Genomic DNA, 461373 nt, shown 5'->3' on the forward strand with positions numbered 1-461373 from the left:
TTACATAGCCCTGAAAAACCTGATGTCACTTGCCCTCACGCGTATATTGTTGATTACGCTGGCACTGGCCCTGAACGGCCAGGCCTTCGCGGCACCCTGTGCCGGGGGCAACAGTGGTGGCGAGCACGGCGGTGAACATCACCAGGCCGGGCAGGCAGCACAACACTGCGCCCCGGAATCCCATCACTGTGACGCAACGTCCCAGGCCTCCACAATCCAGGATAGCGGCCCTGAAAGCTGCGAGCAGGCCTGCAGCTGTTGCCCGGGCCACTGCGCGAGTGCGATCACTGCCCAGAGTGTCCATGGCCCCGCAGCGCTGGCGCCTGTAGCGCACACACTCTACGCAGAACTCCAGTCATCCCCTCTCCCCGAAGCTGCCTTGCGGCCCCCCATTACCACCTGAGCAGGATTGGTGCGCCCGCAGTAAACAACTCCTGCACCGGGGCACCTCCGACGCCTGGAATCCCGCGCATAAATTGCGCCCTGTCTTAGGGCCGCGTTGCCAAACACCTGGCTGACGCGTGCAACCTGTCGCCCCGCGACAGGCATAACAGATTAGAACTAGAGGACAACTCAATGACTCGTCCCTGTAAAACACTGACAAGAACGCCTCTCTTCCTTGCATTCGCCACTGCAGTCGCTGGTTATGGCCAGCTGGCGCTGGCACAGGACGACAGCACTGTTGCCAAGCCGGAGATAGAGGAAGTGAACGTAACCGGCACACGTATCAAGCGCGCTGACATCGAGGGTGTCGGCCCGGTAACCGTCCTGAGCGAGGCTTCCATCGAAGCCACCGGTCACAGCTCACTGGAGAACCTGCTGCAATCCATTCCTGCGGCAGCGGGCTTCGGCGGCAACCAGACCAATGCCTACTGGACGTCAAACGGCTGGGGCACGCCGCAGATCAACCTGCGCGGCCTGGGCATCAATCGCACGCTGGTAATGGTCAATGGCCGTCGGGTTGTCAACGGCGGCACTGGCGCCAACAGCAGCGTCGACCTGTCCATGATTCCCATGTCACTGATTTCCAGCATCGAGGTTTTGAAGGACGGTGCCTCGGCCACCTACGGCGCTGACGCTGTCGCGGGCGTTGTAAACCTGATCACCAAGAAGGAATTCGATGGCCTGGAGATCGAAGGCAAGTATGGGCAGACTGCCCTCGGCGATGGCGAGGAAACCGTGCTCGACCTGACCTGGGGCGTTTCCGGTGACCGCGGCAACCTGATGGTCAACATGAGCTACCAGGACAACGGCCCCTCGCCGCTGGTCGACCGCGTACCCTGCCCGCTGACCGGTGACAGCTATACCGAGTGCAGCGGCAGTTCATCGACCATTGGTGGTCGCGCCACCCTGCCGGCCGGGGCCGTGCTGGCCGACGGTACCGTGCTGACCGAGCCCACCCGGATCAATTTCAACCAGGACCCGGGTGGCAACGGCGACTTTTACGAGCGCTACGATGGCGCCAAACACGGCTTCAATTACAACCCCTATTTCAATGCGGTGCAGCCGATCGAACGCTTCAGCTTCACCACCCTGGGCAACTTCGACATAACCGACTCGGCCACCCTGTTCACCGAACTGATGTTCACCAACCGCCAGTCCATGCAGCCGGCCTCCCCGGCAAGCCTGTCAGGCATTGCCTACTCCGCGGACCACCCCACCAACCCCACCGGTACTGATTTCGTGCTGGAGCGTCGTCGCCTGCTGGAAAACGGCGCGCGAGATTTCTACCAGGAGGTTGATACCTGGCGCGCGGTAACCGGGATCGAGGGCGATATCAACGGCAACTGGGGCTATGAGGTCGCCTTCAACTGGGGACGCAACACTGCCACCGACGCTATCGCCAACAACATCAACATGCAGCGTGTGGGCGAAACCCTCGACCCCAGCCTGTGCGGCATGGACGGTATCCCCTGCGCTGACTTCCTTGGCTACGGGGACGTGACCGGCGATGTACTCGACTATATCGTCTTCAACCAGGAAGGCACCGGTGGCAACGAACAGAAGAGCATCAGTGCCCACGTCAATGGTGACCTGTTCGAAATGCCTGCCGGTACCGTCGGCTTTGCCACCGGGATCGAATGGCGCGAGGACAGCGGCTGGCGCAAACCCGACTCACTTGTGCAGGCGGGTTACGCGCTGGGCAACCAGGCGGACCCGATCTCCGGCTCCACCGAGGCCCGCGAAGTGTATGCGGAAATGCTGGTGCCGGTGCTGGCCGGACTGCCACTGGTGCAATCGCTGGATTTGGACCTGGCGATGCGCTACTCCGACTATGACCTGTTCGACGGCGAGGACACCTACAAGGCGGGCCTCAACTGGCAGGTAAACGACATGCTCAAGGTGCGCGGCACCATGACCACCGCCTTCCGCGTGCCGAATGTACCGGAGCTGTTCGGCGGCGTTTCCGAGGGCAACCTGACCACCGTCGACCCCTGCTCGGACTACGCCTCACTGGACCCGTCCAGCACTGTCTACCAGAACTGCCGGGATGCCGGTGTGCCGCTGAACTATACCCAGCTGGGCACCACTATCCTGACCGACCGGGGCGGCAACCAGAACCTGACGCCGGAGAGCGCCGAAACTTTCACGTTGGGCCTGGTGTTGCAGCCGCTGGACGGCCTGTCCCTGACCCTCGACTACTTCGATATCGAAATCGACGATGCCATCCGCGAAGTGTCCGGCTCCACCAAGCTGGCCATGTGCTATGAGTCGGCCAATCTCGGCCACGCTTTCTGCGCACCGGACCAGCACACCCGCAACCCGGTCAACGGCGATGTGAACTACCTGTCCACGCAGAAGTTCAACACCGGCAGGGAAACCATGCAGGGCATCGACTTCGGCGCGCTGTACGATTTCGATTTCGCCGGCCTGTCCCACACCCTGGATTTCAAGGCCTCATACCTGCAGGAGTACGAGACCGTGGCGTTCGAGGGGGACGCCCCGTTTGTGCTCGCCGGCTACATCGGTAGTGGCAACGGGGGCTACCCGCACTGGCGCACCAACACCTCGCTGACCACACGCGGCAACCAGTGGAGCGGCACCTACTCGATCCGCATGATCGGCGAGGGTGACGACTTCAATGCGGACAGCGGCATCGGTTCCAGCATGCCCAGTATCTTCTACCACAATGTGCAGTTCTCATATGCCCTGAGCGACGCATTGCGGATGAGCGTGGGCGTGGACAACCTGTTCGACCAGGAAGCGCCGCGGGTTGCCAGCTGGACGGACGGCAATACCGATACCATGACCTATGACCTGGCCGGCATGCGCAGCTATATGCGCATGACCTACCGCTTCGACTGAAGCAGCCGGGACATTCACGGCGGCGGGAGGTACACTCCCGCCTGCTGTTTACTTTCTCACCAGCTGTAACCCAGAGAAAAATAATCATGAAAACGGCATCACTTTCCAGGAAGATCCACAAATGGCTGTTCCTGTTTGTCGGTATCCAGGCCCTGCTGTGGACCCTGAGTGGCGTCTACATGGTGGTGATGGACCTGGATTTTATCCACGGCGACCACCTGGTAAAAAACCTGCGTGAGCCACTACCGGACAACACTGCGCAACTCGTTCCCACCGAAGACCTGCTGCGCGAGTACAGCGACCCCCTGTCGGTGCAGCTCAAGGCCATCCAGGGGAAACCGTTCTACATCCTGCGCGATAACGATGGTGCGCACCTGGTTGATGCCCGCAGTGGTATCGAGGTATCCCCCATAGAGCGGGACCGCGCCATTGAGCTGGCGGAGCACTACTATACCGGCGAGATAGCTGCCGGAAGCGCGCAACTGATCGAGGAAAACCCTCCCACCGAGCTCCAGTCGCGCCTGCTGCCCCTGTGGCGTGTCGACTTCGACGATCGCTACGGCACCAGTTTTTATATCCACCCGGACACCGGTGCGCTGGTTACCCGGCGCCATGATTACTGGCGCGCGTTCGACTTCTTCTGGATGCTGCACATCATGGATTACGAGGAGCGCGCGGACATCCACAACCCGCTGCTGCTGACCATCACCCTGGTGAGCCTCAGTGCTGTTATCGCCGGCCTGGTTTTGCTGTTCTACAGTTTCGGGCGCCGCCGCGATAGCGTGGCTGCGAGCCCGCAGGCGGGAGGTGCACGATGAGTTTCGTCAAGACAGCCCACAAGTGGCTGAGCCTGGTCATTGGCCTGCAGCTCGCGATCTGGCTGGCCAGTGGCCTCGCCTTTGCCCTGCTGGACTCCAGCATTGTCAGCGGTCGTCACCTGGCCGAACGGCAGGCGGCGCAGGCTATCGCGCCGCAACAATCGCTGCTCTCCCATGCGGAAATTGCCCGCCGCCTGGACAGCGGGGCGGTATTCTCCATTCGCCTGCAACCGGGCCTGGACCGCCCGGTCTACCGGGTGGAAACTGCAGAGGGAATCCAGCTGCGCGATGCCCGCAGCGGCGGGTTGCTGGCCATCGACGCCACCACGGCCGCCGATATCGCCGCACGGGACTATGCCGGTGACGACAGCCTGGTCGGCGAACCCGTCATGCTCGAGTCCGCCACCATGGAAACACGTGGCCACAGTGGTCCCATCTGGCGGGTGGATGTCGCCGATGAGTTCGGCACGACCCTGTACATTTCCGCCGGGGACGGGCGGATACTGGAGCGCCGCAATGACAGCTGGCGGCTGTTCGACATCTTCTGGATGCTGCACATCATGGACTACACCGAGCGGCAGGATTTCAACAACCCGTTCGTGATCGCCTTCGGCATCGGCGCCCTGCTGATGGCGATCTCCGGCTGCCTGCTACTGTTTTCCAGCTTCAGCCGCCACGACTTCAACCTGGTGGCAAAGTTGCGCCGCAGTAAGGTGGCCGTAACCCTGCTTGACCGGGCCGCCGCGCCGGTGCAGGAGCTGGCACTGCCCAGCGGCGTGAGCCTGTTCGAGGGCCTCGCCGCCAACGGCGTGCAGCTGCCCTCCAACTGCGGCGGCGGTGGCAGCTGTGGCCTCTGCCTGGTGCAGATGCCGGCGGACACGCCAGTCACCGGCAATGAGAAGGCCCTCCTGTCCCCATCCGAGCTCTCCGCCGGTTACCGCCTCGCCTGCCAGCAGCGCGCCAGCGGCGCAACCCGCCTGGTGCTGGATGACAGCGTGCTGCAGGCCGGCCAGTTCGAGGCCGAGGTGGTTGAAAGCCGTTTCCTGACGCCCTTTATCAAGGAAATCCGGCTGCGCCCCGACAGCAGCGGGCCCTTTTCCTTCCGTGCCGGCAGTTTTGTGCAGGTGGAGATCCCCCCACACCAGCTGCGGCTGGGAGAAATGATTGTGGAGCCCGCTTACCGCGACGACTGGCAACAGTGGCACGACACCCCTGCCGGCGCGCACGGCGAGCCCCTGCGGCGCTCATACTCGATGGCCAGCGCCCCCGGCGAGGCCCTCGACGGCACCGACGGAGAGGGCATCATTTCCCTGAATGTGCGCATCCAGCCCCCGCCCCCGGGCCAGGCCGCAGTGCCTGCCGGCGCCGGTTCAAGCTACATGTTCAACCTCACCAGGGGTGACCGCGTACAGCTGAGCGGCCCCTTTGGCAGCTTCCACGCCAGCGACAACGACCGGGAAATGATCCTGATCGGTGGTGGCGCGGGCATGGCACCGCTGCGCTCGATCATCGTGGACCAGCTGCGCAACCGCGGTAGCCGGCGAAGGATCCACTTCTGGTACGGCGCTCGGAGTCTTCGCGAGGTTTTTTACCGGGACCTGTTTGATACCCTCGCGGCCGAGCACCCCAATTTCCACTGGCACCTGGGACTGTCGGAACCGCACCCGGATGACCGCTGGTCCGGCCCTACCGGTTACATCAGCGATATTGCGGCGGAACAGTACCTGCGCGGACACCAGGACCTGGACGAGTGCGAGTTTTACCTCTGCGGCCCCCCGGCCATGCTCAAGGCGAGCATCGCCATGCTCACGGCACTGGGCGTACCGCGGGAACAGATCGCGTTTGATGACTTCGGCTGCTGAAGCGGTTGACCGCTGAGCAGTCGGCTGCGGGAGTGCCTTGCAATGCGCTCCCGCAGCCACTAATCTCCGGCGGGTCTCTTCGCGAACCAGGCTTCCGGACTTACGGGACAAGACATTTAATGTACAAATTCACCGCACGGACATTGCTGTTGCTGATGCTGGTCACCGTCTTCGGACAGGTGGCGGCCCAGGCGTGCGTGGACATGCACGGCCAGGTTCCCGCGGCGGTGTCCCTTTCCGGCCCGGGAGAAGCCTCTCCTGCGGAAGGCACTGCCGGCATGGCAGGCATGGATCATTGCGGTGAAAGTAATATCGACCCGGTGAGCGACAACCGGGACCACTGTGCGGATCCGGCCACCGCCGGCGATGACTGCACCCAGGAATGTACCTGCTGTCCTGGCCACTGCGCCTCGGCAGTTCCCGTCGCGGAGGATTGCGCCTCGCAACCGCTGCGCCCCGTTTCCGACAGCACCTACCGGGAAATCGTCTCCTCTCCAGTCCCGGAAAGCGAGTTCCGCCCGCCCATAACTGCCTGACCACAGGGGCAGTGCGCCCGTAAAAAGGCGCAATCCCAACCGAACACTCCGTAGCAGGACGGCATTGCCCCGGCATGCGCGCGTTTGCAGGCCGGCCCCATGTGCCGCCATTGCTGCGACCACCCGAATTATATTTATGGAATATCCAGTTATGTATCGCAAAGTGAAAGCCACCCTGCTCGGCAGCCTGGCAGCCCTCCTCCTTGCCGCCTGTACCGGCGAGAAAGCCGGTGCGGCAGGCCCGGCCGTTGCCGCAGCATCGACAGACATCCCCATTACAACCTTCAAGAGCGCCACCTGTGGCTGCTGCGGGAAGTGGGTGGAACACGCCCGCGACAATGGCTTTGCAGTGACCGCAAAAAATGTCGACGACCTGAATGCGGTCAAGGGCCAGCACGGGATCGCGCCGCGGCACCAGTCCTGCCACACCAGTGTGTCAGCCGAAGGCTTCGTGTTCGAGGGCCATATACCGGCCCGCTACATCCGCCAGTTCCTGCAACACCCACCCGCCGGTGCGCGCGGCCTGGCCGTGCCGGCAATGCCCCTGGGTAGCCCGGGCATGGAAGTGGGCGATCGTTTCACTCCCTACGCCATCATGCTGCTGCACGAAGATGGCAGCGAGAGCGTGTACGCACAGATCGACAGCGCAGAACAACAGTACTGAGGTGTGCAATGAAAAAAACAGATCCTCAACCGGTCGGGTTCCCGCAGATCTCCAGGCGCCGCTTTGTGACCGGTATGGCCGCCGGGGCGGCGCTGCTGGGCATGCCTGGCAGCCTCACCGCGGGTGCGCCCAGAACGAACCCCGCTCCCCAGACCCTGCGGGGAAACCAGTTTGACCTGAGCGTCAATTACCTCCCGGTGAATTTTACCGGCCGCGACCGCACCGCAGTGGCGGTGAACGGTGGTGTACCGGCGCCGATCCTGCGCTGGAAAGAAGGCCAGACCGTCACGCTGAATGTCACCAACCATCTCGCCCACGACACTTCCATCCACTGGCACGGCCTGATCCTGCCCAGCAATATGGATGGTGTCCCCGGGCTCAGCTTCAACGGCATCAAGCCCGGTGAAACATTTACCTACCAGTTCCCGGTAAACCAGAGTGGCACCTACTGGTACCACAGCCATTCCGACTTCCAGGAACAACAGGGCCACTACGGGGCCATCGTCATCGATCCCGCCGAACCCGACCCGGTGGCCTATGACCGCGACTACGTAGTGATGCTGACTGACTGGAGCGATGAATCCCCGCACGACATCTACGCCAGGCTGAAAAAGGAAGGCCACTACTACAATCGTCGCCGGCGCACAGCGGGAGACCTGTGGCGCGACATTCGCGAAAAGGGGGTGGCGCAGACCTGGCGCGAGCGGGAAATGTGGAACGACATGCGCATGTCCGACCGCGACATTTCCGACGTTACCGGTTACACCTACACCTACCTGATGAATGGCCAGACACCGGACGCCAACTGGACCGCCCTGTTCCGGCGCGGCGAAAAAGTCCGCCTGCGCTTTATCAACGGCTCGGCCATGTCGATTTTCGATATTCGTATTCCCGGCCTGAAGATGACTGTCGTGGCGAGCGATGGCCAGAATATCGAGCCGGTCACGGTGGATGAATTCCGCATCGGTGTTGCGGAGACTTACGACGTGGTGGTGGAACCGGCAGGCGACCACGCTTACACGCTGTTTGCCCAGACCATCGACCGCAGCGGCTACGCCCGCGGCACCCTGACCGCGGACCCTTCCCTGCGGGCCGAGGTTCCGGCGATGGATTACGCCCCGGTGCTGGGACACCGCGACATGGGCATGGGGCACGGCAGCCATGGCGGCCACAACATGAACAAGGCGGCAGGCAAAATGGACCACAGCGGCCACGGCGACATGAGTGGTATGGACCACAGCCAGCACGGTGCCGACATGGACGGTATGGACCACAGTCAGCACGGTAGCACCATGGATGGCATGGACCACAGCCAGCACAAGGCGGACATGAAGGGTTACAGCCTGCACGGCGGTCGCCCGGAACTCGGCGGCATGCAGGGGGTCTGGCATACAAACGACCTGGGGCGGGCCGGCCACGGCAGTAACAGCCCGATCGTCCACCTGCCCAGTGAGCACGGCTACGGCGTGGACATGCGCTCGGAAATGCCGGCCAACGGCCTGCACGACCCGGGTATCGGGCTGCGCGACCACGCCGAGCGCTACGGCCGGCGGGTACTCAATTACAGCGATATCCGCAACCTGACGCCGACCCTCGACCGACGCGAACCCACCCGGGAATTACAGCTGCACCTGACCGGAAATATGCACCGCTATATGTGGTCGATGAACGGCATCAAGTTCAATGATGCCGAGCCGCTGGTGCTGAAATATGGCGAGCGGATTCGCATCACCCTGGTGAACGACACCATGATGACGCACCCGATCCACCTGCACGGTATGTGGAGCGAGCTGGAAACCGGCGACGCCGAATACATTCCGCGCAAGCACACCATCCTGGTACAGCCCGGCTCCAAGGTCAGTTACCTGGTCACCGCCGATGCCTACGGCCGCTGGGCCTACCACTGTCACCTGCTGTACCACATGCCGGGAATGTTCCGCGAAGTGCGGGTCGTATAAGGAGCGCGATGATGAAATTGAAAACACTGGTATTTTTCTGCAGCGCGTTCGTTACATCCCAGGTCCTGGCGCAGGATGCCATGGATCACCAGGGTCACGGCGCGCACGAGTCACATAACACCGGAGCAACGACTGCGGCGGGCGATGAGCCGAAAGGTGAAAGTGGCCACGGGGCCCACAAAGGCCACTCCATGCCGCAATCCGGGGAGCACCACGGCCACCATGGCGATATGCAGGTGCCGGCGGCAGCTAACCTGGAGCATGCCCCTGACCAGCCCGACCATGTCATGGATCACGAGGTCCTGCTGACCAAGGTCACCATTGACCAGCTGGAAGTACGCGAGCATGAGGGCAGCGCCCTTGAGGGCAGTGCCTGGTTTGGCAGCGACAGGAACAAGCTGTGGCTCAAGACCGAAGTGGAGCGCGAGGAAGGCAGCACCGAAAACGCCGAATTACAGGCCCTGTACAGCCGCGCGATCGCGCCCTACTGGGACCTGCAGGTAGGCGTACGCCATGATTTCCAGCTGGAGGATGGTGACAGCAAGAACTGGGGCGCAATCGGCTTTAACGGCCTGGCACCCTATTTCTTCGAGGTGGACTCGGCACTTTTTGTCAGTGATGATGGTGATACGGCATTGCGCTTGGAGGCGGAATACGAGCTGCTGTTTACGCAACAGTGGATTCTGAGCCCGGAAGTAGAGGCGAATTTCTATGGCCAGGACGATCCGGACACAAACACCGGATCCGGCCTGTCGGATGTGGAGGCCGGTTTACGCCTGCGCTATGAATTCACCCCGCAGTTCGCGCCCTATATCGGCGTGAATTACGAGAAGAAATTCGGCAACACCGCCGACTTCCTGCGCGCGGAGGGCGAGTCCACCGGCGAGACCACCTGGGTGGTCGGGCTACACGCCTGGTTCTAGGCCGGGCAACCGGGCACCTTTCGGGACGTTGCTCCCCGGGTGCCCGGGGCCCCACCGATTCCAATAATGCACAAACAACCCGTGGGAGTTTAACCATGCTTAAAGCTTCATTCGCCAGGTTGCTGGCACTGGGCACACTGCTTTTCAGTACCGCGCTCTTCGCCCATACCGGCCTGCAGGGTTCCAGCCCGGCTGACGGCGATGAACTCAGCCAACCGCCGGTGGAACTCAAGCTGCAATTTTCCGGTAAGGTCCGCCTGATGCGGGTCTCACTGGAAGAGACCGATCGGGGTGAAGTCAAGCTGGCCTTTATGCCCGGCGCGGTGGCGGAGAGAGATATCAGCCTGCCACTGCCGGCCCTGGACGCGGGCGACTATACGGTTTCCTGGATGGCGATGGGAGGCGACGGCCACAAGATGACCGGCAACCTCTCGTTCAAGATCGTCGCGGAAAAATAAGTCGTGTGGGCCGCAGCGTTTGCGCTGAACAAGTGGCTGCTCTACGGCGCGCTTTCGGTATGTGTGGGTGGCACAGCCGCCGTCCTGCAGTGGACACCGCGGGGTGATGTCCGCCCGCAGGCACGGACCTACCTGCTGCCCGCCGCGATCGCCGGCCTGCTGTTCACCGTCTCGGGATTCCTGCTCCAGGTAGGCACATTCGCGGAAGCCGGCCTGTCCGGCATGTTCGACCCGCTTTACCTGTCAATCCTGTGGGAATCCCCGGCGGGCGAAGTGGCCTTGCTGCTGGTTCCCGGTTTTGCCGTGGCGGCGCTTGCCGCCATTTGCCTGCTGCAGGGGAGGAACCGGGCTGCCGCGATACTGTGGCTGGTAGCGGCGGTGCTGTTGCTGTTGCCATTCAGCTGGCGCGGCCATACTGCCGAGTCCTCCCTGTGGGTACGTGCCGCCCTGTCGCTGCACGCGGGGCTCGCCGCCTGGTGGATGGGTGCCCTCTACCCCCTTTGGCGCCTGAGCCGCCAGGGTGATCCCGCACAGTATGGCGCTGCCATGGCCCGCTTCGGACAGCAGGCCTCCTGGCTTGTAGCGCTGCTGGTTATCTGCGGGACCTGGGTGCTGTATTCCCTGCTCGGCGGTTTCGGCGCCCTGGTGCAGGGCAGTTACGGACTGGCGATGCTGGTGAAACTTGCCCTGGTCGCCAGCCTGTTGCTGCTCGCGGCCCAGAACAAATGGCGGCTGGTGCCGCAGTTGCCCAACACCGCCGCCGGGCTCTCCGGAAGTATCCGCGCCGAGATGCTGGTGGGGACTGCGATCCTCCTGGCCACCGCCCTGCTGTCCACACTGACCGGCCCGGGGCACTGACCGCCACCGCAAAAAAATAAATAAACTTGAAGGAACAACATTATGACGCGTGATTCTTTACCGGGCACCACCACCCGGGTCCTGCTGCTCACGCTGCTGGCCCTGCTCCCATTCGGCGTCGCCGCACACGGAAACAAGCAGGCACAGCAAGCGGATACCCCACTGTATTCCGGCCAGGACTCGGATGCCGGCAGGGCCGTGCAATCCTTCCACCGCGCACTGCGCACTGGTAACCGGGAAGCTGTGCTCGCCGCCCTGGCTGAGGATGTGGTCATTTTCGAGGGCGGCAAGGTGGAGCGGTCCCGGGAGGAATACGCCGGCCACCACCTGGGTGCGGATATGAAATTCCTGCAACAGCTACAACCGACCCAGCTGGAGCTGCAGGTACAGGAGGGCCGGGAACTGGCCTACGCCTACGGCCGCAGCAGGCTGCAGGGTGACTACCAGGGCAAGCCCCTCGACCTGCTGGCCATGGAGACACTGGTACTCAGGCGCATGGACTCGGGATGGAAGATTGTGCAGATACACTGGTCCAGCAAATAAGTTCAACCCACTGCCACAACCGGATCAGGCCAGGGCCGGCGCAAAGAGCGGCAAAACGGAACCGCTCACCGGCCTCTAGACCAGCCGGTTGTACACCCGGGCCAGTAGCCAGCCAATTAAACCGGCGCTGACCGACCAGGCCACCAGGCCAACCAGCACACCGGGGAGAGTCAGGTCCCAGCCCATACCGGCCAGGTCCATATGCACCATATCCCCGGACATACTCATCATCATCCCTGGCATCAGCACCACCAGCAGCGCACAGACCAGCCATGCGATTCCAAAGCTGATCGCTGCAGCAAGACCAAATTTGGCGGCGTTCAGTTTCATCCTGTCTCCCTCTGCGTTTGCTGTGATTCCCGGCGCGAAACCCCAGCTACTTACGCCGAATACAAACCCTGTTACAGGTCCAGCAGGCGATTGGCAGCCTGGGTCATCTGCATGGCCTCGTGCTCCTCCAGTGACTTCAGCTTCTCCATCAGGTCCCGGGTCGCATCGATGTCGGCCCTGGCGTGAAGATAGCGGTACAGGTCGATCACCTGTTGGTGCTGGCCGGAGACCACATCCATGATCTCTTTCGCGTCCATGTCCTGGAAGGGCGCGTCGCAGCGCGTGCTGTGAAGGATTGGATGCTTGTCCATGTAGTCGTAGCACCAGGTGTTGAGCGCCCTGGTTTCAGCGCCAACCTCGAACTGGTCGACGAGGCCAGACAGCCGCTGCTCATGCTCGGCCAGGTAATCCAGCAACATGCTGGCACGTTTATCGTCGTTCGCTTTTGCGCAATCCGCCAGGCACCCGGAGAGGTTCCGGTGCAATGCCGTGGTCCAGTCAAGCACATCTTCCAGAGTTTCAACCTGCATCGGGACTCCCGGACAATCGTAAATGGAACAGTTGTTATCGTAGCGCCCGAATCGGTCACGGGCACCCGGTGTCTGGAAATTTACCGCTCCTCGCGCCCGCAACGATTGATTTGCATCAACAGGTTACCAATTGAGGAATACCCGGCCCCTCGCGCGACATACAGCCTGCAACCAGCGGGTGCAGAAAGCACCTTTGCAGGACGCCAGGGAACGGCACGCACCAGCGGAACGTACCGCCGCCACACTACGCAGGCTGACGCTTCGGCGCCGGCCTCAGGCGTCCTGCAGCCGGTTCGCAGCCTGCATCATCTGCATGGTCTGCTGCTCCTCGAGCGTTTTCAGGTTGGCCATCAATTCGCGCGAGGATTCGGTCTCCATGCGCCGGTGCAGGAAACGATAGAGACCAATCACCTCATTGTGGTAATTCATGACCACTTCCATGACCCGGTCCGGGTCCTCCTCCAGAGACGGGATGCTCGTGACATCGATATGATCGATCGGGTATTTGTGCAGGTACTCGTAGCACCAGGTATTCAGGGCCTTGCCGTCCGCGCCCCGCTCTATCGCAGTCACCAGTTCGGCGAGGGTCTGCTCGAACTGCGCCAGGTAGTCCAGCAAGAGCGTGACGCGACTGCGATCACTGGCCTCGCGCCCCTCCTGTAATCGTTTATTCAACTGCTCATGGAAGCTGCGCGTACGCGCAATGACATCCTGCAGGGTTTCGGTACGCATGGTTCCTCCACCTTATCGGGAAATTCCGGTGCGGGGCCACAGCCTGGCCCACGCGCTTATCAACAGACCTGAAGGTGGCCGCGCCCGAATTCAACCCCTACTCAATGCTGAGCGACCCGCGGTACATCTGCATCTGGCAGGTAAACGGGTACTTGCCGGGCTCTGCTGCGGGCAGCCTTACCGGCGTGCGCTCGCCCACGGCCAGCTGTGCACTGACCTCCAGGTCGGGGAACAAGACATACTCCGCGCAGGGGCTGGGATCTTCGCGGCGAAAATAGAGTGTGGCGGGCTCGCCCGCCGGCAGGCGAATATGGTCCGGCTCGTAGACGCCGTCTTTCACCAGGACTTCCATTTCCTCATCCGTGGCGCGGACTGGTTCCGATTCACGACCGGCTTCCGCCAGCCAGAACCACCAGACGATCGCCACGATCAGTACCAGCCCGGTAACGTTCACCAGTAATGTCATCATTGCACCTGCCCTCCGGTCGCCGGTTCATTTGTATTACTCTTGCCACTGCCCTGCGGCTTGAAAAAGCGCAGCCGGTTGGCATTGGAGACCACCGTTACTGACGACATGGCCATGGCTGCACCGGCGATGACCGGGCTCAGCAGGGCACCGGTAAACGGGTACAGCACACCGGCGGCAATGGGAATCCCCAGGGTGTTATAGATAAAGGCCCCGAACAGGTTCTGCTTGATATTGCGCAGCGTCGCCCGGGACAGTTCGATCGCATCTGCGACACCATGCAGCGAGGAGCGCATCAGCGTCACGTCCGCGGTCTCGATGGCCACGTCGGTACCGGCACCAATGGCAAAACCCACATCCGCGCGTGCCAGCGCCGGGGCATCGTTGATACCGTCGCCGGCCATACCCACCTGCTCACCACTGCCCTGCAGTTCGCCGATGATTTTTTCCTTGTCCTCCGGTTGCAGCTCGGCGTGCACCCGGTCGATGCCCAGCTGGCGTGCCACCGCCTGGGCCGTGCCCTCGTTGTCACCGGTGAGCATTTCGATGCGCAGGCCGAGTTGCTGCAGGCGCGTCACCGCTGTTTTGGCATCCTCGCGCAGCGGGTCTGACACGGCGATGATGCCGGCCATTTTTCCATCCACCGCCGCGTACATTGCCGTGCGGCCCTTACCCGCGAGTTCCTGTACCCGCTCGCGCCAGCCGCCGGCGTCAATTTTTTCCCGCTCCATCAGTTTGCGGTTGCCCAGGAATAGCACCTTGCCGTCGACACGGCCGGTAACGCCGTGGGCGGTAATCGCCTCGAACTCTTCGGTGCGCAGGAATTCGACATCCCGGTCACGGGCAGCGGCCACTACCGCTGCCGCCAGCGGGTGCTCCGAGCCCTGCTCCAGGCTCGCCAGCAGTTGCAGCAGGTCGTCGGCACTACCGGCGAAGCCATCGTCAGTTTCGATTTCAGTGAGTTTCGGTTCGCCCTCGGTCAGGGTGCCGGTCTTGTCCACCACCAGCGTGCGCAGCTTGCTCGCCTGCTGCAGCGCCTTGCCATTGCGGATCAGTACCCCGTGCTCGGCGCCCTTGCCCACGCCGACCATCACTGACATGGGTGTCGCCAGGCCGAGCGCGCAGGGACACGCGATAATCAGTACTGCGGTCATCACCACCAGCACATGGGCGGCGCGCGGCTCCGGGCCGAAATTGAACCACGCCAGCGCCGCCAGCACCGCAATGATCATTACCGTCGGCACGAAGATGGCCGAGATGCGGTCCGCCAGCCGCGCGATGGGTACCCGCGAACTCTGGGCGTTCTTCACCATCTCGATAATTTGCGCGAGGCGGGTGTCGGCGCCGACTTTTTCCGCACGAAACAACAGGGTGCCATTCTTGTTCAGGGTACCGGCGGACAGGAAATCCCCCTCACCCTTTTTCACCGGCACCGGCTCGCCGGTGAGCATGGACTCGTCAACCAGGCTGCTGCCTTCCTCGACGGTACCGTCCACGGGGATTTTCTCGCCGGGCCGCACCCGCACGCGGTCATCCACGCGCACCTCTTCCAGCGGCAGGTCGCGCTCCTCGCCGTCGCGCACCACGCGCGCGGTGGGGTCCTGCAACTCCAGCAGTTTTTCCACCGCCGCGCTGGTGCGACCGCGGGCGCGCAGTTCCAGTGCCTGCCCCAGGTTGATCAGGCCGATGATCATGGCGCTGGCCTCGAAGTAGACATGCCGCGCCGCCTCGGGCAGCAGTTGCGGGGCCAGCACCACCGCCATGGAGAACAGCCAGGCGGCGCCGGTACCCAGCGCCACCAGCGTATCCATATTGGCATTGTGGTGACGGAAGGCACGCCAGGCGCCGGTAAAGAAATGCCCGCCGCAGTAGACCAGCACCCCCAGGGTCAGCAGGCCCACGGCGCCCCAGGCCAGCTGCTGCGACGGCGTATTGACCATCATGTCACCGCCGAGCAATCCCCACGCCATCAGCGGCACACCCAGGCCCAGCGCCAGGGCGCAGCGCAGCAGCAGAGAGCGGTAATGGCGCTGCTCTTCCTCATGTTGCTGCTCGCGGCGTTCCCGCTCACTGGCGCGCACCCGCTCGGCACCGTAACCGGCGGACTCCACCGCGGCGATGCACTCCGCGTCACTGGCCTCACCGGACACCTGTAGCGTCCGGTCCGCCAGATTGACGCGCGCTTCGGCTACGCCCTCGACAGCCCCCAGTGAATTCTCGATCTTGCGCACGCAGCCGGCGCAGGTGACGCCCTCCAGGCGAAAAGTCCGGGGCGAAGTTGTCGTTGTTTCCGCGCTCATGTTCTCTCCGTTATCAACTGGACGCGTTCTCGTGGCTGCGACTTACGCCCACAGGCAAGCGGACCAGTTCGATGTTTTGGACACGCGACAGAGAATAAAACCCTGCCCCGGGGGCAGGGCAAGCATCCTGACACCGCAATGGGGAATCGAAGGCAGCGTTATGCCGGCAGCAGCACCCCGATCACCAGCCAGATAACCGCCAACGTCGCCAGCACCAGCAAGATACGCTCACTCAGGCTGTCGGTTTTCAGCCCCGGCAGCCCTTTTGCCTTCCAGCGCCAGATAAGGAATACCAGTCCCTGCAGGGCAAACAGCAGGTTCAGGAACAGGGTGTAGTCCACCTTGAAGAATTCGCGGTCGGTCACCGTCTTCGCGGACGACGGGTCCGGCAGCAGGTCGAGGGCGGCGAACCCGTAGTGCAACAGCAGCGCAGTGCTGACGAGGATCAGCAGGAATACCCCGAGGATATACAGCGCCATCTTCCAGCCGTAATACTGCGCCTGGATACGCAGCACCGGCAGCACCACCAGGTCGCTGAAAATAAACGCCATGATCCCGGCAAAGGCCACCCCGTTATCGAACAGCACCGCGGCCAGGGGAATATTGCCCATGGAGCCGATAAAGGTAAAAAAGGCGGCCACCGGCCCCACCAGGCACTGCAACAGCACTTCCCAGAAAGCGGGGTCCGCTTCGCCGGAACCGACGAACAGGCTGCGGAAAAATGACTGCGGCACGAAGGCAGCGATGATGCCCGCAACGGTGAAACCCACCGTGACGTCCTTCCATACCATGTGCCATTCCATGACGTACTTGCTCGCCACCATGCGCCAGCCCTCGCGGCTGCGGATAAGCTCGCGCCAGTCGGGCACCTCGCCGCCGTCGTCGCTGGACTCCTCGGCAGAGCGGGCGCGCTTGCGTGCCTTCTTGACCAATCCCTTCGGTGCCGTCAACCGCACCACCAGCCACATCAGCAGGATCAGCAGCACGCCGCCGGCATATTCACCCACCACAAACTGCCAGCCCAGGAACACCGCGATCACGATGCCCAGCTCGATGACCAGGTTGGTGGACGCCAGCAGGAAGGCCAGTGCCGGCACCAGCCCGGCGCCCTTGGCAAACAGGGCGCGCGTGGTGGCCAGCGCGGCAAACGAACAGGAACTGGAAATAAACCCGAAGAAGGTGCCCAGTCCCACACTCCCGGCGCCCGCCTCCCCCATGCTGCGCCGCATACGCTCGCGGGTCACAAATACCTGGATCATGCTGCTGATCAGGTAGCCGAGGCCAAAAGCCCAGAAAGCCATCCAGAACAGGCCCAGGGTGGTGACGGCCGCTTCGTGCCAGGTGGACAGGAATGCCTGCATGGTCGAGTCTCCAGTTCGGCCGACCCACGACGGGCCGCACTTTCACTTTAGCGAAACCCGGTCCCCCCTATCGGGGGAAACCACGTACTGTGCCGGAGAACAACACAGCCCCGACCCGGCAGTCAAACCCGCAACGGGCCAATTTCGGTTCCGGAAGACCTCTGCGGGAGGGCGGCGGGGGTGATAGAATCGCGCCATGAAACACCCCCTGCTACCGGAAAGACCCCTGAGCCTGTCCCCTACTCTGGCCGCCACCATCGGCCTGGAGGAGGCGGTATTGCTCACGGCACTCGGCGACCTGCTGCCCTTCCTGCAGCCGGAATCGCACCCGGGACGGGAGTGGTACACCGCCGAGGGAGAACAGCTGCAGCTGCTGCTGCCCTTCTGGGAGCCGGCGGACATCCAGCGCGTGGCCACCAGCCTGCGCAACCAGGGCGCCCTGCTGCTGGGCTCAGCCCCCTACGGCACCAGCATGCAGCTCAAGTTTGCCCTGCCCGGCGAACACCGGCGCCCGGAGTCCACAGGCCACATCGACCACTCCCCGCGAATGCAGGAGCCACCGCCCCCGGAACACAACGCCCGCAGCGCCAATACCATCGGACCCGGCTGGCAGCCGGACCGGGAGACCCAGGCCCGTATCGCCCAGCTGGGTGTGCCCGAGCATTTCTGGCGCGAGCAGCTGCCGGAATTCGTCACCTACTGGCGCGAGCGCGGCGAACCACGGCATTCCTTCGGCTCGCTGTTCCTCAAGCAGGTCAAGAGCCGCTGGGAGGCATTTCGCGCCACCGCCCAGCGCAAGCAGCCCCTGCCGCAGGGCTGGTACCCGGGTGAGGACACCCTGCGCAAGCTGGCGGACGAGGGCGTACCCAGCACCTTCGTGCAGCGGGCCCTGCAGCGCTTCGTCGACTACCACCGCTCCAGCGGCAAGCAGTCCATCTCCTGGGACCTGGAGTTCAATGACTGGGTCACCGAGGACTGGGAGAAGCAGGACACCCCGTTTATCGAGAAGCGCAAGCCCACCCCAATGACCCGTGACTGGCAGCCCAGCGAGCACACCTGGGAGCAGCTGCGCCGGCTGGCGATCAACCCAAGTTTTGCCGCCGAGCTGCTGCCCGAATTTATATACAAGTGGCTGGAGCGCGGTGGCCACAGCGCCCGTTGGGGGGAGCTGTTTATCGAGTACGCACGCGAGGAATGGGCCTACTACTGCCAGGGCATTGAAAAGAACCCGGTAGCCAAGCCCATAACACGCAACTGGCAACCCGGTGGTGACTGCTTGAGCCACCTGGTAAACCAGTGTGAAATAGACCGCGACTTCGCCCTGTCGCTGGTCCCCGAATTTATTATCTACTGGCGGGGCCAGAATGCGGCGCGCAAGAGCTGGGACGCCGTGTTCGTCCGCCATGCGCGCTACCAGTGGGCAGAGCGCAACAAGCTGGCGATAGGAAAGACCAATGGCACGCAGCAACACACCGACAACCAGAGAACCCGGGATCGCTCCGTCCTCGACATCGTCACGGACACAGACTGGTAGCGGAGCCGGCGACGAACAGCTGAACGAGCGCAAGCGGGCCCTGAACGAGGTCTTCGGCCTGCTGAAACTGAGCTATCACAACCAGTTCAATTCGGCCTTCCCCGACACCGAGACCCTGAACCACGCCAAGCGCCTGTGGCTGGAGTCCCTGGCGGCCTTTTCCCCGGCGCAGATCGTCGCCGGGGCCAAGCGCGCTATCCGCCAGAGCGAATACCTGCCCACGGTACACAAGATGCTGCAGCTGTGTGCCGCCGGCGACAACGGCCTGCCCGAGGCCCGCGCCGCCTATCGCGAGGCCTGCAACGCCCCCAGCCCCAAGGCCGCGTTCAACTGGAGCCACCCGGCGGTCTACCACGCCGGCCGCGAGGCCAACTGGTTCTTCCTCGCCAACAACCCGGAACACGTGGCCTACCCGGTGTTCGCCGAGCACTACCGCAAGATCTGCGCCCGGGTGCTGGAGGGCGATGCGCTGCCCGCACCCGAGCAGCCCCTGCTGGAGGAAAAGCCCGGCGAGCCACTGAGCAAGGCGGAAAACGCCGAGCGCATGGCGCAACTGCGGGCAGAGCTGGAACTCTAGAGACCCTCTCGCGCCCGGCCCGTCCGGGCCGATAAAAGGAAGCAACCGCCAAATTTCATCCCGTGGCAAACAATCCGCGTAGGGTTGGGGGAAGATAGACCCCGATATCAACCGAATGCAGGTATTGCCATGCCCAGGCCCCATGTTCTGCTCGCGGTACTCACCTCCCTTACCCTTGCCCTGCCCGCCAGTGCAGACTTTTATTCCCACCGTTATGTCGGCGTCAGTGTCGGCGACGCCGGCCAGGGTAATTTCTGCCCACAGGCGTCGGACCGGGTGCAACGTTTCAGCTTCAACGGCGAACCGGCCCGGCTGCTCAATTGCGGCGAGGGCGGCGAGACCTGGAAGCTGTACACCGGCTGGCGCTGGAGCCCCTACTTCGCGGTGGAAGCCAGCCTGCAGCAACTGGCCAGCAGCGACCTGGACTTCGAATTCCGCAATGCGCGCGGCGAGTTCCTGCGCCTCGAGGATGAGCTCGAGACCTACCTGGTCAACGCCTACGCCGTGGGGCACTGGCCGCTATACCGCGGCCTGAGCCTGTTTGCCAAGGTCGGCGGCGGCGCCTGGAATATGGAACTGTCCGAGCGCCAGGCGGGTGAATTCCTGTTCCGGTTCCAGCAGGAAGACGGCACTATCACCGAAGAGCTGGTACCGGTAAACGGCAGCAGTGGTGCAACCGATAACGGCTTCCACTACGGCTACGGCGCCGGCATCAGCTACCGCCACCACAACAACTGGACCCTGCGGGCCGAGTGGGAGACCTTCAGCGATATCGGCAGCGGCGAGCTGCGCGGCGAGTTCGACGTGGAGACCGCATCGCTGGGGTGGAGTATGCATTTTTAGGCCATAACAATCGCTAAAACCCAGCCACTCCGTAGGAGCGGCCGCTGGCCGCGACTCAGGCACGCATATGGATATGCCAATAGCTCACTCACGAAAAGGACATCGTTCACTACGCCGGGGCCGGGTTTCCATGCCCGGGCAGGTATACCTAGTAACCACCTGCACTCACCAGCGCCTACCAATATTCAAAGATTTCACATTGGCACGGCAGGCCTGCACATCTTTTCAGGACCCTTCATTACTGGGCGATGCCAGGATGCTCGCCTGGGTATTGATGCCCGATCATGTGCACTGGCTGATACAGCTTGGAAATTCCTTTGACTTGAGTGAACTTATCAAGCGTCTCAAATCTTCCAGTGCATACCAGGTTAACCAGTGTCTGCATCAAGAAGCGATTTGGGAGCGCGCCTTCCATGACCGCGCACTACGAAAAGAAGAAGGGGTTATCGAAGCGGCACGGTATGTGATTGCCAATCCTTTGCGCGCGGGGCTCGTACAAAACGTCGGGGAATATCCGTTCTGGAATTCTGCCTGGTTATAACCCGGGAATTGTCGCGGCCAGCGGCCGCTCCTACATGATCGTGTTAAGTGCCATAGGAGCGGCCGCTGGCCGCGATTGTTATCCTACCACTTCATCATCGGCAATGGCCGCAGCGGATGCCGGGGTAGCCAGCGCAGGGCGCGCCTGCCCAGGCTTTTGTGGAAACCCGCATTGGGGAAAGCGCGACGCACCTCTTCCACCAGACCGGCGTCCAGCCCGAAACGGACCAGGCCGCAGGAAAAATCCACCAGGTCACCACGGCGGAACAGTTCCACCAGCGGTGCGTACTCGCCGCGATACCGGCGCAGTTTGTGGTGCTCGCTGATCATCAGGCGCACCTCGTCGCACCAGCCTTCCCGACCGTTGTGCTTCAGGTATTGCATCGCCGGGGTAATAGAGGGCGGGAGATAGTCGACGGTATCATCGACCCAGATACCGATATCGTGAAAGGCGCCGGCAATCACCAGCTTCTGCCGCTCTTCCTCGCTGCATTCACGCAGTGCAAAGCAGAAATGCAGCATGCGGTAGACGTGATTACGGTAGCCCGGGTATTCCGGGCCAATACATTCCCGCCAGTCAGCCAGTATCTCTTCCAGCAGCGGGATCTTCTCTTCGATTTCCATAGGTGATCACCGGGTTATCCATCACAGCCCACCCCGCGACCAACACATCACAGGGCCGACAGGAGAAGTTACTGCAGTTGCAGCTGTTCCTCAATATCCGCCCAGGACACCAGCTTGAAATTCTGCGGCCCCGCGGGCATGCGCTTGCGCCCGTCCTGCACCACCAGCAGGCCACCCGGGTAGTCGTCGCCCAGGGCCGCACTGGTCACTGCCAGGCCATCGGTTTCCGAGCTCCCGTCGATACCCAGCGCCAGGTTGATATCGACCCGAAAATGGCCGATAAACTCGCTGCCGTCGCGGGTATAGAGGGCGTAGCTGTCATTGCCCTGGCTGGAGACCACCAGGTACCCGCGTTCTCCATCGTGGAAAATATCGATACCCTCCACGTCCGCCACCAGCTGCCGGTCATCGACTTCCACCAGCAATTCCGGTTGCGCATTGCCGGCCAGGAATGCGGCGATATCGAGGCGCCATATACCACGGTCCTCCTCACCGAAGAACAATACGCCACGCTCGTCATCCACGACACAACCCTCCACCTGGCTCTGCACCGGCAGTTTTGCCCGCGGCTGCAACTGCCATTCCAGCGGGTCATCGCCCAGCTCGATCTCCGCCAGGTGCAGGGCGCCATCCTTGTCCGATACCCATACCATGGTGCGCCCGTCGTTGCGGTACATGCACAGGCCATACGGGTCCTGCAATCCCATCTCGCGTAACCCCAGGTGTTCCACATCGCCACTGCGGTGGATACCAAACAGGTTTACGCCCGGCGTGGTTCGGTTCGACGTGGCCGCCAGTGCAGCAAAGCGGCCGCTGTCCACCGGTCGCAGGTCGACGTTGTTTACCCGCCCGACAACGAACTGTTCCTGCAGCCGGCCGGACAGGTTGTATACATTGAGGCCGCGCTTCTTGTCGGTTCCCAGTACCAGGCTCTTGCTGCTGTCCTTCGGGTTGACCCAGATTGCCGGGTCATCGGCGGCATCGCCACCGGATGCCACCGGTACTGTCTGTGCCCTTGCGCCAACGGTAGGGATCTGCGGTGCGGCGGTTGCCGCAGTCGGTGACTCTTCCGCAGGCCCGGGCTCCGGTAGCTGCACCGCATAACGCTGTACAGCATTGCTTTCCTCTTCCAGGGCAAACAGCGCATCGCTCTGCCGTGCGATGGAGACCGGTTCCAGTTCCTGCAACGCGCGGTTATAGATCGCCTCGCCCCGCGGCCCTGACAGTGGAAAGGCTTCCACACGGTCGCCGCTGGCCAGCCACAGCAGGTCCCGGTCGGCGTCCAGCCACAAACCGCCGAACTGCTCGCCCAGGGTATCGCCGGCAATAAATACCGCGCGTTCCTCGTCGCGTTCCGCACTGGCATTCAGGCTCCAGACCCCCAGCGGCGGCTGCGATACCAGCAGCCGCTGGCGCTGGTCGTCCACTACACAGCTGTTGACCTGCTGGCCGAAGTGCAGCGGGCGCAGCTCGGTGAACAACCAGGCCTGGTCGCGCGGGTGAACCACATATTCATGGCCGAGGCCATTTTCATCGATGGTATACAGGTGGGAGCGATTGCCCTGGCGGGAGAAGCACAGCGCTGTCTGCGGTGCCGCAACCTTGAGCATGCCCAGGTATTTCATCCCCGGCTGGCCGCTACTTGGCTCGACTTCAAGTGATCGCAGGTGCACCTGGCCGTCGTCCTCATCGAAGGCCGCGACCAGCCAGCTGCCGTCCGCGCGCGACTGCACGGCAAAGCGCTCGACACTGCCGCCATCGAGGGAAGCGGCCTCGCTGCCGTCTTCCCGCAGCAGGACCAGGCCACGCACCTCGCTCGCCAGCAGCAGGTAATTTTCCCCACCCAGTGCCAACGGGGCGACCTGGCTGGAAACCACACCGGAGAGCTCGAGGGTGCCGGAAGCCTGGAGGGCCTGGGGCGAGCTCTGCACGGATTCTCCGGGTCGCCTATCACAGCCCGCCAGCAACACCACCACAGCGGCAACCGGCGCGATTTTCGACAGAATATTGAGTGCCATCGTCTTCGTTTTTCCGCAAAGTATCTTTAAGAATATGACAAATTTACGCCAGCTTTGTGGCAAAAGAATGACCCGCGGGGCTCTATGCGCCGCGCCGGGATAGTCCCGTGACCACCAGCTGCCCGAGGGGTCCCTGGTCGGGGTAATGACAGGGGCGAGCAAACAAAATGATGAGCGAACTTGCGCCAAAATCCAGGCAAATAAAACTGGCAGGCAAAAACGAATGGGGCCGGCAGGACCTGTCGACAGCTCCTGCCCCGGTCCACGGCTGGCAGGTTACAACCCATCAGCAACAGGAAGCCGGTCCCCAACCCGGGGGCCCGGCTTCTGCTGCTATTCGCTCCCGGCTCTATCCCGCTGCTGTCCCGACTCTAGACTTTAGAAGGTGCTGTAAGTCAGGCCCAGCGCGTAGGTGGGACCATATTCCTCATACTGGCCGTTATAGCCAGAGTTCTCGACAAAGAACGGCTCGTCGGTGAGGTTGACACCGCTGAAGGTCAGTTGGAGCCCGTTACTGAAGCGGTACCTGGCCGACAAATCTACCTGCATGTGGTCGGATTCATACCGGTCTCCCGCGGCATCCTCCAGGTCCACTTCGAGCAGGCGCTCGCCCTTGAACGTGGTGGCCAGGCGCAGGCTCAGTGCATCGCGCTCGTAACCAACGATAAAGTTGCCCACTATATCTGCCTGTGAGGGCAGTGATATCTCGTCGTTGCGCCCGGCACCAGCCCCGGGGCCAAGGCTGGCTTCCGAGTCTGCGAAGGTGGCATTGGCACGCAACAGCAGGCCGTTATCGAAACCGCGGGTCCATGACAGCTCGGCGCCGGTCAGGGTTGCAGTGTCGCCGTTGATCGACTGCAGGACTTCCGCGTCCTCTACCGGCAGACTGCCCACATAGCGGCTGAAGTCCGTAGTGCTGGCCACGTCTGCGGTCACGATAAAGTTATCGATACGCTTGTGGAAAATGCCCGCTGAGAACATGCCCAGGGCATCGGCGTAATACTCCGCAGTGAAGTCCAGGTTCTGCGCTTCATAGGGATCCAGTGCCGGGTTGCCTGCTTCCACCTCCAGCTCGCCTTCATCGTATTCAATGGTTTCCGGTGACGGGTTGAGTGCACCAAACGCGGGTCGCGACAGGGACTCGGTATAGGCGGCGCGCAGAACGATATTATCGTTATAGTCGTACTTGAAGTTCACACTCGGGAACAGCTTGCTGTACTCCTGTGCAAAACTCACCGGGGAAACATAAACGTCTTCGGCAACTTGCTCCGCACCGGGAATGGCTTCACCGGACTCAACCACCTGGTTTCCCGCGGCGGAGAAGTCGGTCGACTCGTAGCGAACGCCGTATACCAACTGGGCACGGTCCATCTCAATGCTGTTCATGACATACAGCGCAGAAATATCCTCGTTCATGGCATAGTCGCGTGCAGAGTCCAGGGCGGTATCGGTTTCATCCACTGCAAAGCTGGACAGGCTGGCGTCGATGAAGTTATTCAGGCCACCCATATTAATCCCGGGACCAAAGCGGCCCAGGCTGTAGTCGACATTGTTCATGGCGAAATCAGCCAGGGTAAAGTCGCCACCAAAATCGTCGTAAACCACGGCATTCAGGTCACCGGTCTTTTCCCGGCGTCGCTCGTGCAAACCGAATTTCAGCTCGGAAGGGTTACCGGCCAGCTGTATTTCGCGGCTGATATCGATGCGGAAGCTGACCTCCTCATCCTCGGTAAAATTGTCCTCGATCACAATCTCGTCGAGCTTGTAATTGGACGCATCCATCGCCGCTTCGACATCACCAGCACCGATGGCCAGGGTGGGTTTTTCCCCGGCACTGGTGTAGCCCAGCTGCAAGCCTTCCTGTACAAAATCTGTATCGCGGCGGTGTGGCTCGGCTTCCTCGGCATGGGAGTAGCCCAGCGCATATTCAACGCCCCATTGACCCAGGTCATGCTCTCCGCCAAAGACCATGGAGAGGATCTGCTGCTCCTCGAAGCGGTCCTTCAACGACTTTTCCAGTGCCGCGTCGTTCCATACCGCAGAGCTGGCTGTGATAGTGGCCGGATTATCATTTTCCTCATCCAGCTTCCAGGAATTACGCTGGCGCTCTTCTTCATCGGAGAAATCGGAATAGAGGGTATGCAGGTAAAGCAGGCTGGTCTCGCCCAGGCTCAGGTCGAAATTGGCGGCCAGGCCGGTACGCTCGCGGGTCACGGTGTAATCGCGCTGCTCAATCTCGGCGGCCCCAAAGCCCTCACTGCCATCCTCCGCGGTAAGCTCCTCCCAGATGCCATCTGTCTCCACATTTTCAGAGCCGAATTTTCGTTCCTGGTGGCTCGCGGCAATCGCTACCCCCAGCTCGCGACCGCCATCCAGCTCGAATACCCTGGTGAGGGTACCGGCAAGCTTCGGGCTGTTCTCCTCCTGCAACGTGCTGTAACTGTTCTCGACACTCAGCTTGAACTGCTGGCCATCCTGGTCCAGGGCATTCAGGCTCTTGATCTCAATGGCACCGCCGATGGAGTCCGCGCTCATATCCGGCGTGAGCGTCTTGAATACTTCCAGGCTGGCAAGCAGGTCGGAGGGGATCACATCCATGGCCACGGCCCGGCTGTCGGTTTCCGGCGCGGGCAGGCTGACCCCATTAATAGTCGCCGCATTCAGGTTCGGGTCGATACCCCGCACACCGACGAAACGCCCCTCCCCCTGGTCGCGGGCGATAAATACACCTGGCATGCGCTGCAGTGCTTCGGTGACGTTGGCGTCTGGCAATTCGCCAATCGCATCGGAAGTCTGCACCGCAACAACTTTGTTGGAGCGGCGCTGGCGCTCGATATCACTGCTGGCGTTGGCCGCCTGGGCAGTCACCTCGATGGTTTCCAGGGCGCCTTCCCCAGCCTGTGCCACTGCATTCACAGAAATAACCGCAGCAGCGATTGCCGTTAGCGGCAGTGTAACGAGTGCGACCCGGGTCGATCGGTTTTTCATAAGGTCCCCATTCCTTTTTATGGCAGGTGTTCGATGGGGCGCAGGTTAGACGTCGGGCGTGACTGTTGGGTGACATTTTGTTGAAAATTGTGGCACCGCAGGCATCACTGATCGTTCACTGAATTGTCACGGGACACTGGCAGACTCCGATGCCCACTAAACTACTATGAGGTTGCAAATCTGTGACAGCGAGCCCTGGTCACTGTCACAGAAAGAGCCGGAGACAAAATGAAAAAGCTGCCGCCAGACCCGTCCCGCCGCACTCTCTTCAAAGCGATAGGTGCCCTCGGTGCAACCGGTGCCACCAGTGGCCTGCTATCAGCGTGCAATCGAAGCCCCGGGCTTGACCGGGCTTCGCTGACTTTTACCGAGGTCCCCCACGGCCTGGATGCCAGCCATCACCTGCCTGAGGGTTATCGCGCCGACGTGCTGCTGCGCTGGGGGGATCCCATCGAGGCGGGGGCCGGTGTATTCGACCCGGAAGGGCTGACCGCGGCAGAGCAGCAGCAACGCTTTGGTTACAACAACGACTTCATTGCCTTTATGCCACTGGCCGAGGACGCCGGCCCGGGGGATGGGGACAGGCACTGCCGCAGCGACAGCAGCAAGCGCGGCCTGTTGTGCGTCAACCACGAATACACCCAGCCGCACCTGATGTTTCCTGGCTACAACGATGAGTACAGCGCCACCCGCGGCGTGAGCGCCGAACATGTGGCCATCGAGCAGGCCGCCTGTGGTCACGCCATCGTGGAGATCGAGAAAACCCCGGCTGGCTGGCAGGCAGTGCTGGACAGCCCCTACAACCGCCGCATCACCCTCGGCACCGAAATGGATATCGTCGGCCCCGCCGCCGGTGACCCGCGCCTGCAGACCGCCGCCGACCCCAGTGGCACCCGGGTGTTCGGCACCGTGGGAAACTGCGCCGGCGGCAAGACCCCCTGGGGCACGGTACTGATTGCCGAAGAGGGCTTCGGTGGCGCTTTCCAGGGAGACCCGGACGCCATTGCCGACCCGGTAGAGGCCCGCAATCACCATGCATTTGGCATTGCCCCGGACAATCGCAACTGGGGTGACCATGACCCGCGCTTTGATATCGGCGTCGAGCCGCATGAGCCCAACCGCTTCGGCTGGATGGTGGAATTTGATCCCTACGACCCGGAATCCCGCCCGCGCAAGCTGACCACACTGGGACGCTTTGAACACGAGGGGTTTACCCTGGCCTGCAAGCCAGGCCAGCCAGTGGTGGCCTATGGTGGTGATGACGACGAGGGCCAGTTCGTCTATCGCTTCGTCTCCGCCGAGGCCTACCGCCCCGGAAACCACCGGGCCAATCGCAACCTGCTTACGGCAGGCACCCTGTTTGCCGGGCAATTCAATGCCGACGGCAGCGGCCGCTGGCTGCCGCTGATCTTTGGCGAGGGTCCACTGACACCGGAAAACGGTTTCCGCAACCAGGCTGACGTCCTTGTAGACGTCCGCCGCGCCGCCAGCCTGCTGGGCGCCACGCCCATGGACCGGCCGGAGGATGTGGAGACCAACCCGGTCAACGACTGCACTTACGTCATGCTGACCAAGAACAAGAGGCGCGGCGCCGACGACACCAACGCCGCCAATCCCCGCCCACGCAATGCCGCCGGCCACGTGCTGGAAATCGTACCGCCGGGCCGGGATGGCGAGCGCGACCACACCAGCGACATTTTCCGCTGGCATACCTTCCTGCTCGGCGGCAACCCCAACGCCGAGGACCCGAACGAGCGCGGCGCCTACGGCCAGCAGGTGACCGGGGCTATATCGCCGCACGGCTGGTTCGCCAACCCGGACAATGTTGCGTTCGACCACGCCGGCAATATGTGGGTTGCCACCGACGGCTGCGAGGACTTCGGCTTCCATGACGGCCTCTGGGCCATGGCCACCGAAGGTGAATTACGCGCCGCTCCGAAACATTTCTTTGGCTGCCCGCAGGGCGCCGAGGTGTGCGGGCCGGAATTCACCCCCGATGGCACCACCCTTTTTATCGCCGTGCAGCATCCCGCCGACGGTGGCCGCTCAAGCTTCGACAACCCCATGCATCGCTGGCCGGACAATGACCCGGCCTTGCCGCCGCGGCCCAGTGTGCTGGCGATCAGCCGGAAAGATGGCGGCGTAGTGGGAAGCTGACAGGTTGGCTGCTGGCTCGTAAATGGATCGCGGTCGGCACTCAGATGGAAAAGAACTGCTGGATTCCCACCAGCACATTGGTGGTGGCAACCGATGCGAGGATCAGCCCCATGACCCGACTGACGATACTGGCGCCAGCATTGCCAATCCAGCGGTGAATCCACTGTGCGGTAAGCAGCAACAGGAGGACGATCCCCAGCACCGCCAGCATTGAAGTGGCGGTGCGCATCTGGTGGATCGGGTCAAAGCGGTAATTGTCGGTCAGTACCACTGCCGCCAGCATGGCCCCGGGCGAGGCGATGGAAGGTACCGCCAGCGGGAATATCGCCGTCTCGTGGCCACTCCTGGCGATCTCGACTTCCTGCTCCGGCTTGCCCTCACCGAAAATCATTGTCAGGGCAAACAGGAACAGCACCACACCGCCGGCCACCTGGAAGGCCGACAGGGGCACGCCGATGGTCTCCAGCAGGTACTGGCCGGCGAGCAGGAAGAACAGCAGGATACCGGTGGCTACCAGCACCGCGATGATCGCGATCTTGCGCTTCTGCCATTCCGCATGCCGCGCCGTCACGGCGATAAACACCGGCAGCGTGCCCACTGGGTCGATTACGGCAAAGAAAAAGACAAAGCTGCTGATCCAATCGTTCAATGGCTGCTCCGGCGCACCGTGCTACTATCGGCTAGGAATCACTTGTAGGAGCGGCCCATGGCCGCGATCCACCCGGGACCGGGAACTGTCGCGGCCATGGGCCGCTCCTACGGCAATGGCCTTGAAATACGAAGTCTAGTGCATGACCAACCACTCCCCGACAGCCCGGCGAATCGCCAAGACCATCCTCAATGGCTTCGACGCCTATTTCGCGGACTTCCAGAATATTACCCTGGGGGCCAAGGCACGTTTTGAGACTGCCGCCTGGCAGGGCGTCCACCACGCCAACAAGGAGCGCATCGACCTCTACAAGACCAAGGTCAACCAGGTGGTAAAGCTGGTGCACTCGGTTACCAGCAAGGACACCACCATGCTGCAGCTGTGGCGCGAGGCCCGCGCCACTTTCGCCCAGCTGATCGCCAACCACAGCAACTATGAAATTGCCGAGACATTCTTCAACTCGGTTTTCTGCAAGCAGTTCGAGCATGCCCATATTCACGACAGTAACCTGTTTGTGAAACCCTCCCGGCCACCGGACGACAAGCCGCTGCGGGACTACAGCATCTATATCAGCTACAGCGGGAAGCACGGCCTCGAGTGCATGATCGAGGACATCCTCAACGACTATGGTTTTTCGATCCCCTGGGAGAACCAAGAGCGGGATATCAAGAATATCTGTGAGGCCCTGCGGGCCAGGCCACTCTCCCACGTGACCGATGAAAAACAGTTGCGCGTGGATATGCTGGAGTCGGTGTTCTACCGCAACAAGGCCGCTTACCTGGTGGGCAGGCTGATGTACGGTGGTGAGGTGATCCCGCTGATACTGCCGTGCCTGAACAATGGCCGCGGCGCCATTTTCGTGGACACGGTGCTCTACAGTAACGATTCCGCCAGCATTATCTTCAGTTTCACCCGCTCCTACTTCATGGTGGACGCCCCCATCCCGTCGCGATTCGTGCGTTTCCTCTCCACCATCATGCCACTCAAGGAGCGCTCGGAGCTGTATAACTCCATCGGCTTCCACAAGCACGGCAAGACCGAGTTCTATCGCCATATCCTGGCCCATATGAAGGTGAGCAATGACAAGTTCATCATTGCCCCGGGGATCAAGGGCATGGTGATGAGCGTATTTACGCTCCCCTCCTACCCGGTAGTATTCAAGGTCATCAAGGACAGGTTCGACCGGCCCAAGACGGTCACCGAGGAAATCGTCAAGGACAAGTACAAGTTCGTATCCCGGTCAGACCGGGTCGGGCGCATGGCGGATACCCAGGAATACACCAATTTCATTTTTTACCGCAACCGCTTCAGCGACGAGCTGCTGGAAGAGCTGCAGGAGCTGGCTCCCTCCAAGCTGCAGATCGACGACAAATGGGTGATCATCAAGCACCTGTATGTGGAGCGGCGCATGGAGCCACTCAACCTCTACCTGCAAGACGCCAGTGATGAGGAGGTACGCGAGGCCATGGAGGAGTACGGCAACGCCATCAAGCAGCTGGCGGCCGCCAATATCTTCCCGGGTGATATGTTGTTGAAAAACTTTGGCGTCACTCGCCACGGCCGGGTGGTGTTCTACGACTACGACGAGCTGTGCCCGCTGACCGAATGCAACTTCCGCAAGATTCCGGAACCCCAGACCGCAGAGCAGGAGTTGTCTGACCAGCCCTGGTATACCGTGGCCGAAGCAGACGTATTCCCGGAGGAATTCCGGCTGTTTTTCTCCGGCAACCCTTTTGCGCGGAAGGCGTTCGAGAGACAGCACAGCGACCTCTACGACTACCGCTACTGGCAGCGCCTGCAGGACCGCATCCGCGACGGCCATATCGAAAGCGCCTTCCCCTACCGCCGCAAATGGCGCTTCAGGCGTCGCTCCGGCAAGAAAGCGAAGGCGCAATAACAGCACCCGGTAGCGGCTATAGTGAAAGGGACAGGGCTCTCCCGGGAGGCGCCCCGCATCTAAACCGTACCAGGAGTTGACTGTGCAGTTTTACGGCGCGGCATTATTGGTTGGCATCATGGCAGTGGCTGGTCCCGGCTGCGGTTACCTGCCCAGCGAGCTGAATGGCGGCAAGAAAAGCGACCGCGGGCATGCGCGGGTGGTGGCCAAGCAGCACACCACCAGCTGTGACGCCCCGGCGCGTGGCTTCCGCAAGGTCAGCTTCTCCCGCCTGTATCGCACCACCGGCGACCGGGATACTCCCTTCGTGGAAACCAGTGAACACCCCGCCCAGTATGACGTTTACGCCTACGTATGGGGCTACGGCAAGTGCGGTGCCTCCGGCGACTGCGCGGCGGGGGATCACTACTGGCTGATCGAGCGCGGCCCCGGCAATGAATTCAGCACCTGGGTGGTCACCCCTCAGTACCCCCGTATCACGATCCAGTCGAAGTGCAGCGACCGGCTGAAAGTGGGCAAGCGTTACCGCTTCTCATTCAGTCGCGGCCACCTGGTCGGCTTCAGTCGATAGCGGCAGCCTGTCCTGGGCTTTCTTCAGGAAGCGATAGACCGAATCCTGCGCCCGGCAGCCACGGGCACCGTGGCCGGCGATTCGGGTGTTGCTCTGGTCGCGGTCGAGTATCCGGGCCTTGCGGTTGTCACGCCACTGCAACTCCATGATCTCCCGCACCGTATCACGATGCTTCTGGTCCCAGATGGGGAAGGTGACCTCTACCCGGTGATCCAGGTTACGGGTCATCAGGTCTGCGGACGACAGCCACACTTCTTCCTCGCCGCCGTTGTGGAACATATACACCCGTGCATGCTCCAGGTATTTGTCCACCAGGCTGATCACCTCGATATTGTCAGACAGGCCCGGCGTCTCGCAGACCAGTGAGCACATGCTGCGCACAATCAGGCGAATGCGCACACCGGCACCACTGGCACGGTAGAGCCGCGCGATGATTTCGCTGTCCACCAGGTTGTTGCACTTGAAAAACAGTTCGGCTCGCTCACCGCGCTCGGCAGCCTGGATTTCCCGGTCAATGGCGTACAGCAACGCCGGCCGGTTGGTATAGGGTGACACGGCAATATGCCGGTACTCGGGACGCTGGTGTGTGTACTGGATGAACTCGAACACGTTGTACACGTCCTGCCCCAGCCTCTGGTCACTGGTCAACAGGCTGAAATCGCAGTAGACGCGCGCGGTGCTCTCATTGAAGTTGCCTGTGCCCAGGTGACTGTAGAATCGTTGCTGGCCGTTTTCCTCCCGCAGGATCGAGATCAGCTTGCAGTGCACTTTCAGCCCTGGCACCCCGTATATCACCTCGACACCGGCATCACGCAGTTCGTTGGACCAGTGAATATTGGCCAGTTCATCGAAACGTGCCTGCAGCTCCACCACCGCCACGACGCGCTTGTTATTGCGCACCGCATTGATCAGTGCGGCCACCACACGGGAATTGCTGGCCACCCGATAGAGGTTGATGCGAATCTCCCTTACCTGGGGGTCGATGGCCGCGGAAATCAGCAGGTTGCTGATCGCCCGGAAGTCGTGGTACGGATAGTAGAGCAACTGGTCACGGACATTCAGCAGCCCGAAGACACTCTCCTTTTCCGGCAGGGTCTCGAGTGGTTGCAGCGGCTTGTAGCGATGCCGGGCAGATTCCGCCGGGAATTTCATGAAATCCTTGGAATTATGGTAGCGCCCGCCCGGGGTATAGCTGTCAAAGCTGCCCATCCGCAGCTTTTTCTTCACCAGGTTGAATACCACTTCCGGCATGGCCGCATCGTAAGCCATCCGTACCGGGTCCGCCTGCTTGCGTTTTTTCAGGGACTTGGCCACACGCGCGACGATATTCTGCGTGATTTCCTCACTCAGCTCGAGTTCCGCATCGCGACTGATCTTGAACATGAAGGCTTCCGCACGCTCGATGGGCAGTACATAGCGGAAAACATCCACCAGGCAGGCACGGATGATATTATCGAGGACGATATAAACCTTTTCGTGATGTCCTTCCCGCGGCGGGATCACCACAAACCGTGGCAGTGTATCAGTAGGGATCTCCAGGGCCGCGAAACGCTCACTACCATCTTTCAGCTTTAAGTAAATAGCGAAGTAAATACTCGCCTCATTCAGCAGCGGCATATTTTCCCGGTCATCGATAAAGAAGGGCTCCAGCTCCGGCAGCACCTCGCTGTGAAAATACTCCTCCACGAACGTGCGCTGTTTGTCTGTCAGCTGGTTCTCGCTGACCAGGTGGATATTATGCTGTCCCAGGTCCGAGAGCACCTTGGTATAGGCAGCGTATGAGCGCCTTTGCAGGCGCAGTACCCTCTCATTGATACTGGCCAGCAGCTCGGAAAAATACTGCTTCTTTTTTGCGCTCTTGGCAAAAGTCGCTACCCGCCGCACATCGGCAACCCGCACACGATAGAATTCGTCCAGGTTACTGGAGAAAATACCCAGGAAGCGCACCCGCTCGATAATGGGTACGCGCTCGTCCTCCACCTCCTGCAGGACGCGCTCATTGAAGGAGAGCCAGCTTAGCTCTTTGGGATATACCGGTGTATTGTTAACCATGTACCACTTGCTAGATTCTTTTGGGCGACTGAGATGATACGGCCCGGCGGATGCGGTGGATGCAATGAATGGATGCGGCGGATGCAAAGGCCCCCCGCTACCCTGTAGCTCTATCCACATTGCCCCGCTCGCGTATCTGCGCCAGTATTTTACGTACAGCGATTATTCTGCCCGGCTCCACTGGCAATGCTCGCAGGTGACGGCGGGCCCGGTTTTATTGTATCGCCGGATAATAGTAGGGCAGTTTGCTACATTCAGATGACAATTTTTTGACAGGAACAATAATGCTGCATGACGCCGAACGCTACGCGGCACTGGATCTCGGCTCCAACAGCTTCCACCTGTTGCTGGCCGAATTCCGCGACCAGCGCATGGTGCGCCTGCATACCGACCGCGCCATGGTACGGCTCGCCGCGGGGCTGGACGACGAGCGCAACCTGGACCCGGAGGTGGCCGAACGCGCCCTGGCAGCCATGCAGAGATTCCGCCCGGTGCTGGAACAATTGCCTGTGGACCATGTGCGGGTAGTCGGCACCAACACCCTGCGCGCCGCCAGCAATGCCGATGGCTTTATGGAGCGGGCCGAGGCGATTCTAGGGGTTCCGATTGACATTATCAGCGGTATCGAGGAAGCGCGGCTAATCTACTCCGGCGTCATCGCCGCCGCGGATGGCCCGCCACGATTGCGCTGCGCAGTGGATATTGGCGGCGGCTCCACAGAACTGGTGCGCGGGCGCGAAGTACCCCATGAATTGCAGAGTCTCTACATGGGTTGCGTGGCCTACAACCGCCGCTTCTTTGCCGACGGCAAAATAGACGCCGCCAGGAAAAACAGCTTTACCCGCGCGCGCCGCGCCGCCAGCGCCGAACTCCAGGGCCTGCGCCACTTCGCCGAAAACGCCGAGGCCATCGGTGCCTCGGGCACCATCAAGGCGGTGGCGCGGGTGCTGAACAATGGCGAACTGCTCGACATCGAGCGCGACGCGCTGGAGGGGCTGGCAGAACGCGTGGCAGCCTGCAAGACCGTCGCCGACCTGGACCTGCCGGACTTCGACGAGGAGCGCCGCCCGGTATTCGCCGCCGGCCTGGCGATCCTGCTGGCGGTGTTCCGCGAGCTGGATATCGAGCGCATGCGGGTTTCGCCCTACGCGATCCGCGAGGGCATCGTCCACGACCTGGCCGGGCGCCTGCACGGCGGCGACCGCCGCGCGGATACCGTCGCGGATATGATGCAGCGGGGGCAGATAGACCCGGACCAGGCACGCCGCGTGGTGAATACCGCCGAGGACCTGCTGCTGATGCTGCGCCCGGAATGCCCCCACGACCAGCGGCGGCGCCTGCAGTGGGCGGCACAGTTACACGAGCTGGGCCTGGCACTGTCCCACAGCAATTCCCGCAAGCTGGGGGCCTATATGATCGAGAAGGCGGACCTGGCCGGGTTTGGGCGCAGTGAGCAGGAGCACCTGGCGCACCTGGTGCGCAACCAGCGCGGGCGCATCAAGCCGCCGCGCGAGCATTACGGCTTCCACCCCAATCCCGACCTGTTGTTGTGCCTGCGACTGGCCTGTATCGTGCACCGCGACCACGCCGACCACGACCTCGATGGCGTGGAACTCAGTGCGGGCGGGGAACACTACCGCCTGCGCCTGTCCCGGCAGTGGCTGGAAAGCAATCCGGCGATCGAGGACCTGCTGTACCAGGAAGCGGAGCACTGGCAGTCACGTTCGCCGGGGCTGCTACTGGAGCCCTACAATTAAAGGCACTATGAAAAAACTGGACCAGGTCACCCTCAGCCATCACTTTGCGGATCTCGGCGACGCCTTCGGCAGCCGGGTCGATCCCGCCCCATTCGAGCGCCCGCACCTTATCCACGCCAACCCGGCGGTGATGGCGCGGCTGGGCATCGACCCGGCCGAGGCCGGTAATCCCGCGTGGGCGGAGCTCGGCTGTGGCAAGCGCCTGTTCCACGGCAGCCGGCCATTCGCGATGAAATATACCGGCCACCAGTTCGGCGTTTACAACCCGGACCTGGGGGATGGCCGCGCCCTGCTGCTCGGCGAGGTGGAACACGATGGCCGGCTCTGGGAACTGCACCTGAAAGGCGCCGGCAAGACACCCTATTCGCGCTTCGGTGACGGCCGCGCGGTGTTGCGCTCCACCATTCGCGAATACCTGGCTGGAGAGGCCCTGCACGGGCTGGGCATCCCCACCACCCGCGCCCTGTGCATTGTCGGCAGCGACGAACCGGTGGCCCGCGAGCAGATCGAGACCGGCGCCATGCTCATCCGCGTAGCGGAGTCCCATGTCCGCTTCGGCCACTTCGAGTACCTGTTCTACACCAGGCAACTGGAGGCGCTCCACCGGCTGGTGGAATTCACCTGTGCGCGCTTCCTGCCCGAAGCAGTCGATTTGCCCGCCGCAGAGCAGGCCGAGGCCCTGCTGCGCTTCGCCACCCGCCGCAGCGCCGAGGTGGCCGCCGGCTGGCAGGCAGTGGGTTTCGCCCATGGGGTACTGAACACCGACAATATGTCGATTATCGGTGATACCTTCGACTTCGGCCCCTACGGTTTCCTCGACGATTACGAACCCGGTTTTATCTGCAACCACTCGGACCACACCGGCCGCTACGCCTTCGAGCAGCAGCCCGGTGTCGTGCTGTGGAACCTGAACGCCCTGGCCCACGCCTTTTCGGACTTTGTCAGCGCCGATACGCTGAAGGACTGCCTGGAGGAATTCCAGCCGCTGCTGATCGAGGAATACGCGGCGCGCATGCGCAGCAAACTGGGGCTGGAGAGCGCCGATGATGCCGACCAGCAACTGTGCGCACAACTGCTGCAACTGCTGGAGCAGGCCGGTGCCGATTACACCCTGTTCTTTCGCGCACTGGCCCACTACCGGGGTGAACGCCCGCCCGCAGCACTGCAGGAGCTGATCCCGGTGGCGCAGCACGAGGCCCTGGATCACTGGCTCAACCACTACGACCAGCGGCTGGCCCACGAACAGCGCGACAGCCGCAGCCGTAACCGCGCCATGCTGGCGGCCAACCCCAAGTACATCCTGCGCAATTACCTGGCACAGAAAGTGATCGATGCCGCCGGCAACAATGATTTCCGGCCCCTGGAGACCCTGTTCGGGCTGCTGCAGGCGCCGTTCGACGAACACCCGGACCACGAGACCTGGGCCGCCGCCCCGCCGGACTCGGGCAAACACATGCCCATCAGCTGTTCTTCCTGAACCCGGGCAAACAGGATGCTCCGCTGGCAGCTAAACTGAAAACAGATTCCTGCTCCTGTGGTGACCTGTTGTAAGATGGTGGTCACCTGAAGCAACAATCACGGGTATAGAAAGATGATGAGAAGTCTGCTGACCTTCGCCGCCGGCCTGCTCTTCGCGTTCAGCGCCACCGCCGCCGAAGTAACGGGCAAGTGGCGCACCATCGACGACGAGACCGGGCAGCCCAAGTCCATCGTGGAAATCTACGAGAGTAATGGCCGCTATTACGGTCGCGTGGTGGACCTGCTGATGAAGCCCGACGACACCCTGTGCGACAAGTGCCCGGGTGAGCGCCAGGGCAAGCCGATTGTCGGTATGAACGTGATCACCGGCATGGTCAAGAAAGGCGATATTTACGAGGGCGGGCAGATCCTCGACCCCACAAAGGGCAAGGTCTACGACTGCAAGATGTGGCGCGAGGGCAACACCCTCAAGGTGCGCGGCTACCTGGGCTTCTTCTACCGCACCCAGAGCTGGCAGCGGGTCGAATAACCCCTTCCACGCGGCCGCATTACCGGGCGAACACAAGGTTCGCCCCTACGCGGCCCAATCCTACCTGGTTGTCCCGGCGCGATAACAGTGGCAATGGTGGCGTAGGAGCGGCCGCTGGCTGCGACCGTCCGGCGGAGCGCCGGGCGGCAAACGCACAACCAGGCGAACACAAGCTTCGCCGACTCAGTGCTGGTGATTCGTAGGGGCGAACCTCAAGTTCGCCCCGGTTCAGGATCCCCCGCAGTTCGTCACAAACCCCAACCCTATCAGGCCGCCTGCGGCTCCCGTCCCGGGTTGGTCAGCAGCAATACCAGCGGCATGGCCGCCAGGTTGATCCACATCAGCATCTGGAAATCATTCACGTAGGCAATTTCCGCCGCCTGCCGGGAAATCTCGTTCACCAGTGCCTGCGGCACCGCCATCAGCTGCTCCGCAGACGGCGTGCCGGACAGCATGCCCCCCGGCACCTGCACCCGTTCCGCCAGCTGCTGCTGGTTGATCCACAGGTTGCGGGTCAGCACCGCCATCACGATCGACACGCCGACACTGCTGCCCAGGTTGCGCGACAGGCTGAACAGCGCCGTGGCCTCGCCGCGCAGATGGCCCGGCAGGGTGGCGTAGGCGAGCGTGGAGATGGGCACAAACACCATCCCCAGGCCGAACCCCTGCAGCACGCCGGTGGTCACCAGGGCGCGCTGGCCCACCTGCAGGTTGAACCCGGCCATCTGCCACAGGGACAGGCTCACCAGCACCATGCCCACCAGGATCAGCAGCCGCCCGTCGATATACTTCAGCAGTCGCCCCACCACCAGCATCGCCAGCATGACCCCCACCCCGCGGGGCATCAGGATCATGCCGGTGGCCACCACCGGGTAGCCTTTCCACTGTTGCAGGTAAGACGGCAGCAGCGCCATGGTGGCCAGCAGGATGATGCCCACCACAAAAATGAAGGCGAGCCCGGAGACATAGTTGCGGTCGCGGAACAGGCCCGGCGACAGGAAGGGGCTGCGGCTGGTCATGGAGTGCACCACAAACAGGTACAGCCCCAGCGCCGCGGCGATGGCGTACAGCTGGATTTCCAGGGACTCGAACCAGTGCACCTGCTCACCGCGATCCAGCAGCATCTGCAGCGCCCCCACGGCCAGCGCCAGCAGGCCGAAACCCAGGGCGTCGAAGCGCGGTTTTTCGGTTTTGCCCCCGGGCAAATATAGATAGACCCCCACCAGGGACAGGATGCCCAGGGGCAGGTTGATGTAGAAGACCCAGCGCCAGGAGTAGTACTCGGTGAGCCAGCCGCCCAGGGTGGGCCCCAGGATGGGTCCCAGCATTACCCCCACGCCCCACAGGCTCATGGCGGAGGCGTGCCGCTCGGGCGGGTAGGTATCCAGCAGCGTGGCCTGGGACAGCGGCACCAGGGCGGCGCCGAAAACGCCCTGCACCAGGCGCCACAGGATCATCTCATTGAGGCTGCCCGCCTGGCCGCACAGCATCGACGCCAGGGTAAACCCGGTTATCGACCACAGGAACAGCTTGCGCCGGCCATAGCGCTGGGACAGGTAGCCTACCGGCAACGTCATGATCGCCGCCGCCACGATATAGGAAGTGAGCACCCAGCTGATCTGGTCGCTGCCCGCGCCCAGGCTGCCCTGCATATGCGGCAGGGCCACATTGGCAATGGTGGTATCCAGTACCTGGATCACCGTTGCCAGCATGATGCTCACGGTGATCAGTCTGCGGCGGGTTTCCGTCATTCCGACAGGACAACGCGGCTGCCGTCACCCCCGGAAACGCGGGCGGAAACCAGCTTGTCGTCCTCGCTGGTGTCGATGGTGACCTCGGCGCTCATACCGGCGCGCAGGGTCGGGGAGTCCTTGGCCGGGTAGAGGCGCAGGCGCACTGGCACCCGCTGCACCACCTTGACCCAGTTGCCGCTGGCATTCTGCGGCGGGATCAGCGCGAACTCGCTGCCGCTGGCCGGGCTCAAGCTGTCCACCTGCGCCTGCCAGGTAAAGCCCGGGTAGGCATCCAGGGTGACTTCCGCCTGCTGCCCGGCACGCACGCGCGCCAGCTGGGTCTCTTTCAGGTTGGCCTCGACCCACATGCCCTCGCCCCCCAGCATACTGACCAGGCTCACCCCGGCGGGGGCCATCTCCCCAACCTGGGGCACATCGTTGGCGATCAGGCCATCGGCCGGGGCGGTAATTTCGGTGCGGGACAGCTGGTAGCGGGCCTTGTCCAGCTTGGCCTGGGCAACCTTGAGATCCGCCTGCTCCTCAAGCGGGATCATCGGGTTGCCGCCCAGCTCCGCACGCAGGCTGGAAAGCTTCTCGGTATTGATGGAGATCTGGGCGCGGGCGTGTTCCAGTTTCTGGCGCGACTCGTCCAGCTCCGCCTCGGACAGCGCCTTGCTACCCAGCTTCTCATTGCGCTCCAGCTGGCGCCGGAGGAAGTCGGCATCCTTGCGCGCCTGCTCCACCGCTGCCTCGGCCTCCGCGTACTCGGCACGGCGGGCCAGCAGCTGGTTGCGCACCTGGGCCAGGTGCGCCTCGGCCTCTTCCACCGCCAGGCGGAAGGGGGTGTCGTCCAGCTTCAGCAGCAACTCGCCGCGCTTCACCGGCTGGTTGGGACGCACCGCAACGATAGAGATAACACCGCTGACCTCGGGCGCCAGCGCGATCTTGTCGGCCTTGATATAGGCGTTCTCGGTCTCGACGGTGCTGCCGCCGCCGAACAGGCACCAGCCGGCCACCAGCAGCGCCACCAGGATGCCCGCGGCAAATCCCGCCTGGCGCACCCCGAAGCGGCGCGGCGCGCGCTCGGCCAGCCTGCCGGCCACTTGCTCCAGTTTCTTTACCACCTCACTTCTCCTCGCGCGTCAGGTTGTCCCGCAGACGGCTGAGCAGGCCCTGCAGCTGTATCACTTCCTCGGTGGAGAACCCGTCCAGGGCCTGGGCACGGGCCTGCTGGGCCAGTCCCCGCAGCACCTGCAGTGCCGGCTCCGCCGCCCGGGTCAGGAAAATGCGGAAACAGCGGCGGTCGTCAGGGTCCTGGCGGCGCTCCACCAGCCCCTCCCCCTGCAGGTTGTCCAGCTGCCGCCCCAGGCTGATGGGTGCAATATCCATCAGCTCGGCCAGCTCCGCCTGTTTCAGACCCTGCTCCCGCGACAGGTACCACAGCACCTGCCAGCGGGAGCGGCTCAGGTCATGGGCGCGGGCGCGGCGGTCGAAATTGCGACGCAGCAGGCGTGCGGCGCTGTGGAGCTCGAAGCTCATCTGCGCGGCTATATCCTGGGTTGCGGAATCCACAGCGGGAATTTGCTGGACGGAATTGTTGTTTACGGTCATGCCCCCTCCGATAAGGGCGCCAATTATAAGCTTGCTTATAATCTTCGCAATGGGGGGAGGGAAATCCGCATGGACTGGCTGGATGGGTAGTCGATAAGCCTGAAAACTGCCTGAACGGCCAGTCATCGCCGGGGAGCTTCCAGGGCCACTATCACAGTGGCCTATTGCGTCCCTTCTGCAGTGCCCCCAGCCCTCGCCAATCTTCAAGGTCCAGGTCAGGTTTCTCGGAGCGAAATCTACGATAAAGCCCTGCTCCCTGGCTGTCCTCGAGAATATCGACCGGGATACCCTTTGCCCGCAGCAGCGCTTCATTGCCGGCCGCGTTGGTTACATCCCCTACTACCACGCGGCTGAAGCCCCGCATGTAGATCAGGGTCGCACAGACGTCACAGGGGCTCAGGCTGGTAAACAGGGTTGTCCGGCCGAAGTCGATCCGCCCCGCATCCCTGATAGCGGCAGTCTCGCCGTGGTTATAGGGGTGATTTTCCTGAACCAGGGTATTGTGCCCCTTCCCTACGATCTGCCTGGTCGAATTATCAATGATCACCGCCCCAATGGGGCAACCGCCCTCACCGTAGCTTTTATGGGCCAGGAACACAGCAATACGCATAAAATCCGCATCTGTCAGTCCACGGGCAAAGTCACTGCCCATTAGCACCGGCAGGCTTTTGGTCGGCATATGGGCGATCACCCTTAACGCCTCTTCGCTTGATTCCGCGTCAGCAGCGAGAAGTGGTTTCATCCTCTAACCCCAGGAATTTCCTTTATTTCGTCAAGGCGTAACACCCCGATACAAGACATTACAGCACAGTGAAGTCCCGATGCGGTCGAGCATCATGGCAACACACCTTTTCAGGCTCGAGCCGAGAACAGAACCTGCTGAGATAAAGGTCAATCGAGAGGTCATTGCTGATAACCAGCAACCCCATCCGCCAATGAGAAATCGTAACTTTGTCGTCGACAGGCAAGAGTTGCACAGGAAGCACCGACCATGCCTATGGCATCGCGCATCAATGGCAAGTCTGCTTTCTCAAACTATACTGCTTGGCCAACTCAATTCCCCTTACCCGGCCTCACCCGACTCGGAAACAGGGCTCACCATATCCGGAATGAGGGGAAAACACTGCCAGGCCGCACGCGCGCTCACCCACCCCAGAACAACAATGCCACCCCGCTGAAATAGCATGCCAGTACCGCAATCCCTTCAAAACCGATATTTCCTGATCCGTGGGCCTGGCGGCGCAGCAGCCCCATCATAATAATCGCACTGAGGACAATGTTCATGGCCAGCCAGAAGGTCTGCTGCTGGTTGATGGTGGTGTAGATAGAGCCCTGGCGGAAGGCAATATCGGAGCCGACCAGAAAAAGTACGTCGAAGGAGTTCCCACCAATAATATTGCCGACAGCCAATGTGACAGCGCCGCGCCTGGCTGCAGTGAGGGCAATAACCAGCTCCGGAAGGGAGGTGGCGACGGCGGTAAACAGACTGCCGACAATTGTCTGCGACAGCCCTGACTCCCGCGCGATGACAATGCCGGCGTGGCTGGTGACCCAGCCGGCCGCGGCCACCACCATGGCCAGCGCTGCGAAGGTCAACCAGAGCTGCCTGAGATCAACAGGTGCTGACTCACGCTCAGTTGGTTCGCGCTGGGTCAGGGCGGTCTGGCGTGGTTGCCACATGGGGTAGTCTCCGGCGGCAGACAACAGGCGAACGCCGCCAATATAGGCTGCTAATAGCAGTGGAGAAAACAGGTCGACATGACCGATGGTATAACCGGGACCGGCGCTGGCGAGTATCGCCAGGCCCAGCATAAGCATGACCAGCACGGTCTGAAACAGGTTTTGTTCGGAGGCCGCGGCGTGTTCCAGGTTGGCGCGCCGGTAGACTATGTCGGCGAATACAAGAAAGGTAGTCTGCGCGGCGATGCCACCGATGGCGTTACTGACAGCCAGCTCCCCCGCCCCCTGCCAGGCCGCATTTATCGAGGTGATGACTCCAGCGACGGAAGTGATCATCCCGAGAAACAGGGTGCCCATGATGGCCTGGCCCATTCCTGTACACTGGGCGAGGATTTCGGCGCGGTGCGTCAACTTCACGCCACACACGCCGATAACTGTAGCTGCTGTACAGAGCAATATAATACTGGTGGTCAGGGACCAGTTAGCGGGATCTAGGGTCACGAAATCACCTCGGCCGGCTCACTAGAAGCCGCAGGTAGGTAGTTTCAAAATGGCTGTTTGGCACCACAGTCGCTTGTTAGGCGGTACTGCGAACTAAATCTCCGGATTTGGAGTTGGGTCAGGTATCTCAATGTTATTAGAATAGGCGCAAGGCTCTAGCAAAACTCCATTAACCTTCAGCTGAGCAACCACTGCAGCATGTACTTTTGTGCCAAAAACCCCATGATAGTGGTGGGTGCTTATATCCCAATCACGCTCACTTGTCCCCAGCTTTTCTGGCTCACTCCCAGTACAAGAAAATACTTCAAAGAAAAATGCATTACCTCCATAACCATGAGTAAGGCGGATTACTACAGCTCCTAGAGCTCCCCCACTATATGGAAAAACGCTTGAATCAAATTCGATATGGACTGAAGAAGTACTCTGGGGCTGGACGGCTCCAGATGTATCGCCAGGCCTCCATTCCTTAGATTGACCAGAGTGGTAAACATTGCTCGGATTATCAAGACTAATCCCCGGGGGAAGTTCATTTGATATAAATTTAGTTTGCACCACCTCTCCAGCATCATCCTTTAAAACAAGTAAGAGAACATTACCGACTTGATCAAAATAATAACAACTAGCCCTACAGTTCTCCTTTGACTCACGTGTAAAAAGACTGTCTGCATACAAATAACTAGAAAATATAGTGACTACTGAAAATACAATTAACTTTATTGTCACGATATCTTTCCTTTGATCGGTTTAATTTTCCATGCTATATGTACTCACAGCGCCTGCGGAGATTACTGCAGATAATAGACACACACGTTTCGAACATTCTTCATACAACCACAAATGCAGACTGCAGCAACAAGACGAGCAAAACTAAATCTTCAAGTAGGTTAAAATTTTGACGCTGAAATCTCGTATTTGGCGCGAGTACTTTCGTACTTTTTATCACTTGGCGCCCTAACGACATAGGCAACGATCGTAGCGCTTGCGCTGCGTATCGTTCGGCGTCTTGTTATATTTTGCCGCAGCGAACATTATGAGCTCGCCCCTGGCACCTAGTAAATCCCCACTGCGAAAGCGAGGCCCGTCAAACTGTGTGGAGGTGAAGTTACTACTGGAAGGGATAGTAGATGCGGCAAGACGCGTTCCCGTGAGGTAAGGCTTACGTCCGCAACCAATCGCGCTTGCGAGTGGAAGCAACGCTTCACGGTAACATGAAAAATTTTTGACGGTCACCTTCCTTTTAGAAGCAATTCCACTGTCCATTTCTATGATCACCGCCGGCGGTGGCGGCGTGCACTGTATGTGTCAGCCGCTGGCAAGAAAGCCCGCGTAACCCGCTGCATAAACGAAAAAAGGTCGGCCCCGGGCCGACCTTTTTCCGTTTATGCAGAGCGCTCTCTCGTTCCGCCCGGTTCAGTAGAGCCGATTCAGCGCGCCGCCTTGATTTCCCCTTCACTCACCAGCAACACCTCATCACCCCAGGTATTGGTGATAAACGCGATGATCGCCGAGATTTCGCGGTCCGTCAGAAACTCCAGCGCCGGCATCAGATCCTCTTCACCGCCATTGCGGCGGGGTGCCGAGCGGCCGTGCAACAGCGTGTCAATGAGCAGTGGCTTGTTTGCCAGCAACGCGGGATCGCGCAGGGATGGGTACAGCGCTTCCTCACCATAGCCGTCTATCTTGTGACACTTCACACAATTGTCGGCAAATGTAAGGGCACCAAACCCAATGAGGTGACGGGTCTCCTGCTCTGAAGCACCTGCCCCCAGCGAGAACGTTGCCAATAATGTTGCGATGGATAGTGTGCGTTTCATACAGTGCATCCTGTTGCCAGTCAATTGAGCCAGATTATTTTCCCTGTGCGCGCAGCCAGCCTGAGCCCGCAATACCACCTGCAGCACAAACCAGAATGATAACCAGGGGCGTCAGTGTCACCAGTACCAGCACACCGACACCAAAGCCGCGCATCGGCAAAAGCAGCAGCAACAAAATGCCGGCGGACATCAGCGACAGCAGAAAACCACGGTTAATCCAGCTATTGCGCCATGGTAGTAGGAAGATTAGCCCACAGATTCCGCCCCACACCCCGCTGGTAGATATAGGAATTTTAATTTTTACTTTGTTACCGTCTTCATATTCAGTATTTTATTTCTACTAAGATCCAAAATCCAGTCCCTCCGAGGCGGACAGAATCTAACGACCTAATAACCAGCAGCCGAAGCGCAGCGTAGGTTTGTCCCTAGCAGCACCTTGCTATGCCTTAATAGCCTTCGAACCACGGCACGTCCTTAATAGGGGGAATTTCTTCATTTACCGGCTCTAATGCAACTATGTAATGCGGTATTGTTTGATTAAACACGTCGTCAGACTCAGCTTGCTCAGTTTTAAAGCACTGAATTACTGTAACTCTATAGCTGCCTGGCGCCACCTCAATAACCCGCTCGACTTCGTGTGCCTCCGGAAGAGAAACATCTTCGAACTGAGCTGCCATCGTTAAGCTATCGTATGTTGTGATAAGTAATTTTCCATTTGTTTTAAGGCCGGAGAAGAATGATCGAACCCCTACCTCATTAGATGAACCAAAAACCAATTTAACAATCCAATTTCCGTAGCTGCAGCCCCAAGAGATTAGAGAGCCACATTTATTTTGATCAATGAAGTGCTTTTTTAATCCTTCAATAGCCCAATCCTCAGATACGAAGCCGACATAGCTTTCTGGATCAAGAATTGCTAAACAACCATAATCGGCTGGAATGGTAAGTTTTTTCTCAGTCATCGATTCCACGTGAGGTATAACGCCGCGGTTTGGGGCTGGCATGGAGCGCCAGCGGAATGGCAGTCCCAGCCGAAGGCGACAACACCGCCTTGTTAACTGTTGCTGAACGCACGGAACAGCCTTTTCTTATTGGTTTCTGATATTTCACAGAAATATACCCCCATTGGTATGAAGCCCAAATATAAAGGGTATATTCGTAGCTTCAACAGCCCCGGCACATATGGCTTGAAGGCCATCTTCAATTTTAGGCCGCCACGCTTTAGCAACAGCACCTCACCCGTGTTTTTTAGTACTTTGATCTCGGACACTGGGGCATCCAAAAAGAAGTTAATTTGTTGCCCGAGTATTGGCGATATCTTGTAGTAAGTTTCTCCATTCTTCTCATAGAACTTCGAGTTAAGTGATCCTAGTGCGATTTCTTCCATATTTTTACAGTTAACGCCGCCAACACCGAGCGAGCGTTAGCGAGTCCGCGTGCTTGGCCTTGTTATGTGTTTTGTACAAAATGAGCTCGCAACCTTACGTGCGCCTCTTCAAACAATAGGGTAAAGCGAACAGACTCTCTACTACCCGAAACCAACTTGTAGTTGTTTGCCACTAGCTTGCCAAAATGCTCATCGAAATTACCAACCTCTCTGCTTTGATATTCCTTCTGAAACGCTTTGAAGAATTCTTCGTGTTCGCTAAACCTCTCTAAAGGCGAAAACTCGCAGATGTGCCATGGCTGATCAGATTCAAAAACCTTAAAGCTAGCAATTCGATTTCCTTTGTGCTCGAGATATATCATTTATAGATCGCTCTTAGCTCACAGACACATAACAGTTTATTAATAGGCGTGGCCATATCTGGGCATATGGTTACATCTGACCATCAATGCCTATATCTGGACATATATGCCCAGATATAACCATCCCCTGTATCCACATGCAAAAAAACAGGCGCCATTTGGCGCCTGTTTTGAGTTGCTGTTGTCATTCCCGGCGGAGCGGGCTCAGTCCTCGACCTCAACCCGGTCCACCTTCTGGAACCCACGCGGCAGCTTGTTGCCGCGCCGGCCCCGTTCGCCCAGGTAGTGGTCCAGTTCGGAGATCTTGATCCGGGTGTGACGCTTGCCGGCGTGAATGACCAGCTGGGCCTTGCCCTCGAGCACGGCCACGCCCACCACGATCTCATCGCGGCTGGCCGCACGGGCGGAGGGGATATTGACGATCTTGTTGCCCTTGCCTTTCGACAGCTCCGGCAGCTCGGAAACCGGGAATACCAGCATGCGGCCCTCGCTGGTGACGGCCGCCAGCAGTGCCTCGTCCGGGTTCTCGATGGCACAGGGCGGCAGCACCCGGGCATTCTTGGGCAGGGTCAGCATGGCCTTGCCCGCCTTGTTGCGGGACTGCAGGTCCCCGAGCTTGGCCACGAAACCGTAGCCGGCGTCGGAGGCCAGCAGCACGCGCCGGTCCTCTGCCCCCATCAGCAGGCCCTCGAAGGTGGCGCCGGAGGGCGGGTTGATGCGGCCACTCAGTGGTTCCCCCTGGCCCCGCGCAGACGGCAGGGTATGGGAGGCGATGGCGTAACTGCGGCCGGTGCTGTCCAGCAGCAGCGCCGGCTGGTTGCTCTTGCCGCGGGCGGCGAACTTGAAGCCGTCGCCGGCCTTGTAGTTGAGGGCCACCGGGTCGATCTCGTGGCCCTTGGCGGAGCGGATCCAGCCTTTCTCGGACAGCACCACGGTAATGGGGTCGGAGGTCAGCAGGTCCGCCTCGTTGAAGGCCTTGGCTTCCTCGCGCTCCACGATCGGTGAGCGACGGTCATCACCGAACTCGTCGGCGGCGGCCAGCAGTTCCTTCTTGATCAGGGTTTTCAGGCGACGGGCGCTGTCCAGGGTCTTGGTGAGCGTGTCACGCTCCTTTTCCAGCTCCGCCTGCTCGCCACGGATCTTCATTTCCTCGAGGCGCGCCAGCTGGCGCAGCTTGGTGTCGAGGATATATTCCGCCTGCACGTCGGTGAGTTCGAAGCGGTCCATCAGTTCCCGCTTCGGCTCATCGTGGGTGCGGATGATCTCGATCACCTCATCGATATTCAGGAAGGCCACCAACAGGCCCTGCAACAGGTGCAGGCGCTTCTCGACCTTGTCGAGGCGGAATTGCAGGCGGCGGCGGGTGGTGACGGTACGGAAGCTGAGCCACTCACCCAGGATCTTGTCGAGGCTCTTCACCTGTGGGCGCCCGTCGATACCGATCATGTTCATGTTGATGCGGTAGCTTTTTTCCAGGTCGGTGGTGGCGAACAGGTGGTTCATCACCTGCTCGGCATCCACACGATTGGACTTGGGCACGATCACCAGGCGGGTGGGGTTCTCGTGGTCCGACTCGTCCCGCAGGTCGGTGACCATGGGCAGTTTCTTGGCCTGCATCTGCTGGGCGATCTGCTCCAGCACCTTGGCGCCACTGGCCTGGTACGGCAATGCGGTGATGACGATATCGCCATCCTCCCGGTTCCAGATCGCACGCATCTTCACCGAGCCACGGCCGGTCTCGTAGACCTTGTGGATGTCGGCACGGGGCGTGATGATCTCGGCCTCGGTAGGCATATCCGGGCCCTGGATATACTCACAAAGCTCGGCCACGGTGGCCTTGGGGTTCTCCAGCAGCGCCACGGTGGCATTCACCACCTCGCGCAGGTTGTGCGGCGGGATATCGGTGGCCATGCCCACCGCGATGCCGGTGGTGCCGTTCAGCAGGATATTCGGCACCCGCGCCGGCAGCACCGATGGCTCGTCCATGGTGCCGTCGAAGTTGGGCTGCCAGTCCACGGTGCCCTGCCCCAGCTCCGACAGCAGCACCTCGGAGTATTTGCCCATACGCGATTCGGTGTAACGCATGGCGGCGAAGGACTTGGGGTCATCCGGCGAACCCCAGTTGCCCTGGCCGTCGATCAGCGGGTAGCGGTAGCTGAATGACTGCGCCATCAGCACCATGGCCTCGTACACGGCGCTGTCGCCGTGCGGGTGATACTTACCGATCACGTCGCCCACGGTGCGGGCGGACTTCTTGTACTTGGCCGTGTTCTTGAGGCCCAGCTCGCTCATCGCGTAGACGATACGGCGCTGCACCGGCTTCAGGCCGTCGCCGATATTGGGCAGGGCGCGGTCGAGAATCACGTACATGGAGTAGTCCAGGTACGCCTTCTCGGTATATTCCTTCAGCGGCAGGCGCTCGGTCGCCTCGTAGACGGAGGGTTCAGTCATACAGCGTGAATCTCGTTATTCTGTCTGGGAGAGGCGGATTATGGCGAGGAATCGGGAAGGGTTCAAAGGCCGGGAGTAACTGTGGGCCTGGGCAACCCGTTTTTGGCACTTGCGGGGACAGCGATCACTGCCCCCGGGAAAGCCCATGGCGACCGCTTACATACGGACTTCGGCGGAGAACTGCAGCGTGCTTTCCACACCCTTGTCACCGTTGTAGCTGTAGTAGGCCAGGGAGCCCAGTACCCGGTCGGTGAACAGGAACCTTGCGAATGGCTTGATGTAGCTATCGCTCTCGATGCTGATATCCTCGCTGTAGCAGTCGGTACAGCTGGTGATGGTGCGGTCGATATCAAAGTATCGGTAACCGACGTTGACGCCAGCCTCGAAACGGTCGCTGAAGGAGTGCACCAGGCCGCCGTCGATATACAGCGAGCCGGCATCGATGCTCGAATCTTGCGTCCTCTGGTCGCCGGTTACGATATTCTCCACGTCCTGGGAGAACTCGTCCTCGTCATCAATAAAGAAAATGCTACCGCCGACAGAGAAGTTGAACATGCCTTTGCGACCGGCATAGCTGGCGCCGATTCCGAACCCGCTGTCGGCGATGCCATTGAGCGCGGCGGCATCGGCGTCGAGGCTGATGGTCTCGCCATGAAAGCCCCAGCTGCCCTGGTATACCGCACCGACTTCGGCGACTGGCTGTGCTGCCAGTGGCATGGCCACACCACCGGCGACAAGGATTGCAGCCAGTTTGCTGAGTTTGGACATAGTGATTACCCCAAGGTTATATAGTTAAAATAAGCGCCAATATTGAAACAAAAAATCACTTATGACTCAAAAAAAGAAATTTTTTTCCGATAACCCGGCATTGCGCCCCGACGCGCCAAGCGCTGTGTGTAGCCCCCGGACTCCCGGGCATGACAGCGGGAAATTACCTTGAAGGAGCAGCGTCTTTCCCTCGACCAGCTCTCCACCGACCTCCTGCAGCCCGCCTCCCTGGAGGTGGCGCCCGGCGAGATCATCTGCCTGTCCGGGGCCAGCGGCAGCGGCAAGACACGGCTGCTGAGGGCGATCGCCGACCTGGAGCCCCACGGCGGCACGGCCCGGCTGGGGCACCGGGCCCAGGGGGAAATGCGTGGTCATGCCTGGCGCCGCCAGGTGATGCTGGTGCCGGCCGAGAGCGCCTGGTGGTTCGATACGGTGGGGGAACACCTGCAACAACCGCAGCCCGAGGCGCTGGCCGCACTGGGCTTCAGTGATGAGGCGGGGGAGTGGTCGGTGGACCGCCTGTCGTCCGGCGAAAAGCAGCGCCTGGCCCTGGTGCGGGCCATGTCGTTCAAACCGGCGGCCCTGCTACTGGACGAGCCCACTGCCAACCTGGACCCCGACACCACCCGCGCCACTGAAAACTGGCTGGTGGAGTGCATTCACAAACGCCGCTTGCCGGCACTCTGGGTCGCCCACGACCAGGAGCAGATCGAACGCGTCGCCGACCGGCATTTCCATATTGCCGATGGCCGGCTGGAGGAGCGCTGAATGGAAGTGATTGACCTCTCCTGGTGGCAACTGGCGCTGGCCGCAGGACTGGTGGTGGTGCTGGCCACCTGTATTTACCTGGCCCGACTGGGCCTGGCCGGCTCACTGCTGGTGGCCGCCACACGCACGGCGGTGCAGCTGGCGCTGGTGGGCCTGGTACTGGAGGCACTGTTCTCCGTCGGCAGCCTGCTGTGGGTGGCGCTGATGGGGCTGGGTATGCTGTTGCTGGCCGGTCGCGAGGTGATGGCGCGGCAGCAGCGACGACTGCGCGGCGGCTGGAGCTTTACCATCGGCACCGCCGCCATGTTTGTCTCGGCATTCAGCGTTACCGTGCTCACCCTGGTGGCGGTGATCGGGCCCACGCCCTGGTACGAGCCACAGTACGCAATCCCGCTGCTGGGCATGATGCTGGGCAACACCATGACCGGCGTGGCACTGGGACTGGACCGCCTGACCGAGGGGCTGTGGCGACAGCGCCAGCTGGTGGAGAACCGCCTGATGCTGGGGGAAACCTGGTCCAGCGCCTGCGGTAGCATCCGCCGCGAAGCCATGCGCTCGGGGCTGATGCCGATCATCAACTCGATGGCGGCGGCCGGTATTGTCTCGCTGCCGGGCATGATGACCGGCCAGATCCTGGCGGGCACGGCGCCGGCACTGGCGGTGAAATACCAGATCCTGATCATGTTCACCATTGCCGCCGGCACCGGCTTCGGCACCTTTGTCGCGGTGAGCGTGGCTTCGCGCCGCCTGTTCGATCACCGCGAGCGCCTGCGGCTGGACCGGCTTACCAGCAGTACCGCCTAATCGCCGGGATCCTCTGTTTTTTTCACCCCCGGCAGGTGCTCCTTGGCCGATGTCACCACCCGCAGGGTGGTAAAGGTGAGCGCGCTGATCACGATGGCTATCTCCATGCGGCCCAGGGCCACCGACAGGCCGATGGCGCCGGTGGCCCAGAGGCTCGCCGCCGTCGCCGTGCCCTGCACACGCCCCTCGCCCTCGGACACGCTTTTCAGGATGGCGCCGCCGCCGATAAAGCCCATGCCGGTGATGATCCCCTCGATCACCCGGCCTTCGGCGCCGGTGGAGTCCAGCACCGCGAACCCCACCAGCGTGTAACCACAGGCGGCCACCGCCACCAGCGGGAAAGTTCGCAGGCCTGCAGAGCGCTCGCGCTTTTCCCGGTCCCAGCCGATGGGCAAAGCCAGCACATAGGCACAGGCCATATCAACCACGTGGTGCAATACCAGCTGCCAGTCGATATCCAGGAACTGCTGCAGCGCTTCCATGCGAATAAACCCCGGGCGGGACCGGATCAGGCGTCGATATCCGGATGGTCCTTGCGTGTCTTGTTGATCAGCCCGCCCTGTTTCAGGGTATCGATTTCCTCAGCGGAGAGGTTGTGTACCACGGTGAAGGTGTCGCCGCTCTTGCCATCCCTGACTTCCACCGGCTCACCCTCCTTCAGCTGGTCGGCAGGGTTGTCGATTTCCAGCTCGGCGTCCTGCTCCAGCCGGTCGTAATCCTCCGGTTTGTCGAACAGCAGCGGCAGCACACCGAAATTGATCAGGTTGCGCCGGTGGATGCGCGCCATGCTCTTGGCAATCACGCAACGCACACCCAGGTAACGGGGGGTAATGGCGGCGTGCTCGCGGCTGGAACCCTGGCCGTAATTCTCACCGCCGATCACAAAACTGTCGCCATCCAGGTCCATGGCACGGTCGTAAAACTGCTCGTCAATGCGCGAGAAGGTGTAGCGGCTGATCTCGGGAATATTCGAGCGCAGCGGCAGGATCTCGGCGCCGGCCGGGAGGATCTCGTCGGTGGAGACATTGTCGCCGGCCTTCAGCAGGATCGGGCCCTTCAATGTTTCCGGCAGCGGGTCAAAATCCGGTAGCGGCTGGATATTGGGGCCCTTGACCAGCTCCACTTCCACCGGGATTTCCTGCGGCGGCTGCAGCAGCGGGCGCATATCCGGCAGCTCATCGGGCTCGCTGAATTGCGGGTAGTCCATATCCATATCGCGGGGATCGGTGATCTCACCGCGCAGTGCGCTGGCGGTGGCCGTTTCGGGGCTGCAGAGGTAAACCTGGTCTTCCTTGGTGCCGGAGCGACCGGGGAAATTGCGCGGTACCGTGCGCAGGCTGATCTGGCCGCTGGCCGGAGCCTGGCCCATGCCGATACAGCCACCGCAACCGGTCTGGTGCAGGCGCGCACCCGCCTCGAGCAGTCGCGCCAGGTCACCCGTACGGCTGATCTCCTCCAGCAACTGGCGGGAAGTGGGGTTGATGTCGAACGAGACGCTCTCGTCCACATGTTTGCCCTCCACCATCCGCGCCGGTATCACAAAATCCCGCAGGCCCGGGTTGGCGGAGGAACCGATATAACTCTGGTAGATTGGCTTGCCCGCCACTTCGCTCACCGGCACCACATTGTCCGGACTGGAGGGGCAGGCGATCAGCGGCTCCAGCGAAGACAGGTCGATGGTCTCTTCCTCGTCATAGGTAGCCCCCTCGTCGGCCTTCAGCTCGACAAAGTCGTCCTCGCGCTGCTGCTGGCGCAGGAAGGCGCGTACCGTTTCATCGGCAGGGAACACGCTGGAGGTGGCGCCCAGTTCCTGGCCCATATTGGCAATCACGTGGCGATCCATCGCCGTGAGGTTCTTCAGGCCAGGCCCGTAATATTCGATGACCTTGTTGACCCCGCCCTTGACCGAATGCCGGCGCAGCATTTCCAGGATAATGTCCTTGGCGCTGACCCAGGGTGGCAGTTCGCCCTCCAGCTTCACCCCCATGATTTTGGGCATGGTGACGGAGAACGGCATACCCGCCATGGCCAGGGCCACCTGCAACCCGCCGGCGCCAATCGCCAGCATGCCCATGGAACCAGCGGCACAGGTGTGGCTGTCGGACCCCAGCAGGGTCTTGCCGGGCACCCCGAAGCAGGACATATGCACCGGGTGGCTGACACCGTTGCCCGGGCGCGAGTACCAGGCGCCGAACTTGCGACAGGCGCTCTGCAGGAACAGGTGATCGTCGGCGTTCTTGAAGTCTGTCTGCAGCAGGTTGTGGTCGACATACTGCGCCGACACCTCGGTCTTGACCCGCGGCAGCCCCAGCGCTTCGAATTCGAGCATCACCATGGTGCCGGTGGCATCCTGGGTCAGGGTCTGGTCGATCTTAAGTTCGATCGGCCTGCCCGGTTCCAGGGTGCCGCTTTCCAGGTGTGACTCGATCAGTTTCTGGGCGAGGTTCTTCGGCATGTTGGCGTCTCCCTTTGATGAGCGCTTGCGCTGCAGATTTCTGCCACTTGGCAGGTATTGCCACAATCGGGAAAACCCGCAAAGTGGATCGCACGTCAATAAATTGCATTCACATGAACGGCTTTTCAACCATAGCTGGCAATTGGGTTTTCCAATCCCGGCAATTGCCGCGCACTATCTGTGGACGGCCGGGTATTCAACGCCCGCGCGCCCCTAACTGGAAAACTCCACCCGCGGCTCGTCGAAATCCCGGCCGTTGTAATCGGGCGCGCACTGGATAAATTCATCGGCGGAAATACCGGCCTCAATCAGGAACCGGGCCACCGCGCGACTGCGCCGGCGCGCCAGGCGTTCCAGTTCCTCCAGTTTTTCAATCGGCGGGTACCGGTACAGTGTTTCCCGTGTCCGGCGACTGTGCCACATGGGTGGCGTGGTCTGCGGGTCCAGTGCGTGCCAGTCGCGGGCATTCGCAATGCCGCAGATACCGGGACGCGCCTCCGGTCTTTCCTGCAGGGTTTCCACAACCTCGTCGAGCTGCCGCCTGGCGGCATCATTCAGCTCGGCGCTGCCTGGCGCAAATTCAATCGGGTCAAAGTCCACTGCCATCAGGCGTTGCCATGCCAGTTGCCCCAGGCTGTAAAAGCCCAGCGGGGTAAAATAGCTGAACAGGGCCTCGAGAATGGCGCGCTGCAACAGCTCGCTGAAAATAAAGCTGAAGGAAAAACTCGGGTCGTAGAGGTTGCCAGTCACCGGCATGGTGAAGCGGACATCGCCCTTCCCGTCCCGCAACAGGTAGAGAGCGACGTTCAGGGGAATCATTGATTCTTCCACCGACAGCTGATCGCTGTCACGCACCCGGCGCACCCGTATTTTATTCAGGCGCATGTCTGCCACCGCGTCCACCTTGTTTTCGTGGATGATGATATCGACAACAGCATCCAGCTGGCCCTGCAGGATTTTATAGCCCAGCAGGTTGGCCATATACGGCGTGGCGGGAATCAGGTTGGCGTTGGCGATGCTGGCAGTCAGGCTGGCATTCCATTTTTCTGTCGCCAGGTAATCGAGCGTACCCGCCAGCTGCAGCTCGCCATAGCCGCCGGGACGGCCTTTCAATACGATCGTGGCCGGGTCGTCCTCGGGATAATTGCCGGCATTTTCCAGCTTTACGTAGATCTGGCGGATAGGCAGCCGTGCGCGGAACTGCCCCTGCCGGTCGAGCCAGGTAAAGCGTCCTCCCTGCAGGGTGGCGTGATGCAGCCGGTAACGGAACGGCCGCCGTTCCGCGGTAGCGGGCTCGGGTTCGCCCTCCACTCCCAACAGCTTCCCGAATCGCTCTTCAATCGGGAAGTCGCCTCCCTTGTCGCGGAACAGGATCAGCTTGGGCCGCTCGATCTCAAGATCGCTGATCTCCAGCGCGTTGGCTGCAGTTGAATAGGTTACCTGCTCCGCCCGCAACTGCCGCACCTCACTGTCCCAGCCATGGCGCTTGAATTCGGGCGCCTCCTCGTGGCGCCCCAGGAATCCCAGCTCACTGGCCTCCAGCCACGGTATCCCGATTTCCCCTTCACGCAGTACTGCCTGCGCGGTATGGATCTCGGTGGCCCGCACCAGCTCCCGCCCATCGGTGCCGAGTACCAGCAACTCGTTGGCATCAAGCTTTGCCAGCTGCAGGTATTGGTCCCCGGCCCGGTAACTGCCGTCGACATCCAGCCGCCCGAGGGTAAAGCAGTGGTGGATCGGCGCCACGTACCCCCTCGGCAGGCAACCGGAGATGGTATCCAGCAACAGGCCATCGACCGCGAAGAGGCCTTCGCCAAGATACACACGGTCGGCGCCCAGGGAGTCAAACAGCAGCAACCCGGAAGGCAGCCCGGACGGGAAACCGTCCTGGGTGAACCGGCCCTCCCCCACTGTCAGGCCGTAAATGGTACTGGCACCGTTGGCCGGGTCGACGCCCCGCCGCTCCACGCGGATCTCACCCAGCTGGTAGCAGGGGGTCAGGCCGGTACCCGGGAACCAGTCTGCGGAGAGACACCCACTGGCTCCCGCCAGGCTGATAAAGGGCGACTCCCCCCCATAGCTCAGCTGGTCCAGTCGCAGCTGCCGGATTTCCAGCGGCCGCCCGGCGCGGCCACTGATTACCAGACCGTCCAGCTCGATGGCGCCATCGCTGCCGAATGGCCCCGCCAGCGACAATTGTTGCCGGCCCGGCAGGGACAGGCTGCGCAGGCGGATACAGGGTTCGGTGGCCGGGGGTTCCAGCGCCTCCGCCACTTGCTCCACCGCCCGCGCAACAGGACCCGTATCACAGCCGACAAAGCCGCCCAACCGGAAATCGGTGACGGACAGCTCTGTCCCGCCGCTCCAGCGCAGCCTTTGCCAGCCCAGTTGGTCCACGCCAAAACGGGCGAAATCACCGCCTTCCTGCCAGAGCCGGATTGGCTCCGGCTGTAGCGCTGCCAGTTCCACCATTGGCGCCGCGGCGCCCAGGCCGATGCGGCTGACACCGGTGAACTCGAGTCGCGGCGCCACGATGCAGTCGCCGACCCCGCGCGCCCGCACGGCCGGCGGCAAGAGCTCGCGCATGCCGCAGGCCTGCACTTCCCGCAGCTCCAGGTTGCGCAGCAACAGCGCCTCCTCATCCAGCCCCAGCTCTGCCACGCGCGCCGACTCGAACCGCCACAGCGGCCGGGCCACCGGCGATGTTTTCATCACCGTTTCCCCCAGTCGCAATTCGGCTGCGTCGTCACTGCCCTGCAGCCTCACATCGTCGACCGAACCACAGCGCGGCAATCCCGGCCGCAGGGAGACACTCTCCGGCAGGCAACCGTGGACTTCTGCCACTGCCACGTCCTGCGCACGTAACCGGTCGGGCATCTTGTCCGGCCGCGACCAGTCGAGCTTCAGCAAGCCGACACGGGCGTCTTCAATCCCCGCCAGGTACTCATCTTCGGCACCCAGCAGCCGCGCCTGTCCCAGCCGGGATTCACCCAGGTCCATGGCCAGCTGGCGCGCGTCGGCGCGAATGCTGAAGCTGTTCCCCAGGGCCAGGTCTTCCAGCCGGGCGCATTCCGCCGTGTTCCCGGTGTCGCGACTGCCCTTCCGCGGCCGGCAACCGCGGGCCGCCTCCAGGGACATGCCGGGCAGTTCCACCAGGCGCGGCCCGGCGGCAGGCAAAAGGACCTTCGCAGCCGGTATCTCCAGCGCCTCCAGGTAGAGGAGCTCGCGCCCGCCGCGGGTGGTGGCAAGTACCCGCTCCGCACTGGTATCGCCGGCCTGCAGTAACAGGCCGCCACCCCAGGCCAGGCGCAGTTCGCTCTCCTGCTCGAGTTTGTCCATCTCGAAACAGGTGGGCATCCCGGCGGAATTGCGATAAAGCAATACTTCCCAGGCCGGCGGCAGGCACCCCTGTAATTGCGCCAGCGTGAATTCCTCCACCTTCAGGTTGGGGTTATCAAGGCTTGTAGTGCCGGGGCCGTCCGGCTCTTCCGTCCCATCGGCTTCACGGCGCGAGCGCGCCAATTCTTCCGGCAGCAGGCCCTTTTCTGCCCCGATTGCGAATTCGCCATCACCAGCCGGGCTTCCCGGCGACGCACCTCCCCCGGCGCGCCCCGTGCCAGGACCAGTGGCCCTCTCCCCGCCCGCCAGGCGCAACATTGCCGGCCCCCCGTGCAGGCCGGTGAGCAGTAGGCCGGTGGGCTGGTGCAGGCCGTCGGCCAGCAGCAGTCGTTCCAGCACCAGCTCGCCCGCCACCAGGTATCCCGCTTCGCCGCCCTGCCAGGCAAAGCTGCCGCGTCCCTGCAGGTGCTGTGCGCGCCCGCAAAGGGGGCGCAGGTCTTTCGGCAATGCAGCATCGGGGACACAACCCGACAGGTGTGCCAGCGAGAAATCCTGCACCAGGTAGGGCGTCTCGCCACCCAGCAGGTTAAGCCGCTGCCAGCGCAATGCCTCCAGCTCGAGCAGTTGCTTCTGCTCCCCACGACGACCCGCTGCCGGCTTCTGCCACAGTTGCAGCTGCCCCAGGCGCAGGGGGCCACTGCTGGCACCCAGGGGCAGGTCCCGGGTGCTGTCGGGGAAGCGAAAACCGAGTCGCTCCGGGGTTTTCAGGCCCGCCAGCCGACCGCAATAATCCGGTATCCCCCACAGTCGCCCGGGCAGGCAGCCGCTGGCACTTTCCAGCTGGAAGGCGTCCAGGGACAGGCGGCGTGACTTGCCACGGTATTCCAGGGAGGAGGCGAAAACACTGTGGGCAGTGAGTGGGTCGTTGTTGGCACCAGCGACATCCAGCAGTTGTACCTGCCGCAGGTCCACCGGGCCACCGTGGATCACCAGGCGGTTCTGCCAGTCGATAGTGGTGGGGTCGGGCAGGTTCATACTGCCGGCGCGCACGCAGTAGTGCATCCCCGGCCGGCGCCACGCCGGCGGACACCAGTCGAACGCGGTGGCACCGCCCTGCTGCCAGGCGAGCGCGCTTGCGCTGCGGGAGTATTCCATCTGGTTGATGTCCAGGGTTTCCGCGCGCCAGTCGGGCCAGCGCCGGTCACTGCGGCGCAGGATCACGCCCTGGCCGTTGCCACGCAGCCAACCGACCTGCGCGCCGGACCCGAAACTGAAAGACAGGTCGCCCTCCAGCTGTAACCGGCGGGCGATGCCACAGTGCCCGATGATGCGCCCGAAGGCGGGGAAGGCATCGGCCCATTCCTGCGGCAGGCAACTGCCAAAACGATCCGCCACCAGTTCCACGGCAGTGATGCGGGTACCGGGCCGGGCAAACAACGCATCGGTCAGGTCAAGCCCTACCAGTACCGTATGGATCGACCGGGAACCCTGTTCACGCACCAGTAGGTCACGCGCCGACAGTTTCCCGGCAGCCACTTCGACCTGCAGGGGGGTGTCGCCCTCGCGGTGTAGTGACAGCCGCCAGTCCTGTGCCGACAGGCGACTGAATTGCAGGCAATTGGGTTTCTTCCAGGCTTCGCGGGCGCGATAACAGAGCTGGCTGTCACGGATATAGAGCTGGTCGATCAACAGCTGAAAATCCCGGTCGCGCTTTTGCCCGCCCTCGCCCAGGTCCCAGCCGGCGACTTCCCAGATGCGCCGCACCTGCTCTCCCGGTCGCGATTCCAGGTCGAACTCAACACCATCCAGCCAGGCGCGCTGGAAATGCATACGGCGCCGCAGCAGCTGCCACCAGCTGTAATCGAGCATCAGTTCGCGGGCACGCAAACCGCGCCCCTCGCGATTGCGCAATTCCACACCGTGGATTTCCACACGCAGGTCGGCAATCGACAGGTGCAGGTAACCGATGTCGGCGCGGTAACCCCGCTGCTCCAGCCAGGTTTCCAGGCGCTGTTCCAGCACCATGGCCAACACCAGCTGAAGCAGGCCCGTTACCACGACAATTCCCACCACCAGCCATAGCAGGCGCGCGACATGATCGGGACTTTGCTGGGCGGACTGCTTTGGCATTATTGATGACACTGGCGCGGGAGCAATGAATTTGGTGCAAGCGCTAACCGCACTTGTGCCCGGTAATTAAAGACCAGCGCCACGATTTTTTTTGGCGGCTGTCGCCGGCTTTCGCCATAATGCGCCCGACTTCCATGCGAATTCGGATCGAACAGATAGACTGTCTATCTCAACCAACCACTCACCCGGGTTTCCCGGCGAGCGATCATGCAACAGAACCCTGATTACCAGGACATCGTCCTTGTCGGCGGCGGACACTCCCACGCCATTGTCTTGCAGATGTGGGCCATGAACCCCCTGCCCGGTGTGCGCCTGACCCTGGTGTCCCCCGACGTACAGACAGCCTATTCCGGCATGCTGCCGGGGCTGGTGGCAGGCCACTACCAGCTGGACGAAACCCATATCGACCTGGTGCGCCTGTGTCGCGCCGCGGGCGCCCGCTTTATCCGTGCCCGTGCACGCCGTATTGACCCGGTCAGCCGACGCATCTCCCTGGAGGGCCGCCCGGAGCTGGAATACGACCTGGTTTCACTGGATATCGGCGCCGGCCCAGCCCGCAACCTGCCGGGTGCCCAGCGCGCAGTGCCGGTAAAACCCATCAACCGCTTCCACCATTTCTGGCAGCAGCTGCAGCAGCGTGTACTGAAGAGCCGCGAGCATATCCGTATCGGTGTGGTGGGTGGCGGCGCCGGCGGCTGCGAGCTGGCCATGGCTATTGCATGGTCGCTGGAAGAACAGATCTATACCGGGCGGGTCGAGGTGCACCTGGTCCATGGCGGTGCGCACCTGCCCGACGGCTACCCGCTACTGGCACGCCGGCTGGTAGCGGGTGAACTGCGCCGGCTGGGAGTTACCGTGCACCGCAACTGGCGTGTGCAGGCGGTCACCGACGAGGGCCTGGTCAGTGACGACGATCGCACCCTGGCACTGGATGAAATTGCCCTGTGCACCAATGCGGGGGCCCACCCGTGGCTGGCCGACTGCGGCCTGGCGCTGGATGAGCGGGGTTTTGTCCGTGTCGACGAGAACCTGCGCGCCGAAGGCTTTGACAATGTGTTCGCCGCCGGCGACACCGCCAGCTTCGTGCCGTCACCGCTGCCCAAGGCCGGTGTCTACGCGGTGCGCCAGGGCCCGGTGCTGTTCCATAACCTGCGCGCCGCGGTAACCGAGCGTCCCCTGCGGGCCTTCCGGCCCCAGCGCGATTTTCTCAGCCTGCTGTCCTGCGGCGACCGGCGCGCGGTGGCATCCCGCAACGGCCTGGCCCTGGCGGGAGGATCCCTGTGGCGCTGGAAAGACCATATCGACCGTGCGTTTATGCGCCGCTTTGCCGAGTTACCGGTGGACATGGACCGCGACGGCGGACGGCAACTGTTCCGCCGCCGCCCCGAGGCGGTGCGCGAACGCGGCGGCGCCGCCCTGTCACAGATGCGCTGTAACGGCTGTGGCGCCAAGGTGGGTGCGGAGATCCTGCAGCGGGCACTGCAGCAACTGCCGCGCCAGCAGTCGCAGTTCCTGCTGCGCGGCGCCGGTGACGATGCGGCGGTAATGGAGCTGCCCCCCGGCCAGCTGCTGGTGCAGAGCTCGGACCAGCTGCGGGCGCCCATCGACGACCCGTGGATCTTTGGCCGCCTGGCGACCCTGCACGCACTGTCCGACCTGTTTGCCATGCATGCACGGCCCGTGACCGCGCAGCTGCTGGCCACCCTGCCGGTAGCAGCACCGGAACTGGTGCAGCGTGACCTGCAGCAATTGCTCGACGGCGCCATCTACGAACTCAACCGGCACGACTGCGCGCTGGGCGGCGGCCACACCGCCGAGGGTGCCGAAATGCAACTGGGCCTGACCGTCAACGGGCTCGCCGATGCCGGCCAGCTGCTTGAAAAGACCGGTGCCCAGGTGGGCGACCAGCTGATACTCACCAAGCCCCTGGGCATCGGCGCGGTACTGGCCGCGGAGGGCGCCGGTGCCGCCCACCCGCGCTGGGTGGAGCATGCACTGGCAACCATGCTGACCAGTAACGCCGGTGCCGCGGATGTGTTCGGGCGCTATGGCACCCATGCCCTCACCGACGTCACCGGCTTCGGCCTGCTGGGCCACCTGCTGGAAATGCTGGCCGGCCCGCCGGCGTGTGGTGCGTCACTGGTGGCGGAGGAGCTGCCGCTGGTCGAGGGAGCCGCCGACTGTGTCGAAGCGGGCTGGTTATCCAGCCTGCATCCCCAAAATGCGCGCTTTTACGACCGGGTGCAGAACCCGCGTGCCTGGCAGCCGCTGCCACACTGGGCGCTGCTGGCGGACCCGCAGACCTGCGGCGGCCTGCTGGCTGCGGTACCGTCGGACCGGGCGGGCGACTGCCTGCGCGAGCTGCACCGCGTAGGCTGCACCGATGCGACCATCATCGGCAGTGTGACGGAGATAACCGGTGACCAGCCGATTACCCTGCAGCGGGCCGGCGAGCAATCCCGCCCAGTCCCCCGCGCGGAGAACGCTGAGCCGGTACGCGCCTGACCGGCTCCCGCAGTGGCACGCGCCAGCGCGGCATTGCCAAGCCGCTGCCGGCGCGAGATACTGCGCCCATAACTAATCAGAATCAGGTCTTCACAGTTGGGGAGTCGAATTCAAAAACGACACAGGAAGACCATCCATGAAGCAGATCGTAATCGTCGGCGGCGGTGCCGGGGGGCTACAGCTCGCCACCCGTCTCGGGCACTATTTCAATCGTTCGCTACTGCCCGGCCGCACCCGGAAAAATCCCGCCGCCCGGGTAACCCTGGTGGACCGGAACCGCACCCATATCTGGAAACCCCTGCTGCACCAGGTGGCCACCGGCTCGATTGACACCGGCCTCGACGCACTCAATTACCAGGTACATGCCCGCAAGAACCAGTTCAACTTCGAGCTGGGCAGCCTCGAGTCTGTCGACCGCGAGCGCAAGGTTATTACCCTGTCACCGGTTATCGACGAGGATGACCACGAGCTGGTTCCCGCGCGGGAGCTCGAGTACGACTACCTGGTGCTGGCCCTTGGCAGCCAGAGCAATGACTTCAACACGCCGGGGGTGCGCGAACACTGCGTCTTCCTCGACAGCAGTGAGCAGGCTCGCCGCTTTCACCGGCTGCTGCTGGACCGGTTCCTGCAGCTGGAAACCCGCACCACCGAGCGCCTGCAGATTGCCATTGTCGGCGGCGGAGCCACGGGCGTGGAACTGGCGGCAGAACTGGTGGATGCCGCAGAGCAGATGGGACGCTATGGCAAGATCGACAGCGATGCACTCCAGATTACCCTGATCGAGGCGGGAGACCACCTGTTACCGGCCCTGCCCGCACGGCTCGGCAACAACGCCGAACGGGAACTGCAACGCCTGGGTGTACGGGTCATAACCGGCTGTGCGGTAGCCGAGGCGTCGGCCGACGGGCTGACCACTGCAGACGGCGAGAAAATCCCGGCGGCCATCCGTGTCTGGGCAGCGGGCGTCAAGGCGCCGGACTTCCTTTCCCGCCTCGATGGCCTGGCCACCAACAAGCTCAACCAGATTGAGGTTTCACCAGAGCTGGTATCGGATACCGACCCGGACATCTTCGCCATAGGCGACTGTGCCGGCTGCCTGGATGCCAGGAATTTCCGCGTGCCACCCCGGGCGCAATCCGCGCAACAGATGGCTGGCGTGGCAGAGCACAACCTGATTGCCAGGGTTGAAGGAAAACCCCTGCGGGCATTTCGCTACAACGACCGGGGGTCGCTGGTATCCCTCAGCAAGCACACCGCGGTGGGCAACCTGATGGGAGCGCTGGTCAAAGGCAGCCTTACCATCGAGGGACGCGTTGCCGGGCTCGCCTATCGCTCGCTGTACCGCATGCATCTCGCTGCCGTGCACGGCTGGGCAAAAGCCATGGTGATCTACCTGGTGGGACAGGCCAACCGCTTTGTAAAACCGCGCATGAAGCTTCACTGAGCCGCGGCCCGGCCAACCCGTTTTCGGGTACTCCGGGCCCAATACCGGTTTTCCACGCAACTGATCCAGAGCCGGGCATTGCCAATGCGCTACCAAAATATCGTTGTACTGACCGGGGCTGGAATTTCCGTGGAATCCGGCCTGCAGACATTCCGCGGCGGCGACGGGTTGTGGGAAAACCATCGCCTGGAAGATGTGGCCACCCCGGAAGCCTTCGCGCGGGACCCGCAACTGGTGCAGGCTTTCTACAATGCCCGGCGCCGGCAACTGCTGTCGCCGGCAGTCGCCCCGAATCCGGCACACCAGGCCCTCGCGGAGCTTGAACAGGCCTGTACCGGAAATTTCCTGCTGGTCACCCAGAATATCGACGACCTGCACGAACGCGCCGGCAGCCGCGCGCTGGTGCATATGCACGGGGAGCTGCTGAAGATGCGCTGTAGTGCCAGCGGCCGGTTGTTCCCCCTCCGCGGCGATCTCACCGTCGATATGCCCTGCGCATGCTGCCACCGCACCGGCACCCTGCGCCCGCATGTGGTCTGGTTCGGGGAAATGCCCCTGCAGATGGATCGCATCTACGATGCACTCTCACGCTGCGACCTGTTTATCAGCGTTGGCACTTCCGGCAATGTCTATCCGGCAGCAGGCTTTGTTGAATATGCCAATCTGGCCGGTGCCCGCACAGTAGAAGTCAACCTTGAACGCAGCCGTCTCGGCAATGCCTTTTGCGAGCACCGCTACGGTAAGGCGTCCAGCACTGTTGGCGAACTCATTGGCGAGATACTGGACAGGCAGGAGTAAGGGAAAGGGAAATGGAAAGGGGAATATCGAACGTAAAAAAACCGGGCAGAAACCTTCTGCCCGGTTTTTCTCAGGTAATCAGATCTTCCACTCTTTCACTGTTTCCAGCCCGTGCTCTTCAATCCACTGGTTCAGCTGCTTCGGGTTGCGCTTTTTCTTTTCCACGGTTCCGCCGGTGTAAGGATTGCGGTAATGGCCAACTTCCAGCTTGGGCTCGCTGGCCTTGCCGTTGGCAGCCTTACGCCCACGCTTCGGTGCCTCGCCATTACGCTTCAGCGAGCGGGCCACGCGCGCCTTCAGGGTCTGCACATATTCCGGTGCATCCTCATCATCGAGCTGGGCCACGAGCCAGTTCACAATGGCCTCACCACGGGCGACAAAGAACTCCTCTTCGTCCATCTGGTATTCAGCCGACAGGTTGACCAGCGCTTTATCGAAAGCAATTACACCGTCTTTTTTGCGTTCCGCCCGGGCCATCTGCTCCTGCAGCTCCTCTATTTTTGCCTGGTGCTCGGCAATCTGCTGCTCAATCTGGTCAAACTCCTGAAACATTCACTCCACCTCGACTCTTGCAATATTGATAGTGCTTGCTGGGACAATTCCTGCGCTGCCAAAACGCTGCGGGCTGACTGGGATCATGCACGCACTGGCAGGAAACCAGGAATCTATTAAACAAATAAAATTTTTTAATACTTATTTATGTATTACCACCATACCGTCGCCGTTATTTTTACTTTCCCAGGGCATGGGCATATAACCCCGTAAAGGTTTCCAGCCAATCGATACTGGCGCACCTGAACGGGAAAAACGACGGTTAAACGGAGTGTTATTACCAGCCCCGGGGCTGTACGGAACCAAAAAACAGATTCCAGGCACAATTCCGAATAAAGGTTGGATAACTCGTTGCATCAATTATATACATTCCGGCCGCTGGGGTATTGCGCGGCGGGGGGCAGAATAATAAGCCCTCCCCCCTAAATATCAACTGGTATTGCCTGCCTCACGGGATAACCACAGCCATAAAGAATCAATATTCCAAAAACACCAGGTAAGACTTACTTTTTGTTCTAAGGCTGCGGTGGCGCACAGTTCATCTGTTTGGCCCTGCCGATCCCATGGCCTATGCTACTTGGGCTGGAAAAACCCGGGGGCCCATATGTCAAAACCGCATGATATTCACCAGATACCCACACTCGCTGCAGTCATGACGCCTTTTCCGTTACATATTGATATCAATGCCACGGTTGAGGCGGCACTGGAAATGATGGAAGAGCACGAGGTCCACCACCTGCCGGTAACCCGGGATGGAGACCTGGAAACGATTATCTCGCGGGGCGATATAGAGCGCGCCAACGCTCCGGGACACCGGCTGGAGGAGCAACAGCTGTATGTACACGACCTCTGTGCCCGGCGCCCCTATATTGCCGATATCCACGACCCCCTGGACCGGATCCTGATGGCCATGGCCGATACCGGCATCGGCTCGGTGCTGGTAATGCGCGAGGGCGAACTCGCCGGCATCGTCACGGTAACCGATGTATTGCGCTTCTGCGGCAAATTCCTGGCGGAGCTGGCGCAACCGGTAGACGATTCCATCGCCTGAATACCCGCACCATTGGCAGGGTCAGAGCGGCCAGACCCACAACAGCATAGGTACGCTCACCAGTATCACCAGGATTTCCATGGGCAGCCCCATCTGCCAGTAATCGCTGAACTTAAAGCCACCGGGCCCCAGGATCAGCGTATTGTTCTGGTGCCCCACCGGGGTCAGGAAGGCGCAGGATGCGCCGATCGCCACCGCCATCAGGAAACTGTCGGGGTTCACCTGCAGCTGGGCCGCGGCACTGATGGCGATCGAGCACATCACCGCGGCGGTGGCGGCATTGTTCATGAAGTCCGACAGGGTCATGGTTACCACCAGCAGGATCACCAGGGTAATCACTGCGTTACCCTGGGCAATATTATCCAGCAGCACTCGAGCGATCAGGTCCGCGGCGCCGGTCTGCTCCATTACCTCCGCCACGGTAATCAGTGCCCCCAGCAACACAATTACCGCACCGTCCACAGACTCGTAGACGCTGCGCAGCGGCATTACCTTCAGCGCCATAAAAGCCAGCACGCAGGCCGAAAACGAGATCGCCGCGGGCAGCAGGCCGAAGGCCGCCCCCGCCACCGCGAGCGCCATGGCCACCAGGGCGACCACGGCTTTTTCCTTGTTGGGGATACTGATATCCCGCTTGGCCAGGGGAACACAGCCCTGCTCCGCAGCGAAAGTATTCAGGCTGTCGTCGGTACCCATCATCAGCAGCGCGTCACCGGGCCGCAGCGGGGTCGAGCGCAGGCGCCGGACCGAGCGACGCCCCTGGCGGGACAGCGCCAGCAGGTTGATTTCATAGCGGGCCGGCAACCGCAACATGCGCGATGTACGGCCGGTGAGTGGCGAATCCGGCATTACTACCAGTTCCCGCAGCTGGATATCGTCGGCGGTGGAGCGCTCTTTGTCCTTATCTTTCTCTTCCTCATCGCCGCTCTCCCGGTGACGGCTCTTCTTTTCCTTCTTTTCCCGGCGCTGCTCCTGCTTCTTGTCCTGGGCATCCTCCTCTTCCGGGTCTGCCGCCAGGCGCAAGCCCAGCTTCGAAACCGACGTGGTCAGCGCCTCCGGTTCCGCCTCCATGATCAGGATATCCCCGCTACGGATGCGTTGCGCCGGCGTGGCCGGGGAGACCCGGGTGTCGTTATGCACCACCCCCACAACCTGGGCATCCTCCTCTTCCAGCATCTGCGAGATTTCCCACAGGGTTTTCCCATCGGCGGCGCTTTTCTCCTCCACCAGCGCCTCGGTCAGGTAGGTACCGGTGTCAAAGGTGGCGGCCCCCGCCTGGGTGCGGGACGGAACCAGGCGCCAGCCGATCAGCGATACAAACGCCACGCCCACCAGTGCCACCACCAGGCCTACCGGGGTGAAATCAAACATACCGTAACTGCCGGCACCGGCGCTGTCGCGAAAGCCCGATACGATCAGGTTGGGCGGGGTGCCGATCAGGGTGGTCATGCCCCCCAGGATGGTGCCGAACGATAACGGCATCAGTACCTTGCCCGGTGGCAGCTTGTTACGCTCGGCCACATCCGCTGCCACCGGCATCAACAATGCCATGGCGCCGACGTTGTTCATAAAGCCGGACATCAGCGCCCCGACCGCGGTCAGCGCAGCGATGATTGCGGTTACGCTGCCGCTCCTGGGGATCAGCCGTTGGGCCAGGACATCCATGGCGCCAGTGCTCTGCAGGCCGCGACTGAGGATCAGCACACAGGCAACGGTCACCACCGCCGGGTGGCCAAAACCATCGAAAGCGTCCTCCGGCGCCACCAGCCCCGTCACCACACAGGCGAGGAGCGATCCCAGCGCCACCATGTCATGGCGCCAGTTCGCCCAGATAAACATGGCGATGGTAATGCTGAGAATAATGAAGAGCGTGAGCTGGTCGAGCGTCATGGGAAGCCGGCGTCCGTGGCAACCTGGTCCTGTGGAAATCCTCTTTTCAGGTTACACTCACGCCGCCTTGAGAGGAGTCATGATTTGCGCCACAACACCGACAACTACCGCCAGCTGTTCCTGGATGACATCCCGCTGATGGATGTGCGCGCCCCGGTGGAATTTGCCCGCGGCGCCTTCCCCACCAGTGAGAACCACCCCCTGCTGGACGATCGCCAACGGGAGGCGGTGGGTACCGAGTACAAACAGGCCGGCCAGCAGGCCGCGATCGACCTGGGCTGGACCCTGGCCACCGACGAGGTCCGGGCCGAGCGCCTGGCCGCCTGGCGCGGGTTTATCGAGCGCCACCCCAATGGCTACCTGTACTGCTTCCGCGGCGGGCTGCGCTCGCGCACCGCCCAGCAGCTGCTGCGCGAGGCCGGCATCGACTACCCGCTGGTCGAGGGCGGCTACAAGGCGATGCGCACTTTCCTGATCGAGGAGCTGGCGCGCCAGTGCGCGCGCCTGTCCTTTGTGGTGTTGAGCGGCCACACCGGGTCCGGCAAGACCGAGCTGCTGCAATATGCCCACCGCGCGGTGGACCTGGAGGGGATTGCCCGGCACCGGGGATCATCATTCGGCCGTACCAGCCTGCCCCAGCCTTCGCAGATCGACTTCGAGAATGAACTGGGTATCGAACTCCTGAAGCTCGGCGAGGGACAGGGACCGGTTTTCCTGGAGGACGAAAGCCGCCTGATCGGGCGCTGCGCGCTGCCGGTGATATTGCGCCAGGGTATGCATGTAGCGCCGCGGGTGCTGGTGGACGAGCCGGTGGAGGACCGCGCCCGGCGGATCGTGCGCGACTATGTCAGCACCGCACTGACCCGCTTCGCCGACGCCGATGAAGGACCGCACACAGCCCTGGGGGAAGAATTACGCACCAGCCTGGCGCGCCTGCGCAAGCGCCTGGGCGGCCTGCGCCACCAGCAGCTGGACGAACAGCTGGCTGCCGCCAATGCCGAGCTGGCCCGCAGCGGCAACAGCGACGGCTATATCCCGGTGGTGATGTCGCTGCTGAGCGAGTACTACGACCGCGCCTACGATCACACCATGCAGAAACATGCCGGCACTGTGCTGTTCCGCGGCACTTATGCGGAAGTGGCTGAGTGGCTGGCATCCCGCCCCGGTGAGTGACGCCGCCGGCAATTGACCTTGCAGTACCTCTCAGGAGCTGGGGGAAGTGCGGGTCAGCTGGAAGCGCCGCGCCAGTATCCGGTCGCGCAGCCGCCGGGGCAGCCAGCGCGCCATCCACGGCAGCATTCGACTGCGGTTGCCGATCCGCACCAGGCGCCGGGGGCGCTTGCGCAGCAATTCCTTCACCAGCTGCCGCGCCATTTCCCTTGCCAGGGTGGCGTTGTGCTGGGACTCCTGCGCGCGCGCGCGCACTGCATCTTCCTGTCGCTTGTACCAGGAGTCCGGCGCCAGTAACCCGCGCAGGGAAACCTCCGCATGGCGGCCAAACTCGGACGCAATCGCACCCGGCTGCACCGTCATCACGCGGATGCCAAAGGGCTTGAGCTCCAGTCGCAGCACATCGGACAGCGTATGCAGTGCCGCCTTGGAGGCGCAGTAGGCGCCCGAAAAGGGCGTCGGCAGGACACCGGACACCGAACCGATGTTGCAGATCAGGCCGCGACGGGCCGAGCGCATCAACGGCGCACAGGCACGGATCAGGGCCATGGGAGCAAAGACATTGGTGCGGAACTGGTTTTCCAGCGCACGGGTATCGAGTTCGATCAGCGGTCCCATCTGGCCGTAACCGGCATTGTTGATGAGGATATCCAGGCGACCGTAAGCGGCCTTGAGCGCATGCACCACGCGATTGATGTCGGCCTGGGAGTTGACGTCCAGTGCCTCGGTGGCAATGCCCATGTCCGCGAGCTCCTGCAGGCTCTCCGGGCGTCGCGCGGTGGCGATCACGATGGTGCCGCGGCGGTGCAGGGCCAGGGCCAGCTCGCGCCCGATACCACTGGAACAGCCGGTGATCAGCGCAACCCGGTCGGGTACCACGTAGCCGCGGCCGATCTGTACCAGGCTTTCGGCGGCGAAGCCGGCATCCGATGGGCGATAACTCGAGACAGGGGGTTTATTCACTGGTCGCGGCTCCATGGTTCCTGCTCTGCACCGGCGGCTGCCGGCGCCCGCTCGCGGAAATGGGGATTCTCGATCAGGCCGAAGATATTACCGAATGGATCGAGGAAGCTGGCCATCCGGATGCCGTCCCCCACATCCACGGTCTCCCCGTGCTGGCGGGCCCCGAGGGTGTTCAATCGCTCCACCTCGGCAGCGATATCGGTGACCCCCCAGTAGGCGATCACGCCATCGGCGCGGCTGGTGACACTGCGGGCATCGGGGTTGAGGCCCAGTTCGAAGCCACCGACGTCGAAGCCCACGTAACCCTCGCTTTCGAAGTAGGGTTCCAGTTCCAGCACCTGGGTATACCAGCCCCGCGCCTCCGCAAGTTCCGAGACGCCGTAAACTACAGTGCGCAGACCGAGAAACTGTCCCATCCTGAGACCCCTGTTATCGTTATCTTCTCCGCTGGCCGGCAACCCGCAGACCCGGTCCGGTTGATGCCGGCGCCACCAGGCCTGTAAGGCTGTTACTGCAGCTCCTGTTCCAGCTGCTCCAGCAGGTCGAGCGGTTCCAGCTCAATTCCTTCCAGCTCGCCGTTCCAGTTGATGCCCACCAGCAGCACGTCGTCGTGCATGCCGGTCAGCCAGTCATCCATAAACTCTTCCAGGTCGACTGCCACCACCCGGTAGCCGGCCCAGTCGCCGGAAATATGTACCTCGGCGAATTCCCGCTGCGACCAGAAGGGCATCACATCCGTTTCCGGATATTTTTCCGACGCGCACAGTGCGAAACCCTCCTCGCCCTCCAGGGCCCAGACACAGCCCTGCGCAGCGGCTTCCGGCAGGAAGCGCGCGCAGTTGTCTTCAAAATCATTGCTCAGGGGTTCGACTTGCATGGCAGCGGTACCTTGGAATTCGATGGCAGTTTACGCCAGATTCGCGCAAGGCACCAAAGACAACATGGCGCAGGGGACCGGCACGAAACGGACTCACAGTACCAGCCGGTGGCCGTTGTCCCGCAACCAGCGCCGCTGCTCGCGGTAATCCGGGCAGACACTTGCCACGAGCGCCCAGAAGTCCGGGCTGTGGTTATGGTGCCGCAGGTGGCACACCTCGTGCGCCACCAGGTAATCCACCACCATTACCGGCGCAAGGCACACCAGCCAGTTGTACTGCAATTCGCCACGCAGGGTACAGTGCCCCCATTTGCTGCGTGTGCGCCGTACCCTTACCGAGCTGAAGCGCAATCCCAGCCGCGCCGCCACTTCAGCCGAGCGCTGCTGGAACTGCGCCAGTGCCTCGCGCTGGTAGAGCCGCTGCAGGGCGGCCTGCAATTGTTGCGCGTCGGGCTCGCGCGCGCGGGTATACAGGTAGATGGCATCATCGCGTATACCGGCGTCTGCCGGGCGCGCGGCGCGCAACAGCGGCAGTCGGCCTCCCAGCCAGGGGAATGCCTCACCGAAGGCAAAACGATGCCGGGGAATTTCCGCCGCGCGCTGGCGCGCCTGCAGCAACTGGGCACGCACCCAGTGGATATTTTCCTGCAGGAAGCGATGGCCGTGGCGCGCCGCGCAGCGCTGCGGTATCCGCACTTCCACGCCGGCCCCGGCCAGCACCAGGCCCAGGCGCTTGCGCCGGGGCGAGCGCACCAGCCGGTACGGCACTTCCTCGAATACGTACTGCCCGGCGTCGATCATCGGTCGCCGTGGGGCAGAACGGCCATGGTGATACGGGAGATACAGTTGAGCTTGCCCGCCGGGTCGGTAATGCGGATTTCCCACACCTGGCTGCTGCGGCCAATGTGTACCGGGCGCGTGGTGCCGGTAACCACACCCTCCGCCACCGGGCGCAAGTGATTGGCGTTGATCTCCTGGCCGACGCAGTAGAACTTTTCCCCATCCACTACCAGGTTGGCGGCAATGGACCCCAGTGTTTCCGCCAGCGCCACACTGGCACCCCCGTGCAGGATACCGAACGGCTGGCGCGTGCGCCGGTCCACCGGCATAGTGGCGGTCAGGTAATCGTCACCCAGCTCGGTGACTTCAATGCCCACGTGCGCCGGCATACAGCCGCTGCACATCTCGTTCAGCTCTGCCAGGGAGACTTCCCGGTGCCAGATACCCATACAAACTTCAGTACCAGAAATTGACGCCAGGGGCGCCGAACCGATGCAGTTCCAGGTCCAGCATTCGCAGCTCGCGGCGCAGGGACCGGCGACGCATTTGCAGCACCTGGACTTGCTCCTCGGACTCCGCCGAGCGCAGCGCGGCGCGGACCGAATACAGCTCATCCCGCAGGTATTCGTGGCGGCTGACCAGCTGGCGGTACTCCTGTTCCACCCGGTAGAGCGCCAGCCCACGTTCATACTCTTTCAGGAACAGGTCGGCGGTGGGACCGGTGCACACGCCCTGGTAATTGCGCCCACGGCGCCCCTGGGAAAAACCATTTGCCGCGGTGCAGTATTCCTCCACCCCCTCCTCGTGGCCGCGCAGCCAGGCCTCACTGTCCACCCGCACACCGTAATGCTGGCACTCCTGCGCCATTTCGAAGACCTTTGCCTGGCCGACACCGCGGCTGCCATCCTGGACGCCCAGCTCATACCAACTGCCCGCGCGGCACTGCTCCTCGGAAATCACCGCGCAGCCGGACAGCAGCACCGGCACCAGGGCGGCGGCAGGGATCAGCAGGCTCTTCAGTCTTATCATGATTGGCCTCTCGATTGACCACGCGGCACGCGGTCCTGTCATTGGCTTACTGCATTGCCCTGAATCGCTTTCGCGGGCACATCAGCCGAAGCGCTTGTCCGCGACAAAGGGGTTGGTCTCGCGCTCGTGGCCAAGGGTCGACATGGGGCCGTGACCCGGAATAAAGCGCACGTCGTCACCCAGCGGCCACAGCTTCTCGCGGATAGACCGGACAAGGGTGTCGTGGTCACCGCGGGGAAAATCGGTACGGCCGATGGAGCCCGCAAACAGCACATCCCCTACCAGGGCCAGCCGGCTGCCGGGATGGAAGAAGATCACATGGCCCGGCGTATGGCCGGGGCAGTGGTGCACCTCCAGCGTCTCCTCACCCACGGTGACGGTGTCGCCCTGCTCCAGCCAGCGATCCGGGGTAAAGGTCTCCACCGGAGGGAAACCGAACATCTGGGTCTGCACCGCCAGCTGCTCGATCCAGAAAGCATCCTCGCGCTGCGGACCCTCGATGGGCAGCTGCAGCTGCGCCGCCAGCGCGGCGGTACCACCGACGTGGTCCAGGTGCCCGTGGGTGAGCAGGATCTTCTCCAGTTTCAGGCCACGCTCTTCCACCGCCGCCAGGATACGCTCGATATCGCCGCCGGGGTCGACCACCGCGGCGCGCTTGCTGTCATCGCACCACAGCAGCGTGCAGTTCTGCTGGAAGGGCGTGACCGGGACGGTATGAAACTGCAGGGACATAGGAGTAAACCACCAACGTTGAATTCAGCCGCCATTATACAGAGGCGAACACACGATTCAGCGGCACCGCTCCGGACACCTAGGCAGTGGCGGCGGTGTGGCCCCGGCCCGCCACCGGACGCCCTCCGGTACGCTGCAACAGGGCACGCAGATCCTGCAGCAACTGCTCCTGCACCAGCTCACTGTCCCAGTATCCCTGGTGCGCCACCAGCTGTGGCCCCCACTGCGCCGCACCGGTTTCTGCCAGCGAACAGGTTTCGTAATCCCGGTACACCGCCTGGTTGTAGGAGGGGCTGAGGGGTTTCAGTGGCCATCCGAACAGGTCATCGGGGTGGTAGAAATTCTTCCAGCGGAAGCTGTAACCGCGGGTGTCGGCGGTCACCGCCTGGATCTGCTCCCGTGGCAGGGCGGCGGACCACAGCGGCATGGTGGGCCCCAGCGTGTACCAGTGACTGAGGGTCTTCAGGCGCAGGAACAGGTCGCGGGCCGAGCCCTTGTGCACCCCGCGCGGCCCGCCGTCGCGCCAGACCCCATGGCCGATGGTGGGGCGCTGGGCGTCCCACAGGTAATTGGACAGCGTCGCACAACTGGCGGAATGGCTCAGCAGCAACACCGGCGCGGTGTCGCCGGCAGCGGCGGCGGCCTTTTCCAGGGTGCGGTAAATGGCCTGCTGGGTCTTGTCGTAGTTGCCGTCGCGCTGCTGCGAAGAAGAGAACTGCGCGGCGCTCTCGGCCATGCCGTACAGCATAAAGCGGCGCGCGCGCAGGAAATCCATATCGCGCTTCTTCATCCCCTCGAAGACGCGCTCGACGTTGGTGTGCAGGTGTTCGTGGCAGGGAATGGTGTCGCAGTGCAGCCGCCCCCAGTCGTCCCCCAGCCCCTGGCGCAAGGCGCGGAACAGCGGTTCGGCGAAACTATCGTCTGCCGCCCCCATTCCCGGCGCTGCCAGAATGACTATATCGGTCATGAATGCCCCTGATTGGTTGTTCTTTTTTGTTGTTGTGTTTGTTGTTCTGGCCACGTCAGGACATCTGCGCGGCTCGTTTTTGTCACATTGTGTGTAATGGCACCGCTGAAAAACCGGAACCTGGTCGCAGGTTGAACACGAAAGTACCATCTGGTCACGGTTTTGCAAGCGCCCGGCCAAACCACCGGGAGGACACCCTGCGCCGGGATCGATGCCGACATCCTCCCCCGCGGGGGAGGATGTCACGCAGCGGTAGCCATGGGATGCTCATCATGCATAATTACGCCTGTACAAAAACCAATCAACGGGCCGATTCTCAGCGATGCTACTAGCCTCCAAATACAGCCTGCCGGACTGCCCGGAGAACACCCTGGCGCGCCCGCGCCTGCTCTCCCTGCTGGACCGGGGCGATATCGACCAGGTCATGCTGGTGACCGCCCCGGCGGGTTATGGCAAGACCACCCTGGTGTCCTCCTGGGCCGCCAACCAGGACAGCCCGGTGGCCTGGTTCTCGCTGGACAGTGGCGATAACGAACCGAGCCAGTTCTGCCGCTACCTGGTGGAGAGCGTCCACCGCGCCACCGGTAATGGCGTGCCTGAAACCCACGCCCTGGTCAGCGCCCAGCAACGCCCCGACCCGTCACTGGTAGTGAGCCAGCTGCTGGCGGAGCTGCGCGGCCTGCCCAGCGAGCTGCGTATCGTGCTCGACGACTACCACCAGATCGACAGCGAGGCGGTGCACGACATCACCCGCTTCCTGCTGCGCCACGCACCCGCGGGTATCGGCGTGGTCCTTACCAGCCGCAGCCAGCCGCCGCTGGGGCTCGCCACCCTGCGGGTCCAGGGCCGCCTGCTGGAGCTGGGCAGCGACGAGCTGGCCCTGGATGTTGCGGAAACCGCACAACTGCTGCAGCAGCGCCTGCCCTTCAGCCTCGACCACGACCGCGTCGAGCAGCTGCACCAGCTCAGCGAGGGCTGGCCCCCGGCGGTGCAACTGTTCGCCCTGTCCGTGCGCAACGCCGAGGAAGTGGATCGATACCTGGGTGAGCTGGAGCAGGGCCACTCCCATATCCTCGATTACCTGGCCGAGGAAGTGCTGGAACGGCTGGAGCCACAACTGCGCGAGCTGCTCGCCTGCACCTCCATCCTCACCCGCGTCAATGCCACCCTGGCGGAGCGCCTGAGTGGCCTCGAGGGCGGCCAGCAGCTACTGGAGCAGACGGCACGCCGCGGCCTGTTCCTGCAGGCGCAGGACTCCAGTCGCCAGTGGTTCCGCTACCACCCGGTGTTCGCGCGCTTCCTCCAGCGCCAGCTGACCGAGAAAACCCGGCTGCAGGAACTGCACCGTATCGCCAGTGACACCTGGCAGGAGCTGGGGCAGCCGCTGGAGGCCCTGCGCCACGCACTGGCGGCGGAGGATACCGAGCGCCTGCAGCAGCTGCTGCACACCCAGGGCGAGCAGTTCCTGCGTGAGGGGCAGATCCGCGTCCTCAATGACTGCCTGACCTGGCTCGGCGCCGACAAGCTGCAGCGCAACGCCCGCTTTACCCTGATTGCCGCCAAGCTGGCGCGGGATAATTTTGAATACGACCAGTGCGAGAAGGTCCTGACCGCCGCAGAGAGCTGGTTGCAGCGCGAGGACCCGGAGCAGTGGCGTGATTTCGAGGGTGCCTTTGCCACCGTGCGCGCCCAGGCCGCCGTGGCCCGCGGCCAGACACTTGTAGCCAAGGAGTATGCCGAGGAGGCGCTGGAGTTGCTGCGCCCCGACCAGCTGGGCGAGCGTATCGCCGCGCTGCTGGTGGTGGGGGAAACCGGCTTCTGCCTCGGCGCGCTGGATGATGCCATCGACCATATGCGTGAAGTGGAAGCACTGGCGCTGGCCGAGAATGACCATCCCAGTGCCGCCTGGGCCATCTGCCAGCAGACCGAGATCGCCATCGCCCAGGGCCTGCTGAAGAAGGCTGCCGCCCTGCAGGAACGGGCCCAGCGGCTGGTGGAGGAACACCACCTGGTGGGCCTGCCCATCTCCGAGTTTATCTGCCGGCTGGGCGGCCAGCTGGAGTGGGAGGACTGCCGCCTGGAAGACGCTGCCGCCTCGGCCCGGCGCGGCATGCAGATCAACCGCAAGGCCGGCGAACGCTGGCTGCTGCAGGAGTACAGCCTGCTGCTCAAGGTGGCCCAGGCCCGCGGCGAGCGGGACGAGTCGCTGGAATGGCTGTCGCGCATCGACCGCCTGCTGGCCGGCGAGCGCTACCACCGCGACTGGGTCGCCAATGCCGATGCGGCGCGGCTGCGCGCCTGGCGCGCCCTCAACGACCAGCAGGCCATCGCCGCCTGGCTGGAGCAGGCGCAGCCGGTAGCGGACCGTCCCAGCAACCATTTCGAGCAGTGCCATGGCCGCAACCATGTGCGCGCCCTGATCGAGGTACACCGCTGGTCTGACGCCAACCGGCTGTTGAGCCGGCTGCAACAGGTGGCGCGCGAGTGCGGCCTGGTGACCGACTGCCTGCGCAACCTGGTGCTGGAAGCGCACCTGCTGTGGCTGCGGGAACAGCGCGAGGCCGCCGTGCATGCCATCCGCGAGGCCCTCAGCATCGCCGTGGAACGGGATTTCAGGGCCAGCTTCCTGCAGGTCGGCAAGCCGCTGATCGTGATCCTCAAGGCCGCCATCGACAGCGGCCTGGGTGAAGCCGAGCAGGACAAGGCCCAGGAACTGATCCGCCTGGCCCAGCAGCAACCGGAACTGGATGGCGGAATCAGGATCGAGCTGGACGAGACCATCATCCGTGAAATCCTCGACAGCGATGCGGTGCCCGACTTCCTGCGACACTCGCCGCTTACCCCGCGGGAGTGGCAGGTGCTCAACGCCATCCACTCCGGCCTGTCGAACGAGCGTATCGCCCGGCACTTCAAGGTAGCGCCCAGCACCATCAAGACCCATATACGCAGCCTGTACCAGAAACTGGATGTGAAGGACCGCCAGGAGGCCATTGCCCTAGCCGAGCAGATGCTCCGCTCGGTGCAGGACCAGCCCTCCGACCAGGGTCATTCCTGACTTTCTCTCGCCCTCCTCCCCACTCGGGGAGGAGGCATCAGTTGCCCGCCATCGCCATACTGACCCTATCCTGAGAAACGACTGCCGATGGGACGTAGTTATGAGTGGCAACAACACCGAGTGGTGGCGCAACAGCGTTATCTACCAGATCTATCCGCGCAGCTTCTGCGACGCCAATGGCGACGGTATCGGTGACCTGGCGGGTATCACCAGCAAGCTCGACTATGTGCAGTCCCTGGGCGTGGATGCCATCTGGATCTCACCCTTTTTCAAGTCGCCGATGGTGGACTTCGGCTACGACGTGTCCGACTACCGCGATGTGGACCCGATCTTCGGTAACCTGCAGGACTTCGACAACCTGATCGAGGCAGCCCATGCCCGCGGCCTGAAGATCATCATCGACCAGATCCTCAGCCACTCTTCCGACCAGCACCCCTGGTTCCAGGAGAGCCGCTCCAGTCGCGACAACCCGAAAGCGGACTGGTATGTCTGGGCAGACCCCCGGCCCGATGGCAGCGCCCCCAACAACTGGATGTCCAACTTCGGCGGCAGCGCCTGGCGCTGGTGCACCCGCCGTCGCCAGTACTACCTGACCAACTTCCTCAAGGAACAGCCGGACCTGAACCTGCACAACCCGGAAGTCCAGGAGCAACTGCTGGCAGACCTGAAGTTCTGGCTCGACCGCGGCGTCGATGGTTTCCGCCTGGACGCCATCAACCACGCATTCCACAACCAGTCCCTGCAGGACAATCCTGCGCGGCCGCTGGAGCTGGACGAGAAGGGCCAGCCACCGGTGAATACCTACCATTACCAGTGGCATATCCACGACAAGTCCCAGCCGGAGAACCTGGCATTCCTGCAGCGCGTGCGCGCCCTGATGGACCAGTACCCGGAAACCGTGACCGTGGGCGAAGTGGGCGACGACAATACCCACAAGATCATGGCCGATTACACCACCGAAAACCGGCTGCACATGGCCTACTCCTTCGACCTGCTGGCCGAGGATTGCAGTGCCGGTTTCCTGCGCGAGACCCTGCGCAAGAACCAGCGGGTGATCGAGGAGGGCTGGCCCTGCTGGTCCATCAGCAACCACGATGTGCCGCGCCCCATGACCCGCTGGAACAGGGGCTTTGACCCGGAACAGGCTGCGGCACGCGTGCCGATGTTCCTGCTGACCCAGCTGGCCCTGCGCGGCAGCGTGTGCCTGTACCAGGGTGAGGAACTGGGCCTGGAGGAGGCGGATATCGCCTTCGAGGACCTGGTGGATCCCTACGGCATCAACCTGTGGCCGGAATTCAAGGGCCGCGACGGCTGTCGCACTCCCATGCCCTGGTCCAACGGCGGCGAGATCAATGCGGGTTTTTCCCGGGTCAAGCCCTGGCTGCCGGTGCCGGACGAGCATTACCACAAGGCGGTAAGCCTGCAGGAGGACGATTCCGCATCGATGCTGAACCGCTTCCGCGCGCTGCTCAAGTGGCACCACGAGTGGCCGGGACTGGCCACTGCCGAGCAGGAAATCGTCGACACCGGCGGCGACCTGCTGGCGTTCTACCGCCGCACCGGGACAGAAGAGTTTTTTGTGGTCGCCAACTTCGGCCACGAAGCCGGCTCCCTGGAGCTGCCCGCAGAATTTAGCAACGCACGCGATATCACCCCGGCGGGCTTCGCCGGCAAGGTCACCGACAGCAGCATCGCCCTGCCCGTGGCGGGTGCCCGCGTGCTCTACCGGAAAATTAACTAGAGAACGGCAGGTAGCCCGAATCAGTCAGTTTACGAGGCACCCCGCGGCCCTGAACCGCCATTCGTCACCGCGGGGCGCCTCACCTCACCCTATTTCTCTCGTCACTTGTACCGCAATGGATGGCACTTTTGACATCTCTCTTCGCCGGCCCCGAGCCGGCTTTTTTCTGCCCGCAATTCCCTCGGGCAGTGCATCCGGGTGTCAGGCGGGCCCCAAGAGCACGATTCAATCGTCGCGCTTGCGGCTGATCACCTGGAAAGACTGGTCGAGCTTGACCACCCAGCTTCCCCGGCCCTCGCAACTGGCGCTGATTACCCGGTATCCGTAATCCTTTACCTCGATGACGCCCAGCTCACAGCTGACCGAATCGAGCGCCTGTTTAATTTTCGCCTTCTCTTCTTCGGTTGGCTTCCGGTCCGCTGCTAATGCGGCCGGCACCAGGACAAGCCAGGCCAACAGGGCCAGGGATACTCGTTTCATTGGCTCTACTCCTCACGGAACCTGCTCGCGCCCGCGCGGGAAATGCACGGGGACCGCACTCACCAGGGAAACCAACAGGTGCTCCCGCCGGGCACAGGCTGTATACACGGCAGATAGTAGGGTCTGCCTCCCAACATGCGTAGACCGGTCGCACAGACGTGCGGGATCCGGCGCAGGTCACCGCTGCCATATGACATAAAACATCCATCACGTAATAAAAAAGGCGCACCGTTTCCGGTACGCCTCTCGCAGGCAAAACCCAGCCAGCGGCTGTCAGCCCTGGTGGATTTCCTGTGCGGCCCGCTCGCCGGTGCTGATGGCACCATCGATGTAGCCAAACATTTCCAGGGCGGTGTGTTCGCCACAGAAATGGATGTTGCCTTCCTGCAGGCCCTGCGCCCCCCACCAGCCGGTGTAACCACCGAAAGTCTGGGTGGAGTAGGAACCCTTCGACCAGGGGTTCGCGGCCCACTTGGACAGCATGGCGGTGCCGGTAAAGGCATCACTGGTGCCCGGGAATACGTTATCCACGATGCCGAAGAAGTGGTCCAGGTCCCTCTTCGACGGCGGCGCGAACGGCTTGTCGCCACCAATTTCCCTGCCGTAGCTGCCACCGAAGAAGTCCACCAGGATGCCATCCTGGCTGCCGGTTACCGAAGTGGAATCCCAGGTATCAAACAGCTCCGGACGGCCCACATAGGTAACACCATTCGGGGTGAACTGCTGGCCGTCGACCACCTGCGGCTGTGTCCACGGACGGGTCGCGCAGTGCACCGCCAGCTTGCCGTTGGTACCGAAGCCCATTTCCTCGATCGCACGGCGCTTCTGCGGCAGGAAGGAGTCGTAAATGCGCGCATCGATATCCACATCGCGCAATACCGAGAACGGCAGTGCCAGTACCAGCCGATCACATACATACTCGTAACCATCGGCAAAAGTCAGCTTGTACGGGCCGTTGATATCACCCTTGACGGCAATCAGCTTGCGGCCGGTCTCGATGGTACCTTCCGGCAGCTCCTCTACCATGCGCGTTACCAGCTGGTCGTTACCACCGGAGATACGGAAGCGCTCATCGGTGCCCGCCAGCGGCAGTGCCGTGTTGATCGGGTTCCAGGCCAGCAGGTAGATCAGGTTCAGGGCGGTGGTGTCTTCCGGCTGTATACCGTATTCCGCCACGATGTCCGCCTGGAAGACCTGGCCCATATTGGAGTTGGCCCCGATACCCACGTGATCCAGCCAGGTGTTCACGTCGATATGGTCCAGCTCCTTGTGCATGGCATTGTGCCAGTCGTAGGTGGGCAGCCAGGGCGCATCCTGCTGGGCCTGCTTGAAAATCTTGTACACGTCGCGCCACTCGGCATTCAACTGGTGCTCGGTATAGCGCTGGCCATTCACCCAGTACAACTCATTGCCACCGGGTACGGCATTGCCGTTCACGTCCTCAACGTCCAGCCCCAGCTGGTTGGCCAGGTTGCGCGCATAGCTGTGCTCGGTGGAGATCAGCTCACCACCACGCTCCACGGGACGGCCGAAGATATCGCGGTTGGTGTTTACACGACCGCCCAGGCGGGTGTTGCCCTCGAATACCTTGCTGGTGGCGCCGTTGTACTGGTACAGGCGGTGCGCACAGCGGATGCCCGCAACGCCGCCACCGATAATGGCGACACGGCCCGGGTCAGTGGCACCACCGGCAATGGCCTGCGCCGGGCGTGAGGCGGTACCCGCGGCACCGGCGGTGCCCAGCACTGCGGCGCCCAGGCCCAGCTGCTTGAGGAACTGGCGACGGCCTTCTTCGGAGGCGTTCTTGCCGCCGTGGCGTGCACCTTCATTGATGATGTCGAGACTTTCGTCGGCGGGAATGCCGGTCTTGTCGGAGAGTTCCTGTGCCGCGCGCATACGGCGCAGCAGTCCCGCGATAGGGGAAAGGGTCTTACGGCTTCTCATTGTTGTCTTCCTGGAGCCCGGTGGATTTTCGGCCCGGGTACCTCTGGGGGCCGGTTTGCTTGCCTATCCCGATTCCCTGAACAGCCACGCCCCGGGGCGCCTCCAGCTACTGCAAAGCCTGCTATAGAAAGAGGATTTTTTATTCAGAATCGAAATAATCCAACCCCATTTTACAGATTGCGACCCAAAACTGAATAAAAGTTCGATTAATTTTCCTTTTTACAAAACAAAGTTTTACTTCTGGGCCGCCAGCCAGAACGGCCCTAACTGCCATCTATGCCCCTTGTATCTATCCCATCGGGGCGTAATACCTAATTCGTGTAAAAGCGCGCCAGCCCCAACCCTACTATCCACACCACTCGTTCGCGGTTTTACCGCCCGGGCCCAGTCTGCGGCAGAGACCAGGAAACACCGGTCGCCGCTTTGGGGAAATACACAACCTGTTGTCGCGTCTGCCGGACGTGTAGGTTCCTTTTGCCTCGCGAAGGTGCGCGCGGCGGGTTCATCTCGCAGATGCAGCTGTTTGCAAGAGAGGTGTGCAATGCAGAGCCGTCGTTCGCTAACCAAGATCTTTTCCATCACCGCAGCCCTGCTGATCGGCAGCGGCAGCTTACTGGCGCCGCTGGCCCAGGCCCGCGACTATGCGTACCCCTACCAGCGCCATCCATCCCAGCACAATGGCTCGGCCTGGTTCCGGCCCGACGCGGGGCACGGAGCGGCACATATCCGCATCGACCTGAGTGACCAGATGGCTTACTACTACAAGGGCGGCCGGCTGGTGGGAATGTCGCCGGTATCCACCGGTAAGCCCGGCCACCGCACCCCCACGGGCACCTTCCGTATTTCCGAGAAAAAGGTGAACCACCGCTCCAACCTCTACGGCCACTATGTCAGCCCGCGGGGTTATGTAATGCGCAGCAATGTGGATGTGCGCCGCGATCGCCGCCCCCCGGGTGCAGTCTTCCGCGGTGCCTCGATGGACTTCATGATGCGCGTTAACGGTGCCATCACCATGCACGCCGGCCGCGTGCCGGGCTGGCCCGACTCCCACGGCTGTATCCGCCTGCCCTGGCATATGGCGAAGATTTTCTTCGCCCATACACCAACGGGCACCAAGGTCAGCATCGTCCACTGACCCGCTCACCTGGCGAGCATAAAAAAAGCCCCCTTCCCTGCCCGGGAAGGGGGCTTTCGTTTGCGAGTACTGCCGCGCGATTCAGCGACTGCGCCAGCGTACCAGCGCGTCCCGGTGCCTCAGGAAGGTGAGCCCTTGCTTACCCCGCTTGCCTCGAGGTCGTGGGTGGTGAAGTAATCGTGGGCGGCCCGGTTGACCCGTTTTGCCAGTACCAGGGTCGAGGTCATGGTGGGCACCGCCATCACCGCGTACATACCGATGATGATGCTGTTGACCGCATTCAGGGACGCCACCGCGCCGATGACAATCAGGGCGATATAGGCTGCGGTATACAGCGCCTGGTAGCGGGTCCCGAACAGGAACACAAAACACTTCACGCCGTAATACCAGAAGGTAACGATGGTGCTGAACGCCAGCGGCAACACCATCAACAACAGCAACACCGGTCCCCAGTGGCCAAACACCTGGGAAAAGGCCTCGGCGGTCAGCGATACGCCCTCGATCCCCTCCCCGTGCTGCCACACCCCGGTCAGCAGGATCACCAGCGCCGTGCAGGTACACACCACCAGCGTATCCACAATCGGGCCCACCATCGCCACCACACCCTCGCGGATCGGCTCGGTGGTCTTGGCCGCACCGTGGGCGAGGGACTCGGTGCCGATACCGGCTTCATTGGAGAAAGCCCCGCGACTGATACCGGTGGCAATCACCGCGCCCAGTGCACCACCGGCCACCGCCTGCCCGGAAAAGGCGTCGCTCACAATCAGCCACAGCGCCGCCGGCACGTCCTGCCAGAAATAGCCAATGACGATAAACGTCAGCGCCAGGTAGAACAGCACCATGCCCGGCACCACGCGCACGGCAAACTTGCCGATGCGCTGGATGCGCCCGGCAATCACCACCGCGGCGGCGATGGCCAGCACCAGGCCGATGGCGAAGTCGAACCACAACGAACCGTCCTCGCCCACCACCCCGAGTGGCACGGCGAAGGATTCCCGCAGCAGCTGCACGGTCTGGTTGGACTGGAACACCGGCAGCATGCCGCACAGCCCGGCCACCGCAAACAGCAGCGCCAACGGCATCCAGCGCCGTCCCAGGCCCTCGCGGATCACATACATGGGGCCACCCTGCAGCTCGCCGGCGGCATCCCGCCCGCGATACATCACCGACAGGCTGGCGGTGTAGAACTTGGTCGCCACCCCCACCAGGGCGGTCACCCACATCCAGAAGATCGCACCCGGCCCACCGGTACTGATGGCAATCGCCACACCGGCGATATTGCCCAGCCCCAGCGTTCCGGACAGGGCGGTGGACAGCGCCTGCCGGTGTGGCACCTGGCCGGGGTCATCGGGGTTATCGTACTTGCCCCGCAGCAGGTCGATACTGTGCCCCAGGTGGCGATAGGGCCGGCCGCGGGAGACGATCAGGAGATAGAGCCCGCCGCCCACCAGCAGGACCAGCAGCGGAGTGCCCCAGACAAACGAGGCGAACGCGGCGAGTGCCGCATCGATGGATTTTAGGAATGACATGCAGGTTTCAGTCAATTACGGGTAGATCCGGGAGTCTATGAAGCGGCGCGCCCGCTTGTCAAAACAGGCAAGCGCAGGCTCGACGGCCAGAAAACACAAAAGCCCCTCATTGAGGGGCTTCTTGGTTGGCAACAACGGGAGCCGGTCAGGCAACCGCCGGCTCGGGTTCCAGCCCGGTCGGGGCCACTTCGGGCTCCCGCACGAAGAACACCGACAGGGCACCCAGGATCATGAACACACCGGCCAGCACGATGATGTAAATGGCCTGGTTGTCGAACACGCTGTGCAGGATCGGGCCCGCCACCAGCGCCGACAGGATCTGCGGTGCGGCGATGGTGAAATTGAAGATCCCCATGTAAACGCCGGTCTTGCTCGCCGGCAGGGAGTCGGACAGGATCGAGTACGGCATGGCCAGGATCGCGGCCCAGGCAATGCCCACTCCCACCATCGGCAGCAACAGCCCCAGCGCGCCGCTGGGCACCGTAACCTCGGTGATCAGCAGGTCTACCTGGGTCGGCGCACCGCCCTTGAACAGCAGGAAGCTGATATAGCCCACACCCCCCAGCAGCAGCGACAGCGCGTAGGTGGGCTTGCGGCCCAGGGCACCGGCGATGCGGGTCAGGGCAATGGAAAAGATCGCGGCAAACAGCGAATAGGCGGCGAAGATAATCCCCACCCAGTCACCCGCGGCGCCCTTGGCGGCGGCAATATGGTCGGGGATCTGGCCCACGGTGGCCAGGTAATCGTGGTCGAACCACTTGGCGTCCACGCCCCAGACATGCTGGGTAATGGCCGGGGTGGTATACACCCACATGATAAACAGGGCGAACCAGGAGAAGAACTGCACCACTGCCAGCTGGCGCATGGTGCGGGGCATATTGAACAGCAGGCGGGTGAAACCACCTAGGCGCTGCAGCAGGGTCTTGCGCTCGGCCAGCTCGCGGGCCAGCGCTTTCTCGTCGATCCCCTTGTAGGCGTTGTACTCTCTGGGGGCGTACTCCTTCGTGCGGAACACGGTCCACAGCACGCTGCCCAGCAGCACCGAGGCACCAATGTAGAAGGCCCAGATCACCGAGGGCGCCACCTCACCGGCCCTGGAAGTGTTCTCCAGGCCGATCACGTTGGTGAGGATAAACGGCAGCATGGATCCCAGCACGGCGCCAATGTTGATCAGCAGCGACTGCACCGAGTAGCCCAGGGTGCGCTGCTCGGAGGGCACCATATCGGATACCAGGGCGCGGAACGGCTGCATGGTGACATTGAAGGCGGCATCCATCAGCGCCAGCATCACCCCGCCGAACAGGATCGGTGCCACGAAAGCCACCACGATCCCCGCATTGGGCATAAAGGCCATCCCCACCGCCGCGGCGATGGCACCGAACAGGATATAGGGGTTGCGGCGACCGAAGCGGCTCCAGGTACGGTCCGAGGCGGAGCCCACGATCGGCTGCACAATCAGTCCCATCAGGGGCGCGACGATCCAGAACAGGGACAGCGAGTGCAGGTCCGCACCCAGGTCGGAGAGGATCCGGCTGGCGTTGGCATTCTGCAGGGCAAAGCCAAACTGCACACCGAGGAAGCCGAGGCTGACATTCCAGACCTGCCAGAAGGGTAACTTGGGCTGTTTCATCTTCATCTCTGCGAGTTTCGTTATCGTTGTGGGAAGAATCTCGGTTCGCACAACGGGCCGGGGCCATTAGCCAGCGAGGCATCGGCGCACGAAACCGTGCAGGGCTCCCCTGGCCGGGCAGTGCCGGCGGGGCAAAGACTCATCGCTGACTGCGCGGGAGCCCCCGGTCCGGAGCTTCCCTTTATAGGATTTTGCCGGATCATGGCACGGCGGGGGTGGCCCTCCATCCTCCCCCGCCGGGGGAGTAGGCGGCCGGCCTGCATCATGGCGGACACCCGGGGAATGACCCGGCAGTCGACGGGATGCTGTCACCTTCGCAAGAATGCACACGCTCCAGCGCTCTCCCCCTGCCGGGGAGGGGGATCTTTGCCGCCACCAGGTGCCGCACAATGGGGCGTCTAGTTCCATTTGCGACCGGAGGAAACGGTGATGAAGCGCTTACTCACACTGGTGCAGGTACTGGCCCTGGCGGCGGGCCAGTACGCCATGGCCGCGGCGCCCGATCGCGTAGAGCCTCCCTTCTGGTGGGCCGGTATGCAGGAGCCCGGTCTCCAGCTGATGCTCCACGGCAAGGATATCGGCGATCTCACCGCAACCGTGGATCATCCCGGGGTGACAGTCCTCGGCACCGAATCCACCGACAATCCCAACTACCTTTTTATCAACCTGCGCCTGGCCAGCGATATCGAGCCGGGCACGGTTGCGATCCGGCTGCAGGAGGACGGCATCCCCCACAGTTCGTTCGACTACGAACTGCGCACCCGCACCGCCCCTCCCCGCGGCGAGCGTGGCTTCGACAGCAGTGACGCCATCTACCTGGTCACCCCGGACCGCTTTGCCAATGGCGACCCCGGCAACGATACGGCGGAGGGCGTACAGGAGGGCCTCGACCGCGACGCGCCCGGGGGGCGCCACGGCGGGGATATCGCCGGCATGCGGGCGGCGCTGGACTACATCGAGGGTCTGGGCTTCACCGCGATCTGGCCCAACCCGCTGCTGGAAAATGACCAGCCCGGCTATTCCTACCACGGCTATTCAGCCACCGACCACTACCGCATCGACCCGCGCTTCGGCAGCAATGCGGAGTTCCGTGCATTTGTCGCGTCCGCCGGCAAGAAAGGCATTGGCGTTATCCAGGACGTGGTACTGAACCATATTGGCGATGGCCACTGGTGGATGGACGACCTGCCCGACAGCGACTGGCTGAACGGTGCCGGCACTCGCAGGGGTGAGTTTGCGATTACCAACCACAGCCGCTTCACCCCGGTCGACCCCCACGCGAGCGACGCCGACCGGCGCCTGTTCCTGGAGGGATGGTTTGTGGATTCCATGCCCGACATGAACCAGCGCCACCCACTGCTGGCCAACTACCTGATCCAGAATACCCTGTGGTGGATCGAGTACGCGGGCCTGAGCGGTATCCGTGCCGATACTTACGCCTACTCTGACCCGGGCTTCCTGGAGCAATGGGCAGAGCGCATCCGCCGGGAATACCCGCACTTCAATATCGTCGGCGAGGAGTGGACCCGCAACGCCGCGCTGGTGGCCCACTGGCAGCGCAGCGAGAGCGAGCCGGCAACCGGCGGGCGCCTGAAGAGCATGATGGACTTCCCCCTGCATTATTCATTGCGGGAAGCACTGACCGCGGAAGAGAGCTGGAGCAGCGGCCTGATCCAGCTCTATGAGGGACTCGCCAACGATTTCCAGTACCCCAACCCGCAGCGCCTGGTGATATTTGGTGGCAACCATGACACCAGCCGGCTGTTCAGCCAGCTGCATGACGAGCCGGCCCTGTTCCGCATGGCGGTGGCCTACCTTGCCACCATGCGGGGTATCCCGCAGTTCTTCTATGGCGACGAACTGCTGATGACCAGCCCCCGCCACCGCGCCGACGGTATCGTGCGCAGCGATTTCCCGGGCGGCTGGGACGGCGATAAAGCCAATGGCTTTACCGGCGCGGGGCTCACCGCGCAACAGCGGCAGGCGCAGGACTATGTCCGCGCGCTGTTCCGCTGGCGCCGCACCCAGCCGGTGATCCACCGCGGCGATGTCACGCACTTCGCCCCGGTCGACGGTACCTACGTTTACTTCCGCCACGACGCCGATGATGTCGTGATGGTGGCAATGAACAAGGGGGAGGACGCGGTACCCTTCAACCGGGCGCGCTTCGCAGAGGTACTCGGCGATCGCAGGCGTGCAGTGGACGTCGTCAGCGGCCGCCAGTACCCGCTGGACGGCCTGGAAATCCCGCCCCGCGACGTCCTGGTGATGGAAATACAATAACGATCGGCAATACGGCGGCCTATCGGCCCCGGGCCCAGACAGAGATGATGATGAAGTTTAGACAGACCCTGCAACTGTGCGCCCTCGCCGGCGCCATTGCCAGCCACAGCGCCGCTGCACTGGAATCACGCCAGTACCTGGACCACCACCTGGACGGGGACGCACTCACCATTGAAACCAGCGATGGTGAAGTCACCCTGACGCCGATCAATGACGATGCGATAGCCGTGCATTATCGGCGCGAGGGCGTTAAGCAGTTACCCTCCTTTGCCCTCGCCGACGCGCAACGCGCGGCGGTGGAAGCCCGTATCGAGGAAAGCGAAGACCAGCTGACCTACGACCTCGGGGACCTGCACGCGGTAATCCACAAGTCACCCTTCGCTATCAGCTACCACCGCGATGGCGAGAAGCTGCTGAGCGAGGAAACCGGGTTCTTTGCCACCGAGACCATACGCGGTTTCCGCTTCGCGCTGGAAGACGGCGAGAAACTGCTGGGTGGCGGTGAGCGTGTGCTGGGCATGGACCGGCGCGGCAAGCGCCTGCCGCTCTACAACCGCGCCCACTATGGCTACACCACCGAGTCCGAGCAGATGTATTTCAGCCTGCCGGCAGTGATGTCCAGCAACAAGTACATCCTGATGTTCGACAACTCCGCCACCGGCACCCTGGACCTGGGTGCCAGTGAGGAGGATGTACTGCAGTTCGAGGCCGTCGGCGGCCGCACCTCCTATATTGTCGCCAGCGGTGGCAGCTATCCGGAACTGGTCGAAAACTATGTCGATGTCACCGGTCGCCAACCGCTGCCGCCGCGCTGGGCCCTGGGCAACTTTGCCTCCCGCTTCGGCTATCACACCGAGGCGGAAGTCCGCGCGACTGTGGATAAATTCGCCGAGGAGGATTTCCCGCTGGATGCCGTGGTACTGGACCTGTTCTGGTTCGGTCCCGACATCCAGGGGCATATGGGCAACCTGGCCTGGGACCGGAAAGCTTTCCCGCAGCCGGAAAAAATGATGGCCGACTTCAGCGAGCGCGGTATCGAGACCATCCTGGTGACCGAACCGTTCGTGCTCACCAGCTCCGGGCGCTGGGATGAGGCGGTGGCCGCTGATGCGCTGGCGAAGAACCTGGCCGGTGAACCCAAGCGTTTTGATTTCTATTTCGGCAATACCGGGCTGGTCGACGTGTTCGACGAGAACGGGCGCGACTGGTTCTGGAATATCTACGACGGACTGCTGCAACAGGGGGTCAGTGGCTGGTGGGGTGACCTGGGCGAACCGGAAGTGCACCCGTCCGATACCGTCCATGCCATCGGCATGGCAGACGAGGTGCACAACGCCTACGGCCATCGCTGGGCGCAGACGCTGTTTGAAAAGCAGACTGCCGCATACCCGGAACGCCGCCCCTTTATCATGATGCGCGCCGGCTTCCCCGGCTCACAGCGCTACGGCATGATTCCCTGGACCGGCGACGTTGCCCGCGAATGGGGCGGCCTGAAACCGCAGGTGGAACTGGCGCTGTCGATGGGCCTGCTGGGCTTCGGTTATACCCACTCGGACCTGGGCGGCTTTGCCGGCGGTGAGGAATTTGACCGCGAACTGTATATCCGCTGGCTGCAGTACGGTGTGTTCCAGCCGGTTTACCGGCCCCATGCACAGGAAAATATCGCCCCGGAACCGGTATTCCACGACCGCACCACCCGCAACATCACCCGCGAATATATCAAGCTGCGTTACCGCCTGCTGCCGTACAACTACACCCTGGCATTCGAGAACAGCCAGACGGGCATACCCCTGATGCGGCCTCTGTTCTTCACCGATGAAAGCGATCCGGCGCTGATGGATTACAAGGATGCCTACCTGTGGGGCAATGACTTCCTGGTGGCCCCGGTGACCGAAGCCGGTGTCGACGAGGTGGAGCTGCGCCTGCCGCCCGGTGGTGTCTGGTTCGATTACTGGACTGACGACCAGTACAGTGGCGAGAAGGCGACCATCGACGTGGAGCTGGAGACCATACCGGTATTGGTGCGCGCCGGTGCCTTTATCCCCACCGTGGACGACATGGACACCACCCGGGACTATTCCAGTGAAAACCTGACACTGGACTACTACGCCCACCCGACATCCCTGGAGTCCAGCGGCTACATCTACGAGGATGATGGCAAAACCGTCGACGCCTTTGCGCGCGATCGCTATGCCAGGCTGCATTTCCAGGCCGAGCGCAGTGCCGACGGCATTCGCTTCGGGTTCCGCCGGGACGGCGGTGGTTACCGGGGCGAGCCGCAGCAACGCAGCGTGGAGCTGAACATCCACAACTGGGATTTGCAGCCGTCACAGGTTCTGGCCGCCGGCACGGCGATCCCCGTGCTGGACAGTGAACGCGCGCTGGAGCAGGCCGGCGAAGGGGCCTGGCTGGACCGGCGCACCAACCAGCTGCGGGTGAAGTTCAACTGGGGCCGGGAGCCCCTGCAACTGACCGTCGAGCACTGAACAATTAGCAACGCTGCCCGCAGGCGCTTGCCTCGCGGGCGCGCGGCCACGCCCCCAGGCATCGACAGGCCGTACTTAACAGACACCAAACCGGGAATACGGGATTTGATGAAAACATTCAATAAACTGATCGCCACCGCGCTCCTCACCGCAACCGCCGGCTGCGCCGGGGAAAAACCGGATGCACCAGCAACGGATGCCACAGCGGAAAACAGCCACCCACAAAAAGCGGTGATCTACCAGACCCTGCCGCGCCTGTTCGGCAATACCACCGAAACCAACAAGCCCTGGGGCACCATCGAGGAGAACGGTGTCGGCAAGTTCAATGACTTCACCCCCAAGGCCCTGGACAAAATCAGTGAGCTGGGCGCCACCCATATCTGGTATACCGGCTCCCTGCACCATGCCCTGGTAGGTGACTACACCGAGTACGGCATCAGCAACGACGACCCGGACGTGGTCAAGGGCCGTGCCGGCTCGCCCTATGCGATCAAGGACTACTACAGCGTGAACCCGGACCTGGCACAGGATCCGGCCCGGCGACTGGAGGAATTCCGCCAGCTGATCCAGCGCAGCCATGACGCCGGCCTCAAGGTGATTATCGATATCGTGCCCAACCATGTGGCGCGCGCCTATGAATCATTGGACAAGCCGGAAGGGGTGAAGGACTTTGGTCGCGAAGACGACACCTCGGTGACCTACACCCGCGACAACAACTTTTACTATGTGGTGGGCGAGGACTTCAAAGTCCCGCAAGCCGATGACTACCAGCCGCTGGACGGCGAACCGCACCCCCTGGCGGACGGCAAATTCGCAGAGAGCCCGGCCAAGTGGACCGGCAACGGTGCCCGCGCGGCACAGCCGGACATCAATGACTGGTACGAAACCGTCAAGATCAACTTCGGTGTGCGCCCTGACGACAGCAAGGACTTCCCCGAATTACCGGCGGGCTATGCGGAAAAGAATTATCGGGCCCACGCGGAATTCTGGGCGGACAAGGACGTGCCGGATTCCTGGGAAAAATTCCGGGATATCACCCACTACTGGCTCGATTTCGGTGTCGACGGCTTCCGCTACGATATGGCCGGCATGGTGCCGGTGGAATTCTGGAGCTACCTGAACTCGTCCATCAAGATGAAAGCCCCGGATACCCTGCTGCTGGCCGAGATCTATACCCCGGAGCGCTACCGCGACTACATCCACCAGGGCAAGATGGATTACCTCTATGACAAGGTCGGCACCTACGATGCCATCCGCGCGGTGATGGAGGGTGAGGGCAGCACCGACACGGTTGCGGCAGTCCAGGCCGAACTGCGGGACATTGCGCCCCACATGCTGCGCTTTATGGAAAACCATGACGAACAGCGCATTGCCAGCCCGGAGTTTGCCGGCGATGCGCGCATGGGCAAACCGGCCATGGTGGTCTCCGCCACGGTCTCCGCGGCGCCCACCCTGCACTACTTCGGCCAGGAGTTCGGTGAGCCCGCCAGTGAGGATGCCGGCTTTGGCAAGGCCAGCCGCACCACCATCTTCGACTACTGGTCAGTGCCGAGTGTGCGCCGCTGGGTGGATGGAGGCAGCTTCGATGGCGGCCGCCTGGCGCAGTACGAAAAGGACCTGCAGGACTTCTACCGTCGCCTGCTGAACTTCTCTACCGACAGCAAAGCGCTGCAGGGTGAATTCATGGACCTGCATGCTGCCAATCGCGACACCGATAACGGCTATGGCGACAAGCACTACGCCTTTGCCCGCTGGGCCGGCGACGAGCAGCTGCTGGTAGTAACCAGTTTCAACCGCGAGGCCACCGACATTGCCCTGCAGGTGCCGGCAGCGCTGATTGAACAGTGGCAGCTCGCCGACGGCACTTACGGGCTGGCCGGCCAGCTTGACCCGTCGAGCACTGCAGAACTGCAGGTGCAGGATGGCGCCGGCCGGGTAAACCTCCGGTTACCGCCGATGGCCGCGCATATTTTCCGTATCGGCCAATAGGTCTCAGACCATCAGCGGGCGTCGTTACCATGCCGCCCGCTCTCCCCTTTTCTCGTCATCCCGCTTCTCTCGCGCCCCTCCTCGACCTGCCACTTGATTTAGCTCAAACACGCCCACGGCGATCGCCGGCAGTATTCGACACACCAGTTTTCATGAAGACCACTGATAATCGCCCCTGCAAACCGGACCCCGTCCCATGGTAAAGTTTGACTTACCGGTCAGAGGTTTGGCACGGCAGAAACCAGCGATATCAAGGAGAGAAAATGCAACAGAAAACCATATTCGTCGTCGTCGACCCCAATGACGATCAACACGTGGCGCTGGAACGCGCACTGGCTACCGCCCGCCTGCGTTCTCCGCAGCCCCGGCTGGCGGTTTTTGTCGCCGTGGACGGCGAGGCCGTCGATACCCGGGCGGTCAACGATCACCTGTTCCGCGACGAGCACTGGTTCCGCGAGGCAATTCGCGAACCGGTGGCTGCTGCCGGACTGGAGTGCGAAATACAGGTGTGCTGGTCCAGCGACTGGCAGGGCGCCATCATCCAGGAGTCCAAGCGCTGCAATGCCGAGATGGTCTACCTGCCCGCGCACGCCAAGACCAGCCGCCGCTTTACCTTCGCCGAGTCCAAGTGGCAGGTGCTCAAGGGCGCCCGCTGCCCGGTAGTACTGATCCGTCCCGGTGCCAAAGACCAGCGCAAGGTGGTCCTGGCCACGGTCAATTACCAGGCCAAGACCGCCAAACAGCGCCAGCTGAATCGCCAGATCACCGAGCGCGCCCGCTATATTGCCGGCTGCTATGATGCGGAACTGCACCTGGTCAATGCCTACCTGGATTCCATGCTCTACCCGGACCGTGGCGCACTGGCGAAGCTGGCGTCCAAGACCGGCGTGCCCGCCAGCCGTATTCACGTGCGGCGCGGCTATACCAGCGATGTGGTGGCCAGCGTCGCCGGGGAAATCGATGCGGATGTAGTGGTGATGGGCACCCTCAACCAGTACGGGGCCACCGGCACCCTGCTGCGCGGCAATACCGCCGAGCGGGTAATCGGTGGACTGGATGTGGATGTGATGGTGTGTAACGAGTTCACTTCCACGGACAGCGAAGAAGTGACCACGCCGGCAGCTGAACCCGCGGAAGCAAGCAGCTGAACCGGGCTGGCCGCCACCGCCTGGATGGTGGCGGCTTTACGCGGGCCACCGGCCCGCGTAAATGCCAACAGGCCACTCAGCCCTTGTTGGCGGGTCCCAGCAGCAGCATATCGAAAGCGCTGTCGATGGTGACGGCGCCATCCTTCACCCTGGCCTCCTGGCCCGAATAGAAGTCCTTCAATACCGAGCCTTCGGCAAAGACGTCGCCCACCGGTACCTGTTTCTCACCGGCGCCCAGGTCCAGCGCAACGACCACTGACGGCTTCCCGTCCAGGGTGCGGGCGAAGGTGTAGGGTTGGTCCGCCAGCTTGTGGTGCTCGCCCGCACCAACGGCCAGGTGAGCGCGGCGGAACTGGCCAAGTTTCTGCCAGTGTTCGAGCAGTTCGCGGGTATCCTGTCGCTCCAGGTCTTCCCAGTTCATGGCGCTACGCAACTGGGCATCCCCCTTGGCTTCAGGAGCGTGCAGCGGCCGTGCCAGCTCATCACCGTAATAGATCTGTACCGCGCCCGGTGCGAGCATCAGTTTGGTTGCGGCTTCCCGCGCGCGCTGGCGCTTGCGGTCGAAGGAATTCATGTCGTCGTGGGAAGTCAGGTAGTTGAGCACGCCAACACCGTCGAGCGGACCGCCGTGCAGGTTTTCCCCGTAGGTAGAGAACAGGGTCTCCCAGTCTTCACCGGCGCGCTGGGAGAAGTCGAAATTGATCAGGCTGTCGAAGCCATAATTGTAAAAATCCACCTGCCGGTCGCCGAAATCGTAATTGCGCCCACGGGTCACACCAAAATCGTTGGCGCCGAAACCGTAAACTTCCCCCACCATGAAAAAGTCACGATCCCCGGGAGCCTTGTGCGGGTTTTCTGCCCGCCACTCAGCCAGTGCCTGGCGCGCTTCCTTTTTCAGTAGAGCCCAGACCTCCGGCTCCACATGCTTGGTGGTGTCCACGCGGAACCCGTCCACACCGTAGTCGCGCACCCAGTCGGTGGCCCACTTCACCAGGTAGTACTTGGGCGCACGGGGATATCCGGTGCGGTCGAAGAAGGCATCGAGTTCCGCCAGCTCCTGCTCCAGCCGGCCTTCACGCTGCCACTTGTCCAGCAGCTGCGGCGGCAGCTCCACCGGTTCTTCACTCTCGGTGAGGATATCCGGCAGGTTCTCGACCAGTGTGCAGCTCACTGTGCCGGAAAAGCCCTGCCAGTCACAGGTCGGGGCCGGCCGGACCCAGGATTGCGGAGCCAGCGGGTCCTGCTCGGTGACGGGCCCGGTGTGATTGATAACCACGTCCAGCAACACACGAATACCCTTGCTTCGTGCCGTCTCAATCAGTTGCGCCAGCTCGGCTTCGGTACCGAAATTGCGGTCAACAGCGGTCCAGTCCCTGGGCCAGTAGCCGTGATATGCATAAGTGCGGCCGGTACCCTCATCGGTAGCGCCCTGTATCTGCTCGTACAGGGGGGACATCCAGATGGCGTTGACCCCGAGGTCATTGAAATAACCGGCCTCGAGCTTGTCGATTACCCCCTGCAGGTCGCCCCCCATGAAGCCGCGCAAGGGGGCAGCGTCATCCCTGCGGCCGTAGGCCAGGTCGTTGCCAGGATTGCCGTTGGCAAAGCGGTCGGGCAGCATGAAGTACACGGTTGCATTGCGCCAGAAAGGGTCCACGCCATCTTTGGCCACCGCCGTATCGACCGCCGGGCCACAGCCCGCCAGCAGGCCCAGGCCTGCCAGCACACCTGCAATTCTTTTCTTCATCATCTCTCCGCTCACTGTCAGCAATGCTGCTTGTCCGAACTCAGTTGTCGTAATTTATCCCGTTACTCTAGCGCCCGGCCGTGAGCTTACCTCCCCCGCATCGGGGGCGTAGCCGGGGCCGGGGGCTGCACTGTGGGTGGCGGGCCGGAATCTGTGGCAGAATCGACATGATTCCCGTCGCTGGAGGCACCATGCCCCCCATCCGAGCTTTTTCCCGGCTTGCCACGCTGCTGGCCGGCGTTGCGGCCGCGACCCTCGCAGCACTTCCCGCTGCGGCAACCGGTGAAAGTGACATGCCAGCGCACACCGTCGCAGGCAATGTCCAGATACTGTCGCCAGTGACCATGGACAGCCTCGGTCGCCAGCGCACCATCCGTCTTTACCTGCCACCGGGGTATAGCGATGGGGACAGGCGCTACCCGGTTCTGTATATGCACGACGGCCAGAACCTGTTCGACAACGCCACCGCCTATGCACGGGAATGGGGCGTGGACGAAACCCTCAATCGCCTCGCTGCAGAAACCGGGCTGGAACTGATCGTGGTGGGCATTGACCATGGTAATGAGCGCCGCATCCACGAACTGGTCCCCTTCGACCACCCTGAATACGGCCCCGCCGAGGGACAGGCTTACCTGGAGTTCATAGTGAACCAGCTAAAACCCCTGGTGGATGCCCGTTTCCGCACCCTGCCCGACCGGCTACACACTGCCATCATGGGCAGCTCACTGGGCGGCCTGATGTCCCACTATGCCCTGCTGCAGCACCCCGAAACCTTCTCCCGTGCCGGTGTTTTCTCCCCCGCCTACTGGATCGCGCCGCAATTCCACGCCCTTGCCAGGGACACAGCCAGGGGGGATGACACACGCCTGTACCTGCTGGTTGGCGGCGCCGAGGGTGATGAGATGGTGCAGGGCTACCGCGATATGGAAAGGCTGCTCGGGCAGCAGCGACCGGCCGGAAGCTGGCGCGCCCGCCTGGTAGAGGGCGCCGGGCATAATGAGGCATTCTGGCGGGAGGAGTTCGCTCGCGCCGTGCGCTGGCTGTTCGCAGCGCGGGAATCCTGAACCGCCATTGTGACGACCCGGCGTCGAGGATACCTTTTCCAGAGCCATATAGAGGCAGTAGAGACAGTGAGCTGGCCGGAACTCCGCCCGGGCACCCACCTGGAACGAAACTGCGCCTTGCACCCGCTGTCTGAAGTTTTATGCTCCCTTATAGGCACATTACAGATCGGGTGTTCGCAAAACGCCGGACAGACATTCCATTCAAGGACAGGGGACCCAGAGTATGTCAGAAGAGAATTCGAGCCGCGGCTGGATCATCGGGCTTGCGGTAGTAGTCCTGGTGGCGCTTGGCGCCTATTTCTACCTTACATCCGCCCCTGAACCCGAGGCGCCGCCCCCCACCGTGAGCGAGCCGGAACCGGAGCCTGAGCCGGGCCTGGAACTTGAGCCGGAACCTGAGCCCGAGGTCGCCGACACCTCCGAACCCGAGCCCGCCCCCGAGCCAGAGCGGGAGCTGCCACCGCTCAACGAGAGTGATGAGGAGGTGCGCAAGGACCTGCTGAGCCTGGCCCCGGATGGCGCCCTGGGACGCTGGCTGGTATCCGACGAGGTCATCCGCAAGTGGGTTGCCGCTGTAAACGCGGCCTCCTCCGGCCAGATGATGGCCAAGAACCGCCCATACAAATCGCCCAGGGGCTCGCTGGCGGTTGAGAAGCAAGGCGCCACCGGAATGACACTCTCCGAGGATAATTACCGGCGCTACGATACCCCGGTGCGCCTGCTGGCCAACATGGACAACGATGCCGCGATGGCGCTGTACAGGTTCTGGTACCCGCGCCTGGCCGAGGCATTCGGCGAGCTGGGGATGCCGGACAAGACCTTCCACAGCCAGGTATTGAAAGCCATCGATGTGGCCCTCGATGCACCTGAAGCCGACCAGCCGATCCAGCTGGTGCGCCCATCGGTGTACTTCAAGTTTGCCGACCCCAAGATGGAAAGGTTACCCGGCGTACACAAGCTGATGATCCGCATGGGGCCGGACAATGCCGCGCGGGTGCAGGAGAAACTCCGGGCGCTCAAGAGCGAGCTGGAGCAGTTCCAGCCTCCGCAGTAAATTCCCGTGACTGCCCGGGGGAGCGCCGGCTGGCCCCGGGCAGATACACACATTTTTCATCGCACGTAAACGCGATACTCCCAGGGCTGCAGGGCCAGGGTAAACCCTTTATCGAGCTCAACCACCTGCTGTGAGAACAGTTCCGTGTAAGCACCCGGAAAGAGTGTGTCGGAAAAGCTCACCTGTCGTGGCTTCCCGGAAAAGTTCATCACTGCAAATACCTTGTCCCGGTCATTCTCCCGGACAAAACTGAAAACCTGCTGGGGCTGGGAGTTCGGCACCCGTACCATGGTTGCGCCGGCAGCACCGTTCCAGAGTGCAGTATTTTCTTTTTTCAGGTGCAGTAACTGCTGGTAAAGATCCCCGATGGGATCGGCCTTCCACTCGATCGGGTCCTTCTCAAAAAACTCCAGGCGCTTGCGGTTGCCGGCCTCCTGGCCGTTGTAGACCAGCGGCATACCCTCACCCACCACGGACAACACGATTGTTGCCTCAAGGCCCTCACCAAAGGCTTCGTACTGGGTCGCCTCCCAGGAATTCTTGTCGTGGTTGGAGACAAACACCATGCGGTAGGAATCTTCCGGAAAGGCGCTTTCATTCCAGGAGTAGTACGTGAACAGGCGGCCCAGGTCGGCCTTGCCATGAGTAATGGCATGCATGGTATCCCACCAGCTCCAGGCATAGGTCATATCAAACGCATGCTCGTGCAGGTCCCGGGACTCCCACTCCGCCAGCATGAACACCGGTTTGACCCGGTCCAAGCGCCTGCGCACCGTGTTCCAGAAATCCAGCGGCACAAAACCGGCCACGTCAGCGCGGAAGCCGTCAACGCCGACCTCCTCGACCCAATAGACCATGGCGTCCGTCATATACTTGCGCAGGCCGGGCTTGCTGTAGTCGAGGTCGATGATATCGCTCCAGTCCCACCAGGGCGTCGGCCGAAAATCGCCATTGTGATCCCGCTCATACCACTCCGGGTGCTGGTAACGCATCCCGTTGTCCCAGGCGGTATGGTTGGCTACCCAGTCCAGGATGACATACATATCCAGTGCATGGGCCGCATCGATAAATTGCCTGAGGTCATCCAGTGACCCGAATTCAGGGTTAACGCCGTAGTAATCCTTCACCGAATAAGGGCTTCCAAGCTTCCCCTTGCGGTTCTCCTCACCGATCGGGTGAATCGGCATCAACCAGATAATATCGGTACCCAGGGCCTTGATACGCGGCAACTGTTCCTGCGCAGCGCTGAACGTGCCCTCTTCGGTAAACTGGCGGGTATTCAGCTGGTAGATAGATGCATTGCGGGACCATGCCGGGTGCTCGACCTTGACATAGGACCGAGGCTCATAGGTGATTGCAGAAGAATCCGGACCGGGTTCGGCATTGTCCTGGCAGGCTGCCAGCAACAAAACGGCAAGGCCCGGAAGCAGGTAGCGGATCATTGTCAGTCTCCATCTTTTTTATATTTACACGTCAGTGTGGTGTCACTGCGGCACTATTTACCCGGCTTACCCGGCAGGAAGGCCTCGTGGTCGGGCAGCTTCTGCACAGTCCCCCCGATCAGCGTCCTGAGGCTGGACATCAGGTCCGCCAGCTGGGCCTCCGACAGCGAATCGGCGATGGTGTGGTGGTCCTCCGGAATGATGCCCTGGCCGATCATCACCTGTTGCCAGGCCACCTCGGTAAACAGGTCGTCGTAGTCCCGAAACACCTTGCCGGTCTTGCGGAATAGCTCAATCTTGTCACCGAGTGTCGCGGGAATATCCATGCGCTCGCACTCCCGCCAGAAGTCGCTGTCCCGTCGCTGGTTGGCCTTGTAATGGAGGATGATAAAGTCACGGATACGCTCCAACTCCACCCGCGACTGCCGGTTGAACTCGGCCACCTCCGCCGGGCATACACCTGCGTGGGGAAAACTTTTGACCAGGCGAATTGCCGCCGACTGCACCAGGTGGATACTGGTGGACTCCAGCGGTTCCAGGAAACCGCTCGACAGGCCGATACTGACCACATTCTTGTTCCACTGCTTACGGCGGCGGCCGGTCCGGAAGCGGATCTCACGCGGCTCATCCAGCGGCTCTGCATCCAGGCTGGCCAGCAGGGCATCACGGGCCTGGTCGTCACTCCAGTGACGGCTGGAATACACCATCCCATTGCCCGTGCGGTGCTGCAGCGGTATACGCCACTGCCAGCCCGCCTCGTGGGCAATGGAGCGTGTGTAGGGAATAATGGGCTTCACTGCAGCACTCGGCACGGCCAGCGCCCGATCGCACGGCAGCCAGTGGGACCAGTCTTCGTACCCGGTACCCAGCTTTTTCTCAATCAGCAACGCCGCCATGCCAGAGCAGTCCACGTAGAGATCTCCCCCGACTCGCTGGCCGCCTTCCAGGACCAGGCTGTCAATGAACCCATTGTCGGGCTTCACGTCGACCTCACTCACCGTGCCTTCAATTCGCTTTACACCTTTACTCTCGGCGTAACGGCGCAGGTACTGTGCATACAGGCCCGCATCGAAATGATAGGCATAGGAAATCCCGGGGAGGCTGGTTCCCGGGATCTGCGCCAGGTGGCCAAACTTGTTTTGCTTTGCAGCCTGGTAGTTGAGGGAGTAATCCCAGAGACTGGAGTCATCACCCCGCTCGCGGCTTCTCTTCCAGAAATGGTGGAAGTCGCAGAAGGGGAAGTTCTTGCCGATGGAGCCGAAGGCATGCATGTAGCTCTCGCCGCGGCGAAACCAGTCCTCAAACTGGATGCCCAGTTTGATCGTGCCCTTTGTCTCCCGCAGGAAGTCCTGCTCATCCAGCCCCAGGGCCTGGTTGTAATTGAGGATTGGCGGAATGGTCGCCTCACCGACGCCGACTGTACCGATCCTTTCGGACTCCACCAGGGTGATATTGATGGACTTGCCGAGCATCTTGACCAGCAGCGCCGCGGTCATCCAGCCGGCGGTACCGCCACCCAGTATGACCACCTCTCTTATTATTTTGTCGTTCACTGTGTACACCTGAAATCGGGATGGGTAGTGATTTTCAGAAACAAAAAAGCCCTTGTAATAAAACTATTACAAGGGCTTTGGTTGGCTCAACCTCTAACCGCGGGGATTACAGCTCGTAGCTGAAGCCCAGCAGGTAGATGCTGCCATAGCTCTGGTAGTCACGAACCTGCAGAGAGTTGTCACCACTCAGGGTGGTGAACGGTTCATCGGTCAGGTTCTGACCCTGCAGGTACACAGACAGCCCTTCCAGGCCGCTGATGCCGGCATCGGCAAAGTCGTAGCCCAGCTGGACATCGACAATGGTCTCGCCGACAACGTCAACCTGCTGGGTGCTGAAGCCCAGGCCGTATACCTCGCCCTTGAAGTCATCACGCTTGCGCATGCTGGCCCTGGCGGAGAAACCGTAGTTCTCGTAGTAGGCAGTGAGCGTCTGGATGCTGTCGGACAGGCCCGGCAGCTGGTAGTCGTTGCCGCTCGGGTCCTGGATGTCAGACTCCAGGCCGGTATGGCTGGCCAGCAGGCCGAAACCGTCCAGGCTCTCGGAGAAAATGTTGAACGGCAGGGTAACCGCCAGCTCGTAGCCACTCAGGGTACCGCCGCCGCCATTCACTTTACCGGTGCCGGTGGCAGTGGAGAACTCGGGCACTTCACCAGTAGCCGGATCCGCGACGCCAGCCAGCTCAACCTGGTAGTTGCCGTCGAAAGTCCACTGGTCCAGGTCTTTCCAGAACAGCGCCACAGAGAAGTAACCTTCTTCGCTGAAGTAGTTCTCGTAGGAGAGGTCCACGCCCAGCGCTTCTTTCGGCTCCAGCTGCGGGTTACCACCGCTGATGCTCCAGAAGTTGCCGTTGTCGTCCGGCTGCTGGTTGTAGTTAACCGAGACAGAAGCGTTCATCTCATCCAGGCGGGCACGGGAGATGGTCTGGGCTGCACCGAAGCGCAGGGTCTGGCGCTCGTCCAGTTCCAGGGCCAGGTTCAGGCTCGGCAGGAAGTGGCTGTAATCGTGGCTGATGTCGGTCGGGGTAGCCACTACCAGGCCGTCAATCGCTTCAGCCGCGAAACCCTGGGAGTTCTGCTCGGTGTAGACATAACGCAGGCCGGCGTTACCGGTCAGCGGCAGGCCCGCGACCTGGGTCTCGAAGTTGGCCTGGGCGAAGGCAGAGGTAATTTCCTCACCCACAGTCCAGGAGCCGGTCAGGTGCTTGATGTCCGTCAGGGATTCGGCCAGCAGGTTGTAATAACCATCATTGAGCAGGCCAGCAGCGTCATAGGCAATCATGTCGCCCATGCCGATGAAATCCAGGGAAGCGGTCCCCAGGCGGTACTCTTCCGGAACTTCCAGGGTGCCCGGGAAGTTGGACAGGGTCATGTAGAAACCCTCCGACTTCTTGGACTTCTCGCGGTCACGGTAGGAAACGCCGTAGGAGATTTCGTTAACGATACCCACTTCCACCATCTGGCTGGCAGCCAGCTTGAGGGAGGTCAGCTCGTCGTCGATTTCCGGGGTATTCAGGAAGCCGTCCTGCGCCGCGTTGACGTAGGGGTCGCCATCTACCAGGCCGTATTCACTGTTCAGCGCTGCACTGTAACCCCAGGTCAGCGGGCCGCCCAGCTGGATCAGGTTCCAGTCACTGTAATCCAGGTCGTGATCAAACTTGGCGCCGGTATTACCACCGTCAAAGGTGTAGGACAGGTTGTCCGCGACACCCTCGCTGTCGCCACGTCCGGTACCGGAATAGCTCTCGAAGCTCCAGATATCACGCTTGACTGCAGAGTGGGCAGCGTCGAATTCGATCTGCAGGGTATCGGTGAGGTCGTACTTGGTGTTGAAGCCGAAAGACTTCAGGTCCGCAGCGCGGGTTTCCAGGTCGTTACGCACAACAACGCGCTGGCCCTCGGTAGTGGCACCGGTGATAAAACCGCTGGACGGGTCCACGGTGGCGCTTTCCGGGCTGATGGAACCCTGGCCCCAGGCAAAGGGAATCTCGATACCGCGCAGGATCTTCTCGTCAGTGAAGTCCACATACAGGGCATCGAAGGTCATGTTCAGTTTTTCGTTCGGCTGCGCCTCGACCACCAGCATGGTGCTGTCGCGATCCAGGACAGAGGAACGTACAAACGGCTTGGCACCGCCCAGGATGGAGTAGGTATTGCCATCATCCGCGGTGAATTCCGGGTAGCCCCAGGAATTCCAGCGCTCTTCCTGGTTCGGGGAGCTCATGGTGTTGTAGGCGAAAGCTACACCAATCTTGTCATCGGCGAACTGGTCGATGTAAGAGAAAGTCGCGCGATGGCCGTCGTCCTCACCATCGGGGTTCAGCTTGTCGAAGCTGGTCATCTCGTACTGGGTGTTCACCTTGACGACACGCTCGCCACGCTCCAGCGGCTTGACGGTCTGCATGTCGATGACACCGGCGATACCCTCGGCCTCGAGGCTGGCGGTGGGCGTCTTGTAGACGGTCACGCCGCTCATGATCTCGGAGGGGTACAGGTCGAATTCCACACCGCGGTTATCGCTGATGGAAACCTGCTCACGACCATTGAAGGTGGTGGCACTCTCGTTTTCACCGAAACCACGGATAGACACCCGGCTGGCGCGGCCATCGAGGCGCTGCGCGGCCAGGCCTGGCAGGCGGGCAATGGATTCGGCAATGGAGGAGTCCGGCAGTTTGCCGATATCTTCTGCAGAAATGGCCTCAACAACGGCCTTGGCATCGCGCTTGGTGTCGATGGAATCCATCACACTCTTGCGGAAACCGGTAACGGTTACCTCTTCCAGCGAACTCGCGCCCTCTTCCTGTGCGTAGGCGCCAATGGAAGTGGCCACAGAGGCTGCGATGGCTGCGGACAGCAGGGCTGGCCGGAACCGCTTGTTGTTAGAACTCATCATCATCTCCCTGGACTTATCGTTATGGTGAGTACCCTAATCCTAGGTTTACCCATCGTCCTTGACCTCCTCCCCCGAGGGGGGAGGAGGGGGGAGAGATCACGGCGCCCCTTCTTGGGGCGTCAGATCGCACCATCACTTGTCTGGTTTTCTGGTTAAAAGTGCTTCAAATGGCCCGTTGCTCAGCGGTCCAGCTGGGCCGCCGCCCCCAACAGGGCCTGGAAACCGGCATTCAGTGTGTATACCGGCACCGTCTGCATCCATTCCCGCAGGCGCCCCTTGGCCAGGAAGCGCTGTTCGAACTCGCTCTCGGGGAGCAGGCTCTCGATCCGCGGCAGGATCCCCCCGCCCAGGAAGACGCCACCGCGGGCAGCGAAATAGGCGGCTACATCCCCGGCAGTGCTGCCCAGGAAGTTGAGAAAATCGATCAGTGTTTCGCGACACATGGGGTCAGTCCCCTCCAGCCCGCGACCGCTGACATCCGGCGGCGTGAGTTCTTCGGCCTCACGGCCGTTGAGCGCACAGACCGCGCGGTAGAGGTTAACCAGCCCGCTGCCGGACAGGATCCACTCGTTGAACACCGGCTGCTGTTCCCGCACCAGGATCTGCAGCAGCTCCATTTCCCGCTGGCTCGCCACCGGCAGGTTGGCATGCCCGCCCTCGCCCGCCACCACGTAATGGCGCCCGTCCTCGCGGATCAGGCCGGCGACCCCCAGCCCGGTACCTGGCCCCAGTACCGCCATGGTGGCGTCCTCGATCCGGGGCGCGGCGCGCAATACCTTGTATTCATGCTCTCCCAGCAGGGGCAGGGACAGTGCCAGCGCGGCAAAGTCATTCATCAGCTGCGCCTCGGCCAGCCCGTGTCGGGCCCGCAGCCCCGCGGCATCGATATGCCACCCCAGGTTGGTCATGTAGACCCGCCCACCGGTGTCATTTTTTTCCACCGGTCCGGCACAGGCGATACAGGCCCGCTCAGGTACCGGCTGTTCCAGCCCCTCAAGCCAGTGCTCCAGTGCGGCGTCAAAACCGCCGAATTCGCGGCAGTTCACCACTTTGAGCGCATCCAGCGAGTAACCGGTGTCGGTTGGATTGGCAATGGCAAATCGGGCGTTAGTGCCACCGATATCCGCGACGATACTTGTCATTGGTCTTCCTGTTATCTTCCCCCGGGGTCGGCGGGCGCGTAAGTTACGGGCCCCGCCCCGATAAATCCAGTTTTCTGGATGATTTTTCACCAGCTTTTTTAGTGAACCGGGCGTCACCTTCCCACCCGGGCATCCAGAAATTGTAAGAGGTGAATTCGATTCCTGCTGTGGTCAGTGGTCCCGGTCTTCCTAACCCTTGACCGCGCCGGCGGACAACCCGGATACCAGGAATCTCTGCAGCGCCATAAACAGGGCAATCACCGGCAACGACACCAGGATGGCCCCGGCGGCGAAGTAACCCCATTCCGACGCATAGTCGCTGACGAAAAAACGCAGCCCCACCGGGACCGTGTAGAGCGCCTCATCATCCATGAAGATGGACGCGAGGATGAACTCGTTCCAGGCCGTCATAAATGAGAAGAGCCCGGTCACGGCAATCGCCGGTCGCGCCAGCGGCAGGATGATCCGGTAAAAAATCGTGAACCGTGACGCCCCTTCCAGCAGGGCCGATTCCTCGATCTCGTACGGCAAGGTGTCGAAGTACCCTTTCAGCATCCAGACACAGAACGGCAGCGCCGTAATGGCATAGACCAGGATCAGCCCCAGCCAGCTGTTCCCCAGCCCCAGCCACTGCACCACGATCACGTAGAGCGGAATCAGCATCAGCACCGCGGGAAACATCTGGGAAATCAGGAACAGCACCAGTCCCCGGTCGCGACCGGGGAAACGGAAACGGGAAAACGCGTAAGCGGCAGAACAGGACAGCGCCAGCCCCACCACCGTGGTGGACAGTGAGACCACCAGGCTGTTCAGCAGCCAGCGCATAAACGGCTGCTCAGTAAGCACCGCGCGAAAGTTTTCCAGGGACCACTGCTGCGGCAGCGGTACCAGCGCCACCAGCTGCTGCCAGAAGCCGGCATCATCCGGCAGCTCCACCAGCTGCAGCGACTGCTGCCCGGAAAAAGCCAGGCTCACCACCCACAGCAGGGGGTAGACGACCACGGCGCCGGCAAACAGCAGCAGGGCAAATCGCCAGCTGAAGATATCACCCAGCACGGCTTTAATACGCGCAGTGGCTCCCGGCCCGGCCGCCGCGGCCAGGACTCCCGTGGCGATCCGCGAACTGCTCATCGGCCCGCCTCCAGTGTGCGCGACACCCGCATCTGCCACATGGCATAGCACAGCAGCAACACCAGGATCACCATGGAATAGGCCGCCGCATAAGCGTACTGGTATTTCTCGAACCCGATACGGAACGCCCGGGTAATCAGGATATCGTTGGCGCCCGCCGGCGCCCCGTCACTCACCAGGTAAATCACATTGAACATGTTGAACGTCCACACCACCGACAGGATCACCGCCGGCACCAGCACCGGTTTCAGCAGCGGCAGGGTAATCCGGCGGAACTGGATCCAGCGACTGGCACCCTCTACCCGCGCCGCCTCATAAAGGTCGCGGGGAATCGACTGCAGGCCGCCCAGGATCACCACCATCATAAACGGGATGCTCAGCCAGACATTGGTCACCAGCCCGGTAAAGAAGCTGGTGCCCACCGAGTCGAACCAGGCCACCGGCGCCAGCCCCACCACCTGCAGCGCCTGGTTGATGACACCAAATTGCGGGTGGAACATGCCCTTCCACACCAGCGCAGTGATGTAATTGGGAATCGCCCACGGCAGGATCAACAGCACCCTGAACCAGGTACGCCCGAAAATGGGCCGGTCCAGCGCCAGCGCCAGTACCAGGGCCAGCCCCACGGCCAGGATCACATTGCTGGCGGTCCAGGCAATGGTCACCAGCAGGGTCCAGTAGAAGTTGTCGTAATTGATGCTGCGCCCGTCGCCCTCGCCGTACCAGAGGTTCCAGTCGCCGAGGATACTGGCGTAGTTATCCAGTCCCAGCCAACGGGAGGCAAACGGGGTGTTTTCGTTCAGCAGGGTGGTGTCCGTGAAAGACAGCAGCAGGCCATACAGCAGCGGGAAGAACACCAGCAGCAGCATGCCCAGCATGGCCGGCAGGATATACAGGTAGGCGGTGCGATGGGTGCGCCAGCTGGCCGCAATTCGCCGACGCCGCCGCCACAGCAGCACAGCGAGCCCGGACAGGCACAGTGCGATGGCCAGCCAGACCCAGCCCGGTACCGACCGGGGTGTGTCACTTCTTTGCTGCGCCAGCTCCAGGGCTGCCACATCCCGCTGTACCTCGCCCTGCAATCGCTGCATTTCCTCCGCCGGCCGGGCCGCGCCCTTCACCACTTTTTTCAGGGCGTTTTCCAGCGGCTTCCACAGCAATGTCATCTGCGGCAGGTTGGGGATAGCGACCGCGGTATCCAGCTGGCGACGGAATGCCTGGGCACTGGCGTCGGCCATCACTTCAGGATGGGAGAAAACGGCCAGGTTGGCCGGCAACTGGCCACCGGCGACCGCCATGCGCAACCCGGCCTCCTCGCCGGTCAGGTAGCGCATCAGGCCATAGGCCGCCTGCCGCTCCTGGCTCCACGGGGACAGGAAAATGCCCTCCACCGCCATCCAGGGCGCCAGCGGCGCACCGCTGGCATTGTTGTAGGGCAGCGGGGCCACCCCGTAATCCATATCCGGGCTGATTTCCCCCAGCATCCAGGGGCCACTGATTACCATGGCCGCCCGCCCCTGGTTGAACAGGTTGGTCACCAGGGTGCTGTTGGGCTCTTCCGGCAGGATGCGCTCTTCGCGCACCCAGCCCAGCAGCTGCTCCAGCGAGCGAATATTGCCGTCACTGTCCAGCGCCAGCCGACCGGAGCGATCGAATGGCCCGCTGCCGAAACTGTTCAGCAGGGCGCCGTGAAAGAAGGGTTCGGTGTAGTTGTAGGCGAGTCCGAAGCGGCCGCGCTGGCGGTCGGTTTGGCTGCGGGCCAGGGCCACCAGCTCGTCCGTGGTCCCGGGAGGGGAGTCCACCAGCGCCCGGTTGTAGATCAGCGCGGTGCTCTTGAAGTTGAATGGCAGGCCGTAGAGGCGGCCCTCGAAGCGCATCGCCTCCACCAGGCTGGCGGGGAAGCGCCGCAGGACTTCTGCGGAAACCAGGTCATCCACCGGGGCAACGGTGTTACCGGCGCGGGCCCAGCCGCCGATGCGGTCATGGCCAAAGATGAACAGGTCCGGCCCCTGTCCGCGCGGGACTGCAGCGGAGAGTTTGTCGGCAAAACTGCCAAATGGCACCGCCAGCGCCCGCACCCGCGTTTCCCGCTGGCTGCGGTTGTACTGCTCCAGCAGCTGCTCCAGTGCCTGGCGCTCCTCACCGCGATAGCCGTGCCAGAGCAGCAGCTCGTCGGGCTGCTGGGCGGCAACCGGCAGGGTGGCAAAGCCAAGCAGGAGGAAAAGCACCGACAGCAACAGGTGACCCGCGGGCAGGCGCCCACGCACAGGGAATTTGCACTGCAACTCCCCGTCGGTCAGGTCCCGGCCGCTGGCGGTGCCGGTCACAGCACCGGCTCCGCGTGCCCGGCCGGCTGCGCCAGCCGGATACGCTGGCGGCTGCCGGCGTCGAACAGGTAGACCGCCTGCGGGTCGAAGGCGAGTTCAATGGTCTCGCCCGCGGCCAGCGGGCGCAGGCCGGGCAGGCGCGCGACCAGGCGCTCCTCGCCCACCCCCAGGTGCACCAGCATTTCCGCACCCAGGGTCTCCACCATCTCGATAGCGGCGCGCAGGCGCGGCCAGTGGTCCGGCGCGGCGGCGGCATATTCAAGTTTTTCCGGGCGCAGCCCCAGCAGCAGCTCGCCGCCCAACCCGGAAAGGCCCGCCAGCGACAGGTCCAGCAGCCGGTTGGATACCCGCTCGCCGCCGTTGCGCACCGGGATGATGTTCATCGGCGGCGATCCCATGAAACCGGCCACGAACACATTGTCCGGGTCGTTGTAGAGTTCCATCGGGGTTCCCACCTGCATCAGCTCCCCGGCGTTGAGGATCGCGATGCGCTGGCCGAGGGTCATGGCCTCGACCTGGTCGTGGGTAACGTAAACCGAGGTGGTGGCAAACTCCCGGTGCAGCCGGGCGATATTGGCCCGCATCTGCACCCGCAGCTCGGCGTCGAGGTTGGACAGAGGCTCGTCGAACAGGAATACCTGCGGGTCGCGCACCATGGCGCGCCCCAGGGCCACACGCTGGCACTGCCCCCCGGACAGCTGCCCGGGCTTGCGCCTCAGCAGCTCGGCGAGCCCCAGGGTCTGGGCGGCGCGCTCGATTTTTTCGCGGATAACCGCTTCCGGCTCCCGGCGCACCCGCAGGCCGAAGGCCATGTTCTCGAACACGGTCATGTGCGGGTAGAGGGCGTAATTCTGGAACACCATTGCCACGTCGCGCTCGCCGGGCGCCACGTCATTGACCAGCCGATCGCCGATCCACAGCTCGCCACCGCTCACCGACTCCAGGCCGGCAATCATGCGCAGGGTGGTGGACTTGCCGCAGCCGGAGGGCCCTACCAGTACCATAAACTCCCCGTCCCGCACGGACAGGTCCAGGCCCGGCACCGTTGGCTGGCTGCCCGGGTACTGCTTGGCTACGCGCTTGAATTCAATGCCGGCCACGGCGATACCTCGCAATGGCGCGATCGCCGGTGGGAAACTGGGAGCTGGGATTAGTCATCGACGCACAACTTCGTCTTGTTCTGTATCGCGCACAATACTGCCATGCATTCACCTGCAGCACAGCCGGGTATTCTTGACCTTCAGGTCCGCCACGGCATCCACCCCGCCAAGGGCGTAGGGATGGGGCCAGACAGCACGAACCACGGGGTCGGCGGCTACCCGGCTGGCAACCGCGAATGACAGCAGCCAAAGCGCTGAACATTAATTGAACAGCCCGGAAAGGTCAATTTTTAGACAGCTTTTTCAGGAATACGCCGATTTCGCGTTCCACCTGCACATCCCCGCGCTCTCGCGCCACCTCCAGTCCACGCTCGAATGCCTGTTTCGCGCCCGGCCTGTCCTCTAGCGCCATGCGGCTGCGGCCCAGTAGCTTCCAGGCCGCGGAGTGCTCCGGCATCTGCTCGGTGCACCGCTGCAGGTGGTCGGCGGCCTCGGCATAGTCCCCGGCATTGAACAGCGCACTGCCGAGGCCAAAGCGCAGCAGCGGCGAGTCCCGCCCCTCCTCGAGTTGCGCCCGCAGGCGCTGGATGATCGGATTGGTCATGGGTGCTCGGTTTTCCCCCGGGTTAGAATTTGTGGTCACGTAACAATAATCAGGGGACACCACCGTGAAAAGAGCGCTTCTGTCACTGGCGGTCGGCGCCGCACTGGCCGCCACCAATCCTGCCGCGGCCGCCGCGGACCCGGAACAACTGCTGCAGAAAACCGAAGACAAGGTGATCGAGTGGCGCCGCCACATCCACCAGAACCCGGAGCTGGGCAATCGCGAAGTCGAGACCGCCAGCTACATCGAGAAGCACCTGGAGCAACTGGGCCTGGAAGTGGAAACCGGTATTGCCCACACCGGCGTGGTGGGCCTGCTCAAGGGTGGAAAACCCGGTCCCACCGTGGCACTGCGGGCGGATATGGACGCACTGCCGGTCACCGAACAGGTCGACCTGCCGTTTGCCTCCAAAGCCACCACCACCTTCAACGGTGAGGAAGTCGGCGTTATGCACGCCTGCGGCCACGACACCCATGTGGCCATGCTTATGGGCGCTGCGGAAGTGCTTGCGGGCATGCGCGACGAGCTGCAGGGCAATGTGCTGTTCGTGTTCCAGCCCGCCGAGGAGGGCGCCCCCGAGGGAGAGGAAGGTGGTGCCGAGCTGATGCTCAAGGAAGGCCTGTTCAAGAAGTACAAGCCGGACGTGGCCTTTGGCCAGCATGTGACCTCCAACCTGCCCACCGGCGTGATCGGATACCGCTCCGGCCCGCTGATGGCGAGCTCGGACAAGTTCCGCATTATGGTCAAGGGCCGCCAGACCCACGGCTCCCGTCCCTGGGGCGGCGTCGACCCCATCACCACGGCGGCACAGATCGTCATGGGCACCCAGACCATTGTCAGCCGCCAGATCGACATTACCAAGGAACCCGCGGTGGTGTCTTTCGGCAAGATCGACGGCGGGGTGCGCAACAACATCATCCCGGATAACGTGGAGCTGGTGGGCACCATCCGCAATTTCGACATGGACAATCGCCAGCGGATTTTCGAGCGGCTGCCCATCACCGCCGAGAACATCGCCAGAAGCGCCGGGGCCGAGGCAGATGTCACCATCTACGAGGGGTATCCGGTAACCGTCAACAACCCGGACCTGACCAAGGCGGCACTGCCGACCCTGCGCGAGGCTGCCGGGGAAAAGAAAGTGATCGAGATTCCCAAGATCACCGGCGCCGAGGATTTTTCCTTCTTCGCCAACGAGGTACCGGGCTTCTACTACTTCCTGGGTGTAACCCCCGCGGGCCAGGACCCGGCCCAGGCCCCCAGTAACCATTCTCCGCGTTTCTTCGTGGATGAGGCGGCCCTGCAGGTAGGCACCGAGGCCCTGACCCGGCTGGCGCTGGACTATATGGAACAGCACAGCGACGGTTAACTCCCCCATCGGGTGGCCAACCGGTCCGGTGCCGCGATCACAGCGCCCCGGGCCGGCTCTCCAGCCCCCTTCCGGTCACCCCTACCGGTCTCCCACCACTTGCCCCCTTTCCCCTGCTCGCCCCCCCTGACGCTGGCCCGCCCTCCCCGATTGGTCGATGGGCATATTGCAAACTACCCTGAGCCAGTGACGCGTGACTTTTAGTTGCGTCATTGATCCCGGCTGCACGCCAGGACAGAACGGCCATTGGCGCCATTGAGGTACCTGTATGACGCCCGGTGAAGAAGAAAGCAGTATCCATTTTCGCCACCCAACTGTGGCCGACGGCGCAGCTATCTGGCAACTGGTGGTAGACGCCGGGACGCTGGACCGCAACTCCAGCTACCTGTACCTGCTGCTGTGCCGGGACTTCCCCGACTGCTGCGTGGTGGCGGAACGGGGCACATCCCTGCTCGGCTTTACCACCGGCTATCGTGCGGCGGCACGTCCCGATACCTGGTTCCTGTGGCAGGTGGGTGTGGCGGCAGAGGCGCGGGGCCAGGGACTCGCCAAGCGCATGGTCACCTTCGCGCTGGGCGCACTGGTGCCCGGTGAGGTGCGCTACCTGGAGACCACTGTATCCCCCTCCAACACAGCATCCCGCGCACTGTTTAAAAGTATCGCCCGGCAGTTTGAAACCCGGCTGGAGGAAAGCCCGCTGTTCGACGCTTCCCTGTTCCCCGGATCGGAGGGCGAGCACGAATCGGAACCCCTGTTGCGGCTGGGCCCGTTCGATCCCGGCGCCCTGAAACAGGCCGGACACACACTGATTTAATGCCGGCACAAAGCAAGAAGGAGCAACCCCATGCGAATCTTTGAAGAAATGGAATCCGAGGTGCGCGGCTATGTGCGCTCCTTCCCCACGATCTTCGACACCGCGCACGGCTCGGAGATGTTCGATGAACAGGGCACCCGCTACCTGGACTTTTTTGCCGGCGCCGGAACCCTGAATTACGGCCACAACAACCCGAAGGTCACCCGTGCGATGATCGACTACCTGGAAAGGGGTGGCATCGTGCATGGCCTGGACAAGGCCACGGTGGCCAAGCGCGCATTCCTGACCAAGCTGCGGGATACCATCCTGGCACCCCGCAACCTGCACTACAAAGTGCAGTTCACCGGCCCTACCGGCACCAACGCGGTAGAGACCGCGATGAAGCTCGCGCGCCTGGTGAAGAAGCGTTCCAACATCATCACCTTCACCAATGGCTATCACGGCCTGACCCTGGGCTCGCTGGCTGTTACCGGTAACTACGATTACAAGGACGAAACCTACGGCTCCCGCAGCAATACGGCGTTTATGCCCTACGACGGCTTCCTCGGCCCCGGCGTGGATACCATCGACTACATGCGCCGCTTCCTCGAGGACGGTAGCAGCGGCGTCGACCTGCCGGCAGCGATTATCCTGGAGACAGTACAGGGCGAGGGCGGTATCAATATCGCCAGTGTGGAATGGCTGCAGAAACTGGAGGCCCTGTGCCGCGAATTCGATATCCTGCTGATCGTTGACGATATCCAGGTAGGCAACGGCCGCACGGGTACTTTTTTCAGTTTCGAGCGCGCCGGGATTTATCCCGACATGGTGACCCTGTCGAAGTCCATTGGTGCGGGCCTGCCCATGGCCCTGCTGCTGATGCGTCCGGACGTGGACCAGTGGCAGCCGGGTGAGCACACCGGCACATTCCGCGGCAACAACCTGGCATTTGTCGCCGCCACCGAAGCCCTGGGCTACTGGGACAATGACGACCTGTCCGCGGCGGTGAAGCGCAACGGCGAACTGATGCAGGAAGAGTTGCAGCGCATTGTGGAAAAGTATCCGCAGCTGGATGCCAGCGTGCGCGGTATCGGTATGGTGTGGGGCCTGGAGCTGCCGCAGACCGGTGTCGCCGGCGCAGCCTCAAGAGAGGCCTTCGAGCGCAAGCTGCTGATCGAGACTGCCGGCGATCGCGACCAGGTACTGAAATTCCTGCCGTCACTGTTGATCGAGGAAGAGCTGCTGCGGGAGGGACTGGGTATCGTGGATGAGGCACTCGGTGCCATTGTCGAGCAGCGACAGAAAACCGTCGGCGGCCAGGGCAGTTGAGCATGTCAGATATTATCGTCAGTAAATTCGGCGGCAGCTCGGTGGCCAGCGCCGGGCAAATCGAGAAAGTCCGCCAGATCGTCGCCGGCGACAAGCGCCGGCGCATCGTGGTGGTGTCGGCGCCCGGTCGCAGCCAGCCGGGAGAACAGAAGCTCACCGACCACCTGATTAATATCGCCACCGACGGCACACATTTCCGCGAACAGCGCATCAATATCCCGGTGGCTGACAGCAAACTCGCCGTCATCGAGCGCTTCACCAAAATCATGCACGAGCTGGAAATCACCGACAACGACCTGGTCGAGTCACTGAAACAGGACCTGGACTGCAAACTCAGGGGCGACCGGCGGGTGGCATTCCTGGCTTCGCGGGGCGAGCACTACAACGCGCGGGTGATTGCCAGGTATTTCCAGCAATCGGATATGGACGCAGAGGTCGGCCTGCCGGAGGATTTCGGCATGCTGGTCAGCGAGCAGTTCCTGAACGCAAAGCTCCTGGAAGAAGCCTACGTCAATATCCGGAAACTGGCGGCCAGTGAAAAAATTACGGTAGTGCCGGGATTTTACGGCGTCACCAAAAGCGGGGAGGTGGCAGTGTTTTCCCGCGGCGGCTCCGACCTGACCGGCGGCGAGATCGCCAAGGGTGTCTACGCGGGCAGCTATGAAAACTGGACCGATGTGAGCGGTGTTTTCGAGGCCGACCCGCGCCTGGTGCCAGAGGCCAGGGCCATTCCCAGGCTCACCTTCAAGGAGATAAGGTTACTGTCCAGCAAGGGCTTCAACGTTTTCCACCTGAACGCCATGCTGCCCTGCAAGGAACTGAAGATCCCCATTCATATTCGCAATACCAATGCCCCTGACGATCCCGGCACCGTCATCCTGTTCGAGCGGGTGCCGGAAGAGGGAGTGGTTGGTGTTGCGCGCCTGGACAGTGTGGCTTATCTCTACCTGGAAAAGGACATGCTTGGGGAGGAAGTGGGATTTACCGCCGACCTGCTGGGTATCCTGCGGGAGTTCGGTATCCAGACTTATCACTTTCCGACGGACAAGGATGATATCGCTGTGGTGGTCAACCAGGATGATTTGACCGGGGCCATCAACGACCTGCGCCGGCGTATCGAGCAGCAGCTGAAACCGGACTTTATGGACGTGGTTTACAACCTGTCGATACTGACGGCCGTGGGGCTGGGCCTGCAGGGCAACTCCTACCCGATCGTCGATGCGCTGAGTGCGCTGGGCAAGTCGCATATCCCCATCGAGATGATCGACCAGAGCCCGTCGCAAATCTGTTTCCATATCGGCGTCCAGCAGTCAGTTGCCGACGACGCCCTCAAGATCCTTTACCGGGCCCTGATCGACTGAGGGCGAACACCGGGTTCGCCCTCAACACGAACGTCAGGCCGATTCTGTCGACCGGGACGGGCGACGACGACGGCGCGGGCGCTGGCTGTCGCTGCGCGGGGCATCGGAACGATTGCCACCGTTACCACGTCCACCGTTGCCGCGCCGGTTTCCACCACCGCCATTGCCGGGCTTGCCGTTACCGGGCTTCCTGTTGCCCTGGTTCCCGCCGCGCGGCGCGCGACCGGACTCCGGCAGCGCATGGTCAGGCTCGAAGCCCTCGATCTCCTCGCGCTTGATCGGGTTCTTGATCAGGCGCTCGATATCCCGCAGCTGCTTGATCTCGTCCGCACTCACCAGCGACACGGCCTGGCCGCGCGCACCGGCACGGCCGGTACGGCCGATACGGTGGACGTAATCCTCAGGCACATTGGGCAGGTCGAAGTTGACCACCTGCGGCAGTTGGTCGATATCGATACCGCGGGCAGCGATATCCGTCGCCACCAGGATCTGCACCTTGCCGTTCTTGAAATCCGCCAGGGCCTTGGTACGGGCATTCTGGCTCTTATTGCCATGGATCGCAGCCGCGCGGATATCATCACCCTCAAGCTGCTTCACCAGGCGGTTGGCACCGTGCTTGGTGCGGCTGAATACCAGCGCCTGGTGCCAGCCGTTCTCGTGGATCAGGTGGCTCAGCAGCTTCTGCTTGCGCGCCTTGTCCACCGGGTGCAGCGTCTGGCGAACAGACTCGACTGTGCTGTTGCGCGGGCTCACGTCGATTTCCACCGGGTCGTGCACCAGACCCCGGGCCAGCTGGCGGATCTCCGGAGAGAAGGTGGCCGAGAACAGCAGGTTCTGGCGGCGTTCCGGCAGCAGTCGCAGCACGCGCTTGATATCGTGGATAAAGCCCATGTCCAGCATGCGGTCGGCCTCGTCCAGTACCAGCGCCTCCAGCTCGTCAAAGCGGATGGCGCCCTGGCCGTGCAGGTCCAGCAGTCGTCCGGGAGTGGCTACGAGGATATCCGCACCGCCGCGCAGCCGGGAGATCTGCGGGTTGATTTTCACCCCGCCGAACACACAGGCGTGTTTCATCGGCAGGTATTTACTGTACAGCTGCACATTGTCGAATACCTGCGCAGCCAGCTCGCGGGTCGGTGTCAGCACCAGCGCGCGCACCTGCTTGTTGCGGGCCTTGTCGCCCTGCATCAGGCGATGCAGCAGCGGCAGGGTAAATCCGGCAGTCTTGCCGGTACCGGTCTGCGCCGCCGCCATAATGTCGCCACCACGCATCACCGCAGGAATGGCCTGCGACTGGATCGGGGTGGGTTTTTCGTAGCCCTGTTCAGCTACCGCGCGGGCCAGCTCATCGGCCAGGCCCAGTTCTTCAAATAACATATCAGTCCTCAGGTCGCGTCGCGCGCGACCGCACAGATGCCCGCCCCAGGCGGTTACATCGGGGAAAACCAGAGATCACGAAGAGGATCGTTTCGCTCTGCCGTCATGTGACCGGGAATTGTTCGACCGGTTCGGTGCGGCATTCAGTAGTGAGTTCCAGGGGGACTTTTGGGAAAGTGTTCCAGGAGGGGTGCCGCAGGGAGGTCGAGCGGCCTACAGATGACGCTGCTGGCATGTCACCAGCGCGGGCACTATACCACACATGAACTGACCGGTAAGTTCTTTTTTTGGGGCGCTGCAATCTGCCCCGCTGCCGGCGCATCCCACCCTGCCTCCCTGCTCGCGCAGGTAATAGACAACGCCTATTTACAGCTGCCCCCATAGGACTAGCGGGTATTTGCGGGCAGCTGGTGCCACCCTAGCCTACGGAAAAGGCCGGTAGCGGCGAAGGTATCGTATAAGCGAAATTTACGATGTAACACATTAATAATGCTGTGCTGGGCAGCGGGAGGTTATGGCCATGTCTGCCTATTATTGTGAAAACTTCCAGCCGGAAACTGTCACCCTCGACGACGGTCGCGTTGTGCAAATCCGCGCCGTATGCAGCACTGACGGTGACCTGGAAAAACAACTGTTTGAAGGCCTGTCACCGGAACTCCGCCGCGACCGCTTCCTGGGGGGGAGCTGCAAGGTCAGTGACAAGCTGCTGTCCCTGCTTACTGACAACGACCACCATATCCACGAAGCATTGATCGCTATCGCCGATGCCGATTCCGATCCCAGGGCGGTGGGCGTGGCCCATTATGCCTGTGACGCCAGTGGCCATGCCTGCGAATGTGCAGTCGTGGTTGCGGACGACTGGCAACACCAGGGGCTGGGCAGCACCCTGCTCGATCGACTGACCCAAATCGCCAGTGGCCACGGTCTCGATGAGATCTACTCGATTGAATCCGCGGAGAACCACCACGGTGAACGACTGGCAAGGGCCATGGGGTTCCAGGCCCATGCGGACCCGCACGACTATACGTTGCTGACTTACACCAAGTACCTGCATCCGGATTACCTGGTGAGCAAGGAAGCGGCAAATACCGCAGTGCGGAGGCACTAGCGGTGAACCGACTCAGGCTGGAAACAGATGAAAAAAGGGCCGGTCGCCCCCCGGGTAGCCCCGGGGGCGACCGGCCCTGTCGATGGGGCAGTCGTAATCCCGTAATCGCCAACCGGCCAGGAGCTTTCCCAGCCGGTTACTCGTATCCGGATAACCTGTTACCCGATCTCTGCCAACAAATCGCTACATGGTGCCGTTGGCGATTGTGATCACGTCAACCGCGTAGTCTACCGCCGGCGTGAGATCCAGGGCCTTGCTGGAGTAAGGACCAGTCTCACCCACGAGGGTCGTTTCCTGGGGCATCTGCAGGGTTGCGCTTTCCTGTTCTGCCGGTTCGTCAGTAATGGTCCCGCTGTACCCGTCCCTGAAGGCAAAACTCTGCACCGGCGCAAAACGCCAGACGGCCAGGTCACCGCGTTCCGGCATGGAATTGTGCTCGGTAAAACCATTCTTGCTCAACACCACCGGCTCACCGTCCGCGGCCACTGCAATACTCTCCCCGTAAAACTCTGCGCTTACGGCGACACTGAGATGCTGCTGGATCAGCCCATCCGGTCCCATTTTCGATACCCAGTATCCGCCGGCACCCGAGCCCAGCATCCAGATATCCCCTCCCGGCGTGGGTATCACTCGCCTTACATCGCCATAGGCGACTGACTGTGTGTAACGATAGCTGCTACTGATATTGCCCAGGCTATCCAGGGCAACCACTACCGGGCGCAGGTCAACGGCCGCCTCGGGATCAAAATCAGCGGTGCCCACCAACAGCACTTCTGCGGGGTTATCCGGATCAGTGACCTCGGCCAGGCGGGCGGAGAAGTGGTAATTGGCATCCAGCACCGGGTACTTCCGCTGGTAGAGCAGGTTGCCATAGGCATCCAGCTTGAACAGCTGCGGCAGCTTGCTGGATTCAGCGCGATCAAAGGCCACATAAATGCTGCCATCAGCAACCTGCAGCACATCGGCCGGGACGCCGAGCACGTCCACGGTATAGCGCTTCGACCAGACCAGCTCCCCCTGGCTGGATACTTTTACGATATCAAAGAAATCCTCAACGGCATTCTGGCGGGCCACCGCCACAAAGCCATCGGTTACCCCGTCGCGATCCTCATCCAGCGCTTCCAGCTCGCTGAAGGTCGGCTCACTGGTATAAGCATCGTCCTCAAGGTGTTTCTCCCACAATTTGGAACCATCAGCGGCATTTACCTTGATCAACTTCTTCTGGTAAATGTCCGTGTAGCGACGGACATTGAGCAGGAATACCGGATTACCGTCTGAGGCCGCTACTACACCGCCAAACTCCACTTTCCCGCCATTTTCAGCCTGGGTGAACTCCTTCGCCCAGACCACCTGCCCATACTGGTCCAGCCTGAAGTACTGGGTCTGGAAATTCGACTCACCTACGACCAGGTACTGGCCGCCACCGAGTGCCAGCAACTCCTTCGGCGTAATCGCCCCGCTAGCCCCCGGGTATGTCCTGATCCATGCGTTCGCAGCAAACTGCTCTCCCGTGGTGACAGTGGCCTGGTTGGAATACTCCGACACCACATCGCTATTGGCGGCGTAAATTCGGTAAACGTAGGTGGTTTCGTAGGCGAGACCCGAATCCGTGTACTGCTCCACATCCGCTGTGACGGCTGTGACACGGCTGAAAGTGCCCCCATCCAGCTTTCGCTCAATAACGAACTCTTGTTCGTTATCGGACATATCCACCCACTGGAGGGTTATGCTGTTGCCATTGACCCCGGTCACGGCCAGCTCGGCTGGTGCGTTTACGGGATCCGGCTCCGTAGTCGTGTCCCCAGAACTATCACCACCGGTCCCGGAGCCATCGCCAGCAGTGTCACCGCTACCGGAACCACTGTCCCCGGTGCCACCACCATCAGAGGTCCCGCCGTCACCGGAACCGCTGTCAGAACCACTGGGCACCGGATCGGTGCTGTCGCCACCACCGCCGGACCCGCCCCCGCCACAACCGGCCAGGACCATAAACAAAGACAAAACAATCGCGTATTTCATACTGCGCTCACAGGCATCCCAAAGTGTTTATCCCGATCCTGCGGTATGCATACGGCACAGGTGCGCCCGGCCAGCACTAACCCGAAAGATCCAGATTCTCGTTAACTACACATCCCTGCGAGTCCTATTCCACGTCGAATAGTGGAAATCTCCCTATCACGCGTGGTATCCAGCAAGTGGCACGAATGTTTAACCCGAAGCGTCAAAAATGTGACCCCCGTCTCACTTTTGGCGAGGTTGTTGAATTGAGAGGAGAACTGGCAAGAGTAGAGAGGAAGGGAAGCGGGCGGTCCCGTCAGGGGACCACCACTCAGGTCTGCCGGCCCGCCCTGGCAGGCGGTTATTGGAGCCTAGGGAAAGATGATTTCGCGGGGCTCTGCACCGCTGAACAGCGAGGGATACTTCCTCTTCGCCAGGGCAATCATCTGGTCACGGTATTCATCGGTGAGGCCGACACCCTTGTCCGAGGTAACCACGGTCCCGTAATAGAACACTCCCTCATTATCGAAGCGCATCAACCTGGGATCCTTGACATCGAGATAGGGGAACCTGGCCTGCACAGCATTGGAACCGGGCAGGGTTTCAAATTGTATATATTCGATGGCCAGGCTTTCACCTGCGGGAAACGCAAGCGCATAGACGTCGACTATTTCCGACGAGTGATTGCGGGGATGCACGACCAGGGAATAGCGCTTGCCGTCGGCATTCTTGCCCTTGACGACATTGAGGTCATAACTGCCGACAACCCCGAGCAACATGACCGCTTCGTCCTGGTAAAAGCGGAAGTCCGGGTTGCGTGAATAGTAATAGCCATCATTGACACATCCGGAACAAAGCAAAACAAGCAGTAAAACAATTACACCTTTAATCCTCATAATCCCCCCAAAAAGCAACATGAATTGATAGTGAACCCAGGGTGCGAAAGTGGACATCGAATCATCCACCTCGCCCTGTCTTTTGATGGCTGCCGCAGGATATGGCTCAACCAGCCGCACCAATGCAACGATATAAAAAAACCCCGCAGCGAGTGCGGGGTTATCCCATCCTGGTCAGCTCTTCCCGGAAACCGGGAAGGCTTTAGATATCCTCTACGTTCAGCTTGTCCGCGTCAGTTGTCTTGTCCCCGGACTCCTTTGCCGCCTTGATATCCCTTCGCAGCATTGCGACAGCCTGGCGAAACTGCTTGTCATTCTCAGCCTCGGGATTGTTCTCGGACAGCACACCCAACAGGTTACGAGCCACTAAAAACTTACCCTGCTTGGCATAACACCGGGATGCAACCACCATGGCTTGCGTATTACCGTAGGTAGCCTTATCGAGCGACGCAGCCTGCTCTATCGCGACAATTGCCTCACCACAGTTGTCGACGATATACAGAGCCTTGGCCAACTCAATATACGCCTTGGGAGTCGGCTTCAACTTGATGGAGCTGATAAAACTCCGTACCGCTTCATCGAACTCGCTTTCAGTCACCAGCATTTCGCCCAGGAACAGGTGCGCCCTGAAGTTATCCGGCTCCTCCTGGAGATACGCCCTGACCTTTGCGATTGCGGTATCAGTCTTGCCGATCATCGTATGCGCTTTCGCATCCAGAACAACAAACTCATATCGGTATTTACCGGTGTCTTCAACAGCGGCGACCAGTTCGATCGCCTTGTTGAAATCGCGGTTCTTGGCGTAAAACTGGGCTTTGATCAGCTCATAGTATGCATCACCTGAACACTGCTTTTCCTTCTCCAGCAACATGTTCAGTTTTTCACCATCCGTGGCATCCCGGTGCAGCACCGAGTCAACGACTTCCCGACAATTGTCAGCATAGACATGTTGCATAAATAACAACCCGAACAAAAAAGCTAGAAATTTCATAGTGTTAACCGCTCTCAACCCGTTACGACCGGCTTAATCATCCCACCAATCGAAATCAAAGTATTCAGAGACCTCATCAATGCCGTCTGACACTGTGTTAATACCGGTGTCGATAGCCGATTCAATCGCGGGAATTGCGCTGTCGATTGTTTCGGTTAGCTTATCATAGTCAAACTGTACTCCTACAGTGGTTTTTAGCTTGCCGCCTATCAGCGCAGAGACACCGCCACCAAGGGTCGCAGAGAAGCCGGGCTTGGTTTCATAAGTCTTGAAACCGGCTTCGCCGGAAACCCCGATAGCCCCGACATTGAAGTCACCTTCCGTTTTTACCGATACGGTAATGCCCCACATGGATTCATATTTCACTTCGCCCTGGCCCTGGAACTTCAGGGCAACTGCCTCCAGGGAACCCTGTGCATTTACATCCACCTTGGGAACAATGCCGCTACCGCGGGAGAATACCGCTTTCAACTGGCCGTCCGCCTGGGCGACAGATCCAATCGACCCGCTTCCCGCAAATGTGGTGTTGCCGTATTCGCTCGGCAAAACGTAGTCTCCCTTCGCATCCAGATATGACAACTCTGCAGTCGCGTGAGCTGACAACTCACCCTGGAAACCACTCTTGTTGAGTTCGAACTTATACCCGGCATTAGTAGACCCTTCCAGGCCAACACCAATCCTTACAAAGTCCTCGCTGTCGCCCCAGGTCTCGCTGACGAAATCAATACGTCCGGAAAGATCCTCGTCAAAGAGCTTGTCTTCGGCAAAGACTACGGAAAAATCGGTTTCGTTTTCAAAGCGCTTCTCGCGGGCGTAGTCCTCCATGCTTTCCCGGTCATCCCAGGGGTTAGTGGCAAACCGACCGGTTTCCACATCGCGGTAGCGTCCGTTTTCGTCATAGACACGCCGGTTATTGATTCCCTTGACGCTTTTGGCAAGGACAGCGATATCCTCAACGGCATCGTCGGTGTCAACGTCGTCGGAGCCAGCGATCGGCTCAAAGGTCTCAGTGACGTTTTCTACGCCCTCCCAGGTATCCAGGAATCGTGCGTTATTGCCATTGAAGGCGATCTGGAGATCCTGGGCCCGGCGCACCAGGTCACCCTCCACGGTGTAGAGCCCGCCAGCGACCATCTCTGTACGGGATAGTTGGCCAACGGTTTCCTCTGTCTGGGTGTTGTTGACGTCCAGGTTGAACTCCAGGCCAGCATTCCGGAAATTCGCCTGCGCCGCCTCAATTGCCTCCAGGTTCAGTGTGCCATCCCGGTTGACCAGTGCTTGTGGATCCCCATTGGCGATTTTCTCCAGCTCGGTGACAGCAACATCACCTCCATAGGTCTTCAATGCAGCAGCGGTAATCTCCTCGGAGCCCGAAGGCAGGATTACTTCTGTACCCACCTGGATACCACGGGTATTGATACCCTGTAGCTCCGGGTTGATGCTGACCATCTGCTGGACATACAGCTGGACATCACGCTCGGAAGCCTCCGGGCCTAGCACCTGCCGGGCAACCGCGCTCGGGTTGTCACCTGACTGGAAGGTATAGGTCTCCGGCCCTGCCTGCTCCTCCAGTGGCAGCGGCTCGAGTGGAGTCAGGGTCTCGAGCGGGTTCTCCAGCTTGGGAGCCTCGAGTACCGGCACCATCATCGGGCGGCCTACTGCCACTGCGCCAGAGGCAGCGGCTGTATTCCTGGCCTGCTCCTCGAAATATTCGGCAAGCCCGCTGCTGGCACGCTTCTGCTGTGTAGTGGCCCAGCGCTGAAGGCCGCTCTTGCTGGCAATCACGTTGCCGATCGACTTGCCGATTTCGTTGCCAATGGCATTCTGCAGGTACGATGTACCGGCATTCCGGTCGACGAGGCTCATAGCGCCGCCAATCAGCAGGTCTGCGCCCAGGTTACTCCCGGCAATTTCGAACTTATCCGTCTTGCCTACCGCTGCACCGATCGTGCTGCCAACCGCGTTGACCCAGTCACCAGTAGTTACCTCGCCCTCACGGATATAGGTTTCGGCCACATCCAGCCACGGCGTAATCATCTGCACCGTGCTGGAGCTTAGGCCACCAATGCCCTGGATCGCCACGCTGCCATCCTGGCTGGTTGTGGGTGTCAGGGCGGCGGCAGCCAGGCTGGACCAGCTGGTGATCTTGCCGCTGGTGATCAGCTGCTTGGAGGCCGCACCCGCGACCTTCAGGGCAGCAGCAGCGGTTTTGGCGTACTTCAGGGTTTTTGCGCTGACATCCGCAGCCTTGACGGCGGCGCCAAGCCCCTGGGCGGCACCACTGAAGGCACCGGCCACTGCGCCGGCAGCCACTTCTTTCCAGTTGAAGCTCTCCTGGTAGCCAAGGGCGATAAACAGCCCCTGCTGCACAATGGCGGCCGCCGCACCCACCACCGCGCCTGCCACGGCGAAGGCGGCCAGCGAGGCCGCGGTACCGCTCAGACCCAGGAAGGTACCGGCCGCTCCCAGCAGCGCACCGGCCAGGCCGGCGGTCACGATGGTGGCCACTACCGCAATGACCACCACAATGATGATCATCAGGATGTTGCCGCAATCGTCGTCGTCCTGCGGGGTTTTCAGGTTCGGCAGCGTGGAGCCGATAATGTCATTTTCGTTGTAGACCTTGTGGGTATCCGCATCGATACGGCCGGTCTCAACGCTATTGGGCACGGTGATACGGACACCGCCCTTGATCGGCTGGCTGGGATCCAGGCCGTTGGCCTGTGCCAGCACAAACCACAGGCTGGGGTTGCCGTAAACGCGGGCAGCGATGGACTGCAGGCTGTCACCCTCAACCGCAGTGACAGTGGTGACGGAGCCGGACGGGTAATCCTCACCGATGTTCTGCATCAGGTTGTAGTCACCGGTATCCAGCTGCTCTTCCACATCACCGTTGGCCCAGGTTTTCTTCTCGCCCACGGCGTGGCCGTTGGCATACTGGAACTCGGTCTCGCTGATGTCGTTATCGGTACCCTCGTCGTGGTAGCGGTACAGGATCTGGCCGTCGTTGTTGTAAACAAAGGTCAGGTATTCCCTGCGGTCCTGGTTGTCGCCTTCCCCCTTGTCCAGGCGCGTCAGCTGGTCGTTGGCATTGTAGGTATAGCGGCTGGTGCCATTGGCATCACCCTTGCCCACGATTTTCTGCTCACGGCCATCGGCGTGGTAGTAGTAGGTATAGGTATAAGTGGCGTCCTCGGTGACGAGCTTGGTTTTCAGCAGGCGACCGGAGTCGTCATAGGTGCTGTAGGTCTTCTGGTCATCACTGTCGCTGTAAGTCGAGATTCCATTGGCGCTGTATGTTGTATAGCTGTAGGTCTCGCGGCTGCCGTCCTTGAAGGTTTCGTAACGCCTTACATTACCATCGGCGTCGTATTGCCAGGTGCTATACCAGTTACCGGCATCCTCGCCGTCCTGGTCGGTCCACTCCGCCCGGGTCACCCAGCCGCTCTGGTTGTACTGGTAGGAGACGACGGCGTCGCCCTTGTTCCAGGTGGCCCGCTGCCCCAGGCCGTCATAGCCAAACTGGCTGATTACCTTGTTCTCAATCCCGTCACGCATTTCAGTAACGCGATTGGCACCGTCATATTCATACCAGTGATCAACCGCCTCACCGGTGTAACTCGCATCGGTAAAGACATGTTTCTGGTTGCCCGCAGCATCCCACAGGTAGTTGAGGTGCTGGCCGGTGACACTGTCATGCCAGCGGACCATCTGCCCCGACTCATCGTAGCCATAGGTGATATTGCGGTTGTGGTCGCCGGCCCCGGTAATGACCTCGGACATCCGGTTGCCCATCAGGTCGTACTGGTAAAAAGTGGAAATGCCGGTTTTTATGTCCTCGACAGATTCGAGATTCCCCGATGTGTCGTAGGTCTTGCGGATGTCCGGCCCACCTGTACCGGTGCTGCTCGCCCCGACCAGTTCCAGCGTGCGGAATATCTGTGAGAAGTTGTAATAGAAATTGTCGTCCAGCGGATCGAAACCGAAGTTCCACAGGCCGGTATTGATCGCACTGTTGGAGACCGGCCGGAACTCACGGATCATGTTGCCAAAGTCGTCATACTCATAGGCGGTCTTGCGACCACCCTGGTCGACCGTCGCCACCTTGCGACTGAAGGCGCCATACTCATGGCTGGTTACCCGGCCGGCGGCGTCTTTTTCGGCAACCAGGTTGCCGTAGGCATCGTACTGGCGGGTCTCGGTAACGGTGTTGCCGTTCACGCCCTCATAAGAGGTGGACACAACCCGGTTGAGGCCATCGTACTCCTGGTATGTCCAGTCGCCGGCAATATCACGGCTACCGGTACGGTTGTCGCGATTGTCGTACTCGAACTCCAGGCTGCGGTTACCGGCATCGGTTTGCCGGGTCAGGCGATCGCGATGATCGTACTCAAAGCTGGTGGTGCGCTGCCCGAGGTTACCGACCGTATCGATGAGGGACATGGACAGGCGACGCCCGAAGACATCGTAAGTGTAACGCTTGAGTTCGCCCTCGCCGTTGATCTCCTCCACCAGGCGACCGGCGTCGTCGTAACGCATGCTGGTCTCATTGCCCAGCTGGTCGATGGTCCGGGTCTCGTTGCCCAGGCGATCATAGAAATGCTGTGTCACACCGCTGTATTGCCCGGTGCGGTTGTCATCCTCCCAGGTCATCATGCCCAGCGCATTGAACTCACGTGTGGTGGTATAGCCACGGGCATCGGTCACAGAGACCTGTTTGTCCTGTACATCGTAGCCATACTGGGTGAATGCACGCTGTGAGGAAGCCTGGCCAAATACTTCGGTGGCCACGCCGTACTCGGCCACCATGCGGTTGCGGCCGTCGAACACCGCGTAGCTGTCACGTCCGGTGGCGGTGCCGCTTTCGCCGGTAATCTCCGTAACGACGCGGTTGCCGTTTGCATCGACACCGTATTCCCGCCAGACGCCATCGCCCTCGTTGCTGGCAACCAGCTGGTCCAGCGCGTTGTAAACATACTGCGTGTAGTAACCCGCTGACTTGCCATCGACCGCACGGCCGCCCTGCCCGAGGCCACTGTCCTCCACTGCCAGGCTGACAAAATTCCGCTCGTCATTGCTGGGACCGGAATACAGGCCGGTTGCAAACGAGATGTGGCCGGCCGCCGTTACCTCCAGGTTGCCGCCGGTCTCGCTGCCCAGCACAGTGAGACTGCTGCCCTGGTAGTTCTGGCTGGTGCCGCTGGTGACCTGGTCACTGTCCAGCCGCAGCCACTGCACGATCACCTCGTTGCCATCGGCATCGGTATAGCTGAGCTTGACGTCGTAAGCACCCTCCTGCAGCTGTGCCAGGGTGGCCGAGTGGCTGGTGCCGTCGAACGCCATCACGGTGCTGTCTGTGAAGTCCAGGCCACTGCCCGCCGCGCGCCAGGACAGGGTCAGGTCGCCATTGATATTGGCCACCTCCGCCGGGTCCAGGGTCAGGCTGAAGTCCTGGTCGTAGCCCAGTACGTTGGTGACAGGGGGATTCTCCGGGTTATCGGGATCCTCCACGTCTTCAGTGATTTCGGTACTGGTGATATCCAGGCTGTGGCCCGTGCCCACCTGCTCGCCATAGAAAGCGTTATAGCTGTGCGTACCGGCCGCTAACTCAGCCGATACCACCAGCTGGCCGTCGGCATCCCGGGTGCTCTCCACCCACTGGCCGTCGATCAGGACCAGCTGGGAACGTGCGCCTTCGGCGCCGACGTCGGCAGCCTGCCAGCTCAGTCCCTGGCGTGAGCCAGACAATGGCTCGGCGCCACCAACCTCGACGGTGAACTGGTCCAGCAGGAGCTCCTGGGCACCGAACAGGGTGGCATCGGCGTAGGCCCCCTCGAGCGTGATCTGGTAACTGCCGGCAGCCAGCGGGCTGCTGCTGGTGCCAAGATCCAGGGCATAGCTCCAGGTGCCGTCGCCGTTATCGACACCCTCAACCGCGGCTGTACCAGTCGTGCCATCGGGGCCGGTCCAGCTCGCCACCACGGTGGAGAACTGGCTCGCGACTTCCGCCGGCACCCTGCTGTCGAGGTTGATGATGTAGTTGGTATTCTCGCCGCTGACGACAGAAGTCTGTGACAGCCCGGTGTTCACCCCGACATGCTGGGAGTCGGCGACAAAAGTTTTTTCACCACTCTGGAAACTGCTGCCACTAGCGTCTTCCCAACCGATACGGTAAGAAAGCTCGGCAAGGTTGGTGACATTGTCCAGGGTAACGCTGAAACTGCCATCGGCGTTTTCAGTCATGGCCACCTGGTTGGCGGTGCTGCCCGCGGCACCGTAATTCAGCACCAGGTTGCTGGCGGTACTGCCGGGCTGCACAGTGATCGTGACGCTGTCACTGTCAACGCGCTCTACCTCGATATCGCCCAACAGTGGCGGTACCTGCAGTACTTTTTCCTCGGACCAGGCCAGGTTGCCGGCGCGGTCGGCGGTGACCACACGGAAATAGAGTGCCTCGCCCTCGCCGAACTCCTCGCTGGGAATATAGACCTCGCCGGTCTCCGAGAACCAGGTGCCCAGTTCCGCACTACGCGAGCTGTAAGACTCCGGCTGTTCCTGGCTGCTGGAACCCCAGACTACCCAGCTCTTCTGGTCGACGCCCTGGGGCATATCCCACTGCACCACCAGCATGTCGCCGAACTCGGCGGTAATGTTTTCCACCTGCTGGACATTGTTCTCGATTTCACCGGTGTACATCTCCACCTGGTTACCCGCAGCGTCGTAACGGATACTGGAGCCGGTACCGTCCGGGGAGATGTTCTTGGTGATGCGGCCAGCGGCGTCGTAGGCCATCTCGGTGACGAACCCGTCCCCGTCCTGCGCCCAGGTCTGCTCGCCGCGAGCGTTGTAGCGGATTGTCTTGGTGATGTCGTCGGCGTCGTTGGCCGCGTCCATCAGGTCGGTCTCCGACGTCTGGCGGTTGCCGGCGTCGTAGCCCATGGTCGTGGCCTGGTCGTTGGTGTGGCTTGCCACCAGCGTTGCGAACGCGGTGTCGCCACTCAGGCTCGCCAGGTTCACGCCCGCAGCCACGGCGTTGTAGTAACGCTTGCGCTCGGTCAGGTTGCCGTTTTCATCGTAGCTGTAGGTGTGCAGTACCCGGTCGCTGTTGATCACCGCCACCTTGCGGTCGGCGGCATCGTAGTAGCTGTACTCGGTGGCTTCCTGGCTGGTGCCGGCCGCCACGGTGCGGCTGGTCTGGTTGCCCTTGCCGTCGTAGGTGTACAGGGTGAGCACGCGCTCCCGGGTCTGTACGCCGTCGTTGTCGAGTACGTCCACCAGCGGTGAGCGTTCCTCGATCACGCGGTTGGCCGCGTCGTAGGTCTTGTTGACGGTGTACACCTCACCGGCCGGCGCCGCCGGGCGGGTGGCTGAGGTGATGCCGGTGGTATCCAGCGGCTGGGTGTAGACGCGCTGCTCCAGCACATTGTCCTGGGCGTCGTAGTCCCACTCCACCAGGTAGCCTTCCGGGTCCACCTGCGCCAGCAGGCGGTCTTTGTCGTCGTACCAGGCGTAGGTGGTGTTGCCGTTCTTGTCGGTGACTTCGATGGCGTTGCCGAAGTCGTCGTAGACGGTGGTTGCCTCCGGGCGCACCTCTCCTGTGGTGGCCACCGGCTCGCCGGTGCTGGTGTCCACGGAGGTCACTGTCACCTGCGGGTACACGGTGCGGGTGAGGCGCCCCATGCGGTCGTAGGACATGTCGGTGGTGCGGGTGTCGCCCAGCCCGGTCGGGCGCACGCTCGGGTCAGTGTGCGCGGCGGATGCCAGGCGGGTCATGTACAGGGTCTCGCTGGCCTTCTCGCCAAAGGCGTTGTAGCTCCACTCGGTCAGCACGTTGTCCGCGCTCAGCTCGGCCACCTGGCGGCCGTTGGCGTCGAAGTAACGGGTGGTGGTGTAGCCGGCGGCATCGACGGTCTGCACTTCGTTGCCGAAGGCGTCGTAGCTGCGGGTGATCTCCAGGCGCTGGGTCACCGGGTTTTCCATGCCCAGGGTGTATACCTGCACGGTGGCGCCCAGCTCGCGGGTGACGCGGTTGTTGTCGTCGTACTCGTACTCGGTCACCACGTTGCGCGGGTCTTCCATCGTCTTGATGTTGCCCACCCGGTCGTAGGTGTACTCGGTCGCCTCGCCCAGGTCGTTGGTCTCGGACAGGATGCGGTTGGCCAGGTCGTAGGCGTAATGCACGCTGTTACCGTTGGCATCGGTCTGGGTGATGATGTTGCCCGCCTTGTCGTAGGCGGTGGACTGCACCAGGTTGAGGCCCTGCGGGTCGAACACCTGCTGCACCTGGCGGTTGTTGAGGTCGTAGGCGTAGACGGTCTCGCGCACCGCGTTGGGGTCGGTGGCGGAGACGATCTTCTCGCCGGTTTTGTTGTTGGCCGCATCCCAGCTGAAGTGGGTGACGGTACCGTCCACGTCGGTGAAGGTCTCGATGCGGTTGTTGAGGTCGTAGGTGTAGCTGCGGGTGCGCGGGTCGCTGGTGTTGGCGTACAGCGTTTCCTGCAGCAGGTTGCCGGCGGCGTCGTAGCGGTTCTGGGTGACGCTGCCGTCGGCCTCGGTGACGCTGACCGCACGGCTGGTGCGGTCGTAGTCGGTCAGGGTGACGCGGTCGTCGCTGCTGGCGGTGCCCACCGGTGCGGTGAAGTCGTCCACCGGGCCGGTGTAGCGGTTTGCGTACAGGCGCGCTTCCACCTGGTTGCCGACGCTGTCGTAGGCAAAGGTGTTGAGGGTGCCTTCCGGGTCGAGGATCGCGCTCAGGCGGTTGGCGCCGTCGAAGTAGTAGCGGGCCACGCGGCCGAGGGCGTCGATGGTCTGGGTGCGGTTGCCCAGCGCGTCGTAGCGGTACTCGGTGCGGTTCTGCTCGCCGTCGATGTCGGCGGTCTTGCGGTTGTTGAGGTCGTACTCCATCCACACGCTGCGCTGCTCGGCGGTGCCGGCGGCGTAGCGGATCTCCACCTGGTTGCCCATGGCATCGAGGTGGTACTCGGTACGGGTATCGTAGTCGTCGATCATGGCCGTCATGCGGCCGTTGGCGTCGTACTCGTACCCGGTCTCGGTCCACACCTCGACGCCGCCGATGCTGCTCTGCAGCACGCGCTCGAGCTGCTTGTTACCGGCCTCGTCGTAGACGTTCTCGGTCACGCCGCCCGCGGGGTTCTCCACCCGCACCTGGCGGTTGGCCTTGTCGTAGAAGTACTCGGTGGTGCGCGGCGCGGTGCCGTCGAGGCTGTTGGCGGCCTCGGTCATGCTGGTGCGGTTGCCCACCGCGTCGTAGGCATAGGCGGTGACATTGCCCTCGCCGTCGGTCATGGTCAGCATGCGGTCGGCGGCATCGTAGGTGAAGCCGTTGGTCTGCACGTGGGCACGGGCGGCCTTGTCCGCGTCGTACCCCGCCGCGGCCGGGTCCACCAGGTACTGGCCGACGGTGACCAGGGTCTGGTTGCCGAAGGCGTCGTAGTCGATGCTGGTGGTGAAGCCCTCGCCATCGGTGATGGCCACCTGGCGGTCCAGCAGGTCGTAGGCGTAGGTGGTGGTGCGCGCGTCGCTGCCATCGGCGAAGCTCTGCGTGGCGGTGAGGATATTACCGCGCTGGTCGTAGGTGTTGACGGTCAGCGTGCCCGCCGGGGACAGGCTGGTGAGCATGCGGCCCAGCTTGTCGAAGGTGTTGAGCTGCTCGCCGCCGTTGGCGTCGATGATGCGGGTCTGGTTGCCCAGCACATCGTACTCGTACTGGGTGACGCCACCCATCGGGTCCTGCACCTGGGTGATGCGGTTGTCCAGGTCGTAGTCGTAATAGGTGTGGCGCTCCAGGCCCGCGACACCCACGGCCTGGATGGTCTCGCGCTTGTTGCCGGCGCCGTCGAGGACATACTCCACGCGCATGCCTTCGCCGTCGACCAGGGCCACCTGGCGGTTGTCCAGGTCGTACTCGTAGCTGGTGGACTGCTGTTCCGGCAGGCCCGGCGCGACGATCACACCGGTGCGGTTGCCGGCACCGTCGTAGGTGAACTCGGTGCGCTCGCCCTCGCCGTTGACCTGGGCGGTCTGGCGGTTGTTGCGGTCGTACTCGAAGGACTCGGTGCGCGCCTCGGCCAGCCCCACGGCCAGCGTCTGGCTGCTGAGATTACCGTTGCCGTCGTAGGCGAAGGTGCTGGCCACCCCGAGCGGATCGACCGTCTGGGTGATGCGGTTGTTCTTGTCGTAGCTGTTATAGGTCACGCGCACATCAGCAGTGCCGAAGGCCTCATGCGCCTCGACGATATTGCCATTGGCATCCAGCTCGTAGTGGGTCACCACGCCCTCGGCGTCGGTGATGTCCGTTACCCGGTTGGCCTGGTCGTAGGTGTACAGGGTGCTGCGCTCGTCCGCCGTGCCCTGTGCCTCGATCACCGCCGTGCGGTTGCCGCGCTCGTCGTATGTGTACGCGGTCACCACGTCCAGCGCGCTGGTCTCGCTCACGACCTGGTTGATCGCGTCGTAGTCGTAACTGGTGGTGCGGCCGGTGTCGCCGGCTTGCGCCTGCGGCACGCCATCGATCACGCTGGCGCGCTCGTTGTACAGGGTCACGCTCTTCACGTTGCCGACGTCGTCGTACACCGTTTCGGTCAGGTAGCCCTCGGCGCTCAGCTGCGCCACCTCGCGGTTGACGCTGTCGAAGAAGAAGCGTGTCTCGGCGATGTCGGTGCCGGCCAGGTCGCGGTGCTGGCGCACGCTGGTGCGGTTGCCCACTTCGTCGTAGCTGTATTCGGTGCGGAAGCCCTCGCCGCTGATGCGCGCGGTCAGGCGGTCGGCCCTGTCGTACTCGAACGTCACGACCTGGTCGTCCGGGCCGGCCACCGGGGTCGGCAGTGCCGACGGGTCGACGCTGCCCAGCGCGGTCATGTAGCGGGTTTCGGTCTGCAGGTTGCCGGCGTCGTCGTAACTCCGCTGCACCATGAAGCCTTCGGCATCCACGCTCGCCACCTGGCGGTTGGCGCGGTCGAAGTAGTTGGTGGTGACGTTGCCGCGGGCATCGATCATTTCCACCTGGTTGTCGGCCGCATCGTAGCGGTACTCGACCGTATGCAGCTCCGGGTCGGTGACGTGGGTCAGGCGGTTGTTCTTGTCGAAGGTGTAGCTGGTGGTATTGCCGCGCGCGTCGGTCATGGCAACGCGGTTGCCATTGGCGTCGTAGTCGTAGGACACCGTCTGGTTCAGCGCGTTGGTTTCGCTGCGCAGCTGGTTGTTGTCGTCGTAGGTGTAGCTGGTGGTCACCGCGTCGGCGGTGTTGGCCGCGACGGTCATGCTGGTGCGGTTGCCTACCTCGTCGTAGGCATAGGTGGTCTCCACCAGGTCGGCGGCGGTCTCCTTCACCACGCGGTTGAGTACATCGTACTCCCAGGTGGTCTCGCGCAGCAGCGCGTCGGTCTCGGAGATACGGTTGCCCACGGCGTCGTAGCCGTAGCGGGTGGTTTCGTTTTCCGCATTGGTGACGGTGACCAGGCGATTGACCTGGTCGTAGCCGTAGCTGGTGGTGTGACCATTGCCGTCGGTCATGGCGAGGCGGTTGCCCACCTCGTCATAGGTGTAGCTGGTGGTCTCGCCTTCGGCGTTGGTGCTGGTCAGCAGGCGGTTGGCCGCGTCGTAGGTGTTGACGGTGGTGTTGCCATTGCCGTCGGTGACGGTCAGCTGGTTGCCGACACCGTCATAGGTATATTCGGTGCGGTCGCCCTCGCCGTTGACCTGCGCCGCGAGGCGGTTGGCGCGGTCGAACTCGTAGACCACCGCCTGGTCGTCGGCGCCGGCCACCGGCGACGGCGGCACGGCCGGGTCGGCACCGGTAACCGGTGCCATAAACAGGGTCTGCCCGACCCGGTTGCCGGCGGCGTCGTAGGTCCAGGTGGTGACATAGCCCTCGGCATCCACCTGGGCGGTCTGCTGGTTGGTCTTGTCGAAGTAGCTCACCACGGTGTTGCCGCGCGGATCGGTGACGGACACGCGGTTGCCGTTGGCGTCGTAGCCGTAGCTGGTGGTCTGCTGCAGCGCGTCGGTGCTGCTCACCAGGCGGTTGTTCAGGTCGTAGCTGTAGGCGGTGGTCTGGGCCAGCGCGGTGTTGGCCGCGACGGTCATGCTGGTGCGGTTGCCCAGCTCGTCGTAGGCGTAGGTGGTCTCCACCAGGTCCGCATTGATCTCTTTGGTTACCCGGTTGTTGAGGTCGTATTCCCAGCGGGTCTCACGGCCCAGCGCGTCGGTGCTGGAGATGCGGTTGCCCACCGCGTCGTAGTCGTAACGGGTGGTCTCGTTCTCGGCGTTGGTCTCGGCCACCAGCTGGTTGAGCAGGTCGTACTCGTAGGTGGTGGCGTGGTTGTTGCCGTCCACCATGGTCACGCGGTTGCCCACGTCGTCGTAGCTATAGGCGGTGGTCTCGCCTTCCGCGTTGGTGCTGGTCAGCAGGCGGTCGACCATGTCGTAGGTGTTGACGGTGGTGTTGCCGTTGCCGTCGGTGACGGTCAGCTGGTTGCCCACTTCGTCATAGGTGTAGCTGGTGGTGCTGCCCTCGCCATCGGTGCGCGCGGTCAGGCGGTCGACCATGTCGTACTCGAAGGTGACGGTCTGGTCCTGTGCCGGGTCCGCCACCGGGGTGGGGACCACGGACGGATCGACGCTGGAGACCGGCTGGGCGTACAGGGTCTGGCTGGTGACATTGCCGACGCCGTCGAAGCTGCGCTCGGTCAGGTAGCCTTCCGCATCCACGGTGGCCACGCCGCGGTTGGCGCGGTCGAAGTAGTTGGTGGTGACGTTGCCGCGGGCATCGATCACTGCCACGCGGTTGTCGGCGGCATCGTAGCGGTACTCGGTGACACCGCCCTCCGGGTCCTGGACGTGGGTGGCGCGGTTGTTCTTGTCGAAGGTGGTGAAGCTCACGCGCGCTTCGGCGGTACCGTAGGCGCGGTGCTCTTCCACCGCATTGCCGTTGGCATCGAGCACATAGTGGGTCACCACGCCCTCAGCGTCGGTCATGTCGGTGACGCGGTTGTTGCCGTCGTAGGCGTAGAGGGTGGTGGCCGCCTGGGCGGTGTTGGCCGCGGCGGTCATGCTGGTGCGGTTGCCGGCCTCGTCGTAGGCGTAGGTGGTCTCCACCAGGTCGGCGTTGACCTGCTTGACCATGCGGTTGTTGAGGTCGTAGACGTAAACGGTCTCGCGGCCCAGCGCGTCGGTCATGCCGATGCGGTTGCCCACCGCATCGTAGGCGTAGGTGGTGGTCTCGTTCTCCGCGTTGGTCTCGGTCACCACGCGGTTGAGGCCGTCGTAGGTGTAGCTGGTGATATGGCCGTTGCCATCCACCATGCTCACCCGGTTGCCCACGTCGTCGTAGGTGTAGACGGTGGTCTCGTCCTCGGCGTTGGTGACGGTCACCAGGCGGTTGACCATGTCGTAGGTGTTGACGGTGGTGTTGCCATTGCCGTCGGTGACGGTCAGCTGGTTGCCGACGCCGTCGTAGCTGTAGGTGGTGGTGTTGCCCTCGCCGTCGACGCGGGCGGTCAGGCGGTTGACCTGGTCGTAGTCGAAGGTAACGGTCTGGTCGTCCGCGCCAGCGACCACGGTGGGCTCGGTGCCCGGGGTCACGGCACCGACCGGGGTCATGTGCAGGGTCTGGCTGGCGACGTTGCCGTTGTTGTCATACACCCGGCTGGTGGCATAGCCCTCGGCGTCCACTTCCAGCACCACTTCGTTGTTGGCATTGAAGTAGCTGGTGGTGGCGTTGCCGCGCGGGTCGATCACCTGAGTGCGGTTGCCGTTGCCGTCGTAGCTGTAGTGGGTGATACCACCTTCCGGGTCCTGGATATCGGTGACCCGGTTGTTCCTGTCGTAGGTGTAGACGGTGGCGTTGCCGTTCTCGTCGATGACGGTGGTGCGGTTGTCGTTGGGGTCGTAGCTGTACCGCCGCTCGCCGCCCATGGCATCCACTTCGCGCACCAGGCGATCGTCCAGGTCGTACTCGAACACGGTGGTGGCCGCCTGGGCGGTGTTGGCCGCGGCGGTGATGCTGGTGCGGTTGTCCACCGCATCGTAGGTGTAGGTGGTCTGCACGCCGTGGGCGTCGGTCTGGGTGGTGACGCGGTTGACGGCGTCGTAGGCCCAGCTGGTGACGCGGCCCAGCGCGTCGGTGGTGGTCAGGCGGTTGCCCACCGCGTCGTAGCTGTAGGTGGTGGTCTCGTTCTCGGCGTTGGTGACACTGACCAGGCGATTGAGGGCATCGAACGCGCTGGTGGTCTCGTTGCCGTTGCCGTCCACCACGCTGATGCGGTTGTAGACCCGGTCGTAGTCGTTGGTGGTGACATTGCCCTCACCGTCGGTGACCGAGCGCAGGTTGTTCTCGGCATCGTACTCGAACACGGTGAGCTGCTCGTCGGCGGTGCCGGCGGCGGTGCGCATGGCAATGCGATTGCCGCGCACGTCGTAATCGTACTGGGTGACACGGCCCTCGGCATCGGTCATGGCCACCTGGCGGTTGCCGCCGTCGTAGTCGATGCGGGTCACGCCGCCGCGGGCGTCGATGATGCCCACGCGGTTGTTGGCACCGTCGTATTCGTACTGGGTCTCGAAGCCCTCGGCATCGATCACCTTGATGACCCGGTCCAGTGCGTCGTAGACGGTCTGGGTGGGGTTGCCGCGACCGTCGGTCACTTCCACGCGGTTGCCCACCGCATCGTAACGGTAGGCCACGGTGTGCTGTTCGGGATCGGTCTGCTGTACTACCCAGTTGTTGAGGTTGTAGACGAACTGGGTCTCGCGCGCCTCCGCGGTGCCGAACGCCTCGGTGGTGCTGGTGACGTTACCGAAGTCATCGTAGTCGTTGTGGGTGACGGTGCCGATGGCGTTGGTGGTGTCGGTCAGGCGATCGAGGGCGTCGTAGGCATAGGTGGTGATATTGCCGTTCTGGTCCTTGCGCTCGACCAGGTTGCCGTTGCCGTCGTACTTGCTGGTGATGGTGCTGCCGTGGGCATCGGTGGTGGTCACCAGGCGGTTCAGCGCGTCGTAGTCGAAGGTGGTGAGACGGTCTTCGTTATCGGTGCGGGTCAGCTGGTTACCGACGCGGTCGTAGCTGTAGTGCTCGGTGTAGAGAGCCCGCAGGGCGGCCTTGTCGCTGTCGGTGAGCAGGGTGGCGTCGGCGGCGTAGCCGCGCTCCGCGCGCATCTGCTGGTAGCGCGCGTCGTTGCTCTCGGCCAGGGCGTTGCCCAGGCCATCGGTCTGCGCCACCAGCTGGTTGAACTCGTCGTAGGTGTAGGTGGTGACCTGCGCATCGTCGCGGCCGATCACAACACCGTTCGCGTCCATGTCCACACCCACTTCAACGCGGGTGCGGTTGTGGTTGGCGTCGTAGCTGTAGACGGTGTTGATGCCGTTGGCATCGGTCACCCGCACCAGCTGGTTGTCCAGGTCGTAGGCGAAGGTGGTGGCATTGCCGTCGCCGTCCACCATTTTGACTTCGTTGCCGTTGGCATCGTAGTGATGTTCGATCACGTGCCGGGTGAGTCCGCCGGTCTCCGGGTCGTACACCTCCGGGGTGGTCTCGCGGATCATGCGGTTGTTGCGGTCGAACTCGTAGCGGGTGGTGTAGGCCTCTGCATCGCCGGACTCGGGTCCGCGCGCGTCCACCTCGGCAATCACATTGCCCACCGCATCGCGATAGAAGGTGGTGGTGCCCCCCTCTGCATCGGTCTGCTCTTCGAGCTGGTCTTCCTCGTCGTAACCGAACTTCAGCACCTGGCGCTGGCTCACCGGCAGCTGCAGGCCGGCCACAACCATCACCTGGTTGTTGTTGGCGTCGTAGCTGTAGCGGGTGATATGGCCGTTGGCGTCGGTGCGCTGGGAGAGGATGCCGTCGGCGTTGTACAGCATCTCGGTGGTGGCACCGCCATGGTTGGTCATGGTGACCCGGTTGCCCTCACCGTCGTAGCCGTAGCTGGTGGTGTAGCGGGTGCTGTTGCCGTCCGCACCGGCCACCGCCGCGGTGATGGCCTCCAGCAGCTCGCGCCGGTTGTTGAACACGTAATCGGTGGTACGGCCCTCGGCATCGGTCATGCTGGTGCGGTTGCCCACCAGGTCGTACTGGTACTGGGTCACGCGGTCCTGCGCCGGGTCCACGCTGGACGGATCCATGGTCTGGATCAGGCGGTTGTTCTTGTCGAAGAAGCGGTACACCGTGTTGCCGTTGGCATCGGTGACGCTGATGCGGTTGCCCACCGCGTCGTAGGTGTTGACGGTGGTGTGGCCTTCCGGGTCGATCACCGTCAGCAGGCGGTTGTCGTTATCGTAGGTGTAAGTGGTCACTCCGCCGTTGCCGTCGATCAACCGGGTCAGGTTGCCGAAGTGGTCGTACTCGGCGAAGGTGCGGTTGCCCTCGGCATCGATGGTCTCGATGTTGTTGCCGTAGGCATCGTAGAAGTACTGGGTCACCTGCTGCTTGGCCGGGTCGGCCAGGTCGGTGGCATCCAGGAACACGATGCGGCGGGTGCGGTTGCCGTAGGCATCGTACTCGTAACGGGTCAGGTCACCGCCGGGGCTGCGCTCCTCCACCAGGTTCTGGTTGGCATCGTACTCGTAGAAGGTGGTGTACAGGTCCAGCAGCGCCTGCACATCCGCGGCAGTCAGGTCCGCCACCAGCGCCGCGTAACCCAGGTCCTGGCGCAGGGCCTGGTAGTGGGCATCGTCGGAGACCGTCAGCGCCACGCCGGTGGCGGAGGTGCGCGAGGCGATCTTGTTGAAGCTGGTGTAGGTAAAGCGGGTCTCGGAGCCGTCGTTGTCCGCCAGCGTCAGCAGGTTGCCGTTGCTGTCGTAGTTGAAGTGCGAGGTGTACAGCTCGGTCAGGGCATCCTGCTCGGCCTGGGTCAGGTTGGCCACCAGCTTGCCGTTGCCGGCCGCATCGGTATAACCCAGGTCGGCGCGCAGCTGCCGGAAGTAGGCGCTGTCGGAGTTCACCGCGCCCCAGGCGTTGCGGTCGGTCATCGACACCAGGTCGCCGTTGTCGTTGTAGGCGTAGGTGGAGTGGTAACCCTCCTGGTCCACGATCTCGGTGATATAGCCGTTGGACAGGTAGGTGTACTGCAGGCTGTGGCCCTGGCGGATGTTATCCACCTGCGCCTGGTAGCTGGTGTCGGTCGCCGCCACCGCGGCGTCGTAGGTGGCGTAGTAGCCGTTGGCCACCCGCCAGTCGACGTACTGCTGTTCGTTGGAGTAGGCGCGGGCGTTGCCGAGCGCGTCCACCACGGTGGTGGAACCGCCGTCGAAGAACTTGGAGGAGAAGGTCACGCTGGTCTCGTCGGTGGTGTTATCCACCCGGTGACCCTTGCCCTTGCTGATCTTGTCGCCCTTGGTGCTGCCCTGGCCCTCGCCATTGGTCTGGAAGGCAAAATCGTAATCGAAGGTGGTTACACCACCTTCCGCATCGGTGATGGACGTTACCGCCTGAGAGGTTGCCTTGGTATCCCCGCGCCAGTTGACGGTTTCATAGGTGATGCTGATATCGCGCTGGGCGTAGGTCTCGGCCACGCCATCGCCATCGGCGTCCTGCTCAGAGGGCAGTTCGATGCGCTCGATAAAGCCGTTGGTGGTGTAGTGGTACTTGGTGGAGTGGCCCATGCGGTCCACCACTTCCACAAGTCGGCCGCTCTCGTAGCGGTACTCCACCAGCACGCCGCCGGTCTCGTCGGTGACCTGGTAGAGCTGGCCGTTGAGGTAGGTGTAGTTGACCTCGTGGCCGGTGTCGTCGCGCACCTGCACCAGGCGATCGGACTCGTAGGTGTACTCCATGCGCACACCGTTGGTGTCCTCCCAGGCCAGCAGTTCGCCCTGCTTGGAGAAGGTCAGCCTGGTCTGGTCGGCACGGGTAAGCTCGAAGGCGGGATCGGTATCGCCGATGGCCCCCAGGTCGCGGATGGTCTCGTAGGCGCCGGCGCCGTCCACCGACACATACAGCTGGCGGGCCTCATCCCAGTAGTAATCGTACAGGCTGCCATCGCCGTAGCGGACCTCCAGGTACTGGCCACCCTGCCTGACGTCCAGGCGGATGCCGGTGGAGAAGTACCAGCGGGCGTCCTCGTGGCCGTGGGCATCGCTGGCGGCCCCGCGGGCGTTGTAGGTACGCACCAGGTTGAAGTCGTCACCCATGCTGGGCAGGTAGGCGTCCTGGTGCTGGATGAGCAGGTTGCCGTTGGAGACGTTGACGTACAGCTTCTCGTCGCCACCAACCTGGTTGTTGGCCGTGCGTTTGTTATCGTTCAGGAGTGCGTAAGAAGAATCCAGCAGGCCCAGTTCGTTACCGCCAACAAGCGTTACAGACATCGAGAAGTCCCCTAAAAAGTCCGGATAGGCGACACCCTGTCGCCCCAAAATTCGTTATCTGCTTGTCTATCCTTCGCTGGCGGGAAAAGTTTAGGGATTTCACGCGAAAAACTTGAACCAGGTCACGATTACCGAGTGAATTAGGCGCCAGAGAGGATCTGATCTAATTCTCGCCCAGGCAGGGAGCAGGGCAGGAACAAGTAAAAGGGCTAAACCTGGGAACCATGCCAAGCGGCAGGGGGTATGCCACCCTGGGAGGGGAAATGCAGAAATATGAAGGGGACTGGGAAAGAGAGGGCCGGCTGCACAACCAAACCAGGGAGCCCCCGGACTAGCAACCCCGGAGCCCCAAGTGGATTCTGGGTACCCGAACAGCGACAACCGTTCGGGCAACATCCTTTAGGCGCGGAACAAGGGCGGGCAGGTCTCTCCCGCCCCAGGGCAAATCACTGCCCGACCAGGTCAGTAATTGTTATTTCCGCTGCGCGATTGCGCTTCTGGATAGTTATCGGGTCACCAACCGCCCAGTCCACCACGCTAAACGACTCCGCCTGCTGGCTTACCGTAAAATCACTCGTATCCAGTGTAAACGGCTCAGCAACCAGGCCATTTGCCAGCCTGGGGATGTTATTATCGGCATCGACTTTCGCGATAATCCCCACGTAGTCCGGATCAAATTCCTTGGTTTCAACTTCAAACAGTTTGGCACCATCTGGAAGCAGGGTTGCGCTTCCAACACTTAAATCAAGGTCATTCTCAATATTGAATAATGGCCCCAGCTCACCAGCCATCGAAAGGCTACCGTAAAAGACGGACGTCTCTGTTCTGCCAACCAGCAAAGGCGGGCGGTCACGCCCCTGGAAAGAAAGCCCAACAAAACTGTCAGAACTGATCCGCTTCTTCCATATCGGCTCAGCAGCGCTATCCATCGCGAGGAACCAACTATCAAAACCGAGGGGAAATTGCAGCCCTGGCTCAAACTCAGCAATACCGCCAAGCAACAACCTATAGTCACCTGGCGCATCTGACATAGGGAATACATTTAGCGAGTAAAGATTAATTTCAGGTACGTCAGGACCAAATGTCACCCGGCGCTGGAACACCAGGTTACCGACAGAATCAAACTTCGTAAGGTAGAGGTACTTGTCACCCTGGTATACCGGCTCATCAATCTGTGTAGCAAAAAAGACACTGCCGTCCGGAGCCGCGGCGACCTCTCCGGCAAATCCCTCTAGCCCTGTGATTTCCTTGCTCCATTTAACGTTTAGCTCCAGATCGGTTTTCACTACAAAATAGTCCCGATAAGGGAAATTCAGCGTAACCAGGAGCAGGGAATCATAAAGCCCATTATTGTTCTCATCCAGGGGCCGCATATCATAGATCTGCATGTCCGCCAGCCGTAAATAATGGCTTGCCAGGATCTCTCCGGTATCCGGATCGAGAATATAGCGACCCGCACCATACGACTGATTGCCAGAACTCTCCGGATCGGGCCGAACCTGGCCAATCACATATAGGCCCCCACTTGACTGTAACCATGCCGTAAAATGCCCCTCGGGGCCCTCATCGGACTCGATATATCGTGTCCACTTGGGCACACCTGTCGCATCGATTCGACTAATAAACCTGTCGCCATTATCAGACCCGCCCAGAAGGATGGCTTCTCCCCCTGAAATCTGGATTACCCGGGTGATATAGAGCATCTGGTCCTCGCCAAACTGGTAGGCCTTCGCGTACGTATCTTCCCGGCCAGTATTGGCGATGGTGATCGAGACTTCAGTATAACTATCGCTGGAATCGCCATCCCGGGTGGCGTATACGCGATAGCTGTAGGTTCTGCCAGACAAGACTGAATCATCGGTGTAGGAGGTTACATTCTCACCAACCTGGTCCAGCAGCTTGAAACTCCCGTCTGCACCAACCTTTCGCTGCAGATAGAAGCCAGTTTCATCATCCGCGTTATCCACCCAGGTAATTACTGCATTGCCATTGCCATCCTGGACAATAGTGCCCCCTGAAGGCGACGCTGGCGCCGAGGGATCATCGGGGGTCGTCGGCGTGCCGCCGCCCTGGTCACCACCATCTGCATTGTCACCACCGGAGCCAGATCCACCGCCTCCACCACAGGCCGCCAGGCCAAAAGCCAGGGCCAAAACCAGAATATATCGCATGATTCCCCCAATTATTCGTATTGTCATCTGAGTTGTTTGCACTATTAAAGCGACCCAACTAACAGGGATTTTAATTAAAAGCCTATTGCGGAGAAGCCCCAAGCTGGAACAACATCACGGTTTTGAATTACAGAGCATTACGCGTGCAAATAAGAGCCTTCCTGAACAGCGGGGCTTGCATTTACCCTCGCACCGCTACCTTCACCGCCCCTCAATAAAAAAGCGACGCAGGTTTAACCCGCGTCGCTCTTTTAATACTTGACACTGCGCTGTAGCAGCCCCTGAGTTACAGCATCAGGGTTTTTGACTTGAATTCAGCAATACAGTAATTAGTTGCCTTATCCAGCTCAAGCTTCAGCCGTTCCGCACCATTTGCCACCAGCTCATCATGAGTGGGCGCCGCATCAGCATCCTCTGGGAAGGGCGATATACATTGTGAAGCAGCAAGAACTTCGTCCGTAGCAGAATCAATCAACCGCATCTTAGCAGCAATGCTTACCTTATATTTCGTCGGTGAGAAAGCGTAATTGACGTAGGTCCAGTAGGTCGAGTGCACATCAAGCAGCAGGCGTGAATCATTTACCTGTGCGGTCAGCGACTGAACGTCATCGTCTTCTGCAGAGATGGTATTGTCATCAAGCGGTACCACACCATAATTTTTCGCCATGGCCGCCACCAGTTCGTCATAGATCTTGTCCGCCGGAACCGGAATATTATTTTCCTCAACGAGCTTGTTACCAGCCGAGATCATCGCCGGCAGCCCGAGCGCACCGAAAGCAGCCTTGCCAGGTGTAGTCGCGATAAAGTCTGGCTTCTCCCAGTTGACGCCACTTACCTGCCGCCCCTCAATCATCGGCAGGCTATCCTGAGACAGCGGCGCATTCTGGACGCCGGCACAACCGACAGCACCTACCGTAAGCGCCAGGATTGTCAATTTCTTGAACATTTCCTCGTATCCCCAAATTTCGAATTATTTATCGGGCGCATCCGTACAAAGCTGGTCGCAAAGGGACTCAAAAATCCAACTCTACGCGCAAATTAATCCTTTCCGAGCCAATGGTAAGGAACGCTGTGCCACGATAGCAAGGCAAAAGAGCAACATATGTGCGACTCTCATTACACGTCATTACACGACCTGAACGACAGTACCACTCGTTGGGTCATCGAGGAGACCGGAGACAGAACTCCGGAGGCTGTAAAACGTGAAAGGTCATGCCCCTCACCGACCACCAGCGCCGCTCATATAACGAACAGCAGGCACCGGCAGGCAGCTATTGGGAGATCTCGGTTTAAACGATCAAAAGCGGAGCGGAAGCGGCCACTGGCGTCGGCGGCCTCAGGAGACAGAACGGCGTATGCCCATAGGAGGTAAACGACAGCCGGGGCTTGGGCGACTGAAAATCAATCAGGCTTGCTTGCCTGGGATTGATCAGAGTTTTTGGAAGCGAGTTGTGCCTGTATTCCTTATTCCCGAAAAATTTATGGGCGTCCTTCTATTTTTATTTCGCCAGTTTTAGGACATCGCTATGAAGGTCCCCGATACTGCTCCTGGGAATCACGCCCTTAACTTTATTTAGAAATTCATCCTCAAAATCAGGTCTAAACTCATGGCCCACAATAAATATTGAGGCCTCCGACATCAATGGATGTCTCAAATCGGCTAGAACGCTATTACCAGATGGATAAACTCTTAGTAGTGATATCACCTCAAATGGAATAGGCATTGTATCGGCCGTGTTAAATCCAGCATCAAACAGCCACCTGCCACTTGCATATTGATTATGGTCATTGAGACATTCATCTAGCCCCAATGAAATATCCATGTGATAGTCCAATGCTAAATTTAGTGCACTTGCAAAATCTTTTTCAAAACAGTAATTCATTACTTCGGCATACTTCGTGCCTGCGAGGAGGCTTGAAGAGGTACCGAGAACAAACAGGCTCCCTACGCATTCCGAATATCTCTTATACGAAAAATCAAAAAATTGAGCATCTGAAAAATCTTCGTTTTCGACAACCTTTAGTAACCCCAATATCAGGCGTGCTAATACTTTATCCCTAAAAATTACACTTAAGTGGATCAGCTGACATAAACGGTTTACATCGGAAATACTACTTTTATTCGATAAGAGCGACCTTTTTTCCAAGTGAAAACATAGGTTACAGGCGACAGCAGACTTTCTATATGCAAAACCCTTTTCCAGCCTCTCAACTCCTAATTGGTAATCTCCCTCTAGGAAATAAACTGAAGCGTCGCTAATTTCTCGCGAAGCGATAGCATTTAAAACCCTAGACAAGACCCCCCAGGACCGAACAGTTATCTCTTGCGATAACACCGATTCCAGATCGATCCGCTCTTTCCTTCTCTTGTTTTCTTCATCTATTTCGTTATTTACCAAACTGTGAAATCTGCGCTGAAACTGAGCGTTCACTTCGTCTCTACTCATAAAAATGGGGAAAAGAAGAAAAAAGGGGACAACCATCAAATGCAGAAAATCCTACGCCCCGCCTGTTGTACTATTAACCCGCTCATGCAGAATACTGCTTATTCATACAGAGCCCTGATATCTATCGATGACCAGGCCGCGTAAGCCCCTGATCTGCCCGGAAACCACTCCATACTATCACTGCGTATCACGCTGTAAGCGACGCGCCTTGTGTAACATCCGCGAGATCAGTGAACCTCGGTTCAGCAGGAAGATACCTTATTAACAACCTCCCCATATAATTCCACTTTCGTTATAGAGTCCTTTAAGGAAACAGGATAACTAAAGGCCAACCATCTATTCAGGAAGATGTTATTGGGTGCATCGATGGATCTGCCTCCCATAATCCCGTATAGGATTTCGACAGGCATCAGGTCTATCCCTGCGGCACCGAATACGGGGTCAACACCTTCGGACCTGACATATTTGGACTCATAGTCAGTTCTAATCACATGGTGTTCAACCATAGCATCCAAGTCGTCTAGCGACATAACGTCATTAAGGAAAATGCTCCGGTATACACCAAGGCGAGAAACCTCAAATGGAGCGCCCAGGGAAGTGAAAACAGTCGCAGCAAGGTAATTCCGATATGCCTCATCACGTATCACCTCCGGCATTACCTCAGTATCAAAATAGCCTTTTAGAGCCTCTGCGAATTCTTTTTCCAGGGAACCCCTACCGAGGATCGCAGACAGGAAAAAACCATATGACCAAAGGAGAACAGAATTCAACGTTGACTGATAATTTTTGCCTCTAGATTCATCAAACTTTAAAGAGCATCGCATTGACAAGCACAAGTACTGCAACGAAGCATCAAGCTCTCTCCAACCTTCATCAGAGACACCCTCATCACTTATGATTTTATCAACACCACTTGCAAGGTGGACCAAAAAGAGTTGGTCGAGCGCCATTGACATGGGCACCAAAGCCTTGACCCCGTTAACCTGTAGGCTTTCCTCGACTTTCCCGATAGATTTGGCTAGAAGGTCTTTCGCTTTAGCTGCTTCAAGCCACTCTTTTAGTTCGCTTCGCAAGCAACCATAAACCCCCTCGAGAGTGTCTGCGCCAAATATCTTATATTTAAAACTCTTCATAGATTATCTCTTCTCCCAGGGAGCGGAAAAAAGAAAAAGGAGGAAAAAGGGGACACCCACAAATTAGCCCTTCACTCCGTCGAGCACCCATCCTCAATCACACAGAAGCAAGGTCCGTAGAAATTTCCTCAAGCTGAATAAATTATGGGTTTCCTTTTTATTCGTTACACTGACTTACGAAGAACCTTTTTATTGACCAGCATTTCTTATTTCTCTGCTCTTCCAATAGTCTGTCAAGTTCCAGAAACTCTCTTTCCTTTTAATTAGCGCCTTCTTCTTATTTCCTTCAATTAACTGACCCTCCAGAAATCCACCTTTAATTCCACCCTCAAGAATTTCACCCTCAAAAGTTCCACTGTAGCCAAAACGGTCTTCAACAGTAAATCGCAAAATATTTTTCTTTATACTAGCTTTGACAACTATTGGAGGCCTAGCGACACCAGATGCTGACTGAAATACAACGTAATAATCTTGACCCGATAACATAATCATTATCTCTACGCCAAGTACATCTTGTGTCTTTTCATGAATGAACATGTTGCTATAGACGCCCACAAAAGGATAGCCCCCTTCCGCAGCATTCGACTTATCTACAGAAAGCAATAACGATAGCATTAAAAATGTCAATTTAACTAACTGCATACCCGCCTCTAAAAAGAATTATACTTCTCAACTCAATCAATGAGCACCAAGTTCTTAATCATCCCCATTTAAGCTTTCCGTCAGGAAAGGGGACACCCATCAAATACAGAGAATCCTACGCCCCGCCTGTTGCACTCTTAGCTCGCTCATGCAGAATACTGTTTATTCATCCAGCAACCTGATATCTACCGATGACCAGGCCGCGTAAGACCCTTATCTGCCCGGAAACTACTCCATACTATCACTGCGTGTCACGCTGTGTGCGACGCGCCTTCCTGTGTGGGCGGGACGAGCGTACCGGGCAGTGCTTTGAGCACCGTCGACAGTGGATTGAGGACAGACTTCTTTCACTCTCCCGTATATTTGCGCTGGAGATCTGTGCCTATGCTGTGATGAGCAACCATTACCATGTGGTGCTGTACGTGAATTCCGCACAGGCGGCTGACTGGGACCTTCGCGAGGTAGTGGAGCGCTGGCATCGGCTATGCAAGGGTTCAAGCCTTTCTCGGCGTTTCGTCCGTGGGGACGCCCTGGGCTCGGCTGAGCTTGCCCGTCTTATCGAGGTCGCGGAGAGCTGGCGCGCACGACTTACCGACATCAGCTGGTTTATGCGCTATCTCAACGAGTCCATCGCCCGTGAGGCCAACCGGGAGGACCGGTGTACCGGTCGATTCTGGGAAGGGCGCTTCAAGTCCCAGGCCCTGCTGGATGAGCGGGCACTGGCAGCCTGTATGGCCTACGTGGACCTGAACCCGATTCGGGCAAGAATGGCCGAGTCACCGGAAGCATCCGATCATACCTCGGTCCAGCGGCGTATTGCCGCGGTCAGGGATGGCGGCTATCAGCCTGATCAGCTATTCCCCTTCGCGGGCAATCCCCGGCAACCCATGCCTGAGGGGATGCCCTTCCGCCTGTCCGACTACCTGGAACTGGTGGACTGGAGTGGGCGCTGCCTGCGGGAGGATAAACGCGGGGCTATCAACGGCAAGCTGCCGCCGATCCTCGAGCGCCTGCAAATTGATCCACGGCACTGGCTTTACCTGAACCGGAATTTTGAGAGCCGCTTCAAGAGCCTGGTGGGTAGTGCCCATGCTGTGCGCCAAGCCTGCGAGCAGCTGGGCAAACGTTGGGTGCACGGTATACGCGACTGCGAGCGCTACCTTTCCCCACCTTCGGTTACGTAAGATCTAGTCATCCTTTCAAATAGCGCCATCAGATGCCTGATGCGAGGAATCATTACGCCTCGATAGAGCGGCCTGGCGCGGACACACACAAATTAGCCCTTTACTCCGTCGACCACCCATCCTCACTCACACAGAAGCAACCTCCGTAGAGCTTTGCCTCCAAATAGATAATTTATGGGTGTCCTTTTTATTGCCGGAACAATCATTCATTTTATGGGTGTCCCTTTTATTTTCTCTTTTATGGGTGTCCCTTTTATTTTCTCCCTTTTATTTTCTATTTTCTTTTTATTTAAAAACTAAAATCTTTCGGCTTCCCACCTGACAGATAATGCGCCAAATAATCATCCATTTTCATCCTCGGATCATGCAACTCAGTTATTACATCCATATTTTTGCCATTTACATGAAATACTTTTCCATCGCATGCACCCTCATTCACAAATAACGCATCTTCATTCTCTGTCAACATCCAGCAACGAAGCTCGTCTCTTCGGCAACCGATGGACTTGGCAAACTTTTCAGTTACCTCTCTTGACGCACCACTTCCCTGCTCATATTCATCAAGGTCCAGTCTTGCAGAATAACGAAAGGGAGTATTCCACCATTCCATCGGACAATAACTTTCCTCTGTCACACAGAACGAATTAAACCATCGATAAATCTCTTTCCAGCTTTCAGGGAGCATTCGATAATCCTCATCGAACAACTCCCCTTCCTTTTCTGCAAATTCGGGTTGAAGCAAAAAAAATAGATTCTTTTCATCACGCTGGACAGCAAGATATGAGACCCACTCTCGCATACCTTTTTTAATGACTAACTTTGGTGCACTCCAACGAGAATCAATTGTCCAACTAGCCCGATCAAAGACTCGGGCGAACAAGGGAAAAATTTCAGAAAAAGCGCCGCCAACCCCCTCCAGTATTCCTTTATCTATATAAGACAATGCTTCTTCAGGCACTTCAGCCTGACTAGAACAGACATAAGGATAGGATAATGTCATATCTAATTCTTACCCTTGTTTGATTTATAAAAATCATTGATCTGACGCTGAATTGCTCGTTCGATATCAATTTGGTCGTCACTTAAATTCTTAACATATACAGGATCTAGATCACTCTTCTTGTATGTCGACCAGTCTAATTTCGAGCCTTTCGATCTATTAAGAGTTTTGGGCAGAGGCTGAAAGTTACCAATTTCCATTCTGTGGTAGGAAACAGGACACCCATCAAATACAGAGAATCCTACGCCCCGCCTGTTGCACTCTTAGCTCGCTCATGCAGAATACTGTTTATTCATCCAGCAACCTGATATCTACCGATGACCAGGCCGCGTAAGACCCTTATCTGCCCGGAAACTACTCCATACTATCACTGCGTGTCACGCTGTGTGCGACGCGCCTTCCTGTGTGGGCGGGACGAGCGTACCGGGCAGTGCTTTGAGCACCGTCGACAGTGGATTGAGGACAGACTTCTTTCACTCTCCCGTATATTTGCGCTGGAGATCTGTGCCTATGCTGTGATGAGCAACCATTACCATGTGGTGCTGTACGTGAATTCCGCACAGGCGGCTGACTGGGACCTTCGCGAGGTAGTGGAGCGCTGGCATCGGCTATGCAAGGGTTCAAGCCTTTCTCGGCGTTTCGTCCGTGGGGACGCCCTGGGCTCGGCTGAGCTTGCCCGTCTTATCGAGGTCGCGGAGAGCTGGCGCGCACGACTTACCGACATCAGCTGGTTTATGCGCTATCTCAACGAGTCCATCGCCCGTGAGGCCAACCGGGAGGACCGGTGTACCGGTCGATTCTGGGAAGGGCGCTTCAAGTCCCAGGCCTTGCTGGATGAACGCGCCCTGGCAGCCTGCATGGCCTACGTGGACCTGAACCCGATTCGGGCAAGAATGGCCGAGACACCGGAAGAGTCCGACCATACCTCGGTCCAGCGGCGTATTGCCACGGTCAGGGATGGCGGCTATCAGCCTGATCAGCTATTCCCTTTCGCGGGCAATCCCCGGCAACCCATGCCTGAGGGGATGCCCTTCCGCCTGTCGGACTACCTGGAACTGGTGGACTGGAGTGGGCGCTGCCTGCGGGAAGATAAACGCGGGGCCATTGACGGCAAGCTGCCGCCCATCCTCGAGCGCCTGCAAATTGATCCACGGCACTGGCTTTACCTGAACCGGAACTTTGAAAGCCGCTTCAAGAGCCTGGTGGGTAGTGCCCATGCTGTGCGCCAAGCCTGCGAGCAGCTGGGCAAACGTTGGGTGCACGGTATTCGCGACTGCGAGCGCTACTTTTCCCCACCTTCGGTCACGTAAAACCTAACCAGGCTTTCAAATAGCGCCATCGTATGCCTGATGTGAGGAATCGGCACGCCTCGATAGAGCGGCCTGGCGCGGACCCCCACAAATTTGCCCTTTACTCCTTCGAGCACCCATCCTCAATCACACAGAAGCACCATCTGTAGAGCTTTGCTTCCAAATAGATAATTTATGGGTGTCCTTTTTATTCTTCTCACACAGAGGCAAGGTCCGTAGAAGTTTGCCTCAAGATAAATAATTTATGGGTGTCCTTTTTATTCTATTCAAAGAGCCTGGTGGGTAGTGCCCATGCTGTGCGCCAAGCCTGCGAGCAGCTGGGCAAACGTTGGGTGCACGGTATACGCGACTGCGAGCGCTACCTTTCCCCACCTTCGGTCACGTAAAACCTAACCAGGCTTTCAAATAGCGCCATCGCATGCCTGATGCGAGAAACCCCGTGCATCAGCAGATGCCTAATGGCGCGGCCTTCCACAAATTATTTACTTTCGTGAGCAAATACTGCTTGCCCAGAATTCTGGAGCAAAAGCCATCGCGACTTCTGCTCAATCATTCACTTTATGGGTGTCCTTCTTATTAGTACTATTTATGGGTGTCCTTTTTATTTTTTCCTTTTTATTTTTTATTGCCATATCATCAAGGACAGAAGAGTAGGAAAAATCAAATATTTTTCCTGCCATATTCCCGCTTCCATCGTATCCACCCAATTCGATAGTGAATGAACTCTCCCCAAATATCACATTCGGCCTGCCAGACCATTTCGGAAAATAGGCATTGGGTTTAAAACTCATTGACTTTAAAGTTCCTCCTGATGCAGAAAAGAAAATCAAATCATCTCCTCCTCTACATGAGACCAAGTTTTGGGTTAATTCAACACAATCATCCGGTGAAGTGCCATCCAATCCACTTGTAGGGACCTCCCTTATCCCTTGCCCCGCACTTACAATATATGCCTTTTCAACTTGCGATTTGAGCCCAAAATTATCTATCTTTATGAAATAAAGTTGTCGTTTTAACTTGAAAGCAGTTAAGTATCCAGAACGCAAATTCAACGTTGAAATTTCTTTATATTCCGGCCCGCCAGCTTCGGATAATAACAGTCTTAAAGATCCGCTTTTATCAAGATATGTTACTAGCTTAGTATCTTCACTATAATAAAAAATGGCACCGCGCCCCGACCAGAATTCATTACCACCAATGGCTTCCCAACCACTGCTTGTCGACCTATATAGCTCACCACTTCGTCTATTCACATAGATATCACTGGTTTGCGACTCTCTGAAAGACACAACATCAGAAAAGCTCTCTGCCAGCCTTACCCAGTTTCCATCCTTAAGAGAATGTAATCCATAATCTCTAGAGAAAACCATCGGATTACCTTTACATACAATTAACTCCGGCCCACCGCCAACTTCGCGATTATCTTCTGGATAAATATTTTCCAAATGCCAATTCTCGACTCCTTCTGATACAGCCATATACCCCGCAGTGAAGAACACGTGGTATTTATCGTTTATTCTGCAAGCTCCATATGAAACAAGCTTATTATAAGGTAGTGAAACACTATAATTAATAACCTTACTTGGTTCTACAGCCCCCCACGAGGGGGCTGTCAAGCAAAGACACGATAAAGCTAGAAATTTTAAGCTCTGCTTAATTACCGGATCCATATCTATCATCATAACTTTGATATTTTAGCCCCCTCTCCTGACCATTAGAGATGTCACTATAAAATATCCTCTCAACATACTTTAAACCTTCATCTCGAACCGGAGATGGCGTGTTCACTTTTTGACCAAAATCATTTGTTGTTACTACGGTCGCCGCCAAATCATCCCACTTCAGATCTTTATTTCCAAATGGTGATGGCGACGTACCAAATCGCTCTTTAATATCATCATTTATCGCCCCTCTACCTGTATTGTAAGCAGCTGCAGCAAACTTAAGATTCTCAAGGCTATCCGCAGCATCTTGGCTAAATGCATCGATTCTGGTTTTAAGATATGCAGCAGAAGCTTTAATCGCCTTTTCCGGGTCTGTTCGGTAATCAAACTCTGCCTCACCCGGTTCATTCAACAAGCCAGTGTCGCGAGCAGCTTCTGTAGTAAATTGACCAATCCCCTTGGCATTAGTATGACTTATAGCGTTTGGATTGAAGCCTGACTCCTGATCAAGAATTGCAAATAAAAATGCAGGATCGACACCCTCATCCCTTGCTGCGGCTAAAATCTTATCTTCATAAACAAATGCTCCGGCGGCCTTTGCCGTATTACTAGTAAATGCACTAGTTTCCGATCGATATAGACCAAAACTTCCATCAACTGTTCCGGCATTGAGGCCTTCGGTGTTAAGCACTTGCTGCATTAACATAACCTCACCTTCAGAAGCATCAAGAGTAAAGCGCTTACCTCCTTTATAATCGATTTCCTTAAGCCCACGATCCCATAGCTCTGTAACGAAGCCCTTCTTCTGCTCACCGGTCATATTCGTAGCAATTTCTACACGCTGATCACCCAAAGTTCCTAAGGCTGCATCAAGCGCCTTTCTGGATAGCTGACCAAAGTCTTTGCCATAGGAATCATTAAAATTACCGTCTGCATCAGTTAACGCAGCTTTAAGGGCTGCCCCCGCATCTGTTCCATCGGAAAGCTCCAGGACCAAGTCGTGAAGCCCCTCCGCATCATCCAACTGCTGGTATCCTCCACCCAATTGTGCCTTAAGTTGAAGAAGCTTATCTTGCGACTCAAGGAAGGCGGCGATTTCCTCTTCACTGACTCCCGTTTCAGCAGCTATTGCGGCAGCACCCTCCGAGCTCATTGACTCTGTCTCCACAGCATCAAACTCGGCCAAAAGCACAGCATTATCAGCCTCAATCACCTCACCAGAGTCGACTTCAGCCAGCAACGGCGGCTCTCCGCCCGTCACATACTCAGTCCCGTCAGGCAATACCTCACTGGTCGTCACAACCCCAGCCGGCAAATCCTCTCCACCAATCTGCTCAAGCCCCAACGCCTCACGTTGCTCACTGGTCAACTCCCCACCAGCGGCCTGGTAAGCCATTACCTGTCCCCAAGTCGGGACATCCGACATACCGTTGCCAAGGCCAGCTGAAGCGAACAGCAACTGGTCATCATAATCAAGACCTATACTATCCTGGCCTACAAGCTGCTCGCCACCTGCGTTGCCGCTAAATAGCCCTGCGATAGACTTTCCGGCGTTAGCGAAATCTTCGCCTATACCACTAACAACATCCGCGACAGACTCAGTTAACCTATTAAAACCATCGTCCTCAAAGGCGTCACTGGCGTAGTATTCCTCCATCTGTTTCCTAGCGTCCTTTTGCTTTTCCTGCGCCCAGCTCTGGAGACCCGACTTTTCTACCAGTTTCGCACCAGCCCAGCTGCCAATCTCATTGCCTACCGCATTGGCAATATAGGATTGTCCCGCTTCCTTATCGAACAGGCTCATTGCCCCACCAATCAACATGTTGGCGCCGAGGTTGCTGCCTCCCACCTGGAATTTATCCGTAGAGCCTACCGCTGCGCCGATTGTGTTACCAATCGCGCTGGTCCAATCGCTGGTGGTCAGTTCACCCTCGCGGATATAGGTTTCTGCCACATCCAGCCATGGCGTCACCATCTGCACCGCGGTATCGCTGAGACCAGTAATGCTGCCCAGCGCGGTCGTTTGGCCATCAGCACCTTTGGTTGGTGAGATTGCAGCGGCAGCGAGACTTGACCAACTGGTAATCTTGCCACTGGTAATCAGCTGCTTGGATGCGGCACCGGCCACTTTGAGCGCAGTGGCAGCTGTTTTGGCATATTTGACAGTTTTGCCCACAGCTTCAGCCGCTTTCGCAGCGGCACCAAGTCCTTGTGCAGCGCCGGTAAAGGCACCGGCCACCGCGCCGGCGGCCACGTCCTTCCAGTTGAAGCTTTCCTGATAGCCCAAGGCGATAAACAGGCCCTGTTGAACAATGGATGCCGCAGCGCCGACGATGGCTCCCGCCACCGCGAAAGCGGCGATGGAAGCTGCCGTACCACTCAGTCCAAGGAAGGTACCCGCCGAGCCAAGGAAGGCGCTGGCCAGGCCGCCGGTCGCCCAGGTAGCCACCACCGCAATCACCACCACGATGATGATCATCAAAATATTGCCGCAATCATCACCGGAATCCGGCGTCTTCATGTTCGGCAATGTCGACCCGATAATGTCGTTCTCGTTGTACACCTTGTGGGTGTCGGCATCGAGGCGACCGGTTTCCACGGTGTTGGGCACGCTGATGCGCGTCCCGCCCTTGATCGGCTGGCTGGGATCGAGGCCGTTGGCTGCCGCCAGCACAAACCACAGGCTGGAGTTGCCATAGACGCGCGCGGCGATGGCCTGCAGGCTGTCGCCGTCGACGGCGGTAACGCTGGTGACGGCACCGGACGGGTAGTCCTCGCCGATGTTCTGCATCAGGTTGTAGTCGCCGGTGTCCAGCTGCTCTTCCACGTCACCGTTGGCCCAGGTTTTCTTCTCGCCCACGGCGTGGCCGTTGGCATACTGGTATTCGGTCTCGCTGATGTCGTTATCGGTACCCTCGTCGTGGTAGCGATACAGGATCTGGCCATCGTTGTTGTAGACGAAGGTCAGGTATTCCTTGCTGTCCTGGTTGTCCCCCTTACCCTTGTCGAGGCGCGTGAGTTTGTCGTTGGCATCGTAGGTGTAGGTGGAGGTGCCCTTGGCATCGCCCTTACCCACGATCTTCTGCTCACGGCCATCCCCGTGGTAGTAGTAGGTGTAGGTGTAAGTGGCGTCTTCAGTGACCAGCTTGGTCTTCAGCAGGCGACCGGAGTCGTCGTAGGTGCTGTAAGTCTTCTGGTCGTCGCTGTCGCTGAAGGTAGAGATGCCGTTGGCACTGTAGGTAGTGTGGCTATAGGTCTCCCTGGACTGCAGCACTTCGTTAGCGTCGGTCTCCCAGGTCTCATAGCTGGTGACATTGCCATCGGCATCGTATTCCCAGAGGCTCTTCCAGTGGACGCCTTTGTCGTCAGTCCAAACAGCATCTGTCACCCAGCCACTGTCGTTATACCGGTAGGTGACATCAGTACCGTTGTTGCTCCAGATCGCACGCTGCCCCAGGCCGTCGTAGGTGAAGCCGCTGATGATGTCGCCAGCCTGCCCATCGAGCATCTGGGTGACACGGTTGGCACCGTCATAGTTGTACCAGTGGTTGACCGCCTCGCCGGCGTAGCCCACATCGGTATACACCCGCTTCTGGTTGCCGGCGGCATCCCACAGATAGTTCAGGTGCTGGCCGGTGACGCTGTCGTGCCAGCGGGACATCTGCCCGGTCTCGTCGTAGTCGTACGAGATATTGCGCAGGGTCTTGGTGGGATCGCCGTTCACGTCCACCTCGGCAACCACTTCGCTCATGCGGTTGCCCATCTCGTCATACTGGTAGGTGGTGGCGATATCGGTTTTCTTGTCCCACACAGTCAGCAGGCGCCCGGCATCGTCGTATTCCCGGTGGATATCCGGGCCACTGCTATAGCTGGTGCCGCTGGTGCCGAACAGGTCCCAGCTGCGGTAGAGCTTGCCGAACTCGAAGCGGAAGTCCTCCCGGCTCAGCTCGGCACCGTCGAAGCCGAAGTTCCACAGGCCGGTGTTGATGGCGCTGGTGGTTACCGGGCGGTACTCACGGACCTGGTTGCCGAACTCGTCGTACTCGTAGACCACCTTGCGGCCGCCCTGGTCGATGGTGGCAATCTTGCGGCCGAAGGCGCCGTACTCGTGGCTGGTCACCCGGCCGGCGGCGTCTTTCTCGGCAATCAGGTTGCCGTAGGCATCGTACTGGCGGGTCTCGGTGACCAGGTTGCCGTTGACCCCTTCATACTCGGTCAGGGTCACGCGGTTGAGGCCGTCGTACTCCTGGCGGGTCAGGTCGTTGGCGATATCCCAGCTGTGGGTGCGGTTGTCGCGGTTGTCGTAATCGAAGCGCAGTTCGTTGCCGCCGGCATCGGTCTGCTTGACCAGGCGATCGCGGTTGTCATACACGAAGCTGGTGGTGCGCTCACCCAGGCTGCCCACGGTATCGACCACGGACATGGATACCCGGCGGCCGAAGGCGTCATAGGTGTAGCGCTTGAGGTCGCCCTCACCATTGATCTCTTCCACCAGGCGGCCGGCAGTGTCGTAGCGCTTGCTGGTTTCGTTGCCCAGCTGGTCGACCATTTTGGTCTCGTTGCCGAGGCGGTCGTAGTGGTGATAGGTGATACCGGTGCGGTTGTCGTTCTCCCAGGTCATCATGCCCAGGGCGTTGAAGTCGCGGCTGGTGTTGTAACCGCGGGCATCGGTGACGGATACCTGGTTATCCTGCACGTCGTAACCGTAGGTGGTTTCCGGGCGCACCAGTCCTGTCTCACCGAATACCCCGGTGGCCACGCCATACTCGGTCACCATGCGGTTGCGGCCGTCGAACACGGCATAGCTGTCGCGCACTTCGGTCGCCGCGGCCAGGTCGTCCCCGTTCTCACCGGTGGTGTAGGTGGCCACCTGGTTGCCGTTGGCGTCCACGCCGAAGTGACGCCAGATGCCGTTGCCCTCGTTGGTGGCAACCAGCTGGTTCAGGGCGTTGTAGCGGTTCGCGGTAAAGTAGCCGGCGTCCACGCCATTGGTAGTGCGGGTACCACCCGGGTTGTTATTGGAGTCGAGCGTAATATCCACATAATTGCGCTCGTCACCGCCCGGGCCGGAATACAGGCCGGTGCTGAAGTCGATCAGGCCGTTGGCGGCCACATTGATGCTGCCGCCGGTCTCGCTGCCCAGTACCGTCACGCTGTTGCCGGTGTAGTTCTGGCTGGTACCGCTGGTGACCTGGTCGCTGTCCAGGCGCAGCCACTGCACGATCACCTCGTTGCCATCGGCATCGGTGTAGCTGAGCTTGACGTCGTAGGCGCCTTCCTGCAGCTGCGACAGGGTGGCAGCGTGGCTGGTGCCGTCGAAGGCCATGACCGTGCTGTCAGTGAAGTCCAGGCCACTGCCCGCCGCGCGCCAGGACAGGGTCAGGTCGCCATTGATGTTGGCCACCTCTGCCGGGTCCAGGGTGAGGCTGAAGTCCTGGTCGTAGCCCAGTACGTTGGTGATGGTGGTACCGGGGTTTTCCGGGTCGTCGACTTCCTCGGTGATTTCCGTGCTGGAGATATCGAGGCTGTAGCCGGTGCCCACTTGCTCGCCGTAGAAGGCGTTGTAGCTGTGGGTGCCCGGGGCCAGCTCGGTGGAGACAAACAGCTGGCCGTCCGCGTTGCGGGTGCTCTGTACCCACTGGCCGTCGACCAGCACCAGCTGCGTGCGCCCTGCTTCTGTCCCCACATCGGCGGCCTGCCAGGTGAGGCCCTGGCGGGTGCCGGACAGTGCCGCGGTCTCACTCAGCTCGACGCTGAACTGGTCGAGCAGGAGTTCCTGGGCACCGAACACGCTGGTATCGGCATAGGCACCCTCCAGGCTGATCTGGTAGCTGCCGGCCGCCAGCGGGCTGGCGCTGGTGCCGAGATCCAGCAGATAGCTCCAGGTGCCGTCGCCGTTGTCGACACCTTCCACGGCAGCGGTCACCGTATCCCCGTTGGCGTCCGTCAGGGTCGCGACTACCGTAGAGAACTGGCTGGCGGTCTCCGCCGGCACGCGGGTGTCCAGGTTGATGATGTAGCTGGTGGTTTCACCGCTCATCACCGTGGTCTCACCCAGCTGGGTGGTGACGCCCACGTGCGGGTCGCTGGCAACGAAGGTTTTCTCGGTGCTTTCGTAGTCGGTGCCGGCGGCATCCTGCCAGCTGATGCGGAAGGACTTTTCATCCAGGTTGGTAACGCCATCGATGGTGACGGTCCAGGTGCCATCACCGTTGGGCTGCATGGCCACCGGCGTCGCGGTGCTGGTGGCGCCCGCGGTGCCGTATTTCAGGGCCACGTTCTGGGCATTGCTGCCGGCCTCTACGGTGATGGTGGTGGTATCACTGTCGATGCGGTCCACATCGATCGCACCCAGGGTGGGCGGTACCCGCAATACTTTCTCTTCGGACCAGGCCAGGTTGCCGGCGCGGTCGGCGGTGACCACGCGGAAGTAGAGTGCCTCGCCCTCGCCGAACTCCTCGCTGGGGATATACACCTCGCCGGTATCGGAGAACCAGGTGCCCAGCTCGGCGCTCTGGTTGTCGTAGGCCGGCTGGCCGTCAACGGTAATGTCCGCCTGGCTGGTGGAGCCCCACACCACCCAGCTCTTCTGGTCCACACCCTGCGGCATGTTCCAGCTGATCACCAGCATATCGCCGAACTCGGCATTGATGGCGTCGTCATTTACGGGCTGGGCAACCGAGTCGATCTCACCGGTGTACACCAGGGTCTGGTTGCCGGCGGCATCGTACTGGATGGTGGAACCGGTACCGTCCGGGGAGATGTTCTTGGTGATGCGGCCAGCGGCGTCGTAGGCCATCTCGGTGACGAACCCGTCCCCGTCCTGCGCCCAGGTCTGCTCGCCGCGAGCGTTGTAGCGGATTGTCTTGGTGATGTCGTCGGCGTCGTTGGCCGCGTCCATCAGGTCGGTCTCCGACGTCTGGCGGTTGCCGGCGTCGTAGCCCATGGTCGTGGCCTGGTCGTTGGTGTGGCTTGCCACCAGCGTTGCGAACGCGGTGTCGCCACTCAGGCTCGCCAGGTTCACGCCCGCAGCCACGGCGTTGTAGTAACGCTTGCGCTCGGTCAGGTTGCCGTTTTCATCGTAGCTGTAGGTGTGCAGTACCCGGTCGCTGTTGATCACCGCCACCTTGCGGTCGGCGGCATCGTAGTAGCTGTACTCGGTGGCTTCCTGGCTGGTGCCGGCCGCCACGGTGCGGCTGGTCTGGTTGCCCTTGCCGTCGTAGGTGTACAGGGTGAGCACGCGCTCCCGGGTCTGTACGCCGTCGTTGTCGAGTACGTCCACCAGCGGTGAGCGTTCCTCGATCACGCGGTTGGCCGCGTCGTAGGTCTTGTTGACGGTGTACACCTCACCGGCCGGCGCCGCCGGGCGGGTGGCTGAGGTGATGCCGGTGGTATCCAGCGGCTGGGTGTAGACGCGCTGCTCCAGCACATTGTCCTGGGCGTCGTAGTCCCACTCCACCAGGTAGCCTTCCGGGTCCACCTGCGCCAGCAGGCGGTCTTTGTCGTCGTACCAGGCGTAGGTGGTGTTGCCGTTCTTGTCGGTGACTTCGATGGCGTTGCCGAAGTCGTCGTAGACGGTGGTTGCCTCCGGGCGCACCTCTCCTGTGGTGGCCACCGGCTCGCCGGTGCTGGTGTCCACGGAGGTCACTGTCACCTGCGGGTACACGGTGCGGGTGAGGCGCCCCATGCGGTCGTAGGACATGTCGGTGGTGCGGGTGTCGCCCAGCCCGGTCGGGCGCACGCTCGGGTCAGTGTGCGCGGCGGATGCCAGGCGGGTCATGTACAGGGTCTCGCTGGCCTTCTCGCCAAAGGCGTTGTAGCTCCACTCGGTCAGCACGTTGTCCGCGCTCAGCTCGGCCACCTGGCGGCCGTTGGCGTCGAAGTAACGGGTGGTGGTGTAGCCGGCGGCATCGACGGTCTGCACTTCGTTGCCGAAGGCGTCGTAGCTGCGGGTGATCTCCAGGCGCTGGGTCACCGGGTTTTCCATGCCCAGGGTGTATACCTGCACGGTGGCGCCCAGCTCGCGGGTGACGCGGTTGTTGTCGTCGTACTCGTACTCGGTCACCACGTTGCGCGGGTCTTCCATCGTCTTGATGTTGCCCACCCGGTCGTAGGTGTACTCGGTCGCCTCGCCCAGGTCGTTGGTCTCGGACAGGATGCGGTTGGCCAGGTCGTAGGCGTAATGCACGCTGTTACCGTTGGCATCGGTCTGGGTGATGATGTTGCCCGCCTTGTCGTAGGCGGTGGACTGCACCAGGTTGAGGCCCTGCGGGTCGAACACCTGCTGCACCTGGCGGTTGTTGAGGTCGTAGGCGTAGACGGTCTCGCGCACCGCGTTGGGGTCGGTGGCGGAGACGATCTTCTCGCCGGTTTTGTTGTTGGCCGCATCCCAGCTGAAGTGGGTGACGGTACCGTCCACGTCGGTGAAGGTCTCGATGCGGTTGTTGAGGTCGTAGGTGTAGCTGCGGGTGCGCGGGTCGCTGGTGTTGGCGTACAGCGTTTCCTGCAGCAGGTTGCCGGCGGCGTCGTAGCGGTTCTGGGTGACGCTGCCGTCGGCCTCGGTGACGCTGACCGCACGGCTGGTGCGGTCGTAGTCGGTCAGGGTGACGCGGTCGTCGCTGCTGGCGGTGCCCACCGGTGCGGTGAAGTCGTCCACCGGGCCGGTGTAGCGGTTTGCGTACAGGCGCGCTTCCACCTGGTTGCCGACGCTGTCGTAGGCAAAGGTGTTGAGGGTGCCTTCCGGGTCGAGGATCGCGCTCAGGCGGTTGGCGCCGTCGAAGTAGTAGCGGGCCACGCGGCCGAGGGCGTCGATGGTCTGGGTGCGGTTGCCCAGCGCGTCGTAGCGGTACTCGGTGCGGTTCTGCTCGCCGTCGATGTCGGCGGTCTTGCGGTTGTTGAGGTCGTACTCCATCCACACGCTGCGCTGCTCGGCGGTGCCGGCGGCGTAGCGGATCTCCACCTGGTTGCCCATGGCATCGAGGTGGTACTCGGTACGGGTATCGTAGTCGTCGATCATGGCCGTCATGCGGCCGTTGGCGTCGTACTCGTACCCGGTCTCGGTCCACACCTCGACGCCGCCGATGCTGCTCTGCAGCACGCGCTCGAGCTGCTTGTTACCGGCCTCGTCGTAGACGTTCTCGGTCACGCCGCCCGCGGGGTTCTCCACCCGCACCTGGCGGTTGGCCTTGTCGTAGAAGTACTCGGTGGTGCGCGGCGCGGTGCCGTCGAGGCTGTTGGCGGCCTCGGTCATGCTGGTGCGGTTGCCCACCGCGTCGTAGGCATAGGCGGTGACATTGCCCTCGCCGTCGGTCATGGTCAGCATGCGGTCGGCGGCATCGTAGGTGAAGCCGTTGGTCTGCACGTGGGCACGGGCGGCCTTGTCCGCGTCGTACCCCGCCGCGGCCGGGTCCACCAGGTACTGGCCGACGGTGACCAGGGTCTGGTTGCCGAAGGCGTCGTAGTCGATGCTGGTGGTGAAGCCCTCGCCATCGGTGATGGCCACCTGGCGGTCCAGCAGGTCGTAGGCGTAGGTGGTGGTGCGCGCGTCGCTGCCATCGGCGAAGCTCTGCGTGGCGGTGAGGATATTACCGCGCTGGTCGTAGGTGTTGACGGTCAGCGTGCCCGCCGGGGACAGGCTGGTGAGCATGCGGCCCAGCTTGTCGAAGGTGTTGAGCTGCTCGCCGCCGTTGGCGTCGATGATGCGGGTCTGGTTGCCCAGCACATCGTACTCGTACTGGGTGACGCCACCCATCGGGTCCTGCACCTGGGTGATGCGGTTGTCCAGGTCGTAGTCGTAATAGGTGTGGCGCTCCAGGCCCGCGACACCCACGGCCTGGATGGTCTCGCGCTTGTTGCCGGCGCCGTCGAGGACATACTCCACGCGCATGCCTTCGCCGTCGACCAGGGCCACCTGGCGGTTGTCCAGGTCGTACTCGTAGCTGGTGGACTGCTGTTCCGGCAGGCCCGGCGCGACGATCACACCGGTGCGGTTGCCGGCACCGTCGTAGGTGAACTCGGTGCGCTCGCCCTCGCCGTTGACCTGGGCGGTCTGGCGGTTGTTGCGGTCGTACTCGAAGGACTCGGTGCGCGCCTCGGCCAGCCCCACGGCCAGCGTCTGGCTGCTGAGATTACCGTTGCCGTCGTAGGCGAAGGTGCTGGCCACCCCGAGCGGATCGACCGTCTGGGTGATGCGGTTGTTCTTGTCGTAGCTGTTATAGGTCACGCGCACATCAGCAGTGCCGAAGGCCTCATGCGCCTCGACGATATTGCCATTGGCATCCAGCTCGTAGTGGGTCACCACGCCCTCGGCGTCGGTGATGTCCGTTACCCGGTTGGCCTGGTCGTAGGTGTACAGGGTGCTGCGCTCGTCCGCCGTGCCCTGTGCCTCGATCACCGCCGTGCGGTTGCCGCGCTCGTCGTATGTGTACGCGGTCACCACGTCCAGCGCGCTGGTCTCGCTCACGACCTGGTTGATCGCGTCGTAGTCGTAACTGGTGGTGCGGCCGGTGTCGCCGGCTTGCGCCTGCGGCACGCCATCGATCACGCTGGCGCGCTCGTTGTACAGGGTCACGCTCTTCACGTTGCCGACGTCGTCGTACACCGTTTCGGTCAGGTAGCCCTCGGCGCTCAGCTGCGCCACCTCGCGGTTGACGCTGTCGAAGAAGAAGCGTGTCTCGGCGATGTCGGTGCCGGCCAGGTCGCGGTGCTGGCGCACGCTGGTGCGGTTGCCCACTTCGTCGTAGCTGTATTCGGTGCGGAAGCCCTCGCCGCTGATGCGCGCGGTCAGGCGGTCGGCCCTGTCGTACTCGAACGTCACGACCTGGTCGTCCGGGCCGGCCACCGGGGTCGGCAGTGCCGACGGGTCGACGCTGCCCAGCGCGGTCATGTAGCGGGTTTCGGTCTGCAGGTTGCCGGCGTCGTCGTAACTCCGCTGCACCATGAAGCCTTCGGCATCCACGCTCGCCACCTGGCGGTTGGCGCGGTCGAAGTAGTTGGTGGTGACGTTGCCGCGGGCATCGATCATTTCCACCTGGTTGTCGGCCGCATCGTAGCGGTACTCGACCGTATGCAGCTCCGGGTCGGTGACGTGGGTCAGGCGGTTGTTCTTGTCGAAGGTGTAGCTGGTGGTATTGCCGCGCGCGTCGGTCATGGCAACGCGGTTGCCATTGGCGTCGTAGTCGTAGGACACCGTCTGGTTCAGCGCGTTGGTTTCGCTGCGCAGCTGGTTGTTGTCGTCGTAGGTGTAGCTGGTGGTCACCGCGTCGGCGGTGTTGGCCGCGACGGTCATGCTGGTGCGGTTGCCTACCTCGTCGTAGGCATAGGTGGTCTCCACCAGGTCGGCGGCGGTCTCCTTCACCACGCGGTTGAGTACATCGTACTCCCAGGTGGTCTCGCGCAGCAGCGCGTCGGTCTCGGAGATACGGTTGCCCACGGCGTCGTAGCCGTAGCGGGTGGTTTCGTTTTCCGCATTGGTGACGGTGACCAGGCGATTGACCTGGTCGTAGCCGTAGCTGGTGGTGTGACCATTGCCGTCGGTCATGGCGAGGCGGTTGCCCACCTCGTCATAGGTGTAGCTGGTGGTCTCGCCTTCGGCGTTGGTGCTGGTCAGCAGGCGGTTGGCCGCGTCGTAGGTGTTGACGGTGGTGTTGCCATTGCCGTCGGTGACGGTCAGCTGGTTGCCGACACCGTCATAGGTATATTCGGTGCGGTCGCCCTCGCCGTTGACCTGCGCCGCGAGGCGGTTGGCGCGGTCGAACTCGTAGACCACCGCCTGGTCGTCGGCGCCGGCCACCGGCGACGGCGGCACGGCCGGGTCGGCACCGGTAACCGGTGCCATAAACAGGGTCTGCCCGACCCGGTTGCCGGCGGCGTCGTAGGTCCAGGTGGTGACATAGCCCTCGGCATCCACCTGGGCGGTCTGCTGGTTGGTCTTGTCGAAGTAGCTCACCACGGTGTTGCCGCGCGGATCGGTGACGGACACGCGGTTGCCGTTGGCGTCGTAGCCGTAGCTGGTGGTCTGCTGCAGCGCGTCGGTGCTGCTCACCAGGCGGTTGTTCAGGTCGTAGCTGTAGGCGGTGGTCTGGGCCAGCGCGGTGTTGGCCGCGACGGTCATGCTGGTGCGGTTGCCCAGCTCGTCGTAGGCGTAGGTGGTCTCCACCAGGTCCGCATTGATCTCTTTGGTTACCCGGTTGTTGAGGTCGTATTCCCAGCGGGTCTCACGGCCCAGCGCGTCGGTGCTGGAGATGCGGTTGCCCACCGCGTCGTAGTCGTAACGGGTGGTCTCGTTCTCGGCGTTGGTCTCGGCCACCAGCTGGTTGAGCAGGTCGTACTCGTAGGTGGTGGCGTGGTTGTTGCCGTCCACCATGGTCACGCGGTTGCCCACGTCGTCGTAGCTATAGGCGGTGGTCTCGCCTTCCGCGTTGGTGCTGGTCAGCAGGCGGTCGACCATGTCGTAGGTGTTGACGGTGGTGTTGCCGTTGCCGTCGGTGACGGTCAGCTGGTTGCCCACTTCGTCATAGGTGTAGCTGGTGGTGCTGCCCTCGCCATCGGTGCGCGCGGTCAGGCGGTCGACCATGTCGTACTCGAAGGTGACGGTCTGGTCCTGTGCCGGGTCCGCCACCGGGGTGGGGACCACGGACGGATCGACGCTGGAGACCGGCTGGGCGTACAGGGTCTGGCTGGTGACATTGCCGACGCCGTCGAAGCTGCGCTCGGTCAGGTAGCCTTCCGCATCCACGGTGGCCACGCCGCGGTTGGCGCGGTCGAAGTAGTTGGTGGTGACGTTGCCGCGGGCATCGATCACTGCCACGCGGTTGTCGGCGGCATCGTAGCGGTACTCGGTGACACCGCCCTCCGGGTCCTGGACGTGGGTGGCGCGGTTGTTCTTGTCGAAGGTGGTGAAGCTCACGCGCGCTTCGGCGGTACCGTAGGCGCGGTGCTCTTCCACCGCATTGCCGTTGGCATCGAGCACATAGTGGGTCACCACGCCCTCAGCGTCGGTCATGTCGGTGACGCGGTTGTTGCCGTCGTAGGCGTAGAGGGTGGTGGCCGCCTGGGCGGTGTTGGCCGCGGCGGTCATGCTGGTGCGGTTGCCGGCCTCGTCGTAGGCGTAGGTGGTCTCCACCAGGTCGGCGTTGACCTGCTTGACCATGCGGTTGTTGAGGTCGTAGACGTAAACGGTCTCGCGGCCCAGCGCGTCGGTCATGCCGATGCGGTTGCCCACCGCATCGTAGGCGTAGGTGGTGGTCTCGTTCTCCGCGTTGGTCTCGGTCACCACGCGGTTGAGGCCGTCGTAGGTGTAGCTGGTGATATGGCCGTTGCCATCCACCATGCTCACCCGGTTGCCCACGTCGTCGTAGGTGTAGACGGTGGTCTCGTCCTCGGCGTTGGTGACGGTCACCAGGCGGTTGACCATGTCGTAGGTGTTGACGGTGGTGTTGCCATTGCCGTCGGTGACGGTCAGCTGGTTGCCGACGCCGTCGTAGCTGTAGGTGGTGGTGTTGCCCTCGCCGTCGACGCGGGCGGTCAGGCGGTTGACCTGGTCGTAGTCGAAGGTAACGGTCTGGTCGTCCGCGCCAGCGACCACGGTGGGCTCGGTGCCCGGGGTCACGGCACCGACCGGGGTCATGTGCAGGGTCTGGCTGGCGACGTTGCCGTTGTTGTCATACACCCGGCTGGTGGCATAGCCCTCGGCGTCCACTTCCAGCACCACTTCGTTGTTGGCATTGAAGTAGCTGGTGGTGGCGTTGCCGCGCGGGTCGATCACCTGAGTGCGGTTGCCGTTGCCGTCGTAGCTGTAGTGGGTGATACCACCTTCCGGGTCCTGGATATCGGTGACCCGGTTGTTCCTGTCGTAGGTGTAGACGGTGGCGTTGCCGTTCTCGTCGATGACGGTGGTGCGGTTGTCGTTGGGGTCGTAGCTGTACCGCCGCTCGCCGCCCATGGCATCCACTTCGCGCACCAGGCGATCGTCCAGGTCGTACTCGAACACGGTGGTGGCCGCCTGGGCGGTGTTGGCCGCGGCGGTGATGCTGGTGCGGTTGTCCACCGCATCGTAGGTGTAGGTGGTCTGCACGCCGTGGGCGTCGGTCTGGGTGGTGACGCGGTTGACGGCGTCGTAGGCCCAGCTGGTGACGCGGCCCAGCGCGTCGGTGGTGGTCAGGCGGTTGCCCACCGCGTCGTAGCTGTAGGTGGTGGTCTCGTTCTCGGCGTTGGTGACACTGACCAGGCGATTGAGGGCATCGAACGCGCTGGTGGTCTCGTTGCCGTTGCCGTCCACCACGCTGATGCGGTTGTAGACCCGGTCGTAGTCGTTGGTGGTGACATTGCCCTCACCGTCGGTGACCGAGCGCAGGTTGTTCTCGGCATCGTACTCGAACACGGTGAGCTGCTCGTCGGCGGTGCCGGCGGCGGTGCGCATGGCAATGCGATTGCCGCGCACGTCGTAATCGTACTGGGTGACACGGCCCTCGGCATCGGTCATGGCCACCTGGCGGTTGCCGCCGTCGTAGTCGATGCGGGTCACGCCGCCGCGGGCGTCGATGATGCCCACGCGGTTGTTGGCACCGTCGTATTCGTACTGGGTCTCGAAGCCCTCGGCATCGATCACCTTGATGACCCGGTCCAGTGCGTCGTAGACGGTCTGGGTGGGGTTGCCGCGACCGTCGGTCACTTCCACGCGGTTGCCCACCGCATCGTAACGGTAGGCCACGGTGTGCTGTTCGGGATCGGTCTGCTGTACTACCCAGTTGTTGAGGTTGTAGACGAACTGGGTCTCGCGCGCCTCCGCGGTGCCGAACGCCTCGGTGGTGCTGGTGACGTTACCGAAGTCATCGTAGTCGTTGTGGGTGACGGTGCCGATGGCGTTGGTGGTGTCGGTCAGGCGATCGAGGGCGTCGTAGGCATAGGTGGTGATATTGCCGTTCTGGTCCTTGCGCTCGACCAGGTTGCCGTTGCCGTCGTACTTGCTGGTGATGGTGCTGCCGTGGGCATCGGTGGTGGTCACCAGGCGGTTCAGCGCGTCGTAGTCGAAGGTGGTGAGACGGTCTTCGTTATCGGTGCGGGTCAGCTGGTTACCGACGCGGTCGTAGCTGTAGTGCTCGGTGTAGAGAGCCCGCAGGGCGGCCTTGTCGCTGTCGGTGAGCAGGGTGGCGTCGGCGGCGTAGCCGCGCTCCGCGCGCATCTGCTGGTAGCGCGCGTCGTTGCTCTCGGCCAGGGCGTTGCCCAGGCCATCGGTCTGCGCCACCAGCTGGTTGAACTCGTCGTAGGTGTAGGTGGTGACCTGCGCATCGTCGCGGCCGATCACAACACCGTTCGCGTCCATGTCCACACCCACTTCAACGCGGGTGCGGTTGTGGTTGGCGTCGTAGCTGTAGACGGTGTTGATGCCGTTGGCATCGGTCACCCGCACCAGCTGGTTGTCCAGGTCGTAGGCGAAGGTGGTGGCATTGCCGTCGCCGTCCACCATTTTGACTTCGTTGCCGTTGGCATCGTAGTGATGTTCGATCACGTGCCGGGTGAGTCCGCCGGTCTCCGGGTCGTACACCTCCGGGGTGGTCTCGCGGATCATGCGGTTGTTGCGGTCGAACTCGTAGCGGGTGGTGTAGGCCTCTGCATCGCCGGACTCGGGTCCGCGCGCGTCCACCTCGGCAATCACATTGCCCACCGCATCGCGATAGAAGGTGGTGGTGCCCCCCTCTGCATCGGTCTGCTCTTCGAGCTGGTCTTCCTCGTCGTAACCGAACTTCAGCACCTGGCGCTGGCTCACCGGCAGCTGCAGGCCGGCCACAACCATCACCTGGTTGTTGTTGGCGTCGTAGCTGTAGCGGGTGATATGGCCGTTGGCGTCGGTGCGCTGGGAGAGGATGCCGTCGGCGTTGTACAGCATCTCGGTGGTGGCACCGCCATGGTTGGTCATGGTGACCCGGTTGCCCTCACCGTCGTAGCCGTAGCTGGTGGTGTAGCGGGTGCTGTTGCCGTCCGCACCGGCCACCGCCGCGGTGATGGCCTCCAGCAGCTCGCGCCGGTTGTTGAACACGTAATCGGTGGTACGGCCCTCGGCATCGGTCATGCTGGTGCGGTTGCCCACCAGGTCGTACTGGTACTGGGTCACGCGGTCCTGCGCCGGGTCCACGCTGGACGGATCCATGGTCTGGATCAGGCGGTTGTTCTTGTCGAAGAAGCGGTACACCGTGTTGCCGTTGGCATCGGTGACGCTGATGCGGTTGCCCACCGCGTCGTAGGTGTTGACGGTGGTGTGGCCTTCCGGGTCGATCACCGTCAGCAGGCGGTTGTCGTTATCGTAGGTGTAAGTGGTCACTCCGCCGTTGCCGTCGATCAACCGGGTCAGGTTGCCGAAGTGGTCGTACTCGGCGAAGGTGCGGTTGCCCTCGGCATCGATGGTCTCGATGTTGTTGCCGTAGGCATCGTAGAAGTACTGGGTCACCTGCTGCTTGGCCGGGTCGGCCAGGTCGGTGGCATCCAGGAACACGATGCGGCGGGTGCGGTTGCCGTAGGCATCGTACTCGTAACGGGTCAGGTCACCGCCGGGGCTGCGCTCCTCCACCAGGTTCTGGTTGGCATCGTACTCGTAGAAGGTGGTGTACAGGTCCAGCAGCGCCTGCACATCCGCGGCAGTCAGGTCCGCCACCAGCGCCGCGTAACCCAGGTCCTGGCGCAGGGCCTGGTAGTGGGCATCGTCGGAGACCGTCAGCGCCACGCCGGTGGCGGAGGTGCGCGAGGCGATCTTGTTGAAGCTGGTGTAGGTAAAGCGGGTCTCGGAGCCGTCGTTGTCCGCCAGCGTCAGCAGGTTGCCGTTGCTGTCGTAGTTGAAGTGCGAGGTGTACAGCTCGGTCAGGGCATCCTGCTCGGCCTGGGTCAGGTTGGCCACCAGCTTGCCGTTGCCGGCCGCATCGGTATAACCCAGGTCGGCGCGCAGCTGCCGGAAGTAGGCGCTGTCGGAGTTCACCGCGCCCCAGGCGTTGCGGTCGGTCATCGACACCAGGTCGCCGTTGTCGTTGTAGGCGTAGGTGGAGTGGTAACCCTCCTGGTCCACGATCTCGGTGATATAGCCGTTGGACAGGTAGGTGTACTGCAGGCTGTGGCCCTGGCGGATGTTATCCACCTGCGCCTGGTAGCTGGTGTCGGTCGCCGCCACCGCGGCGTCGTAGGTGGCGTAGTAGCCGTTGGCCACCCGCCAGTCGACGTACTGCTGTTCGTTGGAGTAGGCGCGGGCGTTGCCGAGCGCGTCCACCACGGTGGTGGAACCGCCGTCGAAGAACTTGGAGGAGAAGGTCACGCTGGTCTCGTCGGTGGTGTTATCCACCCGGTGACCCTTGCCCTTGCTGATCTTGTCGCCCTTGGTGCTGCCCTGGCCCTCGCCATTGGTCTGGAAGGCAAAATCGTAATCGAAGGTGGTTACACCACCTTCCGCATCGGTGATGGACGTTACCGCCTGAGAGGTTGCCTTGGTATCCCCGCGCCAGTTGACGGTTTCATAGGTGATGCTGATATCGCGCTGGGCGTAGGTCTCGGCCACGCCATCGCCATCGGCGTCCTGCTCAGAGGGCAGTTCGATGCGCTCGATAAAGCCGTTGGTGGTGTAGTGGTACTTGGTGGAGTGGCCCATGCGGTCCACCACTTCCACAAGTCGGCCGCTCTCGTAGCGGTACTCCACCAGCACGCCGCCGGTCTCGTCGGTGACCTGGTAGAGCTGGCCGTTGAGGTAGGTGTAGTTGACCTCGTGGCCGGTGTCGTCGCGCACCTGCACCAGGCGATCGGACTCGTAGGTGTACTCCATGCGCACACCGTTGGTGTCCTCCCAGGCCAGCAGTTCGCCCTGCTTGGAGAAGGTCAGCCTGGTCTGGTCGGCACGGGTAAGCTCGAAGGCGGGATCGGTATCGCCGATGGCCCCCAGGTCGCGGATGGTCTCGTAGGCGCCGGCGCCGTCCACCGACACATACAGCTGGCGGGCCTCATCCCAGAAATAATCGTACAGGCTGCCATCGCCGTAGCGGACCTCCAGGTACTGGCCACCCTGCCTGACGTCCAGGCGGATGCCGGTGGAGAAGTACCAGCGGGCGTCCTCGTGGCCGTGGGCATCGCTGGCGGCCCCGCGGGCGTTGTAGGTGCGCACCAGGTTGAAGTCGTCACCCATGCTGGGCAGGTAGGCGTCCTGGTGCTGGATGAGCAGGTTGCCGTTGGAGACGTTGACGTACAGCTTCTCGTCGCCGCCCACCTGGTTGTTGGCCGTGCGTTTATTATCGTTCAGGAGTGCGTAAGAAGAGTCCAGCAGGCCCAGTTCGTTACCGCCAACAAGAGTTACAGACATTTTGAGTTCCCCAGGAATTCAATTGGCACGAGCGCGGCCGTGCGATTTTTCTTGATTTGTCTGGTTTTCCTGACGGGAGAACTAACGTTTAGGCGCACGATTCATTTATGTGACGCGAATCACAACCCACTGGGAGAGAGACACGTCCTGAACAGCACAGGGCACTGGATTGGCTTTATCGAGGGAATGGCAAGGTGAATGGCTGCGGGCTAGACGAGGCTTACATGGTCCCGCTGTCGGAGAAGTTCACGAAGGCGAGTCAGGGCCTCCTTGTGGATTTGGGAGATTCGCCCTTTGGAAAGTTGCAGCTCCTGGCCGATATCGGAAAAGGACTTGAATTCAAAATAGTGACCACGCACTACCATATACTGCTTGGCAGGCAATTTTTTCACCAGCGTTGAAATACTGCGCAAAAGCTGGTCGTAATGATGGCTGGCATAGGGGTCACCATGGTCACGGGCCTGCTCACCCGCCATGATTGCATCCAGCTGGAATCCCACTGCCAGGTTCAGGATCGCATCGACAAAGCCTGCGAAATCGACATCGCCATTACCTATCAGCGATTCGTTCCTTTCTTCCATGGCCCTTTTATAGAACTCGTACTGGCTCGCGCTTTCGGTCATTTTCGGGAGCCCGTTAAGGATTGCACCCCGAATCCGGTAACCGGCAAACGTCGAAAACTTTACCCCTTCGCGGATATCGAAGCGGTCGAGAGCCTCAATCAGCCCGAGCAGGGCAAACTGCAGGTAATCCTCGTATGAGACCGTATCGACAATCCGGCCCGCATAAAATTTACCCGCAATCTTCGCAGCGAGACCGCGATGCATGAGAATCAACTTTTCCCTTGCGGAACGGTCACCCTCTGAGAACGAATCCCACAGTGCTGCTTCTTGACTGGAACTATCGAGCATCCCTGCCATTGGCGCGCTCTACACAAAACTGTTCATCAATGACAGGGTTACGAGACTCCAGCCATCAATCAGGACAAACACCAGGATCTTGATAGGAAGCGAAATCATCATCGGCGGGACCATCATCATACCCAGTGACATCAACATGCTGGCCACAACAATATCCACAAGCAGAAATGGGATAAAAATGATAAAGCCAATCTGGAACGCGGTCCTGAGTTCGCTGAGGAGGAATGCGGGCACCAGTGCAGAGAGTTCCACATCATCAACCTTGCCAGGAGGGTCGTCGGCCATTATCTCGTAGATCAACTCAAGGTCTTCTTCCCTGGTCTGCCGCAGCATGAAGCTCCGCAGGGGCTGCACGCCCCGATCAAGGGCGGCTTCGGAGCCGATTTCCTCATTTGTATAGGGTTGGTATGCCTGACTGTTAATCTCCTCGATGACAGGCTTCATGCTGAACAGGGTGAGTATCAGCGCAAGACTGACCAGCACCATATTTGGCGGTGTCTGCTGCATGCCCAACGCATGCCGCAACATAGCCAGCACCAGGATGATACGGGTGAAGGAGGTCATGACTATCAGGATGCCCGGCGCAAGGCTAAGCACCGTCATACCCAGCAGAATCTTCAGCGCCAGGCTTAGATCCGCGCCCCCATCATCAAACTGGATATCAACACCAGGGAATGACACATCGGCAGCGGCAACAATCCCTGGCAAAAGAGCCAGGAGAATGAACAACAATGACCTCATGCTTCTACATCTTTTTCTGTTTTATCTACTACGGTGAGGTTGTTCCCCATTTCCGCTACCAGGTATTCCTTGCCTTTCCAGGAAATTGAATACAGCGTAAGGCTATTACTGACACGCTTTCGCTCTTGCAGGCCTATTTCGGCAGTGTTACCGCCAGTACTACTGCCCTGCCCCCGCCAGTGAACATAGGCCTTTAGGGCAACAAAAGTCAGGCCCAGAAGCACCAGCACCGAAAGCAGCGCCTTGGCAAAGGTCCAGACAAGGAAATCAGTCCCTGCCTGGGCCATAGCAACAGGGCTATTGGAAACTAACAGCACGGCTGCAAACCGCAGTCCATTTGCCCGACATTTCACCACTGGGACTCCTTATGCCTGTCAGGATACCGCTTTGTTGGCATTATCAATCTCGGTAATCCTGACACCCAGTGAATCGCCCTGCGAGGCCAATACACCCCTGGCAACCAATGCACCGTTAACAAATACATCCACGGGCTCATCAACCTTTTTATCCAGGGAAAGAAGTTCTCCTTTTTTCAGGTTAAACAGCTCCTCCACGGATATACGGGCACTACCGACGGAGACGCGAAGCTCGACTTGCACATGCCGGATCATATCCACTGATGGAGGAACAACGGTCGCGCCCTCACTGTCCTGCGTCAATTCCTGAAGTTCCACATCCAAAGTTTCCACAACAACTACCTCTCAACTGTTACGTAATTTTAATAGCCCGGTTTTCATCCGTTTTACCCAGGACAGCCGCAAACAGGTCTGGCTGCGAGCCACAAGACACGCTGACCACGCCGGTAAAATCCTGGCCCAACGGGATAAAGTCACCAGGCTTCAAATCCATTACTGATTCACATGGAATATCACTGGCTTTGAAATATGCCCGGAGCAACGTATTCTGGGGACCCACCGCACTGTTTAACGGCTGGACGCCTTTGCTGGGTTCAGTTTTCACAGGCCCAAGCAGCCCCTTCCATATTCCACGTGTTAGCAGTACCGAGACCGGGATGCCGCGGACGTCCATTTCAAGTGCAACGCAACCGCTTCCATACCGGTTTACCGACTCGTCATGGTCGTCGACACTGATGCTTTCACCATCCGCATCAGGCACCATTCGGCGGCAGAAATCCTGGCACAGCCGTTGCAGTATGTGATGCTCCAGTTCATCGCTCTCCAGCGACTCACCTTCAAAAAGTGAGGAAAACAGTTCGTGCCAGACCGCCGAATCACCAACAAAGATGATATTTTCATCACCGAAGCGAATATTCCTGAAAATACGATAGTCATGGTAAAGGGACGACTCTGTGTAGAACTCGCACACATCCACAAGCTTCAGGGTATTTACGCCATGCCACCATCCCGCCTCAAAGGCCTCGAGACGGGGCTCAAGTTCTGCGCGCAGTCGTTTTAGACGCTGGCTACCGACAAACTCGAAATCACGAATAACGTCTGTCACGATCGTCACTTGGATGCCTCCAGCAACTGCTGCATCATCTCGTTAACCGCTGTCAGCATCTGCGAGGATGCCTGGTAGCCGCGCTGAACCACGACCATGTCCGTAAACTGCTGGGACAGCTCAACATTGGATGCCTCGAGTTTCTGCCCGAGTACCAGGCCATAGATATCCTGGTTTGGCTGCCCGATCTCGATTGTTTGCTGTGGATTGGCCTCGAATAGCCCTTGGCCCAGCTGGGTAAGCGCCTGCTTGTCATGGATGTGTGCAAGAGCGATCTGCTGGCCCTGCTGGGTTTCCTCATTGCTGTAGTTTGCTTCCAGCACACCATCCTCATTGAAGGACAGTCCAAGCAGGGCTCCCTGCTGGTAGCCGTCATTATCCTCAAGCGCCAGGTCGGAGGCTGATGCGCCCGAGAAGGAGGTGGCAAAAGCGAATGACCCAACATCGCCAAAATTGAGGGTGATATTCTGGTTGGCCCGATCCTGGGGCTGGAAGTCGAACGACACCGTATTGAAGCCGTCGGCCGGGGACCCGTTATCCTGGAAGCGTATCTCCAGGTCCGATGCCACCAGGTTGTTATCAGCATCACGAACGTCTACAAACCAGCTCCTGGGTGTATTCGCGTTATTGTTGCGAAACGTCAGGGTCAGCACCTGTGTAGAGCCCAGCGAGTCGATCACCTCGACATCCGAAATCACGTGCTGGGTTGAACCCAGTGACAGGTTGCCCAGGAAAGTGAGGTTTTCTGTTGGCCTTGCCGGCATGGTTTTCAAGCCATCAAGGCTCAGGGGCACCAGGTTCCCGGCGTCATCGAGAGCCATCACCTTCGCTCCCGAAGGCGACACCAGGTAATCGTCGTTATCAAATGAAAATTGCCCAAACCTGGAGTAGAAACGTTTGCCATCCTCTTCCAGGATAAAGAACCCTTCGCCATCGATCGCCAGGTCGGTGTCATTACCGGTATCCCGCAGGTCGCCCTGCGAAAAATTGATTGTGGTCTGGATAACCTCGGAACCTGCGCCGGTAATGCCATTCTCCAGGTATGGGCGGTCACCATCGGAGTACTGGTAGCCATAGTAAACATCGGCAAAGACCGCCTGGTTACCCTTGTATCCTGGTGTATTCACATTGGCCACGTTCCCGCTGATAACGTCAAGGCCCTTACTGAACGTCTGCAAGCCTGCAAGGCTGGAAAAAACAGTACTCAACATAGTTAGCTACCTACTGCCTGTACCTGGGAAAGAGGGATGTCGGTCAAGAAACGGCCATCCGAGGTCTCAATGGTTAGAACTGGTGACCCGGAATTGAAATTTACGGAAATTACATCCCCCAGCTCCCGACTGGTTTCAGTTGCCACCTCGACCGTCCTGCTGAGGATGCCGATCGCCTGGTTTGCCGCTTCAATCTTGATCAGAGACTGGATACTCTCGTTAGTCTGGCGCGCCTGCTCCAGGCTGGTAAATTGCGCCAGCTGGGAAATAAACTCGGCATTATCGATCGGCTCAAGCGGGTCCTGGTAGTTCAGCTGTGTCAGGAGGATGTTGAACAGGTCCTCCTGGTTCACAGTTGCAGTCTGTTGCTGCTGTGTGGAGGTAGAATTTACTGCCCCTAGCGTGCCTATATCCATTTACTTGCCCACCTTTGTATTTATTAAACTTTCTCGACCGCCCCGGCCACAGTTAACTGCCTGAGCACCAGCCCGTTTTCCCGAAGCGCAGCCTTGACGTACTCAATGACTGCTTTCTTCTCGTTACCGTCCAGTTTTTTTCCGATCCAGATTGATACGCCCCCCTTACTATCCACCACCAGGTGTCCCCTGAGACGTGCCAGATAGGTTTGGAGACCGGAAGCCCGCGGTAAATTGGGCGTGCCCAACCGGCTCAGCGTACTTTGCACCAAACGCTGCCCCTCAGGGCGGGAACCGAGCGCACCAAGCTGTTTATAGGCACCAATTGCCATCTTCTCCCCCGGTGAGGGCAGGCCATGCCCCTGCCGGGCCAGCGGCCCGGGCTGCCGCGCCAGCTCCGCCACCTTGCCCGCTGGGGCCGGGGGTCGATGGCGACCAGTTGTTGCCGCCACCTCCGTCTTATCAGCTGTGCGGTTTTCGACACCGCCCCTGGAGTCCCCACCGGAATAACGTGACTGCTGTTGCAGGAACTCTTTTTCCCAGCCAAGATCCCTTTTGTTCGACCCCAGGTTGGCGCCCGCAACGTTAGCCGTAGTTGGCAAATCAACGACCTTCATAGGCAGCCCACTTTGTCAGGATGTGCTCTTCACAGAGACGATCACGCCGTCTTTCATTACGTCGTCCAATATCCCTTCTCAATTCTGCGATTCGCTCTTCATATCGCTTACATTTTCCATCGCGAGCCTGAACCGAGGCCTTTAGTGAGTCAGCGCGTTCACGCAATTCCTTCAACTGGGTACGAAGCTGTACCTGGCGGGCCTCGAAATACACAACTCTTTCCCGTATCAGGGATAGCTGTTCTAGCTTGAACGTCGTCAGGTCGTCCCTGAGTATCGCCCGATACGCCAACTCGGCAGCGGAGATGTCCTTCCCTGCCTGGGCATCCTCCGCCACCAACCGGTCTATAGAGGAATTTAACTCTGCAATATCTGCCATGATCTGCCCGATCTCCGCGCGACTGATTTTCAGCAGACTATTCAGCTGGGCCAGTTCACTCATGCTTCACCCATGATCTTGGCCATCTGCAGGTAAACGCCGGCACGATCCATATCTGCACTTCCATCCTGCCGGAAAAGCGCATACAGCTTTGGCACCTGATCGAGTGCCTGGTCAACCTCGGCATTCTGCCCTTCCTGGTAGGCGCCCAAGCCGATTAATTCTTTCCCCTCAATATATGCCTTGATAAGACTCCGTGATTTTCTACAAAGCTGCTGCTCACGTGGGGACTGAAGCTTTCCTGCCAGTCGGCTGATACTTGAGAGATAGTCAATCGCAGGATATCGCCCTTCATTCGCAATTGAGCGATTAAGCACGATATGGCCATCCAGTATGGCTCGGGCACACTCAGCCACCGGATCCTCAGCCTCCTCGTTTTCGACCAGCAAGGTGTACACCCCAGTGATACTTCCGGCACCCTCTTTCTTGCCGGCGCGCTCTACCAGTTCAGGAAGCAAGGCAAACACCGAGGGGGTGTAACCCCTGGCAGTGGGGGGCTCACCGACTGCCAGGCCGACTTCCCGTTGCGCCATTGCCAGCCTTGTCAGCGAATCCATAGCGAGGAATACCCGCTTACCCTGATCGCGAAAGAACTCACAGATAGCCATCGCCGTAAAAGCCGCATTCACCCGCATAACTGCCGGCTCATCCGCAGTCGCGGCAATAATTACCGTTCTCTGGCGCTGTTCGGGAGTAATAACCTCCTCGAGGAAATCCTTGACCTCCCTGCCGCGCTCCCCAATCAGGGCAATTACCGTAATGTCAGCATCTACACCACTGGTTAGCATACCCAGGAGAGAGGACTTCCCTACACCTGCTCCGGCGAAGACACCAATCCTCTGGCCCTCACCGATCGTGAGCATACTGTCAACGGCCTTGACCCCGGTCTCCAGCACGGTATTGATACGGCCCCGATCCATAGGCGACAAAGAACCGGCCCGAAGCGGCCTGCTTGAGCCTTTACTAACGGGCTGCCCACTGTCTATAGGTCTCGCCATTCCATCAAGTACACGGCCAAGCATGGCATCGCTGACAGGGACCTGGAGAACAGAGTGCGTTCTCCTGACAAAACAGCCAGGGGTTAGCCCCGTAAGATCCCCATAGGGCAGAAGGACGACCTTGCCATCCCGAAACCCCTTTACCTCCGCATCCAGGCTATGGCCCCGGCTACTGGAGATAGTGCATACCTCGCCGTAAAAGGCATCCCGGACTTTTGCCTTGACACTGAGGCCCACAAACTCCTCAACCTTGCCGTATGACTCGAGCAAGTTTGCGGATTGAATCCGGAGGTTGAGTTCCTCAAGCATTGCGCGAGCCCAGATAGTCAGAGATCAGCTGGTGGACCTTGCGAACCTGGGACTCATAGCCGGCATCGACTACTTCATCCTCAACGTCAACCAGGATTCCAAAGGGCTCCAGCTCAGGCTTGCAGCTGATAGATGCGAGCTGGGAAACCCGTTCGAAGGTCGCACGGCTCCTCGAGAGCGCACTATGGAGTTTCTCTCCCAGGATAACCTCCGCTCTACCTCGACTGCGAAGCTCCTCAACAACTTTGCAGATGCTGTCAGCCAGGTAATTCGGGTTGATTCGGCTCTCTCCAATGATCCTGGCTACCGATACGGCAACGGTATCGGCAATATTCTGCTGAATAAACTGGCGCTCTTCTTGCATCGCGGAGGAAACCAGCTGCATCAATTCCTCCAGCCCCCTGCCATGGCGAGACTCAATCTCCTGGATCTTGTCTTCATAGGCTTTCACACCATCTGCACGACCTCTTTCCATCGCCGCCTGGTAAGCATCCTCATCGGCTCTTGCAAGAGATTCCTGGAGCTGCTCTGCCGCGGCCCTACTCCGGGCCAGCTCTTCACGCAAGCGCAAAATTTCTGCATCCATCTGGTGCATGCGCGACTTTATCTCTTCCATGTTCTCCGCAGGAGGGGCAACAGACTCAGCTGATGCTGTTTCTGGTGCATGAGTAACATCTCCCTCGGACAGGGCACCAAGAAGCTTTCTCTTAACGCTGGTTGGCATTCTTCACCTCATTGGAGGAGCGACAGTAGTCCTGCAGCGCTTTTCCAAGGGCTTCTGGAAAAGCCTGGTCATCGCCTGCCAGGAGCCTGTCCACACGACGGATAAGTGCCGCGGAGCCACCTGGCAACTGCTCGGCCACCATAGACGACCTGCTGAAGTCTACCGGTAACATGGGCTTTCCGTGCTCTGGCTTATCGTCAGCTGCGGCCTTAAATTTGGCGAAATAGCTCTCAAGGATCTCCCTGCGTGATTCCGGTAGGCCGGATAGCATTTTCTCGCGCTTTCTTCGAGGCAGGAGAAAGATATCTATCGCCAATTGCTTCTCATCTATCACTGTATTCCACCACATTACTGGGGAGCTCAGCCCATTGCTGAAGCTGCCTAGAAACCCTGCGTACCCTGGAACGCTCTGTAATCATCCTGCCTGCCATAAGGATGGCACCAAGACCCAGCAACAGTGCGATTGCGATCAGGATATACTGTGAGGGAACCGCGAGAGAGGGTTCCGGCCGGTCCTGTTCAGGGGCCTCTGGTAGCGGTTGTTGATTGTATTTATCAAATGCTTTTTTGAGTGCAATGTTGTTCCTGATCACGGTAACTGTGTCACCGCGGTCCGGCTTCATACCCAGAACCGAAGAGACAAGATCCCGGACGTCATCCGTCTTCACACCCTCAAGCCCTGTATCGATGACTACCCCTACACTCACCCGCGCGATGTCGTATCCCGCGTACTCGGTATTACTGATTTCCCGGCCATACTCGTAACTGACCTCCCTGGACTTGTCACGGCTGCCCTGATCCTCGCCCGCCCCGCGGCTTTCGGTCTCCCTGATCTTCTTTATTCCGGCACCGTCCCCTGGCGATATCAACCGCTCTGTCTGGACAGTCCGATTATTCATCACTAGAGATACGTCGACATGGGCAACATAGCTGGACGGCCCAAGGCTTCCGTCCAGAATATTCGACAGTTTGCCCTGCAAATACTTTTCGGTACGGATCTTCTCGCGTAGCTGGCCGCCAACCACACCATCCCCGCTAGACACTCCGCCCTCAAGTACCCGGCCTGACTGATCAACAATGGAGATATCCTGGGGCAATATCTTGGGAACCGAGGACTCAACCAGCTTCTTGATGCCTGCCACCTGGGAAGCACTGATTTCCTTTCCGGGATCGAGATATACCGTAATTGAGGCCGATACTTTCTCCTCGTCTTCAGAGAAGAGCTTCTTTTCCGGGAGCACAAGATGAACACGGGCATGCCGGATATCATCTAGAGAACCGATTGTCCTGGATAGCTCACCCTCCAATGCCCTCTGGTAGTTCACCCTCTGGGCAAAATCGGTGATGCCGAAATCTGACTCATTGAACAGTTCGAAACCAATGATTTCACGAAAGGCATTGCCACTGTTCATTACGGTCTCCTTCGCACGAGACAGGTCCGCCTTGGCCACACTGATTGTGCCCTGGGCCCTGTCAATACTGTGCTCTATCGACCGTACGCTCAACTCGGCGGAAACCTTATCCACCTCCTCTGGGGCGAGCTCCCTGAACAGAACCTCTTCACCGGAGGAAAGTATCCAGTACGAGGCAACCACCAGGAATACCACGATCAATGCGATGCCGCCAAACAGTAGCGGCTTTCCCTCTAAAAACTTCATCAATAACCCCTATAAATGCAGGCTTAAACCTGCATTCGCATAATTTCCTGGTAACCCTCGAGCACCTTGTTACGAACTTGTAACGTCAACTGAAACGCTGTGCGACTCTTTTCCAGCTCGAACATAACATCATGGACGTTCTCTGCCTTACCCAACGCCAGATCCTCCAGGGCCGCCTCGGATTTCTGTATCTGGTTATCGAGGTCACCCAGTTGCTGGGTAAACCAGGATGAAAAGTTTTCAGATTCAGAATGCTGCAGCCTTGAGGGGACAAGTGATTCAATGCCGATTTCACTGATCGGTTCTATCGCCATAGTTTTAGCTTCCTATTTCCAATGCCTGCTGGACCATGGCCTTATAGGCGTTTACCGCCTTTACATTGGCCTCATAGGCCCGCACAGAGCGCATCATCGACATCATCTCCGTAAGCAGGTCAACATTTGAGTACTTCACGAAACCATCCTTATCCGCGTGAGGGTGAGCCGGTTCATAGCTGACCCGGTGCTGCTCTGTGCTCTGGAGAATCATGGCTTGCTCAACACCGTATGCCGGAACCTGTCCGGCCGCATCAAGCTCCCTGGAGAAGGATGACGCTGATGCCGCAGTAGAAACCAGGCTCTTTGCACTGTATGGCGCCTCACTCGCCGGCAGCGTTTTATTCGCATTTGCGAGATTGGTCGCGACAAGCTCAAGACGTGACTTCTCAATGCTCATGCCTGAAGCACTGATATCAAAAACTGCCAGATAGCTCATTTTACTTCGCCTGCTCACCGTTAATGGCCATCTTCACCAGGCCACCATATTTTCCCAACGCCTTAAGTAATGTCTGGTATTGGACTACCGCCTGGTTCAAACGAACCATCTCCATATCCAGAGACACTTCAGAATTCTGTGTCAGGGTATATTCCCTTGAGCCGACTGCCCCCTTGACCGCATTCAGCTCATTGACCGATGACTCTCCCTTGCCAAGCAGGATGGCCTCCGCGTCCTGGTAGAGCCTGGTAAAATCCACGGCCATAGGGCTGTATCCACGACTATTCACATTTGCGATATTGTTGGCAGATAAGCGTTGGGACTGCAGATTGGCATCCAACATTACCTTTACCAGCGCAGATGTTGAGCCTGATAACTCATCTATCATTTTTCTAACTCCCTTATTGAATCACCAGTTCCGCATGCAGCGCACCGGCAGCCTTGAGTCCCTGTAATACAGTAATGATATCCCTGCTGCTGGCATTGACTTTTCTCAACGCAGTAACCAGCTCTGCCACATTACTTTCCTCTGGCATATTGATCATTACGGACTCTTCTTCTATTACATTTATCTCCGTATCCGGCACCACCTCAGTGCTTACATTCGGGAGATTATTTCGACCGAAGTACACATTTGGCTGGGATACGTAAAAATCTGTGCTTATTGAGACGACCATATCGCCGTGTGTAATAGTGGTAGGTGAAATCCTGACATCCCCACCAGCAATCACTGTGCCCGTGCGCTCATTGAGAACAACTCTCGCCCTGATATCCGGGTTAATCGTCAATGACTCCAGTTTCGCCAGGAACTGGTACAGACCATTATTACCCTGCTGTGGCGGATAGACTTCGAATGTGCCAGGACCAACCACGGCTGCAAACTCACCACCAAACCGGCTGTTCACTGTATCGACAATTCGGCTGATAGTTGTAATGTCAGGAGTGTTCAGGACATACGTGAGTCTCTTGTCCCGCCCGCTTGGTCCATTGGCAACTGCACGCTCAATAATACCGCCATTGGCGATTGTCCCTGTGGTCGGATGATTCTTCTGCACAAGGTTGCCGTTGAGGTCATACCGATAACCACCGATCGAGAGAGCTCCCTGTGCTAGGGCATAAATCCTTTGATCTGGACCAAGCAGAGGTGTCGTTACGAGTGTTCCGCCGAGCAGGGAGCGCGCATCCCCCATAGAGCTTACGGTCACGTCAATACTGGAACCCGGCTGGGCGAACGGAGGAAGCGAGGCCGTGATCATTACTGCAGCTACGTTCCTGGCCCTCAGGTCTCGGGAATCGATATTGAGACCAAGGTTCTCGACCAGGTTGCTAATAGACTGCTTGGTAAGCCGGTTATTGTAGCTATCCCCGGTGCCTGCCAGGCCAGTCACAACACCGTAACCAACGAGCATATTCGCGCGATCGGCCTTGAGGCGGGCCAGCTCCTTCAGGCGAACGCTTTCGGCACTCACATGCAATGAATAGCCGGTCCCAAGGAAAATCAACACGGCAATCTTCAGAAAGGAATAAACGTACCGCATTAAAATAGCCACTCCAGCGCTCTAGATATCAGGCCAGGGGTTTCTTTACGTGAGAGCAGACCATCCCCCTGGAATTTGATATTTGAATCTGCCAGTCGTGTAGAAAGAATGGTGTTATCGGCAGATATATCTTCTGGGCGTACCCGTCCCTCGACGAAAATCGTCTGGGCTTCATTGTTCAGCGAAATCACCTGCTGGCCGCGCACAAAGAGTTCACCGTTGGGCAAGATTGCCTCAACAGTCGTACTGATCTTGCCGATCACTTCCCCGGATCGCCGTTCTACACCTCCACCATCAAACTCGGAGGAACCCCGAAAGTCACCGCCAACTGTATTATGAGTATCAGAGGCCCTGACAGATATCTTGGAGTTCTTTTCAGTGTCCGTATCGGCTTTGCTTGTTGCACTTGCAGCCTCGTGGATGAGCACGGTAAGCGTATCACCCAGAAATCTTGCGCGATGATCCTCGACAAGGGACTGATATGTCTCTTCCGAATAGAGCGATCCGGTCTCTTCGGGATACTCTTCCTCTGGCTCGGCCTCAAAGCCAGGTCCCCCATTTGCGAGAACCAACCCGGGCGCCAGCATCAGAATGAGGCATAAAACACCTTTTTTGCCTGCGTCATACGCCATTTTCTATCCTCCCCTGTTTTTCTCCTGTCACTTTTATGGTCACAGGTGTATCTGATGTCGGGATGGAGACCATTACAGTTTCACCTATAATCCCATCCTCAAGAGCCATCCCTTTCATTTTTATCGCTATCTTCCCGCTGGCATATATCACTTCTACTTCACGACTTTTCAGTACAGCAGGGACCGGCTCTATATCGACCAGGGCAATCGGCTGTCCAGCACGCACCGGCCGTACCACCCTTGTTCCCGCCAATTCGCTCAGTGACTCAACCACCTCCCCTCTTGCGGTCAGTACATCTACAGACTCCCTGGAAACCAGGCTATGAGAGATCTCCGTATTACTGCGAATATCTGTTGCTGCTGTGATGGCCAGCTTCCACAGAGAAACACAGAACCTTACTCTGTCCTTCCGTATCAACCTTCCGGCTGATGTGACTGCAATAAGAGCCGACATCTGCTTGGCTGGGGCTGACTGTTCTATCTGCACATCCAGACCAAATTCTCCATCTGGAACGCCAATCGAGAAGCCATCATCGATAGATATCTCAAGGCTCTCCAAAGGTACCGCGAATCTTGCAGCCACTTCTTCCTTGACTCGCTGCTCGAGTCGGTGGGCACCCAGCTGGCCCAGCTTACGATTCACCGTCACCCGAGCTGGGCCACCCCATTCAATACCTGATAGATCAACTCCAGCCTGTCTCAGGTGATATTCCACCTCTGCCCTGCTATATCTGTATTTCCGCCCAGGTAGTAGTGGACCACCGATAGGTACACCCGCGAGATCTAAAGCATCACTGCCTGCTGTTTTCTGCGAGATTACAGCGAGGTCCCCGAGAACGGGGTAGGCCGACTCAATAACCACAGTGGTCTTAAGGTCAATTGTCATGACTGAAGACGACCCGACAGAGAGAATCAGGCTAAGCAAATGCGCTGCCAGCATCAGCTTTAGCTTTTCAGGTTATTGATAATTTCCAGGACCTGGTCTGACATTTGCAGTACCCGTGAGTTTGCCTGGTATGCCCTCTGCGCAACCATCATCGTTGTAATCTCTTCAACCATTTCAACATTTGAGCTTTCGAGGTATCCCTGGCGAACTTTTCCTGCACCAAACTCATCAGGTCGGGAGAAAACAGGGTCTCCTGACTGCTCTGTTTTCAGGTACATGCTGCTACCAATTGGAACCAGGGTTGACTCATTTTCGAAACGGGCAATCTCCAGGCTTCCCACCTGGACAAATTCCTGTGCATTCGCATATTTCACCTGTACCGCGCCATCTCCGCCAATGACAACGTCAGTTGCATCGAATGGGATCTCGGTGCCCGGGCTTACCATTGCCCCGCCAGAGGTTACGAGAACCCCTTCGCTATTCACCTCAAAATGACCGTTTCGGGTATAGGCATAGCTACCATCCGGCAACTGGACTTCGAAAAAGCCCTCGCCATTGATAGCCACGTCAAGCGCCCGCCCTGTCTGTATCATCTCGCCAGCACTGAAATCCGTGTTCTGCTTGACAGCGGACACTCCCACCCCTTTTACCGTAACTTCCCTTACATAAGGCGCATGAAAGGACTTTTCTAATTGGGTGGCCATCAGTGATTCAAATGCTACGTGGCTTTTCTTGTAGCTATGCGTGTTCAGATTGGCGAGGTTATTCGACACCGAGTCAATCTGCTTCTGTTGTGCATGCATGCCTGTTGCTGCGATGAAAAATGAATCAATCATGATCTTTCCTAGAATTCACCCAGAGTGGTAATTGCAGTATCCATAAGCGCATCGTAATTCCGGAGTATCTTTTGTGAGCTTTCAATACTCCGGACCGCGGACATCATTTTCTGCATTTCATGTAGCATGTTGACGTTAGATGCCTCCAGGTGCGACTGGATCAGTTGCGGATTTTCGTGCCCCTCCACTCCAGACTCCCCAACCTTATATAGCCCTGGAGCGACCTCCTCCATCTGGCTGCCATCAGAGATAACGATATCGAAGCGGGCCACCTCTTCACCTTTACTGAATATCCTGCCGTCCTGTCGCACTTCAATATCGCGATCCAGCGGAGCCTGCTGCCCTACAAGGCTCACAGGCCAGCCATTGGCCCCGACCAGCTGGCCACCCTCTGCAATATTGAATTGGCCGTTTCGGGTCAGGTAGGTTCCTGAAGTTGTATCGAGCTTGAAGAACCCGTCACCGGCGAGGGCAAAGTCCAGTGATCGTCCAGTAGTACGGATGTTACCTGGCGTAAAATCCACGTGCGTATAGTGGCCTTTATGGATAGAACCCTGGGCCTCTGTATAGGCGCGCTCAAAAGAAGGTTCTACCAATAATGAGCTCCTATACCCCGTGGTGCTCATATTCGCCACATTATTACTACTTACTGAGATCTGCTCCATGCGCGCAGAAATATTTGCCTCAGCGATTGCCAGTACACTATCCATCGTTACTGCATCCTCAAACGGTGACTACACCAAAAGATTTTAATTGCACATTCTTACTTACTTCGTTCATCGACAATACTGACAGCTGCGGTATTGCCTTGGACGAGAAGTCTCTCAGGTACGAACGAATGCCGTGATTACAGAGCAAAACCGGATTGATATTCGCAGACATCATTTTTTCAACATTGCCGGCAATACGCTTTAATAGCTGCTCTGAGAATTTCGGGTCCATCGGTGCACGACCTTCCTGGATTCTCTGCAACGACTCATTGATGGTTTTTTCAACAGCCGGATCCAGGACCATCACATACAAGTCGTTCTGGTCATTAGCCAACTGGCGACATATCTGCCCAGCCAGCCGCTCCCTGACCTGGTCGGCAAGGTAGGATGTGTCCTTGCTAATACGAGCTTTGTCTACAAGAACTTCAAGAATCATCGGCATGTTCCTGATTGAAACATGTTCAGAAAGCAGGGTTTGCAACACCTTCTGGACATCTGTCATGGTCATCAGGGATGGAATCAGCTCGTCGATCACGCTTGTATAATCGGGCCGTAGCTGATTGACGAGTTGCTCGACCTCTTTTCGCGTTAACAGCTCCGACGCACTACTTTTCAGAATCTCACTCAAGTGGGTGATCAAGACAGTAACCGGATCGACAATCGTATAACCGTTTAACTCGGCCAGCTGTAGCGAGCCTTCATCAATCCAGCGTGCCGGCAAACCGTACGTCGGTTCTTTGGTTTCTATTCCCTCTATCTCTTCACCGGCATCACCGGGGTTGATGGCCAGCAATTTATCCAGATGTAGGTGTCCGGAAGAAATCGGGACGTCATTTACCAATATCTGGTACTCCGTCTCCGTGAGGCCTTCGCCATCCATGACTTTTACTGATGGAATCACAAAGCCAGTTTCTCGGGCACTTTTCTTTCGATAGCTGGCAATTCGCTCATTAAAGGATCCGCCATCGGTGAAAGCCTCCGTAAGGCCCGGGCCAATCTCGATTACCAGTGGATCCACCCCGAGTGACTGGTATACGTCTGGCTCTTCAGCCTCATTCTCTGGCTCATCTGTAACAGACACCTTGCCCTTGGTAATGGCAAAGTATGTCAGCGCTCCAACGATAGCGAGGGCTGTTAATACTGGTAGTGCCGGCAGACCAGGAAGAAACAGTATTAAAAGTAGTGCCAGCCCAATCAACACCAGAATCTTGGGGAAAGAGGTAATCTGGCGACTGATCTCCTGTGACAGGGACGCATCTGAGGTGGCCCGGGTAACGATTATTCCCGTGCCTGTAGAGATTATCAGCGCTGGAATCTGGGTCACGATCCCATCACCCACAGTCAGTAGCGTGAAGGTCTGCAGTGCTTCTGACCAGGACATACCCTTTTGCGCGATACCGATGGTCAGCCCGCCAATAATATCGATCAGTATGATAATAATTCCGGCGATTGCATCTCCCTTTACAAACTTACTGGCACCGTCCATGGATCCGTAGAAATTGCTCTCTTTCTCAATCTCTTCACGACGGCGCTTTGCCTCATGCTCGTCGATCAACCCGATATTGAGATCAGCATCAATGCTCATTTGCTTGCCTGGCATACTGTCCAGGGTGAAGCGCGCCGAGACTTCGGCCACCCGCTGCGCACCGTTGGTCACAACTACATATTGCACGACGATAAGGACGAGGAATACGATCAGGCCAATCACATAGTTCCCTGATACGACATGCTCGCCGATGGCACCGATTACCTGCCCTGCATCGGCATCATCAAGAATTAGCCGTGTAGCAGCAATATTCAGGGAAAGCCTGAAGAGGGTTGCCATCAGGAGCAAAGAGGGAAATGTAGAGAATTTCGTCGGCTTCTCTACATAAAAGGTCAGCAGAAGGATCAGTAGTGCGAATGCAATATTGAGTACCAGCAGAAAATCGAGCAACACTGCGGGTATTGGCGTAAAAAGGACCATAAGGATCCCCACCATTGCCAACACCAGCATCAGGTCACTGTGTCCTGAAAGAAGGCTTTTATTCCATTTCATCCTACTTCTTCACCTCTGCCTTCTTTCTTATTACATCCACAAGGATCTTTGCGACGTCGGGAAATGTTTCCGGCGGGATCGAGTCCTGCAGCTGGCTTTCACGATACAGCAACCTCGCCAATTGCTTATTTTCAATTATTGGCACTCCCGATTGCGACGCCTTAATACGCATCTTCAGTGCAAGATCACCAGCACCCTTGGCAGTAACAATCGGTGCGGGCATTACTTCTCGGTCATACCTTATAGCGATACTGATATGCGTCGGGTTTGTGATTAACACATCCGAATCCGGGATATTCGCAAGGGATTGCCCCTTTTTCGCCGCTTCACGTTGAAGCTCCTTTATCTTTGCCTTGACTTTCGGGTCCCCGTCACGCCGCTTGACCTCCTCCTTTATCTCGCGGCGGCTCATACGCATATTGTCCTTGTATTCCCATCGCGTATACGCCAGGTCAACGATCGCGATTGCCCCCAGGCCAGACAGCACCATGGCGACCCATATAAAACCAATACCTGATAGCTCTTGCAGCTGGTGCCCTATGCCAGCGCCCCTGAGCTGAAAAATCTGGTCGATGGTCATGGCTGCGGCAGTCCAAACCAGGGCCGCAACAATTGAAATTTTTATCGAGGTCTTTATCAGCTCGTAAATTATTTTTTTATTGAAAATCCGCTTGAATCCTTCAGCGGGATTCAGCCGTTTAAAATCCGGCTTCAGCGGATGCAAACTGAAGACCGGCCCGATCTGTATAAAACTGGCTGAGATGGCGGCAATTACAATTGCGGCAATTATTGGCGCAAAGACAAAAGTCAAGTCATCAAATACTTTTTCTAACAAAAGAACGGCATTATTTCCGTTGAGCGGAATACTTCCCGCGTTGGCAAGATAGAACCGACTTGCGTGCAGGTAGTTTCTTACCAACGTGTCAAAGAGACCGAATACGACCAACGTACAAATTGCGAGAATAACCCAGGCATTGACTTCTATACTTTTTGCCACCTGGCCACGCTGCCTGGCCTGCTCAAGCTTGTAAGGCGTTGCCGGTTCCGATCGGTCCTGTTCCTGTTCATCCGAGGCCATTAGACTAACGCTCCCCAGTAACGAAATATCGACTCATAGGCCTGGGTAAAAATTTCCCCGAAGGTTGCTGCAAGCAATGCCAAAAGTACGAGGCCGACGAGGATTTTTATAGGTATGCTCAGCATGAACATATTAATTTGTGGCATCGACCTTGCTGCTAATGCCATGGAAACATCCAGGAATAGCAGGACCACCACCACTGGCGCTACAAGAATTAGTCCTAATGTAAACATTAGGCCAAATTGCGCTATCACAGCATTACCACTTATTCCTGCGAGCCCTCCCCCCAGGGGTAAGCTCGAAAAGCTGTAAATAAAGGCTTTCAGGAAAACGTGGTGGTAATCAGCAAGAAAGAACACCAGCACCGCCGTTGAGAGGATTGCAGTACCAATCAAAGGTGACTGCGCACCGCTGGCCGGATCCACTGCGGCGGCAACACCAAAACCCATTTGCATATCCAGAAGCCTACCCCCGAAGCTGAACACTGCGAAAGCGGCGAACACCCCGAACGCCATCAGTAGCCCGATGGCAACCTCGCCCATGACAAATACAGCCAGTTCAACGGCTGTCTCGATCCCCGCAATGCCACCGGTATTGATCAATGGCGATATACCGACTGCAGCAATAATAATAAGCAGCACAGATATCCTGGCTGGGACCTTACTTAATGAAAACAATGGGCTAAAGAAAACAAGTGGTGACAACCTTGTTGCAACCAGCAATACAGACAGCAGCCACTCACTCGAAAATTGAAAAGCCATCGCCGAGTACCTTAGAGTCCCTGCAGGATCTCTGGTATACGCCCGATAAGGCCACCAGCAAATGTCGTTATCTGCGAAATTATCCAGCCGCCGAAAGCAATGAGTGCCAAGCCTGCGACCAACAACTTGGGAATAAATGTTAACGACATTTCCTGAAGCTGGGTGACCACCTGGAAAATGCTGACAACAAGACCAACAATCAGGGTCAAACCAAGAACAGGCACCGATACCTTAATCGCAACCCATAGCATCTGGGAAAGCAGCGAGACAGCCAGGTCTTCACTCATAGCGTCTTATCAGTCTCGCCGCCATTTCGGCTCTCGTACTTTCTCAAGTGATCCATCAGGGAAGCTTTTCCATCCCCCAGCGGTTGATCCAGCATGCCCCCCAGTACTTTCGAGGCGACCTTATCCTTGCCTTTTAATTTCAGCATGATGCTCTTTGCATAAATAGCACCGAAGGAAAACTTATTGAGTTTCAGCGCCGTATCTGCCTCGCGACGCCCCTCATCCAGCTTATTCTGGAACACCAGGGCTACAGCCAGGCCACCGTGAACTTCAGAGTTATTCCTGTTTGCCTCCACACCCTTGCGGAAAATCCCTTCAGCGCGCTGGAAGTCGTGCTTGACAATGTAGGTCCATCCCAGTGTGTTGTAATTACCTACCTGGTGGGGGTCGATCTCAAGTGTTTTCCGAAAATAGTGCTCTGCTGAGTCGAGGTCCTTATCCAACAAGGCGACAAGCCCTTTACCCTGCCAGCCCCGGGGACTATCCGGCTCTCGCGCGGCCACAAGCTCAAACAGCTTTTTCGCTTTTGTGATTTCCTGCTCTTCGATGGCGTGGTTTCCAAGCACGGTGGCAGCATCGACATTCTCGGGATCGCTGATAAGGACCTCATTCGCATCCCTGACGGCGGCGGCCATATCGAAGTCATCCATTCTAATAAGGGAAAGATAACCACGGAGCTTATTACTAGGGGCTTTAACGAGCAGCTCTTCCGCCTGGGTAATGGCATCTTTCTTCCTGCCCAGGTTGTGCAGGCTTGAAACAAGGTAGAAGCCAAGGTCGGGTAAATCCTGCAACTGGCCCTGCAGCGATTCAAAAGCCAACAGGGCCTCTTCAAATTGCTTTGCGTAAAACTTCGCAAGACCAAGGTTGTACGTGAGGCCTGGATCCTCATCAGCGATTTTTAGTGCATCCTCAAAGTATTTGATGGCTTCTTCAAATTTATGTTCAGAAAGACAGACATTCCCCATCCTGGAATGGTGGATACTGTTCTCGGGCTCCTGCTCAAGTGCCTGGGAAAAATACTTACGCGCTTCCGCCAGGTCCCCCAGCTTGTGATACAGGTCGCCCAGCTGTACACACAGGATGCTATTACCCGGATCCAGCTTCAGGTAGCCGAGATACTGGGAAATTTTTTCGTTTACATTATTCATTTTCGATTACGGCAGGCGGAAGTTCAGTTCGGCAGCTATCTTCTCTAGCTGCTGGAACAGGGGATGGTTTTTAGGCATGTTCTTGCTACTGGCTTTGAATAGCTCAACCGCTAACTCGCGGTTGCCCAGGTTAATGTGGCTGACGGCACTGTAGAAAGTCGCGGCGTAATCGTCATCTGAATCGACCAGTGGCTTCCATACTTCCAGCGCCGTATGCCAGTCTCGCGCCTGGAAATATGTCATCCCCAACTGAAAGCGGGCCAGTGCATTATCCTGGTTCAGCTTCAAAATCTTCTGAAAATGCGTGCGAGCCTCTTCGATCATGCCCAGCTGTTGGTACGTGGCGGAGAGCATGCCCAATGCAACTTCATTTGCCGGAAACTCTTCGACAAATTCCTTCAGCAGCGGTAATGCATTTTCGTAGTTCTCTGCTTTTACCAGCGCCAGGATTGGCTTGAGGCGCTGCCTCTGTTCACTATCGTTGTTCGCAGACAATCTTCTATACTCTCTTCAGGAACCAAGCCGTGCGATGAGGTTGTGCAACGCCTGGCTGAGGTTTTTATCATTATTGAGATGATGATGAATCCGGGTTACCAGAAGGTTAAATTTTGGCTCATTCCGGACTTTATCGCCGAATTCCCATGCAAGAACGCTTTCGAGAACGGCCTTTGTTTTCTTCTCCGTATCGCCTGATTCTGCCTCTATCTGTTTCAATCTGGTCTTGAGTTCTTTTTCGAGCTCCGGCAATGACACTCTTGCATTGGTCGATGCGGTTTTTTCCCGACCATCTACCTTCGTGTCTCTCTTTTCTGTGGAAACCCTGCTTCGCAATAAGCGTGAGAGCGCACCTACGCCATCAATGGGATCCAAGGTCCTGCTCCAGATTTAGTGCTTCTTGAGGGACTGGCGGTAACCACTGAGGGCAATGTGCGTTCCTGCCCGGGTGGCAGGGGCTTCGGCCGGTTCCAGGTTAGCGCCCGCAGCCTGGCTCTCCAGTGCCGCCGCAGCTGACTCTATCACCCTGGACATATCGTTATTCAGTGGGGCATTGAAGTCATTTCTTGCTATGCCCATCTCCAGATGCTTGATACATCCTTCGAAGTCATCCTCGACAAGTGCCAGCATCCCCTGACTGAACAGCCTGAAAGCGTGGTCTTCAGGCAAACCTGACAGGCCTTCCCAGGTACTTCTCGCCTTTTCCACCTCGCCCGAGGTCAAGTAAAGCAGGCCGAGCTGGAAAACTGCTGTTTTCTCGCCAGCATCCATATCTATCGCACGCTGCATCCACTCTGCAGCACTATCCACCATCTGGATCTGTGCATACAACGCACCAATCATATAAGTAGCCTTTGCATGGTTTGGATCTGATTCAACACAGCGCTTGAACAGGTCCAGGGACTTTTCCACGTCGTCGGACTCCAGGGAATGTAGGCCGAGGTGAAATAGCTCATCGGATGTGAGTTGGCTCATTGCAGTATCCCAATTGAAACTTGCAGGCGAATGCTTAATCGAAGTGGATCAAACCTGATTCCACACCATCTATTGTTAATTCGCAGTGTGAATTTCGGTTGCTAAAGAAATTTCCGCTATGGCAGAAGGCCGTCAGCTTTGCCCCCATATAACGACCATGCAGAGTCGTTGTTCGGGCACACCAACCGCCATTTCCGGCCATTACTGGTTGCCCATCAATAAAAATCTGGAGATGTCGCGTGACTGGAGAGAATTGCCCCTCAACCACCCAGGGGGTTCGAGTATAGAAAGCTGGCTGGACCACACTTGTGGGTGTAGTAATGGAACAAGCTGAGCACAGCAAGAGCGCGCAAAGAACTGCGTACCGCATAGACTTCTAATTCCCCAAAAGCACCAAACCCGCCACTTCTATTTTTTTAAGGGTCGCGGACCGGCGAAATAATAAAGAAAATTTGACCCAATGTAACCCTGCAGACGGAACAGCGTCACACTTTTTCTGCTTACAACTAAATCTTTTTCACCCCGGTACAATTTTTAGACAGTTTCTGATTTGGTATCGGTGAGCCCCCAAGATGTAAGAGCGTGTAATTGCCGTAATTAGTTTTACATGGTATAGGAGCTCACCCCCGGTTATTAACCGAATATATTTTATTTGATGGAGCTTGCCGTAAACGCATTTATTTCTGGCAAATGGATAAATAGATATCGGTATTGCTGCTATTGCCGTTCGCACATGGTATCCGGCACTGATAAGAGTGGTGTGATATTTAGCCAGGCATGTGTATCGAGCAAGGTGAAGGGTAGCCGGTACCGTAACAGGAAGAGAAAAGAGACCGAGAGACGGAAGATAGGGGCGAAGGAGGCCGTGACGAATCCTTGGATCGCTTTCTAGCCGGCGCCCCCTAACAACCAGCAGAAATAGCCGGCAGCTTCTTGTTAGGGCCCCCACCGCGGGGAGTCAGGCCCGGTAGCGGGCCCGGCAGTTCAGGAAAGCGCTGCAAGTCTTGTGCGCAAGTAGTTGATATCAAATGCCATCAGGGTCTTCTTGAAGCCCAGCGCTGGCTTTTCAACCAGGTTCCAGGAAGCATAGGCCAACCCGAAAACCAGAGGGGTAGCAACGAGTGTATGTGTATAGGGATTCAGTCCCGGGAAGAACTGCGCAATTATTTGCTGGACGGGCCAAGCATAAATATAAACACCATACGAGACATCACCCAAGGAGTTATCAATATTTATATGTTTCACGCCATAGGCCAGAAAGAAAATAGCGTAAGCGAAAAACACGGGGAATACGTATGCAAACCATGCCTCGCCGAAAGAAGCGTATATGATTATGTCAAATTTTCAGACAACTATAGTATGCATGCCTTCCTTTTCTCCACCCACCCACTTCTACGTGTAAAAAAATATAAATATCTAGTCCGATGAGAGGGGAGCTTCTTTTGATTTAGATTTCATATAATCCTCGACTTTCCCGCCAGTCCACCGCCTGAATGCTTTCGAGAAAGAACTTGCGTCTGAATACCCGAGCATTTCAGCAACATAGGAGGAACTGGAATAACCAAGGTCCAGGATTTTCTGGGTCTCACTCAACAAGAAAAGATCCTTTAACATAGAAAAGGATGTATCTTCGGACTGTAACTTTCTCTTTAGTGTGGCAACACTTAAGTTTAGCTCTTGAGATACAGCATCAACTCTAGCCATGGCTGGGTGCTTATAACCCTCAAGAATTCTGAGAACTCTGTCACTATAGGTCTTGTGATTCAAGGATTCCAGGGATCGATTTGCAATATTTGTAAAGAGCTCAAAAAGATCCTTTTGCGGGTTATGCACAGGAAGATCCAACACCCTGGCTGAAATGACGAAATAGTCTTCAGCTTGAGAGCCATACACTGGACAGCGAAAGTAGTCGGAATATAAATCTTCAAGGCCCTCTATATCGCGAGAGAACCCTACGCGAATAATCCCTATATCTTCGGAGTAAAGATTGTTTGTCAGGAAGTTAGCGATCTTAGCAAACTGCGAAAATAGCTTGAGAAATACGTGGTGCCAGTCAAACTCTACATCCAGTTTTTTTGCAGAAAGAGAAACCTTTACTTCCGACCCATTAATGACTGATGTCAAAAGAAAGCAATCCGACATCAGCCTGTCGTACATCACTGCACTTTTCAAGGCAAGACCGAGATTTTCTGAGTGCATCGAAATTAGCCCAGGCACACCAAGGTCAGATATGTGTACATGCTCTCCAATCTTGCAGGGCAACAGCGGGTCACCACTATTGGCCATCAGCTTTTTCCAGATACCAATGTAATCAAAAATTGAAACATACCCCGGACGAACCTCCCGTATCTTGTAGGAGCCGATAAAGCTGGCGTAGGTATGGTTCTGATCAATTCGATTGGCGCTTCTAATCAATGCTTCCACTTTGATCCGGGAAATAACGTTATCCATTTATTGACCTATGAGATCCATTTCACATTTATAGCCACCTCTAAAGTACGCATTTTAATGTGTCCACTGAAATCACAAAGCTCCACCCTTGTCATATCGGCTCATTATCGCTGTCATAAAGGATAAATGTCGTCTAGATCACAAGTCGGCATCCCCTGGCCACTTAGAGTGCATTCCTGCTTAGTAATTTTCAGCCCTGCACGAAACTAGGCAATTGTTGCCAGGTCCTTTCCTGGGTGGCAACTATCACTTAGATGGTGAAACCACAATCTAATACTTTCATTCAGTTTGGACTTTTGACCCCATAAAGAGAAAGATATGAATATTAAAATTTTAATTATCCTTTGTTCGCTTCTACTTGTAGCGTGTAAAGATGACGCGAAGCGGGAGGTCGACGAGCCTGCCCCTGTAGCCTCCGAGGACGAGACCCCTTCAGAAGACGAGACCCCTTCAGAGGAGGAGCCCCCTTCAGAGGATGTAGTTGACGAGGAGGTAGTTGACGAGGCCGATGGCACAGCCCCTCCATCCAGTGACATTCCCCCAGAAGTAGATGTCACTACTAACTCCGAAGAATTTTGGCTGAATTTCGACTGTGGGGAAAATTGCCAGAGTGCCAATCTGAGCTCGGACTTCAGCAAGTCGACATATGCCCAGACTGAGCTGTCCATGAAGCCTTCAAGTTTGGACTCGATTGTTGTGACCCAGGTCAGCAGTGAGGAAGTCATCTCAAATATCGAGACTAGATACCTTGCAAATGACATCCGGGTTGAACCCCTCGGCAATGGACTGATATCGATTACTAACAATACATCAAGGCGCTTTTCATCCATTCTTGTCATGCATACGACGAATGCTGGATCTGCTCCGCTGAAGATTGTATTTGATAGCACGCTGAATGGCTTCTCCAGTACAACTTACTCCGGTGTTCCAGACGGCAATCTGCAGTATGTAGAAACCGCGCCAATGCTTAATCTCGACATTTCTTATAGGGGAAAGGTTGCAAGTTGTGATGAGCCGAGAACTGGAGATACCGCTTGGCACTGCTTGCGGCATCCAACTCCAGCAGAAGCGGATACCCTGAAGGCTCTTTCGGCAAATATTAAATGGTTTATGAACACCTATCACTTCACAGAGGCTCTCGACGCTTTCGCTTTCGGGGGGGAATATATGGGATATTCGGTAGGACGCCCCTGCAACGAATGGGAGGGGTGCGTAGCCACCCGTTCCCCCAGCGAATCCATCATGTATTACCTCTTTAGCCTGGCTTCCAGTGGCCAACGGTCGGATATATCGACAATGGAGGTCTATAAGAAAGGATGGGTAGGCTTAGGCGGTGGAAAGACCCCGAGCCAGTTTTGGGGGACGGGTCGCTCCGGCTTTTTGAGCTTGCGATATCTTGACAGCCTGACCAAGGGTAACTATAGAACCTATATGCACGAACTTGGCCATTCATTAGGTTTCAGCCATAAAACTGGATTTACTTATGGCTTCCCACACTACGCCACGGATCATGTCGTTGACCTGCTTGGTTTCACCCAAACCGTGGAGAGCGTACCACCTGAGGTAATTCTTACAAAAGGCTGGCGCGATGGTAATTTATACGTGAAGGTCTACTCTTCTGACGATCCCACCGATGGAAAAATGAAGCTCCAGGGCCTCAGCCTGACAGCCTTCGACGCGACAGCGTACGTATCTGAAGATGGTAGCACCATAAAGATCGAATTTTCAGAGCCACCCAAGCAGCGCCTCCTTGTTCGAGTATTTTCTGGAGAATCTGATCTAGTAATGACTAAGGATGTTGCACCAGGGATGCTGATTTTGGATCATAGATCCACTGAAGACTTGCTGGTTATAAACGATAACACCTTCAACGAAATCATTGCTAAAGAAAGTTTACTGAGATCTAGAATTGACAAGTCTCCTCGTAAGCTCAATACGCTTTGCACAGGGCTATTTCGCCAGGGTGATAGCTTGGTCATTCCCAGTGCAGACATGTTGACAATGCTATCAGGGGATTCCTATTATCACGACAACTTCAAGGGTGAACCCTTCTACTCCAAGGGAGGTGCAGACAATAGCACCCCCGGTACGTTTAATTTCGAGACTCTGGTTTTTGCTCAGGCTCCAAATCGGGAACCGCTTGCCACTATTAACCTAGGCTGTAAGACCTCAAATTAAGAAAGAGATCCTCACAGGATAAGTAGTTACTTAATGCCCCCGTATGGGGGCTTTTTTTCATTCAGGAAAGAATTTTTATGTTTTGGCCTACTAATCCCGGACACCGGTCTAGGTGTTAGAGTTGCACCTTGCACAAAGGTGTTCAATGAGAAGACAGCAGCGATTCCTCTCTACGCAGTTCATGCGAGATGCCGTGCGTTTGGTCGTGGATCAGGGGTGCTCATTATCCGGGGCGGCCCACTCTTCGGGTAACTTGCCGCATGGGCTGCCGGTCTGAAGCTCCGCTGACTTGCAACCAGCCCGACCGTCCAATATACAAAGAGCCAAGGGTAGAGCGACCAGATATCCCAAACACGCTTGACGCCAATTCAAAGTGGAAAAGCGGAACCAGGTTTGGCGTGGTGATATTACCTACATCCTGGGCGACTCAGCTGGTTCTGCCCTGCTATGATTAGCGAGCCTTATCCTCGTCGCAGGGTCTGGCCGGGCGAGCTAAGAGTATCCAGATTAAGCACTCACAGTAGAGGCACTGGAAGTCACTTGGAGCAGTGATGCAAACCGAATAGTGTCATGTTCCACCAGGACCAGGTCAGTCAGTATAGTCGCTGCGTATTCCGGCTGAGATTATGGTGCTACAGGATGACACAGGGTATGAGTCACCCCTGGAACTAATAGTGGATGCTATTGCCGTTCGCACATGGTATCCGGCACTGATAAGAGTGGTGTGATATTTAGCCAGGCATGTGTATCGAGCAAGGTGAAGGGTAGCCGGTACCGTAACAGGAAGAGAAAAGAGACCGAGAGACGGAAGATAGGGGCGAAGGAGGCCGTGACGAATCCTTGGATCGCTTTCTAGCCGGCGACCCCTAACAACCAGCAGAAATAGCCGGCAGCTTCTTGTTAGGGCCCCCACCGCGGGGAGTCAGGCCCGGTAGCGGGCCCGGCAGTTCAGGAAAGCGCTGCAAGTCTTGTACGCAAGTAGTTGATATCAAATGCCATCAGGGTCTTCTTGAAGCCCAGCGCTGGCTTTTCAACCAGGTTCCAGGAAGCATAGGCCAACCCGAAAACCAGAGGGGTAGCAACGAGTGTATGTGTATAGGGATTCAGTCCCGGGAAGAACTGCGCAATTATTTGCTGGACGGGCCAAGCATAAATATAAACACCATACGAGACATCACCCAAGGAGTTATCAATATTTATATGTTTCACGCCATAGGCCAGAAAGAAAATAGCGTAGGCGAAAAACACGGGGAATACGTATGCAAACCATGCCTCGCCGAAAGAAGCGTATATGATTATGAAGGATAGAATGGCGAGCTTCCCGTCCATGGGGATATCTTCTCGATTATGGTAAAAGAGAACCCCTACCAGGAAATACAGGCTCGGCCGCGACCATTTATCGTTGATTCCCAGCAGTGGGATATCGCTGAAATGGTAATAGCCGAAAGCCAATATCCCTGCAATGCTCAGGTTGGCCAAAAGCCGGTTTCTCAGCAACCCCCAGAAGCCGAAAACTGCCAGGATGATATAGCAGTACGCCTCTACAGTAAGCGTCCAGAGAGACCCATTGATGGCACCCCGGCGGTTTTCTTCGAAAACGCCCGGTAACGTCCATTCCATACGGAATACTACCAATGCGTTTCTAAGATATTCCAGGGTAGCCGGATTCTGGATGTACTCTCCCAACGGCAGTGTTGTCAGGAGTGGACCTAACACAAATACTGAAGCGACAACGCAGACCATTAGCGCAGGCAGAATTCGGATTGCACGCGAGATAACGTAATCCTTTACTCCACGGTTTTGCAGACTGGCACAAACCAGGAAACCGCTGATAACAAAAAAACCGTTGACTGCAAATTCACCAATCCAGGCCGATCCCTGGAAGATTGCATTCAGTGGGTTTTTCATGCCATGGGTTGGCTGGATTGGGAAACTGTGACCGAAAAGGACCAGCCACGCAAATACCAGCCGGATCAGCGTGAAATTATTGTTGCGATTCCCATCAAAATCCTGAAGTGAAATCACCTGTGATGACGTATGCATTGCTTCTCCATGCCGCCCTGAATCCAATCTCCTCCTGCGCCAAGGGCAGGAATTACCAACCCGGAGCGACCCCGTCAGCTTACGACTTCGGCCAGGTTCCCCTTGCTTTCCAGCCACTGCTTACGGTCTCCCGCACGCTTCTTGGCCAGCAGCATATCCATCACCTGGTTGCTGTCATCACCGTCTTCCACATAGAGCTGCACCAGGCGGCGGGTATCCGGGTCCATGGTGGTTTCACGCAATTGCAACGGGTTCATTTCCCCCAGGCCCTTGAACCGGGTTACCTGCACCTTGCCCTTTTTCTTTTCGGCGCTGATGCGATCGAGAATGCCCTGCTTCTCCGCCTCGTCCAGTGCGTAATAGGTATCCTTGCCGATATCGACCCGGTAGAGCGGCGGCATGGCGACAAATACATGGCCGTTCTTTACCAGCGGGCGGAAGTGGCGCAGGAACAGGGCGCAGAGTAGTGTGGCGATGTGCAGGCCATCCGAGTCAGCGTCCGCCAGGATACAGATCTTGTTGTAGCGCAGGCCGTCCAGGTTGTCGCTGCTGGGGTCCACCCCCAGGGCCACGGCAATATCGTGTACTTCCTGGTTGGAAAAGATCTCCCCGGAGTCCACCTCCCAGGTATTCAGGATCTTGCCGCGCAGCGGCATGATGGCCTGGAAGTCGCGGTCGCGGGCCTGCTTGGCGGAACCACCGGCGGAGTCGCCCTCCACCAGGAACAGTTCGGAGCGGCTGGTATCACCACTGGCACAGTCCGCCAGCTTGCCGGGCAGGGCCGGCCCCTGGGTGACTTTCTTGCGTGCCACTTTCTTGGCCGAACGCAGTCGCTTCTGGGCATTGCCGATGCACAACTCCGCCAGCCGGTCGCCCTCTTCGGTATGCTGGTTCAGCCACAGGCTGAAGGCATCCTTGGCCACGCCGGAAACAAACGCGGTGGCCTCGCGCGAGGACAACCGCTCCTTGGTCTGGCCGGAGAACTGTGGATCCGCCAGTTTGGCGGACAACACATACGAGCACTGCGCCCAGATATCCTCGGGCCCCAGCTTGACCCCGCGCGGTACCAGGTTACGGATCTCGCAGTACTCGCGCATCGCTTCCAGCAGGCCGGAGCGCAGGCCGTTCACATGTGTGCCGCCCTGGGCAGTGGGAATCAGGTTGACGTACGACTCGGCGGTGACCTCGCCGCCCTCGGGCAACCACTGCACCGCCCAGTCTGCGGCTTCGGTGGAGGCACTGAAGCTGCCCACGAATGGCTCTGCCGGCAGTACTTCCCAGCCCTGGTTGGCGGCCGCCAGGTAATCCTTGAGGCCGTCCTCGTAAAACCACTGGTCCGACTCGCCATCCTGCTCGTTGATAAAGACCACGGTCAGGCCCGGGCATAGCACTGCCTTGGCGCGCAGCAGGTGGCGCAGGCGCGGCACCGAGAACTTCGGGGAGTCAAAATACTGCGGGTCCGGCATAAAGCGCAGGCTGGTACCGGTGGTGCGCTTGCCACAGGTGCCGATCACCTCCAGGTCCGAGGCCTTGTTGCCGTTCTGGAAGCCCATCCTGTGTACCTGCCCATCCCGCTGGATGGTGATCTCCAGGACTTTGGAAAGAGCGTTCACCACCGACACGCCCACACCGTGCAGGCCACCGGAGAACTGGTAATTCTTGTTGGAGAACTTACCGCCGGCATGGAGCGTGGAGAGGATGACCTCAACACCGGGGCGGCCCTGCTCCGGATGGATATCCACCGGCATGCCGCGCCCGTCGTCGCTGACGGACAGGGAGTTATCCTTGTGCAGGACCACTTCGATTTTCTTCGCATGCCCGGCCAGCGCCTCATCGACGCTGTTATCGATCACTTCCTGGGCCAGGTGGTTGGGGCGTGTGGTATCGGTATACATCCCCGGGCGCTTGCGCACCGGGTCCAGCCCCGTGAGTACCTCGATATCTTCTGCGGAATACTTGGCCATATTTTTATTGGTTACTCGTTAACAACTATTGTCCCGTAGGAGCGGCCGCGAGCCGCAGCCGGCAATCTGCCGTGCCTACCGGCCGAAAAGGAATTCGACAATGGGCTCACAATACTGCTCAAAGCCCTGGAAGCTGTGGTCCCCGCCTTCTTCAACGGTCTGGCGCTGCCCGCGATAGAAACCCTCCGCCTCGCGGCAGTCCAGAGTCTCGTCGCCGCGCTGCGCGAGCAGCCAGTAGCGCCCCCTGAACGCCCCTTGCAGCTCCGCCTCCAGACTGCGCATGTTAGCAACGTCGGCACCACTTAGGCGATACTCGTGCGGCTCACCGCTGTACGGCGCCAGTGGCTGCCCCACATAGGCGGGCATAAAACGGGCCGGGTGTACCGCCGGATTCACAACCACCGCGGGCAGCCCGTGGCGCTCGGCCAGCAGGGTCGCATAGAAGCCACCCATGGAGCTTCCGACCAGGCCGATGCTTGCGCCACGGTTCTGGTCCAGGATTTCCTCCAGTGCCGCGGAGGCAAGCGCCGGGTGCGGGGAGATCAGCGGGGCACGAAAGCTCATGTGAGGCCTGTGCCGCGCCACCCACTCCTCCATCAGGCGACACTTATACGACTGCGGGGAGGAGAGGAAACCGTGCAGGTACAGTAATAGCGAATGATTTTTTTGCGGAAGTTCTGACATGGGCGGGGATTATAGCGCCCTTCTACGGCAGGGCGAGTCCGCGAGTAATCTGCGGACCGCCCGGGGGATCACCGCAGCGACCGGTCCAGGCTGGAGAAGGCACGGCGCATATCCACCCGCATGTCGGCCCAGAAGATGGGGCCACTGAACTGTTGCAGCTGGCCTCCCGAAGCCAGTGAGCCGGGATTCTCGCCGATATCCCGCCGGTCCCGGAACCGCATGACCAGGTTGCCATCGCGGTCGTACAGCTCACCGGCCAGCACGCCATAGGCACTCTGCTCCGTGAATGTTCGCCGGCTCCAGGTTGGCGCCTCCAGCGGGGCGCTCAGGGCGAAATTCTCTAGACGCAACTGCAGCCGGTAATCCGCCTGTGCCGGGCTGCCCGCCAAACGACTGTTGCGCGGCTGCAGGAAGCGCTCGGCAAGCGCCTCCTCCATCAATTGCTGCATTCGTTCACGCTCCCGCGCATCCAGCTGGAAGTCACCGGCATTCAGCCGCTCACGGACATCGGCACTGCGCTTGCGGTAGCCAATCTGCAATGGCGCCACGTAGACACTGGCATTAGCCAGGTCGAAGGCAAAAGCGGCGGCGACACTGTCGAGCCCGCTGGCCCGCGGCTGCAACCCCGTGGCGGAAGCCGCCCCGGGGTTGGCAACAGCCAATGCCGACCCGGAGGGATCGGTCTGCGCACACCCCGCCACGACCAGGACGAGGGCTCCCAGCCAGGCACTCGATAACATTTGCATCATGGCTCCCACTGCTTTCTGTTTCCGGTTCGGTGCTTTGGTCATTTGTTTCTACAGGCCTCTGCCTGGACCTCGGCTTGGGCCCAAGGGGTACCCGGCCGGCCCGGGTCCCAATACCGGCATTGTAGGGTGACAGGCAGCGGATACGACAGGGAGCGGGGAAAGGCCGGACCAACGGATTGGCAGGACTGGCTCCTGTGCCGGACGGTCAGTATCCGGAGGAAGTGAGGTCGACGTTGTAGTCAGAAACCGGGACACGCTCGACAGCGGTGGTGTAGGTGCCGCTGTCGTCGAGGTCGAACCAGCGGTAACCCGGCAGCTTGTCATCCACAGCGAAGGGACCACTGCCCGGTGTGAATTGCACCGAGGTGGAGGGGGTAGCATGCAGGCCAATACCGTTCAGGTCGCCGTCAAACTGCTGGTGTACATGACCCCAGACCAGGGCCTTCACATTACCTGCCGCGGACACCAGTTGAAGGAAGCGCTCGGCGCCTTCCTTGAGCATATGGCCATCAATCCACTTGCTGCCCACCGGCACGGGTTGGTGATGCATCAGTACCATCACCGGGTGATGGCGGCACTCCTGCAACAGCTCGTCGAGACGATCGAGCTGGGCTTCGGTCATGCCGCCGCAGATCTCGCCCTCGACACTGGTATCCAGTAGCAACAGCCGCCAGTTGCCCAGGGCCACCAGCTCGGCGGTATTGCCCGGGGCCACCTCATGCATTCGCTCGGCCTGGTCATGGTTGCCTGGCAACCAGAACCAGGGCGCGCTGACCTTGCGCATTTTGTGCAGGAAACGCTCGTAGGCCGCCTCGGCACCATTGGCGCTGATGTCGCCGGTGGCCAGCAGCATTTCAGCTGTCGACTGGTCCCGCTCGATGGCTCGCAGCACATCATCCAGGGTACGACCGGTATCCAGCCCCAGGAGCTGGTAGTCCGGTCGCCCCCCGATATGGGGATCTGTAAACTGCACCAACCGGTGTTTCGATCCGCTCAACTTGTCCTGCCTGCTTCCGTCGCTTCCACTCACTTGCTTACCCTGTCACCACATCCATGTGACCACCGACAGCGGCGTCAGAGCTGTCGGCCATCTAAAACCAGTTCAAAATCCACCCGGCCATTCGCGAGGCAATGCCCCAGCCACTCCCCCAGGAAGCGGTTGGCCTGCTGTCGTTCGTCGGCCCCCTGCATGCGGGCCCCCGCGTGCAGCACACCCGGGGCTTTCTCACCCAGGGGACCGCGGCCGTCCACCGCGACCACCTCGGCCATGCGCGCGTCGTGGTAGAGCCGCACCGTAATCCTGGGCGGCGCCATCCAGCGCTGCTCGCTGGCGGAAGACGCGCTCAGGCTCACCTCGGTGGTGTAACGGGAGCGCTCGATCACCTCCAGCTCCAGGGAGCCGTGGGGCATGCTGTACCTCCAGCGCTCCCGCTCACCCAGCTGCGGCAACAGCTTGCTCAGGCGCAGGTAGTTGGCATCGCAGTCGGCGTGATAAGCCGGCAAGTCCATCCGATATTCCGATTTTTGACGACTTTTCAGTCGCAATTTGCTTCCAGGATGGGCCTGTTTCTGAACCGCCATTATCGACACTCCAATTCTATCCACGCCGTGACTTGGATCTCAGTTTGCGGTCCTTCTCGGTAAACGCAGGATATATACGATGACCCGTTAACCATGGGTCGCCCCTTTTCTGCCCGTCAGTCGCTCACGATGCAACTGCAGCCACTGCAGGCAGATCAGCGTGGCCGCGTTGTCCACCGCGCCGGCGTCGGGCGAGTCCCCGGCCAGGGCCGCCAGCAGGGTATCCAGCGGCAGGACCCGCAGGCGGATATCCTCCTGCTCTTCCGGCAACCCGAAGATGCCCCCTGCCCCACCCAGGTCGACACAGCCACAGAACAGGTGCAGGCGTTCCGAGCTGCCGCCGGGGCTCGGCAAATAGCTGTGGATTGGTTCCAGCCGGCCGACCTCCAGCCCGGACTCCTCCTGCACCTCGCGACGGGCGACCTCTTCGAGGCTCTCCCCCCGCTCCACCATGCCCGCCACCACTTCCAGGCACCAGGGACCGTAGGGCCGCTCCAGGGCTCCCACCCGGAACTGCTCGATCAGGCCCACCTGCTCGCGCCGGGGATCGAATAACAGCACGCCCACGGCGTTGTCGCGGACGAACAGCTCGCGGGTAAAGATCTCGCTCCACCCCCCGCGGAACAACCGGTGACGCAGGCGCAGGCGCAGCATCTTGAAGAAACCGTCAAAGACGGTTTCACGCTCGACCACCTCGACCGCATCGGTGGAGAACTCGGGGACAAGATCGGTATTTCTCTCCCTGGTGGTTTCGGTCATGAATCAGGTCTCTGGGAATAGTAGGGTGGCACCCCCGGTCCCGCCGGGGGTGGGGGGCTGTCAGTAGGCCGGCGGGAAACGGTTCAGCAGCAGCGCGGCCTCTTCGCGCAGCCGCTGCTGGCGTTGCGCCGGATCCTGGTAGCGCCCGGCGCTGGAGGGCATACTGCCCCGCCACAGGGGCGAGCTCTCGGGTGAGAGGATATCCACCACCAGTGTATCCTGCCGGTACTGGCGCACCTCGACCGGCGAGCGCCAGCCAAACCCCCAGTAGCGGTAGCCGCCATAAAGGCCAAAGCTGTCCTCGTAAACCGCTACCTTCTCCACGGCCTGGAACTGTACTTGTACCAGGAAGTCCGCGTCGTCCGTGTTATCCACTGCCCGGTAGCGATTTTGCAGGATGCCTTCCACCGCCTGGCGCGCCCGCTTGATCTCCAGCGGCGTTACCGGGCCAGTGGCGACTGGGTCCAGCAGGTAATAGGTGCGCATCCCGGCAAAATCGGCCTGGGGATCGTAATCCACCGCGACCTGCGGGGCGGCGGCGCAGCCGCCGAGCACCAGTAACAAGAGCATCACCATCGATGCCCGCAATCCGACTTTCATGTGTGTCTCCCGAACCATGGTGTCAGTATGTCTTTATACAAATCTGGCTTCCATGCCGGAATTCAACCCCGCTTCCCGGGGATCAGTAGCTGGCGGCCGGGGGCAGGTCGCTCAACAGCTGCTTGATCATATTGGCAAGCAGCCGCTGGCGATCAGTTGCGTCTTCGGGCCTTCCCAATACCTCACTGGAGGTGCCCCCCCAGATAGCCCCACCCTGGGGGCGGCCGATCTCAAGGCTCAGGGTCAGCCGCGGCGCACCGGTGTCACTGGGCAGCTCTACCGCGCCCCGGGTCGCATTGCTGTCGAACTGTGCATCCCAGCCCGGATTGCTCTGCTCGGTGGAGATCTCGCCCTCGACCACCGCAACCTGGTAGCTCACCAGCATATCGGCATTCTCGGCGTCCTCCACCCGGCGGTAACCCCGGTTGCGGAGGTACCCCTCGACGATCTGTCGCAACTCGTCATCCATCTCAACCAGCTGGGCCGAGGCATCGGGGACATCTACGAGTGGAGCCACGCCCCAAGCATAGGTGGAAAATGAAACTGGCGCCTCCGCAGGCTGCACCCGCTCTACCAGGGTCGCGTCACACCCAGCGAGGAGCAACGTGAGTAAAAGTCCTGTCATTATCTTACGCATAGTGAATCCTTACTTCGGTTTATTTTTCCGGCAATGCGGGGTCATACAGTTCAATCTTGGGACTCCAGCCCAGCCACTCCGGTTTCGCCTCCGGATATAGCGGATAGTGGCTGCCCGACACCACCTCGCGGCCCATCTCACCGGCCTCCGGCGTAGCGAAGGCAACACCGCCGGCCAGTAGTGCCTGCGTGGACTCGGTGTGCACATTCAGCCCCGTCTGCAGGCCAAAGTTGACCTCTACACCGCTGGCATTCCAGAACACCGTGTGCTCGCGTACCAGGGTCTGGTAACGGGGCTCGATATATACGTAGATGTATACACGGTCTGCCAGTTCCCCCAATTCGAAGCCGGTCACCTCACCCACCTGCACCTGGCGGTAGTACACCGGGCTGCCGGGCACCAGCGAGCCGCGCCGCGGCGCATTGAGGATAACCGTCAGTCCCGGTCGCATCATGGTGTCGGCCAGGTCTGGCCGCGGCGGCTCCGCCAGCGCGACAAATTCAGTCTGCGCCTCGCCCTCGCCCGGCTCCAGGGCGAGGTAACGACCGGTCACCAGGGTGTCCAGGTTGGCCACCTTGTCGATGCCGATTTCCGGCCCCACAACCCACATGCGGGTGCCGCTGCGGGCAAAGTGCTCGGCGCGCTGGTACAGCTTGGCATAGGCGATCACTTCCGACGCACTGTCCCCCAGGCGCAGGCGGGTAACCTCACCCACCTGCACACCCTTGTGCCGGATTGGCGCGCCGTCACGGAACCCCTCCGCCGAAGGCAGGGTGATGCGAATGCGCAGGCCTGCCTCGAGTGCCGACTCGCGGCTGCGGTAGAGATGGAAACGGTCGCCATCCTCCACCGGCCCCTTTTCGTCGCGCGCTCGCGGGTCACTGCCAAACGCGATCCCCCCGCGCAGCAATGACAGTAGCGAATCGGCCTGCACCTCGATACCACTGAGGCCTGCCTTGGCGCGCACGCCACTGACGTTCCAGAAACGGGTTCTGTGGTTCACCAGGTGTGCATAGCGGGGGTCGATTACCACATAGACCTCCACCCCATCGCCCTCGGGGTTCAGCTCCATGCCCTGCACTTTGCCCACCTCAATGCGCCGGTAATAGACACTGGCACCGCGCTGCAGGGAGCCCGGCGAGCGTGCAGTGAGGCGCAGGTGTAACCCCGGCACGCGGGGGTCCCGCGGTGGCGCCGACGCCTGGGCAGAAAAGGTCCGCTGCGAGCGCTGGCCGCGGCGCAGGTCCACCTCGATACGGTTGCCGGACAGCAGGTCGTCCAGCCCCGAGGAGATATCCAGGGTCGGCGGTGCCATCCAGAAACGGGTGTTTTCACTCAGCAGGTCATCGGTAATCGGGTCCATCAGGACCCGCACTTCCATTCCATCGATATTGCGACTGGCCTTGACCTCGCTCACCTCGCCCACCTTGATCCCCTGGTAGACCACGTTGGTGCTGCCGGGCGTGACATTGACCCCGCGATCAAAATTCAGGGTCACCTCGATACCGGCATCCGCTGCGGCAAAACTGCGATATAGCTTGAATTCACTGCCATTGACCGCCAGCGGCGACTGGCGCCGGGTTTCCGGGGTGTGGAAGCTGACCCCGCCGGCCACCAGTGCCGCCAGGGATTCCATGTTCACGGTGATGCCACTGATGCCGCCTTCCACCGACAGGCCCGAGCTATTCCAGAAACGGCTGCCGCGGTGTACCAGGTGCGCGTATTCCTGGCGGATAAACAGGTCCACCTCCACCTGGGAGTCGTCGTCGGCGAGCCGGTAGTCCTCTACCTGGCCAACCCGCAGCTGGCGGTAGTAAACCGGTGAACCGCGGTTGAGCGAGCCGAGCCGCGGGGCCTTCAGCACCACCCGCAGCCCCTCGCCACGCACGCTGGCGGGCGGTCGCTCGAGGGCGACAAACTCGCGTTTGCGTTCGCCACTGCCCGGCTCCATGCCGATATAGTTTCCCGATACGAGGGTTTCCAGGCCGCGCACGCCGGTGATCGAGAGCTCTGGCTTCACCAACCAGAAATTGGTGCCCTGCACCAGCAGGTACTCGGCGCTGCGATTGAATTCCACCTGGGCCAGCACACCGTCCTTGCCATCCAGCTCTGGCGCATTGGGCACCAGCTGGAAATCGCGCACCACCCCGATATCCACGCCCGCGTACTTGACCACGGTCTTGCCCTTGACCAGGCCCTCGCCGGAGGTAAACAGTATCTCGGTGCGGATATCACCGGAGGTAAAATCCTTGTAAACCAGCCAGCCGGCGATCAGTGCCGCCACCAGGGGTAGCAACCAGATTAATGGCAGGCCGCGGCTGCGCCTGACGACCGCCTGCTGTTCACGATGCGACTGTTCGTGGGGAAACTCCTCAGACATCCCCGGCCACTCCCTCTTCCGGTGGTTCTTTTATGATTGGGTCGCTCTTCTCTCCCCGCCGGCTTCCGGCTGCGGCGGGCGCGCGATGATCGGGCCCCGCATTCCTGTACGGATTCCCGTAATAGGTATCCCAGACCAGGCGCGGATCAAAACAGCGCACTGCCAGCATGGTGATCACCACCACCGAGGCAAACGCGGTGGCGCCGGGGCCGGCGGCCACACTGGCGACAGCCCCCATATCCACCAGCGCCACCAGAATCGAAATCATGAACAGGTCCAGAAGTGACCAGCGCCCGATAGCCGACACGATACGATAGGTGGTCATTGCCTGCGAGGGGTTGATCGGCAATCTGCCCTGCACCTGCAGCAGCAACAGTACCAGCCCCACCAGCTTCATCACCGGCACGGCGATACTGGCAATAAAGACAATCAGCGCGATGCCCCACAAGCCTGCGGTATAGAGCTGCATCACCCCACCGATGATCGTGGCCGGCTCGCCGGAGCCCAGGTAAACCACCGTCATTACCGGAAGGATATTGGCAGGTATCAACAATAGCGCGCCAGTAATGGTAAGGGCCCAGGTCAGCATCACACTTCCCTCGATCCGCCCATGCACCTTGCCGCCACAGCGCGGGCAGCGGCAGCCGCCGCCACCGCGCGGCAATGTCACCAGCCAGTGGCAACTCAGGCAGCAGGTACGTCCCTGTGACAGGGCCCTGTCCATAGTACTCATAACTGCTCCCCGGAGCCCACCAGCGGCCCCTCGCCCGGGGACGGGCCGGGAGCGCGCTTCCTGCGCCGCTCCAGCCGCGACCAGACCGCCTGCTGGTCGAAACTCAACGTGGTGAGGTTCGAGATCACCATCATTGCCACAAAGCTGTACAGGCCCGGCTCCACCTGCATCTTGCCCAGGTCACTCATCTTGATCAGCGCGACCAGCAGGCCCAGCATGTAGACATCCAGCATGCCCCACTCTTTCAGGTGCTGGTACCAGCGCACCGACCAGGTTACCGGGCGGTCCAGTAACCGCCAGTGGCAACCCAGGGAAATAAACCCGAGCAGGAGGAACTTGGCCAGCGGCGCGATCACACTGCAAAACAATACCAGCCCCGCCATCCACAGGTAGCCCTCGGCAAACAGCGCACGCACACCATTCAACAGCGTGTTTTCCGCACCGAATGCGAGAATGGAAAAACTCAGCAGCGGCAGGGAAAGGGAAGGGAAGAACAACAGCAGGCCGGTCAGGCTCAGGGCCGCCGTATGGTTGACGCTACCGCGGGGGTTGCGGTGCAGGGTCGCATTGCAGCGCGGACATTCCAGTTTGTTCCCGGGCGGCGCCACCGCATCACCCAGCACCTGGTCGCACTCATGGCAGGCGCGTTGCCGGCGGCTCCAGGGGACGTCAGGCGCATCCGCCATCCGGCGCCTCCCCTTGCCCAATTCTTTTGAATGATTGCTGCATCCGAATGGCCACCGCCTGCGTCTATTGAAAAAACGACGCCATTGTCGATCATGCCGGGACGCAGCAACGCCCCGCTGCACCGATGACCGCACATTCGCGTCGGTTTAACGAAGATATACCAAAATGCTGCCAGCGTCGCCTCGACGCTCACTCTGTGCACAGGTACACTCTCGCGACTGCTAAAACCGGGCTCGCGGGCCGTACAGACAGGCGCTTTCGGCATTCCCCATGGCGCTGCACCACCCGCAAAATGCGCCCGCCAGTGGGGAGACTGGCAGTGAGTTTGCAGCTTTGAGACCCGCCACAGGAAGTTGAGACAGATGAAAACGAAAGAATTCTCAAGGGCAGGCCGCGTTGCGGGCCCGCTGAAAAAAGTGCTCGCCGCAGCGATTATCAGTTTCGGTTCAATGCAGGCACAGGCGGATACCCTGTGGGAGATCTACCAGCTGGCGCTGGAAAACGACCCCCAGCTGGCCGCGGACCGCGCCGCCTATGAAGCCGGGCTGGAGGCCAAGAACCTGGGCCGCTCCGCACTGCTGCCGCAGATCAACGGTAGTGCAGAGGCCAACAATACCGACACCACTGCCACCCAGTTTGACTACACCTTTGGACCTACCGGGGTCATCGCCACTCCCAACAGCAGCGACACGGACGTGGACGAGCGCATCTACTCGGCGCGCCTCGACCAGGCCCTGTTCGATGCCAGCGCCTGGTTCGGTTACAAGCAGGGCAAGAAAGTCAGCGAACAGGCTGCTGCAGAATTCAGTGCCAACCAACAGGCAATGATGCTACGGGTGTCAGACGCTTACTTCGATGTGTTGCGGGCAGTGGACGACCTGGAAACCGCCCGCGCCGAAGAGGAGGCCCTGGCCCAGCAGCTCGAGCAGACCCAGCAGCGTTTCGAGGTGGGCCTGACCGCGATTACCGATGTCTACGATGCCCGCGCCGCCCACGATTCCGCCGTGGCCCGACTCTACGACGCCCAGGACATCCTGCTCAGCGCCTTCGACGCCCTGTCCGTACTGACCGGCCAGCACCACGACGATATCGCCCCGCTGAGCGAGACCTTTTCGGTGGCACCGCCGGAGCCGGTGGATCGCAGCGCCTGGGTGGATTTCGCCCTGGCCAACAACTTCGACCTGAAGGCGGCGCGCCTGAACGCCGAAGCCGCGCGCTACAATGCCCGCGCGGCAGCCAGCGAACACCTGCCCACGCTCACAGGCTCGGTGAGCTACCAGGATTTCCGCCGTGAGGGGGATTCCTCGACCACCGTCGCCGGTGAACCCACCGTCGACCTGCCCATCGACACTACCCGAGAGACTACGATTACGGCGGTGACGCTGAACGTGCCGATCTTCTCCGGTGGCCGTATCAGCGCCAGCCGCCGCGAGGCGCGCAACCTGTCCTTCCAGGCCGAGGACCTGCGCAACCTCGTCCAGCGCAGTACGATCCAGGATACCCGCACACTGCACCGCTCGGTGGTCACCGACGTATCCCGTGTTAACGCGCGCAAGCAGGCCATCATTTCCGCCCGCAGCGCCCTGGACGCCACCCAGGCCGGCTATGAGGTGGGCACGCGCAATGTGGTCGACGTGCTGCTGGCACAGCAGACCCTGTTCCAGGCCCGCCGGGATTATTCCGCTTCGCTGTACAGCTACATCCTCAATACCCTGCGTCTCAAGCGCGCTGCCGGCCTGCTGGCACCCAAGGACCTGCAGGACCTGGAAACCCGCCTGAACCCGGGCAGCGCCGTTTCACGCGCCATCGCACGCCAGGGCGCCTCCATGCCGCTGGGCGGCAGCCAGGACACCGTAGAGCCGACCAGCCCGGCCGCGATCGAGGAGTCTGCCGAGGAGCCCGGCACGTCCCCCAACTAAAACCCGGTCGGCGCGCCATTCCCCGGCCGCCGACCTGATCAGGGACCTGCGACGGCATCCACCTCATTGACCAGCCGCTGCAGGGCCCCGGTATTTTCCGTCGCCACCTGCCGCCCGCGGGCGCCTGCAGCGCGTCTTTCCTCTTCATCCTCCAGCCATGCTACGACCTGCGCAGCCATCTGCGGCGCGTTTTCCGCCACCTGCAGGGCCCGGGCCTCGCGCAGCAACGCAGCCACGCGGGAGAAGTTATGCAGGTGCGGACCACAGATCACCGGCACGCCCCAGGCGGCCGGCTCGATCATGTTGTGCCCCCCCACCGGCACCAGGCTGCCACCGACAAATGCCACGTCACAGGCACCGTAAAACCGCAGCAACTCTCCCATGGTGTCACCCAGAAGCACCTGGTCCGAGCCGGCAGGCACCCCACCATCACTGCGGCGCGCCAGGGAAAAACCGCGATCACGGACCAGCTGTGCCACGCTGTCGAAGCGCTGCGGGTGTCGCGGTACCAGTACCAGCAGCAGGTCCGGAAAACGCCGTTGCACTTCGGCGAAGGCGTCCAGCACCGTGGCCTCCTCACCATCGTGGGTGCTCGCCGCCAGCCAAACCGGGCGCGTGCCCCCCGGGCCGGCTGCGCGCCACTGGTGCGCGAGGGCCTGGGCCTCGCTGGACAGGCCCAGGTCGATATTGAGATCGAACTTGATATTGCCCACCGCAACGATGCGCGCCTCATCCAGGCCCAGCTCGACAAAGCGCCGCGCATCCTCCGGGTACTGGGCCACCACACGGGTCAGGTGACCCAGCATCTTTGCGGCCAGGCGGGCAAAGCGCGCGTAGCCCTGTGCCGACTTGTCGCTCAGGCGCGCATTGGCCAGCACCACCGGCACCTTGCGCCTGGCACAGGCCGACAGCAGGTTCGGCCACAGCTCGGTCTCCATGATCACCAGCATCCGCGGCCGCAGCGCCGACAGGAAGCGCCGGTGATATTCGGGCAGGTCGTAGGGGAGGTAGTAATGCAGCAGGCGACCGCCCAGCAGCGGTCGCATCGCAGACTCGACCCGCTCGGAGCCGGTCGGGGTGGTGGTGGTGACCAGCCACTGCCAGTCAGGGTGGCGGGCTGCCAGCTGCTCGATCAACGGCACCGCGGCGAGGGTCTCCCCCACGGAAACCGAATGCACCCATACCAGCGGGCGCCGGCTGGCCCTGCGCGGCACCCGTCCCAGGCGTTCGCGCCAGCGCTGCCGGTAGGCGGGCATGGTGCGCCCGCGCCACCAGAGGCGCAGCAGGATAAACGGCAGGGCGAGGCGTAATAGCCAGGTGTAGAGGAACTGCATGCAGGTGTCGGGATCCCGGGTTGAACTTGCTGGAAAAGCGGCATTTTAACTGTCCGCGACCGGCACGTCGCCCACCGCGACAGACGCCGTGCGGGAACCCTACCGCTGAGACTTGAACAGGGCCGGGGGATGGACTGCCCCGGCCGGGAGGGAAGTCAGGAATTCACGCCGCGGTAAAACTGCGATTCTGCCCCGAGGGCACCGCAGGCCATACCGGCGGAGCGGCAGGCACGCAGCCAGGCGCGCGCACGCTGCCGGCTGATAGCGACACCCAGCACACATACCAGCGAGGCATTCAGCAGCTGCACCATCGCTGATGCGAAAACCATCCCGCGACTGCGCCCGGCGAGCACTTTCTGGCGCGCCAGCGTAATACCTACCGAATACTTGCGCCGCGACAGCCAGCGGATGGTGGCCCGGCATTCCGGCACATCCTCGTACACCACCGCCTCGGCGCAGTGAAATATCGACATGCCCTGCAGGTTGGCCTCGGTAAAGAACAGGACATCCTCACCGCCGGCAAACGGCCGGTTTTCATCGAAACGCAGACCCAGCCTGGCAATTTCAGCCATTGGCATCAACACGTTATTGGTGGCGCAGTACGGCAGGCGCTCACCGGTGCGGCGACGCTTGCGGGAAAAGAACATGGAATAGTAATCGGGGGCCGCGGCGGGCATCAGGCTGATCACGCTGCCACACACCACCGTGTTGCCACCGGCGTCGTGGGCGAAGCCATAGAGTTTCTGCAGCCAGTCGCCGGCAACCCACTCATCGTCGTCGATAAATACCAGGTAATCGGCCCCCTTTGCCTGCGCCTCGTCCAGGCAGCGGTTGCGGGCAAAGGGAATTCCCCGACGGGACTCGGCGGCATACACAAGTGGCAGCGGGAAAGAGGGCTCGACTTCCTCCACCACCGGCCGGGCGCTCTCGGCGGGATCGTTGTCGACTACCGTAACCGAGACCTCCAGTGACTCGGGCAGCTCCATCGCGGCCAGGCTGGCGAGCGCGCGGCGCAGTAACTCGGGCCTGTGGCAAGTGCAGATACAGATATCGAGATGGGGATGCAACGTAAACTCCAGTCACTGACCATGCCCCGGGACAGCACCTGCCGGGCGGGAAGTTGGCAGCCTATACCCCATTGCCGGGGATGTCTATAATACCCGGCTTTGCACTGCGGATGGCGGCGCATCCCCCCTGTACCGACCGTACGGACAGGGAAGTGCCAGGCTGCAAACGCCAGCCAGCCCTGCTCACCCAGAATAACGAGGCCCCGATGAAAGTCATGCAGTTGCTGCCAGCGCTGAATTCCGGTGGCGTTGAGCGGGGAACCCTGGACCTGGCGCGCGCACTGGTGGCGGCCGGGCACGAATCCGTCGTGGTTTCCAGTGGCGGCCGGATGGTGGAGCAGCTGGAACTGGAGGGCTCCCGCCACCTGTCCCGCCCCATCCACCGCAAGTCCCTGCTCAGCCTGCGGGAAGTGCGCCCGCTGCGGGAGCTGATCCGCGCCGAACAGCCGGACATACTGCACGTGCGCTCCCGGATACCCGCCTGGCTCACTTATTTTGCCTGGAAGAAGCTGCCGGCCGGAAACCGCCCGCGCCTGGTAAGCACGGCCCACGGTCTCTATTCCGTCAACCGGTACAGCGCCATTATGGCCCGCAGCGAACAGGTAATCGCTATCTCCGGGTGTGTCCGCGACTACCTGGTGGAGCACTACAGCCGTTACCTGCAGCGCCCCCCGGAAATTATCTACCGCGGCGTCGACACCGCTGAGTTTCACCCCGGCCTCCAGCCACCCGAGGGCTGGCGCGAATCGGTCGAGGCAGAGTTCCCGGCATTGCGCGACCGGCGCTGGCTGTTGCTGCCTGGCCGCCTGACCCGCTGGAAGGGCCAGGAAGACTTCCTGCAGCTCCTGGCCGAGCTGGACCGGCACGACCTGCACGGGGTAATCCTGGGTGGCGCCGAGCCCAACAAACAACATTACGCGGAAGAGCTGCGCCAGCGAGCCCGGGCGCTGGGGCTCGATGGGCGGGTGTCATTTGTGGGACAGCGCAGCGATATCCGCTACTGGTACAGCGCCGCAGCCCTGGTCTACAACCTGTCAAAACGTCCCGAACCCTTCGGAAGAACCGTTATCGAGGCGGCGGCGATTGGCACCCCCATAATCGGCTACGACATCGGCGGCCCGGCGGAATCCCTGAGCGCCTGCTTCCCCGAAGGGCTGGTGGCAAACGGCAGCATCGCCGGACTGCGGGAAAAGACGCTGGAACTACTGGAAAGCGACGCCCGGCCGGTGTTGCAACGGGACTTTACCCTCGCTACCCAGGCCGAGAACACCCTGTCGCTCTACCGTGGACTGCTGGCCGAATCGGGGCGGGACGCAACATGATTGACCTCAGCGGCCAAAAGCCATTCGCCAGCGGCGGCAACCGCCACTGCTATCGCCATCCGTCCGATGCCGGGAAGTGCGTCAAGGTCATGCGTACCGGTCGTATCGACGAACTGCGCAACCGCGCTCCGTGGTACAAGCGCCTGGCCGGCAACGACCGCTTCGACGACAACCTCCGTGAACTCGCGGGCTACCGGCAGCGCGCCCTGCGTCATGTGGGCGACAACAGCCCGGTCTGGCGTCACCTGGCCCGCTGGTACGGGCTGGTGGACACCAGCGAGGGCACCGCTGCCGTTTCCCAGCTGATCCTCGACGACAGCGGCAATCCGGCCCCCACGCTGGAAAGCTACCTGCAGCAGCACGGCCTGGACGCACCGATTACCGCCGCCCTGGAGCAGTTTGCCCAGTGGCTGTGGGAAACCCGCGTCCTGACCAAGAACATCCTGCCCCACAACCTGGTGGTGCGCATGCGGGACGGGACTCCGGAACTGGTCCTGATTGACGGACTCGGCCGGGCCACCCTGCTGCCTTTCCCGGAGTGGTTTGAATTCTCCAACAGGCACTACATCCAGCGGCGCATCCAGCGTATGTGGCGCCGCATACACTGGGAAGTGTCGGACAAATCCCTGTCCTGGAAAGAGGCGGAACGCCACAGTTAGGCCCTGACCACACGGTCCCCCCCTCCTTGCCGGCCCCGGGACCGGTCCCACCGCCTCCCTGATGGCCCCTCCCCCCGGCCAAGTCCATACTTACCAGTTCAGGGGTGGCGATCCCGGCAACAGTGCGGGCGCCTCCTGTCCAGTGCGTTTGCAGGGACCAGGTCGGAAAATGATCGTGCCAGTAATCATGGCCGGAGGCTCGGGCTCACGACTGTGGCCACTCTCCCGCCAGTTATACCCGAAACAGTTTCTTCCACTATTTGGCGAACAGACCATGTTGCAGGAAACCTGTGCCAGGCTGGCCGGGCTGGAGCATGAACCGCCGCTGCTGGTATGCGGGGAAGAGCACCGCTTTATGGTGGCCGAACAGTTGCGCGCCGCGGGCCAGCCCCACGGTGGCATCCTGCTGGAACCGGTCGGCCGCAATACGGCGCCGGCGGTGGCGCTGGCGGCACTGCAATGCCTGGCGGCGGGCAACGAGGACCCCCTGCTGCTGGTGCTGGCAGCGGACCATGTCATCCGGGATATCCCCGCCTTCCAGGGGGCGATTGATCGCGCGCGCCCCTGCGCCCAGCGCGGGCAACTGGTGACATTCGGGATTGTTCCCACCGGGCCGGAGACCGGTTACGGCTATATTCGCCGCGGCCCCGCCAGCGGGAGGGCATTCACGGTCGAGCAATTTGTCGAGAAACCGGACCGGGTAACGGCAGAGGGTTATGTGCGCAGCGGGGACTATTTCTGGAACAGTGGCATGTTTCTTTTCCGCGCCCGCCGCTATATCGAGGAGCTGCAGGCACATCGACCGGATATTCTCAGTGCCTGTGAGCGGGCCATGGCCTCTGCCCATGTGGATGTGGATTTTGTACGGCCGGATCGCGCCGCATTCCTCGAATGCCCGGATGAATCGATCGACTATGCGGTAATGGAGAAAACCCGCGACGCCGTGGTAGTTCCCATGGACTGCGGCTGGAGCGACGTGGGCTCCTGGTCGGCGTTATGGGAGGTCTCGGACAAGGACGGCAACGGCAACACGATCAAGGGTGACGTGATGATCGAGGACAGCCGCAACTGCTTTATCCAGAGTGACAGTAAGCTGGTCGCGGCGATCGGTCTCGACAACGTGGTGCTGGTCGAGAGTGACGATGCAATCATGGTGGCCGCCAAGGATCGCGTGCAGGAAGTCAAGAAAGTAGTGGAGAGGCTCAAGGCAGGCAACCGCCCGGAAGCCCGGATACACCGCAAGGTCTACCGGCCCTGGGGGTTCTACGATTCGGTGGATTCGGGCCAGCGATTCCAGGTAAAGCGGATCGTGGTTAACCCGGGGGCACAGCTAAGCCTGCAGATGCACCATCACCGCGCCGAGCACTGGGTCGTCGTATCCGGCACTGCCAGGGTGACCTGCGGGGAGGAAGAGTTACTGGTGACCGAAAACCAGTCCACCTACATCCCGCTGGGAGTGAAACACCGGCTGGAGAACCCGGGCACTATCCCCCTGGAGCTGATCGAGGTGCAGTCCGGCTCCTACCTGGGCGAGGATGACATTGTCCGCTTCGCCGACAAGTACTCCCGCAGCTGAGCCGACTAATCGCCCCGGCTACAGCGCCTCGAGAAAACGCCGGACCGAGGCCTGCCACTGAGCAATACCCCGTGCCAACCCTGCGGCATTTTCGCCCATCCGGCGAAGCTTATCGTCGTCCTCCAGCAGGGACAGGATATGGGCGGTGACGTCAGCCTGGTCAGCAGCATCGCACAACAGGCCCGTCTCGCCATCAACTACCGCATCTGCAGCGCCCCCATCGCGCCCCGCCAGCACCGGCACGCCGTACCAGTTGGCCTCACGGTAGACAATGCCAAAGCCCTCTACCGAATCACCTTCCCGCCGTGCCGGCATCACAAACAGGTCGGCACGGGAAAACAGCGCCGCCTTTTCCTCATCACTGACGCCTCCGGCAAAGTGGACATTGTCGGCAACGCCCTCGGATAGCGCGAGCTCCTCGAGCCGCGCGCGATCCTCACCCCTGCCGGCCACAATGTAGAGCAGGTCCGGGTGACGGCGGAGCAGTTCCGGCAGCGCGCGGATCACCGCGTCCACGCCCTTGCGTGGCTCCAGCCGTGCAAGTGTCAGCAGGACCGGCCCCCGCCCGCCAATGACTGCGTCCACCGTCTCGAGCTGGTCGGGGAGGGCCACGGGCTGCGGGCCAATTGGCGGATTGATCACCACCAGGCGCGTCTTTGCACTGAGATAGGGCCGGACCAGGTCGGCGGTATAGGCGGAGTTGGCGATCACTACACCTGCCCCAGAGAGGGCCTTGCGAATACGCGCGCGCTTGGCAGCATCGGGGTTGGCAGGGAATTCCATGCCGTGAGCCAACACCGCAAGTGGCACTCCCAGGTCAGACAGGAGCTCGGCACTCTTCCAGGAATCGGCAAACACCCCTTCGATGCCGCCTTTCCTGACCAGGGAGCGGACCGCCTGCGCCTTGCGACGTCGCCGCCACAGCTTCCAGCCGCCATAGACCCGCAGCTGGTAAGTGTCGCTGCGCGGCACCTCGCCGCCCTCGACACGGTCGGCGAGCACCAGCACCTCCCGCCCCGCGCGACCGAGATTGTCCGCCAGGCCCTCCATAAGAACCTCTATGCCCCCACGACGGGGCGGAAAGCACTGGGTTGTAATCAGGATCATGTTATCTCCGGGACGGTGCCGCCGGCTCGAATCGCTGGTCCGGTCTTCAGGTGGCAGCGGCGGCCTCAATCAATCGGGTGGCTGCGGCGCCTCAGCAACGCGCGCGCACAGGTTACCTGCTGGCCCAGGGGGGGGCGTGCATTCTCAATTGGCTGGCCGGCATCGGCCGTGCAGTCGGTTACCAGGCCCTGGTCGAGCAGCCGCTGCACTGCGGCGCGGACCTTGTTGGCCCGCCGGCGGCTGGGCAGCGGGATTACCCCCACCTGCGCCTGACTCTGCAAGGCCTCGAACAGCATCGACACACTGTCGCCGGTCACCCAGATGCGCTCAGCCTGCGCCAGTTGCTCCACCAGCCAGCCCGGGGGGCAGTCGCGCCAGTGGCAGAGTTCTGCCCCACTACCGGCGAGCCCCTCAAGCGTGCCGTCCGGCGTGCGGCGACTATCGGAAATTACCCATTGCAGCGGGGCCTGCAGCAACTGCTCCACCGTCGCCTGAACACCACCTGCATCCCAGGCAAAGTGCTTGCTGGGACCACCCAGCAGGATAAGCCCCCGCCCCGGGCGGACCTGGTCACCGGGCAATGGCTCGGTGAGTGCCCCCTGGCTGAGAATCACATTGGCCAGTGGTGGCGGCCGGTCATGCTCGGGAATGATGGCAAAATCGAACCAGCGCAGGGGCAGTGACGGGCGCATGATAACCACCACCTGGCCGCCGAACCGGCGACGCGCCATCAGCATCGGCAGGTGGCTGCGATGGCCTGCGCCGATGATCAGGTCCGGCTGCGGCAATTCCGCCAGGTGGGCGGGGAGCCCGTGACGCAACAGCGAAAACACCCCGACGGCGCCAATTTCGTGGCAATCAACCGCGTCGCCGGCACAGTCGCGCAGGCCGCTGACCAGGGCAGCACTCTGCTTCTCGTGCGCGCGGTTACCATCGAGAAAACGCCAGACTGTCAGCCGCAATTGGGAAACCCCGACTTAATGAATATAGGTACTGCGCCGCTCCGGGCGCGGGCGCTCATGCTAACCGATACCCCCGTCGTATTGAAGCCAGGCACAGGCCGGGCACAGCGTGGACTTGCTCTCGGGCAGCCCGTTATAATCGCAGCCCTGAATTTCGCCAATTGTCCCGGTCCCGGACTGGCCCGCTCGTGGTTCGGGCGCCGCCATTACCGTAAAACGGCTCGCCACAACGCCGACGGCTATCCACCCCTATGCGTATTATTCACGTCGACAATCACCAGCAACGCAAGTACGGCCATACGTCCGTCAGCTGGGCCCTCAAACTGTATACCGGCCTGGTCAGGGCCGGCCATAACGTACTCGCCTTCAGCGACCGGGACGTCGCCGCATTCGAAGCGCCGCTGCGCATCCGTGAGCTGGTGAGTCGCAAGAAGGTGAACCAGCGCCTGTTGCAGTCGGTGGAGGGATTCGAGCCGGACCTGGTGATCCTCGGCCACTGCGACCTGATCGACAATGAGACCTTTGCCGAAATCCGCCGTATGCGGCCGCAGACAGTGATCGCCGCCTGCAATAACGATCCGCTGTTCGTGCCCCGCAATTCGGACAATATCGCCAAACGCTGTGAAATCGCCGACGCCATGTTCGTTTCCACCGGCGTCGATGACCTGAAGCGCTATGAGGGCAGGCGGGCCAGCCTGTGGCATATGCCCAATCCCGTAGACCCCTCGGTCGAGACAGCCGACTGCAGCCAGCGGAGCGACCTGGAAGTGGACCTGCTGTTCTGCAGCAAGTCACAGGCGCACACGGAGCGCGGCAAGATTGCGCAGTACCTGAAAGAGCACCTGCCGCCCGACCTCAGGTTTCGCACGCCCGGCATGTTCGGCGAGCCGACCCTGTGGGGGCGCGACTACGACCGAATCCTGGCCAACAGCAAGATGGGGCTGAACCTGAACCGCCAGGAGGGTTACCAGTGGTATTCCTCGGCACGGATGGCACAACTGGCGGGCAACGGCGTACTGGTATTCACCCATGCCGCCGGCGCTTTTGACGAATTTATGCCCCCGGAAACCCTGGTCTATTTCGACAGTGAGGAATCTCTCCTGAAACGGATTGTCGAATTCCACTCCGACGACGACAAGCGCCGCCACTGGGCCAGCCGTTGCCGGGAATTTTTTCACCGCGAAATCAATAACACACTGTACGCCCAGTACATTGTCGAGTCCGCCATGAATTTGCCACACAGTCACAACTATGTCTGGATCAAGTAATACCATTCCCTCCCTCCACGGACTCTATCGCCAGCCCGAATCCCGATGGGTATCCGGGCTGCTCCATGTCGCCGGTGCCAGCCTGCTGTTGATGCTGGTGGGCTTTCACCTGCTGCCCGAGGTGGGGCGCATCCAGACCATCTTCTACCTGACCCTGATACCCTCAACCATCCTGCTGCTGGCCTGGCGCCGTGACTGGCGTTTCCTGCGCTCCTGGCAGTTTGCCTGCTTTATCAGCGTGCCGCTGGTCCTGGCCCTGTCGACGCTCTGGGCCGACCCCGCCAGTGCCACCGTCGAGCGGGAGGTCTCTTTTTATTTCAAGGTGCTGGTCTATTTTGTGCTCTTTTACTGCGCCCTCTACCTGGTAATGGAGCGGCGTGGTGACCAGATGGACGGACTCCTGCACCAGTGGCTGCGCTGGCTGATCGTGCTGGGCACAGTGTCCTGCGCCGCATCGCTGGTGGTTTACGGCCTCGATGGCGGTTTCAGCAAGCTGTATCGCATCGGCGGTATCTCGATGCAGAACAATATCGACAAGACGGCCATGCTGTATGGCTTTCATGTCCTGTTCTGCTGCTACGGCCTGTCGCTGGACTCCCGCCGCTGGCGCTGGCTGTCCTGGACCGGCCTGGGTCTAGGGTGTGTCTATATCGTCGTATCGCAGACCAAGATCCCTCTCGTGATGGCCGCCTTCGCCATTTGCCTGGCAGCAATGGTCAGCCGCTCACTGGTATTGCGGGTACTGGTCCTGCTCGGTGCCCTTGCGGCGCTGCCAGCCGCCTACCTGTTGCTGTTCGGCGACCTGCCACTGGTGCATCGCGGTGCCGCCTATTCCATCCGGCTGGAGCTCTGGGCCAGGAGCCTGGACCCATTCCTGGAATCGCCGTGGATCGGCACAGGACTGGTGCACAAACAGTTTATCGACGTGGCCGGAGTGTTGCCGCACCCGCACAATTACCTGCTGGACGTGGCCCGCTTTGCCGGCCTGCTGGGCGTGGCAGCCTGCCTCTGGCAGCTGGTCGCAGTGGCCTGGACCGGCCTGCGCCGCGAGCAGCTGCTAAGCTGGGTACCCGGCCTCTACCTGGTGTGGTTTGGATTCGGCGTGCTGGCTATGCTGATCTACGCCCAGCAGCCACTGGTGAAGCCCAGCTACATCTGGTTCTTCTACTGGATTCCGCTGGCGATCGTGCTGGTACGCCACCAGCTGTGCGACGCCCGGACCCGGGCCGACCGGGAAGTGAGCAGGCCGGATATTACCGACGCAGCGGTAGCCTGAGGCACCTTGCCAATCACCGGGCTGCCATGACACTGACCTGAACAGGACACCGTCTCGAGGATGAAAGTAACCGTATTCGGCACCGGCTATGTCGGGCTGGTGCAGGCCGCCGTGCTGGCGGAGTCCGGCAATAACGTGGCCTGTATTGATATCGATGCAGACAAGGTGGAGCGGCTGCGCCGGGGTGAAATCCCGATTTACGAGCCGGGACTGGCACCGCTGGTGGAAGAGAGCATTGCCAATGGCAACCTGTCCTTTTCCACTGACGCCGCGGAGGGTGTTGCCCATGGTGAGCTGATCTTTATCGCCGTGGGTACCCCACCCGATGAGGACGGTTCCGCCGACCTGCGCCATGTGCTCACGGTAGCCCGCACTATCGCCACCCACATGGACAGCAAGAAGTACATCATCAACAAGTCCACCGTGCCGGTTGGCACCGCGGACAAGGTCCGCGCCGCAGTGAGCGAAGTACTCGCCGAGCGCGGACTGGCCGAGCTGGAATTTGATGTCATCTCCAACCCGGAATTCCTCAAGGAAGGATCCGCGGTCGCCGACTGCATGCGCCCCGACCGCATCATCATCGGCACCTCCGAGAGAGAGTCCGAACACAAGCTGCGCCAGCTCTACGCGCCCTTTAACCGCAACCACGAGAAGATCCTGGTGATGGATGTGAAGAGCGCCGAGCTGACCAAGTATGCGGCCAACTGCATGCTGGCCACCAAGATCAGCTTCATGAATGAGATGGCGAATATCGCCGACCGGGTCGGGGCGGATATCGAGGCAGTGCGCCGCGGCATCGGTTCGGACCCCCGTGTCGGCTACCAGTTTATCTATGCCGGCATCGGCTACGGCGGCTCCTGCTTTCCCAAGGACGTCAAGGCGCTGATCAACTCCGCCGGGCAGCTGGGGCTCTCCACCGAAATACTGTCGGCAGTGGAATCCCGCAATAACAGCCAGAAGTATTACCTGCTGGACAAAATTGACGCCCATTTCGGCGGCAATGTGAAAGGCAGGACCTTCGCCCTGTGGGGCCTTTCGTTCAAGCCCAATACCGACGATATGCGCGAGGCTCCCAGCCGCGTCCTGATGGAGGGCCTGTGGGAGCGCGGGGCGCGGGTGCGCGCCTTCGACCCGGAGGCCATGGACGAATGCCGCCGCATATACGGCGAGCGGGAAGACCTGGAGCTGTGTGATTCCCGCGATGCGGTACTCGAGGGTGCCGATGCCCTGGTCGTCGCCACCGAATGGCAGCAGTTCAAGGCGCTGGATATCGCCACGGTAAGGGACACCCTGCACGAGCCAGTGATTTTCGACGGCCGCAACCAGTACGAACCGCAAGATATGCGCGCTGCCGGTTTCCACTATTACTGTGTCGGCAGGCCCGACACCACGTCTTAGCGAAGCCAACCCCGCAGACAAAAAAAAGCCCGGGCAATCCCGGGCTTTTTTTGCGCTGAAATCAGCAGCACACTCTTCCTGGCAATTCGCGCCGCTGGCTTCAGGCGATTCTTGCCTCAAGCGGCGCCGGCGTATCAGCCACATCGGTAAGCCAGCCGGCGTGGGCCGGGCTGCGTCCCTGCACCACATCAAAGTAAAGTTCCTGCAGCTGCCGCGTAATCGGCCCCCGCCGGCCCGCACCGATGGTGCGGCCATCCAGCATGCGGATGGGCAGCACTTCAGCAGCGGTGCCGGTAAAGAACGCCTCGTCGGCGATATACACCTCATCCCGCGTGATGCGCTTTTCCACCACCCGGTAACCGCACTCGTGGGCCAGCTCGATCACCGAGCTGCGGGTGATGCCATCCAGGCAGGAGGTCAGCTCGGGGGTGTAGAGCACACCGTCACTGACGATAAAGATATTCTCGCCACTGCCCTCGGCCACATAGCCCTCCGGGTCCAGCAGCAGCGCCTCCTCACAGCCGTTGCGCACCGCCTCCTGCAGGGCCAGCATGGAATTGATGTAATTGCCGTTGGCCTTGGCCTTGCACATGCTGATATTCACATGGTGGCGCGTGTACGAGGAGGTATTGACCTTGATCCCCAGCTCCCGCGCTTCCGGTGTCATGTAACTCGGCCATTCCCAGGCCGCGACAATTACGTGGGTCTGCAGCGCGTCGGCGCGCAACCCCATACCCTCGGAGCCGTAAAACACCATCGGGCGCAGGTAGGCCTCGCGCAGGTTATTCTCACGCACAACAGTGCGCTGCGCCTCATTGAGCTGTTCCGCATCAAAGGGCATCGGCATGTTCATGATCTTGGCAGAACGGAACAGGCGACGGGTGTGGTCGTGCAGGCGGAAGATACTGGTGCCGCCCCCCGCCTGGGCACCCGGGGTCTGGTAGGCGCGCACGCCTTCGAAAACCCCCATTCCGTAGTGCAGTGTGTGGGTGAGGACATGGACCCGGGCATCCCGCCAGGGAACCAGCTCACCATCGAACCAGATAAGGCCGTCGCGATCGGCAAAAGACATGGGTAACTCCTACAAATCCAAAAATCCGGATTGCTGAAAAACAGTTTAATCATTGCGCAGCAGCAACGGGCCCCGGCGAGGACAATCAGCCGAGAATTTGCTGCCAGCTTGTTTGAACGGTCTTTCTTTCCGCTTCGAACTGGTCACCGTTAACAACTCCCGGCAGCTGTTGTAATGCCAGGCGATGACCCTCAGATCGGTAGGCTTTGTAGGCGTCGATCATTTGTCCGGCTTGGTGGGCCGACATCAGGCCTGCCTCAATGAGGCTTTCGAGAATGCGGATATTATCGGTGAACCGCACGATCGAGGGCGCCTTGTGCGCCCAGGCCAATGTGGAATATTGAACCAAAAACTCGATATCGACAATACCGCCCGGGCCCTGCTTGAGATCGAATTCCTGATCGTTGCTCTTATCGAGATGGGTGCGCATTTTATCGCGCATGGCCACCACTTCCTTACGCAGTTCCTGCTCATCGCGCCGCTCACAAAGCAACGCGTTGCGCAGCTCCCCGAAGTCATGGCAGAGCCGTTCACTGCCCGCCACCGGGCGCGCCCGCACCAGGGCCTGGTGCTCCCAGGTCCAGGCACTCTCGCGCTGGTACTTCTCGAACGCCGCCAGCGAGGTCACCAGCAGGCCGGAGTTACCGGAGGGCCGCAGGCGGGTATCCACCTCGTACAGCGGGCCACTGAGGGTGCGGGTCTGCAGGATATGGATCAGGCGCTGGGCCAGGCGGGTATAGAAGCTCAGGCTGTCGATACTGCGCTCACCATCGGTCATACCCTGGCCGTCGGCATCGTGCACGAACACGATATCCAGGTCGGACCCATGCCCAAGCTCCAGCCCACCCAGCTTGCCATAGGCGATGATCGCAAAGCGCATGTCCTCCACCGAGGCACCAGCGGGCACACCGTGCTTTTCCGTCACCTGGTGCCACGCCTGTTGCAGCGCCTGCTGCAGGATCGCCTCCGCCAGCCAGGTCAGGGAATCGCTGACCTTCATCAGTGGCAGGGCGCCGCTCACTTCCTGGGCGGCGATTCGCAGGCTCTGGCTCTGCTTGAAGTGGCGCAGGGCCTCCATCTGTGCCTCGAGATCATCGCGATCCACGCGCAGCATTTCCCGGCGCAGCTCGTCGGCAATATCCTCTTTCGAGGCAGGCGCCAGCAGCCGGCGGGAATCCAGCAGCTCGTCCAGCAGGATCGGGTGCCTGGCGAGCTGCTCGGCAATCCAGGGACTGGCGGCACACAGGCGCAGCAGCTGGGCCAGTACCGGCGGGTTTTCATTGACCAGCACCAGGTAGGCGCTGCGGCGCAGCACCGCACGCACCAGCGGCAGCACCCGCCGCAGCGCCAGCAGCGGCTCGGCTTCCTCTGCTGCCGCCGCCAGCAACAGCGGCATAAACTGGTCGAGGCGCTGCCGCGCCGCCGTGGGCAGGGCCGCAACGATACGGGCACCTCCCAGGTCCGCCAGCAATTCCAGGGCCTCTTGCTCCGGGGTAAAGCCTGCCTCGCGCAGGCTGGCGAGGTTCACTTCCTCGCTGTCGTCGGCGGTACAGGTTCCCCAGAGGCTCTGCCATTCCTCTGCGGCATCCGCCTCGGCAATTTCCTCGGGCGGTGCGATCACCTGGTCGAACTCGCGCTGGATGGTTGTGCGCGCTTCGAGCAGGGCCTGCTCCAGCCCCTCCCAGTCGCCGTAACCCAGGGCGAATGCCAGCCGCGCACGGGCCTCGTCGTCGCGCGGTAGCGTCTGCGTCTGCTGGTCGCGCTCCGCCTGCAGCCCGTGCTCCACCCGGCGCAGCAGCAGGTAGGCATCCGCCAGCTCTTCCGCCACCCCCTGCTCCAGGTGTCCCTCGCTCTCCAGGAGTGGCAGCAGGCGCAGCAGGTTGCGCTCCCGCAATGCCGGCTCGCGACCGCCACGGATCAGCTGGAACGACTGCACGATAAATTCAACCTCGCGGATGCCGCCACGCCCCAGCTTGATATTGTCCGCCAGGCCGCGGGCGCGCACCTGCCGCTGGATTAGCGCCTTCATCTCGCGCAGGGCGTCGATGGCGCTGAAATCGATATAGCGCCGGTAGGTGAACGGCCGCAGCATTTCCATCAGTGCCGCGCCGATCTCCTCGTCGCCGGCGATCGGTCGAGCCTTCACCATGGCGAAGCGCTCCCACTCGCGCCCCTGGGTCTGGTAGTAATCCTCCAGTGCGGCGAAGTGGCTCACCAGCGGCCCGCTGTCCCCGTATGGGCGCAGGCGCATATCCACCCGGAATACAAAGCCATCGGCGCTGATCGCGTCGAGGGAGCGGATCAGGTTCTGGCCCAGGCGCTGGAAGAATTTCTGGTTTTCCACCGGGCGCTCACCGTCGGTTTCCCCCGGCTCCGGGTAGGCGAAAATCAGGTCGATATCCGAGGACAGGTTGAGCTCCCGCGCCCCCAACTTGCCCATCCCCAGCACCACCATCGACTGCGCATTGCCGTCGCCGTCCCGCGGTTCACCATAGCGCGCCGCCAGCTGGCGGTGGTGCCAGGCCAGGCCCACCCGGGTGCAGGTTTCTGCCAGGTCGGTCAGGCGGCCACAGACACGGGGAATATCCCACTGCCCGGCGAAGTCACGCCAGATCACCTCGGCAATCACGCGATTGCGCAGGCGGCGCAGGCTCCGGTCCAGCCCTGCGTCGTCGGCGGCGTCATCCAGCCCGGATTCGTCCAGGCCCAGGTCGTCCCGGCCCAGCAGCTCCGGCAGGAGTTCTGGTACGCGGCAGCACTGGTCGAGGAAAAAGTCGGACCCCACAAAGGCCCGGCAGACTGCCTGCTGCAGGGTCTCACTGTCCGCCATGGCCTCCTCGGCCCGGGCAAGGGCGGACTCGCCTGCGGCGTCGGCCCAGCGCTGCCAGCGCTCGCGAAACAGTGGCTGCAGGGCGTCGGGGCACAGTCGGGCATCGGCCATGGGAAGTCTCATCGTTAGAATGCTTCAGGTAGAAAGTCTTGCAGAAATCCCTGTGCGGGCATGTATCAGAAGGCGATATCCGGCGGCGGTGCCACCCGCAGCACCTCGGAAACGGTGGTGATCCCCGCCGCCACCTTGCGCGCCCCGGAGAGTCGCAGGCTGTTCATGCCCTCGCGCATGGCGCGATGGCGTACCTGCTGCAGGTCGCAGTCATGGGTCACCAGGGCCTGGATGGCTTCACTGAACGGCAGGATCTCGTAGATGCCCTGGCGACCGCGATAGCCGGTATTGCGACACTCCAGGCAGCCTTCGGGACGATAAACGGTTTCCGGGCGCGGCGCCTTCCAGGGGCGGGTCAGCGCCAGCCAGTCTTCCTCGCTCACCGTATCCGGCTGCTTGCACGCGGGACACAGGGTACGCACCAGGCGCTGCGCCATTACCCCCAGCACGGTGGACTTCAGCAGGTAGTGGGGCAGGCCCAGGTCCAGCAGGCGCGTAACGGCAGTGGGCGCATCGTTGGTATGCAGGGTGGAAATCACCAGGTGCCCGGTCAGGGCCGCCTGTACCGCCATCTGGGCAGTCTCCAGGTCACGGATCTCACCCACCATGATGATATCCGGGTCCTGGCGCATCAGCGTGCGGATGCCGGCGGCAAAGTCCAGGCCGATACTGTGGTGTACCTGAGTCTGGTTGAAGGTCTCCTCCACCATCTCGATCGGGTCCTCGATGGTGGAGACATTCACCTCGCTGGTGGCCAGTTGCTTGAGGCCGGTATACAGGGTGGTGGTCTTGCCCGAGCCGGTGGGGCCGGTAACCAGTACGATGCCGTTGGGGCGCCCCAGCATGGCCTGCCAGCGCGCCAGGTCCTCGCCCCCCAGGCCCAGGTCGCTGTAGGAGCGGGCCAGCACCTCGGGGTCGAAGATCCGCATTACCAGCTTCTCGCCGAAGGCCGTGGGCAGGGTGGACAGGCGCAGCTCCACCTCGCTGCCATCGGGGCGCTTGGTCTTGATCCGGCCGTCCTGGGGCTTGCGTTTCTCCGCCACATTCATCCGGCCGAGAATCTTCAGGCGGCTGGTGACGGCGGCATTCACCTGGTCGGGAAACTCGTGGATCGGGTGCAGCACCCCGTCGATACGGAAGCGGATACGGGCCATCTCGCGGCGCGGCTCGATATGGATATCACTGGCCCGCTGGTCGAAGGCATGCTGCAGCAGCCAGTCGACGATATTGACGATATGCTGGTCGTTGGCCTCGGGGTCCTTGAGGTTACCCAGTTCCAGCAGCTGCTCGAAGTTGCCGGCGCCGGAGCTGCCCTTGAGGCCACTGGCGCCGGAGATGGAGCGGGACAGCGAATAGAACTCCACACAGTAGCGCTGGATGTCCGCCGGGTCCGCCACCACCCGGCGCACGCTGCGACCACTGGTGTGTTCCAGCTGGTCCTCCCAGCCGGCGGTGAAGGGCTGGGCCGTGGCCACCAGCAGGCTGTCCTTGTTTGCCTCCACACAGAGGATTTCGTGGCGCTTGGCGAACTGGAAGCTCATCACCTCGGTCACCGACGCCACGTTAATCTTGAGCGGGTCGATATGGTAGACACTGTGGCCGGCACTCTCCGCCAGCCAGTCCGTGAGCACTGCCGCCGAGAGCACTTTGCCCGGGACCTGGCGGTTCTCCAGTTCACAGCTGGCGATATAGCTGAGCGGGTGCATCTGGGCCTGCTCGGCGCTGCGCGGCGTGCCGATCAGGCGGTTGGCGTCCTCGCGGCTCACCAGCCCCTGTTCCACCAGGTCCTCCAGCAACCCCCGCAGGTCCAGGATCCGGTCCGCCATTTTTCCCGCCACTTTTCCCGACGCCATGGGACAACCCCTTCATCTATATTCTTGTCTGTGCCCGATCGCGCATTGTAGCGGCAAGCCGCCGCCGTGACAGTGCACCAATCCCCCTGAAAGTACCGGATTACCCCGCACGGGCCAAGTTGGGGTACCATGCCGCCCGTTTCGCACCCTGAGCCAAGGAGCTACCCATGCCCCTGTCCAATATCGCCAACCTGTTTGGCCGCTCCCCGATCAAGCCGATCAAGGAGCACATGGCCAAGGCCCACGAGGCCTCGGCAGACCTGGTTCCCTTCTTCGAGGCCCTGATGAAGGGCGACCTGGTCGAAGCGGAGGAAGTGCAGAAGCGCATTTCCACCAGTGAGAACCAGGCCGATGACATCAAGCGCGACCTGCGCCTGCACCTGCCGGACAGCCTGTTTATGCCGGTATCCCGCTCGGACCTGCTGGAGCTGTTGCACGCCCAGGACGAGGTGGCCAATACCGCCCAGGACATCGCCGGGCTGGCCGTCGGCCGCAAGATGCAGATTCCCGCGCCACTGCAGGTACAGATGAAGACCTTTGTCGACAGCGCCGTGGCCACCTCGGCCCAGGCCCTGCGCGCCATCAACGAGCTCGACGAGCTGCTGGAGAGCGGCTTTGCCGGGCGCGAGGTGGACATCGCCCAGCGCATGACCGAGGAGCTGGATGACCTGGAGCGCAAGTCGGACAAGCTAGAAGTGGAAATCCGCGCCGCACTGTTCGATATCGAAAAAGACCTGCCGCCGGTGGACGTGATCTTCCTGTATCGCGTCATCGAGTGGATTGGCGACCTGGCCGACAAATCCCACAGCGTGGGTAATCGCCTGCAATTGCTGTTAGCACGCTAAGGGGGGTAGTACCGTGGAAGTTATTAGCCAGTACGGCAGCATCCTGCTGATTCTCGCCTGCGTTTTCGGGTTCTTCATGGCCTGGGGCGTAGGTGCCAACGACGTTGCCAATGCCATGGGCACGTCCGTGGGCTCGCGCGCCCTGACCATCAAACAGGCGATCCTGATCGCCATGGTGTTCGAGTTTGCCGGCGCCTACCTGGCCGGTGGAGAAGTTACCTCTACCATCCGCAAGGGCATCATCGATTCGGACATTTTCGCCGAGCAACCGGAGTTGCTGGTTTACGGCATGCTCTCGGCACTGCTGGCCGCGGGCACCTGGTTGCTGATCGCCAGCATCCTGGGCTGGCCCGTGTCCACCACCCATTCCATCGTCGGCGCCATTGTCGGTTTCTCCGCTGTGGGTATCTCGGTAGACGCCGTGGCCTGGGGCAAGGTGGGCAGCATCGTCGCCAGCTGGGTGGTGTCACCGGTACTCGCCGGCACCATCTCATTCCTGCTGTTCCGCAGTGTGCAGCGCCTGATCCTCAACACCGAGGACCCGTTCGGCAACGCCAAGCGCTATATCCCCATCTACATGTTCGCCGTGGGCTGGATGATCGCCATGGTCACCCTGACCAAGGGCCTGAAGCATGTATTCAAGGATCTCAATATCGAGCTGAACTTCCTGCAGGACGCCGGCATCGCCGCCCTCGTCGGCCTGGTGGTAATGGGCCTTGGTATCGTGATGCTCAAGCGCATCAAGCGCGACCCGGAGCGCGAGCGCGAGAACCGCTTCGCCAACGTGGAGCGGGTCTTCGCCATCCTGATGATCTTCACCGCCTGTGCCATGGCCTTCGCGCACGGCTCCAACGACGTGGCCAATGCCGTCGGCCCGCTGGCGGCGGTGGTCAATACCGTGCAGATGGGCGCGGTCACCGCCAAGGCCACCATGCCCTCCTGGATCCTGCTGCTCGGTGGTGCGGGTATCGTGGTGGGCCTGGCCACCTATGGCTTCAAGGTGATGGCCACCATCGGCCGCAAGATCACCGAGCTGACCCCGAGCCGCGGTTTCGCCGCCGAGCTGGGGGCCGCCGCCACCGTGGTACTGGCCTCGGGTACCGGCCTGCCGATTTCCACCACCCACACCCTGGTGGGCGCGGTACTGGGCGTTGGCCTGGCGCGGGGTATCGGCGCGCTGAACCTGCGCATGATCACCACGATCGCCGCGTCCTGGGTAGTTACCCTGCCCGCCGGCGCCGGTATCGCCATCCTGTTTTTCTTCTTCTTCAAGGGCGTATTTGGCTAGCCATAGAAGCGGCAAGACGGTACAAAAGGGGGAGTCGGGTAACCGGCTCCCCTTTTTTGTGCCGGTACCGCGCCCACTGAACCAATAATCGAGAAAGGAATTTCGATGCAACTCCCCATCTACCAGGCAGATGCCTTCACCTCCCAGCTGTTTGGCGGCAACCCCGCGGCACTGGTGCCGCTGCAGCAATGGCTCGCCGACGATGTCCTGCAGGCCATCGCCGCGGAAAACAACCTGGCGGAGACCGCCTTTACCGTACCCAGCGGGCGCGGCTACGAGCTGCGCTGGTTTACCCCCGCCGTGGAGGTGCCCCTGTGCGGCCACGCCACCCTGGCCAGCGCCCACCTGCTGTGGACCGAGCTGGGCTGCCTGGAGGAGGAGATCCGCTTTTTCACCCGCAGTGGCGAACTGCGCGTGCGTCGTGAGGGCGAGCTGATTGCGATGGATTTTCCCGCCCAGGGCACCCGGCCGGTCGAAGTACAGCAGTCTTTTGCCGAGGCTTTCGGCATCGGCCCCCGCCGTGCCGCAACCGAGACCCGGGAGGGCGGCAAGCTGGTGCTGGAGTTTGACAGCGCCGAGCAGGTGGCGAGCCTGTCACCGGACTTTGCCAGGGTAGTGCCCCTGTCCGCGGACGGGGTGATCTGCACGGCCGTGGGAGAGCCGCTCGGCTGTGATTTCGCCAGTCGCTTTTTTGCCCCGGGAATCGGTATTGACGAGGACCCGGTCACGGGTTCTGCACACACGGTCCTCACCCCCTACTGGGCGGAGAGGCTCGACCAGACCCGCTTCCGCGCCCTGCAGCTATCCCCCCGGGGCGGCGAGCTGGAGTGCGAGCTGAACGGGGACCGGGTGCTGTTACGGGGCGCGGCAGTGACCTACCTGCGCGGCCAGATCAGCCTGTAACCGGCTTCAGGCCAGCTCGCCCAGCGGGGAGGCAATGCTCTCGGGGGGACGGGTGAACCAGGCCGGGCCGTCCTCTGTCATGTACAGGCAGTCCTCGAGGCGCACACCGAATTCACCCGGCAGGTACAGGCCCGGCTCATTGGAAAAGCACATTCCCGGTGCCAGCGGTGTGGACTCCCCGCGCACGAAATTGATCGGCTCATGGCCTTCCATGCCGATGCCGTGCCCGGTGCGGTGGGAAAGCCCCGGCAGGCGGTAGTCGGGGCCGAAGCCGCTTTTGCGGTAGAAGTCGCGCACAGCGTCATCCACCCGTCCGGCCGGCTCGCCGATCCTGGCCGCGGCAAACGCCACATCCTGGCCCTCGCGCACCAGTTGCCAGATGCGCTGCTCCTTTTTACCGGGCTCGCCGTAGACGAAGGTGCGGGAGATATCTGACTGGTAGCCCTCGACACTGCAACCGCAGTCCATCAGCACGATCTGTCCCTCGCGGATTTTCTGGGGCTGGTCGGTACCGTGGGGATAGGCGCTGGCCTCGCCAAACAGGGCCATGGTCCAGGCATCGGTGCCGCCATAGGCCGCCTGTGCCTCGCGCATCAGGCGATTGACGTCGGCCGGCGTCATGCCCGGCTCCAGCTGGCGGTAAACCTGGCCATAGGCCGCCAGGGTAATCTCGTTGGCCTTTTTCATCAGGGCCAGCTCAGCGGGGCTCTTGATCATGCGACAGCCGCGCGTCACCGGGTCGGCACTGGCCAGGGCGAAACCCGGCGCTGCCGCACGGATACCATCCGCCACGAACCAGCGCACCGAGGCCTCCATACCGATGCGGCCGGACTTCAGTTTGCGATCCCGGAGGAAGCCTGCCACCTGCACAAACGGGCTCTCGTGCTCGTGCCAGGTGCGCACGTCCTCGCCGAAGGTCATGGATTCCCGAACCGAAGGCTCTTCGAAAAACGGCGTGACCACACCGATCTCGCCATCGCGGGGAATGATCACACAGGTCAGCCGCTCCGAGCGCCACCAGCGGATGCCGGTGAAATAGCGCATGGCCGCGCCCGGCTCGAGGATAACCGCATCAATTTTGAACTTGCCCATCAACTCCTGGGCCCGCGCTATGCGGGCGCGGCGCTCGGCGACGGTGATCGGCTGGACATCACCGGTCAGGGGCTCAATCTTATCTTTCGGGGAACTGCTTGTGGATTGGCTGGCCGCGCGCAGTGGCAGGGCCGGTGCCACTGCGAGCATTGCGGCGGATTTCAGTAACTGGCGTTTTGTCGGCATGGGGATATTTCCTGACAGAGTCGGCGACGGGGCCCTGACCACTGCTTTTATCGCAAAGCCAGTACGGCGTAATCGCCCTTGGGATCAGGAAAACACTTTAGCCCTTTTCGGCCCCGAAAAACATTGGAACGCCAGTTTCCGGTTCACCCCCGGCAACCGCACTACCAGTAGTGGTAGTGCAGCTGTTCATTTTTGTGGGGACCGTGGATCTGCCAGATCAATTCCAGCTGTCCTTTCCTCAGCAACAGCTGCGCGGTATAGGTGTCCGCGCCGCACAGGTGTGGCTGCACCTCACGGAATCCATGTTCGGTGACCGGTTGCAACTCGAACAGCAGCACCGGCTCGCTGCGGCGGAGGTGCTCCAGCCGCAGGGAACCGGGCAACCGCGTCCAGCGATAACAGTTTTGCATATCCAGTTCACGGCCGTCGCTGCTGGTAAATCGGGCCCGCTCGCGAAACAATATCCGGCTATCGTCGCGTTCGGCGGCCACACTGCCGCGCGCGTGGCCGCGCCAGTCGGTTGCCGAGCCGGGACCATTACTGGCGGTGAAACTGAATTCGGATATTTTGGCCAGGCGCTCCCACAGGCTGTCGATGGCCCGGGACGCCCCGTTATTTACTGACAAAATTCACCTTTCAATAACAATGCTATTTACCCGGTCGATGCCATGCCACTGTTGATTTTCGTCACCCTCCTCTGGGCCTTTTCCTTCAGCCTGATCGGCGTTTACCTGGCCGGGTCCGTGGACAGCTATTTTGCCGTATTCACTCGCGTGTTGCTGGCCGCACTGCTGTTCCTGCCGCTGCTACGCTGGCGCGCCTGCAGTCCCCGCACCGCCCTGGCACTGATGGCCATCGGTGCCGTGCAGCTGGGCATCATGTACCTGTTTTACTACCAGTCGTTCCTGCTACTCAGCGTGCCGGAAGTGCTGCTGTTCACCATCTTCACGCCGGTGTACATCGCCCTGCTGTACGACCTGCTGGAGTGGCGCTTCTCCCCCTGGAACCTGCTGGTTGCCCTGCTCGCCGTGGCCGGGGCCGCGGTGATTCGCTGGGGCCGGCCGCATGGGGACTTCTGGCTGGGGTTCCTGGTGGTCCAGGGTGCCAACCTCTGCTTTGCCCTGGGCCAGGTGGCCTACAAGCAGTTTATGCAACAATTCACACAGCGGGGACCGGCCCTGCCGGGCCGGCAGGTCTTTGCCTGGTTTTACCTGGGTGCCCTGCTGGTGGTGACCGCCGCCTGGCTGGTGCTGGGGGAGCCGGCCTACCCCCGCAGCGGCCTGCAGTGGGGCATCCTGGTATGGCTCGGGCTGGTGGCCTCGGGGCTGGGCTACTTCCTCTGGAACAAAGGCGCGACACAGGTTTCAGCTGGCACCCTGGCGGCGATGAATAATGCCCTGATCCCGGCAGGCCTGCTGGTGAATCTGTTAATCTGGAACCGTGATGCGGACCTCCCCCGGCTGGCGCTGGGCGGCAGTATCATCGTCGGTGCGGTCGCACTCAATGAATGGCGGCAACGGCGCAGCGGGTCGCCGGTGCCAGCGCGCTAGCGCCCAGACACATCCAGGAGCAGGGTTATGGACAACGCGGTACCGGATATCAGGCAGCAATTGCAGCAGCTGGTGGCCATCCCCAGTGTCAGCGCCACAAACCCAAAGCTGGATATGGGCAACCGCGCGGTGGTGGAACTGCTGGGCGAGTGGCTTGAGGCGCTGGGCTTTGCGGTGGAACTGATGCCACTGCCCGGCCAGCCGCACAAGGCCAACATGATCGCCACTCTCAGCAGCGGGGGCCCTGCGGACGGCGGGCTGGTGCTGGCCGGGCATACCGACACGGTCCCCTACGACGAGGGCCGCTGGCAGTCCGACCCGTTCAAGCTGGAAGAGCGGGACAACCGCTGGTACGGCCTCGGCAGTACCGATATGAAAGGCTTTTTCCCGCTGGCCATCGAGGCCGCCCGGGCCATTGCCGGCAGCCCCCTGAAGCAGCCGCTGACCATCCTCGCCACGGCTGACGAGGAAACCTCCATGGCCGGCGCGCGGGCGCTGGTTGACGCCGGGCGGCCACGCGCACGCTTCGCCGTGGTGGGTGAGCCCACCGGGCTCAGGCCGGTGCGCATGCACAAGGGCATGATGATGGAGGCCGTGCGGATCACCGGGCAGGCCGGGCACTCCTCTGACCCGTCACTGGGCGCCAGCGCGCTGGAGGCAATGCATGGCGCGATCGGGGAACTGCTGTCGCTGCGGTCAGAGTGGCAGCAGCGCTATAACAATCCCGGCTTCGCCGTCCCCGTGCCCACCATGAACCTGGGCTGCATCCACGGTGGCGATAACCCCAACCGCATATGCGGCTTTACCGAGCTGCAATTCGATATACGCCCCCTGCCCGGCATGGCACTGGACGACCTGCGCAGCGAGTTACAGCAACGGCTGGCCGCATCAGTGCACGGGGAACGGCTGCACCTGGATTACGGCCCGTTGTTTGCCGGGGTAGAGGCCTTTGAACAACCGGCCACGTCGGAACTGGTGGCAGCGGCAGAGAAGCTCACCGGCCACAGTGCCGAGAGCGTGGCCTTTGCCACCGAGGCGCCATTTTTCCGCGAAATGGGCATGGACACCATCGTGCTGGGCCCGGGCGATATCGACCAGGCCCACCAGCCGGATGAGTACCTGGGCCTCGACCGTATCGAGCCGATGCTGGATGTGCTGCGCGGACTGATCGCCAGGTTCTGCCTGTGATTAGGCGGCCGGAATTGCGGTATATTGCGCCTGAATCCCGGGAATACACGGAAGTCTGCTCGTGAGTGCCAACAACGCCTCTCTCAACTGGTTTCGCCACGCCGCGCCCTACATCAACGACCTGCGCGAACGCACCCTGGTCATCGCCATTCCCGGCGATGCCCTGGAGCACGGCAATTTCCGCAACCTGGTGCATGACCTGGCACTGCTGGCCAGCCTCGGCATCCGCCTGGTGGTGGTGCACGGGGCGCGCCCCCAGATCAATCGCGCCCTGGCCGAGCGCGGCATCGATAACCAGTTCCACGCCAACGCCCGGGTGACCGACCGGGAAACACTCGAGGTCATCAAGGCCGCGGTGGGCAAACTGCGATTCGATATCGAGGCGGCTTTCAGCCAGGGCCTGCCGGATTCGCCCATGGCCCGTTCATCCCTGAAGGTGATTTCCGGCAACCTGGTGACAGCCCGCCCGATCGGCGTGCTCGACGGCGTCGACCTGCGCTGGACCGGGCAGGTGCGGCGGATGGAGGTCAACACCATCAACAGTGCGCTGGAACAGGGCGCGCTGGTGCTCCTGTCGCCGCTGGGAACCTCGCTCACCGGCGAGCTGTTCAATCTCAATTTCCTCGACCTTGCGGCGGAGGCGGCCCGCGCCCTGCAGGCGGAGAAGCTGGTATTGTTTCGCGAGGAGCCGCAATTGCTCGTGGACGGCGAGCCGGTACGCGAACTCAGTATCCTGCAGGCGGAACAGTCGGTGACCCAGACCGACAGTGAGTCCCTGCGCTGTGCCATCAGTGCCTGCAATGCCGGTACTCCCCGTACCCACCTGCTCAGCTATACCGACGACGGCGCCCTGGTGCAGGAGCTGTTCCGCCGCGAGGGCACAGGCACCATGATCTACCGCGACAGCTACGAGGTGATCCGCCGCGCGCGCATCACCGACGTGGGCGGTATCCTCGGGCTGATCCGCCCACTGGAAAAGCAGGGCATCCTGGTGCGCCGCTCGCGGGAAAAACTGGAGGCGGAAATCGATCACTTCACGCTGGTGGAAGTGGACGGTACCGCCGTGGCCTGTGCCGCCCTGTACCCGATCCAGGACGACGAAGGCAATACGCTGGCGGCCGAGCTGGCCTGCGTGGCCATCCACCCGGAGTTCCGTGGCGGTGGCCGTGGCGCCAAGCTGTTGCACCACCTGGAGCGGCAGGCACGGGCACTGGACATCCCCGAGCTATACGTGCTCACCACGCAGGCGGAGCACTGGTTTATCGAGCAGGGCTTCCGCCAGGTGGCGGTGGGCGACCTGCCCGCGCCCAGGCAGTCCCTTTACAACATCCAGCGGAATTCCCGTGTACTGCGCAAGGGGCTCACCGCGCAATAAACTCAGTCTCGGCCCGATCGCAGCGAAATAACCATCCTAGCAGGATGGTGAATTGCCAGCAGCCGGGGAAAACCATCCCGAATCAGGCTGTTTTTTGTTAAGCTGTCGCTCCATTTACCGCAGGACAGCCGGACCCAGATTTATGCCAGAATACCGCTCCCGCACCACTACGGCCGGCCGCAATATGGCCGGTGCCCGGGCCCTGTGGCGTGCCACGGGCATGAAGGACGACGATTTCCAGAAACCCATCATCGCTGTGGCGAACTCCTTCACCCAGTTCGTGCCCGGCCATGTCCACCTGAAGGACATGGGCCAGCTGGTGGCGCGTGAAATCGAGCGCGCCGGCGGCGTAGCCAAGGAGTTCAACACCATTGCCGTGGATGACGGCATCGCCATGGGCCACGACGGCATGCTCTACAGCCTGCCCAGCCGCGAAATCATTGCCGACTCGGTGGAATACATGGTCAATGCCCACTGTGCCGACGCACTGGTGTGCATTTCCAATTGCGACAAGATCACGCCCGGCATGCTGATGGCGGCGATGCGCCTCAATATCCCGGTGATCTTCGTATCCGGGGGCCCCATGGAGGCGGGCAAGACCAAGCTGGCCGAGCACAAGCTCGACCTGGTGGACGCGATGGTGATTGCCGCCACCGACTCGGCCAGTGACGAGACCGTGGCCGAGTACGAGCGCTCCGCCTGCCCCACCTGCGGTTCCTGTTCCGGCATGTTCACGGCCAACTCCATGAACTGCCTGACCGAGGCCCTGGGGCTCTCCCTGCCCGGCAACGGTACGCTGCTGGCCACCCACGCGGATCGCGAGGAGCTGTTCCTGCGCGCCGGCCGCGAAATCGTGGCGCTGGCCAAGCGCTACTACGAGGGCGATGACGACCGGGCCCTGCCCCGCAGCATTGCCAACCGGGCGGCATTCGAGAACGCCATGGCACTGGATATCGCCATGGGCGGCTCCACCAATACCATCCTGCACCTGCTGGCGGCAGCCCAGGAGGGCGAGGTTGAGTTCGGGCTGGATGACATCGACAGGCTGTCACGACAAATCCCCCAGCTGTGCAAGGTGGCCCCCAATACGCAGAAATACCACATCGAGGACGTGCACCGCGCTGGCGGGGTGATGGCCATCCTGGGGGAGCTTGAAGCCGCCGGGCTGATCGACGCATCGCTGCCCACCGTGCATTCCAGCTCCATGCGCGAGGCCCTCGATCGGTGGGACATCCGGCGCACCGACGATCCGAAGGTACATAAATTTTTCCGCGCGGGCCCCGCGGGCATACCCACCCAGACGGCATTCAGCCAGGACTGCCGCTGGAACAACCTGGACGGCGACCGCACCCACGGCTGCATCCGCTCGGTGGAAAGTGCCTACTCCGCCGAGGGCGGGCTGGCGGTGCTGTTTGGCAACCTTGCCCCCAATGGCTGTGTGGTGAAAACCTCCGGGGTGGAAGAATCCCTGTGGCAGTTCGAGGGCCCGGCCCATATTGTCGAAAGCCAGGAAGCCGCCGTGGCGGATATCCTCGAGGGGCGGGTAACCGAAGGGAAAGCGGTGATCGTGCGCTATGAGGGCCCCAAGGGCGGCCCCGGGATGCAGGAAATGCTCTACCCAACCAGCTACCTGAAGTCCCGTGGGCTGGGCAAGTCCTGTGCCCTCATCACCGACGGGCGCTTTTCCGGCGGCACCTCGGGCCTGTCGATCGGCCATGTATCACCGGAGGCTGCCGCGGGCGGCAATATTGCCCTGGTGCAGGACGGCGACCCCATCCGCATCGACATCCCGGCGCGGACGATTGAAATCGCCATCAGCGACGAGGAGCTCGGCAAGCGGCGCACGGCCATGAAGGCCCGCGGCAAGGACGCGTGGCAACCAGTGGAACAGCGACCGCGCAAGGTCAGCCGGGCACTGAAAGCCTACGCCCTGCTGGCCACCAGCGCCGACCGGGGCGCGGTTCGCGAGATCGACTGACACCTCCGGCCAGCAGGCAGCTAGCGGGGGCGGGCATTCCGCCCCCGGCAGCTTGCCATTAGCGGGCCTAACGCTACTCCGCCAGCCTGAAGGAAATCCGGTTGCGCACCCCGTGGCGCCGGACGGGCTTGCCATCGTCCATCTGTGGCTGGTACTTGAACCGGCTTACTGCACTCAGCGCCGCCCTGTTGAACACACGCGTCTCGTTGCCGGCACTGTCATAACCAGCCACCACCTGCGGTGAGAGCACACTGCCGGTTTCACTGATGGTGAACTCCACCACTACATAACCCTCAAGCCCGCGCCGCAGTGCTGCCGACGGGTAGCGGGGCGCCGGCTTGAAGACCGGTACCGGATCTCGGTTAACCACAACCGGGCCCTGTCGCTTCACGGTCGGTCCCGGGGGTGCCATTACCGTGGTCAGCTTGGTCGGATCAACCTCACGATTTACCTCGGTTACAGGCGGCTGGGCGGGCGGGGTCACCGGCCTTTCCGGCACTGGCTCCCTGTGGACCGTGGGACGGGTATCCGGAATATGGATGGGTTTTATCTGGATCGGGTCGGGCCCCACAGGCTCCTCATAGTTCGTGGCCACCAGCCGGCTCATCACCAGCAGCAGTAGCAATGTGACCAGGGCGGCGGGAGCCAGGCTTCGCACGGATCCGGCAAATCCTGGTAGGGCGGGATTGAGAACAGGGGTATTGACTGAACAAGCTCTATCCATAACACCACTCCTTATTATTCTGGTGTCGATCTTGGCCGGCACTCCGGCCGGGTCTGGAAAAGCTGATCAGCTATGTACACTTATAGCTTATCTGGTCACAAATGCAAACTATTCTTAATCGCGAAGGATGGGCGCGGGGGATGCTCTTTATCCCGGGCATAAAAAAAGCCGCACATTGCTGTGCGGCTTTTCAAGCGGCAGGACCGGCATATCAGATCGCCAGTTGCTCCTCGCGCTTTTTCTCCTTCTCGACAAAATCCATCCACTGTTCGGCGAACTTCTTGGATCGATCGTCTTTCAGGGCCTTCTTGAACTGCTCCAGCGCTGCGTCGTACTGCTTCAGGTTGGCGTTGGCCATCCCCAATACGATGTAGAGCTGGTCCGGACGCTTGACGTCACCCTTCGCCAGGGCGCGTTTGCCCATGGTGATGGCTTTCTCATTCTTGTCCAGGTCCAGGTAAATACCGGCCAGGCGAGAATAGAGATCACCCTTGTCGGACAGCTTGGCCGCACCTTCCAGCTCAGGAATAGACTTCTGCAGTTCCTGCGCCATCTGGTAAGCCTGCGCCAGGGTTTCCAGGTTCTTGGAAGTGCGCTCGATCTTTTTCTCGTCGAGGCCCTTCTTGATTACCTTGGCCCCTTTGTAAGGCATCTCGTGTCCCATAAAGAGATAAGCCATGTTCAACAGCTCTTTCTCTTTCTGCAGGGCACCGGCGATATAGGCCGCTTCCATCATGTGAAGCTGGTCTTTCTCACGCTTCAGCTCACCGTACATACCTGCCAGCTGCTTGTAGTAGTCAGCTTTGGGGTAGTGCTTGACGAGCTTTTCCAGGATGCTGGTGACCTTCTTGTAGTCGTTCTTCTCGAAGTAGAGGAAACGCTGCAGGCTCAGCCAGTTCTCCTTCGGAATCTTGCCTTCCTTCTCATACATGGACACCGCACGATTGATGTCCTGCAGGGCCTTGGCCTCGTCACCTTTCTGGTAGTACACCTGGCCACGCATCGCGTAGTCTTCGGCACCAACCTTTTCAGACGCCTTGAACCATTTGTTCAGGTAAGTCAGGGCGTTGTTGTAGTCCTCGGTGACAAAGTACAGCTGGGCGATGGTCTTGAGTGTGTTCAGCTCAACACCCACCGGGATGTTCTCCACCCCCTGGGCCAGTACTTTCTTATAGGCGTTGATGGCGTCGCGATAGCGCTCCATGCTGTAGTAGACAAAGCCGTAGAAGAAGTACATCTGCGCGGTTTCATACGCATTGTACTTGCTCTTGCCGGCTTCCATCTCGCGCAGCGCCGCCATGGCAGCATTCCAGTCCTGCGCGTCAGCAGCTTCCTGCACCTTGCCCAGCTTCTTGAACACGTTTTCCCGCATCGCCGGGACCTTACGTGTCTTCTGCTCGCTCTGCGCCTCGGCCTGTGCGAAGGGCGCGGATACGCCCATTGCCTCAAGCACGGTCACGCTCACCGCGGGTGCCATTACCAGGGGCAGCGCCACGGACGTGCGCAAGACGAACTTGGACAAACCTTTCGTCATGGTCGTCAACTTCATAGTGCTTCCCCTTAGTTACTGGCCATGTTAAAGCTGATCTTGGTGCGCACACCCGGCACTTCGATCGGCTCACCATCGACCACACGCGGCTTGTACTTGTACTTCAGCGCCGACTTCACCGCTGCACGGTTGAAGATCGTGGTGGGGTTGCCATCCGCAGTGAAGGCTTCAACCACTCGCGCATCCCGTACAGAGCCGTTTTTGGTCACGGTGTACTCGACGATTGCGTAGCCCTCGATACCACGCTGCAGGGCGCGACGCGGGTACTGGGGAGCAACCTTCACGATCGGCAGGTAGTCACCCTCACTGGCAAAGCCGCCGATACCGCCTACTTTCAGGTCTGCACTCGCACTCGGCGCTGACATGTTGAGGGCGTTATCCATATTGGGATCGTCGAACTCAGGCTCCGGCATTTCCGGCGGCGGGGTCTCCGGCTCGTCGGGCTTGTCCGGTTTACTGGTGTCGTACTTGGTTTCGATCTTCTGTTCCGGCATCACGACGTCAGCAACCTTGATCTGCTCCTCCTCTTCGGGAGAGCCCAGGTTTGCCTCAATCAGCGCATGCATGGTGAAGATCAGGCCAAAGGTGGTGGCTACCGCCAGCGCACCCGCCCCTAATAATCTTACCGGGTTCATAAGCTGTTAACTCTTTTCTGTCGCGACCGAAACTTTCTCAATACCGATTTTCCTGGCTGCATCGGCAATCAGGGCAATCTTCTCGATACTGGCCTTCTTATCGGGCTGAATCACCAACCACCCCTTGGGGTTTTCCGCGTAGAGTCGCTCGAGGGTGACTTTCACCATGCGATCGTCTACTTCTTCCTTGGCAATCCAGATCTCATCGTTCTCGTTGATCGCAACCAGAATAGAGGCGGCTTTGAGTTCAGCGGTTGTCGCTTCCGGCTTGACCACTTCTTCACCCGGCTCCTTGATAAAGGTCGCGGTGACGATAAAGAAGATCAGCATGATGAACACCACGTCCAACATGGGCGTGAGGTCGATCGCGCCCTGTTCTTCCTGGGCCGTATTTTGTTTTCTGCTCATAGCAACTCTCTCAGCGAACTTCCTCAACAGGGCCCCGCAGGGGCCCCGCGAGAGTTTCTGGCTTGGCTAAACCTTCACAGCAAATCACCGCACATATTGGCCAGGCTCTTTGCTAGTTGTGGTGCCTTAGTGATCCATCGTCAGATGGTCTTCAAGCAGCTGGGTTTCGCGCTCCGCCTTACGGGTGAGATAGGTATTGGCGAACACTCCGGACAGGGCAGTTACCATGCCTGCCATCGTCGGGATTGTCGCCATTGATACACCACTCGCCATCTGCTTGGCGTCGCCGCCGCCGGTGATCGCGAGGACCTCGAACACGTTGATCATGCCCCAGACCGTACCCAGCAGCCCGAACAGGGGCGCCAGGGATACACAGGCCTGGATCATGTCCATATTGCTCTTGATCTTCTCGGATACCCGGGAAATCAGCGCTTCGCGGATGCGATGGGCATTCCAGGATTTGCGCTCGGCACGCCCTTCCCACTGGTCCATCGCAGCCTGGACATCTCCCTTCAAGCTTTTGTTGAAGAAGAAGATGCGCTCGAAAATCAGCGTCCACATAAAGAAGGTCAGGCCGGCGATCAGAAATAGTACTGGCCCGCCCGACGCCATAAAGGCGTTGACGGCGGCCCATGCGTCATACAATGCGTGCATGTTGCCGCCTCCTCTTATTTACGCTCGGCGTTTTCAGCAACGATACCTGCGCTCTGCTCATCAAGGATGTGCAGGATACGCTGGGCGCGGCCGTTAACGATGGTGTGCATCAGCACGGTCGGGATCGCCACACACAGACCCAGTACGGTAGTTACCAGGGCGGAGGAGATACCACCGGCCATGGCTTTAGGATCGCCTGCACCGAAGATGGTGATCGCCTGGAAGGTGATGATCATACCGGTAACGGTACCCAGCAGACCCAGCAGCGGGGCAACCATGGCAATGATCTTCAGCAGGTTCAGGCCGGATTCGATGGCCGGACGCTCTTTCAGAACCGCCTCTTCCATCTTCAGCTCCAGGGTCTCGCCGTCGATACCCTTGTTCTCGTCTGCCACAGCCAGAACACGACCCAGCGGGTTGTTGGTGTTCGGGGTGGAGTCGCGCAGCTGGGCGTTAACCTTGGCGTTCACACCAGACAGCACGATCAGGCGCCAGATGGCCAGCAGCATGGCGAATACACCAACGGCAGTGATGATGTAACCAACCAGCTTACCCTGGTGCCAGCGCTCGACGATGTCCGGGCTGTTGATCATGGCTTTCAGGTAGGAACCGCCAGTCGGGCCAGTCGGGTCAACACCGAACGCGGTGAAGCCGGAGGTGGCTGCCTGCAGCTCTTCCGCCATAGCCAGGTACTCGCCGTCGGGCTGGCGAATCAGCTCGGCCATTTTCTGGGCGTCGTTCATTTCCAGGTACTTGCCATTGGAAACCAGGTTGAAGTTACCTACACGGACAACTTCCTGTTCAACCTGCTCACCGTCGGGCTTGATTACGGTACCAGCGAACTTCACGACCTTGCCGGACTCGACAGTCTCGCGCTGCAGTTCGAACCACAGGCGCTCGATCTCTTCGATGGTCGGCAGCTTGGTCTGGGAGTTCATCTTCTCGATCAGCTGGTCGAGGAACTCGCCACGGCCCGGGTACTGCGCGGAAACAATGGAGGTTTCCAGGGTGGCGCGCAGGTCGCCGGCGGTGGAGGTCATGTGACCGAACAGCTCTTTCAGGGAGCCCATACGCTCGTCCAGCTGCTCACGCTTCTGCTGAACCTGCAGTTCCTGCTCCTGGTACTTGGCTTCCAGGCGCGCGGAACGCTCTTCCTCGGCGGTACGGGTGTTCTTGGCCTGGGTCAGCAGGGACTGCTGGTTGGCCTTCTGGCGACGGAACTGGGCTTCGCGCTGCTTGTGTTCCTTGGACTCCGCAATCTTGGAGTTACGGACCATCTGCAGCAGCTCATCCAGGGAGCCAGCCTTTTCCTGTGCAACGGCGGAAGCGCTGATCAGGCCTGCCGCTGCTACTGCAATTACGCGTTTGGCGATAGAGGTTTTCATTGCGCTGCCTCCGGAGCCGCAATCGGCATGGTCATGATGTCAGTGGTAGCCTGCTTCTTGGCGATCTTCAGGCCTTCCATGATGGCGCGACGGTAGTCGCCGGCATCGATCTCAACCCAACCTTTCTGCTCTTTGTCGTAGGCAAGGGAGATCTTGGAGTCGGTGGTCTGCGCCACCAGGGCGATACGACCGATCTGCAGGACGTTAACTTCGCGGTCCTGGCCGTTCACGTTCAGGGTGGTGCCGTAAGCATCGATACCACGCGCGTACTCGGCTTCGAAGTTGTACAGTTCCAGCACCTGGCGGAATTTCTCCGCAACGGTGATATCGGAACGGTCCATGTTGTTCTTAACGCCTTCGAGGTTGGCCAGGCGCTCTTCCAGCTTGAACGGGGCGTCCAGCTTGATGAACTGCTCAAGGGCATCGAGCATGCGCAGGATCAGCGGCTGGATCTGGCGCTCGATAACAGTAACGTTCTCAATGGACTCTTCCAGGTCCTTGATCACGGCCAGCTGGTTGGCCAGCTGCTTTTCCAATTGACGGTTGTAGACACGCAGGCCGTCAATTTCCTTGTTCACTACCTTGAAATCCTGCAGCAGGCTGCTGGTTTCTTCGGCAATCTTGTCAATGCGCTTCTGTGAAGCCTGAGCCGCAGTAGTTTTCTGCTGGCCAACGGCGAGCACATTGTCGAGTGTATCCGCAGTGGCTACGCTGCCGTAGAGCGCGCCGGCAGACAGCGCAGTGGTCAGCGCCACAGCCATGAATCGCTTGGTTTTCATTAGACCCCCCAGTGGGTTCAATATTTCACAACATGGTCGCGATGAGTTAGCTGCCACAACGCGGTAGTTTTAGGCTTGAAGACAGCTAAGAGCCGCACATTGTAAACAGCCGATTTGATTATTCAAATGCCGTTTAACAGTATCAGCCCGCATGTGTAGCACAGTAACAAACAGGTAACACCTGCGAGTCGTGTGCACTCATTTGCGGCGGCAAATCCAATGTGCGAAGACAGGAAAAGTAACAGATTGTACAGTTTTTGTGCAACCCACTGCTATTTCGACCTGTCCAAACGGACTAAGCAGTAGTTGTATTCGTCCTTTTCCGAGGCCGGGTAGCACTCGCGATAAGACTCGACCCAAGAGTCACCCAGGTCCGGAAAAAACGCATCCCCCTCGACCTCGGCATCCACTTCAGTCAGATACAATCGCCGTGCCAGTGGCAGCGCCTGCCGGTAGATCTCGGCACCGCCGATGACCATGACCTCTTCCGCACCGCTGGCAGCCGCCGATGCCGAGGCGGTCGCCAGCGCCTCATCCAGCGACGCCACACAGATTACACCGTCCGCACGCCACTCCGGGTTGCGGGAGATCACGATATTGTCGCGCCCCGGCAGGGGCCGACCGATGGATTCATAGGTTTTGCGCCCCATGACCACCGGCTTCCCCAGGGTGGTGCGCTTGAAGTACTGCAGGTCGCCGGAAATACGCCAGGGCAGGCGGTTACCCATGCCGATGGCGCCATTGCGCGCCACGGCCGCAATCAGTGCTACCGGCGCCATCAGACAGCCACCGGTGCCGGGATATGCGGGTGCGCCTCGTAACCGCGCAACTCGAAGTCCTCGAAGCGGAAGGCAAACAGGTCGGTGACTTCCGGGTTCAAGTGCATCTGCGGCTGCGGCAGCGGTGTGCGGGAGAGCTGCTCCTCCACCTGCTCCATGTGGTTGGAATAGAGATGGGCGTCACCCAGCGTATGGATAAACTCCCCCGGCTGCAGGCCACAGACCTGGGCGATCATCAGTGTCAGCAGGCTGTAAGAGGCGATATTGAACGGCACGCCCAGGAAGATATCTGCGCTGCGCTGGTAAAGCTGGCAGGACAGCTTGCCGTCGGCAACGTAGAACTGGAACAGCGCGTGGCAGGGAGCCAGGGCCATGCGGCCAGCTGCCGCATTGGCGGCCGGGGAGGTCCCCTCGTCCGGCAGGTCGGCCGGGTTCCAGGCACTGACCAGCAACCGGCGCGAATCCGGGCGGGTCCGCAACTGCTCCAGCAGCTGCCCGATCTGGTCGATGTGGCGGCCGTCAGCGGTGGGCCAGGAGCGCCACTGGTGCCCATACACAGGCCCCAGGTCTCCCTCCGGCGTGGCCCACTCATCCCAGATGCGGACGCCGTTCTCTTTCAGGTAGGCGATATTGGTATCGCCCTTCAGGAACCAGAGCAGCTCGTGGATGATTGAGCGCAGGTGGCACTTCTTGGTGGTCACCAGCGGAAAGCCGGCGGCCAGGTCGAACCGCATCTGGTAACCAAACACGCTGAGGGTGCCGGTGCCAGTACGATCATCCTTGCGGGTGCCGTGATCGCGCACATGGCGCATCAGCTCAAGGTATTGCTTCATCTATTACACCTAATTAAACAGTAGGGCTTCTTACGCGCCACCCTTGGCCTGAGAGCCGGGCTTTACCGAGTTCTGCTCCCCCGCCAGTGGCTGGGTGCGGTAACTCCATACCAGAATGGCGATACCCGCCAGGATCATCGGTATGCTCAGCAGCTGGCCACGGGTCATCCAGCCGAACAGGTCGAAACCAATATGGCCATCGGGCTCCCGCACGAACTCCACCAGGAAGCGGAAGAACCCGTATAAAAGAAGGAAGACTCCACCCACCGCCAGGCGCGGCCGGGGCTTGCGGGAGAACCACCACAGGACCGCGAACAGCACCAGCCCTTCCAGGAACGCCTGGTACAACTGCGACGGGTGCCGGGCCAGCAGCTCCGGGTCCCGCGGGAACACCATGCCCCAGGGCCCGTCGGTGGGGCGCCCCCACAGTTCCTGGCCGATAAAGTTACCGATCCGCCCCAGCCCCAGCCCGATGGGCACCAGCGGGGCAACAAAGTCGATCAGGTCGATAAAAGTTGTACCAATCTTGCGGGCATAGATGGTGGTCGCGAGCATCACCCCGACCAGGCCGCCATGGAAACTCATGCCGCCTTCCCACACCCGCAGGATCGACAAAGGTTCCTCCTGCAACTGCGGGAAGTTATAAAAGAACATGTAACCGAGGCGCCCGCCCACTACGACACCGATGGCGCAGTAGAGGATCAGGTCTTCCACCTCCGACTTGACCAGCGGCGTCCAGGGCTTGGCCGCACGGCGCAGCGCCAGCCACCAGGCGGCCACAAAGCCGGCCAGGTACATGAGTCCGTACCAGTGCACCTTGAGGGGCCCGATGGCCACGGCCACCGGGTCGAGTTCGGGGTAAGTCAGCATGGGTAAATCGGCTCAGTTGGCAAAGGGCGTATTATGGGCGTAAACGCGCCTGCTGCCAAAATGTCACCGCCTCGCCCGGTGCCCGGGGCATGTCAACCAGGCCGAGAAGCAAGAAGGAAAAGCCCGCGCATGTGCCTGCTGCTGTTCGCATACCGTACCCACCCCCATTACCCGCTGCTGCTGGCGGCCAACCGCGATGAGTTTTTCGCCCGTCCCACGGCAGCCGCGGACCACTGGGGAGACTCCGGGGTCGTCGCCGGCCGCGACCTGGAGGCCGGCGGCACCTGGGCCGGCGCGGCAGCCGGGCGGGTGGCGGCGGTGACCAACATCCGTGAACCCCAGGTGCCCTCACCCACCGCGCCGCTCTCCCGCGGGGATATCCCGCGCGACTTCCTGCTGGGCCCGGACAAGCCGCGCGAATTTGCCGCACAACTTGCGGCAGAGCGCTACCGTGGCTACAACGCGCTGCTGTTCCAGCTCGGGGAACAGCCGGAACTGGTCTGCGCCGGCAACCGGCACCCGGCTTTTGCTTTCGCCCCCGGGGTGCACGGTATCTCCAACGGCGCACCGGATGCGCCCTGGCCCAAGGTGGTCAGGGGCCGGGCGCAACTGGCGCAGCTGGTGGCAGGACTGGGTACGGGCCTCGGGCAGGACAATTTCGTCACCCCGGCCCTGGCGCTGCTCGGCGACCGGCAGCCAGCCCCTGTGCAAGAGCTACCGGATACCGGCGTGGGAAGGGCGCTCGAACGGGCCCTGTCGCCGATGTTTGTGCATATCGAGCGCGGCGAACTTGCTGTTCCCCGCGATGGCGACAAGACTCCGCCGGACGTCTATGGCACCCGCGCCAGCACGCTGGTGGCGGTTGACCGGGACGGCGTCACACAGTTCTGGGAACAGACTTTCACCGAGACCGGCCAGTCGGGCCCACTGCGGCACTTCACCCTGTCCCCCCACTGACGGGGGAAGCTGCTGTGGCTCCCCCATCACCCCCAACAGCTACCCGCATTCCTGCGGTGCCTGCCCCCCCTGTCCCGCGCCCATCCCTGCCGTCGCGATCATTACCGCCCACCCCGGAGACAGCGCTCACGGCTGAACCCCGGTCAATATTTGACCTGTTAGTCCCAAATAGCGCTGTCACATAAGGTGAAATGAACCAGGCGCCAAGCAAATCCCGGATTTGTTGCCATACTTAATTTCACGGGCCGGCCAATGTTGATATACGCGCAACAGCGCGCACTGGCTGGCCCATAAAAAGGAACGTCGCGCGGGACGCAAGACAAAGGCGGGCCGTCGATAAGTCACTATCGACGAACAACAGGACGGGCTCGCCGCAGGTTGGGAAGGTATGAACGATCTGGCGCCCGGCGTCTCAACATGACAGAGCACCGGGCCCTGCAGCATCGCTGAGGTACCATGTCGTATTTCAACCCTGAGCGCCACAAACGCAAGTCTTTACTGCCACTGTTAATGCTTGGCAGTCTGTGCCTTGTTGCCCTTTATTACGCCTTTACCGCGAACCAGAAGACGGTACCGGTGCTACCGGAAAATGCCGTGCGCCCGCACCTGATTCGCTGGCTGGTTGAAAATCCCGACTCCTGGCCAGCCCAGGATCCCATTTTCAATCCCGTGGCGGTGCGCCGCATCTACGAGCGCACCGATTATCGGCTGCTGTGGTTCGACAACTACAGCCTCAGCGATACCGCCAATGACCTGCTCAAGCAGCTCACGGCCTCCAGTTCCGGCAATCCCAGCAGCATGGTGGATTACCGCTACCACCTGGGCTACTTCGACCGCACCCTGCGCGACACCCCACAGCGCCTGCAGATGGCGGCAGTGCTCGATGTCCTGCTAACCGATGCCTTCGTCTCCTACGCCCAGGACACACAGCTGGACAAGATGAAGCCGCGCACGCGCCAGCAGCGCGACATCACCCCGGTGCACAACGGTGAAGGCGGCTTCGCGCTGGTGGCTTACACTGCGCCCCGCCAGGCCAGCACCGACGGTCGCAAGTATTTCCGTGGTTATGACCGCAGCGCCGAGACTCGCCGCGGCACGGGCATCGACCGCTATCGACACTACACCCGCAGCCGCAATATCGACCGCTCGCGCCACTACAGCCAGCCCCGCACATCGCGTTTTGCCCCCGGTGGCCTGCCCCCGCGCAATGGCCAGCGCAGCTACGGCAACAGTGACGGCCAGCCCCAGGTGGGCCGCGTGCCGGATCACAGCGAGGGGCCCTTCATCGAGGAAAATACCCCCTATGGCGGTGACGAACAGGCCCTGCGCGAGCAGCTCGCGCTCTACCGCAGCATTGCCGCCAGTGGCCGCTGGCGCCCGATCCCGGCGGGACCCGCCATGACCATCGGCGCCAAGCACCCGCATGTCGCCCACCTGCGCAACCTGCTTTCCCTGTACGGCGACTACCGCAGCTATTACGGCGAGGCCAACAGCAATCACTTTGACCGGCGCCTGCACGAGGCCGTGCTGCGCTTCCAGCGCCGGCACGGGCTCAAGTCCGACGGTATCGTCGGTCGTGAGACCCGCAAGCGCCTCAACCTGTCGCCGACTGCCCGGGCACATATCATCGAGAAGAACATCCGCCGCCGGCGGGAACTCCCGGCAACCCTGGGGGACCGCTTTATCCAGGTCAATGTGCCCGCCTACGAACTCTATTACGTCGAGGACGACCGCATTCGCCTGTCCATGAATGTGGTGGTGGGCAAGAAGAAGCACGCCACACCGGAGATCAAGACCCGTGTCAGCCGCGTGGTGTTCAACCCCACCTGGACGGTACCGCGCAGCATCCTGGTCAACGAGATCCTGCCCAAGGCCCGGGCCAACCCCCAGGGAATGGAAAACATGGGGTACCGGGTGGTCAGCGGCAGCGGTGAGCACCTGCCCCTGACCTCCAAGAACCTGTCCGCGGCCGGTGCCGGGTCCTACCTGATGCGCCAGCTGGGTGGCGAGCAGAACATCCTCGGCCGGGTGAAGTTCGAGATCCCCAACACCGATGATATCTACCTGCACGACACCCGCGCGCGCAGCCTGTTCTCCCTCACCGACCGCGATTACAGCCACGGCTGTATCCGGCTGGAAAAACCCCGCCACCTCGCCGAGGCCCTGCTGCGGCCCCAGGGTGACTGGGACCAGTGGCGCATCAACCAGCTCACCACCGGTGATGAAACCACCGAGGTGAAGATGGAGGACAATGTGAAGGTCTACGTGACTTACTGGACAGCCTGGGTCGATGGCCAGGGCGAGCTGCACTTCCGGCCGGATATCTACGGCAAAGACGGGCTTGCAGCCAACCAGTTCTGACCCCGGTGCCCGGCGGAGCCCCCGCCGGGCCATGCATATGCCTTTTTGAGCGAAGAGGGCTCCCGGCGCATTCCCCATAGGTATTGGTTCGGGCCCATGCATTAATTATCACTGTGAGCACGGCGTTCAGTCCGCCTGACCGTTTCCGTCTCACAGGGGTAAGTCATGGGTGCCGACAATCCGTTCCGTTCCCGCACATTTGCGTCAATTCGCCACTGTAGCGCCCTGGCGCTCGCACTGGCCCTGGGCCTTACTGCGCCCCAGCCACTGATCGGCAGCACCGCTGACACACCCGTTGCCAGCGCCATTGCCGACCTCTCCGACCCGTTTGCCCCTTACGGCCGCCAACACACCCTGCTCCGCGAAGAGCTGGAACGCTATCGCTCGCTGGCGGCGGGCGATGACTGGCAGCCGCTTGCCGACGGCCCGGCACTGGCACCGGGAGCGCGCGACCCGCGGGTCGTACAGCTGCGGAGCCTGCTTATGCAGTATGGGGATTACACCCTGGAGGACCACGACGGCCCGGCACACAACCCGGACGAATATGACCCGCGCCTGCAACAGGCCACCCAGCGCTTCCAGCGCCGCCACGGCCTGCGGGATAACGGGCTGGTGGATGATGCCACCCGCAGCCACCTGAACGTGGCCCCGGCAAAGAGGGTGGAGACCCTCACTGCGAACCTGGTGCGCCTCCAACAGATGCCGCGGGAACTGGGTCCGCGCTTTATCCTGGTCAATATCCCGGACTACCAGCTGCGCCTGATGGACGGTGAGCGGGAGGCTTTCCGCATGCGGGTGGTAGTGGGCAAACCCAAGCATGCCACCCCGCAGATTGCGACCCGCATGACCCGGGTGATCTTCAACCCGGTCTGGCGCGTGCCCCAGAATATCGCCCTGCGCGAGCTACTGCCCAAGGGCAGCGCCAACCTCACAGCCAACGGTTACCGCCTGGTCAACCACCGCGGCCGTTCCGTCCCCTTTACCCGCGGCAATATCGCCGCGATCCGCCGGGGCAAGGTGATGCTGCACCAGAAGGGTGGCCCGGGTAATGCCCTGGGGCGGGTCAAGTTTTTAATCCCCAACCGCGAGGCCATTTTCCTGCACGACACGAACAGCAAGCACCTGTTCAAGAAAAATGAGCGCGCCTTCAGCCACGGCTGTATCCGGCTGGAAAAACCGCTGGAATTCGCCCGCCTGATGCTCGCGGAGCAGAATAACTGGAGCGAAAACCGGATCCAGCACTACCTGAACACCCGCCGTACCCGTGGCGTGCCACTGGAACAGCCGTTGCCGGTTTACATCGTGTACTGGACTGCATGGGTGGATGAAGAGGGCATGCTGCAGTTCCGGCGCGACATCTACGACCGGGATCCGGAGGATGCCGCCCGGGCGGCTGAGTAAACATGGCCATTTCCATGAGTTACTGGCGACGCTGCCTCTCCGGCTTCGTGGCAATCGCCCTGACCGGTGCTCTCGCCGCATCCGCCATCGCCATCAGCCCGCCAGCCGATTCCCGCCGCGCCGCCGAACAGCTGCGCGCCGAGGCGTCGCGCTACCGGGAAATGCAGGATCGCTGGCAGCCTGTCGGCGAGGGCGCAGCACTACAGCCCGGTGATCGCGATCGCCGTGTCGAACAGCTGCGGGAACTGCTGCAGCTGCTGGGCGACTACCGCGGCCTGCCCGGCCCCATCACCCTGTTACCGCCGGATGCGAGCCGCTACGACAGTGCAGTGCAGAGTGCGGTGGAGCGCTTCCAGCGACGCCACGGGCTCGAGGTAACCGGTGACGCAGGCGAGGCAACCCTGGCCGAACTCGCAATCAGCCCCGCCGTTCGGGCACACCAGCTGGAGTTGAATGCAGAGCGCTGGGAGAAACTGCCGCTGCCGGACCGGGATCGCTATGTGCTGGTCAATATTCCCGACTACCGCCTGCAACTGATCGAGGACGGCCGCGAGGTGCTGGGTATGCGCACGGTGGTGGGCAAGAGCAGCACCCGCACCCCGCCGATCACCAGCCGTATCACCAATGTGGTCTTCAATCCAACCTGGACCGTGCCGCGCAGCATCCTGCTCACCGACCTCCTGCCCAAGGCACGCAACAATCCCGAGGCGATGCACAATCGCGGTTACCGGGTAGTGTCCTACCGCAGTGGCAACACCACCACCATATCCCCGGACAGTATTGACCGCGCAGCACATGGCCACGCCACCCTGCGCCAGATAAGCGGTCCCGGCAATACCCTGGGCCGGGTCAAGTTCGTGCTGCCCAACAAGCAATCGATCTTCCTGCACGACACCCAGGCCCAGAGCCTGTTCGAGGAGCACCAGCGGGCATTCAGCCACGGGTGTGTGCGCCTCGAACATCCCGAGGAACTGGCCTACGCCCTGTTGCGCAAGCAGGGCTGGGACCGCACCCGTATCGCCCAGGTCACCACCGGCACCGAAATCATGAACATCCGCGTAAAGAAGCCGGCACGCCTCTTCATTACCTACCTCACGGCCTGGATCGACAAGGACGGCCGCCCCCAGTTCCGGCGGGACATCTACCACCGCGACCAGCCCGCAAACGTCACCCACTGACCGGTCGGTTCAGCTGTACGCAACTGGTATTCCGCTGATTTCCGCCACACCAGGCAGTCATTCCGCGATGGGCCCAAACTGGCACCCTGCGGTCACAAAAAAATTATTTTTCAGTGCAAAACCGCCAAATGACAACGCTGTCTCATTTTTTAGGGGCTGCATGGCCAATGAAGCCGGAAAAATCCCCTGCGCCATTAGCCTATTGGAACAATATTGCCAAACCTGTTTTACGATCCTTTTGTAATGACCCGTAAAAGGTTTGTAACGCCTGGTTATTTTTCGTACAGTTATTCCCGTGCTCGATGGCGCCCAAAGCAACTAACTGCAGGGAGCCGCGAGCGACTGAAGAGAAACACATGACGAGGCGGAAACAGGGTATGAACAATCCATCCAGACGTCGATTCCTGGCAGTTACCTGTGCTACAGCGGCTGCGGTCACTGCCGGACCGACATTCGCAAAAGTGGGCAATGCCCGCACTCTGAAAATGCGCAACCTGCACACCGGTGAGACGTTGAACACCGCCTTCTGGTCGAATGGTAAGTACGATAGCAGCGGCCTGAAGCAGTTCAACCGTCTGCTGCGCGACCACCGCGCCAACGAAGTTACGCGCATGGACCCGGAGCTGTTCGACATTGTCTACAAGCTGAAGGAAAAACTGGGCTTTAACGGCACCGTGGAGATTATCTCCGGCTACCGTTCACCCAAGACCAACGCCAAACTGCGCGCACAGGGCCGCGGTGTTGCACGACGCAGCTACCACACCCGCGGCATGGCGCTCGATATCCGTTTCCCGGGTATCAGCACCTCCAAACTGCGCCGGGCGGCCATGGACCTCAAGGCCGGTGGTGTAGGCCACTACCCGAAGAGCGGCTTTGTGCACGTCGATACCGGTCCGGTTCGTAGCTGGTAATACGGCGCACGCAGCCCATAAAGCAAACCCCGGCCCAGGCCGGGGTTTGTCGTTTCCGGGGTAGCAGAATCATCGCTTCCGGCGCAGGCAGGGGCACCGGGAATCCGGGGTTCACTGTTCAGTCGTGAGGGAAACCGGGGTGACCTCGTCTTCCCCCGCGGGGATCTCCGCGCGGCCGGACATCAGGCTGGCAATTTCCTCCAGCAGCTCCCGTGCCCTGGCAAGCTGCCCCAGCTCGGCCAGCTCCACCGGGTCCTCCATTTTCAGCAGCAACTCCTCCAGCACCTCAAATCGCTCGGCCAGTGCCTCGCGCTGGCGCGGGTCGAGCAACAGGTCTGCCAGGCCGGGCCCCTCGTTGGGCACCCAGGCGGCTTCCAGGCTTCCCAGCATGGCCAGGATCGCCTGCTTGGAGTCCGCCGCACGACCGCTCTCCACATCGCTCTCAGAGCTTTCCGGCAGCCGCCGCAACAGCTCCTCATCCAGCGTGCGCAGGTGTGAGGCCCGTACCTGCTGCAGGCGCGCCACCGGGTCCAGGGCCAGGAAGTGGCGCGACAGGTCATTCATTGTAAACGGCCAGCGGCGCTCCAGCCCCGCCAGGTCCTCTGCCAGCGCCTCGCCCATGAGCCGCGTGAGCTGGCGCCGGCGGTTGGCTGCCAGTGCCTCTGGCTGCTCACCCGCGGACGCGGCCTGGAACTGGTCCGCACTGCGCTCGCTGGTGGGGCCCCAGAGCATGATCTCCAGGGCATGGAAGCCGGTGCTGGCCTCCTCGTGGGCAGTCAGTCGATGCTGCCGGCGCAGGTTGGCCAGGGTAAGCTCCACTGCGGTGTCATTGACGATACCGCTCTCCGAATAGCCGGGTACCGTGTCCAGGTAGCCGGGCTGCACCGGCCAGCTGTCCATGGAAAGTACCAGCTCGCGGCCCTCATCGCGCAATTCAGCCGGTGCAAAGGCCAGCTGGATGTAGGGCAGTGCGGCGGCGAATTCACGGTGGGCATCCAGCCACGCCAGCTTGGCGGACTCCAGGTGGTCTTCACTGGGCCTGTCCAACAGGGTGGTGAGCGCCCGGTTCAGGGCCTCCACGGAGGCACGCACATCAATCAGCTGGGCCTCCCCCGCCTGCCACATCGTATGCGAAAAACGTTCGGCCACCTTGCGGTCGATGGCTGGCGGTGTCTTCACCGCCGGCGCCTCCTGCTGCGGCTCTTCCGCCCGGCGGCTGTCACAGCCAGCCAGGCCCAGGCCCAGCAGGATGGCGAGGGCCGCTGAGACACGCTTGAGAACGATTGATCCAGTCACACAAATCCCCACGTCAAGCAATTGCAAAGCTTCGGTTCCGGCGCCCGGGGCCCCGGCTTGTCAAAATTTCGCTGCGCCTGCCGGTTATTCCAGCGGTTCGCGCAGGCTGATTATCGGCCAGCCACGCTGCTCTGCCTCGGCACGCAGCGTTGCATCCGGGTCCACCGCTACCGGGTGCTCGACCGTCTTCAACAGCGGCAGGTCATTGATCGAGTCGCTGTAAAACCACTTTTCCCCGCGGCGGTAGTCGGGGTTGCCGGCCAGCCACTGTTCGAGCCGCAGCACCTTGCCGTTCTGGTAGCAGGGCTCGCCCACCACCTTACCGGTAAAGCGCCCCTCCACCTCCTCGGGTTCGGTGGCCAGCAGGGTGTCCACCCCCAGGCGCGCGGCGATCGGCTCCACCACAAACCGGTTGGTGGCGGTAATGATCATGATGTGATGACCCTGGCGCCGGTGCCGGGCGATCAGCTCCTCCGCCTGCGGCAGCCAGATCTCGCTGACCACCTCCTCCATGAACTCCCGCTGCAGGTTGGCCAGCTGCGCCCGCGAGATTTGCGCCAGCGGCTCGAGCGCGAACTCGAGGTAGGCGAAGATATCCAGTTCACCGCGCTGGTAATCCCGGTAGAAACGATCATTGGCGGAGCGATAGCGATCACTGTCGACGTGCTCACGCTCTACCAGGAACTCGCCCCAGGCGTAGTCGCTGTCCCCTCCAATCAGGGTGTTATCCAGGTCAAAAATAGCCAGGTGCACCGCGCACTCCCTATTCAAATATAGTCGGCATAGATTAATTCGCCGCCACACAGCCCACACTTCGGACCATTGCGGCGGGCAATTTTACCCGTCCCGGGAGCTGTTCACAGGATCCGTTTCACTGAATTGCAGTAATGTCCCCCGCTGTGGAACAATGCTGGGCAAGATTGCGCGGCGTCTGGGCCGCGCAGACACAGTTTAGAGGACGGGAATTTGGGCGACGGCAAGCCAAAGCAAGCCGGGCGAAAAAACCGCCGCAGATCCGCCAAGTCCAACCGCACCAACAGCCCCGCCACCGGCAACAGCGCCGGTAACCGCAAGGCGCACGGCTCGGGCGGCGACAACAGCAGTAATATCGACGCGGAGGGCTTCCGCCCCAATGTCGGCATCATTGTGCTGAACGAGCGCGGCCAGGCGCTCTGGGCACGGCGGGTGGGCGGCAAGGACGCGTGGCAGTTTCCGCAGGGCGGCATCAACCCGGGCGAGTCCGCGGAGCATGCGTTGTACCGGGAGCTATACGAGGAAATCGGGCTTACCCGTGACCAGGTGAGCATGATCGCCTGTACCAGGGGTTGGTTGCGCTACCGGTTGCCCAAGCGCCTGGTGCGCCGGCGATCGGAACCGCTGTGTATCGGCCAGAAGCAGAAGTGGTACCTGCTGCAGCTGCGGGCCCCGGAAAGTGTCATCAGCTTCAACAACGGCTACAAGCCCGAGTTCGACCACTGGCGCTGGGTCAGCTACTGGCACCCCCTGGACAAGGTGGTGGCCTTCAAGCGCGAGGTGTACCGCCGCGCGCTTACCGAACTGGCGCCACAGCAAATACAATTGGAGAAACGCTGGCTGGGCGAGCGGGAATAGTCCTGCCCGCCCGGCCCCGATCGTCCCGGCCCGGGAATGGCCGGCCGACACTTCCGCTTCACGGCGAGGACAGGCCTTTGCTCGGATCTCTGCGCAGTATCGTTCAGGAAGTCAACGCGGCACGCGACCTGCCCGCGGTGCTGGATATTATCGTGCGGCGCGTGCGCGAGGTCATGCACACCCGGGTCTGCTCCGTATACCTGCGCGATAACCAGTCCGGCACCTACGTGCTGATGGCGACCCGTGGCCTCAACCCCGATGCCGTGGGCAATGTGCACCTGGCCCCCGGTGAGGGCCTGGTGGGCAACGTGGTCACCCGCGAGGAGCCGATCAACCTCGAGCGCGCCGAGGCCCACCCCGCCTACCATTACTTCCCGGCCACCGGCGAGGAGCGTTTCAGCGCTTTCCTGGGCACCCCCATCATTCACCACCGGCAGGTCCTGGGGGTACTGGTCGTGCAGCAGGCCGAACAGCGGCGCTTCGATGAGGGTGAAGAGGCCTTCCTGGTCACCCTGTCAGCCCAGCTGGCCGGTGTCATCGCCCACGCGGAGGCCACCGGCGCCCTGGCCGCCATTGGCCAGCAGCGGCGGGAGGCCAAGTTCAGCGGCCTCGCCGCCTCACCCGGGGTGGCGATCGGCCGCGCGCATATCGTCGCGCCCCCCGCCAACCTGGCAACGGTGCCCTTCGCCTGCTGCATGGACGTGGACGCCGAACTGGAGCTGTTCCACCAGGCGCTGGCCAATGCCCGCGCGGAGATCCGCGAGGTGGGCGAGCGGCTCAAGGGGGATCTCAACCGCGAGGAGCGGGCACTGTTCGATGCCTATATCAGCATGCTCGATGACAGTTCCATCGCGGTCGAGGTCTCCGAGCGCATCCGCCAGCAGCTTACCGCCAGCCGCGCCTGGGCAGAGGTAATGCTGGAGCATGTGCGCCGCTTCGAGGCCATGTCCGATTCCTACTTCCGCGACCGCGCCGCCGACGTGCGGGATCTTGGCGCCCGCGTGCTGATGCACCTGCGCCAGCAACAGCAGATCGAGCGGGACTATCCCGAAAACACCATCCTGGTGGGAGAGGAACTCACCGCCGCGGCACTGGCGCAGGTGCCCCGGGACAGGTTGATCGGCCTGGTTTCTGTGAGGGGCTCGGGTAACAGCCACGTGGCCATCATTGCCCGCGCCATGGGCCTGCCCGCTGTCATGGGGGCCCAGGAACTGCCGTTCGAGCGCATCGACGGCGAGGACCTGGTGGTGGACGGCTACCGCGGCGAGCTGTTCGTGCACCCCAGCCCGGAGCTGCGGCGCCGCTACGACAGTATCGTCGAGGAAGAGCGGGAGCTGGCGCGCAACCTGGATCACCTGGCCAGCCTCCCCGGCGAAACCGCCGACGGCCACCGGGTGCGCCTGTGGGTCAATACCGGCCTGATGGCGGACGTGGTGCGCTCGCTGGAGCGCGGTGCCGAGGGCGTGGGGCTCTACCGCACCGAGGTTCCCTTCCTGCTGCGCGACCGCTTCCCGTCCGAGGAGGAACAGCGGGAAATCTACCGGGAACAGCTGGAGGCCTTCGCCCCGCGACCGGTCACCATGCGCACCCTGGATATCGGCGGCGACAAGGCCCTGGCCTATTTCCCCATCGAGGAAACCAACCCCTTCCTGGGCTGGCGCGGTATCCGCGTGACCCTGGACCACCCGGAAATCTTCCTGGCCCAGGTGCGCGCGATGATGAAGGCCAGCCTGGGCCTGGATAACCTGCGCATCATGCTGCCGATGATCAGCGGCGTGGCCGAGGTGGAGGCTGCGCGCAAGCTGGTGGAGCGGGCCCACGGGGAACTGGTCGACGAGGGTTTCGATATTGCCATGCCGCCGCTGGGCATCATGATCGAGGTTCCCTCGGCCGTGTACCAGGCGCGCGAACTGGCCGAACGGGTCGACTTCATGTCCGTGGGCAGCAACGACCTCACCCAATACCTGCTGGCGGTGGACCGCAACAACAGCCGCGTGGCGGGAATCTACCACTCCCTGCACCCGGCAGTGCTGCGGGCACTGCGGGATGTCATCACCGCCGGTCACGAGGCCGGCACCAAGGTGGGCATCTGCGGCGAGCTGGCCGGCGATCCCGGCGGGGCCCTGTTGTTGCTCGCCATGGGCTATGACGTGCTGTCGATGAATGCCACCAACCTGCCGCGGGTCAAGGCAGCCCTGCGCGCGGTGACCCGGGCCGATACCGAGCGCCTGCTGGAACGTGTACTGGATATGCAGTGCCCGGAGGAAATCGAGGAGACCCTGGCCGGGTACCTCAAGGGCATCGGCCTGAAGGCACTGTTACAGCCCCAGTAACCGCCGGCAGGGTTGCGGGCGCAAAAGCAGGCACAAAAAAAGCCGCACCGGTTTCCCGTTGCGGCTTTTTGCTGCCCTGCCGGTGATCAGCCCTCTTCGGACTCGGCACGGTAGGCATCGGCGTCCAGCATGTTGTCCAGCTCACTGGTATCGCTGGGCTTGACGCGGAAGAACCAGCCCTCGTCGTAAGGTGAGGAGTTGACGGTTTCCGGGGCGTCTTCCAGCGCCTCGTTTACCTCGACCACCTCACCGGAGACCGGCGCGTAGATATCGCTGGCGGCCTTTACCGACTCCACCACACCGGCCTCGTCGCCGGCAGCCAGGTTGGTGCCCACTTCCGGGGTCTCGACAAAGACCACATCGCCCAGCGCATCCTGGGCGTGATCGCTGATGCCGATGGTCACGGTGCCGTCTTCCTCCAGGCGCGCCCACTCGTGGCTGGAGAGGTATTTCAGTTCGTTGCGGATTTCGCTCATGCTGTGATCCCTCGATTAAGCATTTCTCATTCGGTAAAACCGGCGCGGGATGCCTGCCTGGCACCGCGCCGGTCGCTTGTCATTTTCCCGGCGTCAGATAACCGACTTGCCGTTGCGCACAAAGCTGGCCTTGACCACTTTCACCGGCACCAGCTTCTTACGGATTTCCACCTGGGCCCGGTCACCGGTACTCGCCGGCACGCGGGCCATGGCGATGGAGTGACCCAGGGTCGGCGAAAAAGTACCGCTGGTGATGATACCGGCCTCGTCGCTGCCGTCCACTTTTACCACCTGGCCGGCGCGCAGCACGCCGCGCTCTTCCAGCACCAGGCCTACCAGCTTCTGCTTCCGGCCCGCGGCTTTTTCCGCTTCCAGCGGCTCGCGGCCGATGAACTTGCGCTCTTCCGGCTCCCAGGCAATGGTCCAGCCCATGTTCGCCGCCAGCGGCGAGGTGTCATCGTCCATCTCGTGGCCGTACAGGTTCATGCCCGCCTCGAGACGCAGGGTATCGCGGGCGCCGAGGCCACAGGGAGCCACGCCGGCCTTTTCCAGGGCGCGCCAGAAACCGTCGGCGTCTTCCGCCGGCAGCATGATTTCCAGGCCGTCTTCCCCGGTATAGCCGGTGCGGGCCACGAACCACTCACCGCGGGCGACACTCTGGAACGGCTTGAGATCGTCAATGGCCGCGGTCCACTCGATGCCCAGCACCTCCTTGGCCTTGTCCAGGGCCTCGGGGCCCTGGATCGCCACCATGGCCAGCTCCGGGCGCTCGGTCAGGGTGACATCAAACTGCTGCGCCTGCTCCTGCATCCAGGCCAGGTCTTTCTCGCGGGTGGCACAGTTGACCACCACCCGGTAGCCCGGGTCGCGCAGGTACACGATCAGGTCATCGATCACCCCACCGCGCTCATTCAGCATACCGGTGTAGAGGGCTTTGCCCGGCTTGCCGTCCAGCTTGGCCACGTCGTTGGCCAGCAGGTAGCGCAGGTAATCGCGGGCGCCGTCGCCGTCGATATCCACGACGGTCATGTGGGACACATCGAACATGCCCGCCGCGGTGCGCACCTTGTTGTGCTCTTCCAGCTGCGAACCATAGTGCAGCGGCATATCCCAGCCACCGAAGTCGACCATTTTGCCGCCCATGGCGACATGCGCGTCATACAGAGGCGTTCTGTTTCCCATCTTTTGTTCTCGAATCTGTCTGTTAGAAAGCCGCGTATTCTACCGGCCGCGCCGCCGCCGTTACCAGATGGCGATCTTCTGCAAGCCTAGCAGGCAACGGGACTTAAACCTGTACCACGGCCCGCTCACCGACAAAGATTCCGTGAGGCGGGGCGCCGCCGGGCGGGGAGCCCGATATGGGGAAGGGAAAGCTTTGCAACCCGGGGGTTTGGGTGTATAAGTCCCTCGCAGCGACACCCGTTCGCCACCAGCCCGGAGCCTCCCCTATTGAACATTGCCTTGCGCGCCACCGACGACCGCCCCTGCGGCCCCCGGGACGGCGACCCCATTGACCGGATCGCCGCGGCACTGCGCGCCGACGGCTATGTCGTACTGCCCGCGCCGCTGCCACCCGCCGCGTTGGGGGGCCTGTTGCGCCATTTCCGCTCCATCGACCGCGAGCATTTCCGCCGTGCCGGTATCGGCCGGGAAGAGGAACACCAGCTGAACCGCTTTGTGCGCAGCGACGAGATTTACTGGCTCGATAACACCAACCCCTCGGTCAACACCTACCTGTCGTGGATGGAAACCCTGCGCGAGGGACTCAACCGGCGGCTGTTCCTGGGCCTGTTCGATTACGAGTGCCATTACGCCTACTACGACCGCGGCACCTTTTACAAAAAACACCTGGACTCCTTCCAGGGCAGCACCAACCGGGTCCTGAGCACCGTGCTCTACCTGACCCCGAACTGGCAGCCCCGCGATGGCGGCGAGCTGGCGATCTATCCCGCGGGTGAGGAAGGTTCTGCTGCAGACGCGCCACCCCTGCTGAAAGTGGCACCGCGCTTTGGCCAGATGGTGATTTTCCTGAGCGAGGAATTTCCCCACGAGGTGCTCACCGTTAACCGGCCACGCTATAGCGTCACCGGCTGGTACCGGGTCAATAACAGCCTGGGCGACATCGTCGACCCGGCTTCCTGACAGGGTGCGCGGCCCCCGGCCGCGCACCACTGGCTACAGACTCAGCTGGTGGCCGATACCGAGCGCAGCATGCCCGCCACGGTGGGCTGTGCCTCGATATGGATATCGGCGTGCAGACGCCGGGCCACATCCATCGCACTGACCAGGCCGCGCACATGGTGCAGGTCGCGGTCCACCACCAGGCAACAGGGCTGCCCCTCCCGGCGCATGGCCTGGAGGACTTCCCGGATGGTGCAGCTTTCCACCTGTGGGTAACTGAGCAACTGCAGCTCCCGGCGCGGGCGCATCAGGTCGCCCACCGTCAGCTCCTGGCGCAGCTGCCCCGCAGCCACGCGCTGCATCACCCGCTGGTAGGAAATATCGTCGTCGCTCAACAGGCCGACAAATTCCCCCTGCCGGTCCAGCACCAGCACGGCCCCCAGGTGACCGGCCCGCATCAGCCGGGATGCTTCCAGGGCCGGCACCGAGGGGGTCAGGATTGCCGGGTGGTGATCCTTGAAGTCAGTAATGAAGCTCAGGGCCGGGGAGTCCAGGTGCAGTTCACAGAACTCCTCGGGAAAGACGAGTTTGTCCGCCGTTTCGAGCGGAACGAAATCCAGGTTTTTCATGGCATAACTCTCTTGCACGGGCGATCGCCGGGCGGTGGCCCGTGCCTGCAAAATCGGTTGGGCGGCCGCACTGGCGCCCGGTTACTTGGTGGGAGAGAAGTTAAGCCGTGAACGGGGGTGCCCGGATGGCATTGGCGGTTCGCGTCCGGGGCTGTGCCCGGCCGATCTTCCGCGCAGAGGTTACGGCGCGGGGAAAGGGAGTTGCAGAGAGTGGGCCGCTGCTGCGCGGCGGTAGCGAGTCGGTATCACCGTCGGGAGAGAAAAGCGGGGAATACTGGAGATCACCCGGGGACTGCCCCGCCAGGTCGATGCGATCAGTTCCCGGCGACACGGGCCCTGCCAGCACCGCCGAACACAGCAGTACCGATTGCAGCAGAATAAACGCCAGGTTCTTACGCACGCTCACACACCTGCGGTGCCCTCGGGTAAAAATGCCGGCAGTACCGCGAAGCGGTTTACTGCCGACAACAAATTTTGACCGGGATCCCGGTAACGGGTTCCGCACCGCCGGATCGACTCATCCCCGCGACTGCTGGTCCGGGTCATCGCCCCGCGAGGCTTCCTCGTCATCCGCGGGGCTACCCCCCTCGGCCTCCGTTTCCCCATCGCGGTCCGCCTCCTCATCCACCTTGAGCCCGTATCGCTTGGAGCGCCAGCGCCACAGTCGCTTGGCCACTTCCTGGCGGTCGGCGGTCTTGTCTGCCTCGTCGACGATTTCCTCGCCCAGCAGGGTCTCGAGAATGTCTTCCAGCGTCACCAGCCCTTCCAGGCTGCCGTACTCATCCACCACCGCGCTGATCTGTACGCGCCGGCGCATCATCTTCTGGAATACCTGGTAGATGGTGGCGGTCTCCGGCAACATCAACATGTCGCGGCGAAAAGTCGACAGTTTTTCCTTCTCCCCACCGCGGGCGTAGGCCAGCAGCAGGTCCTGCTTGAGGACGAAGCCCACTACGCAATCCGGGTCCTGCTGCTCGTAAATGGGAAGCCGGGAGAAGCGGCTCTTTTCCACCTCGTCATAGGATTCCCCCACGGTGGCATCCTGGGACAGGGAGAACACCACCGTACGGGGTGTCATCACTTCCCGCACCGAGTGGTCGCGCAGGGTGAAAAACAGGTTGCGCAGGATGCTGGACTCCTGGGCCTCGAGCTGTCCCTCTTCCTCTCCCAGCTGCGCCATCACCGCAAATTCCTCGCGGCTGAAACCGGTCAGGGTGGGGCCGTGGGAGAGACCACGGGTCAGCCACTCGGACATCTTCACAAACGGGTACAGCAGCCACACCAGGCCGCGCAGGGCATAGGCCGTAGCCGGCGCCAGCTGGCGCCAGTAAAAGGCCCCCAGGGTCTTGGGGATGATCTCGGAAAAAACCAGGATAAGCAGCGTGAGGATGGCCGAGGCAATCCCCAGGTACTGGCTGCCGAATACCGCTGCCGCCTGGGCACCGGCACCGGCGGCGCCGGCGGTGTGGGCAACGGTGTTCAGGGTGAGGATAGCGGCGAGCGGCGCGTTGATATCCTGCTTCAGCTCCCGCAGCACTCGCCCCGAGCGGTGCCCCTCACGCTCGAGCAGGCTCACATAGGGCGTACTGACACTGAGAATCACGGACTCCGCGATCGAGCACAGGAAGGAAAAACCCAGCGCGATCAGCACATAGACGATCAACAGAATCATTTTGGATCAGGCAGCCCCGTCGTCATTGGTGAAATGGCGGTCCCCGCCGGCGAGGCAATAGACTGCCGCGAGCGCAACGCCGCAGGCAAACCCGCCCATGTGCGCCGCATTGGCCACACCGACACCGACCAGCAGTGTGACCAGGCCGGTGGCGCAAACTAACAGCCAGCCCACTGCCACCGCAACGATACCACGCGGGACTTCCAGCCACTCCGGGTGCCGCCGTTGCAGGACAAACACGCAGCCTACCAGTGCATACACCACGCCCGACATGCCGCCGAAAATCGTTCCCGGCGACCACCAGTACTGTGCCAGGTTGGCCACCGCAGCACTCACCAGCACCGCAACAATGAATACCCCGCTGCCGGCACGCACTTCCAGCGGCCGGCCGACGATCCATATGCCCAACGCATTGAACAGCGCGTGGGGCAGGGAGAAATGCAGGATAGCCGGCGTCCACAGTCGCCAGTATTCACCATTGGCGAAGTGCCAGGCGAGAGAGGACGTGGCGAGGGAAAAGTCCGCGCCGCGATCGGGCAGGATGATCAGCTGCCGCGCAAAACTGTCACTGGCCAGGAACCAGCCGACGAAACACAGCAGAATCAGTATCAGGCTTACCGGTGTGCGATCCAGCGGCCAGCTGGGCAATGCCGCAACGGTTGCCTGGTAGTCGCCCCCGGTTTCCCCCGGTGCCCCCGGTGCCTGCCCGGTGTCACTGCCGGTCTCACTGTGCTGAGCGGTAACCTGGATCTGTGACAGATCGATTTCACCGGCGCTCCAGCGGTCCAGCAACGGCTGCAACAGCTCATTCAGGCGGGGATCGGGCGTGGCCAGGCGCTGGCAGTTGCGCTCTTCGGTAATGCGCAAGGGCAAGCCGCTGCGCCGTATAAACTGCGCCAGTTCGGAGAGATCCTGCTGCGGGGGAAATTCCCGGACGGTAATCCAGTCGCTCAAGGTGTGCCTGTGTCTTCCCTATAGGCCTGTGCGCGGGTCACCGGACAGGAACCCGGTCAAACCGCCATCGCGCGCAGGATAATTCGTTTTTTCAGTAGCGGGCTGGCGTCCACCATACTCAATCCGGTGTTGCGCAGCCAGCGCCAGTGCAGGTCGCCGGCCCCGAACAGGGACTTGAAGGCACTCATCGCCTTGAGTGTGGCCGCGTTGTCGCCGCGGCGGCGGCGCTGGTAGCGCGCCAGTACCGAGTTATCTGATGGGTCCAGGTCGCGTTTCAGTGCGCGCCCGATTTCCTCGCTCAGCACGCGCACGTCCTGCAATCCCAGGTTGGCGCCCTGCCCGGCCAGCGGGTGGATACTGTGTGCGGCATCACCGACCAGTACGGCGCCCGGGCCGAAATAGGATTCCGCATGGCGCGCGCGCAGCGGGAAGGCGTAACGCTCACCCACCGCCTCCACCTCGCCCAGGCGACTCTCGAAGGCCTTCTCCATATTCAGGGCAAAGGCGGCATCGTCCAGCTCGAGCAGCTCGCGCGCCAGGGCATCGTCCGCGGACCACACCACCGCGCAGTGATTCTCGTCACCGAGCCCGCTGAGCGGCAGGAAGGCCAGCGGCCCCTCCTTGAGGAAGCGCTGCCATGCAGTGTGGCGATGGGGCTCACTGCAGCGGGCCACGCACACCATCGCAGTCTGGTGGTAATTGGTCTCGTGACAGCGGATATGCAGCAGGTCGCGCACCCGCGAACGCACACCGTCGGCACCGATCAGCAACCGTGCGCGCAGGGTCTCGGGATTGCGCTCACCGCCCTCCACATCTGCCAGCCGGTCGGAACGCGGCTGCAGGTGCCACAGGCCGCAATCCCGCCACCAGCTCTCGAGGCGGAAACCGCTGATCAACTCCGCATTGGGCAGCTCATCGATACGCCGGCGCAGTGCATCCACCACCACATTGTTCTCGACAATATGGCCGAGGTTCGGCAACTGCACATCGCGGCTGTTGAAGCAGACCGAGCCGGTACCCTCGGCATCCCATACCCGCATCTCGGTGTAGGGGCAGGCGCGATTGTTCTCAATCAGCGCCCAGGCGCCCACCTCCTCCAGCAACTCGCGGGAGGCCTGGGTCAGTGCGACCACCCGCGGATCGTAGGTGTCCGGTGACACCTCCGGCAGCTCCGTGGAGGCTTCCAGCACCGCCACCTGCAACTGCGGATGGCGCACGGCCAGCAGCGCTGCCTGGGCGAGCCCCACCATACCGGCGCCAACCACCGCAATATCGAGACGTTGTCTGTTCATAGGTGCCATTCCAGCTAATTCCGCGCCGGCGCCATACCGGTCGGGTGCGCTCAATTAAAGCCCAAATCCAGCCGCCTGGCCGGCAAACTCTGCCCGCAGGGGCGGCGCCAGCGCCAGGCCCAGCAGGCCGAACTGGCGCAGGCCCCGGGCCAGCGGGCCGGGGGCGGCAAACAGGGCCGGTACGCGATCACTGAAACCGATGGTCAGCTGTTGGTCCAGCTGCCGCGACCGCGCATATTCCTGTAACAAGTCTAGCCGCTCAGATGAATTTTGCGCCAAACCGCCCCGGGCGAGGCTCTGCGCCAGGCCATGGCAGTCGCGCAGGGTCAGGTTGAAGCCCTGGCCGGCCACCGGGTGCAGGAAATGCGCGCAGTTACCCACCAGAACCAGGTCGCGGCGCCACTGCTCCCGCGCCAGAGACAGACTCAGTGGGTAACTGCTCACTTCGCCCGCGCACTCGATCCGCCCGGCCCGCCAGCCGAAGGTTCGCTGCAGGCGCCGGACGAATGAATCGGCCGACAGTGATTCTATTTCTGCCGCGTCCTCTTCGGGACTGGTCCACACCAGTGCCATGCGGTGCTGGCCGTGGCGGCGTGGCAGCGGCAACAGCGCCATGGGGCCATCCGGGGTAAATCGCTCGTAGGCCACCCCCCCGTGGTCGCGCTGCAACCCTACCGTTGTCACCAGTGCGCGCTGGCTGTAAGAGACCTGCTCGGTCTCGATCCCGAGCCGGCGACAGAGCGGTGAGTTCACGCCATCCGCCACCACCAGCAGGCCAGCACGCAGCAACTGCATCGGGCTGTCCTCGCCGGCACTCCACTGCAGTTGCGCACCGGCTTCCTCCATCTGCACGTCCAGGACCCGCGCCGGCGCCAGCAGGCGCACATCGGTCCCGCTGAGCGCGCCGTGCAGGACCGGGCCCAGCGCGGCATTTTCAATCACTGCACCCAGCATACCGTCATAGCTGGCACGCGCCTCGGTCTGCGCGCGCAGGGAAACCCCCAGCGGGCGCCCCCGGTCGCTGACCTGCACCCGCCGGATTGGCGCTGCGTACTCACGCAATTGCGACCACACACCCAGGCGGTCGAACAACTGCAGGCTGCCCGATGCCAGCGCGGTGGCGCGGGCATCGAAACTGGGCAATTCGACACTGGCCGCAGCTTCCGGCAACGGGTGCTGCTCCAGCAGTGCCACCGACAGGTGCGGGCAGGACTGCTGTAACATCAGCGCCAGGCTCACCCCGGCCATGCCGCCACCAACAATAGCAACATCCACGAAATCTTGCGGCTGGCTCACAGCAACGCCTCCTGTACATCCCCACAACGGATCAGGTATTCGATATCGGCCACCCCCTTGGGCGCATCCGCCGACAACACTTCGGGCCCATTCTTCAGCAGTGCGACATCGTCTTCGATACGGATACCGATACCGCGGAATTTTTCCGGCACCTGCTCATCTTCGGCAGCGATATAAATACCGGGCTCCACTGTCATCGCCATTCCCGCCTCCAACAGGCGCCACTGGCCGTGCACGCGATAGTCGCCCACATCATGCACATCCATTCCCAGCCAGTGCCCGGCCCGATGCATGTAAAACCGGCGATAGGCACCGGACTCGATAATGCCACTGAGATCGCCCTGCAACAGCCCCAGGTCAAGCAAGCCCTGTGCGATCACTTCCACGCTGGCCATATGCGGCACATTCCAGTCATTGCCTACCTGCAGCTGTGCGATCGCCGCTTCCTGCGCTTCAAGCACGATTTCGTAAATTGCTTTCTGCGCACCACTGAAACGCCCATTGACCGGATAGGTGCGGGTCACATCGGCCGCGTACCCGCGGTATTCACAACCGGCATCCACCAGCACCAGGTCACCGCTTTTCAGGGGCGCATTGTTTTCGCAATAGTGCATCACCAGCGCATTGTGACCCGCGGCAACAATACTGGGATAGGCCGGCTCCCGCGCACCCGCGGCAACAAAACCGTGCAGCAATTCTGCCTCCAGGTGGTGCTCATACAGCCCCGGCCGGCAAGCCGCCATGGCCCGTTTGTGTGCCGCTGCGGTGATTTCTGCCGCGCGGCGCATCAGGCGTATTTCCTGCGCGCTCTTGTACAGGCGCAGGTCGTGCAGGTGCCGGTCCAGGTCCACCAGCTCCGGCGCACCGTCACTGCCGGGCGCACCGTCGAGCACGCGCAGGTATCCCTGCAGGCGCCGGTCCAGCTGCGGGAAGCGGCCCAGGGTGTAATAAATACGGCTGCGCCCCTCGAGCAGGCCCGGCAGGATGTCGTCCAGGTCGCCGATCGGGAAGGCATCACAGAGGCCGCACTCGCCGGCGGCGCGCTCCGGGCCCAGCCTGGGCCCATCCCACATTTCCTTTTCCGCGTCGCGCTCACGGCAGAACAGGATCGATTCCCCCTGCGCCCTGCCGGGGACCAGCACCAGCAGTGCCTCCGGCTCGCGGAACCCCGTCAGGTATAGAAAATCACTGTCCTGCCGGAACGGGAAATAGGTATCCCGTGAACGCAACTGCTCCCTTGCCGCCGGCACAATTGCCAGGCCATCCGAATCCAGTGCCGCCACCAGGCGCGCGCGGCGCCGGGCATATTCCGCCTTGCCAATTGCCATCAGTGAACCGTGGGACCGCCCTTGCCCCCTGCACTGCCCGGGCGGCTCGCCGCCTGCGCGGCAGCCACTTCGGTGAAAATATTCAGCACGGCCACCCGCACATATTCCTCCACCTGCAACAGCTGGTTTTCAGTCTCCTCGGAATCCCCCAGCTCGGTTTCATCCACCTGGGCCACCGCGCCCAGGTCACGCAGTGCCTCTTCACTGGTTTCCTGCAGCTTGCCCTTGAACTGGCCGATACCGAAACCATGCAGGAAGCCCTGGCACCAGTGTCCCAGCGTCAGGGTACGGGCTGCCAGGTCCGGGTCATCAGTCAGCAACAGCTGGAAATCAAAGTCACTGTCTTCCAGCTGGGCCTGGCTTTGCTGTGCCATTTCCACCAGTGCCTTGTCCAGGTCGGCGGGGACCGCTTCCAGGTCGAGCAGGCCCGCAAGCTCTGATTGCCAGCGTTTTTTGTCCGGGCGCGCGCCCGCCGACAACATGCCACAGACGAACCCGTGCAATTCGCTGGGGTCGGCCCGGCCACCGGCAGCCATGATGGCGTTGGCGAGGGAGTGAAAATCGTTTGCGGGACTTGTCATACAGACGGCTCGGTACTTTATTGGATTGAACAGTTTGTGCTTACAGTTTTGCAGATTATCGCCCGGCAATCTGCTCCCGGCCCCGGGGTGCTCAGAGTTTGCGCAGTTCGTCGCTTTATGCCGCAACTGCACACACTTCACCACGGGCGTGGGCAGGCCGCACGCAAATTTGTGATTGCGTGCTCGGGCGGGATAATTGACCCACCATGACACCGGCAATATAGTAGCGGAATCCCGCGCGGTCTGTCGTGGTGGGAGTCTATTCAGGGCGCACGCCTGAAACGCAGGAATTATGGACAGAATTGAAGCGTTAGAAAGCACGGTGGACTCGCTGATCGCCCGCTGCCAGCAGCTGGCGGAGCAGAACCGCGAGCTACGTCAGCTGGAGGCTGAATGGCAACGCGAGCGCCAGCGCCTGGTAAAGAATAATGAAGCCGCCCGCAACCGGGTGGAAGCCATGATCAACCGCCTCAAGGGGCTAGCACAAGAATCCTGATGGGTGATTCAGCAGCAACGCAGGAAACGGTAACGGTAACCATCCTCGACAAGGAATACCGCGTTGCCTGCACAGAAGACGAGAGCGCAGAACTGCAGGCGTCCGCACGCCTGCTGAACGAGCGCATGTCGCGTATTCGTGCCAGCGGCTCGGTGATCGGCCTCGAGCGCATCGCGGTTATGGCCGCGCTGAATATTGCCCACGAACTGATCCAGGCAAAAGCGGACCTGACCCGCGTCCCGCTGGAGCAGGACATGCTTGACCGCCTGCAGGACAAGGTCCAGTCCGCCCTCAGCAAGATTGATTCCCACGACGCCTGAGCAGCCTTGACTTTTGCCGCCGGAGACATCCGGCGCGCACTACGCGCTTAGCCTTTTTCCCCGGCCATTGTTATACTTCACATACCCTGGAGTGTTGGCCAGTTGACTATGTCCTCGAGCCGATAATCTGACCCGGGTGGTTGCCAGAGGGTGTTGTTGAGCAAGTCCGCCTCGCAGCGGAAAGCCTGATACATCCCGGGAACCGCCACCTTGAACTTTACGGTTCAAGGCTACGTCATCAGCCGCACTTTGGGGCTCTTAATTTCCTTCCCGGTGGCGACTTACCATGAGCGAGAGCAAAGCGGAACTGCGCCGCGCCATGCGCACCGCCCGCCGCGCACTGTCCGCCCATCACCAGCGACTCGCCGCCCGCGCCGCACTGACACGCCTGGGGCGCACCCCCGAGTTCCGGGTGGCCAGGCACATCGGCATCTACTGGCCGATGGACGGCGAGCTGGACCTGCTGGGCCTGCCACGCCGCTTTCCCGACAAGCGCTTCTACCTGCCGCGACTACCGGCAGAGCCCCATCCGCACCTGCGCTTCTGTCACTGGCGGGGCAGGGCCCTGACCTACCGCAACCGATACGGCATCCCGGAACCGGTACGGGGGGACAGCCATTCTCCCATGCGCCTCGACCTGGTGCTGGTGCCGCTGGTGGCCTTTGACCCGAGCGGCGCGCGGCTGGGCATGGGAGCCGGCTTTTATGACCGGACATTCGCTTTCAAGCGCCAGCTGCCCGGCACCGGGCCGGCAATGATCGGCGCAGCCCACCAGCTACAGTGTGTCGACCACCTACCCACTGACAGCTGGGATATCCCGCTGGATGCAGTGATCACGGACCACCAGCTGTATCGCTGCCGCTGACCCCGCCCCCTGGCACCCACAACAAAAAAGGCCGGACGCTCTCGCGTCCGGCCTTTTTTGTGTTTTGCCTGCGGGCATGGGGGCACACTCAGCGCGTTACCACTCCTTGCTGCAATGCCGCCGGCGGCTCCGACTCTTCATCCGAGGCAAACACCTCGGTGAGGCCGGTGCTGCTCAACAGCACGCCCGCAACAAAGACAACCACTGCGATTGTCAGTGCATCGGGTTTCATGGGGACCATCCTGTAAGTTCGACTGTATTTTTGTTATGAGCACTTCACCCCGCGTTAGATTCGCTTTAACGCAAAAGTTCCGCGGGTGAGAAGATACTTTAATAGCGAACAAATAGTAACCGATCGCCGTACAAATTTTGAGATAAATGTCTCATTTTTAGCCTGCCGCGTTGGACAAAAGCATTTTCCTGGCCTACCCGCGCCTGAAAACAGGCTCCCATAACTGCCCCGATATTCCCAACTGGCCGAGCTCAGCTTGACAGGAAGAAGCGATAGGCCGGGTTGCCGGTCTCATCCCAGTAGGGGAACTGCAGCTGGTTGAGCAGTTCCAGCAGCTGCTCCCGCTCGGCGGGCACCACTTCCATACCCACAAGCACCCGGCCATAGGCCGCACCGTGGTTGCGGTAGTGAAACAGGGTGATATTCCAGCGCCCGGCCAGCTGTTCCAGGAACTTCCGCAGCGCTCCGGGGCGCTCGGGAAACTCAAAGCGATAGACCACCTCGTCCTGTAGGCCCTGGGCGCGGCCACCCACCAGGTGGCGGATATGCAGTTTGGCCATCTCGTTGTCGGTCAGGTCGGTGACCTGGTAGCCACCGCCCTGCAGGGCGTCCACCAGCTGGTGCCGGTCGGCATCCGCCGCCACCTGCAGGCCGACGAAGATATGTGCCTCGCCACTGTTGGCATAGCGGTAATTGAACTCGGTGATGGCACGGTCGCCCAGGTCGCGGCAGAACTGCAGGTAGCTGCCGGGCCGCTCGGGAATGGTCACCGCCAGCACCGCCTCGCGCTTTTCGCCAATTTCGGTGCGTTCACTGATGTAGCGCAGCCGGTCGAAATTGGTATTGGCGCCGCTGCATACGGTGGCCAGGGTGGCGTTGCGGCTGCCACTCTGCTCGATGTACTTCTTCAGGCCGGCCAGCCCCACGGCGCCGGCGGGCTCGGCGATCGACCGGGTATCCTCGAAGATGTCCTTGATCGCCGCGCAGACCTCATCAGTGGACACGGTAATGACGCCGTCCACGGTCTCGCGCAGCACGCGGAAAGTCTCCTCGCCGATCTGCGCCACCGCCACGCCGTCGGCAAACAACCCCACCTGCGGCAGGCATACCCGCTCCCCGGCAGCCAGCGCCGCCTGCAGGCAGGCGGCCTCCTCGGGCTCGACCGCATAGACCTTGATCTCCGGCCGCACGTACTTGATATAGGCGGCCATGCCCGCCGCCAGGCCACCGCCACCCACCGGGATGAACACCGCATCCAGGTTGCCGGAGTGCTGGCGCAGCAACTCCATCGCCACCGTACCCTGGCCGGCAATCACATCGGGGTCGTCATAGGGGTGCACGAACACCAGGCCGCGCTCCTCCACCAGCTGCTGGGCGCGGGTCTTGGCCTCGTCAAAGGTATCGCCGTGCAGCACCACCTCGGCGCCGCGCATACGCACTGCATTCACCTTGATCTGCGGGGTGGTGGTGGGCATTACGATGGTGGCGCGCACCCCCAACTGGGCCGCGCCCATCGCCAGGCCCTGGGCGTGATTGCCCGCCGAGGCGGCGATCACGCCGCGGGCGCGCTGCTCCGCGGGAAGCTGCAACAGCTTGTTGTAGGCACCGCGGATCTTGAAGGAAAAGACCGGCTGCAGGTCCTCCCGCTTGAGCAGGATGCGGTTATTGAAGCGGTGCGACAGCTGCCGCATTCCCTCGAGTGGCGTCTCGGTGGCGACATCGTAAATCCGCGCGTCTAAAATGCGCTTGATATAGGAATGGGGCATGGTGAAATCGGGCGGCCGTGGCGTTTGATACTTGTACATCCAGTACATCGAAATCGACTACATGGACATCGCGCCTCCCGAATCGCGCCAGTGGCCGCCGGCATCCCGGTGACCGATACGGGAAACGCATCACAGGCTGGCCAGTCTAAACGCCACACGGCATTTTTGCCACCATAATGACAATTCGGCGCGAATTTTTAGCCCCAAAAAGCCACAACAGTAAAAATCATTGCAAAGGACCCACCCGTCACCATGAACCAGGATGAACTCAAACAGGCCACCGCCCGCGCTGCCGTCGAGCATATTGCCCCGAAGCTGGAGGCGGACTCGATCGTCGGTGTGGGCACCGGCTCCACGGCCAACTTCTTTATCGACTACCTGGCGGAAATCAAGGGGCGGTTCGACGGCGCCGTGGCCAGCTCGGAGGCCTCTGCCGAGCGCCTGAAGAGCCACGGTATCCCGGTATACGACCTGAACGCGGTAGATGGGATGCAGGTGTACGTGGACGGTGCCGACGAGGCCAACGCCGCCCTGCAGCTGGTCAAGGGCGGCGGTGCCGCCCTCACGCGGGAGAAGATCGTCGCCGCCTGTGCCGAGGAGTTCGTCTGTATTGCCGACGAGAGCAAGTGGGTACCGATGCTGGGCAACTTCCCCCTGCCGGTGGAAGTCATCCCCATGGCCCGCTCCCTCGTCGCCCGCGAGCTGGTCAAGCTGGGCGGCGACCCGGTCTACCGCCAGGGTGTGACCACCGACAACGGCAACGTGATCCTCGATGTGCACAATCTGGAGATCGCCCAGCCAGTGGCGCTGGAACAGGCGATCAACAACATCACCGGGGTGGTGACCAATGGTATCTTCGCCATGCGTCCCGCTGACATCCTGCTGTTGGGCACAGCCGCGGGCGTGAAGACGTACACCGCCGGATAATTGTGAGAATGAAATCGATCGCCATGCCGAATAACAAGAAAGTATCGCGCCGCCTCCAGCGGTGCCTGGGCCTGCTGTTCCTGCCATTGCTGGCGGCCGGCTGCGCCACCACCCCGCCCAGCAACACCGAGGACATCTGCAGTATTTTCCGGGAGAAGGATGACTGGTACGCAGACGCCAAGGACGCCGAGGAAAAATGGGGCTCGCCGGTGGCCACCATGATGGCCTTCCTGCACCAGGAATCCCGCTTCGTGCACGATGCCCGCCCGCCGCGGACCAAAATCCTGTGGATCTTCCCGGGGCCGCGCCCTTCTGACGCCTATGGCTACTCCCAGGCCCTGGGCACCACCTGGCGGAGCTACCAGCGCACCACCTTCAACTATGGCGCCGACCGCGACGATTTCGCCGATGCGGTGGATTTTGTCGGCTGGTACAACAACACCAGCCAGGCGCAGTGCCGTATCCGCCCGGACGATGCCTACCACCTGTACCTCGCCTACCACGAGGGTCACGGCGGCTTTAACCGGCGCAGCTTCAACCGCAAGCCGTGGCTCAAGAACGTGGCAAAGAAAGTCTCGGCCCAGGCGCGGACTTACCAGCGCCAGCTCAACAGCTGCGAGAGTTCGCTGCAACGGCGCAAGAAATTCCTGGGGATCTTCTAGGGGCGGGGGCTGTCACAGCTCCCCACAGGCGCTGTATCCATCCGCGCCGGCGGTAAAAAAACCACGCGGATGGCGGCAAATCAGACAAGAGCGTGGTGACAGCGACTAAGCTGGACGAACAGCTCCAGTCTTTCTTTTGCCGCAGCGAGAGAACAACGCCTGTAGCCCCATTGCGACGCTGGGCGCGTGACACCAAGCAAAAGCGTCCCTCTCAGACCCACTAGAGGTGTTCAATGAAAATTCCCGCCATCTGTATCGCCGCGCTGTCCCTCGTTCTCGCACTGTCGGCCGCCCATGCTCAAAACGGGGAAGCCGGTGCTGCCTCGGCCCGGGCGGCCTCCTACTCCGAGCCCAAGCTGGAGAGCTTCGCCAACGCCTATCGCTCCATCGTGATACTCAGCCGGGAATATGCCCCCAAGCTGAAGGCCGCTGAGAATATCGAGCAGGCGGAAGCGCTGAACAAGGAAGCGCAGGGCAAGATGGTTGCCGCGATCCAGCAGGCGGGATTGACCAAAGAGGAATACCAGCAGATCGCCGCCAGCCTGAAGGACGATCCCAAGCTGGTCGAGCGCATCAACGGCATGCTGCAGAAGCACGCCGACAGCGAGTAACCCCTGCGGCGCGCCCCACCTGGGGCCGCGCCCGTCAGTCCAGCGACACCCCCAGCGTCGCGCAGATCTGCGCCAGGTGCCGTCGGACCCATTCCCGGTCAAACGACCCCCAGTCGTGCAGCAGGTAGTGCCCGTCGTTGTTGCGCACCCCCTCCTGAACAAACTCCACCCGGGTACCGTGGCCGGGCAATCCCTTGGCGATAATGTCCTGCACCGTGCGCCGCGGCCAGCCGGTTGCCGCCTCCAGCGCGGGGTTATTGGGCTTCTCCAGCGACTCGATCAGGTAGGCAATCAGCATCCGGCGGCAGATGGTGGGGTTGAGCTGCAGCTCCGGGTCATTGGGCATGGTGTGTTTCCGTGACTGTCCAGCCCCTGTTTGTACCACAGCTGCCGGTCCAGTGCCGCGATACCGGCGGTACCACCGACCGGTGACACACCCGTGCACCCCGGAATGCACCCTCGTGCATAGCGTCAGGTAATCAATCCCAGAGCGTTATTCAATTTCTACAATCACACACCTGCCGCAATAATGAAAATCAAACTCACTTGGTGCGGTGATCGCTATGAAAAAGACGCTCAGCTTTGCAGCAGTGCATATGTCAGTGGCTTTCTCGGTGGGGTTCCTGGTGACCGGCAGCCTCTGGGTCGGCAGTGCGCTGGCCCTGGTGGAACCTGCCGTTAACACCGTGGCCTACTACCTCCATGAGAGGGCCTGGAGCCGCCTGGGCGCCGACCGTGGCACCGCCCTGTCGGCGTGACCGTTGCAGCATCGTGGGACCACTCCCCGGGCAGGGGCCGCCCTGTTTACCTGGCTTTAACGCGGCGTTGAACGCTGCAATCAGCCCAACGCAGCCTACTGAACCAGCCCCCGTTTCCTGCCCATTTTCAGTGCAAACCTGACTTTCCGCTGCCGTTTGCGCATAATCCCTGCTCCACACCTGCGATGCACGCTGACAAATCAATAACGCCGAGGGCTGACAGAGTGGACAGCGAGACCCCCAAGCTCCCCGGAGAGGATCCCGGTATCCCCGCCGCCGCCATTCGCGCACAGCTGGCGGGCGCCCGTGCTGCCGGGCTGGACTGCGACCGGCTGCTGCTGGACTGCGGCATTGCGCCGCAATTGCTGGATGAACCCGATGCGCGGCTGGGGCGCGACCAGGTGGCCGGCCTGCTGCGCCGCGAATGGGACCTGCTGAGCGATGAATCCGGCGGCTTCCTGGCCCGCCCCTGGATACCGGGCACCTTTGCCATGATGGGGCACGCCTGCATTCACTGTCCCAACCTGCGCCGCGCCCTCCTGCGCTCGGCCCGTTTCGTCGCCATGGTGAGCGACGACATGCATATCCGGCTGGTGGAAGACGGCGAGGAAGCGCGCCTGATCTTCCACCACGGCAACGACCGGCAGCTGCCCAACCAGATTTTCGTGGAGTCACTGGCACTGATCTGGCTGCGCTTCTTCAGCTGGCTGATCGACCGCACCATCCTGCTGGAGCGGGTCAACCTCGCCTTCCCGCCGCCGGATTACAACGAGGACTACAGCGATATGTTCCCGTGCCGGCACTACTTCAACCAGCGCGAGACCTGCCTGGTCTTCAATACCCGCTTCCTGCAGATGCCCCTGGTGCGCGACCCGCAGCAACTGAGTGAATTCCTTTCCCGCGCGCCCGAGTGCCTGCTGGCCCAGTACAAATCCGACAACAGTTTCACCGGCCGGATCCGGCGCATGCTGCAGGCACAGAATGCGATCGAGAACCTGTCCCTGGATGACGTCGCCGCACGCCTGTATATCTCGCCGCAGACCCTGCGCCGGCGCCTGAAAGAAGAGGGCAACAGCTGGCAGGACATCAAGGATTCCGTGCGCCGGGATATGGCGGTCTACCAGCTGAAACAGCAGGAAACCGCGGTGGCGGAAATCGCCGAGCGGCTGGGCTTCTCCGAACCCAGCGCCTTTAACCGCGCGTTCAAGAAATGGACCGGCCTGGCACCGGGTGCCTACCGGGACAAGTTCCGCAGCTGATTTCCTGCGACATGCGTTTGCGCTGTCGCCCGCTGCACTCCCATCGATTGCTGTTCCCCCTGCCCGCCTCCCCTACCGGGTGCCTCCTGGGCGCTGCCTTTACAGGTCGCTCCGGGAGGCGCCATAATCGACTCAGTATAAAATTCCACACCACCTCTCCAACAAAAAACAATAAGTCACAGGAAGTGCCAAATGAAAAACAATATGGCGATAGCTGCTGCAGCGGTTATCGGGATCAATCTCGTTATTTACCTGGCCTCCCCCTACTACAGCGCCTGGCGCATCATGCAGTCGGTCTCATCCGGCTCCCCCGCACAAATGCAGCGCTATATCGATTTTCCCAGTGTGCAGTCTTCCCTGCGCCAGCAGGTGGACACTGCCTTTACCGTACAGGCGGAGAAGGATCCCATGGTCGCGGCCTTCGCGCCGATGATCCGTCCGGCGCTGGACTCAGTGATCGATGAGCTGGTACAGCCGGATAAACTGGCCGAGCTGATCCAGTCCGGGAAATTGCAGCCCGCACCGGCTCGCGCTGATGCAACAGCTGCTGCCCCGGAAGAGGGTCGTGGGAACACTGAGGCCGAACTCGACTGGCATGCTTTTTTCGACCGCCCGGATCGCTTCCGCATTTCAGCCGGTGACCTGTCGCTGTACATGGAAATGCGCCAGTGGCGCTGGCAGCTGACCGCCATCGGTATCGACGGCCTACTGGATATGGACGCCCCGCGGGGACAGGCTGTGGCAACCACAGGCGCCGCTACTACCGAACCTGTCGCCGATGAAATCGACACCCACAGCCCGCCACCACCCCAGACCAGGATCGATCGGGAATCTCTCCGCGAGCAGCTGGCCCGGTCCTTTTTCATCACCGGCGACTTCTCTGACAGGGCAATGGTCGAGGGTGACTTCCACTACGTCCCCCTAACCCCAGGTACGGAAGTTGAAGTGACCTGGCTGGATGCACGGGATCCAGACGGCAACCCGGTGCTGGGAAGCTTCACGGAGGAGGAGAAGCAGGAACGGGAGAAGTTCAGGAGCGGCAAAGGTACATTCCGGGGACTATGGCAGGATAAGCTGCCAAAGAGCTCAGCGGACGCCAGCGTCGCCACTGCAACCGGGCAACTGGAGTTAATGCTGCCCGCGCGGGTCGAGCATATTTCCCTGAATGCCAACCAGCTGAACCAGCTACAGGTGCAGGGCGATGTCGCCGCAAGCGTGACCGAGATGGAAAACGGCAGGGTTGGCCTCAGCCTGTACCGGCCGCACGACCAGCCCGGTGTCGAGCCCATGGTGTACATCCGCAATGCAGGGGGCCAGCCACTACGCAAACCACGTGCCTCCTCCGTCTCGCCCACTGAAGCGGTCAAGAAGGACGAGTTTTCGCGCCCCATGCGCGTTACCAAAACCAGCTATTCCGTAACCGGCACGCCAGCCAGTGTCGATATTTATTTCCCCCTGGAAATGGAGCAACTGGAGGTAGAGTTCACCGCGACGCGGAAGCCACAGGTCAGTTTCGGCGAGCTGCAAACCCCGATAGAGCAGACCCGCTATGCGGCGCCGGGCGCCGAACGGGAGCTGTCCCAGGTCGACGCCAGCGTACTGGAAAGTATCGAGGCCGAACTGGTGAGGGAGACTGGCTGGGACAACAAGCCACGCACCTCGCTGCAATTTACCCTGCCAGACCTTGGCAACAGCGTATTTGCCCGCGTCGATTACAGCGATCTCCAGGTTTTCAGGGATGAGCAGGCGGTTGAATTTACACCCTCGCAGAACCGCTCAGGTGCTACCAACTACGAGGTTACCTTTCAGGAGGGCAACGGCTCCAACGCTGGCTACCTGACACCCGACCGCATTGCCGGCACCATCAAGCTCAGCTACCCGGCCAGGGTCGGGACGCTACGCGTCAACCAGGGCGAGAGCATCCGGGGAGCGACCCTGGACGGCGCACAATTGAGCTACCCGAACGACGGCGATTTCCCGCGCTATAACCCTGTATTCAGCCCGCGATCCGCCAACGCCTTCGATAGCGAGGGGCGCCGTATCGCCTACTTACCCGGCAGCGATTCCTGGGGCGACGACTCATATTCGCTCTACTTCTGGGGAGAGCCCGACCATGTGGAATTGAAAACAGTCACCGAGTGGATTGAAACCGAGATACCGGTGAACCTGTCTCTGGACGACCTGAAGGGAGCCGACGATTCACAGGGCTAGCCGTGACTTTCTGCCTGCAAAAACAAAACGCAAAAATCCCCGCCGCAGCGGGGATTTACCTTTGCGCCAGTGTTGATAAGGCACACGGAAGAATTCTTACTCGAATTTCACCACCCGTACACTGATACGCCGGTTCTGCTGCTTGCCCGCCTCGGTGGCGTTGTCGGCCAGGGGCTTGGCGGAGCCCATGCCCATACTGGTAATACGGCTCTCATCGATTCCCTTTTCCACCAGCATCTGCTTCACCGCATCGGCGCGCTGCTGCGAAAGCGCCTTGTTGCGGTTCTCATCGCCGTCGCTGGAAGTATGCCCCTCGATGGCGATGGTCAGTTCCGGGTTTTTGGTGAGGATGGTAGCCAGTGCCTGCACATCCGGTGCCGAGGCACTGGTGACCTCGGCGCTGTCCTGCTGGAACTCGATCCTGAGGCGGAATTCCCGGTTCGGGTCGCGGGAGCTATTGCCCAGGTACTGCTCCATGCTGCTACCCAGGTCCTCGTCGGCAGCGGCTCCCATGGTGCCGGCCTGGTCACCGTCCTGCTGCGGAGCGGCTCCGGGCGGAGTGGTATCCGGCTGGTCCTCCGGTTGCCCGGAGGTATCCGGCTCTTCAGTGATGATCTCCTCATCCAGCACGCCCTCGCCCGGGGACTCCTCCATCTGCTCTTTCTTCGAGCACATGTTCAGTGTGTAAAGCACCGCCAGCGCGATCAGCAACGGCCAGAACCACTTGGCGAAGCCACCGCGTTTTTTCTCGACCTTCTTGTGGTGCGGGCGTGAGGTCTGGGGCTCGGCGTGGCCGTGGCTCTCCAGGTGCTGGCCCAGGTCCTCGAAATCGTGCACGCCGATGGTTTTCAGCAGGCCATCCGGCAGGTGGCCCTTGATATGGGATTTCTGCGCAAACAGCAGCCCGGCCAGGCCACCCACATCCAGGCCCTTGCCCTTCACCAGCTTGCCCATCAGTGACATCACGATCGGTGCGGCGATTTTCAGCAGGCTGCTGCCCTTGTCGCCGCCGACACCCAGCGAGCTGCCGAGTACACCACCCACATCCCCGGCCTTGGAGCCGAAGATGGAATCCGCCATGTTACCGCCGGTCTCCAGCAGGCTGCCCATCTGCGACGAGTCACGGAGGATATCCGGCAAGGCCGACAGGTCCAGCCCGGTACTTTCTGTCACCCGGTTGAACATGCTGGTCAGACCGGTCTTGCTTTCACCCTTGTTCAGCATGCCCGCCAGCACGGACGAGACTCCGGTGTTGACCGCCGCCTCCCCCTGGTCCTCCGGTAGCCCCAGGGCCCCCCTGAGCGCATCGATCCCGGAAGTGCCCAGCTGGCGCACGGCCATATCCAGCAGGTTGTCAGCCATAGCAGAACCTCGTCGTCAAAAACAACTTAACGTCTCCCATGAGTGTAAAGCAGCTAACGTTCTACATTAGTTCGATTTTGAATAACAAAATGCCTGGAGCGCCAGGTGCGCCCATGATCCCGGCCCGCCGATTCCGACTGCGGTGAAGAATCCGGCGCTGGTGTCGCGGCAGTCACGCCCCCTGACGCTTTTTATCATTGCGCGCCACCGGGATGGGGCTAATGTAAGAGGCAGTCCAATAATAAAGAGGCACCCACTATGCCCAGCGAAACGATGAACGAAGCTTTTATCTACGACGCCATCCGCACCCCCCGCGGCAAGGGCAAGCCCGGCGGCGCACTCTACGAAGTGAAGCCGGTCACCCTGCTTTCCGACCTGTTGCGGGAACTGCAGCAACGCACCGACCTGGACACCGCCGCCGTGGACGATGTGGTCATGGGCTGCGTCACCCCCGTCAGCGACCAGGGCGCGGATATCGCCAAGACCGCCGCCCTGGCCGCCGGCTGGGACTGGAATATTGGCGGCGTGACCCTGAACCGCTTCTGCGCCTCCGGCGCCGAGGCCGTCAACCTGGCCGGGGCCAAGGTGCGCTCCGGCTGGGAAGAGCTGGTGGTGGCAGGCGGGGTGGAATCCATGTCGCGGGTGCCCATGGGCAGCGACGGCGGTGCATGGGCGGCGGATCCGCGCACGGCACTGGATACCGGCTTCGCGCCGCAGGGTATTGGCGCCGACCTGATCGCCACCCTGGGCGGCTTCAGCCGCGAGGACGTGGATGCCTTTGCGCTGCACTCACAGCAGAAAGCCGCTGCCGCCTGGGAACGCGGCGCCTTCGGCAAATCCGTGATCCCGGTACGGGACCAGAACGGCCTCACTATCCTCGATCGCGACCAGCTGGTGCGCCCGGACACCTCCATGGAAGGCCTGGGCCAGTTGAAACCCTCCTTCGCCGGCATGGGCGAGTTCGGTTTCGACACGGTGGCAAAGGCACGCTACCCACAGGTGGAAGCCATCAATCATGTGCACACCGCGGGTAACTCTTCCGGCATCGTCGACGGCGCCACCGCCGTACTGGTGGGCAGCGAGCAGGCGGGTAAAAACCTGGGGCTCAAGCCACGCGCGCGCATCGTGTCCGCCGCCGTGGTGGGCACCGATCCCACCATCATGCTTACCGGGCCGGCACCGGCCACGGTCAAGGCCCTGCGGGTAGCCGGGTTATCAGCAGATGATATCGACCTGTTCGAGGTGAACGAGGCTTTCGCCGCAGTGGTGATGCGCTTCCAGCGCGAACTGGATATCGACCCGGGAAAAATCAACGTCAATGGTGGCTCCATCGCCATGGGTCACCCGTTGGGTGCCACCGGCGCGATGCTGATCGGCACACTGCTGGACGAACTGGAACAGCGCCAGCTCCGCTACGGCCTCACCACACTGTGCGTGGGCGGCGGTATGGGTGTGGCCACCATCATCGAGCGTGTTTAAGCCTGGGACACAAGGGAGAACAAGAACAATGAAATCTATCCGCATCGAGAGAGACAACGACAATATTGTCCACCTGGTCCTGGATAACCCCAACGCATCCGCCAACGTGATGGACGGGGACTTCACCGATTCGCTGCATGAAGCCGTGCAGCAACTGGATGGCGAGGACTTCGCCGGCATCATCCTGCGCTCGGCAAAAAACACCTTCTTCGCGGGCGGCGACCTGAACGGCCTCTACGCCGCCAGGCAGGAAGAGGCGCAGCAATTCTTCGATGGCTGCCAGCAGCTGAAGGCCGACCTGCGCTGGCTGGAGACCCAGGGCAAGCCGGTGGTGGCCGCCATCAACGGTGCCGCGCTGGGCGGCGGCTGGGAACTGGCCCTGGCCTGTCACCACCGTATTGCTCTCAACGACCGCAGGGTGAAGATCGGCCTGCCGGAAGTCACCCTGGGCCTGCTGCCCGGCGGCGGTGGCTGCGTGCGCATGCCCCGCCTGCTCGGCATGCAGGCCGCCCTGCCATTCCTGATGGAAGGCAAGCAGGTGGGACCGCAACAGGCGCTGGATGCCGGGCTGGTGCACCAGCTGGCCGAAAATCCCGACCAGCTGCTGGCTCACGCCCGCGACTTTATCCTTGCCAACCGCGACGAGCCGGTCCAGCAACCCTGGGACCAGCCCGGCTACCGTATGCCCGGCGGCGACGCCAAAAACCCGAAGAATGCGCAGCTGCTCGTTGTCGCACCGGCGATGCTGGAACAGAAAACCAAGGGGGTTTTCCCGGCGCCTGAGGCGATACTGTCGGTGGTGGTCGAAGGCTCCCAGGTGGATTTCGACACCGCCACCCGCATCGAGTCGCGCTATTTTGTCGAGCTCACCTGCGGCCAGGTGGCCAAGAACATGATTGGCACCTTCTGGTTCGGCCTCAACGCGGTCAAGGCCGGCGCATCCCTGCCGCCGGCGGCGCGCGACATCAAGGCCGAACCGGTGAAAAAGGTCGGCATCCTCGGTGCCGGCATGATGGGAGCGGGTATCGCCTACGCCTGCACGATGAAAGGCGTCGAGGTGGTACTGAAAGATGTCTCGCAGGAGGCTGCCGACAAGGGCAAGGGCTACGCGGAAAAATCCCTGCGCAAGCGCGTCGAGCGCGGCCGCATGGATGAGCAGCGCATGACTGACATCCTCGACCGCATCCATCCCACAGCAAAGGCAGCCGACCTGGACGGCTGCGAGCTGGTGATCGAGGCGGTTTTCGAAAACCGGGAACTGAAAGCCAGTGTCACCGCCGAGGCGGAATCCGTACTGGCAGACAGCGCGGTCTTTGCCTCCAACACTTCCACCTTACCCATCACCGGGCTGGCGGAAGCCTCTGCCCGGCCGAAGAACTTTATCGGCCTGCATTTCTTCTCGCCGGCGGACAAGATGCCACTGGTGGAAATCATCTGCGGCGAGCGGACCGGCGACGAGACCCTGGCCCGCGCTTTTGCGTTCGTGCTGCAGATCGGCAAGACCCCCATCGTGGTCAACGACAGCCGCGGCTTTTTCACCTCGCGGGTATTCGGCTGCTTTACCAACGAGGGTATCGCCATGCTGGGCGAGGGTGTGAACCCGGCCACCATCGAGAACGCCGCCAGCTTCTCCGGTTTCCCGGTGGGCCCCCTGGCGGTGAGCGACGAGGTGTCGCTCACCCTGATGGGCAAGATCCGCCAGCAGACCATTGCCGACCTGGAGCGCGAGGGCAAGACACCACCTTCGCACCCGGCGGACAAGGTGATCGACCATATGCTGGAACTGGGCCGTGCCGGCAAGGCCGCGGGCAAGGGCTTCTATACCTATCCCGAGGAGGGCAGGAAACACCTGTGGACCGGCCTGGCCGGCGAATACCCCCAGGGCGAACAGCCGCCCTATGAAGACGTGAAAGAGCGGCTGCTGTTTATCATGGCCATCGAGACACTGCGCTGCTACGAGGAGCAGGTACTGCGCAGTGTGCGCGATGCCAATATCGGTTCCATCTTCGGTATCGGCTTCCCACCCTGGACCGGCGGGGCGCTGCAGTACATCAACCAGTATGGGCCGACAGAATTCTGCCAGCGGGCCGACACGCTGGCGGAAAAGTACGGCGATCGCTTTGCCCCGCCGGCCCTGCTACGGGAAATGGCGCAATCCAACCAACCCATCACCGACGAATAAACCAGACAGGATTCCCTTGTTGTAGGAGCGGCCCATGGCCGCGATAGGTAGGCAGGTTGCACGATTAATCGCGGCCAGCGGCCGCTCCTACACAAAGAGACAGATCACGCTTAACAAAGGCGGAGAAACAAAATGATCCCGAGAACAGTCTTCAACACCGAGCACGAACAGTTCCGCGATACCGTGCGCAAATTCCTCGAAAACGAGGCCGTGCCCCACCATGCCCAATGGGAAAAAGAAGGTCAGGTGGACCGCGCCCTGTGGAACAAGGCCGGCGAAATGGGCTTCCTGTGCCCGCAGGTGCCCGAGGCCTACGGCGGCCTGGAACTGGACTTCGGCTACAACGCCATTATCGACGAAGAGATCTCGCGCCTGGGCCTCACCGGCATCGGCTGGGGCCTGCACTCGGATATCGCCGTGCCCTACATCGCCAATTACGGTTCCGAGGAACAGAAACAGAAATACCTGCCCAAGTGCATCAGCGGTGAAATTGTTACCGCAATTGCCATGACCGAACCCGGCACCGGCTCCGACCTGCAGAATGTGCGCACCACCGCCATCCGCGACGGCGACCACTATGTGCTGAACGGCTCCAAGACCTTTATCACCAACGGCCAGCATGCCGAACTGGTGATCGTGGTGGCCAAGACCAATCCCGACGAGGGTGCCAGTGGCGTCAGCCTGCTGCTGGTGGACACCAGCCTGCCCGGCTTCAAGAAAGGCACCAACCTGGAAAAAATCGGCATGAAAGCCCAGGACACCTCGGAGCTGTTCTTCGACGATGTGCGTGTGCCGGCAGAGGACCTGCTGGGCGGCGAGGGCCAGGGCTTCATCTACCTGATGCAGGAGCTGCCGCAGGAGCGCCTGGGCGTGGCCATCGGCGCCATCGCCAATGCCGAGGCGGGGCTGCAGTGGACCATTGACTATGTACGTGAGCGCAAGGCCTTTGGCCGGCCCATTGCCAGCTTCCAGAACACCCAGTTCAAGCTGGCGGAGCTGTCCAGCGAACTCACTGCATTGCGGGTATTCGTGGACCGCTGCCTGGAGCTGCACTACGAGAAAAAACTCGACGTGCCTACCGCTGCCAAAGCCAAGCTGCTGGCCACGGATTTCCAGTGCAAGCTGCTGGACGAATGCGTACAGCTGCACGGCGGCTACGGCTATATGTGGGAATATCCCATCGCGCGCGCCTGGGCCGACGCCCGCGTACAGCGCATCTACGCCGGCACCAACGAAATCATGAAACTGATTATCGGCCGCGACCTGGTGAAAAACTGACGGGAATCGCAAAACGGGCGGATACAAGATCCGCCCCTGCGGCGCACATACCACCGGGCAATCCCGGTGGTTTCCACTCACCGTAGGGGCAACCCTGTGTTCACCCTGCCCGGTAGGAACGACGGAACCGGGCGGATACAAGATCCGCCCCTACGGCGTACATACCACCCGAAAATCCCGGTGGTTTCCATTCACCGTAGGGGCGAACCTTGTGTTCGCCCTGCCCGGAAAGAAAACCGGAACCGGACGCACGAATGACCAGGCTGGAAATAGCGACAGCCAATTCTCCGCAGAGAATCAATACACACCGGCCCGGGCAACCCCCGAAGGGAAAAACCATGCATAAAATTGACGGCCCCCTGAACGGCCTGAAAGTCCTGGATTTCTCCACCCTGCTGCCGGGCCCCTACGCCAGCATGCTGCTGGCGGACATGGGCGCCGAGGTGCTGCGAATCGAGTCACCCAGCCGCCCCGACATGCTGCGCGGACTGCCTCCGATGGTGGGGGGCAATGGCCCGGGAGCGGAAAAGGTTTCTGCCGCCCATGCCAGTATCAATCGCAACAAGAAATCCCTGGCGCTGGACCTGAAGAGTGAGCGCGCCGGTGAAATCATCAGGCGCCTGCTGACCGAATATGACGTGGTGCTGGAACAGTTCCGCCCCGGCGTGATGGACCGACTGGGCCTGGGTTACAGTACCCTGCGCAAGATGCGCAAGGACCTGGTTTACTGCTCCGTCACCGGCTACGGCCAGACCGGCCCGATGAAGGGCCGTGCCGGGCACGACATCAACTACCTGGCCCTGTCGGGACTGGCGAGCTACTCGGGCCGCGCCGACAGCGGCCCCACGCTCAGCGGTACCCAGCTGGCGGATATCGCTGGCGGCTCGCACCACGCGGTGATGGGCATCCTTGCCGCCGTGTACCAGCGCGAGAAAACCGGCAAGGGGAGCCATGTGGATATCAGCATGACCGACTGCGCCTTCGCCCTGAATGCCATCAGCGCCGCCAATGCCCTTGCCGGTGCCGGTGAACCACAACTGGGTGGCGAGCTGCTCAATGGCGGCAGCTACTACGATTACTACCGCACTGCCGACGACCGCTACCTGTCGGTGGGCAGCCTCGAGCCCCAGTTCGCCGAGCAGTTCTTCCACGGCATCGGCTACGGGGAGTGGATAGAGCGGGTGTTACAGCCGGACCAGCAGCACGCCCTGAAACGCGATATCAGCGAGGTTATCGCCAGCCGCCCGCTGGACCACTGGATGCGGGTGTTTGAGGGCTGTGACGCCTGCGTGGAGCCGGTGCTGGGTTTCCTCGAGGCATCCCAGAGCGTCCTGATGCAGGAACGCGAGATGCTGTGCGACGCGGAACTCCCCAACGGCGAGACCCTGCACCAGGTCAATACACCACTGTCATTCGGCAGCGCCAAACCCCGCCGGCATGTAGCCGGCGCCCCGCTCGGCAGCCATACCCGCGAGCTGCTGCGTGACCTGGGCTACGATGGTGAGGAGATCGAGGCGCTGCGCAGCCAGGGCGTGATCGCCTGAGCCTGGGCACATCGCCATGGCCCACCGCAAACCCCACCTGCCGGAGAAGACCTGCCCGGTGTGCGGGCTGCGGTTCTGCTGGAGAAGGAAATGGGCCAACTGTTGGGAACAGGTGAAATAGTGCAGTGAGCGCTGTCGCCGCCAACGCCAGCGGGGACAGCGAACGAGGCAAGACAGCGACGGCAGGGAGGCCGACCCCGAGTGAACCTGGTCTGGTTCCGCAACGACCTGCGTACCGCGGATAACGCCGCACTGACCGCCGCCTGTAACGACGCCCGGCGGCGGGGCCGGCAGGTGCGGGCCGTCTACTGCCTGGACCCGCGCCAGTTCCAGCGCGACCGGTATGGCTTCCGGCGCACGGAAAAATTCCGCGCGCGCTTCCTCCTGCAGACCCTGGCCGAACTGCGCGCACAGCTGGCCAGCCTGAATATCACCCTGCTGGTGCGCGACGATTACCCGGAAGCCGTGATCCCGGCACTGGTACGCAAGGCCGGTGTCTCCGACCTGTACCTGCAGCATGAGTGGACCCGGGACGACCGGCGGGTGGAAACCGCAGTGATGCGAGCCGAGGGTATGGCCCTGGTCACGCCACACCGATACTTCGACCAGTTCTTGCTGCACCCGGACGACGTGCCCTTCGCTACGGAAGAACTTCCTCGCGTGTTTACCGGGTTCCGCAAGGCCTGCGAAGCGGACTGGCAGGTGCGCGACTGCCTGCCCCGCCCGACGCCGATGCCCCGGGAAAACCAGGCAGCCGCCGGGGCCCCGCTGCCCACTCTGGCTGACCTGGGCCTCGAGGACTTTACCCCCGACCCGCGCAGCGCATTTCCCTTCGATGGCGGCGAGCTGGCCGCCCGCCAGCGCATCCAGGAATACTTCTGGGACACCGAGAACCTGGCCCGCTACAAGCACACCCGCAACGGCATGATCGGCACCGAGTACAGCTCCAAGCTGTCCCCCTGGCTCGCCAACGGCAGTTTGTCGGCGCGGCAGGTATACCAACAGGTCCAACAGTTCGAACGGGACGTAACTGCCAACGAGGATACCTACTGGCTGGTATTCGAACTGCTGTGGCGGGACTTCTTCCGCTACGTGAGCCTGAAGCACGGCGACCGCATCTTCCAGCAGGGCGGCATCCTGCAGGAACAGTACGACTGGCACCGCGACCCGGAAGAGGTACAGCGTTGGATCAACGGCGAGACCGGGTACGACTTCGTCAATGCCAATATGCGCGAAATCGCCACCACCGGCTGGATGAGTAACCGCGGCCGGCAGAATGTGGCCAGCTACTTTGCCCGCGAGCGCCAGCAGGACTGGCGCATCGGCGCCGCCTACTTCGAGAGCCTGCTGCTGGACTACGACGTGCACAGCAATTACGGCAACTGGATGTACAACAGCGGCGTTGGCAACGACCCGCGCGACCGCCACTTCAATATCGACAGCCAGGCAGACCGCTACGACCCGGACGGGGACTATCGCCGGCTGTGGCTACCCGGCAACGACTAACCCCACACAGGGCAAGCATGAAAAGACTGCGACTGATCCTCGGTGACCAGCTGAACCACAAGCACAGCTGGTACAGGAACGACGATGACGACACCCTGTATTTCATCGCCGAGATGCGCCAGGAGACCGACTACACCAAGCACCATATCCAGAAAGTGGTGGCCTTCTTCGAGGCCATGGAAGCCTTCGCCGGCTGGCTGCGGGACCAGGGCAAGAAGGTGGTGCACTACAAACTGGACGGCAAGAACAATACCCAGAAGCTGGGCACCAATATCGCCGCGCTGGTGGAGGAGCGCGCTATCGAAAAGTTCGAATACCAGCTGCCGGACGAATACCGCCTGGACCAGCAACTGAAACAGCTGGCGGACGACCTGAGCATCGAGTGTGAAGCCTTCGATACCGAGCACTTCATCACCGGCCGCAATGAGCTGGCGGAGTTCTTCGAGGGTAAAAAGTCGCTGCTGATGGAGAGCTTCTACCGGCATATGCGCAAGAAGCACGATGTGCTGATGACGGACAACGGCAAGCCTGAAGGTGGCAAGTGGAACTTCGACCAGAGCAACCGCAGGAAGTGGAAGGGCCAGCCGCAGATCCCCCACGAGAAGGGCTTTCGCAAGGACGTACGCAAGACCCTGAAGCGCATCGAGACCGCCGGGGTAACAACCTTCGGCAATATCGACCCGCAGAACTTCAACTGGCCCACAACCCGCGCAGACTGCCTCAAGGTACTGCGCTACTTCTGCGAGCATCTTTTAGTCCACTTCGGTGACTACCAGGATGCCATGGATCCGGACCAGGTCTACCTGTTCCACAGTCGCCTGAGCTTCGCCATGAACAGCAAGCTGCTGCACCCGATGGAAGTGATCCAGGCGGTGATCGAACACTGGCAAGACAACAAGTCCAGTATCTCACTGAACGAGGTGGAGGGCTTCGTGCGGCAGATCCTCGGCTGGCGGGAGTACATGCGCGGTATCTACTGGAAGGAGATGCCCGGCTATGCCCGCTGCAACCGGCTCGACAATCAAAAGGACCTGCCCGGGTTTTACTGGACCGGCGACACACAGATGAACTGCCTGCACCACGCCATCAAAAACAGCCTGGACCACGCCTACGCCCACCATATCCAGCGCCTGATGATCACCGGCAACTTCGCCCTGCTGCTGGGTGTGCACCCTGACCAGGTGGACGCCTGGTACCTGGGCATCTATATCGATGCCATCGAGTGGGTGGAGATCACCAATACCCGCGGCATGAGCCAGTTCGCTGATGGCGGCCTGGTAGCCACCAAGCCCTACGTCAGCAGCGGCAGCTATATCGACAAGATGAGCAACTACTGCAAGGGCTGCCGCTATAACGTGAAGGAAAAGACCGGCGAGGACGCCTGCCCATTTAACAGCCTGTACTGGAATTTCCTGGCTGAGAAGCGGGAACACTTTGCGGGGAACCAGCGGATGGCGATGATGTTGAGTACCCTGGACAGAATGGACCCGGACGACCTGGAAGGCCTGCGCTCCCGGGCCCGTCAGGTGATTCGCAGCCCGCACGATTACTGACCTTGTATTTCGCGTTAAGGGCCCGGCTGTCTATACTGAGCACTCTACCCGAAAGACGGCAAACCACCCGATAAGCTAGGATCGTCACCAAACCCCTATGCAGCAATCCCAGCCCAACAACCCCCTCCACGGCATCAAGCTCGCCACTATCGTCGAGGAGCTGGAAGAGCACTATGGCTGGGAGGGGCTGGCCGAACGCATCGATATCAATTGCTTCAAGAGTAACCCGTCGGTGAAGTCCAGCCTCAAGTTCCTGCGCAGGACCCCCTGGGCACGGACTAAAGTGGAGCAGCTCTACCTGGCCACCTTCAGCAGCGACAATCCCTGGGGGAAAAGCTGACAACAACACCGGGGAAAGAATTAACCTGGCCAAATCAACGGCCTGCCTCCCTGGCGAAAAAGGCACAATCCCCGCCTGAATACTCCCCCCGTAAGAACCGGCTCAATAACAGCAAGCCAGGCGAGGCAATGGGCCAGGACATTCCCGTCCATATTGACCCTACCCGCCAAGCCAGTACAGTTAGTCCTTCCAAGATCATTCTCTGCATATCGAAGGTTAATAATGAGCCAGGGCTTTGACCCAAAATCGTATATACGCACCATCCCCGACTGGCCCGAACCCGGTGTGCAGTTCCGGGACATTACTACCCTGCTGGAAAATGCCCGGGCCTTCCGCTGTGTGATAGATACCCTCGTGCAGCGCTATTTTGACGCCGATATCAGCGCGGTGGTCGGTGTGGATGCCAGGGGCTTTATCCTGGGTGCCCCACTCGCCTATGAACTGAAAACCGGCTTTGTTCCTGTGCGCAAGAAGGGCAAGCTGCCCTTTGACACCATTACCGAAAGCTACCAGCTGGAATACGGCACTGCCGAAGTTGAACTGCATGCCGACGCCCTGCGGGCCGGGGACCGGGTTATCCTGGTGGATGACCTGATTGCCACCGGCGGCACCCTGCTGGCAGCCAGCAGCCTGATCAGCAGACTGGGGGCGGAAGTTGTCGAGGCCTGTGCGATTATTGACTTGCCGGACCTGGGGGGCAGTGAAAAGCTCGGGCAACAGGGATTGAAGGTTTTTTCCCTTTGCCAGTATCGGGGCGAATAACCCCCTTGCCTGGTTTCAGGCTGGCCACCGCATTCGAACTCCTGCAATAACAGTGGCCCCTTTTAAACTCATGACCCCAAAGCGGGAGGCTCTATGGGGTCGGAATCGGCATACACTCCATCACTTCCACGCAGTCACCGGGAAAGATACTGAAATGCGGGTGGTGCTCAAATAGCTTTGCCGCGGCGTCGTGGCTGTCCGCCTTGATAATGACATAGCCGGTCATGTTATTACTGGTGTCGGTGATGCCGGCGGAGTCAATACGCTTGGTTTTGCCCAGCGGTCCACCGGACTCCACCAGGATGTCCTTATGGGTTTCCATCCAGTCGCCCCAGGCGGCCATGCCTTCCTGGATGCGCTGCTGGCGCTCTTCTTCGGACAGGTGCTCCCATCCTTTCATTGAGCCGGGAGTGCCGAGGTACATGGCGAGGTAGTTTTTCATTGTCGTTCCTTACATTGGTGGTATCGATTGCATGTTTAGCGGGTAAAAATCACTCACTGATTTCCGGTTCGACCAGGCGGGCCAGTGCCAGCAGTGACTCCTGCCAGCCCAGGTAGCACATTTCCACCGGGATCATTGCGGGAAGGCCCTCCGCGACGATCTTAAGCTCGGTACCACAGGACACGGGCTTCAGGGTCACCGTCACCTGCATGGTGCCGGGGAGATGCGGGTTGTCGAAGGTGTCGGTGTAGCGGATCCGTTCGTTCTCCACCAACTCCAGGTATTCGCCGCCGAAAGAGTGGCTCTGGCCATTGCTGAAGTTGATAAACGAGGCCCTGAAGGTGCCGCCCACCTCCGGCTCCAGGTAGTCGAAATTGGCGTAAAAGCCATCCGGCGGCAGCCATTTGGCCATTGCCTGGGGATTCAGGAAGGCGCGATACACGCGCTCTGTCGGGGCGCGCAGGATACGATGTAAATTTACGGTGCCAGTCATGGTGTTTCCCCTGTTCTTTGTTCCGTTGGTTGTCTCAGTCGCGTGTATGATCGCGCAGGCGGGTCAACAATCTATTTGCCTTTTCATTAATAACTCCATAGTGCCCAAATGGGCAGCAGACCACTGTGATGCACTGCGGGTTGCCCTGCTGAATTCATGCGTCTTGATAGTTAGTCGAACGGAAGTGCTGGTATTCGACAATGGGCTGAAATTTTTTTTGGCTTTTTCCGGACTGGTTCAGCCGGCCTTCAGTTCGGCCTGGCACCGTGCGCGGAAGCGCTGTTCCGGGCCCTGCTGTGCCGGTTCCAGCATGCACTGGTAGGCGGCGCGTATTTCATCTTTCCAGCCCCAAGTGGCGGCGGAGATCGGCAGACTTTGCGCGCGACAGGCGGTAGTCGGTGAGTGCGCCAAGGGGAAACGGAGTCTCTATCAGGCGCACAGGCGCACAGGCGCACAGGCGCACAGGCGCACAGGCGCAGCCTAATTTTCAGGCTTTTATATCCGCGACCCAGGTCATTTCTATTTGCGCAATTCCATGTAATTATCCAGATTCTGGCCCCAGGCCAGTCAGCATATGTACAAGGGGGAAGGCATCATGATCGATTTCGAAAACAAGACCATCTTCAAGCTCAAGCAGAAGCATTCCTACGCTGAAAAAGTATCCGAGCTTTTGATGGATGGCGAGGAAGTGCTGGATGCTTTCAAGTCCATGCGCGACGGGGTGGTATTCACCAGCAAGCGCATTATCGCGGTCAATATCCAGGGCATCACTGGCAGCAAGAGGTCTTTCACTTCCCTGCCTTACAAGAATATCGTCGCCTTCTCTATCGAGACCTCGGGTACACTCGATATCGACAGCGAACTGGAACTCTATTTCTCCGAGGTTGGCAGGGTGAGGTTTGAGTTCAGCGGCAAGGCCCGCATCAAGGACATCGCGCACTATATAGGCCGCTACGCGCTCTGAACCTCTCTGCCAGCTATTCCCGGAAAGCCCACACAAGAAGAAGAGATAAAAGTAAGACCATGCGATTGACGGGAAAGATAGTGCTGCTGATCTCCCTGCTATGTTCACCAGCTTTGGCAATGGAAACAGCCAGTCACGGTGGGCCTGGCGCCGGCCTTGATCGCGAGCTTGATGCCATCGCCAGGGACTTTGAGATTCCGGCACTCTCCGTCGCCGTTATCGCGTCTGGAGAGCTGGTCTATACGGGCGGGGCCGGCTACGAGGACCAGGAGCAAGAGGTGCCAGTCACGGGGGATACCAGGTTCCGTATCGCTTCCATCTCCAAGCTGTTTGCAGCTCAGGCTATTATGCAGCTGGCTGAGGCTGGCAAGCTAGACCTGGATGACCCGATTGCGGATTACCTGCCCGGTTTCGAACAATCCCCCATCACCATCCGGCAACTGCTCACCCACAGCTCGGGCCTGAGCGACCTGGTTCGGCCAGTTGGCACTGAAGAACAGAGAACGGAACAAGCCTATTTCGCGCTGGTCAATACCGCGATGGAGATCACTGGTACCGAGCACGGCTTCGAATACAGCGATACCGGCTTTAACCTCCTGGGAGCCATTATCAGCAGGGCTAGCAGCAAGGCTTTCCCTGATTACATCCAGCAGCACATACTCACGCCCGTGAACATGCGGCACAGCGGCTACTATGACGGCCAACAGGGTACCGCTCCCGAGGTATCGCCAACATATCAAGGCAAGGTGCTGACCGAAGCCCAGCGGCGGCCTTTCGATACCAGCTTTTACCCCAGTGAAGGAGTGGTTTCCACTGCCGGAGATCTGGGGCGCTGGCTGGTGGCCACCCTGAACCAGGATAACAGGCTGCTCAGCAGAGCCAGCTATTCACAAATGCTGGAACCGCGCGTGAAGACCACATGGGGAGATATTCACATCGGCCTGGGATGGCAGGTCTACGAGGTGGATGGCCGCTTTATCGCTCGCCACCCTGGCAGTATACGTGGTTACAAGTCCCTGCTGCTCAGCTATCCCAGAGAGGGCAACGCCATCATCCTGCTGACCAACGCAGCGAAGGCGCCCCGTTTCGATATCGCCGATCGCCTTGCAGAAAAATTGAGGCAGGCGAAAGTCTGGCGCTGAGCCCTGAAAACGCTACAGCAACGCTATAAACCGTAAATTATATCCGGGTATAGCTCGCCAGGCTTTCACTATGAATGACGTTACCTCATGGCCACAAAATGAAATACTTCGTCTCTAGCTTACTTTTTGCACTACCCAGCATTGCACTGGCACTTGAAGGAATCTGGTTCAGCTACTACAACTTCAAGGCCGATGGCTCTTTTAAACCGTTAATCATTGTCGACCTCAGGACAGAAGAGATACGGCTAAGTGAGAAAATCAACAAAAGCATATTTCCTGGCGAAAAGCAGCATCCCGACAGGTCCGATCGAATCAGTGCTTTTTTAAGGCAAGTGGACTCGGCTGAAGACAACACTTTTATTTATTCCTATGGCACCGACGATAAGATGAAGTTCTATAGAGCTGTTCCTGTAATAGAAGCTAACGCCGAAAAATACCTGGAGGGTGTGTGGGCCTGGCAGCCCAAAAAATGTGATACGGAATATTTTTCTTATGATTTCGAGTCCCATCAAGCGAAATATAATTCTAATAAACTCGGTGACGAAGTATTGCGTTTTGAGGTAAAGGGCGATACTTACAGGGAGTGGACAGAAAACTCTCTAAACCTAATAAAAATGTACTACATTCCTGAAACAGACTGGCATGTCTCCATTTTGAAATTCGCCACTCATGATGGAGATGTGGTCTTTGATAAGAATCCGGATGATCTAGATATGTGGCACCATTTTTGGTACCACAGGTGTGAAGAGTAGGCACTAACCCAGTGTGCAACCCGACCAGAAAAGAAGGAGAAGGGGCTGATCATCTAACCAGTGCAGGCGGGAGTTAATCGTCTATCGGGTAATACTCGCGATGCCAGATGGGCTGTGCACTGTTTTATTTTTCCACTTTTTACCCATCAGGCTGAGTAGCAGAACGCAACTTTTAGCGATAAAGCGGAGCTTTATCGCAGCTCGCCTGAAGGTTACGCGACTCTAACTCTCCAATGGTCAGTTACCCCAACGCTATTACCCTGCTGAGCAGTGGCTAAGGCGCCCGGCTTCGACATCCTCAGGCGCTCAACGGATGTGCTGCGGGAGATGTAGGCCAGGCACTGATGGTGGCAGTTACCTGCCTCGGCTCAATATGGAATAATCTGGCTCAACCGCCGGCCGTAACCCAGCAAATATCCTAGGAACACCCCATGTCCCTCCTTTTTGAAGAAATCGACAGCCAGCCCTCCCCCCTGGGTGAAATCTCCCTGCGCAGGCGACGCATTCCCGCACTGGGGGACAGGGATATCTACGAGGTGAAGCTGGGCGACGAGTTCCTGATGTCGAGTATGTTTGTGGAGGCAGAAGAGGCCCTGTCTACACTAGGCCTGGCCGCCGTGCAGGGCGACAGGCTCGATGTGGTCGTCGGTGGGCTGGGCCTGGGCTATACCGCCGTGGCGGCACTGAAGGACGAGCGCATTGATGAGCTGCTGGTGGTGGAGGCGCTGGATACGGTCATCGGCTGGCATAAGAATGAACTGGTGCCCCTGGGCAAGATCCTCAACGCCGACGCACGCAATCGCTATGTGCACGGCAGCTTCTTCGACCTGGCCACAGCCCCGGAGGCGGGCTTTGATCCAGCAACCCCGGGGAAGAAGTTCGATGCCATCCTGCTGGATATCGACCACTCCCCCACCGAATACCTGAATGCCGCCAATGCCGGCTTCTATACCACCGAAAACCTAGCGCTGATGGCTGAGCAGCTGAAGTCCGGGGGCGTATTTGCCATGTGGTCGCAGAACCTGCCGGAGGAGAACTTTGAGGCATTGCTGCGAACGGTGTTCGAGACTGTGGATTCACATGTAGTCTCTTTCTATAACCCTTTCCTGAGTGGGGAATCGACCAATTCGGTGTATGTTTGCGTTAAGGCTCGCCGGTAGTCAACGCTTCCTCACATCGACAAATAGGCGGCGACATAGTCGCCGCCTATCTCCTTCATGCCCCCTTCCCTAATGAGCGCATGCCACAGTGACAGCTGTCGGGGTGGGTCTTTTCGTCAGGCTGTTGCCTCAAGTGCATCATCTTTTTCCGTGGCGCGGTGATAGGCATCGCGCGCTGTGGCCCGCTGCGCGTAGTCGATGAATTCGATCCGCTTTTCGATCGTACCGAATTCCATCCCCCAGACGATCATAGCTCCCACATAGACGTCGGCGGCGGTAAAGCGCTCGCCCGTTACATAGGTGTGGCCCTTGAGCCAGCTGGAAAGACTGTCGAGCGCGGCCGCGTAGCTGCCGTAGCCCACCGTCATCTGCTGCTGCGCATCCGGTTCCACACTGAATGTCTTGAAGTCGATAATCGCCGCCTCCAGCGGTCCGGCGGCAAAGAACAGCCAGCGGTAGTAACTGGCGCGCTCTTCGGGCAGCGGGGCCAGTCCCGCCTGCGGGAAGGCTTCCGCCAGATAGGCACAGATGGCGGCGCTCTCCGTCACCACCTGGTCGCGGTGCACGATGGCCGGCACTTTGCCCATCGGGTTGATCTTCAGGTAGGCGGGCGCTTTCATGCTACCGCCATATTCGAGAACCTCTGTGCGATAGGGCGCGCCCACTTCCTCAAGCATCCAGCGCGCAATACGACCGCGGGACTGGGGGTTGGTATAGAACATCACTTCATCTTGCATAGCAGCTCTCCGTTGCTCTTCATTTCTCTTCGGTTGTCAGGACCTGTGACAGGAACGAGAGCACTGTAGTTGTTAAATAGGCTATATTCCGCCCTAATAAATTTTTCGGGATGCAAGAGATGTCGAATCCGACGACACGGGTGCTGGCACTGCTGGAGTTGTTGCAGATCCATGGCAATGCCAGTGGTAGCGAACTGGCGCAAATGCTCGGCGTGGACGGCCGTACGCTGCGTCGCTACATCGCGACCCTTGAGGAGATTGGCATTCCCTTGATGGCCGAGCGCGGGCGCTACGGCGGTTACCGGCTGGTGTCTGGTTACAAGCTACCGCCGATGATGTTCACCAACGAGGAGACGCTGGCCATCTCTCTCGGTCTGCTGGCGGCAAGCAGCCTCAGTGTGGGCGAGGTCTCCACCGCCGTCGCCAGTGCCCGGGCCAAGTTGGAACGGGTCATGCCGCAGAAACTGAAACAGCAACTGCGCGCGCTCGGTGATAGCGTCACCCTGGACCTGGTGCCGACGGCGGCGCCGGCCAGTGTCACGCTGGCAACCCTGGCCGCCGCTACCCAGAACCGATGCCGCACGGTATTCGACTATACCGGCGGTAGCAGTAACGGGAGCGCGACGCGGCGCGAGTTCGACCCTTATGGCCTGGTGTTCCGCCGCGGTCGCTGGTATGCGGTGGGCCACTGCCACCTGCGCGCAGATCTCCGCACCTTTCGCCTCGACCGAATGCAGCAGTTGCGCCGGCTGGAAGTTCCTTTTCAACGGCCACAGGATTTTGACGCTGCGGCTTATCTCACCAGCAGTTTTGCCAGCATGGATTCGGGCATTGAAGTGGAGCTGTTGCTGCATACGGACCTGGCAAATGCCAGCGCCGTGCTCGGCGACGAGCTGGGCCTGCTGACCCCCAAAGGGGATTCCGTGTTATGGCGGGCGCACACCGGCTGCCTGAACTGGTTTGCGGCGCAGCTGGTGCGACTGCCATTTACCTTCGATATTCTCACGCCGTCAGACTTGCGGGTCGAGTTGCGCCGCCAGGCCGAGAGACTCCTGGCCATCGCGATGGCTTGATGGATAGCAATCTTGCAGAGTGCGGGGACCCGGATATATCCGGCCCAACTACTTAGAAAGCCCCTACCAGCCCCGGATTCCGACACTCCAGGCTGTACAACTAATAGCCAAATTCCTCGACACCCCGCCCGTCAGCCCTTATAGTGCGCGGCCCGCCCTACGCACCTGCGATGGCGGACCCCACTGATACCGCCCACCTTAAAGCCCCCGGGAATACGCTCTTGATCACCACCGCCAACATCACCATGCAGTTTGGTGCCCAGCCGCTGTTTGAAAACATCTCCGCCAAGTTCGGCAACGGCAATCGCTATGGCCTGATCGGGGCCAATGGTTGTGGCAAGTCCACCTTTATGAAGATCCTGAGCGGCGCGCTGGCGCCGACCTCTGGCAATGTGTCCATGGAACCCGGCTGCACCCTGGGCATCCTGAGCCAGGACCAGTTTGCGTTCGAGGAGTACTCGGTGGTCGACGCGGTCATCATGGGCGATGCCCGCCTGTGGGCGATCAAGCAGGAGCGCGACCGCATCTACTCGCTGCCGGAAATGAGTGAGGAAGAGGGCATGCGCGTGGCGGAGCTGGAGGTGCAGTTCGCGGAACTGGACGGCTACAGCGCCGAGAGCCGCGCCGGCGAGATCCTGCTGGAGGCGGGCATTCAGGAGTCGCTGCATTTCGGCCTGATGAAGCAGGTGGCACCCGGCTGGAAGGTGCGCGTGCTGCTGGCCCAGGCACTGTTCGCAGACCCGGATATCCTGCTGCTGGATGAGCCCACCAACAACCTGGATATCCATACGATCCACTGGCTGGCGGAAGTGCTGAACCAGCGCCGCTCCACCATGATCATCATTTCCCACGACCGCCATTTCCTCAATTCCGTCTGCACCCATATGGCGGATATCGATTACGGCGAGCTGCGCATCTTCCCGGGCAACTACGAGGACTTTGTCGCGGCTTCCACCTTGATCCAGGAACAGCTGCACGCGGAGAACGCAAAAAAGACCGCGGAACTGGAAGAGCTGCAGAGTTTTGTAAACCGCTTCTCCGCCAACGCGTCCAAGGCCAAGCAGGCCAGCTCGCGGGCCAAGAAGATGGAAAAGATCAAGCTGGACGAGGTGAAACCCTCCAGCCGGGTGAAACCCTACATCACCTTCCAGCAGTGCAGGAAACTGCACCGGCAGGCATTGACCCTGGAGGGCATCGGCCATGGCTTTGACGGCGAACAGCTGTTTGCCGGCGGTGAGATGCTGCTGGAAGCCGGTGCTCGCCTGGCGGTGATCGGCGAGAACGGCGTGGGCAAGACCACCCTGCTGCGCTGCCTGGTGGACGAACTGCAGGCGAACAACGGCGTGGTGAAGTGGTCCGAGAATGCCGCCATTGGTTACTGCCCACAGGACAGCAGCGCGGACTTTGACAACGACCTCACCATCTTCGAGTGGATGTCCCAGTGGCGCACACCCAAGCACGATGACCTGATAGTCCGCGGCATACTCGGCCGCCTGCTGTTTACCGCAGATGACGCCAACAAGAGGGTCCGGGTCTGTTCCGGTGGCGAAAAGAACCGCCTGCTGTTCGGCAAGCTGATGATGATGGACACCAATGTGCTGGTCATGGACGAGCCCACCAACCACCTGGATATGGAGTCCATCGAGGCACTGAACAAAGCGCTGTCCCAGTACGAGGGCACCCTGATCTTCGTCAGCCACGACCGCCAGTTTGTCTCTTCGCTGGCGACCCGGGTGCTGGAGATCAAGGACCAGCGGCTGTATGACTTCCAGGGCACCTACGACGAGTACCTGGTGGACCGGGCACGAGCGGAAGCCCGCGCGGCCTGACGGCTCGACTGACTTAACAGTACTGGCGCGGCTCCCCGGCACAGGCGGTGAGCTGCGCCAGGAAAAAAGCTGAACAATTTATAGACAGCGCCGCCATTTGCGGGTAATGTGACGGCTGCTAGAAAGAAAGTCCTCTATTGATACCGCTACTTCGCTGTTTTACTCGTAATACCTCGTCCTGCAGTTTTCAAGAGTCTTTACCTCCAAGCAACACCCGCCTCCCGTAGGCAATACTCTGTTTAAATTTCAGGAATTAGTTATGTCTAATACAGTTACCGGCACCGTCAAGTGGTTCAACGAATCCAAGGGCTTTGGCTTTATCGAGCAGCAGTCCGGCCCGGACGTTTTCGCCCACTTCAGCGCGATCTCCAGCTCCGGCTTCCGCACCCTGATCGAAGGCCAGAAAGTTGAGTTCACCGTGACTCAAGGCCAGAAAGGCCCCCAGGCTGAAAACATCGTAGTGATCTAACTCACTATCGATGTGAAAACGGGCCCTGCGGGGCCCGTTTTTGTTTGTGCTTCGTGTAGAAGCCCGCCTCGAAACACCGCCGCCTCCCCATTATCCCTCTACCCCACAACGGGCTTCTGACCTCCCAAATAGTCAGAACTGCACCTCCTCCGCTTGTTTATACAGCGGGGCCCGGATTTCGTCCCGGAGAGCAGCTCAAGGCCTGTATTGCGGGACAACCCGGATCAGAATATTGGTCTAGAATGGCCTGGGTGCCCGCCGGCAGCCGAAGGAAAATCGCCAAATGGTGCGACGAGCAGTGCCCGGACGACCTTGTTACGTATACTTCGGAAGAGGATAGCGGGATGGACGGCTATACGGTTTCGGTGGTTTTTGAGGCAAGTAGCGACAAAGTCGAAGAAATGGAACAAGTAGTGAAAGATGTCTACTTGCCCAGCATCCGCGAATCCGGCATGCGGGAATATCGCTGGTATCGCTCACGCCAGGACCCCAGAACTTTTCTGCTTTTCATGACCTGGGACTCGGAGGCTGCCTTCCAGGCCCATGTCAACACACCACATATACAGAAAGCAGAAGCCGATTTTGTCTCCAAAGGTATCCTGGTCAAACCGGCACCGGAGAGTTACTGGCAATACCTCAAGCCATAACAATGTCTTTTGGCGTCCGGAGCCTAGGCCCTGGAATCCTGGAACTGCAGTTCCGCCAGGCGCCTGTACAGCGGCGATGTGTCGATAAGCTCCAGGTGCTTACCCTGTGCCACCACCTGGCCCTGGTCTAATACCGCAATCCTGTCCGCATGCAGAATCGTCGCCAGCCGATGGGCAATGATGATGGTGGTGCGGCCCTGCATCAGCTCCTGCAGCGCCTGCTGCACGTGGTACTCGCTCTCGGCATCCAGCGCACTGGTGGCCTCGTCCAACAGCAGGATTTTCGGGTCTTTCAGTATCGCGCGGGCAATTGCCAGGCGCTGCTTCTGCCCGCCGGACAACCGGGCGCCCTGCTCGCCCAGGTGACTGTCATAGCCTGCCGGTAGCTGCCGGATAAACTCGTGGGCATGGGCGGCCTTCGCCGCTGCAATCACTTCCTCGTCGCTGGCATCGGGCCTGCCATAGCGGATGTTGTACCAGACATCCGCGGTGAACAGGGCCGGCTGCTGCGGCACCACGGCCATTTCACCACGCAGTACGCTCGTGTCTATTTCCCGGATATCCACGCCATCTAAAGTGATGCGCCCCGCCTGCGGGTCGTAGAAGCGCTGCAGCAGTTCCAGCAGGGTGGATTTGCCGGCACCGGACGGGCCCACCAGGGCCAGGCTCTTGCCCTCTTCCACCACCAGGTCCAGTGCCCGGATCGCGGGCTGTTCGAGCCGGGAGGGGTAGCTGAAGTCGACCCCTTCGAAGGCAACCCGGCCTTCCCGGGCATCCACAGTTGGCACTGGCCTGTCACCGCCCGTACTGACCGGGATTTCCGCTTCCACCTGTAACAGGTCCACCAGCCTTTCGGTGGCGCCGGTGGCGCGCTGCAGCTCGCTGTAGACTTCGGAGATAGTCGCCAGCGCCGAGCCCATCAGCATGGCGTAGAACACAAAGGCGGCCAGGTCCCCGGCGGTGATGCGCCCGGCAATCATGTCGTTGCCCCCCACCCACAGCAGCGCGCTCACCGCGCCGAACATCAACAGTATCACCACCGCGATCAGCAGGGCCCGCTGGCGTATGCGCCGCCTGGCCACCCGGAATGCGGTTTCCACTTCGCGGCCGAACGCCTGTTTCTCGTGTTCCTCGCGGGTGTAGCTCTGCACTGTTTTTATATGCTGGATAATCTCACCGGCGTAGCTGCCCACATCGGCAATCGAGTCCTGGCTGACCTTGGACAGCTTCCGCACCCGCCGGCCGTAGAGCACGATCGGCAGCAGCACCAGCGGCACGCCCACCAGCACCATCAGGCTCAGCTTGAGGTTGGTGAACAACAGCAGTACCAGCGCGCCGACAAACATCAGCGAGCTGCGCAGTGCCATGGAGAAGGAGGTACCGATGATATGTTGCAGCAGGGTGGTATCGGTAGTGAGCCGGGACATGATCTCGCCACTGCGGTTCATCTCGAAATAACTGGGATGCAGCGTCACGATATGGTCGAACACCGCCTTGCGCAGGTCCGCCACCACGCGCTCGCCCAGCCAGGACACCAGGTAATGGCGCGCGTAGGTACCCACAGCCATCAGCAGGGCCAGGCTCATCAGTACCAGCACCGCGGTTCGCAACGCGGTACCGGAGCTTTCCACCAGTCCCTCATCCACCAGCAGTCGGATTCCCTGGCCAATGGAGAGGGTAATGCCCGCAGTAAACACCAGCGCTACCCCCGCAGCCACCAGGACCTTTTTATACGGGCGCATAAACTGCCAGAGCTCGGCCATCATCTCGCGGAAGCTCATCGTGGATGAGCCCCGGACTACCGGTTTCTCGACTGGTGCACTGGTGCTGGGTTCTGCTGTGTTCGGCATAGGCTCCTGCTGGCTGGATCACGGACAAGTCCACAAGGCAAATCACACGGCCGGGACGAAGGGCTTGCCATCGGGGCTGGCGGTGGCGGTATTGACTTTAGTCGCCCGGTGGGGATCAATGAGTCGGCACAAAATGCCGGTTACCGCAGGCCGAGTCAATCGCCGAACTGGCGATGCCGCCCCGTTAACCGGGCACTGAACCATAAAACTTTCCCTGGAGGAGGTTGGTAATGACCCCACTGCGAGGTGGCTGCGCCTGCGGCCAGGTGCGGTACGAATCCACGGCAGGGCCCCTGGTGCAGTTTATCTGCCACTGCCGCGATTGCCAGCACGCCAGCGGCGGTGCCTTTTCGGCCTTTGTGTTCGTGCCGCGGGACAGGCTCACCTACCTTTCCGGGAAGATGCATCACTACGATGTAAAGGCGGAGAGTGGTCGCGAATTGCGCCGGCAGTTCTGCAGTGCGTGCGGTTCGCCGATATCGGCGCACTGGCCCGCATCGCCGGTGGTGGAAATGCTGACCGTGGCCAGCCTCGATGACCAGGGTATCTTTGCCCCCACCCATGAACTATGGGTTTCCCGCGCGGAGGCCTGGCACCCATTCCACCCGGACACCATCAAGCTGCCGGAGGGACCTGCTGAGGAAGTGGTACGCGATCCAATTCGGGCTTACTTTGCCGCGCGCCGGGAATGACTGCAGCACTGTCGAGCCAGCTGCAAGCCGATACCGGCCGTGAAACAGACCTGTCGACTCCCCTGGGTACCTATCGCTGCTGGGATAAGAAAATGACATCAATAGATACGCTGGGTTGCCCCGAGCCGCGACTCGCCCTTTACCTGCCCCATCGCCCGAATGGCCTGTCGCAACTCGCTGCAGCCCCCGACAGCCAGCGGTTAATCGACGCCAACTCCAACCACTGGCGCAAGATTGTCAACCTGCTGGCCAAGGTCGCGAGCCCGGACGCCGAGGGCTGGCGCCAGTTCAGGGATGAAGCGCTGTTTCGCCATACAGCACTCTGCTTTACGTCCATATTATCTGACAGCGCCTGCTGGCACTGGATCGGCGGCAAGGATAACCTGCAGCGCTTTGGCAGCCTGGGGCAATCGGCGGAGCCGCTGCCCGGATGTCCATCTGTGCGCATTGATGCGGAGAAGCGATTGTTACTGACGCCCTACCCGGATTACCGCCAGCTCAGTAACGAAGTAGTGAGCCACATCCGCACAGAGCTTGGGCGCTACCGGTTTTATCAATTCTGACCCCGCTTTCCCTTGTCCGGCCAGCGGACCGGCCCCAAACTCCTGCCCGCTCACCCCTTACTGCTCAACGCGCGCCGTTTACCAGTTTCTTTTCTTGCTTTGCTGCTCGGCAGGTAACCCATCATTCGACAGCCATATGGACAATGGCAAACTTACAGCTTGATCCCCGGATACAAGTTCGCGCCGTTTGTGATAATAAACCCCGGATATTGGCCCTATAAATTATAGTCAGTGCTCCAACACTGCCGTACTGCCGGCAATAAGGCAGGCCTCCTGCCCCGGCAAGTCCCGGTTTTCACACCGGGATCGATTGCCGGGCCAACCCGACAGGAATTCGTTTGCCGCAGAAACCTGCCGGGATATATCTGACACACCCCGGTAATAGAAGACAAACCTGTGCCTGCCTTTATTCAGTATCACATGGAATACGGTTGGCAAAGTCGTCACGTGATAGCGCTCTGCATCCAAGCGATCCAGGTGCCAGAGGACATACTGGTTCTCAATCGCAGTTGAAATCTGCGGCTTGAAGAGAATCGCCGCCAGGACCAAAACCAATGCAGATCCTGCTACAAAACATATCCGGTATTTACCCATCGGGCGCACCTCTCCTTGCAGTTATCGAACGGCTTCACACATAGCTTGGCTTGATTTCAACCAAATTCCCGCCGGACTGCTCCCGGGTAACACCGGCCTACATTTCATGCCCTATCCGCAGACACCGCGCTTACCGGCAAGTCGCGCTAAAATCCTAGACCACCCTGATGCAAACCGATATGTAGACAGATGCCCGGGACAGTTCCCCTAAAACGCTCTCTTTCCCTGCCCGTAGTGAGCTTCTATGGCATCGGCACCATTATCGGCGCCGGCATCTACGTGCTGGTAGGCAAAGTGGGCGGGGCGGCGGGCATGGCACTTCCGTATGCGTTTTTACTGGCGGGTATTATTGCCGGATTTACGGCACTGTCTTACGCGGAGCTGGCGTCACGATTCCCTGTAAGCGCGGGCTCCGCTGCCTATATCTGGCAGGCGTGGCAACGGCGATGGCCGGCCCAGGTTGTGGCCGCGCTGGTGGCACTCACCGGAATTGTATCGGCGGCCACAATTGCCAACGGCTTTGTCGGCTACCTGGCGATCTTTGTCCAGGTTCCGGATGCACTGGCCATCACCCTGCTGGTGACACTGCTGACGCTGATTGCCCTGTGGGGCATCAATGAGTCCGCACTCACCGTCATGCTGGTCACACTGATCGAGGTGGGTGGCCTGCTGTTTGTGATTTACGCCAGCCGCAATGCCACCCCGGCCAATACATGGAGTTCGATTACCGCGCTGCCCAAATGGGATGCCGTGCCCGGTCTACTGGTAGGCAGCTTCCTGGCCTTCTATGCATTTATCGGCTTCGAGGATATGGTCAATACTGCCGAGGAGGTCAAGAACCCACGGAGAACCCTGCCACGGGCGATACTGCTGGCCATCTGCACGTCGACGGTGCTGTATATGGTGATTGCCGCACTGGCGGTGCGCACCCTGCCGGTAGCAGAGCTGGCCCGGAGCGAAGCGCCCCTGGCCACCATGGTCACCAATGCCGGTTATTCACCGGCATTTATCGGCGTGATCAGCCTGTTCGCGGTGGTTAATGGGGCACTGGTGCAGATCATCATGGCATCCCGCCTGCTGTACGGGATGGCAAAGAAGCAGATGGCACCGGGGTTCCTGGCCAAGGTGAATCCCAGGACACGGACGCCGGTGATAGCCACCCTGCTGATCGGGGCGTTTATCCTCACCTTCGCCCTGTGGCTACCGCTCACCGCCCTGGCAAAGATCACCAGCTTTATCATGTTGCTGGTGTTTTGCCTGGTGAACAGTGCGCTACTCACCATCAAGGCCCACGGGGCCGGCCGCGAGGAAGGCGTAATCTGCTACCCCGCCTGGATACCCGCGGTAGGCCTGCTTTCCTGCCTGGGCCTGATGAGCTTCTCCGCATTCGGCTGAGCAGGCTCCAGTTACGCTTTCCTGCAGCCAATCGGTGCTGCTGCCCCTCCTCCCGGTGAGGCCCAGGTCACACACCTGTGAATAAGCAGGCGCAACGCTATTCCGCCTGCAAGTTGCCGCCATATACTGGCAACACTTTCCTGGAATCTCTCACTGCCGGGGCATCTCTTGTGACGAAAAAGAACCCACACGCCGATCGTTTCTTCACGTCTTCCAGATCATGGCAAGAGGAGTTTAATGCCCTCCGCGCCTTGCTACTGCAGAGTGAGCTCGACGAGCAGCTGAAGTGGGGCAAGCCCTGTTACACACTGGGAGACAGTAATGTAGTCATCATGCAGGGCTTCAAGGGATTCTGCGCCCTCCTGTTTACGAAGGGCGCCCTGCTTCAGGACCCGGACCGCATACTGGAAAAACCCGGTGAGAACACACAATCGGCACGCCGCATACCTTTCACCAGCGCGCAGCAGATTGATGGGATGAAAGGCAGTCTCGGTCGCTATATTGCGGATGCCATTGAGGTTGAAAAGTCCGGGAAAAAGGTAGCCTTCAGGAAGACAGAAGACTTTCCCGTGCCAGAGGAATTCCAGCACAAACTGGACGCCATGCCTGAATTAAAGGCCGCCTTTGCGGCCCTGACTCCCGGGCGTCAGCGCGGCTACCTGCTCCACTTTGGTGGCGCCAGGCAATCGGAGACACGGGCAAGCCGGGTGGAGAAATGCATCCAGGATATACTCGACGGGAAGGGCCTGAATGACCGGTAACAGGATCGCCCTCAGCGCGATGCAGGGGCAACAGAGGGGCCGTCCGGACAGGGCCCCGGGGGTTGGCAGTAACAGTTACTTGAACATCAATTCCGGGTTCACCATCGACTTCATCTCCAGCACATTGCCGTTCGGGTCCTTGATAAAGAACGTCTCCTGCTCGTACTCATCGCCGACGAAACGACGGTAAGGTTTATCCAGGTATTCGAGCCCGGCTTCCTCGATACGGCCCTTCAGCGCCTGGAACTCGTCGTCCGGCAGGTGGATGCCGAAGTGCGGGACGGCGACAGCACCCATATCCACTTCGTGGCGCACATTCGGCAGCTGCTCCTCACTCTGGTGCAGGGTCAGTTCGTTGCCCCAGAAGTCGATATCCACCCAGCGGCCTTCCTCGCTGTTACCGGTTTTGCATCCCAGTACGTCGCAGTAAAAGGCCTTGGCTTTTTCCAGGTCACCGGCGGGAATGGCCAGGTGCAGACAATTGGATTTCATGGTGCCTCCATTACTTTATTCTTTTTAGAATAGCTTGGCGGAAGATAAATAATCACGCCAAACATCATCACAATGTTATGAACATCCTAATAATATCTTCGTCGGCGCACGAATCATAGTTCAGGCCGGTTAACGCATCTCGAGATGATGTACGCGCCAAACCTGCTCCGGAAATAGAGCTCACGCGTACGCACGGCTGGCAGGGGACGCTGCAGCGGCGCCGGGCAAAAAGCCGGGAAGCCTTTTACGCTGCATCCGGATTGGGAGCAGCTACTACTAATAGGAAGGACCAATCAGCCAGATATAATTTCGCTATCACTGTAGATTGGTCTCCTCTATCAAAGCGATAACAAGGTCTAATTTCCTTCGAATTGCGTACCTCTATAGCCTTCGCTCGTGTAATCGATGATGACAATAAGGGACGCAACCCAATGTTCAAGAAAAGCCTACCCATAGCCGCGGCACTTGCCGTTGCCATTGCTGGCAGCGCCAGCGCCAGCGCCAGCGCCAGCGCCAACGACACGCCCATGTCCAACCAGGACTGGTGGCCGGAGAAACTCGACCTGCAGCCGCTGCGCCTGCACGCAGCCAAATCCAACCCGATGGACGAAGACTTTGATTACGCGGAAGCGTTCCAGAGCCTCGACCTGGATGCGGTGAAGAGCGATATCGAGAAGGTACTGACCACCTCCCAGGACTGGTGGCCGGCAGACTACGGCCACTATGGCCCCTTCTTTATCCGCATGGCCTGGCACAGTGCCGGCACCTACCGTGTTTACGACGGTCGCGGTGGTGCCGGCGGTGGCCAGCAGCGCTTTGAGCCGCTCAATAGCTGGCCCGACAACGGCAACCTGGACAAGGCCCGTCGCCTGCTGTGGCCGGTTAAACAGAAATATGGCAACAAGATTTCCTGGGCCGACCTGATGGTACTGGCCGGTAACGTGTCACTGGAATCCATGGGCTTCGAAACCTTCGGCTTCGCCGGTGGCCGCGAGGACGACTGGGAAGCCGACGTGGTCTACTGGGGTTCCGAGCGCGAATGGCTGGGTAACGACAAGCGTTACCAGGGCGACAAGAAGCTGGAAAAACCCCTCGCCGCCTCGCAGATGGGCCTGATCTACGTAAACCCGGAAGGCCCCGGTGGCAACCCGGACCCGAAGGCTGCCGCCAAGCGCATTCGCGAGACTTTCGGTCGCATGGCAATGAGCGATGAGGAGACGGTAGCCCTGATCGCCGGTGGCCACACCTTCGGTAAGGCCCACGGTGCGCACAAGCCGGAAGAGTGTGTTGGCGCGGCCCCGGCCGGTGCCGACATCGAGGAACAGGGCTTCGGCTGGAAGAACAAGTGCGGCAAGGGTAACGCGGAAGATACCGTAACCAGTGGCCTGGAAGGCGCCTGGTCCGCCAACCCCATCGCCTGGAGCTCACAGTTCCTGGATAACCTGTTTGGCTTCGAGTGGAAGAAAACCAAGAGCCCGGCCGGTGCGACCCAGTGGGAGCCGGAAAATGCGGAACAGGTGAAAATCGTCCCGGACGCGCACGTCGCCAATAAGCGCCACGCACCGATGATGTTTACCACCGACCTGTCGCTGCGCTTCGACCCGGAATACCAGAAGATCGCCAAGCGCTTCCAGAACAACCCGGAAGAATTCCAGCAGGCCTTCGCCAAGGCGTGGTTCAAGCTGACTCACCGTGACCTGGGCCCGCGGGCGCTGTACCTGGGTGACGAGGTACCGGAAGAAACCCTGGTCTGGCAGGACCCGATCCCGGCGGTGGACTACACCCTGGTAGACGATGCCGATATCCGTGAACTGAAAGCCGAAGTGCTGGAGAGCGGCCTGTCCGTACCGGAACTGGTGCGCACCGCCTGGGCTTCTGCCTCCACCTTCCGCGGAACCGATATGCGCGGTGGTGCCAATGGTGCCCGGATCCGCCTGGCCCCGCAGAACGACTGGGCCGTTAACGATCCCGCGGAGCTGGACCGGGTACTGGATCGTCTCGAGCGCATCCAGAAAGACTTCAACCGCAAGGCATCCGGTAACAAGCAGGTATCACTGGCCGACCTGATCGTCCTCGGTGGCGCAGCTGCCATTGAGCAGGCGGCAGAAAAAGCGGGCCACGATATCGAGGTGCCGTTCACCCCGGGCCGCAACGATGCAACCCAGGCGCAGACTGACGTCCAGGCCTTCAGCTTCCTGGAGCGCAAGGCCGACGGCTTCCGCAACTACTACACCGAGGATGCGCATTTCGCACCGGTGGATATGCTGGTCGACCGTGCCAACCTGCTGACACTGAGCGTGCCGGAAATGACGGTACTGGTCGGCGGTATGCGTGCCATCGGTGCCAACCACGATGATGTGAAGCACGGTGTATTTACCGACCGCCCGGGGGCACTGACCAACGACTTCTTCGTGAACCTGCTGGACATGTCCACCAGGTGGTCGAAGTCTGCCGAGGAGAACGGCCTCTACGAGGGCTATGACCGCAAGACCGGCAAAATGAAGTGGACCGCCACTCCCGTGGACCTGATCTTCGGCTCCAACTCGGAACTGCGCGCAGTGGCCGAGGTGTATGCCATGAACGGTAACCAGGAAAAGTTCGTTCAGGACTTCGTCGACGCCTGGACCAAGGTCATGACCCTGGACCGGTTCGACCTGGAGAAATCCTGAATCCGGCGAAGGTGAACCGCTAATACAATGCGGTAATCCAGAAGGGGCGGCCAACTGGCCGCCCCTTTTTTATGTGACTTGACCGGGCGGCATGCCCAGCCATGCAGCTGCTACCCGATCATCTTGCGCAGGGAGTCCTCGATCTGCCCCCCGCAGTAACCCCGCCCCATTTCCTCCCGCTGCTCCGCCAGGAAACGCCTGATATTCGGGCGAGCCTCCACCCGCTGGCACAGGCCGGCGATATGGGGCGCGTTCTCCTGCAGGTCACCTTGCAGCTCCGGGAACGAATACACCATGGCGCCGAACAGGGCTGCAGTGGCAATATCGGCGACCGTCAGCCGGGAACCCAGCAGGAAGCCCGTGCCATTGCTGCCGCCATCTTTCAGCCCATGTCGCAGGCCGGTGTTCTCGAATACCTTCATCCATTCCGGCAGGCGTGCGTAGCGGAATGCCTCCCAGTTGCTTTTTGTCCACATCACCTGCCCGTTGCTGTTGGTGATTTCCATCAACACGTCGTTGCAGTCCAGGATTGTCTTCAGTGCCAGCGTATGGGTCTCGGCGCGCCTCGGCAGGTAATCGTATTCGCGGCCCAGGTGCATCAGGCAGGCCGGCATCTGGGCAAAGTAGGTTTTGCTCTTGCATTCGTAGAGATAGGGCGGCGCCATGCCGGGATTGTGGATTCCCAGGCTGCGTTCCGGGTAAATCTCCCCGGCGTCGTGCCGTTCATACTGCGCCCCCACCTCCTCGAGGAACAGCTGGATAAAATTGCCGCGAAACGGCAACGCCCAGTAATAGAGTTTGTATTCCAGCAAGGTGCCTCCCCGGGCTGGACGAATCCGGCAAACGGATGACCGGCTTCCAGCACTCGATGCGCTTCGAAGCCTGAAGCTTAGCAAAGTGGTGCATGGCGAGAGTTGCTGGCCATAATGGCGCGTAAATTTTCCGTATAATTTTACGCCGGGATAAATACTTGCCATGATGCTTCCTGTGGTGATGCAGGAAACCCTGGTCCCGCACTTCTGCCACACACGGCAATAATACCGGCACGAGGTAACGCCAGCCTTCCTTACTGAACGGGAATCCTGCCCATGACCGATCGCTGTGCCCCCGATGAAATCCTCGGCCTCGATAGCAATACATTCAAGGACCTGGAAATTTTTGAGGCCGGCGCCGGCCAGGCCAGTCTGTTCGATTTCTGCAACCAGTCGCGCACCGAGGGCGGTGCCGCGGTACTGCGCCGACGCATGGAGCAACCGTGGTCCACTGCTGTGCGGATTCGCAGCACCCAGGAATCCGTCACCTTTATCGCCACCCACCCCCAGGTATTTTCCAAATTGCCATCGGCCTACGTCATCGTCAGCACGGAGGCCTATATGCGCGAAATACTGCCCGCCGTGGATTACCGCAACCCGCTTGAGTTCGCGCTGGGTGCGCTGCAGATGTGGACCAACCAGGACAGCCACTATTTCAGTATTGTGCGCGGCGTGCAGGCCACCGCCCGGATGATACGGGCGTTGCGCGCCTTCCTGGTCCAGCCCGGGCTGGCGTCGCTCCGTGGCGAACTGGTTCCCCTTATCCGGGAGATGCGCTCACTGCTTAGGCGCCCTCACATGGCCCGCGTTCCCGACCAGGAAATCGGCCACTGGGGCATGTGGCGCATGCTGCGCCTGGACCAGGTCTTGCGGACACAGGAGAAAAACACCGTCACACGGCTGCTGGAACTGGTCTATGAGATCGATGCCCTGTTCGCCATGGCAGAGGCCACTCGCAAGCACGGATTCAACATGCCGGTTATAGAGCAGGGACTGCCGCGGGTGGATGTGGAGGGACTGGTGCATCCCTATCTCGAGCGACCGGTGGCCAACCCGGTTGCACTCAACCAGGACCAGCGCGTGCTCTTCCTCACCGGTCCCAATATGGCCGGTAAAACAACCTACCTGCGTGCATTCGCAACCGCGCTCTACCTGGCCCAGCTGGGCATGGGCGTCCCGGCAACCAGTTTCCGCTTTGTGCCGGTACAGTGGCTGTTCAGCTCCATCTCCCTCTCCGATGACCTGCGCCAGGGCGTCAGCTACTTCCGTGCCGAGGCCCTGCGCGTAAAGGCAGTGGCACAGGCAGTGACCGACGGCCACAAAGTGGTGGCGCTGATGGACGAGCCTTTCAAGGGAACCAACGTCAAGGATGCCTTCGATGCTTCGCTGGCCATCCTGGAGCGCCTGTCGGCAAGGGAGAACTGCCTGTTTATGTTCTCCTCCCACCATATTGAGCTCAGGGACCACCTGCACGTCGCCAATGGCCAGGTCGATTGCCGTTACTTCGAGGCGGAAGAGACTGCGGGGCGCCTGCGCTTCGACTACCGGTTGCGTAGCGGCATTTCCGAACAGCGGCTGGGCATGCGGGTACTGCGGGAAGAGGGCATTTTCGAATTGCTCGACGCGCTTCCCACTCCAGTCGATAACCATACCCCCGGGGCCGCTACTGTGGAGAGCTGAGTCCAGCAACGGCCTCCTACAGACTGGCCAGCCACCCCGATGCCGGAATTATTTCCCCGCTTTTCCCTTCATGTGGGACCGCTATTCCAACAGCATGTCCACGCATGCAATCCGCCCGGTAAAAAGTTGGAAATCCGGTCATGAATCCGGTAAATTCCGCGCTCATTTTTTAACCAGATGCCGGACAGGACGGCCGGACGCCAGCGCGGGGCGAGCTTTACCGCGGTTTGCTGACCCAGAGGTACCCGATGCAGCTGTCCCTGTCTTCCCTGTCAATTTCTTCCCGATTGGCCGCCGGCCTGGCTGCCCTATCACTGCCGTTCCTGGCCCAGGCCGAGATGCTGTGGCAGGACAACAGCCTCAGCTATCTGTACGGCAATGAGTACGAGGTCGACTACAGCCTGGACACGGACGATTCCAGCCGCAACGTGGTGACCTTCGAGCACGCCAGTGGCCACAGCTGGGGCGACCTGTTCATGTTCGCCGATTACCTGGCCTCCGATGCGGGCTCCGACGAGCTTTACACCGAGGTGTCACCGCGCCTGAGCCTGGGCAAGCTCAGTGGCCGCGAACTGTCCTTCGGGCCGGTTAAGGACGTGCTGGCTGCCGGCACACTCGAGTTCGGCAATATGGACGACCCCAACCATCTCACCGCCACCGGCCCACACTTCACCAATAAGCTGGCGGGCATCGGCTTTGACCTGGCGGTACCGGGCTTCAACTATGTGCAGGCCAACTTCTACCACCGCATCAATGACGACAGGGCGGACAACGAGCAGCTGACCCTGGTGTGGGCATTGCCGTTTACCCTTGGCAACGCGGACTTCCTCTACGACGGTTTTATCGACTGGACCAGTGCGTCGGCGGACGCGCACCCGAGCATGAATTTTGCATCCCAGCTGAAATGGGATGTCGGCGCCCGCTGGGGCCAGCCGAAATCCCTGTATGCAGGCATCGAGTACGTGCATTGGAACGATAAATTCGGTATCAAGGACGGCTCCTTCGGTATCGACTCCAATGAACGCAACATAAACCTGCTGCTCAAGTATCATTTTTAAGCATTACTTTCGGGATTAAACCAGACCATGAACCAAGCCCCCGCTTCTGCGACCGACAAGACCGCAGTACCCCAGTCGCCCGGGAAAGCCTCACTGCTGGAGCGCCTCTTCAAGCTGTCCGAGCGCCAGAGCAGTGTCCGCCAGGAAATAATTGCCGGTGTCACCACCTTCCTGACGATGGCCTATATCATCTTTGTTAACCCGAACATCATGGCCGCAGCCGGCATGGACAAGGGTGCGGTGTTCACGGCCACCTGCCTGGCCGCGGCCATCGGCTGCCTCATTATGGGGCTCTACGCCAACTACCCCTTCGCACTGGCACCGGGCATGGGCCTGAACGCCTTCTTCAGCTTCGTGGTCGTCGGGGAGATGGGCTACAGCTGGCAGGTAGCCCTGGGGGCGGTATTTATCTCCGGTGTGGTTTTCCTGCTGCTGAGTATCTTCAAGGTGCGGCAGTGGATTATCGACAGTATTCCCATGTCCCTGCGGCAGGCACTGGCGGCGGGCGTGGGCCTGTTCCTGGCCATTATCGCGCTGAAGAGCGCCGGCATTGTGGTCGCCAGCCCGGCCACCCTGGTAACCCTGGGGGATATGACCTCCAGCGATGCCATCCTGGCCGCGCTGAGCTTCTTCCTGATCACCGCGCTGGCGTTCCGGCGCATGCTGGGTGCCGTGATGATCGGCATTCTTGTCACCACCGCGATTTCACTGGTGATGGGCAAGGTGCAATACGCCGGCCTGGTTTCCGCCCCGCCGAGCATGGCAGCGACATTCATGCAGCTGGATATTGCCGGCGCCTTTGAAGTGGGCATGATCAGCGTGATCTTCGCCTTCCTGTTCGTCGACCTGTTCGATACCGCCGGCACCCTGCTGAGCACCGCCGACCGGGCCAAGCTACTGGATAAAGAGGGCAAGCTGCCGGGCATGGGCAAGGCGCTGATGGCCGACAGCTCGGCCTCTGCCGTGGGCTCCCTGCTGGGTTCCTCCACCACCACGACTTATGTCGAAAGCACTGCGGGCGTTGCCGCTGGCGGACGCACCGGCCTCACCGCCGTGGTCTGTGCCGGCCTGTTCCTGCTGGCCCTGTTTTTCTCGCCGCTGGTGGGTATGGTGCCCGCCTACGCCACCGCCGGTGCCCTGATGTACGTGGCAGTGCTGATGACTTCGGGCCTGTCCTCCATCGACTGGGATGACATTACCGAGGCGGCTCCGGCGGTCATCGCCGCGGTAATGATGCCGCTGTCTTTCTCCATCGCCAACGGTATCGCCCTGGGCTTTATCGCTTACGCGGTCATCAAGACCCTGAGCGGTCGCTCGCGGGATGTCAGCATCAGTGTTTACCTGCTGGCGGCCCTGTTCATTGCCAAGTTTGTATTTTTCTAAGGTAGGGAAGTAACGTGAAGAAGCATTTTATCAGCGCGCAGCAACTGCTGGCAGACTCCTACGCACTGGCAGAGCAGGTTTTCCAGAGCGGTTTCCGCCCCAACTACATTGTCGGCGTCTGGCGTGGCGGCGCACCCGTGGGTATCGCCGTGCAGGAGCTGCTGCACGTGATGGGCGTGGACGCGGACCATATTGCCATCCGCACCTCGTCCTACACCGGTATTGGCCAGCGCGACAAGCATGTGCGGGTGCATGGCCTGACCTACCTGATCAAGCGCCTTGAGTCCCACGACAACCTGCTGATCGTGGACGACGTGCACGACTCAGGCCTCAGCATCGACCAGACCATCAAGGACCTGCAAAAGGCCTGCAAGAAGAACACCCCGCAGATCCGCGTGGCGACGCCATACTACAAGCCGGCGAACAACAAGACCGAGCGCGAGCCGGATTACTTTATCCACAAGACCAGCCAGTGGCTGGTGTTCCCGCATGAGATCGACGGCCTGACCCGCGCGGAAATCCTGGAGAACAAACCGGAACTGGCACCCTACATCGACCGCATTGCCACCGCCGATGCGGAGCCTGCCCCCGCCTGACATTTATGATTATCGGGGGCAGGAATGCCCCCGCCTGTTTTCAGGGCAACGCCCGACCCTTTCTTCTTTCCTCCCTTTACCATCATCACCAGATCCCCAAGCTGGCCTGCAAGGCATGAATCGCCATGGTCATAGCTCTGGCGAGCAATCCCAGTAAGCCAGGATTTAGCCGGGCAGTACCCCACACAAATTCACTGTGTGATTCACACTCTCGCCGCAGCCTTTCGCCTGCCTGAAAATCAACTATCTTCCCATAAGAGCGATGCCGCTCTGCGTGAAAAGAAAAAATACGTTCGACATAGCTTTCCGACCCAAATGGCACTCTGGTACATACTGCAATTACATTATCTTACACCCGGTCGTAGGCGGCGCCAGCGGGTGCTATAAAACGCGCCAGAGTGAGAGCTGGGAGTGCAGCAGTCCCCGGGGAATCGGGCTGCCGGGCAGTGTTTATCACTACCGAAGATAAGGATTATTGATGAAAGCATTTTTGATCAACGCCCTGGGGCTTTTCGGCTCCTGGCAGCTGATAGACATTTCTTCAGAAAGCACTTTCCGGTCGGGTATTGCCCCGGTGATTTTCACCTTCTTTCTTGTTTCGTCCCTGTTGTGGCTGGTTGTCACTTTCGGTAAAGACCAGCGCAGTGGCAGCAGGCAGTATTCCGGGGGCGACGCAGCCGGCATCTCCAGCGCCAGCAATGGTGCAGACGGTGGTGGTGGTGGTGGTGGTGGTGATGGTGGTGGTGGCGACTGCTAACCCTCTATCAGGCGCAGCCTGATCCAGTTTCCCACCCGCCGAACCCGCACCGTTTTAATATTGCCCGGCCGGGCCACTCTCACATACAAACAGCTGCCGCTGGTCACGGCTTCACTGACTGCTGTTTGCCGTCCGTTTAAGCTGGATATCAATCGGCAGAACAGCACCAGAAGCTGGCGCCCATGTTCGATTACGCACTGAATACGCTGGATATTGATGCCTCCTTCTTTACCTAAATCGTCGATTACCTGTCCGAAAATGGTTATTCCCCGGCCAGTGATATTTATCTCTCGGCACTATGTGACCTCGGCGAGGGTGAGGTCGGCGAGGGCATCGACCGCTGCCAGCTGGTTGCACTGAAGACATAAACCCCCAGCGCGAGGCTCCGGGCCAGCTTTATCTCGCCCCACGGGAGCGGTATCCTTGCCGCTAGCTGGTAATGTGATGGGGCCCTGTGACTGTGTTCACAAAGTAAGCGCCCCTGTTCTACGGCAGGAAATCCGCGCACCTGGTAAGTCACCCCGATGAGTCATCCCGATCTCGAAATTCCCGGTTACACGGTCCACGGCCAGATCGGCCATGGCGGTATGGCCTCGGTGTACCTGGCCACCCAGGAATCCCTGAATCGCAAGGTGGCCATCAAGGTACTGCGCAAAAGTGCCGATGAGTCGCTCAATGCGCGCTTTATCAGGGAAGCGCACTTTATCGCCAGCCTGGCCAACCCACATATCATCACCATCCACGATATCTCGACTCTCCCCAGCGGCGATTACTACATCGCCATGGAGCTCCTGGACGGTGGTGATCTCAGCGAGAACCAGGAACGGTTCCGGAAGCCCGGTGCAATCCTGCAGCTGATCCGGCAAATTGCCGAGGGCCTGGCGGTGGTGCACGACAAGGGCATCATCCACCGGGACGTGAAGCCGGCGAATATCCTCTTTCGTGCCGATGGCACGGCGGTATTGACGGATTTCGGTATCGCCAAGGATGCCGACAACAACTCGGACCTGACCCAGGCCGGTTTCAGCCTGGGCAGCCCGTCCTACAGCAGCCCGGAGCAGGCCCAGGGACAGCCGCTGGATATCACCACCGATATTTACGGCCTGGGCGTGATCCTGCTGGAGTTGCTGCTGGGCTACAATCCCTTCAAGGGCGACAGCCACACCTCCACCGCCATCAACCATATCCAGCAACCGATCCCGACCCTGCCCGCGGAGCTGGATTACCTGTCACCGCTGCTGTCACGCATGCTGGCAAAGCAATCCGCGCAGCGCTTCCAGTCCTGCCATGAACTGGCTGCTGCCATTACAACATTGGTCGATAGCCCGACCGGAACGCGTATCGCCACTGCCCGCGGGCCAGCACTGACGGCTCCCCAGTGGCTGAAAGGGAAAGCAGCTCCCGTCGCTGGCGCCGCCGTGCTGGCACTGGCCGCCGTCATCATGGCGCTGACTTACGAGAGCGAGACCGACCGCCGGATTCGCGAACTGCTGGAACTCGCGGGGCGGGGCCTGCAGGAAGGCCGCTATATATCACCGGAAGAGGACAATGCGCGCTACTACTACCGCCAGGTCCTGCTGCTGGATGGCGACAACCCGGCAGCAGCCCGGGGACTGCAGGCAGTGACAGAGAAACGTATCGAGGCCCTGGTTATCATGGGCGCAGAGGCGATCGAGCATGATCGACTGCACCGCCCCAAGAACGACAATGCTATCCACTACTATCGTGAGGCCCTGACCCTGGACCCGGACAATCCCCAGGCCACTGCCGGGATCGGGCAGGTAACCGCGGAATATATCCGCCGCGCCCGCGCCGGCCTGCTCGAAGACGACCTGGAGCGTGCAGACTACAACGTGAAATGGGGCCTACGCGTCAGTCCGGATAACGGGGAGCTGCTGGCAATGCGATCAGAGCTGGACAAGAGGATGCCGGCCGCAAAGAAATTTATTCGCGATGTGTTCGGCAAGCTGCGCGAGGCTGTGGACAGCGAAGAGGGTTGATTCTTTCGCGCAGGTAAATCCGCCCAGGGGTAAATATCGATTGCCGGCGGGGATATCAGGAACCTGTGGTAGGGACGGTGGGAATCGAACCCACAACCTGCCGCTTATCTGGCGCTTCGGGGTATAAACCCGCTGCTATACCGTTGAGCTACGTCCCCGGCAACCACCTTCCGGGCCACCATGATGGCGGCAATGCTCACCTGCCTTCTTATCTGTCATGTACGTCAGCGAGACATTCCCACAGCGTCGCCACTATCCGCGAGGGCTTCGGTGAGATCCGCTGTATAGCCACGAACTCACACTGGTACTGGTAGCGCAGCGGGCAGATCGCGCGGATTTCCCCTTTCTTCACGAACGTCTCCGCATAATGATCCGGCAGGTAGCCGATATAACGGCCCGACTGCAGGCAGTGCACGATGGCTTCCTGGTCGTTGACGGTGATATCCCGCTCCAGCCCCAGCCGGTTGCCCACCTCCATGTTCGGGGAGTGATAGCCCAGCCCGGCATATTTGCAGCCGCGGATCGCGGTATCGTCAATGGAGATATCCGCGGTGTCGAACAGCGGATGACGGTAGCCGCAGTAGAGGTACATCTGCTCATCAAACAGGTGCTGGTAGCTGAGGCTGGGGGAAGCCCGGTGCGCCGGGATCACCCCCAGCTGGAAACGCCCCTCCATCACGCCGCGCTCGATCTCGTTAATGGGCTCGATATGGATATCCAGGCTCACCTCCGGTGCCAGGTCATCGAAGCGGCGCAGGGCGTCGGCGATATGGGCGGCGGGGTTGGTGACCATCTTGTCGAACAGGGCGATGGCAATATGGCCGGTCATGCGCCGGTGCACGTCCGCCACCTCGCCCCGGAAGGCGTCCAGGGAGGCCAGCAGCTTGAGCGTGGCCTGGTAGATCTGGCGGCCCTCATCGGTCAGGGCAAAGCCGGCGCGACCGCGCCGGCACAGGGTGACCCCGAGGCGCACCTCCAGGTCCTTGATATGGCGGCTGATGGTGGAGCGCCCCACGTTCAGCTCCAGTTCCGCCGCCGAGAAGCCACCGGCCTCGGCCACGGCACGGAATACCCGCAACAGGCGCAGGTCGATATCGGAGAGCTGCCCCAGCAGGGCCGCCTGTTTACGCGCCATCGTTACCCTCACTCAAAGTCGGCCACCCCTTAGTTGCATATTAGTGAAACCAAAGATCGATAAATTGCAGTTTATGCAACTTTGAGCTTCACCTAAAGTCCTGGCATCCCACATCAACAATCCGTGTCTTCCGGAGAATAACAATGAGTGACAACTACGCCGGGCTGACCCAGTCACAGCTGGATGCCCACTGGATGGCTTACACGGGCAACCGCCAGTTCAAGCGCGACCCCCGCATCATCACCGGTGCCGACGGTTGCTACTACACCAGTGCCGACGGCCGCCGTATCTTCGACGGCCTGTCGGGCCTGTGGACCTGCGGTGCGGGCCACAACCGGGCGGAGATCGCCGAGGCAGTGAGCAAACAGCTGAGCACCCTGGACTACGCCCCGGCCTTCCAGTTCGGCCACCCCAAGGCATTCCAGCTGGCCGAGCGCATCACCCGGTTCATGCCCGAGGGCCTGAACCGGGTGTTCTTTACCGGTTCCGGCTCCGAGTCCGCAGAAACCTCGCTGAAGATCGCCCGCGCCTACTGGCGCAAGAAGGGCATGCCGTCCAAGACCAAGCTGATCGGCCGTGCCAAGGGCTACCATGGGGTGAACTTCGGCGGCATCAGTGTTGGCGGCATCGGGGCCAATCGCGCCCTCTACGGCGCTGCGGTGGACGCTGACCACCTGGCCCATACCGTACTGCCGGAGAACCGCTTCAGCCGGGGCATGCCGGAGGAAGGTGCCCACCTGGCCGACGAGCTGCTGGAGCTGGTGGCGCTGCACGATGCCTCCAACATCGCCGCGGTGATTGTCGAGCCCATGGCTGGTTCCGCCGGCGTGCTGCCGCCGCCCAGGGGCTACCTGCAGCGCCTGCGGGAGATCTGCGACCAGCACGATATCCTGCTGATCTTCGATGAGGTGATCACTGCCTTCGGCCGCATGGGGGCCGCCACCGGTGCCGAGGCCTTCGGCGTGACCCCGGACATCATCAACACCGCCAAGCAGCTCACCAACGGCGCCGTGCCCATGGGTGCGGTTATCGCCAGGCAGGAGATCTACGACACCTTTATGGAACAGGGTGGCCCCGACTACCTGCTGGAGCTGCCCCACGGCTATACCTACTCCGCCCACCCGGTCGCCTGCGCCGCGGCACTGGCATCGCTGGACATCCTGGAGAAGGAAAACCTGTTCGCCCGCGCCGGCGAGCTGGCCGTCGTGCTGGAGGACCGGGTGCACCAGCTGCAGGGCCTGCCGCTGGTCACCGATATCCGCAACTGCGGCGTGGCCGCCGGCCTCACCATCGAGGCGGCGCCTGGCGAACCGCTGCTGCGGCCCTTCCAGATTGCGATGAAAATGTGGGAGAAAGGCTTCTATGTGCGCTACGGTGGCGACACCGTGCAGCTGGGCATGCCCTTCGTCGCCCAGCCGGAAGAGATCGACAGCCTGGTCAGCGCACTGGGCGATGCCATCAAGCAGGTGGCGGACAGCCAATAAAAAAACATGCCGTCATCCCGCCGGATGACGGCCAGAGAATTGATAGATAAAAAGAGGAAGACACATGAGCATTGTGGGTCATTACATCAACGGCCAGGTCAACGAGACCGCCGAGCGTACCCAGGACGTATTCAACCCGGCCACCGGTGAGGTCACCAGGCAGGTGGCCATCGCGGCCAGATCCACTGTCGAGGAAGCCATCGCCGCCGCACAGGCCGCCTACCCGGCATGGCGCAACACCCCACCGGCCAAGCGCGCCAGGGTCATGTTCAAGTTCAAGCAGCTGCTGGAAGAGAATGCCGAGCATATCTGCGCGATGATCGGTGAAGAGCACGGCAAGATCTCCCACGACGCCATGGGCGAACTGACCCGCGGCATCGAGAATGTGGACTTCGCCTGCTGCGCCCCGCAGATGCTGAAGGGCGAGCACAGCCGCAACGTGGGCCCGGGCATCGACTCCTGGAGCGAGATGCAGCCGCTGGGCGTCTGCGCCGGTATCACCCCGTTCAACTTCCCGGCCATGGTGCCGCTGTGGATGTTCCCGCTGGCCATCGTCTGCGGCAATACATTCGTACTGAAGCCGTCCGAGCGCGACCCGTCCGCCTCACTATACCTGGCCCAGCTGCTGCAGGAGGCCGGCCTCCCGGACGGCGTCATGAATGTGGTGAACGGCGATAAGGTAGCCGTCGACACCCTGCTGACCGATGACCGCGTACAGGCGGTCAGCTTCGTGGGCTCCACCCCGATCGCCGAATATGTCTACGCCACAGCCAGCGCCCACGGCAAACGCTGCCAGGCCCTGGGCGGGGCCAAGAACCACGCCATCATCATGCCCGACGCCGATATGGACAACGCCGTGGCCGCCCTCACCGGTGCCGCCTTCGGTTCTTCCGGTGAGCGCTGTATGGCCCTGTCGGTTGCCGTGTGTGTCGGCGATGAAGCCGCCGATGCCCTGGTCGAGAAAATGACCGCAGAGATGGGCAAGCTGAAGGTCGGCGCCTACACCGACAGCAGCAATGACTTTGGCCCGGTGATCACCGAGGCACACATGCACAAGGTCAACGGCTATATCACCAGCGCCGCGGAGCAGGGTGCCAGCATCGTGGTGGATGGCCGCAACCCGAAAGTGGACGGCGGCGAGAACGGCTTCTTTGTCGGCGGCACCCTGATCGACAACGTCAAGCCGGGCATGACCTGCTACGAGGAGGAAATCTTCGGCCCGGTACTGCTGGTGGTGCGCGCCAACAGCATGGAAGAGGCCATGCAGATGATCAACGACCACGAGTACGGCAACGGCACCTGCATCTTCACCCGTGACGGCGAAGCGGCGCGCTACTTCAGCGACAATATCCTGGTCGGCATGGTGGGCATCAACGTACCGCTGCCGGTACCCGTGGCTTACCACAGCTTCGGCGGCTGGAAGCGCTCCCTGTTCGGCGACCTGTCCGCCTATGGCCCGGACGGTGTGCGCTTCTACACCAACCGCAAGACCATCACCCAGCGCTGGCCGTCCAGCGGGGTACGCGAAGGTGCCCAGTTCTCGTTCCCGAGCAACTGATTCCCCGCCCGCTTCCGCCCGGCCACAGTGCCGGGCGGGGCATGTTATAAAGGCGACCCACTTCCACGGAGGGAATCGCTATCAATATCACCAATTTCCTACGGGTCTCCGACCACATTGCCACATCCGGCCAACCCAGCGCCGATGACTTCAGGCAGATCGCCGAACTCGGCTATACCAGCGTAATCAACCTTGCCCTCAGTACCGCCAGTAACGCCATCGAACACGAGGGCGATGTCGTGACCGGGCACGGCATGAGCTATGTGCATATCCCGGTGCGTTTCGACCGGCCACAGGTAAGCCAGTTTGAACTCTTCGCGGCTGTACTGCGCCAACAGGCCGGCAGCCGGGTGTGGGTGCACTGCGCCATGAATATGCGCGTCTCTGCATTTATGTACCTCTATCACACCGTGAAGCAGGACTGGCCCGAGAGCCGTGCGCGGGAACTTTTGCTGCAGGTCTGGGAGCCCGACCCGGTCTGGGCAGACTTTATCGAACAGGTCCTGCAATCCAGGAATGAAGCGGCAAACACAGGCAACTGAACCGGAGAAATGCATCAATGGAAATCCGACTGGCCACCAGCGACACCGATCTCTCGGCTGCCGCGGAACTACTGCTGCAGTTGCGGCCCCAATTCAGCCACGCAGCCCTGCTCCGTCAAATCAGGGCCCAGCAGGAGGACGGTTACCAGGTAGCCATCGCGCTGGTCGACGGCATACCGGTTGCCGTTGCAGGGTTCGTCATCAACCGCAAGCTCGCCTGGGGTAAGCATATCTATGTGGACGACCTGGTTACGGACCAGAATCACCGCTCCAGCGGAGCCGGCAAGGCTCTGGTCAGCTGGCTGAAGCATTACGGACGGGAGAACAACTGCGAACAACTGCACCTGGATTCCGGCGTGCAACGCTTCGCCGCACACCGCTTCTACCTGCGCGAAGGGTTCGATATCACAAGCCACCATTTTGCCACCACTCTCTGAATATCCTGTTCCTCGAAGCGGCTGCGTCGGCGTGGTATAACTCACTTAAAGCCCGGCGCACAGCCCGCCTGGATATGTATATATAACAATCCGCGATCCCGACCGGCGCGAACACCGGAGTTCCCCATGAGAAAGCTACCCCTGTTTACGGCAACACTGTTATCCGCAGCCATACTCACCGCCTGTGGAAAGGACAGCGCGGGCAATGACCCGGTCGCGTCCGGTCAATCCCCGGACCGTCCCGCCGCAGCCAGCACACAGCAAAGCGATGGTAATGCGGTTTCGCGCGCTGATGGCCCGGAGCTGACGGCCGAGTATGCCAAGTGGCGCAAACAGCAGATTGCCGATGTGGACTACAGCATCTCTGTGGCACTGGATAACGAGGGAGAGACTTTTACCGGCACCGTGGTAGCCGACACCACGCTGGCGCAAGTTCCGGACCAGCCCCTGACTATCGACTTCACCGGTGGCAACGTGGAGAAAGTGACGGTCGGAGGTAAGGAAATTCCCTTCGACTACAACGACTACTTTATCAGCATTGCCCCAGAGCGCCTGCAGGCTGGCGAGAACAGCATCGCCATTACTTACAACCACCCATACTCCACCGATGGTTCCGGCCTGCACCGCTTCCAGGACCCGGAAGACGGTAATGTCTACCTGTACACCCACTTTGAGCCCTACAAGGCCAATCGCTTTTTCCCACACTTTGACCAGCCCGACCTGAAAGCGCGCTATACCGTGCAGGTCAAAGCCCCGGCCGACTGGCAGGTGGTGACCACTGCCCGCGAGGACAAGGTCGAGAACACCGCAGATGGCCACAGGCTCTGGCACTTCCCGCAGACGAAGAAGTTTTCCTCCTATATCTTCCCGCTGCATGCCGGCCCCTACGAAGTCTGGGAAGACGACGCGAACGGTATCCCCCTGCGCCTGATGGCACGCCAGACACTGGCACCGAATGTAAAACCGGAAGACTGGTTCACCTTCACCAGACAGTCATTCGACTTCTTCCAGGACTACTACGGCATCGACTATCCATTCGGCAAATACGACCAGGTAATCGTGCCGGATTTCACCATCGGTGCCATGGAGAATGTGGCCGCCGTCACCTTTAACGAGGCCTATGTTTCCCGTGGCGAGAAAACCCAGGCCGAGCGACAGCGCCTGGCCAATGTGATCGCGCACGAAATGGCCCATATGTGGTTTGGTGACCTGGTCACCATGGATTGGTGGAACGGACTCTGGCTGAAGGAAAGCTTCGCCACTTATATGGCCTACCTGGCGCTGGCGGAGAACAGTGAGTTCGATGACGTGTGGGAGAATTTCTACCTGCGCACCAAACAATGGGCCTACGATTCTGACGAGCTGGTTACCACGCACCCGATCGAGCTGCCAGTGGCTAACACCGCAGAAGCCTTTTCCAACTTCGATGGCATTACCTACGGCAAGGGCGGCTCGGTCCTGAAGCAGCTGCCATTCTACCTGGGCAAGGAAGAGTTCCAGCAGGGAGTGAGCAATTACCTGAATGAATATGCCTACGACAATGCCACGCTACAGGACTTTATGGGCAGCCTGGGCAAAGCGGCGGACAAGGACCTCGGGGACTGGACCCGCGCCTGGCTATACCAGCCGGGGGTTAACACCCTCAGCGCCAGCTTCCAGTGCGAAAACGACAGGATCACCGGGCTGACCCTGGAACAGACAGCGCCGGACGAGTACCCGGTACTGCGGGACCAGCGCATCCAGTTGGGCATCTACCGGATGCAGGACGGCACCATGAGCCGCGTGGAAGCCATACCCGTAACCTACAGTGGCGCCTCGACCCGGGTAGAGGCAGCCGAGGGACTGCCCTGCCCGCAGATTCTCAACCCCAACGACGAGGACTGGGGCTATGTAAAGGTGGAGCTGGACCCGCAGTCTGTCGGGCAGCTTTCACAACATATCAATGCGATAGAGAGTCCCTTCACCCGCCTGATGCTGTGGCAGAACCTCTATGGCAGCGTACTGTCCGGCAAGATGCCCCTGGGCGAGTGGATCAGCTTCGCCCTGGAAAATGCCGCGGCCGAGCAGGATATCAATGTGATCCGGGCCATCAGCGGCCACCTGGCATCCGCCCGGGACTATTTATATCGCCTCGACTTGGCCCGGGATAAACGTGACCAGCAACTTGCCGCAATCGAGGATTTTGCCTGGGAGCAACTGAATGATGCTCCCGCCGGCAGCGACGAACAGAAAACCTGGCTCGGTACCTTTACCCGGGTCGCCCACACCGAGGCCGCCCTCGACAACGCCCGCAAGCTCCTTGATGGCGAGCTGGCCATCGATGGGCTCACCATCGACCAGGACAAGCGCTGGCAACTCATCGTACTGCTGAACCGTCACCTGCACGGTAATTACGAAGCATTGGTTAAGTCCGAACTGGAAAGGGACAACACGGACCGAGCCCGCAATAGCGCGATTACCGCGGAAGCCATACGACCGATTGAAGACGCAAAGCAGCGATGGCTGGATAATATCCTCGGGCAGCGTGACCAGTACAAGTTGAGCCAGATCAAGGCCGCGACGGGGGCACTCTTCCCGGCAGAGCAGCTGGAAATCTTCGACAGATTAAGCCAACGTGTCCTCGGAGCAGTCCCCGGAGTGAACGCGGAAGCGGATACGCTGTATAACAAGGCCTTCGCCCAGGTATTCCCGATACTCTGTAATGAAGCCGGCGCAGAGAAGTACCGCAGGGCGCTGGACAGCAATCCCGGTCTTATGCCAACACTGAAAAAGGTAATAATGAACCGCCAACAACAAAGCCAGCGCTGCATCGCGATGAAATTCTAGAATACCCAACAGTGCTTATGATACTGAGACCCCCTCACCATGGATCATGCCTGGGGTCTCCCACCATAATGATCAATGGAAACTTTGCACACTGAATACAAGGAATTAAATAATGAAAAAAATCAGACAACGCAAGTTCTTACAGGGAAGTCGAGAAGTTGAAATTCTGGACAAATCCAGGGTCCGGGTTAAATACAGAACCCTCAGGGCAAGTAAAGAGGAGACCTTCAACCTCTTCGACCTTGACACAAAATACGACAGGTACATGCAAAGACCCTACCGTTACCTGGTCCTGAGCGTGATCCTGTTTGCATTGGGGATATTCATACTTGCTAAAGACACCACCCCCAACGACCTGACCGGGGAGTATATTGCGCTATTCTCGGTACTGTTTCCCGCGTCGATGTTTTTGGCCGCATTCTTTTACAAGACGGTAAATCTGGTCATTGTGAAAAACAGGCATAATGGCGCACCGGCAATCATATTGTGGCAAAACTCACCCAGCAGGGAAGCCTGCGAAAACTTCCTGGAGTCCCTTGAGACAGAGATAGATAAACTGAAACTAAATCCGGAAGCGAGTCCCGAGCAGAAGATTCTCGCCTGTAAACAAGCCCTGGAGCTTCTGCTCTCAACCGATGCCCTTTCCGGCGAGGAGGCCAATGAGATTTTCGACCGCGTAAAGAAAAGCTTCTCTACCAAGAAGAAGGCTCAACTTTACACAGTAAGTTAGTGCCTGTAGCCAAATCGAACCTCCCCGGCTCTAACCTGTTCTGAAGACTGCAAGGACTGAATGAATCTCAGAGGACGGGTGCGCACCAACTCGGTGCACCAGAAACACTATAAATACGCACAGACCGGCCAGGGGCAAGTAAGTTCGTAAATCAGCTATTGCACTTCCTGGCCGGCCACGCTTTCTGGAAGGTATTGGCATAGAGCTTGCTTTGGTATTGCCAGGCTCGCCGTGATTCCGCGGCTTGCTGTAACAACCAGTTTCCACAGACGACGGCGTCTTCTCCCCGGGCCTCTTGGCCCCACGGGGTGAAGGCGCCGTTTTTTTTGGCCTGCAGAATCAGCCCATGGCTTTAAGTGGAAACACCCATAACCAGATTCCAGGGGCAAAAACATGGCTTATCTACTTCCAACCGAATTTGCGACCAAAATGGTCGACGCTGGCGAGGCTAAAATTTTCATGTCCACCCGCGACACCCTGATCCGGGCCTATATGGCCGGGGCCATCCTGGCACTTGCAGCGGTGTTCGCCATTACCATTACGGTGACGACCGGCAACCCGCTGATCGGCGCGGTGCTGTTCCCGGTGGGCTTCTGCATGCTTTACCTGATGGGCTTTGACCTGCTGACGGGGGTGTTTGTGCTGACCCCCCTGGCGTGGCTGGACCGGCGCCCCGGGGTGACCGTCAATGGGATCCTGCGCAACTGGGGACTGGTGTTCCTGGGCAATTTTGGCGGGGCGCTGACCGTGGCATTTATGATGGCCTTCGTGTTTACCTACGGCTTCTCAGTCGAGCCCGGTGCAGTAGGGCAGAAGATTGCCGGCATCGGTGAGTCCCGCACCGTGGGCTATGCGGAATACGGTGCCGCCGGCTGGTTTACAATCTTCCTGCGCGGCATGCTGTGTAACTGGATGGTCTCCATGGGCGTGGTGGGCGCGATGATCTCCACCCACGTGAGCGGCAAGGTGCTGGCAATGTGGATGCCGATCATGCTGTTCTTCTTTATGACCTTCGAGCACTCGGTGGTAAACATGTTCCTGTTTCCATCGGCCATTATCATGGGTGGTGGCTTTTCTGTAGCCGACTATTTTCTCTGGAACGAGATCCCCACTGCACTGGGTAACCTGGTGGGTGGCCTCGCCTTTACCGGGCTCACGCTTTACAGCACCCATGTACGCACGGCCCCGGCTCGCAGCCTTGATTCCAGTCCAGAGCCGGCCGCCGCCAGCTGATTCCCTGCTGCTCTAGTATGGAAAGCTTGAAAGCCCGGCCGCCAACAGCGGCCGGGCACTCCCACAGGGATACCCCCGGCCAACTACAGGTCGCGATCGGCCAGTACAGCAGCGCCGGGAGGAAAGCGCATAACCAGGACTGCCACGGCGCAACCGTTCCCCGTGCCGCGCAACTGGTGGTCAAGGGAATTGCACTGGCCCTGGCGGATGGCATCAGTAGCAGCCGAGTAAGTGGTATTGCCAGCGAGACCGCAGTAAAAGCGTTCCTGGCCGACTACTACTGCACCTCGGAGGCCTGGTCTGTGCGCGCAGCCGGGACCCGCGTGATCTCCGCCATTGACGCGTGGCTCGATGCCAAGACCCGTGCAACGCAGTTCCGCTACCAACGCGACCACGGCTATGTCTGCACTTTTGCCGCCCTGGTACTGCGAGGGCGGTCGGCACACCTGTTCCACCTTGGTGACAGCCGGATTTACCGCCTGCACCAGGGTTCCCTGGAACTGCTCACCAGTGATCACTGCAAGTGGGCAGCTGGCGGGGAACGCCACCTGAGCCGTGCCCTTGGGGCTCGAGACCGGGACCAGCCGGACTACCGGCAGTTACCGCTGCAGGAGGGCCAGCATTACATCCTGGCCACCGACGGCCTCTATGAGCATATATCGCCACAACAGGTTATCGAGCGGCTGTCCGACCCGCAGGCCAACCTGGACCAGGTAGCGCAGGCGCTGGTCGACGCCGCGCAGCTCAATGGCAGCGCAGATAACCTGACCATCCAGATAGCCCGTATCGACCAACTGCCCGGCGAGGGCGCCAGACTGTTACGGGAAAAGGCAGAACAACTGCCATTACCCCCCATACTGGGACCGGGGGAGCAACTGGATGGCTTCCGCATCGAGCGCCAACTGCAGATATCCGCGCGTAGTCACGCCTACCTGGCCACAGACCTCAAGTCAGGCGCTCACGTATTCCTCAAGACGCCCTCAACGGAACTTGGCGGGGATCGGGCTTATCTCGAGCGACTGCTGATGGAAGAGTGGGTTGCGCGCCGGGTGCGCAGTACGCACCTGCTGGCCGCCGCAGCGATCGACCGGCAGCGGCGCTATCTCTATACCGTCAGCGAGTATATTGACGGCCAGACACTGGCCCAGTGGCTACGGGACAACCAGCGGCCAGACCTCGAGCGTGTGCGGGATATTACCGAGCAGGTGGCACGCGGCCTGCGGGCCCTGCACCGGATGGAAATGCTGCACCGGGACCTGAAACCCGAGAACATCATGCTCGACCGCAGTGGAACAGTAAAACTCATTGATTTTGGTGCCGTGCGAGTCTCCGGGCTGGAGGAGCTGGCCGGCGCCAGTGGCGGCAACGAGCTGCTGGGCACTGCGCTGTACGCAGCCCCCGAGTGCCTGCTTGGGGAGTGCCCCACCACTCGCTCTGACCTCTACTCCCTCGGCGTACTCACGTATCACATGTTATCCGGTGCCTTCCCCTATGGCCCCAGGATGGCACGGGCGCGCACAGTCACAGAGCAAAGGCGACTCAGCTACCGGAGCCTGGCTAGCGACAACAGCGCCGTCCCCCGCTGGGTGGATGCGGCTATCCGCCAGGCTGTCCACCCAGATCCATTCAGGCGCTATGCCCACCTGTCGGAATTCGTCCACGATCTGCGCACCCCTAACCACAGCCTGCTGTCTGGCCAGCGCCCGCCGCTGATCGAGCGAAACCCAGTCGCGTTCTGGCGGGGCCTTGCCGCGCTGCAGTTTGTTCTGATCCTGACCCTGCTGTACCTGCTCAACCAGCCCACTTAAGGAGAAAACCATGATTAACAGTCGCGAAGAGGTAACCCGGCTGATCCAGTCCGCAAAGGTTCGCAAGGATATACAATGGACCCAGGTGGCAAATGCCATCGGCCTGTCCAGGGAGTGGACCACCGCCGCCTGTCTCGGGCAGATGGCAATGACCGAAGCCCAGGCCAGGGTGGTTGCGGAGATCTTCGACCTGCCCGATGAAGCCATTACCTGGCTCCAGGCGGTACCCTACAAGGGCTCCCTGCCCACTGCCATTCCCACCGACCCGCTGATTTACCGCTGGTATGAAGTGGTCAACGTTTATGGAACCACGATCAAGGAACTGATCCACGAGGAGTTCGGCGACGGCATCATGAGCGCCATCGATTTCTCGCTTGATATCGAGCGGGAGGAAAACCCGAAGGGCGACCGGGTGAAGGTAGTACTTTCGGGAAAATTCCTGCCCTACAAGGAGTACTGAGTTAGCGAGCCAGGCTGGCATCACGGCCGCCTGGCCGAACACCAACCGTGCTAGCACGCCGCAAGCATTTATCAAGCAAGATGTGCGCCCCTATGGCTCTTAAAAGGGCAGGAACTCACGGGGGCGCGACGAAATAACAGCGCTTCAGGACGAATGGATTATTCGTCGTATTTAACCGCCTGGCACTGTAATTCCCTCGGTTTTCCACTCACCGCCCTAGCGCTGTAGCTCATCTCAGCCGCGCAACTATTTCCGCTCTCGCTGTAATCCTATTACGTGTGGAACAGGGAGGTGCGTGAACAATGCGATGGATGATTTTACTGCTCGCGGTCATAACGACGGGCTGTACACAAACGACAACCACTCCGGAAAGCGGACCCGGGATCAACACCAGCCGACTGCTACAGGGGCACCCGTCCCTGACGGAACACCGGCAGGGGCAACGGATCACGGGTCGTGACCTGTTTATCGTGAGCGAGGAAATGCGTAGCTACCTGGACCGGGTGGGGATAGGGAACTCGCCAATCAACCGGCTTAACGCGGTGCTGAAAGACCTGAAGGAAAAAGAATTCCGCCTCCACTATGACCTGAACCAGACCGCCTCTGCAGCCCAGGCCTTTTCCCAAAGACGGGGTAACTGTGTCTCTTTTGCTGCCATGATTGTCAGCATGGCGCGCTACCTGGGAGCAGAAGCACGCCTTAACCAGGCAACCATTCCAGTGCGACAGCAACTGGCGACAGGCAGCGCAGAAGCGGGCTATGTGCAGAATATCCGCCATATCAATGCCGTCGTTATTTCAGACAACAAGCCATATGTCATCGAGGAGGATTTCCGCATCTTTGCCGGCAAGTTGCTCTCCCAGCTCAGTGACCGGGAAGCCTACGCTATCTACCTCAACAACCTTGCCATGGAGGCGATGCGGCGCAACGCCTATGGGGATGCCTTTCACTACAGCCGTGAGGCAATCCTGCACGACGAGGATGCCAGCTACCTCTGGGCAGGCCTGGGCACAGTGTACCGTCGCAACGGCCAGCTGGAACTCGCTGAAGAGAGTTACCTGCATGCGCTGTCCCTTAACGGGGAGGACAGCGTCGCACGCAATAACCTGCGCATCCTTCGCCGGCAACGCGCAAGCGGGCCGGATGATTACGCCCTGGAGGTGAAACCTGACAGGGTTCAGCCGCCCATTTGAGCCCGGCCCGCAATTCCGCGGTGCATCCCGGCACCACTCTCACAGCGGGGGCTTCCTGCGCCTGCTCACCAGTTGAACCCATGGTGCCCATGGCGCTCCCCCACCATGGCCACCTCCGGCAGGGCAGCTATACTCGCTGGTTCTGACAGAAAATTCGGATATCGGTATGCTCCTGGTATATCTGCTCGGCGGGATAATCTTATTCGGACTGGTTTTTGCCGGTGTGAGACGGTCGACGCCAGTCCCGGCTGAACACCGGGAACACGCACCCCCGGTCGACTTCAGCCTGTTGCGGGATTGTTCTACCGTCATCGAGGAGCTGGGACAACAGGGTGCGCAATTTTCCATCCTGTTCGGCACCGGTTCGCCCCGGCTTTCACTCCAGGAGGTCAAGTCATATCTCGAACGGCACTGGCCCAACTTGAAACCTGTGGCGGAGACGCCAGGCTATGGCAGCGAAAAAAGGCTGGCTACCAGCTGCGGGCAATTGCAGTTTGAGCTGACTCGCGCGACACCAATATCCGGAGGGCTTGGTCAGGCCCTGGAACACAACGCACTCTGGCCTGAAGCGGGGGAGATGGTGGGGTCCCATGAGTGGTGTATTGTCGTTTCAGCCCGGGTGGGCGGTATGGGGCTCGATCACTCCATAGCATTATCGCAGGCGGTCGGGGCAATGGTGGCAACCTGCCCCCAGGTAATCGGTGCTCTCTGGGCTACGGCCTCCCATGTTGTATCGAGGGCAACATTGCTGAGCGAACTCAGCCAGGATTTTGACCGACAGCTGCCCCTGGGCCTGTGGATCTCAGCCAAGGCATTCCGGGATACCGATGGCCGAACTGTCGGTTATACACAGGGACTGGCCCTGTTGGGCAGGACCGAGTTCGAAGCCCTGGATGCCCCGGAGGAACCGGATGCTTTGCGCGGCCGCCTTATTGGCCTGGCTGGGTACGCACTGGTCAATGGCTGCGACTTGCAAAATGGCGATACCGTAGGCAAAGATAGCGAGGAGACAGTCTTTCTGCGTAAACGGCCATCAGAGACAGTTAACAGCGGCTGGGTGTTTCAGCTCGAGTACCCCGGGTGGCGATAAAGAGCCCGGGCAGCACCGACATCGCTGGATTGACGCCATGCCTGACCTCGGGGAAAACCCTCCGTAACGGGCAAAGGCAAAACGCGCGCAACTGGCCTTAAACACGCATACAACAACCAATCACTCCGCCTCATGGATAACTCCTTCACCTCCCCCAAATCTCCTGGCGTCCCCAACGAACTTCACCTCCACCAGCCACAGGTGGAACCATGCGCCTGATCCTCAGTCGCAAGGGCTTCGATTCCTCCGCCGGCGGCTGTCCCAGCCCGATTTTTCCCGATGGCTCCCTGTATGCACTGCCGATACCCGATCGCCAGTCTTCGATTCCTTTCAATGCCCTGGCGTTCGGCGGGCAGAATATCGGCAACCTGGTGGAGGACCTGACAAGGGGGCGGCACAGTGGCGATGAGGGCGCACACCTGGACCCGGACATGCACGCCGACGCACTGCCACGCCATCGGGACTGGCGGCCGCTACTGGGGCAGACCGGGTCGGCCCAGGGCCACCTGCGGCGCCAGGGCGTTACCCAGGGGGACCTGTTCCTTTACTTCGGGTTATTCCGCCCGGTGGAAAATTCCGGTGGGCGCTGGCGCTTTGTCAGGCATGCCCCGGCGCAGCATATAATCTGGGGCTGGATGTCGGTCGGGGAGATAGCGCCGGTGGACAGCCTGGCAGAAGATGCGCTGGGCTGGGCGCGCTACCACCCCCACTTCAATATCGGCCCGGACAGCAATAACACCCTGTACATCTCCGGCAAGCGCCTGTCGCTGCCCGGGCTTGAGGGCCCCCTCCCGGGTGCCGGTATATTCCCACAACTGGACCAGCGGCTGGTCCTGACCCGGCCGGATTCACCGCGCCCGTCGGCCTGGCGCCTGCCGGCCAGTTTCTACCCGGAACCGGGACGCAGCCCGCTCAGCTACCACGCCAACCGCGACCGCTGGCAGCGTGCGGCAGAAGCAGGGACAGGCTACTGCCAACTGCAGAGTGCCGCCCGCGGCCAGGAATTCGTGCTGGATACACAGCAATACCCGGGGGTAACCGAATGGCTTGCCACATTGATTCGCGACCTGGCCCCGGGGCTTATGCCCACACCGGGCCAAGGTTAATACATTATCCCAGTCTCATTCACCACTGTCGTTGCGCGCTACCGCCAGGTAGCCCAGGTAGCGACTGCGGATCTGGCGCACGTAGTTGACCGGCTCCCGCCCGCGCACATAACCGAATCGCGCCTTGCGGTAGTACTCCGGCTCGGACAGCTTCAGCATGGCCTCTTCCACATGACCGAACCAGCGATCCGGATCTTTACCCATGGCCTCAGCCAGCCGGCGCGCATCGCGAACATGGCCGTGGCCGGCGTTGTAGGCGGCCAGGGTGAAATAGATTTTCTCATCGAAATCCAGGTCCCGCGGGAAGCGATCCTCCAGCCAGTCCAGGTAGGTGACGCCCGCCTGGATATTGTTTTCCGGCACAAACAGGTCGCTGATGCCCATCTGGCCTGCGGTGCGCGGCAGCACCTGCATCAGGCCGCGCGCGCCGGCGAAAGAGCGTGCCTGTGGATCGAACTGGCTCTCCTGGTACATCTGCGCCACCACCATACGCCAGTCCCGGTCCGAACGTGCGGCGTGCTCTCTCACCAGCGAGTCGTAGGGCGACAACTGGTCCGTACTGCGCAGCCGCTCGGCAATCTGGGTTCTGGTGCGCTTGGATTGCTTGAAGTACTTGTTGTAGGTGACGTTGAAAAACAGCCCACGATAGTGCTTGTTGAGGAAACTGTTCAGCTGTTTGAGCAACACGGGCTGGTCCTGGCGCACTCCCCAGGCAATCTCCTGCTCGCCCGGTAGTTCACCCACCACATGGAAATCGCGCCGGTAAGTGCGCTCGATATCCACCAGGTGCGAGTCTGCGATGGTATAGGCATATTTGCCCTGTACTACTGCGTCGATCAGGTGCTCGGTGGCCGCGCCCTTCACCGGTATCACCTTCATCGGCTGCTCCTGGCCGGCTGCCAGCGTGCGCAGGTTGGCGTAAAAGCTGGTCAGCGGGTTGACTGCCACTTCGCTTCCCGCCAGCAGCTCGGCCACCGGCTTGTCGGCCTCGCTTTCCGGCAACGGCTCGGCGGCAATGAGCTGCTCGGTCACCTTCAGGTAGTAGCGGGTGAACTCAATGCCCTGCTCACGGCGCTTGTCGGTGACAGTCATCGACGCCGCCACCATATCGCCGAGTCCGGATTCAAGCGCCTCGGCCAGGTCCACATCCGGCCCCGGCACCACCATGCTCAGGCGCAGGTTATTTTCCCGGGCAAACTGCTTGAGCAGGTCGTAGTCGAATCCCATCAGTTCACCCTGCCACATGAAATACGAGGCGGGGTGGTTACGTGTGAGCACCCGCAGTGTGCGGCTGGACTGGATCTCGGCCCAGTCCCGCAGGGGACGCTGTTCCATCTGCCGCGCGACTACGTGTTCCGAGGTCAGGAACTCATTCAGCGCGCGCTCAAGTTGCGGGTTGTCCTGGCGCACCGCCCAGGCGATGGCGCGCTGCGAATCCAGGCTGTCACTGGCCTGCAACTGTGGGTAATCTGGCAGCAGGGCATCCGCCAGGTTGCTGTCCAGCACTGTGGCCTGGTACTCGCCATCCACCACTGCAGTGAGCAACGTGTCGTGATTGACGGGTTCATCCAGGTAGGTGATATCAAAACGGGCTTGTGTACCGCCGGCAGCTTCCGTGCCCGCGCCCGGAACCGGGTCCGCAGCACTGGCGACCATCGCGTTTTCCGCCTCGAGGGTACGCGCAAAAGCGCTGCCCCGGCGCACCGCCACCATCATCGGTTCGGCCCCGCCTTCCGCGGTGTCACTGCGGGTGACCAGGAGCTCCTGCACAAACTGCAGGGGCCGGGTAAATGCCACCTGCTCGGCGCGCCCGTCGGTGCGGGAGAAATTGATCGCAATTACATCGCCCCGCCCCTCCAGCAGCGCCGGTACCAGGTCGGAGAAAGATTCCACGTACACCCACTGCGGATCCAAACCCCGGCTGTGGGCGAACTTTTCTGCCAGCTGCCGCCAGGCACTTCCCGGCAGGCCATCCCGCGGCAGGGCGTTATTGGTTTCCCCGCGCGGGGCCAGCAAGCGCAGTACGCCATGCTCGGCCAGTGCGGGCAGGTCACCGCGTTCAGTGTAATTGCGGAATGACGGCACCTCGGGCTCTGTTGCATCCACGGTATCTGCCACGGCAGCATCCTCCGCTGGCGCAGCACCCGTTTCGCTGCCCGGGTCTTTTCCCGGCCCGCAGGCGCCCAGGGTGAGCAGCAACAGCAGGACAGGGATTACACGGTAGAGTCTGGTTTTCACGACGGGGCCTTTTGCGTAGTTATGGATTGCGGCGACCGAACTCTGGTCAACGTTCATACACGGCTACGACTATACCAAGCGAGCGGATTGAGAAACACGTCACACCCACTCTGCTCTGGCGGCAAAAGGCAGGAAAGATCAGGAAAGGACTGTTAGGGCGCAAAAGACCGGTCAATCGGCGTTATTTTGCGCGCCAGAATTGAATTGCTGGTAATAGCTACGCCCCCAGCCTGACGGGGGTTCGTCGCCAAATTCCACAAACTGCACCGGCAGGGCACTGTTGTCGAAGGGTGCCAGGCCACGCTCCATGCGCGCATTTTCCAGCCCCTCGTAAATGGCCGCGGCACGACCCTCGATTACCCGCAACTCACCCTCATCGAGTTGCAGGTCGTATTCCTCAATCATACGCAGCCCATCGCGCAGGGCCCACTGGTCACCACGCATGAGTGCCACCTGGTACCAGGTGAGCACATCCAGCAACTCGCGCTCGGTGGCTGGCCCGTTGCTGTCGCGGAACTCCCGCGCCCGCCCCAGGTGTGGCCCGGCCAGGTTACGCAGGTCCAGCAGGGAACCCATTACCGCACCGTTATACGCGGTCTCCAGGGCTGCTTCCTCCGCGCCATCCCTCACATAGCGCGAATACAGCACCGTGTTTGCCAACAGGTCACCACCCGCGGCAAGTTGCTGCAGTGTTGCCAGGTCGTAACTGGCATAGGCCTGGAGGTCAGCGGCAGAGTAAAAGCCGCGCTCCGCCATCCAGTCCTTGAAGGCACGCTGCTGCGACTCGATATCACTAGCCGTTACCGCTGTGGATGCGGCATCGCTGGAAGGTGCCGCAGCCGGGTTTCGTCCTGCGGCACCAGCACCGACAAAACGGGCCGGACTTTGCTGGCCCTCGATAGTCTTTGCTGCGGAATCAGGTCCAGGCGGTGCTATACGATTCTCCCCGCGCCGCCCCAGCCACTGCAGCGCGACCATGCCGGCGATCACTGCGCCTACCAGCAGCAGCTTCCAGTGACGGCTGAACCAGTCCATCGGTGCCTCCGTTTCAGTTCAATTCAGTTACCCGGCTTCACCGGTCAGGCGCCGGCCAGGACCTGGGCCGGATAGCGGGCGAAATCATGCCGGTGCATAAAGGCCCGAAACGCATCCAGTACTGCTTGCGGCGCCTCCAGCTGTGGGTAGTGGCCGATTCCCTCGAGCCCGGTAATGTCCGGTTCGGGAACCAGTTGCCGATAGCGATCCACCATGTGCGCACCGGAAATGGGGTCGTGCAGGCCATTGATCAGTTTTATTGGCACCTGTGTTTCACACAGGGCACCCACCCAGCGTGCCCGGTGGCGCTTGCGCTCGGGCATATAGCGAATCAGCCGGTGCATCACCCGCCGTCCGCCCCGCCACTGCAGCAGCTTCCAGAAATTATCGATTTCCTCTTCACTGGGCTGGGTCTGCGGGCCGAAAATACGCTGCATGTTCTCCGCCAGCCTGTCCCGGTTACTGTAGCGCGCCACCAGTGGCCCCAGGGGCGATAGCAGCAGTTTCTGGATTCCCGCTGCACGATGACTCTCGGGAAACAACCCGCCATTTAACAGGCAGGCACTGGCAATGCGCAGGCCGGTATCATCCTCCGGACGCACACCGGCCCGGCGCTCGGCGTCCCGTGCCAGCAGTTCCTGGGCCACCGTATCACCATAATCGTGGGCGAGGATATGGTACTCACCCACACCCTGCAGGTTCAGCCAGGACTCGAGCAGGTCGGCCTGGTCTGCGATACGGTAGCGAAACCTCCGGGGCTTGGGTGAATCACCAAAGCCGAGCATATCCAGCGTATAGAGGCTGAAATTTGCAGCCAGCGCATCCCAGAGCCGGTTCCAGTCCCAGGAAGAGGTGGGAAAACCGTGGATCATCAACAGCGCCGGTCCCGCGGGATTGCCACCGGTGCGCGTCACCACCGGCCAGTCGCCGTGCGCAAAAATGCCGGCGCCATTGCGCCAATCTTGTAAACTAATCATATGCCAGGCCTGACTCACTACCGGGGTTACTTCGCGCACCCCGCCAAGACCAAATTATCCAATCAGCCCGCCACGCTGTCACCACAAACCCGGCAGCAGCCCCGGCGAGCTGGGTAACTCCGCGACGCTCCAGACGCTACGACCATGCATCTTCGCACTAGTTCGCGATTATCACCCGCAGGCAATGGCTCCGGCCGGTTACCAGCAATTGCCACCAACCTCACAGGTAGCCTGCTATAGCGTGCGATCACCTGCAGGAGAACAGCCTTAACCCGCCCGGGACCGCCCCACGCTGAGCACCTCGGCCCGAGCGATTGCGGCGTGCTGTCCCCCCTGGAAACCTGTAGCCAGTATCCGCCGCGAGTTTTTAGCCATTTATAGCGCCGCTGGGGCAGCCACCGGGCAACGGTGGATTTCTGCGGTAAATTTCCCTACCGGTCACCCTCAGTAGCGCGTCCGCGACTATAGTTCTGCTCTCGGGAATACCCGGCGGATGTCTCGCCCGGGAGAGACAAAGTCAATGGAGCAAGGGGTACAAGCAGGGAGAAAGGTTATGCCTAAATTTGTTATCGAGCGGGAAATCCCCGATGCCGGCAAGCTCACCCAGCAGGAGCTGGCGGGAATTTCACAGAAATCCTGCGATGTGCTGCACCAGCTGGGGCCCCAGGTGCAGTGGGTGCAGAGTTATGTCACCGATGACAAGGTGTACTGCGTGTATATCGCGCCCGATCGGGAATCCATCCTCAAGCACGCAGAGATGGGTGGCTTCCCCGCCGACTCGGTGGCGGAAGTCCGCAATATCATCGATCCCACCACCGCCGAGCACCACACCGGTTCCGGCGAGTCACTGGATGCCGCCGGCGGGGCCACGATTTAATCCCGCCCCATAAAAAAGCCCCCTCCGGACGGAGGGGGCTTCCTGGCTGCACGGGCGGAAAGGCGTCAGCCCTCGTTATTCTCGTTGCCCGAACGCTCCTTGCTGGCGAGGGTCTTGTTGACCCGGGCCTTGACGCCGGGCTCCTGCTCGGCCTTCATTTCCGCCAGCATCAGCTTCATCTGCTGGTGCTGTTCCTCATCATCCAGTTCCATCAGCAGCGGCTGTGCCACGCGCGCAAAGTACTCGGCATCGCGCTTGTTGTAGAGCTCCTGGGCCAGCCACTGGGCAATGTGCACCTGGCGCGGAGCGCGCAGGTAAGCCTGCTCCAGCATCTCCAGGTACTTCTCCTGCGGGTAGTCCAGCATCTGCATGCTCATCGCCAGGCCGTACCAGTGGGAGGCCGTGTCTTCATCGTTGTTGACGAGGTACACGAACTTGTCGCGTACCTTCTTCAGTTCTTCCCGGTCGCGCTCCGCCCCGGGAGTGTTGGCCTGCCGGGTCAGTCCCAGCCAGGCGTCCACATTCTGGTAGCGGAACTGGCTGCGGTCCTGCAGCGGCACCGAGGCCAGCAGCTCTTCGGCAGCCTCGTAGTTACCCATACGGGTTTCTGCATCTGCCTGTACGGATATCAGCTCCGCGCTCATCAGGCCATTGGCGTGCGCATACTGCAGCAGGGAACCCAGTCCACCCAGGTTATAGCCGGACAGCACCAGGAAGTGTCCCACCTCGGCGATGGCACGCTGCGGCGAGAGCTGCTGCACGCCGGGTGACACCTCGCGGAACTCCTTCGGCACAATGCCGCTCACCATCTCAAACTCGCCTTCCTGGAACAGCTGCGCATAGCGTTCCTGAACGTCTTCCAGTTTGACGCCGAAGGTGCTGGTGAGGGACTCCACCGGGTCGGCACCGTTGTTGTAGGCCCGCACGTAATCCCGGAACTGGTCCACCTTGCCGCTCTCCATGATCAGCCAGTGGGCCAGCATCCAGCCACTGGCGTACACGCGCGGCTTCTCCTCATCGGGGGTGTTGATGACCGTGGCACGCAGCAATTCCTCGAGCGGCATGGGGCTGGTGTAAATCAGCGTCATGGCCCGCTCTTCCGGCACGGCACCCAGCTTGTAACGGCCCGGGGTCGGGAATGTCATGGTGGACATGAACTCGGCAAAGCCCTCGCTGTACCAGTAGGGGTAGTGCGTGGTGTTGCGGTTATAGCTGAGGAAGTGGGTGTATTCGTGGAACAGGAATTCCCGCGCCTGCAGCTGGCGCTCGCCGGTACGGCCATCCAGGTTTACCAGCGCATAGCTGCCCTGGGCCGTGGTATCGAACAGGCCATTGGTCATTTCCGCCAGCTCCGGGCCAACCAGGCCGGCGTAGGTCTGGCGGTCAGCGGTGGCGTAAATAGTAAGCTTGTGCTGCTCCTGGCGGGCGCCCTGGGTCCCCAGCAGCTTCAGGGCGACCGCGCGATAGCGCTCCAGGTCGCGCGCCAGGGTTTCCACTGCCTCCGGATCACCATTGGTGACAATCCGGAAGTTGGTGCTGTCTACCTGGTACCAGGTCTCCTCCCCCAGGTTGTGCTGGGCGCTGCAAGCGGACAACACGAAACTGGAAAATATTACCAACAGGGCGAGTGTGCGATGGAACATAGTTCTGGCCACTTGGTGAGTTTTACTCGGGCCCTCCGTGGCGGGAATAACAGCCTCACACCCTACCGGTTTTCATTGATCAAAAAAAGAACAATTTTAGACCAGAACCGGGCATCCGTCGGATTGATTGGGACCCGGGAACGACTCCCGGTCAGCCCTGGCCGCCAAACTCGCAGATAGAACCGCCAGTCAGGTGAACCTGCTCGCAAACTGCCGCCAAGGCACCCCTAACAGCTGCGAATCAGCGCTAAAGTCTCCATGTGACCCATAAAAATAAAGCGGTCACGATAACTAATAATAATTTGCGATGATGAGAGAGATATCTATGAAAACCACTCCCCTGCTGGGGCTGCTGGGCGGGGCGCTGCTGTCGTTCCAGTGCCTGGCTGCGCCACAGTTTATTCCCGACCTGGATATCACCACTTTTGATGGCACCGAGCTGGATGCCAACCTGTTTGTGCCGGATAGCGCGCCCCCGCCCGGTGGCTACCCCACCGTGCTGTTCACCAACAGCTGGGTGCTGGACAAGAACGAATACCTGCTGCAGGCCGAGGCGCTGGCGGAAGACGGTTACCTGGTGATGAGTTACTCCACCCGCGGCTTCGGCAAGTCCGGCGGGCTGGTGGATGTTGCCGGGGACAACAGTATCCGCGACACCCGGGTACTGATCGACTGGCTGGAAGCCAATTACCCGGTGGGCAAGCTGGCGCTCTCGGGTATTTCCTATGGCGCCGGCATCTCGTTGCTGACCGCTGCCGCCGATCCGCGCGTGGATGCCGTGGCGGCGCTATCCGGCTGGGCCGATGTGGTCGAGGCCCTGTATCCCAACGAGACCGTCAACCTGGTCTGGGGGTCCCTGCTGGTCAACACCGCCTTTCACCGCGAGCCGGTGGTGGACAACGTCTGGTCGGACCTGCGCAACGGGGTCAACATCGATGGTGTACGCGAATTCGGTGCCGCGCGCTCGGCCCTCGCCATGGTGGACGCGCTGAACGACAACGGCACCGCGGTGCTGATTTCGAATAATTTCGCCGATTACCTGTTCAAGCCCAACAGCATGACTGACCTGTATACGCTGCTCGAGGGCCCGAAAAAACTGCTGTTAAACCCGGGCACCCACGCCATCACCGAGTTCCTGGGCGGCAACAACGGCCATATCTGGCAGACCACCTTCCGCTGGTTCGATCGCTATCTCAGGGGTGCGGCCAATGGCATCGACAGCGAACCACGGGTGGATATGACCGTGCGCATCGACAACCGGCTGGAGCAATTCCAGGATTTCCCGGTGACCGACCAGCGCCAGCAGTGGTACCTGCACCCGCGCTACGGCTATCTCGACAGTGGTGACCTCAAGGGTTATCCCTATGGCGGCTGGAGCTGGCGCAACGAATTCCACGGTGGCGCCGACACCAGGGCCGGTACCGGTATCCCGCTGGTCTCGGATGCACTGGAGGGCCTGGGTATCCCGGTGTACACCAACATGCTGGGGATCAACGGTTACCACGCGATTGAATACCACTCGCCGATCCAGTGGCGCAAAATGAGAATCCGCGGCACCCCCAGCCTGGAGCTCTGGATCCGCCCCAGCAAACCGGACGTACAATTGCACCTGCACCTCTACGACACCGACATGCTCGGCCTGGGACGGCTGGTCACCCACGCACCAATCACCCTGCGGGGCCTGGAAGTGGGCCAGGAGCAACGGGTGGAAGTGGACTTCTTCACCACCAGCTACGACCTGCCCGCCGGCCATTTCCTGTCACTGGCCATCGACACCGAGGGCCTGCTGTACCAGAAACTCGACGACCGCAATTACACCGTCGAGATTCCCTACCGCGGCAGCCGTGTGTCCAGGCTGAGTGTGCCCGTGCTGTAGGCCATTTCCACCCGGCTATATTCCGCGTGGCACTCGGGCGACCGGTAGCACAGGGATTCCGCCCAGCGATTCGTTACCCCGGGCAGGCCGGGATCCAGCTGCCCCGGAAGTGATGGCAACTCCCGGGGCATAGCCGGGTCCGCTGCGCGGCGCTCCTGGCCATTCGCCCCGGTTCGCACGGTGAATCAGAGACGCTTGTATTTCAGGTTTTTCACCCGTTCAGTACTGGCTGAGAACCCGACGACACGTCCCCTGGCATCGCGCTCGAATTCGATCACTGCGCGCCCACTGATAAAACGATCACCAGGCACCGGCAAAAGCTCCTCATCCCCCGTTCGTCGTCTTGCTACCAGTTGGTCACCGGTTTGCTCAAGTCGCTGGAAGTGATCCAGCTCCGGGCTGTAATAGTTCCCGGCCAGTGCCTTGATCTCCCCGGTGTCGAAAGAATCCGGGGCATAGCGCTCGAACTCCATCTCGGTCCACCCCTGGATTGCCACTTTCATGGCGGCGCCCGTGAATGACACCTGTGCGGGAGAGCCGAAAATTGAGGCACGGAAACTGCTAGCTGAGCCCGGATCCAGCTGGAAACGGCCCCAGCCACTGAATACAAGGTAATAATCCCCATCTTCTTCAGTGATGGAACCCTGCACCATCATTTTATCCTCATGCCAGTAATGGCCGGCATATTGCTGCAACTTTTCGTCAGTGTCCTTGAACCGCTTTACGGCAGCGGGAGATTTACCATCCGCTTGCACCGGAGATGGCGCCCGGCTTCCTGTGGCTTGCTTCTCTGCCAGGTAGAGTGCAGCGACCTGCCTCGCCAGGGACCTCGGGTCGGCATCGGCGCGATTGCAGAGCACTGCCAGGCCCAGGTCGGCCCCCGGGTAACGGGCAATTTCCGTACGAAAGCCCACGAAAGTCCCCCCGTGGGCCACTTCCCGCGCACCGTGAAACTCGTCGACAAAAAGGCCAAAGGCGTAATCCAGCTCCTCACCATTTTCCAGGCGACCCGGTTTCTCCAGCTCATGAATCAACTCCTGCCGCTTCTTTCCGAGCCGGTTCTCACTAAAGTTGTCATCCCAGCGCTTCAGGTCCCCGATGGTGCTATAGAGGCCACCATCCCCCACCATATCCAGCTGCGTCATGCTGATCCGCCATTTCTCGTCTTCTCCCGGCGCATAACCATCGGCCCGGCGCGGGACAACGTGGGTGTGATCATCATGGAAGTGGGTTTGCTCCATACCCAGCGGCTCGAACATATTCTCGTGAGTCCATTCGCGCAGGGATTGTCCTGTGACTTTTTCTACCACCTGGGCCAGCAGCAGGTACCCCGAGTTTGAATACAGGTGCTGTGACCCCGGCTCGAAGTTCAATGCCTGTTGCCCGGTAACCAGTCGCAATGCTGATTCTGTGCTGTACGAGTCACCCATATCGGCAAGCTCGGCGAGGTCCAGGTAATCGCGAATACCGCTGGTGTGATGCACCAGTTGGCGCAGGGTCACCGGGCTGCCGTAATCGGGCATTTGTGGAAAGTATTTCTGGACCGGATCGTCCAGGTCGAGATCCCCCGACTCATGTAACAGCGCAATGGCGGTAGCCACGAACTGCTTCGATGTGGATGCCATCCGGAATACTGAATCGGGAGTAAGCGGAATATCGTACTCCAGATTCGCCATGCCGTAGCCGCGGGCATAGGCGATTTCGCCACCGCGGTAAATCCCCAGCGCACAACCCGGGGCCTCCTTACTATCGTATGCAGCGAACACTGCGTCGATATCGGCTGGCGTGGGCTCACCAGCCATTGCGGCTGGCCCGCACAGCGAGATGGAGAAGGCGATGCAGTTACCGAAGACCTTATTCATGGTGATTCCCTGTGTTGATTGCAAACCTGCGTGCGGGCATCAACAAGCCACGCAAACCACTACCACGATACCCAGAGCATCCACGTTACCACGGCCCGGGCGGCGTGCCGCAATGGCGTCAATTACACGTAGGCACATTACTGAGCAATGTGGCGCCAGCTGTTCCGGCAACCATCAATGGCGACCACTGGCCAGCCACGGGCCAAGCCGCCGCTGGTCCGTTACAATGCCGGTTTTGCCAAGCATCGGGAGCTTATGAGAAAGATAACCCTGCGCAGCCTGCTGGTAGTGCCACTTCTGGCCCTGGCCGCCTGCAGCCCGTCAGAAAAGCCCGCGGACGGCGAGCGTGCCGAATCCAGCGGCAAGCCACCCACTTCCCAGCTGGTGAAGATCTCCGGCGATGCGGAGAAAGAGGCACCGGACGGCCGCCTGCCGGAGGGCGTCCGCCCCACCGCCTACCGCCTCGACCTGCTGCTGGACCCGCGCCGTGACGACTTTTCCGGCACCGTGGAAATCGATATCGAGCTGGACGAGTCCGCCGACCATATCTGGATGCACGGCAAGGACATCCGCGTCAACGAGGCTACCGCCACCAGTGCCGACGGAAAGACGGTTGCCGCCGACTACCAGCAGGTGCTCGACAGCGGCGTGGTGCGGGTCAGCTTCGCCGAGCCGCTGCCTGCCGGCGAATTCACCCTGAGCCTGGCCTACAGCGCCGATTTCGATCGCAACCTGTCGGGGCTGTTCAAGGTGGAGGAACAGGGTGATTCCTACGCCCTGGCCAAGTCGGAGTCGATCCAGGCGCGCAAGTACCTGCCCGGCTTCGATGAGCCCGGCCTGAAGGCACCGTTCGATATCAGCCTGACGGTGCCCGAGGGCTATGCCGCCATCAGCAATGGCGCGGAACTGAAGCGCGAACCGGCGGGCGAGGGGCTGGAAAAAGTCACCTTCGCCACCACCCGGCCTACCCCCACCTACCTGCTGTCCCTGTCAGTGGGGCCGTTCGATGTGGTGGAGCGCGACGCCATCCCGCCTAACAAGTACCGCAAGGAACCCATCCCGCTGCGCGGCTTTGCCCGCAAGGGCCGCGGAGATGACCTGGACTATATCCTCGATGTCACGCCGCGCATGCTGGAGATATTTGAGACAGAACTGCAGCGTCCCTACCCGTTCAAGAAACTGGACATCATCGCCGCACCACAGTGGCCCAGTGGCGCCACCGAGCTGTCCGCGGCCATTACCTACCGCGAGCAGCGTATCCTGGTGGAAGGGGATGAGCCGGCACCGGGGGCACGGCTGGCACTGCTGGGTGTGCATGCCCACGAGATCGCACACATGTGGTTCGGCAACCTGGTCACCCCGCCCTGGTGGGACGACCTGTGGCTGAAGGAAGGCTTCTCCACCTGGGGCACCCCGCTCACCCTGACAATCTTTGAGCCCGAGGGTGGCCACGACCTCAACGCCGCGGTGCGCGCCATCAGCGCCATGCAGCTGGATTCACTGGCGAGCACCCGCGCCATTCGCGAACCCATCGACAAGAATGACGATATCCGCAACGCCTACGACTCCATCACCTACTCCAAGAGCCTGGGCGTGATCCATATGGTGGACCAGTACTTCGGCGCGGACCGTTTCCGCCCCGCCCTGGGCCGCTATATCGAGACGTTTGCCGACGGCGTGGCAGACTCGGACGACTTCTATCGTGTCATCGGCGAGGAGACCAACACCCCGGAACTGACCGACACCTTCCGCAGCTTCGTCGAGCAGAAAGGCGTACCGGAACTGACAGTCAACCTGGACTGTGACAGCGGCGACAAGCCCCGGGTCACCATCCGCCAGGGACGCTACAAGCCGCTGGGCTCACCGATCCAGCTGAGCGGCCAGCAGTGGACCATTCCCCTGTGCCTGCGCAGCGACCAGGGCCGCCAGTGCCTGATGCTGGCGGACAGCGAGCAGACCGTCGAGCTGGAGAGTGAACAGTGCCCGCAATGGCTGCTGCCCAATGCCGACGGCAGTGGCTACTATCGCTGGAACCTTGCCGGGGAACAGTGGCAGGCACTGGTGAAGAGTTTCGCCGACTTCACCCCGACCGAGCAGCTCTCCATTATCGACAGCGCCTTTGCGGCCTTCGAGGCCGGTGAACTGCCCATCGCCACGGTGCTCGACGTGGTGCGCGAATCCGCTGTCGCCAGCCAGCGGCAGGTAATCACTGCGCCACTGCAGTACCTGGGAAAATACCGTCGCAGCATCCTGCCGGAGAAAGCCCTGCCGGACTTCACCCGCTTCCTGCAGGGACTCTACCAGCCGGTACTGGAGCGCACCGCCGGCAGCGACGCCCCGGAGCAGAAGCTGCTGTACAGCGAGCTGCTGGCCTTTATGGCACTGGTGGCCGAGGACCCGCAGGCACGCAAGGCCCTCGCCGACAAGGCCATTGCCTTTACCGGCTTCAAGCGTGAGCGCGATGCCGCGGCACTGGACTCCGACCTCTATGAAGCGGCCCTGGTAGTGGCGGTACAGGATGCCGGCCGGGAGTTCCTGCCGCACCTGGTGAAGGTCCGTGGCGAGCTGGACGACCCGCGCTTTGAGAATGCCAGCGCCAATGCCATCGGCGCGGCCAACGATCCCGAACAGGTGCAGGATGTCCAGCGCCTGGCGGTGAGTGAGGAAATGGGCCCGCGCGAGGCCTTCGGCCTGATCGCCACCGCCATCGCACAACCGGCGGTACAGGAACAACACTGGCAATGGCTGCGGGATAACTTCCCCACCGTGGTGGAGAAAATTCCGGGCCAGTGGCGCCGCCGCACCCCGTCATTTGCCCGCACCTTCTGCACCAGCGACCGGCTGGACCAGCTTCAGGCACTGTTTGAGCAACACAGTGCACTGACGCCGGGTTACCAGCGCAGCATGGCGCAGACGGAAGAAACCATCGAGCTGTGCATGGCGCAGCGCGAGCAGGCACCGGAGTTTATCCGCGCCCTGTCCCGCTGACCCACTCTGCATGACCGGGTCCCGGCACTGTACGGGACCCGGCTATCCCTGCCGGACCTACCCTACGGCGATACCCGCATTTTCCAGTTCCTCCGCCAGCGGTGCCAGCTGCTCGCGGTAGTGCTGCCAGTGGCCCACCGAGCGTGTATACAGCGGCTGGCGCACCTGGGCCGAACTGGCGGTGGCGACCGGGCTGCTGTTGCGGTGGAATTCCCCACAGGCGGTTTCCCATTCAAGTCCTGCAGCGGAGACCAGGGCGGGGGCTTCCCGGTCAAATTGCCCCACCAACTGCTCGTAGGACTGGAAGCGTATGCGGCCAGCCAGCGACTCCTGCCAGGTTTCCCGCAAGCGGTGGTAGGCAATGTAGTAGCGCGCCAGGTCCCGCAGGCTGTAGGAGAACGGATACCCCATCCGGAACAGGGTCTTGTACATGGCGAAGCAGGCATCCAGCGGGTGGCGATCCATCCAGACCATGGTGGCGCCGGGCATGCTGCGCGCGATCAGGCCGGCGTAGAGAAAGTTTTGCGGTGTCTTGTCGATATGCTTGCGGGCGGGTGAATCGTACTGCCCGAGACGCGCCAGGTAGCCGCCGGCAATTTTCCCGGCGGGCCATTGTGCGGTAGCCCTGACCAACTCTTCCTTCGGCAGGCTGCGACCGGCAGCCACCATCAGGGAAAGGGGCAGGTCGGTAATCTCGCCGAAACTGTCACACTGGCTGTGGCTGGACAGGATACGGTCCACCAGTGTCGTGCCCGAGCGGGGCAGGCCGAAGACAAAAACCGCCTGCTCACCACACTGCCGATCCGCGTCGCCAGCCTCCAGCTGCCCGTGTTCCCGGGCGATCAGCTGCAGCACCTCGAGATCACCCTCAACGCGATAACGCATCGTCGCACGACGCAGCTCCGCCCCCCGGCTGAACTGCTGGAATGCCCGGTCGAACTCACCAACATCCTCGTATTCCTTACCCAGCGCATAGTGCAACTGGATACGGTCATTGAGCCTGAGATCACTTCGCGTAACCAGCTGTTCCAGGGTGGGGATATGGCTGGCATCACGGGATACGCGGCGGATACCACTCAGTACCTGCTGGGCCTGGCCATCGGTTGGCGATTCCTGCACGAGGTTCCCGAGGATAGACTCCGCCTGCTCCAGGTCACCCAGCGCCAGCAGGTTTGCGGCCAGGTTATAGCGCGCATTGCGGTCACCTGCCTGCGCCAGCCGGCGATAGATTTCCGCGGCTTCTGCGGGCCGCTGGCACTGCGAAAAGAGTTCAGCGCACTGTTCGAGGTGCCGGCGATCCTGTCCGGCATGATGGCGGTATTCCGCCAGCAATGATCGCACTGAACGGTGCTGGCCCAGGAACAGCCGGCAGCGTACCTGCAGGGGAAACAGCTCGAGATTGCCGGCATGGCTGTAGCGAAGTTGTTCGACAACCCCATCAGCCTCACGAAACCGGCCCTGGCCAAGCAGGTGATTGGCTCGTTTTATTCCATCGTGTATTCCGGCTTCGGATTCACTGGCATTCACTATGTGTTTCGCTTTACTGGCATAAAAAAGGGGCGCAATGCGCCCCAATGTACCCAATCAAGGATAAAATCAGAAGCTGACCTTCAGGTTGGCACCGATTGTGCGCGGCTGCACCAGGAAGCTTTTGGCCCCGTTGCCGTAATACTGTTGCGACGGATCCGTCCCCATATACTCTTCCTTGAACAGGCCGGTGGTACCTTCCTCGTTCGTAAGGTTCTTGGCGAACAGGGTGGCAGTCCACCAGTCGCCGGCAACGCCGATATGACCGTCCAGCAGGGAGAAGCCATCGAGTTCGGCGGCAAACCGCTCGCTGTCACTGGCGGCGTTCATGGTGGAGGACTGGTAGTAGGCAGCCATACGCCCGATCATTTCCAGCCCGCCGTTGCCCAGCGGCGCCCGGTAATCCAGTGCGGCGGTCAGGGTATTCTCCGGGGTGCCCGGCAGGCGCGTGCCGGCACTGGCCAGCGGGGTCGAGTAACCCGGGGCCAGCAGGTCGGCATCCAGCTCCGCATTGACGTAGGCGTAACCCAGGCTGTAGCTGAAGCTCTGGCTCAGGTCTCCCTGCAGCTCCAGTTCTATACCCGAGGTGCTGGCCTGGTCGCCATTGGCAACCGCAAAGAAGCCCCACACCGGCGTGGCGGTATTGACCTGGACATTGTCCCAGTCGACGGCGAACGCAGCGGCGGTATAGGTGACGCTACCCAAGCTGCCCTTGATACCGGCCTCGTAGTTAATCACCGTATCCGCTTCGTACTGCGCCCAGGACGGGTCCTCGCCAAAGAAACCGCTGGTCGGTGCCGCGTTGGAACCACCGCGACGGTAGCCCTCGGACACGGTGGCATAGGCCATCATGTTGTCCGCAATATCGTAGGCGGCATTGGCCTTGAACAGAACACCGTCATCTTCGGTGACCCGGCTGTCATTCAGCACCGGGAAGATTGCCCCCGAACCGTAGGCGGGGAAGTCCATATACACCATCGACTCATATTCATTGCTGAACTGCCGGGCACCGAAAGTCAGGTGCAGGGCATCCAGGTGCCAGGTGAGCTCACCGTAGAATGCCGTCTCGGTAAAGTTGTCTTCCCGTGCATAATCCCAGTCCTGGTCGCTGGCGACGATGCCCGGTCCCCAGGCAGTATCGGCCCACTGCTGATAGCCGCGCAGGTAACTCTGCTGGGCACCCGAAGTGTCCTGGTCGATATAGAAGGCACCCAGGATCCAGTCCAGGCTCTCGGAACCGTTGGATACCAGTCGCACTTCCTGGATAAAGGCCGAATCCTCGTACTGGCGCACGGCGGAGGCCATGGGCCGGTTGTAGTTGTAATAGAAGGCCCCAATCCAGCCATTCTGAGCGTAGAAGCCGGTATTCTCGGAAACAGAATCGCCGCTGTGATCGTAATCGGAAGTCGAGGAGGTCAGGGTGGCAAAGCCCAGGTCAATTTCTGTTTCCAGGGTGTTCAGGCTGGCCTCACGGCTGGACGGCTCGAGCTGGATGGAGCCGTTCTCATAATCGTCATAGGCATTGCCCCAACCATCCAGGCCCTCGGTCTGCTGGCGACGCCCGCCGACTTCATCGTCCTGGGTCATATGGGTAAAGAGTAATTCAAAGCCGTCGGTGGGCTGCCACAATGCCGCAAATTTGGCATAGGTGATCTCGACAGTATCGGCATCCTCTACATTCCGGTATTCCGCTTCCGGAGACAGGACACCCTCGGGGGCGGTGGGAATGCCATTGCTGTCGAGCCGATACACATTCACGTAATCGACAATACCCGCATTGTCCACAAGGCCAGCGGCGGCACGAATGGCAAAGCTATCGGACAGTGCCAGGTTAACGACCGAGTCCGCCGAATAATTGAGCCCGTCAGAGCCCGCAGTGCTGGACACCCCGGAACTGAAGTCCACCGAATTGCCATCCATCTCCGGCTTGCGGGTGATATACCTGACGGTACCGCCGAGTGACCCGGAACCATAGAGCGTGCCCTGGGGCCCGCGCAGGACTTCCACCCGCTCAAGGTCCTTGAGGATAAAGTTGGCGTAAACCGGCGTGCTGTTTACATAGGTGGAGACTGTCGGCGCCGCGGCCACGGAATAATCCCCCAGTGCGGCACTGTCGACATTGAGGCCACGGATCATGATGCCGTTGATGACACCGGAATTGCGATTGCCTCGGTCCACCACGGCAACCCCGGGAACGTTCCGCATCAGCTCGGCCTGGTCGGTAATCTGCGCCGCACTGACATCGTCACCGGAGACAGCGGAAATGTTATAGGGCACATCCTGGAGCCTTGTTTCCCGGGCCGTTGCCGTAACGATGACTTCCTCGATTACTTCGTTATTTTGGGCAAAGGTGGCCTGGCTGAATGTCACGGCGCAGCCAGCGGATACCGCCGCGATCGCCATGGCCAGATGTTGCCTGCTGAAACCCCTGGTGTCTTTGTTGTCCATGATTCCCTCTGTATTTTCTCTATTGTATCGGCCGGACTGCGCCGCCTGGTGTTGTTGCCTAAAAAATTTTTGGGATTTCTCCCGTCTTTTACTCCGGCAGTTTCAATGGCCCGAGTCGCCCATAGGCGGGTGATGCCGCCCCATCCTCGTATTGGGGGAAACGGACCCTGCCATCACGGAAACTCTTGAGTACCTGGCCCAGCCCCTTCATGCCGCGCTCGCGGACCCGGGTCACTTTCTCCAGGTCCACCTCGAACGCGATCACTTCCTCATCCACAGAGGCCTCATGCAGGGTTTCCCCCTCCGGGCCCACCACGATCGAGCGCCCCACACCCTGGGTCCCGGCAGAATTCACGTCGACGATGTAGCACTGGTTGGTGACCGCACTCGCCCGCACAATCGACAGCTCATCACCACGGTCGATGGTGTCGGTCTTGGTGGGGTGGATGATGATCTCCGCCCCCAGCCAGGTCAGTGCCCGGGTGGTTTCGGGAAACCACATGTCATAGCAGATGGAAACGCCAAAACACCCGACCTCCGGCACCTCAAAAACAAGGAAATCTTCCCCGGGCGTTACGCCCTTTTCGTAGGGCAGGAATGGATAGAGCTTGCGGTAGCGGCCGACAACCTTTCCTTCCGGGTTGATCACCGGAGTGGTGTTGTAGACTGCACTGCCGTTCTTTTCATACATGGAGCCCGGTACCAGCCAGACCCCCAGCTCCCGCGCACTGCGGCAGAGCGCGTCCTCTTCCGCCGAGGGCAGTTCGCGGGCGTGCTGTACACCCACGCCCCGCAGTGCCAGCTCGCTGAGTACGATCATCTGCACCCACGGGTAGCGCAGCTTGGTTTTCTGGATGCGCTGCAGCAGCAGTTCCAGGTTGTCCGCTTCGTCCAGCCGTAGCTGGAGGGCCGCGATCCCAAATGTTCGGTTCTTCATCGCCAGATTGTTTCCTGCTTCTACCGCCCGATTCAGGTCGGGCGTTGGATCTGGCTTTATCTTGGATAATCCGCAGGAGGGTCGATAGGTCCAGATTCCGGCCGCGGATGAGGCCAGGGGATCCATATTGGGCCGCAGCGGCCCATTTTGTGCCATTGGCCCCATCGCCCGCTGCTGACTGGCACTATCGGCGAACGGGCCATGGGTTAGCTTAGGGCCAGTAACGCCGTAAACTGTCAGCTGGCGGAAGCGGCTTCCCGGAACTGTCCTGAAATAACGGAGCAGGCCGGGGCTAATAACTATTTTCTGAGACCCTTCCCGGAGAGCCCATGAGTCACAATGCAGATAGCCTCACCGAGCAGAGGCAACCAGCCGTTGCCACCGGACCGCTTCCCACTGGACTGCCGAAGGCTGCGGCTGACGGCTGGATCGCCAGCCTGTTACTGGCCTTCCTGTCATCGGCCGGCCTCTACTATGTGAACATTTTCCCGGTGATCGTGGACTCATTGATGGCCGGGGCCGGCCTGTCAGCGGCGCAGGCGGGGGAGATCACCTTTGCCAATACGGTGGGCGCGGTTATCGGGGCATTCACCATTTCGCTGCTGGTGCGGCGGATTCCCCGCTGGAAACTGGCCGCCACCTGCCTGCTGGCAGGCTCCATCGGCATGGACCTGCTGACCATCAGCCTGGCGAACATCGAACTGCTGAAACCACTGCGGCTGGTGCATGGAATGCTGGGCGGTGCGTTGGTGGGACTCGGGTTTGCGGCGATTGCCCGCAGTGGCATCGCCGGGCGTGCCTACAGCATGGTGTTACTGGTGCAGTACACCGGCGGCGCCATCGGCCTGCTGGTACTGCCGGGACTGGTGCAGCAGCATGGCACCTATGTGCCCTTCTATGCCCTGATCACCTTCAGCGCCATCACCCTGGCGATGCTGCCGTTTGTTGCGGACTACCCCCTGCCGAAAGACGCGGACAAGAGCCTGCTCCCTACTGATTCTGAAGTTGAGACGGCAATCGCAGAAAAGAAAGCGTCCATGACACCGATGCTGGTTACGCTGGTCGCACTGTTCTGTTTCCAGTTCGCCAACATGTCCCTGTTCGCCTTTATCTTCGACCTGGGCAAGTCATTTTCCCTGCCGCTGGACTTCATCAGCCAGACCCTGTTCTGGGCCAACCTGATTGCCATCGGCGGCGCGGCCCTGGCCGCCTATACCGGCCAGCGTTTTGCTCTGGCGACGCCCCTGGGGATCGCCCTGGTGATTACCCTGCTGGGGCTGGCCATGTTCGCCTTCAGCGATATTCCGCTGGTATTTATCCTGGCCAATATTGCCACCGGCATGACCTGGGCTTTCTGCGTGCCCTACCTGCTCACCATGGCTTCACGGTTTGATACCGCCGGGCAGATGGGGGCGTTCGGCGGTTTTGCCTCCAAGATGGGGCTGGCCTGCGGGCCCCTGGTAGCAGGGCACTTTGTATCGGCGGGGGGCAGCTATACCCAGCTGGTGGGCATTGCCTGTGTGATGATCGTGCTGTGCATGGCGGCATTGCCATCGGCCGCACGACTTGATCGCGCGTGAACCGGGCCCCGGGCGCACACAAGGTGCGCCCCCTCCACCTTAAATCCCCACCCGCAGGGACCGATCTTGTTTCGGCCCAAACACCAGGTTTTTCCAGACCAGGGCGCACACGAGGTGCGCCCCTACATCAGGAAATTCCCATCCGCAGGGGCCGATCTCGTATCGGCCCAAACACCAGGCCCTTCCGGGCCCGGGCGCACACAAGGTGCGCCCCTACATTTGGAAATTCCCACCCGTAGGGGCGGACCTTGTGCCCGCCCGTTTCCTTTCAGGGCTCAATATACAGACTATCCAGCTCCCATTTGGCAGGATTATTCTGGATATATTCACGTACAAACGAGAATTCTGATTCATCGCGGATGATGCGATCGAAGAAACTGCGCTGCCACAGGCGCCTCTCGAATCGGGGCCAGCCACAAGCCCTGACACCGGCAATATAGCTGTTGGTGGTAAATGACTTAAAAGCCTGGATGACCCTGCTCACGGTAAATGCCACCGGGCTCTTGTCACCCGACTCTCCAGCGGGAAACAGAAAAATGCCGTGTACGTGATTGGGCATTACCACAAACTCATCCAGTTCCAGGCCGGGGAACCGCTCTGGTAACCCCAGCCAGTGATCCCAGATCATTCGGCCCGCGGCAAGCAACGGCAGGCCCTCAGTTGCAATATCGGCAAAGAGGCAGCGTCGATCCTGGGTACAGATCGTGATGAAATAAGCACCAGCGCGGGAATAATCATAGTCCCGTAAACGCAGTCGGCGACGTCGGGCATCCATGCCTGACTCCTCTGGTTCCGCGTAGCTCGGGCGCACACAAGGTGCGCCCCTACATCTAATATTCTGACCCGTAGGGGCCGATCTTGTATCGGCCCAGCCACCAGGACCCTCCGGCCTGGGCGCACACAAGGTGCGCCCCTACACCTGAAAATCCTCACCCGTAGGGGCCGATCTTGTATCGGCCCAGCCACCAGGACCCTCCGGCCTGGGCGCACACGAGGTGCGCCCCTACACCTGGAAATCCCCACCCGTAGGGGCCGATCTTGTATCGGCCCTTGGCTGCCGACAGGGGTTACTGCTGGGCCAGGATACCGGTATCGATCAGCTGGCCCTCTTCACTGAACCACTTGATCCGGTGTTCCTCCGCCACCACATGGAAAGCGGCCTTGCGGCCGTAGGACCAGGTGCGCCACTGGCGCACCCACATGTCCCCGTCCAGCCACCAGCGACCGGTATCGGTCTCATCCACGTCGACATCATTGCGTGAATAACCCTGCAGGGTACCGTCGGCCAAAACCTGGATCCGGTAGGACTCACCCAGCGTATTGGTGCCCAGGATAATCGCCCCCGGGAATTCCGCCTGGATATCCGCGGCGGACAGGTGCCTGCCGGTGGCGTTGTCCAGGGTTTCCTCGTTTTGCGACAGCTCACCATTGATCAATTGCGCGAGGATGCTGATACCGCCCTCGATGCGGTCAGCCTCGATGGCCGAAAACCCGATCCGCAGGGCATTGAACTCCCGCACCACCTCCAGCAACAGGCCCTGCTGCTCTGCCTGCTTCTGCAGCTGCTCCGCGTCGATACTATCCGGCAGTTCCAGCCAGCAGGCCGTGCCACAACTGGCACGACGCACCAGCAGCTTGGGCAGGTGGTGCATCAGGGCCTCGCCCAGCGCGGTCCAGCGTTCCCTGAGTTGCCGGGTAATGCGGAAGGTGGCGGCGTCCAGGTGACCGGAGGCCACGAACTTGGCCAGCAGCCGCTGGTTGATGGCCGGGATCCGCTCGCGCAGGGTATAGCGCAGGGCCCGCAATCTCTGGATCACTGGCTTGGGCGCCACCACAAAGGCCAGTTGCATGCCCGGGTCTATGACCCGGGGGAACTGGTAGAGGTAGATGACCGACTCGCCGCCACCGAGACTCTTCAGGGGCGGCAACGGATTGCCGTGGTAGCAGAACTCGTGCTCGCAGTCATTCTCGATAACCACTGCGCCCTGCTCGTTTGCCTGTGCCAGCAACTTGCGCCGCCGCTCGAGGCTGGTGGTCACGGCAGTGGGGTTGTGGGCATTGGGTTGCAGGAACCAGCAGTCGCTGCCTGTCAGTTGCGATCCCGGGTTGGGTCCGTCACGGTCCTGCGCCAACCCCAGCAGGCGCACCCCGGTGCGGCGGAAAATCTCCTCGGTTTCACTGCAACCGGGCAGTACCATGGCCAGGCTGCGCCCGGCGCCCATAAACAGCTCGCCAATCAGGTAACAGGCCTGGTGCAGGTCGCTGGCCAGCAGCACCTGGCCCGGATCCACATAGATCCCGCGCCGCGGCAGCAACCGTGTACAGATCTGCTCGACCAGTTGCCGGTCATCCTCGTTGCCGCCGAGGGTGGCCCACTGGGCAACCTCGCGACCGGTATAGATATCCCGGGTGCACTCACGCCATTCGGCGCCCGGGAACAGTCGTGGGTCATACTCGTTGCTGACAAACGGGAAGGGATACTGGAGCCAGTTGGCCGGGCGGGACCTGAGCGCCCGCCGGCTGACGGAAACCGGGTTACACCGCTCGCGCCAGAAGGCCCGGTCCGGCTCGGAGCCTTCGCCCGGCACAGTGGCATCGCCGGGGCTGATAACCCCCTGGGTCTGCACACTTTCACTGACATAGAAGCCACTGCGCTCACGGGTCACCAGGAAACCGTCATCGACCAGCTGCTGGTAGGCCAGCACCACGGTGTTGCGGGCAACCGCCAGCTGCTCCGCCATACGGCGCGATGACGGCATCCGGTGACCGGCAGGAATACTGCCGGAGAGGATACCCTGAATGATTTTTTCGCGTATCTGTGCCTGCAGCCCCTTGTCGGCCTGCGGGTCCAGCACGATAAGTGATTCCGCCATGGAGTTATTATTCTGCTGTGCCGACGCCGCCAGAATCGCGGCGTTGCGGGCAAGTTTCCTGTAACGATAATGCCCCTAAAGCCGCAGATTGCGCAAGTTTCAGCCCGGTTACCAATGACCAAAAATGCAACTGGCCCAATAACAATCACGCAGCTGGCGCTAACAAAACCCTGTAAATTGAGGCAGCCTGTCGGTGCTCTGTGTCCTGCAGCACGCAGCCCCGGGTCGAAGTACCGGAGACTTTCCCCTCCGGGGACCGGGGTCGCGTCGCTGCCCTTCCGCACCAATGCCCGAACAGGCCGCGCATGGTTCCTGCCTCGCCAAAAACGTATTCCAGCCTGCGCCCGACCTGCTGGTGGGTGCTTCTGCTGGCGATAACCTGCCACCCCGGCGCAATTTCCTATGCTGCCGGAGAGTATGGCAACAGGCCGGAAGCCAGTGGTGAAGTCCAGCGCACGCAACTCCGCTTTTCCACCCTTGTTGAAGGCAACACTCCACTGCCCCTGCTGGATTACCGTCACTATGCGGTTCCTGACAATGCAGCCCCGCCCGGCAATCACTTCACGGGCAGGCTGCAATTATCTGGCGAAGCTACCGGTGGGAATTTCCGCAAGCACCGCGACCGCTTCGACTATACCGGTGACGGCGACGCCCCACGCAAACACCTGCCCGAGTTCGATTTCGAACTGGTACAGAGCGGCAGCCACATTTTTCCGCTGGAGCGCGGCTCAGTGGCCGGCGCCCACCCGGACTGGGAATTTATCCTGGCCCCGGGGCGCGTATGGGATGAGCAGGGCGATCGCGGTTACAGCCGGGTAGCCTTGCCCTTCGCATTACAGGAGAGAAATGCCAACTGTATTCACAACGGCGTGATGACTTTCCTCTTCCGGGATAACGGTGACATCTCGGATGCTGCCTACCAGATCGCCGGTGAAACCTGTGCCTATTACCAGATGGACCTGTGGGGAAAACTCGCAGCCACTTATACGCGAGCTGAAATTCCGGGAGCGGACCTGCATATCCGTGATTACCGGGCGGAAATACGGCGACGCCTGCCGGTAAAACCACTGGCGGAACTGGGCAAGGACTTCCCCGGTAGCGACCACCGGGCATTCTCCGCACCTGCTGGCAAGGACCCGGCCGCCCTGTCGCTGGTGGGCTATGTAATCGACGGCATTCACTACACCGGCGGCTGCCAGACCCGCCAGGGCCAGTACCCCTACTGCGATTCACTGGTGGTGCCGTCCTATTCCGTGGCCAAGTCGGTCTTTGCCGGCGGCGCCCTGATGCGGCTGGAACGTAGATACCCCGGCAGCTTCCAGCAACCGGTCGCCGGGCTGGTGCCGGAATGTGCCGCCAGTGAAAACTGGCAGGGTGTCAGCCTCAATGACCTGCTCGATATGGCAAGCGGCAACTTTGCGCAGGCGGGGTTTATGGAGGACGAACAGGCGGAACATACCGACGGCCTGTTCCTGTCCACCAGCCACCGGGAAAAAATCCACTACAGCTGCAGCTACTACCCGCGCAAGGGAGAACCCGGTACCGACTGGGCCTACCACACTTCCGATACCTATATCCTCGGCACCGCCATGAATACCCTGCTGCGCCAGCATGAGGGACCGAACAGCGATATTTTTACCGACCTCCTGTACCGGGACCTGCTGGCCCCGCTGGGCCTCAGCGCCACCGCCGCCCATACACGCCGCACTTACGACCAGAGACGGCAGCCCTTTACCGGCTGGGGCCTCTACTGGTTGCGGGACGATATCGCCAAAATCGCCCGCTTCTTCAACGACGCCAACAACAGCCTGCTTGCCCCCCACCAACTGGCTGCCGCGCGCCAGCAAGACCCGGCCGACCGGGGCCCGGAGCTGGGCCCGGGCAGCCACTACAACAATGGCTTCTGGGGACTGGAGATTGGTAAAAACCTGAAGGGGTGTGAGGACGAGGTATGGATACCGTATATGACGGGTTATGGTGGCGTGGTGGTACTGCTGCTACCCAATAACAGCATCTACTACTACTTTGCCGACGATGATACCTACGACTGGCTGGCTGTAGCCAGGGCAGCCCATAACATACGCCCGCTGTGCCCGGGCGCGACCCCGGGTGCAATACAAACCACCGCAACCCCGTGGGGGCAGCACGTCCAGTAGGCAGCAGGCCTCACCCCGCGACGGCCCCGGGCATGTCATCCCAGCCGGTCTACCGGGCTCACCACACCACTGCCAGCCCTATCGACCACATGGGTGTAGATTTCCGTTGTCCTGATATCGGAATGGCCGAGCAACTCCTGGATCCTACGCAGGTCGCACCCGGATTCCAGCAAGCGGGTGGCAAAGCTGTGGCGAAATGCATGGTTGCGGCCGGGCTTGTGAATACCGGCCCGGCGCACCGCAGTGCGAACCTGACTGGTCAGCGTGGACGCATGCATATGGTGGCGACGCATCACCCCGGCAGCGGGATCGAGCTTGAGTTCCCGCGCGGGGAACAGGTATTGCCACCCGGGATCCGTGGCGGCGGAGGGATACTGCCGGGCAAGGGCATCCGGAAGGTAGACCGCACCATAGCCGTCGTCCAGGTCCTGGGCATGCAACCGCCCGACCCGGCGGATTTGTTGCTGCAGGCGCGGGACCAGGGATGCGGGCAACAGCGTTGTGCGATCCTTGCCGCCCTTGCCGGCCCGCACAAAGATGTTGTGGCGGGCGAAATCGATATCCATCACCCGCAGGGACAGCAACTCTGCACTGCGCAGCCCGCTGCCGTACATCAGCTCCACCTGCAACCGGAACACACCCTCCAGCTGTTCAAGAATCGCGGCGACTTCCGCTGCACTGTATACCACCGGCAAGCGCCTCGACTGCCGCGCCGATCGATAGCGCAACAACTCCAGCTCCCGACCCAGGAAGCGCCGGTAAAGGAATACCATGGCATTAAGCGCAACCCGTTGCGTATTCACCGAACAGTGCGCATCCACCGCCAGGTGGCCGAGAAAATCCTCCACCTCCGCAGCCCCCATGTCTTCGGGATGGCGCAACTGGTGAAAGCGGATAAACCGCTTTACCCAGTGTACGTAAGTCTGTTCCGTGGAATAGGAAAGACCGATACGCCTGATCAACAGGCGCAACCGTGGCACAAGCCGTTCGCGGCTCTCGGTAGGTATATGATGGCGGATATCGTCCATGATGCAGCCACTTAACTGTTTATTTGTACAGCATATGGCCGATTAGACGCCGTCAAGGCGGGGATCAGGAGATACGTCGCGTATCCACACGGCACATCTGGCAACTGATTGACTTTGAAAGGGTTACTCTTAGCATCAGTAGACGCAGCACTCTGGCAGATATAGGTTCAGTTGCCGTAACTACCGGCAAAACGATATCTACAACGCTCTAATACATTGAAAATAAAAGACTTATTCTTTCCTGTACAATTTTCGCGCGACAAATAGAGCCGGGGAGGATAGAAGGGTGCGTCCTTTGAATTAACTGTTATGCATAGGCGAGCATGGAAGCACTAATTAGAGAGCTGATATTCACTGGCAACATTGTTCAGGATTCTGATGAGTCTGTGCCTTGGCCAGAAAGAGAGAATCGATTCAATAGGTATATTGAGCTTCTTGATTCAATAGACGGGAGCGAAGGTTTGCCTGTTGCTAGGGCTTTAATTCAATCAATGCAGTCTGACGATGATTATGGAGCCTATCAGACCACCCAAGCAGCGCTGGGGAAGTTCTCGAGCAAGGAATATATAGAAGCGCTAACTCTAGAACTGCCGCCAATGATAAAGAGAGGCTCAGAATGGGCAGGCGAGCTTCTGTGTAGCCTGGCCAATTCAGTGGGTACGCAGCATGAGGCTGATATTGCTCTATTCATAAGAGCACTCAACGAGCTGCCTGGCGAGGATAAGAACACCATTTCCCGATATATTGAGCAACAAGAAGAAGGTGGGTGGCTTGCGCACCGAAAAGGGGTATTGCGTGGCATCAATGCATAACAAGGCCAAGCAAGCAGGGACGCCTTACAGGCGCCCCTGTTGGCAACGTTATATGTCTAAGCTAATTTCGTAATTTTTAGGACTATTTGAATAACAATGAATATGAATTTGGCATTCTTTCCATACTTCTTTCTGTTTACATCAGTGCTCCCCGCGGTACTTGCATTCTGGGTGGCACGTAAGCAAGGTCGTTCTTAAGTAGCATGCGCATTGGTGGCGCTTGTACTTGGCCTAAGTTGGGCTGGCGGCTGGCTGTACCTGGCGGTTCTCACCCTTTTGTCACCGAAGTCGGCTGAGACCTAAGGCCATATAACAAACACGGGCAGTGAAGCTCCGGCCCTTCGGGCCTCCGCGGGACGGCTTACCTTATGCACATTTTGCGCGGTCGCTTCGCTCCCATTATTGCGCAAAACGTACATAAGGTAATCCGCCCCTGCCGTGGGCGTTCTGGCTGTAGAAAAACTCTTAAAATATAGTGTTTTTTGATAGAATTGGCAGGTCGAAAAGGGGAATCCCGCCATGCCAAACTTCAAGCGGTACAATTACAACCAGGACGCGATGGTTGTGATCAATTTCGAAGAGCAATTGCAGCCGAATACCTTCGAATTTACCCTCCACCACCTGATCGATGACCATATCGACCTGTCTGCCTTCTACGAAAAGTACCAGAATGACGCCGGTGGTCGATCGGCTTACGATCCCGCCATTCTGTTAAAGATCATCCTGTTCGCATACTCCAAGGGCATCACCTCCAGCCGCGAGATCCAGTGGCAATGTGAGCACAATATCATCTTCAAGGCGCTTTCCTGCGATTCAGTGCCGCACTTCACCAGTATCGCCAGCTTTGTCAGCAGTTACCCGGATGCGATCGAGTCGATCTTTGAGCAGGTACTGATGGTATGTGACCAGGAGGGACTGCTGGGCAACGAGCTGTTTGCGATTGATGGTTGCAAGATGCCGTCGAATGCCAGTAAGGAGCACTCCGGTACATTCAAGGAACTCGAGCAAAAGCAGGCCAAGATCCGCAAGAAGATCCGGCACTGCATCAAGGAACACAAGAAGCTGGATGGCCGCAAGCCCGCCGAGCGGGAGCGCAAGCAGCGACTGGCGCAGGCGACGGATACGCTCAAGCAGCACTTCGAGAAGATAGACAAGTTCCTAAAGACGCAAGCCCCAAGGATGGGGCAAGGCAAGACCCCGAAAGAAGTCAAAAGTAATATCACCGACAATGAGTCGGCCAAGATGACCACCAGCAAGGGCACCATCCAGGGGTACAACGGTGTCGCCGCAGTGGACAAGAAACACCAGATCATTGTCGAGGCGCAGGCTTTCGGCGAGGGCCAGGAATACCATACGCTCAAGCCCATGCTGGATGGTCTCACCGCACACTACCGGAAAGCCGGCATCCATCCGGACATCCTCGCCGATGGCACCATCGTGACCGCCGATACTGGTTTCTCCAACGAGGGCAATAATGCCTATCTGAAAGAGGAAGGCATCAACGCCTATATCCCCGACAACCAGTTCCGCTCGCGGGACAAGGCGTTCGCCAAACAAAAAGAAAAGTATGGCAAGCGTCATCGCGATACCCTGGTGGGCGTCAAGCAGGTGATTCCTGCCAGGGAATTCACCTTCGATAAGCGCCGCAAGACCTGTATCTGCCCAGCCGGTAAAGAACTGCTTCTCTACAGGGAGGAGCAAGTCAGTGAGGGCAAGCGCAAGCTGTTCTTTGAGGGCCGCCTGACTGACTGCCGCCACTGTCACCTCAAACACCAGTGCATGCGCAACCCCGGTTCTGCCGATACCCGCGACGGCCACGGCCGGCAGGTGTCCACCACCTGGACCAATGGCCGCACGGCGACCGACTGGATGAAAAAGCGCGTCGACAGTATCGCGGGAAAGACGATCTATAGTCACCGGATGTCGGTGGTAGAGCCGGTGTTCGGTAATATTGGTACCAATAAACGGCTAGGCCGTTTCTCTTTACGTGGTCGTGAGAAGGTCCAGGGGCAATGGCGTATGTTCTGCCTGGTGCATAACATTGAGAAGTTGATGAGATACGGGGCGATCCACTGATTCACAGGGATATCCACACTCGTCTGCGCAAAAGAGGCCCTTAATACGTGCAATGAGTGATTATGTAAAACGGATGTGTTTAAATCGTGATCATTAAACTTATAAGAAAGAGAGCCGATGGGATATCAGGTTGTCATCCTGTTTTTCTACAGGCTCGTTAGGCTATGTGAAGGGAAATACTATGAACGCAATGACTCGCATCATGCTATTAATTTTTGCATGTGCTTCTTCATACGCTATTTCCGAGGATTCCGCGGATTCTTGTACAGCAGAGAACGGCGGCGCTATGGCAGCAGGGCTCTGTATTGAAGGCATGTTAAAAAAGGCAGATGAAGAACTCAACATGGCCTATAAAGCGGCCATTGAAAGGATTCGAGAAGAGGATAAATATTTAAAGCGTAATCTTGAGGAAGAGTTTAGAATATCTCAAAGAGCTTGGTTGAAATATCGAGATGCACATTGCAGCTTTGAGGGAGAGAGTACCGGCGCAGCAGGAGGCTGGTCAGGCATCCATATCTCAGAATGCATTCTCGATATGACAAAACAATGAACTGAATACTTCAACCAAGTCTTCTGGGGTTAGCCAGACAAGCGCCTCTTGCCGCCCTTTCGGGGCTCGGACGGTATTTCCGCTGCTTCGCAGCTCCAAGTCCGCCACAAAACCGGATGTTATTTGGGAAATCACTGAATCATGAAGTATAAGTTTCTTTTGTTGATAGCAGTACTTATAAGCTTTGACGCCAATGCTCAACATAGCTTGGCTCGTGAAATTCATAGAGTAGATTCAGAAAATGGTATTTTAAGTGGAAACTATTCTCTTGAAGAACGTGAAAAAATATTTAATGCCAATAATACTGAAGAAATCAAAGAAATTTTGAAAAGCCATGGGGACTTAGAGTTTTTCTCGATTGCGGAGGCTGGAGAAATATATTTTGTAAGAAATAGCACCTTTTGGAGTGGCGCAACTGGATCTTCTTATACTGCATTTTTGTTCAATGGCAATAATTCAAAGCTCATTATTCCACCAAGTGAATCTCTTGGGGATATCATACTATCTGCTCGGTTAGAAAATAAAGACATTGTAATCATGACCAGGTCTTACAACTCTGCCTTACATCAGGATGAGCTCTGGAGGTGGGTTATTAATGGAAAGAAAATCACATCCGAAAAAGTAAACGGATAAGAAATTCATAACAAGCGCATGCTGGTCGCCCGTTGCGCGGCCCAGGATATTCGCCCAGCTGCGCTTCACTACGGCCACCAATGTGGTCGTTAGAGCGAGCACCGAAAATAAACCATGGTCTGGAATCTCTTTAGGAAAAAACAGAAAAACGATCAAAATAGGGATCTGGTAAAGCTATCTAGAGTATTGGCCTATTCTGATCCGCAATTACACTCTTTTATTGAAAGATTCATACAGTTTAGGCGTGAATTTCACGCCATGCATGGCGGGTTAAAACAATTCCGGGGTATTGATGTATCTGGCCTTACTGATACTGAGTGTGAGTATCCTGAAGAGGATGTATTTCAAGGATTCCTTGAATACTATCAGGATTCTGGAAATCTATTAATCGCAGATTGGAGTTCAAGCATTTCTGATCTAGAACCTGAAATTAATGCGCTATTTTGTAAGCATTCAATTCCCAAGGTGTCTGATTTTTCTGCTTTTCATATTGAAGAAAAAGATCACCCGAATAGGATATTTGAAAAATTAGCGCCGCATGTGTCTAACTCAGGTAAAAAGCTGATCGGCCTGCAAATTCATGAAGATTCGCATAACTGTGCTATCGTGCTAGAAAACCAATTCTCAGAAATCAAGAACGTGGAATTTGAGGATGGGGTATGCATTTTTGCGTGGTAGCTCTAGCAGGCGACCGCAATCCCCCCCAATAAAATCAAAAAAGCCCGCACATTAGCGCGGGCTTTTCCTTTCGCAGCAAGCGAATTCACAGCATCAAAAGAACTGCCACGGGGCCGCTGGTGCCGCCCCGCAGGTGTTTATTTGATCTTCGGCTCCAGCTCGCCGGCCTCGTAGCGCTGGTACATGGTCTCCAGGCTCACCGGGCGGATCTTGCTGGCGTTGCCGGCGGTACCAAAGGCCTCGTAGCGGGCCTTGCAGATGTCCTTCATGGCCTGGGTGCTGGCCTTGAGGAATTTGCGCGGGTCGAACTCGGACGGGTTCTCGGCCAGGAAACGGCGCACTGCACCGGTGGAGGCCAGGCGCAGGTCGGTGTCGATATTCACCTTGCGCACGCCGTGCTTGATGCCCTCGCAGATCTGCTCCACGGGCACGCCGTAGGTTTCCGGGATCTCGCCGCCGAACTCGTTGATTACCTTGAGCCACTCCTGCGGTACAGAGGAGGAACCGTGCATCACCAGGTGCGTGTCCGGGATACGCGCGTGGATTTCCTTGATGCGGTCGATGGCCAGGATGTCGCCGGTGGGCGGGCGGGTGAACTTGTAGGCACCGTGGCTGGTACCGCAGGCGATGGCCAGGGCATCCACCTGGGTCTTCTTGACGAAGTCGGCGGCCTCTTCCGGGTCGGTCAGCAGCTGGTCGTGGGACAGCTTGCCCTCGGCACCGATGCCGTCTTCCTCACCGGCCATGCCGGTTTCCAGGGAGCCCAGGCAGCCCAGTTCACCCTCGACGGATACGCCGCAGGCGTGCGCCATTTCCACCGCGCGGCGGGTGACGTCGACGTTGTACTCGTAGGAAGCCGGGGTCTTGCCGTCTTCCTGCAGCGAGCCGTCCATCATCACCGAGCTGAAGCCCAGCTGGATGGAGCGCTGGCATACGGCCGGGCTGGTGCCGTGGTCCTGGTGCATCACCACCGGGATTTCCGGGAATTCCTCGATCGCCGCCAGGATCAGGTGGCGCAGGAAGGGCGCACCAGCGTATTTGCGGGCGCCGGCAGAGGCCTGCACGATCACCGGGGAGTCGGTTTCTTTCGCCGCCTCCATGATCGCGCGCATCTGCTCGAGGTTATTGACGTTATACGCCGGCACGCCGTAACCATGCTCGGCGGCGTGGTCCAGCATTTGGCGCAAGCTAATCAGTGCCATGGAAAGTACCTTTGGTTTTGTTTTGACATCTCTGTAAATGGTTCCCCGATCTGCGCCGGGGTAACACTCGGAAACTCACCGGGTCGAGCTGTTCGACCCGGTTTCCAAACAAATTATTCAGCGGCGCGCTCTTCCAGGATCGCCACTGCCGGCAGGGTCTTGCCTTCCACATACTCGAGGAAGGCGCCACCGCCGGTGGAAATATAGGAGACCTTGTCGGCAATGCCGTACTTGTCTACCGCCGCCAGGGTGTCGCCGCCGCCGGCGATGGAGAAGGCATCGCTCTCGGCAATCGCCTTCGACAGGCGCTCGGTGCCGCCGCCGAACTGGTCGAACTCGAACACCCCCACCGGGCCGTTCCAGATGATGGTTTTGGCATCCTGCAGGATCTCTGCCAGCCTGGCGGAGGAGTCCGGGCCGATATCGAAGATCATGTCGTCGGCGGCGACTTCATCCGCGGACTTGGTCTCGGCGGCTGCGGACTCGCTGAACTCCTTGCCGGTCACCACATCCGTGGGCAGGGGGATCTCGCATTTCTCCATCAGCGCGCTGGCGGTATCCACCAGGTCGTGCTCGCACAGGGACTTGCCCACCGGCTTGCCGCTGGCGGCGAGGAAGGTGTTGGCGATACCACCACCCACGATCAGCTGGTCGACCTTGTCAGACAGGGTCTCCAGCACGCTGAGCTTGGTGGAAACCTTGGAGCCGCCCACGATCGCCACCATCGGGCGGGCCGGCTTGGCGAGGGCCTTCTCCAACGCATCCAGCTCCGCGGCCAGCAGGGGGCCGGCGCAGGCCACCGGCGCAAAGCGGGCCACCCCGTGGGTGGAGGCCTGGGCGCGGTGGGCGGTGCCGAAGGCGTCCATCACGAAGATGTCGCACAGGCCCGCATAGGCTTTGGCCAGCTCCGGGTCGTCCTTCTTCTCGCCCTCGTTGAAGCGCACATTCTCCAGCAGGGCCACGTCGCCCGCGCCCAGCTCGACCCCGTCGCGCCAGTCCCCGATGACTGGCACCTCACGGCCCAGCAGCTTGCCCAGGTGGGCGGCCACCGGGGCCAGGGAGAACTCATCGGCATACTCGCCTTCGGTGGGACGGCCCAGGTGGGACATCAGCAGTACTTTCGCGCCGGCGTCGACAGCGGCCTTGATGGTGGGCAGGGCCGCGCGGATGCGCGCGTCCGAGGTCACCTCGCCCCCCTTGATCGGTACGTTCAGGTCCTCGCGAATCAGCACACGCTTGCCCGCCAGGTCCAGATCCGACATCAGTTTGACCGCCATCGCCAATCCCCTCTGCTGTTTTGTGAAATGTTGCGGTGAGATAGAAAAGTGGGCGCGGATTATATCAACAGCCGGGCTCCGGTGCCGACCGCTGCGCGCCTGATAACGCTGTCAAAATCGCCCGTTTCGCCCTGAGATTGCCCCCGGCCGGGCCCAGTTCATACTATGGACACAGTAATGACCAGCCAGGCGACGGAGATCCAGTATGGCAAAGCGGCAGAAAGTCACCTTCCCGGGCGGCAACGGCAACCCCCTGGCCGGCATCATGGAGCTGCCCGAGGAGGGCCACCCGCGGGCCTGGGCCCTGTTCGCGCACTGCTTCACCTGCGGCAAGGACGTGCTGGCGGCCTCGCGCATTGCCCGGCGGCTGGCGGACCTGGGCTGCGCCGTGCTGCGCTTCGATTTCACCGGACTGGGGGACAGCGGGGGCAACTTCGCCGATACCAACTTCAGCTCCAATATCCGCGACCTGCTCAGTGCTGCCGAGTTCCTGCACCGGGAGCATCACCCGGTAGACCTGCTGATCGGCCACAGCCTGGGTGGCGCGGCGGTATTGGCGGCCGCCGGTGATATCGAGGAGGCCCGGGCCGTGGTCACCATCGCCGCCCCGGCGGAGCCGGACCATGTGATCAAGCAGTTTGCCTGTGCCCTGGACGTGATCGAGACCAGGGGCCAGGCGGAGGTGGACCTGGCCGGGCGGCCATTCACCATCAAGAAACAGTTCCTCGACGACCTGGAAAACCACGAACCGGACTATATCCACGAGCTGGGGCGCCCCCTGCTGATCTACCATTCCCCCCGCGACAGCACCGTGCCCATCGACGAAGCGGCGGATATCTACAACCGGGCCATGCACCCCAAGAGCTTTATCAGCCTGGATGACGCCGACCACCTGCTGACCCGCAAGGAAGACGCCGACTACGTGGCGGAGACCCTGGCCGCCTGGGTGTCACGCTACCTGCCGGAGGGACGCTGATGGAAGCGCTGCAGGAATATGACGCCAGCTGCCCTTATTGTGGCGAACCCATCACCCTGCTGCTGGACCTGTCTGCCGGCTCGCAGTCCTATATCGAGGACTGCCAGGTCTGCTGCCGACCGATCTCGATCTCTGTAGCAGTAGACCCGGGCGGCGACTTCTCTGTTGCACTGCAGGACGAGGACAGCGCGGGCTGAGCGGCTGCCCATCTTGACGCCCTCGCAGCGGCGACTCAGTATTACCAGAATTCCAAGCCACAAGAATAATTTATCCCGGGCGCCCCTGAGCGACCCGGTACCAATAGCCGAGGCCTGCCCATGCTTCTATCCCCCCAGCGAGCCCGCCTCGTCACGGCCGCCTTTATTACCGCCGGGCTGGCCGTACTGCTGGCATTACCCGTCACGGCATCAACGGCCGCCTGTGACTACCCGACCCTGGAGCGGGCCGCGACACCGGAAGAGGCCGGCTTCTCCACCGCCGGGCTGGCCGCGGTGGACCGCCTGATCGAGGCCGATATTGCCGCGGGCTTTCCCGGCGCCGCGCTGGTGGTGATCCGGGACGGCCGCGTCGTAAAGCAGTCCCATTATGGCTACCGCAGGAAGTTCGAAGGGCACAGGCCCCTGGACAAGTTCGAGAAAGTCCGGGCCGATACCATGTTCGACCTGGCCTCAAACACCAAGATGTATGCCACCAATTTCGCCCTGCAGCGGCTGGTGAGCGAGGGCCGGCTGGACCTGGAAGCCCCGGTGCGCCGCTATGTCCCCGAATTCGCCGACCGCGAGGGGGACCCGGTGACCGGCAAGGCCGGGCTGCGCGTAGCGGACCTGCTGCACCATACGGCAGGCTTTGCGCCCGACCCGCAGTTCCACAACCCTGCGGTATCCGGGGAACTGTTCTCCCAGGAGCGGGACAAGACGCTCGGCTTTATCCCCCTGGCACCACTGCGCTACAAACCGGGCTCCCGGACCGTCTACAGCGATACCGACTATATGCTGCTGGGCCTGGTAATCGAGCGCATCACCGGGCAACCCCTGGATACTTACGTGGAGGACACTTTCTACCGGCCACTGGGGCTCAAGCGCACGCGCTTTGCGCCGCTGGAGAAGGGGTTCGTGCCCGACGACTTCGCGGCGACCGAGCTGCTGGGGAATACCCGCGACGGGGTGATCGACTTTCCCAATATCCGCACCCATACCCTGCAGGGGGAGGTGCACGACGAGAAAGCCTTTTATTCCATGGCCGGGGTATCCGGCCACGCGGGGCTCTTCTCCACCGCTGCGGACCTGGCCGTGCTGCTGCAGGTGATGCTGAATGGCGGCGGCTATGGCGATACCTGCCTGTTTGACGAAGCCGTGATCGCCAGCTTTACCGCGCCGTCGCCACTCGACCCAGGTTACGGCCTGGGATGGCGCCGCAACGGGACAGACGGCATGACGTGGATGTTCGGCAACGGTGCCAGTGGCCAGGCCTACGGCCATACCGGGTGGACCGGCACCCTCACCGTGATCGACCCGCAGTACAACCTGGGCATTGTGCTGCTGACCAACAAGAAGCACTCGCGCCTGCCGGATCCGGAAAACAACTCCAACCGTTTTGCCGGCGACGGCTTCACCACCGGGAAATACGGTGGTGTGGTCGAGGCCATCTACGACGCACTCCTACCTCTGGAGGCCGCAGCCAGGCATTGACGCAAGCATCCCGTCGCGACGTATCGCGCTTCCCGAAATTTACCGTTGGGTATAGAATCGCGCCGCCCGGCATGAGGCGGGCGACTTTTAATGACCCGGGGGATTTACGGATGGACACACCCGACAGCGATATCGTTTTCCAGAGCTATGGGCGCTGCTGCAACAACCCGCAGTTCTTTGTCGATTTTTATGATCGGTTTATGGGCAGTTCCGACGATATCCGGGCGATGTTCCGTGACACCGACATGCCCCAGCAGCGCCACCTGCTGCGCAACGGCATCATGCAGCTGATCCTCGTGGCCCGGGGCATGCCCGACACCAAGCTGCGTGCGCTCGGCGACAGCCACTCCCGTTCCGGCTACAACATTCGCCCCGAGCTCTACTCGGTCTGGCTGGATGCACTGCTGGCCACTGTGGCCCGCCACGACCCGGAACATACCCCGGCTATCGACGGTGCCTGGCGCCGCGCGATCCAGCCCGGCATCGACCTGATCCGCAACGCCTACTGATCACCAGCCCCTCGCCTGCGCCTGTTTGCCACGCCCGGCCGCACTTTGTATAAAGGTGGTCGGGAGGCAAGTCCCTGGCGCCCCTTCAAGCTGCACGAAAGTGCCACTCCAGGCCCGATTTATTCACCCGCCTGGCTGGACAGCGTTTGTCGGTAATCGGCCGCAGCGGCTCGCGCTCCCGGAACCAATAGCTAATAAAAAAGGAACCGATATGAAGATTGTACGGCCCCTCTGGGTGCCGGCGGTGCTGACACTGGCACTGGCAGCCTGCGGCGATCCCGGGCAGCCCCAGTCGCAAGTAGCCAAAAGCACTTCCGCCCCGTCTGACACTCCCGTTACCACCCCTTCGATCTCCACCGAATCCCTGCGCATCTCCCACGAAAAATTTACCCTGCCCAATGGCCTGCGGGTAATCGTGCATGAGGATCGCAAGGCACCGATCGTGTCAGTGGGAGTCTGGTATCACGTCGGTTCCAAGGATGAAAAGCCCGGTCGCACCGGTTTTGCCCACCTGTTCGAGCACCTGATGTTCAACGGCTCGGAAAACTACAACGACGAATTCTTCAAGCCGTTCGAGAAAGCCGGTGCCACGGGTATGAACGGCACCACCTGGCTCGACCGCACCAATTATTTTGAAACAGTGCCGTCCAACGCATTGGACATGGCCCTGTGGATGGAATCCGACCGCATGGGCCACCTGCTGGGCGTGATCACCCAGGAAAAACTGGACGAACAGCGCGGCGTAGTACAGAACGAGAAACGCCAGGGACAGAACCAGCCCTACGGCAAGGTCTGGGAATATATGCAGAAGGCGATTTTCCCCGAGGGCCACCCCTACTCCTGGACCACCATCGGCTCCATGGAAGACCTGAATGCCGCTTCACTGGAAGACGTGCATGAATGGTTCAAGCAGTACTATGGCGCTGCCAATACCGTGCTGGTACTGGCTGGTGATATTGATGTGGAAACCGCGAAGAAAAAAGCCAGCAAGTACTTCGGCCATATCCCGGCCGGGCCGCCGCTGGCCAAGAAAGATGCCTGGATTGCCAAGCGCGACCAGTCCAAGCGCGAGACCATGTACGACCGTGTGGCGCAGTCGCGTCTCTACAAAGTCTGGAACGCACCCTACATGGGGCACGAAGACACCAACGCACTGTCGCTGGCCGCGGCTGTGCTGGGCGATGGCAAGAACTCCCGCCTGTACAAGCGCCTGGTCTATACCGACCAGATCGCCACCAGTGTCGATATCAATTTTTATGAGTTTGAGCTGGCATCCGTTTTTCAGGTGGTCGCAGATGCCAAGCCCGGTGTCGACCTGGAAAAAGTCGAGGCAGCCATCGAGGAAGAGCTGAATACCTTCCTCGCAGAGGGACCCACTGCCGAGGAGCTGGCCCGGGTGAATATGTCGGAGTACGCCGGTGCTGCGCGGGACCTTGAGCAGGTGGGCGGCTGGTCCGGCAAGGGCGTAATTCTGGCGCGCGGCGAGCTCTACCTGGATGATCCCAATGCGTTGCTCAAGGCCATTGACGAGAAACAACAGTTGACCCCGGCGGCCGTGAAATCTGCTGCGCAGGAGTGGCTCAGCAGCGGCGACTACAACCTGGAGGTGCACCCCTTCCCGGATTACAAAGTGGCGGAGCAGGACGTGGATCGCTCCAGGCTGCCGGACACCGGCGAGTTCCCCTCGGTACCCTTCCCCGAATTGCAGACCACTGAACTCTCCAACGGCCTGAAAGTGGTGCTGGCCGAGCGTCACACCACGCCCGTGGTGAATATGCACCTGATGTTCGACGCCGGCTACGCCGCCGACCAGGGCAAGAAGGCCGGCACGGCCGGTTACACCATGTCGATGCTGAAAGAGGGCACTACTGAACTCAGCGCCCTGGAGCTGAGCGCACGACAGGAAATCCTGGGGGCGCGGATCTACGCCAATACCAGTATCGACAGTTCCAACGTGGGTCTCGATGCCCTGACCAATACCCTGGATGAATCGGTTTCCCTGTTTGCTGATGTGGTAATGCGTCCCGCCTTCGACGAGGAAGAGGTCGAACGCAAGCGCGGTCGCTGGCTGGCGATGATCAAGCAGGAAAAGACCCAGCCGGTACAGATGGCACTGCGCACCCTGCCGCCATTGCTGTACGGGGACGGACACGCATACAGCGTCCCGCTCACCGGTAGCGGTACCGAGGAGTCCATCGAGTCACTGACCCGTGAGGACCTGGTCCAGCACCACCAGACCTGGATCCGTCCCGATAACGCCACCATGGTCGTGGTCGGCGATATCACCATGGAGGCACTGACGGAAAAGCTGGAAAGCAACTTTGCCGACTGGCGCGCCCCGGAATCCCCCCTGCCGCAGAAGAACCTGGCGCAGGTGGACCATCCCGAGCAGTCCCGCGTCTACCTGATCGACAAGCCCGGTTCCGAGCAGTCGATGATTATCGGCGGCCTGCTGGCACCCTCCGAGAGCATTCCCGAGCGGGAGGCGCTGCATATGATGAACGACATCCTCGGCGGCACCTTCACGGCGCGGATCAATATGAACCTGCGCGAGGAAAAACACTGGGCCTACGGGGCTTACTCCTTCTTCTCCGGCGCCAAGGGCCAGCAGCCGATGATGGTCTATGCCCCGGTACAGACCGACAAGACCAGCGAGTCACTGGCGGAACTGCGCAAGGAGTTGCGGGCCTATGTCAGTGACGAGCCCGCGCAGGCTGACGAGCTGCAGAAGCTGAAGGACAAGCGGATCAACGAACTGCCCGGACGCTTTGAGACCATCAATGCGGTCACCATGCAGGTGGCCAAGATGCTGAAATACGGCCGGCCACTGGATTATATGGACGGCTATGCGGAGCAGATTCGCAATATCGAGCTGGACATCATCAATACGCTGGCCCGCCAGACCATCAAACCGGACCAGTTTATCTGGGTGGTGGTAGGCGACCAGGAAAAAATTCGCCCGGGCATCGAGGCCCTGGGAATTGGTCCCATCGCCGAACTGGATGTGGATGGCAAGCCCGTCGCCGCAGCGGCAGCCGGCGGGCAGTAAGCCGCACCGGATTGACGCTCTTTAACGAAAGCCCCTCCCCGAGGGGCTTTTTTTATCGCGCCCATTGCTGGAACGGTATGTACCAGTCACTACCGTACAAATGCGACAAGCTGTGCATTTGTACCATCTGCGACTAACAAATCATATTTGATTTACTGCCCAATAGACGCGTACGTCTGTACTAACTAAATTCGAGGGCTGACACCTCCTAGACGGTTCAGGGCCCCTATCCCGTATGAATTCGACGGCAAACAAGGCGCCAATTATCAGTTTTGGTAGTCGCTTCACATAAGCGAAACAATTCCATTGCCGCACAACCCCGAGCTGCTACTTTTCCAAGTCTCTGCTCACGCGTGCCAGTCATCCTGAGCAACGCAGTACAGTGGTCCCGGCACCGGACAGAGTGATTACACGATAAGAAAACAGCAGCCCATCTGGAGCTCGATTCATGAAGAAGATCCTACCCACACTGCTCGCCAGTGCCGTCGCCACAAGCGTCGCCGCACAGGCGGGTGCCGCCGAAGACCGCTATATCATCAAGTTCAAGGCAGGCAAGAGCGCTGAAGCGAAGGCGCAACTGAACAAGGCCGGCGGCCGTACCGCCCTGGCGCTGGACAAGCGCAACGCGGTAGCCGCGATGCTGTCCGACAAGGCCCTGCAGGCCATGCAGAACAACCCCAATGTGGAGTACGTAGAAAAAGACGCCAAGCGCTGGCTGATGGCCCAGGAAGTGCCGTTTGGCATTCCCATGGTGCAGGCCGATATGGTCGCCGATGACATGGCTGGTAACAGCACTGTCTGTATCATCGACTCTGGCTACGACATCTCCCATGAAGACCTGTCCGGTAATATGGTCACCGGCACGAATGACTCCGGCACCGGAAACTGGTACGAAGACCAGAACAGCCACGGCACCCACGTTGCCGGCACCATTGCCGCCATCAATAACAGCACCGGCGTCGTGGGCGTAATGCCGCACGGCAACGTCAAGCTGCATATCGTCAAGGTATTCAACGCGGATGGCTGGGGCTACTCCTCCTCGCTGGTCGCGGCAGCTGACACCTGTGCCGATAACGGTGCGAATGTGATCAACATGAGCCTGGGTGGCACGCTGAAGTCCCGCACCGAGGACCAGGCATTTGCCGACCTGTACGCCAACCGTGGCGTCCTCTCCATCGCCGCAGCCGGTAACGATGGCAACACCCGCCACTCCTACCCGGCCTCCTACGACTCGGTCATGTCCATTGCCGCCATCGACAGCGACAAAGTGATCGCCGACTTCTCCCAGCAGACTGACCAGGTGGAACTGGCCGGGCCGGGCGTCGACGTGCTTTCCTCTGTACCCGTGGGCAGCGCAGTTGTCAGCTCTGTCACTGTCGGCGGCAACGCAGTTGACTCTGCCGGTATGGAAGGCAGCCCGCTGGATAGCGCTGCAGGCTCACTGGTCGATTGCGGCCTGGGTGAATCCGCCTGTACCGATGCCGCCGGTGAGATCTGCCTGATTTCACGCGGTAACATCAGCTTTGCCGACAAAGTCCTCAACTGTGAGGCTGGTGGAGGCGTAGGTGCCATCATCTATAACAACGAGCCCGGCATGCTGTACGGCACCATGGGCGAGGTGGTAACCAGCATTCCTTCTGTCGGCATCTCCGACACCGATGGCGCTGCACTGATGGGGCAGCTGGGCGCAGCGGGCACAGTCGCTGTAGAGCCGGGTGATTACGCCTACTTCAATGGTACCTCCATGGCCACCCCGCACGTAGCTGGTGTCGCTGGCCTGGTCTGGAGCCACTACCCCAACTGTGCACCGGGTGAAATCCGCGCGGCGATGAATGCCACAGCGGAAGACCTGGGCGATGCGGGTCGCGACAACGCCTACGGCTACGGCCTGGTGCAGGCCAAGGCCGCGTTCGACTACCTGGCGGCGAACGCCTGTACCGGTACCAACCCCGGTGACGGCGGCTCCGGTGGCGGTGGCGGCGGCAACGGCGGCGGCAAGGGCGGTGGCCCGAAGAATCGCTAAGCCGTAGCTTTACTCACAGGTGAAAAAGGGGGCCCATGGCCCCCTTTTTTATTGCTGTCCTGCTGCATATGCAGCGGGCCTGTCGGAAACTGTCAATCTTCCTCCAGCACCGCCTCGCGCTGCTCCTCACGCAACTGCTGCAGCCGGGCGCTGGACTCTTCGGCGGAATCCTTTTCCGGTGCCACGCTTTCCACGTCCCCGGCACCCGCCTCCAGCTGCGCACGGATGGCTTCCTGCTCGGCGGAATAGTCCGGATCCAGGGAGAGCTTGGGCGCATTGCTGCTGAAGCCCGCCAGTACCCAGACACCAAAACCCAGCGATAGCACCCGGATAATAAAGGACCGGTCGTAGAGCAGGCGCTGCCAGTTACCGGGCCCGGCAATGCGTATCCGCGCAATGATCGCCAGCAGAAGAATCACAATGGCCAGCACGACCGCCCAGGTCGCAAGCCCACCAAGCACGGATACCAGCCAGTTGGAAATCTGTGAATTGTACTGCATACCAACTACTCCCGTTTTATAAATACTGTTTCAGCGATCGCGCCGGGCAGTCTGGCGCACCTGGTCATTGAAGACTGCCTGCTGCAGGCCAATGGTGCCCAGGGCTTCAACCGGCAGGAATACTTTGTTCTCGGACTCCGCCATTTTGTCCAGCACTTCCAGGGTCCGGTAGGCCAGGTACTTGTCTGTGACCGACTTGGCCAGCAGGTCATTCACCTCTTTCTGGCCAATGGCCTTTTCCCGGGCGATGGCCCGGTTCATTTTCTCCCGCTCCAGGTCGCGCTCCATCTGGATTTTCTGGATTTCAAACTGGGCTTTTTCCTGTTCAATCAATTCACGCCGCTCGGCCGCGCGCTCCTTGGCCTCGGTGATCACCTTGGGGAACTGCACGTCCGCCAGGCCCAGGCGCTTGACCTGGATGGGTGTGCCCTTGAGGGCATCACTGACCTCGGAGAATAATTCCTGGCTCAGCGCCTCCCGGCTGGAGGCGATTTCATTGATCGAGTACTTGGCGACCACACGACGCACCACATCACGGATTACCGGCTGGGCATAAGTGTTGTAGACGTTATTGACGGCGATATTGTCCTGTACCGGTGGGATACGATCGAAAATATTGTCAATATTTTCCCGGCTGATGGCCCCGGTCATGCGAATATCGAAGCTCATGTTGAGCTGGTCCTTGGGCATGAACAGCTTGAAGCGCTCTTTATGGCCAAAATCGGCAATCGCCAGGGTAACCAGCTTGTCGCAGTAGAAGAAACACGGATCCAGGCGAAACTTGGATGGTGGTACTGTTTCTGGCTTGTAACCATTCTTGGTCAGGATCTTGCCCACATGTGCCGGTGGCACCTCCACCCGGTCCCCACAGGCTGTCAGCAACAGTGCCCCGAGCAGGCCAAGAGCGATCATAATCGGCCGCATCATCTTTCCCCCAATTCCCTGAAAATCAACGATTATAAATGCCGGCAAATATCCGGCTGGTTTAACCGGTATATACCGGCTTTATTTCAAGCGCCCCAGGATGAAGCGCGGTGGATTATATGATTTAATTCACGCTCGAAACAATTACGGGATGTTACACCCAAGATGGAACTGGAATTTCTGACTGCCACCCTTTTTAACCTCGGCATTAACCTGCTCTACACACTGCTGGCGCTGTTCATTGGCATCATTGCCTTGCTCGCCATCGACAAGAAACTGCTCAAGCACGTGGATATCGAGGGCGAACTCAAGAATGGCAATATAGCCGTGGCCATCTTTGCCTCCACCATCCTTATTTTTGTCGCCCTGATTATTTCTTTTGGCCTCAAGGGCTAGTCATGCGCAGCTGGCTTCCGATCCTACTGATCGCAACCGCAATGGTGCTGCCGGAACTGCTTGTGCGAGCTGAACGGGATGTGCGCGAGCCGCCGGTAGACCCGGAGCTACACTACCAGCTCTCGCTGGAAGAGGGTGGGGACCAGCGGGACTCTCAGCGCGGCCAGGTCCGCGTCACTGGCAGTAGCCAGCCCATTACCGAAGCACTGATCCAGAAAATGGTGGCCAGGCGCACAGAGGCCGAAAGCGCTTATGTTTCCATCTGGAACTGGCAGGGCTTCTCCAACGTGACAGCCTCCGCGCGGGGACTGGACAGCAAGCATCATTTCGCCAACAGCTACCTGGTGGGCTTCCAGCCGTTCGAAACCGACAAGCTGTGGGTGCCACTCTACAGTCTCGCCACCCGCAAGCAGTACCAGTATGACCACCTGCAGTATGCCGGACTGTCCGATATCTGGCAGACCTCGCGCCAGGCCTATTACCAGCCCCGCGGTGACTGCGAGGACCACGCCATACTGCTTGCTGACTGGCTGATCAACCTGGGCGTGGACGCCCGGGTCGCCATGGGCACCCACAAGGGACAGGGGCATGCCTGGGTGGTGGCCATCGTTGAGGGTCGCGAGTACCTGCTTGAGGCCACCAGCAAGCGCCGCCATGCCAGTTGGAAGGCCATGCCCCTGGCCGCACTGGCCGAGGGTTATGAAGTCGAATTCCAGTTCAACCGCGATTTTTTCTGGGCCAAGAAGAGCCCGGCCCCAACCCGCCGTTATCGTGGTGATCACTGGGTGAGGAAATCCCGCTTCATACGCGGCTGAACAAAGAGCTCGCCCCGCATACCCGGCCTCCTTTCAACGCCTGCAGGCCCTCCAACTGCCCCTTGGCACACTTCATGCTTCGCATCCCCTGCTGGAATAAAAATGAACAGGGAATTCGATGAGCATCGAGGAAGTGTCGCTTTTTATCCTGTTGCTTTGCCTGGCCGGACTGATAGCCGGGATCACGGCAGGCCTCTTCGGCAATGGTGGCGGCTTTGTGGTAGTGCCGGCTCTGCTGGCGGTGTTTCCCTTCCTTCCCAACAGCTCGCATGAAATCATGCGGGTGGCAGTCGGAACCTCGCTGGCATCGATCGTGATCTCCTCAGCCCGCGCAGTCCAGGCACACCGGCGCCGGGGCGCAGTGGACTTCCAGGTGCTGCGGGACTGGTCACTCTGGATATTGCTGGGTGTGGCGGGCGGGCTGGTCATTGCCTCCTATACGGACAGCACCAGCCTGGTCTTTGTCTTTGCCGGCGGCGTGCTGGTCTATTCCATTTATTTCCTGTTCCCGAACCTTTTCGACCGCCTGAACGGCAAGTTGAGCATGCCCACCGGTATCGCCCGCGCCTCACTGGCGAGCTTCCTTGGCGGCTTTTCCTCCCTACTGGGTATCGGCGGGGGCACCATTACGGTGATGACCATGGTGCTGTGCGACAGGCCGGTGCACCAGGCCGTGGCAACGGCTTCCGGGATCGGCTTCCTGATCGGCCTGCCGGGCGCGATCGGCTTTATGTTGATGGGCCTGGGTGAAACGGGCCTGCCGTTTGGCTCGGTGGGCTATATCAATATTCCCGCCCTGCTGGCCATATCCCTGTTCTCCGTTATTTCCGCGCCAATCGGCGCGCGTATGGCCCACAGCATGAATGAGCTACACCTGAAGCGCCTGTTCGGCGTGTACCTGGTTATTGTCTCCATTTCCATGTTCGCCAAGACCACGGGCGCCCTCTGAGGCGGCCACAACCATGAGGATATAATAATGACGCACAATATCAGCAGGCGATTATTCCTGGGCGGTGCCGCTGCAGCAATTTCCGCGGCGGCCACCGCTGGCATTCCCCGGGCCGTAGCGGCGGAAAAGCCACGTCCACAACCTATATATGGACCGGCAGAGGGAATCGCCAAGCTCAATGCCAATGAAAACCCCTATGGTCCCAGCCCGAAAGCAATGAAGGCCATGATGGCGGCGGCACAGAAGGGCGCCTATTACGTCAACGACAGTGTCATGCACCTGAAGTCCATGATCGCGGAACGCCACGGGCTGACTCCCGACTACGTCACCCTGGGCTCCGGTTCCAGTGCCGGCCTGGTGGCGGCAGCCATCGTGGCCGGGCAAAAGGGTAATATCCTGGGCCCCGACCTGTTCTGGGATACCACCGCGCGGGTCGTGGAAATCCAGGAGCTCGGAAAGATCAGGCGCCTGCCCAAACTCGAGTCCTTGCAGATCGACCTGGACGCCATGTACGCCGCCATCGATGACAGCATTTCCATGGTGCAGGTGACCAACCCGAATAACCCCACAGGGATGCTGCTCGACCCGGGCAAAATGCGTGATTTCTGCATCAGGGCCTCGAAGAAGTGTACCGTTCTCGCCGACGAGGCCTACAACGAGCTTACCGATAACCCGGACGGCAACAGCATGATCCCACTGGTTAAGGCGGGCCACGATGTCATCGTTGCGCGCACCTTCTCCAAGATCTACGGTCTCGCCGGCATGCGCGTGGGCTACCTGATCGCACCGCCAGGCCGCATCGAGGAGATGCGGCGCTACGGCATCGGCTGGTATGGGCTGAACCAGGCCGGGCTGGCAGCGGCGATCGCCAGCTACGAAGACCAGGAATTTATGGATTTTTCCCGGGACAAGATTCGACAGGCTCGTGAGATGGTCAGTGAAGCAGTAGCTGCGCAAGGACTCAGCACATTGCCTTCGGTCACCAATTTTATGTTCGTAAACCTTGGAGACCTCAATGCCGAGACCTTCCGCCAGGAAATGGAGAAGGAAAAAGTACTGATTCGCGGCATCTACCGTGACTACACCAACTGGTCGCGGGTCAGCATGGGCTACCTGGAGGATGTGGAGCAATACACCGCAGCCCTGCCCCGGGTACTGGATCGCATGAGCTCGTAACGAGTCACTACGCGCTTTACAGTGCGCAGTTTCGCTCCATCGACGCCAGCCGTGAGGCTGGCTTTTTTATGCCCCGGACACTAGCCAACCCAGCCATAAAATCAGGGTAAAAAAGTCCCCGCTGTGGCGGGGACAAGCAGACGCTCACAATTGAACAGAATATGGGCGCGTTAAATACGCCGGTCAGAAGGTGTAATTCATACGCAGGTAATAGAAGGCACCCTGCCAGTCGACCACTGTGCCCGAGGAGTAGAGCCGGCCGCAGCAGTAATCCCCGATCTCGTCTTTCTCCGGATACTCATCGAGTATGTTCCTGCCACCCATCGCCAGGCTGATGGCCTCACTAAAGCGATATTTGCCTTCGAGGTCCAGCATGACCAGCGGCGAGAATTCCTGCACTTCACCGGCATTATAGTTCTCGTAGGAACCATACCAGTTGGCCCGGGCCATCAGCCCGAAATCTCCCATATCGTGCACGGCAGTGAGAACCCCGCGCAGCTCCGGATTCAGGTTTTCAAAATCAAACTCGTCCTCTTCGTTCAGGTAGGCACCGGGGTCCGAGGTGAATTCCGTCTGGTTATAGTTGGCGGAAGCGGTCAGTGTAGTCATGCTGCCATCCGACCACTCCAGCGGATAGGTGGCCACCAGGTCCACGCCCTGGGTGCGGGTACCGAAAGCGTTGGTGAAATAGAACACGCCGCCAATGGACTCTGCTCCCACCACATTGGCATTTACCAGCGCTAGATAATTAGCATAGGCATCTCCCGCACCGGTATCTGCGGAAACATCCAGCGTGGAGATGGCGTAGGTCCGGTCATCCACATCGATACGGTACATATCCAGCGTGAGACTCAGCCGGTCAAACTCCGCTGTCATGCCCAGGGTAAAGTTATTTGAGGTCTCCGGTTTCAGCGGCTCCGCACCCAAGGCCGCAGCAACCGGGCTCGCGGCGGGAAAGAGTCCGGTTGCCACCGGGAAGCCGTTCGGCAAACGGGTCGAGACATTGGTGGTGCCCTGCTGTCCCGGTGTCGGCGCACGGAATCCGGTGCCCACTGAAGACCGCAGGCCGATGTTTTCCGTCAGGTCATATTGCGCTGCCAGCTTGCCCACCAGCTCTGAGTCGAAATCGGCGTAGTCCTCATAACGGACCGCGGCCTGCAGGAACAGGCGTTCGGTGACGTCGCTGCTCAGGTCGGCAAAAACCGCATAGGAATCGCGGCTGTAGCTGCCCGAGTACTCGGGGGAATAACCGGGAAAGCCATTGGACCCCACGCCCACCACGGTATACGCAGGGTCATCCGGATTGGCACAGTCCAGGTTGGACCCGGAGACGATCGTATCACTGCCTGCAGCGGTAGGAGTGCCGTCACTGTTACAGAATCCCCAGGGGTCGGGAGTGGCATAGGGTCCGGCGGCAAAGGAGTCCGGGTCGCCGCCGGTGATATCATAGGTTTCATCCATGTAGCTGAAACCGGCAGCGGCCAGTAACGGGCTGCCCAGGCCGACCTCAAACTCACGGGAGAAATCTGCCTGCAGCTGTATCTCCTCATTACTGAGGATACCCGGGCGAAAAGCTGTGGGCGTATCCGGCCCCAGTGACGGATTGATGGTATTTTCCAGCAGGTAGTCGATTTCGTTGTACCCATAGCGGGCACTGAAATCATAGCTCACGCCATTGGCCCACAGGCCCCGCAGGCCGGCCACACCGGAATAGTCGGTGACTTCACCGGTAAAGCGGGGCGTAAAGCCGCCGGGGAAAATTTCCAGGGGATTATAAATAGACCCATCGGCTTCACGCAGGTCCTCGATGGTGCCGTTGTAGGGATAACGGTAGAAGAAGCTGCCGTCGGCTTCACTGGCCGAGTAGTTGCCGAAGGCATACAGCTCCCGGCCAGCCCCCAGGTCATAGCCGGCATTGACAAATACCCGCGAGGCCCCCGAATTGGGCTGCCCCCAGGGCTGCACCACATCACCCTCAAGGGAGGCATTGGCGACCGCGGCCATAAACTCATCGTTCTCGGTGAATTCGGCATAACCGGCGCTGCTGTCATAGACCGGGTTGTTCTTGTCCAGGCAGAACCAGCTTTCACAGTATTGCTCGGAGCGGGAAGTGAATTCTGACTCTGAAACCTCGGTGGAGATACTGACGAAGCCATCGCTTCCCAGTGGCATGCCGATATTGCCCGTCGCGGTGGTCTGGAATCCATCCCCCTCGGTATACTCCCCTGCCTGGACACCGAAGGAGCCACCCTCCGCATTGTCTTTCAGGATAAAGTTCACCACGCCGGCAATCGCATCGGACCCATACTGTGCCGCAGCGCCGTCCCGCAACACCTCCACGGTCTTGATCGCCGCACTGGGAATGGTGGCCACGTCCGGCGCCTGGGTACCCGAGCCGCCGATGGTCACCAGCGCCGCCCGGTGACGACGCTTCGAGTTCACCAGCACCAGCGTCTTGTCGGTGGGCATACCGCGCAACTGGGCCGGCCGGATAAAGGTGGCGCCGTCACTGATCGGTTGCCGTGAGACATTGTAAGACGGGACAAGGGTTTTCAGGATGTCGTTGGTGTCGGTGTAGGAAACCGCCTCAATCGTCTGGGTATTGAATACATCGACTGGCACTGGTGAATCCGACACGGTGCGTGGCTGGCCGCGGGTTCCGGTTACCGCCACTTCCTCGATTTCCTCTGCAATCCCGATGGATGGTGATATACCCATGCCACAACCGAGTACCGCAATGGCATAGCTGAGCAATTTCCTGTTGGTATTCATTCCCTGCCCCTTTTTTCTGGCTGCTCCTGATTGTTATCCGGAAAGGGGCAATACTTGCCGGGGAGTGCGACGAGCCAGACCTGGCCTGCGAACTCTCCGCATGATCAGAAAGCACCGCAATGGTGCCAACGTGCACTGAATTATTTACCACCCCTTCCCGCTTCCCGGAATCAAAAAACTGATAACCGTCAAAGGCTATTCAGCAATATGTATGCCATCGCCCAGTTTCCGGGACTGGCAGAGAGCGGCTGGGAAGGGATCGGGATTCAGTTATTCCAGGCCAATGAAGGAATAAAAATATTTCAAAATCAAATACTTTTGCGTAAGTCAGGACAAAGAGAAAAGGTTCTATAAATTCCTCCGGAAAATTATCAGGAGGTTATTGATAAGCGCTTTATCTCTGGTTCGACCTGCCGGGCATGGAACAAGTTAGTGCAACTATTCTATTGAAGAGCGGCCTTCAGGGGCGTTCTGGCAACCTCCCTTGCACCAGGTTCTGCCATGCTGTGACGGTCACCGGGTATGCCACGCAGGCAAACCATGCCAGATGTAGCACCAATCGGCCTGTTAGCTTTACCTCTTCCGCCCAGCCAAAACTTCACGCCCCAAAACCGTACAAATGTGCAAGTTAATTTTCGGGTGCCGCCCGCCCCAACCAGCTTCACCAATGCTGTGGGAGCATACGTCATAACTGCGAAGAAGCTCCCAAAGCGCACATGCGACTGCCGGGTCGGCATTCTGCAGGCGGCAAATCCCCACAACCCACCTACTATCAGGCTGCTCACCGAAAAATCACGAATAAACCCTAACGAATAAAAATCTCAGCGTGACTGGAGAATAACCATGCACAGAGTCAATCTACTCACATTACTGGCATTGAGTACATTATTGAGTACCGGGCAGGCCACGGCCGCGCCGTCCAAGGCCGTGGCGGCGGGAGATAGTATCACCATGGGTTTTGCCGCTGACTGCACCGGCAACACCTGGTTTACCGGTGGTTTTTTCTGCCTGCTGGGCGGTGACCAACCGGAGCACAGCTGGTTCGATGGCTACGACTCGGACGTTTTCAGCGTACACGACCGCTACCTGCAGCTGGACCCGAATATTGCCGCCAACAAGGCGGCGGCAGAGTCCGGTGCTGAAATGCGCGGCGGCGGTGACAGCTTCAGCATCCAGGCAGACCGGATCCTGTCGCAGACACTGGTAGCTGACCATGTCGAAGTGGTGCTGGGCGGCAACGATATCTGCAACCGTGACTGCGTCGACCCGGCCAATTGTGGCGATCCGCTCTACACCGAGGCGGAATGGCGCTCGGCGGTCCAGGCCGGGCTGGATAAACTGGTCAACGGCTTGCCTGCCGGGTCCACGGTGCTGCTGGGCTCGGTGCCCAGGGTCCAGGACCTCTATGATGCCGGCGTGGCCAAGCAGACCGGTAACTGGCGGGTTAACTGCCAGAGTGCCTGGTCCACTTTCGGTATCTGCAGGATCGCTACCAATGACGGCACCCTCAATGGCGAGAGCTTTGCCACGCGCCTGGCCGGCGTAACCGCGGCACAGCGACTGTACAATGAGGTCCTGCAACAGGAAGCCACTGCCTACAATGGCGTCAACGGTGTCGAGGTGGTCGCTGAGTACAATGGCGAGAGCCAGCAGAATGTGGGCACCTTCCAGTTCGGCAAAGACGATATCGATGGTGGTGACTGCTTCCACCCGAGCCGGCAGGGCCAGAACAAGATTTCCGGCCTGATGTGGAACGGCAACCCGGACAAGTAAAACCTTCCGGTGAGCGGGCCCCGCCCTGGTGCGGGGCCATTACCGCTCACTCGTCTGTGTCACTCCCTCCGGACTCATCCCCCCCCGATTCGCCCTCCTCGAAGTAACCCCGCTCCTCAACAACATACTGGATACGCTGCGGCAGCCCGTTGCGCATAAAGGTGACATCCACCACCTGCCCGCTGGTGAGCGCGTCCCACAGCTGGTTCTGGTCGCTGTGAACCCAGGTATCATTGACCCGCACCACCACGTCCCCCTCCTCCAGCCCCAGGGCGGCAAAGAATTCACTATCCTCGATCCCCTCCAGTTTCAGGAGGTTATGCCCATCCACCTGGTGCTCTGCCTCGACAAAGCGTTTTTCCAGTTCATCACGATTGCGCAACTGTTCCGCAAGCCATTTCCGGCCGAGCGGCAGGACGCCCGAGGGGGCCACCAGTTTGCGCGTCTCTCCTTCCGGCTGCTCTATCCGGCGCATGGTTTCCTTGTCCCGGGGCTCCGGCGAGGTCAGCGGCACATGTACCCCTTCCCCCTCCTGGCCACGGAGGGACAGGCGCTCCAGGGTTCCATCATTGTCCAGCAATACATGGTCTGCGCGGATGCTCTCCAGCCTGACCCCCTGCATCAGGCTGCTGCCATTGCTGAAGCTGGTCGCCGCCGCATCCTGCACAGCGATAAGGGCGGTGGAGTTGTCCCGCTCACTGGACACACTGGTGCCAGTCAATACCAGTGGCAGGTCAGTCTCCCCCGGCCCTCCGCCATTTATTGCAAACCGGCTGGCCTGCGGGTGTGGAATGGAGGAATCGTGGCCCAGGCGCTGGAGCTCGGCGTCGACCCAGTGCGCGTATTCCTCGTAGGGGCGCGGGCCACGAATATACAGCCCGTTGATAAACACCACCGGCACTGTCTCCAGCCCCAGCTCACCGGCCACAGCCAGGTCCCGCTGCAGCGCCGGTGCGCTGTCATGCGCCTCCATACACCGGGCAAAAGGTTCTCGCTGCAGACCCTGGACCCGGGCCAGCCGCAGGTAGGTTTCATCCCCCAGTTTCTGTGCCTGGGAATAGAGACCATCCGCGTAGGGCCAGCCCCGCTCCTGCTGCCGGGCACAGTGCACGGCGGCGGTCGCCCGTGGTCCCTCGCGGTGATAACGCAGCGGCAGGTCAAAATGCACCAGGCGCAGCCAGCCGGCGTAACTTTCCAGCAGCTGGCGCACTGTGGCCTGCAGCACGGCGCAATGCGGTGACTGGTAAGAGCAGAAGATACTGAGCGTAACCGGTGCATCGGGGTTACCGCGCAACGGGCGGCCGCCCACCGGCAGCTCCTCGCGCGGGGGAGCCGGAGGCTCCAGCAGCCACTCGGCACTGGCGCCGCCACCATCCCCGGCCTCCCGCTCCAGCAGCTGGCGCAATGCGCCGGCGCGCAGGCGATATTCGGCCAGGGCCAGGTCGTGTTGGGGTAACTGGATGCTACGGTCGAGTTCGGCCAGGGTTATTTCCCGCTCACCGATACGGGCCACCACCAGGGGCTCTCCGCCCTGTGCACTCGTCCTGCCCGGGGCCGATTCCCCATCGGTGCAGGCGGACAACAGCAGGGCCGCCAGCACCGCAGCAGTGGCGCGAATGCACGAGCCAGGGCAAGGGAAAGAGAAAGGAACATAAATAAGGGGAACATGAATCAGGAATCCGGTCACCGCTTCCTCCCATTTATCGCTTTTATTGTCATCGGGGCATTCATTCTAGCGTGGCTGCGACGGATGCCGCCGGTAGCGGGTTGGAATGGCGTTACGGCAGGTACGGATATGCGCCAGAATTTCCTTCGATGCCGTGAATGAATCGACGTGACACGGGTTACCCGTGTCTGCCCCAACAGAAAATACCAAATGTCACTTTTGTCAGGCGCCTTTACTCAAACACCGCGACAGCGGAAATTTTCGTAGCTACCTGCATCCAGCCGGCGCCTGCACCGCGTCCTAGGGACAGAACCAGAGAAATCGGAGAACAGCATTCCCATGTGGAAACCACTTATCCTCACCAGTGCCCTGGCACTGGCCGGCCAGGCGGCCGCCAGTGACATCAATCTTGAAATAAATGACCAGGATAGCTGCAACGCAGACCTGCACTATCACGTACAGGTGGGCCCGGACTTTTTCCAGACTTTTGCCAAGCCTGAAGACGATGAAGCCCTGGTGATCTTCCAGTCGCCGGACAAGCTGCTGGTGGAGGGTAACCCGGTGGATATCTCTGCAGAGCAGGGTGAGCAGCTACAGCGTTACCACGGCGAGCTGTACGGGGCCAGCCGGGAATTGACGATGATCTCCCTGGATGCGGTGGATATCGCCCTGACCGGCGTTTCCGTAGCCCTGGCCGCGCTCGCCGGACAGGATCACCCCAACTTCAACGGGCTGCAGCAAACTTCCGCCGAGATACGCGAGCGGGCCCAGCAGCGCTTTGATGTCGAAGGCAATGTATTCGTATTTGGCGACCAGGGTGTCGGGGATTTTATCGAGGAGACCATCGGTGAGGACCTGGAACCGCGTATCGAAGAGCTCGCCATGGATTCCGCCGGCAGTATCGCCTGGCACGCGCTGAAAGCCGTGTTTACCGGCGGCCGCAGTATCGAACGCAACGCAGAAAAGCTGGCCGAGGAAGTGGAGCGCGATGTCGAGGCCCGGGCAGAAGTGCTCGAGGCCAGGGCAGAGAAGTTCTGCGCCCAGCTGGAAACCCTGGACCAGCAGGAAGAGGCGCTGCACGCATCCATTCCCGCCCTTTCAGGCTACGACCTGGTCACCCTGGAAGAGTGAACTGATTGACCCCCCGCTTAGGGCCGCGCAAGCGGCCTTTTTTATTGGTGCCCGCCAGCCTTTACCCGCACCCGACTCCCTGCCTGCAAACCCCGCCGGTCCTGACACCGCCCCGGGCCGGCCAAACCCACAGTCCGGCCGGCGAAGCGGCTATCGGTCAGATCGGCGAGCCCGGCGGCATGGCCTGCAGCTCATCCGCCTTCGGCTCCAGCTTGCCGCTGGTAAAGGCCGCGATTCTCTGGGCCTGGTAGTAGTAGTGGGCGTTATAGCCCTCGGCATCATCACCGAACAGCTTCATGCGCCCGATGCTGTGCTGGATCCGCGCCAGCTCCATGCTCGCCCTGGCCCGCACAGATTCCGCGGCCCCGGCATTGCCGGCCAGCAGCATCAGGTGGTGGAAATAGGCATGGTTGACCCGCTGGTGAATCGCTGCCGCCAGCCCGTCGTAGGCGCCGTTGTCCAGAGCTTTTTCGGTCAGGCTTTCCAGCACCGTGGCGAATCCCGGGTGTCCCGCACGGCGGGCCGACTGCTCTTCCAGGCGTGCGGCACGCTCGGGATTCAGCAGGATTGAAAGGGTGTGGCCGGCCGCCGCCTCGGCCATGGATACCGCATCAAAAGCGACGCCGGTGCGGGCCGGAAAGCTCTCCGCGGTGCGGCTGTAGCCATAGGACTTCGGTGGCAGCAACTGTAGCACCCGCTCGGACAGGGCCAGGAATTCCGGCTCCAGGGTGGAGACCAGTGCATCCACTGCCTGGCGCTGCTCATCCGCAGGCACCAGGTTGTAGGACACCTGTTCGGCATCGTTGTAGAGGTAATCGTAATCCAGCCCGCCGATCAGCTTGCCCACCGCCTCGGCCTGGAAGCGATAGCCGTAGTAGACCGGTACCAGCGTCTCCTCCAGTGCCGAACGCGGTGCATCCGCCGGGTTGGCCGCGCTGGAGAAGTTATCCAGGGCATGGCGGCGCAGCTCGGCCATACGGGCGAACTCCGCCAGTGGCTCGGCGCCGTTATCCCAGAGGTGGGAGTCCGCATGGGCGTCATTGATGTCGCGGGAGTCCGGGTCGGAGATAAAGCGCAGGCCCTGCCCTGTGGCGTCCTCGATCACGGCTGCCAGGTACGCCTGCTCATCCACCGCCTCGCCATAGCCGTAGCGCACCGCCAGCTTGTCCCACTCACCGATACCGGTGTCATAGGCCTGCGCCAGCTGCATCTCCTCGCCCCGCAGGGTTACCAGGGGGGCCGGGTAGTCCATTACCGAGGCACGCTCACTGGCACTGGCGATAAAGTTATGGGCCAGGCCCAGCGTATGGCCCACCTCGTGGGCGCTCAGCTGGCGAATACGTGCCAGGGCCAGCTCTTTCAGCGCAGAGGTATCTGCATCCCCGTCGCCATAGGGCTGCAGCAGGCCCTGGGCGATCAGGTAGTCCTGCCGCACACGCAGGGAGCCCAGGGTCACGTTGCCCTTGAGGATTTCCCCGGTGCGCGGGTCGGCAATGGCATAGCCGTAGGACCAGCCACGAGTGGAGCGGTGCACCCAGTTGATCACGTTGTAGCGGATATCCAGCGGGTCGGCCCCTTCCGGTAACAGTTTCACCTGGAAGGCATTCTTGTACCCGGCCGCCTCGAATGCCTGGTTCCACCAGCTGGCGCCGTCAATCAGGGCACTGCGCACCGGCTCCGGCACCCCCGGGTCGACGTAATAGACGATCGGCTCCACCGGCTCGTCACTGCCCGGTTTCTTTTCCAGGCGATGGCGATAGATAAAGCGCTGGTCCAGCGGCTGGTCGATCGCGGTGGCATAGTCGCGGAAGATAAACGGGAAATAACCACTGCGGCTGTGGAATGCACGCGGGCGGTAGCCGTCATCCGGCAGCTCCACCAGGGAAATATGCTGGCGCAGGGAAACCAGGGTCGGCGTCGGCACCACCTCGTTCAGGTACTTGCCGGGATTGCCACCGGCAAATGTCAGCTGCGCCTCGAATTCGCTGTTGCGGGGAAAGTTCTTCGTACGCGGCAGGTAAACCGCGGATTTGGAGACGTCGACGCTATAAGTGCCCTGCTCGGTCGATTTGAGCCGGCTGGCAATCCCATGCTGGTCACTGAGCAGGAAGGGGGTGAAATCAATCAACAGGGTATCGCCATCCCGCGCCACCGCCTCGAAGCCCCACAGCACCGAGGAGGCAAAAGCCTCCCGCACCGCCTGGCGCTCGGCGGCGTTATCGGAGTGGGCCCGGTACTGCATATTGCGCTGGTGCAGCAGGACCTTGTTGCCCACCCGCTCGAAGCGCACCAGCCGGTTCTCGCCACCCTGGTTACGGTCCAGTCCCACCGGGTTGGAGCCCAGGCCCTGGGCCAGGCCGGTCAGCAGCAGGAATTCCCGGTCGAACTCATCCACCTCCAGCAGGATGCGGCCGGTGGTGTCGTCCCAGTAGAAATCGTAGTAGCCGGGCTGGCGCTCCATGCCGGCGGCGTATTCAGAGATACTGGCGGCCTGCGCGGTGACCGCGGCCAGTGCCAGTATCACGGCGATCAGTCCCATGCGTAGCTTCATGTCACTCCCCAATTGGTCGTTATTCTGGTGCGCGGCAGGACTATAATCAGTGCCACAGGTCCGCACCTGGCAAGTTCGGTAAATGCTGGGACCTAGGTTATCAGGCCCGGAGAAGATCGCGAACCTGTCCGGCGCTTCCGTGACCGCCGGGGCGCAGCTGGTGATCAGGAGTCACTGGGCAGTACTCTTCAGCAACAGCTCCCCCTCGATCGGCACGAAGCGAGAGGCCGCGTGCCTCAGGGAGCCGGCTGTCAGCGAGGGCACCCCGTATACCTCGACCGGGATACCAAACTTCGATCGGATTCGGTCGGCCAACAGGTCGAAGTCACCGTCCCCGGAGGCCAGTACGAGCACATCGGATCCCGCCGCACAGTCCAGCGCATCGATAGTAATTCCCACATCCCAGTCACCCTTGGCAGAGCCGTCGGCACGCTGGATAAAAGGCTTCAGCTTCACTTCGAAGCCAATCCCGCGCAGGATATTCTGGAACTGGCGCTGCTTCTCGTCGCCTCTATCGATGGCATAGGCAATTGCGCTCACCACTTCCCGTCCGGCGGTCGCCTGGCGCCAGAAGGCGTTGTAGTCGAAATTACGCCCATACGCATGGCGGGTGGTGTAGTAGATATTCTGGACATCCACCAGCAGGGAAACCCGATCGGCCATTAAGGACTCCTGTTATGCTTGATGACCGGTTTCAGCCGGGCAGCCAGCAATACTTTTGAAACAGAAAATTTAATATCCTGGCAATTCCAGCCCGGGCCCTTTATCGCTGGTTGAATCGCCCGAACTCCTCTCGCAAATTCTCTGCCACCGCACCAAATCCTTTCGCCTGCAGAAGCTCAATCACGCACTCGGCCGTGCACAACCCGCCCTCCCGCTGGTTGCGGCGCAGGCAGTAAGCGGACTCAATCCCCGGATCCAGGCTCACCCGTTCCGCCCCCTTGAAATAGGGGCTGCGGTTATACATCTTACGGGCCTCCTGCCAGGTGGCGTCCAGCAGGATGAATGTTTCGAAGGCGGAAACCGGTTTCAGGGACAGCCCGGATTCAGTCCCAGGATAAACAAGTGCGGCATCGCCAGCCTGGATCAGCTCGACTATTTCAGGATCAGGGTGGCGGCGCTGCCAGATGACCCGCCGGACCAGATCGCCACATGTGGCTGTGGCGATTGAGCCAGTGTTTGTCGGGCGGTGTATCTCGCGTTCGTGGGTAAGCAGGTAAATCTTCAAGAGGCAACGGCCGGTAACTGGAATGCAAAAATGCTACGGAAACTAACTCTGGACCTAGCGTACCATCCCACTGCCAGTTTCAGCCAGACACCGCCAGCCTCGGGCGAACCGCTTTCAGGTGCGTGACACGGCGCTGGCACTGCTGCTTGGAAGCGATCATCAGCCAGCGCCAGCCCCCGGTCGGTCGTCAATGCTATTTTTTCGGCAACAGATGGGGCTATACGCGCCGCAAAGAGCGCACAGCATCATACCCGGCGCTGCTTCGGGTATCGCCTCAGTTTCAGGTATTCAGGATGCAGCATGACCAGGCATGCACCTAGACTCCATACACATCGGCATAAATGCGCAGCTAGCCAGCGTAGGCGATGGGAACATCCTCACTGCAAAAACACACTTGCCGCTCATTGCGCATTGTATCGGATCACATGCCGGTGGTGCCCACAAGATCGAGCCTGGACAAGCAGGCCATGAATCACTTCTTGAACACATGGCCTAAGAATAAAAAATGAACTGAATCCGGTAAAATTGAGCGTCATAAGCTTAGCCGTACCGCAATTATTCCATGACTTTAAGTCATAGACCCCAATTATAATTACTTATACAAATCTCACGGCTGGTAAGATAGCATTGAAAAAAGTCCGGGAATTCACCTTTATAATTACTGATTATTTTATCCTTCACCTGGCGATCATGACCCGATCCCCTGTTTTCAGGTTAACAGCAAATAATGCCTGATGATTATAACCTGTAAAGTAAGCGACCAACCCATCCTGAGAAATAGCGACAGACCTTATATTCATAAGGAATTCTCCCTCCCCTGCAGATTGGTCTGCCACCACTGCCCGATCTCCAGTCTCAATGTCTAGCAAAGAAATTTGGTCAAAATCAGACCTAATCAACAGGGATTTTCCGTCAGGCATCAAGTCGAGATCAGCCACGCCGTTCATGTATGGCCCTACCCCCTGATAAGGTTCATATATTGTTGTTCTATCTCCAGAAGCAACGTCAATCGAAAAAACCCTTGCGGAATCCGTTCCGCCCAAGCCCGCGTCGGCAACGAAAATTCTATCCGTCGCAGAGTCATAATTAATGCCTGTAGGATTAATAAACCCTTCGCCAGATCCAATTTCAGCGCTTGACACTATCTCTCGACTGAGATCCGAAAGGTTCAGCGCAATCACTGCCCCCACTTCAGCATCGGCAAAATACAGCTGATTATTCTTATTACTGAAAGCAATCCCCCGAGCGGACATAATCACAGGGCCCATACCATCTGAGTCTGCTGCAATAGAAGTTCGATCGCCGGTCTCCAAATCAACCCTCAGGACTTGGGCTGATGCACCAGAGGCATCATCCTTCTGCTGCAATATATAAGCGGTACCTGCGACTGAATTTACCTCCATTTTTCTCGGCCACTGAAGGACCGGACCACTGCCCCGGGAAACACCAGAAACTTCAGTCCTCACACCTGTCGATAAATCAACTTTTTGCAGGGACCCGCTCCCATAATCCAGGAGGTAACCATTATTCGCTTGACCAAGGTAGAAGTCGTAAAATTCTCCCACACCGGGTCCACTACCAACAGTTTGCTCAATTATTATTGAACGTTCAGCCGTACTACTATCAACAGTGAAAACAGAATCGGAATCCTCAGACCAACCTCCTATATCTCCGACCAGATATCGATCATAGTGGCTGTCATACAATACATTAACAGAGTATCCAGCCGTCACTCCTGACTGCCCATTCTCAGAGAAAACCTCACTATCACCGCTATCGACAAATACCCTGTATATATCACTCCATGGCTGAGAATAAACTACAGCCTTCCTGACAGGGTCAAATGCCATTGAAAATGGGTCTGCAATAGTCGGCCCCTCTCCAACACTGGCGGATGTAGCCACTGATCGATTCCCGGTCTCCAGTTCAACTGCAATCAACGACGCATTCGAATACACGTAAGCAAACCTGCCTTCCGTGTCTACAGTTAGCCGACTGGGGTTTGAAAACGCGATACCGGTACCAACCACGTCATTTGAGGAAACTATTTTTCGATCGCCTGTAGTTAGGCTTATTGAATAGAGAGCCTCTTGGCTCTCATCTATGCCTAACACCTGGTTTCCGAGTGGATCTATCTCTATATCATAGATCAGCTCCGGTATTGGGCCACTTCCGACAGCCTGGCTGGAAACCACCCCTGAATCATAGGTCTCGAGGTCGATATAATCGACCAAATGTGTAGAAACATTGAGAATCAGAAGCCGATTGCGATCAACATCATGAACTATATCCCATGGTTGTCCCGGCAACCTTGTATCAGTACCTATTAAGCTATCAAATTTACCTGATTTCAGATCAACGCGAAAAAGCCGATCGTTAGAAATTGAGGTGGAATCAAGTGCAAAGATTTTATCCGTATTAGCCTTGTCCAATGCGAAAAGTGGACGCACCAAGGTAGGCTTATTTTCTATGCTGACTTGTACAGATTTATCAATAACACCGTCTTGATATGCGTCTAATTGAATGATCGGACTTTGATCATTGACTGGCAACGGCAAATCATTTATTAAGAAAACACCATTTTCCTGCACCTCGACAGATATCTCACCCGCTCCAGCTGTAGCCCTCACCCCGACGCTATCAACGGCAGCCCTCGCCCTCTCAATCGAACCTACTACGCTTATTGTGCTTCCAAAGAAACGGCTCCCATTGTAAGGAAACCTGATATCCAACTGACTGATCGGAGCGTAAGGCACAACAGTTACAATAACCTGGTCAATGGCTGAAGCGCCTTCGTTATCATTGACTGTAACCTGGAATTCGAATACAGCTTCCACCTCTACAACTGGGGCCACGAACGATATCGACTCTCCTTCCCAACTTTCTACTTCAATCGAGGGACCAGAAAGCTGCTCCCATTGGAAGCTATCAATCATTCCGTCAGAGTCTGTAGATTGCCCGGCAGACAAGAGGATGGTGGTCTCTTCATTAGCCACTATGTCTTCGCCAGCATGGGCTATCGGAGGCTGGTTTTGAGTCGTATCTCCAGTTCCAGAGCCTCCTGAACCACCCACGCCCCCAGAATCACCAGTGCCCCCTGTGCCCGATGTCGAACCACCACCGCCGCCGCCACCGCAACCGGAAACGATTATTGTGGTGCACAGAAAAATAGCCGCCAGCATGCGGCCAGGCCAGAAACATGTCATTGCATACCCCCAGTGTAATTTTTATCGTTATCCACAGGTTTAAGGTACATCGACCATATAAAGGCGCCCCTGCGGGGCAGACTCCAACAGGCATTACTCCAAAATTTTTGGCAAAGCTTTCTTATCGTAGAAGGAAATAACGGCAGGGATTGGTGAGCAGCAATCCCAATAAAGAAATTTGAGAACTGCCTCTCAATAATGCGAGCAGGTTGGCGCAGAAGCTATTTTATGTGGTCGTGGTGACTGGCCTCACGGCCTTCCAGGCTCTTTAATTGCATCGCCACGTCCAGCATCCGGTTGGCAAATCCCCACTCGTTATCAAACCAGATCAACACTTTCACCAGTTTGCCACCGGCAACGCGGGTCTGGCTGGCATCGACGATGCCGGAGCGGGGATCGTGGTTGTAGTCGCAGGAGGCGAGGGGCTCTTCGGTGTAGCCGAGCACGCCGGCAAAATCGTTCTTTGCCGCTGCACTCAGTACATCGTTTACTTCGGCCTGGGTCACAGTGTTGTGCAATTGCACGGAGAGGTCGATTGCGGACACGTTGACCGTGGGTACGCGCATCGCCTGGGCCTCGAAGCGGTCGGCCAGGCTGGGCAGGATACGCTCGATACCGCGGGCAAGCCCGGTATCGACAGGAATAATGGAGGTAACCGCCGAACGGGTTTTGCGCAGGTCGGTATGGTGATAGGCATCGCTTACCGGCTGGTCGTTCATGGCGGCGTGGATGGTGGTGATCACTCCGGCATCGATACCAAACGCTTTATCCAGCGCGGCGATCACCGGGACGCTGCAGTTGGTGGTGCAGGAGGCGGCGGAGACAATGGTCTCCTTGCCAGTGAGGACATCGTCGTTGACGCCGTGGACGATGGTGGCGTCCACATCGCGGCTGGCGGGCTGGGAGAACAGGACTTTTTTTGCCCCGGCCTTCAGGTGCAGCTCTGCGCGGGCGCGCTCGGTAAAGCTGCCGGTGCACTCCAGCACGATATCAACCCGGTCTTTGCGCCAGTCCAGGTCTTCCAGCTGTTCATGGTGGGTCACCGCGATGCGGTCACCGTTAACGACCAGGGCATCGCCCTGCACTTCGACATCACCACCAAAGCGGCCGTGTACGGAATCGTAGCGGGTCAGGTGGGCGATGGTGGCGCAGTCGGCCAGCTCATTGATGGCGACGATCTGCAAACGATCGCGCGCGCCGGATTCATACAGCGCACGGAGGACGGAGCGGCCGATGCGGCCGTAGCCGTTGATGGCAAGTCTGATACTCATGAACTTCCAGCCAGTATCAGCATATTGAGCTGACTCCCGTGGGTGCTGGATCCCGGCCGGAACCGGGACGACGGCAGGGCAAAGTCAGGCTTCGCAGCCGTCATGCCGGCAAGTGCCGGCATCCAGGTAGAAGGTCGTGCAACGCACGTTTTACTTCAGCAGTTTCTCGACGGTCTGCGCCACATTGTCGACGGTGAAGCCGAAATATTCCATCAGCTCGCCACCGGGGGCGGATTCGCCGAAGGTCTTCATACCGACGATGGCACCGTCAAAGCCGACAAACTTGTACCAGTAATCCTGGTGGGCCGCTTCCACAGCGACGCGGGCGCGGACGCTGGACGGCAGCACCGACTCGCGGTACGCCTCGTCCTGGTCCATGAATGCCTCGGCACAGGGCATGGAGACCACACGGATCTTGCGGCCGGACAGCTGCTTCTGGGCTTCCATCGCCAGTTCCACTTCGGAACCGGTGGCGATGATGATGGCCTCCGGCAGGCCCTCGCAGTCGGACAGCACGTAGCCGCCCTTCTCCACCTGGGCCAGCTGGCCGGCGTCACGGCTCTGCGGCGCCAGGCCCTGGCGGCTGAAGATCAGGGCGCTGGGGCCGTCGTTGCGGGCCACTGCCATCTTCCAGCTCACCGCTGACTCGGTCGCATCGCAGGGGCGCCAGGTGTACAGGTTCGGGGTGGAGCGCAGGGCGGTCAGCTGTTCCACCGCCTGATGGGTGGGTCCGTCCTCGCCCAGGCCGATGGAATCGTGGGTGTAAACAAAGATCACCCGCTGCTTCATCAGTGAGGCCATGCGCACGGCGTTGCGCGCATACTCCATGAACATCAGGAAGGTGGCACCGTAGGGCACGAAACCGCCGTGCAGGGCGATCCCGTTCATGATGGCGCTCATGCCGAACTCGCGCACACCGTAGTAAACGTAGTTACCGGCGGCGTTATCGGAGCGCACGCCCACGGAACCGGACCAGATGGTGAGGTTGGAGCCCGCCAGGTCGGCAGAGCCGCCGAGGAATTCCGGCAGCATGGGGCCATAGGCATTCAGTGCATTCTGGCTCGCCTTGCGCGAGGCTATCTTCTCGCCGTTTTCCTGGCACTCGCGAATGTACTCATCCGCCTTGGTAAGGAAGTCCGCCGGCAGTTCGCCGCTCATGCGACGCTCGAATTCCGCCGCCAGCTCCGGGAACTCCTCCTGGTAGTCGGCGAAGATATCGCGCCACTCATCTTCCTGCGCCTCGCCCTTGTCGCGGGCGTTCCAGCCAGCGTAGATATCTTCGGGGATCTCGAACGGGCCGTGGTTCCAGTTCAGGGTCTCGCGCACCAGGGCGATCTCGTCATCACCCAGCGGCGCGCCGTGGCACTCCTCGCGGCCCTGCTTGTTAGGGGAACCGAAGCCGATCACGGTCTTGCAGCAGATCAGGGTGGGCCTGGCGGTCTCGGCGCGGGCCTCCTCGATGGCCTGCTTCACCGCCGCCGGGTCGTGGCCGTCGACACCCGGGATCACATGCCAGCCATACGCCTCGAAGCGCTTGGGCGTGTCATCGGTGAACCAGCCCTCAACCTCCCCATCGATGGAAATGCCGTTGTCGTCGTAGAAGGCAACCAGCTTGCCCAGCCCCAGGGTACCGGCCAGGGAGCAGGCTTCATGGGAGATGCCCTCCATCAGGCAGCCGTCGCCGAGGAAGCAGTAGGTGTGGTGATCCACCAGTTCATAGCCCGGGCGGTTGAATTGCGCCGCCATCACTTTCTCTGCCAGCGCCATGCCCACCGCGTTGGTGATGCCCTGGCCCAGCGGGCCGGTGGTGGTCTCGACACCGGGCGCGTAGCCATACTCCGGGTGCCCCGGGGTCTTCGAGTGCAGCTGGCGGAAGTTCTGCAGCTCCTCGATCGGCAGGTCATAGCCGGTCAGGTGCAGCAGGGAGTAGAGCAGCATCGAGCCGTGGCCATTGGACAGCACGAAACGGTCGCGGTCCGCCCAGTCGGGGTTGGCCGGGTTGTGCTTCAGGTAATCGTTCCACAGGACCTCGGCAATATCTGCCATGCCCATGGGCGCGCCGGGATGGCCACTCTTGGCTTTCTGCACGGCATCCATGGACAGGGCACGAACGGCATTGGCCAGTTCGGTGCGGGTCGGGTTGGAAGAAGTCATAGGGCTCTGCTCTCAGGTCAGTTTGCGGGGCCGGGCCGCATTCACCATAGGCCACGGCGGCGAAAAAGGAGGCGTATTTTCACGCAATCGGCGGCGCTGCGCAAAGGCCGGTGGCCGATTGTCGCGTTATTCACGCAACAAAATTGCTCCGCAGGTGCCGGCGCTTAAAACAACACACCTGCATCAAAATATTTTTATGGAGCTATATCAAAATCCTTTGATGCAGGCTGGAACGCTGCTAGACTGCGCCTCATGCCAGATTCCCAGCACGCCATCCAGCAACCGGAACAGACCATTCCGGACGCCATCCCCCAGCTGGCCGCGACCCTCAAGGCCGCGGGGGATCCGCTGCGCCTGGAGATCCTGCGCCTGCTGAGCCAGGACTCCTACAGCGTGCTGGAGCTGTGCCGCATCTTCACCCTGCGCCAGCCGGCGCTCAGCCATCACCTGAAAGTACTGGCCCAGGCCGGCCTGGTGAGCAAGCGGCGCGAGGGCAACAACCTGTTTTACCGCCGCAGTGGTGACGGTGAGGCGCTGCGGGGCCTGTTTGCCAGCCTCGACCGCCTGCCCCTGTCCCCGGAACGGGCCGCCGCCGTGGCGACCATTGCCCGGGAGCGCGCCGAGGCTTCGCGCCGCTTCTTCGCCGACTATGGCAATCGCTTCCGCGAGCAGCAGGAGCTGATCGCTGGCTACGAAGTCTACGGCCCGCAGGTGGCCCAGCTGCTGAAGCCCGGGACCAGGGCCCTCGAGGTAGGCCCCGGTGAGGGGGAGTTTCTCGCCGAGCTGAGCCCCCGCTTCGACAACGTCACCGCGCTTGACCTGTCCGAGACCATGCTCACGCGGGCCCGGCAGTTTGCCGATGACCGCAACCTGGCGAATATCGACTTTGTCTGCGGGGACACCCGCGAGGCCGCCGCGCGGCCACAGAGCGCCGACAGCATCGTGGTCAATATGGTGCTGCACCATACGCCGGAGCCGGCACAGATATTCCAGGACCTGCAGCAGGCCCTGAAAAGTGGCGGCCAGCTGCTGGTGGCAGAGCTGCAGGACCACCGCCAGGACTGGGCCCGCGAGGCCTGTGGTGACCTGTGGCTGGGTTTTGCCCCGGAGCAGTTGCAGGCCTGGGCGGAAGACGCCGGCCTGCAGGATGGTCGCAGCGTATACAGCGCCCTGCGCAATGGCTTCCAGATCCAGATCCGGGAATTCCTGAAACCGTAATTTAACCGCGGGAGCCTGCCCTGGAGGCTCCCGCAATAACACCGAGCATTATTTCGTTTGCCGCAGGCAAGACATGGAGACTTTCACATGAGTGAATACAGACTGTTTACCTCGGAGTCCGTATCCGAGGGGCACCCGGACAAGATCGCCGACCAGATCTCCGACGCGGTGCTCGACGCACTGCTGGCGCGCGACAAGCACGCGCGCGTGGCCTGCGAGACGCTGGTAAAGACCGGCGTGGCGGTGATTGCCGGCGAGATTTCCACCAGTGCCTGGGTGGACCTGGAAGACCTGGTGCGCAAGGTGATCACCGATATCGGTTACACCTCCTCGGACGTGGGCTTCGACGGCGACACCTGCGGCGTGCTGAACATGATCGGCAAGCAGTCGGTGGATATCGCCCAGGGTGTCGACCGTGCCAAGCCGGAAGACCAGGGTGCCGGGGACCAGGGCCTGATGTTCGGCTATGCCACCGACGAGACCCCGACCTTTATGCCGGCGCCGGTTTACTACGCCCACCGCCTGGTGGAGCGCCAGGCCGAGGCGCGCAAGTCCGGCCTGTTGCCGTGGCTGCGCCCGGACGCGAAGAGCCAGATCACCTTCCGCTACGACGAGCACGGCAAGCCGTGCGCCATCGACGCGGTGGTGCTGTCCACCCAGCACAGCCCGGAAGTAAGCCAGGAAGACCTGCGCGAGGCGGTGCTGGAGCTGATCGTGCACCACGTGTTGCCGCAGGAGTGGCTGCACGAGGGCACCAAGTACCACATCAACCCGACCGGCAAGTTCGTGATCGGCGGCCCCGTGGGCGACTGCGGCCTGACCGGGCGCAAGATCATCGTCGACACCTACGGTGGTTCCGCCCGCCATGGCGGCGGCGCCTTCTCCGGCAAGGACCCGTCCAAGGTCGACCGCTCCGCCGCCTACGCCGGTCGCTACGTGGCCAAGAACATTGTCGCCGCCGGGCTGGCCAAGCGCTGCGAGATCCAGGTGTCCTACGCCATTGGCGTGGCCGAGCCCACTTCCGTGTCGATCAATACCTTCGGTACCGGCAAGGTAAGTGAGGACAAACTGATCGAGCTGGTGCGCGAGCACTTCGACCTGCGTCCCTACGCCATCTCCCGGGCCCTGGACCTGCTACACCCGATGTACCAGCTGACCGCGGCCTACGGCCACTTCGGGCGCGAGCCGTTCGAGCACACTTACAGCTGGACCGATAGCAGCGGCCAGCAACGCAGCGAGACCTTCACTGCCTTCCCGTGGGAAAAAACCGACAAGGCCGAGATCCTGCGACAGCACGCGGGCCTGTAAACCCGGGAAATAAAGAACTTAACCGTAGGAGCGGCCCATGGCCGCGAACGATACACGCTTCGAGACAGGCAGAAATCGCGGCCATGGGCCGCTCCTACAGAAAACACAAATTCAAAGAGGTTGGAATGAACCAGATGAGCACTGAATTCAAGGATTTCAAAGTCGCCGATATTACCCTGGCGGACTGGGGCCGCCGCGAGATTGAAATCGCCGAGGGCGAGATGCCGGCCCTGATTGCACTGCGCGAGAAGTATCGCGCAGAGCAGCCGCTGGCCGGTGCGCGCATCATGGGCTGTATCCACATGACCATCCAGACCGCAGTGCTGATTGAAACCCTGGTGGCGCTGGGTGCCGAAGTACGCTGGTCTTCATGCAACATTTTCTCCACCCAGGACCACGCCGCCGCGGCCATCGCTGCCAGCGGTATCCCGGTATTTGCCTGGAAGGGCGAGACCGAGGAAGAGTACGAGTGGTGCCTGGAACGCACCGTGGGTGACGACGTGGCCGGCTGGCAGCCGAACCTGATCCTCGACGACGGCGGCGACCTGACCGAGCTGCTGCATCGCAAGTACCCGCAGATCCTCGATAACTGCCACGGTATCAGCGAGGAAACCACCACTGGTGTGCACCGCCTGCAGGACATGCTGCGCGAGGGCACCCTGAAAGTGCCGGCGATCAACGTCAATGACGCCGTCACCAAGAGCAAGAACGACAACAAGTACGGCTGTCGCCACAGCCTGAACGATGCCATCAAGCGCGGTACCGACCACCTGCTGTCCGGCAAGAAAGCCCTGGTGATCGGCTACGGTGACGTGGGCAAGGGCTCCGCCGCCTCCCTGCGCCAGGAAGGCATGATCGTGAAGATCTCCGAGGTGGACCCCATCTGTGCCATGCAGGCCTGCATGGACGGCTTCGAACTGGTTTCCCCTTATAAGGACGGCATCAACACTGGTACCGACGAGGGTATCAACAAGGAGTTGCTGGCCAACACCGACCTGCTGGTGACCACCACCGGCAATACCAACGTGTGCGATGCACATATGCTGAAAGCGCTGAAGAGTGGCGCTGTGGTGTGCAATATCGGCCACTTCGACAACGAGATCGATACCGCCTACATGCGCAAGCACTGGGAATGGCAGGAAGTGAAGCCGCAGGTACACAAGATCGTGCGCAATGCGGCAGACAACGATCACCTGCTGCTGCTATCCGAGGGCCGCCTGGTGAACCTGGGCAACGCCACCGGCCACCCCAGCCGCATCATGGACGGCTCTTTCGCCAACCAGGTGCTGGCACAGATTCACCTGTACCAGGAGAAGTTTGCCGACCTGCCGGCGGACCAGAAAGTTTCCGCGCTGTACGTGAAAGTGCTGCCGAAGAAACTGGACGAGGAAGTCGCCCGCTACATGGTCGAGGGCTTCGGCGGTGTGATCACCCGCATGACCGAGGACCAGGCCAAGTATATCGGCGTTGCCGTGGAAGGCCCGTTCAAGCCAGAAAGCTACAAGTATTAATTGAACCGAGACTGGACGCCGGCGCGAGCCGGCGTGACGATGCTGGTTGCAAGATCGTCATTCCGCCCTGCCGCACTCCGGCACCGGGCGGGGTCCAGCCCCTCGGGGACTGGAAAAGACAGTATCATGACCGACACCCCCAGAATCAGCTTTGAGTTTTTCCCGCCCAAGACGCCCGAGGGCCGGGAGAAGCTGTACAAGACCCGCGAGACCCTGCAGGAGTTTGCCCCGGCGTTCTTCTCCGTCACCTACGGCGCCGGCGGTACCACCCGCGAAACCACTGTGGATATCGTCACCGGCCTGCGTCGCGACGGTATCTCCATCGCGCCGCACCTGTCTTTCGGCGGTGATAACGAGGAGACCGTGCTGGGACTCCTGAACGCCTACCGGGAAGCGGGCGTGGATCGCATCGTGGCACTGCGTGGCGATATGCCTTCCGGCATGGGCGCTGTGGCGCAGCTGGTGTACGCCAACGAATTGGTGGCCTTTATCCGCCGCCATACCGGCGACCGGTTCCACCTGGAAGTTGCCGCTTACCCTGAGATTCACCCGGAAGCGGGCTCTTACGACGACGACATTCGTTACCTGAAGGGCAAGTTCGAGGCCGGCGCCAACAGCGCGCTGACCCAGTACTTCTACAACCCGGATGCCTACTTCTATTTTCTCGACCAGTGCGAGAAAGCCGGCATCGATGCGCCCATCTACCCGGGCATCATGCCGATTACCAACTTCACCAACCTGGCGCGGTTTTCTCGCAACTGCGGTGCGGAAATCCCCCGCTGGTTGCGCCACCGCATGGAGAGCTTCAATAACCCGGAAGATATCCGCAAGCTGGGGCTGGAAGTGGTCACCGACCTGTGCGATACCCTGCTGCAAGGCGGCGCCCCGGGCCTGCACTTCTATACCATGAACCAGGTGGACCCCACCGCGGAGATCCTGCGCTCGCTGGAGATCGGCACCGCCTGAACCGGTGCCCGGCCTGCCCGCTCATCGACTGCCTGCAGTCATTGATCGGCGGGCCGGTTGCCTGTTTCCGGTGACTCCTGCTGTTCTTCATGCTGCAGTTGCACTGACACCGGTTGCGAATCGAAATTCACCACGCGTATCACCAGTCGCCGGTTCTTCTTCTGCCCCGCAGGGGTACTGTTGTCAGCGATCGGAACCGTATCCCCGAAACCCTCTGCTGCCACCCGTTCGGCATCGATGCCGCGCTCGAGCAGGAACTGGCGCACCCAGTCTGCCCGCACCTGGGACAGCCTGCGATTCTTCTCCGGGTCGCCCTCGTTGTCGGTATGCCCCTCAATCACGATACGCATGGCCGGGTAATCGCGCATGATGACCAGCAGCGCCTCGACATCACCGATGCTATCCATACGCGGGGCAAAGCCGCCGGGCTCAAAACGCACGCCCAGGATAAATTCGTTCCCGTCCTCACGGGGCTTGCCACGCAGGTAGCGCACCATGGCATCCCCAAACGGGTTCGCCTTGCGTGCCAGCTGCTCCGCTGCGCCCTCCTTTACATTGGGCAGCGGCTCCAGCGCATACTTTTTGTTGGGATCGTCATAACAGGCGGGCAGGGACACCGTGACCAGCAGGCCAGATACCAAGGCACAGAAAAATCGCGTCATCAGGAAAGCTCCCCGACTGGCTGGCGTCATTTTCATTGTAGTACACGCTGGGCCGCAGAGGCTGGCTGGCGCACAGCAGCCACAAGCAGTGACGCCCCGGAGTGGCCACGTACCAGTGTCTCGTGGCGCACCCTAGGATACCCGCAGGCCCTGCAGCCACGGGAGGCCACCATGTCCGTTTGTCCCGCCAAGTGCCTGTACAGCTGGATGCTACTGGTGCCCCTACTGCTGTTGGCCGGAGTCTTTACTTTCCTCGCCTCCCACGCCAATACCCCGCAACTGCTTACCGTGGCCCCCGACACCGCCCTGGTGGATGCCCAGCGGGGCCTGAGGGTATCGCTGACCTGGCGCGTGGCCAGTGCCGGCGGTGCCCGCTCATCGCACGGCGAGTTTGTCGACCTGGACCGCAACCGGGTACTGCAGAAAGTGGAGCGCCCACTCGCATTCGGCGCCGACATGGCGCGACTGAACGAGGAGGTACGGCTGGCACCAGGGCAGCTGCGGGCCTGGTATGGTGAGGGGGTACGCAGGCTTGGCTACCGTCGCAGCTTTGCCGGCCCGGCCGGCAGCCTGTCGAACTTCCTGCTGATCGACCTGCCCGCCAGCGGACGGCTGGTGGCACTGGACGCGCAGCCGGCCCGGCAGACATTGAGTGGCGACTCACGGGAAATGATGGTGCGCTGGCAGCTGCACGGGGATATCGGCGGCGTGCGGGCCGAATCGGAAAGCGGTTACTTTATGGTGGGCGACCGGGTCGTCTATGCCACCGGTGAGCCACTTTTCAGCGATGGCGGCGATACGGCAACCGAACGGGTGCCGGTGCCGCGCTGGCTGGTGGAGGACCTGCTGGATGGCGGCATAGAGCGTATCCGCTATCAACGCACCTTTATTGACAGCCGGAACGGCCGTCGCAGTGCAGCGGTGATCGTCGACCTGGCCCGCTGAGACAATGTAGCCGGTGGTCAGAGGTAGTCCATTACCGCCATCAGGTCGCTGACCACCCGCGCGCCCTCGCGCTCCAGCTGTGGTGCGCGCACCGGGTGGCGGCTGTAGCCCACGACCGGCATGCCCGCGGCCACCGCCGCCTTTACCCCGGCGATGGAATCCTCCACCACCAGGCAGCGATGGGGCTCCACCCCCATGGTGTGGGCGGCATGCAGGAACAGGTCGGGCCAGGGTTTGCCGCGCCTGACGTCATCGGCACTGAAAATGCGTCCATTGAAGTACTCGAACAGGCCGGTTTTGTTCAGGGTGAGCTGCATTTTTTCATGGGAGCCGGAGGAGGCCACACAGCTGCGCAGGCTGACCTGCAGCAGGTGATCGAGCAGGTCCTCGATGCCGGCGATCGGCTGCAACTCGTGGTGGAAAGCCTCGCGGATACGCCGTTCAGTATTGCCGAAATAGTGGTCGGGAAGCGGCCCGCCGTAGCGGGTCTCGATTTCCAGCAGGCAGTCTTTTGCCGGGCGCCCGCTGAACTGCTCGTCCAGCTCCTCGGCAGTGGTCTCCATGCCGAGCTTGTTCATTTCCTCGGCCAGGACGCGACAGACAATGGTCTCGCTGTCCACAAGCACGCCGTCGCAGTCAAAGATAACCAGTTCAGTGGCAAACATCTGTGGCAGTCACCTGATCTCAACTCGCGGAAAGTAACAGCAGGCCCAGCAGCACGCCTATGGCCCCACTGACCCGCAGGAACGTCTCGTTGCCCTGGGCAATCTTTATAGCCAGCGCCTTGCTGCGTTCAAAGCCGATATGGAGCATATAGGCACCGGCCAGTACCAGCAGCACACCGAGTGCGTTGAACAGGACGTTCCAGGCCCGGGTATCGGCGATCAGCAGCAGGATGAGCCCCACGACAAGGCGGCCCCAGGCGGAAATTGCATAGCCGGTCTCATTGAGGCGCTCGCTCATGCTGCGCGCCAGTGAGGGCTTGGCGATGATTGCGATGGACAGCACCAGGATGGTGAGGCCCAGCAACCACAGAATCAGTTTAACCATCACATCCTCTCCCTGTCTGGATGAAACTGTCGAACCCGAAGATTAACCCGCGCAGCGCTTAATGGAAAACCCGGCGCGGTTTCAGAGATCCCCCCACTGGTACTGCAGCACAGACAATGCGGCGACTGGTGCAGTCTCTGTACGCAATACCCGCGGGCCGAGCCGCAATGGCAGGAAATCCTGCGCCAGAGCCGCATCGATCTCCGCCGCGGACAGGCCGCCTTCCGGACCCACCAGCAACAGGGCCGAGCCGGGCCGGCCGTGCTCGGACTCCAGGTCCCGCAGGTGTTTCTCAGTACGGTGGTGGAGCACCAGTTTCAGGTCGCTGTCAGCGCCGGCGTCGCCCAGGTAGCCGGAGAATTTCTGTGGTGTCGACACTTCCGGCACCCGGTTGCGCGCGCACTGCTCGCAGGCGCTGATTGCCACCTGCTGCCAGTGGGCCAGCTTCTTTTCCAGTCGCTCGCCTTTCAGCTTTACTTCACAGCGCTCGGTAAACAGCGGCTGGATCCGGGCCACCCCCAGCTCCGTGGCTTTTTGCACAACCCAGTCGAAGCGGTCGCCGCGGGAAATACCGATGGCCAGGGTCAGTGCCAGCGGTGACTGGCGATCGCCCTCGACCCAGTCCAGCAGCCGCACGCGGGCGCGCTTGCCGGCCTCTGCGAGTTCGGCACTGTACTCGCCCCCATGGCCATCAAACAGAACCAGGGGGCGGCCCGCCTGCAGGCGCAGCACCTTGACCAGGTGGCGGCTGGCGCCCTCGTCCAGCTCGATTTCGGTCCGCCCGGCCAGGGGCTCATGGGAATAAATACGCGGCACGCGCATCGACAATCATTCCTCGACAGGGAAAGGGAAATACGAAAACGCCGACCCGGGGTCGGCGTTTTCTGTCAGGCTGGTAGTTTAGGCCTTTTCGAGGCTCACCGACAATTCCGGGTCGGAGCCGCGCCGGCTGTGCAGCCGGGCGCGGATGATCTCGATCACCTTGTACAGGTTCGGCACCAGGAGCAATGTCACCGCAGTGGCGAACAGAACACCGAACGCCAGGCTGACCACCATCGGGATCAGGAACTGGGCCTGGATCGAGCGCTCGAACATGATCGGCACCAGCCCCACAAAGGTGGTGATGGAGGTCAGGATAATCGGGCGGAAGCGGTCCCGGCCCGCCTGGACCACCGCCTCCATCACTGCCACACCCTCAGCGCGCAGCTGGTTGATACGATCCATGAGTACCAGGTTATCGTTGACCACCACACCTGCGGCGGCCAGGAAGCCCAGCATCGACATGATGCTGATCTCGTAGCCCAGCAACAGGTGACCGACAATCGCGCCAAAAAACCCGAACGGCACCGCAGTCATGATCAGCAGCGGCTGTGAGTAGGAGCGGAAGGCGATCGCCAGCAACGCATAGATCGCAAACAGCGACAACGCAAAGAACGCGATAATAGCGGTGCTGAACTCCTCCTCTTCCTGCATTTCACCAGCCGTCTTCAGGGCAAAGCCCGGGAACTGTTTCTCCCACTGCGGCACATGCTCCTCGCGCAGCTGTTTCAGGATTTCCTGCGCCGAGGCGCTACCCGGCGTCAGCTCCGCAGTAACCCGGGCTGTGCGCTCACGATCGCTGCGGCGGATGGTGGTGTACCCCGGCACATAGACTGCATCGGCCACCGCGCTGAACGGCACCTCGCCCTCGTTGGTGCGGATACGGATGCGGTCAATCTGCTCTTCACTGGCACGCTCCTCCTGCGGGTAGCGCACCATCACGCGCACATCCTCGCGGCCGCGGGGGATACGCTGTACCTCTTCACCGTAGAAACCCTGGCGCACCTGCTTGGCCACGCCGGCCAGGTCGATGCCCATGTTGGTGGCGTGGGGCTTCAGCTGGATCTCGATATCCTGCCGCGCACTGACCAGGTTGTCGCGCACATCGTAAACCCCGGCGTAATTGTCCAGCGCGTCCTTGACCGCATCGGCAGCCATGCGCAATTCGTCCATATCGCCGGACGCAGTGCTCAGGTTTAGCGACATACCGGCGCCGCCATCATTAATGGTGTGCTGTATGCGCATTTCCTCGACGCTGGCCGGCAGCTCACCCACGAATTCCCGCCAGCGCAGGGCCAGCTCCTCGGAGGTAACGTCGCGTTGCTCGCCATCGGTCAGCTGCAGCAGCACGGTGACGTTACCGCGCCACAGGAACACCATTGTGTTCTCGACAAACGGTACGCCGCCGTTTTTCTCCAGCAGTTCCGGATCGGCCGCCAGCCTGTCGCCGGCAGCCTCGAACTTCTCCATCACCCGCTTGGTTTCCTCGAAGGACTCACCGGGGGCCATGGTGGTGCGCAGCTCCAGCATGTCGGACGGCACCTTGGGCGAGAACGCCGAACCGACGTAGCCCCCCTTGAATACCGCAAAAGACAGGAACAGCGCCATGAGGAAGATCATCACCGTGGCGCGGCTGTTGGAGAGGGATTTTTCCAGCAGCGGCAGGTAATAACGGTCACCGGCCTGTTTCATGGCACCGGCGAACCTGGCCCGAAGGTTCTGCAGCTTCAATCCCAGCCCGGAGGTGGCCTGTTTTTCCGGCTTCATGTTCACCAGGTGCGCCGGCAGGATCAGCAGCGACTCGACCAGCGAGAAAGCCAGGCACAGCAGCACCACCACCGGCAGCGCATACATCATCTGCGAGGTGTTGCCGGGCAGGAACAGCATGGGTATGAAGAACACCATGGTGGAAACCACGGCGAAGATCACCGGCGTCGAGACCTGTTTCACCCCCGCTTCGGCGGCCTGCAGGCCCGTGAGCCCGCGGTCGTGGGCGGCATGCACCGCCTCCCCGACGATGATGGCATCGTCAACGACAATACCGAGAATCAGCAGGAAGGCGAACAGCGACAGCATGTTCAGCGTGACGCCAGTGGTGGGCAACAGCCAGAAGGCACCCATAAACGCGGTGGCGATACCGATGGTCACCCAGACGGCCAGCGCCGGGCGCAGGAACAGCATCAGCAGCACAAACACCAGCACCAGGCCGCCCAGGGCGTTGCCGGCCAGCAGCTCCATACGGCCCTCGTAGGCCTTGGAGAAGTCGAACCAGATCTCGAACTCCATTCCCGGGGGCAGCTGTTCACGGGCCTCGGCCATGAACTGCTTGATATGGTCGGCAGTGGCCACCACATCCAGCGGCTCGCCCTGCAACACCCGCAGGTTCATCGCCGGCTTGCCGTTGAAGCGGATCACCGAACCCTCTTCCTCGAAGCCGTCATCAATACTGGCCACGTCACCCAGCAGCAGCCGGGTGCCGTCGGCGCGGCTTACCAGCGGGATACTGGCAAAGTCGTCAGCAGTGTAAGCCTGGCCACGGGTCTGCACCTGGATATCGCCCCGGTCGGAGCGCACCATGCCCGCCGGCAGGTCGATGGAGGAGCGGCGCACGGCGCCGGCCACATCGTCGAAGGTCAGGTTGTAGCGGCGCAGGTCCACTTCCGACACCTCGATGGAGACTTCGTCGGCGCGATCACCCCACACGTCCACCCGGCGCACGCCGGGCAGCAGGATCAGCTCATCGCGCAGCTTCAGCGCGGTGTCCTTGAGCTCGTGCGGGCCCACCGGACCGCCGATGGCGATCATCATCATCTGCGGCGCCCATTCCTCCAGCTGGATCACCGGCCGCTCGATGCTCTCGGGGAAGGTGTTGATGGAGTCCACCTGCACCTTGATATCGTTCAGCAGGCGCAGCTCGTCATAACCATCTGTCGCCTCGATACGGACCGAGCTGTGGCTGCGCCGGGAGAAGGAATTCACCTCCTTGATGCCCTTCACCTCGGAGATGGCCTGCTCGACCCGCAGGGTAACCTGCTGCTCCACTTCCCGGGGACCGGCCCCCGGATAGCTGATTTCCACCCGCACAACACCCGGGTTGATGGCCGGGAACACCTCGCGACCGATATGTGAAATACCGAACAGGCCGCCGATGACAATCATGATCATCAGCAGGTTGGCGGCCCTGCTGTTACGGACGAACCATCCGATGATGCCCTGCATGATCAGCCCTCTCTTTCCAGCTTGGTGTCGGCGGCAACAGTCGCCCGCGCCTCATCGACACCCACCTCGGCCCCATCGCTCTCCGACGGGCTGTCGTCGCCGACCTGCAAGCCGGCGGGCTTCTCGTTCAGCGGGTTGGGGGTAAGCACCATGCCCTCGCGGGAATAACCCAGGCTGGAGACCACCACGCGGTCGCCGCGGGTGATATCACCGCGCACCCAGACTTCCTCCTCGACCGTCTGCAGCAGTTCCACATCCCGGAAGCGCAGCTTGTTCTCCGCATCCAGTACCAGCAGGTGATCACCCTCGTGCAGTGCCTGGCGCGGCAGGATCGCGATATCGTCCAGGGTCTTGCCGGCGATATGCGCCTCCACGAACAGGCCGTTGATCAGCGGCACCTCGCCCTCGTAGGGCTTGTGGACCTGGGCCACGGCATAGACGAAACGGCTGTTGGGATCGATATTCGCCTCGGTACGCACGATCTCGCCGCGCCACTCGCGCTCCTGGCCGGCCACCCGTGCACGCATCCGCACGGCCGGGCCGTTATCGATGGCCTGGCCCAGCGGCAGGTTGAGGAGGGAGAGCTGCTGGTCGGTGAGCGGCAGCCGCACCTCGGCGATGGAGGTACTGTGCACCCGCGCCAGCCTGGTGCCCGGGGTCACGTACTGCCCCAGGTCGACAAAGGTTTCCACCACCCGGCCGGCGAACGGCGCCTGCAGGCGGGTACGCGCCAGGTCGAGCCTGGCCTGGTCGCGATCCGCGCGGGCCGCGGCTACTTCGGCCTTGGCGGCATCCAGCTGGGGCTTGCGCAGGAACAGTGCATTGGCTTCTGCGGTGCCCAGGTCGCGCCATTCGCGCTTGGCCTGCTTGGAGCGACCCTGTTCCTGGGCCAGTACCGATTTGGCATTGGCCAGCTTGGCCTCGGTGCGGGTCAGCTGGTGCCGGTAGTCGGCGGGCTCGATCTGCAGCAGCTTTTCACCCTTGCTAAAGAAGCCACCGGCGACGAAAGCCTCGCTGACGCTCTCGATGGTGCCGCCGACCCGCGCCACCACCTCGATCTCGTGGCGGGCACGTACGGAGCCCTGGCTGGGCACCAGCAGGGTGTGGCGGGCGGGGTCGACATAAACGATGTCCGCTACCGGGGGCACGGCCTTCTCGGCAACTTTTTCCTCCGGCTTGGGCTGCAACAGCCACACCAAGCCTATGGCCACGACTCCAACGGCAATAACGGCCGCAAAAATTTTGTTCTTTTCGGAAATTCTCACAAAGACCCTCGACCGGAATGCAAGTAAAATTTGATCAAAATTTGACTAGTTGCGCATTCTACTGGAGTTCCGCAAGGAAAGAAGCCTTTTTGAATGCAGACCATCGCAACATCCAGTGGGCCTGCCGCAAACCTTCCGCAGCGGGCGCCGCTCGCGCATAATGCTCGTCCCAAATAGCCAGCCGATACCGCCTGTAACGGGCCCGTCGGCGCTGAGAAGTACACCCCGCGGAATGGATGTAGAAAATAAGATGCTGGATATCAACGCGCGAATTGCCGAAGAACTCAACGTCAATACGCGGCAGGTGGCTGCCGCCGTGGCCCTGCTGGACGAGGGTGCCACGGTGCCCTTTATCGCCCGCTACCGGAAAGAGGTCACCGGCGAACTGGATGACAGCCAGCTGCGTACGCTGGAGGAAAGACTGCGCTACCTGCGCGAGCTGGAAGACCGCCGCGCCGCGATCCTCAAGAGCATCGACGAACAGGACAAACTTACGCCGGAACTGGCACAACAGATCAATGCCGCCGATACCAAGAACCGGCTGGAAGACCTCTACCTGCCCTACAAGCCCAAGCGCCGCACCAAGGGCCAGATCGCCATCGAGGCCGGCCTGGAGCCCCTCGCGGACGCCCTGTTCAACGACCCGACCCTGAATCCCGAAGAGCAGGCCCAGCCTTACATCAATACGGATAACGAGGACGCCTCCCTGCACGTCAAGGATATCAAGGCCGCCCTCGACGGTGCCAAGTTCATCCTGATGGAGCGCTTTGCCGAAGACGCGGAGCTGCTGGGCAAGCTGCGCGATTTCCTCAAGCGCGACGGCCAGGTGAAGTCCAAGCTGCTGGACGGCAAGGAACAGGAAGGCGCCAAGTTCCGCGACTACTTCGAGTATGCCGAGGACTGGTCGAAGGTACCCAGCCATCGCGCCCTGGCCATCTTCCGCGGTCGCAACGAGGGCATCCTGGCCATCAACCTGGGGCTCGAGGGCGACGAGGAGCGCGCCCCCAGCCAGGCGCACCCCTGCGAGGTGATGATCGCCCGCCACGTGGGCGTCGAGGACCAGGGCCGCGCGGCAGACAAGTGGCTGGGCGAGGTGGTGCGCTGGACCTGGCGTATCAAGCTGCTGACCAGCCTGGAGACCGACCTGCTGGGCGAACTGCGCGAGAAAGCCGAGGAAGAGGCGATCAAGGTATTCTCCCGCAACCTCAAGGACCTGCTACTGGCGGCCCCGGCGGGCCAGAAGGCCACCATCGGCCTGGACCCGGGCCTGCGCACCGGGGTGAAAGTCGCCGTGGTGGATGCCACCGGCAAGATCCTGGATCACACCGCAATCTTCCCCAACCCGCCGCAGAACCGCACCCGCGAGTCCGCCGCGGTCATCGCCGCCCTGTGTGAGAAATACAATGTAGGCCTGATCGCCATCGGCAACGGCACCGCCAGCCGTGAGACCGACAAGTTCGTGGGCGAGACCATCAAGCAATACAAGCTGTCGGCCCAGAAAGTGATGGTGAACGAGGCAGGCGCCTCGGTGTACTCCGCCTCCGAGTTCGCCGCGCGGGAGTTCCCGGACCTGGACGTAACCATCCGCGGCGCCATCTCCATTGCCCGCCGCCTGCAGGACCCGCTGGCGGAACTGGTGAAGATCGAGCCCAAGTCCATCGGTGTAGGCCAGTACCAGCACGACGTTTCCCAGACCCAGCTGGCCCGCTCCCTCGACGCGGTAGTGGAAGACTGTGTAAACGGCGTTGGCGCCGAGCTGAACTCCGCCTCCGCGCCCCTGCTGGCCCGGGTCTCCGGCCTGAGCGCGTCAATCGCCAACAATATCGTCAGCTACCGCGACCAGAACGGCGCCTTCAGGAACCGCACCCAGCTGAAGGAAGTGCCGCGCCTGGGACCCAAGGCATTCGAACAGGCCGCCGGCTTCCTGCGCATCAATAACGGCGAGGATCCGCTGGATCGCTCCGGCGTGCACCCCGAGTCCTACGTGGTGGTCAAGCGCATTGCCGAGAAGAACGGCCGCGAGATCAACAGCCTGATCGGCGACTCCGGCTTCCTGCGCCGCCTCAACCCGGCGGACTACACCGACGAGAAATTCGGCGTGCCGACGGTCAAGGACATCATTGCCGAGCTGGAAAAGCCCGGCCGCGACCCGCGCCCGGAATTCCGCACCGCCCAGTTCGAAGAGGGTGTCGAGGAAATCAAGGACCTGCGCCCGTCGATGGTGCTCGAGGGTACGGTCACCAACGTCACCAACTTCGGCGCCTTCGTCGATATCGGCGTGCACCAGGATGGCCTGGTGCATATTTCCGCCCTGTCGGAAAAGTTCGTCAAGGATCCGCACGAAGTGGTGAAGGCCGGCGATATCGTCAAGGTGAAGGTGATGGAAGTGGACGTGCCGCGCAAGCGTATCGGCCTGTCCATGCGCCTGTCCGACGAGCCCGGTGAGCAGGGCAGCGGCGGCGTGAAGAAGGGCGACCAGCGCGAGGGCCGCCAGGCGCAGCGGCACAACAACCGCAACCGCCAGCAACAGGGCGGCGGCAACGGCCGCGGCAGCATGGGCGACCTGCTGGCGGCGGCCATGTCCGGCAAGAAGAAGTAATTCTTTTTTCGGCCATTCGCGGCCGGCGGCCGCTCCTACAGCGCAAACATTGTAGGAGCGGCCCATGGCCGCGATACCCTTTGCAATTCCACAAAAATAATCCGGGAGCCAACCCGATGCACAATCCATCCCGCCGCCAGTTCCTGAAAACCACCTCTGCAGCCTTTACCGCCGCACTGCTGCCCATGGGGTGCAGCCAATCCGTTGAATCAGATCCCTGGTTCCGTATCTCCCTGGCCCAGTGGTCCCTGCACCGCACTTTCCACAGCGGCGACGCCAGCCCGCAAGACTTCCCGCGCATGGCCCGGCAGCTGTTCGATATCGAGGCGGTCGAGTACGTCAACCAGTTCTACGCCGACAGGCTCAGCGACAGCCTGGTCAACAACCTGCAAAAACAGGCCGACAGCGAGGGCGTGCAGAGCCTGCTGGTGATGGTGGATGGCGAGGGCCAGCTGGGGGCGGACTCTGAAGCTGAGCGCCGGCAGACGGCCAGGCGCCACCGGCGCTGGGCGGAGATGGCCCACGCCCTGGGCTGCCATGCGATCCGCGTCAATGCGCAGAGTTCCGGCAGCTATGCAGAGCAGATGAAAAAGGCCGCGGACGGCCTGCGCCTGCTGGCGGAGGACTGCGCGGACCTGGGGCTGAATATACTGGTGGAGAACCACGGTGGGCTCTCATCGAACGGCCAGTGGCTGGCCGGGGTTATGCGCCGCGCGGATCACCCGCGCGTGGGCACCCTGCCGGATTTCGGCAATTTCGTGATCGACCGCGACAGCGGGGAGCAGTATGACCGCTACCAGGGTGTTGAGGAATTGATGCCCTGGGCGAAAGCCGTCAGTGCCAAGAGTTATGATTTCGATGCGCAGGGCGAAGCAGTGAAGACCGATTTCCAGCGCATGATGCAGATCGTAAAAAGTGCAGGCTACCGGGGCTGGGTGGGCATCGAGTACGAGGGCAACCGGCTGGACGAGGCCGAGGGTATTCGCCAGACCCGGGAGCTGTTAAAAAGAATTCAGCGAGGCGGCTGACGGGCGGCATGCAGACGTTCTCAATGACAGCATACCGCCGGTGTCGCCCATCAGGCCCCGGCCGCTGTTCAAACTGAAACCTCTGGCCCGACCTCCTACCCGGCCGGCGTCGCCCCGGCGCCAGCGCTGACTTGCGAGCGCTGGTCCGGCACATCATTGCGTAGCATGAATATCCCCAGCCAGATAAACCAGGGAATCTGGCCCAGGCCAAACAGGGCCCCGAGCCCACCCAGGCCAGGTATTGCCGTCAGGATCCCGGCGAGCCCCACCAGCAGGCCGATCACGTTCAGCGGCCGGGGCAGCGCTCCCTGCTTCAGGGCCGCCCAGCTCAGCAACAACACCCACAGGCCACCCACGACTTCCACACCACCACCCAGTGCGTCCTGGACCACACCGATGGACTGCCAGATAACCAGTGCCTGCCCCGGCTCAGAGGCATGGAGCCCGGCCACCCGCTCCAGGCCGATATTCGCCACCATACCACTGGCAATCACCAGCCCGGCCCAGATAAAGCCAAACACCGAAGCCGTCGACATCATTGCCTGTGCACGGCGCTTGAGGCGCTCGTGCAACGCATTGACCAGTACCACCAGGAAGCACCCGAACACCACGTAGATAAACAGGTTCCATGCACCCAGCACGGCACTGTGCTCGATATTGAAGGCCAGCCAGTCCGCCGCCACCATCTCCACGGCATTGTCCGGGGAAAGCAGCGTCAGCATCACGGTGAAACCGACGATATAGGCGAGCGCCTCGACCAGGGCGGCTATGCCGCCCATTTTCTGCAGATTCATATCAACATCCCTGTTACATGATGACCCGATCCCGAGTCACAGGCCGGCCGTCACCCTGGCCACCCTGAATCGTGAAGCGGGGGCTTCAGGCCACGCGATGCATCGCGCAGATCTTGTTGCCCGAGGGATCGCGCAGGTAGGCCAGGTAAAGCTTCATACCCGAGCCCTCACGCACCCCGGGCGGGTCCTCACAGGCGACGCCACCATTGGCCAGGCCCTGGGCGTGCCAGGCATCCGCCATTTCCGGGCTTTCTGCAGCAAAACCGATGGTGCTGCCATTGCCATGGCTGGCCGGGTCGCCATCGATCGGCCGGGTCAGCGCGAAGATGCCTTTGTCGGAAAAGTAAAAACAACGACCCTTCTCATCGAAAACGCCCGGCTTGTAACCCAGGGTCGCCAGGACCGCATCGTAGAATTTCTTCGACTCTTCCAGGTCGTTCGCACCGACCATTACATGACTGAACATTCGCACTTCCTCAACTGGATTACCAACGACTGTTCACGCCGCAGTGCGACGCGCGCTGGCTGCCGCAAACAATAGGGCAGTCGCGGCATCGTAGCCCTTCCCGGTCAGCGCGCGCAATCCCCGCAATGACGCACAGGGACGGGCGGAATCTTAGGCGGGGCCAGTAGCGGCTGTTATTGTGCTCAGGTCCCGATACGCATAAGATTCACGATGATGTGGCTGTATAAAAAAGAAACCCCGCCGCACTTCACCTCCCCCGCGGGAATTGCGGCACTGCATAAAAGGAACTTACGTGCCACGTATTGCCCTGACCTTACTCGCCGTCCTGCTGGCAGGAGGCTGTAGCAACACCTCCGAAATCGAGCCGCTCATTCCCACTTATCCCAAAATCACCATCGAGCGTGACAGCGCGCCACCACTGGTGATCGAGAACGACGGCAGCCCCAACAGCCAGAAACTGTTTTTCATGGCCAATGAGGTCATCGCACTGGACGAGGAGATCGAGCAGTGGCGCCAGCGGACCCAGGGTGATCCGGCAGTCCTGCAACTGATGGTAGATACCATCAGCCAGAACCGGGCCGATGCGGCAGCGCAGCTGGAGTCGGCCTGGCAGGCTGCCAATAGCCGATCCTGGGCATCACTTTCGGAACATATCGAATCAGCCGATAAAAACATCCAGTCCGCACGTGGCGCGATAGACAGTGACGTTCCGGATAGCGCCTACTGTCGTACCCAGATTAGTGCGGCCAGCGAGGGCTCATATATGCACTATATGCCGGAGGGTGCATTTCGCGCCGGTGGAGAAGACTGGACCAGCTACACCCCCGGCTCGAAGATCAAGATCGGCAATTACCGCTTTCGTGTTTCCGGCAATGACCAGGTGTTCAATGAAAAGATCACCATCCTGCAGGACCCGTTTATCCACGTGATCCAACCACTTTAGTGGCGGCCATGGATATCAGGTCGTCACTGGAAAACATTGGCTCCCTCTGGGCTGCAGCTGCGGCTGCGGTGGTGGCCGGTCCCCTGGGAGTCTGGGCCGGGGAAATAGATCCGCCTGATCCCGCAGGCCTCGCGGTAAAGATGGCCGTTCCCTTCTGCTGCATCTGCCTGTTCCTGGTATGGATCTGGGGCCCGGCCCTGGGCCGGACAGCGCGACGGTTGCTGGCAAGCGCAACACTGTTGCTCGGGTTACCGGCACTGGCCCTCTACCTCCTTACCTATTTCAGTGTCGTCGTCTCCCAGCCGGTCCCCACCCAGGACGGCACACGAAACATCCGCGTCACCATCGGCAATGAGTACCGCCCCGGCGTCGAACCCGGCAACCTGTTGCCGGCCGAGCTGTTGATGGATTATGCCTTTGATCCGGGCAAGATCTGGACGCCGGCCTCCATCAGGCATAACCAGGTAAAACTCAATGGCCTGTTTATCCTCAGCTTTGCCCTGCTCTCCACTGCCCTCGGGCTGATCGCTGTCAGGCCGACAACCGGGAAAACACAGGACGGCACAGAAGTACCGGCCTAATCACAAGGAACCATGGAGCAACGGATGCCCACCTATATCAGTAGAGCGCTTGCCTGCTCCCTGCTAATCGCAGCATCGCCCGTGCTTGTCGCCCAGGCAGGGGAAGACGCGCCGGGCCTGGAGATCCACAAATTTGGCGGGCTGGAGATGGGCTACGGTACCTATGCCTTTCCGGAAAAACTCGACCAGACCATCGTCTTCCCGGTCGCAAACCTCACCGGCGGCCTGGCCTACCAGCGCTTTAACCTTGCCCTGAATATTTCCGGCTCGGTGGAAGATGCCGAGGTTTCCGAGGAGGACTTTATCGGCGACGCCAGCCGGCAGGACCTGGATATCACGTTCGGCTACCAGGCCAGCGACCTGTTAAGCCTTTTTATTGGCTACAAGTCGGGGGAGACCAACCTGGACCTGTTTGTCCGGGACAGCGCCACGCGCGCGACGGATTACGAGTATTACCGGCAGTCCGGGCCATTTGCCGGAATCAATATCGGCAAGAGCTTTGCCAATGCCGGCAAACTGGATTTCTCTGTCGCCTATGCCTCACTGGATACCGACAATCGCTTCTTTGGTGACGGCGATGGCGTCGAAGCCGGCGAAATGCTGGAGTTTGATGATATCTACGGCAAGACCAGTGGTAGCAGCAGCGGCTATTCCATCAACCTGGGCTGGACAATACCCATGTCCGGCAACCTGCTGTTCCGCAGCAAGCTCCGGTACAACAGTTACCGGCAGGATATCCGTTTCGGCACCGCCCGCTTTGGCAATGTCAGCGAACAGTCCACCATGCTGCTGGCCGGAATTATCGGCGTGTTCTGACCGGTAAACTCTCGCCAGTTAACCTCCGCCAGTTAACTTCGGGACAGGACCCTGTCCGCTAGAAACTCACCACATTGGGAATCTTCTTGTTCCTGGGTGGGGCAAAGTAGAAGGTCTCCAGCAGTGAGGAATGCTCCCACGGCGTCTGGCGGTTATCGGTGGCCCGCAGCACGTCACGGCGCACCTTCTTGAACAGCTCCTCGGCGGTTTCCGCACGGGTAATATGCCGCAACAGCGCCCGCGTATAGGTGCCATTCCTGCCCCGGCCATCCTCGGCCACGTTGCCGGGCTCGGTGGCGTAGGCAATCAGGGTACTGGGCGGCGCCTCCACCATCGCCAATCCCGCCTGGATTTGCCTTAACTGGGACTCCACCGCCCGGGTCTTCCTGAACGGATTGTTGCGGCAGGCATCGAGGATCACGATATTCTGGCTACTGCCGGACTGCTCCACTTCCCGCAGCAGCTCATTGATCGAATACGCGTTGGCGACCAGCTGCATGGGGTCATCGATGGATACCCCGACCGGTACCAGGTAATTGGTATTCTGCAGCTGCACCCCGTGGCCGGCGTAGTAGAACACTGTCACCGCATTGTCGCCGGAGACGGAACGGTAGAATTCGGCTACCGTAGCCCGCAGCTGCTGCGGGTTCATATCTGTGGCCAGGGTAGTGCGGTAACGCAACTTCCGCAGCTTTTTGGCCATATCCCGGGCATCATTGACCGGGTTCCTGAGCGGGGCAAACGGGTAATCGCTGTTACCGATCACCAGCGCATAGCGTGGCAGCGCCTCGTCGTAGGCACTACAGAGGCCGGCAACCAGGGTTGCCGACAGGAAGAGAAACGCTTTCAATCTGCCATTGCGGCTGCAATCCTTTATCACCGCGCACTCCTATATTCCTGTCCTTGATGCCATGGAGGCAGAAGCTTTGCCGGGCGGAGGAACGCCTCAGGAAGACTCGGAAGATTGTACCGGTGCCGAGATGCCTCCACCCCCGTGATCCACGGATTTACCCCCCGCGGAATTGCCGAAAACCCGTCGCAGCAGCGGCAGGCCCCGGCGCCAGCCGAGAATGCTCTGCGCCGCCATCACACCGCCATACATTGCGCCGGCCACGCCGCAGCTCATGATGTCCTGCCCGGTCAGGTACAGTCCCTTTATACGGGTCTTCGGGCGCAGCCAGCCCTGCTCAAAGCGCTGTGGATCGTGGTCCAGGCCATAGATCTCCCCGCGCTGGTATTCACAGAACCAGGCGGTGGAGAGAGGCGTGGAAAGTTCACAGTAGTCGACCTGGCCCCGCAGTTGCGGGAAGTGCCGGTAGAGATGCTCCAGCAGGCGCTGGCTGAATGCCTCTTTGAGCGCCTCGTAGTCGTCACCCCGCTTGCCCCAGGGCCGCTCCTTCCAGCCCTCGAACCACTCGTACCGGCCCGGCGCCACTATCTCGATGGTGGCCCGTCCCGGGTAGCGCGCATTGAAACTGGGATCCTTGGCCGACGGGAAGGAGATATACACCAGGGGTATCTCGGCTTCACTGTCGGCGAGAAACTTCTCCACGTCCCCTTCGTAATCGACGCTCGGGTAGAGCCAGTAATTGGTTTTCGGCAGGCCTAGCTCCTCGGCCGTCTTCTGCAGGCCGATATACAGGCACAGGTGCGCCATGGAGGGTTCCACGTCCTGCAACTGGCGATCGTAACCGGCAGCCTCGGTGGCGCTGTGGGGCAGCAGGCGTTCAAAGGTATTGAATACCCCCGCGCCGGAAATCACCACCGGCGCCAGTATCTCGGTCCCATCCGCCATGCGCACGCCGCGGGCGCGATGGCCGTCCAGCAGGATGGTCTCCACTCGCGCGTAGGTGAATACCTCGCCACCGCTTTCCTGGATCCTGGGAATGATGGTTTCGGCAATCCGGCTGGCTCCGCCTACCGGGTAAAAACCACCGTACATGTAATGCTTGGCGATCAACGCGTGGATAATAAAACTGCTGGTTTTGGGCGTCATGCCGTTATCGCCCCACTGGCCGGTCAGTACCGCGATCAGCTCCTCATTGTCAGTGAGTTCGCGCAGCACCTCGTAAGTGGTGCGGTTGAGGTAGGAGGGAAGGCGCCATTTCTTCAACAGTGAAAGGCCTGGAGCGCACCAGCGCGGCAGGAGTTTTTCCATGGTCAGCAGTGGCATGGCTTTGCCCACCGCTGCGATACGCTCGAAATACCGGTCGAGCGTTTTTTCCTCGCCCGGAAAACGCTGTAATAACTCCCGCCTGAAATTCTCCGGCCCCGCGCGCAGGTCATACTGTTGCTCGCCGATACAGATCCGGTCGTAGGTATCGTCCATCGGCGCCCATTGCAGCTTCCCCGCAGAGAGGAAATCGAACAGGCGGCGGGTCATGGTGGGATGCCCGCCCACATCACCGATGTAATGGACGCCGACATCCCACTCATAGCCATTGCGGTCATAGGCATGGGTAAAGCCGCCGGCGGTATAGTGCTGCTCCAGCACCAGGACCTTTTTGCCCGCTTCACTCAGCAGCGCCGCCGTGGTCAGGCTGCCGATACCGGAGCCGACCAGGATGGCATCGTAGGGACCGTCGAGACGGTTGGCACGATAGCGCCGCCCGATACGCAGGCGGCTGGGTTTGGGGGCATTGCTGGCGATCATCCCGGATTCGGCCATGGGGGACCTCGGCTGGTTATTGTTATTGCCAATAACATAACCCCTGCCCCCGGAGGCTGCAATTGCCGGATTGTGACAACCCCCTTGACCCGTGCACGGCTACCGCTCCGGATCGGCGTGCGCCTCAACAGCCACCGGCTTCCGCCCCCACTGCTGGTAGCGTCCCGTCGCCGCCCAGGCTAGCAGTGCGAACCAGGCGATCCAGGAAGCGATGGCCGGGATGCAGGCGAGAAATATCTTCCCCGCATGGCGACGATTGGCCACCAGCGCCACCAGGGCCGGCAGGAACCAGACAGCCAGGAAAAACAGGACAAACAGCAGGCCCTTGAGCAGCCCCATGGACTGCAGCGACTGCCAGAATTGCTGCACCAGCGCTTCAATATCGCTCATCATGCCTGCCCCCGGATTACATTGATTTCACCTGCCATTCCCGGGTCCCACACAAAGGGCTGAACCGGCTGCACAATGGCAACCCGCAGTCCGAAGCAGTTTTGCGGCGATTTATCCCCGGGACGCTCGGCAAGCCCCGCCATTGCAGCGGGCACGATAAGCGCCGGCAGGATTCCCAGCCAGATAATAGATCGGTTTGTTTTCATGGTTTGCTCCTTGCTAAACATGTATTCCTACAGTCCCAGCGCAAAAACAAACCTTACAAATTTCTTCCCGGCTTAATGACTGAGCGACTCGATTACGCGCTTTTCGCGACCGGTCTGGCGCCAGACCAACAGGCTCCAGGCAACCATGACTGCAGTTATCGCCAGCACAGTTACCAGCGCACCGGGCGATAACAGGTTGAAGCCTGTATCGATGCCCCCGAACCTTTCGGCCAGCTCCCAGAGAATAAAGATCGAGATTTCCACGGCATACAACAACCAGGCGAAGCGCACGCCGCGGCGGCGGCGCTGGAGACGTAGCAGGGCAAGGTCCATGTACGCCTGTACGGATTCGCCATGGGGCTCCATCAATCCCCGGCGATTAGCGATAGAAAAATTCAGGGCCCATACCACCAGCAAGAGGATTAGCGTCGCAAGCAGGATGTTCTCTGTGGATGCTGCGGAGAAGAGTCGCACCAGGGCAAACGTCACCAGGGCGATAGCAACCAGCCACTCGAGACCCGCGTTGATGCGCAGCCGGCGTTCCTGCCGACGCACATGCCGGATTATCTCTGCCCCTGCCGGCACTGGCCGGACCTGCTCCTGCCAGAGGTTCTCCAGACCGGACCAATCATCCGCCGGATCACGTCCCGGGTGGTCGTTCGCCTGATGGGGGTTATCGCTCACTGTGCTCTCCCAGCCGTTTCGACAGTCGCTGGCGGGCACGATTCAGGCGCACCGCCACATTGGATTCACTGATACCCAGTACCTCGGCAATCTCGCTGTAACTGAGCCCCTCCAGCCGCAGGCTGATGACCTGGCGCAGACCCAGCGACAGTGCCTGCACCGCAGAGAGAAGTTGTTCTGACTGCCGCTGTCCTGCCAGCCGCTCGGCCGGGCCCGGCGCACTATCTGTCACACCTTCCAGCAACGTATCGTCCTGGTCCGGTCGCCGTCGGGCCAGCTCGGTAACACTGCGATTGTGCGCAATGCGGAAGATAAAGGTCTTCACACTGGACTCACCCCGAAAGCCCGGCAGCGCCCGCCAGATGGCCAGCCAGATGTCCTGCAACAGGTCATCCCGCTCCTCCGTGGTGCGGGCATAGGTCCCCGCGACACGAGCAATGCCCGCGCCGTAATCATTGAGAAGCTGCTGAAACTGCGTGTCGCGGGCCTTCAAGGCTACTCCTTAACCCTTTCCTGGTGTCATCCGGTTCTACAGTACCGGCGGCGGCAAAAAGCTTACACAAATTTTTGTCAGCCTGGCCGTGCCCGGCCAGCCCCGGCCGGGAAAGAGCTGGCTACACTGCTGGGGCACCAATTAATGAACCAGGGAGCGCAATAATGAAGACCCTCTATACCGCTGTCGCTACCGCCACCGGTGGCCGTGACGGCGAGGCCAAATCGTCCGACGGAAAACTTGCCGTCAAACTGGACGTGCCCGAGGAGATGGGCGGCAGTGGTGGCGACGGCACCAACCCGGAACAGCTCTTTGCTGCCGGCTACTCGGCCTGCTTTATCGGCGCCATGAAACATGTCGCCGACAAAGGGGGTCTGAAGCTGCCGGATGACACCAGTGTGCGCGCCGAGGTGGGCATCGGTCCGCAGGAGAAGGGTTTCGGGCTCGATATCGACCTTCACATCAGCCTGCCAGGCATGGATGCGGACGAGGCGGAAAAAGTCGCCAACCGCGCCCATGAGGAGGTATGCCCCTACTCCAATGCCACCCGCGGCAATGTGGATGTACGCCTGCATATTGGCACCTGAATCCATTCCGGAAAGCTGCCGGAGGACACCCTGGACAACAAGCCCCAGAGAAGCCTTCGGCAGGGAGTATGCCGAAAGACTGTGTACAAGTGCCGGGCGGCCTGCTTTACACTTGCGGTCCCAGATTGCTGTAAGGTTCCGGCACCCCATGCCCAGATCCAAAGATGATGACCTCAGGCTCGACAACCAGCTCTGCTTCAGTCTCTACTCCACGTCGCTGGCAATGGGCAAGCTGTACAAGCCGATCCTGGATGAGCTGGGCCTCACCTACCCGCAATACCTGATGATGATGGTGCTGTGGGAGCGGGACGGCATCACCGCCACTGAGCTCAGCGCCCGCCTGATGCAGGACAAGGGTGCCCTGAGCCCGGTAATCCGCCGGCTGGAAACCCAGGGACTGATCGATCGCCGGCGCGACCCGGAGGACGACCGCCGGGTGCTGATCCTGCTGTCGGCAGCGGGCAGGAAGCTGCAGCGGCAGGCCAGGGATGTTCCCGAACGCATTTTCTGCATCAGCGGACTCGATGAGAAAACTGCGCGCAAACTGAAGCAGCAGCTGGATTCGCTGCGCGACACCATCAATACCCATCTCTGACACCGGAACCGACCCCCGCCCGGGACTATCGCGTTCATAGTCACATTTAATTATCGCGATAACTGTTATCGCGATAACCTTCTCCCGAATTCAAGGCTGGCGCGAGCAACAGCGCATCGCGCCACAACCCGACCCAGAGAAGAGATGAAATCATGAAAGTACTCTACAAAGCTTCAGCCACAGCAACCGGCGGACGTGACGGCAAGGCCGTTTCCTCGGATGGGGTGCTGGACGTCAACCTGGCCACCCCGAAAGAGCTGGGTGGTGCTGGTGGTGAGGCCACCAACCCGGAACAACTGTTCGCTGCGGGCTATTCCGCCTGCTTTATCGGCGCATTGAAATTTGTCGGCGGCCAGACCAGGGTCACGGTGCCAGCAGAGACCAATGTGCGCGGTGAAGTGGGCATTGGCCAGGTGGAAGGTGGCTTCGGCCTCGATGTGGACCTGCATGTAAACCTGCCCGGCCTGGAGCAGGCGGAGGCAGAACAACTGGTCGAGCGCGCACACGAGGTCTGCCCCTACTCCAACGCCACCCGCAGCAACATCGAAGTACGCTTGCACGTAACCACCTGACGCCCGCAGAGCACCCCCAGCGGGCCGGGCACAGTCGTCACTGCAATTCCAGCATTGTCACTGTTGCCCGGCCTGCTGACTCGTGTTTTACCGTCGCGACAGGATCCCGCAATAACTTCGCAGGTCTGCTATATCGGCCCCTTTGCCTTGCGGGGCAAAATACCCGGGCTGAAATAGGCCGTCTCGCGTCACCCTCTCCCCGAGAAGCCAGCAATGTCAAACAAGTCCTGCCCCGGGGACATCAACGACCAGTCCAACCTGGGGCAGGTGCCCCCTGGCGATGAGAGGAAATTTGCAGCGGGACTGATTCGTGGACTGGTAGTACCGGTGAATGTGACAGCCCCGGGCAAACGAAAGAATTTTTCAGTGGCCGATGAAACAATCGGGCACTTTACTTACTCCAAGGCAATACTTACCGATCGAAAGGAGGCAATGGGATGCAAGCAACCCTGAGAAATGCCGGGCGGCCATGGAAAAAGCTGCTGAACACGTGGCCATCGGTCGTCCTGCTGGCAGCCACCATTTTATTTACCGCATTACCGGCGCTGTCATCAGCGGGCTGAACGCCGCCCGCTGCAGGTGTCATCCCAGGCCCGTACCCGAGCCTGGTACCATTTATTTTGCAGCGGCAGCCCCATTGGCAATCTGGAAACCGATCCGGGCCGCCGTGCGCGCGGCGTGATCCTCGATATCGAAGTAGGGATTGAATTCGGCCATATCCGCCAGGCACACCTTGCCGGATTCCAGCACAGTATCCAGCAGCGGCTCGAACAGCTCCAGCGGCACACCGCGGGCAGAAGGGGCACTGACCGCCGGCATCACCGCCGCCGGGAAGACATCCAGGCAGACCGTTAAATAAACCAGGTCCACCCCGCCGATAAAGCCCTCGATAATTTCCCGCACATTGTCCAGGTTCCAGGGGGTGATTTCCCGGTCGCGGATAACCTGCGCACCGAGTTCGTCCGCGCGGTTATAGAGTGCCGGCGTGTTGGCATTGTCGGCGGCGCCCACACACAGGTAATTAAACGGCTTGCCGTTAATCTCACACTGTTCTGCAATCTGGTAGAAAGGCGTCCCGGATGAACCTTTCGGCGCGGGAATACGCAGGTCCAGGTGGGCATCAAAATTGATGATCCCCAGGGTCTTGTCCCGGTGCAGCTCGCGCATCCAGCGGGCTACGCCCTGGTAACTGCCGTAGGCAATCTCGTGGCCGCCACCCAGGACCAGTGGAAAGTGCCCGCCGTCCAGCAACTCGGTGACCCGTGCACCCAGCAGCGACTGGGCGGATTCCAGGTCCTCTTTTTCCACGCGCACATTGCCGGCATCGTACAGTGGGGCGTCAAACGTGGCCGGCAGGTTGGCCATGGCCAGGCGCAGGATACGTGGCCCCTTGGCAGCACCGATGCGGCCCTTGTTACGGCGCACCCCTTCATCGGAAGAAAAACCCAGGATCGCAAGCCCGGGCGCGCTGTCCAGCTGCAGCGGGGTGATGCGCTGGTGCCAGCGCTCGCCCGCCTTGCCGTCCTCGGAGTCGGTACGACCACTCCACAGGCGCATATCAGCCAGCTGTAACATTCTTACCTCCAAAGAAAATCCCGGTCGGCTTGATGGCCCCGTATTCATAGGCCAGCTGGTCCGGTGTATCCATGGGCCACAGCACCATGTCCGCACGCAGCCCTGCACGCAGGACCCCGCGTGAGCAGCACAGGCCCAGCGCCCGCGCCGCAGAGCGGGTCACCCCGGCAAGCGCTTCCGCCGGTGTCAGGCCGAACAGGTTGCAGCCCATGTTCATCATCAGGCGCAGGGACGCGATGGGGCAACTGCCCGGGTTGAGGTCCGTGGACAGCGCCATGCTGACCCCGGATGCGCGCAGCTTGTCCACTGGCGGCACCCGCGTCTCCCGCAGGGTATAGAAAGCGCCGGGCAACAACACTGCCACGGTTCCGTTTTCGGCCATTGCGGCCACATCCATATCGGTAATGTACTCGATGTGGTCCACCGACAGGGCGCCGGCTTTCGCCGCCATACTGGTGGCGCCGGAGCTGCTCAACTGCTCGGCATGTGCCTTGACCGGCAGGCCCAGCTCACTGGCACACTCAATCACCCGCTGGCACTGCTCCACCGAAAAGGCGATGGATTCACAGAACATATCCACCGCATCCGCGAGCTGTTCCTTCGCCACTGCCGGCAGGATCTCCCCGCACACCAGGTCGATGTATTCATCGGCGCGGCCGTCGTATTCCGGCGGCAGCGCATGGGCGGCCAGGCAGGTGGTGACGATGTCCACCGGGTAGTGCTGCGCCAGCCGGCGCGCGGTGCGCAGCTGCTTCAATTCAGTATCCAGCTCCAGGCCGTAACCGGACTTCACCTCTATGGTAGTGACACCCTCGGACAAGAGTGCCTTCAGGCGCGGCTCCGCACCGTGGTAAAGCTGCTCGGCACTGGCCGCGCGGGTGGCGCGCACCGTCGACAGGATGCCCCCACCGGCACGGGCGACCTCCTCATAGCTCTCGCCACCCAGCCGCCGGGCAAATTCGGAGGCACGGTGACCGCCGTAAACCAGGTGGGTATGGCAGTCCACCAGCCCCGGTGTCAGCCATTGGCCCTCGCCGTCGATGACCTGGTCGGCGGCGCACTCGGGCAGCTCCCGGCGCGGCCCGATCCAGACAATCCGGCCACCGGTAACCGCCACCGCGGCATCTTCCACGGCGCCGTAGCCACCGGGCAGGGACGGATCCATGGTGGCGGCATTTACATTGCTGATCAGCAGGTCGCAGCGTTCAGTCATAGGTATTCCATCAGGCGGCGCTATCGGCCGCGATTCCCATTAACGATAGTTCGATACCGGTCACTTGGCGCAATTCACATCATATGACTGCGCCCCCGACCACAGTCCAGCGGGCAGCTTGACAGCCATCGGCGGCAAATCCATAGTAGCAACTTGTATATACAAGAATATACAAGCAAGACATGCACTGTACCTGAGCCCATGAATACTGCAAGAGAGCCCTCAACGCCAAACAAGGAGCCTTCAGCTATGGGTAAAGAACCCTCAGCCCAGGACAGGGAACCCCGATATGCCGCCATCAAGCGGCATATCCGCGACAAGGTCGAGTGCGGCGAATGGCCGGTGCACTTTCGCGTGCCCTCCGAAAACCACCTGGCGCGGGAGTTCGGCGTCAGCCGCATGACCGCGCGCCGCGCCCTGAGTGAGCTCACCGACGAGGGCGTGCTGATGCGAACCCAGGGTCTGGGCACCTTCGTCGCCGAGCCGGTGCCGGCAGGGTCACTGCTGGAGGTACGCAACATCGCCGACGAGGTTTCCGCCCGCGGCCACAGCTACAGCAGCACTATCCTGTTGCTCGAGGAGACCGAAGCATCAGCAGGTGTGGCGCGGGCACTGGGCCTGGCAGAGGGTGCGCGGGTCTTCCACTCGGTGATTGTGCACCGCGACAACGACCTGCCGATCCAGTGGGAGGAGCGCTATACCAACCCGGAACTGGCGCCCGACTACCTGGGACAGGATTTCAGCCGTGTCACCCCCAATGCCTACCTGACCAGGGTGGCACCGCTGACCGAGGCGGACACCACCGTGGAGGCGATCGCCGCGGGAGACGAAATCGCCGGCGCCCTGCAAGTGGAGACCGGCAACGCCTGCCTGCAGATCTGGCGCCGCACCATGAGCCGCTCCGGGATTGTCAGCTTTGCGCGCCTGGTGCACCCGGGCAGCCGCTACCGGCTGGGGGCACAGCTGCGTTTCTAGAGATTTTCTATAGGGGCGAACCTTGTGTTTGCCCCGGCCGCGGTGGGCACATCGGCCCATTGGCAATCTCGAACCCGGGCGAACACAAGGTTCGCCCCTACACGCAATCCTCGTCATCCCGGTGCAGTCCGGAAAGACGAAAGAAAAGTTATCAATATTTCGTGAGGCAGATATGACCGACAAACGCCACGACCCGAGCCGCACCATCCGCGCCCCCCACGGCAGCGCGTTGAACGCCAAAAGCTGGCTGACCGAGGCGCCTCTGCGCATGCTGATGAACAACCTGGACCCGGAAGTGGCCGAGCGCCCGGAGGACCTGGTGGTCTACGGTGGTATCGGCCGCGCCGCGCGGGACTGGGAATGCTTCGACAAGATTGTCGAGGTACTGAAGCGCCTGGAAGACGACGAAACCCTGCTGGTGCAATCCGGCAAGCCGGTGGGTGTATTCAAGACCCACGCCGATGCACCGCGGGTACTGATTGCCAACTCAAACCTGGTACCGCACTGGGCCACCTGGGAGCACTTCAACGAGCTGGATAAAAAGGGCCTGGCCATGTACGGCCAGATGACCGCCGGCTCCTGGATTTACATCGGTTCCCAGGGCATTGTCCAGGGCACTTACGAAACCTTCGCCGCAGTGGCGCGCCAGCACTTCGACGGCGAGGCAAACGGCAAGTGGATCCTGACCGGTGGCCTCGGCGGCATGGGCGGTGCCCAGCCACTGGCAGCCACCATGGCCGGCTTCTGTATGATCGCCGTGGAATGCGACGAGACCCGGATCGACTTCCGCCTGCGCACCGGCTACGTGGACAAAAAGGCCACTACCCTCGACGAGGCGCTGGAGATCATCAATAGCGCGAAGGAAAAAGGCGAAGCCGTGTCCGTGGGCCTGCTCGGTAATGCCGCCGACGTTTTCCCGGAACTGGTTGAGCGCAATATCACCCCGGACTCGGTCACCGACCAGACTTCCGCCCACGACCCGCTGAACGGCTACCTGCCGAAGGGCTGGACGATGGAATACGCCGCCGAGATGCGCAAGAAAGATGAGGCGGCCGTGGTGAAGGCGGCCAAGCAGTCCATGGCCGTGCAGGTGGAAGCCATGCTGGAACTGCAGCGTCGCGGCGCCGCCACCCTGGATTACGGCAACAACATCCGCCAGATGGCACTGGAAGAGGGTGTGAAGAACGCCTTCGATTTCCCCGGCTTTGTACCCGCCTACATCCGCCCGCTGTTCTGCCAGGGTATCGGCCCCTTCCGCTGGGCGGCGCTGTCCGGCAACCCGGAGGACATCTACAAGACCGATGCCAAGGTAAAGGAGCTGATCCCGGACGACCCGCAGCTGCACAACTGGCTGGATATGGCCCGCGAACGCATCCAGTTCCAGGGCCTGCCGGCACGTATCTGCTGGGTGGGCCTGAAGGATCGTGCGCGCCTGGCGCTGGCCTTCAACGAGATGGTGGCCAGCGGTGAACTGGAAGCACCGGTAGTCATCGGTCGCGACCACCTCGACAGCGGCTCGGTGGCCAGCCCCAACCGCGAGACCGAGGCCATGCAGGACGGTTCCGATGCGGTCTCCGACTGGCCGCTGCTGAATGCCCTGCTGAACACCGCCAGCGGTGCCACCTGGGTCTCTCTGCACCACGGCGGTGGTGTGGGCATGGGCTTCAGCCAGCACTCCGGCGTAGTGATCGTCTGTGACGGTACCGAGGCGGCGCGCAAGCGTATCGAGCGCGTCCTCTGGAACGACCCGGCCACCGGCGTGATGCGCCATGCGGATGCCGGTTACGACATCGCCAAGGATTGTGCGCGCGAGCAGGGCCTCGACCTGCCGATGCTGAAAGATTAACACCCCGGGAATGAGGAGCCAGGGCACTTCCGCAGCCAGCTCCTCCCGCCGGCGAAGCCGGCCCCCGGAACCTGATATGGCTCGGGCCCAGGGCCTGAAGCGGAGCTGGAGCTCCGCGCTCGAAGCACAAGAGAGAATTTATGTACAAACTGAAAATCACCCCCGGCCAGCTGAGCCTGGCCCAGCTGCGCCGCGTCGCCCGTGAACCGGTTGAGCTGTCCCTAGACCAGGGCGCCTACCCGGCGATCGAGGCATCCGCCAAAACCGTGGCACAGGTGCTGAGCGAAGGGCGCACCGTCTACGGTATCAACACCGGTTTCGGCCTGCTGGCCAACACCCGGATTGAGAAGGAAGACCTGGAAACCCTGCAGCGCGCCATCGTGCTGTCCCACGCTGCCGGTACCGGCCACTTTATGGCCGAGGCCACCGTGCGGTTGCTGATGGTGCTGAAAATCAATTCACTCGCGCGCGGCTTTTCCGGTGTGCGCCCGGTGGTCATCGATGCGCTGATCAAGCTGGTCAATGCCGGTGTCTTCCCGGCCATTCCCGAAAAGGGTTCCGTGGGCGCCTCCGGTGACCTGGCACCGCTGGCGCATATGAGCGTGGTACTGCTGGGCGAGGGCGAATGCTTTATCGATGGCCAGCGCCGGCCCGCCGCCGAAGGCCTGCAAAAGGCCGGCCTGGAAGCGCTGACCCTGGCCCCGAAAGAGGGCCTGGCCCTGCTGAACGGCACCCAGGCATCCACCGCTTTTGCGCTGCTGGGCCTGTTCGCCGCCGAGGACCTGTTCGCCGGCGGTATCGTCACCGGCGCCCTGTCGCTGGAAGCCGCCAAGGGCTCGCGCCGCCCATTCGACGACCGCATTCATATGGTCCGCGGCCAGAAAGCGCAGCGCGAGGTAGCGGCGAGCTATCGCGCGCTGCTGGGCGACAGCAGCCAGATCGGCGAATCCCACCAGTTCTGTGAAAAGGTGCAGGACCCCTACTCCCTGCGTTGCCAGCCGCAGGTCATGGGTGCCTGCCTGCAGCAGATCCGCTTTGCTGCGGAAGTATTGCTGGCGGAAGCCAACGGTGTGTCGGACAACCCGCTGGTATTTACCGACGAGGAAAATCCGGAAAACTCTGACATTATTTCCGGTGGCAACTTCCACGCCGAGCCGGTGGCAATGGTCGCCGACAACCTGGCGCTGGCACTGGCCGAGATCGGCGCACTTTCCGAGCGCCGCATGGCGCTGTTGATCGACACCAACCTGTCCGGCCTGCCGCCTTTCCTGGTGGAAAATGGCGGGGTGAACTCCGGCTTTATGATCGCCCAGGTGACTTCCGCTGCACTGGCGAGCGAGAACAAGTCCCTGGCCCACCCGGCCAGCGTCGACTCCCTGCCTACCAGCGCCAACCAGGAAGACCATGTCTCCATGGCCACTTTCGCCGGCCGCCGCCTGCGGGACATGGCCGACAATACCTGCGGCATTCTCGCCGTGGAACTGCTGGCCGCCTGCCAGGGCCTGGACTTCCGTGCACCGCTGAAGAGCACCGATAAACTGGAACAGGCCAAGGCGAAGCTGCGCGAGCGCGTCAGCTTCTACGACAAGGACCGCTACTTCGCCCCGGATATCGAGGAAGCCAAGCAACTGCTGGCCAGTGCCGCATACCTGCCGTTCCTGGAACAGGACATGCTGCCAAGCGGGGAGTAAGCCCCGGGTGAATGGCCCTGCCGTTTCACTGCCGTCCTGCTGCAATCAGCATACACAAGGCGCCGGTTTCGACCGGCGCCTTTTTATTGCCCCCCAATAAAATCAAATTAGCGCCACCACCGCCGGATCCGTTTTCCTTCCCTTCCCGATTGAAACTGCCTGTGCAATGCTGCAAGCGCGGTAACGGGAGGTACAGCTCAATAAAAAAGGGAAAAGACATGAACCGGAATAGCAAGAGTTCTCTGGGGTTCCTCGGGGGGATTTCACTCTCCGTTTTACTGGTCGCCTGTGGCGGCGAAAAACAGGCCACTGCCGAAACCGAAGCAGCCGCTCCGGAACCTGCGATCCAGCAGGTCAAACTGATTGACCGGGAGCTGCTGTTCGGCAATCCCAGCCGCTACCAGGGCCGCCTGAGCCCGAACGGCAAGCTGATGAGTTTCCGCGCACCATTGGATGGGGTGATGAACCTGTGGGTGGCCCCCGCCGGTGATATCGATGCGGCCAAACCCGTGACCCGCGATACAGGCCGTGGTATCCCCCTGCATTTCTGGGCCCTGGACAGCGAACACCTGCTGTTTACCCGCGACAAGAATGGTGATGAAAACTGGCACCTGTACAGCATCGAGCTGGATAGCGGCGAGATCACCGATCTGTCCCCCTATGAGGGGGTCCGCGCAGAAATGATCGCCCAGAGTGAATCCCGGCCGGGTGAGGTCATCGTCGGCATGAATGACCGCGATCCCCGCTGGCACGACCTTTACCGCGTCGACCTGAAGACCGCCGAGCGTGAACTGCTGTACGAAAACGACGGGTATCGGAGCTTCTATTTTGACAACGAACTCACCCTGAGGCTTGCAACAAAATCCACCCCCAGCGGCGGCTTCAAGGTTTTCGCGCGGGCAGGTGACAGCTGGGAGGAAGTGTTCGAGGTGGGCGTGAAGGATACCTTCACTACCAGCATCCTCGGCTTCGATGCCGCCAATGCCGGCATCTACATGCTCGACAGCCGCGGGCGCGACAAGGCCACGCTGGTCCACTACCAGCTGGAAAGCGGGACTTCAAAGGTCCTGGCGGAATCGGAAAAAGCGGATATATCAGATGTGCTTATGCACCCCCGCAAGCACACACCGATTGCCTATGCCGTCCAGTACCACACCAACGAGTGGATTCCGCTCGACGGCACCTACACCAACGATATCGCTGTGCTGAACAGGGAAACAGAGGGCGACTGGGGTATCCTGGCCTCCACCCTCGATGCGGGCAAGTGGGTCCTCTACGAAGATACCGCCAGTGCCTCGCCGGTTTACATGGTGTTCGATACCAACAGCAACAAGCTGGAACCGATGTTCTCGACCCACCCGAAACTCGACGGCCTGCCGCTGGCAAACATGTATCCGGAAACCATCACCTCGCGGGACGGCAGGAAACTGGTTTCTTACCTGACGCTGCCGGTGCACGTGGATAACAAGGGCGATGCAGAGGCGCCGGTGCCCATGGTCCTGCTGGTACACGGAGGCCCCTGGGGGCGCGATGCCTTCGGTTATTCAGGCATGGTCCAGTGGCTGGCCAACCGTGGCTACGCGGTGCTGCAGGTCAACTTCCGCGCTTCCACAGGCTTCGGCAAGGAGTTTATCAATGCCGGCAATGGTGAATGGGCCGGCGCCATGCACGACGACCTGATTGATTCCGTGGACTGGGCCATCGAGCAGGGCATCACCACACCCGGGGAAGTGGCAATCATGGGCGGCAGCTATGGTGGCTACGCCACCCTGGTGGGCCTGACCTTCACACCGGAGAAATTCGCCTGCGGTGTCGATATTGTCGGTCCCTCGAACCTGAACACGCTGCTGGAATCCATCCCGCCCTACTGGGAAAGCTTCCGCAATACCCTGCACGCGGCAGTGGGTAACCCGGAGACCGAGTCGGGCAGGAAAATGCTGGCGGAACGCTCACCGCTCAATCGCGCCGACCAGATCGTGCGGCCCTTGCTGATCGGCCAGGGGGCCAATGACCCGCGGGTGAAGCAGGCGGAGTCGGACCAGATTGTGCAGGCCATGGCAGAGCGGGAGATCCCGGTCAGCTATATCCTGTACCCGGATGAGGGCCACGGGTTCCAGAAACCGGAAAACCGACTGTCCTTCATGGCTGCCACAGAGGCTTTCCTGTCCGAATGCCTGGGCGGTCGCCTGCAGCCCTTTGGGGATGACCTGGAGGGTTCCAGTATGCAAGTGCAGCAGGGCGTGAACTTTATTCCCGGCCTCGCCGCGGCGCTGGAGGATGCCAGTGTGATCGCCACCAATACCGTCGAACCCGGGGAGTAACTTCCTGTCTGGCCGCCCCCAGCGGGCGGCCACCTACCTTCCATCCGGCCGCCACTCCACGTACTCCCCCGCATTGATGCGGATTTGATGAAATCTACGCCATCGGTGCTAGGCTGAATGTAAGACGTTTTACCCGCCATAGGGCGTGGAGGTCTTATGCAATGGCTACCTGGCAGGCTGCTGCCCACGGGCATCGGCACTGCTGTCCTCGTCGCGGGCTCGCTGGCCCTGCCCGCCTGCACCAGTGACGGCTACGTCAGCCGGAGCTACTCCAGTGATACGCGTTACCGGGTACAGGGGCGCTACTACCACTGTCACCGCAACCGCGGTGGTGTCTGCCATAACGTGCGCCACCCGGATTATTACTGGCGCGGTGGCAGCTACCGCCCCCGCTACCAGCAGGCGCGGCCACTACCCGCCAGGCCCCGCCCACTGTGATTTCAGACTATCGAAATTTGAGCATTCAGCGTGGCAGGCGCGTCCCCGGGCGGGCCCGCCGCATTGGATAGACCAGGCGAGCGGCCAGTTGATGGCCGCAGGGAATGCCGTAATTACCGGAACTTTCCCAACCGGAGACTGACGTCATGAACAGGACCCTGAAGACCGGACTGGTCGCCGTCACGGTCTGTGCAGCGCTCACGCTCGGCGCCTGTGCGACCGACGGCTACTATTCGGGTAGCTACTCGTCGGGAGGCTATTACTCCAGCTATCCCTATACCTACCCATCCAGCAGCGTGTACCTCTATTACTCGTCACCACGCTACTACCGCTACCGGTATCACCCGCGCTACCGCAGCTACTATCGCGGTTACCCGCGCTACCGAGGCTACCGACACTACCGTGGCCACAACTATTACCGTGGCGGCCGGCATTATCACGGCGGTACGCGCTACCGGGGGCATCACCGCTATCATGGCGGCACCCGCTACCGCGGCGGCAGCCATCGCCTGCGCCGCTGAATTGCAGGCATTACCTGCTTCCACCAGGGGTATGGGTTGACGCCCATCCCCCTGGCTGCTGCCTACCTGCATGCTCGCCTCATACCTTGGTCATACAGACCTGCCTACGCCCCCCTGATAGGATTTTCCACAGTCGAATAAACAGTCCGCCTGTGGCCTGAGATTGCTCGGTAGGGCCAGGGCGACGGCATAGCCGCGGGAGTTTTCTGTGCAGCGGAATAATAAGAAACCAGCCCTGATTACCGGTTCCACCAGTGGTATCGGCCTGTCCATTGCCCACAGCCTGGCCCGAAGCGGCCACCCCATCATGCTGCACGGCCTGGTGGATCGTGCAGAGGGGGAAAGGCTGCAGCGGGAATTCAGCGAGACGTACGCTATCGACAGCGGTTTCAGCAACGCGGATATTGCCTCGGAGAGTGGTTGCCAGGAGCTGGCAGCAGACACCCGCGAGGCCCTGGGCAATCCCGGCGTGCTGGTGAACAATGCCGGTATCCAGCACACCGCCGCCAGCCATGAATTTCCCAGTGATGCCTGGCAAAAAATCATTTCTGTAAACCTCAGTGCCGCCTTCTACCTCGCCCGGGAAGTGTTGCCCGATATGCGGGCCGCTGGCTGGGGCCGGGTAGTCAATATTTCCTCCGTGCATGGCCTGGTGGCCTCGGCGGAGAAGGCAGCGTACTGCGCCGCCAAACACGGACTGATCGGCCTGACCAAGGTGATGGCGCTGGAGAATGCCGATTGCGGTGTTACCGCCAATGCGGTCTGCCCCGGCTGGGTGGAGACGCCGCTGATCCAGCCCCAGATCGAGGCTATCGCCCGGGAAGAGGGGATCGACCTGGACCGGGCGCGGGCGCAACTGGTGGGCGCCAAGCAACCCATGCCCCGCACCACACGCCCGGAGGCGATTGGCGAGCTGGTGGTTTACCTCTGCGGAGAGTTCGCCGAAACCATTACCGGCGCCTCCCTGCCAGTGGACGGGGGCTGGACCGCGCAGTAGTATTTCCGGCACCCGCACAATAAAGTTAAATCAGGGTGCCCTGTGAGTTACCAACTGCTGATTGCCGATGACCATCCCCTCTATCGCGACGCGCTCGCCGCAACCCTGACGCGGCAATTCCAGTCCTCCGCGCTGCTGCAGAGCGAGGACCTGGATTCGACCCTGGCCCAGCTCAACTCCCACGATGTCGACCTGCTGCTGCTGGACCTCAATATGCCCGGCAGCGAGGGTTTCAACGGCCTGGCCCAGGTGCGCCACGATTTCCCCGCGATCCCGGTGGTGGTGGTTTCCGGCAGTGACAAAAACACGGTGATCCAGCAGGCGGCCAGCCTGGGCGCCAGCGGTTTCCTGTCAAAGACAGCCCGACCGGAGGAAATTGCCCGCTGTATCGCCGCGGTGCTTGAAGGAGAGCAGTGGTTCGATGAGGAGGTGCTGGCCGAGCCCTGCCAGGACGGCCTGGGCCAGCGGCTGGCGCTGCTGACCCCCCAGCAGCTGCGTATCTTTCACATGATTGCCCAGGGCCAGCTGAACAAGCAAATTGCCTACGAGCTCGACATTACCGAGCCCACCGTCAAAAGCCACGTCACCGCCATCCTGCGCAAGCTGGAGCTGCGCGACCGCAAACAACTGATCCGCGAGGCGCAGGGGCTGACCCAGCTGTAGGGAACCTGCTCTCGACGCCGGCAGGCAAGAGAAATCAAGTTACGCCCGTTTTCCCTGTAGGGGCGGACCTCGTGTCCGCCCGGCCACAGTGCACGGCCACAGGACCCGGGCGAACACAAGGTTCGCCCCTACGGTTTATTCGCATTGGATTTACAGCTCACTCCGTAGGAGCGGCCGCTGGCCGCGACCGGGCACGCCTGGGTTTGGGCTATGACAGCCCGTGCACAAACTCCGCCGTATGGCGGTAGAAGCGCGCACAGGCATCCGGCACCAGGGCCTCCATATTCAGGAAGGCGTGGATCATGTTATCGAAATGCAGGCACTGTGCCTCCACGCCGGCATCGTTGAGCCGTTTTACGTAGGCAATCCCCTCATCCCGCAAGGGGCAGAACTCCGCGGTGACAACCAGGCTAGGCGGCAGGTTGGCGGTGAACTCGCCATAAAGGGGGGAGCACTGGCTGCGGTTCTCCGCCCCCTGGAAATAATTGTCGAAATACCAGCCGATCTTTTCCTTTTCCAGCAGGTAACCGCTGCCATTCTCCACAATGGAGGGCAGCTGCATGGTGTAGTCCAGGCTCGGGTAAATAAGCACCTGGCCGGCCACATTGTGGCGCTCGTGCTGTAGCAGGCGGCAGGCGCTGGCGGTCATGGCGCCGCCGCCGGAATCGCCCACCAGGATCCAGTGGCCATTGTGAACGATGCCCTTCCGGTCCAGTGCCGGGCCGGCACCGCGCACTACGGTCAGCAGGTCTTCCACACCGGCCGGGAAGGGGTTTTCAGGGGCCAGCCGGTAATCGACAGAGATCACCGTACGCTCGCAGGCAGCTGCTATGCGGCGGCAGATGGGATCGTACACGGTCACACTGCCGGCCATATGGCCACCGCCGTGGCTGAAGATGATTGCCGGCCCGGGGGACATTGTTTCCGGCTGGTAGATCCGCACCGGCACATTGTAATGCTTGCCCGGCACCACGGTTTCGCACACGGCCATATCCGGGCCCGCCTCGACGAAGCCACGGGTCAGGTTGGCCAGCCCCTCGCGGGCAGTGATGGGCGTGGGCTCGAAGCCCGCGGCCTTCAGCTGTTCCAGCTGGGCATTGAAGCCCTGCAGCCACTCCTCCAGTTTTGCATCAAGCTGTCGCATTTTCCTCACCACCCTCCTCATTCACGGCTTCTGTTTTTTCTTCGCTAACCCCGCGGCCGGACTCCGGCAACAGGAACGAGAATACGAACAGGGATGCGGAGCAGGCCACGGCAAAGTAGGCCGCCAGCGCTGGCTCGCCACTCATGTCCGCCAGTAATCCCGCGGCGTAAATCAGCAGGGTCGCGATCAGGTAAGAGATAGACCAGAACATGGCGAAAGTGACGGTGATACGCCCCGGCGTCATGCCCGGCAGTTCCTGCGGCAGCGTCACCAGCGCGGTCATGGGCAGGAACATAAAGTACCCTGCCAGCGCCGCCGCGGCATAGGCAATCACCGGGTTGCGACTGGCCAGCATCAGGGCGGCGAAGATCACCAGCGCCAGCCCCGCGTAACGCAGCACCGGCAGGCGCAACGGGTAGCGTTTGGTGACGATAATACCGGCCACCGTGCCCACCATACCGGCGGCGATCATCACTGCCGACAGGTGGCTGCTGGCCACGGCAAAGCCGTCAATCAGGGGAAACAGCGAGAAGACCGCGATGTAGCAGGTCAGCACGCCGCAATAAGCCAGCGGCAGCCACCAGTTGAATCCCTCCCGTACCCCCTCGCGCAGGCCATATTTTTCCACCGGCGCATCGCCGGGGCGGTTGCCATCAAGGGAAAAGTTCTCTGCCGCCAGCCACCACAGCAGGGCCAGTGCCACCACCATGATGCCGTACAGGCCCACCACCGACTCCCAGCTCCCCAGCCAGGTGGTCAACGCACCCGTGGACAACAGCGCAAGCAGGTTGCCGGTATTGAAAGCGGCCGCGTTGATCCCGTTGACCAGCGGGCGTTCCTCGGCGGCAAAATAATGCAGTACCACCGGGTTGAAATAGACAATGGCCAGCGCACCACCCAGGCCCAGCGCCAACCGCGACAGCAACCAGCTGCTGTAGTCACCGGCGAAAGCGCCGATGCCACCGGCAGCAATCAGCAACATGGCCAGCGTGAAAGCGCGCTTGGCACCCAGCCGCACCAACACCATGGCCGCCGCCAGGTTGCCCACGATCTTGGCGATGGTGATCATCAGGCTGCCCCAGGTGGCGTTGGCAAAGCCCTCCTCACCGAATGAGGCCTGGATCTGCGGCGTCAGCATCGCGCCGGAGACCCAGGATGCGGCGAACAGCGCATAGGCGCTGAACATCAGAATTTCCAGCAGGTATTTTTTCATTATTTTCGGTACCTCGTTGTTGTCATCATCGCCCCCGGCAGATAACAGGGGATTGCCGTAGGAGCGGCCCATGGCCGCGATCTGGCTGCGGACATGCCATCCGGAAAATCGCGGCCATGGGCCGCTCCTACAGGGTTCTTCCGGATAGACTGCGCGTGACACCTGCCCGCCGCTATACGACCTTGGTCGCAGGGCCCTCGCCGACCGCCCCCGCCAGGTCGCGCTGGCGCGCCTGCAACAGGGCCCGCAATGCTGCCGGGCGCAGGGGTTTCTGCAGGAACTGCCAGCCGCGCTGCTGGGCACTGGCCTTCACGGTATCGGTATTTTCCGCGGAAATGATCACGCAGGGCACGGTGGTGCCCCAGTACTCCATCAGCTCCCGCGCCAGGGCGATCCCGTCGCATTCGTCGTCCAGGTGGAAGTCCATCAGCAACAGGTCCGGTTGCGCCATGGCCAGCGCCTCTTCGCGGCCCAGGGCGCAGCGCAGCTGGCAACCCCAGCCGCCCAGCAGCGCCTGCATCGCCTCGAGGATGGCGGGTTCATTGTCCACGCACAGCACATCCAGGTTGAGGCTGCGACCCGCGGGGCGCGCCGCAGCCGGGATCACCTGGCCACCGGTGACCGGTTGCGCCTGGGGCAACAGCACCCGGAAAACGCTGCCATGCCCGGGGGCGGAGGACAGGCTGATGGGCGATTCCAGCAACCGGCACAGCCGCTCCACCGTGGCCAGGCCCAGGCCATAGCCATGCTCGCGCTCGACGCCACCGAGACGACAGAACTCGCGGAAAATATCCCGCTGCTGCGAGGCCTCGATACCACTGCCGGTATCCCACACTTCCAGCGAGACGCCGCTGCCGCGGCGGCGCACCGCCAGCAGCACGCCACCCTCACGGGTGTACTTCACCGCGTTGTCGAGCAGGTTCTGCACCACCCGCCGCAGCATTTTCTCATCGGTATGTACCCAGGCATCGCTGGGGCGATAGCGCAGCTGGATACCGCGAGCCTCGGCGGCCAGGCGCGCCTGGGCCACCGCGTCGTCGAGAATCCGGTCCAGCGGCACCGGCTGGATCTTCGGGTGAATGTCCCCGGCGTCCATACGCGCAATCTGCAGCATATCGGTGATCAGCTGTTCCGCCGCGGCCAGGGCGCTGTCGGCCCGGGTCAACAGGCGACGGCTGTCCTGGTCCAGCTGGCGCGCGGAGAGGGCATCGAGGAACAGGCGGCCGGCATTGAGCGGCTGCACCAGGTCGTGGCTGGCCGCTGCCAGGAACCGGGTCTTGCCGGCACTGGCGGCGTGCAGCTCGCTGTTGAGCTGCTCCAGCTCGGCGGTGCGCGCCGTCACCTTCTGCTCCAGGGAATCCCGCACCTCGGTGAGTTCCGCCAGCGCATTCTGGTAATCGGAAACGTCGGTGTAAGTGGTTACAAACCCGCCGCCCGGTAACGGATTGCCGCGGATCTCCAGTACCGTGCCATCAGTGCGGTGCCGCTGTACACGGTAGGCCGTGCCCGCACGCAGGTGGTCGACGCGCTTCTGTACATGCATCTCCACCGCCCCCGGCCCGCACTCGCCGCGACTGGCGTTGTAGCGCACCAGTTCGGCCACCGGCTGGCCCACATAGATCATTTCCTGCGGATAGCGGAACAGCTCCACATAGCGCCGGTTCCAGGCCACCAGGTTGAGGTTGGCATCCACCACCGAGATGCCCTGGTCGATATTGTCGATGCTGCTCTGCAGCAGGCCGCGGCCAAACTGGTAGATGGCCGAGGCCTGCTCCAGTGTCTGCGCGCCATCCTCGCTGCCCAGCGGCTGGCGCACCAGGCGCCGGGCACTGGTGGAGCCGACGATCCCGGCCAGGATCTTCTCCACCGTTTCCCGATAGACGTCTGCGGTGGGCTCGGTTATCCCGGGACCGGCCGCACCCGGCGCACCGGTTTCAATACCGCTGAAGGTGCGGGCGGCGGCATCGTCACCGACAAACCGCGCCAGCAGGGCCCGCAGCCGCTCCCGGTCCACCGGCACCTCGGCGCCGCCGCGATGCAGCGGTCGCCAGCGGTCCAGCAGCACCGACACCAGCAGCAGCACCAGCATATTCAGGCCCAGGCCGAACAGGGCGGCAATCGACAGCGGGTTCCAGGCCAGTCCCAGCGCCGCGGATACCAGGTCATTCCCGCCCAGGGCCGCCGGCAGCGCCGACAGGGACCAGACGGCGGCACCAACTGCGAGGCCGGCCACCACGCCGCCGGCGCGCAGGCGCGGCCAGTGCCCCGGCCAGCACACGGCCGCCAGCATCGAGGGTGCCAGCTGGGCCACCAGCGCCAGGGACAGCAGGCCAAAGGTACCCAGCCGCACGCCGGCGTCCATGATCTCGTTGAAACCAAAGGCGGCCAGCATGATCACCGCAATGATGACCCGCCGCACCCGCCGCAGGTCGGAGCCCAGTGCGCCCTGGCCGGCAGCGCCCGCCTGAGCCCGCAGGCGCTGCAGCCAGAAAGGCACCACCAGCGTATTGGCAATCATGGTGGACAGGGCGATGGTGGCGATGATCACCATGCTGGAACCGGCCGAGAGCCCGCCCACAAATGCGAAGAGGGCCAGCGCCGGCGAGCCGCTCTGCAGGGGAATGCCGAGCACGAAGCGCTCCGGGTTGGCCTGGCTGTCCGGCAGCCACAACAGGCCACCGTAACCCACCACCAGGATGGCGGCGGACAGGATCCCCAGGTAGAGGGGGATCAGCTTGCGCACCGGGCCGATATCCCGCTCGCTGTCACTCTCGATCATCAGGATATGGAACTGCCGCGGCAGGCAGAACATGGCGGCCATCCCCAGCACCACCACCGCCAGGAAGCCGGTGTCCGCGGGCCGCTGGCTCTCCAGGCGCGCCGCGCGCTCACTGGTCAGCGCCTCGCGCACCAGGTCCGCCGCACCGTCGTAGGCACCACCCAGCACGAACCAGGCCACCGCCGCGATCGCGCCGATCTTCACCAGTGCCTCGAAGGCCACCGCCAGCAACATGCCATTGCGGTGCTCGCTGCTGTTGATATGGCGGGTGCCGAACAGCAGGGCGAAGGCGCCGAGGGTGACACTGACCAGCCCGGTCACCACGGAGGAATTGAGCTCCCCGCTGTCCCCAAGGAACAGGAAACTGTCCGCAACGGCACGTAACTGCAGGGCCAGGTAGGGCAGAATGGCCACGAGGGCGAGCACTGCGACCGCCGCCGCGAGCCAGGCCGAACCGCCGAACTGCGCGCTGATAAAGTCGGCAATGGAGGTTGAGCCCTGCTGCTTGGACAGCCTGACAAACCGGGCCAGCAGCGGCGCGCCGAAAACCAGCATCAGGGTGGCACCGACAAATGTGGGCGGCACCAGCCAGCCTTCCTCCACCGCCTGCGCCGGGGTACCGAAGAACATCCAGGCACTGGTGTAGGTACCGGCCAGGGCGAGCATCAGTGGCTTGAACGGGCGGATACGCGCCGCCGGCAGGCGGTCACCCCAGAAGGCAATGGCAAACAGGAGCAGCAGGTAGGCCAGGGCCACGGCTGCCAGTGTGGTCAGGCTAAACAAACGCGCACACCTAATCGTTTTTGTTTATTCTTTTTAACTGCCCGCGCTGGGCGGGCAGTTGCGACCGCGGGGTATTCCCGCCGGTTTCGTCAAACCTTACCCCAGCCAGTGACAGTTGTCCTCCACCCGCAGCTGTAACCGCGTCATACCTTGGTCTAACAGGCAAGTGGGCCATGAGCGGATACAGTGGAACCATCGATAAAAACCATAAATTGGTGAATGGAGAGTGCCACGATGAGAGCAATAAAATTCCACCCCCTGGCCGCCGGCGTAATGCTGGCCTGCGGCGCCACCTTCAGCTACGCCCAACAGCCGGCGCTGGAGGAAGTCACCGTGACCGCGCAGAAGCGTGAGCAGTCCCTGCAGGAAGTTCCGGTGGCCGTGACCGCGATCAGCGAAGACGTGCTGATGCAGAACGGCGTCAGCGACCTGACCGATATCCAGAAGCTGTCCCCGAACACCACCCTGCAGGCCAGCCGCGGCACCAACTCTACCCTGACTGCCTATATCCGCGGCATCGGCCAGCAGGATCCGCTGTGGGGCTTCGAGCCGGGTGTTGGTATCTACGTGGATGACGTTTACCTGGCTCGCCCACAGGGCGCTGTACTGGACATCCTCGACGTTGAGCGCGTGGAAGTCCTGCGCGGCCCGCAGGGTACCCTGTACGGCAAGAACACCATCGGTGGTGCGGTCAAATACGTCACCAAGAAGATGACCGGTGACCCGACCCTCCGTGTCAGCGGCGCCCTGGGCAGCTACAGCCAGACCGACCTGAAAGTGGCCGGCTCCACCGCCATCGCCGACGGCGTCTACCTGGGCGGCGCCATCGCCAGCTTCCAGCGCGACGGCTATGGCGAGAACGTCATCACCGGGGACGAGCAGTACAACAAAGACGTGGTCAGTGCCCGGGCAGCCCTGGAACTCAACCCGTCGGACGACCTCTGGGTGCGTATTGCCGCAGACCAGACCACAGACAAATCCGCACCCAAGCACGGCCATCGCTTTGCCCCGGGCCTGGCTGGCGAGCCGGTGCTCGATAGCGTCTACGACACCCAGTCCAACATGCTGTACGACAACCTGGTGGAAACCAGCGGTGCTTCTGTTACCGCCGAGTGGGACGTCTCTGACAGTGTCACCCTCAAGTCCACCACTGCCTACCGCCAGGGTGAGACCGAGACCGCCATCGACTTCGACAGTGTCAATCGCCCGGACTTCGATGTGCCGGCCTACTACGAGGACGACCAGACCTCGCAGGAATTCCAGCTGAACTGGACCGGTACCAACTCCGACCTGGTAACCGGCATTTACTACTACACCGGTACCGCCGCCGGTGCCTTTGACGCAGTACTGGGTTACCTGAACCTCAACCCGGACCCCGCCAACCCGATTCTTCCGGTAGGCCTGACCCAACAGGTTGCCGGTTCCGTTGATACCACCAGCCTGTCGGCCTACGCCCACTACAACTGGAGCTTTGCTGCCGACTGGAACCTGAGCCTCGGCGGTCGCTACACCCGCGACGAGAAAGATGCAGAAGTATTCAAGGGCAACTTTGCCGGCACCTACAGCCCGCTGTTCGCCAACAAGTACAAACCCGGCGGCGACCCGGCGATCTTCCTTGGCGCCCTGACCGACTATGAAAACAGTGACAGCTGGGGTGAGTTCACCCCGCATATCGGCATCGACCACCAGATCGACGACGACACCATGGTCTACGCGACCTATAGCGCTGGCTTCAAGAGTGGCGGTTTCGACATGCGTGGCGATGCCAGCCAGCTGCCGTCAACTGTTGACGGCTTTGACCCGGAGACCGTCGATACCTATGAATTCGGTGTGAAATCGGATCTCTTCGACAATCGCCTGCGCCTGAACGCCGCCGCATTCCGCGCTGACTACAAAGATATGCAGGTAACTGTTCAGCAGTTCGTCGAGGGTGGTGGCTTTGCCAGTGCCGTGCTGAACGCCGGTGAGGCCCGGATCCAGGGCCTTGAACTGGAAGCAACGCTCGCCATGACTGACAACCTCATGGCCAACCTGGCCCTGGGTTACGCTGATACTGAATTCCTGGAATTCATCACCGGCGGCGTGGACGTATCCGATCAGCGCGACCTGCAGAACACCCCGGATACCACCGCGATGTTCCAGCTGAACTATTCCCTGCCCTTCCAGAGCGGTGCGGAACTGGTCATCAACCCGACCATCTCCTACCGTGCCGATACGCAGATTTTCGAAACACCCAGCCTGCTGGACCAGGAGGCCTATACCCTGGTGGACATGACAGCCACCTACTACAGCCCGGACAGCAGCTGGCAGCTGGGCCTGGTGGGCAAAAACCTGGCCGATGAGGAATACCGCATCGCCGGTTACGCCTTCGGCGGGCCATTCGATACCGGGTTCTACGGTGCCCCGCGCACCATCGCCCTGACCGGCAGCTACAACTTCTAACCTTTCTTCTCACAGGAACTTTTCTCTCGGGGGAGCCGGATTGCTCCCCACGCTCCTTGAGCATACGACTTGCCGCGCTCCTTTCGGAGCGCGGCTTTTTTGTTTCTGTACCTCCCGTCCATCCTGGCACCGACGCTTACCGATATCCTGCCTTCCGGGTGATTACGTACGATTTCCTAGCAGGGGCGGACCTTGCGTCCGCCCGGCCGGCTACTGGGAAAATATCACCTGCAGTGGGTTGGCCACGGGATCGCGGGCTGTGCAGGAAAAGGGCGGACACGGGGTCCGCCCCTACAGGTTTGACGAAAGACCCGGCTGATGTGATCGGCGTGGCTTTGCACAAATTGGCGCCGCAAGCCTCACATTGACACCTGGTTCCCCTAGGCTGTCAGGAGATGCATTGTTTTTCCGACTGAAAACCCGAAAACACGAGGTATCTGCGGTGCAGAAATTAGGTTGTATTCTGCTAGCAGTGGCCTTGGCGACAGGAGTTGCCGGTTGTGCCAGCACGACCGCGCCCGAGGGATCCCCCAGAGCACTGAGCCTGAACGGCCAGAAATTTCACTGTGTGGAACAGGAGCTGGAAACCAAAACGCTGGTGCGTTGCGTGCGCTCGTAAACCGGTCGCGCCGGCGCAGGCACTCCAGGCTACTGGTCCGGCTCGCATTGCATACCGACCAGGAATACCGGCAACTGGCGCTTGCCCGCGTAGCCGATAAAACCGCCCGGCTCTTTCAGGAAGAAAAACCAGCCGGCGCGATCATTGCGACAGGCAAATACCCTGGTGCCCACCAGCTTTTGCCAGTGCCCGGTGCCGGCAAGCCTGAGGATCTCGCGGGCCCGCGCTTCGCTGTCGATGGTCCTGGCAATACCGGAACACTGCTCGAAGATCGGCTTGCCATCGAAAAGCACCTGCGTTTCCTCGGTATACAGGTTACGTAACTGGAAGCGACTGCCCTCACGGAAGAAGGCCGCAGCCAGGCGCCTGTGGGAGGCATCGCTGGCGATTACACCTACCGCCGGGTCTCCCTGGCAGGAGAGTGAAGTATGCCCGGTGGGCTTCGCTACCGGTGCACCGGGGGAAGCGCACCCGCCTGATATTGCAATTGTTACTGCGAAAGTGGCGAGCACGCCGGCCCGCACGATATTTCTGTTCAGCATTGCTGCGCCAGTTTCTGCTATTGCCCGGTACAGCCTTAACTATACGATTTCCCCCTCGGGTAATGAAAGCCGCCCGGGCATCGGTATTACTCCACCTGCATAATACGCAATGTATCGGTACTGCCACCGACGTCCTGGTGGTAACCGCGGGAGACCAGTGCAAAATCCCCGGGCTTCAGGAACCCTCGCAGCTTGAGGTGGCGGATTGCCTGTTCATCCCGGGCCATCGCATCCAACCCCTCGACCTGCATGTGTACCGGATCCACCCCCCGGTAAAGTGCCACCCGGTTACAGGAAGACTGGTGCCGGCAGAAGGCAAAGATGGGAATATCCGCGCGCACACGCGACATCAGCAGGGCAGTGTTGCCGGTTTCGGTCTGGCAGATAATGGCCTTGATATCCCGGCAGTGGTTGGCGATGGTCATCGCCGCCATGGCGATGCACTCGTCGCCGGCGGGATAATTATCCTGCATGACCCGGGGCGGCCGGCGCAGGACCCGGTGCTTTTCGGCCCCCAGGATCACCTCGGCCATATGCTCGACGGTATCCACCGGGTAATCCCCCGCCGCGGTTTCCGCCGACAGCATTACAGCATCAGTGCCGTCCAGCACCGCATTGGCCACGTCGCACACTTCGGCACGGGTGGGCACCGGGCTGGAGATCATCGATTCCATCATCTGGGTGGCAGTGATTACCACCCGGTTCAGGTAGCGGGCGCGCTTGATCAGGTATTTCTGCACCCCCATCAGTTCGGCGTCGCCAATCTCAACTGCAAGGTCGCCCCGGGCCACCATGACTGCATCACTGGCCAGGATCAGCCGATCCAGGTTTTCCTCGTCCGCTACCGCTTCGGCGCGCTCGATCTTGGCGACGATATGCGCCTGCCCGCCGGCGGTGCGCAGCAGCTGCCGCGCCTGCTGGATATCATCGGCATCGCGGGGAAAGGACACCGCCAGGTAATCGACCTCCAGCTGGGCCGCCAGCTCGATATCGCGGCGATCCTTGGTGGTCAGTGCCGGCGCGGTAAGCCCGCCACCGAGCTTGTTGATGCCCTTGTTGTTCGACAACCAGCCACCCACCTCGACCCGGGTGTGCACCACATTGTCGACCACGGTTTCTACCGCAAGGCGCAGGCGCCCGTCGTCCAGTAACAGGATATCGCCCGGGGCGCAGTCGGCGGCCAGCTCCCGGTAGTCCACCGATACGCCAGTGCCATTACCGCCCCCGGACTGCCATTGTGGATCCAGGGTGAAGGCAGTGCCCTTTTCCAGGTGAGCCCGGCCTTCACTGAATCGCCCCACCCGGATCTTCGGACCCTGCAGGTCCCCGAGTACCGCCACATGCCGCCCCTGCCGTGCTGCTTCGGCGCGGACCTCATCGGCGCGGCGGCGGTGGTCGCTGTCCTGGCCGTGGGAAAAGTTGAGACGCACGGTATCCACACCGGCGCTGATCAGGTGTGCGAGCACGTCGGCCTTGTCGGTAGCCGGGCCGAGTGTCGCGACAATTTTTGTACGTCTGAACATGGTGAAGCCGGGATCCCTTGGTTCCAGTTCCATTCCAGCTGGGGGCGTGTAACACCCTGTAAGCATAGCTTGTCGCCGAAATCATCCGGACCGGCGGCAGTGGCATCGGGCAGGGACTAAGCTTGGCCATGGGCGCAGGGAAGTTGCGCCGCCTTTTTGCATGCGAGCATGGAGCGATACGGTTATGAGTAGACTGGCGCAATTATGGCTGGCGGGACTGGCCATTGTGGTGACCGGTTGTATCGGCATCGGCACAGACGAACCCCAGGTGACCCAGAGTGCCGGCAGCCTCGGCAGTGTCTGCGGTAACCGGTGGGAACTCAAGCGCCTGCGCCTCAATGGTGACATGGTGTCGGTCGAGGATACCGGCCGCTTCACTTTCCTGTGCAACCGGGAAGGCAACGTGATGGGCAAGAGCGGCATCAACACCTACCGCGGCTCCCTGCAGATTACCGATAACGGGCTGATCCTCTGGGACACTTCCAGCTTTGCATCCACCAAGATGGCCGGGCCGGAGCCACTGATGCAGCAGGAAAACCAGTTCCTGCGCGCGCTGGCCGGCACCCGCCAGGCTTTTACCAAGTCCGGAGGCAACCGCCTGATCCTGCGCGACCCGCCGGGGGATATCTACATCGAGTTCGTCAAGGCGGAAATCTGACCCCCACAAACCCTGACGTGTAATCACACTGATAGATCCCGTCACCTTCAGTCCTGCAAAGTGCTGTGACGGGGTACTGTCCTTAACCGGGCCACAGTCTTGAACTGGGACACAGTAACCCAGGCCGATATTCGCTTAAATACCGGAAAAACAACGAGTTTCCCGATATGGTGAATCCCCGCCTGCCAATACTGACCGCCTGCCTGCTGACCCTTGCCAGCGCCCTGCACGGCTGTAGCCTGGCGGGCAGCGAGGATATGGCAGGGAGCCTGGAACCACGCTCTCTCTGCGGGCAACCCTGGCTACTGAAAAGCCTGAAGGTGGATGGCCGGGAGCATCGTACTGGCCTGCTGTGGCGCAAGCTGATGCGGGAGCGCCCCTACTTCACCTGCGATGCACTGGGGTATGTTCGTGGTAACTCCGGTTCCAACCCCTACACTGGCCGGCTGTCCCGCTCCGGCGACCAGCTTTCCTGGCCGAAAGCCCCCGCGGTTGCCCCGATGATCGACCTTCGCGACAGCAGCGAACTGGAGCAGGATTTCCTGCTGGCCCTGCCGCAGACCGAGCGACTGTCGTTCGATGGCGAGCTGTTGATTCTCGAGGGAGCTGCAGGCGCAACCAGGCTGGAATTCCAGCCCGCGGAAACCCCGCCACCCTGAACCCGCGCGGACGGTTACCTGGCCAATACCGGGGAATAAAAAGAAAGCGGCCCGCAGTGGGCCGCAAGCGCGATTTACGCAATCAAGATGATGAGAGAAGATCAACGAAGCCTGCACCACCCACACGACCTTGACGGTGCGGCCGGTCAGCCATTCGCTGGAAAGGGATGATAGGCCGGAAAAATTACAAACAAATTAAATCCCCTGAAAACTCCCTGCCCACATACGCCCAGCTCTTTATTTTTCCCAGAATCTCTCCCAGGTAAATATTTATCGTGGACAGTTTCCCGCTGTACCTGAACATATCAGGATCACGGCCTGCGCCGGCGATCACAAAGGGGGTTAGCCATGTGAGGAAAAGGGCGGACACAAGGTCCGCCCCTACAGCTACGGTGGCAATGGATCGAGGCGTGTCTGTGGCCCCACCACGAAAGGGCAAGGAAATTCGGCCTGGGGTTTACCCGCACTGCCCGCAGGGGCGGACCTTGTGTCCGCCCGGCGCCGGGGGGAAGGGCTTTACTTGCGGCGCTGGTGACGCTCCAGGTTGTCCTGGCGCTTGCGCTCGCTCTTGCGCAGCAACACATAGGTCGCCCCCAGGCCACCATGCTGCTTCTGCGCGCTGTGGAATGCCAGCACCTCGGGCAACTGTGGCAGCCAGGCGTTAACACAGCTTTTCAGCAGCGCCGGCTGCTTGCGCCCCTCGCCCTTGCCGTGGGTAACCAGGGCGCAGCGCACGTCAGCTTCCAGGCAGTCGCGCACAAATTCGAACAGTGCCCGGCGGGCCATCTCCACCGTGTGCCGGTGCAGGTCAAGGCGGGCATCCACGCGGTACTTGCCCAGGCGCAGGTTGCGGTAAACGCCGTTCTGTACGCCATCGCGCTTGAACTCCAGCGGATCCCAGGGATCCACCGGCTCCACGAACTCCCCCCCCAGCGGGTTCAGTTCGCGTGCGGTTTCCGCAGTGGCGGCCTCGCGACGCGCCTGCCGGTTTACCCGGTTGCGCGGGTCATCCTTCCTGAGCGCGACCTTGCGCTCCTGCTCGATCGGGCGCACGTCTCCCAGCTCGCCCAGCGCATCCTGAAACAGGTTATTGTCAGTCGTCATCTTACCTCCCCCACGACGGCTTACGGATCCAGGAACAGGTCCAGGGCCAGGTTGGCCGCATTGTCCGGATTGTGCGCGTAATCCGTAAAATCACTTACCCCGCGCTCCCCCAGCAGCTCCTCATCGATAACCTGCCGGCCGCTCAGGGCCATGTTTTCCGTCACCAGGATTTCGTAGGCGGCATCAGCCATTACCGCCGGCTTGCGGCTCTGCTGGAACATCTCGCGGTTGCCCACCGCAAACTCGATCGCCGCAGTCGCCACCAGGGTGCGCGGCCACAGGGTTGCAACACTGATACCGGCTTCGTGCAGCTCCTCGGCCAGGCCCATGCTGAGGATGGTCATACCAAACTTGGACAGGGCGTAGGGCGCAAACGGCCCCAGCCACTGCGGCTGCAGGTTGATCGGCGGCGACAGGCTGAGGATATGGCCGCAGCTGGATTTCTTCAGGTAGGGAATCGCCAGGTGGGCGGTCAGGTAAACCGCGCGGCTGTTGACCGTCTGCATCAGGTCATAGCGCTTGGGCGAGGTGGACTCCACATTGGTGAGATTGATGGCACCGGCATTATTGACCACCGCATCGATGCCACCAAAAGTATCCGCGGCCTGCGCCATGGCTTCAGCCACCTGGTCTTCCTCGCGCACATCCACCTTGAGCGCCAGCGCCTTGCCGCCTGCCGCCTCCACCTCGGCCGCCACCGAATGGATGGTACCGGGCAGCTTGGGGTGTGGCTCATCGGACTTCGCCGCAATCACGATATTGGCACCGTCAGCGGCGCACTTGAGCGCGATGGCGCGCCCGATACCGCGGCTGGCGCCGGTGATGAAAAGAGTCCGGCCCTTGAGGGCACCGGTGTTATCCGTCAGGGTGACAAACTCTTCAGTCATGATCCTTCTCCACTGGCTGTAATCGGTTATTACATCGGGGAGGCGCCCTACTCGTCAGTCACCACCGCCGGGGTATAGATCTCACGGAACTCCGCCGGCATGCGCCGCGGCCGGCCCGAGGACAATTCAATGCACACCATCTGCCACTGGGCCCGCAGGACCAGCGCGCTGTCGGCAGCGCGGAACACCTGGAAGCGACGGGTCATATTGAGTCGCCCGTCCACCCTGGTCAGCCAGGTGCCAAACAGCAGCTCGTCGCCCTCCCTCGCCGCCAGTATATAGTCGTACTCGGCGTGACGAATTGCCATTCCCCGGTCGAGAGCCTGGTAATGAGTGACATCCAGCCCCAGTTCCACACTGTGGTTCCAGCCGGCGCGCTCGCACCAGCGGACGTACTCCGCATTGTTGGCGTGGTGCAGGCCATCGACATGCACGGCCTCCACCGTGACCGGCCAGACAAACGGCCGTGGTAAATCCCAGTCCATCCTTATCTCCCCGGGGCAATTGCCGCCAGACTACCACTCTCTGGCGGCCCGGCAAGCCGGTGGCAACCCAAAACGAAAAAAGGCCCCGGTTGGGGCCTTTTCGCTGGGCGGGAAGTTTCCGCCTATCAGGCTTCCGCTTTTTCCTCGGAACCCTGCTCTGCCTGCTGCTGCGCCTGCTGCATGGCGGCAGAGAACAGCGCGTCGAAGTTGATCGGCGGCAGCATCAGGGCCGGGAAGGAACCCTTGGTAACCACGTTGTCGACCACTTCGCGGGCGTACGGGAAGAGGATCTGCGGGCAGGCAGTGTTCAGTGCCTGTGCCAGCTGCTGGCCTTCCAGCCCGGTGATGCCGAACAGGCCGGCCTGCTGTACTTCCACCAGGAAGGCGGTCTCGTCTTCCAGCTTGACGGTGATGGTCAGGGTCAGCGCCACTTCGTACAGATCGTCTTCGATCTTGGCGGTCTTGGTGTTCAGTTCCTGGTTAACCTGCGGTTTCCACTGTTTCTTGAAAACCTCAGCCCCCATCGGGGTCTCGAAGGACAGGTCCTTCAGGTAGATGCGCTGCATCTGGAATTGTACGTTGGAAGCCTCTGCGTTTGCCGCTGCGCCGTTTTGTTCTTCAGCCATGTCACTGCCTGTTCTTTATGCTCAATGGTTTATCTCTATGCCTTCCCTGAGAAAGACTCCTTGTATGGGTCTTTCAATGGGGCCTGCGAATGCCATTTCAAGGCCATAAATTGACGTTCGGGGTGACAATCCCGCCAGGGGCGGAACCGGCACCTGGATGATCCGCTGCCAGCCATCCGCTGACGCTAGCAGGCGCAGGTGAGCGGGTGATGCCCCTCAGGCCCGCAGCAACCGGTCCAGCTCGCCGCTGCGCTCCGCAGCCATCAGCTCGTCACAGCCACCCACATGCTCGTCACCGACCCAGATCTGCGGCACCGTCCGGGCACCGGCCCGGGCGGTCATCTCGGCGCGCTTCTGCGGGTTGCCGTCCACGGGAATCTCGCGGTAGGGCACCTGCTTGCGATCCAGCAGGTACTTGGCGCGCACACAGAAAGGACAGAAGCGGGTGGTGTAGATGGTTACTTCTTGCATGTCGGGTACCACTCAGTCGATCGACGCACCGGGGCGCCGTGCCACTAGCCCTTGACCAGCGGCAGGTTCTGGTTGCTCCACTCGGACATACCGCCCTGCAGGCGACGCACCTGGAAGCCGCGCGCTTTCAGCTGGCGCCCCACGGCGCCCGCGTGCTGGCCGATCTTGTCCGCCACGATCAGCGGCTTGTCCTTGAGCTTCTCCAGCTCGCCGATGCGGTCCGCCACTTCACTATGGGGGATATTCAGCGCATCGACGATATGTCCGGCACGGAACTCAGCCTTATCGCGCACATCCAGCACCTGTGCGCCATCCACGTTGATCAATCGGGTCACTTCGTGCACCGAGGCCGGCGTGCCGGCCCGGAAGCGCTCGCTGAAGGCAAACGCGTATAACAGGATCACCAGCAGGCTGACCAGCAGCCACTGCTCACTCATAAAGACGAAGAAGTCCAATTCGTCCCCCTATCTTCTTGTCTTGTTTTTGCTCGTCCCGCCGGCGCCATGGCGCCGGCACCGAATATCCGGCTCCGGCCCCGTGGGACCGGAGAGGGCGGGAGTATACACCATTGTGAGTAAATCTTAACCAGATCTTCGGGATGCAATACCTGACCCCGGGCCGCCAAACAGGTTAAAATCCGCGTCCTTATCTCGTTCGACCAACAAACTACAGGAACCCGCACACCATGCCCTCGACCCATCGTCCCCTGGTCCTGCTGATCCTGGACGGCTTCGGCCACAGTGACACCACCGAGCACAACGCCATTTCTGCGGCGAACTCCCCGGTATGGGATCGGATCTGGGCCGAACAGCCGAAAACCCTGATCCAGACCTCGGGCATGGCAGTGGGCCTGCCGGAAGGCCAGATGGGCAACTCGGAAGTGGGCCATATGACCCTCGGGGCCGGCCGGGTCGTGTACCAGAACTTCACCCGCATCAACAAGGCGATCGAGGACGGCGACTTCTTCCGCAACCCGGCCTACACCGCAGCCGTGGACAAGGCGATCGCCAACGACGGCGCCGTGCACATCATGGGCCTGTTGTCCGAGGGCGGCGTGCACAGCCACGAGGACCACATCGTGGCCATGGTGACCCTGGCAGCCCAGCGCGGCGCCAAACGGATTTACCTGCACGCCTTCCTCGACGGCCGCGATACTCCGCCGCGCAGCGCCAGGCCCTCGCTGGAGCGCCTCACGCAGGTCTGCGACTCGGTGGGCAACGCCCGCATTGCCACCCTGGCCGGGCGCTACTTCGCCATGGACCGCGACCAGCGCTGGGACCGCACCCAGTCCGTGTACGACATGCTCACCCTGGGCGTGGCCGCGCACAGTGCCCCGGACGCCATGGCGGGCCTGGATGCCGCCTATGAGCGCGGCGAGAACGACGAGTTCGTAGTCCCCACCCTGGTGGGCGAGGCCGCGCCGATCGCCGACGGCGACGCACTGGTATTCATGAACTTCCGCCCCGACCGCGCGCGCCAGCTGACGCGCGCATTCACCGAGGCGGATTTTGACGGCTTCGAGCGCCAGTCCGCACCCAGGCTGGCAGACTTCGTCATGACCACCGAGTACGCGGCCGACATCCAGGCCAGCTGTGCCTTCCCGCCGGAAAAGCTGGTCAATTCGTTTGGCGAGTACCTGGCCGCGCAGGGCAAGCGCCAGCTGCGTATTGCCGAGACGGAAAAGTACGCCCACGTCACATTCTTCTTCAGCGGTGGCCGCGAGGAACCGTACGAGGGCGAGGTACGGGAACTGATCAAGTCACCGAATGTCGCTACCTATGACCTGCAGCCGGAGATGAGCGCGCCGGAAGTCACCGACAAGCTGGTGGCAGCCATCGACAGTGGCGACTACGATGCGATCATCTGCAACTACGCCAACGGCGACATGGTGGGCCATACCGGCGTGTTCGAGGCGGCAGTCAAGGCAGTCGAGGCCCTGGACACCTGCGTTAGCCGCGTGGTGGATGCGGCACTGGCCGCCGGGGGCGAGGTACTGATCACCGCCGACCACGGCAATGTCGAGGAAATGTTCGACGCCGGCTCCGGCCAGGTCAGCACCCAGCACTCGACCCTGCCGGTGCCCTTCGTCTACGTCGGCAAGCGCGATGTCAGCCTGCGCGACGGCGGCAGCCTGGCGGACGTGGCCCCGACCATGCTGGCCCTGATGGGGCTGCAGCAGCCGGAAGAAATGACTGGAAAAAACCTGGTGCAATTCAAAGCATGAAGTTACTGGTAATTGTTTTCGCCACCCTGCTGGCACTGCCGGCGTTCGCCCAGAGCGAGCAGGAACAGCAGGAGCGGCTGCGGGAAATCAAGCAACGTATCGAGTCGCTGCAGGAAGAGCTGAACCAGGTCCGCAGCGAGCGCGACCAGTTGCTCAAGGACCTGGAGCGTAACGAGCGCGATATTTCCGAACTGCACAAGCGCATCGACAAGATCAAGAACGACATGCGCAGTCGCACCGACAAGCTGAAGGAATTGAAGGAAGAACAGCAGCAGCTGGAAGAATCGCGACGAAGTATGCAGCGGCGGGTCGAGCAGGAAGTCGCCGCCGCTTACCGACTCGGCAGACAGGAGCAGGTCAAGCTGCTCCTCAACCAGCAAGACCCGCAGCACATCGCCCGCCAGCTCCGCTACCACGAATACTTCCTCCAAGAACGCAGCCGCGTTATCGACGACTACCTCGAAACCCTCACCAATCTCGACACCGTCAGCACCAGTATTCGGCACGAGCGTGACACGCTTGACGCAGAGCGAAAGCAACTGGAAGACCGCGAGCAACAGCTGGTCAGTGCGCAGCGCTCGCGCCAGGCGACGCTCGACAAGCTGGCCGCGCGACTGGCCGACAAGAGTGGTGAACTGAAACAGTTGCAGGGTGACCGCAGCCGCCTGCAGCGGCTGGTGGATGAAGTGGGCCGGGCCATCGCGGCACTGGTCAACCCCGAGGACCAGATGCCCTTTGCCAAACAGCGCGGCCGCATGCAGTGGCCGGCCCAGGGCCGCCGCGCCAACGCCTTTGGCCAGCGCCGCAACAATGGCATCACCTGGAAGGGCGTTACCATCCGCGCCGGCGAGGGCACACCGGTACGGGCGATTCACCGCGGCCGCGTGGTCTTTTCCGATTACCTGCGCGGCCAGGGCATGCTGGTGATCCTCGATCACGGCGACGGCTACATGAGCCTTTACGCCCATAACCAGTCGCTCACCCGCAGCCTGGGCGAGTGGGTGGAGCGCGGTGAGACCATTGCACGGGTGGGCAACAGCGGCGGGCTGGAATACAGCGGCGTCTATTTCGAAATCCGCCACCGCGGCAAACCGCAGGACCCCACGGTTTGGTGCCGGGGATAATTATCCCCGTCGAGTCCTCCCTGCCCCGCCGTTAGCCTGCCGCACCACCAGCCAGTTTCCCCATCCCGGCGCGGGCCGGGATTCGCATACCCCGATAACAACCTGACCCGGTGACTTCCCGCCGAAAACATAACCGTGTCGCGGATCGAATCCCGTGTGCCGGCCCGGCGGCGCAGCGGTGAATACATGAATAACACAAACTGGAAAGTCCAGCCGCAGGGCCCCACCGGGCTTTCGATGACGCGCGCACTTTTTGTCTATCATCGCGATAACCGCGCTTTCCTGAGCCCGGCAAAAAGGCAATGAAAAGCGCGCTTCAGGGCGGGGCAGAAAGCGGGCCGCTGCATCGAACCGCTTTCGGCGCCCGTGTCAGCAAGTGGCACTCCGTTTTTGCACACGGTTGAGTGTCGCGCCAACTTGAAAACTCTGCCAGCCGCCGCGGTCTACACTTTTGCAAAGAAGCGAGCAATAAGGCAGAGGTCCCGACGTTATGTTCAAACCCAAGGCGCTGACCACCTTCCTGGGCGCAGCCGCTCTCACCGCCCTGCCTCTGATGGGGCTGAGCGAGGGGGACCCGGCCGAACAGGTGATACCCTCCGCCACTACACGCCTGCCCCTGGAAGACCTGCGCAGCTTTGCCAAGGTGTTCGAACAGATACGCCAGGGATATATCGAGGAAGTGGATGACAGCACCCTGCTGGAATATGCCATTCGCGGCATGCTCCAGGGCCTGGACCCACACTCCTCCTACCTCGACCGCGAATCGTTTGACGACCTGCAGGCCAATACCACCGGCGAGTTTGCCGGCCTGGGTATCGAGGTGGGGATCGAGAACGAGCATATCACCGTAATCACTCCCATGGACGACACACCAGCGGCGCGCGCCGGGCTCAAGGCCGGCGACGTGATATTGCGCCTCGCCGGCAAGTCCCTCAAGGGACTGAGCCTGGATGAGGCAGTCGAGCGTATGCGTGGACCGCGGGGCAGCTCCGTGACCCTGACCATTGCCCGCAAGGGCTACAAGCAACCCTTCGATGTCACCCTCAAGCGCGATACCGTGCGCGTGCGCAGTGTCCGCAGCAAAGTGCTGGACGAGGGTTACGGTTACCTGCGCATCAGCCAGTTCCAGCTGGACACCGGCACCGATGTGATGCGGGAAATTCGCAAGCTGCAGGACAAGGGTAAACTGAAAGGACTGGTGCTGGACCTGCGCAATAATCCCGGCGGGGTGCTGCAGTCATCCGTGGAAGTGGCCGATGCCTTCCTCGAGGAAGGGCTGGTGGTCTACACCGAGGGTCGCAGCGAATCCGCCAACCTGAGTTACTCCGCAGAACCCGGCGACCTCACCGACGGTGTGCCGCTGGTAGTGCTGATCAACGACGGCTCCGCCTCTGCCGCAGAGATTGTCGCCGGCGCGCTGCAGGATCATCGCCGCGCGGTGGTCATGGGCACAGACAGCTTCGGCAAGGGCTCGGTGCAGACCGTGATCCCGATCAACAATGAGCGCGCGATCAAACTCACCACCGCACTCTACTTCACCCCCAATGGCCGCTCCATCCAGGCCCAGGGCATTACACCGGATATTGTCGTCGAGCGGGTCAAGGTGACGCGCATGGAGGGCCCCGCGCGCACCACCGAGGCGGACCTGGCGGGCCACCTGGGTAACGGCAACGGTGGCGAGGACCGCACAGCGGCCGATCGCCAGCGCGAGAAGGCCGGCCGCGAACTGTGGTATGCGGACGACAACCAGATTTTCGAGGCCCTGAATGTCCTCAAGGGCCTGAATCTCTACGCGGTGCGCTACCGCGAGCAGGAACCGAGGGTAGCCAAAGCCGGGCGCTAGCCAGCGCCTGGCAGCAGTACCTCAGGCAGTCTGAAACCGGCGCAGGGTAGCGGTCGGTTTCCAGGAGGGTCGACATGCACCAGCATCGCGCCGGTGAAACCGGCCGCGGCATCCCGCCGCGATCGGACCGTTTCTACAAGCTCGGGGACGACTGGTATTTCCAGGTACGCGGTGGGCGGTGCTTCGGCCCCTACCCATGCCGCGCGGAAGCCGAGCAGGCGGTACAGCATTTCTTCGGCACCGGCAGGGACTCCCGCACTAACCCCTACGCCGCCTGCGGCCGTAAAACCGGCCCGGGCGCAGTCGTGCATCCGTTTGGCAGCCAGCGCGCAAGACGCTGGCACCGCTTCAATCGCCGGGACTGATCCAGGCGCTTCGTGGTCCTGTCAGCCAGCACCGGTTTCCGGCATCTTGCCGTCAGGCCGCCGCCCGGCCATATTTGCGCAACCGGAGCGCCAGCCAGATCTCCAGCAGGCCGAAGGCAATGGCATAGCCGGCAATTACCCACAGTAGTGCCAGCGCCCCCGCACCGGGACTCACCAGTACCGCAATTCCAAAAATCACCGACAGCAGGCCGGAGGCGATCAGCAGCCATTCCTGCTGTATTTCCTGGCGCAGGCGGATGGCCCCGATTACCTCGAATACCCCGCGCACCAGTGCCCAGCTGCCAATAAAGATCATCAGCACCAGTCCGGTCACCTGCGGATAGATAAAGGTCGCGATACCCGCCGCAACACTCACCAGCCCGGCAATGATCAGCCACCACAGGGGCGTGGATTCATGCCGTCCCAGCACCGCCGCCACCAACGCGAGGAAACCGTCGGCGAATACAAAGGCCCCGAACAGGATCACCAGCGTCAGCAGTGACAGCCCCGGCCAGATAAAGGCGAGGATACCGAAGAGCACCGCGCAGACCCCGCGCAGGAGCAGCACCCACCAGTTCTCGGTGAGTACCCGCAGTACCGGGCGTGTGGCCATGGTAGTGGTTTCATAGTCCATGGAATGGTCTCCCTCTGGGACATTGACACTCACAGATTGTAGTGCGGGAGCATATCTGTCCAAAGTGACCGGGGAGCGGCTATCGTGATAAAGAGGATGGGGACAGGAAACTGCCCGGGACAACCGGACACAGGCGCGGCCCGGGAATCGCGATCACCAGCCGACTCTGCAAACGCCTGGATCGCGACACCGGGCCGCATTAAGGGCCTGCTAACAGGCCCTCTTTCAGTGTAGGCAATGGCGACAGGAAGCGGGCAAAGCCCGCCTGTCGCCAAAAGCCCGTTGGCCGTTACGCCAGGGACTGGATCACACCGCGCAGTTTCTCGACGATGGTGTCGATCTGGTGCTCCTCGATGATCAGGGGCGGGGACATGCACAGGGCATCGCCGATGCCGCGCGCCATCACACCCGCATCCCAGGCCGCCATGGAAGCCTTGCCGCCGAACTTGCCCTTGAGCTCCGCCGGCGCGCGCAGCTCGATCGCGCCCACCAGGCCGTAGTTGCGCACATCGATCACATTGTCCAGGTCCGCCAGGCTGTGCAGGGCATTTTCCCAGTGTTTGCCGATATCGCCCGAGGCGCGGGTCAGCAGGCCCTCGCGCTCGTAGATATCCAGGGTCGCCATGCCCGCGGCACAGGCCACCGGGTGGGCGGAATAGGTGTAGCCGTGGAAGAACTCCACCATGCCCTCGGGGGCGGCGTTCATCACTGTGTTGTAGATATGGTCGTGCACGAACACCGCACCCAGCGGTACGGCGGCATTGGTAATGCCCTTGGCCGAGGTAATCATGTCCGGGGTCACGTCCCACTCAATGGACGCAAACGCGGAACCGGTGCGGCCCCAGCCGGAGATCACCTCATCGAAAATCAGCAGCAGGTCGTGCTGGTCGCAGATCTCGCGGATGCGCTTCAGGTAGCCCTTGGGCGGCAGCACCACACCGCCGGCGCCGGAGAAGGGCTCGACAATCACCGCGGCGATCTGGTCGGCGCCGTGGAAGGCCACCAGCCGCTCCAGGTCCTCCGCCAGTTCCACGCCGTGCTCCGGCAGGCCGCGACTGAAGGCATTGCGCTCGATATCCAGGGTATGGCGCATATGGTTGGCCTTCACCGGCTGGCCAAAACTCTGGTAGTTGGGTGCGATACCGCCCACGGAAATGCCGCCGAAGTTCACCCCGTGGTAACCCTTCTCGCGACCAATAAACATGGTGCGGGTACCCTTGCCGCGGGCGCGCTGGTACTGCAGCGCAATCTTCAGGGCACTCTCCACCGCCTCGGAACCGGAATTGCCGAAGAATACCCGGTTGAGTCCGTCCGGCGTGTACTGCACCAGCCGGTTGGCATATTCAAAACTCAGTTCGTGGCCGAAGTTGAAGATGGAGCTGTAATCCAGCTTCTTCGCCTGCTGGTGGATCGCGTCGGCAATCTCGGTGCGGCAGTGGCCGGCGTTGGAACACCACAGGCCGGCGGTCGCGTCGATAATCTGGCGGCCATCCTTCTCCATCAGGTAAATACCCTCGGCGCGCTCGACAATACGCGGCGCCGCCTTGAAGGAGCGATTCGGGGTGAATGGCATCCAGAATGCATCACTGTTCATTTCGGACATAGTCTTTACTCCGGGTTTTCCCTTTGTGTTATCTCTCTGTGCCGTGACCGTCATTATGGCCGATCACATACATTTGTTTCAGTCCCGCAGGAGCGGCCGCTGGCCGCTCCTGCGTGTCGTTCAATATCAGGCGCCAAAGCAGCAGTACTTGGTTTCGTAAAATTCCGCCATACCCTCGACACCGCCCTCGCGGCCAATGCCGGATTCCTTGCTGCCGCCGAAAGGCGCCACGGTGGTGGAGAATACGCCCGTGTTACAGGCCACCATACCGTATTCCAGCGCTTCCACCACCCGGTTGGCGCGGCGGATGTTTTCACTCATCACATAAGCCGCCAGGCCGTAGGGGGTATTGTTGGCACGGCGGATTACATCGTCCTCGTCGGTGAATTTCTGCACCGGTGCCAGCGGGCCGAAGATCTCTTCCTGTGCGATACGCATGTCATCGGTTACGCCCGAAATCACCGTGGGCGCATAGTAGTTCTCGCCCGCCGGCAGGAAGTCGCCACCCAGTTCGATGGTGGCACCCGCGTCGACCGAGTCCTGCACCAGCTGCGCCACCCGCTCGACAGCGCGGCGGTGAATCAACGGACCCACGGTAACTCCCTCGTCAGTGCCATGGCCTACCTGCAGTTCCGCCACCTTTGCCCGCAGTTTTTCCACAAACTCGTCGTGTACCGACTCGTGTACGTAGATGCGGTTGGT

The 461373-nt window shown here is 60.8% G+C and carries 367 protein-coding genes, 1 tRNA gene and 1 other RNA gene (1 of these 369 running past the window's edge); 169 read left to right on the forward strand and 200 right to left on the reverse strand.

Annotated features, from left to right (window positions below; translation table 11 throughout):
• Positions 1–22 precede the first annotated feature (22 nt).
• The 11 genes from LVE68_RS07360 (at position 23) to LVE68_RS07410 (ending at position 11926) form a co-directional block, all read left to right on the forward strand.
• The gene (locus tag LVE68_RS07360; RefSeq protein WP_233006377.1) at positions 23–403 is read left to right on the forward strand and encodes a hypothetical protein; all 381 of its coding nucleotides are present in this window, start codon (positions 23–25) and stop codon (positions 401–403) included.
• A 173-nt stretch (positions 404–576) separates the two neighbouring features.
• Positions 577–3306, forward strand: a complete 2730-nt coding sequence (locus LVE68_RS07365) for a TonB-dependent receptor domain-containing protein (RefSeq protein ID WP_233006378.1) — start codon at positions 577–579, stop codon at positions 3304–3306.
• Positions 3307–3392: 86 nt separating this feature from the next.
• Positions 3393–4124, forward strand: a complete 732-nt coding sequence (locus LVE68_RS07370; RefSeq protein WP_233006379.1) for a hypothetical protein — start codon at positions 3393–3395, stop codon at positions 4122–4124.
• Positions 4121–5986, forward strand: coding sequence for an NADH:ubiquinone reductase (Na(+)-transporting) subunit F (gene nqrF, locus LVE68_RS07375; protein ID WP_233006380.1), 1866 nt, complete (start codon positions 4121–4123; stop codon positions 5984–5986). Before LVE68_RS07370 ends, nqrF begins: the two co-directional genes overlap by 4 nt.
• Positions 5987–6105: 119 nt before the next feature.
• Positions 6106–6522, forward strand: coding sequence for a hypothetical protein (locus LVE68_RS07380; RefSeq protein WP_233006381.1), 417 nt, complete (start codon positions 6106–6108; stop codon positions 6520–6522).
• Between the two features lie 151 nt (positions 6523–6673).
• On the forward strand, positions 6674–7186 hold the full coding sequence (locus LVE68_RS07385; RefSeq protein WP_233006382.1) for a DUF411 domain-containing protein: 513 nt from the start codon (positions 6674–6676) through the stop codon (positions 7184–7186).
• 8 nt (positions 7187–7194) lie between these two features.
• Positions 7195–9144: a copper resistance system multicopper oxidase gene (locus tag LVE68_RS07390; protein ID WP_255701166.1), complete on the forward strand. Its 1950-nt coding sequence runs from the start codon at positions 7195–7197 to the stop codon at positions 9142–9144.
• 11 nt (positions 9145–9155) lie between these two features.
• Positions 9156–10067: a copper resistance protein B gene (locus LVE68_RS07395; protein ID WP_233006383.1), complete on the forward strand. Its 912-nt coding sequence runs from the start codon at positions 9156–9158 to the stop codon at positions 10065–10067.
• Between the two features lie 95 nt (positions 10068–10162).
• Positions 10163–10525, forward strand: a complete 363-nt coding sequence (locus LVE68_RS07400) for a copper resistance CopC family protein (protein ID WP_233006384.1) — start codon at positions 10163–10165, stop codon at positions 10523–10525.
• A gap of 3 nt (positions 10526–10528) precedes the next feature.
• The gene (locus tag LVE68_RS07405) at positions 10529–11383 is read left to right on the forward strand and encodes a CopD family protein (RefSeq protein WP_233006385.1); all 855 of its coding nucleotides are present in this window, start codon (positions 10529–10531) and stop codon (positions 11381–11383) included.
• Between the two features lie 42 nt (positions 11384–11425).
• Positions 11426–11926: a YybH family protein gene (locus LVE68_RS07410; RefSeq protein ID WP_233006386.1), complete on the forward strand. Its 501-nt coding sequence runs from the start codon at positions 11426–11428 to the stop codon at positions 11924–11926.
• A gap of 75 nt (positions 11927–12001) precedes the next feature.
• Here LVE68_RS07410 and LVE68_RS07415 read toward each other — a convergent pair whose 3' ends face one another.
• From LVE68_RS07415 to LVE68_RS07440, 6 genes are all read right to left on the reverse strand, one after another.
• Entirely contained in the window at positions 12002–12256 is a 255-nt protein-coding gene (locus LVE68_RS07415; protein WP_233006387.1) for a DUF5676 family membrane protein, read from the reverse strand.
• 71 nt (positions 12257–12327) lie between these two features.
• The gene (locus LVE68_RS07420; RefSeq protein WP_233006388.1) at positions 12328–12786 is read right to left on the reverse strand and encodes an ATPase; all 459 of its coding nucleotides are present in this window, start codon (positions 12784–12786) and stop codon (positions 12328–12330) included.
• A gap of 273 nt (positions 12787–13059) precedes the next feature.
• Complete coding sequence (locus LVE68_RS07425; RefSeq protein ID WP_233006389.1) at positions 13060–13518, reverse strand: hypothetical protein; 459 nt, start codon at positions 13516–13518, stop codon at positions 13060–13062.
• Between the two features lie 97 nt (positions 13519–13615).
• Positions 13616–13987: a cupredoxin domain-containing protein gene (locus LVE68_RS07430; RefSeq protein ID WP_233006390.1), complete on the reverse strand. Its 372-nt coding sequence runs from the start codon at positions 13985–13987 to the stop codon at positions 13616–13618.
• On the reverse strand, positions 13984–16284 hold the full coding sequence (locus LVE68_RS07435; protein ID WP_233006391.1) for a heavy metal translocating P-type ATPase: 2301 nt from the start codon (positions 16282–16284) through the stop codon (positions 13984–13986). The genes LVE68_RS07430 and LVE68_RS07435 overlap by 4 nt, the downstream gene beginning before the upstream one ends.
• 158 nt (positions 16285–16442) lie before the next feature.
• Positions 16443–17645, reverse strand: a complete 1203-nt coding sequence (locus tag LVE68_RS07440; RefSeq protein ID WP_233006392.1) for a permease — start codon at positions 17643–17645, stop codon at positions 16443–16445.
• Positions 17646–17841: 196 nt separating this feature from the next.
• Here LVE68_RS07440 and LVE68_RS07445 point away from each other — a divergent pair, with 196 nt between their 5' ends.
• From LVE68_RS07445 to LVE68_RS07460, 4 genes are all read left to right on the forward strand, one after another.
• On the forward strand, positions 17842–19179 hold the full coding sequence (locus tag LVE68_RS07445; RefSeq protein WP_233006393.1) for a DnaT-like ssDNA-binding domain-containing protein: 1338 nt from the start codon (positions 17842–17844) through the stop codon (positions 19177–19179).
• A complete protein-coding gene (locus LVE68_RS07450) occupies positions 19100–19756 on the forward strand; it encodes a replication protein P (protein WP_233006394.1) in 657 nt (218 codons plus the stop codon). Before LVE68_RS07445 ends, LVE68_RS07450 begins: the two co-directional genes overlap by 80 nt.
• Positions 19757–19885: 129 nt before the next feature.
• Positions 19886–20599, forward strand: coding sequence for an outer membrane beta-barrel protein (locus LVE68_RS07455; protein ID WP_233006395.1), 714 nt, complete (start codon positions 19886–19888; stop codon positions 20597–20599).
• A gap of 73 nt (positions 20600–20672) precedes the next feature.
• Positions 20673–21140, forward strand: a complete 468-nt coding sequence (locus LVE68_RS07460; RefSeq protein ID WP_439651227.1) for an REP-associated tyrosine transposase — start codon at positions 20673–20675, stop codon at positions 21138–21140.
• Positions 21141–21223: 83 nt separating this feature from the next.
• On the opposite strand, the gene LVE68_RS07465 is transcribed toward LVE68_RS07460, so the two are convergent.
• The 3 genes from LVE68_RS07465 to LVE68_RS07475 form a co-directional block, all read right to left on the reverse strand.
• Positions 21224–21763, reverse strand: a complete 540-nt coding sequence (locus tag LVE68_RS07465; RefSeq protein WP_233006397.1) for a hypothetical protein — start codon at positions 21761–21763, stop codon at positions 21224–21226.
• A 68-nt stretch (positions 21764–21831) separates the two neighbouring features.
• Positions 21832–23781 (reverse strand): phytase, encoded by a 1950-nt coding sequence (locus LVE68_RS07470; RefSeq protein ID WP_233006398.1) that lies wholly within the window; start codon positions 23779–23781, stop codon positions 21832–21834.
• A gap of 378 nt (positions 23782–24159) precedes the next feature.
• Entirely contained in the window at positions 24160–26769 is a 2610-nt protein-coding gene (locus tag LVE68_RS07475) for a TonB-dependent receptor (protein WP_233006399.1), read from the reverse strand.
• A 228-nt stretch (positions 26770–26997) separates the two neighbouring features.
• Here LVE68_RS07475 and LVE68_RS07480 point away from each other — a divergent pair, with 228 nt between their 5' ends.
• Positions 26998–28926 (forward strand): PhoX family protein, encoded by a 1929-nt coding sequence (locus LVE68_RS07480; RefSeq protein ID WP_233006400.1) that lies wholly within the window; start codon positions 26998–27000, stop codon positions 28924–28926.
• Positions 28927–28966: 40 nt separating this feature from the next.
• Here LVE68_RS07480 and LVE68_RS07485 read toward each other — a convergent pair whose 3' ends face one another.
• On the reverse strand, positions 28967–29575 hold the full coding sequence (locus LVE68_RS07485) for a MarC family protein (protein ID WP_233006401.1): 609 nt from the start codon (positions 29573–29575) through the stop codon (positions 28967–28969).
• A 142-nt stretch (positions 29576–29717) separates the two neighbouring features.
• On the opposite strand from LVE68_RS07485, the gene aceK reads away from it, so the two are divergent.
• Complete coding sequence (aceK, locus tag LVE68_RS07490) at positions 29718–31472, forward strand: bifunctional isocitrate dehydrogenase kinase/phosphatase (RefSeq protein WP_233006402.1); 1755 nt, start codon at positions 29718–29720, stop codon at positions 31470–31472.
• Positions 31473–31554: 82 nt separating this feature from the next.
• Positions 31555–32043 carry a hypothetical protein gene (locus LVE68_RS07495; RefSeq protein WP_233006403.1) on the forward strand — a complete coding sequence of 163 codons (489 nt, stop codon included), beginning with the start codon at positions 31555–31557 and terminating at the stop codon, positions 32041–32043.
• Here LVE68_RS07495 and ppk1 read toward each other — a convergent pair.
• Positions 32005–34095, reverse strand: a complete 2091-nt coding sequence (ppk1, locus tag LVE68_RS07500) for a polyphosphate kinase 1 (RefSeq protein WP_233006404.1) — start codon at positions 34093–34095, stop codon at positions 32005–32007. The genes LVE68_RS07495 and ppk1 overlap by 39 nt on opposite strands.
• A 284-nt stretch (positions 34096–34379) precedes the next feature.
• Between ppk1 and LVE68_RS07505 the strand changes: the two genes are divergently transcribed.
• From LVE68_RS07505 to LVE68_RS07515, 3 genes are all read left to right on the forward strand, one after another.
• The gene (locus tag LVE68_RS07505; protein WP_233006405.1) at positions 34380–35852 is read left to right on the forward strand and encodes a Ppx/GppA phosphatase family protein; all 1473 of its coding nucleotides are present in this window, start codon (positions 34380–34382) and stop codon (positions 35850–35852) included.
• Between the two features lie 7 nt (positions 35853–35859).
• On the forward strand, positions 35860–37329 hold the full coding sequence (locus LVE68_RS07510) for a protein adenylyltransferase SelO (RefSeq protein WP_233006406.1): 1470 nt from the start codon (positions 35860–35862) through the stop codon (positions 37327–37329).
• Positions 37330–37443: 114 nt separating this feature from the next.
• Positions 37444–37860, forward strand: coding sequence for a DUF2147 domain-containing protein (locus tag LVE68_RS07515; RefSeq protein WP_233006407.1), 417 nt, complete (start codon positions 37444–37446; stop codon positions 37858–37860).
• Between the two features lie 266 nt (positions 37861–38126).
• Here LVE68_RS07515 and LVE68_RS07520 read toward each other — a convergent pair whose 3' ends face one another.
• From LVE68_RS07520 to LVE68_RS07570, 11 genes are all read right to left on the reverse strand, one after another.
• Positions 38127–39611: a DHA2 family efflux MFS transporter permease subunit gene (locus LVE68_RS07520; RefSeq protein WP_233006408.1), complete on the reverse strand. Its 1485-nt coding sequence runs from the start codon at positions 39609–39611 to the stop codon at positions 38127–38129.
• A complete protein-coding gene (locus tag LVE68_RS07525; RefSeq protein WP_233006409.1) occupies positions 39608–40717 on the reverse strand; it encodes an HlyD family secretion protein in 1110 nt (369 codons plus the stop codon). The genes LVE68_RS07520 and LVE68_RS07525 overlap by 4 nt, the downstream gene beginning before the upstream one ends.
• A gap of 1 nt (position 40718) precedes the next feature.
• Positions 40719–41204 (reverse strand): MarR family winged helix-turn-helix transcriptional regulator, encoded by a 486-nt coding sequence (locus LVE68_RS07530; protein ID WP_233006410.1) that lies wholly within the window; start codon positions 41202–41204, stop codon positions 40719–40721.
• A 151-nt stretch (positions 41205–41355) separates the two neighbouring features.
• Positions 41356–41946, reverse strand: coding sequence for a nucleoside deaminase (locus tag LVE68_RS07535; RefSeq protein WP_233006411.1), 591 nt, complete (start codon positions 41944–41946; stop codon positions 41356–41358).
• 401 nt (positions 41947–42347) lie between these two features.
• Complete coding sequence (locus LVE68_RS07540) at positions 42348–43385, reverse strand: sodium:calcium antiporter (RefSeq protein ID WP_255701168.1); 1038 nt, start codon at positions 43383–43385, stop codon at positions 42348–42350.
• 93 nt (positions 43386–43478) lie between these two features.
• The gene (locus LVE68_RS07545) at positions 43479–44108 is read right to left on the reverse strand and encodes a hypothetical protein (RefSeq protein ID WP_233006413.1); all 630 of its coding nucleotides are present in this window, start codon (positions 44106–44108) and stop codon (positions 43479–43481) included.
• A 701-nt stretch (positions 44109–44809) separates the two neighbouring features.
• The gene (locus LVE68_RS07550) at positions 44810–45199 is read right to left on the reverse strand and encodes a c-type cytochrome (protein ID WP_233006414.1); all 390 of its coding nucleotides are present in this window, start codon (positions 45197–45199) and stop codon (positions 44810–44812) included.
• Between the two features lie 34 nt (positions 45200–45233).
• Entirely contained in the window at positions 45234–45389 is a 156-nt protein-coding gene (locus LVE68_RS07555) for a hypothetical protein (protein WP_233006415.1), read from the reverse strand.
• 256 nt (positions 45390–45645) lie between these two features.
• Positions 45646–46161, reverse strand: a complete 516-nt coding sequence (locus LVE68_RS07560; protein ID WP_233006416.1) for a hypothetical protein — start codon at positions 46159–46161, stop codon at positions 45646–45648.
• A 991-nt stretch (positions 46162–47152) separates the two neighbouring features.
• Positions 47153–49399, reverse strand: a complete 2247-nt coding sequence (gene parC / locus LVE68_RS07565; protein WP_233006417.1) for a DNA topoisomerase IV subunit A — start codon at positions 49397–49399, stop codon at positions 47153–47155.
• A gap of 156 nt (positions 49400–49555) precedes the next feature.
• Positions 49556–50167, reverse strand: coding sequence for a hypothetical protein (locus tag LVE68_RS07570; protein WP_233006418.1), 612 nt, complete (start codon positions 50165–50167; stop codon positions 49556–49558).
• 168 nt (positions 50168–50335) lie between these two features.
• Between LVE68_RS07570 and LVE68_RS07575 the strand changes: the two genes are divergently transcribed.
• Entirely contained in the window at positions 50336–50935 is a 600-nt protein-coding gene (locus tag LVE68_RS07575) for an ABC transporter ATP-binding protein (protein ID WP_233006419.1), read from the forward strand.
• Positions 50936–51739 carry an ABC transporter permease gene (locus LVE68_RS07580; RefSeq protein ID WP_233006420.1) on the forward strand — a complete coding sequence of 268 codons (804 nt, stop codon included), beginning with the start codon at positions 50936–50938 and terminating at the stop codon, positions 51737–51739.
• Here LVE68_RS07580 and LVE68_RS07585 read toward each other — a convergent pair.
• From LVE68_RS07585 to LVE68_RS07595, 3 genes are all read right to left on the reverse strand, one after another.
• The gene (locus LVE68_RS07585) at positions 51736–52221 is read right to left on the reverse strand and encodes an MgtC/SapB family protein (protein ID WP_233006421.1); all 486 of its coding nucleotides are present in this window, start codon (positions 52219–52221) and stop codon (positions 51736–51738) included. The genes LVE68_RS07580 and LVE68_RS07585 overlap by 4 nt on opposite strands.
• Positions 52222–52247: 26 nt before the next feature.
• Positions 52248–54194, reverse strand: coding sequence for an aconitate hydratase (locus LVE68_RS07590; RefSeq protein WP_233006422.1), 1947 nt, complete (start codon positions 54192–54194; stop codon positions 52248–52250).
• A gap of 213 nt (positions 54195–54407) precedes the next feature.
• The gene (locus tag LVE68_RS07595) at positions 54408–59663 is read right to left on the reverse strand and encodes a DUF748 domain-containing protein (RefSeq protein ID WP_233006423.1); all 5256 of its coding nucleotides are present in this window, start codon (positions 59661–59663) and stop codon (positions 54408–54410) included.
• 207 nt (positions 59664–59870) lie between these two features.
• On the opposite strand from LVE68_RS07595, the gene selD reads away from it, so the two are divergent.
• The 3 genes from selD (at position 59871) to cobB (ending at position 64410) form a co-directional block, all read left to right on the forward strand.
• Positions 59871–62168, forward strand: coding sequence for a selenide, water dikinase SelD (gene selD / locus LVE68_RS07600; protein ID WP_233006424.1), 2298 nt, complete (start codon positions 59871–59873; stop codon positions 62166–62168).
• 136 nt (positions 62169–62304) lie between these two features.
• Positions 62305–63612, forward strand: coding sequence for an NAD(P)/FAD-dependent oxidoreductase (locus tag LVE68_RS07605; RefSeq protein ID WP_233006425.1), 1308 nt, complete (start codon positions 62305–62307; stop codon positions 63610–63612).
• A gap of 84 nt (positions 63613–63696) precedes the next feature.
• Complete coding sequence (gene cobB, locus LVE68_RS07610; protein ID WP_233006426.1) at positions 63697–64410, forward strand: Sir2 family NAD+-dependent deacetylase; 714 nt, start codon at positions 63697–63699, stop codon at positions 64408–64410.
• Between the two features lie 78 nt (positions 64411–64488).
• Here the strand turns inward: cobB and LVE68_RS07615 are convergent, their stop codons facing one another.
• Complete coding sequence (locus tag LVE68_RS07615) at positions 64489–64962, reverse strand: hypothetical protein (RefSeq protein WP_233006427.1); 474 nt, start codon at positions 64960–64962, stop codon at positions 64489–64491.
• Positions 64963–65566: 604 nt separating this feature from the next.
• On the opposite strand from LVE68_RS07615, the gene LVE68_RS07620 reads away from it, so the two are divergent.
• Positions 65567–66013 carry a CBS domain-containing protein gene (locus LVE68_RS07620; RefSeq protein WP_233006428.1) on the forward strand — a complete coding sequence of 149 codons (447 nt, stop codon included), beginning with the start codon at positions 65567–65569 and terminating at the stop codon, positions 66011–66013.
• A gap of 21 nt (positions 66014–66034) precedes the next feature.
• On the opposite strand, the gene LVE68_RS07625 is transcribed toward LVE68_RS07620, so the two are convergent.
• Positions 66035–67903, reverse strand: coding sequence for an SLC13 family permease (locus LVE68_RS07625; RefSeq protein ID WP_233006429.1), 1869 nt, complete (start codon positions 67901–67903; stop codon positions 66035–66037).
• A gap of 84 nt (positions 67904–67987) precedes the next feature.
• On the opposite strand from LVE68_RS07625, the gene mnmH reads away from it, so the two are divergent.
• Entirely contained in the window at positions 67988–69076 is a 1089-nt protein-coding gene (mnmH, locus tag LVE68_RS07630) for a tRNA 2-selenouridine(34) synthase MnmH (protein WP_233006430.1), read from the forward strand.
• A 30-nt stretch (positions 69077–69106) separates the two neighbouring features.
• On the opposite strand, the gene LVE68_RS07635 is transcribed toward mnmH, so the two are convergent.
• From LVE68_RS07635 to LVE68_RS07670, 8 genes are all read right to left on the reverse strand, one after another.
• Positions 69107–70036 (reverse strand): SDR family oxidoreductase, encoded by a 930-nt coding sequence (locus tag LVE68_RS07635; protein ID WP_233006431.1) that lies wholly within the window; start codon positions 70034–70036, stop codon positions 69107–69109.
• Positions 70033–70452 (reverse strand): VOC family protein, encoded by a 420-nt coding sequence (locus tag LVE68_RS07640; protein ID WP_233006432.1) that lies wholly within the window; start codon positions 70450–70452, stop codon positions 70033–70035. Before LVE68_RS07640 ends, LVE68_RS07635 begins: the two co-directional genes overlap by 4 nt.
• A gap of 92 nt (positions 70453–70544) precedes the next feature.
• On the reverse strand, positions 70545–70913 hold the full coding sequence (locus LVE68_RS07645; RefSeq protein WP_233006433.1) for a DUF2750 domain-containing protein: 369 nt from the start codon (positions 70911–70913) through the stop codon (positions 70545–70547).
• A gap of 93 nt (positions 70914–71006) precedes the next feature.
• Positions 71007–71714, reverse strand: coding sequence for a M48 family metallopeptidase (locus LVE68_RS07650; protein WP_233006434.1), 708 nt, complete (start codon positions 71712–71714; stop codon positions 71007–71009).
• Positions 71711–72142: a hotdog fold thioesterase gene (locus LVE68_RS07655; RefSeq protein ID WP_233006435.1), complete on the reverse strand. Its 432-nt coding sequence runs from the start codon at positions 72140–72142 to the stop codon at positions 71711–71713. The genes LVE68_RS07650 and LVE68_RS07655 overlap by 4 nt, the downstream gene beginning before the upstream one ends.
• A 7-nt stretch (positions 72143–72149) precedes the next feature.
• Entirely contained in the window at positions 72150–72722 is a 573-nt protein-coding gene (locus tag LVE68_RS07660) for a DUF2799 domain-containing protein (RefSeq protein WP_233006436.1), read from the reverse strand.
• A gap of 81 nt (positions 72723–72803) precedes the next feature.
• Positions 72804–73454, reverse strand: a complete 651-nt coding sequence (locus tag LVE68_RS07665) for an MBL fold metallo-hydrolase (protein ID WP_305080417.1) — start codon at positions 73452–73454, stop codon at positions 72804–72806.
• A gap of 79 nt (positions 73455–73533) precedes the next feature.
• Positions 73534–74421: a hypothetical protein gene (locus tag LVE68_RS07670; protein WP_233006437.1), complete on the reverse strand. Its 888-nt coding sequence runs from the start codon at positions 74419–74421 to the stop codon at positions 73534–73536.
• A 322-nt stretch (positions 74422–74743) separates the two neighbouring features.
• On the opposite strand from LVE68_RS07670, the gene malT reads away from it, so the two are divergent.
• Positions 74744–77476: an HTH-type transcriptional regulator MalT gene (gene malT, locus LVE68_RS07675; RefSeq protein ID WP_233006438.1), complete on the forward strand. Its 2733-nt coding sequence runs from the start codon at positions 74744–74746 to the stop codon at positions 77474–77476.
• A gap of 100 nt (positions 77477–77576) precedes the next feature.
• Entirely contained in the window at positions 77577–79217 is a 1641-nt protein-coding gene (locus LVE68_RS07680; RefSeq protein ID WP_233006439.1) for an alpha-amylase family glycosyl hydrolase, read from the forward strand.
• Positions 79218–79442: 225 nt separating this feature from the next.
• Here LVE68_RS07680 and LVE68_RS07685 read toward each other — a convergent pair whose 3' ends face one another.
• Both LVE68_RS07685 and LVE68_RS07690 read right to left on the reverse strand, forming a co-directional pair.
• Positions 79443–79697 (reverse strand): hypothetical protein, encoded by a 255-nt coding sequence (locus LVE68_RS07685; RefSeq protein WP_233006440.1) that lies wholly within the window; start codon positions 79695–79697, stop codon positions 79443–79445.
• 273 nt (positions 79698–79970) lie between these two features.
• Positions 79971–81641, reverse strand: coding sequence for a flavin monoamine oxidase family protein (locus LVE68_RS07690; protein ID WP_233006441.1), 1671 nt, complete (start codon positions 81639–81641; stop codon positions 79971–79973).
• Between the two features lie 541 nt (positions 81642–82182).
• Between LVE68_RS07690 and LVE68_RS07695 the strand changes: the two genes are divergently transcribed.
• Complete coding sequence (locus LVE68_RS07695; RefSeq protein ID WP_233006442.1) at positions 82183–82776, forward strand: L,D-transpeptidase family protein; 594 nt, start codon at positions 82183–82185, stop codon at positions 82774–82776.
• Between the two features lie 119 nt (positions 82777–82895).
• On the opposite strand, the gene LVE68_RS07700 is transcribed toward LVE68_RS07695, so the two are convergent.
• Both LVE68_RS07700 and LVE68_RS07705 read right to left on the reverse strand, forming a co-directional pair.
• The gene (locus LVE68_RS07700) at positions 82896–84305 is read right to left on the reverse strand and encodes an alanine/glycine:cation symporter family protein (protein WP_233006443.1); all 1410 of its coding nucleotides are present in this window, start codon (positions 84303–84305) and stop codon (positions 82896–82898) included.
• Between the two features lie 145 nt (positions 84306–84450).
• Positions 84451–85935: an MFS transporter gene (locus LVE68_RS07705; protein ID WP_370636813.1), complete on the reverse strand. Its 1485-nt coding sequence runs from the start codon at positions 85933–85935 to the stop codon at positions 84451–84453.
• A gap of 429 nt (positions 85936–86364) precedes the next feature.
• On the opposite strand from LVE68_RS07705, the gene LVE68_RS07710 reads away from it, so the two are divergent.
• From LVE68_RS07710 to LVE68_RS07725, 4 genes are all read left to right on the forward strand, one after another.
• Positions 86365–88218: a glycoside hydrolase family 13 protein gene (locus LVE68_RS07710; protein ID WP_233006445.1), complete on the forward strand. Its 1854-nt coding sequence runs from the start codon at positions 86365–86367 to the stop codon at positions 88216–88218.
• A 50-nt stretch (positions 88219–88268) separates the two neighbouring features.
• Positions 88269–90704: a glycoside hydrolase family 31 protein gene (locus LVE68_RS07715; protein WP_233006446.1), complete on the forward strand. Its 2436-nt coding sequence runs from the start codon at positions 88269–88271 to the stop codon at positions 90702–90704.
• Positions 90705–90812: 108 nt separating this feature from the next.
• Positions 90813–92693: an alpha-amylase family protein gene (locus tag LVE68_RS07720; protein ID WP_233006447.1), complete on the forward strand. Its 1881-nt coding sequence runs from the start codon at positions 90813–90815 to the stop codon at positions 92691–92693.
• A 263-nt stretch (positions 92694–92956) separates the two neighbouring features.
• Positions 92957–93841 (forward strand): universal stress protein, encoded by an 885-nt coding sequence (locus LVE68_RS07725; protein ID WP_233006448.1) that lies wholly within the window; start codon positions 92957–92959, stop codon positions 93839–93841.
• Positions 93842–93917: 76 nt separating this feature from the next.
• Here LVE68_RS07725 and LVE68_RS07730 read toward each other — a convergent pair whose 3' ends face one another.
• Positions 93918–95588: an alpha-amylase family glycosyl hydrolase gene (locus LVE68_RS07730; RefSeq protein ID WP_233006449.1), complete on the reverse strand. Its 1671-nt coding sequence runs from the start codon at positions 95586–95588 to the stop codon at positions 93918–93920.
• A 191-nt stretch (positions 95589–95779) separates the two neighbouring features.
• On the opposite strand from LVE68_RS07730, the gene LVE68_RS07735 reads away from it, so the two are divergent.
• Together LVE68_RS07735 and LVE68_RS07740 are read left to right on the forward strand one after the other, a co-directional pair.
• The gene (locus LVE68_RS07735; RefSeq protein WP_233006450.1) at positions 95780–96652 is read left to right on the forward strand and encodes an alpha/beta hydrolase; all 873 of its coding nucleotides are present in this window, start codon (positions 95780–95782) and stop codon (positions 96650–96652) included.
• A 223-nt stretch (positions 96653–96875) separates the two neighbouring features.
• Positions 96876–97706 (forward strand): DUF3014 domain-containing protein, encoded by an 831-nt coding sequence (locus tag LVE68_RS07740; RefSeq protein WP_233006451.1) that lies wholly within the window; start codon positions 96876–96878, stop codon positions 97704–97706.
• Between the two features lie 56 nt (positions 97707–97762).
• On the opposite strand, the gene LVE68_RS07745 is transcribed toward LVE68_RS07740, so the two are convergent.
• The 8 genes from LVE68_RS07745 to LVE68_RS07780 form a co-directional block, all read right to left on the reverse strand.
• Entirely contained in the window at positions 97763–99148 is a 1386-nt protein-coding gene (locus LVE68_RS07745; RefSeq protein ID WP_233006452.1) for an alpha-amylase family glycosyl hydrolase, read from the reverse strand.
• A 53-nt stretch (positions 99149–99201) separates the two neighbouring features.
• Complete coding sequence (locus LVE68_RS07750) at positions 99202–100701, reverse strand: tryptophan halogenase family protein (RefSeq protein WP_233006453.1); 1500 nt, start codon at positions 100699–100701, stop codon at positions 99202–99204.
• A gap of 106 nt (positions 100702–100807) precedes the next feature.
• Positions 100808–103588: a TonB-dependent receptor gene (locus tag LVE68_RS07755; RefSeq protein ID WP_233006454.1), complete on the reverse strand. Its 2781-nt coding sequence runs from the start codon at positions 103586–103588 to the stop codon at positions 100808–100810.
• A gap of 182 nt (positions 103589–103770) precedes the next feature.
• Positions 103771–104733, reverse strand: coding sequence for a glucokinase (gene glk, locus LVE68_RS07760; RefSeq protein WP_233006455.1), 963 nt, complete (start codon positions 104731–104733; stop codon positions 103771–103773).
• A gap of 189 nt (positions 104734–104922) precedes the next feature.
• Positions 104923–105864 (reverse strand): sugar ABC transporter permease, encoded by a 942-nt coding sequence (locus LVE68_RS07765; RefSeq protein ID WP_233006456.1) that lies wholly within the window; start codon positions 105862–105864, stop codon positions 104923–104925.
• Positions 105861–108191, reverse strand: coding sequence for an extracellular solute-binding protein (locus LVE68_RS07770; RefSeq protein WP_233006457.1), 2331 nt, complete (start codon positions 108189–108191; stop codon positions 105861–105863). Before LVE68_RS07770 ends, LVE68_RS07765 begins: the two co-directional genes overlap by 4 nt.
• Complete coding sequence (locus LVE68_RS07775) at positions 108188–109291, reverse strand: ABC transporter ATP-binding protein (protein ID WP_233006458.1); 1104 nt, start codon at positions 109289–109291, stop codon at positions 108188–108190. The genes LVE68_RS07770 and LVE68_RS07775 overlap by 4 nt, the downstream gene beginning before the upstream one ends.
• Positions 109292–109574: 283 nt before the next feature.
• Positions 109575–109895, reverse strand: coding sequence for a tetratricopeptide repeat protein (locus LVE68_RS07780; RefSeq protein WP_233006459.1), 321 nt, complete (start codon positions 109893–109895; stop codon positions 109575–109577).
• A 64-nt stretch (positions 109896–109959) separates the two neighbouring features.
• Between LVE68_RS07780 and LVE68_RS07785 the strand changes: the two genes are divergently transcribed.
• From LVE68_RS07785 to LVE68_RS07800, 4 genes are all read left to right on the forward strand, one after another.
• Positions 109960–111261, forward strand: a complete 1302-nt coding sequence (locus tag LVE68_RS07785) for an amidohydrolase (protein ID WP_233006460.1) — start codon at positions 109960–109962, stop codon at positions 111259–111261.
• 268 nt (positions 111262–111529) lie between these two features.
• Entirely contained in the window at positions 111530–112075 is a 546-nt protein-coding gene (gene ectA / locus LVE68_RS07790) for a diaminobutyrate acetyltransferase (protein WP_233006461.1), read from the forward strand.
• Between the two features lie 30 nt (positions 112076–112105).
• Positions 112106–113383, forward strand: coding sequence for a diaminobutyrate--2-oxoglutarate transaminase (gene ectB, locus LVE68_RS07795; protein WP_233006462.1), 1278 nt, complete (start codon positions 112106–112108; stop codon positions 113381–113383).
• 2 nt (positions 113384–113385) lie between these two features.
• Positions 113386–114744 carry an aspartate kinase gene (locus LVE68_RS07800; protein WP_233006463.1) on the forward strand — a complete coding sequence of 453 codons (1359 nt, stop codon included), beginning with the start codon at positions 113386–113388 and terminating at the stop codon, positions 114742–114744.
• Positions 114745–114777: 33 nt separating this feature from the next.
• On the opposite strand, the gene LVE68_RS07805 is transcribed toward LVE68_RS07800, so the two are convergent.
• Positions 114778–116118, reverse strand: a complete 1341-nt coding sequence (locus LVE68_RS07805; RefSeq protein WP_233006464.1) for a DEAD/DEAH box helicase — start codon at positions 116116–116118, stop codon at positions 114778–114780.
• A 520-nt stretch (positions 116119–116638) separates the two neighbouring features.
• Between LVE68_RS07805 and LVE68_RS07810 the strand changes: the two genes are divergently transcribed.
• Positions 116639–117226 (forward strand): GNAT family N-acetyltransferase, encoded by a 588-nt coding sequence (locus LVE68_RS07810; RefSeq protein ID WP_233006465.1) that lies wholly within the window; start codon positions 116639–116641, stop codon positions 117224–117226.
• 183 nt (positions 117227–117409) lie between these two features.
• On the opposite strand, the gene LVE68_RS07815 is transcribed toward LVE68_RS07810, so the two are convergent.
• From LVE68_RS07815 to LVE68_RS07855, 9 genes are all read right to left on the reverse strand, one after another.
• Positions 117410–119245 (reverse strand): fibronectin type III domain-containing protein, encoded by a 1836-nt coding sequence (locus LVE68_RS07815; protein WP_233006466.1) that lies wholly within the window; start codon positions 119243–119245, stop codon positions 117410–117412.
• A 350-nt stretch (positions 119246–119595) separates the two neighbouring features.
• A complete protein-coding gene (locus tag LVE68_RS07820; RefSeq protein ID WP_233006467.1) occupies positions 119596–120120 on the reverse strand; it encodes a hypothetical protein in 525 nt (174 codons plus the stop codon).
• A gap of 202 nt (positions 120121–120322) precedes the next feature.
• Complete coding sequence (locus tag LVE68_RS07825; RefSeq protein WP_233006468.1) at positions 120323–121075, reverse strand: tetratricopeptide repeat protein; 753 nt, start codon at positions 121073–121075, stop codon at positions 120323–120325.
• A 69-nt stretch (positions 121076–121144) separates the two neighbouring features.
• The gene (locus tag LVE68_RS07830; RefSeq protein WP_233006469.1) at positions 121145–139432 is read right to left on the reverse strand and encodes a DUF6531 domain-containing protein; all 18288 of its coding nucleotides are present in this window, start codon (positions 139430–139432) and stop codon (positions 121145–121147) included.
• Between the two features lie 446 nt (positions 139433–139878).
• Positions 139879–141603: a hypothetical protein gene (locus LVE68_RS07835; RefSeq protein WP_233006470.1), complete on the reverse strand. Its 1725-nt coding sequence runs from the start codon at positions 141601–141603 to the stop codon at positions 139879–139881.
• Positions 141604–141889: 286 nt separating this feature from the next.
• Positions 141890–142549, reverse strand: a complete 660-nt coding sequence (locus LVE68_RS07840) for a hypothetical protein (protein WP_233006471.1) — start codon at positions 142547–142549, stop codon at positions 141890–141892.
• Positions 142550–143102: 553 nt separating this feature from the next.
• Positions 143103–144002: a hypothetical protein gene (locus tag LVE68_RS07845; RefSeq protein ID WP_233006472.1), complete on the reverse strand. Its 900-nt coding sequence runs from the start codon at positions 144000–144002 to the stop codon at positions 143103–143105.
• 290 nt (positions 144003–144292) lie between these two features.
• Positions 144293–145183: a hypothetical protein gene (locus tag LVE68_RS07850; protein WP_233006473.1), complete on the reverse strand. Its 891-nt coding sequence runs from the start codon at positions 145181–145183 to the stop codon at positions 144293–144295.
• Between the two features lie 189 nt (positions 145184–145372).
• Positions 145373–145825, reverse strand: coding sequence for a hypothetical protein (locus LVE68_RS07855; RefSeq protein WP_233006474.1), 453 nt, complete (start codon positions 145823–145825; stop codon positions 145373–145375).
• Positions 145826–146016: 191 nt separating this feature from the next.
• On the opposite strand from LVE68_RS07855, the gene LVE68_RS07860 reads away from it, so the two are divergent.
• Positions 146017–147009 carry a transposase gene (locus LVE68_RS07860; RefSeq protein WP_233006475.1) on the forward strand — a complete coding sequence of 331 codons (993 nt, stop codon included), beginning with the start codon at positions 146017–146019 and terminating at the stop codon, positions 147007–147009.
• A 289-nt stretch (positions 147010–147298) separates the two neighbouring features.
• Here the strand turns inward: LVE68_RS07860 and LVE68_RS07865 are convergent, their stop codons facing one another.
• Positions 147299–148009 carry a hypothetical protein gene (locus tag LVE68_RS07865; RefSeq protein ID WP_233006476.1) on the reverse strand — a complete coding sequence of 237 codons (711 nt, stop codon included), beginning with the start codon at positions 148007–148009 and terminating at the stop codon, positions 147299–147301.
• 317 nt (positions 148010–148326) lie between these two features.
• Between LVE68_RS07865 and LVE68_RS07870 the strand changes: the two genes are divergently transcribed.
• The gene (locus tag LVE68_RS07870) at positions 148327–149319 is read left to right on the forward strand and encodes a transposase (RefSeq protein WP_233006477.1); all 993 of its coding nucleotides are present in this window, start codon (positions 148327–148329) and stop codon (positions 149317–149319) included.
• A gap of 545 nt (positions 149320–149864) precedes the next feature.
• Here the strand turns inward: LVE68_RS07870 and LVE68_RS07875 are convergent.
• From LVE68_RS07875 to LVE68_RS08035, 33 genes are all read right to left on the reverse strand, one after another.
• Complete coding sequence (locus tag LVE68_RS07875) at positions 149865–151001, reverse strand: hypothetical protein (protein WP_233006478.1); 1137 nt, start codon at positions 150999–151001, stop codon at positions 149865–149867.
• Positions 150973–169311 carry a transglycosylase SLT domain-containing protein gene (locus LVE68_RS07880; RefSeq protein ID WP_233006479.1) on the reverse strand — a complete coding sequence of 6113 codons (18339 nt, stop codon included), beginning with the start codon at positions 169309–169311 and terminating at the stop codon, positions 150973–150975. The genes LVE68_RS07875 and LVE68_RS07880 overlap by 29 nt, the downstream gene beginning before the upstream one ends.
• A 209-nt stretch (positions 169312–169520) precedes the next feature.
• Complete coding sequence (locus LVE68_RS07885; RefSeq protein ID WP_233006480.1) at positions 169521–170231, reverse strand: sigma-70 family RNA polymerase sigma factor; 711 nt, start codon at positions 170229–170231, stop codon at positions 169521–169523.
• Between the two features lie 9 nt (positions 170232–170240).
• Positions 170241–170960, reverse strand: a complete 720-nt coding sequence (gene fliP, locus LVE68_RS07890) for a flagellar type III secretion system pore protein FliP (RefSeq protein ID WP_233006481.1) — start codon at positions 170958–170960, stop codon at positions 170241–170243.
• Positions 170961–170968: 8 nt separating this feature from the next.
• Complete coding sequence (locus LVE68_RS07895; protein WP_233006482.1) at positions 170969–171325, reverse strand: hypothetical protein; 357 nt, start codon at positions 171323–171325, stop codon at positions 170969–170971.
• Between the two features lie 21 nt (positions 171326–171346).
• Positions 171347–171661, reverse strand: a complete 315-nt coding sequence (locus LVE68_RS07900) for a FliM/FliN family flagellar motor switch protein (RefSeq protein ID WP_233006483.1) — start codon at positions 171659–171661, stop codon at positions 171347–171349.
• A gap of 19 nt (positions 171662–171680) precedes the next feature.
• Entirely contained in the window at positions 171681–172442 is a 762-nt protein-coding gene (locus tag LVE68_RS07905) for a FliM/FliN family flagellar motor switch protein (protein ID WP_233006484.1), read from the reverse strand.
• Positions 172439–173644, reverse strand: a complete 1206-nt coding sequence (flgF, locus tag LVE68_RS07910; RefSeq protein ID WP_233006485.1) for a flagellar basal-body rod protein FlgF — start codon at positions 173642–173644, stop codon at positions 172439–172441. Before flgF ends, LVE68_RS07905 begins: the two co-directional genes overlap by 4 nt.
• A 2-nt stretch (positions 173645–173646) precedes the next feature.
• A complete protein-coding gene (locus LVE68_RS07915) occupies positions 173647–174060 on the reverse strand; it encodes a flagellar hook assembly protein FlgD (protein WP_237062874.1) in 414 nt (137 codons plus the stop codon).
• 23 nt (positions 174061–174083) lie between these two features.
• The gene (locus LVE68_RS07920) at positions 174084–174677 is read right to left on the reverse strand and encodes a hypothetical protein (RefSeq protein WP_233006487.1); all 594 of its coding nucleotides are present in this window, start codon (positions 174675–174677) and stop codon (positions 174084–174086) included.
• Positions 174664–175119 (reverse strand): hypothetical protein, encoded by a 456-nt coding sequence (locus LVE68_RS07925; protein WP_233006488.1) that lies wholly within the window; start codon positions 175117–175119, stop codon positions 174664–174666. Before LVE68_RS07925 ends, LVE68_RS07920 begins: the two co-directional genes overlap by 14 nt.
• On the reverse strand, positions 175116–176423 hold the full coding sequence (locus tag LVE68_RS07930) for a FliI/YscN family ATPase (protein ID WP_233006489.1): 1308 nt from the start codon (positions 176421–176423) through the stop codon (positions 175116–175118). Before LVE68_RS07930 ends, LVE68_RS07925 begins: the two co-directional genes overlap by 4 nt.
• A complete protein-coding gene (locus LVE68_RS07935) occupies positions 176416–177039 on the reverse strand; it encodes a hypothetical protein (protein ID WP_233006490.1) in 624 nt (207 codons plus the stop codon). The genes LVE68_RS07930 and LVE68_RS07935 overlap by 8 nt, the downstream gene beginning before the upstream one ends.
• A 91-nt stretch (positions 177040–177130) precedes the next feature.
• Positions 177131–177319 (reverse strand): hypothetical protein, encoded by a 189-nt coding sequence (locus LVE68_RS07940; protein ID WP_233006491.1) that lies wholly within the window; start codon positions 177317–177319, stop codon positions 177131–177133.
• A gap of 151 nt (positions 177320–177470) precedes the next feature.
• On the reverse strand, positions 177471–178805 hold the full coding sequence (fliF, locus tag LVE68_RS07945) for a flagellar basal-body MS-ring/collar protein FliF (RefSeq protein ID WP_233006492.1): 1335 nt from the start codon (positions 178803–178805) through the stop codon (positions 177471–177473).
• A gap of 23 nt (positions 178806–178828) precedes the next feature.
• Positions 178829–179119, reverse strand: coding sequence for a flagellar hook-basal body complex protein FliE (gene fliE / locus LVE68_RS07950; protein WP_233006493.1), 291 nt, complete (start codon positions 179117–179119; stop codon positions 178829–178831).
• A 4-nt stretch (positions 179120–179123) separates the two neighbouring features.
• Positions 179124–179558 (reverse strand): flagellar basal body rod protein FlgC, encoded by a 435-nt coding sequence (gene flgC / locus LVE68_RS07955; protein WP_233006494.1) that lies wholly within the window; start codon positions 179556–179558, stop codon positions 179124–179126.
• A 1-nt stretch (position 179559) separates the two neighbouring features.
• Positions 179560–179946: a flagellar basal body rod protein FlgB gene (locus tag LVE68_RS07960; RefSeq protein WP_233006495.1), complete on the reverse strand. Its 387-nt coding sequence runs from the start codon at positions 179944–179946 to the stop codon at positions 179560–179562.
• Between the two features lie 13 nt (positions 179947–179959).
• On the reverse strand, positions 179960–181108 hold the full coding sequence (locus tag LVE68_RS07965) for a flagellar basal body P-ring protein FlgI (RefSeq protein ID WP_233006496.1): 1149 nt from the start codon (positions 181106–181108) through the stop codon (positions 179960–179962).
• On the reverse strand, positions 181096–181728 hold the full coding sequence (locus tag LVE68_RS07970; protein WP_233006497.1) for a flagellar basal body L-ring protein FlgH: 633 nt from the start codon (positions 181726–181728) through the stop codon (positions 181096–181098). Before LVE68_RS07970 ends, LVE68_RS07965 begins: the two co-directional genes overlap by 13 nt.
• On the reverse strand, positions 181718–182614 hold the full coding sequence (flgA, locus tag LVE68_RS07975; protein ID WP_233006498.1) for a flagellar basal body P-ring formation chaperone FlgA: 897 nt from the start codon (positions 182612–182614) through the stop codon (positions 181718–181720). Before flgA ends, LVE68_RS07970 begins: the two co-directional genes overlap by 11 nt.
• A gap of 59 nt (positions 182615–182673) precedes the next feature.
• On the reverse strand, positions 182674–183450 hold the full coding sequence (flgG, locus tag LVE68_RS07980; protein ID WP_233006499.1) for a flagellar basal-body rod protein FlgG: 777 nt from the start codon (positions 183448–183450) through the stop codon (positions 182674–182676).
• 8 nt (positions 183451–183458) lie between these two features.
• The gene (locus tag LVE68_RS07985) at positions 183459–184160 is read right to left on the reverse strand and encodes a flagellar hook-basal body protein (protein WP_233006500.1); all 702 of its coding nucleotides are present in this window, start codon (positions 184158–184160) and stop codon (positions 183459–183461) included.
• Between the two features lie 13 nt (positions 184161–184173).
• Positions 184174–186198: a flagellar biosynthesis protein FlhA gene (flhA, locus tag LVE68_RS07990; protein WP_233006501.1), complete on the reverse strand. Its 2025-nt coding sequence runs from the start codon at positions 186196–186198 to the stop codon at positions 184174–184176.
• Position 186199: 1 nt separating this feature from the next.
• Positions 186200–187276 (reverse strand): EscU/YscU/HrcU family type III secretion system export apparatus switch protein, encoded by a 1077-nt coding sequence (locus LVE68_RS07995; RefSeq protein WP_233006502.1) that lies wholly within the window; start codon positions 187274–187276, stop codon positions 186200–186202.
• A complete protein-coding gene (locus LVE68_RS08000; RefSeq protein WP_233006503.1) occupies positions 187276–188037 on the reverse strand; it encodes a flagellar biosynthetic protein FliR in 762 nt (253 codons plus the stop codon). The genes LVE68_RS07995 and LVE68_RS08000 overlap by 1 nt, the downstream gene beginning before the upstream one ends.
• An 11-nt stretch (positions 188038–188048) precedes the next feature.
• Entirely contained in the window at positions 188049–188324 is a 276-nt protein-coding gene (locus LVE68_RS08005) for a flagellar biosynthetic protein FliQ (RefSeq protein WP_233006504.1), read from the reverse strand.
• A complete protein-coding gene (locus tag LVE68_RS08010) occupies positions 188321–189475 on the reverse strand; it encodes a tetratricopeptide repeat protein (RefSeq protein WP_233006505.1) in 1155 nt (384 codons plus the stop codon). The genes LVE68_RS08005 and LVE68_RS08010 overlap by 4 nt, the downstream gene beginning before the upstream one ends.
• A gap of 6 nt (positions 189476–189481) precedes the next feature.
• Positions 189482–189970 (reverse strand): tetratricopeptide repeat protein, encoded by a 489-nt coding sequence (locus tag LVE68_RS08015; RefSeq protein WP_233006506.1) that lies wholly within the window; start codon positions 189968–189970, stop codon positions 189482–189484.
• Between the two features lie 15 nt (positions 189971–189985).
• The gene (locus LVE68_RS08020; RefSeq protein ID WP_233006507.1) at positions 189986–190345 is read right to left on the reverse strand and encodes a hypothetical protein; all 360 of its coding nucleotides are present in this window, start codon (positions 190343–190345) and stop codon (positions 189986–189988) included.
• A 15-nt stretch (positions 190346–190360) separates the two neighbouring features.
• Complete coding sequence (locus LVE68_RS08025; protein WP_233006508.1) at positions 190361–190945, reverse strand: tetratricopeptide repeat protein; 585 nt, start codon at positions 190943–190945, stop codon at positions 190361–190363.
• Positions 190946–191929: 984 nt separating this feature from the next.
• Positions 191930–192229: a hypothetical protein gene (locus LVE68_RS08030; RefSeq protein WP_233006509.1), complete on the reverse strand. Its 300-nt coding sequence runs from the start codon at positions 192227–192229 to the stop codon at positions 191930–191932.
• A gap of 132 nt (positions 192230–192361) precedes the next feature.
• Complete coding sequence (locus LVE68_RS08035; protein WP_233006510.1) at positions 192362–193396, reverse strand: AraC family transcriptional regulator; 1035 nt, start codon at positions 193394–193396, stop codon at positions 192362–192364.
• A gap of 318 nt (positions 193397–193714) precedes the next feature.
• Between LVE68_RS08035 and LVE68_RS08040 the strand changes: the two genes are divergently transcribed.
• Complete coding sequence (locus tag LVE68_RS08040; protein ID WP_233006511.1) at positions 193715–195574, forward strand: hypothetical protein; 1860 nt, start codon at positions 193715–193717, stop codon at positions 195572–195574.
• A 948-nt stretch (positions 195575–196522) separates the two neighbouring features.
• Here LVE68_RS08040 and LVE68_RS08045 read toward each other — a convergent pair.
• The 12 genes from LVE68_RS08045 to LVE68_RS08100 form a co-directional block, all read right to left on the reverse strand.
• Positions 196523–197617: an acyltransferase family protein gene (locus LVE68_RS08045; protein WP_233006512.1), complete on the reverse strand. Its 1095-nt coding sequence runs from the start codon at positions 197615–197617 to the stop codon at positions 196523–196525.
• A gap of 74 nt (positions 197618–197691) precedes the next feature.
• Positions 197692–199581, reverse strand: coding sequence for a DNA topoisomerase IV subunit B (gene parE, locus LVE68_RS08050; RefSeq protein ID WP_233006513.1), 1890 nt, complete (start codon positions 199579–199581; stop codon positions 197692–197694).
• 75 nt (positions 199582–199656) lie between these two features.
• Complete coding sequence (locus LVE68_RS08055; protein WP_255701170.1) at positions 199657–200265, reverse strand: YqiA/YcfP family alpha/beta fold hydrolase; 609 nt, start codon at positions 200263–200265, stop codon at positions 199657–199659.
• A 68-nt stretch (positions 200266–200333) separates the two neighbouring features.
• Entirely contained in the window at positions 200334–201011 is a 678-nt protein-coding gene (locus LVE68_RS08060) for a hypothetical protein (RefSeq protein ID WP_233006515.1), read from the reverse strand.
• A gap of 208 nt (positions 201012–201219) precedes the next feature.
• Entirely contained in the window at positions 201220–202011 is a 792-nt protein-coding gene (locus LVE68_RS08065) for a metallophosphoesterase (RefSeq protein ID WP_233006516.1), read from the reverse strand.
• A 77-nt stretch (positions 202012–202088) separates the two neighbouring features.
• Positions 202089–202523: a DUF1249 domain-containing protein gene (locus tag LVE68_RS08070; RefSeq protein WP_233006517.1), complete on the reverse strand. Its 435-nt coding sequence runs from the start codon at positions 202521–202523 to the stop codon at positions 202089–202091.
• Positions 202524–202682: 159 nt separating this feature from the next.
• Entirely contained in the window at positions 202683–203354 is a 672-nt protein-coding gene (locus LVE68_RS08075) for an NUDIX domain-containing protein (RefSeq protein ID WP_233006518.1), read from the reverse strand.
• A gap of 60 nt (positions 203355–203414) precedes the next feature.
• Positions 203415–203954: a DUF4136 domain-containing protein gene (locus tag LVE68_RS08080; RefSeq protein WP_233006519.1), complete on the reverse strand. Its 540-nt coding sequence runs from the start codon at positions 203952–203954 to the stop codon at positions 203415–203417.
• An 82-nt stretch (positions 203955–204036) separates the two neighbouring features.
• On the reverse strand, positions 204037–204591 hold the full coding sequence (locus LVE68_RS08085) for a DUF4136 domain-containing protein (RefSeq protein WP_233006520.1): 555 nt from the start codon (positions 204589–204591) through the stop codon (positions 204037–204039).
• A 19-nt stretch (positions 204592–204610) separates the two neighbouring features.
• Positions 204611–206971 carry a PqiB family protein gene (locus LVE68_RS08090; protein WP_233006521.1) on the reverse strand — a complete coding sequence of 787 codons (2361 nt, stop codon included), beginning with the start codon at positions 206969–206971 and terminating at the stop codon, positions 204611–204613.
• A complete protein-coding gene (locus tag LVE68_RS08095; protein ID WP_233006522.1) occupies positions 206964–207704 on the reverse strand; it encodes a paraquat-inducible protein A in 741 nt (246 codons plus the stop codon). Before LVE68_RS08095 ends, LVE68_RS08090 begins: the two co-directional genes overlap by 8 nt.
• Positions 207701–208390, reverse strand: a complete 690-nt coding sequence (locus tag LVE68_RS08100) for a paraquat-inducible protein A (RefSeq protein WP_233006523.1) — start codon at positions 208388–208390, stop codon at positions 207701–207703. The genes LVE68_RS08095 and LVE68_RS08100 overlap by 4 nt, the downstream gene beginning before the upstream one ends.
• Before the next feature lie 363 nt (positions 208391–208753).
• Between LVE68_RS08100 and LVE68_RS08105 the strand changes: the two genes are divergently transcribed.
• Entirely contained in the window at positions 208754–210310 is a 1557-nt protein-coding gene (locus tag LVE68_RS08105) for a TolC family outer membrane protein (protein WP_233006524.1), read from the forward strand.
• 38 nt (positions 210311–210348) lie between these two features.
• On the opposite strand, the gene waaA is transcribed toward LVE68_RS08105, so the two are convergent.
• Together waaA and LVE68_RS08115 are read right to left on the reverse strand one after the other, a co-directional pair.
• Positions 210349–211644 (reverse strand): lipid IV(A) 3-deoxy-D-manno-octulosonic acid transferase, encoded by a 1296-nt coding sequence (waaA, locus tag LVE68_RS08110; protein ID WP_233006525.1) that lies wholly within the window; start codon positions 211642–211644, stop codon positions 210349–210351.
• Between the two features lie 155 nt (positions 211645–211799).
• Positions 211800–212711, reverse strand: coding sequence for a glycosyltransferase family 2 protein (locus tag LVE68_RS08115; RefSeq protein ID WP_233006526.1), 912 nt, complete (start codon positions 212709–212711; stop codon positions 211800–211802).
• A 152-nt stretch (positions 212712–212863) separates the two neighbouring features.
• Here LVE68_RS08115 and LVE68_RS08120 point away from each other — a divergent pair, with 152 nt between their 5' ends.
• From LVE68_RS08120 to LVE68_RS08130, 3 genes are all read left to right on the forward strand, one after another.
• A complete protein-coding gene (locus LVE68_RS08120; protein ID WP_233006527.1) occupies positions 212864–214033 on the forward strand; it encodes a glycosyltransferase family 4 protein in 1170 nt (389 codons plus the stop codon).
• Complete coding sequence (locus tag LVE68_RS08125) at positions 214030–214692, forward strand: YrbL family protein (protein WP_233006528.1); 663 nt, start codon at positions 214030–214032, stop codon at positions 214690–214692. The genes LVE68_RS08120 and LVE68_RS08125 overlap by 4 nt, the downstream gene beginning before the upstream one ends.
• A gap of 169 nt (positions 214693–214861) precedes the next feature.
• On the forward strand, positions 214862–216268 hold the full coding sequence (locus LVE68_RS08130; protein ID WP_233006529.1) for a mannose-1-phosphate guanylyltransferase/mannose-6-phosphate isomerase: 1407 nt from the start codon (positions 214862–214864) through the stop codon (positions 216266–216268).
• Between the two features lie 18 nt (positions 216269–216286).
• Here LVE68_RS08130 and LVE68_RS08135 read toward each other — a convergent pair whose 3' ends face one another.
• Both LVE68_RS08135 and LVE68_RS08140 read right to left on the reverse strand, forming a co-directional pair.
• Positions 216287–217375 (reverse strand): glycosyltransferase family 4 protein, encoded by a 1089-nt coding sequence (locus LVE68_RS08135; RefSeq protein ID WP_233006530.1) that lies wholly within the window; start codon positions 217373–217375, stop codon positions 216287–216289.
• A 65-nt stretch (positions 217376–217440) separates the two neighbouring features.
• On the reverse strand, positions 217441–218337 hold the full coding sequence (locus LVE68_RS08140) for a mitochondrial fission ELM1 family protein (protein ID WP_233006531.1): 897 nt from the start codon (positions 218335–218337) through the stop codon (positions 217441–217443).
• A 251-nt stretch (positions 218338–218588) separates the two neighbouring features.
• Here LVE68_RS08140 and LVE68_RS08145 point away from each other — a divergent pair, with 251 nt between their 5' ends.
• Genes LVE68_RS08145 through LVE68_RS08155 form a run of 3 tightly spaced genes read left to right on the forward strand, consistent with a single transcriptional unit; the run spans position 218589 to position 222279 of the window.
• Positions 218589–219605: a glycosyltransferase family protein gene (locus LVE68_RS08145; protein WP_233006532.1), complete on the forward strand. Its 1017-nt coding sequence runs from the start codon at positions 218589–218591 to the stop codon at positions 219603–219605.
• A complete protein-coding gene (locus LVE68_RS08150) occupies positions 219589–220881 on the forward strand; it encodes an O-antigen ligase family protein (RefSeq protein ID WP_233006533.1) in 1293 nt (430 codons plus the stop codon). Before LVE68_RS08145 ends, LVE68_RS08150 begins: the two co-directional genes overlap by 17 nt.
• Before the next feature lie 60 nt (positions 220882–220941).
• Positions 220942–222279, forward strand: coding sequence for a UDP-glucose dehydrogenase family protein (locus tag LVE68_RS08155; RefSeq protein ID WP_233006534.1), 1338 nt, complete (start codon positions 220942–220944; stop codon positions 222277–222279).
• 100 nt (positions 222280–222379) lie between these two features.
• On the opposite strand, the gene LVE68_RS08160 is transcribed toward LVE68_RS08155, so the two are convergent.
• From LVE68_RS08160 to LVE68_RS08170, 3 genes are all read right to left on the reverse strand, one after another.
• A complete protein-coding gene (locus LVE68_RS08160; RefSeq protein ID WP_233006535.1) occupies positions 222380–223351 on the reverse strand; it encodes a branched-chain amino acid transaminase in 972 nt (323 codons plus the stop codon).
• An 85-nt stretch (positions 223352–223436) separates the two neighbouring features.
• Positions 223437–226292, reverse strand: a complete 2856-nt coding sequence (gene glnE, locus LVE68_RS08165; protein WP_233006536.1) for a bifunctional [glutamate--ammonia ligase]-adenylyl-L-tyrosine phosphorylase/[glutamate--ammonia-ligase] adenylyltransferase — start codon at positions 226290–226292, stop codon at positions 223437–223439.
• A gap of 65 nt (positions 226293–226357) precedes the next feature.
• Complete coding sequence (locus LVE68_RS08170) at positions 226358–228145, reverse strand: GspE/PulE family protein (protein ID WP_233006537.1); 1788 nt, start codon at positions 228143–228145, stop codon at positions 226358–226360.
• A gap of 167 nt (positions 228146–228312) precedes the next feature.
• Between LVE68_RS08170 and LVE68_RS08175 the strand changes: the two genes are divergently transcribed.
• From LVE68_RS08175 to LVE68_RS08185, 3 genes are all read left to right on the forward strand, one after another.
• Positions 228313–228990, forward strand: coding sequence for a TIGR00153 family protein (locus tag LVE68_RS08175; protein WP_233006538.1), 678 nt, complete (start codon positions 228313–228315; stop codon positions 228988–228990).
• A gap of 13 nt (positions 228991–229003) precedes the next feature.
• Entirely contained in the window at positions 229004–230278 is a 1275-nt protein-coding gene (locus LVE68_RS08180; protein ID WP_233006539.1) for an inorganic phosphate transporter, read from the forward strand.
• Between the two features lie 105 nt (positions 230279–230383).
• On the forward strand, positions 230384–231181 hold the full coding sequence (locus LVE68_RS08185; RefSeq protein ID WP_233006540.1) for a PhzF family phenazine biosynthesis protein: 798 nt from the start codon (positions 230384–230386) through the stop codon (positions 231179–231181).
• Positions 231182–231187: 6 nt separating this feature from the next.
• Here the strand turns inward: LVE68_RS08185 and LVE68_RS08190 are convergent, their stop codons facing one another.
• Together LVE68_RS08190 and LVE68_RS08195 are read right to left on the reverse strand one after the other, a co-directional pair.
• Positions 231188–232459 (reverse strand): M24 family metallopeptidase, encoded by a 1272-nt coding sequence (locus LVE68_RS08190; protein ID WP_233006541.1) that lies wholly within the window; start codon positions 232457–232459, stop codon positions 231188–231190.
• A 161-nt stretch (positions 232460–232620) separates the two neighbouring features.
• The gene (locus LVE68_RS08195; protein ID WP_233006542.1) at positions 232621–233085 is read right to left on the reverse strand and encodes a DUF6314 family protein; all 465 of its coding nucleotides are present in this window, start codon (positions 233083–233085) and stop codon (positions 232621–232623) included.
• 42 nt (positions 233086–233127) lie between these two features.
• Between LVE68_RS08195 and LVE68_RS08200 the strand changes: the two genes are divergently transcribed.
• From LVE68_RS08200 to ilvD, 4 genes are all read left to right on the forward strand, one after another.
• Positions 233128–234009, forward strand: coding sequence for a carboxylate/amino acid/amine transporter (locus LVE68_RS08200; protein WP_233006543.1), 882 nt, complete (start codon positions 233128–233130; stop codon positions 234007–234009).
• Positions 234010–234036: 27 nt separating this feature from the next.
• Complete coding sequence (gene argE, locus LVE68_RS08205) at positions 234037–235197, forward strand: acetylornithine deacetylase (protein WP_233006544.1); 1161 nt, start codon at positions 234037–234039, stop codon at positions 235195–235197.
• Positions 235198–235258: 61 nt separating this feature from the next.
• Positions 235259–236572 carry an amino-acid N-acetyltransferase gene (argA, locus tag LVE68_RS08210; protein ID WP_233006545.1) on the forward strand — a complete coding sequence of 438 codons (1314 nt, stop codon included), beginning with the start codon at positions 235259–235261 and terminating at the stop codon, positions 236570–236572.
• A 142-nt stretch (positions 236573–236714) separates the two neighbouring features.
• A complete protein-coding gene (ilvD, locus tag LVE68_RS08215) occupies positions 236715–238550 on the forward strand; it encodes a dihydroxy-acid dehydratase (protein ID WP_233006546.1) in 1836 nt (611 codons plus the stop codon).
• 73 nt (positions 238551–238623) lie between these two features.
• On the opposite strand, the gene LVE68_RS08220 is transcribed toward ilvD, so the two are convergent.
• The 10 genes from LVE68_RS08220 to lgt all read right to left on the reverse strand — a co-directional run bounded on the left by LVE68_RS08220 (position 238624) and on the right by lgt (position 247166).
• On the reverse strand, positions 238624–239208 hold the full coding sequence (locus LVE68_RS08220) for an energy transducer TonB (protein WP_233006547.1): 585 nt from the start codon (positions 239206–239208) through the stop codon (positions 238624–238626).
• A gap of 277 nt (positions 239209–239485) precedes the next feature.
• Positions 239486–240823 carry a tetratricopeptide repeat protein gene (locus LVE68_RS08225; RefSeq protein WP_233006548.1) on the reverse strand — a complete coding sequence of 446 codons (1338 nt, stop codon included), beginning with the start codon at positions 240821–240823 and terminating at the stop codon, positions 239486–239488.
• Between the two features lie 11 nt (positions 240824–240834).
• The gene (locus tag LVE68_RS08230) at positions 240835–241458 is read right to left on the reverse strand and encodes an energy transducer TonB (protein WP_233006549.1); all 624 of its coding nucleotides are present in this window, start codon (positions 241456–241458) and stop codon (positions 240835–240837) included.
• A 6-nt stretch (positions 241459–241464) separates the two neighbouring features.
• On the reverse strand, positions 241465–241866 hold the full coding sequence (locus tag LVE68_RS08235; protein WP_233006550.1) for an ExbD/TolR family protein: 402 nt from the start codon (positions 241864–241866) through the stop codon (positions 241465–241467).
• Between the two features lie 126 nt (positions 241867–241992).
• On the reverse strand, positions 241993–242520 hold the full coding sequence (locus LVE68_RS08240) for a MotA/TolQ/ExbB proton channel family protein (RefSeq protein WP_233006551.1): 528 nt from the start codon (positions 242518–242520) through the stop codon (positions 241993–241995).
• Positions 242521–242534: 14 nt separating this feature from the next.
• Positions 242535–243905 (reverse strand): MotA/TolQ/ExbB proton channel family protein, encoded by a 1371-nt coding sequence (locus tag LVE68_RS08245; RefSeq protein WP_233006552.1) that lies wholly within the window; start codon positions 243903–243905, stop codon positions 242535–242537.
• A complete protein-coding gene (locus LVE68_RS08250; protein WP_233006553.1) occupies positions 243902–244684 on the reverse strand; it encodes a DUF3450 domain-containing protein in 783 nt (260 codons plus the stop codon). Before LVE68_RS08250 ends, LVE68_RS08245 begins: the two co-directional genes overlap by 4 nt.
• Before the next feature lie 272 nt (positions 244685–244956).
• Entirely contained in the window at positions 244957–245463 is a 507-nt protein-coding gene (gene folA / locus LVE68_RS08255) for a type 3 dihydrofolate reductase (RefSeq protein ID WP_233006554.1), read from the reverse strand.
• Positions 245463–246296, reverse strand: a complete 834-nt coding sequence (locus LVE68_RS08260; protein ID WP_233006555.1) for a thymidylate synthase — start codon at positions 246294–246296, stop codon at positions 245463–245465. The genes folA and LVE68_RS08260 overlap by 1 nt, the downstream gene beginning before the upstream one ends.
• 30 nt (positions 246297–246326) lie before the next feature.
• Positions 246327–247166: a prolipoprotein diacylglyceryl transferase gene (gene lgt / locus LVE68_RS08265; protein ID WP_233006556.1), complete on the reverse strand. Its 840-nt coding sequence runs from the start codon at positions 247164–247166 to the stop codon at positions 246327–246329.
• A gap of 129 nt (positions 247167–247295) precedes the next feature.
• On the opposite strand from lgt, the gene LVE68_RS08270 reads away from it, so the two are divergent.
• From LVE68_RS08270 to LVE68_RS08290, 5 genes are all read left to right on the forward strand, one after another.
• A complete protein-coding gene (locus LVE68_RS08270; RefSeq protein WP_233006557.1) occupies positions 247296–248123 on the forward strand; it encodes an NRDE family protein in 828 nt (275 codons plus the stop codon).
• A 456-nt stretch (positions 248124–248579) separates the two neighbouring features.
• Positions 248580–250484, forward strand: a complete 1905-nt coding sequence (locus LVE68_RS08275) for a L,D-transpeptidase family protein (protein WP_233006558.1) — start codon at positions 248580–248582, stop codon at positions 250482–250484.
• A gap of 165 nt (positions 250485–250649) precedes the next feature.
• Complete coding sequence (locus LVE68_RS08280; RefSeq protein ID WP_233006559.1) at positions 250650–251885, forward strand: L,D-transpeptidase family protein; 1236 nt, start codon at positions 250650–250652, stop codon at positions 251883–251885.
• Between the two features lie 2 nt (positions 251886–251887).
• Positions 251888–253063, forward strand: coding sequence for a L,D-transpeptidase family protein (locus LVE68_RS08285; RefSeq protein ID WP_233006560.1), 1176 nt, complete (start codon positions 251888–251890; stop codon positions 253061–253063).
• Between the two features lie 377 nt (positions 253064–253440).
• On the forward strand, positions 253441–253974 hold the full coding sequence (locus LVE68_RS08290) for a DUF882 domain-containing protein (RefSeq protein ID WP_233006561.1): 534 nt from the start codon (positions 253441–253443) through the stop codon (positions 253972–253974).
• 111 nt (positions 253975–254085) lie between these two features.
• On the opposite strand, the gene LVE68_RS08295 is transcribed toward LVE68_RS08290, so the two are convergent.
• A complete protein-coding gene (locus LVE68_RS08295; RefSeq protein WP_233006562.1) occupies positions 254086–255270 on the reverse strand; it encodes an imelysin family protein in 1185 nt (394 codons plus the stop codon).
• 84 nt (positions 255271–255354) lie between these two features.
• The gene (locus LVE68_RS08300; protein WP_233006563.1) at positions 255355–256023 is read right to left on the reverse strand and encodes an HAD family hydrolase; all 669 of its coding nucleotides are present in this window, start codon (positions 256021–256023) and stop codon (positions 255355–255357) included.
• A 213-nt stretch (positions 256024–256236) separates the two neighbouring features.
• Between LVE68_RS08300 and LVE68_RS08305 the strand changes: the two genes are divergently transcribed.
• Both LVE68_RS08305 and ptsP read left to right on the forward strand, forming a co-directional pair.
• Positions 256237–256881, forward strand: a complete 645-nt coding sequence (locus LVE68_RS08305) for an RNA pyrophosphohydrolase (protein ID WP_334079225.1) — start codon at positions 256237–256239, stop codon at positions 256879–256881.
• Positions 256882–256958: 77 nt separating this feature from the next.
• Entirely contained in the window at positions 256959–259214 is a 2256-nt protein-coding gene (gene ptsP, locus LVE68_RS08310; RefSeq protein WP_233006564.1) for a phosphoenolpyruvate--protein phosphotransferase, read from the forward strand.
• A gap of 86 nt (positions 259215–259300) precedes the next feature.
• Here the strand turns inward: ptsP and gcvH are convergent, their stop codons facing one another.
• Both gcvH and gcvT read right to left on the reverse strand, forming a co-directional pair.
• Positions 259301–259690, reverse strand: a complete 390-nt coding sequence (gcvH, locus tag LVE68_RS08315; protein ID WP_233006565.1) for a glycine cleavage system protein GcvH — start codon at positions 259688–259690, stop codon at positions 259301–259303.
• Between the two features lie 93 nt (positions 259691–259783).
• Complete coding sequence (gcvT, locus tag LVE68_RS08320) at positions 259784–260872, reverse strand: glycine cleavage system aminomethyltransferase GcvT (RefSeq protein WP_233006566.1); 1089 nt, start codon at positions 260870–260872, stop codon at positions 259784–259786.
• Positions 260873–261139: 267 nt separating this feature from the next.
• Between gcvT and LVE68_RS08325 the strand changes: the two genes are divergently transcribed.
• Positions 261140–261832 carry a 2OG-Fe(II) oxygenase gene (locus tag LVE68_RS08325; protein WP_233006567.1) on the forward strand — a complete coding sequence of 231 codons (693 nt, stop codon included), beginning with the start codon at positions 261140–261142 and terminating at the stop codon, positions 261830–261832.
• A gap of 41 nt (positions 261833–261873) precedes the next feature.
• Here LVE68_RS08325 and LVE68_RS08330 read toward each other — a convergent pair whose 3' ends face one another.
• The 7 genes from LVE68_RS08330 to LVE68_RS08360 all read right to left on the reverse strand — a co-directional run bounded on the left by LVE68_RS08330 (position 261874) and on the right by LVE68_RS08360 (position 269563).
• On the reverse strand, positions 261874–262440 hold the full coding sequence (locus LVE68_RS08330) for a CBS domain-containing protein (protein ID WP_233006568.1): 567 nt from the start codon (positions 262438–262440) through the stop codon (positions 261874–261876).
• Positions 262441–262957: 517 nt separating this feature from the next.
• Positions 262958–264112: a hemolysin family protein gene (locus LVE68_RS08335; RefSeq protein ID WP_233006569.1), complete on the reverse strand. Its 1155-nt coding sequence runs from the start codon at positions 264110–264112 to the stop codon at positions 262958–262960.
• 6 nt (positions 264113–264118) lie between these two features.
• Entirely contained in the window at positions 264119–265066 is a 948-nt protein-coding gene (locus LVE68_RS08340; RefSeq protein WP_233006570.1) for a rhomboid family intramembrane serine protease, read from the reverse strand.
• A gap of 56 nt (positions 265067–265122) precedes the next feature.
• A complete protein-coding gene (locus LVE68_RS08345) occupies positions 265123–266358 on the reverse strand; it encodes a UbiH/UbiF/VisC/COQ6 family ubiquinone biosynthesis hydroxylase (protein ID WP_233006571.1) in 1236 nt (411 codons plus the stop codon).
• A gap of 54 nt (positions 266359–266412) precedes the next feature.
• The gene (gene ubiH / locus LVE68_RS08350; RefSeq protein WP_233006572.1) at positions 266413–267654 is read right to left on the reverse strand and encodes a 2-octaprenyl-6-methoxyphenyl hydroxylase; all 1242 of its coding nucleotides are present in this window, start codon (positions 267652–267654) and stop codon (positions 266413–266415) included.
• Entirely contained in the window at positions 267651–268982 is a 1332-nt protein-coding gene (locus LVE68_RS08355; RefSeq protein WP_233006573.1) for an aminopeptidase P N-terminal domain-containing protein, read from the reverse strand. The genes ubiH and LVE68_RS08355 overlap by 4 nt, the downstream gene beginning before the upstream one ends.
• Positions 268982–269563 (reverse strand): UPF0149 family protein, encoded by a 582-nt coding sequence (locus LVE68_RS08360; protein WP_233006574.1) that lies wholly within the window; start codon positions 269561–269563, stop codon positions 268982–268984. The genes LVE68_RS08355 and LVE68_RS08360 overlap by 1 nt, the downstream gene beginning before the upstream one ends.
• A 292-nt stretch (positions 269564–269855) precedes the next feature.
• Here LVE68_RS08360 and LVE68_RS08365 point away from each other — a divergent pair, with 292 nt between their 5' ends.
• The 4 genes from LVE68_RS08365 to LVE68_RS08380 all read left to right on the forward strand — a co-directional run bounded on the left by LVE68_RS08365 (position 269856) and on the right by LVE68_RS08380 (position 271244).
• On the forward strand, positions 269856–270059 hold the full coding sequence (locus LVE68_RS08365) for a TIGR02449 family protein (protein ID WP_233006575.1): 204 nt from the start codon (positions 269856–269858) through the stop codon (positions 270057–270059).
• On the forward strand, positions 270059–270379 hold the full coding sequence (locus tag LVE68_RS08370) for a cell division protein ZapA (RefSeq protein WP_233006576.1): 321 nt from the start codon (positions 270059–270061) through the stop codon (positions 270377–270379). The genes LVE68_RS08365 and LVE68_RS08370 overlap by 1 nt, the downstream gene beginning before the upstream one ends.
• A gap of 80 nt (positions 270380–270459) precedes the next feature.
• Positions 270460–270639: non-coding RNA, 6S RNA (gene ssrS, locus LVE68_RS08375), on the forward strand.
• A gap of 26 nt (positions 270640–270665) precedes the next feature.
• Entirely contained in the window at positions 270666–271244 is a 579-nt protein-coding gene (locus LVE68_RS08380) for a 5-formyltetrahydrofolate cyclo-ligase (RefSeq protein ID WP_233006577.1), read from the forward strand.
• Positions 271245–271332: 88 nt separating this feature from the next.
• Here LVE68_RS08380 and LVE68_RS08385 read toward each other — a convergent pair whose 3' ends face one another.
• On the reverse strand, positions 271333–271476 hold the full coding sequence (locus LVE68_RS08385; protein WP_233006578.1) for a hypothetical protein: 144 nt from the start codon (positions 271474–271476) through the stop codon (positions 271333–271335).
• 251 nt (positions 271477–271727) lie between these two features.
• On the reverse strand, positions 271728–273242 hold the full coding sequence (ilvA, locus tag LVE68_RS08390) for a threonine ammonia-lyase, biosynthetic (protein WP_233006698.1): 1515 nt from the start codon (positions 273240–273242) through the stop codon (positions 271728–271730).
• A gap of 252 nt (positions 273243–273494) precedes the next feature.
• On the opposite strand from ilvA, the gene rpiA reads away from it, so the two are divergent.
• From rpiA to LVE68_RS08405, 3 genes are all read left to right on the forward strand, one after another.
• The gene (gene rpiA, locus LVE68_RS08395) at positions 273495–274169 is read left to right on the forward strand and encodes a ribose-5-phosphate isomerase RpiA (protein WP_233006579.1); all 675 of its coding nucleotides are present in this window, start codon (positions 273495–273497) and stop codon (positions 274167–274169) included.
• A gap of 8 nt (positions 274170–274177) precedes the next feature.
• The gene (locus LVE68_RS08400; protein WP_233006580.1) at positions 274178–274831 is read left to right on the forward strand and encodes a transglycosylase SLT domain-containing protein; all 654 of its coding nucleotides are present in this window, start codon (positions 274178–274180) and stop codon (positions 274829–274831) included.
• A gap of 233 nt (positions 274832–275064) precedes the next feature.
• Positions 275065–275442: a DUF4168 domain-containing protein gene (locus LVE68_RS08405; protein WP_233006581.1), complete on the forward strand. Its 378-nt coding sequence runs from the start codon at positions 275065–275067 to the stop codon at positions 275440–275442.
• A gap of 34 nt (positions 275443–275476) precedes the next feature.
• On the opposite strand, the gene LVE68_RS08410 is transcribed toward LVE68_RS08405, so the two are convergent.
• Entirely contained in the window at positions 275477–275788 is a 312-nt protein-coding gene (locus LVE68_RS08410; protein WP_233006582.1) for a helix-turn-helix domain-containing protein, read from the reverse strand.
• 217 nt (positions 275789–276005) lie between these two features.
• Between LVE68_RS08410 and LVE68_RS08415 the strand changes: the two genes are divergently transcribed.
• The 3 genes from LVE68_RS08415 (at position 276006) to LVE68_RS08425 (ending at position 279670) form a co-directional block, all read left to right on the forward strand.
• Complete coding sequence (locus LVE68_RS08415; RefSeq protein ID WP_233006583.1) at positions 276006–276200, forward strand: DUF2061 domain-containing protein; 195 nt, start codon at positions 276006–276008, stop codon at positions 276198–276200.
• 224 nt (positions 276201–276424) lie between these two features.
• The gene (locus tag LVE68_RS08420) at positions 276425–277459 is read left to right on the forward strand and encodes an AraC family transcriptional regulator (RefSeq protein WP_233006584.1); all 1035 of its coding nucleotides are present in this window, start codon (positions 276425–276427) and stop codon (positions 277457–277459) included.
• Between the two features lie 192 nt (positions 277460–277651).
• Positions 277652–279670 (forward strand): DUF2939 domain-containing protein, encoded by a 2019-nt coding sequence (locus LVE68_RS08425; RefSeq protein ID WP_233006585.1) that lies wholly within the window; start codon positions 277652–277654, stop codon positions 279668–279670.
• A 96-nt stretch (positions 279671–279766) separates the two neighbouring features.
• On the opposite strand, the gene LVE68_RS08430 is transcribed toward LVE68_RS08425, so the two are convergent.
• Complete coding sequence (locus tag LVE68_RS08430; RefSeq protein ID WP_233006586.1) at positions 279767–281032, reverse strand: OmpA family protein; 1266 nt, start codon at positions 281030–281032, stop codon at positions 279767–279769.
• A 258-nt stretch (positions 281033–281290) separates the two neighbouring features.
• Here LVE68_RS08430 and LVE68_RS08435 point away from each other — a divergent pair, with 258 nt between their 5' ends.
• The 9 genes from LVE68_RS08435 (at position 281291) to LVE68_RS08475 (ending at position 291676) form a co-directional block, all read left to right on the forward strand.
• Positions 281291–282511: an acetyl-CoA C-acetyltransferase gene (locus tag LVE68_RS08435; RefSeq protein ID WP_233006587.1), complete on the forward strand. Its 1221-nt coding sequence runs from the start codon at positions 281291–281293 to the stop codon at positions 282509–282511.
• 28 nt (positions 282512–282539) lie between these two features.
• Positions 282540–284693 (forward strand): 3-hydroxyacyl-CoA dehydrogenase NAD-binding domain-containing protein, encoded by a 2154-nt coding sequence (locus LVE68_RS08440; RefSeq protein ID WP_233006588.1) that lies wholly within the window; start codon positions 282540–282542, stop codon positions 284691–284693.
• A 132-nt stretch (positions 284694–284825) separates the two neighbouring features.
• Entirely contained in the window at positions 284826–285971 is a 1146-nt protein-coding gene (locus LVE68_RS08445; protein ID WP_233006589.1) for an acyl-CoA dehydrogenase family protein, read from the forward strand.
• 338 nt (positions 285972–286309) lie between these two features.
• Positions 286310–287515 (forward strand): CaiB/BaiF CoA transferase family protein, encoded by a 1206-nt coding sequence (locus LVE68_RS08450; protein WP_233006590.1) that lies wholly within the window; start codon positions 286310–286312, stop codon positions 287513–287515.
• Positions 287516–287531: 16 nt separating this feature from the next.
• Entirely contained in the window at positions 287532–287636 is a 105-nt protein-coding gene (locus LVE68_RS08455) for a DUF2256 domain-containing protein (RefSeq protein WP_233006591.1), read from the forward strand.
• Positions 287637–287716: 80 nt separating this feature from the next.
• On the forward strand, positions 287717–289021 hold the full coding sequence (locus tag LVE68_RS08460) for a DASH family cryptochrome (protein WP_233006592.1): 1305 nt from the start codon (positions 287717–287719) through the stop codon (positions 289019–289021).
• A 17-nt stretch (positions 289022–289038) separates the two neighbouring features.
• The gene (locus LVE68_RS08465; RefSeq protein WP_233006593.1) at positions 289039–290574 is read left to right on the forward strand and encodes a cryptochrome/photolyase family protein; all 1536 of its coding nucleotides are present in this window, start codon (positions 289039–289041) and stop codon (positions 290572–290574) included.
• Between the two features lie 97 nt (positions 290575–290671).
• Entirely contained in the window at positions 290672–290914 is a 243-nt protein-coding gene (locus LVE68_RS08470) for a VF530 family DNA-binding protein (protein ID WP_233006594.1), read from the forward strand.
• Positions 290915–291136: 222 nt separating this feature from the next.
• Positions 291137–291676, forward strand: coding sequence for an adenine phosphoribosyltransferase (locus LVE68_RS08475; RefSeq protein WP_233006595.1), 540 nt, complete (start codon positions 291137–291139; stop codon positions 291674–291676).
• 91 nt (positions 291677–291767) lie between these two features.
• Here LVE68_RS08475 and LVE68_RS08480 read toward each other — a convergent pair whose 3' ends face one another.
• Entirely contained in the window at positions 291768–292118 is a 351-nt protein-coding gene (locus LVE68_RS08480) for a YciI family protein (RefSeq protein WP_233006596.1), read from the reverse strand.
• 49 nt (positions 292119–292167) lie between these two features.
• Complete coding sequence (locus tag LVE68_RS08485; protein WP_233006597.1) at positions 292168–292611, reverse strand: SRPBCC family protein; 444 nt, start codon at positions 292609–292611, stop codon at positions 292168–292170.
• 595 nt (positions 292612–293206) lie between these two features.
• Between LVE68_RS08485 and LVE68_RS08490 the strand changes: the two genes are divergently transcribed.
• From LVE68_RS08490 to LVE68_RS08505, 4 genes are all read left to right on the forward strand, one after another.
• Positions 293207–293575, forward strand: coding sequence for a PH domain-containing protein (locus LVE68_RS08490; RefSeq protein ID WP_233006598.1), 369 nt, complete (start codon positions 293207–293209; stop codon positions 293573–293575).
• A 119-nt stretch (positions 293576–293694) separates the two neighbouring features.
• A complete protein-coding gene (locus LVE68_RS08495; RefSeq protein ID WP_233006599.1) occupies positions 293695–294717 on the forward strand; it encodes a serine hydrolase domain-containing protein in 1023 nt (340 codons plus the stop codon).
• 98 nt (positions 294718–294815) lie between these two features.
• Entirely contained in the window at positions 294816–295469 is a 654-nt protein-coding gene (locus LVE68_RS08500; protein WP_233006600.1) for a hypothetical protein, read from the forward strand.
• 431 nt (positions 295470–295900) lie between these two features.
• Positions 295901–296629: a spermidine synthase gene (locus LVE68_RS08505; protein ID WP_233006601.1), complete on the forward strand. Its 729-nt coding sequence runs from the start codon at positions 295901–295903 to the stop codon at positions 296627–296629.
• Positions 296630–296745: 116 nt separating this feature from the next.
• Here the strand turns inward: LVE68_RS08505 and LVE68_RS08510 are convergent, their stop codons facing one another.
• Positions 296746–297366 (reverse strand): glutathione S-transferase family protein, encoded by a 621-nt coding sequence (locus LVE68_RS08510; protein ID WP_233006602.1) that lies wholly within the window; start codon positions 297364–297366, stop codon positions 296746–296748.
• A 119-nt stretch (positions 297367–297485) separates the two neighbouring features.
• Between LVE68_RS08510 and LVE68_RS08515 the strand changes: the two genes are divergently transcribed.
• The 4 genes from LVE68_RS08515 to LVE68_RS08530 all read left to right on the forward strand — a co-directional run bounded on the left by LVE68_RS08515 (position 297486) and on the right by LVE68_RS08530 (position 301384).
• Positions 297486–298439, forward strand: coding sequence for a helix-turn-helix transcriptional regulator (locus LVE68_RS08515; protein ID WP_233006603.1), 954 nt, complete (start codon positions 297486–297488; stop codon positions 298437–298439).
• Positions 298440–298660: 221 nt separating this feature from the next.
• Complete coding sequence (locus tag LVE68_RS08520; RefSeq protein WP_233006604.1) at positions 298661–300268, forward strand: ABC-F family ATPase; 1608 nt, start codon at positions 298661–298663, stop codon at positions 300266–300268.
• Between the two features lie 259 nt (positions 300269–300527).
• Complete coding sequence (locus LVE68_RS08525) at positions 300528–300737, forward strand: cold-shock protein (RefSeq protein ID WP_233006605.1); 210 nt, start codon at positions 300528–300530, stop codon at positions 300735–300737.
• Positions 300738–300979: 242 nt separating this feature from the next.
• On the forward strand, positions 300980–301384 hold the full coding sequence (locus LVE68_RS08530) for a putative quinol monooxygenase (protein ID WP_233006606.1): 405 nt from the start codon (positions 300980–300982) through the stop codon (positions 301382–301384).
• A gap of 23 nt (positions 301385–301407) precedes the next feature.
• Here the strand turns inward: LVE68_RS08530 and LVE68_RS08535 are convergent, their stop codons facing one another.
• A complete protein-coding gene (locus LVE68_RS08535) occupies positions 301408–303165 on the reverse strand; it encodes an ABC transporter transmembrane domain-containing protein (RefSeq protein ID WP_370636821.1) in 1758 nt (585 codons plus the stop codon).
• A gap of 299 nt (positions 303166–303464) precedes the next feature.
• On the opposite strand from LVE68_RS08535, the gene LVE68_RS08540 reads away from it, so the two are divergent.
• Both LVE68_RS08540 and LVE68_RS08545 read left to right on the forward strand, forming a co-directional pair.
• Positions 303465–303926, forward strand: a complete 462-nt coding sequence (locus LVE68_RS08540) for a GFA family protein (protein ID WP_233006608.1) — start codon at positions 303465–303467, stop codon at positions 303924–303926.
• Positions 303923–304489: a DUF6942 family protein gene (locus tag LVE68_RS08545; protein ID WP_233006609.1), complete on the forward strand. Its 567-nt coding sequence runs from the start codon at positions 303923–303925 to the stop codon at positions 304487–304489. The genes LVE68_RS08540 and LVE68_RS08545 overlap by 4 nt, the downstream gene beginning before the upstream one ends.
• 228 nt (positions 304490–304717) lie before the next feature.
• Here LVE68_RS08545 and LVE68_RS08550 read toward each other — a convergent pair whose 3' ends face one another.
• Positions 304718–305083: a hypothetical protein gene (locus tag LVE68_RS08550; protein WP_233006610.1), complete on the reverse strand. Its 366-nt coding sequence runs from the start codon at positions 305081–305083 to the stop codon at positions 304718–304720.
• Between the two features lie 189 nt (positions 305084–305272).
• Between LVE68_RS08550 and LVE68_RS08555 the strand changes: the two genes are divergently transcribed.
• Both LVE68_RS08555 and LVE68_RS08560 read left to right on the forward strand, forming a co-directional pair.
• Complete coding sequence (locus LVE68_RS08555; RefSeq protein WP_233006611.1) at positions 305273–306478, forward strand: APC family permease; 1206 nt, start codon at positions 305273–305275, stop codon at positions 306476–306478.
• Between the two features lie 170 nt (positions 306479–306648).
• The gene (locus LVE68_RS08560; RefSeq protein ID WP_233006612.1) at positions 306649–307239 is read left to right on the forward strand and encodes a YdeI/OmpD-associated family protein; all 591 of its coding nucleotides are present in this window, start codon (positions 306649–306651) and stop codon (positions 307237–307239) included.
• Between the two features lie 75 nt (positions 307240–307314).
• Here LVE68_RS08560 and LVE68_RS08565 read toward each other — a convergent pair whose 3' ends face one another.
• Positions 307315–307731 carry a VOC family protein gene (locus LVE68_RS08565; RefSeq protein WP_233006613.1) on the reverse strand — a complete coding sequence of 139 codons (417 nt, stop codon included), beginning with the start codon at positions 307729–307731 and terminating at the stop codon, positions 307315–307317.
• Between the two features lie 431 nt (positions 307732–308162).
• On the opposite strand from LVE68_RS08565, the gene katG reads away from it, so the two are divergent.
• Positions 308163–310400: a catalase/peroxidase HPI gene (gene katG, locus LVE68_RS08570; RefSeq protein WP_233006614.1), complete on the forward strand. Its 2238-nt coding sequence runs from the start codon at positions 308163–308165 to the stop codon at positions 310398–310400.
• Positions 310401–310510: 110 nt separating this feature from the next.
• Here the strand turns inward: katG and LVE68_RS08575 are convergent, their stop codons facing one another.
• Positions 310511–311212: a glutathione S-transferase family protein gene (locus LVE68_RS08575; protein WP_233006615.1), complete on the reverse strand. Its 702-nt coding sequence runs from the start codon at positions 311210–311212 to the stop codon at positions 310511–310513.
• 276 nt (positions 311213–311488) lie between these two features.
• Between LVE68_RS08575 and LVE68_RS08580 the strand changes: the two genes are divergently transcribed.
• The 6 genes from LVE68_RS08580 to LVE68_RS08605 all read left to right on the forward strand — a co-directional run bounded on the left by LVE68_RS08580 (position 311489) and on the right by LVE68_RS08605 (position 318686).
• On the forward strand, positions 311489–312892 hold the full coding sequence (locus LVE68_RS08580) for a MutS-related protein (protein WP_233006616.1): 1404 nt from the start codon (positions 311489–311491) through the stop codon (positions 312890–312892).
• A gap of 248 nt (positions 312893–313140) precedes the next feature.
• Positions 313141–313950, forward strand: a complete 810-nt coding sequence (locus tag LVE68_RS08585; RefSeq protein ID WP_233006617.1) for an outer membrane protein OmpK — start codon at positions 313141–313143, stop codon at positions 313948–313950.
• 27 nt (positions 313951–313977) lie between these two features.
• Positions 313978–315333 carry an NCS2 family permease gene (locus LVE68_RS08590; protein ID WP_233006618.1) on the forward strand — a complete coding sequence of 452 codons (1356 nt, stop codon included), beginning with the start codon at positions 313978–313980 and terminating at the stop codon, positions 315331–315333.
• 14 nt (positions 315334–315347) lie between these two features.
• Positions 315348–315929 (forward strand): phosphoribosyltransferase, encoded by a 582-nt coding sequence (locus LVE68_RS08595; RefSeq protein ID WP_233006619.1) that lies wholly within the window; start codon positions 315348–315350, stop codon positions 315927–315929.
• Between the two features lie 478 nt (positions 315930–316407).
• Positions 316408–316686: a hypothetical protein gene (locus tag LVE68_RS08600; protein ID WP_233006620.1), complete on the forward strand. Its 279-nt coding sequence runs from the start codon at positions 316408–316410 to the stop codon at positions 316684–316686.
• A gap of 524 nt (positions 316687–317210) precedes the next feature.
• Complete coding sequence (locus tag LVE68_RS08605; protein ID WP_233006621.1) at positions 317211–318686, forward strand: serine/threonine-protein kinase; 1476 nt, start codon at positions 317211–317213, stop codon at positions 318684–318686.
• A 66-nt stretch (positions 318687–318752) separates the two neighbouring features.
• Here LVE68_RS08605 and LVE68_RS08610 read toward each other — a convergent pair.
• Both LVE68_RS08610 and LVE68_RS08615 read right to left on the reverse strand, forming a co-directional pair.
• A tRNA-Ile gene (locus LVE68_RS08610) sits at positions 318753–318844 on the reverse strand.
• Positions 318845–318894: 50 nt separating this feature from the next.
• Positions 318895–319821 (reverse strand): LysR family transcriptional regulator, encoded by a 927-nt coding sequence (locus LVE68_RS08615; protein WP_233006622.1) that lies wholly within the window; start codon positions 319819–319821, stop codon positions 318895–318897.
• Positions 319822–319964: 143 nt separating this feature from the next.
• Between LVE68_RS08615 and LVE68_RS08620 the strand changes: the two genes are divergently transcribed.
• From LVE68_RS08620 to LVE68_RS08675, 12 genes are all read left to right on the forward strand, one after another.
• Entirely contained in the window at positions 319965–321305 is a 1341-nt protein-coding gene (locus tag LVE68_RS08620) for an aspartate aminotransferase family protein (protein ID WP_233006623.1), read from the forward strand.
• Positions 321306–321369: 64 nt separating this feature from the next.
• Positions 321370–322863, forward strand: coding sequence for a CoA-acylating methylmalonate-semialdehyde dehydrogenase (locus LVE68_RS08625; RefSeq protein ID WP_233006624.1), 1494 nt, complete (start codon positions 321370–321372; stop codon positions 322861–322863).
• Between the two features lie 86 nt (positions 322864–322949).
• A complete protein-coding gene (locus tag LVE68_RS08630) occupies positions 322950–323405 on the forward strand; it encodes a protein tyrosine phosphatase family protein (RefSeq protein ID WP_255701178.1) in 456 nt (151 codons plus the stop codon).
• Between the two features lie 17 nt (positions 323406–323422).
• Positions 323423–323842: a GNAT family N-acetyltransferase gene (locus LVE68_RS08635; RefSeq protein WP_233006625.1), complete on the forward strand. Its 420-nt coding sequence runs from the start codon at positions 323423–323425 to the stop codon at positions 323840–323842.
• A gap of 126 nt (positions 323843–323968) precedes the next feature.
• Positions 323969–326668: an aminopeptidase N gene (gene pepN / locus LVE68_RS08640; RefSeq protein WP_233006626.1), complete on the forward strand. Its 2700-nt coding sequence runs from the start codon at positions 323969–323971 to the stop codon at positions 326666–326668.
• 112 nt (positions 326669–326780) lie between these two features.
• A complete protein-coding gene (locus LVE68_RS08645) occupies positions 326781–327398 on the forward strand; it encodes a hypothetical protein (RefSeq protein ID WP_233006627.1) in 618 nt (205 codons plus the stop codon).
• Between the two features lie 393 nt (positions 327399–327791).
• Positions 327792–328631, forward strand: a complete 840-nt coding sequence (locus LVE68_RS08650; RefSeq protein WP_233006628.1) for a formate/nitrite transporter family protein — start codon at positions 327792–327794, stop codon at positions 328629–328631.
• A 17-nt stretch (positions 328632–328648) separates the two neighbouring features.
• A complete protein-coding gene (locus LVE68_RS08655; RefSeq protein WP_233006629.1) occupies positions 328649–330439 on the forward strand; it encodes a bifunctional protein-serine/threonine kinase/phosphatase in 1791 nt (596 codons plus the stop codon).
• A gap of 10 nt (positions 330440–330449) precedes the next feature.
• Positions 330450–330899: a cyanase gene (cynS, locus tag LVE68_RS08660; RefSeq protein WP_233006630.1), complete on the forward strand. Its 450-nt coding sequence runs from the start codon at positions 330450–330452 to the stop codon at positions 330897–330899.
• A gap of 302 nt (positions 330900–331201) precedes the next feature.
• Positions 331202–332092, forward strand: coding sequence for a transglutaminase domain-containing protein (locus LVE68_RS08665; RefSeq protein WP_233006631.1), 891 nt, complete (start codon positions 331202–331204; stop codon positions 332090–332092).
• 223 nt (positions 332093–332315) lie between these two features.
• Positions 332316–333182: a DUF4261 domain-containing protein gene (locus tag LVE68_RS08670; protein ID WP_233006632.1), complete on the forward strand. Its 867-nt coding sequence runs from the start codon at positions 332316–332318 to the stop codon at positions 333180–333182.
• Positions 333183–333391: 209 nt separating this feature from the next.
• On the forward strand, positions 333392–334288 hold the full coding sequence (locus tag LVE68_RS08675) for a hypothetical protein (RefSeq protein WP_233006633.1): 897 nt from the start codon (positions 333392–333394) through the stop codon (positions 334286–334288).
• A gap of 15 nt (positions 334289–334303) precedes the next feature.
• Here LVE68_RS08675 and LVE68_RS08680 read toward each other — a convergent pair whose 3' ends face one another.
• The 3 genes from LVE68_RS08680 to LVE68_RS08690 all read right to left on the reverse strand — a co-directional run bounded on the left by LVE68_RS08680 (position 334304) and on the right by LVE68_RS08690 (position 338538).
• On the reverse strand, positions 334304–336526 hold the full coding sequence (locus LVE68_RS08680) for a transporter substrate-binding domain-containing protein (RefSeq protein ID WP_233006634.1): 2223 nt from the start codon (positions 336524–336526) through the stop codon (positions 334304–334306).
• Positions 336527–336697: 171 nt separating this feature from the next.
• The gene (locus LVE68_RS08685; protein ID WP_233006635.1) at positions 336698–337561 is read right to left on the reverse strand and encodes a hypothetical protein; all 864 of its coding nucleotides are present in this window, start codon (positions 337559–337561) and stop codon (positions 336698–336700) included.
• Positions 337562–337605: 44 nt separating this feature from the next.
• The gene (locus LVE68_RS08690; RefSeq protein WP_233006636.1) at positions 337606–338538 is read right to left on the reverse strand and encodes an alpha/beta fold hydrolase; all 933 of its coding nucleotides are present in this window, start codon (positions 338536–338538) and stop codon (positions 337606–337608) included.
• A 553-nt stretch (positions 338539–339091) separates the two neighbouring features.
• Here LVE68_RS08690 and LVE68_RS08695 point away from each other — a divergent pair.
• Positions 339092–339415, forward strand: a complete 324-nt coding sequence (locus LVE68_RS08695) for a DUF4242 domain-containing protein (protein WP_233006637.1) — start codon at positions 339092–339094, stop codon at positions 339413–339415.
• A 65-nt stretch (positions 339416–339480) separates the two neighbouring features.
• On the opposite strand, the gene LVE68_RS08700 is transcribed toward LVE68_RS08695, so the two are convergent.
• Positions 339481–341058: a hypothetical protein gene (locus tag LVE68_RS08700; protein ID WP_233006638.1), complete on the reverse strand. Its 1578-nt coding sequence runs from the start codon at positions 341056–341058 to the stop codon at positions 339481–339483.
• A gap of 325 nt (positions 341059–341383) precedes the next feature.
• Between LVE68_RS08700 and LVE68_RS08705 the strand changes: the two genes are divergently transcribed.
• Positions 341384–342934, forward strand: a complete 1551-nt coding sequence (locus LVE68_RS08705; protein ID WP_233006639.1) for an alpha/beta fold hydrolase — start codon at positions 341384–341386, stop codon at positions 342932–342934.
• Between the two features lie 185 nt (positions 342935–343119).
• Here LVE68_RS08705 and LVE68_RS08710 read toward each other — a convergent pair whose 3' ends face one another.
• Positions 343120–344796 (reverse strand): serine hydrolase domain-containing protein, encoded by a 1677-nt coding sequence (locus LVE68_RS08710; RefSeq protein WP_233006640.1) that lies wholly within the window; start codon positions 344794–344796, stop codon positions 343120–343122.
• A 255-nt stretch (positions 344797–345051) separates the two neighbouring features.
• Between LVE68_RS08710 and LVE68_RS08715 the strand changes: the two genes are divergently transcribed.
• Positions 345052–347784, forward strand: a complete 2733-nt coding sequence (locus LVE68_RS08715; protein WP_233006641.1) for a M1 family metallopeptidase — start codon at positions 345052–345054, stop codon at positions 347782–347784.
• Between the two features lie 57 nt (positions 347785–347841).
• Here LVE68_RS08715 and LVE68_RS08720 read toward each other — a convergent pair whose 3' ends face one another.
• From LVE68_RS08720 to LVE68_RS08730, 3 genes are all read right to left on the reverse strand, one after another.
• Entirely contained in the window at positions 347842–349311 is a 1470-nt protein-coding gene (locus LVE68_RS08720) for a tetratricopeptide repeat-containing sulfotransferase family protein (protein ID WP_233006642.1), read from the reverse strand.
• A 69-nt stretch (positions 349312–349380) separates the two neighbouring features.
• Positions 349381–351759 (reverse strand): TonB-dependent receptor, encoded by a 2379-nt coding sequence (locus LVE68_RS08725; protein WP_233006643.1) that lies wholly within the window; start codon positions 351757–351759, stop codon positions 349381–349383.
• An 88-nt stretch (positions 351760–351847) separates the two neighbouring features.
• Positions 351848–352696 carry a carbon-nitrogen hydrolase family protein gene (locus tag LVE68_RS08730; RefSeq protein WP_233006644.1) on the reverse strand — a complete coding sequence of 283 codons (849 nt, stop codon included), beginning with the start codon at positions 352694–352696 and terminating at the stop codon, positions 351848–351850.
• Between the two features lie 329 nt (positions 352697–353025).
• Here LVE68_RS08730 and LVE68_RS08735 point away from each other — a divergent pair, with 329 nt between their 5' ends.
• Positions 353026–354276: an MFS transporter gene (locus tag LVE68_RS08735; protein ID WP_233006645.1), complete on the forward strand. Its 1251-nt coding sequence runs from the start codon at positions 353026–353028 to the stop codon at positions 354274–354276.
• 268 nt (positions 354277–354544) lie between these two features.
• Here LVE68_RS08735 and LVE68_RS08740 read toward each other — a convergent pair whose 3' ends face one another.
• Together LVE68_RS08740 and LVE68_RS08745 are read right to left on the reverse strand one after the other, a co-directional pair.
• A complete protein-coding gene (locus tag LVE68_RS08740) occupies positions 354545–355051 on the reverse strand; it encodes a transposase (protein ID WP_233006646.1) in 507 nt (168 codons plus the stop codon).
• A gap of 292 nt (positions 355052–355343) precedes the next feature.
• Positions 355344–357149 (reverse strand): aminotransferase-like domain-containing protein, encoded by a 1806-nt coding sequence (locus LVE68_RS08745; RefSeq protein WP_233006647.1) that lies wholly within the window; start codon positions 357147–357149, stop codon positions 355344–355346.
• A 305-nt stretch (positions 357150–357454) separates the two neighbouring features.
• Here LVE68_RS08745 and LVE68_RS08750 point away from each other — a divergent pair, with 305 nt between their 5' ends.
• Positions 357455–359305 carry a serine hydrolase domain-containing protein gene (locus tag LVE68_RS08750; RefSeq protein ID WP_233006648.1) on the forward strand — a complete coding sequence of 617 codons (1851 nt, stop codon included), beginning with the start codon at positions 357455–357457 and terminating at the stop codon, positions 359303–359305.
• Between the two features lie 35 nt (positions 359306–359340).
• Here the strand turns inward: LVE68_RS08750 and LVE68_RS08755 are convergent, their stop codons facing one another.
• Entirely contained in the window at positions 359341–360333 is a 993-nt protein-coding gene (locus LVE68_RS08755; protein ID WP_233006649.1) for an integron integrase, read from the reverse strand.
• Between the two features lie 323 nt (positions 360334–360656).
• On the opposite strand from LVE68_RS08755, the gene LVE68_RS08760 reads away from it, so the two are divergent.
• From LVE68_RS08760 to LVE68_RS08780, 5 genes are all read left to right on the forward strand, one after another.
• Entirely contained in the window at positions 360657–361145 is a 489-nt protein-coding gene (locus tag LVE68_RS08760; protein ID WP_233006650.1) for a hypothetical protein, read from the forward strand.
• A 519-nt stretch (positions 361146–361664) separates the two neighbouring features.
• Positions 361665–363221 carry a transposase gene (locus LVE68_RS08765; RefSeq protein WP_232940126.1) on the forward strand — a complete coding sequence of 519 codons (1557 nt, stop codon included), beginning with the start codon at positions 361665–361667 and terminating at the stop codon, positions 363219–363221.
• A gap of 181 nt (positions 363222–363402) precedes the next feature.
• Positions 363403–363771 carry a lysozyme inhibitor LprI family protein gene (locus LVE68_RS08770; protein WP_233006651.1) on the forward strand — a complete coding sequence of 123 codons (369 nt, stop codon included), beginning with the start codon at positions 363403–363405 and terminating at the stop codon, positions 363769–363771.
• A gap of 141 nt (positions 363772–363912) precedes the next feature.
• Entirely contained in the window at positions 363913–364404 is a 492-nt protein-coding gene (locus LVE68_RS08775) for a hypothetical protein (RefSeq protein WP_233006652.1), read from the forward strand.
• Positions 364405–364518: 114 nt separating this feature from the next.
• The gene (locus LVE68_RS08780) at positions 364519–365082 is read left to right on the forward strand and encodes a DUF6630 family protein (RefSeq protein ID WP_233006653.1); all 564 of its coding nucleotides are present in this window, start codon (positions 364519–364521) and stop codon (positions 365080–365082) included.
• A gap of 137 nt (positions 365083–365219) precedes the next feature.
• On the opposite strand, the gene fba is transcribed toward LVE68_RS08780, so the two are convergent.
• The gene (fba, locus tag LVE68_RS08785) at positions 365220–366284 is read right to left on the reverse strand and encodes a class II fructose-bisphosphate aldolase (protein WP_233006654.1); all 1065 of its coding nucleotides are present in this window, start codon (positions 366282–366284) and stop codon (positions 365220–365222) included.
• A 113-nt stretch (positions 366285–366397) separates the two neighbouring features.
• The gene (locus LVE68_RS08790) at positions 366398–367561 is read right to left on the reverse strand and encodes a phosphoglycerate kinase (RefSeq protein ID WP_233006655.1); all 1164 of its coding nucleotides are present in this window, start codon (positions 367559–367561) and stop codon (positions 366398–366400) included.
• 205 nt (positions 367562–367766) lie between these two features.
• Here LVE68_RS08790 and LVE68_RS08795 point away from each other — a divergent pair, with 205 nt between their 5' ends.
• From LVE68_RS08795 to LVE68_RS08820, 6 genes are all read left to right on the forward strand, one after another.
• Positions 367767–368537, forward strand: a complete 771-nt coding sequence (locus LVE68_RS08795; RefSeq protein WP_233006656.1) for an alpha/beta hydrolase family protein — start codon at positions 367767–367769, stop codon at positions 368535–368537.
• Positions 368537–368734: a CPXCG motif-containing cysteine-rich protein gene (locus LVE68_RS08800; protein ID WP_233006657.1), complete on the forward strand. Its 198-nt coding sequence runs from the start codon at positions 368537–368539 to the stop codon at positions 368732–368734. Before LVE68_RS08795 ends, LVE68_RS08800 begins: the two co-directional genes overlap by 1 nt.
• Before the next feature lie 120 nt (positions 368735–368854).
• Positions 368855–370225, forward strand: coding sequence for a penicillin binding protein PBP4B (pbp4b, locus tag LVE68_RS08805; protein WP_255701173.1), 1371 nt, complete (start codon positions 368855–368857; stop codon positions 370223–370225).
• A 110-nt stretch (positions 370226–370335) separates the two neighbouring features.
• The gene (locus tag LVE68_RS08810) at positions 370336–370734 is read left to right on the forward strand and encodes a globin (RefSeq protein WP_233006658.1); all 399 of its coding nucleotides are present in this window, start codon (positions 370336–370338) and stop codon (positions 370732–370734) included.
• Positions 370735–370945: 211 nt separating this feature from the next.
• A complete protein-coding gene (locus LVE68_RS08815; protein WP_233006659.1) occupies positions 370946–373783 on the forward strand; it encodes a M16 family metallopeptidase in 2838 nt (945 codons plus the stop codon).
• 448 nt (positions 373784–374231) lie between these two features.
• Positions 374232–375806, forward strand: a complete 1575-nt coding sequence (locus LVE68_RS08820) for a S8 family serine peptidase (RefSeq protein WP_233006660.1) — start codon at positions 374232–374234, stop codon at positions 375804–375806.
• A 92-nt stretch (positions 375807–375898) separates the two neighbouring features.
• On the opposite strand, the gene LVE68_RS08825 is transcribed toward LVE68_RS08820, so the two are convergent.
• Positions 375899–376306, reverse strand: a complete 408-nt coding sequence (locus tag LVE68_RS08825) for a hypothetical protein (RefSeq protein WP_233006661.1) — start codon at positions 376304–376306, stop codon at positions 375899–375901.
• Positions 376307–376336: 30 nt separating this feature from the next.
• Positions 376337–377233, reverse strand: a complete 897-nt coding sequence (locus LVE68_RS08830) for an SPFH domain-containing protein (protein WP_233006662.1) — start codon at positions 377231–377233, stop codon at positions 376337–376339.
• 162 nt (positions 377234–377395) lie between these two features.
• Here LVE68_RS08830 and LVE68_RS08835 point away from each other — a divergent pair, with 162 nt between their 5' ends.
• From LVE68_RS08835 to LVE68_RS08850, 4 genes are all read left to right on the forward strand, one after another.
• Positions 377396–377626: a DUF350 domain-containing protein gene (locus tag LVE68_RS08835; protein WP_233006663.1), complete on the forward strand. Its 231-nt coding sequence runs from the start codon at positions 377396–377398 to the stop codon at positions 377624–377626.
• 2 nt (positions 377627–377628) lie between these two features.
• Positions 377629–378441, forward strand: a complete 813-nt coding sequence (locus LVE68_RS08840) for a transglutaminase-like domain-containing protein (protein WP_233006664.1) — start codon at positions 377629–377631, stop codon at positions 378439–378441.
• Between the two features lie 118 nt (positions 378442–378559).
• Positions 378560–379390, forward strand: coding sequence for a sulfite exporter TauE/SafE family protein (locus tag LVE68_RS08845; RefSeq protein WP_233006665.1), 831 nt, complete (start codon positions 378560–378562; stop codon positions 379388–379390).
• A gap of 27 nt (positions 379391–379417) precedes the next feature.
• Positions 379418–380566 carry a pyridoxal phosphate-dependent aminotransferase gene (locus tag LVE68_RS08850; RefSeq protein WP_233006666.1) on the forward strand — a complete coding sequence of 383 codons (1149 nt, stop codon included), beginning with the start codon at positions 379418–379420 and terminating at the stop codon, positions 380564–380566.
• Between the two features lie 183 nt (positions 380567–380749).
• Here the strand turns inward: LVE68_RS08850 and LVE68_RS08855 are convergent, their stop codons facing one another.
• The gene (locus LVE68_RS08855; RefSeq protein ID WP_232939826.1) at positions 380750–383338 is read right to left on the reverse strand and encodes a TonB-dependent receptor plug domain-containing protein; all 2589 of its coding nucleotides are present in this window, start codon (positions 383336–383338) and stop codon (positions 380750–380752) included.
• 843 nt (positions 383339–384181) lie between these two features.
• Between LVE68_RS08855 and LVE68_RS08860 the strand changes: the two genes are divergently transcribed.
• Positions 384182–385111 carry an SGNH/GDSL hydrolase family protein gene (locus LVE68_RS08860; RefSeq protein ID WP_232939828.1) on the forward strand — a complete coding sequence of 310 codons (930 nt, stop codon included), beginning with the start codon at positions 384182–384184 and terminating at the stop codon, positions 385109–385111.
• A 46-nt stretch (positions 385112–385157) separates the two neighbouring features.
• Here the strand turns inward: LVE68_RS08860 and LVE68_RS08865 are convergent, their stop codons facing one another.
• Positions 385158–386798: a thioredoxin domain-containing protein gene (locus LVE68_RS08865; protein ID WP_232939830.1), complete on the reverse strand. Its 1641-nt coding sequence runs from the start codon at positions 386796–386798 to the stop codon at positions 385158–385160.
• Between the two features lie 318 nt (positions 386799–387116).
• Here LVE68_RS08865 and LVE68_RS08870 point away from each other — a divergent pair, with 318 nt between their 5' ends.
• The gene (locus LVE68_RS08870) at positions 387117–387908 is read left to right on the forward strand and encodes a DUF2884 family protein (protein WP_232939832.1); all 792 of its coding nucleotides are present in this window, start codon (positions 387117–387119) and stop codon (positions 387906–387908) included.
• 157 nt (positions 387909–388065) lie between these two features.
• Here LVE68_RS08870 and LVE68_RS08875 read toward each other — a convergent pair whose 3' ends face one another.
• From LVE68_RS08875 to tkt, 6 genes are all read right to left on the reverse strand, one after another.
• Positions 388066–390459 (reverse strand): zinc-dependent metalloprotease, encoded by a 2394-nt coding sequence (locus LVE68_RS08875; protein WP_232939833.1) that lies wholly within the window; start codon positions 390457–390459, stop codon positions 388066–388068.
• A gap of 171 nt (positions 390460–390630) precedes the next feature.
• On the reverse strand, positions 390631–391122 hold the full coding sequence (locus LVE68_RS08880; protein WP_232939835.1) for a LabA-like NYN domain-containing protein: 492 nt from the start codon (positions 391120–391122) through the stop codon (positions 390631–390633).
• Positions 391123–391222: 100 nt separating this feature from the next.
• The gene (locus tag LVE68_RS08885) at positions 391223–391687 is read right to left on the reverse strand and encodes a tRNA-uridine aminocarboxypropyltransferase (RefSeq protein ID WP_232939837.1); all 465 of its coding nucleotides are present in this window, start codon (positions 391685–391687) and stop codon (positions 391223–391225) included.
• Positions 391688–392364: 677 nt separating this feature from the next.
• Positions 392365–394893, reverse strand: coding sequence for a PKD domain-containing protein (locus tag LVE68_RS08890; RefSeq protein WP_232939839.1), 2529 nt, complete (start codon positions 394891–394893; stop codon positions 392365–392367).
• Between the two features lie 221 nt (positions 394894–395114).
• Entirely contained in the window at positions 395115–396164 is a 1050-nt protein-coding gene (gene gap / locus LVE68_RS08895; protein ID WP_232939841.1) for a type I glyceraldehyde-3-phosphate dehydrogenase, read from the reverse strand.
• Between the two features lie 150 nt (positions 396165–396314).
• Complete coding sequence (gene tkt, locus LVE68_RS08900) at positions 396315–398318, reverse strand: transketolase (RefSeq protein ID WP_232939843.1); 2004 nt, start codon at positions 398316–398318, stop codon at positions 396315–396317.
• Positions 398319–398570: 252 nt separating this feature from the next.
• Between tkt and LVE68_RS08905 the strand changes: the two genes are divergently transcribed.
• The 4 genes from LVE68_RS08905 to metF all read left to right on the forward strand — a co-directional run bounded on the left by LVE68_RS08905 (position 398571) and on the right by metF (position 403321).
• Complete coding sequence (locus tag LVE68_RS08905; RefSeq protein WP_232939845.1) at positions 398571–399536, forward strand: metalloregulator ArsR/SmtB family transcription factor; 966 nt, start codon at positions 398571–398573, stop codon at positions 399534–399536.
• A gap of 87 nt (positions 399537–399623) precedes the next feature.
• Complete coding sequence (gene metK / locus LVE68_RS08910) at positions 399624–400844, forward strand: methionine adenosyltransferase (RefSeq protein ID WP_232939847.1); 1221 nt, start codon at positions 399624–399626, stop codon at positions 400842–400844.
• 125 nt (positions 400845–400969) lie between these two features.
• Positions 400970–402355, forward strand: coding sequence for an adenosylhomocysteinase (ahcY, locus tag LVE68_RS08915; RefSeq protein ID WP_232939849.1), 1386 nt, complete (start codon positions 400970–400972; stop codon positions 402353–402355).
• Between the two features lie 126 nt (positions 402356–402481).
• Positions 402482–403321: a methylenetetrahydrofolate reductase [NAD(P)H] gene (gene metF, locus LVE68_RS08920; protein ID WP_232939851.1), complete on the forward strand. Its 840-nt coding sequence runs from the start codon at positions 402482–402484 to the stop codon at positions 403319–403321.
• 38 nt (positions 403322–403359) lie between these two features.
• Here metF and LVE68_RS08925 read toward each other — a convergent pair whose 3' ends face one another.
• The gene (locus LVE68_RS08925) at positions 403360–403983 is read right to left on the reverse strand and encodes an OmpA family protein (RefSeq protein WP_232939853.1); all 624 of its coding nucleotides are present in this window, start codon (positions 403981–403983) and stop codon (positions 403360–403362) included.
• A 171-nt stretch (positions 403984–404154) separates the two neighbouring features.
• On the opposite strand from LVE68_RS08925, the gene LVE68_RS08930 reads away from it, so the two are divergent.
• Positions 404155–404928, forward strand: coding sequence for a hypothetical protein (locus LVE68_RS08930; protein WP_232939855.1), 774 nt, complete (start codon positions 404155–404157; stop codon positions 404926–404928).
• A gap of 17 nt (positions 404929–404945) precedes the next feature.
• Here LVE68_RS08930 and LVE68_RS08935 read toward each other — a convergent pair whose 3' ends face one another.
• From LVE68_RS08935 to LVE68_RS08955, 5 genes are all read right to left on the reverse strand, one after another.
• Positions 404946–405593 carry an HAD family hydrolase gene (locus LVE68_RS08935; RefSeq protein WP_232939857.1) on the reverse strand — a complete coding sequence of 216 codons (648 nt, stop codon included), beginning with the start codon at positions 405591–405593 and terminating at the stop codon, positions 404946–404948.
• A 19-nt stretch (positions 405594–405612) separates the two neighbouring features.
• Positions 405613–405978 carry a hypothetical protein gene (locus tag LVE68_RS08940; protein WP_232939858.1) on the reverse strand — a complete coding sequence of 122 codons (366 nt, stop codon included), beginning with the start codon at positions 405976–405978 and terminating at the stop codon, positions 405613–405615.
• 81 nt (positions 405979–406059) lie between these two features.
• Positions 406060–406800, reverse strand: coding sequence for a 16S rRNA (uracil(1498)-N(3))-methyltransferase (locus LVE68_RS08945; protein ID WP_232939859.1), 741 nt, complete (start codon positions 406798–406800; stop codon positions 406060–406062).
• 78 nt (positions 406801–406878) lie between these two features.
• Positions 406879–410016 carry an efflux RND transporter permease subunit gene (locus tag LVE68_RS08950; protein WP_232939860.1) on the reverse strand — a complete coding sequence of 1046 codons (3138 nt, stop codon included), beginning with the start codon at positions 410014–410016 and terminating at the stop codon, positions 406879–406881.
• A gap of 2 nt (positions 410017–410018) precedes the next feature.
• The gene (locus LVE68_RS08955; protein WP_233006700.1) at positions 410019–411212 is read right to left on the reverse strand and encodes an efflux RND transporter periplasmic adaptor subunit; all 1194 of its coding nucleotides are present in this window, start codon (positions 411210–411212) and stop codon (positions 410019–410021) included.
• A 319-nt stretch (positions 411213–411531) separates the two neighbouring features.
• Here LVE68_RS08955 and LVE68_RS08960 point away from each other — a divergent pair, with 319 nt between their 5' ends.
• Complete coding sequence (locus LVE68_RS08960; RefSeq protein ID WP_233006701.1) at positions 411532–413880, forward strand: Tex family protein; 2349 nt, start codon at positions 411532–411534, stop codon at positions 413878–413880.
• Between the two features lie 116 nt (positions 413881–413996).
• Positions 413997–414908 (forward strand): sugar phosphate isomerase/epimerase family protein, encoded by a 912-nt coding sequence (locus LVE68_RS08965; RefSeq protein ID WP_232939861.1) that lies wholly within the window; start codon positions 413997–413999, stop codon positions 414906–414908.
• A 95-nt stretch (positions 414909–415003) separates the two neighbouring features.
• On the opposite strand, the gene LVE68_RS08970 is transcribed toward LVE68_RS08965, so the two are convergent.
• A complete protein-coding gene (locus tag LVE68_RS08970; protein ID WP_232939862.1) occupies positions 415004–415702 on the reverse strand; it encodes a DUF4386 family protein in 699 nt (232 codons plus the stop codon).
• Between the two features lie 85 nt (positions 415703–415787).
• Positions 415788–416168 carry a VOC family protein gene (locus LVE68_RS08975; protein WP_232939863.1) on the reverse strand — a complete coding sequence of 127 codons (381 nt, stop codon included), beginning with the start codon at positions 416166–416168 and terminating at the stop codon, positions 415788–415790.
• 292 nt (positions 416169–416460) lie between these two features.
• Between LVE68_RS08975 and LVE68_RS08980 the strand changes: the two genes are divergently transcribed.
• From LVE68_RS08980 to LVE68_RS08990, 3 genes are read left to right on the forward strand one after another with little or no spacing between them, the layout of a single operon-like run.
• Complete coding sequence (locus LVE68_RS08980; protein WP_232939864.1) at positions 416461–417111, forward strand: hypothetical protein; 651 nt, start codon at positions 416461–416463, stop codon at positions 417109–417111.
• Positions 417112–417119: 8 nt separating this feature from the next.
• Complete coding sequence (locus LVE68_RS08985; RefSeq protein ID WP_232939865.1) at positions 417120–417692, forward strand: hypothetical protein; 573 nt, start codon at positions 417120–417122, stop codon at positions 417690–417692.
• Between the two features lie 24 nt (positions 417693–417716).
• On the forward strand, positions 417717–418508 hold the full coding sequence (locus LVE68_RS08990; protein ID WP_232939867.1) for a hypothetical protein: 792 nt from the start codon (positions 417717–417719) through the stop codon (positions 418506–418508).
• A 58-nt stretch (positions 418509–418566) separates the two neighbouring features.
• Here the strand turns inward: LVE68_RS08990 and LVE68_RS08995 are convergent, their stop codons facing one another.
• The 6 genes from LVE68_RS08995 to LVE68_RS09020 all read right to left on the reverse strand — a co-directional run bounded on the left by LVE68_RS08995 (position 418567) and on the right by LVE68_RS09020 (position 422949).
• On the reverse strand, positions 418567–419388 hold the full coding sequence (locus LVE68_RS08995; protein WP_232939869.1) for a caspase family protein: 822 nt from the start codon (positions 419386–419388) through the stop codon (positions 418567–418569).
• Positions 419389–419454: 66 nt separating this feature from the next.
• A complete protein-coding gene (locus LVE68_RS09000) occupies positions 419455–421176 on the reverse strand; it encodes a phytoene desaturase family protein (protein ID WP_232939871.1) in 1722 nt (573 codons plus the stop codon).
• A gap of 99 nt (positions 421177–421275) precedes the next feature.
• Positions 421276–421569, reverse strand: a complete 294-nt coding sequence (locus LVE68_RS09005; RefSeq protein WP_232939873.1) for a hypothetical protein — start codon at positions 421567–421569, stop codon at positions 421276–421278.
• Positions 421566–421772 carry a hypothetical protein gene (locus LVE68_RS09010; protein WP_232939875.1) on the reverse strand — a complete coding sequence of 69 codons (207 nt, stop codon included), beginning with the start codon at positions 421770–421772 and terminating at the stop codon, positions 421566–421568. The genes LVE68_RS09005 and LVE68_RS09010 overlap by 4 nt, the downstream gene beginning before the upstream one ends.
• A gap of 72 nt (positions 421773–421844) precedes the next feature.
• Positions 421845–422456 carry a hypothetical protein gene (locus LVE68_RS09015; protein WP_232939877.1) on the reverse strand — a complete coding sequence of 204 codons (612 nt, stop codon included), beginning with the start codon at positions 422454–422456 and terminating at the stop codon, positions 421845–421847.
• The gene (locus LVE68_RS09020) at positions 422446–422949 is read right to left on the reverse strand and encodes an RNA polymerase sigma factor (protein ID WP_232939879.1); all 504 of its coding nucleotides are present in this window, start codon (positions 422947–422949) and stop codon (positions 422446–422448) included. The genes LVE68_RS09015 and LVE68_RS09020 overlap by 11 nt, the downstream gene beginning before the upstream one ends.
• A gap of 164 nt (positions 422950–423113) precedes the next feature.
• Between LVE68_RS09020 and LVE68_RS09025 the strand changes: the two genes are divergently transcribed.
• From LVE68_RS09025 to LVE68_RS18170, 5 genes are all read left to right on the forward strand, one after another.
• Positions 423114–423536, forward strand: a complete 423-nt coding sequence (locus LVE68_RS09025) for an organic hydroperoxide resistance protein (protein WP_232939881.1) — start codon at positions 423114–423116, stop codon at positions 423534–423536.
• A gap of 148 nt (positions 423537–423684) precedes the next feature.
• Positions 423685–424131, forward strand: coding sequence for a MarR family winged helix-turn-helix transcriptional regulator (locus LVE68_RS09030; RefSeq protein WP_232939882.1), 447 nt, complete (start codon positions 423685–423687; stop codon positions 424129–424131).
• A gap of 152 nt (positions 424132–424283) precedes the next feature.
• Entirely contained in the window at positions 424284–424703 is a 420-nt protein-coding gene (locus LVE68_RS09035; RefSeq protein WP_232939883.1) for an organic hydroperoxide resistance protein, read from the forward strand.
• Between the two features lie 213 nt (positions 424704–424916).
• Positions 424917–425156, forward strand: coding sequence for a hypothetical protein (locus tag LVE68_RS09040; protein ID WP_232939884.1), 240 nt, complete (start codon positions 424917–424919; stop codon positions 425154–425156).
• On the forward strand, positions 425141–425266 hold the full coding sequence (locus LVE68_RS18170; RefSeq protein WP_255701095.1) for a hypothetical protein: 126 nt from the start codon (positions 425141–425143) through the stop codon (positions 425264–425266). Before LVE68_RS09040 ends, LVE68_RS18170 begins: the two co-directional genes overlap by 16 nt.
• Positions 425267–425318: 52 nt before the next feature.
• Here LVE68_RS18170 and hutG read toward each other — a convergent pair whose 3' ends face one another.
• Both hutG and hutI read right to left on the reverse strand, forming a co-directional pair.
• Positions 425319–426278, reverse strand: a complete 960-nt coding sequence (hutG, locus tag LVE68_RS09045; RefSeq protein WP_232939885.1) for a formimidoylglutamase — start codon at positions 426276–426278, stop codon at positions 425319–425321.
• Positions 426262–427491 carry an imidazolonepropionase gene (gene hutI, locus LVE68_RS09050; RefSeq protein WP_232939886.1) on the reverse strand — a complete coding sequence of 410 codons (1230 nt, stop codon included), beginning with the start codon at positions 427489–427491 and terminating at the stop codon, positions 426262–426264. The genes hutG and hutI overlap by 17 nt, the downstream gene beginning before the upstream one ends.
• Before the next feature lie 249 nt (positions 427492–427740).
• Here hutI and hutC point away from each other — a divergent pair, with 249 nt between their 5' ends.
• The 8 genes from hutC (at position 427741) to LVE68_RS09090 (ending at position 436943) form a co-directional block, all read left to right on the forward strand.
• The gene (gene hutC, locus LVE68_RS09055; protein WP_232939887.1) at positions 427741–428466 is read left to right on the forward strand and encodes a histidine utilization repressor; all 726 of its coding nucleotides are present in this window, start codon (positions 427741–427743) and stop codon (positions 428464–428466) included.
• A gap of 172 nt (positions 428467–428638) precedes the next feature.
• Complete coding sequence (gene hutU, locus LVE68_RS09060) at positions 428639–430312, forward strand: urocanate hydratase (protein WP_232939888.1); 1674 nt, start codon at positions 428639–428641, stop codon at positions 430310–430312.
• Positions 430313–430452: 140 nt separating this feature from the next.
• A complete protein-coding gene (hutH, locus tag LVE68_RS09065) occupies positions 430453–432003 on the forward strand; it encodes a histidine ammonia-lyase (RefSeq protein ID WP_232939889.1) in 1551 nt (516 codons plus the stop codon).
• Between the two features lie 218 nt (positions 432004–432221).
• A complete protein-coding gene (locus tag LVE68_RS09070) occupies positions 432222–434324 on the forward strand; it encodes a S9 family peptidase (RefSeq protein ID WP_232939891.1) in 2103 nt (700 codons plus the stop codon).
• Between the two features lie 156 nt (positions 434325–434480).
• On the forward strand, positions 434481–434762 hold the full coding sequence (locus LVE68_RS09075; protein ID WP_232939892.1) for a hypothetical protein: 282 nt from the start codon (positions 434481–434483) through the stop codon (positions 434760–434762).
• Positions 434763–434908: 146 nt separating this feature from the next.
• Complete coding sequence (locus tag LVE68_RS09080; RefSeq protein WP_232939893.1) at positions 434909–435283, forward strand: hypothetical protein; 375 nt, start codon at positions 434909–434911, stop codon at positions 435281–435283.
• Positions 435284–435491: 208 nt separating this feature from the next.
• On the forward strand, positions 435492–436280 hold the full coding sequence (locus LVE68_RS09085) for a 3-hydroxybutyrate dehydrogenase (RefSeq protein WP_232939894.1): 789 nt from the start codon (positions 435492–435494) through the stop codon (positions 436278–436280).
• A 42-nt stretch (positions 436281–436322) separates the two neighbouring features.
• Positions 436323–436943: a response regulator gene (locus tag LVE68_RS09090; protein ID WP_232939895.1), complete on the forward strand. Its 621-nt coding sequence runs from the start codon at positions 436323–436325 to the stop codon at positions 436941–436943.
• Between the two features lie 208 nt (positions 436944–437151).
• On the opposite strand, the gene LVE68_RS09095 is transcribed toward LVE68_RS09090, so the two are convergent.
• From LVE68_RS09095 to LVE68_RS09105, 3 genes are all read right to left on the reverse strand, one after another.
• Complete coding sequence (locus tag LVE68_RS09095) at positions 437152–438087, reverse strand: alpha/beta hydrolase (protein ID WP_232939896.1); 936 nt, start codon at positions 438085–438087, stop codon at positions 437152–437154.
• On the reverse strand, positions 438074–439372 hold the full coding sequence (locus LVE68_RS09100; RefSeq protein ID WP_232939897.1) for an MFS transporter: 1299 nt from the start codon (positions 439370–439372) through the stop codon (positions 438074–438076). Before LVE68_RS09100 ends, LVE68_RS09095 begins: the two co-directional genes overlap by 14 nt.
• A 100-nt stretch (positions 439373–439472) precedes the next feature.
• Entirely contained in the window at positions 439473–442862 is a 3390-nt protein-coding gene (locus LVE68_RS09105; protein WP_232939898.1) for a hybrid sensor histidine kinase/response regulator, read from the reverse strand.
• A 234-nt stretch (positions 442863–443096) separates the two neighbouring features.
• On the opposite strand from LVE68_RS09105, the gene LVE68_RS09110 reads away from it, so the two are divergent.
• Positions 443097–445304: a TonB-dependent receptor gene (locus LVE68_RS09110; RefSeq protein ID WP_232939899.1), complete on the forward strand. Its 2208-nt coding sequence runs from the start codon at positions 443097–443099 to the stop codon at positions 445302–445304.
• Positions 445305–445952: 648 nt separating this feature from the next.
• Here the strand turns inward: LVE68_RS09110 and LVE68_RS09115 are convergent.
• Together LVE68_RS09115 and pyk are read right to left on the reverse strand one after the other, a co-directional pair.
• Positions 445953–446465, reverse strand: coding sequence for a hypothetical protein (locus LVE68_RS09115; RefSeq protein WP_232939900.1), 513 nt, complete (start codon positions 446463–446465; stop codon positions 445953–445955).
• Positions 446466–446551: 86 nt separating this feature from the next.
• Positions 446552–447988, reverse strand: a complete 1437-nt coding sequence (pyk, locus tag LVE68_RS09120) for a pyruvate kinase (RefSeq protein WP_232939902.1) — start codon at positions 447986–447988, stop codon at positions 446552–446554.
• 184 nt (positions 447989–448172) lie between these two features.
• On the opposite strand from pyk, the gene LVE68_RS09125 reads away from it, so the two are divergent.
• On the forward strand, positions 448173–448646 hold the full coding sequence (locus LVE68_RS09125) for an META domain-containing protein (RefSeq protein WP_232939904.1): 474 nt from the start codon (positions 448173–448175) through the stop codon (positions 448644–448646).
• 167 nt (positions 448647–448813) lie between these two features.
• Positions 448814–449305 (forward strand): META domain-containing protein, encoded by a 492-nt coding sequence (locus tag LVE68_RS09130; protein ID WP_232939906.1) that lies wholly within the window; start codon positions 448814–448816, stop codon positions 449303–449305.
• Positions 449306–449821: 516 nt separating this feature from the next.
• On the opposite strand, the gene smrA is transcribed toward LVE68_RS09130, so the two are convergent.
• From smrA to LVE68_RS09160, 6 genes are all read right to left on the reverse strand, one after another.
• Positions 449822–450409 carry a DNA endonuclease SmrA gene (smrA, locus tag LVE68_RS09135; protein WP_232939908.1) on the reverse strand — a complete coding sequence of 196 codons (588 nt, stop codon included), beginning with the start codon at positions 450407–450409 and terminating at the stop codon, positions 449822–449824.
• A gap of 20 nt (positions 450410–450429) precedes the next feature.
• The gene (locus LVE68_RS09140) at positions 450430–451296 is read right to left on the reverse strand and encodes an SDR family oxidoreductase (RefSeq protein WP_232939910.1); all 867 of its coding nucleotides are present in this window, start codon (positions 451294–451296) and stop codon (positions 450430–450432) included.
• Positions 451297–451343: 47 nt separating this feature from the next.
• On the reverse strand, positions 451344–451781 hold the full coding sequence (locus LVE68_RS09145; protein WP_232939912.1) for an acyl-CoA thioesterase: 438 nt from the start codon (positions 451779–451781) through the stop codon (positions 451344–451346).
• Between the two features lie 125 nt (positions 451782–451906).
• Complete coding sequence (secB, locus tag LVE68_RS09150; RefSeq protein ID WP_232939914.1) at positions 451907–452407, reverse strand: protein-export chaperone SecB; 501 nt, start codon at positions 452405–452407, stop codon at positions 451907–451909.
• Positions 452408–452623: 216 nt separating this feature from the next.
• Positions 452624–452878, reverse strand: a complete 255-nt coding sequence (gene grxC, locus LVE68_RS09155) for a glutaredoxin 3 (protein WP_232939916.1) — start codon at positions 452876–452878, stop codon at positions 452624–452626.
• A 44-nt stretch (positions 452879–452922) separates the two neighbouring features.
• Positions 452923–453333 carry a rhodanese-like domain-containing protein gene (locus LVE68_RS09160; protein WP_232939918.1) on the reverse strand — a complete coding sequence of 137 codons (411 nt, stop codon included), beginning with the start codon at positions 453331–453333 and terminating at the stop codon, positions 452923–452925.
• Positions 453334–453563: 230 nt separating this feature from the next.
• On the opposite strand from LVE68_RS09160, the gene gpmI reads away from it, so the two are divergent.
• The 4 genes from gpmI (at position 453564) to LVE68_RS09180 (ending at position 458434) form a co-directional block, all read left to right on the forward strand.
• Positions 453564–455102: a 2,3-bisphosphoglycerate-independent phosphoglycerate mutase gene (gene gpmI, locus LVE68_RS09165; protein WP_232939920.1), complete on the forward strand. Its 1539-nt coding sequence runs from the start codon at positions 453564–453566 to the stop codon at positions 455100–455102.
• Positions 455099–456226, forward strand: coding sequence for a murein hydrolase activator EnvC family protein (locus LVE68_RS09170; RefSeq protein ID WP_232939922.1), 1128 nt, complete (start codon positions 455099–455101; stop codon positions 456224–456226). Before gpmI ends, LVE68_RS09170 begins: the two co-directional genes overlap by 4 nt.
• A 490-nt stretch (positions 456227–456716) precedes the next feature.
• Complete coding sequence (locus LVE68_RS09175; protein ID WP_305080368.1) at positions 456717–458069, forward strand: S41 family peptidase; 1353 nt, start codon at positions 456717–456719, stop codon at positions 458067–458069.
• 74 nt (positions 458070–458143) lie between these two features.
• On the forward strand, positions 458144–458434 hold the full coding sequence (locus LVE68_RS09180; protein WP_232939923.1) for a DUF6316 family protein: 291 nt from the start codon (positions 458144–458146) through the stop codon (positions 458432–458434).
• A gap of 52 nt (positions 458435–458486) precedes the next feature.
• On the opposite strand, the gene LVE68_RS09185 is transcribed toward LVE68_RS09180, so the two are convergent.
• From LVE68_RS09185 to LVE68_RS09195, 3 genes are all read right to left on the reverse strand, one after another.
• Entirely contained in the window at positions 458487–459068 is a 582-nt protein-coding gene (locus tag LVE68_RS09185) for an HdeD family acid-resistance protein (RefSeq protein WP_232939924.1), read from the reverse strand.
• Positions 459069–459357: 289 nt separating this feature from the next.
• Entirely contained in the window at positions 459358–460671 is a 1314-nt protein-coding gene (locus tag LVE68_RS09190; RefSeq protein WP_232939925.1) for an aspartate aminotransferase family protein, read from the reverse strand.
• Between the two features lie 126 nt (positions 460672–460797).
• Positions 460798–461373, reverse strand: the end of a protein-coding gene (locus LVE68_RS09195) for an NAD-dependent succinate-semialdehyde dehydrogenase (RefSeq protein ID WP_232939926.1). Its footprint extends 870 nt past the window's final position; the window shows 576 of its 1446 coding nt (coding positions 871–1446); the start codon falls outside the window, past its right edge — the gene reads right to left on this strand; the stop codon is at positions 460798–460800.

This window comes from Microbulbifer sp. YPW16, from assembly GCF_021290385.1.
Classification (GTDB): domain Bacteria; phylum Pseudomonadota; class Gammaproteobacteria; order Pseudomonadales; family Cellvibrionaceae; genus Microbulbifer; species Microbulbifer zhoushanensis.

What these genes read in the sequence shown, in the direction of transcription:
- LVE68_RS07360 (WP_233006377.1), top strand. Translation starts at nt 23, where the DNA reads ATGTCACTTGCCCTCACGCGTATATTGTTGATTACGCTGGCACTGGCC.
- LVE68_RS07365 (WP_233006378.1), top strand. Translation starts at nt 577, where the DNA reads ATGACTCGTCCCTGTAAAACACTGACAAGAACGCCTCTCTTCCTTGCA.
- LVE68_RS07370 (WP_233006379.1), top strand. Translation starts at nt 3,393, where the DNA reads ATGAAAACGGCATCACTTTCCAGGAAGATCCACAAATGGCTGTTCCTG.
- nqrF (WP_233006380.1), top strand. Translation starts at nt 4,121, where the DNA reads ATGAGTTTCGTCAAGACAGCCCACAAGTGGCTGAGCCTGGTCATTGGC.
- LVE68_RS07380 (WP_233006381.1), top strand. Translation starts at nt 6,106, where the DNA reads ATGTACAAATTCACCGCACGGACATTGCTGTTGCTGATGCTGGTCACC.
- LVE68_RS07385 (WP_233006382.1), top strand. Translation starts at nt 6,674, where the DNA reads ATGTATCGCAAAGTGAAAGCCACCCTGCTCGGCAGCCTGGCAGCCCTC.
- LVE68_RS07390 (WP_255701166.1), top strand. Translation starts at nt 7,195, where the DNA reads ATGAAAAAAACAGATCCTCAACCGGTCGGGTTCCCGCAGATCTCCAGG.
- LVE68_RS07395 (WP_233006383.1), top strand. Translation starts at nt 9,156, where the DNA reads ATGAAATTGAAAACACTGGTATTTTTCTGCAGCGCGTTCGTTACATCC.
- LVE68_RS07400 (WP_233006384.1), top strand. Translation starts at nt 10,163, where the DNA reads ATGCTTAAAGCTTCATTCGCCAGGTTGCTGGCACTGGGCACACTGCTT.
- LVE68_RS07410 (WP_233006386.1), top strand. Translation starts at nt 11,426, where the DNA reads ATGACGCGTGATTCTTTACCGGGCACCACCACCCGGGTCCTGCTGCTC.
- LVE68_RS07415 (WP_233006387.1), bottom strand. Translation starts at nt 12,256, where the DNA reads ATGAAACTGAACGCCGCCAAATTTGGTCTTGCTGCAGCGATCAGCTTT.
- LVE68_RS07420 (WP_233006388.1), bottom strand. Translation starts at nt 12,786, where the DNA reads ATGCAGGTTGAAACTCTGGAAGATGTGCTTGACTGGACCACGGCATTG.
- LVE68_RS07425 (WP_233006389.1), bottom strand. Translation starts at nt 13,518, where the DNA reads ATGCGTACCGAAACCCTGCAGGATGTCATTGCGCGTACGCGCAGCTTC.
- LVE68_RS07430 (WP_233006390.1), bottom strand. Translation starts at nt 13,987, where the DNA reads ATGATGACATTACTGGTGAACGTTACCGGGCTGGTACTGATCGTGGCG.
- LVE68_RS07435 (WP_233006391.1), bottom strand. Translation starts at nt 16,284, where the DNA reads ATGAGCGCGGAAACAACGACAACTTCGCCCCGGACTTTTCGCCTGGAG.
- LVE68_RS07440 (WP_233006392.1), bottom strand. Translation starts at nt 17,645, where the DNA reads ATGCAGGCATTCCTGTCCACCTGGCACGAAGCGGCCGTCACCACCCTG.
- LVE68_RS07445 (WP_233006393.1), top strand. Translation starts at nt 17,842, where the DNA reads ATGAAACACCCCCTGCTACCGGAAAGACCCCTGAGCCTGTCCCCTACT.
- LVE68_RS07450 (WP_233006394.1), top strand. Translation starts at nt 19,100, where the DNA reads ATGGCACGCAGCAACACACCGACAACCAGAGAACCCGGGATCGCTCCG.
- LVE68_RS07455 (WP_233006395.1), top strand. Translation starts at nt 19,886, where the DNA reads ATGCCCAGGCCCCATGTTCTGCTCGCGGTACTCACCTCCCTTACCCTT.
- LVE68_RS07460 (WP_439651227.1), top strand. Translation starts at nt 20,673, where the DNA reads ATGCCAATAGCTCACTCACGAAAAGGACATCGTTCACTACGCCGGGGC.
- LVE68_RS07465 (WP_233006397.1), bottom strand. Translation starts at nt 21,763, where the DNA reads ATGGAAATCGAAGAGAAGATCCCGCTGCTGGAAGAGATACTGGCTGAC.
- LVE68_RS07470 (WP_233006398.1), bottom strand. Translation starts at nt 23,781, where the DNA reads ATGGCACTCAATATTCTGTCGAAAATCGCGCCGGTTGCCGCTGTGGTG.
- LVE68_RS07475 (WP_233006399.1), bottom strand. Translation starts at nt 26,769, where the DNA reads ATGAAAAACCGATCGACCCGGGTCGCACTCGTTACACTGCCGCTAACG.
- LVE68_RS07480 (WP_233006400.1), top strand. Translation starts at nt 26,998, where the DNA reads ATGAAAAAGCTGCCGCCAGACCCGTCCCGCCGCACTCTCTTCAAAGCG.
- aceK (WP_233006402.1), top strand. Translation starts at nt 29,718, where the DNA reads ATGACCAACCACTCCCCGACAGCCCGGCGAATCGCCAAGACCATCCTC.
- ppk1 (WP_233006404.1), bottom strand. Translation starts at nt 34,095, where the DNA reads ATGGTTAACAATACACCGGTATATCCCAAAGAGCTAAGCTGGCTCTCC.
- LVE68_RS07505 (WP_233006405.1), top strand. Translation starts at nt 34,380, where the DNA reads ATGCTGCATGACGCCGAACGCTACGCGGCACTGGATCTCGGCTCCAAC.
- LVE68_RS07510 (WP_233006406.1), top strand. Translation starts at nt 35,860, where the DNA reads ATGAAAAAACTGGACCAGGTCACCCTCAGCCATCACTTTGCGGATCTC.
- LVE68_RS07515 (WP_233006407.1), top strand. Translation starts at nt 37,444, where the DNA reads ATGATGAGAAGTCTGCTGACCTTCGCCGCCGGCCTGCTCTTCGCGTTC.
- LVE68_RS07520 (WP_233006408.1), bottom strand. Translation starts at nt 39,611, where the DNA reads ATGACGGAAACCCGCCGCAGACTGATCACCGTGAGCATCATGCTGGCA.
- LVE68_RS07530 (WP_233006410.1), bottom strand. Translation starts at nt 41,204, where the DNA reads ATGACCGTAAACAACAATTCCGTCCAGCAAATTCCCGCTGTGGATTCC.
- LVE68_RS07535 (WP_233006411.1), bottom strand. Translation starts at nt 41,946, where the DNA reads ATGAAACCACTTCTCGCTGCTGACGCGGAATCAAGCGAAGAGGCGTTA.
- LVE68_RS07550 (WP_233006414.1), bottom strand. Translation starts at nt 45,199, where the DNA reads ATGAAACGCACACTATCCATCGCAACATTATTGGCAACGTTCTCGCTG.
- LVE68_RS07555 (WP_233006415.1), bottom strand. Translation starts at nt 45,389, where the DNA reads ATGTCCGCCGGCATTTTGTTGCTGCTGCTTTTGCCGATGCGCGGCTTT.
- LVE68_RS07560 (WP_233006416.1), bottom strand. Translation starts at nt 46,161, where the DNA reads ATGACTGAGAAAAAACTTACCATTCCAGCCGATTATGGTTGTTTAGCA.
- parC (WP_233006417.1), bottom strand. Translation starts at nt 49,399, where the DNA reads ATGACTGAACCCTCCGTCTACGAGGCGACCGAGCGCCTGCCGCTGAAG.
- LVE68_RS07570 (WP_233006418.1), bottom strand. Translation starts at nt 50,167, where the DNA reads ATGTCCAAACTCAGCAAACTGGCTGCAATCCTTGTCGCCGGTGGTGTG.
- LVE68_RS07580 (WP_233006420.1), top strand. Translation starts at nt 50,936, where the DNA reads ATGGAAGTGATTGACCTCTCCTGGTGGCAACTGGCGCTGGCCGCAGGA.
- LVE68_RS07585 (WP_233006421.1), bottom strand. Translation starts at nt 52,221, where the DNA reads ATGGAAGCGCTGCAGCAGTTCCTGGATATCGACTGGCAGCTGGTATTG.
- LVE68_RS07590 (WP_233006422.1), bottom strand. Translation starts at nt 54,194, where the DNA reads ATGCCGAAGAACCTCGCCCAGAAACTGATCGAGTCACACCTGGAAAGC.
- LVE68_RS07595 (WP_233006423.1), bottom strand. Translation starts at nt 59,663, where the DNA reads ATGCCAAAGCAGTCCGCCCAGCAAAGTCCCGATCATGTCGCGCGCCTG.
- selD (WP_233006424.1), top strand. Translation starts at nt 59,871, where the DNA reads ATGCAACAGAACCCTGATTACCAGGACATCGTCCTTGTCGGCGGCGGA.
- LVE68_RS07605 (WP_233006425.1), top strand. Translation starts at nt 62,305, where the DNA reads ATGAAGCAGATCGTAATCGTCGGCGGCGGTGCCGGGGGGCTACAGCTC.
- cobB (WP_233006426.1), top strand. Translation starts at nt 63,697, where the DNA reads ATGCGCTACCAAAATATCGTTGTACTGACCGGGGCTGGAATTTCCGTG.
- LVE68_RS07615 (WP_233006427.1), bottom strand. Translation starts at nt 64,962, where the DNA reads ATGTTTCAGGAGTTTGACCAGATTGAGCAGCAGATTGCCGAGCACCAG.
- LVE68_RS07620 (WP_233006428.1), top strand. Translation starts at nt 65,567, where the DNA reads ATGTCAAAACCGCATGATATTCACCAGATACCCACACTCGCTGCAGTC.
- LVE68_RS07625 (WP_233006429.1), bottom strand. Translation starts at nt 67,903, where the DNA reads ATGACGCTCGACCAGCTCACGCTCTTCATTATTCTCAGCATTACCATC.
- LVE68_RS07640 (WP_233006432.1), bottom strand. Translation starts at nt 70,452, where the DNA reads ATGGGACAGTTTCTCGGTCTGCGCACTGTAGTTTACGGCGTCTCGGAA.
- LVE68_RS07645 (WP_233006433.1), bottom strand. Translation starts at nt 70,913, where the DNA reads ATGCAAGTCGAACCCCTGAGCAATGATTTTGAAGACAACTGCGCGCGC.
- LVE68_RS07650 (WP_233006434.1), bottom strand. Translation starts at nt 71,714, where the DNA reads ATGATCGACGCCGGGCAGTACGTATTCGAGGAAGTGCCGTACCGGCTG.
- LVE68_RS07655 (WP_233006435.1), bottom strand. Translation starts at nt 72,142, where the DNA reads ATGGGTATCTGGCACCGGGAAGTCTCCCTGGCAGAGCTGAACGAGATG.
- LVE68_RS07660 (WP_233006436.1), bottom strand. Translation starts at nt 72,722, where the DNA reads ATGATAAGACTGAAGAGCCTGCTGATCCCTGCCGCCGCCCTGGTGCCG.
- LVE68_RS07665 (WP_305080417.1), bottom strand. Translation starts at nt 73,454, where the DNA reads ATGTCCCTGCAGTTTCATACCGTCCCGGTCACGCCCTTCCAGCAGAAC.
- LVE68_RS07670 (WP_233006437.1), bottom strand. Translation starts at nt 74,421, where the DNA reads ATGACCGATATAGTCATTCTGGCAGCGCCGGGAATGGGGGCGGCAGAC.
- malT (WP_233006438.1), top strand. Translation starts at nt 74,744, where the DNA reads ATGCTACTAGCCTCCAAATACAGCCTGCCGGACTGCCCGGAGAACACC.
- LVE68_RS07680 (WP_233006439.1), top strand. Translation starts at nt 77,577, where the DNA reads ATGAGTGGCAACAACACCGAGTGGTGGCGCAACAGCGTTATCTACCAG.
- LVE68_RS07685 (WP_233006440.1), bottom strand. Translation starts at nt 79,697, where the DNA reads ATGAAACGAGTATCCCTGGCCCTGTTGGCCTGGCTTGTCCTGGTGCCG.
- LVE68_RS07690 (WP_233006441.1), bottom strand. Translation starts at nt 81,641, where the DNA reads ATGAGAAGCCGTAAGACCCTTTCCCCTATCGCGGGACTGCTGCGCCGT.
- LVE68_RS07695 (WP_233006442.1), top strand. Translation starts at nt 82,183, where the DNA reads ATGCAGAGCCGTCGTTCGCTAACCAAGATCTTTTCCATCACCGCAGCC.
- LVE68_RS07700 (WP_233006443.1), bottom strand. Translation starts at nt 84,305, where the DNA reads ATGTCATTCCTAAAATCCATCGATGCGGCACTCGCCGCGTTCGCCTCG.
- LVE68_RS07705 (WP_370636813.1), bottom strand. Translation starts at nt 85,935, where the DNA reads ATGAAACAGCCCAAGTTACCCTTCTGGCAGGTCTGGAATGTCAGCCTC.
- LVE68_RS07710 (WP_233006445.1), top strand. Translation starts at nt 86,365, where the DNA reads ATGAAGCGCTTACTCACACTGGTGCAGGTACTGGCCCTGGCGGCGGGC.
- LVE68_RS07715 (WP_233006446.1), top strand. Translation starts at nt 88,269, where the DNA reads ATGAAGTTTAGACAGACCCTGCAACTGTGCGCCCTCGCCGGCGCCATT.
- LVE68_RS07720 (WP_233006447.1), top strand. Translation starts at nt 90,813, where the DNA reads ATGAAAACATTCAATAAACTGATCGCCACCGCGCTCCTCACCGCAACC.
- LVE68_RS07725 (WP_233006448.1), top strand. Translation starts at nt 92,957, where the DNA reads ATGCAACAGAAAACCATATTCGTCGTCGTCGACCCCAATGACGATCAA.
- LVE68_RS07730 (WP_233006449.1), bottom strand. Translation starts at nt 95,588, where the DNA reads ATGAAGAAAAGAATTGCAGGTGTGCTGGCAGGCCTGGGCCTGCTGGCG.
- LVE68_RS07735 (WP_233006450.1), top strand. Translation starts at nt 95,780, where the DNA reads ATGCCCCCCATCCGAGCTTTTTCCCGGCTTGCCACGCTGCTGGCCGGC.
- LVE68_RS07740 (WP_233006451.1), top strand. Translation starts at nt 96,876, where the DNA reads ATGTCAGAAGAGAATTCGAGCCGCGGCTGGATCATCGGGCTTGCGGTA.
- LVE68_RS07745 (WP_233006452.1), bottom strand. Translation starts at nt 99,148, where the DNA reads ATGATCCGCTACCTGCTTCCGGGCCTTGCCGTTTTGTTGCTGGCAGCC.
- LVE68_RS07755 (WP_233006454.1), bottom strand. Translation starts at nt 103,588, where the DNA reads ATGAGTTCTAACAACAAGCGGTTCCGGCCAGCCCTGCTGTCCGCAGCC.
- glk (WP_233006455.1), bottom strand. Translation starts at nt 104,733, where the DNA reads ATGACAAGTATCGTCGCGGATATCGGTGGCACTAACGCCCGATTTGCC.
- LVE68_RS07765 (WP_233006456.1), bottom strand. Translation starts at nt 105,864, where the DNA reads ATGAGCAGTTCGCGGATCGCCACGGGAGTCCTGGCCGCGGCGGCCGGG.
- LVE68_RS07780 (WP_233006459.1), bottom strand. Translation starts at nt 109,895, where the DNA reads ATGACCAATCCGATCATCCAGCGCCTGCGGGCGCAACTCGAGGAGGGG.
- ectA (WP_233006461.1), top strand. Translation starts at nt 111,530, where the DNA reads ATGACGCCCGGTGAAGAAGAAAGCAGTATCCATTTTCGCCACCCAACT.
- ectB (WP_233006462.1), top strand. Translation starts at nt 112,106, where the DNA reads ATGCGAATCTTTGAAGAAATGGAATCCGAGGTGCGCGGCTATGTGCGC.
- LVE68_RS07800 (WP_233006463.1), top strand. Translation starts at nt 113,386, where the DNA reads ATGTCAGATATTATCGTCAGTAAATTCGGCGGCAGCTCGGTGGCCAGC.
- LVE68_RS07805 (WP_233006464.1), bottom strand. Translation starts at nt 116,118, where the DNA reads ATGTTATTTGAAGAACTGGGCCTGGCCGATGAGCTGGCCCGCGCGGTA.
- LVE68_RS07810 (WP_233006465.1), top strand. Translation starts at nt 116,639, where the DNA reads ATGTCTGCCTATTATTGTGAAAACTTCCAGCCGGAAACTGTCACCCTC.
- LVE68_RS07815 (WP_233006466.1), bottom strand. Translation starts at nt 119,245, where the DNA reads ATGAAATACGCGATTGTTTTGTCTTTGTTTATGGTCCTGGCCGGTTGT.
- LVE68_RS07820 (WP_233006467.1), bottom strand. Translation starts at nt 120,120, where the DNA reads ATGAGGATTAAAGGTGTAATTGTTTTACTGCTTGTTTTGCTTTGTTCC.
- LVE68_RS07825 (WP_233006468.1), bottom strand. Translation starts at nt 121,075, where the DNA reads ATGCAACATGTCTATGCTGACAATTGTCGGGAAGTCGTTGACTCGGTG.
- LVE68_RS07830 (WP_233006469.1), bottom strand. Translation starts at nt 139,432, where the DNA reads ATGTCTGTAACGCTTGTTGGCGGTAACGAACTGGGCCTGCTGGATTCT.
- LVE68_RS07835 (WP_233006470.1), bottom strand. Translation starts at nt 141,603, where the DNA reads ATGCGATATATTCTGGTTTTGGCCCTGGCTTTTGGCCTGGCGGCCTGT.
- LVE68_RS07840 (WP_233006471.1), bottom strand. Translation starts at nt 142,549, where the DNA reads ATGTTCAAGAAATTGACAATCCTGGCGCTTACGGTAGGTGCTGTCGGT.
- LVE68_RS07850 (WP_233006473.1), bottom strand. Translation starts at nt 145,183, where the DNA reads ATGAAGAGTTTTAAATATAAGATATTTGGCGCAGACACTCTCGAGGGG.
- LVE68_RS07855 (WP_233006474.1), bottom strand. Translation starts at nt 145,825, where the DNA reads ATGCAGTTAGTTAAATTGACATTTTTAATGCTATCGTTATTGCTTTCT.
- LVE68_RS07860 (WP_233006475.1), top strand. Translation starts at nt 146,017, where the DNA reads ATGACCAGGCCGCGTAAGACCCTTATCTGCCCGGAAACTACTCCATAC.
- LVE68_RS07865 (WP_233006476.1), bottom strand. Translation starts at nt 148,009, where the DNA reads ATGACATTATCCTATCCTTATGTCTGTTCTAGTCAGGCTGAAGTGCCT.
- LVE68_RS07870 (WP_233006477.1), top strand. Translation starts at nt 148,327, where the DNA reads ATGACCAGGCCGCGTAAGACCCTTATCTGCCCGGAAACTACTCCATAC.
- LVE68_RS07875 (WP_233006478.1), bottom strand. Translation starts at nt 151,001, where the DNA reads ATGATGATAGATATGGATCCGGTAATTAAGCAGAGCTTAAAATTTCTA.
- LVE68_RS07880 (WP_233006479.1), bottom strand. Translation starts at nt 169,311, where the DNA reads ATGTCTGTAACTCTTGTTGGCGGTAACGAACTGGGCCTGCTGGACTCT.
- LVE68_RS07885 (WP_233006480.1), bottom strand. Translation starts at nt 170,231, where the DNA reads ATGGCAGGGATGCTCGATAGTTCCAGTCAAGAAGCAGCACTGTGGGAT.
- flgF (WP_233006485.1), bottom strand. Translation starts at nt 173,644, where the DNA reads ATGTTGAGTACTGTTTTTTCCAGCCTTGCAGGCTTGCAGACGTTCAGT.
- LVE68_RS07915 (WP_237062874.1), bottom strand. Translation starts at nt 174,060, where the DNA reads ATGGATATAGGCACGCTAGGGGCAGTAAATTCTACCTCCACACAGCAG.
- LVE68_RS07920 (WP_233006487.1), bottom strand. Translation starts at nt 174,677, where the DNA reads ATGAAGGTCGTTGATTTGCCAACTACGGCTAACGTTGCGGGCGCCAAC.
- LVE68_RS07925 (WP_233006488.1), bottom strand. Translation starts at nt 175,119, where the DNA reads ATGAGTGAACTGGCCCAGCTGAATAGTCTGCTGAAAATCAGTCGCGCG.
- LVE68_RS07930 (WP_233006489.1), bottom strand. Translation starts at nt 176,423, where the DNA reads ATGCTTGAGGAACTCAACCTCCGGATTCAATCCGCAAACTTGCTCGAG.
- LVE68_RS07935 (WP_233006490.1), bottom strand. Translation starts at nt 177,039, where the DNA reads ATGGAAGAGATAAAGTCGCGCATGCACCAGATGGATGCAGAAATTTTG.
- LVE68_RS07940 (WP_233006491.1), bottom strand. Translation starts at nt 177,319, where the DNA reads ATGTTACCGGTAGACTTCAGCAGGTCGTCTATGGTGGCCGAGCAGTTG.
- fliF (WP_233006492.1), bottom strand. Translation starts at nt 178,805, where the DNA reads ATGAAGTTTTTAGAGGGAAAGCCGCTACTGTTTGGCGGCATCGCATTG.
- fliE (WP_233006493.1), bottom strand. Translation starts at nt 179,119, where the DNA reads ATGGCGATAGAACCGATCAGTGAAATCGGCATTGAATCACTTGTCCCC.
- flgC (WP_233006494.1), bottom strand. Translation starts at nt 179,558, where the DNA reads ATGAGCTATCTGGCAGTTTTTGATATCAGTGCTTCAGGCATGAGCATT.
- LVE68_RS07960 (WP_233006495.1), bottom strand. Translation starts at nt 179,946, where the DNA reads ATGATAGATGAGTTATCAGGCTCAACATCTGCGCTGGTAAAGGTAATG.
- LVE68_RS07970 (WP_233006497.1), bottom strand. Translation starts at nt 181,728, where the DNA reads ATGGCGTATGACGCAGGCAAAAAAGGTGTTTTATGCCTCATTCTGATG.
- flgA (WP_233006498.1), bottom strand. Translation starts at nt 182,614, where the DNA reads ATGACAATTGACCTTAAGACCACTGTGGTTATTGAGTCGGCCTACCCC.
- flgG (WP_233006499.1), bottom strand. Translation starts at nt 183,450, where the DNA reads ATGATTGATTCATTTTTCATCGCAGCAACAGGCATGCATGCACAACAG.
- LVE68_RS07985 (WP_233006500.1), bottom strand. Translation starts at nt 184,160, where the DNA reads ATGGATAGTGTACTGGCAATCGCTGAGGCAAATATTTCTGCGCGCATG.
- flhA (WP_233006501.1), bottom strand. Translation starts at nt 186,198, where the DNA reads ATGAAATGGAATAAAAGCCTTCTTTCAGGACACAGTGACCTGATGCTG.
- LVE68_RS07995 (WP_233006502.1), bottom strand. Translation starts at nt 187,276, where the DNA reads ATGGCCTCGGATGAACAGGAACAGGACCGATCGGAACCGGCAACGCCT.
- LVE68_RS08000 (WP_233006503.1), bottom strand. Translation starts at nt 188,037, where the DNA reads ATGGCTTTTCAATTTTCGAGTGAGTGGCTGCTGTCTGTATTGCTGGTT.
- LVE68_RS08005 (WP_233006504.1), bottom strand. Translation starts at nt 188,324, where the DNA reads ATGAGTGAAGACCTGGCTGTCTCGCTGCTTTCCCAGATGCTATGGGTT.
- LVE68_RS08010 (WP_233006505.1), bottom strand. Translation starts at nt 189,475, where the DNA reads ATGAATAATGTAAACGAAAAAATTTCCCAGTATCTCGGCTACCTGAAG.
- LVE68_RS08025 (WP_233006508.1), bottom strand. Translation starts at nt 190,945, where the DNA reads ATGAGCCAACTCACATCCGATGAGCTATTTCACCTCGGCCTACATTCC.
- LVE68_RS08035 (WP_233006510.1), bottom strand. Translation starts at nt 193,396, where the DNA reads ATGGATAACGTTATTTCCCGGATCAAAGTGGAAGCATTGATTAGAAGC.
- LVE68_RS08040 (WP_233006511.1), top strand. Translation starts at nt 193,715, where the DNA reads ATGAATATTAAAATTTTAATTATCCTTTGTTCGCTTCTACTTGTAGCG.
- LVE68_RS08045 (WP_233006512.1), bottom strand. Translation starts at nt 197,617, where the DNA reads ATGCATACGTCATCACAGGTGATTTCACTTCAGGATTTTGATGGGAAT.
- parE (WP_233006513.1), bottom strand. Translation starts at nt 199,581, where the DNA reads ATGGCCAAGTATTCCGCAGAAGATATCGAGGTACTCACGGGGCTGGAC.
- LVE68_RS08055 (WP_255701170.1), bottom strand. Translation starts at nt 200,265, where the DNA reads ATGTCAGAACTTCCGCAAAAAAATCATTCGCTATTACTGTACCTGCAC.
- LVE68_RS08060 (WP_233006515.1), bottom strand. Translation starts at nt 201,011, where the DNA reads ATGCAAATGTTATCGAGTGCCTGGCTGGGAGCCCTCGTCCTGGTCGTG.
- LVE68_RS08070 (WP_233006517.1), bottom strand. Translation starts at nt 202,523, where the DNA reads ATGGACTTGCCGGCTTATCACGCCGACTGCGATGCCAACTACCTGCGC.
- LVE68_RS08075 (WP_233006518.1), bottom strand. Translation starts at nt 203,354, where the DNA reads ATGACCGAAACCACCAGGGAGAGAAATACCGATCTTGTCCCCGAGTTC.
- LVE68_RS08080 (WP_233006519.1), bottom strand. Translation starts at nt 203,954, where the DNA reads ATGAAAGTCGGATTGCGGGCATCGATGGTGATGCTCTTGTTACTGGTG.
- LVE68_RS08085 (WP_233006520.1), bottom strand. Translation starts at nt 204,591, where the DNA reads ATGCGTAAGATAATGACAGGACTTTTACTCACGTTGCTCCTCGCTGGG.
- LVE68_RS08090 (WP_233006521.1), bottom strand. Translation starts at nt 206,971, where the DNA reads ATGTCTGAGGAGTTTCCCCACGAACAGTCGCATCGTGAACAGCAGGCG.
- LVE68_RS08095 (WP_233006522.1), bottom strand. Translation starts at nt 207,704, where the DNA reads ATGAGTACTATGGACAGGGCCCTGTCACAGGGACGTACCTGCTGCCTG.
- LVE68_RS08100 (WP_233006523.1), bottom strand. Translation starts at nt 208,390, where the DNA reads ATGGCGGATGCGCCTGACGTCCCCTGGAGCCGCCGGCAACGCGCCTGC.
- LVE68_RS08105 (WP_233006524.1), top strand. Translation starts at nt 208,754, where the DNA reads ATGAAAACGAAAGAATTCTCAAGGGCAGGCCGCGTTGCGGGCCCGCTG.
- waaA (WP_233006525.1), bottom strand. Translation starts at nt 211,644, where the DNA reads ATGCAGTTCCTCTACACCTGGCTATTACGCCTCGCCCTGCCGTTTATC.
- LVE68_RS08125 (WP_233006528.1), top strand. Translation starts at nt 214,030, where the DNA reads ATGATTGACCTCAGCGGCCAAAAGCCATTCGCCAGCGGCGGCAACCGC.
- LVE68_RS08130 (WP_233006529.1), top strand. Translation starts at nt 214,862, where the DNA reads ATGATCGTGCCAGTAATCATGGCCGGAGGCTCGGGCTCACGACTGTGG.
- LVE68_RS08135 (WP_233006530.1), bottom strand. Translation starts at nt 217,375, where the DNA reads ATGATCCTGATTACAACCCAGTGCTTTCCGCCCCGTCGTGGGGGCATA.
- LVE68_RS08145 (WP_233006532.1), top strand. Translation starts at nt 218,589, where the DNA reads ATGCGTATTATTCACGTCGACAATCACCAGCAACGCAAGTACGGCCAT.
- LVE68_RS08150 (WP_233006533.1), top strand. Translation starts at nt 219,589, where the DNA reads ATGTCTGGATCAAGTAATACCATTCCCTCCCTCCACGGACTCTATCGC.
- LVE68_RS08155 (WP_233006534.1), top strand. Translation starts at nt 220,942, where the DNA reads ATGAAAGTAACCGTATTCGGCACCGGCTATGTCGGGCTGGTGCAGGCC.
- LVE68_RS08160 (WP_233006535.1), bottom strand. Translation starts at nt 223,351, where the DNA reads ATGTCTTTTGCCGATCGCGACGGCCTTATCTGGTTCGATGGTGAGCTG.
- glnE (WP_233006536.1), bottom strand. Translation starts at nt 226,292, where the DNA reads ATGGCCGATGCCCGACTGTGCCCCGACGCCCTGCAGCCACTGTTTCGC.
- LVE68_RS08170 (WP_233006537.1), bottom strand. Translation starts at nt 228,145, where the DNA reads ATGGCGTCGGGAAAAGTGGCGGGAAAAATGGCGGACCGGATCCTGGAC.
- LVE68_RS08175 (WP_233006538.1), top strand. Translation starts at nt 228,313, where the DNA reads ATGCCCCTGTCCAATATCGCCAACCTGTTTGGCCGCTCCCCGATCAAG.
- LVE68_RS08185 (WP_233006540.1), top strand. Translation starts at nt 230,384, where the DNA reads ATGCAACTCCCCATCTACCAGGCAGATGCCTTCACCTCCCAGCTGTTT.
- LVE68_RS08190 (WP_233006541.1), bottom strand. Translation starts at nt 232,459, where the DNA reads ATGCCGACAAAACGCCAGTTACTGAAATCCGCCGCAATGCTCGCAGTG.
- LVE68_RS08200 (WP_233006543.1), top strand. Translation starts at nt 233,128, where the DNA reads ATGCCACTGTTGATTTTCGTCACCCTCCTCTGGGCCTTTTCCTTCAGC.
- argE (WP_233006544.1), top strand. Translation starts at nt 234,037, where the DNA reads ATGGACAACGCGGTACCGGATATCAGGCAGCAATTGCAGCAGCTGGTG.
- ilvD (WP_233006546.1), top strand. Translation starts at nt 236,715, where the DNA reads ATGCCAGAATACCGCTCCCGCACCACTACGGCCGGCCGCAATATGGCC.
- LVE68_RS08225 (WP_233006548.1), bottom strand. Translation starts at nt 240,823, where the DNA reads ATGAAGTTGACGACCATGACGAAAGGTTTGTCCAAGTTCGTCTTGCGC.
- LVE68_RS08230 (WP_233006549.1), bottom strand. Translation starts at nt 241,458, where the DNA reads ATGAACCCGGTAAGATTATTAGGGGCGGGTGCGCTGGCGGTAGCCACC.
- LVE68_RS08235 (WP_233006550.1), bottom strand. Translation starts at nt 241,866, where the DNA reads ATGAGCAGAAAACAAAATACGGCCCAGGAAGAACAGGGCGCGATCGAC.
- LVE68_RS08240 (WP_233006551.1), bottom strand. Translation starts at nt 242,520, where the DNA reads ATGCACGCATTGTATGACGCATGGGCCGCCGTCAACGCCTTTATGGCG.
- LVE68_RS08245 (WP_233006552.1), bottom strand. Translation starts at nt 243,905, where the DNA reads ATGAAAACCTCTATCGCCAAACGCGTAATTGCAGTAGCAGCGGCAGGC.
- LVE68_RS08250 (WP_233006553.1), bottom strand. Translation starts at nt 244,684, where the DNA reads ATGAAAACCAAGCGATTCATGGCTGTGGCGCTGACCACTGCGCTGTCT.
- folA (WP_233006554.1), bottom strand. Translation starts at nt 245,463, where the DNA reads ATGGCGCCGGTAGCACTGATTGCGGCCGTGGCGCGCAATGGCGCCATC.
- LVE68_RS08260 (WP_233006555.1), bottom strand. Translation starts at nt 246,296, where the DNA reads ATGAAGCAATACCTTGAGCTGATGCGCCATGTGCGCGATCACGGCACC.
- lgt (WP_233006556.1), bottom strand. Translation starts at nt 247,166, where the DNA reads ATGCTGACTTACCCCGAACTCGACCCGGTGGCCGTGGCCATCGGGCCC.
- LVE68_RS08270 (WP_233006557.1), top strand. Translation starts at nt 247,296, where the DNA reads ATGTGCCTGCTGCTGTTCGCATACCGTACCCACCCCCATTACCCGCTG.
- LVE68_RS08275 (WP_233006558.1), top strand. Translation starts at nt 248,580, where the DNA reads ATGTCGTATTTCAACCCTGAGCGCCACAAACGCAAGTCTTTACTGCCA.
- LVE68_RS08280 (WP_233006559.1), top strand. Translation starts at nt 250,650, where the DNA reads ATGGGTGCCGACAATCCGTTCCGTTCCCGCACATTTGCGTCAATTCGC.
- LVE68_RS08285 (WP_233006560.1), top strand. Translation starts at nt 251,888, where the DNA reads ATGGCCATTTCCATGAGTTACTGGCGACGCTGCCTCTCCGGCTTCGTG.
- LVE68_RS08290 (WP_233006561.1), top strand. Translation starts at nt 253,441, where the DNA reads ATGAACAATCCATCCAGACGTCGATTCCTGGCAGTTACCTGTGCTACA.
- gcvH (WP_233006565.1), bottom strand. Translation starts at nt 259,690, where the DNA reads ATGAGCGAAATCCGCAACGAACTGAAATACCTCTCCAGCCACGAGTGG.
- gcvT (WP_233006566.1), bottom strand. Translation starts at nt 260,872, where the DNA reads ATGGGAAACAGAACGCCTCTGTATGACGCGCATGTCGCCATGGGCGGC.
- LVE68_RS08330 (WP_233006568.1), bottom strand. Translation starts at nt 262,440, where the DNA reads ATGAAAAACCTGGATTTCGTTCCGCTCGAAACGGCGGACAAACTCGTC.
- LVE68_RS08335 (WP_233006569.1), bottom strand. Translation starts at nt 264,112, where the DNA reads ATGATTCTGTTGATCGTCTATGTGCTGATCGCGCTGGGTTTTTCCTTC.
- LVE68_RS08345 (WP_233006571.1), bottom strand. Translation starts at nt 266,358, where the DNA reads ATGAACAGACAACGTCTCGATATTGCGGTGGTTGGCGCCGGTATGGTG.
- LVE68_RS08355 (WP_233006573.1), bottom strand. Translation starts at nt 268,982, where the DNA reads ATGGCAATTGGCAAGGCGGAATATGCCCGGCGCCGCGCGCGCCTGGTG.
- LVE68_RS08360 (WP_233006574.1), bottom strand. Translation starts at nt 269,563, where the DNA reads ATGACAAGTCCCGCAAACGATTTTCACTCCCTCGCCAACGCCATCATG.
- LVE68_RS08365 (WP_233006575.1), top strand. Translation starts at nt 269,856, where the DNA reads ATGGACAGAATTGAAGCGTTAGAAAGCACGGTGGACTCGCTGATCGCC.
- LVE68_RS08370 (WP_233006576.1), top strand. Translation starts at nt 270,059, where the DNA reads ATGGGTGATTCAGCAGCAACGCAGGAAACGGTAACGGTAACCATCCTC.
- LVE68_RS08380 (WP_233006577.1), top strand. Translation starts at nt 270,666, where the DNA reads ATGAGCGAGAGCAAAGCGGAACTGCGCCGCGCCATGCGCACCGCCCGC.
- LVE68_RS08385 (WP_233006578.1), bottom strand. Translation starts at nt 271,476, where the DNA reads ATGAAACCCGATGCACTGACAATCGCAGTGGTTGTCTTTGTTGCGGGC.
- ilvA (WP_233006698.1), bottom strand. Translation starts at nt 273,242, where the DNA reads ATGCCCCATTCCTATATCAAGCGCATTTTAGACGCGCGGATTTACGAT.
- rpiA (WP_233006579.1), top strand. Translation starts at nt 273,495, where the DNA reads ATGAACCAGGATGAACTCAAACAGGCCACCGCCCGCGCTGCCGTCGAG.
- LVE68_RS08400 (WP_233006580.1), top strand. Translation starts at nt 274,178, where the DNA reads ATGAAATCGATCGCCATGCCGAATAACAAGAAAGTATCGCGCCGCCTC.
- LVE68_RS08405 (WP_233006581.1), top strand. Translation starts at nt 275,065, where the DNA reads ATGAAAATTCCCGCCATCTGTATCGCCGCGCTGTCCCTCGTTCTCGCA.
- LVE68_RS08410 (WP_233006582.1), bottom strand. Translation starts at nt 275,788, where the DNA reads ATGCCCAATGACCCGGAGCTGCAGCTCAACCCCACCATCTGCCGCCGG.
- LVE68_RS08415 (WP_233006583.1), top strand. Translation starts at nt 276,006, where the DNA reads ATGAAAAAGACGCTCAGCTTTGCAGCAGTGCATATGTCAGTGGCTTTC.
- LVE68_RS08425 (WP_233006585.1), top strand. Translation starts at nt 277,652, where the DNA reads ATGAAAAACAATATGGCGATAGCTGCTGCAGCGGTTATCGGGATCAAT.
- LVE68_RS08430 (WP_233006586.1), bottom strand. Translation starts at nt 281,032, where the DNA reads ATGGCTGACAACCTGCTGGATATGGCCGTGCGCCAGCTGGGCACTTCC.
- LVE68_RS08435 (WP_233006587.1), top strand. Translation starts at nt 281,291, where the DNA reads ATGCCCAGCGAAACGATGAACGAAGCTTTTATCTACGACGCCATCCGC.
- LVE68_RS08440 (WP_233006588.1), top strand. Translation starts at nt 282,540, where the DNA reads ATGAAATCTATCCGCATCGAGAGAGACAACGACAATATTGTCCACCTG.
- LVE68_RS08445 (WP_233006589.1), top strand. Translation starts at nt 284,826, where the DNA reads ATGATCCCGAGAACAGTCTTCAACACCGAGCACGAACAGTTCCGCGAT.
- LVE68_RS08450 (WP_233006590.1), top strand. Translation starts at nt 286,310, where the DNA reads ATGCATAAAATTGACGGCCCCCTGAACGGCCTGAAAGTCCTGGATTTC.
- LVE68_RS08455 (WP_233006591.1), top strand. Translation starts at nt 287,532, where the DNA reads ATGGCCCACCGCAAACCCCACCTGCCGGAGAAGACCTGCCCGGTGTGC.
- LVE68_RS08465 (WP_233006593.1), top strand. Translation starts at nt 289,039, where the DNA reads ATGAAAAGACTGCGACTGATCCTCGGTGACCAGCTGAACCACAAGCAC.
- LVE68_RS08470 (WP_233006594.1), top strand. Translation starts at nt 290,672, where the DNA reads ATGCAGCAATCCCAGCCCAACAACCCCCTCCACGGCATCAAGCTCGCC.
- LVE68_RS08475 (WP_233006595.1), top strand. Translation starts at nt 291,137, where the DNA reads ATGAGCCAGGGCTTTGACCCAAAATCGTATATACGCACCATCCCCGAC.
- LVE68_RS08480 (WP_233006596.1), bottom strand. Translation starts at nt 292,118, where the DNA reads ATGAAAAACTACCTCGCCATGTACCTCGGCACTCCCGGCTCAATGAAA.
- LVE68_RS08485 (WP_233006597.1), bottom strand. Translation starts at nt 292,611, where the DNA reads ATGACTGGCACCGTAAATTTACATCGTATCCTGCGCGCCCCGACAGAG.
- LVE68_RS08490 (WP_233006598.1), top strand. Translation starts at nt 293,207, where the DNA reads ATGATCGATTTCGAAAACAAGACCATCTTCAAGCTCAAGCAGAAGCAT.
- LVE68_RS08495 (WP_233006599.1), top strand. Translation starts at nt 293,695, where the DNA reads ATGGAAACAGCCAGTCACGGTGGGCCTGGCGCCGGCCTTGATCGCGAG.
- LVE68_RS08500 (WP_233006600.1), top strand. Translation starts at nt 294,816, where the DNA reads ATGAAATACTTCGTCTCTAGCTTACTTTTTGCACTACCCAGCATTGCA.
- LVE68_RS08505 (WP_233006601.1), top strand. Translation starts at nt 295,901, where the DNA reads ATGTCCCTCCTTTTTGAAGAAATCGACAGCCAGCCCTCCCCCCTGGGT.
- LVE68_RS08510 (WP_233006602.1), bottom strand. Translation starts at nt 297,366, where the DNA reads ATGCAAGATGAAGTGATGTTCTATACCAACCCCCAGTCCCGCGGTCGT.
- LVE68_RS08515 (WP_233006603.1), top strand. Translation starts at nt 297,486, where the DNA reads ATGTCGAATCCGACGACACGGGTGCTGGCACTGCTGGAGTTGTTGCAG.
- LVE68_RS08525 (WP_233006605.1), top strand. Translation starts at nt 300,528, where the DNA reads ATGTCTAATACAGTTACCGGCACCGTCAAGTGGTTCAACGAATCCAAG.
- LVE68_RS08530 (WP_233006606.1), top strand. Translation starts at nt 300,980, where the DNA reads ATGGCCTGGGTGCCCGCCGGCAGCCGAAGGAAAATCGCCAAATGGTGC.
- LVE68_RS08535 (WP_370636821.1), bottom strand. Translation starts at nt 303,165, where the DNA reads ATGAGCTTCCGCGAGATGATGGCCGAGCTCTGGCAGTTTATGCGCCCG.
- LVE68_RS08540 (WP_233006608.1), top strand. Translation starts at nt 303,465, where the DNA reads ATGACCCCACTGCGAGGTGGCTGCGCCTGCGGCCAGGTGCGGTACGAA.
- LVE68_RS08545 (WP_233006609.1), top strand. Translation starts at nt 303,923, where the DNA reads ATGACTGCAGCACTGTCGAGCCAGCTGCAAGCCGATACCGGCCGTGAA.
- LVE68_RS08550 (WP_233006610.1), bottom strand. Translation starts at nt 305,083, where the DNA reads ATGGGTAAATACCGGATATGTTTTGTAGCAGGATCTGCATTGGTTTTG.
- LVE68_RS08555 (WP_233006611.1), top strand. Translation starts at nt 305,273, where the DNA reads ATGCCCGGGACAGTTCCCCTAAAACGCTCTCTTTCCCTGCCCGTAGTG.
- LVE68_RS08565 (WP_233006613.1), bottom strand. Translation starts at nt 307,731, where the DNA reads ATGAAATCCAATTGTCTGCACCTGGCCATTCCCGCCGGTGACCTGGAA.
- katG (WP_233006614.1), top strand. Translation starts at nt 308,163, where the DNA reads ATGTTCAAGAAAAGCCTACCCATAGCCGCGGCACTTGCCGTTGCCATT.
- LVE68_RS08580 (WP_233006616.1), top strand. Translation starts at nt 311,489, where the DNA reads ATGACCGATCGCTGTGCCCCCGATGAAATCCTCGGCCTCGATAGCAAT.
- LVE68_RS08585 (WP_233006617.1), top strand. Translation starts at nt 313,141, where the DNA reads ATGCAGCTGTCCCTGTCTTCCCTGTCAATTTCTTCCCGATTGGCCGCC.
- LVE68_RS08590 (WP_233006618.1), top strand. Translation starts at nt 313,978, where the DNA reads ATGAACCAAGCCCCCGCTTCTGCGACCGACAAGACCGCAGTACCCCAG.
- LVE68_RS08600 (WP_233006620.1), top strand. Translation starts at nt 316,408, where the DNA reads ATGAAAGCATTTTTGATCAACGCCCTGGGGCTTTTCGGCTCCTGGCAG.
- LVE68_RS08605 (WP_233006621.1), top strand. Translation starts at nt 317,211, where the DNA reads ATGAGTCATCCCGATCTCGAAATTCCCGGTTACACGGTCCACGGCCAG.
- LVE68_RS08615 (WP_233006622.1), bottom strand. Translation starts at nt 319,821, where the DNA reads ATGGCGCGTAAACAGGCGGCCCTGCTGGGGCAGCTCTCCGATATCGAC.
- LVE68_RS08620 (WP_233006623.1), top strand. Translation starts at nt 319,965, where the DNA reads ATGAGTGACAACTACGCCGGGCTGACCCAGTCACAGCTGGATGCCCAC.
- LVE68_RS08625 (WP_233006624.1), top strand. Translation starts at nt 321,370, where the DNA reads ATGAGCATTGTGGGTCATTACATCAACGGCCAGGTCAACGAGACCGCC.
- LVE68_RS08635 (WP_233006625.1), top strand. Translation starts at nt 323,423, where the DNA reads ATGGAAATCCGACTGGCCACCAGCGACACCGATCTCTCGGCTGCCGCG.
- pepN (WP_233006626.1), top strand. Translation starts at nt 323,969, where the DNA reads ATGAGAAAGCTACCCCTGTTTACGGCAACACTGTTATCCGCAGCCATA.
- LVE68_RS08645 (WP_233006627.1), top strand. Translation starts at nt 326,781, where the DNA reads ATGAAAAAAATCAGACAACGCAAGTTCTTACAGGGAAGTCGAGAAGTT.
- LVE68_RS08650 (WP_233006628.1), top strand. Translation starts at nt 327,792, where the DNA reads ATGGCTTATCTACTTCCAACCGAATTTGCGACCAAAATGGTCGACGCT.
- LVE68_RS08655 (WP_233006629.1), top strand. Translation starts at nt 328,649, where the DNA reads ATGGAAAGCTTGAAAGCCCGGCCGCCAACAGCGGCCGGGCACTCCCAC.
- cynS (WP_233006630.1), top strand. Translation starts at nt 330,450, where the DNA reads ATGATTAACAGTCGCGAAGAGGTAACCCGGCTGATCCAGTCCGCAAAG.
- LVE68_RS08665 (WP_233006631.1), top strand. Translation starts at nt 331,202, where the DNA reads ATGCGATGGATGATTTTACTGCTCGCGGTCATAACGACGGGCTGTACA.
- LVE68_RS08675 (WP_233006633.1), top strand. Translation starts at nt 333,392, where the DNA reads ATGCGCCTGATCCTCAGTCGCAAGGGCTTCGATTCCTCCGCCGGCGGC.
- LVE68_RS08685 (WP_233006635.1), bottom strand. Translation starts at nt 337,561, where the DNA reads ATGGACTGGTTCAGCCGTCACTGGAAGCTGCTGCTGGTAGGCGCAGTG.
- LVE68_RS08690 (WP_233006636.1), bottom strand. Translation starts at nt 338,538, where the DNA reads ATGATTAGTTTACAAGATTGGCGCAATGGCGCCGGCATTTTTGCGCAC.
- LVE68_RS08695 (WP_233006637.1), top strand. Translation starts at nt 339,092, where the DNA reads ATGCCTAAATTTGTTATCGAGCGGGAAATCCCCGATGCCGGCAAGCTC.
- LVE68_RS08700 (WP_233006638.1), bottom strand. Translation starts at nt 341,058, where the DNA reads ATGTTCCATCGCACACTCGCCCTGTTGGTAATATTTTCCAGTTTCGTG.
- LVE68_RS08705 (WP_233006639.1), top strand. Translation starts at nt 341,384, where the DNA reads ATGAAAACCACTCCCCTGCTGGGGCTGCTGGGCGGGGCGCTGCTGTCG.
- LVE68_RS08710 (WP_233006640.1), bottom strand. Translation starts at nt 344,796, where the DNA reads ATGAATAAGGTCTTCGGTAACTGCATCGCCTTCTCCATCTCGCTGTGC.
- LVE68_RS08715 (WP_233006641.1), top strand. Translation starts at nt 345,052, where the DNA reads ATGAGAAAGATAACCCTGCGCAGCCTGCTGGTAGTGCCACTTCTGGCC.
- LVE68_RS08725 (WP_233006643.1), bottom strand. Translation starts at nt 351,759, where the DNA reads ATGGACAACAAAGACACCAGGGGTTTCAGCAGGCAACATCTGGCCATG.
- LVE68_RS08730 (WP_233006644.1), bottom strand. Translation starts at nt 352,696, where the DNA reads ATGAAGAACCGAACATTTGGGATCGCGGCCCTCCAGCTACGGCTGGAC.
- LVE68_RS08735 (WP_233006645.1), top strand. Translation starts at nt 353,026, where the DNA reads ATGAGTCACAATGCAGATAGCCTCACCGAGCAGAGGCAACCAGCCGTT.
- LVE68_RS08740 (WP_233006646.1), bottom strand. Translation starts at nt 355,051, where the DNA reads ATGGATGCCCGACGTCGCCGACTGCGTTTACGGGACTATGATTATTCC.
- LVE68_RS08745 (WP_233006647.1), bottom strand. Translation starts at nt 357,149, where the DNA reads ATGGCGGAATCACTTATCGTGCTGGACCCGCAGGCCGACAAGGGGCTG.
- LVE68_RS08750 (WP_233006648.1), top strand. Translation starts at nt 357,455, where the DNA reads ATGGTTCCTGCCTCGCCAAAAACGTATTCCAGCCTGCGCCCGACCTGC.
- LVE68_RS08755 (WP_233006649.1), bottom strand. Translation starts at nt 360,333, where the DNA reads ATGGACGATATCCGCCATCATATACCTACCGAGAGCCGCGAACGGCTT.
- LVE68_RS08760 (WP_233006650.1), top strand. Translation starts at nt 360,657, where the DNA reads ATGGAAGCACTAATTAGAGAGCTGATATTCACTGGCAACATTGTTCAG.
- LVE68_RS08765 (WP_232940126.1), top strand. Translation starts at nt 361,665, where the DNA reads ATGCCAAACTTCAAGCGGTACAATTACAACCAGGACGCGATGGTTGTG.
- LVE68_RS08770 (WP_233006651.1), top strand. Translation starts at nt 363,403, where the DNA reads ATGAACGCAATGACTCGCATCATGCTATTAATTTTTGCATGTGCTTCT.
- LVE68_RS08775 (WP_233006652.1), top strand. Translation starts at nt 363,913, where the DNA reads ATGAAGTATAAGTTTCTTTTGTTGATAGCAGTACTTATAAGCTTTGAC.
- LVE68_RS08780 (WP_233006653.1), top strand. Translation starts at nt 364,519, where the DNA reads ATGGTCTGGAATCTCTTTAGGAAAAAACAGAAAAACGATCAAAATAGG.
- fba (WP_233006654.1), bottom strand. Translation starts at nt 366,284, where the DNA reads ATGGCACTGATTAGCTTGCGCCAAATGCTGGACCACGCCGCCGAGCAT.
- LVE68_RS08790 (WP_233006655.1), bottom strand. Translation starts at nt 367,561, where the DNA reads ATGGCGGTCAAACTGATGTCGGATCTGGACCTGGCGGGCAAGCGTGTG.
- LVE68_RS08795 (WP_233006656.1), top strand. Translation starts at nt 367,767, where the DNA reads ATGGCAAAGCGGCAGAAAGTCACCTTCCCGGGCGGCAACGGCAACCCC.
- LVE68_RS08800 (WP_233006657.1), top strand. Translation starts at nt 368,537, where the DNA reads ATGGAAGCGCTGCAGGAATATGACGCCAGCTGCCCTTATTGTGGCGAA.
- pbp4b (WP_255701173.1), top strand. Translation starts at nt 368,855, where the DNA reads ATGCTTCTATCCCCCCAGCGAGCCCGCCTCGTCACGGCCGCCTTTATT.
- LVE68_RS08810 (WP_233006658.1), top strand. Translation starts at nt 370,336, where the DNA reads ATGGACACACCCGACAGCGATATCGTTTTCCAGAGCTATGGGCGCTGC.
- LVE68_RS08815 (WP_233006659.1), top strand. Translation starts at nt 370,946, where the DNA reads ATGAAGATTGTACGGCCCCTCTGGGTGCCGGCGGTGCTGACACTGGCA.
- LVE68_RS08820 (WP_233006660.1), top strand. Translation starts at nt 374,232, where the DNA reads ATGAAGAAGATCCTACCCACACTGCTCGCCAGTGCCGTCGCCACAAGC.
- LVE68_RS08825 (WP_233006661.1), bottom strand. Translation starts at nt 376,306, where the DNA reads ATGCAGTACAATTCACAGATTTCCAACTGGCTGGTATCCGTGCTTGGT.
- LVE68_RS08830 (WP_233006662.1), bottom strand. Translation starts at nt 377,233, where the DNA reads ATGATGCGGCCGATTATGATCGCTCTTGGCCTGCTCGGGGCACTGTTG.
- LVE68_RS08835 (WP_233006663.1), top strand. Translation starts at nt 377,396, where the DNA reads ATGGAACTGGAATTTCTGACTGCCACCCTTTTTAACCTCGGCATTAAC.
- LVE68_RS08840 (WP_233006664.1), top strand. Translation starts at nt 377,629, where the DNA reads ATGCGCAGCTGGCTTCCGATCCTACTGATCGCAACCGCAATGGTGCTG.
- LVE68_RS08845 (WP_233006665.1), top strand. Translation starts at nt 378,560, where the DNA reads ATGAGCATCGAGGAAGTGTCGCTTTTTATCCTGTTGCTTTGCCTGGCC.
- LVE68_RS08850 (WP_233006666.1), top strand. Translation starts at nt 379,418, where the DNA reads ATGACGCACAATATCAGCAGGCGATTATTCCTGGGCGGTGCCGCTGCA.
- LVE68_RS08855 (WP_232939826.1), bottom strand. Translation starts at nt 383,338, where the DNA reads ATGAATACCAACAGGAAATTGCTCAGCTATGCCATTGCGGTACTCGGT.
- LVE68_RS08860 (WP_232939828.1), top strand. Translation starts at nt 384,182, where the DNA reads ATGCACAGAGTCAATCTACTCACATTACTGGCATTGAGTACATTATTG.
- LVE68_RS08870 (WP_232939832.1), top strand. Translation starts at nt 387,117, where the DNA reads ATGTGGAAACCACTTATCCTCACCAGTGCCCTGGCACTGGCCGGCCAG.
- LVE68_RS08875 (WP_232939833.1), bottom strand. Translation starts at nt 390,459, where the DNA reads ATGAAGCTACGCATGGGACTGATCGCCGTGATACTGGCACTGGCCGCG.
- LVE68_RS08880 (WP_232939835.1), bottom strand. Translation starts at nt 391,122, where the DNA reads ATGGCCGATCGGGTTTCCCTGCTGGTGGATGTCCAGAATATCTACTAC.
- LVE68_RS08890 (WP_232939839.1), bottom strand. Translation starts at nt 394,893, where the DNA reads ATGACATGTTTCTGGCCTGGCCGCATGCTGGCGGCTATTTTTCTGTGC.
- gap (WP_232939841.1), bottom strand. Translation starts at nt 396,164, where the DNA reads ATGAGTATCAGACTTGCCATCAACGGCTACGGCCGCATCGGCCGCTCC.
- tkt (WP_232939843.1), bottom strand. Translation starts at nt 398,318, where the DNA reads ATGACTTCTTCCAACCCGACCCGCACCGAACTGGCCAATGCCGTTCGT.
- LVE68_RS08905 (WP_232939845.1), top strand. Translation starts at nt 398,571, where the DNA reads ATGCCAGATTCCCAGCACGCCATCCAGCAACCGGAACAGACCATTCCG.
- metK (WP_232939847.1), top strand. Translation starts at nt 399,624, where the DNA reads ATGAGTGAATACAGACTGTTTACCTCGGAGTCCGTATCCGAGGGGCAC.
- ahcY (WP_232939849.1), top strand. Translation starts at nt 400,970, where the DNA reads ATGAACCAGATGAGCACTGAATTCAAGGATTTCAAAGTCGCCGATATT.
- metF (WP_232939851.1), top strand. Translation starts at nt 402,482, where the DNA reads ATGACCGACACCCCCAGAATCAGCTTTGAGTTTTTCCCGCCCAAGACG.
- LVE68_RS08925 (WP_232939853.1), bottom strand. Translation starts at nt 403,983, where the DNA reads ATGACGCGATTTTTCTGTGCCTTGGTATCTGGCCTGCTGGTCACGGTG.
- LVE68_RS08930 (WP_232939855.1), top strand. Translation starts at nt 404,155, where the DNA reads ATGTCCGTTTGTCCCGCCAAGTGCCTGTACAGCTGGATGCTACTGGTG.
- LVE68_RS08935 (WP_232939857.1), bottom strand. Translation starts at nt 405,593, where the DNA reads ATGTTTGCCACTGAACTGGTTATCTTTGACTGCGACGGCGTGCTTGTG.
- LVE68_RS08940 (WP_232939858.1), bottom strand. Translation starts at nt 405,978, where the DNA reads ATGGTTAAACTGATTCTGTGGTTGCTGGGCCTCACCATCCTGGTGCTG.
- LVE68_RS08945 (WP_232939859.1), bottom strand. Translation starts at nt 406,800, where the DNA reads ATGCGCGTGCCGCGTATTTATTCCCATGAGCCCCTGGCCGGGCGGACC.
- LVE68_RS08950 (WP_232939860.1), bottom strand. Translation starts at nt 410,016, where the DNA reads ATGCAGGGCATCATCGGATGGTTCGTCCGTAACAGCAGGGCCGCCAAC.
- LVE68_RS08960 (WP_233006701.1), top strand. Translation starts at nt 411,532, where the DNA reads ATGCTGGATATCAACGCGCGAATTGCCGAAGAACTCAACGTCAATACG.
- LVE68_RS08965 (WP_232939861.1), top strand. Translation starts at nt 413,997, where the DNA reads ATGCACAATCCATCCCGCCGCCAGTTCCTGAAAACCACCTCTGCAGCC.
- LVE68_RS08970 (WP_232939862.1), bottom strand. Translation starts at nt 415,702, where the DNA reads ATGAATCTGCAGAAAATGGGCGGCATAGCCGCCCTGGTCGAGGCGCTC.
- LVE68_RS08975 (WP_232939863.1), bottom strand. Translation starts at nt 416,168, where the DNA reads ATGTTCAGTCATGTAATGGTCGGTGCGAACGACCTGGAAGAGTCGAAG.
- LVE68_RS08985 (WP_232939865.1), top strand. Translation starts at nt 417,120, where the DNA reads ATGGATATCAGGTCGTCACTGGAAAACATTGGCTCCCTCTGGGCTGCA.
- LVE68_RS08990 (WP_232939867.1), top strand. Translation starts at nt 417,717, where the DNA reads ATGCCCACCTATATCAGTAGAGCGCTTGCCTGCTCCCTGCTAATCGCA.
- LVE68_RS09000 (WP_232939871.1), bottom strand. Translation starts at nt 421,176, where the DNA reads ATGGCCGAATCCGGGATGATCGCCAGCAATGCCCCCAAACCCAGCCGC.
- LVE68_RS09005 (WP_232939873.1), bottom strand. Translation starts at nt 421,569, where the DNA reads ATGATGAGCGATATTGAAGCGCTGGTGCAGCAATTCTGGCAGTCGCTG.
- LVE68_RS09010 (WP_232939875.1), bottom strand. Translation starts at nt 421,772, where the DNA reads ATGAAAACAAACCGATCTATTATCTGGCTGGGAATCCTGCCGGCGCTT.
- LVE68_RS09025 (WP_232939881.1), top strand. Translation starts at nt 423,114, where the DNA reads ATGAAGACCCTCTATACCGCTGTCGCTACCGCCACCGGTGGCCGTGAC.
- LVE68_RS09030 (WP_232939882.1), top strand. Translation starts at nt 423,685, where the DNA reads ATGCCCAGATCCAAAGATGATGACCTCAGGCTCGACAACCAGCTCTGC.
- LVE68_RS09035 (WP_232939883.1), top strand. Translation starts at nt 424,284, where the DNA reads ATGAAAGTACTCTACAAAGCTTCAGCCACAGCAACCGGCGGACGTGAC.
- LVE68_RS09040 (WP_232939884.1), top strand. Translation starts at nt 424,917, where the DNA reads ATGTCAAACAAGTCCTGCCCCGGGGACATCAACGACCAGTCCAACCTG.
- LVE68_RS18170 (WP_255701095.1), top strand. Translation starts at nt 425,141, where the DNA reads ATGCAAGCAACCCTGAGAAATGCCGGGCGGCCATGGAAAAAGCTGCTG.
- hutG (WP_232939885.1), bottom strand. Translation starts at nt 426,278, where the DNA reads ATGTTACAGCTGGCTGATATGCGCCTGTGGAGTGGTCGTACCGACTCC.
- hutI (WP_232939886.1), bottom strand. Translation starts at nt 427,491, where the DNA reads ATGACTGAACGCTGCGACCTGCTGATCAGCAATGTAAATGCCGCCACC.
- hutC (WP_232939887.1), top strand. Translation starts at nt 427,741, where the DNA reads ATGGGTAAAGAACCCTCAGCCCAGGACAGGGAACCCCGATATGCCGCC.
- hutU (WP_232939888.1), top strand. Translation starts at nt 428,639, where the DNA reads ATGACCGACAAACGCCACGACCCGAGCCGCACCATCCGCGCCCCCCAC.
- hutH (WP_232939889.1), top strand. Translation starts at nt 430,453, where the DNA reads ATGTACAAACTGAAAATCACCCCCGGCCAGCTGAGCCTGGCCCAGCTG.
- LVE68_RS09070 (WP_232939891.1), top strand. Translation starts at nt 432,222, where the DNA reads ATGAACCGGAATAGCAAGAGTTCTCTGGGGTTCCTCGGGGGGATTTCA.
- LVE68_RS09075 (WP_232939892.1), top strand. Translation starts at nt 434,481, where the DNA reads ATGCAATGGCTACCTGGCAGGCTGCTGCCCACGGGCATCGGCACTGCT.
- LVE68_RS09080 (WP_232939893.1), top strand. Translation starts at nt 434,909, where the DNA reads ATGAACAGGACCCTGAAGACCGGACTGGTCGCCGTCACGGTCTGTGCA.
- LVE68_RS09095 (WP_232939896.1), bottom strand. Translation starts at nt 438,087, where the DNA reads ATGCGACAGCTTGATGCAAAACTGGAGGAGTGGCTGCAGGGCTTCAAT.
- LVE68_RS09100 (WP_232939897.1), bottom strand. Translation starts at nt 439,372, where the DNA reads ATGGGCCGCTCCTACGGCAATCCCCTGTTATCTGCCGGGGGCGATGAT.
- LVE68_RS09110 (WP_232939899.1), top strand. Translation starts at nt 443,097, where the DNA reads ATGAGAGCAATAAAATTCCACCCCCTGGCCGCCGGCGTAATGCTGGCC.
- LVE68_RS09115 (WP_232939900.1), bottom strand. Translation starts at nt 446,465, where the DNA reads ATGCTGAACAGAAATATCGTGCGGGCCGGCGTGCTCGCCACTTTCGCA.
- pyk (WP_232939902.1), bottom strand. Translation starts at nt 447,988, where the DNA reads ATGTTCAGACGTACAAAAATTGTCGCGACACTCGGCCCGGCTACCGAC.
- LVE68_RS09125 (WP_232939904.1), top strand. Translation starts at nt 448,173, where the DNA reads ATGAGTAGACTGGCGCAATTATGGCTGGCGGGACTGGCCATTGTGGTG.
- LVE68_RS09130 (WP_232939906.1), top strand. Translation starts at nt 448,814, where the DNA reads ATGGTGAATCCCCGCCTGCCAATACTGACCGCCTGCCTGCTGACCCTT.
- smrA (WP_232939908.1), bottom strand. Translation starts at nt 450,409, where the DNA reads ATGACGACTGACAATAACCTGTTTCAGGATGCGCTGGGCGAGCTGGGA.
- LVE68_RS09140 (WP_232939910.1), bottom strand. Translation starts at nt 451,296, where the DNA reads ATGACTGAAGAGTTTGTCACCCTGACGGATAACACCGGTGCCCTCAAG.
- LVE68_RS09145 (WP_232939912.1), bottom strand. Translation starts at nt 451,781, where the DNA reads ATGGACTGGGATTTACCACGGCCGTTTGTCTGGCCGGTCACGGTGGAG.
- secB (WP_232939914.1), bottom strand. Translation starts at nt 452,407, where the DNA reads ATGGCTGAAGAACAAAACGGCGCAGCGGCAAACGCAGAGGCTTCCAAC.
- grxC (WP_232939916.1), bottom strand. Translation starts at nt 452,878, where the DNA reads ATGCAAGAAGTAACCATCTACACCACCCGCTTCTGTCCTTTCTGTGTG.
- gpmI (WP_232939920.1), top strand. Translation starts at nt 453,564, where the DNA reads ATGCCCTCGACCCATCGTCCCCTGGTCCTGCTGATCCTGGACGGCTTC.
- LVE68_RS09170 (WP_232939922.1), top strand. Translation starts at nt 455,099, where the DNA reads ATGAAGTTACTGGTAATTGTTTTCGCCACCCTGCTGGCACTGCCGGCG.
- LVE68_RS09175 (WP_305080368.1), top strand. Translation starts at nt 456,717, where the DNA reads ATGTTCAAACCCAAGGCGCTGACCACCTTCCTGGGCGCAGCCGCTCTC.
- LVE68_RS09180 (WP_232939923.1), top strand. Translation starts at nt 458,144, where the DNA reads ATGCACCAGCATCGCGCCGGTGAAACCGGCCGCGGCATCCCGCCGCGA.
- LVE68_RS09185 (WP_232939924.1), bottom strand. Translation starts at nt 459,068, where the DNA reads ATGGACTATGAAACCACTACCATGGCCACACGCCCGGTACTGCGGGTA.
- LVE68_RS09190 (WP_232939925.1), bottom strand. Translation starts at nt 460,671, where the DNA reads ATGTCCGAAATGAACAGTGATGCATTCTGGATGCCATTCACCCCGAAT.